396 protein-coding genes, 14 tRNA genes and 4 pseudogenes (1 of these 414 running past the window's edge) are annotated in these 452,213 nt (G+C 38.5%); 192 read left to right on the forward strand and 222 right to left on the reverse strand.

Annotated elements, in window-relative coordinates:
• The 3 genes in view from KTI79_RS02680 to KTI79_RS02690 are tightly spaced (at most 7 nt apart) and all read right to left on the reverse strand, a layout consistent with a single transcriptional unit that may run on beyond the window.
• Positions 1-546, reverse strand: partial view of an intermembrane transport protein PqiB gene (locus KTI79_RS02680; RefSeq protein ID WP_081039089.1) — the beginning only. 1,122 nt of this gene lie to the left of the window's left edge; only the first 546 of its 1,668 coding nucleotides appear in the window; its start codon is at positions 544-546; the stop codon falls past the left edge of the window.
• A 7-nt stretch (positions 547-553) separates the two neighbouring features.
• Entirely contained in the window at positions 554-1,363 is an 810-nt protein-coding gene (locus KTI79_RS02685; RefSeq protein WP_032054202.1) for a paraquat-inducible protein A, read from the reverse strand.
• A complete protein-coding gene (locus KTI79_RS02690) occupies positions 1,360-1,968 on the reverse strand; it encodes a paraquat-inducible protein A (RefSeq protein WP_032054203.1) in 609 nt (202 codons plus the stop codon). The genes KTI79_RS02685 and KTI79_RS02690 overlap by 4 nt, the downstream gene beginning before the upstream one ends.
• Before the next feature lie 868 nt (positions 1,969-2,836).
• Here KTI79_RS02690 and aspT point away from each other — a divergent pair.
• Together aspT and KTI79_RS02700 are read left to right on the forward strand one after the other, a co-directional pair.
• Positions 2,837-4,522, forward strand: a complete 1,686-nt coding sequence (gene aspT, locus KTI79_RS02695; protein ID WP_032054204.1) for an aspartate-alanine antiporter — start codon at positions 2,837-2,839, stop codon at positions 4,520-4,522.
• 56 nt (positions 4,523-4,578) lie between these two features.
• Positions 4,579-6,177: a bifunctional aspartate transaminase/aspartate 4-decarboxylase gene (locus tag KTI79_RS02700; protein WP_086376126.1), complete on the forward strand. Its 1,599-nt coding sequence runs from the start codon at positions 4,579-4,581 to the stop codon at positions 6,175-6,177.
• A 50-nt stretch (positions 6,178-6,227) separates the two neighbouring features.
• Here KTI79_RS02700 and KTI79_RS02705 read toward each other — a convergent pair whose 3' ends face one another.
• The 5 genes from KTI79_RS02705 to KTI79_RS02730 all read right to left on the reverse strand — a co-directional run bounded on the left by KTI79_RS02705 (position 6,228) and on the right by KTI79_RS02730 (position 10,171).
• Positions 6,228-6,782, reverse strand: a complete 555-nt coding sequence (locus KTI79_RS02705) for a TetR/AcrR family transcriptional regulator (RefSeq protein ID WP_032054206.1) — start codon at positions 6,780-6,782, stop codon at positions 6,228-6,230.
• Between the two features lie 854 nt (positions 6,783-7,636).
• On the reverse strand, positions 7,637-8,092 hold the full coding sequence (locus KTI79_RS02715; RefSeq protein WP_032054207.1) for a hypothetical protein: 456 nt from the start codon (positions 8,090-8,092) through the stop codon (positions 7,637-7,639).
• 450 nt (positions 8,093-8,542) lie between these two features.
• Positions 8,543-9,223, reverse strand: coding sequence for a metallophosphoesterase (locus tag KTI79_RS02720; protein WP_228132444.1), 681 nt, complete (start codon positions 9,221-9,223; stop codon positions 8,543-8,545).
• A 12-nt stretch (positions 9,224-9,235) separates the two neighbouring features.
• On the reverse strand, positions 9,236-9,445 hold the full coding sequence (locus tag KTI79_RS02725; RefSeq protein ID WP_050679107.1) for a hypothetical protein: 210 nt from the start codon (positions 9,443-9,445) through the stop codon (positions 9,236-9,238).
• Positions 9,446-9,472: 27 nt separating this feature from the next.
• Complete coding sequence (locus tag KTI79_RS02730) at positions 9,473-10,171, reverse strand: FadR/GntR family transcriptional regulator (protein WP_032054209.1); 699 nt, start codon at positions 10,169-10,171, stop codon at positions 9,473-9,475.
• 96 nt (positions 10,172-10,267) lie between these two features.
• Here KTI79_RS02730 and KTI79_RS02735 point away from each other — a divergent pair, with 96 nt between their 5' ends.
• Positions 10,268-11,170 carry an ATP-binding protein gene (locus KTI79_RS02735; RefSeq protein WP_086376127.1) on the forward strand — a complete coding sequence of 301 codons (903 nt, stop codon included), beginning with the start codon at positions 10,268-10,270 and terminating at the stop codon, positions 11,168-11,170.
• A gap of 66 nt (positions 11,171-11,236) precedes the next feature.
• Here KTI79_RS02735 and KTI79_RS02740 read toward each other — a convergent pair whose 3' ends face one another.
• The 3 genes from KTI79_RS02740 to KTI79_RS02750 all read right to left on the reverse strand — a co-directional run bounded on the left by KTI79_RS02740 (position 11,237) and on the right by KTI79_RS02750 (position 15,676).
• Complete coding sequence (locus KTI79_RS02740; RefSeq protein ID WP_032054211.1) at positions 11,237-13,072, reverse strand: monovalent cation:proton antiporter-2 (CPA2) family protein; 1,836 nt, start codon at positions 13,070-13,072, stop codon at positions 11,237-11,239.
• Between the two features lie 193 nt (positions 13,073-13,265).
• Positions 13,266-14,501, reverse strand: coding sequence for a sodium/glutamate symporter (gene gltS, locus KTI79_RS02745; protein WP_032054212.1), 1,236 nt, complete (start codon positions 14,499-14,501; stop codon positions 13,266-13,268).
• A gap of 155 nt (positions 14,502-14,656) precedes the next feature.
• A complete protein-coding gene (locus KTI79_RS02750; protein WP_032054213.1) occupies positions 14,657-15,676 on the reverse strand; it encodes an AraC family transcriptional regulator in 1,020 nt (339 codons plus the stop codon).
• A gap of 164 nt (positions 15,677-15,840) precedes the next feature.
• Here KTI79_RS02750 and KTI79_RS02755 point away from each other — a divergent pair, with 164 nt between their 5' ends.
• The 4 genes from KTI79_RS02755 to KTI79_RS02770 are packed head-to-tail and all read left to right on the forward strand — an operon-like array spanning position 15,841 to position 20,341.
• Entirely contained in the window at positions 15,841-16,881 is a 1,041-nt protein-coding gene (locus KTI79_RS02755; protein ID WP_086376128.1) for an NAD-dependent epimerase/dehydratase family protein, read from the forward strand.
• A 22-nt stretch (positions 16,882-16,903) separates the two neighbouring features.
• The gene (locus KTI79_RS02760; protein WP_032054215.1) at positions 16,904-17,851 is read left to right on the forward strand and encodes a metal-dependent hydrolase; all 948 of its coding nucleotides are present in this window, start codon (positions 16,904-16,906) and stop codon (positions 17,849-17,851) included.
• A gap of 8 nt (positions 17,852-17,859) precedes the next feature.
• The gene (locus KTI79_RS02765; RefSeq protein ID WP_086376129.1) at positions 17,860-18,780 is read left to right on the forward strand and encodes an alpha/beta fold hydrolase; all 921 of its coding nucleotides are present in this window, start codon (positions 17,860-17,862) and stop codon (positions 18,778-18,780) included.
• Positions 18,781-18,835: 55 nt separating this feature from the next.
• Positions 18,836-20,341, forward strand: coding sequence for a flavin-containing monooxygenase (locus KTI79_RS02770; RefSeq protein WP_032054217.1), 1,506 nt, complete (start codon positions 18,836-18,838; stop codon positions 20,339-20,341).
• 70 nt (positions 20,342-20,411) lie between these two features.
• On the opposite strand, the gene KTI79_RS02775 is transcribed toward KTI79_RS02770, so the two are convergent.
• Positions 20,412-21,335: a trypsin-like serine protease gene (locus tag KTI79_RS02775; protein WP_032054218.1), complete on the reverse strand. Its 924-nt coding sequence runs from the start codon at positions 21,333-21,335 to the stop codon at positions 20,412-20,414.
• Between the two features lie 246 nt (positions 21,336-21,581).
• Positions 21,582-22,502, reverse strand: coding sequence for a LysR substrate-binding domain-containing protein (locus KTI79_RS02780; protein ID WP_001153335.1), 921 nt, complete (start codon positions 22,500-22,502; stop codon positions 21,582-21,584).
• A 182-nt stretch (positions 22,503-22,684) separates the two neighbouring features.
• Between KTI79_RS02780 and KTI79_RS02785 the strand changes: the two genes are divergently transcribed.
• Positions 22,685-23,365, forward strand: a complete 681-nt coding sequence (locus KTI79_RS02785; protein ID WP_000106450.1) for a hydrolase — start codon at positions 22,685-22,687, stop codon at positions 23,363-23,365.
• A 61-nt stretch (positions 23,366-23,426) separates the two neighbouring features.
• Here KTI79_RS02785 and KTI79_RS02790 read toward each other — a convergent pair whose 3' ends face one another.
• The 6 genes from KTI79_RS02790 to KTI79_RS02815 form a co-directional block, all read right to left on the reverse strand.
• A complete protein-coding gene (locus KTI79_RS02790) occupies positions 23,427-24,257 on the reverse strand; it encodes a metal-dependent hydrolase (RefSeq protein WP_000511745.1) in 831 nt (276 codons plus the stop codon).
• A 42-nt stretch (positions 24,258-24,299) separates the two neighbouring features.
• Positions 24,300-25,292, reverse strand: a complete 993-nt coding sequence (locus KTI79_RS02795; protein WP_086376130.1) for a fatty acid desaturase family protein — start codon at positions 25,290-25,292, stop codon at positions 24,300-24,302.
• On the reverse strand, positions 25,292-26,311 hold the full coding sequence (locus KTI79_RS02800; protein ID WP_001097600.1) for a fatty acid desaturase family protein: 1,020 nt from the start codon (positions 26,309-26,311) through the stop codon (positions 25,292-25,294). The genes KTI79_RS02795 and KTI79_RS02800 overlap by 1 nt, the downstream gene beginning before the upstream one ends.
• Before the next feature lie 238 nt (positions 26,312-26,549).
• Positions 26,550-27,434: an SDR family oxidoreductase gene (locus KTI79_RS02805; RefSeq protein WP_024439232.1), complete on the reverse strand. Its 885-nt coding sequence runs from the start codon at positions 27,432-27,434 to the stop codon at positions 26,550-26,552.
• Positions 27,435-27,463: 29 nt separating this feature from the next.
• Positions 27,464-28,330 carry a PaaX family transcriptional regulator C-terminal domain-containing protein gene (locus KTI79_RS02810; protein ID WP_032054221.1) on the reverse strand — a complete coding sequence of 289 codons (867 nt, stop codon included), beginning with the start codon at positions 28,328-28,330 and terminating at the stop codon, positions 27,464-27,466.
• Positions 28,331-28,563: 233 nt separating this feature from the next.
• The gene (locus KTI79_RS02815; RefSeq protein ID WP_086376131.1) at positions 28,564-31,860 is read right to left on the reverse strand and encodes a M10 family metallopeptidase C-terminal domain-containing protein; all 3,297 of its coding nucleotides are present in this window, start codon (positions 31,858-31,860) and stop codon (positions 28,564-28,566) included.
• Between the two features lie 356 nt (positions 31,861-32,216).
• Here KTI79_RS02815 and KTI79_RS02820 point away from each other — a divergent pair, with 356 nt between their 5' ends.
• The 3 genes from KTI79_RS02820 (at position 32,217) to KTI79_RS02830 (ending at position 35,298) form a co-directional block, all read left to right on the forward strand.
• Positions 32,217-33,368 carry an alpha/beta fold hydrolase gene (locus tag KTI79_RS02820; protein WP_032054223.1) on the forward strand — a complete coding sequence of 384 codons (1,152 nt, stop codon included), beginning with the start codon at positions 32,217-32,219 and terminating at the stop codon, positions 33,366-33,368.
• A 155-nt stretch (positions 33,369-33,523) separates the two neighbouring features.
• Positions 33,524-34,351, forward strand: a complete 828-nt coding sequence (locus KTI79_RS02825; RefSeq protein ID WP_032054224.1) for an AraC family transcriptional regulator — start codon at positions 33,524-33,526, stop codon at positions 34,349-34,351.
• A gap of 623 nt (positions 34,352-34,974) precedes the next feature.
• Positions 34,975-35,298, forward strand: coding sequence for a hypothetical protein (locus tag KTI79_RS02830; protein WP_032054225.1), 324 nt, complete (start codon positions 34,975-34,977; stop codon positions 35,296-35,298).
• Here KTI79_RS02830 and KTI79_RS02835 read toward each other — a convergent pair whose 3' ends face one another.
• The 8 genes from KTI79_RS02835 to KTI79_RS02870 all read right to left on the reverse strand — a co-directional run bounded on the left by KTI79_RS02835 (position 35,299) and on the right by KTI79_RS02870 (position 39,564).
• Positions 35,299-35,769, reverse strand: coding sequence for an AnBLUF65 family BLUF photoreceptors (locus tag KTI79_RS02835; RefSeq protein ID WP_032054226.1), 471 nt, complete (start codon positions 35,767-35,769; stop codon positions 35,299-35,301).
• Between the two features lie 269 nt (positions 35,770-36,038).
• On the reverse strand, positions 36,039-36,248 hold the full coding sequence (locus KTI79_RS02840; RefSeq protein WP_003650775.1) for a cold-shock protein: 210 nt from the start codon (positions 36,246-36,248) through the stop codon (positions 36,039-36,041).
• 446 nt (positions 36,249-36,694) lie between these two features.
• A tRNA-Trp gene (locus tag KTI79_RS02845) sits at positions 36,695-36,768 on the reverse strand.
• Between the two features lie 67 nt (positions 36,769-36,835).
• Positions 36,836-36,920 (reverse strand) — tRNA-Leu (locus tag KTI79_RS02850).
• 27 nt (positions 36,921-36,947) lie between these two features.
• Positions 36,948-37,021, reverse strand: a tRNA-Trp gene (locus KTI79_RS02855).
• Positions 37,022-37,076: 55 nt separating this feature from the next.
• Positions 37,077-37,161: transfer RNA gene (locus tag KTI79_RS02860), tRNA-Leu, on the reverse strand.
• Positions 37,162-37,253: 92 nt separating this feature from the next.
• A complete protein-coding gene (locus KTI79_RS02865) occupies positions 37,254-38,069 on the reverse strand; it encodes a protein kinase domain-containing protein (protein ID WP_032053444.1) in 816 nt (271 codons plus the stop codon).
• Positions 38,056-39,564, reverse strand: a complete 1,509-nt coding sequence (locus KTI79_RS02870) for a DUF3336 domain-containing protein (protein WP_032053442.1) — start codon at positions 39,562-39,564, stop codon at positions 38,056-38,058. The genes KTI79_RS02865 and KTI79_RS02870 overlap by 14 nt, the downstream gene beginning before the upstream one ends.
• Positions 39,565-39,742: 178 nt before the next feature.
• On the opposite strand from KTI79_RS02870, the gene KTI79_RS02875 reads away from it, so the two are divergent.
• Together KTI79_RS02875 and KTI79_RS02880 are read left to right on the forward strand one after the other, a co-directional pair.
• Positions 39,743-40,624, forward strand: a complete 882-nt coding sequence (locus KTI79_RS02875) for an ATP-binding protein (RefSeq protein ID WP_032053441.1) — start codon at positions 39,743-39,745, stop codon at positions 40,622-40,624.
• A 103-nt stretch (positions 40,625-40,727) separates the two neighbouring features.
• A complete protein-coding gene (locus tag KTI79_RS02880) occupies positions 40,728-41,831 on the forward strand; it encodes a DUF6670 family protein (RefSeq protein ID WP_032053440.1) in 1,104 nt (367 codons plus the stop codon).
• Between the two features lie 2 nt (positions 41,832-41,833).
• Here KTI79_RS02880 and tsaD read toward each other — a convergent pair whose 3' ends face one another.
• Complete coding sequence (gene tsaD / locus KTI79_RS02885; RefSeq protein WP_032053437.1) at positions 41,834-42,844, reverse strand: tRNA (adenosine(37)-N6)-threonylcarbamoyltransferase complex transferase subunit TsaD; 1,011 nt, start codon at positions 42,842-42,844, stop codon at positions 41,834-41,836.
• A 145-nt stretch (positions 42,845-42,989) separates the two neighbouring features.
• Here tsaD and rpsU point away from each other — a divergent pair, with 145 nt between their 5' ends.
• Together rpsU and KTI79_RS02895 are read left to right on the forward strand one after the other, a co-directional pair.
• Complete coding sequence (gene rpsU, locus KTI79_RS02890; RefSeq protein WP_001136722.1) at positions 42,990-43,205, forward strand: 30S ribosomal protein S21; 216 nt, start codon at positions 42,990-42,992, stop codon at positions 43,203-43,205.
• A 25-nt stretch (positions 43,206-43,230) separates the two neighbouring features.
• Positions 43,231-43,677 (forward strand): GatB/YqeY domain-containing protein, encoded by a 447-nt coding sequence (locus tag KTI79_RS02895; protein ID WP_002115302.1) that lies wholly within the window; start codon positions 43,231-43,233, stop codon positions 43,675-43,677.
• 91 nt (positions 43,678-43,768) lie between these two features.
• Here KTI79_RS02895 and KTI79_RS02900 read toward each other — a convergent pair whose 3' ends face one another.
• The 12 genes from KTI79_RS02900 to KTI79_RS02955 form a co-directional block, all read right to left on the reverse strand.
• Positions 43,769-45,196 carry a M48 family metalloprotease gene (locus KTI79_RS02900; RefSeq protein ID WP_079284113.1) on the reverse strand — a complete coding sequence of 476 codons (1,428 nt, stop codon included), beginning with the start codon at positions 45,194-45,196 and terminating at the stop codon, positions 43,769-43,771.
• Between the two features lie 143 nt (positions 45,197-45,339).
• Entirely contained in the window at positions 45,340-46,305 is a 966-nt protein-coding gene (locus tag KTI79_RS02905) for a 2-hydroxyacid dehydrogenase (RefSeq protein ID WP_032053434.1), read from the reverse strand.
• An 11-nt stretch (positions 46,306-46,316) separates the two neighbouring features.
• The gene (locus tag KTI79_RS02910; protein WP_086376132.1) at positions 46,317-46,964 is read right to left on the reverse strand and encodes a hypothetical protein; all 648 of its coding nucleotides are present in this window, start codon (positions 46,962-46,964) and stop codon (positions 46,317-46,319) included.
• Between the two features lie 100 nt (positions 46,965-47,064).
• The gene (locus KTI79_RS02915; RefSeq protein ID WP_032053432.1) at positions 47,065-48,954 is read right to left on the reverse strand and encodes a M48 family metalloprotease; all 1,890 of its coding nucleotides are present in this window, start codon (positions 48,952-48,954) and stop codon (positions 47,065-47,067) included.
• A 78-nt stretch (positions 48,955-49,032) separates the two neighbouring features.
• The gene (purF, locus tag KTI79_RS02920) at positions 49,033-50,574 is read right to left on the reverse strand and encodes an amidophosphoribosyltransferase (protein WP_016145875.1); all 1,542 of its coding nucleotides are present in this window, start codon (positions 50,572-50,574) and stop codon (positions 49,033-49,035) included.
• 25 nt (positions 50,575-50,599) lie between these two features.
• Complete coding sequence (locus KTI79_RS02925) at positions 50,600-51,187, reverse strand: CvpA family protein (protein ID WP_032053430.1); 588 nt, start codon at positions 51,185-51,187, stop codon at positions 50,600-50,602.
• A 6-nt stretch (positions 51,188-51,193) separates the two neighbouring features.
• Positions 51,194-52,198, reverse strand: a complete 1,005-nt coding sequence (locus KTI79_RS02930) for a quinone-dependent dihydroorotate dehydrogenase (RefSeq protein WP_032053428.1) — start codon at positions 52,196-52,198, stop codon at positions 51,194-51,196.
• 89 nt (positions 52,199-52,287) lie between these two features.
• On the reverse strand, positions 52,288-52,767 hold the full coding sequence (gspM, locus tag KTI79_RS02935) for a type II secretion system protein GspM (protein ID WP_032053427.1): 480 nt from the start codon (positions 52,765-52,767) through the stop codon (positions 52,288-52,290).
• On the reverse strand, positions 52,767-53,906 hold the full coding sequence (gene gspL, locus KTI79_RS02940; RefSeq protein ID WP_086376133.1) for a type II secretion system protein GspL: 1,140 nt from the start codon (positions 53,904-53,906) through the stop codon (positions 52,767-52,769). The genes gspM and gspL overlap by 1 nt, the downstream gene beginning before the upstream one ends.
• Positions 53,907-53,929: 23 nt before the next feature.
• On the reverse strand, positions 53,930-54,385 hold the full coding sequence (locus KTI79_RS02945; RefSeq protein ID WP_032053424.1) for a SixA phosphatase family protein: 456 nt from the start codon (positions 54,383-54,385) through the stop codon (positions 53,930-53,932).
• 56 nt (positions 54,386-54,441) lie between these two features.
• A complete protein-coding gene (locus KTI79_RS02950) occupies positions 54,442-55,515 on the reverse strand; it encodes an NAD(P)H-dependent glycerol-3-phosphate dehydrogenase (RefSeq protein ID WP_019457106.1) in 1,074 nt (357 codons plus the stop codon).
• Positions 55,516-55,549: 34 nt separating this feature from the next.
• Entirely contained in the window at positions 55,550-56,125 is a 576-nt protein-coding gene (locus KTI79_RS02955; RefSeq protein WP_032053421.1) for a nitroreductase, read from the reverse strand.
• Positions 56,126-56,329: 204 nt separating this feature from the next.
• Between KTI79_RS02955 and KTI79_RS02960 the strand changes: the two genes are divergently transcribed.
• Entirely contained in the window at positions 56,330-56,710 is a 381-nt protein-coding gene (locus KTI79_RS02960; protein ID WP_005073503.1) for a hypothetical protein, read from the forward strand.
• A 36-nt stretch (positions 56,711-56,746) separates the two neighbouring features.
• On the opposite strand, the gene rhlB is transcribed toward KTI79_RS02960, so the two are convergent.
• Together rhlB and KTI79_RS02970 are read right to left on the reverse strand one after the other, a co-directional pair.
• Positions 56,747-57,898 (reverse strand): ATP-dependent RNA helicase RhlB, encoded by a 1,152-nt coding sequence (gene rhlB / locus KTI79_RS02965; protein ID WP_032053420.1) that lies wholly within the window; start codon positions 57,896-57,898, stop codon positions 56,747-56,749.
• A 109-nt stretch (positions 57,899-58,007) separates the two neighbouring features.
• On the reverse strand, positions 58,008-58,220 hold the full coding sequence (locus tag KTI79_RS02970) for a cold-shock protein (protein ID WP_000126912.1): 213 nt from the start codon (positions 58,218-58,220) through the stop codon (positions 58,008-58,010).
• Positions 58,221-58,593: 373 nt separating this feature from the next.
• Between KTI79_RS02970 and KTI79_RS02980 the strand changes: the two genes are divergently transcribed.
• The 5 genes from KTI79_RS02980 (at position 58,594) to KTI79_RS03000 (ending at position 61,324) form a co-directional block, all read left to right on the forward strand.
• Positions 58,594-58,839: a sulfurtransferase TusA family protein gene (locus KTI79_RS02980; protein ID WP_016140501.1), complete on the forward strand. Its 246-nt coding sequence runs from the start codon at positions 58,594-58,596 to the stop codon at positions 58,837-58,839.
• 133 nt (positions 58,840-58,972) lie between these two features.
• A complete protein-coding gene (rpoH, locus tag KTI79_RS02985) occupies positions 58,973-59,839 on the forward strand; it encodes an RNA polymerase sigma factor RpoH (RefSeq protein ID WP_002115267.1) in 867 nt (288 codons plus the stop codon).
• 109 nt (positions 59,840-59,948) lie between these two features.
• On the forward strand, positions 59,949-60,314 hold the full coding sequence (locus KTI79_RS02990; protein WP_032053418.1) for a DUF423 domain-containing protein: 366 nt from the start codon (positions 59,949-59,951) through the stop codon (positions 60,312-60,314).
• A gap of 13 nt (positions 60,315-60,327) precedes the next feature.
• Positions 60,328-60,525: a sulfur carrier protein ThiS gene (thiS, locus tag KTI79_RS02995; RefSeq protein ID WP_004700562.1), complete on the forward strand. Its 198-nt coding sequence runs from the start codon at positions 60,328-60,330 to the stop codon at positions 60,523-60,525.
• Positions 60,526-60,538: 13 nt separating this feature from the next.
• Positions 60,539-61,324: a thiazole synthase gene (locus KTI79_RS03000; RefSeq protein WP_086376134.1), complete on the forward strand. Its 786-nt coding sequence runs from the start codon at positions 60,539-60,541 to the stop codon at positions 61,322-61,324.
• A 214-nt stretch (positions 61,325-61,538) separates the two neighbouring features.
• On the opposite strand, the gene yaaA is transcribed toward KTI79_RS03000, so the two are convergent.
• Positions 61,539-62,318 (reverse strand): peroxide stress protein YaaA, encoded by a 780-nt coding sequence (gene yaaA, locus KTI79_RS03005; RefSeq protein ID WP_086376135.1) that lies wholly within the window; start codon positions 62,316-62,318, stop codon positions 61,539-61,541.
• Positions 62,319-62,443: 125 nt separating this feature from the next.
• On the opposite strand from yaaA, the gene KTI79_RS03010 reads away from it, so the two are divergent.
• Positions 62,444-63,076: an alpha/beta hydrolase gene (locus KTI79_RS03010; RefSeq protein WP_032053414.1), complete on the forward strand. Its 633-nt coding sequence runs from the start codon at positions 62,444-62,446 to the stop codon at positions 63,074-63,076.
• Positions 63,077-63,133: 57 nt separating this feature from the next.
• Here the strand turns inward: KTI79_RS03010 and rtcR are convergent, their stop codons facing one another.
• Positions 63,134-64,735 (reverse strand): RNA repair transcriptional activator RtcR, encoded by a 1,602-nt coding sequence (gene rtcR / locus KTI79_RS03015; RefSeq protein ID WP_032053413.1) that lies wholly within the window; start codon positions 64,733-64,735, stop codon positions 63,134-63,136.
• A 67-nt stretch (positions 64,736-64,802) separates the two neighbouring features.
• On the opposite strand from rtcR, the gene KTI79_RS03020 reads away from it, so the two are divergent.
• The 5 genes from KTI79_RS03020 to rtcA all read left to right on the forward strand — a co-directional run bounded on the left by KTI79_RS03020 (position 64,803) and on the right by rtcA (position 69,515).
• Positions 64,803-65,780 carry a ribonuclease Z gene (locus KTI79_RS03020; RefSeq protein WP_032053412.1) on the forward strand — a complete coding sequence of 326 codons (978 nt, stop codon included), beginning with the start codon at positions 64,803-64,805 and terminating at the stop codon, positions 65,778-65,780.
• 251 nt (positions 65,781-66,031) lie between these two features.
• Positions 66,032-67,300, forward strand: a complete 1,269-nt coding sequence (locus KTI79_RS03025) for an RtcB family protein (RefSeq protein ID WP_032053410.1) — start codon at positions 66,032-66,034, stop codon at positions 67,298-67,300.
• Between the two features lie 4 nt (positions 67,301-67,304).
• Positions 67,305-67,748, forward strand: a complete 444-nt coding sequence (locus tag KTI79_RS03030; protein ID WP_032053409.1) for a hypothetical protein — start codon at positions 67,305-67,307, stop codon at positions 67,746-67,748.
• A 2-nt stretch (positions 67,749-67,750) separates the two neighbouring features.
• Complete coding sequence (locus KTI79_RS03035; RefSeq protein ID WP_032053408.1) at positions 67,751-68,209, forward strand: DIP1984 family protein; 459 nt, start codon at positions 67,751-67,753, stop codon at positions 68,207-68,209.
• Positions 68,210-68,468: 259 nt separating this feature from the next.
• Positions 68,469-69,515 carry an RNA 3'-terminal phosphate cyclase gene (gene rtcA / locus KTI79_RS03040; protein WP_032053406.1) on the forward strand — a complete coding sequence of 349 codons (1,047 nt, stop codon included), beginning with the start codon at positions 68,469-68,471 and terminating at the stop codon, positions 69,513-69,515.
• Positions 69,516-69,548: 33 nt separating this feature from the next.
• On the opposite strand, the gene KTI79_RS03045 is transcribed toward rtcA, so the two are convergent.
• The 4 genes from KTI79_RS03045 to pheA form a co-directional block, all read right to left on the reverse strand.
• Positions 69,549-71,009 (reverse strand): aminoacyl-histidine dipeptidase, encoded by a 1,461-nt coding sequence (locus KTI79_RS03045; protein WP_032053405.1) that lies wholly within the window; start codon positions 71,007-71,009, stop codon positions 69,549-69,551.
• 170 nt (positions 71,010-71,179) lie between these two features.
• Entirely contained in the window at positions 71,180-71,563 is a 384-nt protein-coding gene (locus KTI79_RS03050) for a hypothetical protein (RefSeq protein WP_000735997.1), read from the reverse strand.
• A 127-nt stretch (positions 71,564-71,690) separates the two neighbouring features.
• Positions 71,691-73,937 (reverse strand): bifunctional prephenate dehydrogenase/3-phosphoshikimate 1-carboxyvinyltransferase, encoded by a 2,247-nt coding sequence (locus KTI79_RS03055; protein WP_032053404.1) that lies wholly within the window; start codon positions 73,935-73,937, stop codon positions 71,691-71,693.
• Positions 73,938-74,044: 107 nt separating this feature from the next.
• Positions 74,045-75,154, reverse strand: coding sequence for a prephenate dehydratase (gene pheA, locus KTI79_RS03060; RefSeq protein ID WP_002049199.1), 1,110 nt, complete (start codon positions 75,152-75,154; stop codon positions 74,045-74,047).
• 184 nt (positions 75,155-75,338) lie between these two features.
• Between pheA and KTI79_RS03065 the strand changes: the two genes are divergently transcribed.
• The gene (locus tag KTI79_RS03065; protein WP_032053403.1) at positions 75,339-76,283 is read left to right on the forward strand and encodes an alpha/beta hydrolase; all 945 of its coding nucleotides are present in this window, start codon (positions 75,339-75,341) and stop codon (positions 76,281-76,283) included.
• A gap of 41 nt (positions 76,284-76,324) precedes the next feature.
• Here KTI79_RS03065 and KTI79_RS03070 read toward each other — a convergent pair whose 3' ends face one another.
• On the reverse strand, positions 76,325-77,470 hold the full coding sequence (locus KTI79_RS03070; RefSeq protein WP_005073480.1) for an acyl-CoA dehydrogenase family protein: 1,146 nt from the start codon (positions 77,468-77,470) through the stop codon (positions 76,325-76,327).
• Between the two features lie 163 nt (positions 77,471-77,633).
• Complete coding sequence (locus KTI79_RS03075) at positions 77,634-78,992, reverse strand: dicarboxylate/amino acid:cation symporter (protein ID WP_002118145.1); 1,359 nt, start codon at positions 78,990-78,992, stop codon at positions 77,634-77,636.
• A gap of 503 nt (positions 78,993-79,495) precedes the next feature.
• On the opposite strand from KTI79_RS03075, the gene KTI79_RS03080 reads away from it, so the two are divergent.
• Positions 79,496-80,500 (forward strand): glycosyl transferase family protein, encoded by a 1,005-nt coding sequence (locus tag KTI79_RS03080; protein ID WP_086376136.1) that lies wholly within the window; start codon positions 79,496-79,498, stop codon positions 80,498-80,500.
• Between the two features lie 202 nt (positions 80,501-80,702).
• Here KTI79_RS03080 and KTI79_RS03085 read toward each other — a convergent pair whose 3' ends face one another.
• Together KTI79_RS03085 and KTI79_RS03090 are read right to left on the reverse strand one after the other, a co-directional pair.
• The gene (locus KTI79_RS03085) at positions 80,703-80,975 is read right to left on the reverse strand and encodes a YeaC family protein (protein ID WP_002118245.1); all 273 of its coding nucleotides are present in this window, start codon (positions 80,973-80,975) and stop codon (positions 80,703-80,705) included.
• A complete protein-coding gene (locus KTI79_RS03090) occupies positions 80,972-81,880 on the reverse strand; it encodes an NAD(+) kinase (RefSeq protein WP_016145893.1) in 909 nt (302 codons plus the stop codon). The genes KTI79_RS03085 and KTI79_RS03090 overlap by 4 nt, the downstream gene beginning before the upstream one ends.
• Before the next feature lie 185 nt (positions 81,881-82,065).
• Between KTI79_RS03090 and mrcB the strand changes: the two genes are divergently transcribed.
• Positions 82,066-84,462 carry a penicillin-binding protein 1B gene (mrcB, locus tag KTI79_RS03095; RefSeq protein WP_032053399.1) on the forward strand — a complete coding sequence of 799 codons (2,397 nt, stop codon included), beginning with the start codon at positions 82,066-82,068 and terminating at the stop codon, positions 84,460-84,462.
• Between the two features lie 21 nt (positions 84,463-84,483).
• Entirely contained in the window at positions 84,484-85,032 is a 549-nt protein-coding gene (locus KTI79_RS03100; protein ID WP_032053397.1) for a tetratricopeptide repeat protein, read from the forward strand.
• 25 nt (positions 85,033-85,057) lie between these two features.
• On the opposite strand, the gene KTI79_RS03105 is transcribed toward KTI79_RS03100, so the two are convergent.
• Positions 85,058-85,954, reverse strand: a complete 897-nt coding sequence (locus KTI79_RS03105; RefSeq protein WP_032053395.1) for an NUDIX domain-containing protein — start codon at positions 85,952-85,954, stop codon at positions 85,058-85,060.
• Positions 85,955-86,090: 136 nt separating this feature from the next.
• Here KTI79_RS03105 and hemP point away from each other — a divergent pair, with 136 nt between their 5' ends.
• Complete coding sequence (gene hemP, locus KTI79_RS03110) at positions 86,091-86,261, forward strand: hemin uptake protein HemP (RefSeq protein ID WP_002118129.1); 171 nt, start codon at positions 86,091-86,093, stop codon at positions 86,259-86,261.
• 72 nt (positions 86,262-86,333) lie between these two features.
• On the opposite strand, the gene KTI79_RS03115 is transcribed toward hemP, so the two are convergent.
• The 4 genes from KTI79_RS03115 to KTI79_RS03130 all read right to left on the reverse strand — a co-directional run bounded on the left by KTI79_RS03115 (position 86,334) and on the right by KTI79_RS03130 (position 90,638).
• The gene (locus KTI79_RS03115; protein WP_032053392.1) at positions 86,334-87,674 is read right to left on the reverse strand and encodes a sensor histidine kinase; all 1,341 of its coding nucleotides are present in this window, start codon (positions 87,672-87,674) and stop codon (positions 86,334-86,336) included.
• Positions 87,671-88,333 carry a response regulator transcription factor gene (locus KTI79_RS03120; protein ID WP_002118246.1) on the reverse strand — a complete coding sequence of 221 codons (663 nt, stop codon included), beginning with the start codon at positions 88,331-88,333 and terminating at the stop codon, positions 87,671-87,673. Before KTI79_RS03120 ends, KTI79_RS03115 begins: the two co-directional genes overlap by 4 nt.
• A 107-nt stretch (positions 88,334-88,440) precedes the next feature.
• Positions 88,441-88,800, reverse strand: a complete 360-nt coding sequence (locus KTI79_RS03125; RefSeq protein ID WP_032005309.1) for a NirD/YgiW/YdeI family stress tolerance protein — start codon at positions 88,798-88,800, stop codon at positions 88,441-88,443.
• A gap of 80 nt (positions 88,801-88,880) precedes the next feature.
• The gene (locus tag KTI79_RS03130; protein ID WP_032053390.1) at positions 88,881-90,638 is read right to left on the reverse strand and encodes a GspE/PulE family protein; all 1,758 of its coding nucleotides are present in this window, start codon (positions 90,636-90,638) and stop codon (positions 88,881-88,883) included.
• Between the two features lie 256 nt (positions 90,639-90,894).
• On the opposite strand from KTI79_RS03130, the gene KTI79_RS03135 reads away from it, so the two are divergent.
• Positions 90,895-92,166: an MgtC/SapB family protein gene (locus KTI79_RS03135; RefSeq protein WP_032053388.1), complete on the forward strand. Its 1,272-nt coding sequence runs from the start codon at positions 90,895-90,897 to the stop codon at positions 92,164-92,166.
• Positions 92,167-92,174: 8 nt separating this feature from the next.
• Here the strand turns inward: KTI79_RS03135 and tsaA are convergent, their stop codons facing one another.
• Positions 92,175-92,906, reverse strand: coding sequence for a tRNA (N6-threonylcarbamoyladenosine(37)-N6)-methyltransferase TrmO (tsaA, locus tag KTI79_RS03140; RefSeq protein ID WP_079284110.1), 732 nt, complete (start codon positions 92,904-92,906; stop codon positions 92,175-92,177).
• A gap of 101 nt (positions 92,907-93,007) precedes the next feature.
• On the opposite strand from tsaA, the gene KTI79_RS03145 reads away from it, so the two are divergent.
• Positions 93,008-93,787 (forward strand): ferredoxin--NADP reductase, encoded by a 780-nt coding sequence (locus KTI79_RS03145; protein WP_002118187.1) that lies wholly within the window; start codon positions 93,008-93,010, stop codon positions 93,785-93,787.
• 56 nt (positions 93,788-93,843) lie between these two features.
• Here the strand turns inward: KTI79_RS03145 and KTI79_RS03150 are convergent, their stop codons facing one another.
• Positions 93,844-94,713, reverse strand: a complete 870-nt coding sequence (locus KTI79_RS03150) for a PhzF family phenazine biosynthesis protein (RefSeq protein ID WP_086376137.1) — start codon at positions 94,711-94,713, stop codon at positions 93,844-93,846.
• 231 nt (positions 94,714-94,944) lie between these two features.
• Between KTI79_RS03150 and KTI79_RS03155 the strand changes: the two genes are divergently transcribed.
• The 4 genes from KTI79_RS03155 to abeS all read left to right on the forward strand — a co-directional run bounded on the left by KTI79_RS03155 (position 94,945) and on the right by abeS (position 98,670).
• Positions 94,945-96,411, forward strand: coding sequence for a PLP-dependent aminotransferase family protein (locus tag KTI79_RS03155; RefSeq protein ID WP_086376138.1), 1,467 nt, complete (start codon positions 94,945-94,947; stop codon positions 96,409-96,411).
• A 56-nt stretch (positions 96,412-96,467) separates the two neighbouring features.
• The gene (gene yegQ / locus KTI79_RS03160) at positions 96,468-97,838 is read left to right on the forward strand and encodes a tRNA 5-hydroxyuridine modification protein YegQ (protein ID WP_032053382.1); all 1,371 of its coding nucleotides are present in this window, start codon (positions 96,468-96,470) and stop codon (positions 97,836-97,838) included.
• A 2-nt stretch (positions 97,839-97,840) separates the two neighbouring features.
• Positions 97,841-98,104, forward strand: coding sequence for a YfhL family 4Fe-4S dicluster ferredoxin (locus tag KTI79_RS03165; protein WP_032053381.1), 264 nt, complete (start codon positions 97,841-97,843; stop codon positions 98,102-98,104).
• 236 nt (positions 98,105-98,340) lie between these two features.
• A complete protein-coding gene (gene abeS / locus KTI79_RS03170; RefSeq protein WP_032053379.1) occupies positions 98,341-98,670 on the forward strand; it encodes a multidrug efflux SMR transporter AbeS in 330 nt (109 codons plus the stop codon).
• A 74-nt stretch (positions 98,671-98,744) separates the two neighbouring features.
• On the opposite strand, the gene KTI79_RS03175 is transcribed toward abeS, so the two are convergent.
• The 5 genes from KTI79_RS03175 to KTI79_RS03195 all read right to left on the reverse strand — a co-directional run bounded on the left by KTI79_RS03175 (position 98,745) and on the right by KTI79_RS03195 (position 103,012).
• Positions 98,745-99,521 carry an ABC transporter ATP-binding protein gene (locus KTI79_RS03175; RefSeq protein WP_016145905.1) on the reverse strand — a complete coding sequence of 259 codons (777 nt, stop codon included), beginning with the start codon at positions 99,519-99,521 and terminating at the stop codon, positions 98,745-98,747.
• Between the two features lie 9 nt (positions 99,522-99,530).
• Complete coding sequence (locus tag KTI79_RS03180; protein WP_032053378.1) at positions 99,531-100,244, reverse strand: ABC transporter permease; 714 nt, start codon at positions 100,242-100,244, stop codon at positions 99,531-99,533.
• On the reverse strand, positions 100,241-100,930 hold the full coding sequence (locus tag KTI79_RS03185) for an ABC transporter permease (protein WP_032053377.1): 690 nt from the start codon (positions 100,928-100,930) through the stop codon (positions 100,241-100,243). The genes KTI79_RS03180 and KTI79_RS03185 overlap by 4 nt, the downstream gene beginning before the upstream one ends.
• Before the next feature lie 91 nt (positions 100,931-101,021).
• Entirely contained in the window at positions 101,022-101,807 is a 786-nt protein-coding gene (locus tag KTI79_RS03190; RefSeq protein ID WP_032053376.1) for an ABC transporter substrate-binding protein, read from the reverse strand.
• 176 nt (positions 101,808-101,983) lie between these two features.
• Positions 101,984-103,012: a LysR family transcriptional regulator gene (locus tag KTI79_RS03195; protein WP_032053374.1), complete on the reverse strand. Its 1,029-nt coding sequence runs from the start codon at positions 103,010-103,012 to the stop codon at positions 101,984-101,986.
• Between the two features lie 199 nt (positions 103,013-103,211).
• Here KTI79_RS03195 and adeF point away from each other — a divergent pair.
• The 3 genes and pseudogenes from adeF (at position 103,212) to KTI79_RS03210 (ending at position 109,091) form a co-directional block, all read left to right on the forward strand.
• Positions 103,212-104,432 (forward strand): annotated as a pseudogene (gene adeF / locus KTI79_RS03200) (multidrug efflux RND transporter periplasmic adaptor subunit AdeF).
• 6 nt (positions 104,433-104,438) lie between these two features.
• The gene (gene adeG / locus KTI79_RS03205) at positions 104,439-107,618 is read left to right on the forward strand and encodes a multidrug efflux RND transporter permease subunit AdeG (protein WP_086376139.1); all 3,180 of its coding nucleotides are present in this window, start codon (positions 104,439-104,441) and stop codon (positions 107,616-107,618) included.
• A 12-nt stretch (positions 107,619-107,630) separates the two neighbouring features.
• Positions 107,631-109,091, forward strand: coding sequence for an efflux transporter outer membrane subunit (locus KTI79_RS03210; protein ID WP_032053370.1), 1,461 nt, complete (start codon positions 107,631-107,633; stop codon positions 109,089-109,091).
• A 47-nt stretch (positions 109,092-109,138) separates the two neighbouring features.
• Here KTI79_RS03210 and glyA read toward each other — a convergent pair whose 3' ends face one another.
• Positions 109,139-110,392: a serine hydroxymethyltransferase gene (gene glyA / locus KTI79_RS03215; protein ID WP_004791172.1), complete on the reverse strand. Its 1,254-nt coding sequence runs from the start codon at positions 110,390-110,392 to the stop codon at positions 109,139-109,141.
• A gap of 60 nt (positions 110,393-110,452) precedes the next feature.
• On the opposite strand from glyA, the gene KTI79_RS03220 reads away from it, so the two are divergent.
• Positions 110,453-110,614, forward strand: a complete 162-nt coding sequence (locus KTI79_RS03220; protein ID WP_079284108.1) for a hypothetical protein — start codon at positions 110,453-110,455, stop codon at positions 110,612-110,614.
• Positions 110,615-110,637: 23 nt separating this feature from the next.
• Here the strand turns inward: KTI79_RS03220 and KTI79_RS03225 are convergent, their stop codons facing one another.
• Positions 110,638-111,867, reverse strand: coding sequence for an alpha/beta hydrolase (locus KTI79_RS03225; RefSeq protein ID WP_032053368.1), 1,230 nt, complete (start codon positions 111,865-111,867; stop codon positions 110,638-110,640).
• 248 nt (positions 111,868-112,115) lie between these two features.
• On the opposite strand from KTI79_RS03225, the gene KTI79_RS03230 reads away from it, so the two are divergent.
• The 11 genes from KTI79_RS03230 (at position 112,116) to KTI79_RS03280 (ending at position 121,275) form a co-directional block, all read left to right on the forward strand.
• A complete protein-coding gene (locus KTI79_RS03230) occupies positions 112,116-112,802 on the forward strand; it encodes a putative quorum-sensing-regulated virulence factor (protein WP_032053365.1) in 687 nt (228 codons plus the stop codon).
• A 144-nt stretch (positions 112,803-112,946) separates the two neighbouring features.
• Positions 112,947-113,576, forward strand: a complete 630-nt coding sequence (locus tag KTI79_RS03235) for a hypothetical protein (RefSeq protein WP_079284107.1) — start codon at positions 112,947-112,949, stop codon at positions 113,574-113,576.
• 102 nt (positions 113,577-113,678) lie between these two features.
• Positions 113,679-113,755: transfer RNA gene (locus KTI79_RS03240), tRNA-Arg, on the forward strand.
• A gap of 117 nt (positions 113,756-113,872) precedes the next feature.
• Positions 113,873-114,808 (forward strand): ABC transporter ATP-binding protein, encoded by a 936-nt coding sequence (locus KTI79_RS03245; RefSeq protein WP_002118101.1) that lies wholly within the window; start codon positions 113,873-113,875, stop codon positions 114,806-114,808.
• The gene (locus tag KTI79_RS03250; RefSeq protein WP_016145917.1) at positions 114,805-115,578 is read left to right on the forward strand and encodes an ABC transporter permease; all 774 of its coding nucleotides are present in this window, start codon (positions 114,805-114,807) and stop codon (positions 115,576-115,578) included. The genes KTI79_RS03245 and KTI79_RS03250 overlap by 4 nt, the downstream gene beginning before the upstream one ends.
• A complete protein-coding gene (gene queF / locus KTI79_RS03255; RefSeq protein WP_032053361.1) occupies positions 115,575-116,387 on the forward strand; it encodes an NADPH-dependent 7-cyano-7-deazaguanine reductase QueF in 813 nt (270 codons plus the stop codon). The genes KTI79_RS03250 and queF overlap by 4 nt, the downstream gene beginning before the upstream one ends.
• Before the next feature lie 23 nt (positions 116,388-116,410).
• Entirely contained in the window at positions 116,411-117,061 is a 651-nt protein-coding gene (locus KTI79_RS03260) for a hypothetical protein (RefSeq protein WP_032053359.1), read from the forward strand.
• Between the two features lie 126 nt (positions 117,062-117,187).
• A complete protein-coding gene (rodA, locus tag KTI79_RS03265) occupies positions 117,188-118,330 on the forward strand; it encodes a rod shape-determining protein RodA (protein ID WP_032053358.1) in 1,143 nt (380 codons plus the stop codon).
• Positions 118,331-118,349: 19 nt separating this feature from the next.
• A complete protein-coding gene (mltB, locus tag KTI79_RS03270; protein WP_032053356.1) occupies positions 118,350-119,351 on the forward strand; it encodes a lytic murein transglycosylase B in 1,002 nt (333 codons plus the stop codon).
• 289 nt (positions 119,352-119,640) lie between these two features.
• Entirely contained in the window at positions 119,641-120,252 is a 612-nt protein-coding gene (locus KTI79_RS03275) for a septal ring lytic transglycosylase RlpA family protein (protein WP_002118141.1), read from the forward strand.
• A gap of 573 nt (positions 120,253-120,825) precedes the next feature.
• Complete coding sequence (locus KTI79_RS03280) at positions 120,826-121,275, forward strand: DUF962 domain-containing protein (RefSeq protein WP_032053355.1); 450 nt, start codon at positions 120,826-120,828, stop codon at positions 121,273-121,275.
• Positions 121,276-121,318: 43 nt separating this feature from the next.
• Here the strand turns inward: KTI79_RS03280 and KTI79_RS03285 are convergent, their stop codons facing one another.
• The 6 genes from KTI79_RS03285 to rpsB form a co-directional block, all read right to left on the reverse strand.
• The gene (locus KTI79_RS03285; RefSeq protein ID WP_032053354.1) at positions 121,319-121,636 is read right to left on the reverse strand and encodes an AzlD domain-containing protein; all 318 of its coding nucleotides are present in this window, start codon (positions 121,634-121,636) and stop codon (positions 121,319-121,321) included.
• 1 nt (position 121,637) lies between these two features.
• Positions 121,638-122,354, reverse strand: a complete 717-nt coding sequence (locus KTI79_RS03290; RefSeq protein ID WP_032053353.1) for an AzlC family ABC transporter permease — start codon at positions 122,352-122,354, stop codon at positions 121,638-121,640.
• A gap of 88 nt (positions 122,355-122,442) precedes the next feature.
• Positions 122,443-123,267, reverse strand: a complete 825-nt coding sequence (locus KTI79_RS03295) for a helix-turn-helix transcriptional regulator (protein WP_005068210.1) — start codon at positions 123,265-123,267, stop codon at positions 122,443-122,445.
• 105 nt (positions 123,268-123,372) lie between these two features.
• On the reverse strand, positions 123,373-123,858 hold the full coding sequence (locus tag KTI79_RS03300) for a DUF3465 domain-containing protein (RefSeq protein ID WP_032053352.1): 486 nt from the start codon (positions 123,856-123,858) through the stop codon (positions 123,373-123,375).
• 65 nt (positions 123,859-123,923) lie between these two features.
• Positions 123,924-124,799, reverse strand: coding sequence for a translation elongation factor Ts (tsf, locus tag KTI79_RS03305; RefSeq protein WP_002118238.1), 876 nt, complete (start codon positions 124,797-124,799; stop codon positions 123,924-123,926).
• Between the two features lie 137 nt (positions 124,800-124,936).
• On the reverse strand, positions 124,937-125,689 hold the full coding sequence (gene rpsB, locus KTI79_RS03310; RefSeq protein ID WP_002118204.1) for a 30S ribosomal protein S2: 753 nt from the start codon (positions 125,687-125,689) through the stop codon (positions 124,937-124,939).
• A 210-nt stretch (positions 125,690-125,899) separates the two neighbouring features.
• Between rpsB and map the strand changes: the two genes are divergently transcribed.
• The 4 genes from map to KTI79_RS03330 all read left to right on the forward strand — a co-directional run bounded on the left by map (position 125,900) and on the right by KTI79_RS03330 (position 131,159).
• Positions 125,900-126,727 (forward strand): type I methionyl aminopeptidase, encoded by an 828-nt coding sequence (map, locus tag KTI79_RS03315; RefSeq protein ID WP_002118165.1) that lies wholly within the window; start codon positions 125,900-125,902, stop codon positions 126,725-126,727.
• A gap of 203 nt (positions 126,728-126,930) precedes the next feature.
• On the forward strand, positions 126,931-128,025 hold the full coding sequence (locus KTI79_RS03320) for an OmpW/AlkL family protein (protein WP_032053350.1): 1,095 nt from the start codon (positions 126,931-126,933) through the stop codon (positions 128,023-128,025).
• A gap of 404 nt (positions 128,026-128,429) precedes the next feature.
• Positions 128,430-129,776, forward strand: coding sequence for an MFS transporter (locus tag KTI79_RS03325; RefSeq protein ID WP_032053349.1), 1,347 nt, complete (start codon positions 128,430-128,432; stop codon positions 129,774-129,776).
• A gap of 168 nt (positions 129,777-129,944) precedes the next feature.
• A complete protein-coding gene (locus KTI79_RS03330; protein WP_032053348.1) occupies positions 129,945-131,159 on the forward strand; it encodes an MFS transporter in 1,215 nt (404 codons plus the stop codon).
• A gap of 243 nt (positions 131,160-131,402) precedes the next feature.
• Here KTI79_RS03330 and sthA read toward each other — a convergent pair whose 3' ends face one another.
• A complete protein-coding gene (sthA, locus tag KTI79_RS03335; RefSeq protein WP_002118117.1) occupies positions 131,403-132,815 on the reverse strand; it encodes a Si-specific NAD(P)(+) transhydrogenase in 1,413 nt (470 codons plus the stop codon).
• Between the two features lie 196 nt (positions 132,816-133,011).
• Between sthA and lipA the strand changes: the two genes are divergently transcribed.
• The 3 genes from lipA to KTI79_RS03350 all read left to right on the forward strand — a co-directional run bounded on the left by lipA (position 133,012) and on the right by KTI79_RS03350 (position 137,258).
• Positions 133,012-134,025 (forward strand): lipoyl synthase, encoded by a 1,014-nt coding sequence (lipA, locus tag KTI79_RS03340; protein ID WP_002118167.1) that lies wholly within the window; start codon positions 133,012-133,014, stop codon positions 134,023-134,025.
• A gap of 280 nt (positions 134,026-134,305) precedes the next feature.
• Positions 134,306-136,768, forward strand: coding sequence for an acyl-CoA dehydrogenase (locus KTI79_RS03345; protein WP_032053346.1), 2,463 nt, complete (start codon positions 134,306-134,308; stop codon positions 136,766-136,768).
• Positions 136,769-136,874: 106 nt separating this feature from the next.
• Positions 136,875-137,258: a carboxymuconolactone decarboxylase family protein gene (locus KTI79_RS03350; protein WP_000043120.1), complete on the forward strand. Its 384-nt coding sequence runs from the start codon at positions 136,875-136,877 to the stop codon at positions 137,256-137,258.
• Positions 137,259-137,295: 37 nt separating this feature from the next.
• Here the strand turns inward: KTI79_RS03350 and KTI79_RS03355 are convergent, their stop codons facing one another.
• Positions 137,296-137,832, reverse strand: coding sequence for a cysteine peptidase family C39 domain-containing protein (locus KTI79_RS03355; protein ID WP_032053344.1), 537 nt, complete (start codon positions 137,830-137,832; stop codon positions 137,296-137,298).
• A gap of 222 nt (positions 137,833-138,054) precedes the next feature.
• Between KTI79_RS03355 and ahcY the strand changes: the two genes are divergently transcribed.
• The 6 genes from ahcY (at position 138,055) to KTI79_RS03385 (ending at position 147,909) form a co-directional block, all read left to right on the forward strand.
• Positions 138,055-139,437: an adenosylhomocysteinase gene (gene ahcY / locus KTI79_RS03360; RefSeq protein WP_032053343.1), complete on the forward strand. Its 1,383-nt coding sequence runs from the start codon at positions 138,055-138,057 to the stop codon at positions 139,435-139,437.
• A 70-nt stretch (positions 139,438-139,507) separates the two neighbouring features.
• Positions 139,508-140,344, forward strand: coding sequence for a methylenetetrahydrofolate reductase [NAD(P)H] (gene metF, locus KTI79_RS03365; protein WP_086376140.1), 837 nt, complete (start codon positions 139,508-139,510; stop codon positions 140,342-140,344).
• Between the two features lie 18 nt (positions 140,345-140,362).
• Positions 140,363-141,085: a 16S rRNA (uracil(1498)-N(3))-methyltransferase gene (locus KTI79_RS03370; protein WP_032053339.1), complete on the forward strand. Its 723-nt coding sequence runs from the start codon at positions 140,363-140,365 to the stop codon at positions 141,083-141,085.
• A gap of 134 nt (positions 141,086-141,219) precedes the next feature.
• Positions 141,220-144,072, forward strand: a complete 2,853-nt coding sequence (locus KTI79_RS03375) for a GGDEF domain-containing phosphodiesterase (RefSeq protein ID WP_086376141.1) — start codon at positions 141,220-141,222, stop codon at positions 144,070-144,072.
• A 236-nt stretch (positions 144,073-144,308) separates the two neighbouring features.
• Positions 144,309-146,579 (forward strand): NADP-dependent malic enzyme, encoded by a 2,271-nt coding sequence (locus KTI79_RS03380; RefSeq protein ID WP_032053335.1) that lies wholly within the window; start codon positions 144,309-144,311, stop codon positions 146,577-146,579.
• 91 nt (positions 146,580-146,670) lie between these two features.
• On the forward strand, positions 146,671-147,909 hold the full coding sequence (locus KTI79_RS03385; protein ID WP_032053333.1) for a multifunctional CCA addition/repair protein: 1,239 nt from the start codon (positions 146,671-146,673) through the stop codon (positions 147,907-147,909).
• A 43-nt stretch (positions 147,910-147,952) separates the two neighbouring features.
• Here KTI79_RS03385 and KTI79_RS03390 read toward each other — a convergent pair whose 3' ends face one another.
• A complete protein-coding gene (locus KTI79_RS03390) occupies positions 147,953-149,128 on the reverse strand; it encodes a S1C family serine protease (protein ID WP_032053332.1) in 1,176 nt (391 codons plus the stop codon).
• 194 nt (positions 149,129-149,322) lie between these two features.
• Between KTI79_RS03390 and KTI79_RS03395 the strand changes: the two genes are divergently transcribed.
• From KTI79_RS03395 to KTI79_RS03420, 6 genes are all read left to right on the forward strand, one after another.
• Entirely contained in the window at positions 149,323-150,081 is a 759-nt protein-coding gene (locus KTI79_RS03395) for a Nif3-like dinuclear metal center hexameric protein (protein ID WP_032053331.1), read from the forward strand.
• Positions 150,082-150,226: 145 nt separating this feature from the next.
• Entirely contained in the window at positions 150,227-150,853 is a 627-nt protein-coding gene (locus tag KTI79_RS03400; RefSeq protein WP_000208083.1) for a superoxide dismutase, read from the forward strand.
• Positions 150,854-150,998: 145 nt separating this feature from the next.
• Positions 150,999-151,074, forward strand: a tRNA-Asn gene (locus KTI79_RS03405).
• Between the two features lie 8 nt (positions 151,075-151,082).
• Positions 151,083-151,158, forward strand: a tRNA-Asn gene (locus KTI79_RS03410).
• Between the two features lie 178 nt (positions 151,159-151,336).
• A tRNA-Asn gene (locus KTI79_RS03415) sits at positions 151,337-151,412 on the forward strand.
• 56 nt (positions 151,413-151,468) lie between these two features.
• Positions 151,469-151,912 carry a DUF2726 domain-containing protein gene (locus KTI79_RS03420; protein WP_032053330.1) on the forward strand — a complete coding sequence of 148 codons (444 nt, stop codon included), beginning with the start codon at positions 151,469-151,471 and terminating at the stop codon, positions 151,910-151,912.
• Positions 151,913-151,916: 4 nt separating this feature from the next.
• Here KTI79_RS03420 and KTI79_RS03425 read toward each other — a convergent pair whose 3' ends face one another.
• From KTI79_RS03425 to glnA, 5 genes are all read right to left on the reverse strand, one after another.
• On the reverse strand, positions 151,917-152,117 hold the full coding sequence (locus KTI79_RS03425; protein WP_032053328.1) for a hypothetical protein: 201 nt from the start codon (positions 152,115-152,117) through the stop codon (positions 151,917-151,919).
• A 111-nt stretch (positions 152,118-152,228) separates the two neighbouring features.
• Positions 152,229-153,686 (reverse strand): lipase family protein, encoded by a 1,458-nt coding sequence (locus tag KTI79_RS03430; RefSeq protein WP_032053327.1) that lies wholly within the window; start codon positions 153,684-153,686, stop codon positions 152,229-152,231.
• 110 nt (positions 153,687-153,796) lie between these two features.
• Entirely contained in the window at positions 153,797-154,675 is an 879-nt protein-coding gene (gene ubiA, locus KTI79_RS03435) for a 4-hydroxybenzoate octaprenyltransferase (RefSeq protein WP_032053326.1), read from the reverse strand.
• The gene (locus tag KTI79_RS03440; protein ID WP_032053324.1) at positions 154,672-155,181 is read right to left on the reverse strand and encodes a chorismate--pyruvate lyase family protein; all 510 of its coding nucleotides are present in this window, start codon (positions 155,179-155,181) and stop codon (positions 154,672-154,674) included. The genes ubiA and KTI79_RS03440 overlap by 4 nt, the downstream gene beginning before the upstream one ends.
• A gap of 126 nt (positions 155,182-155,307) precedes the next feature.
• A complete protein-coding gene (gene glnA, locus KTI79_RS03445) occupies positions 155,308-156,723 on the reverse strand; it encodes a type I glutamate--ammonia ligase (RefSeq protein WP_002052696.1) in 1,416 nt (471 codons plus the stop codon).
• A gap of 768 nt (positions 156,724-157,491) precedes the next feature.
• Here glnA and KTI79_RS03450 point away from each other — a divergent pair.
• From KTI79_RS03450 to blaADC, 8 genes are all read left to right on the forward strand, one after another.
• Complete coding sequence (locus KTI79_RS03450; RefSeq protein WP_032053323.1) at positions 157,492-159,033, forward strand: peptide MFS transporter; 1,542 nt, start codon at positions 157,492-157,494, stop codon at positions 159,031-159,033.
• Positions 159,030-160,832: an aminopeptidase P family protein gene (locus KTI79_RS03455; protein WP_032053322.1), complete on the forward strand. Its 1,803-nt coding sequence runs from the start codon at positions 159,030-159,032 to the stop codon at positions 160,830-160,832. The genes KTI79_RS03450 and KTI79_RS03455 overlap by 4 nt, the downstream gene beginning before the upstream one ends.
• A 294-nt stretch (positions 160,833-161,126) precedes the next feature.
• Complete coding sequence (locus tag KTI79_RS03460; protein WP_016140432.1) at positions 161,127-161,711, forward strand: anthranilate synthase component II; 585 nt, start codon at positions 161,127-161,129, stop codon at positions 161,709-161,711.
• A gap of 9 nt (positions 161,712-161,720) precedes the next feature.
• A complete protein-coding gene (trpD, locus tag KTI79_RS03465) occupies positions 161,721-162,770 on the forward strand; it encodes an anthranilate phosphoribosyltransferase (protein ID WP_032053318.1) in 1,050 nt (349 codons plus the stop codon).
• 9 nt (positions 162,771-162,779) lie between these two features.
• Positions 162,780-163,586 carry an indole-3-glycerol phosphate synthase TrpC gene (gene trpC, locus KTI79_RS03470; protein WP_032053317.1) on the forward strand — a complete coding sequence of 269 codons (807 nt, stop codon included), beginning with the start codon at positions 162,780-162,782 and terminating at the stop codon, positions 163,584-163,586.
• A gap of 10 nt (positions 163,587-163,596) precedes the next feature.
• On the forward strand, positions 163,597-164,286 hold the full coding sequence (locus KTI79_RS03475; RefSeq protein ID WP_032053316.1) for a Smr/MutS family protein: 690 nt from the start codon (positions 163,597-163,599) through the stop codon (positions 164,284-164,286).
• Between the two features lie 89 nt (positions 164,287-164,375).
• Positions 164,376-164,924, forward strand: a complete 549-nt coding sequence (gene folE / locus KTI79_RS03480) for a GTP cyclohydrolase I FolE (RefSeq protein ID WP_171067934.1) — start codon at positions 164,376-164,378, stop codon at positions 164,922-164,924.
• A gap of 150 nt (positions 164,925-165,074) precedes the next feature.
• A complete protein-coding gene (gene blaADC / locus KTI79_RS03485) occupies positions 165,075-166,226 on the forward strand; it encodes an ADC family extended-spectrum class C beta-lactamase (protein WP_032053313.1) in 1,152 nt (383 codons plus the stop codon).
• Between the two features lie 66 nt (positions 166,227-166,292).
• Here blaADC and KTI79_RS03490 read toward each other — a convergent pair whose 3' ends face one another.
• The 4 genes from KTI79_RS03490 to hemE form a co-directional block, all read right to left on the reverse strand.
• On the reverse strand, positions 166,293-168,185 hold the full coding sequence (locus KTI79_RS03490; RefSeq protein WP_079284106.1) for a DUF4105 domain-containing protein: 1,893 nt from the start codon (positions 168,183-168,185) through the stop codon (positions 166,293-166,295).
• Positions 168,186-168,246: 61 nt separating this feature from the next.
• Positions 168,247-168,717, reverse strand: a complete 471-nt coding sequence (locus KTI79_RS03495; protein WP_003650547.1) for a DUF3015 family protein — start codon at positions 168,715-168,717, stop codon at positions 168,247-168,249.
• Between the two features lie 149 nt (positions 168,718-168,866).
• The gene (locus tag KTI79_RS03500; protein ID WP_032053306.1) at positions 168,867-169,661 is read right to left on the reverse strand and encodes a DUF817 domain-containing protein; all 795 of its coding nucleotides are present in this window, start codon (positions 169,659-169,661) and stop codon (positions 168,867-168,869) included.
• Between the two features lie 6 nt (positions 169,662-169,667).
• Positions 169,668-170,741: a uroporphyrinogen decarboxylase gene (hemE, locus tag KTI79_RS03505; RefSeq protein WP_014207275.1), complete on the reverse strand. Its 1,074-nt coding sequence runs from the start codon at positions 170,739-170,741 to the stop codon at positions 169,668-169,670.
• Between the two features lie 302 nt (positions 170,742-171,043).
• Here hemE and KTI79_RS03510 point away from each other — a divergent pair, with 302 nt between their 5' ends.
• Positions 171,044-172,282 (forward strand): L,D-transpeptidase, encoded by a 1,239-nt coding sequence (locus tag KTI79_RS03510; protein WP_032053302.1) that lies wholly within the window; start codon positions 171,044-171,046, stop codon positions 172,280-172,282.
• 183 nt (positions 172,283-172,465) lie between these two features.
• Complete coding sequence (locus tag KTI79_RS03515; protein WP_005068005.1) at positions 172,466-173,152, forward strand: pirin family protein; 687 nt, start codon at positions 172,466-172,468, stop codon at positions 173,150-173,152.
• Positions 173,153-173,188: 36 nt separating this feature from the next.
• Here KTI79_RS03515 and KTI79_RS03520 read toward each other — a convergent pair whose 3' ends face one another.
• The 7 genes from KTI79_RS03520 to efp all read right to left on the reverse strand — a co-directional run bounded on the left by KTI79_RS03520 (position 173,189) and on the right by efp (position 179,837).
• Positions 173,189-173,434, reverse strand: a complete 246-nt coding sequence (locus tag KTI79_RS03520; RefSeq protein ID WP_079284104.1) for a hypothetical protein — start codon at positions 173,432-173,434, stop codon at positions 173,189-173,191.
• Between the two features lie 104 nt (positions 173,435-173,538).
• Positions 173,539-174,093 carry a TetR/AcrR family transcriptional regulator gene (locus KTI79_RS03525; protein WP_032053299.1) on the reverse strand — a complete coding sequence of 185 codons (555 nt, stop codon included), beginning with the start codon at positions 174,091-174,093 and terminating at the stop codon, positions 173,539-173,541.
• A 698-nt stretch (positions 174,094-174,791) separates the two neighbouring features.
• Positions 174,792-176,198 carry a molybdenum cofactor biosysnthesis protein MoeA gene (locus tag KTI79_RS03535; RefSeq protein ID WP_032053296.1) on the reverse strand — a complete coding sequence of 469 codons (1,407 nt, stop codon included), beginning with the start codon at positions 176,196-176,198 and terminating at the stop codon, positions 174,792-174,794.
• Between the two features lie 259 nt (positions 176,199-176,457).
• A tRNA-Val gene (locus tag KTI79_RS03540) sits at positions 176,458-176,534 on the reverse strand.
• A 167-nt stretch (positions 176,535-176,701) separates the two neighbouring features.
• Positions 176,702-177,007: a YbdD/YjiX family protein gene (locus KTI79_RS03545; protein WP_002118393.1), complete on the reverse strand. Its 306-nt coding sequence runs from the start codon at positions 177,005-177,007 to the stop codon at positions 176,702-176,704.
• Positions 177,007-179,103, reverse strand: coding sequence for a carbon starvation CstA family protein (locus KTI79_RS03550; protein WP_016140378.1), 2,097 nt, complete (start codon positions 179,101-179,103; stop codon positions 177,007-177,009). The genes KTI79_RS03545 and KTI79_RS03550 overlap by 1 nt, the downstream gene beginning before the upstream one ends.
• A gap of 164 nt (positions 179,104-179,267) precedes the next feature.
• Positions 179,268-179,837: an elongation factor P gene (efp, locus tag KTI79_RS03555; RefSeq protein WP_002118666.1), complete on the reverse strand. Its 570-nt coding sequence runs from the start codon at positions 179,835-179,837 to the stop codon at positions 179,268-179,270.
• A gap of 73 nt (positions 179,838-179,910) precedes the next feature.
• On the opposite strand from efp, the gene epmB reads away from it, so the two are divergent.
• Genes epmB through KTI79_RS03570 form a run of 3 tightly spaced genes read left to right on the forward strand, consistent with a single transcriptional unit; the run spans position 179,911 to position 184,796 of the window.
• Complete coding sequence (gene epmB / locus KTI79_RS03560) at positions 179,911-180,927, forward strand: EF-P beta-lysylation protein EpmB (protein WP_005067999.1); 1,017 nt, start codon at positions 179,911-179,913, stop codon at positions 180,925-180,927.
• Positions 180,928-180,942: 15 nt separating this feature from the next.
• Entirely contained in the window at positions 180,943-182,688 is a 1,746-nt protein-coding gene (locus tag KTI79_RS03565) for a hypothetical protein (RefSeq protein WP_032053291.1), read from the forward strand.
• Positions 182,685-184,796 (forward strand): EAL domain-containing protein, encoded by a 2,112-nt coding sequence (locus KTI79_RS03570; RefSeq protein ID WP_086376160.1) that lies wholly within the window; start codon positions 182,685-182,687, stop codon positions 184,794-184,796. The genes KTI79_RS03565 and KTI79_RS03570 overlap by 4 nt, the downstream gene beginning before the upstream one ends.
• Positions 184,797-184,858: 62 nt before the next feature.
• Here KTI79_RS03570 and rpmE read toward each other — a convergent pair whose 3' ends face one another.
• From rpmE to KTI79_RS03590, 4 genes are all read right to left on the reverse strand, one after another.
• On the reverse strand, positions 184,859-185,083 hold the full coding sequence (gene rpmE / locus KTI79_RS03575) for a 50S ribosomal protein L31 (protein WP_001200845.1): 225 nt from the start codon (positions 185,081-185,083) through the stop codon (positions 184,859-184,861).
• A gap of 196 nt (positions 185,084-185,279) precedes the next feature.
• Positions 185,280-186,251, reverse strand: a complete 972-nt coding sequence (locus tag KTI79_RS03580; protein ID WP_079284103.1) for a bile acid:sodium symporter family protein — start codon at positions 186,249-186,251, stop codon at positions 185,280-185,282.
• A gap of 133 nt (positions 186,252-186,384) precedes the next feature.
• Positions 186,385-186,786, reverse strand: a complete 402-nt coding sequence (gene gloA / locus KTI79_RS03585; RefSeq protein WP_005067992.1) for a lactoylglutathione lyase — start codon at positions 186,784-186,786, stop codon at positions 186,385-186,387.
• A gap of 2 nt (positions 186,787-186,788) precedes the next feature.
• On the reverse strand, positions 186,789-188,975 hold the full coding sequence (locus KTI79_RS03590; protein ID WP_079284102.1) for an AmpG family muropeptide MFS transporter: 2,187 nt from the start codon (positions 188,973-188,975) through the stop codon (positions 186,789-186,791).
• Between the two features lie 165 nt (positions 188,976-189,140).
• Between KTI79_RS03590 and KTI79_RS03595 the strand changes: the two genes are divergently transcribed.
• On the forward strand, positions 189,141-191,759 hold the full coding sequence (locus tag KTI79_RS03595) for a Lon protease family protein (RefSeq protein ID WP_032053287.1): 2,619 nt from the start codon (positions 189,141-189,143) through the stop codon (positions 191,757-191,759).
• Between the two features lie 50 nt (positions 191,760-191,809).
• Here KTI79_RS03595 and KTI79_RS03600 read toward each other — a convergent pair whose 3' ends face one another.
• The 3 genes from KTI79_RS03600 to surE all read right to left on the reverse strand — a co-directional run bounded on the left by KTI79_RS03600 (position 191,810) and on the right by surE (position 194,551).
• Entirely contained in the window at positions 191,810-192,739 is a 930-nt protein-coding gene (locus tag KTI79_RS03600; protein ID WP_016140370.1) for a LysR family transcriptional regulator, read from the reverse strand.
• Positions 192,740-192,841: 102 nt separating this feature from the next.
• Positions 192,842-193,669, reverse strand: a complete 828-nt coding sequence (locus KTI79_RS03605; protein WP_016140369.1) for a peptidoglycan DD-metalloendopeptidase family protein — start codon at positions 193,667-193,669, stop codon at positions 192,842-192,844.
• A gap of 111 nt (positions 193,670-193,780) precedes the next feature.
• The gene (surE, locus tag KTI79_RS03610; RefSeq protein ID WP_032053286.1) at positions 193,781-194,551 is read right to left on the reverse strand and encodes a 5'/3'-nucleotidase SurE; all 771 of its coding nucleotides are present in this window, start codon (positions 194,549-194,551) and stop codon (positions 193,781-193,783) included.
• 101 nt (positions 194,552-194,652) lie between these two features.
• Here surE and KTI79_RS03615 point away from each other — a divergent pair, with 101 nt between their 5' ends.
• The 9 genes from KTI79_RS03615 (at position 194,653) to KTI79_RS03655 (ending at position 202,195) form a co-directional block, all read left to right on the forward strand.
• Entirely contained in the window at positions 194,653-195,024 is a 372-nt protein-coding gene (locus KTI79_RS03615; protein ID WP_005073292.1) for an MCR_0457 family protein, read from the forward strand.
• 154 nt (positions 195,025-195,178) lie between these two features.
• Positions 195,179-195,601 (forward strand): MCR_0457 family protein, encoded by a 423-nt coding sequence (locus KTI79_RS03620; protein WP_079284099.1) that lies wholly within the window; start codon positions 195,179-195,181, stop codon positions 195,599-195,601.
• Positions 195,602-195,727: 126 nt separating this feature from the next.
• Entirely contained in the window at positions 195,728-196,876 is a 1,149-nt protein-coding gene (gene dacC, locus KTI79_RS03625) for a D-alanyl-D-alanine carboxypeptidase PBP5/6 (protein ID WP_016140365.1), read from the forward strand.
• A gap of 90 nt (positions 196,877-196,966) precedes the next feature.
• Complete coding sequence (locus KTI79_RS03630) at positions 196,967-197,518, forward strand: gamma carbonic anhydrase family protein (protein WP_032053154.1); 552 nt, start codon at positions 196,967-196,969, stop codon at positions 197,516-197,518.
• Positions 197,519-197,662: 144 nt separating this feature from the next.
• Positions 197,663-198,151, forward strand: a complete 489-nt coding sequence (locus KTI79_RS03635; protein WP_032007356.1) for an NUDIX hydrolase — start codon at positions 197,663-197,665, stop codon at positions 198,149-198,151.
• Between the two features lie 4 nt (positions 198,152-198,155).
• Entirely contained in the window at positions 198,156-199,289 is a 1,134-nt protein-coding gene (gene mnmA / locus KTI79_RS03640) for a tRNA 2-thiouridine(34) synthase MnmA (RefSeq protein ID WP_032053152.1), read from the forward strand.
• Between the two features lie 13 nt (positions 199,290-199,302).
• Positions 199,303-200,034, forward strand: a complete 732-nt coding sequence (gene hflD, locus KTI79_RS03645; RefSeq protein WP_016140362.1) for a high frequency lysogenization protein HflD — start codon at positions 199,303-199,305, stop codon at positions 200,032-200,034.
• Between the two features lie 54 nt (positions 200,035-200,088).
• Positions 200,089-201,477: an adenylosuccinate lyase gene (gene purB / locus KTI79_RS03650; protein ID WP_032053150.1), complete on the forward strand. Its 1,389-nt coding sequence runs from the start codon at positions 200,089-200,091 to the stop codon at positions 201,475-201,477.
• A 79-nt stretch (positions 201,478-201,556) separates the two neighbouring features.
• Positions 201,557-202,195 carry a DUF2238 domain-containing protein gene (locus KTI79_RS03655; protein ID WP_032053148.1) on the forward strand — a complete coding sequence of 213 codons (639 nt, stop codon included), beginning with the start codon at positions 201,557-201,559 and terminating at the stop codon, positions 202,193-202,195.
• 37 nt (positions 202,196-202,232) lie between these two features.
• Here the strand turns inward: KTI79_RS03655 and blp2 are convergent, their stop codons facing one another.
• The 8 genes from blp2 to KTI79_RS03695 all read right to left on the reverse strand — a co-directional run bounded on the left by blp2 (position 202,233) and on the right by KTI79_RS03695 (position 214,321).
• A complete protein-coding gene (gene blp2 / locus KTI79_RS03660; RefSeq protein WP_032053146.1) occupies positions 202,233-204,419 on the reverse strand; it encodes an Ig-like repeat protein Blp2 in 2,187 nt (728 codons plus the stop codon).
• A gap of 253 nt (positions 204,420-204,672) precedes the next feature.
• Positions 204,673-205,635, reverse strand: coding sequence for a protease SohB (gene sohB / locus KTI79_RS03665; RefSeq protein ID WP_002118820.1), 963 nt, complete (start codon positions 205,633-205,635; stop codon positions 204,673-204,675).
• A 148-nt stretch (positions 205,636-205,783) separates the two neighbouring features.
• A complete protein-coding gene (gene pstB / locus KTI79_RS03670; protein WP_031949005.1) occupies positions 205,784-206,686 on the reverse strand; it encodes a phosphate ABC transporter ATP-binding protein PstB in 903 nt (300 codons plus the stop codon).
• 13 nt (positions 206,687-206,699) lie between these two features.
• Positions 206,700-208,097, reverse strand: a complete 1,398-nt coding sequence (pstA, locus tag KTI79_RS03675; protein WP_032053144.1) for a phosphate ABC transporter permease PstA — start codon at positions 208,095-208,097, stop codon at positions 206,700-206,702.
• Entirely contained in the window at positions 208,094-209,473 is a 1,380-nt protein-coding gene (gene pstC / locus KTI79_RS03680; protein ID WP_032053142.1) for a phosphate ABC transporter permease subunit PstC, read from the reverse strand. Before pstC ends, pstA begins: the two co-directional genes overlap by 4 nt.
• 99 nt (positions 209,474-209,572) lie before the next feature.
• Positions 209,573-210,604, reverse strand: a complete 1,032-nt coding sequence (locus tag KTI79_RS03685; protein WP_002118975.1) for a substrate-binding domain-containing protein — start codon at positions 210,602-210,604, stop codon at positions 209,573-209,575.
• A 475-nt stretch (positions 210,605-211,079) separates the two neighbouring features.
• Positions 211,080-212,459, reverse strand: a complete 1,380-nt coding sequence (locus KTI79_RS03690) for an amino acid permease (RefSeq protein ID WP_032053140.1) — start codon at positions 212,457-212,459, stop codon at positions 211,080-211,082.
• 140 nt (positions 212,460-212,599) lie between these two features.
• Positions 212,600-214,321, reverse strand: coding sequence for an alpha-keto acid decarboxylase family protein (locus tag KTI79_RS03695; RefSeq protein WP_032053138.1), 1,722 nt, complete (start codon positions 214,319-214,321; stop codon positions 212,600-212,602).
• Positions 214,322-214,455: 134 nt separating this feature from the next.
• Between KTI79_RS03695 and KTI79_RS03700 the strand changes: the two genes are divergently transcribed.
• Positions 214,456-214,941 carry an Lrp/AsnC family transcriptional regulator gene (locus KTI79_RS03700; protein ID WP_016140351.1) on the forward strand — a complete coding sequence of 162 codons (486 nt, stop codon included), beginning with the start codon at positions 214,456-214,458 and terminating at the stop codon, positions 214,939-214,941.
• A gap of 71 nt (positions 214,942-215,012) precedes the next feature.
• Here the strand turns inward: KTI79_RS03700 and KTI79_RS03705 are convergent, their stop codons facing one another.
• From KTI79_RS03705 to KTI79_RS03715, 3 genes are all read right to left on the reverse strand, one after another.
• Positions 215,013-216,443 (reverse strand): aldehyde dehydrogenase family protein, encoded by a 1,431-nt coding sequence (locus KTI79_RS03705; protein WP_032053136.1) that lies wholly within the window; start codon positions 216,441-216,443, stop codon positions 215,013-215,015.
• Between the two features lie 285 nt (positions 216,444-216,728).
• Positions 216,729-218,261, reverse strand: coding sequence for a pyridoxal phosphate-dependent decarboxylase family protein (locus tag KTI79_RS03710; RefSeq protein WP_002118849.1), 1,533 nt, complete (start codon positions 218,259-218,261; stop codon positions 216,729-216,731).
• Positions 218,262-218,263: 2 nt separating this feature from the next.
• Positions 218,264-219,637 (reverse strand): diaminobutyrate--2-oxoglutarate transaminase, encoded by a 1,374-nt coding sequence (locus tag KTI79_RS03715; protein ID WP_002118718.1) that lies wholly within the window; start codon positions 219,635-219,637, stop codon positions 218,264-218,266.
• A gap of 467 nt (positions 219,638-220,104) precedes the next feature.
• Between KTI79_RS03715 and KTI79_RS03720 the strand changes: the two genes are divergently transcribed.
• Positions 220,105-220,806 carry an SIMPL domain-containing protein gene (locus tag KTI79_RS03720; protein ID WP_032053134.1) on the forward strand — a complete coding sequence of 234 codons (702 nt, stop codon included), beginning with the start codon at positions 220,105-220,107 and terminating at the stop codon, positions 220,804-220,806.
• A gap of 59 nt (positions 220,807-220,865) precedes the next feature.
• On the opposite strand, the gene KTI79_RS03725 is transcribed toward KTI79_RS03720, so the two are convergent.
• On the reverse strand, positions 220,866-221,489 hold the full coding sequence (locus KTI79_RS03725) for a TetR/AcrR family transcriptional regulator (protein ID WP_032053132.1): 624 nt from the start codon (positions 221,487-221,489) through the stop codon (positions 220,866-220,868).
• A gap of 118 nt (positions 221,490-221,607) precedes the next feature.
• On the opposite strand from KTI79_RS03725, the gene KTI79_RS03730 reads away from it, so the two are divergent.
• On the forward strand, positions 221,608-222,072 hold the full coding sequence (locus KTI79_RS03730) for a hotdog fold domain-containing protein (RefSeq protein ID WP_032053130.1): 465 nt from the start codon (positions 221,608-221,610) through the stop codon (positions 222,070-222,072).
• Between the two features lie 37 nt (positions 222,073-222,109).
• On the opposite strand, the gene KTI79_RS03735 is transcribed toward KTI79_RS03730, so the two are convergent.
• Together KTI79_RS03735 and KTI79_RS03740 are read right to left on the reverse strand one after the other, a co-directional pair.
• On the reverse strand, positions 222,110-223,204 hold the full coding sequence (locus KTI79_RS03735) for a fatty acid desaturase family protein (protein ID WP_016140345.1): 1,095 nt from the start codon (positions 223,202-223,204) through the stop codon (positions 222,110-222,112).
• Between the two features lie 12 nt (positions 223,205-223,216).
• Entirely contained in the window at positions 223,217-224,287 is a 1,071-nt protein-coding gene (locus KTI79_RS03740) for a ferredoxin reductase (protein ID WP_032053129.1), read from the reverse strand.
• Positions 224,288-224,426: 139 nt separating this feature from the next.
• Between KTI79_RS03740 and fabR the strand changes: the two genes are divergently transcribed.
• Both fabR and KTI79_RS03750 read left to right on the forward strand, forming a co-directional pair.
• On the forward strand, positions 224,427-225,122 hold the full coding sequence (gene fabR / locus KTI79_RS03745) for an HTH-type transcriptional repressor FabR (protein ID WP_032053128.1): 696 nt from the start codon (positions 224,427-224,429) through the stop codon (positions 225,120-225,122).
• A 166-nt stretch (positions 225,123-225,288) separates the two neighbouring features.
• Positions 225,289-226,305, forward strand: a complete 1,017-nt coding sequence (locus tag KTI79_RS03750) for an AI-2E family transporter (protein WP_032053127.1) — start codon at positions 225,289-225,291, stop codon at positions 226,303-226,305.
• A gap of 57 nt (positions 226,306-226,362) precedes the next feature.
• Here the strand turns inward: KTI79_RS03750 and rapA are convergent, their stop codons facing one another.
• The 6 genes from rapA to KTI79_RS03780 form a co-directional block, all read right to left on the reverse strand.
• A complete protein-coding gene (gene rapA, locus KTI79_RS03755) occupies positions 226,363-229,200 on the reverse strand; it encodes an RNA polymerase-associated protein RapA (protein WP_086376142.1) in 2,838 nt (945 codons plus the stop codon).
• 144 nt (positions 229,201-229,344) lie between these two features.
• A complete protein-coding gene (locus KTI79_RS03760) occupies positions 229,345-229,983 on the reverse strand; it encodes an RluA family pseudouridine synthase (RefSeq protein WP_005307342.1) in 639 nt (212 codons plus the stop codon).
• Positions 229,984-230,115: 132 nt separating this feature from the next.
• Positions 230,116-230,820, reverse strand: a complete 705-nt coding sequence (locus tag KTI79_RS03765) for a phosphopantetheine-binding protein (protein WP_032053123.1) — start codon at positions 230,818-230,820, stop codon at positions 230,116-230,118.
• Positions 230,821-230,882: 62 nt separating this feature from the next.
• Complete coding sequence (gene hemL / locus KTI79_RS03770; protein ID WP_032053121.1) at positions 230,883-232,181, reverse strand: glutamate-1-semialdehyde 2,1-aminomutase; 1,299 nt, start codon at positions 232,179-232,181, stop codon at positions 230,883-230,885.
• 42 nt (positions 232,182-232,223) lie between these two features.
• Positions 232,224-232,835 (reverse strand): thiamine phosphate synthase, encoded by a 612-nt coding sequence (gene thiE, locus KTI79_RS03775; RefSeq protein ID WP_032053120.1) that lies wholly within the window; start codon positions 232,833-232,835, stop codon positions 232,224-232,226.
• A gap of 115 nt (positions 232,836-232,950) precedes the next feature.
• On the reverse strand, positions 232,951-233,334 hold the full coding sequence (locus KTI79_RS03780) for a DUF962 domain-containing protein (RefSeq protein WP_079284098.1): 384 nt from the start codon (positions 233,332-233,334) through the stop codon (positions 232,951-232,953).
• Positions 233,335-233,499: 165 nt separating this feature from the next.
• Between KTI79_RS03780 and KTI79_RS19170 the strand changes: the two genes are divergently transcribed.
• A complete protein-coding gene (locus KTI79_RS19170) occupies positions 233,500-234,963 on the forward strand; it encodes a CYTH and CHAD domain-containing protein (protein ID WP_032053116.1) in 1,464 nt (487 codons plus the stop codon).
• 34 nt (positions 234,964-234,997) lie between these two features.
• Here KTI79_RS19170 and KTI79_RS03800 read toward each other — a convergent pair whose 3' ends face one another.
• Positions 234,998-235,630, reverse strand: a complete 633-nt coding sequence (locus tag KTI79_RS03800; RefSeq protein ID WP_032053114.1) for a hypothetical protein — start codon at positions 235,628-235,630, stop codon at positions 234,998-235,000.
• Between the two features lie 107 nt (positions 235,631-235,737).
• Here KTI79_RS03800 and KTI79_RS03805 point away from each other — a divergent pair, with 107 nt between their 5' ends.
• A complete protein-coding gene (locus KTI79_RS03805) occupies positions 235,738-236,121 on the forward strand; it encodes a DUF3144 domain-containing protein (protein ID WP_002118682.1) in 384 nt (127 codons plus the stop codon).
• Between the two features lie 61 nt (positions 236,122-236,182).
• On the opposite strand, the gene KTI79_RS03810 is transcribed toward KTI79_RS03805, so the two are convergent.
• The 4 genes from KTI79_RS03810 to KTI79_RS03825 form a co-directional block, all read right to left on the reverse strand.
• Complete coding sequence (locus KTI79_RS03810) at positions 236,183-238,945, reverse strand: M16 family metallopeptidase (protein WP_032053112.1); 2,763 nt, start codon at positions 238,943-238,945, stop codon at positions 236,183-236,185.
• Positions 238,946-239,067: 122 nt separating this feature from the next.
• Positions 239,068-239,883: a PhzF family phenazine biosynthesis protein gene (locus KTI79_RS03815; protein ID WP_032053111.1), complete on the reverse strand. Its 816-nt coding sequence runs from the start codon at positions 239,881-239,883 to the stop codon at positions 239,068-239,070.
• A gap of 149 nt (positions 239,884-240,032) precedes the next feature.
• Complete coding sequence (locus KTI79_RS03820) at positions 240,033-241,427, reverse strand: L-cystine transporter (RefSeq protein ID WP_143225029.1); 1,395 nt, start codon at positions 241,425-241,427, stop codon at positions 240,033-240,035.
• 208 nt (positions 241,428-241,635) lie between these two features.
• On the reverse strand, positions 241,636-242,517 hold the full coding sequence (locus tag KTI79_RS03825; protein WP_032053107.1) for a LysR family transcriptional regulator: 882 nt from the start codon (positions 242,515-242,517) through the stop codon (positions 241,636-241,638).
• A gap of 96 nt (positions 242,518-242,613) precedes the next feature.
• Here KTI79_RS03825 and KTI79_RS03830 point away from each other — a divergent pair, with 96 nt between their 5' ends.
• Complete coding sequence (locus tag KTI79_RS03830; RefSeq protein WP_228132438.1) at positions 242,614-243,792, forward strand: YbfB/YjiJ family MFS transporter; 1,179 nt, start codon at positions 242,614-242,616, stop codon at positions 243,790-243,792.
• Complete coding sequence (locus tag KTI79_RS03835) at positions 243,789-243,914, forward strand: hypothetical protein (RefSeq protein WP_079284096.1); 126 nt, start codon at positions 243,789-243,791, stop codon at positions 243,912-243,914. The genes KTI79_RS03830 and KTI79_RS03835 overlap by 4 nt, the downstream gene beginning before the upstream one ends.
• A 35-nt stretch (positions 243,915-243,949) precedes the next feature.
• Here the strand turns inward: KTI79_RS03835 and icd are convergent, their stop codons facing one another.
• Positions 243,950-245,206 carry an NADP-dependent isocitrate dehydrogenase gene (icd, locus tag KTI79_RS03840; protein ID WP_005067916.1) on the reverse strand — a complete coding sequence of 419 codons (1,257 nt, stop codon included), beginning with the start codon at positions 245,204-245,206 and terminating at the stop codon, positions 243,950-243,952.
• 196 nt (positions 245,207-245,402) lie between these two features.
• Here icd and KTI79_RS03845 point away from each other — a divergent pair, with 196 nt between their 5' ends.
• A complete protein-coding gene (locus KTI79_RS03845) occupies positions 245,403-246,194 on the forward strand; it encodes an rRNA large subunit pseudouridine synthase E (protein ID WP_032053105.1) in 792 nt (263 codons plus the stop codon).
• A 117-nt stretch (positions 246,195-246,311) separates the two neighbouring features.
• Here the strand turns inward: KTI79_RS03845 and KTI79_RS03850 are convergent, their stop codons facing one another.
• A complete protein-coding gene (locus KTI79_RS03850) occupies positions 246,312-248,549 on the reverse strand; it encodes an NADP-dependent isocitrate dehydrogenase (RefSeq protein WP_002118624.1) in 2,238 nt (745 codons plus the stop codon).
• Positions 248,550-248,949: 400 nt separating this feature from the next.
• Positions 248,950-250,653: a M61 family metallopeptidase gene (locus KTI79_RS03855; RefSeq protein WP_032053104.1), complete on the reverse strand. Its 1,704-nt coding sequence runs from the start codon at positions 250,651-250,653 to the stop codon at positions 248,950-248,952.
• Positions 250,654-250,823: 170 nt separating this feature from the next.
• Here KTI79_RS03855 and KTI79_RS03860 point away from each other — a divergent pair, with 170 nt between their 5' ends.
• The 9 genes from KTI79_RS03860 (at position 250,824) to KTI79_RS03900 (ending at position 261,499) form a co-directional block, all read left to right on the forward strand.
• Positions 250,824-252,143 (forward strand): D-alanyl-D-alanine carboxypeptidase PBP6B, encoded by a 1,320-nt coding sequence (locus KTI79_RS03860; protein WP_032053103.1) that lies wholly within the window; start codon positions 250,824-250,826, stop codon positions 252,141-252,143.
• Between the two features lie 97 nt (positions 252,144-252,240).
• Entirely contained in the window at positions 252,241-253,527 is a 1,287-nt protein-coding gene (locus tag KTI79_RS03865; RefSeq protein ID WP_086376144.1) for an NAD(P)/FAD-dependent oxidoreductase, read from the forward strand.
• A 135-nt stretch (positions 253,528-253,662) separates the two neighbouring features.
• A complete protein-coding gene (locus tag KTI79_RS03870; RefSeq protein WP_002118581.1) occupies positions 253,663-254,145 on the forward strand; it encodes a peptidylprolyl isomerase in 483 nt (160 codons plus the stop codon).
• A gap of 118 nt (positions 254,146-254,263) precedes the next feature.
• Complete coding sequence (locus KTI79_RS03875; protein ID WP_032053100.1) at positions 254,264-255,706, forward strand: cryptochrome/photolyase family protein; 1,443 nt, start codon at positions 254,264-254,266, stop codon at positions 255,704-255,706.
• A gap of 194 nt (positions 255,707-255,900) precedes the next feature.
• On the forward strand, positions 255,901-256,647 hold the full coding sequence (locus KTI79_RS03880) for a hypothetical protein (RefSeq protein WP_016140323.1): 747 nt from the start codon (positions 255,901-255,903) through the stop codon (positions 256,645-256,647).
• Positions 256,647-257,543: a hypothetical protein gene (locus KTI79_RS03885; protein ID WP_032053098.1), complete on the forward strand. Its 897-nt coding sequence runs from the start codon at positions 256,647-256,649 to the stop codon at positions 257,541-257,543. The genes KTI79_RS03880 and KTI79_RS03885 overlap by 1 nt, the downstream gene beginning before the upstream one ends.
• Complete coding sequence (locus KTI79_RS03890; protein ID WP_032053096.1) at positions 257,530-258,780, forward strand: glycosyltransferase family 2 protein; 1,251 nt, start codon at positions 257,530-257,532, stop codon at positions 258,778-258,780. The genes KTI79_RS03885 and KTI79_RS03890 overlap by 14 nt, the downstream gene beginning before the upstream one ends.
• Positions 258,781-260,625, forward strand: coding sequence for a hypothetical protein (locus tag KTI79_RS03895; RefSeq protein WP_086376145.1), 1,845 nt, complete (start codon positions 258,781-258,783; stop codon positions 260,623-260,625).
• A complete protein-coding gene (locus KTI79_RS03900; RefSeq protein WP_032053093.1) occupies positions 260,603-261,499 on the forward strand; it encodes a hypothetical protein in 897 nt (298 codons plus the stop codon). Before KTI79_RS03895 ends, KTI79_RS03900 begins: the two co-directional genes overlap by 23 nt.
• 7 nt (positions 261,500-261,506) lie before the next feature.
• Here KTI79_RS03900 and wecB read toward each other — a convergent pair whose 3' ends face one another.
• Positions 261,507-262,649: a non-hydrolyzing UDP-N-acetylglucosamine 2-epimerase gene (wecB, locus tag KTI79_RS03905; RefSeq protein WP_032053092.1), complete on the reverse strand. Its 1,143-nt coding sequence runs from the start codon at positions 262,647-262,649 to the stop codon at positions 261,507-261,509.
• A 1-nt stretch (position 262,650) separates the two neighbouring features.
• Positions 262,651-263,868 (reverse strand): tetratricopeptide repeat protein, encoded by a 1,218-nt coding sequence (locus KTI79_RS03910; protein WP_032053091.1) that lies wholly within the window; start codon positions 263,866-263,868, stop codon positions 262,651-262,653.
• A gap of 265 nt (positions 263,869-264,133) precedes the next feature.
• Between KTI79_RS03910 and KTI79_RS03915 the strand changes: the two genes are divergently transcribed.
• Positions 264,134-264,835 (forward strand): VIT family protein, encoded by a 702-nt coding sequence (locus KTI79_RS03915; protein WP_086376146.1) that lies wholly within the window; start codon positions 264,134-264,136, stop codon positions 264,833-264,835.
• A 117-nt stretch (positions 264,836-264,952) separates the two neighbouring features.
• A complete protein-coding gene (locus tag KTI79_RS03920) occupies positions 264,953-265,999 on the forward strand; it encodes an NAD(P)H-dependent flavin oxidoreductase (RefSeq protein WP_032053088.1) in 1,047 nt (348 codons plus the stop codon).
• 37 nt (positions 266,000-266,036) lie between these two features.
• On the opposite strand, the gene dusB is transcribed toward KTI79_RS03920, so the two are convergent.
• A complete protein-coding gene (dusB, locus tag KTI79_RS03925) occupies positions 266,037-267,062 on the reverse strand; it encodes a tRNA dihydrouridine synthase DusB (protein ID WP_086376147.1) in 1,026 nt (341 codons plus the stop codon).
• Positions 267,063-267,145: 83 nt separating this feature from the next.
• On the opposite strand from dusB, the gene KTI79_RS03930 reads away from it, so the two are divergent.
• Both KTI79_RS03930 and KTI79_RS03935 read left to right on the forward strand, forming a co-directional pair.
• Positions 267,146-268,354: a DUF1615 domain-containing protein gene (locus KTI79_RS03930; protein WP_050679101.1), complete on the forward strand. Its 1,209-nt coding sequence runs from the start codon at positions 267,146-267,148 to the stop codon at positions 268,352-268,354.
• The gene (locus KTI79_RS03935; protein WP_032053082.1) at positions 268,321-268,977 is read left to right on the forward strand and encodes an HAD-IB family hydrolase; all 657 of its coding nucleotides are present in this window, start codon (positions 268,321-268,323) and stop codon (positions 268,975-268,977) included. Before KTI79_RS03930 ends, KTI79_RS03935 begins: the two co-directional genes overlap by 34 nt.
• Positions 268,978-269,003: 26 nt before the next feature.
• On the opposite strand, the gene proB is transcribed toward KTI79_RS03935, so the two are convergent.
• The 8 genes from proB to uvrB all read right to left on the reverse strand — a co-directional run bounded on the left by proB (position 269,004) and on the right by uvrB (position 278,547).
• Positions 269,004-270,137: a glutamate 5-kinase gene (gene proB / locus KTI79_RS03940; protein WP_016140311.1), complete on the reverse strand. Its 1,134-nt coding sequence runs from the start codon at positions 270,135-270,137 to the stop codon at positions 269,004-269,006.
• 15 nt (positions 270,138-270,152) lie between these two features.
• Complete coding sequence (cgtA, locus tag KTI79_RS03945; protein ID WP_002118576.1) at positions 270,153-271,373, reverse strand: Obg family GTPase CgtA; 1,221 nt, start codon at positions 271,371-271,373, stop codon at positions 270,153-270,155.
• A 179-nt stretch (positions 271,374-271,552) separates the two neighbouring features.
• Positions 271,553-272,227, reverse strand: coding sequence for a hypothetical protein (locus KTI79_RS03950; protein WP_016140309.1), 675 nt, complete (start codon positions 272,225-272,227; stop codon positions 271,553-271,555).
• 11 nt (positions 272,228-272,238) lie between these two features.
• Positions 272,239-272,964: a hypothetical protein gene (locus KTI79_RS03955; RefSeq protein ID WP_032053079.1), complete on the reverse strand. Its 726-nt coding sequence runs from the start codon at positions 272,962-272,964 to the stop codon at positions 272,239-272,241.
• 149 nt (positions 272,965-273,113) lie between these two features.
• Positions 273,114-274,571 (reverse strand): glyceraldehyde-3-phosphate dehydrogenase, encoded by a 1,458-nt coding sequence (locus tag KTI79_RS03960; protein ID WP_032053077.1) that lies wholly within the window; start codon positions 274,569-274,571, stop codon positions 273,114-273,116.
• A 216-nt stretch (positions 274,572-274,787) separates the two neighbouring features.
• Entirely contained in the window at positions 274,788-275,735 is a 948-nt protein-coding gene (gene rarD / locus KTI79_RS03965) for an EamA family transporter RarD (protein WP_079284095.1), read from the reverse strand.
• 110 nt (positions 275,736-275,845) lie between these two features.
• The gene (locus KTI79_RS03970; RefSeq protein ID WP_032053073.1) at positions 275,846-276,433 is read right to left on the reverse strand and encodes a lipocalin family protein; all 588 of its coding nucleotides are present in this window, start codon (positions 276,431-276,433) and stop codon (positions 275,846-275,848) included.
• Positions 276,434-276,525: 92 nt separating this feature from the next.
• Positions 276,526-278,547, reverse strand: a complete 2,022-nt coding sequence (gene uvrB, locus KTI79_RS03975) for an excinuclease ABC subunit UvrB (protein ID WP_032053071.1) — start codon at positions 278,545-278,547, stop codon at positions 276,526-276,528.
• A 179-nt stretch (positions 278,548-278,726) separates the two neighbouring features.
• Between uvrB and KTI79_RS03980 the strand changes: the two genes are divergently transcribed.
• Together KTI79_RS03980 and KTI79_RS03985 are read left to right on the forward strand one after the other, a co-directional pair.
• The gene (locus KTI79_RS03980; protein WP_032053069.1) at positions 278,727-279,518 is read left to right on the forward strand and encodes a hypothetical protein; all 792 of its coding nucleotides are present in this window, start codon (positions 278,727-278,729) and stop codon (positions 279,516-279,518) included.
• Positions 279,519-279,692: 174 nt separating this feature from the next.
• Complete coding sequence (locus tag KTI79_RS03985; protein WP_057074333.1) at positions 279,693-281,132, forward strand: diguanylate cyclase domain-containing protein; 1,440 nt, start codon at positions 279,693-279,695, stop codon at positions 281,130-281,132.
• Positions 281,133-281,162: 30 nt separating this feature from the next.
• Here the strand turns inward: KTI79_RS03985 and KTI79_RS03990 are convergent, their stop codons facing one another.
• Complete coding sequence (locus tag KTI79_RS03990; protein ID WP_002118942.1) at positions 281,163-281,342, reverse strand: hypothetical protein; 180 nt, start codon at positions 281,340-281,342, stop codon at positions 281,163-281,165.
• A 207-nt stretch (positions 281,343-281,549) separates the two neighbouring features.
• On the opposite strand from KTI79_RS03990, the gene KTI79_RS03995 reads away from it, so the two are divergent.
• Complete coding sequence (locus KTI79_RS03995; protein WP_002118408.1) at positions 281,550-282,785, forward strand: pyridoxal phosphate-dependent aminotransferase; 1,236 nt, start codon at positions 281,550-281,552, stop codon at positions 282,783-282,785.
• 52 nt (positions 282,786-282,837) lie between these two features.
• Here the strand turns inward: KTI79_RS03995 and KTI79_RS04000 are convergent, their stop codons facing one another.
• On the reverse strand, positions 282,838-283,680 hold the full coding sequence (locus tag KTI79_RS04000) for a DMT family transporter (RefSeq protein WP_032053065.1): 843 nt from the start codon (positions 283,678-283,680) through the stop codon (positions 282,838-282,840).
• A gap of 239 nt (positions 283,681-283,919) precedes the next feature.
• On the opposite strand from KTI79_RS04000, the gene KTI79_RS04005 reads away from it, so the two are divergent.
• Entirely contained in the window at positions 283,920-284,357 is a 438-nt protein-coding gene (locus tag KTI79_RS04005; protein ID WP_032053063.1) for a PaaI family thioesterase, read from the forward strand.
• Between the two features lie 15 nt (positions 284,358-284,372).
• On the opposite strand, the gene KTI79_RS04010 is transcribed toward KTI79_RS04005, so the two are convergent.
• Both KTI79_RS04010 and KTI79_RS04015 read right to left on the reverse strand, forming a co-directional pair.
• Complete coding sequence (locus KTI79_RS04010) at positions 284,373-284,804, reverse strand: hypothetical protein (RefSeq protein WP_032053061.1); 432 nt, start codon at positions 284,802-284,804, stop codon at positions 284,373-284,375.
• Positions 284,805-284,845: 41 nt separating this feature from the next.
• A complete protein-coding gene (locus KTI79_RS04015; protein ID WP_079284123.1) occupies positions 284,846-284,992 on the reverse strand; it encodes a hypothetical protein in 147 nt (48 codons plus the stop codon).
• Between the two features lie 46 nt (positions 284,993-285,038).
• Between KTI79_RS04015 and KTI79_RS04020 the strand changes: the two genes are divergently transcribed.
• Positions 285,039-285,114 (forward strand) — tRNA-Asn (locus KTI79_RS04020).
• A gap of 168 nt (positions 285,115-285,282) precedes the next feature.
• On the opposite strand, the gene KTI79_RS04025 is transcribed toward KTI79_RS04020, so the two are convergent.
• From KTI79_RS04025 to KTI79_RS04080, 12 genes are all read right to left on the reverse strand, one after another.
• Positions 285,283-286,041: an SDR family oxidoreductase gene (locus KTI79_RS04025; protein ID WP_032053059.1), complete on the reverse strand. Its 759-nt coding sequence runs from the start codon at positions 286,039-286,041 to the stop codon at positions 285,283-285,285.
• Between the two features lie 272 nt (positions 286,042-286,313).
• On the reverse strand, positions 286,314-286,958 hold the full coding sequence (locus KTI79_RS04030; protein ID WP_032053057.1) for a tRNA-(ms[2]io[6]A)-hydroxylase: 645 nt from the start codon (positions 286,956-286,958) through the stop codon (positions 286,314-286,316).
• Between the two features lie 6 nt (positions 286,959-286,964).
• Complete coding sequence (gene pdxJ, locus KTI79_RS04035; protein WP_002118629.1) at positions 286,965-287,690, reverse strand: pyridoxine 5'-phosphate synthase; 726 nt, start codon at positions 287,688-287,690, stop codon at positions 286,965-286,967.
• A 13-nt stretch (positions 287,691-287,703) separates the two neighbouring features.
• Positions 287,704-288,417 carry a DNA repair protein RecO gene (locus tag KTI79_RS04040; RefSeq protein WP_016140294.1) on the reverse strand — a complete coding sequence of 238 codons (714 nt, stop codon included), beginning with the start codon at positions 288,415-288,417 and terminating at the stop codon, positions 287,704-287,706.
• 9 nt (positions 288,418-288,426) lie between these two features.
• On the reverse strand, positions 288,427-288,630 hold the full coding sequence (locus KTI79_RS04045) for an NF038104 family lipoprotein (RefSeq protein ID WP_005067833.1): 204 nt from the start codon (positions 288,628-288,630) through the stop codon (positions 288,427-288,429).
• Positions 288,631-288,654: 24 nt separating this feature from the next.
• On the reverse strand, positions 288,655-289,677 hold the full coding sequence (gene era / locus KTI79_RS04050) for a GTPase Era (protein WP_014207367.1): 1,023 nt from the start codon (positions 289,675-289,677) through the stop codon (positions 288,655-288,657).
• An 11-nt stretch (positions 289,678-289,688) separates the two neighbouring features.
• Positions 289,689-290,381, reverse strand: coding sequence for a ribonuclease III (gene rnc, locus KTI79_RS04055; protein ID WP_005067830.1), 693 nt, complete (start codon positions 290,379-290,381; stop codon positions 289,689-289,691).
• Entirely contained in the window at positions 290,353-290,727 is a 375-nt protein-coding gene (locus KTI79_RS04060; RefSeq protein WP_032053055.1) for a DUF4845 domain-containing protein, read from the reverse strand. The genes rnc and KTI79_RS04060 overlap by 29 nt, the downstream gene beginning before the upstream one ends.
• Positions 290,728-290,751: 24 nt before the next feature.
• Positions 290,752-291,579 (reverse strand): signal peptidase I, encoded by an 828-nt coding sequence (lepB, locus tag KTI79_RS04065; protein WP_262468267.1) that lies wholly within the window; start codon positions 291,577-291,579, stop codon positions 290,752-290,754.
• 75 nt (positions 291,580-291,654) lie between these two features.
• Entirely contained in the window at positions 291,655-293,472 is a 1,818-nt protein-coding gene (lepA, locus tag KTI79_RS04070; protein WP_016140290.1) for a translation elongation factor 4, read from the reverse strand.
• 175 nt (positions 293,473-293,647) lie between these two features.
• On the reverse strand, positions 293,648-294,100 hold the full coding sequence (locus KTI79_RS04075; protein ID WP_016140289.1) for an acyl-CoA thioesterase: 453 nt from the start codon (positions 294,098-294,100) through the stop codon (positions 293,648-293,650).
• Positions 294,101-294,221: 121 nt separating this feature from the next.
• On the reverse strand, positions 294,222-295,598 hold the full coding sequence (locus tag KTI79_RS04080) for a Do family serine endopeptidase (protein ID WP_017399257.1): 1,377 nt from the start codon (positions 295,596-295,598) through the stop codon (positions 294,222-294,224).
• Between the two features lie 230 nt (positions 295,599-295,828).
• Between KTI79_RS04080 and nadB the strand changes: the two genes are divergently transcribed.
• Positions 295,829-297,472, forward strand: a complete 1,644-nt coding sequence (gene nadB / locus KTI79_RS04085; protein WP_000367525.1) for an L-aspartate oxidase — start codon at positions 295,829-295,831, stop codon at positions 297,470-297,472.
• 56 nt (positions 297,473-297,528) lie between these two features.
• On the opposite strand, the gene KTI79_RS04090 is transcribed toward nadB, so the two are convergent.
• The 4 genes from KTI79_RS04090 to pabC form a co-directional block, all read right to left on the reverse strand.
• Complete coding sequence (locus KTI79_RS04090; protein WP_009393656.1) at positions 297,529-297,945, reverse strand: PaaI family thioesterase; 417 nt, start codon at positions 297,943-297,945, stop codon at positions 297,529-297,531.
• A 137-nt stretch (positions 297,946-298,082) separates the two neighbouring features.
• Positions 298,083-298,682: a dTMP kinase gene (gene tmk, locus KTI79_RS04095; RefSeq protein WP_032053052.1), complete on the reverse strand. Its 600-nt coding sequence runs from the start codon at positions 298,680-298,682 to the stop codon at positions 298,083-298,085.
• A gap of 9 nt (positions 298,683-298,691) precedes the next feature.
• Complete coding sequence (gene mltG, locus KTI79_RS04100; RefSeq protein WP_032053051.1) at positions 298,692-299,762, reverse strand: endolytic transglycosylase MltG; 1,071 nt, start codon at positions 299,760-299,762, stop codon at positions 298,692-298,694.
• 1 nt (position 299,763) lies between these two features.
• Positions 299,764-300,576 carry an aminodeoxychorismate lyase gene (gene pabC / locus KTI79_RS04105; RefSeq protein ID WP_032053048.1) on the reverse strand — a complete coding sequence of 271 codons (813 nt, stop codon included), beginning with the start codon at positions 300,574-300,576 and terminating at the stop codon, positions 299,764-299,766.
• A gap of 263 nt (positions 300,577-300,839) precedes the next feature.
• On the opposite strand from pabC, the gene KTI79_RS04110 reads away from it, so the two are divergent.
• The 6 genes from KTI79_RS04110 to KTI79_RS04135 all read left to right on the forward strand — a co-directional run bounded on the left by KTI79_RS04110 (position 300,840) and on the right by KTI79_RS04135 (position 306,349).
• The gene (locus KTI79_RS04110) at positions 300,840-301,847 is read left to right on the forward strand and encodes a sulfate ABC transporter substrate-binding protein (RefSeq protein ID WP_086376148.1); all 1,008 of its coding nucleotides are present in this window, start codon (positions 300,840-300,842) and stop codon (positions 301,845-301,847) included.
• Between the two features lie 30 nt (positions 301,848-301,877).
• Positions 301,878-302,486: an RBBP9/YdeN family alpha/beta hydrolase gene (locus KTI79_RS04115; RefSeq protein ID WP_032053045.1), complete on the forward strand. Its 609-nt coding sequence runs from the start codon at positions 301,878-301,880 to the stop codon at positions 302,484-302,486.
• Positions 302,487-302,566: 80 nt separating this feature from the next.
• The gene (gene cysT, locus KTI79_RS04120) at positions 302,567-303,400 is read left to right on the forward strand and encodes a sulfate ABC transporter permease subunit CysT (RefSeq protein WP_004790714.1); all 834 of its coding nucleotides are present in this window, start codon (positions 302,567-302,569) and stop codon (positions 303,398-303,400) included.
• On the forward strand, positions 303,397-304,281 hold the full coding sequence (cysW, locus tag KTI79_RS04125) for a sulfate ABC transporter permease subunit CysW (RefSeq protein WP_086376149.1): 885 nt from the start codon (positions 303,397-303,399) through the stop codon (positions 304,279-304,281). Before cysT ends, cysW begins: the two co-directional genes overlap by 4 nt.
• Positions 304,282-304,292: 11 nt before the next feature.
• Positions 304,293-305,354, forward strand: a complete 1,062-nt coding sequence (locus KTI79_RS04130) for a sulfate/molybdate ABC transporter ATP-binding protein (protein WP_032053039.1) — start codon at positions 304,293-304,295, stop codon at positions 305,352-305,354.
• A 71-nt stretch (positions 305,355-305,425) separates the two neighbouring features.
• Complete coding sequence (locus KTI79_RS04135) at positions 305,426-306,349, forward strand: CysB family HTH-type transcriptional regulator (RefSeq protein WP_016140277.1); 924 nt, start codon at positions 305,426-305,428, stop codon at positions 306,347-306,349.
• Positions 306,350-306,442: 93 nt separating this feature from the next.
• Here KTI79_RS04135 and carO read toward each other — a convergent pair whose 3' ends face one another.
• Positions 306,443-307,192: an ornithine uptake porin CarO type 1 gene (gene carO, locus KTI79_RS04140; RefSeq protein WP_032035952.1), complete on the reverse strand. Its 750-nt coding sequence runs from the start codon at positions 307,190-307,192 to the stop codon at positions 306,443-306,445.
• Positions 307,193-307,487: 295 nt separating this feature from the next.
• Between carO and dapD the strand changes: the two genes are divergently transcribed.
• From dapD to KTI79_RS04180, 8 genes are all read left to right on the forward strand, one after another.
• Positions 307,488-308,309: a 2,3,4,5-tetrahydropyridine-2,6-dicarboxylate N-succinyltransferase gene (dapD, locus tag KTI79_RS04145; RefSeq protein WP_016140275.1), complete on the forward strand. Its 822-nt coding sequence runs from the start codon at positions 307,488-307,490 to the stop codon at positions 308,307-308,309.
• Positions 308,310-308,407: 98 nt separating this feature from the next.
• Complete coding sequence (gene queE / locus KTI79_RS04150; protein WP_032053036.1) at positions 308,408-309,118, forward strand: 7-carboxy-7-deazaguanine synthase QueE; 711 nt, start codon at positions 308,408-308,410, stop codon at positions 309,116-309,118.
• A gap of 40 nt (positions 309,119-309,158) precedes the next feature.
• Positions 309,159-309,827: a 7-cyano-7-deazaguanine synthase QueC gene (queC, locus tag KTI79_RS04155; RefSeq protein WP_032053034.1), complete on the forward strand. Its 669-nt coding sequence runs from the start codon at positions 309,159-309,161 to the stop codon at positions 309,825-309,827.
• 16 nt (positions 309,828-309,843) lie between these two features.
• The gene (locus KTI79_RS04160) at positions 309,844-310,260 is read left to right on the forward strand and encodes a hypothetical protein (protein WP_057106513.1); all 417 of its coding nucleotides are present in this window, start codon (positions 309,844-309,846) and stop codon (positions 310,258-310,260) included.
• 96 nt (positions 310,261-310,356) lie between these two features.
• Positions 310,357-311,043 (forward strand): diphthine--ammonia ligase, encoded by a 687-nt coding sequence (locus KTI79_RS04165; RefSeq protein ID WP_086376150.1) that lies wholly within the window; start codon positions 310,357-310,359, stop codon positions 311,041-311,043.
• A 17-nt stretch (positions 311,044-311,060) separates the two neighbouring features.
• Complete coding sequence (locus KTI79_RS04170; protein WP_032053028.1) at positions 311,061-311,522, forward strand: peroxiredoxin; 462 nt, start codon at positions 311,061-311,063, stop codon at positions 311,520-311,522.
• Between the two features lie 116 nt (positions 311,523-311,638).
• Positions 311,639-312,208 (forward strand): CAP domain-containing protein, encoded by a 570-nt coding sequence (locus KTI79_RS04175; RefSeq protein WP_032053026.1) that lies wholly within the window; start codon positions 311,639-311,641, stop codon positions 312,206-312,208.
• An 11-nt stretch (positions 312,209-312,219) separates the two neighbouring features.
• A complete protein-coding gene (locus KTI79_RS04180) occupies positions 312,220-312,582 on the forward strand; it encodes a glyoxalase superfamily protein (protein WP_032053025.1) in 363 nt (120 codons plus the stop codon).
• An 11-nt stretch (positions 312,583-312,593) separates the two neighbouring features.
• On the opposite strand, the gene KTI79_RS04185 is transcribed toward KTI79_RS04180, so the two are convergent.
• Positions 312,594-313,169, reverse strand: coding sequence for a nicotinate-nicotinamide nucleotide adenylyltransferase (locus tag KTI79_RS04185; protein WP_079284091.1), 576 nt, complete (start codon positions 313,167-313,169; stop codon positions 312,594-312,596).
• A 109-nt stretch (positions 313,170-313,278) separates the two neighbouring features.
• On the opposite strand from KTI79_RS04185, the gene KTI79_RS04190 reads away from it, so the two are divergent.
• Positions 313,279-314,079, forward strand: a complete 801-nt coding sequence (locus KTI79_RS04190; protein ID WP_032053023.1) for an enoyl-CoA hydratase — start codon at positions 313,279-313,281, stop codon at positions 314,077-314,079.
• Here the strand turns inward: KTI79_RS04190 and KTI79_RS04195 are convergent.
• The 4 genes from KTI79_RS04195 to purL all read right to left on the reverse strand — a co-directional run bounded on the left by KTI79_RS04195 (position 314,072) and on the right by purL (position 319,908).
• Positions 314,072-314,392 carry an NGG1p interacting factor 3 protein, NIF3 gene (locus tag KTI79_RS04195; RefSeq protein WP_032053022.1) on the reverse strand — a complete coding sequence of 107 codons (321 nt, stop codon included), beginning with the start codon at positions 314,390-314,392 and terminating at the stop codon, positions 314,072-314,074. The genes KTI79_RS04190 and KTI79_RS04195 overlap by 8 nt on opposite strands.
• Positions 314,393-314,460: 68 nt before the next feature.
• Positions 314,461-314,586, reverse strand: coding sequence for a KGW motif small protein (locus KTI79_RS04200; RefSeq protein ID WP_002118600.1), 126 nt, complete (start codon positions 314,584-314,586; stop codon positions 314,461-314,463).
• Positions 314,587-314,786: 200 nt separating this feature from the next.
• Positions 314,787-315,992: a multidrug effflux MFS transporter gene (locus KTI79_RS04205; protein WP_032053021.1), complete on the reverse strand. Its 1,206-nt coding sequence runs from the start codon at positions 315,990-315,992 to the stop codon at positions 314,787-314,789.
• A gap of 82 nt (positions 315,993-316,074) precedes the next feature.
• Positions 316,075-319,908 (reverse strand): phosphoribosylformylglycinamidine synthase, encoded by a 3,834-nt coding sequence (purL, locus tag KTI79_RS04210; RefSeq protein WP_032053019.1) that lies wholly within the window; start codon positions 319,906-319,908, stop codon positions 316,075-316,077.
• A 309-nt stretch (positions 319,909-320,217) separates the two neighbouring features.
• Between purL and KTI79_RS04215 the strand changes: the two genes are divergently transcribed.
• From KTI79_RS04215 to pal, 10 genes are all read left to right on the forward strand, one after another.
• Positions 320,218-321,558 carry a deoxyguanosinetriphosphate triphosphohydrolase gene (locus KTI79_RS04215; RefSeq protein ID WP_086376151.1) on the forward strand — a complete coding sequence of 447 codons (1,341 nt, stop codon included), beginning with the start codon at positions 320,218-320,220 and terminating at the stop codon, positions 321,556-321,558.
• Between the two features lie 93 nt (positions 321,559-321,651).
• A complete protein-coding gene (ruvA, locus tag KTI79_RS04220; RefSeq protein WP_032053016.1) occupies positions 321,652-322,251 on the forward strand; it encodes a Holliday junction branch migration protein RuvA in 600 nt (199 codons plus the stop codon).
• A 7-nt stretch (positions 322,252-322,258) separates the two neighbouring features.
• Positions 322,259-323,263, forward strand: a complete 1,005-nt coding sequence (gene ruvB / locus KTI79_RS04225; RefSeq protein WP_002052424.1) for a Holliday junction branch migration DNA helicase RuvB — start codon at positions 322,259-322,261, stop codon at positions 323,261-323,263.
• Positions 323,264-323,467: 204 nt separating this feature from the next.
• A complete protein-coding gene (locus tag KTI79_RS04230; RefSeq protein WP_032053014.1) occupies positions 323,468-324,802 on the forward strand; it encodes a M20 family metallopeptidase in 1,335 nt (444 codons plus the stop codon).
• Between the two features lie 211 nt (positions 324,803-325,013).
• The gene (gene ybgC / locus KTI79_RS04235) at positions 325,014-325,421 is read left to right on the forward strand and encodes a tol-pal system-associated acyl-CoA thioesterase (RefSeq protein WP_001273591.1); all 408 of its coding nucleotides are present in this window, start codon (positions 325,014-325,016) and stop codon (positions 325,419-325,421) included.
• A 24-nt stretch (positions 325,422-325,445) separates the two neighbouring features.
• Positions 325,446-326,144 (forward strand): protein TolQ, encoded by a 699-nt coding sequence (tolQ, locus tag KTI79_RS04240; RefSeq protein WP_016140259.1) that lies wholly within the window; start codon positions 325,446-325,448, stop codon positions 326,142-326,144.
• Positions 326,144-326,596, forward strand: a complete 453-nt coding sequence (gene tolR / locus KTI79_RS04245) for a protein TolR (RefSeq protein WP_016146149.1) — start codon at positions 326,144-326,146, stop codon at positions 326,594-326,596. The genes tolQ and tolR overlap by 1 nt, the downstream gene beginning before the upstream one ends.
• Before the next feature lie 3 nt (positions 326,597-326,599).
• Positions 326,600-328,000 carry a cell envelope integrity protein TolA gene (gene tolA, locus KTI79_RS04250; RefSeq protein ID WP_032053008.1) on the forward strand — a complete coding sequence of 467 codons (1,401 nt, stop codon included), beginning with the start codon at positions 326,600-326,602 and terminating at the stop codon, positions 327,998-328,000.
• Between the two features lie 93 nt (positions 328,001-328,093).
• Positions 328,094-329,374, forward strand: a complete 1,281-nt coding sequence (gene tolB / locus KTI79_RS04255; protein WP_005067768.1) for a Tol-Pal system beta propeller repeat protein TolB — start codon at positions 328,094-328,096, stop codon at positions 329,372-329,374.
• 27 nt (positions 329,375-329,401) lie between these two features.
• The gene (gene pal, locus KTI79_RS04260) at positions 329,402-329,962 is read left to right on the forward strand and encodes a peptidoglycan-associated lipoprotein Pal (RefSeq protein ID WP_002118513.1); all 561 of its coding nucleotides are present in this window, start codon (positions 329,402-329,404) and stop codon (positions 329,960-329,962) included.
• Between the two features lie 51 nt (positions 329,963-330,013).
• Here the strand turns inward: pal and KTI79_RS04265 are convergent, their stop codons facing one another.
• Positions 330,014-330,199 (reverse strand): NF038105 family protein, encoded by a 186-nt coding sequence (locus KTI79_RS04265; protein ID WP_002118730.1) that lies wholly within the window; start codon positions 330,197-330,199, stop codon positions 330,014-330,016.
• A 185-nt stretch (positions 330,200-330,384) separates the two neighbouring features.
• Between KTI79_RS04265 and KTI79_RS04270 the strand changes: the two genes are divergently transcribed.
• From KTI79_RS04270 to KTI79_RS04290, 5 genes are all read left to right on the forward strand, one after another.
• Positions 330,385-331,356, forward strand: a complete 972-nt coding sequence (locus KTI79_RS04270) for a class 1 fructose-bisphosphatase (protein WP_002118934.1) — start codon at positions 330,385-330,387, stop codon at positions 331,354-331,356.
• Positions 331,357-331,415: 59 nt separating this feature from the next.
• Entirely contained in the window at positions 331,416-332,192 is a 777-nt protein-coding gene (locus KTI79_RS04275) for a TrmH family RNA methyltransferase (protein WP_032053006.1), read from the forward strand.
• A gap of 159 nt (positions 332,193-332,351) precedes the next feature.
• Positions 332,352-332,966 (forward strand): RNA polymerase sigma factor, encoded by a 615-nt coding sequence (locus KTI79_RS04280; protein ID WP_032053004.1) that lies wholly within the window; start codon positions 332,352-332,354, stop codon positions 332,964-332,966.
• Entirely contained in the window at positions 332,956-333,276 is a 321-nt protein-coding gene (locus tag KTI79_RS04285) for a hypothetical protein (protein ID WP_002118556.1), read from the forward strand. Before KTI79_RS04280 ends, KTI79_RS04285 begins: the two co-directional genes overlap by 11 nt.
• Positions 333,266-333,655: a DUF3106 domain-containing protein gene (locus KTI79_RS04290; RefSeq protein ID WP_016140251.1), complete on the forward strand. Its 390-nt coding sequence runs from the start codon at positions 333,266-333,268 to the stop codon at positions 333,653-333,655. The genes KTI79_RS04285 and KTI79_RS04290 overlap by 11 nt, the downstream gene beginning before the upstream one ends.
• 95 nt (positions 333,656-333,750) lie before the next feature.
• On the opposite strand, the gene KTI79_RS04295 is transcribed toward KTI79_RS04290, so the two are convergent.
• The 4 genes from KTI79_RS04295 to cxpE all read right to left on the reverse strand — a co-directional run bounded on the left by KTI79_RS04295 (position 333,751) and on the right by cxpE (position 340,285).
• Positions 333,751-336,168 (reverse strand): CSLREA domain-containing protein, encoded by a 2,418-nt coding sequence (locus tag KTI79_RS04295; protein WP_032053001.1) that lies wholly within the window; start codon positions 336,166-336,168, stop codon positions 333,751-333,753.
• Positions 336,169-336,182: 14 nt separating this feature from the next.
• Positions 336,183-338,033: a rhombotarget A gene (gene rbtA, locus KTI79_RS04300; protein WP_032052999.1), complete on the reverse strand. Its 1,851-nt coding sequence runs from the start codon at positions 338,031-338,033 to the stop codon at positions 336,183-336,185.
• 339 nt (positions 338,034-338,372) lie between these two features.
• Positions 338,373-339,071 carry a DnaA regulatory inactivator Hda gene (hda, locus tag KTI79_RS04305; RefSeq protein WP_032052997.1) on the reverse strand — a complete coding sequence of 233 codons (699 nt, stop codon included), beginning with the start codon at positions 339,069-339,071 and terminating at the stop codon, positions 338,373-338,375.
• A gap of 20 nt (positions 339,072-339,091) precedes the next feature.
• Positions 339,092-340,285 (reverse strand): chloramphenicol efflux transporter CxpE, encoded by a 1,194-nt coding sequence (gene cxpE, locus KTI79_RS04310; protein WP_016140247.1) that lies wholly within the window; start codon positions 340,283-340,285, stop codon positions 339,092-339,094.
• A 135-nt stretch (positions 340,286-340,420) separates the two neighbouring features.
• Between cxpE and purM the strand changes: the two genes are divergently transcribed.
• A complete protein-coding gene (gene purM / locus KTI79_RS04315; protein ID WP_009393601.1) occupies positions 340,421-341,491 on the forward strand; it encodes a phosphoribosylformylglycinamidine cyclo-ligase in 1,071 nt (356 codons plus the stop codon).
• On the forward strand, positions 341,488-342,117 hold the full coding sequence (gene purN, locus KTI79_RS04320; RefSeq protein ID WP_016140245.1) for a phosphoribosylglycinamide formyltransferase: 630 nt from the start codon (positions 341,488-341,490) through the stop codon (positions 342,115-342,117). Before purM ends, purN begins: the two co-directional genes overlap by 4 nt.
• A gap of 76 nt (positions 342,118-342,193) precedes the next feature.
• On the opposite strand, the gene KTI79_RS04325 is transcribed toward purN, so the two are convergent.
• Positions 342,194-342,994 (reverse strand): alpha/beta fold hydrolase, encoded by an 801-nt coding sequence (locus KTI79_RS04325; protein ID WP_017385815.1) that lies wholly within the window; start codon positions 342,992-342,994, stop codon positions 342,194-342,196.
• A gap of 23 nt (positions 342,995-343,017) precedes the next feature.
• Positions 343,018-344,034 carry a signal peptide peptidase SppA gene (gene sppA, locus KTI79_RS04330; protein WP_005067744.1) on the reverse strand — a complete coding sequence of 339 codons (1,017 nt, stop codon included), beginning with the start codon at positions 344,032-344,034 and terminating at the stop codon, positions 343,018-343,020.
• A 133-nt stretch (positions 344,035-344,167) separates the two neighbouring features.
• On the opposite strand from sppA, the gene KTI79_RS04335 reads away from it, so the two are divergent.
• Positions 344,168-345,151, forward strand: coding sequence for a lysophospholipid acyltransferase family protein (locus KTI79_RS04335; protein ID WP_079284090.1), 984 nt, complete (start codon positions 344,168-344,170; stop codon positions 345,149-345,151).
• On the opposite strand, the gene KTI79_RS04340 is transcribed toward KTI79_RS04335, so the two are convergent.
• The 3 genes from KTI79_RS04340 to KTI79_RS04350 form a co-directional block, all read right to left on the reverse strand.
• A complete protein-coding gene (locus KTI79_RS04340; RefSeq protein WP_032052989.1) occupies positions 345,104-347,536 on the reverse strand; it encodes a DNA internalization-related competence protein ComEC/Rec2 in 2,433 nt (810 codons plus the stop codon). The two genes, KTI79_RS04335 and KTI79_RS04340, sit on opposite strands and share 48 nt — an antisense overlap.
• 82 nt (positions 347,537-347,618) lie before the next feature.
• Complete coding sequence (lolD, locus tag KTI79_RS04345; protein WP_002118798.1) at positions 347,619-348,305, reverse strand: lipoprotein-releasing ABC transporter ATP-binding protein LolD; 687 nt, start codon at positions 348,303-348,305, stop codon at positions 347,619-347,621.
• The gene (locus tag KTI79_RS04350; RefSeq protein ID WP_004790618.1) at positions 348,298-349,533 is read right to left on the reverse strand and encodes a lipoprotein-releasing ABC transporter permease subunit; all 1,236 of its coding nucleotides are present in this window, start codon (positions 349,531-349,533) and stop codon (positions 348,298-348,300) included. The genes lolD and KTI79_RS04350 overlap by 8 nt, the downstream gene beginning before the upstream one ends.
• A gap of 128 nt (positions 349,534-349,661) precedes the next feature.
• On the opposite strand from KTI79_RS04350, the pseudogene KTI79_RS04355 reads away from it, so the two are divergent.
• Positions 349,662-349,763 (forward strand): annotated as a pseudogene (locus tag KTI79_RS04355) (PilZ domain-containing protein); the annotation flags it as partial.
• A 29-nt stretch (positions 349,764-349,792) separates the two neighbouring features.
• Here the strand turns inward: KTI79_RS04355 and KTI79_RS04360 are convergent.
• Positions 349,793-350,701, reverse strand: a complete 909-nt coding sequence (locus tag KTI79_RS04360; RefSeq protein WP_057074300.1) for a DMT family transporter — start codon at positions 350,699-350,701, stop codon at positions 349,793-349,795.
• 7 nt (positions 350,702-350,708) lie between these two features.
• The gene (locus tag KTI79_RS04365; RefSeq protein WP_079284089.1) at positions 350,709-351,197 is read right to left on the reverse strand and encodes a YaiI/YqxD family protein; all 489 of its coding nucleotides are present in this window, start codon (positions 351,195-351,197) and stop codon (positions 350,709-350,711) included.
• A 245-nt stretch (positions 351,198-351,442) separates the two neighbouring features.
• Here KTI79_RS04365 and KTI79_RS04370 point away from each other — a divergent pair, with 245 nt between their 5' ends.
• Both KTI79_RS04370 and KTI79_RS04375 read left to right on the forward strand, forming a co-directional pair.
• Complete coding sequence (locus tag KTI79_RS04370; RefSeq protein ID WP_086376152.1) at positions 351,443-352,384, forward strand: hypothetical protein; 942 nt, start codon at positions 351,443-351,445, stop codon at positions 352,382-352,384.
• Between the two features lie 33 nt (positions 352,385-352,417).
• Positions 352,418-352,564: a hypothetical protein gene (locus tag KTI79_RS04375; RefSeq protein ID WP_199937000.1), complete on the forward strand. Its 147-nt coding sequence runs from the start codon at positions 352,418-352,420 to the stop codon at positions 352,562-352,564.
• Between the two features lie 63 nt (positions 352,565-352,627).
• Here the strand turns inward: KTI79_RS04375 and serC are convergent, their stop codons facing one another.
• Positions 352,628-353,707: a 3-phosphoserine/phosphohydroxythreonine transaminase gene (serC, locus tag KTI79_RS04380; protein WP_032052980.1), complete on the reverse strand. Its 1,080-nt coding sequence runs from the start codon at positions 353,705-353,707 to the stop codon at positions 352,628-352,630.
• 384 nt (positions 353,708-354,091) lie between these two features.
• Between serC and KTI79_RS04385 the strand changes: the two genes are divergently transcribed.
• Genes KTI79_RS04385 through KTI79_RS04400 form a run of 4 tightly spaced genes read left to right on the forward strand, consistent with a single transcriptional unit; the run spans position 354,092 to position 358,941 of the window.
• Positions 354,092-355,579, forward strand: a complete 1,488-nt coding sequence (locus tag KTI79_RS04385; RefSeq protein ID WP_086376153.1) for a TolC family protein — start codon at positions 354,092-354,094, stop codon at positions 355,577-355,579.
• Positions 355,580-355,591: 12 nt separating this feature from the next.
• On the forward strand, positions 355,592-356,713 hold the full coding sequence (locus KTI79_RS04390; RefSeq protein WP_032052976.1) for an HlyD family secretion protein: 1,122 nt from the start codon (positions 355,592-355,594) through the stop codon (positions 356,711-356,713).
• 3 nt (positions 356,714-356,716) lie between these two features.
• A complete protein-coding gene (locus KTI79_RS04395) occupies positions 356,717-357,847 on the forward strand; it encodes an ABC transporter permease (RefSeq protein WP_199936998.1) in 1,131 nt (376 codons plus the stop codon).
• Entirely contained in the window at positions 357,844-358,941 is a 1,098-nt protein-coding gene (locus KTI79_RS04400) for an ABC transporter permease (RefSeq protein WP_032052972.1), read from the forward strand. The genes KTI79_RS04395 and KTI79_RS04400 overlap by 4 nt, the downstream gene beginning before the upstream one ends.
• 44 nt (positions 358,942-358,985) lie before the next feature.
• On the opposite strand, the gene gyrA is transcribed toward KTI79_RS04400, so the two are convergent.
• From gyrA to xerA, 4 genes are all read right to left on the reverse strand, one after another.
• Positions 358,986-361,700 carry a DNA gyrase subunit A gene (gene gyrA, locus KTI79_RS04405; RefSeq protein ID WP_032052970.1) on the reverse strand — a complete coding sequence of 905 codons (2,715 nt, stop codon included), beginning with the start codon at positions 361,698-361,700 and terminating at the stop codon, positions 358,986-358,988.
• Between the two features lie 366 nt (positions 361,701-362,066).
• Positions 362,067-362,999 (reverse strand): electron transfer flavoprotein subunit alpha/FixB family protein, encoded by a 933-nt coding sequence (locus KTI79_RS04410; protein WP_002118921.1) that lies wholly within the window; start codon positions 362,997-362,999, stop codon positions 362,067-362,069.
• Between the two features lie 17 nt (positions 363,000-363,016).
• On the reverse strand, positions 363,017-363,766 hold the full coding sequence (locus tag KTI79_RS04415) for an electron transfer flavoprotein subunit beta/FixA family protein (protein WP_002118903.1): 750 nt from the start codon (positions 363,764-363,766) through the stop codon (positions 363,017-363,019).
• Positions 363,767-364,227: 461 nt separating this feature from the next.
• Positions 364,228-365,115 (reverse strand): site-specific tyrosine recombinase/integron integrase, encoded by an 888-nt coding sequence (xerA, locus tag KTI79_RS04420; RefSeq protein ID WP_079284120.1) that lies wholly within the window; start codon positions 365,113-365,115, stop codon positions 364,228-364,230.
• A gap of 170 nt (positions 365,116-365,285) precedes the next feature.
• On the opposite strand from xerA, the gene KTI79_RS04425 reads away from it, so the two are divergent.
• Positions 365,286-365,909: a LysE family translocator gene (locus KTI79_RS04425; RefSeq protein ID WP_032052966.1), complete on the forward strand. Its 624-nt coding sequence runs from the start codon at positions 365,286-365,288 to the stop codon at positions 365,907-365,909.
• A gap of 85 nt (positions 365,910-365,994) precedes the next feature.
• Here KTI79_RS04425 and dapF read toward each other — a convergent pair whose 3' ends face one another.
• The 5 genes from dapF to KTI79_RS04450 all read right to left on the reverse strand — a co-directional run bounded on the left by dapF (position 365,995) and on the right by KTI79_RS04450 (position 371,709).
• Positions 365,995-366,840, reverse strand: a complete 846-nt coding sequence (gene dapF / locus KTI79_RS04430; protein ID WP_032052964.1) for a diaminopimelate epimerase — start codon at positions 366,838-366,840, stop codon at positions 365,995-365,997.
• Positions 366,841-366,845: 5 nt separating this feature from the next.
• A complete protein-coding gene (lysA, locus tag KTI79_RS04435) occupies positions 366,846-368,096 on the reverse strand; it encodes a diaminopimelate decarboxylase (protein WP_032052962.1) in 1,251 nt (416 codons plus the stop codon).
• A gap of 22 nt (positions 368,097-368,118) precedes the next feature.
• A complete protein-coding gene (gene lptM, locus KTI79_RS04440; protein ID WP_032052960.1) occupies positions 368,119-368,340 on the reverse strand; it encodes an LPS translocon maturation chaperone LptM in 222 nt (73 codons plus the stop codon).
• Between the two features lie 140 nt (positions 368,341-368,480).
• Positions 368,481-369,887 carry an amino acid permease gene (locus tag KTI79_RS04445; protein WP_032052958.1) on the reverse strand — a complete coding sequence of 469 codons (1,407 nt, stop codon included), beginning with the start codon at positions 369,885-369,887 and terminating at the stop codon, positions 368,481-368,483.
• Positions 369,888-370,185: 298 nt separating this feature from the next.
• On the reverse strand, positions 370,186-371,709 hold the full coding sequence (locus tag KTI79_RS04450) for an alanine/glycine:cation symporter family protein (RefSeq protein ID WP_086376154.1): 1,524 nt from the start codon (positions 371,707-371,709) through the stop codon (positions 370,186-370,188).
• 344 nt (positions 371,710-372,053) lie between these two features.
• On the opposite strand from KTI79_RS04450, the gene radA reads away from it, so the two are divergent.
• Complete coding sequence (radA, locus tag KTI79_RS04455) at positions 372,054-373,442, forward strand: DNA repair protein RadA (RefSeq protein ID WP_005073053.1); 1,389 nt, start codon at positions 372,054-372,056, stop codon at positions 373,440-373,442.
• Between the two features lie 82 nt (positions 373,443-373,524).
• On the forward strand, positions 373,525-374,514 hold the full coding sequence (locus KTI79_RS04460) for a Tim44 domain-containing protein (protein WP_086376155.1): 990 nt from the start codon (positions 373,525-373,527) through the stop codon (positions 374,512-374,514).
• A gap of 57 nt (positions 374,515-374,571) precedes the next feature.
• Here the strand turns inward: KTI79_RS04460 and epmA are convergent, their stop codons facing one another.
• The 5 genes from epmA to KTI79_RS04485 all read right to left on the reverse strand — a co-directional run bounded on the left by epmA (position 374,572) and on the right by KTI79_RS04485 (position 380,520).
• Positions 374,572-375,546 (reverse strand): EF-P lysine aminoacylase EpmA, encoded by a 975-nt coding sequence (epmA, locus tag KTI79_RS04465; RefSeq protein ID WP_032052950.1) that lies wholly within the window; start codon positions 375,544-375,546, stop codon positions 374,572-374,574.
• A complete protein-coding gene (locus KTI79_RS04470; protein WP_032052948.1) occupies positions 375,543-376,610 on the reverse strand; it encodes a 4-phosphoerythronate dehydrogenase in 1,068 nt (355 codons plus the stop codon). Before KTI79_RS04470 ends, epmA begins: the two co-directional genes overlap by 4 nt.
• Positions 376,611-376,716: 106 nt before the next feature.
• On the reverse strand, positions 376,717-377,109 hold the full coding sequence (locus tag KTI79_RS04475; RefSeq protein WP_032052947.1) for a YkvA family protein: 393 nt from the start codon (positions 377,107-377,109) through the stop codon (positions 376,717-376,719).
• Between the two features lie 139 nt (positions 377,110-377,248).
• Positions 377,249-378,034: a formate dehydrogenase accessory sulfurtransferase FdhD gene (gene fdhD / locus KTI79_RS04480; protein WP_032052945.1), complete on the reverse strand. Its 786-nt coding sequence runs from the start codon at positions 378,032-378,034 to the stop codon at positions 377,249-377,251.
• A 77-nt stretch (positions 378,035-378,111) separates the two neighbouring features.
• On the reverse strand, positions 378,112-380,520 hold the full coding sequence (locus KTI79_RS04485; protein WP_032052943.1) for an FdhF/YdeP family oxidoreductase: 2,409 nt from the start codon (positions 380,518-380,520) through the stop codon (positions 378,112-378,114).
• A 399-nt stretch (positions 380,521-380,919) separates the two neighbouring features.
• On the opposite strand from KTI79_RS04485, the gene KTI79_RS04490 reads away from it, so the two are divergent.
• Together KTI79_RS04490 and KTI79_RS04495 are read left to right on the forward strand one after the other, a co-directional pair.
• The gene (locus tag KTI79_RS04490) at positions 380,920-382,062 is read left to right on the forward strand and encodes a glycerate kinase (RefSeq protein WP_032052941.1); all 1,143 of its coding nucleotides are present in this window, start codon (positions 380,920-380,922) and stop codon (positions 382,060-382,062) included.
• 52 nt (positions 382,063-382,114) lie between these two features.
• A complete protein-coding gene (locus KTI79_RS04495; protein ID WP_032052939.1) occupies positions 382,115-382,720 on the forward strand; it encodes a nitroreductase family protein in 606 nt (201 codons plus the stop codon).
• A 164-nt stretch (positions 382,721-382,884) separates the two neighbouring features.
• Here KTI79_RS04495 and KTI79_RS04500 read toward each other — a convergent pair whose 3' ends face one another.
• The 4 genes from KTI79_RS04500 to KTI79_RS04515 all read right to left on the reverse strand — a co-directional run bounded on the left by KTI79_RS04500 (position 382,885) and on the right by KTI79_RS04515 (position 385,515).
• Complete coding sequence (locus KTI79_RS04500) at positions 382,885-383,574, reverse strand: hypothetical protein (RefSeq protein WP_032052937.1); 690 nt, start codon at positions 383,572-383,574, stop codon at positions 382,885-382,887.
• A 230-nt stretch (positions 383,575-383,804) separates the two neighbouring features.
• Entirely contained in the window at positions 383,805-384,032 is a 228-nt protein-coding gene (locus KTI79_RS04505) for a hypothetical protein (RefSeq protein WP_086376156.1), read from the reverse strand.
• 355 nt (positions 384,033-384,387) lie between these two features.
• Positions 384,388-384,705 (reverse strand): hypothetical protein, encoded by a 318-nt coding sequence (locus tag KTI79_RS04510; RefSeq protein WP_032052933.1) that lies wholly within the window; start codon positions 384,703-384,705, stop codon positions 384,388-384,390.
• A 249-nt stretch (positions 384,706-384,954) separates the two neighbouring features.
• Positions 384,955-385,515 (reverse strand): TetR/AcrR family transcriptional regulator, encoded by a 561-nt coding sequence (locus tag KTI79_RS04515; RefSeq protein ID WP_032052931.1) that lies wholly within the window; start codon positions 385,513-385,515, stop codon positions 384,955-384,957.
• 722 nt (positions 385,516-386,237) lie between these two features.
• Between KTI79_RS04515 and KTI79_RS19135 the strand changes: the two genes are divergently transcribed.
• From KTI79_RS19135 to KTI79_RS04525, 3 genes are all read left to right on the forward strand, one after another.
• Positions 386,238-386,540, forward strand: a complete 303-nt coding sequence (locus KTI79_RS19135) for a hypothetical protein (protein ID WP_032052930.1) — start codon at positions 386,238-386,240, stop codon at positions 386,538-386,540.
• A 233-nt stretch (positions 386,541-386,773) separates the two neighbouring features.
• A complete protein-coding gene (locus KTI79_RS04520) occupies positions 386,774-387,256 on the forward strand; it encodes a hypothetical protein (protein ID WP_086376158.1) in 483 nt (160 codons plus the stop codon).
• A gap of 191 nt (positions 387,257-387,447) precedes the next feature.
• The gene (locus tag KTI79_RS04525) at positions 387,448-387,753 is read left to right on the forward strand and encodes a hypothetical protein (protein ID WP_032052926.1); all 306 of its coding nucleotides are present in this window, start codon (positions 387,448-387,450) and stop codon (positions 387,751-387,753) included.
• 155 nt (positions 387,754-387,908) lie between these two features.
• Here the strand turns inward: KTI79_RS04525 and KTI79_RS04530 are convergent.
• A tRNA-Ser gene (locus KTI79_RS04530) sits at positions 387,909-387,998 on the reverse strand.
• Between the two features lie 89 nt (positions 387,999-388,087).
• Positions 388,088-388,582 (reverse strand): transcription elongation factor GreB, encoded by a 495-nt coding sequence (gene greB / locus KTI79_RS04535; protein ID WP_032052924.1) that lies wholly within the window; start codon positions 388,580-388,582, stop codon positions 388,088-388,090.
• A gap of 372 nt (positions 388,583-388,954) precedes the next feature.
• Between greB and KTI79_RS04540 the strand changes: the two genes are divergently transcribed.
• Positions 388,955-390,067, forward strand: coding sequence for a transglycosylase SLT domain-containing protein (locus tag KTI79_RS04540; RefSeq protein WP_032052922.1), 1,113 nt, complete (start codon positions 388,955-388,957; stop codon positions 390,065-390,067).
• 91 nt (positions 390,068-390,158) lie between these two features.
• On the opposite strand, the gene KTI79_RS04545 is transcribed toward KTI79_RS04540, so the two are convergent.
• The gene (locus tag KTI79_RS04545; protein ID WP_016140203.1) at positions 390,159-390,542 is read right to left on the reverse strand and encodes an SCP2 sterol-binding domain-containing protein; all 384 of its coding nucleotides are present in this window, start codon (positions 390,540-390,542) and stop codon (positions 390,159-390,161) included.
• Between the two features lie 204 nt (positions 390,543-390,746).
• Positions 390,747-391,652 carry a tRNA 2-thiocytidine(32) synthetase TtcA gene (ttcA, locus tag KTI79_RS04550; RefSeq protein ID WP_016146199.1) on the reverse strand — a complete coding sequence of 302 codons (906 nt, stop codon included), beginning with the start codon at positions 391,650-391,652 and terminating at the stop codon, positions 390,747-390,749.
• 505 nt (positions 391,653-392,157) lie between these two features.
• Between ttcA and KTI79_RS04555 the strand changes: the two genes are divergently transcribed.
• Complete coding sequence (locus KTI79_RS04555) at positions 392,158-393,018, forward strand: lytic transglycosylase domain-containing protein (protein ID WP_025470247.1); 861 nt, start codon at positions 392,158-392,160, stop codon at positions 393,016-393,018.
• A gap of 259 nt (positions 393,019-393,277) precedes the next feature.
• Positions 393,278-394,183, forward strand: coding sequence for a protease HtpX (gene htpX / locus KTI79_RS04560; protein WP_002118851.1), 906 nt, complete (start codon positions 393,278-393,280; stop codon positions 394,181-394,183).
• Positions 394,184-394,231: 48 nt separating this feature from the next.
• Here htpX and KTI79_RS04565 read toward each other — a convergent pair whose 3' ends face one another.
• Together KTI79_RS04565 and KTI79_RS04570 are read right to left on the reverse strand one after the other, a co-directional pair.
• Positions 394,232-394,807: a DUF4112 domain-containing protein gene (locus KTI79_RS04565; RefSeq protein ID WP_032052920.1), complete on the reverse strand. Its 576-nt coding sequence runs from the start codon at positions 394,805-394,807 to the stop codon at positions 394,232-394,234.
• Positions 394,808-394,877: 70 nt separating this feature from the next.
• Positions 394,878-397,973 (reverse strand): multidrug efflux RND transporter permease subunit, encoded by a 3,096-nt coding sequence (locus KTI79_RS04570; RefSeq protein WP_032052919.1) that lies wholly within the window; start codon positions 397,971-397,973, stop codon positions 394,878-394,880.
• A 263-nt stretch (positions 397,974-398,236) separates the two neighbouring features.
• Between KTI79_RS04570 and KTI79_RS04575 the strand changes: the two genes are divergently transcribed.
• Complete coding sequence (locus KTI79_RS04575; RefSeq protein ID WP_032052918.1) at positions 398,237-399,379, forward strand: glycerophosphodiester phosphodiesterase; 1,143 nt, start codon at positions 398,237-398,239, stop codon at positions 399,377-399,379.
• 46 nt (positions 399,380-399,425) lie between these two features.
• On the opposite strand, the gene KTI79_RS04580 is transcribed toward KTI79_RS04575, so the two are convergent.
• The gene (locus KTI79_RS04580; RefSeq protein ID WP_032052916.1) at positions 399,426-400,388 is read right to left on the reverse strand and encodes an MBL fold metallo-hydrolase; all 963 of its coding nucleotides are present in this window, start codon (positions 400,386-400,388) and stop codon (positions 399,426-399,428) included.
• A 106-nt stretch (positions 400,389-400,494) separates the two neighbouring features.
• On the opposite strand from KTI79_RS04580, the gene KTI79_RS04585 reads away from it, so the two are divergent.
• Positions 400,495-400,869, forward strand: a complete 375-nt coding sequence (locus KTI79_RS04585; RefSeq protein ID WP_032052915.1) for a diacylglycerol kinase — start codon at positions 400,495-400,497, stop codon at positions 400,867-400,869.
• A 175-nt stretch (positions 400,870-401,044) separates the two neighbouring features.
• On the opposite strand, the gene groL is transcribed toward KTI79_RS04585, so the two are convergent.
• From groL to KTI79_RS04610, 5 genes and pseudogenes are all read right to left on the reverse strand, one after another.
• Positions 401,045-402,679 carry a chaperonin GroEL gene (gene groL / locus KTI79_RS04590; protein ID WP_002120607.1) on the reverse strand — a complete coding sequence of 545 codons (1,635 nt, stop codon included), beginning with the start codon at positions 402,677-402,679 and terminating at the stop codon, positions 401,045-401,047.
• Between the two features lie 58 nt (positions 402,680-402,737).
• Positions 402,738-403,028 (reverse strand): co-chaperone GroES, encoded by a 291-nt coding sequence (gene groES, locus KTI79_RS04595; protein WP_002120604.1) that lies wholly within the window; start codon positions 403,026-403,028, stop codon positions 402,738-402,740.
• A 240-nt stretch (positions 403,029-403,268) separates the two neighbouring features.
• A pseudogene (gene blp1, locus KTI79_RS04600) lies at positions 403,269-413,090 on the reverse strand (biofilm-associated Ig-like repeat protein Blp1).
• Positions 413,091-413,395: 305 nt separating this feature from the next.
• Positions 413,396-414,154 carry a metallophosphoesterase family protein gene (locus KTI79_RS04605; protein WP_032052847.1) on the reverse strand — a complete coding sequence of 253 codons (759 nt, stop codon included), beginning with the start codon at positions 414,152-414,154 and terminating at the stop codon, positions 413,396-413,398.
• A complete protein-coding gene (locus tag KTI79_RS04610) occupies positions 414,135-415,073 on the reverse strand; it encodes a diacylglycerol/lipid kinase family protein (RefSeq protein ID WP_032052846.1) in 939 nt (312 codons plus the stop codon). Before KTI79_RS04610 ends, KTI79_RS04605 begins: the two co-directional genes overlap by 20 nt.
• A gap of 391 nt (positions 415,074-415,464) precedes the next feature.
• Between KTI79_RS04610 and KTI79_RS04615 the strand changes: the two genes are divergently transcribed.
• Entirely contained in the window at positions 415,465-417,297 is a 1,833-nt protein-coding gene (locus KTI79_RS04615; RefSeq protein WP_032052843.1) for a phosphoenolpyruvate carboxykinase (GTP), read from the forward strand.
• 41 nt (positions 417,298-417,338) lie between these two features.
• Here the strand turns inward: KTI79_RS04615 and glpD are convergent, their stop codons facing one another.
• Entirely contained in the window at positions 417,339-418,856 is a 1,518-nt protein-coding gene (gene glpD / locus KTI79_RS04620) for a glycerol-3-phosphate dehydrogenase (protein ID WP_032052841.1), read from the reverse strand.
• A gap of 154 nt (positions 418,857-419,010) precedes the next feature.
• Positions 419,011-420,519, reverse strand: coding sequence for a glycerol kinase GlpK (gene glpK / locus KTI79_RS04625; protein WP_032052838.1), 1,509 nt, complete (start codon positions 420,517-420,519; stop codon positions 419,011-419,013).
• Between the two features lie 370 nt (positions 420,520-420,889).
• Between glpK and KTI79_RS04630 the strand changes: the two genes are divergently transcribed.
• Together KTI79_RS04630 and KTI79_RS04635 are read left to right on the forward strand one after the other, a co-directional pair.
• Positions 420,890-422,221, forward strand: coding sequence for an MFS transporter (locus KTI79_RS04630; protein ID WP_079284087.1), 1,332 nt, complete (start codon positions 420,890-420,892; stop codon positions 422,219-422,221).
• Between the two features lie 117 nt (positions 422,222-422,338).
• A complete protein-coding gene (locus KTI79_RS04635) occupies positions 422,339-422,761 on the forward strand; it encodes a hypothetical protein (protein WP_032052835.1) in 423 nt (140 codons plus the stop codon).
• Positions 422,762-422,783: 22 nt separating this feature from the next.
• Here the strand turns inward: KTI79_RS04635 and KTI79_RS04640 are convergent, their stop codons facing one another.
• The gene (locus KTI79_RS04640; RefSeq protein ID WP_032052833.1) at positions 422,784-423,452 is read right to left on the reverse strand and encodes a class I SAM-dependent methyltransferase; all 669 of its coding nucleotides are present in this window, start codon (positions 423,450-423,452) and stop codon (positions 422,784-422,786) included.
• A 256-nt stretch (positions 423,453-423,708) separates the two neighbouring features.
• Positions 423,709-424,557, reverse strand: coding sequence for a bifunctional methylenetetrahydrofolate dehydrogenase/methenyltetrahydrofolate cyclohydrolase FolD (gene folD, locus KTI79_RS04645; protein ID WP_002115552.1), 849 nt, complete (start codon positions 424,555-424,557; stop codon positions 423,709-423,711).
• 152 nt (positions 424,558-424,709) lie between these two features.
• On the opposite strand from folD, the gene KTI79_RS04650 reads away from it, so the two are divergent.
• A tRNA-Cys gene (locus KTI79_RS04650) sits at positions 424,710-424,783 on the forward strand.
• An 11-nt stretch (positions 424,784-424,794) separates the two neighbouring features.
• Positions 424,795-424,880 (forward strand) — tRNA-Leu (locus tag KTI79_RS04655).
• A 103-nt stretch (positions 424,881-424,983) separates the two neighbouring features.
• Here KTI79_RS04655 and KTI79_RS04660 read toward each other — a convergent pair.
• The gene (locus tag KTI79_RS04660; RefSeq protein ID WP_032052830.1) at positions 424,984-426,747 is read right to left on the reverse strand and encodes an alkaline phosphatase D family protein; all 1,764 of its coding nucleotides are present in this window, start codon (positions 426,745-426,747) and stop codon (positions 424,984-424,986) included.
• Between the two features lie 196 nt (positions 426,748-426,943).
• Between KTI79_RS04660 and KTI79_RS04665 the strand changes: the two genes are divergently transcribed.
• Positions 426,944-427,029, forward strand: a tRNA-Leu gene (locus KTI79_RS04665).
• Between the two features lie 412 nt (positions 427,030-427,441).
• On the opposite strand, the gene KTI79_RS04670 is transcribed toward KTI79_RS04665, so the two are convergent.
• From KTI79_RS04670 to rlmE, 4 genes are all read right to left on the reverse strand, one after another.
• Positions 427,442-427,756: a DUF5713 family protein gene (locus tag KTI79_RS04670; RefSeq protein WP_005067609.1), complete on the reverse strand. Its 315-nt coding sequence runs from the start codon at positions 427,754-427,756 to the stop codon at positions 427,442-427,444.
• 135 nt (positions 427,757-427,891) lie between these two features.
• The gene (gene folP, locus KTI79_RS04675) at positions 427,892-428,743 is read right to left on the reverse strand and encodes a dihydropteroate synthase (protein WP_032052827.1); all 852 of its coding nucleotides are present in this window, start codon (positions 428,741-428,743) and stop codon (positions 427,892-427,894) included.
• A gap of 133 nt (positions 428,744-428,876) precedes the next feature.
• The gene (ftsH, locus tag KTI79_RS04680; RefSeq protein WP_005803954.1) at positions 428,877-430,772 is read right to left on the reverse strand and encodes an ATP-dependent zinc metalloprotease FtsH; all 1,896 of its coding nucleotides are present in this window, start codon (positions 430,770-430,772) and stop codon (positions 428,877-428,879) included.
• 133 nt (positions 430,773-430,905) lie between these two features.
• A complete protein-coding gene (gene rlmE / locus KTI79_RS04685; protein ID WP_000235573.1) occupies positions 430,906-431,556 on the reverse strand; it encodes a 23S rRNA (uridine(2552)-2'-O)-methyltransferase RlmE in 651 nt (216 codons plus the stop codon).
• A 199-nt stretch (positions 431,557-431,755) separates the two neighbouring features.
• On the opposite strand from rlmE, the gene yhbY reads away from it, so the two are divergent.
• Both yhbY and KTI79_RS04695 read left to right on the forward strand, forming a co-directional pair.
• Positions 431,756-432,079 carry a ribosome assembly RNA-binding protein YhbY gene (gene yhbY / locus KTI79_RS04690; RefSeq protein WP_002115576.1) on the forward strand — a complete coding sequence of 108 codons (324 nt, stop codon included), beginning with the start codon at positions 431,756-431,758 and terminating at the stop codon, positions 432,077-432,079.
• Between the two features lie 16 nt (positions 432,080-432,095).
• Positions 432,096-432,632 carry a DOMON-like domain-containing protein gene (locus KTI79_RS04695; protein WP_002115550.1) on the forward strand — a complete coding sequence of 179 codons (537 nt, stop codon included), beginning with the start codon at positions 432,096-432,098 and terminating at the stop codon, positions 432,630-432,632.
• A gap of 60 nt (positions 432,633-432,692) precedes the next feature.
• Here KTI79_RS04695 and KTI79_RS04700 read toward each other — a convergent pair whose 3' ends face one another.
• Both KTI79_RS04700 and KTI79_RS04705 read right to left on the reverse strand, forming a co-directional pair.
• The gene (locus tag KTI79_RS04700) at positions 432,693-433,280 is read right to left on the reverse strand and encodes a hypothetical protein (protein WP_086376159.1); all 588 of its coding nucleotides are present in this window, start codon (positions 433,278-433,280) and stop codon (positions 432,693-432,695) included.
• A gap of 29 nt (positions 433,281-433,309) precedes the next feature.
• Positions 433,310-433,456: pseudogene (locus KTI79_RS04705) on the reverse strand (hypothetical protein); the annotation flags it as partial.
• A 136-nt stretch (positions 433,457-433,592) separates the two neighbouring features.
• Between KTI79_RS04705 and carA the strand changes: the two are divergent.
• The 3 genes from carA (at position 433,593) to greA (ending at position 438,541) form a co-directional block, all read left to right on the forward strand.
• Positions 433,593-434,732 (forward strand): glutamine-hydrolyzing carbamoyl-phosphate synthase small subunit, encoded by a 1,140-nt coding sequence (carA, locus tag KTI79_RS04710; protein WP_016146221.1) that lies wholly within the window; start codon positions 433,593-433,595, stop codon positions 434,730-434,732.
• Between the two features lie 14 nt (positions 434,733-434,746).
• Positions 434,747-437,977, forward strand: coding sequence for a carbamoyl-phosphate synthase large subunit (carB, locus tag KTI79_RS04715; RefSeq protein ID WP_032052821.1), 3,231 nt, complete (start codon positions 434,747-434,749; stop codon positions 437,975-437,977).
• 87 nt (positions 437,978-438,064) lie between these two features.
• Positions 438,065-438,541, forward strand: a complete 477-nt coding sequence (gene greA, locus KTI79_RS04720) for a transcription elongation factor GreA (protein WP_016140177.1) — start codon at positions 438,065-438,067, stop codon at positions 438,539-438,541.
• A gap of 68 nt (positions 438,542-438,609) precedes the next feature.
• On the opposite strand, the gene KTI79_RS04725 is transcribed toward greA, so the two are convergent.
• Complete coding sequence (locus KTI79_RS04725) at positions 438,610-439,209, reverse strand: TetR/AcrR family transcriptional regulator (RefSeq protein WP_032052818.1); 600 nt, start codon at positions 439,207-439,209, stop codon at positions 438,610-438,612.
• A gap of 139 nt (positions 439,210-439,348) precedes the next feature.
• On the opposite strand from KTI79_RS04725, the gene KTI79_RS04730 reads away from it, so the two are divergent.
• From KTI79_RS04730 to KTI79_RS04740, 3 genes are all read left to right on the forward strand, one after another.
• A complete protein-coding gene (locus tag KTI79_RS04730; RefSeq protein WP_079284085.1) occupies positions 439,349-439,741 on the forward strand; it encodes a RidA family protein in 393 nt (130 codons plus the stop codon).
• Positions 439,742-439,852: 111 nt separating this feature from the next.
• Positions 439,853-440,485, forward strand: a complete 633-nt coding sequence (locus tag KTI79_RS04735) for a CatB-related O-acetyltransferase (protein ID WP_032052816.1) — start codon at positions 439,853-439,855, stop codon at positions 440,483-440,485.
• A 122-nt stretch (positions 440,486-440,607) separates the two neighbouring features.
• Positions 440,608-441,045, forward strand: coding sequence for a universal stress protein (locus KTI79_RS04740; protein WP_032052815.1), 438 nt, complete (start codon positions 440,608-440,610; stop codon positions 441,043-441,045).
• Between the two features lie 194 nt (positions 441,046-441,239).
• On the opposite strand, the gene KTI79_RS04745 is transcribed toward KTI79_RS04740, so the two are convergent.
• Positions 441,240-441,569 carry an MGMT family protein gene (locus tag KTI79_RS04745; RefSeq protein WP_079284116.1) on the reverse strand — a complete coding sequence of 110 codons (330 nt, stop codon included), beginning with the start codon at positions 441,567-441,569 and terminating at the stop codon, positions 441,240-441,242.
• 81 nt (positions 441,570-441,650) lie between these two features.
• Between KTI79_RS04745 and KTI79_RS04750 the strand changes: the two genes are divergently transcribed.
• A complete protein-coding gene (locus KTI79_RS04750) occupies positions 441,651-442,367 on the forward strand; it encodes a hypothetical protein (protein WP_002115569.1) in 717 nt (238 codons plus the stop codon).
• Here KTI79_RS04750 and KTI79_RS04755 read toward each other — a convergent pair.
• The 3 genes from KTI79_RS04755 to KTI79_RS04765 all read right to left on the reverse strand — a co-directional run.
• Positions 442,364-444,094, reverse strand: a complete 1,731-nt coding sequence (locus tag KTI79_RS04755; protein WP_032052812.1) for a CapA family protein — start codon at positions 444,092-444,094, stop codon at positions 442,364-442,366. The genes KTI79_RS04750 and KTI79_RS04755 overlap by 4 nt on opposite strands.
• Positions 444,091-445,746, reverse strand: a complete 1,656-nt coding sequence (locus KTI79_RS04760) for a poly alpha-glucosyltransferase (RefSeq protein WP_032052811.1) — start codon at positions 445,744-445,746, stop codon at positions 444,091-444,093. Before KTI79_RS04760 ends, KTI79_RS04755 begins: the two co-directional genes overlap by 4 nt.
• Positions 445,747-445,892: 146 nt before the next feature.
• Positions 445,893-452,213 (reverse strand): BapA/Bap/LapF family large adhesin (locus tag KTI79_RS04765; protein WP_262468268.1); only part of this gene is annotated, 6,321 nt, incomplete at its 5' end.

Below are 452,213 nucleotides of genomic sequence, written 5' to 3' on the forward strand. Positions count from 1 at the left end.
TTTCCCCGGCACATCTGAAGATATAACTGGTGGTATTTCTAACCCAGTAAATTCAAGTTTTTTCTCTTCAGATTTTCCCCCATCCACTTCAATATATGAACCTGACAATAAAGTATCGATGCCCGAAACCCCACTCGTCCCAATACGTGGCCGCACGACCCAAAACCGTGAATCTTTTGCTGCAAAGTTACTTGCGTCTTTACGCAAATCAATTCTGGCAATCACGTGTGAACGGTCTTCTGAAAGATCTATCTGTCGTACTAAACCAATATCCACCTGCTTATAACGGACCGTTGTTTTACCAGCAACCAGTCCCTCAGCCGTCCTAAAAGATACATCAATTGTAGGGCCGTGAGACAAGAGCGCTTTTATCGCTAACGAAAGCGCGATTAAAAGAGCAATCAATGGAATGAGCCAAATTAAAAGAGGCTTCCACCGACTTTTCTTTTCTTGAGGTTCTGGTAAATCATTCATGCTATCCAGTTCAATATCGGTATCACGACGATCTGAGTTACCAGGGGTTATTTCATTTTCAGACATACTCATTGTTCTTTTATTGACTTGGATTAATGGAATCATTATTCAACGGCGGGTGTTCTGCCTGAATAATCGTTGGTTTTTCTGAAGCAAAAGAAGAAGGTTTGTTTGTATTTTGAGATGCGTAGAAGTTATCCCAAATAAGCCGTGGGTCAAAACTTAAAGATGCGAACATGGTTAATACCACAACCGCGCCAAAAGCAATCGAACCCGGCCCTGCTAAAATGGTAGCAAGCGATTGAATCTGAATAAGTGCTGTTAAGAGTGCCACCACAAACACGTCAATCATTGACCAACGTCCGATAAATTCAACAATCCGATATAATTTAACGCATTGCTCGGGTAAAAACTTCCAAGCTGCCGATTGTTGAAGATATACCGCCACCAATAAAAAATACAAAATCAGTAGCTTTAACATTGGAATAAAAATACTGGCCATAAAAATGACCACTGAAACCAGATAGTCCCCACTTTGCCAAAAGTAAATGACACCACTCATGATGGTATCTTGCTGGCTGCCCAAAAGTGAGTCAGTCACCGTCATGGGAAGTACATTGGCGGGAATATAGAGAATGGTTGCAGCCACCACTAAGGCAAAAGTTCGATTTAAACTCGCGGGCTTACGTGAATGCAGCACGCTATTACAGCGAATACAACGTAACTCCTGATGACTTTGGCCTAGACGTTTTTTTTCATTTTTCGCAGAATTTACGACACCACAGCAATGACACACAATTAATGAGAGATCTTTGGCTCTAGGATATTGCTTAATCATCAGCCCTTGCTGCGAGCTTTTTATTTGGGTCACGTTTTTTATCGTTTTCATGGCAGTGACCTATCAATTTCGTTCCATATATCACTCACCTTGATGGAAGTAATATAAACCAACAATACACTCAAGATCGCAAATGCCCATAACGCAATCTCGGGAATGACCAACACCATTCCTATTAACTTTACGAGCGTAACCAAAATCCCAATTAAAAAAACCTCAACCATTCCCCACACTCTCATAAAAAAAAGTGTGCGTAAGGCAATCACCAAAAATGCGGGTCTTCTCTTCAATATACTCACTGTACCTAACACATAGGAAAGTAATAAAAGATAGGAAAGCGGCACAATAAAAGTAGTAATTAAGATGAGTACGCCAACGAAAGCCCGATCATAATGAAACATCACCCAAACCGCACCAAGTAAAGTGGTTTCAGAGATATTTCCCTGTAATTCAATTTTTACGATAGGAAAGCTATTGGCAAGAATAAATACAATTAATGCCGTTAAGATTAAAGCCAATAATGTCGAAAAAGGTTTGGTGTGCCGATAGAGTTCAGCGCCGCAACATACGCAATAAGCTCTTTTTCCATAAGCAAGCGGGGTTCTACGATAGACAGTATCGCACTCCTCACAACCTGCTAATTCTTTAAGCCGCATAGTTATACTCTGAAATTTATAATTTTTACTGTGTCAGAACTGCTTGCTACAACGCTTGCATAAAATTCTACTTCTAAGCAATGTGCCAAACTAATCTCATTTCTTCAAGGAAAAATTAGTGACTGCATGGATGATTTCTTATAGTAGATAAAAACGAGTCTTTTCATTGGGTAAATTACTTTTATTGGTTCTGAAACAATCATAGAGATTATTGAAGTTATATAAACTTCATTTTTTATAGCCCAGAGTAATAAGTATGACAATTCATTACAGCTTATATTCAAAGAAGAAACAAAGTTCTTTGCGAAGAAATTCTGAGTTTTTAAATTACAAGCCCTAAAGATGATTTTAGAAATAATTAACTTTCTTAAAAGTAGAGTAATTAAGAAAGAAGGCATTACAATACTAGGGTTTTAGTATATCTAAATGAACTTTATTAAACTTCAAATACATAATATTTTGAGACCAATTTAACAAAAAGTTAATTTTAAGTAGGTTAGCTTCTAATTTAATTAAAAATAACCAAGCAAATAACAAAAAATTAAAATTTATTATATATCAATAAACTATATAAATTTATTTAAAAATAAGACGAAGTAAAATTATTTTATTTTATGAAATGTTTTTTATATTATTGTAAGTAAAATTTACCTTATATTAAAAAAAATAAAAGCTGATTTAAATACTCAGAATTACTGTTACACAATGGATTACAAGCACTTTAAATACATTAATTTTTATAATTATACTTAAGAAAACCTCTAAACTTTGATGTTTGCTTAAGTAATTTCCATAATGTATTTTAAAAATGAAAAAATAAATAAATTTATATATTAAAGATAGAGCTAATAATAAAAGTGAGATCAAAATGATTGAATGGTTACAAGGTGTTTTAAAGCACAGTCCCGAAATATTATTGTTCTTATCACTCGCAATTGGCTTCTGGATTGGACAATTCCAGTTTGGAAAGTTTCAGTTTGGTGGAGTTGCAGGCTCCTTACTTGTCGCAGTTGTTTTAAGTCTTATTGGCGTACCTGTCGATAATGGCGTTAAAGCAATTTTATTTGCTCTCTTCATTTACGCAGTAGGCTTTGAAAGTGGCCCTCAGTTTTTTAAATCGCTTGGGCCACAGTCTATAAAAGAAATTCTTTTAGCAGTATTCATGGCAGTGTGTGGTTTAGTTACTGTTTTAGTGATGGCTAAAATTTTTCATCTCGATAAAGGCTTGGCTGCGGGTCTCGCTGCGGGCGGAATGACTCAATCAGCCATTATTGGGACTGCGGGAGATGCAATTTCTAGACTCGATCTCCCTCTCGCAGAAATTCAAAGACTTCAAGCAAATGTCGCGATTGGCTATGCGGTCACTTACATTTTCGGTTCATTGGGAGCAATTATTGTCTGTGTGAATATCTTGCCTAAATTTATGGGTAAAGAAATTCACGACGATGCATTAAAAGCTCAGAGTGAACGACTCAAAGGCGCTTTTGAATTAGCCCCGGGTCAAGAGCTTGCCATGCCGGAAATTGTGGGTCGTATTTATAAAGTTAAACAAGCCAATGGGCTTACTATTGCGGAGATTGAAGCAAAAGAGCCGAGTATTACGATTGAACGGTTAAAACGTAAAGATCAGTTTATTGATGTTGCTCCTGAACTAACTTTACAAACTGACGACGTCATTTTACTGGTTGGTCGCCGTGCCAATGTAGTTTCAGTTGCCGAGCAAATCGGTAGCGAATTACAGTCATCGCAAGGTATGGAAATGATTATGGATACCAGCGATGTCATCCTAAGAAATTCCAAATATCTCAACCGTACTTTAGGGGATGTGAAGGCCAACACGCCTGCCTACTTAAAGCACGGTATTTATGTACTTGCGATTAAACGCAATGATGAGTCACAACCTTTAAGTGATGATACCGTTTTACGCCAAGGCGACGTAGTCACCGTATACGGTACAAAAAGCGATCTTGACCGCTTGGTGAAAGAAGCAGGTAAAGCCCTACCTGAAAGCCTAAAAACGGACTGGATTTTTCATGGCGCAGGCCTTGTGGTCGGTTTAGTCATTGGTCTTTTTGTGATTCGTCTGGGTGATGTGCCACTAACGCTTGGTGCTGGTGGTGGTGCTTTACTATCAGGTCTTCTGTTTGGTTGGATTCGAAGCAGAAATCAGGTGCATGGCAATATGCCTTTAGCAGCCTCACAGCTTCTTAAAGATTTGGGACTTGCAGGCTTCGTTGCTGCCGTCGGCTTACAATCAGGTTTACAGGCCATTCAAACTATTAAAGAAAGTGGTCTTTCTCTCTTTATGATTGGGGTTGTGGTCACACTGGTTCCTCTCCTACTTTCTATGCTGTTTGCTCGTTACGTTCTGCGTTATAAAAACGTTGCAGTTATGGCTGGTGCGCTATCTGGTTCACGCAGTGCAAACCCTGCATTTGGTGCAATCTTAGACAAAGCAGGAAACTCTATCCCGACCGTTCCATTTGCAATCACCTATGCCCTAGCAAATGTGTTCTTGACTTTACTCGGACCACTGATCGTAGGCTTGGCCTGATTTTATACATTGAATTAGAAATTTTATTCATCTCACTATAATTAAGGAGACGCCCCATGGGGAAAGTCGATTATTCTAAATACGCAAAACTCAGCCCATTTGAACTTAAAGATAATTTAATCGCATTAGCTCAAAGCAGAACTGATCGAATGATGTTAAATGCTGGGCGTGGTAACCCGAACTTTCTTGCTACTATCCCACGTAGAGCCTTCTTTCAATTGGGTTTGTTTTCTGCGACCGAATCTGAATTTTCATTTTCCTATATGCCAGAAGGCTTAGGTGGTTTCCCGCGCCCCGTTGGACTTCAGGCACGTTTTGATAACTTCATTTTGGAAAACCGTAACAAACCCGGTGTGGTCTTTTTAGGTAAAGCTGTGTCTTATGTACGCGACCAGTTAGGCTTAGACCCAGATCTTTTTTTACTTGAAATGGTTGAAGGGATTTTAGGGTGTAACTATCCGGTGCCAGACCGAATGCTCAGAGTAAGTGAAACGATTATTAAAGAGTACGTCTTGCGGGAAATGGGCGTACAAGGCATGCAAAAAAGAGACTTAGATTTGTTTGCGGTTGAAGGCGGAACCGCAGCAATGGCCTATATTTTTAACTCATTAAAAGAAAATAAAATTATAAAAAATGGCGACCGTATTGCCATTGGTAGTCCTATTTTTACGCCATATCTTGAGATTCCAAAACTCAATGATTATCAACTCGAAGAAGTATTAATTGCGGCAGACCCTAAACTCGATTGGCAATATCCAGAGTCGGAGCTTAGAAAGTTAGAAGATCCATCGATTAAAGCGTTCTTTTTAGTCAACCCAAGTAACCCGCCATCGGTAAAAATGAGTGATGAAGGACTTGCGATATTGGCTGATATCGTCAAAAAACGCCCCGATCTGATCATTTTGACAGATGACGTTTACGGTACATTTGCCGATAATTTCAAATCACTATTTGCGATCTGTCCTGACAATACAATTTTGGTTTACTCGTTCTCTAAATACTTTGGTGCGACTGGTTGGCGACTGGGTGTCATTGCACTTTCAAATAACAATGTGCTCGATAAACAAATTGCCAACTTACCGAAAAAAGAGAAGAAAGAGCTTGAAGAGCGCTATTCATCTTTAACTACAGACCCAGCAAGCATTAAGTTTATTGACCGCTTAGTTGCCGATAGCCGAAATGTTGCTTTGAATCATACCGCTGGTCTGTCTACCCCACAGCAAGTTCAAATGGTTTTATTTGCCTTGTTTAATATGATGGACTCACGCCAAAGCTACAAAAAAGCGGTTAAATCTGTTGTTCGTGAACGTGATGCGGCACTTTATCGCCAACTTGGCGTCGAGGTTCCAACAGATCCAAATGCTGTGGACTATTACACCCTAGTCAACCTTGAAAATACCTCACGTATTCTCTATGGAGATGAGTTTGCCGATTGGGTTATGAAAAATAAAAACCCAACTGAACTGTTATTTAGAGTAGCTGATGAAACAGGTGTAGTTTTACTGCCAGGTTCGGGCTTCGGTGTGCAGCACCCTTCTGCCCGTGCGTCTTTAGCCAACCTGAATGAATACCAATATGCTGCAATTGGTGATTCTCTAAGACGCTTTGCTGATGAAGCTTACGAGGAATATTTAAAAATTAAAAACGGCAAATAAACGTCTATATAAAGTGAGGCGCTAGTAGCCTCACTTTATATAAGCTAGAACTAACACACCATGGTTAAAAAATAATTAAATAATCTCTCTCGATCATCTATCTGATTCTCCCCTGCAAGCTGAACCATTGCTCCATCAATCATAAATAAAAACATATAGGCATCTTGGGCTGAAGCAGTCGATTTTAGCGTTAAAAGCAGCTTATAAATTTCATTAATTAACCAATCGCGATAATCAATTACCACCTTATAGGCAATCGGATAGAGTTTTTCAATTTCAAAAATTGCCTTAAATGGCAAATGGTAAAATCCTTCTAAATGGGCATGAAGAAAATAAACCTCCTTGAGTTTATCGAGCACCATTTGCTCACGATAAGAATTGAAAATTGAACATACTTTTACTTTGAGTGCCTCCGTTTGGAAAGTGAGACACATTTCGATGAGTCGTGCTTTTGAATGAAAGATGTTGTAGAAAGTGGCTTTGGGAATTTTGGCCTCAGCAATAATGCGGTCAATACCAACCTTATTAAATCCATATAAATTAAATAAGTCTTTTGCTGTGTGAAGCACTCTGAGTGCTCTAAACGAAGATTCTAAATTTTTCATGTATACCGCTTAAAATAATTTTTTGTTGTATATAAAAGAGATAGAAATGCTGTCACTCTTAAAATGAGTGCTAAATACAGGCAAGCGGAAGCTGCACAATAATGGTGTGCTCGCCTATCTCTGGTTTATTGTTGCTATGTTTTAGTCGTAACGATTCTTAAAGTGTAGAAACCTAGAGTCGATTCAGCCTTTTTAAAAACTGTTTAAGCGGTATGGATAGAGAGAATTTGGCAAAGGCCAATAAAGAAAAAGAATTAGTACGCATGAGCGGACTCCTTTGTTAATAAAAGAAATCCTACCGATCACTGCTAAATGATGGTGGCAGGACGAAAGAGGGTTAGCAGACTGGCAACAAAGAAACCAGCACACCCGAAGGTGTCCCCCTTCCGCCCTACCATAGAGAAAAAGGGGGCGAACGAGTTCACGATACACAAAACTAGGTTCCGTATATCGTCTTTGTTAAATAGGGTCTGCTAAAACCCGCTGACAATGTAGGTCAGCAGGCAAAGGATAATCGGCAAGGTTTAGAGTGTCAATGTAAGGTTGAATAGAAAATAGTTAAATAATTATTGTTTTTCATTCAATTAGATATTGAATCTTAATAATAACCAAGTTCAACTTTAAAGAAGCTAAACATTTAAACTAAAATTATATTTGCAAACAAAAAAGCCAACTCTTTCGAATTAGCCCTAATTACCTCACGACCACGTCTGTGAAAATTGCTTTTGATTTTATTGTTCGCGACAATCTTCATCATTTTTGTTATGAGTCTAAATTAACCTTTGTTTATGACAATTCAATTAAAAAAAACGCCCGAAGGCGGTTTTCTGAAATTTGTATTTACCCCATCATTTTCACTTTTTCAAAGTTTTTGTGAAAGCTTGAGAATTGAAGTACTCAGTAATTTCCTCACCCTGATTTTTAGGTTTGTCATCGGGTAAAGCAACTGAGTCAAACTCTAGTCTTAAGCTAATAAACTCAGGAATAAAATTCTTGATGGGAGGTGGGGTTTTAGGGCCGCCTTCAGTAATTTTTTCGACAAATCCTGCTAGCCATAAAATATATTCATCTTCATGACTGTAATGCGGAATTAAACTTACATCAATTTTCACCTTACACTCATGGAGAGGTTTACTAAAAGCTTCATTGAAATCAATGTAGTTGTACTTAAGTTTAAATACGGTTCCTGCTATTTCTTTACGAATAAAAGTCATCAGATTATTAAGGTTTTCAATGGTGTCATCTGAAAAGAGCTCATTTTCTTCAACTTTCCTATACACACTTTCTGCAATTATCAGATATTGAGGCATTAAAGTATCTCTATTTATTAAGTGGTATTTGGACTGCTCTTAAGTAAGTATGCTTTAACTTAGGTAACATCTTGTAATATTAAGAAACATTAGGTAACTAATGTATAGTTATTATTAATAGATATTTCTAATTAATTTTCTTTTTTTCTAAATAGTTATTATTCACCAATTATTTTTATAAAAAACAATAGCATAAATATATAATTTATTATCCTTTCTTAAGCATAGCAATGAATATGGTTTAAAAGAAAATATATTTTTTTATAGTTTTTCAATATTAATCCAATTTAATTTATGAGTGTTTTAGGGGTAAAAATAAGTCCAAGTATAAAAAACGTAAAAACGAGAAATTCATCACATTTTTATCAAAACTAATTGCGATTTTATTAGTACCACAACCCAGTTAAAGGCATAGCTTGAGAGCATTTCTAATCTGGCTCATAAAGATCATTAAAAATCTAACTTCACTAAAGTAAGATTGTTTGATTGATATGCACCTGTATCGATAAAAAAGCAGTTATTTAGCTTCAGCATAGTTTCAACGACTGTATGGCCTAAATAAATCTCGTCAATATTTTGAACAATACCGTAATCTTCTTTATTTTTTATACGAGACCTACCCCATAAAACGTCGGCATAAGATAAGAACGTATTAGAAACTTCCGAGTTCTTCATCTCAACATGCGCTTTCAAGGCATCCCAATTATCGAGCCGCATATCTCCATGAAGGATGCCAATCTTTTTTCGGTGTGTATGCAGCTCAAGCATAATCGGTAGTTTTTTTAACTGAGCGACAATCTGGCTTCGAGTGTTGTCCTCTAGTGCATAAAACCATTCACCGCCATATTTTTCATGGATTTTTCGAAAGTAAGAATTATAGTTGCCTTGAATACATAGTTCTTCGTGATTGCCCCGAACCATCGTAAACCACTTTTTATCTATAAGCTCAAGGCACTCATAACTCTGCGGACCTTTATCAACGATATCACCCACACTAATTAATAAATCTTGCTCAAAGTTAAATTTAAGGTCTGCAAGTTCTTTCATTAAAAGTGAATAACAGCCGTGTATATCACCCACTACATATATATTTTGATATTTTAAATCAGCATCTTGAATGACCTTGCACATCTCTCTCATCGTTTAAGCTTTATTTTCACCATGTTGAGCAAAAGCTTTAACTTCACTTCGAATCCAGATATGTCGAGATGGAAAATAAAACTGATAAGCCAATTCGTAAGACTCAAATAAAGCCAACTCAGATTGATGGGTTGCCCAATAGTAGGCAGTCATTCCTTTTTCTTTACGGATATTTAAATAGTAAGGAACATCAAAGTTGTTCGAAACAATCATAAAACTCATAGTGTTTGGTCTAGCTATTCAGTTTTGCTGTGTAGCGTTAGTTTTAATTGAATCTAACGAATGTAAAATCGGAGCCAACATAGATTCAGCAATTTTCATGGCTTCTGTCTCAGATTTTTTAGAAATGGCTTGAACAAGCTCACTATGTATTTGCTGATTTGGATCGGGTAAATTTTTATTGGTCACCAACTCTAAAGTGTATTGGTAGCTTGAGTTTAAAAAATATTCATAGGTTGCTTGTAAGGCTTTATTATGAGTCGCTTTAGCAATTGCTAAATGTAGTTTCTTGTCACTTAACATGAAGTTAGCGACGTCTTCTTCGTTTGTTTTAGCTCTATTTTCCAAGCACTCAATGACATCACGCATATCTTCAGGCGTACTATGTCGAGCAGCTAATTTGGCAATTTCAATTTCTAATAAACATCTCACTTCTACATGTTCGTATAAGTCAGAATGATGAATTGAATTAATCACAATCGAAAAGTCATTTTTGGTTCGTACAAAGGTGCCAAGCCCTTGTTTGACTTCTAAAACACCTAAATATTCTAAAATTTTAATTGCTTCGCGGATGGTGTTTCGCCCCACCCCTAAACCTTGCACAAGCTCGGGTTCAGTTGGAATTTTCTCGTCTACTTTCCAAATGTCATTTTTAATATTCTGGCGTATGACATGAATTACTTCGTCTACGAGAGATCTTTTTTGGATTTGCTCAATCATTAAAATTGGTACTAGCAAGCGAAAACATACGGTGATACTATCATCCTATGTTTGATTATTCAAATTCTCTTTCTTACTTTTTAAAAGGTTAAACTCATGGAATTAAGTCAGACAATTTCAAATCTTATTTTTGAAATTCAAAAACTTACTCAGGCGGTCGAAAAGATTTCTAAAACCCAAGAAGTTTCTGTGGACGTCTTAGATGAAGCGATTGCCTTTAGATGGGAAAGAGAAAATAACAAAGGTTCACTCATTGCTATTCGTAAACCTCAACTCATTTCGTTTAATCATCTGTGCAATATCGACCACCAACTGACCAAAGTGAAGTTAAACACCGAAGCTTTTGCAAAAGGGTTATTGGCAAATAATGTACTCATGACTGGCTCACGTGGCACGGGTAAGTCATCTATTGTAAAAGCCTGTTTAAATGAATATCACCACTTGGGTCTTCGAGTGATTGAGCTTGAGAAAAAGTATCTAGAAGATTTACCTAAAATCATTAACTTGCTGCAAGATCGTGAAGAGCGTTTTATCATCTTTTGTGATGATTTGGCGTTTGAAGCTGGTGACACAAGTTATGCGACTTTAAAAACAGTGTTAGACGGTTCATTAGCCACTAGCTCAGACAACACTCTTATTTATGCGACGTCCAATCGAAAGCATATGGTGGCCGAATACAATAAAGATAATACCGAGTTAAATGTGGGCGAAAACGGCGAGTTACGCCCAGGTGACAGCATTGAACAAAAGATTTCTTTAGCGGACAGATTTGGTCTACAAATTAATTTTTATGGTTTTAGCCAGCAAGAATATTTAAAAACAGTTCAATACTGGCTAAATGAATATGAATGGCAACAGCGCGAAAGCTGGGAAACAATTCAGTTAAAAGCTATTCAATATGCGACTCAGCAAGGTAACCGTTCAGGAAGAATCGCCAATCAATTTGCCAAAATGATTGTGGGCCAAGAAATGCTGAGCGCAGCAGGTTTAGCGGTTTAAGCTTTTCTGGCCAAAAAATATTTTCAGTAAAAGTTCTTTTAAAGAGAGCTTTTACTGAAGTTTTAACTAATCAACACTCTCATTTTCTGAGGTATCTTCCTTATTTAAAATCCGCCCTTCTTGTTTTGGTCGAATCAATGGTGCAGTCGGTCTTGGATGATGAGTGTGTGTATATTGCATACCTACTCCTGCATTTACGTCATCTGCCGCGATTTCAGTTTCAAAACGCTCATTATCCAAATCACGAATTTCCTCGGTAATTCTTTCTACCTCGTCTTCATCCACACCAAGCTCTTGCAAAATCACGCCACCAAACTTAATTGCAGATTCAAATGTTTCACGGATCATAAAGTCCACTTTTTGTTTGACTAAATGTAGTGAATGCTCACGGTCATATGAACGGACTAATAGTTTTGCTAAAGGAAATTCATGGGTCACGAGCTCTACAATTCGATTGGTCGTTTCCTTGCTATCTACACAAACCACAATCGCTTGTGCTGTTGCCGCGCCAGACGCATGCAGAATATCTAGACGGCAGCCATCTCCATAATAAATTTTAAAACCAAATTTTTCGGCGTTTCTAATCATGTCGGTATTATTATCAATAATGGTGACATCGACACCTCTTGCTAACAATAATTGACTGGTGACCTGTCCAAAACGTCCAAATCCAATCATTAAAACGCTACCGCTTAAACCCTCGGCAATATTGATATTTTCTAATGAAACCTTCGTTTTTGCTTGAGTAAAACGTTTAAAAATAATACCGACAATTGGGGTCAACACCATTGAAAGCACAACAATAGCGGTCAGATTAGATTTAACGGTACTATCAATAACTTGTGCACTTAGCGCAGCCGAGAAAAGTACAAAGGCAAACTCTCCACCTTGAGCCATAAGTAAAGCGCGGTCTAATGCTTCAGTATGAGAGCTTTTCGTTACTCGGGCGACTATATAAATCATCAGCGCTTTGACAAACATCAGGGCAACTACGCCACTCACAATAATTTGCCAGTTCTGAGCAACTACCGATAAGTCCAGTGACATACCCACGCCAAGGAAAAACAGGCCCAGCAAGATTCCACGGAACGGTTCAATATCCGCTTCAATTTGATGTCTAAATGTTGATTCAGATAAAAGTACACCCGCTAAAAAAGCCCCCATTGCCATAGACAAACCGCTGACTTGCATCAGTAATGCCGCACCCAACACCACCAATAATGCGGCGGCAGTCATGACCTCTCGGGCTTTAGCAGCAGCCAAGAGTCTAAATAATGGATTAAGTAACCAATACCCTGCAGCAATAAGCCCTGCAATTGCGAGTAAACCAATTCCTATATTTTCTAATCGTACCGATGTGCTTTCGACCACATGATTCGGTGCCATAAAAGCAACAATAGCCAGCAATGGCACAATGAGTAAATCTTCAAATAGTAAGATGGCTACAATCTTTTGCCCACGTGGCTGAGTCAAATCACCCCGATCACCCAATAACTGCATCACAATCGCAGTTGAGGTTAATACAAACCCTGCCGCACCAATAAAAGCAACTTGCCACGTAAAACCAAATAACAGCCCAACGCCAGTCAAAGCCAGCGCGCAAATAATAATCTGTAGCGTACCAAGGCCAAAAATTTCGCGTCTAAGACTCCACAAATGTGAGGGTTGCATTTCCAAACCAATCACAAAGAGGTAGATCACAATTCCTAACTCGGCAATATGCAAAATTGCGGCAGAATCTTGAAAAAAAGCAAAACCGAATGGGCCAATAATCAGACCTGCAATTAAATAACCAAGTACTGAACCTAAACCAATACGTTTAAAAATAGGGACTGCAATGACAGCAGCCGCCAATAAAACCACAGGGGCAACTAAGCTAATTGAATGTGCTTCTGAGCTCATACATTTCTCATTTTATTTATCTGCAATTTATTCTATGTGAAACGAGGTTTAAGGGCGATTATTAGTTTTGAGAAAAAGCGTCCTAAAAATAAAATGACTAAATTATTCGGAAATAAAAATTGGACCTAGAAATACGAATCAAATACTCATAGATAAACAGCCGTAAAAAAAGCCCTAACGGGCTTTTTTTTAATTAAGCAATGAATTTCAACATGAGCTGAATAACCGTTGCATTAATTAAGTCGACAAAGAATGCGCCACAAAGCGGAACAATCAAAAAGGCCTTATGCGATGGACCATACATATTGGTAATGGCTTGCATATTTGCAACGGCGGTTGGAGTTGCGCCCATACCGAAACCACAATGACCTGCTGCTAACACTGCCGCATCGTAATTTTTACCCATGACGCGGAACGTCACAAATGCCGCATATAAAGCCATGGTCAGTGTTTGAGCACCTAAAATCACTACAAGCGGACCAGCCAAATCTGCAAGTTGCCAAAGTTTTAACGAAAGCAATGCCATTGCTAAATAAAGTGACAAAGATGCGTTACCAAACACATCAATCGCACGGTCGAAAATATCAATTTTCAACACGCTTTCTAAAATATTTCTTAAGATGACACCGCCACCAAGTGCCCAAACGAAAGTTGGTAACTCGAACCAAGTTCCCTTACTAAAGCCAGTCATAAATTCAGCAAACGCTAAACATGCTGCAAACATACCCAGCGTAGTAATCGCATTATCTGCTGTAATTAAACGAACTTGATGAGGGTTTTCAAACGGTGCAAGGTCATCTGAGTTTTGTTCAACATGCGTATCACGATTTTGGATTTCAGCATTAGTTTTTGCTTGAGCAAGACCGTAACGGTTGATAAGCAGTTTCGCTAACGGCCCGCCAATCACACCACCAATAATCAAACCAAAAGTCGCGCTCGCCATCCCTAATGCTAAAGCACCTTGAATACCATGCTGGGTTTCTAAAATTTCACCCCATGCGCCAGCTGTACCATGACCACCTGTTAAGGTAATTGAACCAGCAATTAAACCAATGAGTGGATCAAGACCAAGTAAAGTCGCAAGACTCATACCTACAGCATTTTGCACAACAATAAATGAAGCTACACAAACCAAGAAGATGACTAAAGCCATACCACCTTCTTTAAGCTTCATAAAATTGGCACTTAAACCAATTGAAGCGAAGAACACGAGCATAAAGCTAGTTTGTAATTCGCTACTAAAAACAATGCTATACCCCCACAAAGTGTGGATGAGTAGAGAAACTACAGCAGCTACTAAACCACCAGCTACAGGTTCGGGAATATTGTAGCGTTTTAAAAAATCAATTCGATTTACAAGAAAGCGGCCCAACAATAAGACGATAACCGCCGAAATTAGTGTATAAAAACCATTAAAAACAAATTCCATATATACTACTTTCTGATTACGTTCCTAACAGATTGTAAAATAATTATATTTTTATTTTTAATATTTAAAAAAAAGACAAACAAACTTTACAAAATCCCTCTTTATTAAACAATATCTAAATAAATCAATATTTTATTTTGAGTATTTAGTAAAAATCATGATGTATTCTCTCTTAAATTTCGATATTGTTTCGGAGTTTGTTTAGTCCACCGCTTAAATGCTCGAGTAAAATGAGTAACTTCAGAATAACCAAGTTTCTCGGAAATATAAGAAATACTATATTCATGATGATTTAATAATTTTTTTGCATGACGCTCTCGGACCTGATCTAACAAAATTTGAAAAGTAACCCCTTCTTTTGCTAACTGACGTTGCAACGTTCTTTCAGTTAAATGCAATTTTTCGGCAACATCTTTCATTTTAAAGAAGCCTTCTACTTCATCAAAAAGTAACTCACGGACTAAAGCCGTAAGCGGATGTTTTTCACCACGTTTAGCAACTAACTTGTTTAAATCATGTTTACACTGTTCACGAGCTAAACGTGCCGCCAATGGGTCAGCCATAATTAATGGCAATGCCAAAAAAGTTTCAGAAAAAACCAAACGGTTGAATGGCTGATTAAATTGAATCTCACATGGCAGTAAGTCTTTAACTTGCTCTAAAAAAGCAGGTTCAGGGTAATTTAATTCGGCTTTTATTTCTAATTTTTGCCCGGTAATGGCATTCGACATTTGGGCAAAGCCCACCATCAAAAATGTCATCCCTACAATCCCCATTTTAAAGTTTGCCATGGGTTGATCTAAATATAACAAAGCTACATCGTTTTCGATTTCAAGTCGTGGTTTTAGCGCTGGACAACGTAGTCCAATAAACTGTTCCATCACATTTAAAGCTTCACCCAAATTTTGTGAAACCATTGCAGCAAGACCAACCGAACCATGACAAGACACGGTCATTTGCAGACCAAGATAGATACCTAATGCAGGCTCATTGGTCAGTTCGACTGCTCTATTCAGTAGATCATTAAAAATATTGAAATCTAAATACCAAAAGGGTTCCAACAGTTGCTCAACAGAAACTCCACTTCCTTCCAAGAGTTCTTCAGGAGATACATTTAGCTTTTGGACGACATCAGCCATAAGGCTGACATAGGTTCCTGGTAAAGACGGATTCACAATACGCTCTCTTTATTTTTCTCGATAAAATGTCGTGAAATGGTCAAAACTGTCATTTCAAGAACTATGACACATATTTCAGATTCGGCATAGTACCTCTTACTAAGTTGCCGCATTTTTATCCACTTCGTACAGGATAAAAATCTAATAAAGATTGGTGAAATATGAAAGCTCTGGTTACTGGTGGTGCTGGTTTTATTGGTTCCCACATTGTACGTACTTTACTCAATGAGAATTACGAAGTACGTGTACTGCATTTACCTCAAGAAAAATTAACCAATTTAGAAGGGTTAGATGTTGAGTTAATTGCAGGCGACATTACCGACCCAGCAAAAATGGATGAAGCGGTATCTGGTTGTGATTTGGTTTTTCATACTGCCGCAATTTATGCCTTATGGCTTCCGAAGCCTGAGCTTATGCGTAAAGTCAATGTTGAAGGAACACGAACCGTACTCAATGCTGCAAAAAAGGCTGGTGTTAAACGTGTTGTTTATACCAGTACAGGCGCATGTTTTGCAGGTCAACCCAAAGGCATTCAGGCCACCGAAACAAGTCCATTTGCTTTAGGCGCGACTGGAGATGCATACGTTTTAACAAAATTTGAAGCACATCAGGTTGCCTTACAGTTTGCCGCGGGCGGCTTAGATATTGTGATTGTCTGCCCGACAGGTCCAATTGGCCCTCAAGATATTGCCCCAACCCCGACAGGAAAACTTTTACTCACCATCGCTACCATGCCTGCCCTTGCTGTACCGGGTGCAATTAACAACATGGTCGATGTACGTGATGTAGCAAAAGGCCATGTTTTGGCCGCACAAAAAGGTAAAAGTGGCGAGACCTATATTTTAGGTAATCGAGATCTTGATGGCGTAGCAATGGCAAAAACAGTTCATCAGCTCTTAGGCATCTGGCGCCCAGTAATGACCATTCCAAGTGTAGTTGAAGGCGTCTCATCTCAGCTTGCGGGCCATGCAGCTTTGTGGGTAACAGAGCATATTACTCATAAAGCTCCTCTTGTGACCCCTTCGGCAGCCAAAATCGGTCAGCTCGGCACCTCATTTAATTGTACAAAAGCTATTCAAGAGCTTGGACTTCCTCAAACGCCCGTTGAAATTGCAGTACGTGATGCATTGCAGTGGTTTGCAGCCAATGGTTACGTCAAATCTCGTAGCTTGATCAAAAAAATTGAGTCAATTTCGATCTGATTTAAGTAGGCAGGATTCTACTATGAGCACATTTATTGATCATAATATTATTGCACGGAAAGTACAGTTTGATTTTTCTCAAACACCTCGGCATTGGGTTCCAAACGATGTGTTAACGACACATGTGCTGAACAGCATGCATGTTCTTTTACCTGCTGTTGAGCACTGGTTTTGTCGCCTTGCAAATAAAACGTTGCCCTATGTTGAAGATAAAAACCTAAAAGCAGATATCCGTGGTTTTATTGCCCAAGAAGCGGCCCATGCCAATGCACATAAGGGTGCAGAGATTTATTTTCAGACCCATGGTATAGATCCAACACCTTTTAAAGATTTTTTAAACTGGTTCTTTAAAGATGGCTTTATGGGCGACACTCCTTTTGGAATTTATGGCCCTTTTAAGCGCTATCCAAAACAATGGCTCGCCTTTCGTATGGGCATTATTGCTGGGCTTGAACACTATTTCTGTTTCTTTGGCACATGGGCCTTAGATGCAGAAGGCCTAGAAGGTGCAGATCCAGCCATGCTAGATATTGTGCGCTGGCACGGTGCCGAAGAAGTTGAGCATCGCACAGTTGGCTATGATGCTTATCGAGCTTTAGCTGGAGACGGCGTTAAAGGCTATTTAGGCAGACAGCTCAGCATGGGATTTGCTTTTGCTGCAATGGTTGGGTTCTGGCTCGGTTCAACGGTCTATCTTTGTCATCTCGATGGAACCAAAGAAGCCCAAAAAATTGCTAAAAAAAATCCATTGGCTTTAGTTTGGCTATTTCAAAAAACTGCAAAGAAAAAGAAAAGCTTACCTGATCTCGGCATGATTTTGACTGCTTTAAAAGGATGGAGCAAATTGAGCTATCACCCTGAACATGATGGTGATGTCGAAAAAGCTTTAGCTTATTTAGCACAGTCACCAGCAGCTCAATTAGCCGCAGAGGCTTATGCCAAAGCGCTTTCTTCAAAAATGAAAAGCTGAGCAGTACCATGATTCAAGTCGAGCAATTAACGTTAAACCGTGATGGACTCACTTTGCACGGGACTCTATATGGTGAAGCTGATGCCTCTTTGGTGGTACTTATACATGGCTTTCCCGACACGCCTCATAGCTGGGACCACGTATACCCTTTACTCGTAAAAGCAGGCTATCAAGTTTTTGTCCCTTGGTTGCGTGGTTACACCCAAGATTCTGTAAATCGGCAGGCACATTACGGTCTCGCCTCTGCTCTTGCAGATTTAGCAGCTTGGTTAGAACTTTTAAAAGCAAAAGGGCGCTTAAAAAATAAAGCTCACCTCGTAGGACATGACTGGGGAGCGGCAATTGCAATGAGCTTTGCAAGTGGTCAATTCGAAGCTTTGCATAGTATGAGTTTGTTGGCCGTTCCTCCTATTCCAAATCTTAAGGATATTTTTAAAGCCTTACCTAATTTCCCACGTCAGCTCTACATGTCTTCTTATATGTTGCTCATGCAATCAAGATTTGCTGAACAGGTGTTATCTCGTAATAACGCAAGTTTTGTAGAAAAAATCTGGCGTAAATGGTCACCTACTTGGAATTTTACTGAGTCAGATTTTTCACCTACCCGCTCGGCTTTTCAAAATCCAGTTATTGCTTGGGCGGCTACCCGCTATTACCACAACTTATTTGCAGTTTTAAATTCGGACAATCTCAAAGCAAATCGGCATTTATTAAGTCCAGTCACTACCCCCACATTGGCTGTAGCTGGTTTGGACGATGGTTGTATGAATATACGGCTACATCAAGCTTTAGCTCAGCCATCTTATTTCCCACAAGGAATTGAGAGTGTCTACGTTCTCGGCTGCGGTCATTTTTTACAAGCTGAACAACCCAACATTATCGCTCAGTACTTAATTCAACATTTTCAGAAGACTGATCGCTCCACTTAAGGCTGCACGCAACTCTATCAGCCAAGTCATTTATACTTTATTTCAGGATTTTTCTATGAATAAATTAGTCAAACCCTCTACCCCAACTCAACTTGTAGATGTACTTATTATTGGAGCTGGTCCCTCAGGTTTAAGTACTTGCATCAAGTTAAAAGAGCAAGGAATTAAAAACGTTGTCATTTTAGATATGGCTAGCCGTATTGGTGGCACATGGGCTTTAAATGATTATCCGGGCCTATTTTGTGACGTACCGAGTGAAATGTACTCTCTGGGATATGCGCCAAATCCGAACTGGTCACGAACCTATGCGCCTCAAGCCGAAATTCGACAATATTTAGAAGATGTGGCTTATAAGTTTGAGATTGTGAATCAGATTAAACTCAACACTGAAGTGATTAATGCCGAATGGAATAATGGCCTAAATCGCTGGCTCATTAGCACACGTGATGGTAAAAAATTTAGTGCAAAAATCTTTGTACCTGCGACAGGCTTTATTGGCGAAGCAAAAATGCCGAGCTTCCCAGGTCAAGAAAAGTTTAAAGGCACTATGTTTCACTCAGGTAAGTGGAATCATGAGCATGATTTAACAGGTGAAAAAGTAGCTGTGATCGGTAGCGGCGCTTCAGCTATTCAGTTTTTACCAGCCATTCAGCCTAAAGTTGGTCATCTTTATAGTTTCCAACGTACGCCTTCATGGGTTTTACCAAAACCGGACTTTGCCGTTCCAAATATTGTAAAAGTTACATTTAAGAAAGCGCCAATTCTAGAAAAAATTATTCGTGAAAGTGCGCTGTGGAGCCTAGAACCTTCACTTCCAATTTTCATGAATGAAAACATCATGCGAAAACTGCATGCCTTAGGAAAGTTAAACATCTTTTTAGGTGTTAAAGACCCAGAAATGCGTAAGGCATTAACACCTACACATACCTTAGGTTGTAAGCGTCCAATGTTTTCTAATAACTGGTATACCGCTTTAGCCAAACCGAATGTGACTGTCCTCTTTCAGGGCTTATCTCATATCACTGAAAATGGTGTAGTCGGTGAAGACGGCAAAGAAATTAAAGTAGATACCATTATTTTTGGTACTGGCTATGCCGTCGCAGAACCCGCGATTTATAAAATTATTAAAGGTGCAGACGGCCGCAGTTTAAGCGATGTGTGGCAGCGTCAACCGCGTGCATATATGGGGATGTCAATTCATGGTTTCCCTAACATGTTTATGATGCTAGGTCCAAACTCTCAAAACACCGTGGGTTCAGTGATGTGGACCGCTGAGCAGCAATCCGTTTATATCGCAAAAATGGTGAAATTAATACAGCAGCAACGTCTGGACCGTATTGAAGTCAAAGCAGATGTTCAAAAACGTTTTAATGACCGTATAGATAAGCGATTGGCTAAAATGCCGGTAAGACCAGATGTTTGTAAAAGCTATTATCTAGATGATGCGGGTCGTAACCATATTATTTGGCCCGAGTTTGGTTTTGTGATTAAACATAAGCTGCATCACGTCAATTTGAAAGACTACGACGCTACAACCAAAGTAATTAAAGTGGTCGCTTAATAAACTCATTCAATCTAAGTAAAAAAAAGATCAAGATACCGAAGTATCTTGATCTTTTAATAAGTACGAATTAAAAACCGAATAATGAAGCAAGCCAGTTAAAGAAACTAAAAACAACATTATCGGTAGTTTGAGATTCAGTTGTCGGCTGTGAAGTTGTTGGTGGATTTGTTACCGGCGGTTGAGTCGTTGGCTCTACTGACGGCGGTGTAGTGGGTGGTGTTACTGCTCCAGTTTGGTTTCCGGCTGCTGACCATTTCACCAATACATCATTGATTTGATTAGTATACTGACAGATTACAGCACCGTATTTATCAGTACCCGCAATACCGTTATTAATACCGATCAAAGTATTATCATCTGACAGCCAAGGTCCACCAGAATCCCCTGCATTCATAGAAGCAGTTGCTTTGTAGTAAATCCCTCGTGCTAATGGTGAAGAGCCTACATCTCGAATATTGACATATGAAGTGCCATATAAATTTGCAGGTAAGGCCGCGCCTGTACTACTACGACCTAAATAAGCCGTTACATCACCACGACCAATGTTTTGCCTTGCCTCAGTTTGACTACATGCGGCTGGAATTTTGGCTATGGTTGCACCGCTATTATTATCAATAGGATGAGATAGGCGTATTAAAGCGATATCTACATCGGGAATCTCAACCCAGCCCTCATCTTTCTTAAAAGATGATGCTTGAGCTTGAGATAAAAAGCTCGCTCCATATTTCACTGCCCCACCAAGCGTATAGCCTTGATTTGCACTCTCACCCCAAACTGCCGCCGTACAATGTGCCGCTGTTAAAACAACATCATTGCGAACTAATACTCCTCCACAAGTATTACCTGATGTCTGTGAGAAAAAAAGAAAAGGTTTGGTGACGGTAAATTCTAGTTTTACAAAAGAACTTGAGTTATCTGCTGCCATGACTGAAGAACTGTATATAACTAATGCTAGAGCATTAATTAGTCCCCCAATATTCTTTTTATACATGTTTGTCTCCTTCAAATATTTAGAAGTATTTAGGGCGTTATGACTGTTTTTTTGATAAATATTCCACAGGACTGTGATGATTTATCAGCCAGAGATTAACCACTTAACTTCTTGAGGAGAACTTCATTTCACGACATAACTGACCTTTTCACGACAATATGAAATCATTTTAATTTCTATTTATTTTTCATTAAGTTAATCTATAAAAAATAATCAAAATTTAAATTTTTAATGCTTTCAATTTAGTTATCGATAACCTAACAAGTCTTTATCGAGTTGATTAAACTGCTCTTCTAAAAAATCCAGCAACCTTTTAATGGCAGGTAATAATCCTTTTCTAGAAGCATAAGCTGCGTGAACAATACCGCTGGTAGGTTTCCATTCAGGTAACACCACAATCAGTTCCTTACGCAAAATATATTCTTGAGCCATCATAATCGGTAAAGGAGCAATACCTAAGCCATGAATAACAGCCTGTAATACCCCGGTCATGTCATTCACAATTAAATCAGGGTCATGCTGGAAATGAGTTGTTCCATGCTCCTGATGATGAAGTACCCACACACTTTGTTGCTCTGCATTACCAAGCCCAATAGTTCTGAACTGATGCAATTCATCTAAAGTTTGAGGTATCGGCTGCTTAGACAAAACCCGAGGGTGCGCGACTAAACACTGATCACTGGTCACAAATTTTTTCATGACCAAGCCACTATCTTTGAGTGGCGGATAGCGAACACGAAAAGCAATATCAATTCCTTCATTTAAGACATCAACATTTCGGTTGGTCACATCAATATAGATTTTTATTTTTGGGAATTGCAGCATAAATTTAGTGAGAAACTCGCCCATGTGATGATGCAATAAGGCAGGTGGACAAGACACCCGAATCGTTCCACGCGGCTCTGACTGGTTTAAATCAATAAATTCTTGGGCATTTTCAGCATCGATCAAAATCGCGTGACAGTATTGATAATATTGTTGGCCGAGTTCAGTCACACTAAATTGTCTAGTGGAACGATGCAATAAACGTACACCGAGTCTTTCTTCTAAAAGTGCAACTCTTCGGCTGAGTTTAGATTTTGGAATATCGAGCGCTCTAGCGGCAGCAGAATAACCACCATATTCAACAATTTTTGCAAAGTAATATAGATCGTTTAAATCCTGCATTTCCTACCTCTTATTGTTCAAATAATAGAACACTAAAATCAAATTTCGGCAGCTTCTAAGCTCATATTTTCGTTATATCTTAATTAAACAAGAAGTGAATAACTATACAAAAACAGCTATCCCCCTGTTTTATTTAGTCATCCTTCCAGCTTTAAATTTATCGAAATAAAGTGGAGCATAAAATGAGTACACCAGCAAATTTTAACGGTCAAGCACCCGTAATCGACCCAAATAATGTTGCAATGCTACTAATCGACCATCAAAGTGGCTTATTTCAAACTGTAAAAGATCTTACTGTTCCTGAGTTACGTGCAAATGTGGTTACTCTGGCTAAAGTTGCAACGCTATGTAATGTGCCAGTGATTACCACTGCTTCTGTTCCTCAAGGTCCAAATGGCCCCTTAATTCCAGAAATTCACCAGTTTGCTCCTCATGCACAATATGTTGCCCGTAAAGGTCAAATTAATGCTTGGGATAACCCTGACTTTGTTGAGGCAGTCAAAGCAACAGGTAAAAAACAACTGATTATTGCAGGTACAATTACCAGCGTATGTATGGCTTTCCCAAGTATCAGTGCAGTTGCTGAAGGTTTCCAAGTCTTTGCAGTCATTGACGCATCTGGAACATATTCAAAAATGGCTCAAGAAATTACATTAGCTCGAGTTGTACAAGCTGGTGTAGTGCCAATTGATACAGCGGCTGTGTGTTCAGAGCTACAAAAAACATGGCATCGTAGTGATGCAGCAGACTTTGCAGCAGCTTATAGTGCAATTTTCCCACCGTACCAATTGCTCATCGAAAGCTATCAAAAAGCGCAAGATGTTGTTAAAAACAATGAAATGCTAGATTCTGAAAGAACCTAATTCATCAGTTTTTCAGCTTAAATGTCCAATCTCTTACGATTGGACATTTAAAATAAATCTATTAAAACCCAAGCTGTGCTTTAGTGCGCTCTTCCAAAGCTTTTGAGTCGTGTTGTTCTGGATGAAAATCTAATTTGTAATAGTCCAAATAATCTTTCCATAAAGTACTTAAAAAACCATTCTTTCCAAGAATTAATGCATTAAATTCTTTTAGGTGGAGTAACTTCCATGCGGAAAAGTGAGTTATGCCCAAATACACCGTACCCGCTGCCATTATTCCTGCCATATATAAAGTCACAAATGGCATCACAAGAAGCCGAATGAAATTGCCCCCAGAGACATCTTGATATAAATCGAAGGCCACACTTTTATGTTCGCTTTCTTCTACCGCATGCCATAACCAGATATTTTTTAAAGTTTCATTACTCGATAAACGCTCCTGCAAATCGGAACGCCTCATAATCTGCCGTGCAATAATGGCCGTAAAATGTTCAGCAGCCGAAGTAATTGCTAATTGCTGGGTTGGTGTGAAATATTTTTTCAGCCTAGCCATTAACCATTCCACATTGGCTGAAACAGGCTCGGTATCGAGTCCAGATGACTGTATAAGTTGGTTCAGATGTTCATGTTCTTTGGCATGCATCGCCTCTTGTCCAATAAAGGCTGCAATATCTTTTTGAAGTCTTTCTGTTTTAGCCTGATTTTGTAAGTTTCTTACACTATGTACAAAAAATCGCTCACCCGCAGGAAACATAGCAGACAAGGTTGCCAGCCAGTACTCTCCCCAAGGGTTATCCTTAAATAAAGTAGCTTGAGACTGATTAAAATTAAAACTCATATGGCGCACAGGAAAGTGAGCACCTCGATCAAAGACTTTAGCTAGAATTCCCATTTTTTATTCCTTCATTGTTTCATTGAATACAATTCAATGGATTTATTTTTCTATCGGTTTTGAGCTACATAAATGTACGACATCTAAATAGCTAGGCGGTTTAGGCACCTTGCCACGGCTATATAACAACTTATGCAATTGGGGAAGGCGATAATAAGGAGCGGAAGCCATCAAATGATGTTCCATATGAAAATTTACACGTATAGGTGCCACAGTCATACGGGCAATCCAACCAGCAGAAGTAGTACGAGTATTACGAAGCGTATCGGGTACAAGCTCTAAACACGCATGCTCTGCCATTGCACGAATACGTACAAATACAGTAAAAGGGATGGCATAAGCTATTATCCAAATCAGAAATAACCAAGCATGCCCCGCCACAGCAAGGATGAGATATAACCCAAGATTAGTCACAAAAGTTGGCCAGAAGTCCTTGATAAAGTTGGTAACGTAACGATGCCATGGCCAACCACGCGTATCTGCCCGCTCACCTGTTGCATCAGACCACTTCAGTACACCAGCACTCATCAAAATTCGGCCAATAAAGAACTTGATTCCTGTTAGCCCAACCAAATCACGACCAAATTTTCGAATTAAAGATTTTTTAGTCACAGGTAAAGCTTCATATATTGGGCGATCAGGATCAAAACTTGCTGTTGTATTCGCATGATGCACCATATGGTGGGCACGAAATTTATGTACATCATTCCAAATAAATTTGGCCGATGCCCAATTAGCGAATACGTCATTCATCCAGCGGCTTTTAAAGAGTGTATGGTGTGCCGCCTCGTGCATTACAATCGCCAATGCCAAATGGCGCCCCCCTAAAACCACTGTTCCTATGCATACAACAGGAATTGCGAAATACCAAGGTAAGTAGTCAATTGCCAGAGCCATGACTGTAAATGCTAAGCCAATGATTAACCATACAGAGAAAATACACCATAATCCCCATAGATTTGAACGCTGAGAAAATTGGCTAATCTCCTCTCGACTAAGAAAGTCGCTTATACGAGTTTGTTTATCCGTAATCATCACTCGCCCTGCTCTACACTATTTAATGGGTGTTGATTGGTTTGATGACTAGACAACATATGAATAACTTGCGCATAAGTTGGCGGCTCTGGAACATGGCCACGTTCTCGTAACATCTGATGCATTTTTGGCAACTTAAAGAAAGGCACCGCCGCCATTAAATGATGTTCCATGTGATAGTTCACTCGAATAGGAGCAACAAAGGCCCGAGCCAACCATCCTGCTTTTGTAGTACGAGTATTCGTTAAAGCATTATTGCTTATTTGAGTACCAGCATGCTCAGCCATAGACCGAATACGAATAAAAAGTGGAAATGGCGTTAAATAAGCAAGAGGCCAAAGTAAATATAATTCTGGACGACCAAAAGCCCATAAAATGCCAAAGATGGAAGCATTAGCAATAATTGCCTTACTACTATTTTTAAGAAATACCTTTGGATAGTCATACCACTGACGGTTTTCACGCGGTAGCCAAGTTAAGTCATTCGCAACCGTCCATTTCAAAACTTCAGCATCCATCAAAATACGGCCCACAGTAAATTTAAATCCTGTAATACCAACTAAATCACGTAAAAATTTACGAGTTAAAGACGTTTTCGTGGTTGGAAAGCCTGCGACTAATGTTAAGTCAGGATCTTCTGGTGTTGATGTTTTGGCATGATGACGTGTGTGGTGAGCCCGATATTTATGTACGTCATTCCAGATTGGGCGTGCACATAACCAATCGACCAGATAATCATTCATCCATTTTGTTTTAAACAAGCTATTGTGTGATGCGTCATGCATCAATATTGCCAAGGCTAATTGGCGTCCAGCCAATACAGCTAATGCTGCTAAACATATCAGCAATTTACCCCACCAAGGTAAATAACTCCAAGTTAGTCCAACACCTGCAAAAGTTGCTCCAATAACGGCCCATGTAGAACCTACTGCCCACAAACCATGTATATCCGAAGGTTCAGTAAGCTCTTTAATTTCTTCACGACTAAATAACTCAGTCACACTCACACGCGTATTCATCTTTTTTTTCTCCTAAGCGGGATTGAGAAGACTTAATTCATTTCACAAATTAAACTTTATTATAAAATATGAAATATTTCTATTATTTTTATAAAATTTATTTTTTGTAATATTAAAATTAAAGAAAAAGAAATCTTAAGGATATGTTTTTCATATCCTTATTTATTTGTAATTAAATAAAACTAACTTTACTGAAAAGACTTAAGTAACTAATTTATTAGAATATTAAAGAGATTTCTTATAATTTTGATTGGTTCATTTCTTTAATAACATTAGGTATACCGTCTCTATGAAATGCTTCAAATGGTATTGATTTTTCATGATCAATCAATGGAAAGAAAGGTGAAACTAAAGATGCTCCCCCATCAATTCTGACGTTCATCCCTGTTATAAAAGAAGCTGCTGGCGACAGTAAAAAACACATTAAAGCTGAGACCTCTGATTCTGTAGCCATTCGTTTTAAAGGGATTTTTGAAGACACTGTAGGGATCATGGCCTTCATGCCATCTTTATAAGAGTCGAGACCTGAGGCCATTACCCATCCTGGTGCAACAGCATTAACTCTTACCCCAGCTCTAGCCCATTCGAGTGCTGAAGTTTTAGTAAGGTTATCGATACCAGCACGAGCAGCTCCAGAGTGTCCCATACTCGGTAAACCGCTCCACATATCTATTGTCATATTCACAATACTACCACCCGTTTTCACCATACTTTGATTAAAAACTTCTCTCATCATAAGAAAAGTACCCAGCAAGTTATTGCGGATTACACTATCAAAAGCATTAGCAGACATAGTTTCAAGAAATGCAGGGAATTGACCACCTGCGTTATTGACTAATCCATTAATCTGGCCGAACTCTTCAACAATAGAACTAACTGTTTGTTTTACTTTCTCTTCATCACGATTATCACATACTCGATAAGATGCCTTACCTCCATCTTCAATAATTTCTTGTTTTACTTGTTGTAGTTTTTCTTCGGTCCTACCTGTAAGAATGACTTGCGCACCTAAGGAAGCCAGTTCATGAGCAGTACACCGGCCAATACCCGAACCGCCTCCAGTTACTATAATTATCTGATCTTTAAAAATATCCTTTGCTAAAGCTGATTGATATAAAGGCATATCCATACTCCTGTAATCATGCTCTTCTATTAATTAAGAATTTTAGGAGTTACATCCACAACGGCGGGTAATTCTAAATTTAATAAGCTCGTTGCGGCTGTACCAAAAGTTAGTTCATGTAACTGTTTCCATAATCTTTGTCCAACTTCATCTAACTTTTTAACATCTGCAGTAAATTGCTCCCTTGCCTCAACATTTACAAAAGGTTCAGGGAGTAAAGGATCATTCATTAATAAAGAAATTGTCTGGCGGCCCAGTAATAATGATTCTCTTGCAGCATCCTCAAGGCCTAAAGCAGGTACTCGACTGAGCCAATGCTGAATAATATGGCTATATTTTTCATAATTCTTATTTAAGTTTTCGGTTTGCCATAAATCTTTAATCATCCCTGTCGTAATCTGATCAAAGGAATTGATATGGCACATCTTGGCTCCTGACTCCAAGCCTATAGATTTCATATGCTCTAGCATGTCTTCCAAAGAAATAACCAAGTTATCTGGTCGAATATATACACTTGGTTCAAGTTCACGAAATCCGTATTTTTTAAGTGCTCTTTCTCTTCTTTTTAAAGCTGTACGGTCAACACGCCCTAATGTTCCTGTAAGAACACATAAATACTTTTGATTCCAAGCTTTTGTTTCTTTTAAACCTGCTCTTCGGTTTAACATTACATCTGCCCATTCAAGAGATTGCTCACTTAACTGATAAAATCCTCTTTCAGCAGAAACAATGACCCCTTCACTAGCTAAACGAGTGACAGCAACTCTTATTCCGTTTTCACTAATTCCAAACAGCTTTGCAGCAAGGATCATTTCTTTAATTGAAATTATTTTACCTTCTGAAGCCAGTAACAGATCTGTAATTAAAGTACGTGCATTAATTTTCTGTGTAGTCATCTCATTTCCAGATCGAAAAATTTAAAATTTGTGAGCGCTCTAAGCATCAGAATAAAGCTTACCACAATATTACATTTTTTTATTTTTATTTTTATTAATGAAATAAATCACTCATCGAAGCTTTACGAAAAACGTTCTAGGAGAAATCTAATTTTTTAATTATAAAAAAGATGCTTAAGCCATCTCACCTAAACATCTTTTTAAAGTTAGTTAGCCACTTACATACCATTCATTTAGACAAGGATCTGATGGTTGTCCCATAAAGTATTTAAAGTAGTGTTGACATTATTTAAGGTTAAAAATGAGGTACTGTTATAAACGGTCCCTGCACCATCTCGGTCGATACTTAAAATACTGTTATTTCCATTGAGGTCTAATGAGAGATAAGAAAAAATAGAGTTTACAGTGCCGCCATTGGCATAATTAATGAGCAGTTCACTAATATCAATTTTGTCGGCTTCACTGTCGGTTAAGGTATTGCCTACTTTAAAGTCTTTCCAAACATCAGCTCCGTTACCACCCGTTACGTCGTTTGTATTTAATAGTTTATATAACGCAGTGTCAGAGCCTAAACCACCAATCAAGGTATCGTTATCTTTCCCACCATTTAAAATGTCATTACCAGCACCACCATTTAGAACGTCATTATTGGTACCGCCACTTAAAATGTTATTAGCACTGTTCCCAACAATCGTATTGCCATTTCCATTCCCCGTTCCATCAATATTGTCTGTACCTAACAAGGTCAAATTATTTAGCGCATTGCCACTATCTAACGCATAACTTACAGTTGAGTTAACGGTCTCGAACCCTTCGTTAATCTTCTCGATAATGACATCACTTACGTTATCAACATAATAGATGTCATCACCCAAACCTCCAATCAGCGTATCTGCTCCACTTCCGCCATTGAGGCTATCATTGCCGACTCCACCATCTAAAGTGTCGTTTCCTTCGCCACCGTTTAATGCGTCATTTCCAGCATACCCATTTAAAATGTTGTTGCCTGCATTACCAGTGATTAAGTTATTAAGCGTATTCCCGTTGCCATTTAAATTATCCGCACCATTTAAAGTGAGATTTTCTAGGTTATCTCCTAAGGTATAATTTATATCCGAGATTACTTTATCGTTACCTTCAGCAGTATTCTCTACAATGCTATCGCCTACATTATCTACATAATAAGTATCGTCACCCGTTCCACCAATCAGGCTATCTGCACCTTTTCCTCCATCAAGTGTGTCATTTCCAGCACCGCCCAATAGAACATCGTCTCCCCAATTTCCTTTTAAAGTGTCGTTGCCAGCACCGCCTTCAAGTCGGTTAGATAAATTGTTCCCAACTAAAATATCATCGTAAGCACCACCAATTGCATTTTCGATTTGAGTGCCAAGATTAATGCTTAGTTGGTTTGCACTCGATATATGAGAAGATTTTTCACCAATATAGCTCCAGCCACCCTGATTAAGATCAATGGTAGCGGCTTGTGCAGCATTGCTCGCATTGATTGTATCAACGCCTGCACCATCCCATACCAATACGCCTTTAGTGCTATCAAACATATAGGTATCATTGCCTGCGCGTGCTGAACTATTCACTCCATATATCGCTTGCAAAGCAGCAACATCAAACGGCGCAAAAGAGCCATCATATGACATACCCGTACGGTCATAAGACATGACTGACCATTCCCGTGTGTCTTCTTCTTTTGAGAAACTGTTAATGGTGGAACCTTCAAAGGTATGCCGTAAGCCTAAAGCATGTCCCAACTCATGTGGGTAGCTTGCCGTTACCCAAGTTCCTGCTGGATCAAACCAAAAATCAGGCCCAAAAGCCACATCTGAACCAACAAAAGCTCCGCTTGGATACTGTGCATAAGCCGTGGCCGCAGTGCTATTACGGTACGCAGCAACCGTATTAAGCTGTGATGCATTGTCCGTTAACGTAAAAGTTAACGCCGAAAACTCAGAAGCTTTATGGTAAACCTGAGTCATAAAGTCCTGCTGAGCTTGGCTAAAAGGACTCCACCATGCAGGTGCCTGGCCATTCGCATCGAGTAGGTAATCAGGTGCCGTTGAAGGGAAAATATATTTAAAATCTGGATTGCTATTTGTTGTAGCAACAAGTGCACGTACCCAATAATTCACTCCAACCGTTGTGTCTAGTTGAGCGCGATCAATCGTAACGCCATCTGCAAATTGAATACTAAAGTTTTTATTATTGTTGGCGAGATATCCAGTTAGCTTAACAACATCACTATCGCTGTATTGAATATTTAAAGTGGTTTTATCAAAACTGTATTGAAAATCGGTAGATTTAACATCTGTAAACACAATCGTGTTGTTACCCGAATAGTCTCCATTAATTGTGTCTATTCCATCGCCTAAAGAAAAACGATAAGTATCGTCACCTTCTCGACCATTTAACGTGTCATTACCTTTGCCTCCAGTAATCACATCATTGGGAAGAGTACCCGAAAAGTTATCGGCGTTATCAGTCCCATTCCATGTCGCAGTTTTTCCTGTTAGAAACTGTTGATAGGTTTGAACCACGCCATCTGAAAGAATGTAGTTATTAATGTAAGCTTTTAAAGTGATGCTATCCGTTGCTGAATAATTAATGACTAACTCATTATTATTGTTGGTGGTAAATGTGATGTCTTTTGAGGAAACATCCATAATTTGAATGGTGTTTGTGCCCGAATAATCGTTAATGGTATCGTTACCATCTCCTTTGCTAAATTGATAAGTATCGTCGCCACTTCCTGAAGCTAACCAATCGTTTCCAATTCCACCTACAGTTAAGTCATTACCAGTTCCACCATATAACTTATCATCGCCAGCACCACCATTTAACGTATCATTCCCCGCGTTTCCGTTTAAAGTGTCATTACCTTCAAGCCCATTAATAATGTCATTGGATGCAAAGCCATTAATCGTTTCATTGCCTTTGGTACCAGTGAGTGTAATTGTTTTATTTGTAAGTAATTGATCGAGTGTGGCGGTTGTACCATCTAAAAATTTAAAGTTACTTACATTCCCTTCAATTAATACTGCATCAGTATCAGAGTATTTGACTTCTAAATTACTTCCATTGCCTTGTATAGATAGGTCTGCCAAATTACTCGCCATAAACTGAATCGTGTTATTTCCACTATAGTCAGTGACTTTATCTATTCCGTCCCCTTTGCTGAATTGATAAATATCGTCTCCGGCTCCACCAAATAGACGATCATTTCCCGCACCACTACTTATTTGATCGACTAAATTTGTGCCTACAATCCACTCACTGTTTGCAGTAGAAATATTTAGACCATTACCCCCACTTGTAAATAAAACCTGTTTTTCGACCCCATCACTGAAAATCATGCGAGCTTTAGCAAGAGAATTAAAATTAAGTGAATAGTAAGTTCCTGAGTAATTAGTGACATATAAGACATTATTTATATATTCAATTTGCCTAATATCATTTGAAGTAAAATTATCAAACTTTAGCCATAAACCATTTTGATCATTGCCATAAGTTACCATTGAGGTTTCCTTTTTTTTGTTATTGGAAAAGGAAATATTATTTAATTATTCTTAATAGAAGAACCTCTTTGGGCGACAAAAATTACCATTTGGCGACATATTTTTTATTTTTTTAAATTTGGCTAAAGATTAAATTTGAATAGAGTTTTAAAAATTTTTTATTTTTAATTATATATAACAGTTTTATAAATTTAAGATAATTACCTCTCAAACTTATTTAAAAATAATTCTTTTTGATACATTTAAAGCAAAATCCTGTCTTTTGGGTCACTGAACTCATCTTTTATTCCATTTAATATCCGTAAAAGACCAGCTCGTCACTGCTCTGGGCAACATCTTTATAGGTTTTATATTCAATGAGTTTATTGCTTAAAGTTCGTCAGAACGTTCCACAGCTACAGTCTATTAAAAAATCTCTTCAGACACGTGCTGGTCAAAAAATACCTCACATGCTGATCAATGCATCAGATCTCTTTTTCAGAGGCCCTCAAATTGCCTTGTCAGGAAAAACACCTTTTGATGTGATTTATAAGCATGAAATTATTAGTTTACGCCATTATAGAAATGAGACCGACACATTTATATCTAAGCACCGCGTACCGTTAGTGATCGTTCCGCCGCTAGCAGTGAACATGCTCATTTATGATTTGTTTCCTACGCGTAGCTTTGTACGCTATTTTTTAGCGCAAGGTTTTGATGTCTATTTAATTGACTGGGGCATCCCAACTCGGCACCAAGCAAAATACAATTTCGGCACTTACATTAAAGTTTTTATGCCTGAAATGCTAAAGCAAGTTCGCGCCTACAGTGGTCAACAACAGCTTTCTTTACATGGTTGGAGTTTAGGTGGTGCACTTTCACTCTGCTATACCGCATTGTTTAAAGATAAAGATATTAAAAACCTGATTATTCTCGCGTCCCCTATCGATACACATAAAGCGGGTTATATGGGGAAACTTTACGGTAGTCTTACCAAACCTGCCGAATGGGTTCGTAAACATACGCCGTTTCGTATTCGTCATCATGTACCAAGTGAAGCATTTCATATTCACGGCTGGCAAAATACCCTTGGTTTTAAATTAACCGACCCGATTGGAAATTTGAAAACATATTGGGAACTTTTTAAGAATCTTGATAACCGAGAATTTATTGTCGACCATGCAACCTCAAGTTCATTTATCGATAATATGCTGGCTTATCCAGGTGGAGTCATGCGCGATATTATTCTCCGCTTCTGGATTGATAATGAGCTGTCTAAAGGCGTGGTTAAATTTGGTGAACTTACCGCCTATCTAAAAGACATTAAATGTTCAGTATTAGCTGTCGGTGGTAACACAGATATTATCGTGACGGCTGAGGCTGTTAAGCCGCTTATGGATTTGATTAGTAGCGAAGACAAAACCTTTAAAGTCGTACCAGGTGGCCATATGGGTGTGGTTTCTGGTAGCCAAGCACCGACTACAGTCTGGCCAGAAGTGAGTCAATGGTTAGTTGAGCGCTCGGATTAATCCATTAAAATATTAGCGAAAACCAGCCCAATTAACCTTAGACTGGTTTTAATTCCCACTAAATTTTTAAAGTTTTGCACAAATCTTCTAGAACTATGTCGATCTCTTTTGTAACGTTCTAAAGGCAAAAGCTAAAAATTTATGGGTCAAAGATTATGAGTAACTGGGTGGATATTTCAAAAGATACCAATACTGGTATCGAAACAATCCGTGCCCATTTTACGGGTCATGCTTATGATCCCCATTGGCATTCAAGTTATTTAATTGGCGTAACTGAATCTGGTATTCAACAATTCCATTGTCGTAAAAAACAAATTAATAGTCATGCTGGGCAAGTCTTTATGCTTGAACCAGAAGAAATTCATGATGGACATGCACCTGCATCTGATGGCTTTACCTATCAAATGCTTTATCTACACCCCGAATGGTTGAAGCAACGTATTCAGGGATTATTTCATAACAGCCCTGATCATTACGAGTTAGTAATTGATGCACCATTAAAGTCCGATGAGCAACTTGCAATTATTACGTCACAAGCATTTCAGCATTTGCATTATAAAGAAATGAATATTGTGAAAGACAATAGTCTTGACTTGCTCATTCAATATATTGCTCAAGGGAAATGGCTAAGAAGAGCTCAACAAACATCGTCTATGCATGGTCCTCGAGTCGCTCATCAAATTCGAGATATTCTGCATGACCATTTATTTGATGATATTGGATTAGAAGAGATTTCAAATATGATCGGCCTAGACCGATATCATATTCACCGTATTTTTAAAGCTGCCTTTCACTTAGCTCCTCACCAATATCTGATTCAACTCAGACTTACACGAGCAAGAGAGCTACTTTCCAGAAGCATCTCACCTGCACAAGTTGCTTCAGATTTATGTTTTGCCGATCAAAGCCATTTGAGCCGCTGGTTTAAGCGTTGCTATGGTTTAACTCCCGCCGCCTATAGAAAAATCTGCACAAATCTTTAAGATTAATAGTTTAAATTAATTTATCTTATAGTTGCTCTTTAATGAAGCCGATAAAATAAGAAATCTCGCTATATTTCATTATTTACGATTATTAATTTAATTATTCAAACAAAAATAACTTCATAATTCTAAATCCAAGTAGTCATCATAAAATATATATTTCTCCTAATGAGTTTTTAATAACAATATTTTTTGGTTCATTATTTTTTATTTAAAATAAACTTAATAGACTGATGTTACTTTTTGTTATTTATGTAAAGTTTAGCTTACTCCTTAAATCAATATAACTTTATGAAAAGTATATATTTAATACAAAATCAACTTTGTAAATTTTGTATATTTTATATACAATTGTAGGTAATTTCTCACAATCATGTAAGCTAAAACCTACAACATAACCGTTTGTTTTTCCTATAATTAATTTCAGTACATATAAGCAATCTTTACTATTAAATAGAAAGCTTAATATTAATAAAGAGATCTGGAGAAAATGATAAAGTCATCTTTATTAATAGAAAAACTCTTAATAATAGAAAAAGAATCTCAAAAAATTAATATGTACTATCTTTCCTCTGGAAACAGAGGAAAGATAATTTTTTTAATCATCAGATAGGGTATAGAAAATGTTTATTGCAAAAAATATATTTGTATATTTACTATCAATGTTAGCTTTATGCTTACTGATTATTCTTTTTAACTATATAGGAATGAACGAGACGATTAATCTTCTTCTCTCTTCAGCGCTTTTTGGGATATTTATTACTTGGTATTTCAAAGGTAGTGGACTGTGCCTTGCTTTATTTGGCTTTTTTTATTGGGCAATGTTTATCATTAGCCAAAGCCTAGAAGTGATATGGATGCTCGCAACTACAGTTATTGTATATTTAGTGATGACTAGAATACTACCTAAACTCAAGACCATCCATATCGGTGTAATAGCCAAATAGCTAGAACGGGTTCACTCCCCGATTTACCATACCCACTTTTTTAACTGTCTTAATTTTGGTTTGCTCAGCAGTAACTAATTCTTTAATAAAATCTTTTAAATTTTGCTCATCGAGACGAATTGGATTAAAAGTAGTTTCTCCCATTTTTAGAAAGAAAGATTCAATATTTGTATTGCGTTGCACATATTTCATTGACCATCTATGAAAAGAGTTTTGTTCAATGGAATATGTACATAACCATTTAACATTGTGGTGTCTTTCATCATTTGTAATTTTTTCAAATAACGTTTCAACCACCTCTTGTTCACCTTCTAAACATTGAAAGAAAGCATTATCAGCATAATAAAGTACACCACAGATCTTATTTAAATCATTGAAATCTCTAGCTTCTGTCAAAATATCACGTAGATCTTGCAATAAATCTTCATTTTTTTCGTTTCGTTGGCTGGCATAACACAGGCGAACGTTCATTAGCAATTCCGTGAAATATAAAATTTCTTTATTTAAAGATTTTCTAATCTAACATACATCTGTTACAAATAATTTATATTTCACATATATTTTAAAGTTTATATTAAAATTAAATGAGTAATTACATATACTTATAATTAAAGATGAATTGTGATATAAAAATAAAAAGCCCGTTTACTCAGGGCCTTAAAGCTTTAAAAAAAACCATCAATATCTTTAAAGCCAAAATAAAAAAAGCACTAAAAAGTGCTTTTTTTATTTGCTGTATATTATTGTGGAATAATATTTACAGCATTTGGGCCTTTTTGCCCTTGAGTAACAGTAAACGTTACACGTTGACCTTCGTGCAAAGTTTTGAAACCTGAACCAGAAATTTCTTTGAAGTGAGCAAACACATCTGGACCATTATCTTGTTGAATGAAACCGAAACCTTTAGTTTCGTTAAACCACTTAACTGTACCACTTACTGTATTAGACATGATATATCCTACTGATTTCTAATATTTTAGAATCATTAAACAAATAATGACGCTATCATAACTTTGAAAAAAGAATAACAAATTGAGCTTAATATCTTAAAAAACGAAGGATTATGACTAAAACTACGATACTTAAAAGAAGATTTACTAACAAGACTTTTTTCTAGTTAACTAAATCATACAGGAAATAAATTAGTATTCAAGGCTTTTATTTAAATAATTTTCAAAAGGTAACTTAAATAAATAGAAAACAATAGCTTAAAAAAATATTAAGAAATTCAGCATATTGTCTGAGTAAAGAATAATCTATTATTTACTATATAACTATGAAACAGCAGAAATCGAAATATCTATTTATAAAATTACTTGAACCTAAATAAAAGTCATTTTAAAAAATTATAGATAATAAAAAAAACTCCTAAATAGGAGCTTCATCTTTTATTTAATGGCAGAGGATCAAGGACTCGAACCTTGACGAACGGTTTTGGAGACCGTCATGCTACCATTACATCAATCCTCTATATTTATGATTAAACACACTAGATTTAATCATAAAAAAAGCAAGATCATTGTCTTGCTTCTTTCAATGGTGGGGGCGAAGAGACTCGAACTCTTACACCTTGCGGCGCTGGAACCTAAATCCAGTGCGTCTACCAATTTCGCCACGCCCCCATCTGGGACATTTATTTAAAATAAATGTGGCAGAGGATCAAGGACTCGAACCTTGACGAACGGTTTTGGAGACCGTCATGCTACCATTACACCAATCCTCTTCCAAGATCTAGATGACTTAACATCTACATCAAACTTTAAGTTTCTAACTTAAAGTGGTGGGGGCGAAGAGACTCGAACTCTTACACCTTGCGGCGCTGGAACCTAAATCCAGTGCGTCTACCAATTTCGCCACGCCCCCGATGGCTGTGTATATTAGCGATAAGATCTAACAGTGACAAGTGTTTTTTTTCTAAAAAAAACTAACCGTGTAAATTGTATACAGATACTAGATCAATGATTTTTATCAATTTGAATCTGCTTTAAGCAATTTATTGCTTCACTGGCATTTGAAAACCGATTTTGCTGTTGTTTTTGTAATAATCCTGTGAGCAATGGATAAAAATTGAGAAATTGCGAAGGCAATCCAATCGTTAAATTTTGACAATGTAGTATTGCCCAATCACGATAACTAATTGCTTCTAAGCGAGTTTGGGTTAACCATTCATATAAAACGATACCCAATGCATATAAATCACTTTGTATGCTCTTATACCCTCCTCGAAATAGTTCAGGAGCCATATAACGAGGTGTTGCATCCATGATTGATTCTTGACTTGAGACCGGCCTCGTTTTCTCAAAATCAATCAAATAAGGCTTTTGCTGAAACTCTCTAAAATGTTCCGTCTTGACATCTCCATGAATCCAGCCAAATTCATGCAGTTCAGCAAGTTTATTTATTGCGCACCAAATCTTTCGATATATGTCACTAAAATCAGTTTCCTCATTCAATGAATCAAACCACACATCACTATCAGGTAAAATTAAAACCTGACCTAAGGAATGTTCTAGCTGAGGGATTAAACTGACCTCAATCAGTTTGTAAGGTAAAAGCCATGTTGGGTTCTTAAGATTAATTTCTTTGTAAAATAATTGCTCATGCAAGAAATCTTGTTCACTTTGAGCATGGGTTTCAGGCAAATGATATTTTATCCAGTAATTCTTAGTGTCTATGGTACATGTCCATAAACACCGCCCTAACGCTGCACTTGCTGGCTTTGTCACACATATTAAGTTTTCTATTGGGCAAGCAAAATCATGCTTCAGCATAGTAAGACTCAGGCTGTTGTTTCTTTTCTTCAAAACGCAAGACCTCTAAACAATGCTGAATTGTTTTACCAATACGAGCATGGGTCTCAATTGAAGAAATCTTTGGCCAAGTTGCACGCTCCCCTTCTCTTTGCAGACGCTTAAACAGATGCGGACGCGGGTTTTGCAAAGTATAGGTATAGTGACTTAGGCTATATTTAGCAATGATGTTCACATCACCATAATAACGCTGTCCCATTACGCCATAGCCATGATCTAACAATCTTCTAACTGGAGATATAGAACCAAGTCGTTGACGTGTAAAATCCATAACGCCCATTGAAAGCACTTTACCTTGGCGTCTTAAAATTCTTTCAGGCCAACTTAAAACGTCTTTACGGAAGCGATCCGCATCATTTTGCATAAATGGAACAATATGGGGGTTAACCTGACTCGCAATCGTGTAGTTTAAATTGTAAAGCCGTGCCATTCTTTCTTGAGGGAAATCACTTCTTACACTTCCATCCACCCACTTTGTATTTGCCATATAAGGGGTATGCTCACCATCATAACGTTTACTGGTTAAACGTACCGGTGGGAATAAAATTGGCACAGCACATGAAGCCAATACCGCACTCCACACCAAAACATTCGGCGTCATAATGGCGTTCATAATTCTTGGGTTTTCTGTTGCATCATACGGCGCTACTGCCACATTAATGTTTAAACCTGATTTTTTGAAAGCCTCTTCAAACGTAAGATCGCCTAAATTTTCAATAAGGAATTTTTTCAAATAGTGAACATCGGCAATACCACCATTGCCTTTAATAAGTTCACGGAATTTTCTGAAATGAAAAGCATCACTAAAGAATTGTTCACCATTTAATAAGTTTTGAACATCTTCACTGGCAGAGGTTCCCAGCATACCTGTCATAATTGCTCCAGCACTTGAGCCAGAGAGCACTTTTGGCATTAAGTCTTGTTCAATTAAAGCTTTACACACCCCTGTATGAAACAGACCTAAAGTCGCCCCACCCGAGAACATAAGGGCGGGCTGCCCGTATGCCTTTTCACAATTTTCAAAAAACTCAATTTTTTCTTTTCTTTGAAAGGTGATGCATTCACTTGAAGCAATGTAAGCCAAACTTTGGCTTACCTCATCAATATAGTCTTCAATTAACTTTTTTGTTCCCACATGCGTTGCAGCAAAAAGCATGGGGTGACCAATATTTGCAATATCGTAAGTTAGACCTTCTTTGAGTAAATAGATGAGGTCTAGTGTTCGATGTTGCTGACGATATCTTTTAAGTAAGGTATACCGATAAGAAATGAGCTCGGCATCGAAGTAAGGTGAACTATTATCAAATTTCCACTCTTGTACCCCTGTTTCTTCATCTAACTTTAGGGCAAAAGACTTCCATTCTTCATAAGATTCAGCCATGTCTAATTGACGTTGTAATTTTTTGATACGGTAAGCCTGATGTGGATTCATATCACTTCGTAATTTTTCAAACATATTTCGTCCTCATCTTCTCAGATGATTTTACTGAATAGACATGACAACACTATGCTCGGTCTGAACATTTCAATCAATTGCAAAACCGATAAAGTGTATAGGCAATAAGTTTTTTGTCAGCCTGTTAATTTCGGTGTTAGTATCCTAGTAAATTACTGTTTAACATGATTGATAAACCATGGCTACCATTGATTTACCAGAGAATTTAGTTCAAACATTATCACTTGTATTAAATCAGCTACAGCAGGTCTTACCTGAGCCTAGACAAGAAACAGATTTTACTGCACCTGCTTTTAGATGGGAAAATCAGCAACTTAAAGCCATCTACAAACCGAAAAATATTTATCTTGATGACTTAAAAGGCATTGAGCGTCAGAAAGAAAAAATCATTCAAAATACTTTGCAATTTTTAAATGGCTTACCAGCCAATGATGTGCTTTTAACTGGCTCGCGTGGTACAGGAAAATCTTCTATCGTTCGCGCTTTATTAACTGAGTATGCCCCTCAAGGATTACGTTTAATTGAAATTGAACGTGATGATTTAGCAGACTTACCTAAAATTCAGAAACTCATTCAAAATCGCCCTGAAAAATACATCGTCTATTGTGATGACTTGGCTTTTAATGCCGAAGATGAAAATTACCGTAGTTTAAAAAGTGTATTGGATGGTTCATTACAATCAGGTTCAAGTAATTTCATTATTTATGCAACCAGTAACCGTCGTCATCTATTACCAGAATTCATGCATGAAAATACACCTGTAACTAAGGTGGACGTTCCCCAATATACTGAATTACATCCACAAGAAGCGATTGAAGAAAAGATCTCTTTATCAGATCGTTTTGGTCTATGGTTATCTTTTTATCCAATGGATCAAAACCTATATTTGGAAATCGTTGAGCATTATCTTAATAAAGCAAACATGCCTTTCAATGATGAGGTTCGTGCTGAAAGTTTACGTTGGTGTCAGATGCGGGGTCAGCGCTCTGGTCGAGCTGCTTATCAGTTTTCTAAGCATTGGATTGGTTTAAACGCCTTAAAAGATTTGTCTAACAATTAAATAAAATGTCCCGCAAAGCCTTAGCTTTGGCCTATAAACCGCTTAGCTTTGGCAGTTGTTTTTCATAACCTAAAACAAAGATAGCCCTTCTTTAGGTTTATATATGAAAAAGCAATTGCCAAAAATTTCTACAACAAGTAAAGCGGTTGGTAAAAGTTTATTACTTGCACAAGGCGTTTTAGACCAAGCAAAAAAATATTCAACTCTTCCTTTTACTCAAGCTCATATCATCCGTCCACGAGTTGACGAAAAATATTATAGCTGGACACATTACGGTATCTTTTTCCCGCTTTTACCAGAGCCGCATCGTTACTTAAATATTATGATTTTAATCGGTACGCCCGGTGCACTTGCTTTTGACCATGATGATATCATCACTGGAAACCCGAGAAAAACAGCTACTTTCTTTTCAAGTACAGCTGCTCTGGAACAAGCTTTACTGAAAGCCTATATCATTCCCGAAGATACAAAAATTAATAAAGATGGGACCTTAATAGAACTAGGTCAGGAAATTTCAATTCAAGGAAAATTCCCTCAAATTCATATTAATGGACATTATGATGGGTTTGATTTCAACTTTGATATCGGTATCACTTCACATGTTTCATGGTTTATAAAAACACCAATCTATGATCACTTTAGTTTATTGGCAAAGTTTAAAGGTTTTTTAAACTATCAAGCAGAACGCATTGAAAGCCAAGGACTCTGCACTTACGAATATGCTCGAGCAGTTGGTCCTCATTCCCTCACAAATAAACTTATTCCTGATGTATATAAACTGCCACTTGATTTTTTCACTTATCAAATCATCAATTTAAATGAAACCACTCAGCTTCTTCTTACCAAAGCCGATATTGCAGGACAAACAGCTGCATACACCCTGCATATTCGACATCTGGACCAGCCAGCTGAAATCTACATAGACGTAAGCTTTGATATTATTTCGCATCAAGTTGATGACTTCGTTTCACCTAGTGGGCAAAAAATGCGACTTCCAAAATATTTTTCTTGGATCGCTAGAAATGATGCAAAGCAAATTATCTTAAACATTCAGGCAGAAATTGACTGCCCATTCCGTTATGGTCATGGGCGAGGTTATGCGAGCAGCTATATATTTACAGGTCATTATTTTAGTAATGAAGTACAAGGCCGTGGTTATATCGAATACATTGATATCGAAAACCAAAAAGCCTTTGACGATGAATAATTTTACTCAGGAATAGTGAGTTCAGTCATCGGCCAGCGCGGTGTGGTCGTTACCGCTAAGCCATCATGCTGACCTGCTTTTAAACGCTGATAACCAGCAAAAGCAATCATTGCTCCATTATCAGTACATAAAGCAGGCTCGGCATAATAAACTTGCGCTTTAATTTTCGCCAAAGAAGTTTCTAATTGCTCGCGTAGTCTTAAATTTGCGCTAACACCACCTGCAATCACCAAACGTTTAAGTCCAGTTTGCTTTAAAGCTTTTACTGATTTTTTTACCAAGGTATCTACAATTGCTTCTTGGAATGAAGCAGCAATGTCAGCGTCACGATTTTCACCATTCAATTTTTTCAATTGAACAGAAACGGCTGTTTTTAAACCACTAAAAGAAAAATCTAAGCCTTGATGAAGCATAGGTCTTGGAAACTCAAAAGCTAATGGATCACCAGATAATGCAAGTTTTGCAATATTTGGCCCACCTGGATATGGCAAGCTCATCATTTTTGCAACTTTATCAAAAGCTTCGCCCGCAGCATCATCAATAGACTCACCCAATAGTTCATATTGACCAATAGCGTGGGCTGCCATCAATTGTGTATGTCCACCTGAAACTAACAATGCTACAAACGGAAATTCAGGTGGTTGACTTGAAAGTAATGGGGCCAGCATGTGACCTTCCATATGGTGAACACCAATTGCAGGCTTATTTAAAGAAAAAGCTAAAGTTCTGCCAAACAGTGCACCTGTCATTAATGCTCCCACTAAGCCGGGACCACGCGTGTAAGCAACCGCATCAATCTCTTGTTTTGTTACACCACTTTGTTCAAGCAATTGATTCATTAAAGGAATTAATTTACGAACATGGTCACGAGAAGCAAGTTCAGGTACTACTCCACCATATTCAGCATGAAGTTTAATCTGGCTATAAAGAACCTGTCCCCGTAAGCCGAGTTCGCTATCATAAAGTGCCAACCCTGTTTCATCACAAGAAGTTTCCAAGCCTAAAACAATCATCAAAACTGCCTTTTATATGAGTCAAAATATTGCAATCGCTATTATAGACTTGTGATATGAGTTGTAAATGAGTAAAATACTGACCTTCACTTGTGATCCGGCACAATAGTGTGCTTGATCTTATCCATAATCTAGAGGATTTTACATGCCACAAGTTAAGTTGAAAGAAGGCGAACCAGTTGACGTAGCTATCCGTCGTTTCAAACGTTCATGCGAAAAAGCTGGTGTTTTAGCTGACGTTCGTAAACGCGAATTCTACGAAAAACCAACTCAAGAACGTAAGCGCAAAAAAGCTGCAGCAGTTAAACGCTACCAAAAGAAATTGGCTCGCGAATCTGTACGTACTACTCGCCTTTACTAATTAATTTGTGATTGACTGCTGAATTATGACTACTTTAAAAAATCAAATTACTGATGCATTAAAAACTTCTATGCGTGCCAAAGATATGGCAACAGTGACGGTTTTGCGTAGTCTACAAGCGGCAATTAAGCAAATCGAAGTCGATGAGCGCAAAGAGCTTGACGACGCTCAGGTTCTTGCGGTCATTGAAAAGCAAATTAAACAACGTAAAGAATCGATCAAAGCCTTTGAAGGTGCTGGTCGTAATGATTTAGCTAGTAAAGAACAAGCCGAAGCTGAGATTATCTCTCAGTTTCTACCAGAAGCTATGACTGAGGAAGAGCTTGATTCTATCATTGAGCAAACGATTGCTGCTCAAGAAGCAACTAGCATGAAAGATATGGGTAAGGTGATGAATTCTCTACGTCCGATCATAGCCGGGCGTGCCGATCCTGCTCAAGTTTCAGCAAAAATTAAAGCTAAGTTAGCTTAATTCCCCCCTTTTTAAATTTTACATTTCTTCCAATCAAGCTTCTTTAGTTTGTATATATTTGCACATCTGCAAATTAAGTAAGATATAACTGTTAAATCTTCATTCTTCGCTCATCTTGCATTTGTTTCAAACGACTGTCTATTCTTGCCGACATTGCTTGATTGTCTTTTGCTAATCGCTGAGCATGCAACATTGATTTAATTGCATTTTCCTCACTACCTGACCAATATTCTGCTTCAGCTCGATAGCGTAAAACATTAACAGCTCTTAAAGGTCCATTCTTATCCAAATTCGCAGCTTGCTGTAAAAATTGCCAGCCTTGTATATCTCTTGGATTCTTATTAATAAATCTTTGAACTAAGGTTTGAACTTGCGCAAACTTACCTTGTCGTAGCAGCACCTCAGCCAACTTATAACTAAAAGCTTTATTTTCAGGCATCGTCATCTGCATAGAAGCAATTGTTGTATAAGCTTGATCTAATTTATTTTGGCCAAGATAAATATCTGTCTGCAATAATGCCACTAGAGGCTTTCCACTAGATTTCGCTTGATCTAAAGTAGACTGGGCTTGAGTATAATCACCTTGTCTTGTGTAAAATGCTGCTAAAGCAATCAGACCAGCAATATTCTTTTGAGAGGCCAAACTTTGTAGTTGGTTTTCAGTTGCCTGATTTGCAACCACCATGGTGTACCATTTTAGAATCTCAAAATCAGCATCATATATACGGTTTTTAACTCTCGGCATCTGGTTTGCACGCAGCCGCGCTTCGCTCATACGTTCAGTCGTCAATGGATGAGTCAACCAGAAATCTGGTAAAAAACTCACTCGACTTGTAGCCCTATGCATTGTTTCAAAGTAATCTGCCATACTTTGTGGGTTATAACCCGCCGCATACATATATTGCATGCCGATACGGTCTGCTTCACGCTCTTGGTTTCGACTATATGTTAATTGCTTATCCATGAGTGCAGCCTGAGTTCCAAGCATCACTGCTGCACCCGCATCGCCACCGCCCTGTGCAGCTATAGCCACTCCCGCTAAAAGCCCTGCTAGACTTAGCAATGTTTGACCTTTAAAGGCTTCTTCAGAGCGGCTAAAATGTCTTTGCGATACATGCGCAATTTCGTGAGCCATGACCCCAGCAATTTCATCAATATTTCGTGCTGAGGCAATAAGCCCTGTATTGAGCGCAAATAAGCCACCCGGAACAGCAAAAGCATTAATTTGTGGGTCTTTAATCACGACTAGGCCAATCGGCTGCCCAAGCTGAGTTTCACTTAAAATACTCGAAAATACCTGAAAAAATTGATCTTCTAGCCAGACATTTTGAATAACGGGCATTTGTTTGTGGACTTCACGAAAAACTTTTTCGCCAATAAATTTTTCTTTTTGTTGATCAAGCAAACCAATCCCACTTCCAATATTTGGAATTTCTACCTGATTTGCAGAAGGCTGAGGATCGAAAGGCTGTGCGTACGAAGCATTTGTTATAAAAGCCGTACTTAAAATAATTGGCAAAAATCTCAAAAGTTTTTCTCTAGTAAAATTAAACCATCAAAAAAAGTCTACCGATATAAAACATAAAAAATTATGTTCAATCAATAGACTTTTAATATATCACTCGAGATCGCTTAGTTTTGCAATGAAGTGTTATTAATCATTTATGCAAAGTTTGGGTTTACCAAATATCTAGGAGTTTTATCCTCTAAAGCTTCAACTAAATTTTTATAAGCAAGATTTGCCATTTTTTTACGAGTCTCTGCAGTCGCAGATCCTACATGAGGCAAAGTAACTACATTTAGCAGTTTAAAAAGCTCCGAATCTTGTAAAGGTTCTTTTTCGTATACATCCAAACCAGCTCCAAAGATTTCCCCGCTTTGTAAGGCCTCAATTAAAGCTTGTTCGTCAACCACTGAACCACGCGCAATATTAATAAAAATAGCGTGCTTTTGCATAAGCTCAAATTGAGCTTTCCCCATCAAAGCTTTCGATTCATTATTTAAGTCAACTGCGGTTACTACAAAATCAGACTGTTGCAATAACTCATCTAAACCAAGATATTGTGCTTTTAAAGGTTCTGCCAATTCAGGCTTTTCACGGCGATTATGGTAAACAATATTCATGTTAAATCCATAAAAACCACGGCGTGCAATTGCGGCACCAATATTACCAAGCCCAATAATTCCTAGTGTCTTTCCAAAAACATCTAAACCAAACTGCTGAGGCCCAACAGTTCTTTTCCATTCACCTTGTTTAGTCCAATGATCAAGAAAAGGAACTTTTCTAGCAGCGCTAAGTAATAATGTAAAAGCAAGATCAGCCGTTGTTTCAGTTAAAACATGAGGTGTATTTGATAACCAGATTTTTCTTTGGTTTAGATAAGCCACATCATAATTGTCATAGCCAACTGTTACAGATGAAATAATTTTGAGTTTTTGAGCAGGAGCAAGATTACCTTCATTAAGAAGTCGACCAGCACCAATCATCCCATCAGCATCTACAACTTGTTGGCGTATTTGCTCATTAATATCACCCAGTTTTGGATTAAGAACCACAACATGATAATCCTGTTGTAATCGAGACAAAATTTCTTCGTCAATTTGGCTAAAAACTACAACTTTTTTCATGTAAATCCCTACTATTCGTTGTTATCTTGCATCAATTGCCATAATCTTTTTTTAAGGAGAGGTTTCTCCAACATCTCTTTTAAACTTGCTAAGTGAATAATATTGGCATGTTGAATATAAGAACATTCACCCAAACACAAAATTTTCTTATCTGCTGCAACAGCGTCTAAAAATCCTTGAATATATGAACCTGCACCGCGTTGGTCTTGATAGCTAGCCAAAGGGAACGGCCATTTCAATTCAGCATATTGCCCTATTTTTGCTTTTTGAATGTTACTCCAAAGCTGCTTTTCTTCATCAGCTAAATTGGTAACATCTAAAAAAATGACACACTTTTCAAGTGCAAATGCTTGCAACTCAAATGAAGCAATCGTAACCGTTGGAACGTATACCTCATTACGAGGTGGCACAACAGGCGGAACTTCTGCTGGAAGCGGTACCGCAATTTCAGGTTCAGCTTTTGGAACTTCGTTGACTTGTGGTTTTGTCGGCTGCTCAAGAACTAGACTGTTCTTAGAAGGTAATATAATTGGCTCACCTTCCGGAGCAGCTTGATCTCGCCAGAGGCTTTGAGCATTATTTTTTTGGCACACCTGTGTCTTAGGAATCCATACATCAATTCCTAAAGTTGCCAATATATTTCTTTGCTGCCCAATCATCTGTAAATCAATACCTCTACTCTATCTACATTCTAACGGGCTTGAGTTTTTTTTTCAGTGTTTTATTTCATTCAGATGTTTTTATAATCGTATATGTCTTTTAAATAATCATCACACTATTTCTCTTTTGCATTTGATCGACAATTTCTTCGGTCTCAAAGCCAAAACGCCAATAAAGCAATTCAAGCACATCCAGTTCATCTTGCGTAATAATACGGTCGCTCCACAAGCACATTTCCGCAATAGCTAGAATACTTAGACGGTCACGTAATAATAAACCAGCAATATCATTTAAAATTTCAGCAAGATCTAATGGCTCATCTGAAATTTCATCATAGATATACATTTCATCTGGGTTAAGTAGTGAACGCAAAATACGCTCACGTACTTCTAACTGATTTGGGCTATTAATTTGCTGAACATGAAGTAAAGCATCAATCAAACGAACAATTTGAGGTTTTACTTCTTCAAATGCAGTGGGCAAATGTAACGGCATCAAATTCAATTCATATTTAACCCGCTCTAGTAAAAGTGCATCTAACAGGCCAATTTCACCATCTTCTTGAATAATAAGTGCCAGTTTTGTCAAAAATTGACGCGCAATGCTTGCAGGTATATGTCCAATATTTTTACATGCATCATGAAATATCTGAATATGAATACGCCCATCCAGATTCAATAATGCATCGATAATTGCATGACTTACAGGCGCGTCTTTTGGAATGAATTCTCGATATTGGCGAATCATCAGAATAGCGACCATCAGCTCGCGTGAACCTGTAGCTGTTTGTAGTGCTCTCTGAATTAATTCAGGACGCTTCTTATTTCGACGTACGTCGCTACTCAGAGGTTTAATAGCATCATTTAATGCAAAACTAATCGGTGACAGTCTCAACAAAGGTAGAGGCTGTGGAGATGACCACGGAATATAAATTTCTTTCTCAGATTCTTCCAAGAAATGAAATAAGCTAAACAACGGACGATTACGAAGTTTCTTTAAATTTTCTAATTGTAAATCTTGTAGCAAAGTAGGATTTAACTCATAAATACGTTCACGAATACTCGGGTGAATATTCATCCAGCTTTGTGGACTCAGTGAGTTAGCAAAACACATATGTGCGATTGATTCGGAATAAGCACTATGAATTTGCGAACCAGAGTGGTGAACATAAATACGCAACAAGGTTTGGGTATTCGCATTATTTTTTAATAATCGTACTGTTTTTTGGTCATTACGAAATGTGCGCCCACTCAAAGTCAAATATTTAATAAAACGAGTAATCAGTACACCTAGGCTTCCAGCCAACCAAATGACTCCACCCACCGCAACAAAAACTGTTTCAAACTTATGTTTATAACCTGGGCTATAGCGCTTAAAACCTTGTTTGGCTAATTTACTGCCCCACTGACTAAAAGTTGTTAAACCACTATATAAAATCTTTAATTTCGTATTTTCAACGGCCTCTCCCGATAAAATCTGATTAAACTCATGGCCCAATAAACCATATAACTCAAGCTTATCCAGATTCTGTAAAGCGCCCCATGTGAGAATAATAACGATATCTTTGGGATGAAAACCTGCGGTAAGTGCATTTACACCTACTTCATCAGGTAAAACATACACGGTTGGTACTTTTAGGGAAAAAGTTTGCGCCAAGTGTTCTGTAATTTTCAAGGCAGCGAGTTCTTCGGGGGTACTTTCCTCTTTCACCAAACGACGTGCTTTAAGTTGTTTTGCTAAAGAGTGTCCACCTTTACGCAGAATATAAAGTTCGGTAACTACCGACCAAACCATAATAAAAAGTAATAGTGCAACGAAATAAGGACTTAAGGTATGCCACCAAATGGGCTGGCTATAATCAAAAAAATGGACGAGTAAACCCAAAATTAAATTTAAAATAAAAATAGTAAGCAACACGGCAACCAAACACATAGTGATGGACCATGCCATATTTTTATTTTCGATTAGATAGTGGCTTACTTCTTTCAATGTAAATATTCCCAATTACATTGTTAGGTTTCATCATAAAAGAAAAAAGCGGGAAATACCCGCTTTTTCCGGCTAATTCTATTCTTCTTTGATGCCTGTTAAATCTACAGAAGCAGCATCGACATTCACATCAATATAACCATCTTTTTTCTTCTTAGCAGAGTCATTACGCTTCTGCTCCAAATTATTTAGATAGTTACCATCAATATCACCTGTTACGTAGATTCCATCAAATACTGAGCAATCGAACTCAGTTAAGTCAGGCACTTTGCTCGTACGTACAGCATTTTTCAAGTCTTCCAATTCTTGGAAAACTAAGCGATCAGCACCAATAATTTCTTGGATCTCTTCAACACTGCGCTCTGAAGCAATAAGTTCAGCTTTCGCAGGCATATCAATACCATAAACGTTTGGATACATCACTTTTGGTGCTGCTGAAGCAAAGTATACTTTTTTTGCACCAGAATCACGTGCCATTTGAATAATCTCATTACACGTTGTACCACGCACAATAGAGTCATCAACCAACAGAACGTTTTTCCCTTTAAACTCTAACTCAACAGGGTTTAATTTCTGACGTACAGATTTTTTACGTTGCTGTTGACCCGGCATAATAAAGGTACGGCCGATATAACGGTTTTTCATAAAACCTTCACGGAACTTCACACCTAGAATATTTGCAAGTTCTAAAGCTGAAGTACGGCTCGTATCTGGAATTGGGATAACCACATCAATATCATGGTCCTCACCCCAATCACGTAAGATTTTATGAGCAAGCTTTTCACCCATTTTTAAACGTGCTTTATAAACCGAAATTCCGTCAATAATGGCATCAGGACGAGCAAAATAAACATATTCAAAAATACATGGGCGATATTTTGGATTAGCCGCACATTGTTTAGAGAATAATTGACCATTTGCATCAATAAAAATTGCTTCACCCGGTTCAATATCACGCTCAATTTTAAAACCAAGAGCAGTAATAGCAACCGATTCAGAAGCAATGATGTACTCCATCTCACCTTGTTCAGTTACACGTGAACCATAAATAAGTGGACGGATACCGTTTGGATCACGGAAGCCTACTAAACCATGACCAGTGATCATCGCCACGACACCATACGCGCCCTGACAACGCTCATGCACACGAGAAACCGTATGAAAAATATCGTCAGCTGTAGGATTTAAAGTACCTTTCTTTTGTAATTCATGTGCGAATACGTTTAAAAGAACTTCTGAGTCAGAATCAGTATTCATATGACGTAAATCTGTTTTAAACAGGTCATCATGAATTTCTTCTGCATTGGTCAAATTACCATTATGTGCAAGTGTAATACCGTAAGGTGAGTTCACATAAAATGGCTGTGCTTCAGCACTGCTCGCAGAACCAGCAGTTGGGTAACGTACATGGCCAATACCATAGTTACCAAGTAATGCTCTCATATGACGGGTATGAAAAACATCACGTACCATACCGTTATCCTTACGCAGGAAAAGACGGCCTTCATGGCAGGTTACTATTCCAGCTGCATCTTGCCCACGATGTTGCAACATCGTTAAAGCATCAAACAACATTTGGTTCACTGGCGATTTACCGGCTATACCAACAACTCCACACATAGCAACCTCGCAGACAAGCTAGGAATTAATAAAAAGGATTCTTTGTCGAATGGTCAGATCGGTTTTCTAAATCTTCCGATTTGTCCATTGGTTTTGAAGGAGCGCCTGATGCACTACCTCCAGATGTTATTTGATGAAATGCCTCACTTGCTGCATCTTTAGACAACTCTGTAGCTAAAGGGGCATATGGCAATAAATACTGTATAAGCTTGGATTGCTTCCAGTGTGGTGAACTCTCAACCCAAGGCCCTATACCCTGCATTGTAATCAGCACAACCAACAAACCTTTTAAAGAACCAAAAGCGCCACCTGCTAAACGATTTAATGGCCCCAATTTCAGACTTTTCAAGAGGCCATTTAAAAATGCAGTAACGATCCAAGTTAAAACGATGATCAAAAGTGCTATAAATGCAAAAGCTGCAATTTTTTGAACCACTGGATCATGACTTAAACCTGACATGGACGGCGCAAGAAGGACAGCATATTTTGCACCCATAATTAATGCAATGATCCATCCTACCAAGTTCGCAAAGGCTTTGATAAATCCTTGTCGCAAACCGTTTAGCCCCCCAATGAGCAAAAGTATCAGAATAATGATATCAATTGTGTTCATATTCACTTATGACATAGATGCAACACATTGTTTCACTAAAATAGGACCGGTATAAATCAGCCCACTATAGATCTGTACTAATGTTGCTCCAGCTTGCTGTTTGACTGCTGCTTGTTCACCCGACAAAATTCCACCCACGCCAATTAACGGGATTTGTCCTTTTAATGTTTGGGCAAACAAACGTAAGCATTCTGTACTTTTTTCAAAAACAGGTGCGCCTGATAAACCACCCGACTCGTTACCATTAGGAAGATTTTCTACACCTTCTCTTGATAAAGTCGTATTGGTAACAATTAAACCATCAATTTTAAAATGCAATAATTGTGCTGCAATAAATTCAACATCTTCAGCTGTTAAATCAGGTGCAACTTTTAGAACCAAAGGAACATAATGGTTATATTGTTCGGCTAGCTCAAGTTGTCTTTCTTTTAAGGTTTGCAATAATTCAGTTAATGCATCTCCACTTTGTAAACTTCTTAAGTTCTTAGTATTTGGAGATGAAATATTAACGGTAATATAAGAAGCGTAGTTATACACTTTCTCAAGGCAAATTAGGTAATCATCGACAGCCTTTTCTACAGGCGTATCGGCATTCTTACCAATATTAATGCCTAAAATCCCTTTAAATTTTGAAGCTTTGACATTTTCAATCAGCTTATCAACGCCATGATTATTAAACCCCATACGGTTAATAATGGCTTTAGCTTCAGGAATACGGAATAAGCGGGGCTGCGGATTACCCGACTGAGGACGCGGCGTAATGGTTCCAATTTCAATAAAACCGAATCCTAGACCTGCCAGTGCATCAATGTGTGCACCATTTTTATCAAGTCCAGCTGCTAAACCTACCGGATTTGGAAATTCAATTCCCATACAAGTCGTTGGCTTCGCTTCTACGCTCTGACGTAGCAGGCCGAACTTATGTGCTTTATCAAGCATAGATAATGTTAATTCATGGGCACGCTCTGGTGCTAAACTAAACAACATCGGGCGAGCAAGTGAATATAACATACCAATCACAATCTACTGATTTTAGGTAGGCATATTATAGGCACAGGGAGCACAAAACACCATGCTTAAGACCAGCATATTTTAATATGTTATTGAACCGTCGCTGTTAATTTAATCTGACCTTCACTTGAAACCATTTCCATTTTTTCAATACTTAAGCCCATTTGCGCCAGTTGGGTTAAAAAGTTCGCTAAAATTGCGTAATTCTGATGAGTAACAATAATTTGTAACTGCTCACCATTTTGTTGAGAAGTGACAGTTAACCCTTGTTGTTGAGCTACACGTTGTATTTTTTCTGCTTGACCCAACTCAAGCTCACTCGCAGGTTTCATCGTGACTGCATTACTTTGCATCCACACCATTAAATCTTTTAAATCATTTAGGCGCTGTTGCTGCTGTTCAGCCAAGGAATGCATTTTCCAAAGTGAAGCTCCAATAATAGCTACTACAACAAAAATTGTAGTAAAGATCACCATAATACGTTCACGGACAGTTAAACGATCTAAATATTGATTGATTTGTTCAATCCACTGATCAAACCGGTTTTGCAATTGAGCTAACATTTTCATTATTGTATTTTCACCACCCCAATTGCCCCACCACCATCGGCTTGAACATTACCTAACTCTGCCTTGAAGCCTTGCTGATTAAGCTGCTGTGTTAAAGTTTGCAAATCATCTCCCGATTTTGCTTTTAAGGCCATGGTTAGTGTAGAAGCATCATAATTTAACTGCTGAGCTAAAATTTGTCTTTGCATTAAAATAGGTCCAACACGGCTCAACAGAGAGAGTGCTTGTGTGTCACCCTGTTTACTCATTCTTAAATGACTTTCAAATTGGCTTTTTATATTTTGTTCATTTACACGACTAGAAGGACCAAACCAATATTTATATTGCTCAATTGTCTGCTCAGCTGTTTGATTCGCTACATTTCTTAATTTTACCCAACGTAACAAATCATAGCTAAACTGAACCACAATTATTGCTAAAACAATAACCGCACATGCTTTCCAGTACCCAGAAACCGTCTGCTCTTGCCCTTTGGCTTTTGGTAAAACATTAAAAGGATGCTGTTTAGGTTTATCTAAGCCTTGAAACTGATAAAAAAATTCTGAACGTTGCTCAACACTAGAAGCTGCTTCTAGGCTTTCTAATTGTTCTACAGTCAGCCCACTATATTGATATTGTGTTTCAGCTGGCTGAAACTCTAAAAACAATCCCAGATCATCTAGTGAATTACCTACCCACTTACTTTCGCGCACAAGTAATTTTTGGTCAATATTACACAGGATGACTTGTTGTTCTTGTGGTTCTGGCAAAATCAAAAAGTCCGGCAACAAAGCAACGAGCTTAATTGGCAACAAATTCATCGCATGTTGCCATGTTTCCACAGTTGTTTTTGCGACACCCAATATTGTTAATTGATCAGCATGAAAATGATGAACTACTTTCATATGATCAATCGGCAAAGTCACAAACTCTTCAAGCAAATATTTAACACCATCTGCCCCGAGTTGCTTGTAATGAGACTTTGCTATGTGTTGCTGGAATACCTGAGCATGACGACTAGGAAAAAAGACGACAGCCTCTTTTCCTTGATGCAATTGTAGGTCTTGTATTAATTGATCCAGACTTGCAGCCTGCAACCAGTTTTCTCCGTTAGACCAATGCCATATTCCATTGGTTTCAGGCATCCATAAATACAGCATAATGGGCGAAATAACCTTTTTAATTATATTGTGGGTATAAAACTATTTTTTTGTGTTGATAAACCAGTTGCAATCACAGCCTGATCATAAATTCGAGCTTCAGCCAGTGCAAATGGATTAAAGTTTTCATGAGTCAGCAGTTCAGCAATATGTCCTACCACATTCATATGGCACACCACTACAATTGACTCATAAGGAACCTGAGATAACCACTCAATTGCTTCTTTCGCATTATCATCTGGTTTAATTTTATCGCATAACAGCACAGGCACATCTTTAAAATACGCTTGAATATGTGCCAATGTTTCTTGAGCACGTAGTAAAGGACTAACTACAAAAATGTCAGGCTTAACAATATCTTTTAAAAATGTTGCCGTCTGTTCAGCTTGAGCGTGTCCACGAGCAGTAAGAGGGCGTTTAGTGTCGTTACCATTCACAGGTGGAGCGGCTTCCCCATGGCGAATCAATGTCAGTTGCATAAATTTTCCTTGTTAATAATTCTTGCATTATAACCACAATTTATGACATTTCTTCTTCAGACTTCGTGATGAGGTAAAACAAATTCTACGTCACTACGATGTCCGTTTTTCATAAGAGATAATGCAATATTTAAAGGAGGCGCCCCTTCGAAAATAACTTCATATAAAGCGTTAGTGATAGGCATATAAACATCTAATTCTTCTGCTTTACCACGCACCTGAACAATTGTATTGATGCCTTCTGCTGTCTGCCCTAACTCTTTACTGGCTTGATCAAGTGTTTTACCCGAACCTAAAGCATAACCAATCTGATAATTACGGCTTAAAGGGCTATTACAAGTCGCAAATAAATCACCAACACCTGACAACCCCAAGAATGTAAGTGGATTTGCACCTTGTTTCACTGCAAAACGACTCATCTCGGCCAAAGCACGGGTTAAAATCATACTCTTGGTGTTTTCACCAATTTTGTAAGCTGCGCCAATTCCCATTGCAACCGCATAAATATTTTTAAGCGCACCACCTAACTCTACACCGTGCACATCATCGCTACCAAAAACACGGAATAAAGCACTATGCAGAGCATGTTGCACAGCATAACGAACTAACTCAGAATCACTGGCAATAACAGTACCAGATGGCATACCTGCCATAATTTCTTTTGCAAGGTTTGGACCTGATAGCACACCATAGGGAACTTCAGGTAATTCTTCACGAATAATATCGCTCATGAAGCTGAAAGTTTTAGCTTCAACGCCTTTAGTTAAAGACACAACCGCTTGTGCAGTAATATAAGGAGCGATTTGTTTTAAAACATCACGAAATGAGTGACTTGGAATTGCGACTAAAATAATATCTCGATCACACACGGCTTGCTCAAGATCAGACACAGCGCGTAATGATGACTCTAAAGTAAAGTCCGGTAAATAACGTTTATTAATGTGGGTTTTATTAATTTCCTCAGCTGTTTCGGCGTCACGAATCCAGATCATGGTATCGCAACCATTACGTGCAGCTAAATTTGCCATAGCCGTTCCAAAGCTTCCTCCCCCTAGAACGGTAATACGTAAAGCGGTTTTTTTATCAACTGCAACAGGTTCCACCAAATCTGTAAACTTAAATTCAGCCATCTTTTATTATCCTATTTCTTACTTCTACAGACGTTTAAGCCTGCCAAACTTTTACGAATTCTTTACTTTCAATATCTGCACGCGGTGCAATTACTTTAGCTGCTGTGCCGACGTAAATAATACCTGAAATTAAATCACGAGATTGCAGACCTAAATGCTGTTTTAACCAATTTGATTCGACAACTGCACCACTACGCCACATGGTCGAAAAACCTTGAGCCTGTAGAGATAATAAAAGATTTTGTACTGCAGCACCCGTACTTAAGATTTGTTCGAAATGCGGTACTTTCGGATGATCTTGTAGGTGTGTAAGCGCTAAAATGAGTAATGGTGCGCGAAAAGGATGTTGTTTAACACGTTCGAGTTGAGCGGGATCAGTTTCACCTAAATCTGCTAGAGCCTTTGCTAAAACTTCACCAAAAGCACCACGTTGTTCGCCTGAAACAACCACAAAACGGGTTGGCTTAAGTCTATGATGATCTGGAGCAGTCAAAGCTGCTTGGAAAGCTAACTCTAATTGCTCTGTACTTGGAGCTGGCTCAACTAATTGGCCAATAGACTGACGCTGATGAATATTTTGGTGAATTATTTGTATTGCTGATTCCGTCATTAATATTGATCTAACTCAAAAATTCAAAATAGATTAGCATAATCTACCGTTAATCCACCATTGAATCTAGCTTATAAAATTAGCGAACTCTCACTTTGACATTTTTTAATACAAAACATCAAAACTCATACAACGTCTTCAAAATCAACTAGAAAACTTATGTTCAAATAGCTATGTCTTTTAGCGATTAACTTTAGGTGCATTATGAAAAAAATAATTTTAGCGAGCGCAATGAGCGGTGTTGTTTTATTACTTGGTGCTTGCGCAACTACTCCTAAAAATACTTTAGCAGTTCAAAAAGAAAACAATCAGTTTGAAGTTACAGGTATTGGCAAAACCAATTTAATTGCGAAAAATAATGCAATTACTGCAGCTCAAAAAACTTGTTCAAAAAACACTACACCAGTCGTTGTAGATGAAAAAACAACATATAACGGTGTATTAAAAGATGTTGTAAGTGAAAAAACTGGTCAAATGGTTGAAGCAGCAGCAGGTGTTATTGGTACATTAACTGGTAAAAATGCATCTTTAGCAAAAGATGATGACTACCAAACAACGCTTACTTTCTATTGTAAAATTAATTAATCAAAAAAATCCCAATCAAATGATTGGGATTTTTTATTAGCAGTAACCATCTAATCTGGTCAGTGGTAATTTTTTACCAATTGCTTTTTCAATTTCGGGTAAATAAAAGGCATCATCTTCAGATAAGAAACTAATACTTACCCCTTGTGAGCCAGCACGCCCTGTACGACCAATACGGTGTACATAATCATCAGACTGCTCAGGCAACGTAAAGTTGATGACATGCGACACGCCATCCACATGAATACCACGACCAGCAACATCCGTCGCGATCATAATATTATGTTTACCTTGCTTAAATTGCTCTAACATTTTTAAACGTTTATCTTGAGCAATCTCACCTGAAAGCATACCGACTCTGTATCCATCTTTCTTTAAATGGTCATAAAGACGGCGCACCTGATCACGTCGATTAGCAAAAATCATGACTTTATCGATCGGCTCTTCACGCAAGATATCTTGTAATAAACGATATTTATCTTGTTTAGCCACGACATACACACGTTGCTCTACATCGTTATTCGTTTTTTGCTCCGGCTCAATTTCTACAGTGATTGGTTCAAACAACCATTGTCTTGCCAAATTAAGAACATCATAACTAAACGTCGCAGAGAACATCAGTGTTTGACGTTGTTCCTTACGCGGAGAGTAACGGACAATACGTTTTACAGAAGGAATAAAACCCATGTCCAGTAAACGGTCGGCTTCATCAATCACTAAAAATTCAATTTGATCGAGCCAAACTTCTTTTTGTTCTACAAAATCAATTAGACGCCCAGGTGTAGCGACCATGATATCAACAAAATTAGCATCTAGCTGTTTCTTTTGCTTATCAAAATCTACACCACCTAATAATGTTACAAGGTGCAAATCTGAGAATTTTGTAAGTAGCTTTGCATCACTTTCAATTTGCAATGCCAACTCACGAGTAGGTGCCAAGATTAAAGCACGAGGCTCGCCACGGAAGCGTTGCTCTTGAATCGGATTATTGAGTAAATCATTAATTACACTAATCAGAAAGGCAGCTGTCTTACCTGTTCCTGTTTGTGCTCGCCCAATTGCATCATGCCCGGCTAATGTATATTTTAAAACCTTTTGCTGAATTGGGGTCATTTGAGTAAACCCTAAAGCATCAATCGCCTTTTTAAGTTGCGGATGTAAATTCAAGGTTTCAAAACCAGATGTCATAAATACGCGCTCTAACAAACAATCTCTCGAATGAGAAGATCATTATAAACAAAAACGCCCCAATTCAAAAATTGGAGCGTCCATCATTCATCAAAAAGATGAATTAGTCTTAGTCTAAAGGCTGAACGTTTTCAGCTTGAAAACCTTTTTGACCTTGTACAACGCTAAACTCTACGCGTTGACCATCACGTAGAGAACGGTGACCGTCACCTACGATTGCACGGAAGTGAACGAATACATCGTCGCCGCCGTTACGTTGAATAAAACCAAAGCCTTTAGTGTCATTAAACCACTTTACTACGCCTTGTTCACGAGCTGTCATAAGTCAATCCTCAGATGTTGAAAAAAGGACCTTCCGGTGTTGCAAACAGCAGAGCAAACAAGGTTTTAAAATATTTATAATCTTAAAGCTTGTAATCATTCTGTAAAACTATCAACAATTTCCGGTTACATCCATTTGTTATAGGGTTATTAAATCAATTTGATTGTGTGGTAAATCCTAAAACGGTTCGAGCTTAACACGGGTTTATGACAATTAATAGAATTTTTTTCAAATATTTCCCCTATTTTTAGTTGTTTTTTTAAACAGCTTATTACAATATTTTTTATAGAAATTACCCCTATCTTGTTCCATAAAATATGCTGTATTTACTAAAAATTTGTTAGAATAATTTTTTTAGTTGTTTTGATGATGAATGAGCAATACTTCTTCTAATACAGCACCCATTGAAATTAATGCCCTTGGGCAGCCCTGCCCAATGCCATTGTTAATGTTAAAGCGTGAACTTAAAAAAGCGTCAGGCAAACAACAATTTTTATTAAAATCGTCAGATCCTCATAGTGAAATTGATGTAACTCGTTACTGTGGTTTACATCATTTTATGTGTCAAACTACACACGTATCAGAGAGAGAATTTCACTATTTAATTGAAACTCAATAATTCTTTGCTAAACTAAAAGATTAGAAATTGCATAAAATTTTACATTTCTCTACCCAATTTTCCTTAATTATGAAGCTGATTCAAATTAAGATGAATTTATTGGTTATCCCATTCGATCCTATAAGGAGAACTCATGAGTGACAGCAGCAATCAATTGATGCCCCTGTCATTGTCTGCGCCCGGTGTAAACCTTGGTGCATATATCAGTACTGTCAATCAGATTCCTATTTTAACGGCCGAGCAAGAAAAAGAACTTGCTGAGCGTTATTATTATGACCAAGATCTTGATGCCGCAAAAATGCTGGTAATGTCGCATTTACGCTTTGTCGTTCATATTGCGCGCAGCTATGCAGGTTATGGCCTACCACAAGGCGACCTTATTCAAGAAGGTAATTTAGGCTTAATGAAAGCCGTGAAACGTTTCGACCCAAATATGGGTGTACGTTTAGTATCTTTTGCCGTCCACTGGATTAAGGCAGAAATTCATGAATACGTTATTCGCAACTGGCGTATTGTCAAAATTGCAACGACAAAAGCTCAGCGTAAATTATTTTTCAATTTACGTAGTCTAAAAAAATCGAGTAAAAAACTGACGCTCGAAGAAGCTCAATCGATTGCTAATGACTTAAATGTAACCCCAGAGCAAGTACTGGAAATGGAAGGTCGTTTAACTGCCTATGATGCTGCTTTTGAGGCACAAGGTGATGACGATGATGATACCCCTCATACTGCTCCTGCGTTGTATCTTGAAGATAACCGCTACGACCCTGCTCGTTTAGTCGAAAATGAAGACTGGGAAGAGCAAAGTACTTCAGCCTTGCATGATGCAATGGACCAGTTGGATGACCGTTCACGTAACATTTTACAACGCCGCTGGTTAGATGATGACAAATCTACTCTTCATGAGTTAGCGGCTGAATATAATGTTTCTGCAGAGCGTATCCGTCAGCTTGAAAAGAATGCGATGGAAAAGATTAAAACTGCCATGTCAGCAAGCTAAAAAAATGAAAGAATAAAAGGGCGATTCGCCCTTTTGTTTTATCTGGCTATGTTTAGCCAACCCAATCTATGTTAACGTTGCTTTTCATTATTCAGTTGTGTTTTTTGTTATGTGGATTGCCATTTCAGCCCTTAATCTTGCCTTTGCAGTCATGTTGGGTGCTTTTGGAGCACATGGTCTTAAAGCTCACGCGGGTCCTGAGCAACTTGCTTGGTGGCAGACTGCAACCGACTACTTTTTTTATCATGCGCTTGGTCTATTAGCCCTTGGTATTTTAAGTAAGGTTCTTCCTTATTTCCCAATCAAGTTATCTTTCTTGCTTATCCAAATTGGTATTCTATTCTTTTGTGGTTCGCTTTATATCATGGCGCTGGGTTTACCACGAATATTAGGCGCAATTACGCCAATCGGTGGAGCTTTAATGATTGCGGGATGGCTAGTCTTGGCTTGGAATGCTTTCAAATACGCAAAATAATCGGAATGTGATCATGCAAATTTATTTAAATGGCGAATTAACGGACACGCCTAGCCAAAACCTGTTGCAACTCATTCAGGAGTTGGCACTTGAAGGAAAACGTTTTGCTGTCGAGCACAATCAGCAAATCGTTTCTAAAAGCAAATTAGAGCAAATTACGATTGCTCAACATGACCGTATCGAAATTATTCACGCTGTTGGCGGCGGCTAAGTCGGAGTTATCCATGCAAGACACCCCTCTCATTATTGGTTCACGTTCTTTTCAATCTCGTTTATTGGTCGGAACTGGCAAATATAAAGACTTAAATGAAACGGATTTAGCTATTCAAGCCAGTGGCGCAGAAATCGTAACTGTCGCAATCCGCCGTGTGAATATTGGACAGAATCCAGACCAACCGAATTTACTCTCAGTTATTCCACCAGAAAAATATACAATCTTGCCAAATACCGCAGGTTGTTTTGACGCTGACAGCGCAGTACGCACGTGTATGCTAGCGCGCGAGCTTCTTGATGGTCATAACCTAGTAAAACTTGAAGTGTTGGGTGATGAAAAAACCTTATATCCAAATGTAACCGAAACTTTAAAAGCGGCTCGTACTTTAATTGACGACGGTTTTGAGATTATGGTCTACACCTCGGATGATCCAATCATTGCGCAAGAACTTGAAAGTATGGGTTGTGTTGCGATTATGCCTTTAGGTAGTCTCATTGGTTCAGGTCTAGGTATCTTAAACCCGCACACTATTTCAATTATTAAAGAAAATGCAAAAGTACCAGTTTTGGTAGATGCAGGCGTTGGTACAGCAAGTGATGCTGCTATTGCGATGGAACTTGGTTGTGACGGCGTGCTGATGAATACAGCAATTGCAGCTGCAAAAAATCCTATTTTGATGGCTTCTGCAATGAAAAAAGCTGTTGAAGCTGGACGTGAAGCATTTTTAGCTGGTCGTATGCCACGTAAACGTATGGCAAATGCAAGCTCACCAGAAACAGGTTATTTCTTTAAGTAATCATTAATTTTGCCTAAATTTTAAAGCACGATAACAAAAACTATCGTGACGAGTGGCATGGATGCCACTGTTGAACAGGGCCACATGGATGTGCCCTCTGTTCAACAAAGGTTTTTGTTACTTTTGACCTTTCAAAAGTAAGGCATAGCCAATAGAGTTTAATAAATTAAACATGAGACCAAAGGCCGCATGGCACATGAAATTATTAATTTAATTAAGCCACTTGCTCATCCCGCTTAAACACCAACTCTTTTGCTGACGAATTCTCAGCATCAAAGTAGTAACCTTCGGTATTAAACGCTTTGATGTCTTCAGCTTTATTTAATTGGTTTTCAATAATAAAACGAGCCATTAAACCGCGTGCTTTTTTCGCATAGAAACTAATGACTTTATATTTGCCATTTTTCTGGTCAAGGAAAACAGGCTTTACAATTTCAGCTTTAATTTTCTTTTCATTCACAGACTTGTAATATTCATCTGAAGCTAGATTTACCAACAACTCAGATTTAATTGCTGCTAAGTCTTCATTAATCTGGTTAGTGATGATATCACCCCAGAATTCATACAAATTGTGACCGCGAGTATTTTTTAATTTAGTACCCATCTCTAAACGATAAGGCATCATTAAATCTAAAGGACGCAATAAACCATATAGACCAGAGAGCATACGCAAATGCTGCTGTGCAAAATTAATATCTTTGTCTTTTAAATGATAAGCATCTAAACCGGTGTAAACATCACCTTTAAATGCATAGATTGCTTGGCGAGCATTTGAGAAATTAAATTCGGGATTCCAATCTTTAAATCGATCTGCATTTAGTGTGGCAATTTTTTCACTGACACTCATTAAACTCGCAATTTCCGAAGCAGAAAGTTTGCGACAAACATCAATTAATTGTGCTGAGTTTTCTAACAAGCGAGGCTGAGTAAACTCATCTGTAGGTAACGCTGTTTCATAATCTAAAGTTTTTGCAGGAGAAATTAAAGCAAGCATACATAACCTGGAAAAATTATTCTTAATACCAACTATAACAGTAGATATTTTTTAATGCTAACTCGTGTTTTCAATGACGACTATCGGTAAAATAGCACTACGTATTGTTATTTAGCGGTTCTTATATGTCTGAGCAAACTTTCATCCAGGGTCCAGTAGGTAAAATTGAACTTTTCGTTGACCGCCCTGAAGGTGAAATCAAAGGCTTTGCGGTTGTTTGCCATCCGCACCCATTGCAAGGTGGAACTCCTCAACATAAAGTCCCTGCTCTTTTAACCCAAATCTTTAATGAATATGGTTGTATTGTTTACCGTCCTAGTTTCCGTGGTTTAGGTGGCAGTGAAGGTGTTCATGATGAAGGCCATGGCGAAACCGAAGATATTTTAGCTGTGATTGAACACGTTCGTAAGCTTCATGAAGGCCTACCATTTTATGCAGGCGGTTTTAGCTTTGGCTCACATGTTTTAGCAAAATGCTTTGCACAACTTGAACCTGAATTACGACCTGTACAGTTAATTTTATGTGGTTTACCAACAGCTACTGTAGTAGGTTTACGCCACTATAAAACTCCCGAAATTCAAGGTGATATTCTACTCATTCATGGTGAGCAAGATGACATTACCTTACTTTCAGATGCAATTGAGTGGGCAAAACCACAAAAGCATCCAATTACGATTTTGCCGGGCGCTAACCACTTCTTTACAGGCTATTTAAAGCAGCTTCGCCAAATCATTACACGTTTTATTATCATGAAATAAACGGTAACTTGATGGGCATAACTTGAGAGTATGCCCATCATTTTATAAGCCGTGTCATTATTGAAAATTATTCCAACTTAACCCAAAACGTGCCAAATATTTTTTCACTCGGTCACTATCGTTCGTTGTATTACGCTGTTGACGAGATACTGAAAAGAGTTGTCTTCCCGCCTCTGCCATGGATTTTGAATTTTCGCAGATTTTGAGCACACCTCGTAATTGAATCTGATCAAATTCATCTATTTGTTCTAGCTGCTCAGGACTTAAATAGTTCAACAAAATATCTGTATTTTTATCATTGTAAGATTCATCCTGAATAAGCCAAAGCTGCTTTAGACGTTGAATTTCTTTTTCTACAGCTTCACGGCGAATTAACTCACCTTGCGATAAAGTTGCCAAACGAGTTACGCTCGCTGCTAAATCTCTAAAATTTCCTTGCCATGATGCATCTACTGATTTAGCAAACTTTAAATATGTTTCTAAAGCATCACGTTGAAAACGTAATTGTCTTTGATGAATTGCAGCAAAACGCTGTAGCTCAAAATCAATATTGGGTGCAATATCTTCTACACGGTCTTTTAAATTTGGTAAGAAGAACGTCCACGTATTCAAACGAGCCCATAAATCTTCACGAAAACGACCAGCTTGAACCTCATTGCGTAAATCACGGTTAGTACCTGCGATTAGCTGAAAATCGGCCTGAATTTCCTTATCACTTCCAACAGGAAAAAAACTTTTGTCTTCTAGCGCTTTTAGCAGCATAGCTTGTTCATCAAGTCCTAATTCACCAATTTCATCTAAAAATAAAATGCCTTGGTCAGCACTTTTTAATAAACCAGCACGGGAAGCTGCTGCTCCTGTAAATGCACCTTTTATATGACCAAATAAAGTTGACATGGCACTATCACCACGCAAGGTTGCACAGTTAACATCAATAAAACGACCGCTTAATTGAAATTTATCTTTCTTTAACTGAAAAATTTGTTTTGCTAAATGAGACTTACCAACCCCTGTTGCCCCCATAATCAAAATAGGTGCACTAGAGCGGGTTGCAACTAATTCAACTTCCTCAATAAGCTGATTAAACGCTTTATTATGAGTAGAAATATTTGCTTTAAGTTGTTGCCAATTTTGTTTTTGTTCATCATCGAAGCGCTGTTTTAAAACATCGTATCGAGACAAATCCAGATCAATAATTCTATATTCACCTTCTGAGGTCTTTTGCTGATTAGGTGAACTTTGGATAAGTTGAGCTGGTAAATAATGTGCATCTACCAATAAATACCAACAAATTTGAGCAACATGCGTTCCGGTTGTGATATGCAGTAAATAGTTATTTTTTTCAACATCAAACGGATAGGTTTTTACAAAATCATAAAGTGCACCATAAACTTCAGCAAAATCCCAAGGGTCTCTAATACTCACCTTATGTCCAGAAACCTCAGTTTGGGGAGAGATCTCTTTAGCATCTGCTGCTATAGATTTAACTAAATTATGATGTTGTCGATCATGTAAAAGTACCAATTCATCTACAAGCAAATCTTCATGCATTAACAGGCTAATTGTAGGACGCCAACGCTGCCAGCGATCTGGCTTTCTCCCCTGATCAAGTGTAGAACCGACAAAGCCAATAACGACTGTTTTCTTTGCATCCGTCATAATTTCTATAAAATTTTATAAGTGTCTATAATATACAATACGCATTTGACCAAAAAATTCCAAGAATATGCTTCATTTTACTTTTTTAGGCACATCTTCAGGTGTACCCACCCTGACACGTAATGTTTCAGGATTAGCAGTTCGCAACAGCAAAAATAAGGACTGGATTTTAATTGATGTCGGCGAAGGGACACAGCACCGTATTCAACAAGCTAAACTTTCACTACAAAACCTAGTTGCCATTTGTATTACACATGTTCACGGCGACCATTGTTATGGTCTAGTTGGTTTATTAGCAAGTGCAGGCATGAATGCCCGTAGCAAACCCTTAATCGTGATTGCACCGAAAGAAATTCAGGAATGGTTTGAAATCACTGCCCAGCTTACAGACTTACATTTGCCCTATTCCCTTCAATTTATTGATGTAAATGAAGCAATGCAGCCACAACAGATCACCGATGAATTCATTGCTCAAGCACATACCTTAAGTCATCGTGTTCCAAGTTTCGCCTTTAGCATTTATATCAAATCGATTCAAAAGAAGTTAGATATCCAAGCTCTAACTCAGCTTGGCGTACCTCAAGGCGATATGTGGGGCCATTTGAAACGAGGCTACAATATTGAATTTGAGGGGCAAACTTTAAAAGCTCAAGACTTTATTAAAATTCAAAATCAACAAGTTCATGCAATTATAGGTGGTGATAATGACCAACCAGAACTATTAGCTGACGCTTGCAAAGATGCCCAACTCCTTATTCATGAGTCCACATACTTACAAACGGTTTTAGATAAAGTCGGCAAAGGTCCAATGCATAGCTCAGCAAAAATGGTGGCTGAATTTGCAGAACAGCAATCTTTAAGCAATTTAATTCTGACGCATTTTAGCCCCCGACATCAGGATAAAGCTGGGCAGCAAGCTATTACTGAAGAAGTTCGCCAGTTTTATAAAGGACATTTTTATTTAGCCAATGATTTTGACGAATTTACTTTAAATGAAGCTGGACAGCTTTTAAAAGTCGATAAAATCGTAAAATCTATTAATTAAATATATCCAAAAAGATATTTAAATATATTTTTAGATATATTTTTAATATTAAAAACCGCCAATAAAATTCACACTATATAAAATAAAATTATTTTTATTTATTATTTTCAATAATTTACAATTAAATTAAATGCTTTTTAAAAAAGTTGGCATACTCAGTGCAGTAGTACAAAGCACACAACATCATTGGGATCTTGTGAATAACACCTGCCTGCAAACGCTTGGCAGGCAGGCTTTGAAAGGAAAAGAAAATGTCTGTCATTGAAGAAATTAACCAACAAGCTCAGTTTGAACAAAAGCAGCAACAACGTTCTTATGAAGTTCTGCAAAATGAAAAAAGTATGCCAGTCAAAATGTGGACTAAAGGCGTGCTTGTTGATGACAACTCAAAACAACAATTATTGCAAACTGCTCAAATGCCTTTTATTTATAAATGGATGGCTGTAATGCCAGATGTACACTTCGGTTTAGGAGCAACTATTGGTAGCGTGATTCCAACTAAAGGGGCAATTATTCCTGCTGCTGTGGGTGTAGATATTGGTTGTGGAATGATGGCAACCCGTACAAACTTAACTGCTTCAGATTTACCAGATAACTTACATGCTCTACGTACTGAACTTGAACGTTTAATCCCACATGGAATGACTAAGCGCGGACGTGATCGTGGGTCATGGGAAACTCCACCAGAAATGGTAGATCAAGCTTGGACCGATCTGGTTGCAGATTTTGAATATATTTGCGCAAAACACCCACGTTTAAAAAACACCAACAACCGCAAACATTTGGGAACTTTAGGTACTGGAAACCACTTTGTAGAAATCTGTTTAGATGAGCATGATCATGTTTGGATTATGTTGCACTCAGGTTCTCGTGGTGTAGGAAATGCTATCGGAAATCATTTTATTGAACTTGCCCGTAAAGATATGCAGAAGCACTTCATTAATTTGCCAAATAAAGATTTAGCATACTTAGTTGAAGGCACTGAACACTTTGATGATTACTGGTTTGCGGTAGGTTGGGCTCAACGCTTTGCGATGAAGAACAGAGAAATCATGATGCAATCTGCGATTAAAGCCTTGGCTACGATTGTACCAAAGCCTTTTCAGGCACGTTTGGAAGCGGTGAACTGTCACCATAACTATGTGGAAAAGGAAGAACACTACGGTGAAGAAGTAATGGTCACCCGTAAAGGTGCAGTCCGTGCGCGTCTAGGAGAATATGGAATTATTCCAGGTTCAATGGGTGCGAAGTCGTTTATTGTCCGTGGGCTTGGAAATCAGGAATCTTTCTGTTCATGTTCGCATGGTGCGGGTCGTGTTATGAGTCGTACTGAAGCAAAACGACGTTTTACTGTTGAAGATCAAATTGCCCAAACTGCAGGTGTGGAATGCCGTAAAGATGCAGCAGTTATTGATGAAATTCCATCGGCATATAAACCAATTGAAGATGTAATGAAAGCCCAAAGCGATTTGGTTGAAGTGGTTTATACATTAAGACAAGTGGTGTGTGTTAAAGGGTGATCTAATGAACCAAATTGAAACTGGAGTTGTGCAATTTGAATGGGCAATAAAACTCTATTTATATGAAAATGCATTTGTACCAGCTATTACTTTAGCTGGTGCTGCGGAAGGTATTTTTGGTGAAATTAAAAGTGGTTATGTATTTCATCAAGTCAGTAAAAATATTGCTATTAAAAATAATCTACAAGTGAAACAGGTTTCTCAAGAAATTAATAAAGTCAGAAATTGGTTAAAGCATGGAAGTTGCCATCAATCATTTGCTGAGCTAAGTGAGCAAGAACTTAAAGAAGCTGCAATCAGCCGAATCATCATTGCTGCAACAGCTTTAATTCATTTGAAACCTGACTACATGAGTAATTTATTTATTAGTTTTATGCAACATATTCAAACTCATCATTCAGATTTTTTACCTGATGATAATTTTGACTGGAATGAAATAGAGATATAAACATGAAACTCGCAGAAGCACTTTTACTTCGAAGCGATCAACAAAAAAAGCTCGCTTCGTTAAAACAACGAATCAATGCGAATGTATTGGTACAAGACGGTGATGAACCTAGTGAAGATCCAAATGAACTCATCAAACAAGTATTTGCTTTAACTCAGGAAAGCAATCAATTGATTTATCGTATTCATTTGACCAATGCACAAGCAAAACTGGAAGATGGCAAAGTATTATTGTCTCTATTAAGCTTGCGCGATAGTTATGCTGAACAGCATAAGATTTTAATCAATGCGATTGCCAATACACATCGAGAACCTGATCGTTATAGCTCACGTGAAATTAAGTGGAAGAAAGTCATTCCTGTTTCTAGCTTACAAAAGCAGGCGGATGATATCAGTGCGAAACTCCGTGACTTAAACGTTAAAATTCAGGCTGCTAATTGGCAAATTGATCTAATCGATTAAACAATAGATTTTGTGAAATCATTTTCACAATCAAAGTTTGGACATACTGGGCGAGTACAAGATCCTGCGTTACTCCGATCTGAGGGATTGAAAATAATTCAGGCGGCTATGGCAGCATGTGAGCCGTGCATCGATATTCACTTATCAGGCTCAGCACTATACACCTAGTAAACCTTTGTCAAAAGCAAAGTCACACGTTACTTCGCATTACCATGTACTGACAGTATGTTCATTAAATTAGAAAATAAGGAAAATATAAGTGAAGACAGTTTTGGCAAATATGCCAAAAGCCATTCAAATTGATGGCTCACAAGGTGAAGGTGGTGGACAGATTTTAAGAACTGCCCTTGCCCTCTCAATGATTACAGGCCAGCCGTTTGAATTAATTAATATACGTGCTGGGCGTAAAAAACCAGGTTTAATGCGTCAACATTTGGTTTGTGTACAAGCATCTCAACAAATTAGCCAAGCTTATGTAGAGGGTGCTGAATTACATAGCCAACGTTTATATTTCGCACCTCAGCATGTTCAAAGTGGTAAATATCAATTTCAAATCGGTTCAGCGGGTAGTACAACACTGGTTTTACAAACGCTTCTACCTGTTTTGTTATTACAAAATGAAGCTACCGAACTCACCATTTCAGGGGGTACACATAACCCACTTGCACCAACAGCAGATTTTATTGAACACTGCTTTTTACCTGCTCTAACAAAGATTGGAATTAACGTCGAGTTTAGATTAAATAAAGCTGGCTTTTTTCCAATTGGTGCGGGTGAAATTCAAGTTACCATTCAGCCATGGCAACATCGAAACAGCTTAAAGTTATTAGATCGTGGTGCTTTGCAATGCAATGAAGCTTTTGCAGCAGTATTAAATCTTTCAGAAGAAGCACAGATAGCACAACGTGAATTAACCACATTAAGTAAAAAACTAAACTTAAGCTCTCAGCAGCAATTTCATTTAAATGGAATTAGCCAAGGCAATACAATGTATGTGAAAGTTACTCATCAATATCACACTCAACTGTTTACAGCTTTAGGTGAGATGCGCAAAAGTGCAGAGCAAATAGCTGAACATTTAGCAAAAGATGTAAATCTATATTTATCTTCGCAGGCTGTTGTAGATGAGTATTTGGCAGATCAATTGCTTCTGCCTTTAGCTTTAGGTCAAGGTGGTGAATTCACCGCACAATGTATTAGCGAACATACTCGTACTCAAGCAGCCATGATTGAAAAATTTATTGATTGTGAAATCGAATTTATCGAGTTAAATCCAAATCATTTTCATGTAAAAGTTAAAGTTTAAGAAGCTCACAATTGAGCTTCTTATTTGTAAAAACTACTCTACAGATGCTAAAGCTGTTACCAACAGCTTCCAGCATTTCTCTACAGTATCAACTTTGACTCGTTCACCCGGTGCATGCGCACCCTGAATATCTGGACCAAACGAAACCATCTGTAAATCTGGATAATGCTCGGCAATAATCCCACACTCCAAGCCTGCATGAATCACTTTAAGATTTGGCTCAATGTTAAATGCCTTTTGATAGGCCTGCTGTAGGCACTTTAGAGCAGCCGAATCTGGATTTGGTGTCCAACCCGACACTAACGGCGTAAGTGTAGAGCCGATATTAAACTGGCTAAAATGTGCCTGAATTTTTTCGGCAAAATCTTGAGCTTCTTGGTTCACCATTGAACGGACCATTAAGACAGCTTTTCCGCCTTCTCTATTTAGTCTCACCACTCCAATATTATTTGAAGTCTCAACTACATCTGATAGAACCTGACTCATACTTGCAACGCCATAAGGACTTGTTGCTAAAGCTTGCAACCATTCATTTTGCTGTTGTTGAGTAATCACTTCGGTCACTTCAGCACCAGTGGATTGAATACTTAATTGCAAGTTGTCATCAATACCCTGTAGCTGTTCTTTCCATGCCGTTTGATATTCAGCAAGTAACTTTTCTAGGTTTGATAACTGATTAGGCGAAATTGCAATGGTTGCCACTGCTTCTCGCGGTAAAGCATTACGGGCCGTACCACCTGTAAACTCAACAAGATGCCCACCCAGTGAGGCTAAATGTTGATTTAAAAAGCGAGCCAAAATAACGTTGGCATTGCCACGTCCTAAATGAATATCTACGCCAGAGTGACCACCTTTAAGACCAGCTACCTGAATATTTACAACCGTCAAATTTTCAGGAATTGGTTCATAATTAAGCGGCTGCTCTACCTCAACATCAATACTACCAGCACACCCTAAATACAACTCACCCCACTCTTCCGTATCAATATTAAATAGCCATTTTCCTTTTAGCACACCTGTCTCTAAAAGTCGCGCACCACTCATCCCTGCCTCTTCATCAACGGTTAAAAGAACCTCTATTGGGCCATGAGCAATATCATTTGAATCTAAAACAGCTAATGCCAAAGCCACCCCAATGCCATTATCAGCACCTAAAGTAGTGTCTTTGGCAATTAGCCAGCCATCCTCAAGAACTGGACGAATCGGGTCTTTAAAGAAGTCATGTACCGTACCAGTATTGGCTTGTGTAACCATATCTAAATGGCCCTGAAGAATAACTCCAGACACATGTTCTTTACCCGGAGTCGCATTTTTACGGATAATCAAATTTCCTACTTCATCTACATAAGTTTCTAAATTCCGACTTTCGGCCCAGTTTTGTAAAAACTCACGAAGCTGCTGTTCATGCTTTGACGGACGAGGAATAGTACAAAGTGTTTGAAAATGCTGCCAAACCACTTGAGGAGATAACGCTGCAATATCAACTTGTGTCATGAAAACCACACTCTAATTATGTAAATATCTTAATAATTTCAATATACACAATGCATTAAAGATAGGTTGGGATTTCGGGAAAGATTTTGTATTTTTATATTTAATCTAAAGAAATTGTACGACTTTTCTAAAAAGCCGTACTTCACAAATAAGTCTTAACAATAATATGTTTAGCTTTTCCACTCAAATGCTGAAAAGCTATGATCGGCTTTCAAGCTATTTTCAACAGCCTGTGCAAGCTGACGAATAATACTTTGTGTTTCGATTTTCTCAAACCAGTCTTGTTCTTCATCAGGATTGGCAGAGATTTCACACATTAAATGCCCATCATGGTCGGTTTGCTGGCAAGTAATAGACAATGGTAAAAGGTGATTATCAATACTTACTTCCACTTTTTCATGTTCATGCACAATATGCTGTGCATCAAAACCATAATTCCCCAGTTGTTTAAACAGTAAAGCCGCTACATATTCTTGAGTGATATGGCATTCATTTGGTGGATGATCAAGCACCCCATGTTGTGGGCAACTGGCAATAAATTGTAATTTTTTCATCCTTTGTCCTAACACTTTTATCATTATCTGCACTTAGCATAAGCAATAAACAAACAGCAGCCAAGCCTTTAGCTCGCTGCTGCCGTTGCTATTGTGTTAGCAATTATAAAATGTGTTAGGTAAAAAGTTATTGGCTAACTTCAATTGTTAAGCCTGCACGATTCGCCAATTCAGTAAAAGTCGGGAAACTTGTGGCAACAGTTTCAGTACCGTGAATTGTAATCGGACCAGAAGTACGAAGACCTGCCATACTAAAACTCATAGCAATACGGTGGTCATGGTGTGATTCAATTTCACCACCAGCAAAGATTGGTGACCAATCACCAGATTTGCCTTTACCTTCGATAATGATGCCATCTTCAGTAGGTGTGCAATCAATGCCCATGATTTTTAAACCATCTGCCATAACTTGAATGCGATCAGACTCTTTCACACGAAGTTCTGCCGCACCAGTTAATACTGTTTGGCCTTCGGCACAAGCTGCTGCGATAAATAAAGCTGGGAATTCATCAATTGCTAAAGGCACTTGGTCTTCTGGCATGTGAATGCCTTTAAGCGTGCGTGAACCTTTAATATGAATATCAGCAATAGGCTCTCCACCGGCAATACGTTCATTTTCAACAGTCAGGTCAGCACCCATCTGTTTTAAAATTTCAATTACGCCAGTACGTGTTGGATTAATACCTACAGCTTCCAGAACAACATCGGAACCTTCAGTAATTGCAGCACCCACCATAAAGAAAGCAGCAGATGAAATATCAGACGGTACTTGAATATTAGTACCCACTAACTTACCGCCGCCCACAAGGGAAATTTTATTGCCTTCGGTTTTAACATCATAGCCAAATGCACGAAGCATGCGCTCTGTGTGGTCACGAGTTGGTTCTGGCTCAGTGACTGAAGTTTCACCTTCAGCCCACAAACCAGCAAGTAAAATACCCGACTTCACTTGAGCAGATGCCATAGGTAAATCGTATTGAATACCTTTTAATTGCTGGCTACCCGTAATACTTACAGGTGGTGTACCTTTCTCACCTGTTGTCTGGATTTGCGCACCCATTAAACGCAATGGCTTAGCAATACGCTCCATTGGACGTTTAGAAAGTGACGCATCACCCGTCATCACTGAATCAAACTTTTGTGCTGATAACATGCCTGAAAGCAAACGCATGCTTGTACCAGAGTTACCCATATATAAGGCACTCGCTGGTGCTTTTAAGCCGCGCATGCCTACACCATGGATGGTTACTTCGCCATTTTTAGGGCCTTCAATGCTTACACCCATATCACGGAAAGCTTGTAAAGTTGCTAAAGCATCTTCACCTTCAAGGAAGCCTGTTACATGCGTAGTGCCTTCTGCAATAGCACCAAACATAATGGAGCGATGTGACACAGATTTGTCACCCGGTACGGTAAATTTACCTTTAAAAGCCTTATTTCCCGGTAAGATACTGAATTGCTGTGTCACCTTATTTTTCTCCATTAAAGGTTTTTTGGCTAACATATGATTGAAATGCTGACGTGCTGCCTGAGCATGGCCGAGTAAACCCATTAATGCATGAGAATCTTCGTTTTCAATCAATTTTCTAAGTACGGTAAGTTGTTTCTCGAAGCCATCTACAGCATTTAATATGGCTGTTTTATTGGCAAAGAAAATGTCATGCCACATTTGAGGATCACTAGCAGCAATACGCGAAAAGTCACGAAAGCCACCTGCTGCATAGCGGAAAATATCAAGATTATCTTCACGGTTTGCAAGTTGCTCGACCAAATTAAATGCCATTAAGTGCGGTAAATGACTCGTATGTGCCAATACCTCATCGTGCTTGGCAACATCCATACAAATAACTTCAGCTTTAGCAGCCGACCATAGTTGAATCAGTTTATCAACAGCCCATTCTGCACTTGTTGGCAATGGCGTTAAAATCACTTTATGATTTGCAAATAGATCAACCTTACCTGCATGAACACCTGTGTGCTCACTACCCGCGATAGGATGTCCCGGCACAAAACCTGCTGGTAAGTCTTCACCAAATACAGCTTTTGCTGCATCGACGACATTACCTTTTGTACTTCCTACATCAGTTACAATCGTAGTTTCTGTCAAATAAGGTTTAATTAGTTCAAGCACTTTTTGTGTCGCACGTACTGGCAAGGCTAAAACAACTAAATCTGCCCCTTTCACAGCCTCTACAGGATTAGAAAATCCTTCTTGTATTAAGCCAAGTGATTTTGCATCTTCTAAAGTTTTTTGTGAGCGTGTAGATGCCACAATAGTTGTCGCCAACTTTTCGGCAACAATAACCCGTGCCAAACTCGACCCGATGAGTCCTAAACCAATAAATGCAACTTTTTTAAATAGGGGTTGTGACATAACTTCAACTTTGCTTTTGCTCAAAGTGATTTAAACCTTTGAGCAATTTGTTTTTAAGCATAATGACATGACCATCTTGATGCATGTCATTATTCCAACATGAGTAATTAGAGAACGGCAGCAGGATAAGAACCTAAAATACGAAGCTCTTTTACCATTGGGCGAATATCATTGATTGCCGCAGCAACATTCTCTTGATCGATATGACCTTCTAAATCGATAAAGAATACATAGGCCCATTTTTCAGGTAATGCTGGACGAGTCTCAATACTCGTTAAGCTAATATTATGTTTTGCAAACGGCGCTAAAATTTCTAATAAAGCACCAGCACGATCATGCGCTGAAATTAATAATGAAGTTTTGTCATTACCACTTTGTGGAATCTTTTCACGGCCAATGACTAAGAAACGAGTGGTATTTTCCGGATTATCTTCAATATTACTATGCAAGATTTCAAGGTTATACATGCCTGCTGCGATATCAGATGCGATCGCTGCTGAATGCCATTCGTTGCGAATACGACGTGCAGCTTCTGCATTTGAGTTTAAAGCAACACGTTCAACACCCGGATAATGCGCGTCTAACCACTGGCGGCATTGAGCCAAAGTTTGTTGGTGTGCATAAATCTGTTTAATACTGTCTTTACGTGTATTTTCAGAGACGAGGAATTGATGATGAATACGTAATTCAACTTCACCAATCACATTTAAATTCGATGTTTTAAAACAATCTAAAGTATGGTTCACAATACCTTCAGATGAGTTTTCAACTGGCACTACGCCGTAATGTGCACTACCTGCTTCTACTTCACGGAACACTTCATCAATTGTTGGTAATGGACGAACAACTGCATCTTTACCAAAGTGTTTAAGTACAGCAGATTGAGTAAAAGTCCCTTCTGGCCCTAGAAATGCAATGCTTTGCGGAGCCTCTAAAGCGAGACAAGCAGACATAATTTCACGGAACAAACGCGCCATGGTTACATCAGACAAAGGACCTTGATTGCGTTCCATAACTTTACGTAAGACTTGTGCTTCACGTTCAGGACGATAAAACAAAGGATTCTCTTCGGAAGCAAATTTAGCTTTTGCAACAGCTTCAGCAAGGCTTGCGCGGCGATTTAATAATTCTTGAATCTGTTGATCTACACTATCAATATCTTCGCGAATTTGTTCCAAACTAAGAGAAGTCGTTTTGTTTTGATCATCGTTGATCATTAGAATGCAGCCTCAGTAAAATCATCTTTTGAACGAGAGTATAACAATAGTCTGCTTTGATTTGTTAGGCAATATAGCTGTAAAAGCTTTTTTCATTAACCTTTTTGCGCACATTTCTTTGATCACTTTATTTGATAATGATTTTCATTTATCATTTGCATAATAAATTTTATTATTCCCCATTATGCATAAATCATTTTTCTTTTTATCTTCAAGTTTTTTATTAAGTACTTTAATAAGCTGTTCTGCCCTCGCCCAAACGCCTATACAAAATCAACCAAAAATCGTTTTTCAAAATAATCAGGCACAATTTCAAATTAAATCTAAACATACAGGCCATGATTATCTTATTCAAATTTATAAACCACCTGTCGCCCCGCCCCAACATGGCTATCCTGTACTTTATATATTAGACGGAAATGCTACGTTTCCGAGTGCTGTTAATATTGCTCAGTCGATTGGCGCTGGTTCTACCAAATTAGGACTAGACCCGCTCATGATTGTAGCGGTTGGTTACCCTCAGCAAAAAACCTTTGATGTACAAAAGCGTGCTTATGATTACACTCCAAAACCTTCTGCCCAATTTCAAGCACAAGGTAAATATAAATATGGGGGTGCTGATCAGTTTATTGCTTTTTTAAATAGCGAACTCAAGCCTACAATTGCAAAACAATTTCCGATTAATAGCCAACAGCAAAGTCTTTATGGACATTCTTTTGGAGGTTTGTTTGTGCTTTATCATTTTTTTCAAAAGCCAGATGCATTTCAGCGTTACTTTGCTGCAAGCCCTTCTCTCTGGTTTGACCAAGGCATATTATTTCAGAAGTTAAATCATTGGCAAAGTCAAAAACCAAATCATTCCCCTTTACTCATGACCACAGTCGGTACACATGAGCAAGGCGGCCCTCGCACTCAACTTAATCATAAATTTAATGAAACGAATTTCTTTAAAGCTTTAGAAAAAAAGCGTTCAGATCAATTTAGTTATTGGCATTTTTATAACCCAGCTGAACAACACATTACAAATTTATATGCGAGTTTACCTAAAGCCCTTATGTTTGCTTCCTGTCAAAATTTAGAAAGCTGTAAATCTTTATTTGATGACCCTTCTCCAAAAATAGCTAAATAATAAAAAAGCCTACTCAAAGGTAGGCTTTTTTGAAGCTATTATTAAGCTTTGCCAATTAATCCACGTGCTACGATTTCTTTCATAATTTCATTTGTACCACCGTAAATACGTTGAATACGTGCATCTACAAAGAAACGTGAAATTGGATATTCAGTCATATAACCATAGCCACCAAAAAGTTGCAGCAAGTTGTCTGCGACTTTCATTTGCATGTCAGTGCTGAAACTTTTAAGCGCTGCTGCTGTTTCAACATCAAGTTTACCTTCTTGATATAGAGCAACGTTTCTCTCGTAAAAAGCAGCTGTAGCAAGCTCATCAATTTTTGCTTGTGCTAGAACAAAACGAGTATTTTGGAACTGTGAAATAGGCTGACCAAATGCATGACGTTCTTTTACATAAGCAGTTGCCAAATCAATTGCACCACGAATAGCGCCAATTGCGGTAGATGCAATAGCGGTACGTTCACGTGGTAACTCTTGCATTAAGTAAGCAAAACCCTGCCCAGCTTGACCGAGTAACTGGTTTTTAGGAACCTTAACATTGTCAAAAAATAGCTCAGATGTGTCTTGAGAATGCAGACCGATTTTGTCGAGGTTGGTACCTTTTTTAAAACCTTCTAGATGAGTATCTGCCAATAATAATGACACACCTTTTGCACGCGCTTGAGGATCAGTTTTTACTGCAAGCACCACAAGATCAGCATGTTGTCCATTTGAAATAAATGTTTTTGAACCATTTAGCAAATAATGGTCATCTTGCAAAATGGCACTGGTACGCATTGATTGTAAATCCGAACCCGCTCCAGGTTCAGTCATACCAATTGCACCAACCACTTCACCTGTTACCATTTTCGGCAACCAATATTGTTTTTGCTCTTCTGTCCCGATGTGCAAAATATACGGTGCAGCAATTTCAGAGTGGCAAGAAATCGCTGTTGATAATGCACAGAATCCAGCACGTGCCGATTCTTCAACCAACATTAATGAATAATAGGTTGGCACGCCATAACCACCGTATTCTTCTGGAACATCCACACATAAAAAGCCATTTTCGCCCAGTTGATTCCAGACAGCACGTGGCATGATTCCTTCGCGTTCCCATTGATCGTATTGCGGTGCAATATGCTCATTCATAAAACGTTTAAAATTATCACGGAATAATTCTAAATCTGCATCGTATGCCAACATAATATTTTCCTTCGGCTTTATTGTTTTATCTAATCTGATTGTTGTGCATGCTAATCATTTTTTAAGCTACTGTCATGACATAGCTGCTCATTAAAACTGTACTTTTCAGTCAGCCAATAAAAAAGGAAGCCAAAGCTTCCTCTTTTATATAGGTTTATTTGAATTAATCTAAACCTTCAGCGACTTGAGGAGTTTTTTGCTCCATCATTTTTCTGTCGACTTCATCTGGATTATTTAAGGCATCATTTAGCTTATCTTTATCTAAAGCACCGACCCATTTTGCAACAACAATCGTTGCTAATGAGTTACCAACAAGGTTAGTTAATGCGCGGGCTTCTGACATGAAACGGTCAATACCTAAAATCAATGCCAGACCTGCCACTGGAATATGTCCTACAGCAGATAAAGTTGCAGCCATAACAATAAAGCCAGAGCCTGTTACACCCGCAGCACCCTTAGATGAAATTAAGAGTACCAACAACAAAGTAATCTGATGTTGAATATCAAGCTGTGTATTTGTTGCCTGAGCAATAAAGATTGCAGCCATAGTCAAATAAATTGACGTACCATCAAGGTTAAATGAATAACCTGTTGGGATAACCAAACCAACTACAGATTTTTCACAACCTGCAATTTCAAGTTTACGTAACATGCGAGGCAAAACAGATTCAGAAGAAGATGTACCAAGTACAATTAATAACTCTTCACGAATCAGGCGAATCATCTTAAGAATACTGAATCCACTAATACGGCTGATTGTACCCAAAATTAAGAAGATAAAGAGTAGACATGTAATATAGAAGCAGATAATGAGCTGCCCTAACTGTACAAGTGAACCAACGCCATATTTACCGATAGTGAATGCCATCGCACCGAATGCACCAATCGGAGCCAATTTCATGACCATATTCACAATGTTAAAGAACACATGTGCAACTTGATCAATAAACTTTAAAACTGGACGTCCTGCATCACCTAACTTATGTAAAGCAAAACCAAAGAGAATTGCAAAAAGAAGGACTTGTAAGATTTCACCATTTGCAAATGCACCAACCACCGTATCAGGGATGATGTGCATTAAGAAATCAATGGTAGATTGTGACTCACCAGAACTGACGTATTTTTGAATGCCCGAAGTATCGAGAGTGGTAGGGTCAACATTCATCCCTACACCCGGTTTAGCAATGTTAATTACAACAAGGCCAATTAGAAGTGCAATTGTTGAAACGATTTCAAAGTATAACAATGCAACGCCGCCAGTTTTTCCGACTGACTTCATGCTTTCCATGCCAGCAATACCGCTTACCACGGTACAGAAAATAACTGGAGCGATGATCATCTTGATCAAACGAATAAAGGCATCACCTAATGGCTTGAGTTTCTCACCTAAACCTGGGATATGTTGTTCGACACCATTGACAATTTGCGTTGAGCTTGGGGAAAAATGCCCTACCAAGATACCCGCAATAATCGCAATAATCACCTGAAAATAAAGTGATTTATAAATCGGTTTTTTAGCCATAACTTTACTTCAATCTATATTTCCAAGTCCGTTGGAAATACCAAAATGAAACGTCTATTCTTTACGAATACACAGCCCTAACCTTTCACATTAACACCGCAAAAGGGAAATGGTTTTTTGTGAACAAAAAACCTTCCTACTACCTCAATGAAAACAAAATCAATGTTTTCTAAAACAGGAGAATACCTGAAGTTTCTAACCACTTTGAGTAGCTAGAAATAACCTCTTACTTTTTCAATAAAAAGCTGAAGATATAGGAGAATCACATAAAATTATGATATGAGTGCTCAAAAAAGCACGGGAAAGTGTACTCGAATTAAATAACGATTCGGTTAAATTTTTAGCTGATACGCATAAAAAACACTCAGGCAATCCTAAGACTTTAGTATAAGAAACACTTTTGATATTTTTTCAGCAGTTTTTTATGTCATATTGATTAAATACTTGTGGACATTTCATTTTGAGCTGCCTACATCCCATCATTTTTATTGTTTTGAACTACGATGAATACTAAACGTAATATCTATAAAGATGCTGAACATCCCTTTGCTCAATATGTCCGTATTTTAGGTAAGGGGAAAACCGGATCTCGCTCTTTAAGCTATGAAGAAGCTTATCAAGCATTTACCATGATTTTAAAAGGTGAAGTGTTAGATGTGCAGCTAGGTGCATTTTTAATGCTGCTTCGGGTTAAAGAAGAATCGATTGAAGAGCTCGCAGGTTTCGTTCAAGCAACCAAAGACCAGCTTCATTTTGAGCCTTTAGAAGTCGATTTAGATTGGTCATCTTATGCAGGTAAGCGAAAACACTATCCATGGTTTTTGTTAGCCGCTCTTACGCTTGCCCAGCATGGCCATAAAATTGTTATGCATGGTGCGTCAGGCCATACGCTTAACCGTGTTTATACAGAGCAAGTTTTAGAATATCTTGGTTATCAAATTTGCCATTCTGAACAAGAAGTTCGTACACAATTAGCAGAGCAAAATTTTGCTTACTTACCGTTAGACGTGATTTCACCAGTTTTAAGCGAATTGATATCTCTAAGAAATGTCATGGGATTGCGTTCACCTATTCATACTTTGGCTCGTTTAATTAATCCTTTTAATGCCAAGGCTACCTTACAAGCAATATTCCACCCTGCTTACAGAACTTCCCACCAACATAGCGCATTACGCTTAGGCTATCAAAATAGTGCCGTTATTAAAGGCGAAGGTGGTGAATTTGAACGAAACCCAGATGCCAAAACACTCATTTGTGGTATTAAAAATGGTGAGCTCTATGAACATGAGTTGCCAAAGCTCACACCTGAGCGAAGCCCAATTGAAGAAGAATTAGATTTAGCAACATTTAAAGCAGTATGGCTTGGTCAACAGCACCATGAATATGGAGAAATAGCAGTAACAGAAACCATCGGAATTGCGCTATATACCATGGGCGTTGTTGCTAGTTTTGAAGAAGCGATGCAAAAAGCAAAAGTGTTGTGGAAAACACGTAATTTTAGTCAATAAAACTAATATAAGATCATACAGCCTTGTATAGCATGTTTTTCTTATGTTGCTGCATATAGGCAATACTTACTTTTCAAAGATGAAAAGTAACAAAAATCTTTCGTTGAGCAAACAGTACGTTCTTGTACTGTTGCTCAACAGGCGACATCCATGTCGCCCACGCGATAGCAAATGCTGACTAAGATTTATTCTAAAATTAGTTTTAAACAAACCGAATCGGTTTAAACTCTGGCTCATGCTTGTGATGATCATCATCACACTCTTCACCTTCTTCTTTGGTACCACGGTCAATATACCCACTACGCTGATCTTCTGGTAAGTTCTTTAACTCCCAAGCGATTACAGCTTGCATACAAGTTTCACGCTGCTCTTTAGTTAAAACAACGCCATTTGGCCATTTACCAATTTCTACTGCTGTTTTTAAACGCTCTACAATTTCAGGGTTTAAAACAGATAGCATTTGTTCAATATTCATGATTCATCTCTTTGGAAAGATTCAAAATCTTGGTTCCAACCAAGTTTGGTACGGCAGGCCATATAGAAATCATAACCTGGTGGATGCAATAAACTTAGTTTAAATGGGTGTTTACGGATGTGTAAACTGTCTCCAACATTGAGCGAGACACTATGTTGTCCATCTGCACTCACCATTGGTAATACACGATTTTCGCGAATAACGATTTTAATTTCGCTTTGACCACCCACTACGATGGGACGTGATGACAATGTATGGGGATGCATTGGAACTAATGCAATAGCATCCATACTTGGATGTAAAATTGGACCACCACCTGACAACGCATAAGCCGTTGATCCGGTTGGAGTCGAAACAATTAAACCATCACTATGTTGGCGATAAACATATTGACCATCAATATTAAGCTCGAAGTCAATCATGTGTACCGATTTGCCTGAATGCAAAACGACATCGTTTAAGGCAATCGCGTCATAAATGACTTCACCATTTGTTCGTACTTCCATTTCAAGCAAGAAGCGACGATCAAGCTGAAAATGTCCTTGAAGTACTTGGTCAAGTTTGAAAATGGCTTCTGAAGGTTTGATATCAGTTAAAAAACCTAAACGCCCGCGGTTGATACCAATAACAGGCGTATTGTAGCGTACTAAAGCTCTAGCAGCATGGAGTAAAGAACCATCACCTCCAACGACTATGACTAAATCAGCAACTTCACCCAATAAATGACGACTCACTACCTGTGCATGGTCATAAGGCACTAATTCAGCAGTTTCCTGATCAAAAATGGGGTTTAAGCCTAGGTTCAACAAATGATCATGAATTAAACATAGTGTTTCTACTACTGATGATTTATCTGGTCGACCGATTAACCCGACGTTTCTGAAGGACTTATGTGAAATTTGCACGAATGAGTAAGCTCCGCTGCGATACTTGGCTATAATAACATTAACCTGATTAATTTAAAAAAACATAACAAGAAGATGCTGTAAAATTCAATCTAAGTTTTCCAATTATTCACAGTTTTATCATTGCAAATTGATGACAAGCTATCGCATCATTACAGGCATTGTTAGGGTTTTATCTCATTTTTATGAAGTTTGAACGTGGTATCGGTTTCTTTGCACTAATCTTTTCCATTTTGGTCATTGGTGCTTTTATTGCTCTTAGTATCTATCTGATTCGTTTAGATAATATTATCCGTGAAAAATTTGAAGGACAACGGTGGGATATTCCCGCCAAAGTGTTCGCACGACCTTTGGAAATTTATAACAACGCACCTATTACCCAAGCAAATTTCACTCAAGAATTAAAACTCTTGGGTTACAAAACTTCAAGTAATTATGACAAGTCTGGAACCTATGTTGCTCAGGGTAGCAATATGTATATCCACACGCGTGGTTTTGATTACGGCGACAGTGTTGAACCCGAACAAGTCCTAGAGTTAAGTTTTGCAAATGACCAAGTTGCTGAAGTTAGAAGTACAAAACCTTCTTCAACGGGTGTTGCGCGACTAGAGCCACTTCTGATTGGAGGGATTTACCCTCAACATAATGAAGACCGTGTTCTCATTAAACTGAATAATGTCCCTAAACCTCTTATTGAAGCTTTAATTTCAACAGAAGACCGTAATTTCTATCATCATCACGGGGTTTCAATTCGTGGTACTGCTCGTGCATTGGTGAGTAATATTACAGGCGGAAAGCGTCAAGGTGGTTCAACCCTAACTCAACAATTAGTTAAAAACTTCTACCTTACACCTGAACGCACCTTAAAACGTAAAGTTAATGAAGCATTAATGGCTTTACTCATTGAGCTGCATTACAGCAAAGATGAAATTTTAGAAGCTTACTTAAATGAAGTAAATCTAGGCCAAAATGGTAGCTACTCAATTAATGGCTATGGTTTGGCTTCACAATTTTATTTTGGTTTACCGTTACGTGAACTCAATGTTTCACAACAAGCTTATTTAGTCGGTTTAGTGCAAGGCCCTTCTTTGTATAACCCTTGGAAAAATCCTGAAGGTGCGAAAAAACGCCGCGATACCGTGTTAAATAATATGCGTGTAATGGGCTATTTAACTCAAGCAGAATATGAAGATGAAATTGCACGTCCTTTAAATGTGTTAAGTAAGCCAAGTTTGGGCCCTGCAAAATTCCCTGACTTTTTAGATATTGTGCGTCGTCAATTACGCACAGAATATCAAGAGAGTGACTTAACTAATCAGGGCTTACGTATTTTTACGACTTTAGACCCAATTACTCAAACCCAAGTTCAAAATGCGTTTAAAGCTTCAGTAGACCGCTTAGCAAATAGCAACCCAGCCCGTTTGAAAAACTTACAGGGTGCGGTACTCATTGCACATCCAGAAAACGGCGAGCTCGTTGCTGCTGTTGGTTCTACACAAGACTTTACTGGTTTTAACCGTGCTTTAGATGCAAAACGCCAAGTCGGTTCTTTATTAAAACCTGTAATTTATTTAAGTGCTATTGAATCTGGGCGTTACAACTGGGCAACCCAAATTGAAGATGCACCGATTAGTGTCCCTGTAGATGGTGGCAAAAGTTGGACACCTAAAAACTACAGTGGTGGCGGACATGGTGTAGTCAGCTTGAGCGAAGCTTTAGCAAATTCATATAACCTATCTGCTGTGCGCTTGGGTCAAGAGTTTGGTTTATCAACATTTACCAACAACTTAAGAAAGTTTGGTGTTGAGTCAACCATTCCTGCCTACCCTTCTATTTTCCTTGGGGCAGTCAATATGTCACCAATGGAGGTTCTGGGAATTTATGAGAACTTTGCTACAGGTGGCTTTAAATATCCAACTCGTGCCATTCGATCTGTCGTAGATGCAAATGGTCGCCTGCTTGACCGTTATGGCCTGAATGTTCAACAAACTATTGATCCATCTGTTGGCTATATTATGAATTATGGTCTACAACAGGTTATGTCTTCGGGTACTGGTCGCGCAGCTTATAATAGCTTGTCTCCTGCTTTAAAATTGGCAGGTAAATCAGGTACGACTAACGATACACGTGACTCATGGTTTGCGGGCTACTCAGGCAACCACGTTGCTGTAGTTTGGTTAGGTTTAGATGACAACAAAGTGACTGGATTAACAGGTTCATCTGGTGCATTGCCAGTATGGATTAATGTGATGAAACAATTACGTCAAACGCCTGTAAATCTACGTCAACCAGACACTGTACAGTGGCAGTGGATTGACCGTGCAACGGGTGATTTATCTGCTCAGGCATGTGATGGTGCTATGTATATTCCGATGCTAACGCATACGGTTCCGCACCGTGCTACGCCATGTGGAGCACCTTATTATCAAGTTGATCCAACATATACGCCACAAAGTGATAACACAATTCCTGATTCTCAGGATGATAATACCGACAGTTATATTCGTGAAAGTGAAAACCAGATGGAACAAGATCTATCAAACAACTCACGGGTAATTTCAAGTGGTAGTTATAACAACTAAGCGTTAACAGGAAATTAGGATATGTTGAAGAAAGGTGTTTTTTATATTGGTGCTGTTCTTATGGTCGGCTGTACAACTCTGCCTGATCATTCTGACTCCAAAGAGAAAACACCTACTCCTCCAGTCAAAAAGACGGAAACTCCATCAGGTGTAAAAATTACACCTTATGATCACCCAGAAATTCAACGTAAAAATTTACAGGTGATTGTTCCTCAACAGAAAAAAACACAACATTTTAGTGATGATGGTAGCCAGTTACCTGCATTTAAAGTGTTAATGCAAAAAACACAGCAGGCTTATAAAAATCAGCAATGGTCAGAGGCTGAACGCTATGCGCTTCAAGCACAGCGTTTAGCGCCACAAGCGGCTGAGACTTATTTATTTCTTGCGCTTACGGCAAATCATAAACAGCAATATTCTAATGCTGAGTCTTTAGCAAGACGTGGTTTAAGTTTTGCTCAAAGTCAGGCAATGAAAAAGCAGCTGTGGTTGGTCATCTTAAAAGCTGGGCAACAACGCAATAATCAAAAAACTGTTCAAGAAGCACAACAAGCATTAAAAGCCCTCTAGCTTTTAATGCTTTTTTATTTTCTTATTAGAAATTACGAATACCTGCTAAGCCATATGCACCATGCTGCTGTGCAGTGGCTAAATCATCAGGATGCACTCCTCCTAATGCAAAAACCGGAATCTGGCTATTTTGAGCGAGATCACTAAAAAGTTCCCAACCTAATGCCATAGCTTCTGGATGAGTCTTTGTTGGTTTTACAGGACTAATAAAAACAGCATCGCAACCAATCTGCTGAGCTTGCTTTAAAGAAACGGCATCATGACAAGCAGCAATATAACGTACGCCCACTGTTAAATCGCCTTTATGCAAATTCATGAGTTGAGATTGTTTTAAATGAACGGTCTTAATCTGTTTTTGTAATTCTGGGCTTAATTGCTGCCAAATATCGATATTAATAATTAAATTTGATCGTTGCCCTTCATCTAAAGCAGTTAATTGCTCTATATACTGCGGCTCAATTTCTTCGATACGCCAATACAATAAAGCATCATTACTTTCTACCGTTGAAAGCGTATTGCTAATTTTGATGAGATGAGGCCAATAGAGTCGTTTTATGATGTTTTTATTGGCTTTAGGGAAGTTTAAATGAAGTAGCTGATCACGTGTGTACCATGCCCATGGCTGGTGAATAAGATTTAATAACTCATCAGGTACATAACTATGGAATAAATGTAAATTGACAATAATGTCATCATATTCATGGTGAATATAATCAAACTGATGCCAATCTTTTAAACCAATACCCACCTCCTCATAGATTTCACGGCGGCAGGCTTCTTCTGGAGTTTCATCCTGCTCAACCTTTCCTCCAGGGAACTCATGCTTTCCACCTTGATGTTGCTGCTCTTCGCGCCATCCAACTAATATTTTTCCACGATGGATCAAGATTGCTATAGCGACATCGACTATTGGTTTGGGCATCTTTTTACTCTCTAAAACTTTTCTCAAGTGTAAGCAAATTTTATCATTTTATAAAATCTTAAAAATCTCATTGACAGATCTATTCGATAATGATTATCATTTAAATCGTTCAAGAACATACCACGGAGCACAACAAATGAACGCACCTTTTAGCTTATTTACCCGTAACAATGACACAGCTCACGCCTTACCAATGTTACATTCTAATAACCTCTTTGCATTAGGCCGTGAAATTCGCATTATGCATGCTGGCGAGGAATATCGTTTACGCCTCACTCGCAACAATCGCCTAATTTTAACTAAATAAAAAATATACTCGCGTTTCAATAATATTCGTGGGAAAACAAAAAATGGATAGCATGGGTAACCATGCTATTTTTTATGAAGGAAGAATAATCTCTGCCCTCAGACCACCTTGTTCAGCATGCATAAAACGTAACTTGCCATTATGCAATTCAATAATTTTTCGAGTAATTGAAATTCCTAACCCAGAACCTTGCTGCTGAGTACCAAGCACCCGAAAAAAACGCTGCCCTAACCGTAATAGCACTTCATCATCTACACCATTTCCCGTGTCTTCAATAGACACCTTAATTTGCTGTTCATGCTGACTAATCTCAACATGAATAGAGCCTAAATTCGGGCTATAACGAATGGCGTTATCAAATAAATTTCTAAAAGCAATAAACAGTAATTCTTCATTCGCATATGTTTTAGTTTCTGTCGATAAAGTATTTGTCTCTATTAACATCTGTTTAGCTTTCGCATCTAAATCTACAGTTTCAATCACTCTTGCCAACAAATAATTTAAATCGATACCTGTCTTAGGCAGTTCGGGCTGTTCAGCTTCATTGGGTTCTAAGCGGGCCAGAAGAAGTAAATTCTCAAGTATTTTTGTACTTCTAGAAACGTCTTCTTGTATGCGTTCAAAATCTTGATGAAGTTCTGGAAGATGTTGATATTTACGCTGTAAAACTTGAAGACGCATTTGTATGGCAGATAACGGAGAACGTAGCTCATGCGAAGCATCTGCGGTAAAACGCTGTTCAGCAACGAGAGCCCTTTGTAATCTTGCAAGCAATTGATTTAATGCATCTATAACAGGTTGAATTTCTGTAATGACATCCGGCTCTTGAATTGGCTCTAAATTTGATGCAGTTTTTTGAGCAATTCGTCTAGAAAGTAAATTGAGTGCAGCCAATTGATGCTCGGTACGCCAACTTACAATGACCCACTGCAATAGCCAGAACAACACCATAAGGCCACTATATCCAGCAAGTGCTTTAAGTACCTCTTCAACACGTGTACTCATTGGTTGAAAAACTTCAACTTGTAGTTGAGAGTCTTCTTGTTGTGCAGCTAGACTACGCCATAATTGACCATCAAACCAAAAATACGAAAAACCTTCTGATAAGTTACCTTGCTCAAAAAGTTCATGCTGATAGCTATGAGAATGGGTCAGTACTTGGCCTGTGTTTAATAACTCATACTGAATATCAAATTCATCACTCAGTTCATCAAACTGTTTCATGGAGTGTCCAGAAAGATCAGAAACCAGCAAAGTATCTGAAATTTCATCCATGATTTCGTCTTGCACTGACATGTTGTGATAGATAGAAAATATGGTGAGTAAGCTTAATGCCAATAACCCCACCACCACACTGCTCCACATCGTGGTTTTAACCAGTTGCGACTGCAAGGATGAGCGATTCGATTTCATTTTAAATCTCCCATACGGTAGCCTAGCCCCCGTATGGTTTTAATACTGCTGCTTCCGATTTTTTTTCGAAGTTGATAAATAAATACTTCGATCGCGTTACTTTCAATTTCTTCGCCCCATGCATAGAGTGCTTCTTCTAATTGATCACGGGTAATAATATGCTCGGGATGCACCATAAGCTTACGCAATATTTGGAATTCTTTTGCTGTTAAATCGATAGACTTGCCAGCGCTTAATACGACTTTCGCTTGTGTATCAAGTTGTAGGTCGCCCCATGTTAAAACCGATTGTTGACTCAAAGTTTGTTTGCGTAATTGAGCACGGATGCGAGCCGATAATTCTTCTAAACTAAAAGGCTTAACCAAATAATCATTTGCGCCTAAATCTAGCCCCTCTACCCGATCATGAATGCTGTCACGTGCAGTAATAAAAATAACAGGAACATTTTTTTGTTTATGGCGGATGGTAGTGAGAACCTTTTCACCGGCCAGTTGAGGTAGCCCCCGATCAAGTAAAATACAGTCATAATCATGCTGTTCGATTGCCGTCAGTGCATAATCACCTCTTTCGACCCAATCTACCTGATAACCATCTAACTCTAACCATGATTGAATGCTTTCAGCTTGAGAGCGATCATCTTCTGCAAGCAAAATTCTCATCTATTCTTCCTGTCATATCCTGATTTGATCTTGCCAAGCCTTTGTAAAAAAAGCAAAGCCGCATGATTTAAATGCGGCTAAAATAGTAGATCTACAGACCTTATTCATTAGAACTGAACTTGATCCACATCAATTTCTACGCGTTTTAAAGGTTTATAGTCAATGTCTACTTCACCAATTAAAGTCACATTTGTATTGGCTGAAATAGGGCGACCTTGCCAAAGTTCATCATCTACATCAATTGTAATGTTACCTGTCTTGTCACGGAATTGATATTTTTCATCACCTAAAGATTTTACAACCTGACCATGTAATTTGATCGGTGTATTATCTTTTGAGGTTAATGCCTGTTTTACTGTGGTGACAGTTGTCGGAGCAATTGCAGCTTGATTCACTGGTGTATTCGCGACAACTACCCCTGCAGCAGTCATACCAGCAGTCATCAACATTACTTTAAGCATATTCATATTATTACCCTCTGTTTATGGTTCCCTCTTGGGATAAAGCAATTAAATCAACCATAAATGAGGTGAATCTTAAGAAAAACTTAATTTAATGGCACAACCCTCAAGACCTCTTCTAATGTCGTAAGTCCTTCAATCACTTTACGGGCTCCCGCAATTCTTAAAGGTTCTATACCTTCTTTTTTAGTTTGAGTTCTTAAATCATTTAATGTCACATGACTACTAATAAGGTGTTTAAGCTCAAGACTGACTGGCATAAACTCGTAAATACCAACTCGGCCTTTATAGCCTGTATGTCGACATTCTTCACAGCCTACCGCTTGATAAACCGTTTCAGGCATTTCCATAATGTAGTCAAAGGTTAGGTGTACCCACTCATCCTCATTAATATGAGTTTTTTGCTTACAGTGTGGACAAAGTTGGCGGACTAAGCGCTGCGCGAGAACACCCAAAATTGTTGCAGCTGTTAGAAATGGTTGTACACCTAGATCATGCAAACGAGTCAAACTAGACGGTGCATCATTGGTATGTAAAGTTGATAAAACCAAATGACCTGTTAATGCTGCCTGAATGGCCATATTCGCTGTATCTTGATCACGAATTTCCCCAATCATAATAATGTCAGGGTCTTGTCGCATCAGTGCACGCACACCGTCTGCAAAGCCTAACTCAATTGCATTATTGACCTGCATTTGGTTAAAACTAGGCTCTAGCATTTCAATCGGATCTTCAATGGTACATACATTGACCTGCTCGGTTGCAAGCTGCTTTAAAGATGAATATAGCGTGGTCGTTTTACCGGAGCCTGTGGGACCTGTGACTAAAATAATACCGTGGCTATTTTTTGTTAATTGTTGCCACTGTTGTAATAACCGCTCTTCAAAACCCAGTTGCTGAAAAGAACGCACCAGCACATCAGGATCGAAAATACGCATAACCAGTTTTTCACCAAATGCGGTTGGTAAGGTTGATAAACGTAATTCGGTTTCTTGCCCTTTAGGTGTACGTGTTTTTAACCGGCCATCTTGTGGTTTACGTTTTTCCGCTACATTCAAACGTCCTAAAATTTTAATCCGAGAAATCACGGCGGTCAGTGTATTTGAAGGCATGTTATAAATGGTGTGCAAAACGCCATCAATCCTAAACCTGACTTTACCGTTATCTTTGCGCGGTTCCATGTGAATGTCACTGGCACTCTGCTCAAATGCAAACTGTAAAATCCAGTCGACCAATTTCACAATATGCTGATCATTAGCATTAGGGTTTTGACTATCGCCAAGCTGCAAAAGCGCTTCAACATTTTTACTGTCACGGTCATGAGCTGCATCTTTTTGAGCCGAGTTTACCGCTCGACTCACTTGATAATATTCTCGCAAATAGCGTTGTAACTGTTCGGGATTAAGCAGTACCCGTTCAATTTTTTTAGGCGCTAGACTACGTTCAAGGTTATTAAGCCAATCGGTTTGAAATGGTTGATCTGTTCCAATCACGATTCGGTCAGCATGAATTTCAACAGCTAAAATATGGTTGCGAATGGCAAACTCTTGTGACATGACCTGCGTTAAAGCGCTGACATCTGCCTTTAAAGGATCTATCACAAATAGAGGTAGCTGAACCCGATCTGCAAACCATAAACATAAGCGGTTTAAACTCAAATGGGCATGTGTGTGTTGCTGATCTTTTAAATTAAAATGTGCGATCCACTGTAATGGATGCCACTTTAACTGGTCTTTTTGGCGGTGACTTGTCTGTACCAGTAATTTATCTCGTTCTGTTATACGGCCTTCTTGTAATAGTTGTTCTAGACACCAATACGTATCTATTTCTACATGTGCATTCATGCGTTATCCCCAATATATTTTTATAATATAGCAGAGATGTTTTATATTTAAATATCCTTTAACATCAGTTAATTAAACCACTGCTCATCTTAATATTTTTTTGTGTCACAAGTCATATTTATAGAAATATTTTTCTACATGGTTTTGTCTAAAAAAGACACTATGCTCACTATAATAAAAAGCATAAACTGAACATGAATACATGCTTTTTAAATGATTCAAATCTACATATAACAATAAGCAAAGAGGAAGTAATATGGGACTTCCAATGACAATGTCATTACAAACAACATCATTTGAAGAATTTATTACGGTGATTGCTGCTGCGCTCGGTTGTGGCTTATTAATTGGTTTAGAACGAGAACGAAGTAAGCTTAAACATGAATACAAAACTTTTGCGGGATTTCGATCTTTTGCCATTAGTGCATTATTAGGAGCGGTCTGTTTTTTATTTGGTATTGAAATTGGAATTGTAGGTGCCTTACTTATTGGTGCTATTAGTATTGTTTCCCTAAAAAATCAACCTAATGATCCAGGCGTAACCACCGAACTCGCCTTTATTATGACTTATTTCATTGGGGCACTTTGTATTTGGAATATTTCGCTCGCTGCTGGCCTAGCCGTGATTATGACTATTATTTTATTTGCAAAGCAGTCTATGCATGGCATAGCCAGTCAATGGATTACCGAATCAGAATTACGTGATGGTATTTTTCTACTTGCCTTACTATTAATTGCTCTGCCTTTAGTACCTAATAAGCCTTTTTGGGGGCCGGTTTTAAATCCACATGTGATTTTAAAATTACTGACTTTAATCTTATTTGTACAAGCTCTAGCCCATATAGCAAAGCGACTTTTGTCATCTAAAAATGCTTTATTGCTTTCTTCTTTAGCTTCTGGATTTGTTTCTAGTACAGCAACTATTGCCAGTTTAGGTTTAGAAGTACGCTCTGGCAAAGCCAACGCAACAACAAATGCAGGTGCTGCATTGATGTCTTGCGTTTCAACACTGATTCAAACCTTAATTATTGTGATCGGTATTAGCTTTGTTTGGTTTAAGCTGATTATATTTCCTACACTTATTGCATTAGTAGTTTTAGCAGTATGGGCCTTTATTTTATTACGTAAAGCCGAGCCTAGTACGGCTTCGCCCGAGCTTGACTCAAGAATGTTCAGCTTAAAAGAAGCCATTATTATTGCGGGTACACTTACCCTTATTCAGGCAGGTGTTTATGGTTTAAGTCTATCTTTAGGCGATGCGGGATTAATCGCGGGGACCTTACTTGCTTCTTTATTTGAAATACATGCAGCTATAGCGGCGGTCATTGTGCAAGGTGAACCTGATAGCGCACATATGACACCTTTATTAATTGCCTTTTTAGGAGGTTTTGCAGTTCACGCTCTTGCTAAAAGTGTGAACTCTGCAATTTCGGGCGGTCTACGCTATGCCCTTGCTTTCGTTCCCGCCCAGCTCATTCATATGGCTATTTTTATTACCTTACTTTGGCTCAACATCCACTGGTTTTAAAATATCTATTATGTAAGTGAAGAAGTCTTCACCACATCAATGACCGTAACTACAAATTGATCGACTTTAAAATGAATATCAAAGTCTGAAAATTTCATTTTATAGATTCTTTCCGCATCTTCTTGATAGGCAGGCCGAGGATCTAAAGCTAACACTTGCTCAAGCTCATCAATGTATTGCGAATCTATTTCTTTATTTTGCTGAAAATATTTTTGCGCTGTTAATGCAGCTTCAGTCCAAATGACTGCCTTTCGTTCTGGTTCTGCATGTGCATAACCACTTTCTGCATCAATAATTGCATCAGAATATTGAATATAGGGTTTGATATCTAAAATTGGGGTGCCATTTAATAAATCACTTCCCGTGACATAGACACGGACAGACTTGCCCACCTTTTCCACTTTATTAAGTTTTACGACTGAAAGCCCAATTGGAGAAGGTCTATACATACTTCGTGTAGCAAATACTCCAATTTTTTCATTACCACCTAAACGTGGCGGACGAACCTGTGGGCGGAACTTATCTGCACTGCCTTGATTTTTATTGTCATGAAACTGCCAAACTAACCAGAGATGACTAAATTGCTCAATTCCCTCAAATGCTAACAAGTCATTATATGGTTCTACCATATCAATATAAGACCCAATATTGACCAAATTGGGCTGGCGTGGAATACCAAATTTTTCACGATAGGGAGAACACATGTGGCCAATGATGGGGAAGGTGACAGAATTGATCATCACTTTTTCTTATAAACACAATTAAATATATTCAGTTTATCGGGAATGAAATTAGATTAGAATAGCAATCTGTTTTCTTTTAATCGTGATCGAGACCTTTAATGGCTGCTTTTAACGTTGAACGCATTACTCATGTTCACCACTGGAATGACACTCTTTTCAGTTTTAAAACTACACGCGATACCAGCTTACGTTTTAAAAATGGTCAGTTCGTAATGATCGGACTTGAAGTGAATGGCAAACCGTTAATGCGTGCGTATTCGATTGCAAGTGCAAACTACGAAGAAGAGTTAGAATTCTTCTCAATTAAAGTACAAGACGGTCCTTTAACTTCGATTTTGCAAAAAGTACAAGTTGGTGATGAAATCTTAGTTTCTAAAAAACCAACAGGTACTTTGGTTCATGATGACCTTTTACCAGGTAAAAACTTATACCTTTTATCTTCTGGTACTGGTCTTGCACCATTCTTATCAATTATTCGTGATCCAGAAACTTACGAACGCTTTGAAAAAGTCATCGTTGTTCACGGTACACGCTATATTTCTGAATTAGCTTATCAAGACCTTATCTTGAACGAATTACCAAACCATGAATTCTTTGAAGAATTAGGTATTAAAGACAAACTTGTTTACTACCCTACTGTTACTCGTGAACCTTTCCACACTCAAGGCCGTGTAACAACTGCAATTGAAACTGGCGCTTTATTTGAAAAAATCGGTTTACCACGCTTCAACCGTGAAACTGACCGTGCAATGCTTTGCGGTAGCCCTGCATTCTTAAAAGATGTGGCTGCATTACTTGACCAACACGGTTTAGTTGAATCACCTCGTATGGGTGAAATGGGCGACTACGTCATTGAACGTGCGTTCGTAGAAAAATAATTTTTTCTAGACATAAAAAAACCGAGGCAAAGTCCTCGGTTTTTTTATGTCTGTTTTTATAACTTAATTGTGCCATCGATACAGGTGACAGCGGTTCCACCCACTAAAATTTTATCCTGATACAATTCAAGTTGAAGCTGTCCATCTCGGCCTACTGCCCCACCTTGTGAAGAAAGTACGACATCATTTTGTGCAGGAAGAATCCCATAATAACGCATAAATGAAGCTACGCTACCATTACCACTACCACAAACCGGATCTTCATTTATTCCACATGAAGGAGCAAATGAACGAACTTCTATGTGTTTTCGTTCATCATTATTTTCATGAAAACCAAAAACTGTCGCACCCGTAACTTTCCTTTCTAAATCATGTTCTTTTAAAGCGGCAAAGTCTGGTTGGCTATCTAGAACAGCCTCAGCATTAACAGCTTGCAGTACAATCCAGCGCGCCCCTACATCCACCAATGCAGCATTCCATTGAGTATTAACTGCACATTTTAAAATTTCTGCTAATTTTTCAGTGTGCATTGCATCTAGTGGAGTAATTTTAGGCTTAGGTAGTTCAAATGAAATATGGCTTGATTCACTCACGGTCAGAGTCACCAAACCAGCACCGCACTGCTGTACCAGCTTACCTTCTTTCGCTTTAATTAGACCCGCCTCAAGCAAAGCATAGGCAGTACCAATTGTAGGATGGCCTGCAAATGGCAATTCATTTTGCGGAGTAAAGATTCGAACCTGATAGTCAGCTTGTGAATCGGTAGCAGGAAGTACAAATGTGGTTTCAGAAAGATTGGTCCAGTTCGCAATGGCTTGCATCTGCTCAGACGTTAAAGTACTGGCATCCATAATGACCGCAACAGGATTTCCTTTAAATGCTTGTGAAGTAAAAACATCAACTTGTTTAAATGCAACAACAGACATAGACCACTCCTACTGATTTTATAATTAAAAAAATATGGCTTTAAATCCTCACCATTTTTTGATCTTACTGTTTTATTTTTAATGGTCACAGTATCAGTTAATATGAAAAATAATAGACACAGTTCTTAAAGCTAAATCCTCCATTAAAAGTATTAAACTAAATTAATCACAATATTTGAGATAAATATGAGATCACTATAAAGTGTATCCATTGCTTTTGCTTTTTAATAAATTGATATGTACAAATATAAAAAAGTGAGTGATGAACTTACTCTTCAAATTCAGAATGGCAGGCAGCCTATTGGTTCTCGGTTGCCATCAATTCGAGATTGTGCCCAACATTATCAGGTCAGTATTAACACCGTAAAAGAAGCTTATCGCCAGCTTGAAGATCAAGGTTTAATTTCAGTTCGTCCACAATCTGGCTACTATGTTTGTCATGCGCCTTCAAACTTATTAGAACTCGATGAACGTTATGTCAGTGAAGAAAAAGTATCTCTTTCAGGAATTAGCTGTTTTCTCGCACAAATTGTTAAAAAGCAAATGGACCCCGACTATGTCAATTTGGCCTTAGCTTGCCCTTCTGGGGAAAATTTCTATCCAATTGAACGCTTAAAACGCTTAACTGCTCAGGTGCTGCGCTCTCAATCAGATATTTTTAAAAGCTATACCTTGCCGCCCGGCTCTATACGTTTACGTACTCAAATTGCTAGACGTGGTTTACAGCTTGGCATGTTTCTATCCGCAGATGACATTGTGCTGACTCATGGCACTATGGAGGCTTTAAGTCTCGCGATTATGGCAACCACCCAAGCAGGTGACAGCATAGCGCTTGAGATCCCTACTTTTCATAACTTATATCCTCTTCTTCAGAATTTAGGACGAAAAATTGTAGAAGTGCCTACTTCGCCGCATACAGGGATGTGTCTAGACGCACTTGAAGAACTCTTAAAATCTCAAAGTGTACAAGCCATTTTAACCATTCCAACAGGACACAATCCTCTTGGTTTTAGCATGCCTGAAAACAACCGACGTCGTTTAGCAGAGCTCGCTAATCAATTCCAAATTCCTGTTATTGAAGATGCGATGTATGCCGAATTACAACTCACCGAACCTCTACTACCCAACATTAAGGCATTTGACCAAAATGGATGGGTTTTGGTCTGTGGCAGCTACACAAAAACTGTGGCACCCGACTATCGAATTGGTTGGCTAGAAGCTGGGCGCTTTCGTAATATTGTGCAGCAGCTTAAATTTACAACCACTGTTGCAGAGCCAGCTTTACTCACAGAAACTTTAGGACTTTTCTTAGAGAATGGTGGTTATGACCTGCATTTACGTCAGCTCAAAAAACGCTATCAACAACAAATTGACACCATCAAATCTTATATTTGTCGTTATTTTCCAGTCGGTACTCGAGTCAGTCGTCCACAAGCGGGATTTATTTTATGGTTAGAGCTCCCCGAATCAATTGATACTCTAGAACTGTTTCATCAGGCCATGGATGAAAAAATCTTATGTATGCCGGGAATTTTGTGCTCGGCTGATAAACGTTTTAGTCATTGTTTACGTATTGCAGCTTGTTTTGAGTTAAATCCCAAAATGTTAAATGCTTTGATGCGTTTAGGAGAGCTAGCAAAAAATATGCTCCCCGTACAAAAAGATAGTGGTCAAATCCCTACTAATTCAGTAGGTTGAATCAAAAATGTAGAGTCAATAAAATAAAACCATATATTTTTTATGCCTTTTATTTTATGAAAACTGAGCTTCTCTCTCCCGCAGGTTCACTTAAAAACATGCGCTATGCTTTTGCCTATGGTGCAGATGCCGTATATGCAGGCCAACCACGTTACAGTTTACGTGTGCGTAATAATGCTTTTGATCATGACAATTTAAAAATCGGAATTGATGAAGCCCATGCTTTGGGTAAAAAGTTTTATGTTGTAGTGAATATTCAGCCACATAACAGCAAATTAAAAAACTTTATTCGTGATCTTGAGCCAATTGTAGCGATGCAACCCGATGCTCTGATTATGTCTGATCCGGGCTTAATCATGATGGTGAAAGAGCATTTTCCTGATGTGCAAATTCATCTATCTGTTCAAGCCAACGCTATTAATTGGGCCACTGTTAAGTTTTGGAAAGATTACGGTTTAAGCCGTGTGATTTTATCTCGTGAGTTGTCTTTAGAAGAGATAGAAGAAATCCAGCAACACGTCCCAGATATTGAACTCGAAGTTTTTGTACATGGTGCTCTATGCATGGCCTACTCAGGCCGCTGTTTACTTTCTGGATATATGAACAAACGTGATGCCAATCAAGGTGCTTGTACCAATGTTTGCCGTTGGGACTATAAGTTGCATCAAGCCCAAGAAGATGCAAACGGCGATGTGATTCCAGTCACTCAGCTAAATACACCAGAAAAGTCTTGCTGCTCATCAGCACAATTAGAAACAACCTCGGCTCAAACGCTGCTGGTACAACGCAATGATGAAGAAATGTTTGCGGCTGAAGAAGATGAACACGGCACCTATTTTATGAACTCTAAAGATTTACGTGCGGTACAACATGTAGATCATTTAACCAAAATGGGGATTGCCTCACTGAAAATTGAAGGCCGTACTAAATCCTATTTTTACTGTGCCCGTACAGCACAAATTTATCGAAAAGCTATTGATGATGCTTTAGCAAGTAAACCATTTGACCCAAGCTTAATGACCCAACTCGAAGGTTTGGCAAATCGCGGTTATACCGAAGGCTTTTTAAGACGGCATGTACATAGCGAATATCAAAACTATGCTGATGGGTCATCACATTTTGACTACCAACAATTTTGTGGAGAGGTTGTAGAACGTCACGGTAATTATATTCGGATTGAAGTTAAAAACCGTTTTGTGGTGGGTGACTCACTTGAGCTGATGACGCCTCAAGGCAATATCACCTTTAACTTAACCGAAATGCGCGATTTAAAAGGCAACCCAATTACAGATGCTAAAGGTTCGGGACATTTTGTTGAAATTCCGCTCTCACAAGATGTTGATATCAGTTATGCCTTACTCATACGCAATTTGCCGCATGCCAAGGAAAACATTACTGCTTCTACATTAGCTTATTCAGCGAGTTAAATATGGCGCTTTTGATTACAAGTGACTGCATCAATTGTGATATGTGCTTACCTGAATGCCCCAACATTGCTATTTTTGAAGGGAGCAAAGTTTATGAAATTGATCCACACCGTTGTACCGAATGTGTAGGCTTTTATGATGCACCCACATGTAAGGCGGTTTGCCCTATTGATTGCATAAAACCAGATCCTGCACATATTGAAAATAAAGAACAATTGCTAGAGAAATTTAAAGGGTTAAATTTACTCGACGAATCTATCTCTTAAAAAGTCTATCGAGGATCAAGCTCAGATTGCTGATCCTCTTAAATGACTATACAGATCAATGATTAAATTAAACGAATAAATAGCTGAGAACACTTTGCTAGTGATAAAATCAATTTATCAGTTCAGTTTGATTTACTGGTAATTTTGTACCAAAAAAATTAAACAATCGTTAAAACTGTCAAACCATTTCAACATTTCATGTAGATTGATTAAAACTCATTCTGGCGCAGCTCCCCATGTCTTATCTTTATTTAGCAATTGCGATTGCTTGTGAAGTCATTGCAACTTCAGCTTTAAAAGCATCTCAAGGTTTTACTGTTCCTATTCCATCCATCATTACGGTGGTGGGCTATGCAATTGCTTTTTATTTATTGTCCCTGACTTTAAAAACAATTCCGATGGGGATTGCATATGCCATTTGGTCAGGTGCAGGTATTATTTTAATTTCTGCAATTGGCTGGATATTTTACAAACAGCATTTAGACTTAGCAGCGTGCATTGGTCTTACTTTAATGATTGCAGGTATTGTGATTATTAATGTGTTTTCTAAAAATACCCATTTATAAAATATAAATAAAAAGAAACCGAGTACGATGAAAATCTTTTTATAAAAAATTTCACCTTACTCGGTATGAACAGCTTATTTCAAACTGCCTGTTAAAAATTGCTTTAAACGCTCACTTTTCGGATTGTTGAGTACTTCATCAGGATGGCCCTGTTCCTCAATTTTCCCTTGATGCAAAAAAATCACTTGATTAGATACATGACGCGCGAAACCCATTTCATGTGTCACCACAATCATGGTACGTCCTTCTTCAGCCAAGCCCTGCATTACTTTTAGTACTTCACCTACCAACTCTGGGTCAAGCGCACTGGTTGGTTCGTCAAACAACATCACTTCAGGTTCCATAGCCAAAGCACGAGCAATTGCTACACGTTGTTGCTGACCACCAGATAAAAATGCCGGATATTTACTTTCAACGCTTTCAGGTAATCCCACTTTACGTAGATATTTGCGCGCACGTTCTTCCGCTTCAGCACGTTTAACTCCAAGTACATGGATTGGCCCCTCAATGACATTTTCCAGTACTGTCATGTGAGACCATAAATTAAAGTGCTGAAATACCATCATCAGCTGGGTACGCATTTTTTGTAGTTGCTTTGGTTCAACCACTTTTAAATTGCCTTTTTTATCAAAGACCGTGCGTAATTTTTCACCATTGAGCTTAATCGTGCCATTGCTCGGTTGTTCCAAAAAGTTAATGCAACGCAGTAAGGTACTTTTACCTGAACCCGATGAACCAATAATACTAATCACATCACCGGCATTTGCATCAAGTGATATTCCTTTAAGCACTTCATGATCGCCGAATGTCTTATGTAAATCGCGAATCACTAGTTTTGCAACGTGTTCCATTTATGTCTCCTAATGATTCGATGGCTTTAAAAATGCCAACCAACGTTTTTCCAACTTACGAAATATCCAAATCAAAATAAATGCCAGCATCGCATATAACACCGCGGCAATTCCAAAAGCATTGAAGGTGTCATAGGTTGCCGCATTTACATCACGCGCAATTTTTAAAATATCTGGAACAGTTGCTGTAAATGCAATGGTTGTCGCGTGCAACATCAAAATGACTTCGTTACCGTAAAATGGCAAAGCACGGCGTAACATCGAAGGAATAATAATACGTGTGTAGAGTTTCCATTTTGACATTCCAAAAGCTTGAGCAGCTTCAATCTCACCATGTGGAATAGAACGAATCGCTCCTGCAAAGATTTCAGTCGTATATGCACTAGTATTGAGCGCGAATGCCAAAATGGTGCAATTTATGCCTTCTCTAAAAAATGCATCAAGCGTCTGATGTTCATGGATGTAATCAAAGCTGTAAATACCTGAATAAATAATCAGCAATTGGATGTACAGCGGAGTCCCACGAAAAACATAAGTAAACAACCAAACTGGGCTACGCAACCAAAGATTTTCTGATACTCGTGCAAGTGATAAAGGCACAGCAAGGACAAACCCAATACCAATCGATAGCACCAATAACCAAGCAGTCATCGCGACACCGGTCATTTGTAGACCATCGGTCCAAAGGTATGCCTGCCAATATTGTTGAAGGATTTCAATCATAATTGTCCCTTCCTCACACCAGCAGAATAACGACGTTCAAGCCACATTAAGATCAGGTTCGACACGGTGGTAATTGCCAAATAAATCGCAGCAGCCACGACACTAAAAAAGAACAATTGCATGGTATTTCTACCCGCATCTTGCGTAATTTTTACAATATCAGTTAGGCCAATAATTGAAACTAGTGCGGTTGCCTTAATTAAAACTTGCCAGTTGTTACCAATACCCGGTAACGCAAAACGCATCATTTGAGGGAATAATACACGGTGAAAAACCTGCCAAGGGGTCATACCATAGGCCATTGCTGCTTCAATTTGTCCTCTTGGAACCGATTGGAATGCGCCACGAAAGGTCTCGGTAAAATATGCACCATAAATGAACGCTAAAGTAATCACACCAGCCACAAATGGGTTGATATCAATTTGGTCCATTTGCAATGCTTCAGTAATTTGGTTGAGACCCAACTGCAAGCTATAAAATAACAGCAGCATAATTACCAAATCAGGCACACTACGGATGAGTGTGGTATAGGCTGTCGCGATATAACGTAAAATTTTAATACTAGAGAGTTTTGAGCTCGCACCAATTAAGCCAATAATCACAGAAAGTAAAAGTGACAACAACGCAAGCTGTATGGTCATCCATGTACCGCTGAGAAGGAGTGGCCCATAGCCAGAAAAAAACATGACTCCTCTTCTCCTAAAAAACAATATCTAATATTGATAAGATGAGAATAGATCTAAAAATGTCGGCTTAAAGCCGACATTTTTCACATCCTTAGTAAATGCTAAAGGAGAAATATTTTTTCTCGAGTTTCTTGTATGTGCCATCTGCAATGATTGCAGCTATTGCTTTATTAATGTTAGCTTTCAAGTCTGCATCTTCTTTGCGTAAGCCAATCGCCGCGCCCACCCCAAGTGTTTTTGCATCAACCACATTCCCACCAACAAAACCGAAGTTTTTGCCTTTTGGTTGTTTTAAGAAAGCACCATCAACCATAATTGCATCTTGTAAGGTTGCATCCAAACGTCCTGACATCATGTCTTGGTAAATCAAATCTTGGACTGGATAAGGTACAACAGTTACGCCTTTTGGTGCCCAATAGGTTTTAGCATAAGTTTCTTGAATTGTGCCCTGTTGTACGCCCACACGTTTACCCTTCAATGATGCAGCAGTCGGTAATAACGGTGAACCTTTTTTTGCAACCATACGTGTTGGCGTGTTGTAGATTTTGCTAGTAAATGCAATTTGTTTTGCACGTTCATCAGTGACTGTCATTGATGAAAGAATACCATCAAACTTTTTCGCTTTAAGTGCCGGAATCATCCCGTCAAAAGAGTTCTCAACCCAAACACATTTGGCTTTAAGTTTTGCACAAATAGCATTCCCTAAATCAACATCAAAACCAGTTAACTTGCCATCTGGTGTTTTATATTCAAATGGTGCATAAGACGACTCAGTACCAAAACGAATCACCTTCCAATCCTTTGCTTGAACATTCGTTGCAACAGCAGCCAAAACTAAGGTTGTTGAAACGAACATTTTTTTCATAAAGCTTGCCATCTTGAAGCTTCTCCTTAAAATCCTAATAAGGTGATAAAAACTTGAGCAATTGCTAAATTACTCTTCTGCCGAAATAATTGCAATTTCTATACCAGTAAATTAAGGATTTATGAAGATGACTAAACAGTGGATTGTATTAACTGATTAAATGTTGAAAAATCACTCAAAATATGAAGCTAATTTTTGAGTGCATAGGCTTCTGCCATATTTTCATTTTCGACCAAGGTTCGAATGGTATATTCATGGTTATGTTCTTTGGCAGTGGCAAATTCACATTTCTGATCCCATAACATTGAGCAACCACTCAGCAATGGACAACCTGCAAATAATTCGGCTACCCAATCAACAAACACTCGAACTTTAGGCGATAAATGACGGTTTTGTAGATACACAACTGATATTGGCATAGGAGCAGGCAACCATTCCGTCAGTACCTCCTTGAGCGTACCTTCTTCTAAATGTTTGGCCACCATGTAATATGGGCATTGAATTAAGCCAAAACCTTGTACTGCCAAATCAACATATGAATCACCATCGTTGACAGAAACACGCCCTTTCACACCAACGCTATGAATCTCACCATCGACCATAAAATCCCAGTCGATATTGCGTCCGGTACGACTATTAAAGTAATGCACGACTTGATGTTTTTGTAGATCTTCAATGGTTTTGGGTTCGCCATGCTCTGCCAAATAACGGGGTGCAGCAACCGTCACACACTGAATTGTTCCAATACGACGTGCAACTAAACTTGAATCTTTCAGTTGACCAATACGGATGACACAGTCCACCGCATCTTGTACCAAATCGACTGGACGATCACTCATTCCAATTACCAAATCAATATCGGGATAACGTTTATGAAAATCACACAGCATGGGAATTAAGATCATTCTTCCAATCGAAGCTTTAACATCAATACGCAGTCGGCCCCTTGGTCCACGTTCCGAATCATGAAAAGTTGACTCTACGTCTTCGACATCAGCTAAAATTCGTGAAGTACGTTCATAATAAACCGCGCCATCTGGTGTCAAACTAAGTTTACGAGTCGTTCGGTTAAGTAACCTAACTTGTAAATGTTTCTCCAAACCCTGAATGGTTGTCGTCACAGAAGCACGCGGTAAACCCAAACTATCAGCTGCTAAACTGAAACTATTTGTTTCGACAACTTTATTGAATACTCTCATGGCATGAAATAGATCCACACGCACACTCCTCTTAATGCGTTTTATTTAACTCAAACACATCAATTATTATAAAAATACGAATAGTGTTATCAAATTTAATATATTTATTCGTGATTGACAAACTTTTATGCTCCGTTCATCCCATAAACCCTGTTTCTCCCATACGGACCAAAACTAAAAGTCTGAAAACAGGTATCCAAATAACTAGGAGCACCTCATGTCATTTTCCCGCAAACAGTTCACACTGTCTGCCATCTTTGTTGCCATTTTAGCAACAGGAGGCAGTTTTATGTTTTTACATGAAAATGCCGATGCAAAAGCTGCACCGACCGCTGCCCAACAAGCTGCTACTGTTGATGTCGCCCCTGTAGTGAGTAAAACCATTACCGATTGGCAATAATATTCCGGTCGTTTAGAAGCAATTGATCAAGTCGATATTCGGCCTCAAGTTTCCGGAAAACTCATTGCCGTACATTTCAAAGATGGCAGTCTGGTTAGAAAAGGTGACTTACTTTTTACAATTGACCCGCGTCCTTTCGAAGCAGAACTCAATCGTGCCCAAGCTCAACTCGCTTCGGCTGAAGCACAAGTCACTTATACGGGTTCTAATCTTTCCCGTATTCAACGTTTAATTCAAAGTAATGCCGTCTCACGTCAAGAGCTAGATTTAGCTCAAAATGATGCACGCTCAGCCAGTGCCAACCTACAAGCCGCTAGAGCTGCCGTTCAATCTGCACGTTTAAATCTTGAGTACACCCGTATTACTGCGCCAGTCAGCGGTCGAATTTCACGAGCCGAAGTCACCGTCGGCAATGTAGTTTCTGCAAGTAACGGAGCACAGGTTTTAACAAGTTTAGTATCTGTATCTCGTCTTTATGCATCTTTCGATGTTGATGAACAAACCTACCTGAAATACATCAGTAACCAGCGTAATTCTGCACAAGTTCCTGTTTATATGGGACTTGCCAATGAAGCAGGCTTTACTCGTGAAGGTACGATCAATTCAATCGACAATAACCTAGATGCAACCTCAGGAACAATCCGTGTTCGCGCGACCTTTGACAATCCAAACGGAGTTTTATTACCAGGCTTATATGCACGAATCCGTTTAGGCGGAGGTCAACCTCGTTCAGCAATTTTAATTAGCCCAACTGCGATCGGAGTCGATCAAGATAAACGCTTTGTCGTAGTAGTTGATGCTAAAAATCAGACAGCCTACCGTGAAGTAAAACTCGGTGCACAACAAGATGGTTTGCAAATCGTGAATAGCGGATTACAAGCGGGTGACCGTATTGTAGTGAACGGTTTACAGCGGATTCGTCCGGGTGACCCTGTGACCCCACACCTCGTTCCGATGCCAAATGCACAAATCACTGCTAACGCTACTCCTCCTCAACCTCAGCCAACAGATAAAACATCAACTCCGGCAAAAGGTTAATCAAATATGAATATTTCTAAATTTTTTATTGATCGGCCGATCTTTGCCGGTGTTTTATCAGTATTGATTTTACTCGCCGGTCTGCTTTCGGTGTTTAAACTACCGATTTCTGAATATCCGGAAGTTGTTCCCCCATCTGTGGTGGTTCGCGCTCAATATCCGGGTGCAAACCCGAAAGTAATTGCTGAAACTGTTGCTTCTCCGCTTGAAGAATCAATCAACGGCGTTGAAGACATGCTGTACATGCAATCTCAAGCAAACAGCGACGGTAACCTAACCATTACGGTGAACTTTAAGCTCGGTATTGATCCAGACAAAGCGCAACAACTGGTTCAAAACCGTGTGTCTCAGGCTATGCCTCGTTTACCTGAAGACGTACAGCGTTTAGGTGTCACGACTTTAAAAAGCTCACCGACTTTAACCATGGTGGTGCATCTGACCTCACCAGATAGTCGCTATGACATGACCTACTTACGTAACTATGCGGTACTCAACGTAAAAGACCGTTTAGCGCGTTTACAAGGGGTTGGCGAAGTCGGTTTATTTGGTTCTGGTGACTACGCGATGCGCGTATGGCTCGACCCGCAAAAAGTAGCGCAGCGTAACCTCACCGCGACCGAAATTGTGAATGCAATCCGTGAACAAAATATTCAAGTTGCAGCAGGTACAATCGGTGCCTCACCAAGTAATTCCCCTTTACAACTTTCAGTCAATGCTCAAGGTCGTTTAACTACTGAGCAAGAATTCGCAGATATCATTTTAAAAACTGCACCAGATGGCGCGGTTACCCGATTGGGTGATGTTGCTCGTGTTGAACTTGCAGCTTCACAATATGGCTTGCGTTCGTTACTCGATAATAAACAAGCGGTTGCCATTCCAATTTTCCAAGCACCGGGTGCCAACGCTTTACAAGTTTCCGATCAAGTGCGCGACACGATGAAGGAGCTTTCAAAAGATTTCCCATCTTCAATTAAATACGACATTGTGTACGACCCGACTCAGTTCGTACGTGCCAGTATTAAAGCGGTCGTTCATACCTTACTTGAAGCAATTGCACTGGTTGTTATTGTTGTAATTTTATTCTTGCAGACATGGCGTGCCTCAATCATTCCATTGCTTGCCGTACCAGTTTCAATTATTGGTACATTCGCGCTCATGCTCGCTTTTGGTTACTCAATCAATGCACTTTCACTGTTTGGGATGGTACTTGCCATCGGGATTGTGGTCGATGACGCTATTGTCGTCGTCGAAAATGTCGAGAGGAATATTGAAGCAGGCTTAAGCCCAAGAGATGCAACTTATCGCGCGATGAGAGAAGTGAGCGGACCGATTATTGCGATTGCTTTAACGCTGGTTGCCGTATTCGTTCCACTTGCCTTTATGACAGGCTTAACAGGGCAGTTTTATAAACAATTTGCCATGACCATCGCCATTTCAACGGTTATTTCGGCATTTAACTCGCTTACTCTATCTCCTGCTTTGGCTGCCATGTTACTAAAAGGACATGATGCTAAACCTGATGCATTAACACGCCTTATGAACCGTGTATTTGGGCGTTTCTTTGCATTGTTTAACCGCGTATTTACACGTGCGTCAGACAACTATGGTAAAGGCGTAAGTCGTGTTATCTCCCATAAAGCATCAGCAATGGGTGTCTATGCAGCACTGTTAGGCTTAACCGTTGGGATTTCTTATATTGTTCCGGGTGGCTTTGTTCCAGCTCAAGACAAACAATATTTGATTAGCTTTGCTCAACTACCAAATGGTGCGTCATTAGATCGTACCGAAGCAGTCATCCGTAAAATGAGTGACACCGCACTTAAACAGCCTGGTGTAGAAAGTGCTGTTGCTTTTCCTGGTCTCTCAATTAACGGTTTTACCAACAGCTCAAGCGCTGGTATTGTCTTTGTGACCTTAAAGCCATTCGATGAACGTAAAGCTAAAGACTTATCTGCAAATGCAATTGCTGGTGCTCTCAACCAGAAATATTCAGCTATTCAAGATGCCTATATTGCGGTTTTCCCACCACCACCCGTGATGGGCTTAGGAACCATGGGCGGCTTTAAACTCCAACTCGAAGACCGAGGTGCCTTAGGCTATTCAGCCTTGAACGATGCTGCACAAAACTTTATGAAAGCAGCACAATCAGCCCCTGAACTTGGTCCAATGTTCTCAAGTTATCAAATTAACGTACCTCAACTAAATGTAGATCTGGACCGTGTAAAAGCCAAACAACAAGGTGTTGCTGTGACTGATGTTTTCAACACCATGCAGATTTATTTAGGTTCTCAGTACGTTAATGACTTTAACCGCTTTGGACGTGTTTATCAGGTTCGAGCACAGGCAGATGCCCCTTTCCGTGCTAATCCTGAAGATATTTTGCAGCTTAAAACCCGTAATAGTACCGGACAAATGGTACCGTTATCTTCATTGGTAAATGTAACTCAAACCTATGGTCCTGAAATGGTCGTTCGTTATAACGGCTATACCTCAGCGGATATTAACGGTGGTCCTGCACCGGGTTATTCATCTAGCCAAGCAGAAGCTGCGGTTGAACGTATTGCTGCTCAAACTCTGCCGCGTGGTATCAAGTTTGAATGGACAGATTTAACTTACCAAAAAATCTTGGCTGGTAATGCAGGACTCTGGGTATTCCCAATTAGCGTCTTACTGGTGTTCTTAGTTTTAGCCGCTCAATATGAAAGTCTAACTTTGCCTTTAGCTGTAATTTTAATTGTGCCAATGGGAATCTTGGCAGCTCTGACAGGTGTCTGGCTGACAGGTGGAGATAACAACATTTTTACCCAAATCGGTTTGATGGTACTGGTCGGGCTGGCTTGTAAAAATGCCATCTTAATTGTCGAGTTTGCACGAGAACTCGAAATGCAAGGCGCAACTGCCTTTAAAGCAGCTGTTGAAGCAAGCCGTCTACGTTTACGCCCAATTTTAATGACTTCTATTGCCTTCATTATGGGTGTAGTTCCACTGGTTACCTCAACTGGTGCAGGTTCTGAAATGCGTCATGCCATGGGTATTGCGGTGTTCTTCGGCATGATTGGTGTAACGCTGTTTGGTTTGTTCCTGACCCCTGCCTTTTATGTCCTAATTCGTACACTGAACAGCAAACATAAATTGCATTCGGCAGCAGTTCATGAAGCACCTTTATCTACCCCACATGATCATTAAGGAGGATATTTGATGGCTACAGCAAAACAAAGCTTATTATTGTCCTCACTCATGGGAAGCCTGCTGCTTGCAAGCTGCTCTTTGGCTCCGGAATATCAACCTGCAAAAGTCATAGTTCCCGTCAAATTTAAAGAGTCTGACCCTAAACTTGAAGACAATAACTGGAAAATTGCCCAACCTGCCGATCAGCAGGTTCGAGGTGAATGGTGGCGTGTTTTTAATGATGCTCAATTGAATGAGTTAGAACAACAGGCTATTTCTGGAAACCAGAGCCTTAAAGCGGCAACGGCTAATATTCAGGCTTCACGTGCGTTACGTTCCGCAGCACAAGCTGAACGCTTGCCAAGTATTAGTGCTGGCTTTGGCCCAACTCGTCAAAAACCTTCTCCCGCTTCATTGGGTCTAGATGACAATGCTCATACGTCTGCACAGACCTTATGGCGTGCTCAAGCCAATGTTTCATATGAGCTCGATTTATTTGGTCGTATTGCCAGTAGTGTCAATGCAGCAACAGCTGATTTACAACAGCAAGAAGCTCTATATCAATCAGCACTTTTAGCTTTGCAAGCAGATGTTGCCCAAGGCTACTTTCTCATTCGTCAACTTGATGCTGAACAAGCAATTTATAATCGCACTATTAAACTGCTTGGCGAGACACGCGACTTAGTTCAAACACGTTTTAGAAATGGTTTAGTCAGTGAATTAGATGTTTCTCGCGCACAGACTGAACTGGCTACCGCCCAAACCAATGCACTGAACATTGCTCGTAACCGAGCCAATGCAGAGCATGCACTTGCAGTATTGTTAGGCAAAACACCTGCTGAGTTTAGCTTGGCAATTCAACCATTAACTGAAAACAGCATTCGCCTTCCAGCAGGTTTACCTTCTGCTTTACTTGAAAGACGACCTGACATTGCTGCTGCCGAGCGTGCTATGGCAGCAGATAATGCGCGTATTGGAATTGCACGCGCTGCTTTCTTCCCGAAACTAGACCTGACAGGTGCACTCGGTTATGAATCATCAACTTTAGGTGATTTAGGTAAATGGTCGAGCCGTACGTTCTTACTTGGTCCAGTCGCAGGCACTATTTTATCTTTGCCATTATTTGACGGCGGACAACGTAAAGCAGGAGTTGCTCAAGCGCGAGCTGCCTATGAAGAAAGCGTCGCAAACTATCGCCAAACTGTATTGAATGCATTTCGCGAAGTTGAAAATGGTTTATCTGATCAAAGAATTCTCGACCAACAAATTCAGGCACAAAACCAAGCACTTTCTTCTTCTCGTCATGCAAATCAATTGTCTCATTTACGCTATCGAGAAGGTGCGATTAGTTATCTTGATGTGATTGATTCGGATCGGACTATTTTGCAACAAGAACAACTTTCTGCACAGCTTAACGGCAGTAGAATGATGGCGAGTGTAAATTTAATCCGCGCATTAGGAGGCGGATGGCAGACTGCTTCACCTAATTAACTTGATATAAAAAAAGCGCCATATGGCGCTTTTTTTATATTTACAACTTATTGTGCGTATACAGGGAATTTTGCACAAACAGTTTCAACTTTCGCTTTTACGTCAGCAATAACTTTTTCGTCACCTTTACTGTCAATCACGTCAGCGATCCAACCAGCAAGTTCACGAACTTCAGCTTCACCGAAACCACGAGTTGTTACTGCTGGAGTACCGATACGGATACCAGAAGTCACAAATGGAGAACGTGGGTCATTTGGAACTGAATTTTTGTTCACAGTAATGTGAGCAGCACCTAACCAAGCGTCAGCATCTTTACCAGTTACATCTTGCTTGATTAAAGATAACAAGAATAAGTGGTTGTCTGTACCACCAGAAACAACATCATAACCACGTGCAATTAATACTTCAGCCATAGCTTGAGCATTTTTCACAACTTGTTGTTGGTAAGCTTTGAAGTCATCAGACATAGCTTCTTTGAAGCAGATTGCTTTAGCAGCAATCGCATGCATTAATGGACCACCTTGGTTACCAGGGAATACAGCTGATTGAAGTTTTTTCTCAATTTCTTCATTCGCTTTCGCAAGGATTAAACCAGAACGTGGACCACGAAGTGTTTTGTGAGTCGTCGTTGTCGTTACGTCAGCAATTTGAACTGGGTTTGGATATACACCAGCAGCAACAAGACCTGCAACGTGAGCCATATCAACAAAAAGGTAAGCGCCAACTTTGTCCGCGATATCACGGAAACGTTGCCAATCTACAACACGGCTGTAAGCAGAGAAGCCAGCAACGATCATACGTGGCTTGTGCTCCAATGCTAAACGTTCAACTTCTTCGTAATCGATCTCGCCAGTTTCAGCGTTTAGACCGTATTGAACCGCATTATAAGTTTTACCAGAGAAGCTTACTTTTGCACCGTGAGTCAAGTGACCACCGTGAGCCAAGCTCATACCTAAAACTGTATCGCCCGGGTTAAGAAGCGCTAGATAAACAGCAGAGTTAGCTTGTGAGCCAGCATGTGGTTGAACGTTTGCGTAATCTGCACCAAAAAGTTCTTTAGCACGATCAATCGCCATTTGCTCGATGATATCCACATACTCGCAACCGCCATAATAGCGTTTGCCTGGATAACCTTCTGCATATTTGTTCGTAAGTTTTGATCCTTGCGCTTCCATCACAGCAGGAGAGCAATAGTTTTCAGATGCAATTAACTCGATATGTGCTTCTTGACGCTCACCTTCAGAAGCAATTGCTTGAGCTAATTCTGGATCAAATTCAGAAATGGAAATATTGGCAAACATTAGCGGGGGTCCTATAAATTAGGGCTTTTAAGCCGTGCTAAGATTGCGGCATATTGTAGCATGAACTTTATAATTAAACAGAATGAAGTTAGCTCAGTTTTAAATAAAAATGGCTCAAGTTTTATAAAAAATGAGCCATTGTCTATAAATCAAATAAAAAGCTGCTTTAAAGCTTATATTTTAAATTTTTCTATTGCTTATTCTAGCTTAGAAAAACATTAAAAATCCTTTAAATATCAACAACTCTATTGAGTCATCAGTAAAGTCTGAACATTTCCAACGATGTTATCAACATTACTACTCATTGCCGTGCCATGGTCCCAGTTACCCGTCACATAACTATTAATTTTGGTACCTAAGGTAGTGGCATTAAATATCAATAGATCAGTTGCTAATTTAGGTACTGTAGGATCAGCTATCCCTTGATAAATGATGATTGGTGTCGTGACTTTTACTTGTAACGGCTGTGAATCTTTTTCCAAAAATGTCTTAACTAGCGACACTGCCATAAAATTAGGTTGTGTACGTGTAAAGCCATCTAGTGTGTCATTATGGTCTTTAGCATAATTACTCATACCCTCATAAAAGGCTCCATACAATGGTCCTGAACAAAGGTTTTCTGCTTGTGCGGCAATACTTGAAATTTGTGAAGTAAATACTTGTGAATAATTAAAGGCAGGTTGTGTATTGCGAATGCCAGCTGTAACCAAAGCTGTATATGTATCAAGCTGTGCATAGGTTGCAATTTTAATATCTATCGGTGCATTCGCAACTTGTGCCTCTCCATCTACTAAGATACCCCCTAGATTAGAAGCAGGTGCTACCGCTACTGTACCTTTATAGTCTAGTTGTGCACGGCTCGCATATTGTGCAGCACCTAATGCAGCATGCCCACCCTGAGAATGTCCTACTGTTAACCATTTTTTTGAAGTTAATAAGTTACGCTGTAATAAATAATTGCGTGTCGCAACCACCGCATCTGTAATTGAAAAAGCCTCACTTTTAATATTTAAAAAAGGATGTATGCCTGGTGTACCTAAACCCTCATAGTCAGGTGCGACCACAACATAACCAGCTGCTAATAATTTACTAATTAAATCTTTTGTACTATCTGCTAAAGCTGCTTTACTTGGTGCGCAAGCATCTGCCACACCCGTAGTACCATGCGCCCAGACTACAATTGGCCAACCGCCTACTGGTGGTGGAGTGTTTGGTGTAAATACCAAACTGGTTGCCTGCACTTCTTGACCACTTTGACCCAACATTTTATAAGTCAAAATACTACTTTCTGCGGCAACTGATCCTAAGTTGGTGCTTGTGTAAGCCTCGACCTTAACGACTGGATTTTGAATATTATTGGTTGGAGTCCCAGATGGATTAGTAGGAGCTGAGCCATCATCACTACTCCCTCCTCCACAAGCGACTAAAAATAAACTCGTGCTAAGAACGCTCGTCATTAATAGGTTCATTTTCATTGGTATATCTTCCCTTAAATTCCATTTTTGTTTTGCTTTAGTTTTTTAATCAACATTTCCTAATGTCTTAAAATATTTACGCCTAATCTTTATTTTCCGCAAGTTCTATTGGATGAAATTAATCTCTAAAAACTTTATTTTTAATATAAATTAACGTTCTCGCCGCTCTCAGGCCTCACTTCATGTTTTAAAGTAGGTAGCCAACTGTTAACATTCTTGATTACTCGTGATTGATTAAAGGGCCAGTTATGCAAACCATTATTTTAGATACAGAAACACATACACTAAATGGTTTGCCTATTGAAATTGCGTATGCCCCAATTGAAATTAATGAAGGCAAATTGACTTTAGATAAGAGCAAATTGTTTGATCAACTTTATCAGGTTGGTGCACCTATCTCATACGCGGCTATGGCAGTACACCATATATTAGAGTCAGATTTAGAAAACCAGCCCCACTATAAAACTTTTAAATTGCCAGAGACTACAACTTATATTATTGGTCACAATATTGATTACGATATTGCCGCGATTGCTCGTTGTGGCGTGGATGTCTCTCATATCAAACCGATTTGTACTCTAGCTTTAGCGCGTAAAACTTGGCCTGATGCAGAAGCGCATAATATTTCTGCACTCATCTATATGATTTCTCAAGGCAGCAGTAAAGCTCGAGAATTGCTCAAAGGCGCACACCGTGCCGATGCAGATATTATTTTAACTGCCAATATCTTGATGCATATTGTCTATCATTTAAATATTCAAGACATTGAAGAGCTTTACCGAGTTTCTGAAGAAGCACGTATCCCTACGACTATTAATTTTGGTAAGCATAAAGGCACAGCAATTGCTGAACTTCCTAAAGACTATATTCAATGGTTATTACGCCAAGATGAACTGGATGTCTATTTACGTAAAGCATTAGAAGGCGCATTTTAAAGTCTTAAATAGATGATATTCATCAATTCTTCATCATATTGTCATTTTTGAGTTTTATGGTTAACCCCATTTATATTTTATTAAAAACAGTACTGTTCAACCGAGAAAATTGGACAGTCTGATTTATTTTTTATTTGGGGAAAAATGATGGCTGGTTTTTATCGAACCAATTTGGGAAGAGTCGCGCTTCAACAACGCAACATTACTTTAAATGCAAAACAAAGACGTTTACTACTATTAATAGATCACGAAGATTTTCAAAATTTAAATAGCGAATTTAAAAAACGTATTGCATCTCCAGAACTTATTCAACAGCTTATCGACTTAAAACTCATTGCTCCTTCTGGCGAAAATTATTCAGAATTAAATGAACAAATATCTTTCCCAGAATCATCCGTAACTCCAATAGAAGCTCATCAAAAAAATACTATAGATGATAATAAAAGTGACGATACAGTTAGTGAAATTCAGGTTACACAATCATCATCTTTTCAACTTTCACATACTGAAATTACCCAGCCACCAATTCGAGTTCAACAACTCTCTTTTGAAGAAATACAACAGTTGATGAAGCAAAGCTTGAGTCAATATTGTGGGCTTATGGCGAAACCACTTATTCAGAAAATAGAGCAAATAAAAATGCTTCAAGAGCTTAAAATGTGCCAAATGCAATGGATTACTAGCTTACAGGAGTCACGTATTCCGCCTCATGAGCTAGCACATACGCTTCATTCTATTAATTATTCAATTCAACTTATTCAACAACGCATCTAAAAAAACAACAAGCTGCTGTTTAATTAAGCATTAAACTCACTTGTTACCTATTTCGTGCTTTACCTATTGGTGTTTTTTTCCTATGATGTGGCCCACACATGTGCGCTCGTAGCTCAGTTGGATAGAGTACAGGTTTCCGAAGCCTGGGGTCGTGGGTTCGATCCCCGCCGAGCGCACCAGTTTATATATAATAACTTCATAAATTTATCTCAATTTCATAAAATTCCGACTATTTTACTTGGTTTATTAATCATTATCGCTCAAAATATACCCCTCTTTCATAATGTGAGAATTTCATGACTGATGCTTTGGTTTTAAGAGATTTGTCCAAAACATATCGTAATGGTTTTCAGGCGTTAAAAGGTATTAACCTCACTGTGCCTGAAGGTGAATTTTATGCGTTGTTAGGCCCAAATGGCGCCGGCAAATCAACAACCATTGGTATTATCAGTTCCCTCACGAAAAAAACCGAAGGAACAGTTGAGATTTTTGGACATAATCTCGACACTCATCCATCTTTGGCAAAACAACAGCTGGGCGTTGTCCCTCAAGAATTTAACTTTGGACAGTTTGAAAAAGCGTTCGATATTTTAGTCACCCAAGCTGGCTATTACGGCATTCATAAAAAGATTGCAGAAAAACGTGCCGAACATTATTTAGAAAAACTAGGTTTATGGGAAAAGCGCAATATACAAGCACGCATGCTATCGGGTGGTATGAAGCGCCGCCTCATGATTGCCCGTGCCATGATGCATGAGCCTAAACTTCTTATTTTAGATGAGCCTACCGCAGGTGTAGATATTGAGTTACGCCGTTCTATGTGGGATTTTCTGACCGAAATGAACGAAAGCGGTACTTCTATTATTTTGACTACACATTATCTCGAAGAAGCAGAAATGTTATGTCGTCAAATTGCTATCATTGACCGCGGTGTCATTAAAGAAGACACCAGCATGAAAAGTTTCTTAAACCAGCTCAGTGAAGAATCTTTTATTTTCGATTTGGCAGAACCTATTGCCCCACTCCAGTTAAATATTATTGGTGTGAAGTTCAACTTAATTGATAGCAGCACTTTAGAAGTGACGATGGATAAAGCACATACATTAAATGACTTATTCCAACTTTTAGAATCACAAGGTATTCGTGTTCGTAGTATGCGAAACAAATCGAACCGTCTAGAAGAGCTATTCGTCAAAATGGTTGAGAAAAATCTTGAAGGAGAGGCAAAATGAATTTTAGCCAACTGCAAATTGCCCTCTGGACTCTAGTTCGTAAAGAAGTACGCCGATTTCTACGTATTTGGCCACAAACCTTATTACCACCTGCGATCACGATGAGTTTGTACTTTGTCATTTTTGGTAATTTGGTTGGTTCGCGCATTGGACAAATGGGCGGCGTGAGCTACATGCAGTTTATCGTACCCGGCCTCATCATGATGGCGGTTATTACCAACAGTTATGCTAACGTATCTTCAAGTTTCTTTAGTGTGAAATTCCAAAAGAGCATTGAAGAACTGATTATGAGTCCCGTTCCACTCCATATCATTTTATGGGGCTATGTCATTGGTGGTATTTGCCGTGGTGTATTGGTCGGGGCAATTGTGACGACAATGAGTATGTTCTTTACAGACCTTTTTATACATAACTGGTTCGTGACTATATATACAGTCTTAATTACCTCAGTTCTTTTCTCATTAGGTGGTTTTATTAATGCAGTTTATGCAAAATCATTTGATGATATTTCTATTATTCCAACATTTGTCCTTACACCTTTAACCTATTTAGGTGGTGTGTTCTATGCCATTAGTGCACTTGGCCCTTTTTGGCAAAAACTTTCTTTAATTAATCCTATTGTGTATATGGTTAACGCTTTCCGTTTCGGCATTTTAGGTCATAGTGACGTGAATGTTACGTTCTCTTTAATCATTGTGACATTATGCTGTGTTGTACTTTACGGAATTGCTTACTATTTACTAGCTCGTGGTTCAGGAATGCGTGAATGAGTGTCGAACAGTCTTTATTGGGTAAAGAAACTCAATATCCAACTAACTATCAACCTGATGTTTTATTTCCAATTGCTCGTGCTCAATCTCGTGAAGCCTACTCACATATTGAAGGTATTACGCAAGGTAAAGATTGGTGGCATGTTTTTGAAATTTCATGGTTAAACGCTCATGCTATCCCGCAAGTTGCTATTGGCAGAATTACACTGCCAGCTTCTTCACCAAATTTGATTGAATCAAAGTCATTAAAACTTTACTTCAATAGCCTTAACTTCACTCAGTTTGACTCTAAACAGTCGTTTATTGAAACGGTTGAAAAAGATCTATCTGCTGCGGCAGGTGCAAAAGTTGAGTTAACCCTATTTCAGGTAGATGATTTAGAGATTTCTAAGCCTCAAGGCATTTGTATTGATGACTTAGATCCAGAGCGTTTAGAGCAACATCCAGATGCGACTCTTTTAAAACAAGATGAGTCTGATGAAGAAGTAGAAATTGAACTGTATTCTCACCTTTTGAGAAGTAACTGCCCAGTCACGGGACAACCGGATTGGGGTACAGTTTTTATCCGTTTTAAGGGCAAAAAACCTTGTTATCGTAGTGTTTTAGCTTATATTATCTCGTACCGTCAGCATAACGGTTTTCACGAACAGTGTGTCGAGCAGATTTTTGCTGATATTTGGCAAAATTTGCAGCCTGAAAAGCTGATGGTTTATGCAACTTATACTCGTCGCGGCGGACTTGATATTAACCCTTGCCGAGTATCGGATCTTTCATGGATGCCAAAACCGATTCGATTGGCACGACAATAAAACGAATAATTTGAGGATATACCATGCCGTTTTTTGGTTTTACCCCTTCTGAAGGCTTATTGAACGATATACAAACTGGAATTGCGAATAAAAATTCTAGTGAACCTTTATATCCACTTCGCGATAAGATTGCTTTACAACTCAATGAAGAGATTATTGATAATGTCTTAATTCAGTTAGTTCAGCACTTCCCTGCAAGTGAAAAACGCGATACTGCCGAAAAGCTAGCAGGCTATGTCAAATCAACAGTTGCTGTTCTTTTAAAACAATTGTTAAGCAAAGCACCAAACGATGTTGTGAAACAGTCCGTAGAGTTCTCTGAAAAAAGCTTATTTAAAGACCCACAAGGTCAATATAAAGTAGGTGTAACTTTAGATTCTAGTTTAGTCACTAACCTTAAGCATAACTTCACTGAGCTTGAAGCTGGCAACGATATTAATAAAGCTGCATTAGCTGAACTATATAAACAATTCGGCGATGCTATGATCAAGCATTTTATGTCTGATTTTAATAAGACATTAGACCTCGGCATGATCAAGCGTAAAGCTGCTGATATTGGCGCTGCGGCTGTAACAAAAGCAGTTCATATTGCAATCGATAAGCTCATCCCTAGCTTAAATCGTACTGAACTAAAAGCGATGGCTGAATATCATGATGGCCTATTCTTTAACTAATAAAAAATAGCCTATCGGAAACCTAGCGAGAGCTAGGTTTTTTTATTGCAAAATATTGATATACATTGCCATTAATCAGGTTTATGTTAGCATGCGCCAAGCACTGATTGACCTAGTTAACGCCGCATGTCTCCTAGTCCACAATATAAATTTTTACGCCAAGCTCCTCGAGATGGTCTTAGCACCGCTATGCAACCATCAAAGTGGCAACAACTCCATATTGATCCGTGGTTATGCCTATTTTTGCTTTTAAATGCTCTGTTAGGTTTAACTGTACTATATAGTGCTTCAGCACAAGATGTAGGGTTAGTCAGTAAACAAGCCATGAGTTTTGGTATTGGTTTTCTAGTGATGATTGGCCTAGCCCAAATTCCGCCTAAGGTCTATCAAGCGTTTTCCCCCTACTTTTATTTATTTGGTCTATTTTCACTTGTGGCAGTCATGGTGTTCGGTGAAGTCCGAATGGGTGCTCAGCGTTGGATTGATATTCCTGGTTTCGGAAGTGTCCAACCCAGTGAATTCATGAAAATCGGTATGCCGATGATGATTGCATGGTTCTTAGCAAGAAAACCTCTTCCCCCTAGCTTTTCACAAGTTGTTTTATCATTAATGTTAATTGGTATTCCTTTTTTACTGATTGCAGAACAACCAGATTTAGGGACATCACTTTTAGTCTTGGCAAGCGGCATATTTGTCTTATTTTTAAGTGGATTATCATGGCGGATGATTGGTGCAGCTGCCGCTTGTGCAGCAGTCATTATTCCTATTGCATGGGAATTTCTTTTACACGACTATCAGCGTCAAAGGGTTTTAACTTTACTTAATCCAGAAGCAGATGCACTCGGTACAGGTTGGAATATTATTCAATCTAAAACTGCAATTGGCTCTGGCGGTTTTTCAGGTAAAGGTTTCCTTGAAGGTACCCAATCACATTTACACTTTTTACCCGAAGGACATACTGACTTTATTATTGCTGCATATTCCGAAGAGTTTGGTCTCATCGGTGTACTGATTTTAGTAACTCTTTATTTTGCTATTATTTTTAGAACATTCCAGATCGGTTTACAAAGCTTCCATAACTATGGACGTTTAGTTGCTGGCGCCTTTGGTTTGTCTTTTTTTGTTTATGTATTTGTAAATGCGGGAATGGTCAGTGGTATTTTACCTGTAGTAGGTGTTCCTTTACCTTTTATGAGTTATGGCGGAACAGCTATTATTACTTTAATGGCCACCTTTGGTTTAGTCATGTCCATTCATACACATCGATAATCTGGAATTTTAAAACGATATGTTGTCTCAACACTTAAATAAAACTTTAAAAATGCTTGCTTTGTGTACTGGCTTAATCAGTACCAGTCATTTTGCTCAGGCTAACGATTTTGCCACACATCCTGATTATTTAAACTTTAAACAAAAAACGATGAATGCTTATGGCTTAAGTAGCGATCAAGTCGATGCAGCCATGAGCGGCGCAAAAAATTTACCAAACATTCTAAATATTATGACTCGTCCAGGGGAAAGTAAGCCTTGGTATGACTACCGTTCCATGTTCTTGGTGGAAGGCACAATTCAGCGCGGTGTGCGTTTTAAAAACCAATATGCAGATGCCTTAAATCGCGCTGAACAGCAATATGGCGTATCTCAAGCTGTGATTTTAGGTATTTTGGGCGTTGAAACAGGTTATGGCGCAAATAAAGGTTCATTTATTACACGTGATGCTTTAGCTACTCTTGCTTTTGGCTATCCTCGCCGTGCTGAATATTTTGGTGATGAGCTAGCCGCTCTGATCGCATGGACTTATAAAGAAGGTTATCCAACTAGAAATATTGTTGGCTCATATGCAGGTGCGATTGGTTATCCGCAATTTATGCCAAGTAATATTAGTAAATATGGTGTGGATTATGACGGTAATGGACATATCGACTTAAGAAACTCAGCAGAAGATGCTATTGGATCAATCGCAAACTACTTAGCAAAACAAGGATGGCAACGCGATCAGCCTATCGGGTTTATGGCACGTTACACTGGGTCAAATCCGGAAAGTATTATTGCGAAAGATTTAACTCAGCCTTTCCCCTATGGCGCACTAAAGACACTAGGTATCACACCATTAAATCCTTTAGTTAAAATTGATGATCTGGACATGGTGAATGTAATTCAATTACAAGACTATAACGGTCCAATTTACTATTTAACTTACCCGAATTTTCAAGTGATTACGACTTATAATAAGAGCCGCATGTACGCTACCGCTGTGTGGTTATTAGGCACTGAAGTGGCTAGCCGATAGGCTAGCTTTTTTATAGCCACACCAAAAGTCAATAAATATTTTTGTTAAATAGCTCACAATACATACATTTTAAATAAATTGTTACACTATTGGTTGTTTTTTAATCTAAAACTGTAAGTTTTTGCCCTTTTTGTAACGATTTCTCGTTAAAGACTAGACACTCTCCGTAAGCGATGAATATTATCCACCCCAATATAGCAATTGCAAAAGTGAATAATAAGGCATGTTCACTTTAAATTTCAGTCAATGGCTGAAAGAAAAAAGTACATGTTCTCAGGAGTTTATACAAATGCAGTTATCGCTGAAATACGTTCTTGCACTGACGGCTAGTTTAAGCATGGCCCCACTGCACGCTGAAATGGTGCAGTCATCATCATTAAACAGTGATGTAGATGGTCCTAATCTAGCAGCACGTGTATTGAGTAAAGATACTCAAAACTTTAATTCTCGTTTTTCTAACATTAACAGTCTTTCAATCACTGAACGTTCTGGCGATCAAATCCGTCGTCAAGCGATCGCAGCAAAAATTGAAATCCCTGAAGATGAGCCTTCAGTGATTGAAAAACTTAACACAGTAGCTTCAAACACTGTTCGTAAGTTTAGCCAAACTGGTATGGCGTCTTGGTATGGCCGCCAATTCCATGGTCGTAAAACTGCAAGTGGTGAAACATTCGACATGAATGCTTTAACTGCTGCTCACCGTAGCCTACCGTTGAACTGTTACATTCGAGTAACGAATAAAGACAATGGTAAAAGTGTAGTTGTAAAAGTAAATGACCGTGGTCCTTTCCATGGCAACCGTGTACTTGACCTATCATACGGTGCAGCTAAACGTCTTGGTATTACCAATGCTGGAACAGCTAAAGTAAATATTGAGCGTGTTGATGGCCCAACTTCATAAGTTATAGCCTCTCGAGTTCATGTAAAAAGCCGCAATTTTTCTGCGGCTTTTTTATATTTTAAGTTATCAAAATAAATCCTAACTTAAAGTTAAAAAATCCTCTTTTTTTGACCCTTATCTAGCTCTGGATTTGAATATTTTTTAAACAAAAAACCATGTTTATTTAATACTAGTTAATTTTACGTCTAATTTGCGTTTAGAGCGACTTTTTCAAATTTGCGCTACCCTAGTACCATTTTTCCAAAATAAAGGCTATTTATGGCGTTTTTAGAGTAGATGAGTAGAGCTTTTTCACACAATTTTCCCACCCATCTCAAAATTACACTTTTTTTGCTGTTTTCATCATCTAGCAATAGAGAAAAAATATTATGAAAAATTACCCCATTCTTGAGGTTGTATTGCCCCCTATTTCAATCACAGTCACATTATTTTTTCGTTTGCCCTTTCTTAGGTCTTTTTAATACAACGCTCCCTATAGTTGAATAGTGTTAGTTTCTTGTCGAGATCCCCAAGAACAGACTAAAATATACTCACAAAAAATAAATCAAAGTTAAAACAAGGAGTGTGCTACTCATGAAATCCATTACTGAATGGTTTGATGAATATAGCGAAAGTCATCAAAATCCAACCAATAAACAAATTCACTGGCTTTGCGTTCCCGCCATTTTATTTTCTATTATTGGAATCATTGCGCATTTCAGCACATTGCTTACTACTTTATTACTTGTGTTGACCTTAGTATTTTATGCACGTTTAGATCTTGTACTTGCTGTTGCAATGGCTGCTTTACTTGTTGTTATGGCATGGCTCATTTACACCCTACCTGTAGGAGTCGGATTTTATATCGCTATTTTTGTGATTGCTTGGGTTGGACAATTTTACGGACACAAAGTCGAAGGCAAAAAACCATCTTTCTTTAAAGATTTACAATTCCTACTAATTGGACCAGTTTGGTGTATGGATGCTTATCTCTCAAAAATCCTACCTAAATGGAAAAGCAGACAAAAACAAGCTCTTGCTTAAAGATGGATTTAAAGCTGAATCCTTTCGATTCAGCTTTTGCATGTTAGTAATTTATTAGAAAATTTATAAAATAAAAAAATCCTAAACTTGCTATCACACTTAAAAGAACTTTTTTTAGATAAATAACGATTACAATACAAAAGATTGCTGCATAAATATAAGGATTATTTATCACGCCTCTTAAATCATCACCATCGAAAAAAATAACTGGAATACAAATTGCAGTTAACAAACAAGGTGCAGAATAGTTAAGCATCTTATTCAGAATAAGCGGCAGTTTAATTTTTACTTGAGGTTCTAAAAAATAATAGCGATTAAAAAAGACGATTGCTGCCAAGCCTAAAATCACAAACCAAGACATGCTATCTCTCCTTACCCATTTTTTCAGTTAAAACAGCAATTAACATTCCCATTAATCCTGAAAGTAAAATCGCACCCTCAATTTGATAAAATTTAAATAAAAACCCACTTAAACAAGTTATTAGCACACCAGCTATGACCGGAAATCCTTTACATAACGGCACAATCATGGCAATAAAAATAGCAACGATCGAAAAATCCAAATGGTAATTTAAAAGATCAGGTATCACTGTCGCCAGCAGTATTCCCACCAAACTAAAAGCAACCCAAAATAAATAAAAACACAAACCAGCTCCCAACAGATATTCCGAACTTCTTTTTTCAAATGGAGCACTCACCGCAAACAATTCATCTGTTAATAAAAAGCCTAAACTCAACCGTTTAGGTAGGGACAAAATAGAAATGTCATTTCTTAAAGTTAATGCATAAATAAAATGCTGAGCCGTTAAAAAGAAAATAGTCAAATAAATTGTAAAAACAGATGCACCTTCCATAGCCATGCTTAAGCTAACCAACTGAGCAGCTCCAGCAAAGACGAGCCCAGACATTGCTAGTGCTTTATAGAAAGATAATCCTGCATGAATTGCCATAGATCCCGCTAAGATTGCCCACGGAATAACAGAAATTGACAAGGGCAAAATATCCATTGCACCACGTAAAAATAAATAGGATGGCTTATTTTTTGAAAACCCAACTGGCTGATTAAGCTGAATATTCATATATAAAATCCAATATAAGAAACATCTCTATACCATGCTTGATGAGTGCCGACTTATATTGGATAAAATTGCTTTAAAACTAATTTATTTATATGTTCAAACTTGCTACATATTGAGTGGGTGTGACGCCCATTGCTTTTTTAAAGTGACGGTTAAAATGGCTTTGGTCAGAAAAACCACATTGTTGTGCCACCATGGCAATTTGGTCCCCCTGTTTTAATAACTGTCTTGCTTTTTGTAAACGTGCTTGTACAAGCCAAGCGTGAGGTGGCAGACCTACATATTTTTTAAATTGCCTTAAGAAATGCCAAGCGCTCAAGCCGACCATGTCAGCCAAATCTTGTAAAGAAAAGTTTGTTTCAGGCATTTCTACGAGTAATTCTTTAACTCTTAATATTTTTGAATATGCTTCTGGTAACTCACAAAAAGTATGATTTGATTTACCATGTCTCTTCATAAGACACGCTAACGTTGTTAAATACATCGTTTCTTTGAGTAGAAAATTATCTTTTTGTTCTAATAAATCAAAAAGTAAGCAAAGCTGTTGAGCCAAACCTAGGTCGCGAATCACAGCTTGAGGAAACCATGGTGCTCCATGTGGATTTTCAAAAAAATCTTGACTAACTTCTGCTAACATTTCAGGTGTTGGATAGATCGCTCGATAACGCCACCCTGACTCAACAGCCGATGAACCAGTATGGATCTCGTCAGCATTGACTAAAATAATATCGCCTTTAGGAGCTACATGTAGCTGTCCCGTCCTAAAAAAAGACTGTGCTCCCTCTTCAATCACACCAATACAGTACCCTTCATGAGTATGCTTTGAAAATTGTGTTTGGTGATAATGTGCTTTTAATAACTCTAAACCGCCCAACTCTCGCACATGCAGATAATCGGCTTGCTCCCGCTGCATAAATACGTCTCATCTATTCAATAAAAAAACCATAGCATGTTTTAATAAACTGAATAGAACAAAATTGCTCTATGAAAATAATCTGATTAAACGCTCACGTGAGCTTTATTGATAAATCTGTCCGTCATGTTTAAGCCATCCACTTTCATGACGACCTTGTGGATCGTGATGAGTCCAATGTAGTACACCACCTTTTGGGTTGTACTCATATTCGCCATAAAACTCAACGATGTCACCTTTATTTAGATTAGAAATTTTAGGTGCCAAATCGATATTATGCGCAACCAAAATTGAAAGGCCATTTTTTAATACTAGAATAAATTTCTGGTGTCTTGATCCATCATTATCGTCTCTTAAAATTGCTTTGACTCGACCACTTCCCTGCACTTGAACATTACTTTGTCTCTGCTCGTAAGCAGCTTTTACAGTGTCCACCCCATTATTTGAAAGTGTAGTTTCATTACGCTGAGCTGTGGGTATAGTTGATGATGGTGATAGACTTTGCTTATGTCCAGATAAATCGAGACCAAAATAAGCAGCAATCAATAAAATAATGACACCACTAATACTGAGATTTTTTTTATTTATCATTGCATACCCTTATTTTAACTGAGATAAAAAAAGCCCCAATGGGGCTTTTTTTATTGTGATACGAATTACTTCGCAGCAGCTTGAGCAGCAGCAACTTCTTCAGCGAAGCTAAGTTCTGCTTTCTTCTCAATACCTTCACCAACTTCGAAACGTACGAATTCAGCAACAGTAGTACCAGTTGCTTTTAATACATCAGCAACTTTCTTGTCGTTGTCGATTACATACATTTGACGATCAAGAGCAACTTCGTTCAAGTATTTATCAACTGAACCAGTTACCATTTTCTCAACGATGTTAGCTGGCTTACCAGATTCTAACGCTTTCGCTTCAGCAATTTCTTTTTCTTTAGCGATAAGGTCAGCAGGAACAGCTTCAGCATTTACAGCTACTGGGTTGAATGCAGCAACGTGCATTGCAATACCTTTACCAGTATCAGCATCACCAGTATAAGAAACTACAACACCGATTTTTAAACCGTGTTTGTAGATAGCCAAGTTTTCGCCTTCAACGATTTTCGCGCGACGAACTTGGATGTTTTCACCGATTTTTTGAACAAGTGCAATACGAGCTTCTTCAACTGATTGACCGTCTGCTAATTTTAATTCAGCGATTTTAGCAGCATCAGTTTCACCAGCAGCTAAAGCAGCAGTAGCAACAGCTTTTGAGAAGTTAGAGAAGTTTTCGTCTTTAGCAACGAAGTCAGTTTGACAGTTAACTTCAACTAAAATTGCTTTGTTGCCTTCTTGAACGATTGTGATTGCACCGTCAGCAGCAATGTTACCAGCTTTTTTAGCAGCTTTAGCTTGACCAGATTTACGAAGGTTATCAATAGCAAGCTCGATGTCACCGTTCGCTTCTGTTAATGCTTTTTTGCATTCCATCATTGCAAGACCAGTACGGTCACGTAATTCTTTTACCATGCTTGCAGTAATTGCAGTCATGTTGATCTCCTAAAATCGGTAGAAAATAAATCTTTTCAACAAAAACGGCCCAAAGAAACTCTGGGCCGTTTGCACTCTCGACGCTTAATTTGCCACCATTACATGTCGCAAAAATGACAAGCCTGCGTCAAAACGCATTAAGCCTCAGAAGCGTCTTTCGCAGCGTCATCGCCTTTTGCTTGAGCGTTCGCTTGAGATTGAGCGTATTCTTTACCAGCAAGAATTGCGTCAGCCATAGCTGAAGCATATAGAGTTACTGCACGGATCGCATCGTCGTTACCAGGAATAACGTAATCAACGTTGTCTGGGTTAGAGTTTGTATCAACGATACCGATAACAGGAATACCTAAGTTCTTCGCTTCTTTGATTGCAATCGCTTCGTGATCAACGTCGATTACAAATAATGCGTCAGGTAAACCACCCATGTTTTTAACGCCGCCTAAAGAGCGCTCAAGTTTTTCCATCTCACGAGCACGTTCTAAAGCTTCACGTTTAGTAAGCTTAGCAAAAGTACCATCTTGAGATTGAGTTTGAAGATCTTTTAAACGGTTGATAGATTGGCGAAGTGTTTTCCAGTTCGTCAACATACCACCTAACCAACGGTGATCTACATATGGTTGACCAGCGCGTTGAGCTTGTTCACGGATGATGTTAGAAGCAGCACGTTTTGTACCAACGAACAAAACTTTGTTCTTTTTGCTTGCTAATTGGTTAGCGAAGTTCAAAGCATCATTTAACGCAGGAACAGTGTGCTCAAGGTTGATGATGTGAATTTTGTTGCGCGCGCCAAAAATGTATTGACGCATTTTTGGGTTCCAGAAACGAGTTTGGTGACCAAAGTGCGCACCTGCTTGAAGAAGGTCGCGCATGCTTACGTTGTAATCTGCCATTTTCTTTACCTTAAAAGTTGGGTTAGGCCTCCATATATCCGCATTCTCCACCCTTTTACAGGCACCCAGAGTAATGTGACGATATATGTGCGGATTTTTTACTCCATCTATCAAAATTGTTCGTAAAAGATATTCACGAAAAGCATTTGATAAAATGGGCGGCTATTTATACCATAGACACTTGTAAATTACCAAAAGTTTTTAGAGATCATGAACAGTACTTATACAGCTCCACGTCGATTAATCAAAACTCCAGATGAAATTGAAAAAATGCGCATTGCAGGACGACTGGCGGCTGAAGTTCTAGAGATGATCAAGCCCCATATTAAGGCAGGTGTAAGTACACTTGAACTTGATACCATTTGTCGTAATCACATTGAGAATGTGCAGCATGCTATTCCTGCATGTGTAGGCTATGGTGGAGCTCCTGGGCGCCCTGCTTTTCAACACTCTATTTGTACTTCGGTTAACCATGTTGTCTGTCATGGTATTCCCTCTGAAAATAAAATTTTAAAAAATGGCGACATTCTTAATATTGATGTCACTGTCATTAAAGATGGTTATCACGGCGATACCAACATGATGTATGTCGTTGGTGGCGAAACTTCTATTTTAGCCAACCGTCTATGCAAAGTTGCTCAAGAAGCGATGTATCGTGGAATGGCAACTGTCAGAGATGGTTCATATTTAGGTGATATCGGCCATGCAATCCAAAAGTATGTCGAATCAGAACGTTTTAGTGTAGTACGCGAATATTGTGGTCACGGTATTGGAACTGTTTTCCATGATGAACCTCAAGTACTCCATTATGGTCAAGCTGGTACAGGTATGCGTCTGGAAGCAGGTATGACTTTTACGATTGAACCTATGGTAAATGCTGGCGTATGGCAAACTAAATTGTTAGGTGACAAATGGACTGTCGTAACGAAAGACCATAAACTTTCAGCTCAATATGAACATACCATTTTAGTTACCCAAACAGGCATTGAAGTCTTAACTGCTCGTCCTGAAGAAGACCTATCTCGCTTCAACCAATAATTTAAAAAACTTAAATAAAAGGCTACTTTGTGTAGCCTTTTATTATTTATTATGTACTTTTTATTAATAAATCTTTCTAAATATAAACAAATATTTCAAAAAAATTACAATTATTAATTTTTAATACACAATCTATTCAATAAAACAAGGTATGGTGGGCTCAATAAAAATCAGTAAACAAATGTCGGACATGGAGTCCTTTTATGATGAAAAAGTCATTATTTTGTATGACAGCTGCCTTTTTTGCTCTGCCAACAGTCACCTCCGCCGCTTCCCCATATTTTAGTTTAAAAGATGGTGATGGTTTCAAACGTTTTTCAGTCTCTGCTGGTCCTTTATATGTCAAACCAACAGGAAAAGCACAACCTGTTTTTGTGAATACTGCTGTGAAAAAAGGTGAACAAGCTCAGGTTGGCGATGTCTCTATTAAGACAGTTAAAGAAAATATGTCTAAAGATATGGATCCCAACTTATCTACATTCTTTATAAATTTCTTGGATAAACTAGGACAAGAAAAACTACCAGCAGAATTGAGTGGTAATGCAAATATTTATGGATTAGATCAATGGGATAATCCAGGGACAGGTTTAGAAGCAGATGATGTTACAACTTTGGGCATTATGACAAACTACTTCTTTACCGATAATGTCTCATTAGAAATAAAGGCAGGTATCCCCCCAAAAGTCGATTTACAAGGTAAAGGTAAAATTTATGCTCCTCTTAAAGCCCAAGCTCATCCATCAATTGAGCTACCTTTAATTGGGGGAATTGATTTACCATCTATTGATTTAGAAAAACAAATTTTTATCACTGACCTAGAAGGACATGGAAGTGCAGCCTCAGCTCGTGCTTGGACACCTGCATTTGAATTTCAATATCATTTTGGCAAGACTGGTGTAAATAAGTTCAGACCTTATATTGGACTAGGCGTAATGTATGCTTATTTCAGTGAATTAGAAATAAATCCTGAAATCGAAAAAGATTTAGTAAATGCTGGCCATATGATTGTCAATATTAAAGATGGTAAAGCGGGAGCTGCTCTTGATCGTTTAAAAAGTTCTGGCGATCCAAAAGTAAATCTTGAGGCTTCGGATGCCATTGCACCTGTTGCGACTGCCGGTTTCACCTATGACTTTAATGATAAGTGGTATGCGGTTGGCTCTGTTTCTTATGCTCACTTAAAAACAGATACAACGATTACAGTCAATGATGCTAAGTATGGTGAATTAATTAATGCAAAAGCAGATATCGAAATTAACCCAATTTTAGGTTATGCAGGTATCGGTTACCGTTTCTAACTTTTGTGACACGTAAAGCTATAAAAACTTAGTCGCGTTTTTATAGCTTTCTTCCTCTCTACACACTGCCTCTTTTTAAAACAAAGTGCTAAAAAAATGAGCACTTTCCAAAAATAAGTCCATCAAATCCCTCTTTATTCACTTTTATCATCTTCTTTCTTTAAAATTCCCTACACTAATAATTTTTATGTTTAATAACTAAATTAATAAAATTAAAAACTAAGCTTTTCCTTTTAGTAAAAATAATTTTTTGGCACAAGCTTTGCTTTATTCATAGCAAGATGAATCAACGATGATTCAGTGAATAAACCAAGACGGCCAATGATGTCCGCTCTGATCGGTATGCAGGTAGGCAATAAATTGCCATGCAAATTAACATTTCGTTCAGTTCAGGGGGACGGCGTATGTCTTCAAATATCAATCTAGATGCAAAAAAAGCAACTGAGATTAAATTATTCAGTTTTTCTACTCCAGCGATGCGTGCCTTCCATATGACTTGGCTCGCTTTCTTTGTATGCTTCTTCGCATGGTTTGCATGTGCTCCATTAATGCCAGTGATTAAAGGCGAGTTCGGTTTAACCAAAGATCAAATTGCCAATATTAATATTGCTGCCGTTGCGATTACGATTTTAGTAAGACTCGCTGTCGGTCCACTATGTGATAAATATGGACCCCGCATCACTTACACCACCCTATTACTATTAGGAAGTATTCCAGTATTTGGAGTAGCTGCGGCCAACAGTTATGAATCCTTTTTATTCTTCCGCTTACTGATTGGTGCAATTGGTGCAAGCTTTGTCATTACGCAATATCATACAAGTGTCATGTTTGCCCCTAACGTAGTAGGGACAGCAAATGCGGCAGCAGCTGGTTGGGGAAATGCTGGTGGGGGTGCAACCCAAGCGCTTATGCCTTTATTGCTCGGTGCAATTATCATGTTTGGCGTCGAGCAAACTATGGGCTGGCGTGTTGCGTTAGTCGTACCAGGCGTAATGATGGTCATTGTTGGTATTCTTTACTGGAAACTCACTCAAGATTGTCCGCAAGGAAATTTTAAAGAAGTTCGTGCACAAGGTATTGAAGTTGGCAGTGGTAAAAAAGGTGGGATGGCGATTTTAATGCAAGCTGCTCGCAACTACCGCGTTTGGATTTTATTTGTGGCTTACGGGGCGTGCTTTGGAATCGAAATTTTCATCCATAACGTTGCAGCAATGTACTATGTTGATCAATTCAAAATGGATTTAAAAACTGCGGGTTTAACTGCCGGAATATTTGGTCTTTTAGCATTATTCGCTCGTGCGCTTGGCGGTATTATTTCCGATAAAGTCGCTCTGAAAAAAGGTTTAGATGGCCGCACTAAAGTACTGGTGCTCATGATTTTGGGCGAAGGTTTATTCTTAATTCTTTTCTCTCAAATGAATGTGGTTGCTCTTGCGATTATTTCTATGACGATTTTTGCCCTATTTACTCACATGGCTTGTGGTGCAACATATGCTCTCGTACCATTCATTGACCGTAATGCCTTAGGTGGTGTTGCTGGCATTATTGGGGCTGGTGGCAATGTAGGTGCTGTAGCTGCTGGCTTCCTACTTAAAGGCTTGCTTGATGTTCAAACTTGCCTATTTATTTTAGGTGGTCTGGTTATAGTCGCAGGCTGTAGCGTAATCTTGATTCGCTTTACCACTGAACATAAAGAAAAAGAACAAGTCCTTTTTGAACAAGCATTACTTGAACGTAATTCCGCCGCTTAATTTTTATAAGAAGCAGAAATCAAAATGATGTCTGCTTCTTTAATTGTCTTCTCATAAAATACGATCCTTAAAAACTTTTTAATTCTTCTTAAATATTCCCCAACCATATCGATATTGTTCGATATATCTTCTACAATAAATCATCATTATTATAATTTTCCATTAATCATGACTAAAACTGGCAACCAATTTTCTCAGTCCCTCATCTATATGTTAATTGGCAGTGCAATTATTCTGGCACTTTCATTAGGTGTTCGTCATGGTTTCGGTCTCTACCTCGTACCGATGAGCCATGAGTTTGGCTGGGGCCAACATGTTTTTAGTCTTGCAATCGCCATGCAGAACCTGATCTGGGGTGCAGTTCAACCTTTTACTGGCGCAATCGCAGATAAATATGGCAGTAAAATTGTGGTTGCTGTTGGCGGATTACTTTACACCCTCGGCTTACTATTAATGGCTTTTAGTTCAAGTGTACTCATTTTGAATTTAAGCCTAGGTCTTATTATTGGTTTAGCTTTATCAGCAACCTCCTTTACAGTTTTACTTAGTGCAGTAGGTCGAGCCGCCCCTCCAGAAAAAAGAAGTATGGCAATGGGGATTGCAAGCGCAGCAGGTTCTTTCGGTCAGTTTATTATGTTGCCATCTACCCTTCTCTTACTCAAGAATGTTGGATGGTCAGCAGCCCTAATGGTTAGTGCGCTGTTAATTGCTCTTATTATTCCCCTTGCATGGATGTTAAAAGGTCCAAGTAATCAAACACCAAAAGCAATTGCTGAGCCTCAGCTTACATTTAAACAAGTACTGAATATTGCCAGAAAACATAAACCCTTTTGGTGGTTAGCTTTAGGCTTTTTAGTCTGTGGGTTTCAGGTGGTCTTTTTAGGCGTTCATCTGCCGGGCTATTTAATCGATCACGGCTTTGATGCAGCTACAGGCACTGTGTTTCTGGCACTAGTTGGACTATTTAATATTGTGGGAACTTATGGGGCGGGTTGGCTGGGAGATCGATTCTCAAAACCTAAATTATTAATGGCGCTTTACGGTAGCCGTGGCATCGCAATCATCGCTTTTTTACTCTTACCTCTAAGCACTTATACGGTATATGCTTTTGGCGTCATTATGGGACTTTTATGGCTCTCTACAGTTCCACTTACCAACGGCATTGTCGCAAATATGTTCGGTGTTAAATACCTTTCAATGTTAAGTGGTATTGTGTTTTTCACCCATCAAGTCGGTTCTTTCTTTGGCGGTTGGCTTGGCGGTGTTAACCATGACTTAACAGGTAATTACAATGCGATTTGGCTATGTTCAATAGCTTTGAGTATATTAGGGGTAATCGTACATTTCTTTGTAAATGAGGAGGCTGTTATTCATGATGCATAATGCCTTACTTTTGAAAACAATTATGACATTACTCGTAATTACTCTGCTGGCCTGTTCAATCATTTTATGGAAACAAACTCCTGATTTATTTGTATATTTCAATCAAGCATTTTGTGCCCACTAGAGATATCGATAATCGGATTAAAGCTTTGCATTGTCATAAAAATATAAGAAACCTATGGTCTAATGAAAATAAAAAAGCCCGCAAATTTGCGGGCTTTTTTATTAAACACTTATTTAAAATCAAAATAAACGATTCATACCATTAAGTGCAGCTACACGGTATGCTTCAGCCATGGTTGGATAGTTAAATGTCGTTTCAACAAAATATTTCAAGGTATTATTTGGGCTGTGCATAACTGCTTGCCCAATGTGGATAATTTCGGCAGCATTATTACCAAAACAGTGAATACCTAAAATTTCCATAGTGTCACGGTGGAAAAGAATTTTTAACTCACCTACTGTATCACCAGTAATTTGTGCACGAGCCAAATGACGGAAAGAAGCTTGACCTACTTCATATGGAATTTTCTCTTCCGTCAATTCCTGTTCATTTTTACCAATTGATGAGATTTCCGGAATGGTATAGATACCCGTTGGGATATCACGTACTGGCTTCGCATCTTCACCACTCATGTTTGCGCCAGCACAGCGCCCTTGGTCATAAGCAGCAGAAGCAAGTGATGGCCAACCAATCACGTCACCAGCAGCATATATATTTTCAACCTCAGTTTGATATTGATCATTTACTGAAAGTTGACCACGGTTATTTGGTACTAAGCCAACATTTTCAAGACCTAAACCTTCAGTGTTTCCTGAACGACCGTTACACCAAAGAATTGCATCGGCTTTAATCTTTTTACCACTTTGTAAATGTAGTACAACATGATCATCAAACGTTTCCAGATGATCCATTTGCTCATTGTGACGAATCAATACACCTTGTTCACGTAAGTGATAAGACAAAGCATCAGCAATTTCATCATCTAGATAACTTAATAGTTTTTGCTGAGTATTAATCAAGTCAACTTTATGATCTAGACCAATAAAGATTGAGGCATATTCACAGCCAATAACGCCCGCGCCGTAAATAATAATTTTTTGAATTGAATAATCAAGATCAAGGATTTTGTCCGAATCAAATACGCGAGGATGATCAAAATCTAAACCTTGTGGATGATAAGGACGACTACCTGTCGCAATCACGATTTGCTTACAAATAATTGTTTCTTTAATGCCTTCATGGCTAAAAACTAAAACTGTATTTTTATCTTGAATATATGCACGGCCGTGAAATACGCCGATTTTGTTTCGGTCGTAAAAACGTGTATGCGTATCAACCTGTTGTTGAATTACTTTGTGCGCATTACGCAATACCTGTTTCATGGTGAACTGTTTCCATTCACCTACTTTTTGAAACATTGGATCACGCTGATAGCGAATAATACTAGAAACTGTTTGACGTAATGCTTTACTTGGAATAGTACCTACATGCGCACAGTTACCGCCCAGTTGATCACGCACATCTACAATTGCAACACGCTTACCCGCTTTTGCAAGCTTCATTGCCGCGCCTTCACCTGCAGGTCCAGAACCGAGAACTACCGCATCGTATTTAACGAAATTCCCACTAACGACCTCTTTTTTACGTGGCATTGAAAGCTCCTTCCTCACTTGAATGACCATATTTTATAATAAATTATGGGTAATATGCGGTGAATTTATGTATTTCTCAACCCTATATTTCTGAATAACCACATTTATTATATGAATAGTTATTTTCCGCTATTAACTGCAGAAGTTCGCTATAATACAATGTCAATGTCTCTATAAACGAGTGGAAAAGTTAAATATGTCAGAACACCGTAAACCTGAACAGGGTGTAAAACTTCGTGGCGCAGAAAAAGTCGCAAGAATTCCTGTAAAAGTTGTACCTACGGTTGAAGTGCCGCGTAAACCTGACTGGATTCGTGTCAAGATGACGGCACCAGAAGAAGTTCAGCGTATTAAAACCACTTTACGTGCTCAAAAACTCCATACCGTTTGTGAAGAAGCTGCTTGTCCAAACCTACCAGAATGTTTTGGTGGTGGTACAGCAACATTCATGATCATGGGTGATATTTGTACACGTCGTTGCCCTTTCTGTGATGTAGCACATGGTCGTCCAAATGCACTCGATGCAGATGAACCTCGTCACATGGCAGAGACAATTGCTAATCTTAAACTCAAGTATGCAGTAATTACTTCGGTTGACCGTGATGACTTGCTTGACGGCGGTGCACAACACTTTGTGGATTGTATCAAAGAAGCTCGCGCACTTAGTCCAAATACATTACTTGAGATTTTAGTACCAGATTTCCGCGGACGTATGGACATCGCCTTACGCATTATGACTGAATGTCCGCCAGACGTATTTAACCACAACATTGAAACTGTGCCACGTCTATATAAAGCGATGCGCCCAGGTTCAGATTATCAACACTCTTTAAACTTATTAAAAATGTTTAAAGAATATTGCCCTGATATCCCAACAAAATGTGGTTTGATGGTCGGTATTGGTGAAACTGAAGAAGAAGTTATTGCATTGCTTGATGACTTACGTGCTCACGATGTTGACTATGTGACTATTGGTCAATATTTACAGCCATCTAAACAACACGCGCCAATTGATCGCTTTGTAACGCCAGAAGAGTTTGAACGTTATGCAGAGCATGGTCGCAAACTTGGCTTTAGAAATATTTGGTCTGCACCAATGGTTCGTTCAAGTTACTTTGCTGATCGTCAATACCACGGTGAGCCAGTACCAGAAGTTCGTCGCAAAGTAGATCCAGCTAAAAAAATCGCTGTTCAAGTTGTCGAAGCTTAAAAATTAATTATTTATAAAAGCCCTCTAGTTCAGAGGGCTTTTTATTTGTATAAGAAAATCAATAACATTTCTTGACAAATCGATAAAACAAGCCATTACACTTTCACTTAAAAATATCTTATACCTAAAAGTACGATATATCCCTGCTCTAGCATATACATCAATTGCGACATAAAAAATTAAATTTAAACAGCATTAAAATTAGCTAGTTAAGCCTTAAATCTCTCCTCGCTTTTTTTTGTAACTTCTAACCTGAGGGCTTATCTAGCAAGGAGCAAGTATGATTTTCCTACTCTTTGTTTTAAGCATTGTCATTCAGCTTTTTGCAATATGGGCAATTTTCTTTTTTAATCTAAACAGAACCATTGGTAGTGTAATTGTGATTGCTGTAGCCATACTTACTGCACTCATATTAACGCCATGGGCTCTCATTTTAGGTATCCCCCTCATTGTCCTTAGTATCATTATTTTATTTGCACCATTACGCATTAAACTGATTACTCAACCTGCATATAAAACATTAGCAAACTCAATGCCGAGTATCAGTACGACTGAACAAGAGGCCTTAGAGGCAGGTACCAGTTGGTGGGAAAAAGAATTATTTATGGGGGCACCCGATTGGTCTCAATTTGAAAAGTACCCCTACCCAACGTTGTCAGCAGAAGAACAAAGTTTTATTGATAATGAAGTTGAGCTACTTTGCAGCATGCTAGATGAGTGGGAAATTCATCATCACTTAAAAGATCTGCCACCAGAGGTTTGGCAATTTATTAAAGACAAAGGATTTTTAGGACTCATTATTCCAAAGTCATTTGGGGGTAAAGAATTTAGCTCATTTGCTCAAAGCCGTATTATGAGCAAAATTGCTTCCCGCTCACTCACCACAGCTGTGAGTTGTATGGTTCCAAACTCGTTAGGACCGGGTGAGCTACTCATGCACTACGGTACAGATGCACAAAAACAACAATATTTACCGGGCCTTGCAAAAGGTGAGGAAATCCCATGCTTTGGTTTAACCAGCCCAGAAGCAGGTTCAGATGCAGGCGCCATTCCAGATTCGGGCGTTGTTTGTTACGGCGAATATGAAGGTGCTCAAGTCCTTGGACTTCGCATGAATTTCTCTAAACGCTGGATTACGCTTGCGCCAATTGCCACCGTTGTTGGTCTAGCATTTAAACTTTATGACCCAGAAGGCCTACTCGGAGATAAAAACAAAACAGAATACGGTATTACTTGTGCCTTAATTCCTGCAAGTCATGCAGGTGTAAAAATAGGAGCACGACATTATCCTGGTTCTCCATTTATGAATGGAACAGTAGAAGGAGAAGATGTTTTTATTCCTATTGAATGGATTATTGGTGGTCAAGAAAATGCCGGAAAAGGCTGGCGAATGCTCATGGAATGTTTAGGTGTAGGCCGTGGTATTTCCCTTCCAGCTCTAGCAACAGCCGCAGGTGAAATGAGCTATTTAACCGTTGGTGCTTTTGCGAAAATTCGCCAGCAATTTAATATTTCTGTCGGTAAATTTGAAGGCGTACAAGAAGCGACGAGTGAAATTGCCAGCGATGCCTATATGCTTGAAGCATTCCGTTATTTAGTGACATGTGGCCTAAACCAAGGTGGAACACCTGCCGTGATGACTGCTATGGCAAAATATTATGCAACTGAAACGATGCGTAAAGTTGTCAATCACGGAATGGATATTGCTGGCGGACGTGCAATCCAACTTGGGCCACGTAATTTCCTTGCCCTTACCTATCAAGCGATTCCGATTGCTATTACGGTAGAAGGCGCAAATATTTTGACCCGTTCATTGATGATTTTTGGCCAAGGCTCAATGCGTTGTCATCCTTATCTATTTGAAGAGTTACAACTCCTTCAATCTGAAGATAAAAATAACTCAGTCAAAAAGTTCGATGATTTGTTATTTAAACATTTAGCCTATACGTTTAACCGTGGTGCAAGATCATTTGCTTACGGTTGGACAGGTGGCTCAAGTGATGCGCCTCAGTCAGTAGATCAATTCACTGCAAGTTACTATAAAACGATTAATCGTTTTAGTGCCAACTTCGCACTTGTTTCAGATATGTCACTTGGCCTACTTGCAGGCGACTTAAAACGCAAAGAAATGTTATCAGGCCGCTTGGCAGATATTCACGCGCACCTCTTTATTTCTACTGCGATATTAAAATTTTATGAAGCTGGACAAAAAACTGAAGCTGAACAACTTCACGCTAAATTAGCGCTACAAAAAGCTTTCTTAAATATTCAGGAAGCATTTTGGGGATTATTTGAAAACTTCCCAGCTAAACTTCCCGCAGCATTTGTGAAATGGATCTGTTTCCCTTTAGGCCGTGTCATTTCAAAACCAGATGATGAGTTAAAACAACAAGTCGCTGAACTTATGATGCAAGAGCACCCTTTCAGAGAACAGCTTAAACATCACGTATTTTATTCTACCAAAGCCGATGATGTAACTGGTCGTTTAGAGCATACTTTCCAAATTCTGCGAACGCTTGAACCACTTTGGGATAAGTTTAAAAAAGCTGAATCTAAAGGTAAATTTACAGGACTTACTTTCGAAGAGAATATTGCACAAGCGATAAAAGAAGGCTTTATTTCTGAAAGCGAAGCTCAACAATTATTGCAATACAACGCAATTCGATTCGATAGCATGCTTACAGATGTGTTTGATGAAGATTTAAATAAAGATCTTCCTTTGTCGAACCCTCATCAAATTTAGTGACTGATGCCTCCACTAATTCACTATTGCAAACACACTTGATTCGCATTAATTAATAAACAGCCATAAAAGCGTCAATCGACGCTTTTATTTTTAGGAGAAATTAATGTCTAAGCAAGATTACGAAAATGGATTAAAAGTTCGCACAGAAGTGATGGGAGAAGCTTTTGTAAAACGTGCCCAAGAAAACACCGTGCCCTTTACCCAGCCTTTACAAGACTGGATTAATGAACATGCATGGGGATCGACTTGGCAACGTGAAGGTGTGCTACCACGTAAATATCGTTCATTAATTACTTTGGCAATGCTCACGGCACTCAAATCACCTACTGAACTCAAAGGCCATGTTCGTGGTGCGCTCAACAATGGCTGTACAGTTGAGGAGATTCAAGAAACTTTATTGCACAGCCTGCCATATTGCGGCGCGCCTGCTACACAAGAAGCTTTTCGTGCTGCTTTAGAAGTGATTCAGGAATATCAACAAAAATAACTTCAATATGAGCCAGCACTCTACTGGCTCTTTTTATCTAATTCAATTTGGTCGAATATACCTGAAAATTACGGTCATCAATCACGATAGCCTGACGACAAATTCCTTCTACTTGACGCTGCATTTCAAAAACTGCTGCTGACATCGGCTCAAAACTATCAAAAAAGCAGATTTCATTTGAGTCAATAGAATAAATGAGTGACTGATTTCCGACACCAGCTAAAGTATCGTAATAGACAATCACCATTTTTCCATTTTGAATTTCAGCTTGAATACCCTGATAGCTCAATGCTGGCCCCATTGGTATTTTCAATACCTTTGCTTCTTTATAGCTCATGCGTTCGCTTGAGCTAATATTGGGGTCTTTATCTGAATGAAATGACACATCAAACCCAAATTTCTTTAAAGCGACCACCAAGGCAATAGTATAGGTGCCGTCTTCATCATACCGACAAACTTGAATTAGCTCGTCAATATTAATTTGCACACCATGATGCCTAAGCACCATCCAAACTGCAAAAACACCACAGTTTGCTTCAAGGTTTGCTAGAGCTTGGGGAATATTTACTGCCATAATTTGAATCTATAAAGATAATTAGGCAGATAATAAACAAAACTGGATTGGCACTAAAAGCTTTTCCAAGTACAATGTTGCGCTAGTCGAGGGATGCTGCGACAAATGATCGGCACTAAAGATCAATTTGCCAGGCTCGACAATCGGTTAGACACTCGTTTTAACCAACAACGGCATCCGCGAACAGAACGATCCATACTATTTTTTCCCTAGGAGATCCTGATGAACGCGGTTAATGCTTCATTTACAGATTACAAAGTTGCTGACATCTCACTTGCTGACTACGGTCGTAAAGAAATCAAACTTGCTGAAGCAGAAATGCCAGCTTTGATCGGCTTACGTAAACGCTATGCAGCTTCTAAACCACTTGCTGGCGCAAAAATTCTTGGTTGTATTCACATGACCATTCAAACAGCAGTTCTTATTGAAACGCTTGTTGAGTTAGGTGCTGAAGTACGCTGGACATCATGTAACATTTTCTCGACTCAAGACCACGCTGCTGCTGCAATTGCTGCTCGCGGTATTCCAGTTTTTGCTTGGAAAGGTGAAACTGAAGAAGAATATGTATGGTGCCTTGAACAACAGATCAATGTAAATGGTCAACCTTGGGATGCCAACATGATCTTGGACGATGGCGGTGATTTAACTGCTCTTGTTCATGAAAAATACCCTGCTCTTCTAGAACGTATTCACGGTATTACCGAAGAAACTACAACAGGTGTTCAACGTCTTATCGAGATGTGGAAAGACGGTTCTTTGAAAGTTCCTGCAATTAACGTAAATGACTCAGTTACTAAGTCTAAAAACGACAACAAATATGGTTGCCGTCACTCATTAAATGACGCAATCAAACGTGCAACTGACATGCTTTTGTCTGGCCGTCGTGCACTTGTAGTCGGTTATGGCGATGTGGGTAAAGGTTCTGCTCAATCTTTACGTCAAGAAGGCATGATCGTTCGTGTAACTGAAGTTGACCCAATTTGTGCAATGCAAGCATGTATGGATGGCTATGAAGTTGTATCTCCATACAAAAACGGCGTACAAACAGGTAAAAAAGAAGATATTAACCACGATCTTCTTGACAATACTGACCTTGTTGTGACAACAACTGGTAACTACCACGTGTGTGATGCAGCGATGTTAGATAGCTTAAAAGCTGGCGCAGTTGTATGTAACATCGGTCACTTTGACACAGAAATCGACACGGCCTATTTACGTGGTTACAAGTGGGTTGAAGTTAAGCCACAAGTTCACCAAGTTTATCGTTCAGAAGACGAAAACAACTACCTTATCCTTCTTTCTGAAGGTCGCCTTGTAAACCTAGGTAATGCAACTGGTCACCCATCACGCGTGATGGATGGTTCTTTTGCTAACCAAGTTTTAGGTCAAATTCACTTATTCCAAGAGAAATTTGCTGACCTTCCTGCAAGTGAAAAAGCTGCAAAAATTCGTGTAGAAGTTCTTCCTAAGAAACTTGACGAAGAAGTTGCTGCTGCAATGGTTGCAGGTTTCGGTGGTGTACTCACTCAGTTAACTCAAGAGCAAGCCGATTATTTAGGCGTTGCTGTTGAGGGGCCATTCAAGTCTGACGCTTACAAATACTAAGAACTTAAGGGCAGACGGTGAACCGACTGCCCTTTTTTCTAAAATGTTTCGCTGTTTACAAGGATTTGACATGACTAAACGTACACCTATTTCTTTTGAGTTTTTTCCACCAAAAACTGATGCTGGTGCTGAAAAACTTCGTATTGTTCACCAAGAATTACAACTATTAAACCCTGAGTTTTTCTCAATTACTTATGGGGCTGGTGGTTCTACTCGCGAACGTACTCTTGCTGCTATTGAAGATTTCAACGGTAAAGGTACGCCAGTTGCACCCCACCTTTCTTGTATTGGTGATGATAAAGCTCGTATCGCTGAGTTATTGGATTTATATAAAGCTCAAGGCATTAACCGTATTGTTGCTTTACGCGGTGACTTGCCTTCTGGGCAGGTTGGACTTGGGGAACTTCCTTACGCACAGGATTTAGTACGTTTTATTCGTGAGCACTCAGGTGATCATTTTCATATTGAAGTTGCAGCTTATCCAGAAATGCATCCTCAAGCTGAAAGCCTTGACTCAGATATCCAACGTTTTATTGAAAAGGTACAAGCTGGTGCCAATGCGGGAATTACTCAATTCTTCTTTAATCCAGACTCATACTTTTATTTTATAGAGCGTTTGGAAAAAGCTGGAATTAACATTCCGGTCGCTCCTGGTATCATGCCTATTACCAATGCAAGCAATTTAATCCGCTTTGCAGATGGTACTGGTGCTGAAATTCCTCGCTGGATCCGTAAGCAATTACAAGCCTATGGCGATGACAGCGAAAGTATTAAAGCTTTTGGTCATGAAGTTGTTGTTAAGCTATGCGAACGCCTCATTGCAGGTGGCGCACCAAGTTTACACTTCTACTCAATGAACCAAGTCGAACCAACTCGTCAGCTTGTTGTTGACCTTGGTTTAAATTAATTTTGTAAGGCGTACCCAATGAACCGTTTTTTTATCGAAACTGAACTTACAGTTGGCTCAACAATTCAACTGACAGAATCAGTATTCCATCATTGGGTACGTGTTTTACGTGCACAACTACAAGAACAAGCGACTCTATTTAATGGACAAGGTGGTGAATATCTCGCGACTTTGACCGAAATTAATAAAAAAAATGCGTTTGTCACAATTGAGAATTTTAACCCTGCAAACCGTAATGCTCCTTTTAAAGCTGTTTTAGGTCAAGTCATGAGTAAAGGCGATCGAATGGATTATGCCATTCAAAAAGCCACTGAATTAGGTGTAAGCCAAATTCAATTATTGACAAGTGAGCGTTGTGAAATGCGCTTAAAATACGATCGAGATCAAAAAAAATTAGATCACTGGCAAGCCGTTGCAATTGCAGCATGTGAACAATGTGGCTTGAACTTAGTCCCAAAAGTATTAGCACCTATTTCCCTTCATGATTGGTTAAGTTCGTCTGAACTTCCTCACTCTAAATTTGTTTTAGCGCCCGAAAAAGAACAAAAAGATGTATTAGCAGGCATACAACCTGAACTTGCCTTATTGATTGGTCCAGAAGGTGGACTAAGTGAAAATGAAATTATGCAAGCCAATCAAGCTGGTTTTATGAACTGGTGTATTGGTGACCGTGTTTTACGTACAGAAACTGCCCCAGTTGTTGCCTTATCTATTTTAAATTATCGATTTTTATCCACCTAAGTTCTCTGAACATTGATTAAATCGTGATTTAAAGTTAATTTACTTTTATTGTATGAATAAAATTTCAAATTCTTTTTCACTGATAAATCAGATTCTTTCTGTATATATGTAAAAAAATAGGATAGAAAAATCTTATGTCTGGGCTTCAGGAAGAATATCTACAGCATCAAACAAAAATTGAACAGCTGAAACTTTCAACTCAATATATACGTTGGTATTTGATTAGCCTGATATTACTATGCCTTATTTCATATGGTATTTTTTCTTATTATTTTTCCTCTGTAATAACAATATTTAGCTGGTCTATTGGACTGACTATCATTTCTTTTATCTGCTTATTATTTATTCCAAATATTTTAACTCACTACCGCACTATCGACTTCACAAAAAAAGCTGATCGTGTCTTACAAAGTATTTGTTTATTATCTGGCATTTTAATGGGAATAAATGTCACGATTATTCATTTTTATCTTCCTCCTGAGCTAGTTGCACTACCAGATGCTCATATTTTAATTGCTTTATTTATTACCTCAGCTCATATCATTGGTCTTACGTTTTTAACGCCACAACCTCGATACTTTTATCTCCTATTTATTCCTAGTACTTTGCCATTATTATTCGCGCAATTCACACACAACCCTATTACTGAATTGCCATTTTATTTTGCTTATAACCTTACTTTTGTAGCAACTGTACTTTGTGCATACGCAACTCAACGTAATTACCAAAAGATTTCTCAACTATTACTCAAAAACAAACAGCTTGTTCAAATTGCAGACCAACATACTCAGTGGGCTGAAGAATTATGTGTACAGCTCCAACAAGAAGTAAATAAGTCTAAAGATATTGAAGCCCAGCTTCAGTTCAATAATCATTTACTTGAGCAAAAAGTACGTGAACGTACTTATGATCTCACCAAAATGAATGAGCAACTCGAAAGCCATCACTACAATTTAGCCTTTGCGCATGAAACTGCAGGTATTCGGCCTTGGGATTGGGATATTGAAAATCAAAAGTTAGAAATTACGTTTTTTGATCAGCAAAAGCAAAGTCAAACTGCTGTTATTCATCTTCATACAATATTAGATCGGATCCATCCAAGTGATAAAAAGCTTTTTGAAGAACGTTTAAAACAACATTTGGAAGGTATTACAGATCATTTTAATATCAATTTTCGCATTTTACGGCGAGATGGTTCTTGGCGATGGATTCATGATGTAGGTCGAGTCATCACGAGAGATCCTAAAACACAAAAAGCGCTTCGTATGGTTGGAATGACCCGAGATATACATCAAGAGAAAAAAGATCAAGAACATCTCAGGCTATCTGCTATTGTGCTTGAGCAAGCAGCAGAAGGAATATTCATTTTAGATGAACACCTAAATTATATTAATATTAATCCTTACTACGAAAAATTAACCGGATTTACTAAAGCAGAACTTCTGAATAAAGAGTTATTTAGCATTACAAGTAATCAAAAAGAATTACAACAACAATTTCATACATCAATAAAACAGCAACTCCTCGAGACAGGAGAATACATGGGCCAGTTTGATGAAAAATTTAATTCTGGCAAAAGCGTCTATTTATGGTTGCATATTAATGTCGTCAAAGATGAGTTCAACCAAATCACTAATTATATTGGATTTGCTCGCGATCTCACTGAGCAGAAGCGTCAAGAGCAGCACCTATCTTATTTAAAAAATTATGATAGCCTCACTCACCTCCCTAATCGTCTTTACTATTACAATCAATTACATCAATATCTTGTAAACCCCTCATATAACATTAAAAATTTAGCTTTAATACGAGTCAATATTGACCGATTCCGGGCTTTTAATGAATTTTTAAATAATGATAGTGGTGATGAACTACTTAAACAGTTCGCACAAAGATTACGCTTAATCAACATCAATGCAATTTTAGTCGCCTACTTAAATAGCGATGATTTCGCAATTATTTATGAAATTTCGCCAATTCATCCAAATATTGAGCAATATTGCCAAAATATTTTGCAAGCGCTAAACGCACCATTTTATATTGATAATCACGAATATTTTATTACTGCCTCTATTGGTGTGGCATGTTTCCCTGAACATGGCAGACAAATTGACCATCTCAACCATCATGCAGAGCAAGCACTTTCAGAGGCAAAACGTTTAGGAGGCAATACCATTTCTTACTACTGCAATAAAACAGATCACCCATATAAAACTGCCGATTTAGAACAAGAATTACGTAAAGCTATTCAAAATAATGAATTTGTAGTTTATTACCAACCCAAAATTAGTCTACAAGATCAATCCATTATCGGTTTTGAGGCACTCATTCGTTGGCAACATCCTGAAAAAGGATTAGTCATGCCGAATATGTTCATCCCTTTTGCTGAGCGTAGCAGCCTAATTTCAGACATTGGTAAAGTTGTTTTAGATAAAGTTGGAAAACAACTACAAGAGTGGAAAAATGCAGGCTATATCAACATTCAAGTCTCTGTAAATATTGTAGCGCAACAGATACATCGAGGCTTATTACTCAGTGATTTAGATGAGGTTTTGCAAAAATATAATATAGAAGGTTCCGATCTCGAACTTGAAATTACTGAGTCGGCCCTTTTAGACAATACTGACAACGTAAAAAAACTATTACACGCGATAAAACAAAGAGATATCTCAATTGCCCTAGATGACTTTGGTACGGGTTATTCTTCTTTGGCGTACCTGACAGAGTACCCAATTGATGTATTAAAAATTGATCGTGCTTTTATTTCTAAAATTGGTGACCATAAACAAGAAGCAATTGTGAATGCAATGATCGCAATGGGTAAAAGTATGGGGCTTAAACTGGTTGCTGAAGGCGTAGAAACAAAAGAACAGGTGACCTACCTACAAAAACAACAATGTGATTTTTTACAAGGCTATTTCTTTAGTCGTCCAATCCCTGCCGAGCAGATCATTCCTTATCTACAAACAAATCCACATATTTCTTAACTGTTTTGGTCATCTATTTTACCTATGCTGCTTTTTCCAAAAATGAGCGTTTTTGACTGTGAGAAATAAAGAAGTAGTGTTATATTCTTTAGCATTTAGCTCACCACGGGGCTATTGGCAATTCGTCTACTATTCTCTTAATTGGTAAAAATTAAAGCATAGTCAAAGAGCCGCGTTGCCTCTCCCTAAATGAGCAATTTGACTAGTTTGCTTTTTTGTATCAAATAGAGACTCAGATGGACGATCAATCTTTAAAACAGGCCGCTTTAAATTACCATGAATATCCAAACCCAGGGAAAATCAGCGTCACCCCAAGTAAGCAACTTGTCAACCAACGAGATTTGGCTTTAGCCTACTCACCAGGAGTTGCTGCGCCATGTTTAGAGATTGAACGTGATCCATCAACTGCTGCAAAATATACAGCTCGCGGAAATCTGGTTGCCGTAGTCAGTAACGGTACAGCTGTTCTTGGTTTAGGTAATATTGGACCATTAGCTTCTAAACCTGTAATGGAAGGTAAAGGGGTTCTCTTTAAGAAGTTTGCTGGTGTTGACGTATTTGACATCGAAATTGCAGAAAACGATCCAGATAAAATTGTAGATATTGTTGCCTCTCTTGAGCCAACTTTCGGTGGTATCAACCTTGAAGATATTAAAGCGCCAGAATGTTTCTATATCGAAAAGAAACTTCGCGAACGCATGAAAATTCCTGTATTCCATGACGATCAACACGGTACAAGTATCATTGTAGGTTCAGCTTTGCTTAATGCATTGCAACTTGTAAATAAGAAAATTGATGAAATCAAAATTGTAGCTTCAGGTGCAGGCGCTGCTGCCCTTTCTTGTTTAGATTTACTTTGTGCTTTAGGCGTAAATAAAGAAAATATCATTGTTGCCGATTCTCGCGGTCTACTCACTACTTCACGTGAAGGCTTGGATGAATCGAAAAAACGTTATGTTCAAGACATTCAAGCGACTCAGTTACATGAAGTAATGGCTGGTGCTGATATGTTCTTGGGTCTTTCTGCTGCTGGTATTCTCACCAAAGAAATGGTGAAACAGATGGCTGAGAACCCTATTATTTTTGCTTTGGCAAACCCAGATCCAGAAATTTTACCTGAACATGCACATGAAGTACGTCCAGACGTGATTATGGCAACTGGTCGTTCTGACTATCCAAACCAAGTAAACAACGCATTATGTTTCCCTTACATTTTCCGTGGTGCGCTTGACGTTGGTGCAACAACAATTAATGAAGACATGAAAATTGCATGTGTACATGCAATTGCACGTATGGCACACGTAGAAGCAGATGCAGCAACTTATGGCGAAAAATCTGCTTCATTTGGCCGTGACTATTTAATTCCACGCCCACTTGACCAACGTTTAATTTTAGAAATTGCCCCTGCTGTTGCTAAAGCTGCAATGGATTCAGGTGTTGCAACTCGTCCGATCGAAGATTTCTCTGCATACCGTCAAAAATTATCTGAGTTTGTTTATAACTCTGCATTCTTGATGAAACCGATTTTTGCTCAAGCAAAAACTGATCCTAAACGCATTGCTTATGCTGAAGGTGAAGATGAGCGCGTATTACGTGCAGTGCAAATCGCAGTTGATGAAGACTTGGCTAAACCAATTTTAGTAGGTCGTACTGCTGTTATTGAAGCTAATATCAAAAAATTAGGCTTGCGTTTACAACACGGCGTAAATATTGAAATCGTAGATCAAGAACAAAACCCGATGTATGAAGAGTTTTGGAAAGACTACTATCAAACAATGCAACGCAAAGGCATTACTGTTGAATATGCTCAACGTGAAGCTCGTCGCCGTTCAACTTTAATTGCATCTTTACTGGTTAAATTCGGTAAAGCAGACGGTATGTTATGTGGTACTTACAGTAGCTATAACATTCACCTTGACTTTGTACGCAATGTGATTGGCCTTAAAGAAGGCATGAATAACTTCTTCACCTTAAATGCATTAATGCTTGAAGATCGTAACTTGTTTATTGCTGATACATACGTAAATACAAACCCGACTGCTGAACAACTTGCTGAAATGACTATTTTAGCAGCTGAAGAAGTACGTCGTTTTGGTATTACTCCACGTGTAGCCCTGCTTTCTCATTCAAGTTTTGGTAGTGACCAGACTGACTCAAGTGCTCAAAAAATGCGTGAAGTTTATCGTATTTTATCTGAGCAAGCTCCTGAGCTTGAAGTTGAAGGTGAAATGCATGGTGATGCAGCATTAGACGAAAACATTCGTCAATTTGCATTCCCTGGCTCACGTTTCAAAGGTTCTGCAAACTTGCTTATTATGCCAAACCTAGATGCAGCAAATATTTCATTTAACTTGTTGAAAGCGACTTCTGGTAACAACGTTACTATTGGTCCAATTTTACTTGGTGCAGCAAAACCTGTTCATATTTTGACACCGACAGCAACAACTCGTCGTCTTATCAATATGACTGCTTTAACTGTTGCTGAAATCCAACAACAAGAAAAGTAATTTAGAAACTGCTTTTTACGAAAAGCATCTCTAATGACTTGAGAAAACCTCTATTCTGTAGCATGATTGCTTGAAGAATAGAGGTTTTTTCATGCAAGTGTATTTAGTAGGCGGTGCCGTCCGTGATTTTTTACTTGGGCATCCCTATCAAGAAAAAGACTATGTTGTTGTCGGTGCAACGCCGGAACACATGCTCGCCCAAGGTTTTCAACCTGTAGGCAAAGATTTTCCTGTGTTTCTTCATCCTGAAACGAAAGAAGAATATGCACTTGCACGTACTGAAAGAAAATCTGGTAAAGGCTACCACGGCTTTCAATTTTTTACTGATACCACAGTAAGTTTAGAAGAAGATTTAATTCGCCGTGATTTAACCATCAATGCCATAGCAATGGATCAAGATGGCAAACTATATGATCCATATGGCGGTCAAACAGATTTAGAAAATAAAACTTTGCGTCATGTTTCAGAAGCTTTTGCTGAAGACCCTTTACGTGTTTTACGTGTTGCACGCTTTGCGGCTCGCTATTCTTCATATGGTTTTCAGATTGCGCCAGAGACAATGCAGCTTATGCAAACCATGGCTGAATCAGGTGAGCTTGATGCATTAACACCAGAGCGTGTATGGAAAGAGACTTCACGTGCACTTTTAGAAGATCACGCTGATATTTATTTTCAAACATTACGTGATTGTGGGGCGTTAAAACATCTATTCCCTGAAATTGATGCATTGTTTGGTGTTCCACAGCGTCCTGAATATCATCCTGAAGTAGATTGTGGCATACATACCTTAATGTCCTTACAGCAAGCTTGTAAGGCTAATTATTCGCTCGATGTTCGATTTGCTGTGTTAGTACATGATTTAGGTAAGGCATTAACTCCAGTTAATGAACTCCCTCGCCACATCATGCATGAAGAACGTGGAGTAAAACCAGTTACCGAGTTATGTGAACGTTTAAAAGTTCCAACTCAAACTCGACAGTTAGCACTCTCGGTGTGTAAAGAACATCTAAAATGTCATCAGATTATGTCGTTAAAACCAGGAACTGTATGGCGTTTATTACAGCGTCTAGATGTCTTACGTCGTCCTGAGAGAGTAGAAGCTTTTGTACAAGCATGTGAATGTGATGCTAAAGGAAGATTAGGTTTAGAAGACCGTCCTTATCCTCAAGCTCAGTACATGTTAGATGCGATGCAAATCGTTCGCTCTATTAAAGTTCAGGATTTACCTGAAAACATTAAAGGTGCGGAGATTGGTGAAATGCTAATTCAGTATCGCATTGATGCTTTAACTGAGTTTAAACATCAACATCAAGTACCCTCTCATTCTTAATTCAAGCCAATAAAAAAGCCTCATTAAGAGGCTTTTTTTACTTTTACTGTTTAGGCAGTGGTATAAATTGTGATTGAGTATTTTGGTTTTTCCGTTCCCCTACTGTCACCACAAAGTTTTGTTGCTTCCCATCTCGCTCAACCATTACATTAATTTCGCTATTAGGCGCTTGTAATGCGACGTAATTAATCAAATGAGATGCTGAGGTGATTGGCTCATTATTAACTTGAATAATTTTATCACCAATTTTAATACCTGCTGACGCAGCTGGACCACTTTTCAAGACATCGGCAACCACTACCCCAATTTGCTGTTTCGGCACTAATACATCTTCTTGTGTAGGCGGTACTAAACTAATACCTAACCATCCGCGAACTACACGGCCATCTTTCAAAATTGAGTTTAGGACTTGTTGGCAAACTTTTGCAGGAATTGCAAAACCAATTCCTAAAGACCCACCTGACTGAGAGAAAATAGCAGTATTTACTCCGATTAAATTCCCAGCCACATCAATTAATGCTCCACCAGAGTTACCTGGGTTAATTGCTGCATCCGTTTGAATAAAGTCTTCATAGGTATTGATACCTAAATCAGAGCGTTCAGTCGCAGAAATAATGCCCTGAGTTACCGTTTGGCCTACACCAAATGGATTACCAATAGCCAAGACAACATCACCTACTTCATTACCACTTAGCTTAAATGGCAATACAGGTAATTTATCTAAATCGATTTTAATTACGGCTAAATCCGTATCAGGATCTGTACCAACAATTGTTGCTTCTGCACGACGCCCGTCATGCAATGCCACTACAATTTGATCAGCTTGAGCAATAACATGATTATTCGTAAGAATATAACCGTCAGCTCGTACAATAACCCCAGAGCCTAAGCTATTTTCATTTTGCTGTTGTTGTTCAGGAATTTGGTTTCCAAAAAACTCACGGAAGACCGGATCACTTAATAATGGATGATTTTGTTTAACTTTCTGGGTCGTAAAAATATTAACAACGGCTGGCGCTGCAACTTTTACCGCAGCGCTATAAGATACCACCCCGCCCGTTCGTGAAGTATCAACCAATGGTTCAACTTTCTCAGCAGGCATTTGCACCCCATCAACTGCAACAGTTGGTTTCGGCTGATGGTATTTTTGCCATGCAATAAAACTGGCAATTACAATAATAAGTAACACCCAAGGTAACCATGTAAAGGTGCGGCGCACGTTCATATCCTCTACGCAAAGAAGTTTTTAATTAAATTAATATATTGAACAAAAAGAGTTTTCAGTTAAGCATTTTAAATTAAATATGTCGATATACATAAAAAAGTCAAAAAAGATTTGTCTAGCTTTAGTTACACAACAAAATATGTTTCTATAGCTTTAGCAATTATTTACTACTCAATTCAGGAAATATCATGGCGAATTTGCATGAAATTATTCAGTGGTGCGACCAAACCTTAAAAGCGGCAGAATTTAAAGATTACGCACCGAATGGCCTGCAAATTGAAGGTTCAACTGAAGTTAAGCGTATCCTTTGTGCGGTTACTGCTTCCGAAGATGCAATTGATGCAGCAATTGCTCAAAATGCAGATTTATTACTCGTACATCATGGTTATTTTTGGAAAGGCGAACCGTATCCAATTACAGGAATGCGCGGTAACCGCATTAAGAAACTCATCCAAAATAATATTTCATTAGTTGCTTATCATTTACCTTTAGATGCTCACCCAACTTTGGGCAACAATGTAGCCATTGCAGAAAAACTAAACTTGAAGAATTTAGAACCACTCGATTTAACCGAAAAACATCCGATTGGTAATATTGGTTATTTAGAGCAAGCAGTTTCTGTGGATGAATTTAAAGCACAGCTTCAAAACAGTTTTGATTTTAAGGTGATTCATTTACCAGCAGAAAAACAAAGCATTCAAAAAGTGGGCTTCTGCACAGGTGGGGCTCAAGATTTTATTGCTAAAGCGGCTTTGCAAAATTGTGATGCTTATATCTCAGGTGAAGTCAGTGAGCGAACTTTTTATGAAGCAAAAGAGTTAGGTGTTCATTATTTTGCTTGTGGTCACCATGCTACTGAGCGTTATGGAGTTCAGCGTTTGGCACAAGCGATCTCAAAACAGTTTTCAATTGAGGCTGAATATTTTGAATTGAATAATCCGATTTAATTAAGTCTTTTTTTCAATCTGTGTTATGCGTATTAATTAGATCTTTATTGTGTATAGTTCTTTAAAACGATGCCCTATTGTGACCAGAATCATTTACAATAGAGCCACTTAATTGTATAACCCAGCAAATGCAAGGAATAGGAACATGACAACCATTACTTTACCTGCACTTCCATATGGCTATGATGATTTAGCGCCACATATTAGTAAAGAAACTTTAGAATACCATCACGACAAACACCACAATACCTATGTTGTTAACTTAAACAACTTAATCAAAGGAACTGACCTTGAAGGTAAAACTTTAGAAGAAATCATCAAAGCAACTGCTGGTGATGCATCTAAAGCTGGTATTTTCAACAATGCTGCTCAAGTTTGGAATCATACATTCTACTGGAATTCTATGAAGCCAAATGGTGGTGGTAAGCCTACTGGCGCAATCGCTGCTAAAATTGACGAAGCTTTTGGTAGCTACGAAAAGTTTGCAGAAGAATTTACTGCTGCTGCAACAACTCAATTCGGTTCAGGTTGGGCTTGGTTAGTTGCTGATGAAGTAAACGGTAAATTATCTATTACTAAAACTTCTAATGCAGACACTCCACTTGCACATGGCCAAATTGCTGTATTAACAATTGACGTATGGGAACACGCTTACTACATCGATTTCCGTAACTTACGTCCTAAATACATCGCAACTTTCTTAGAAAGTCTTGTGAACTGGGACTATGCAAATGCAAAACTTGCAGGTCAACCAGCAGGTGTAGAGAAATAATTTTATTTCTTTATAAAAATCACCCTATTTTGGGTGGTTTTTTTATTTTTAATACAACAAAAGCATATTAATCAAGCAAACGATTCATTTTCTTTAATATTCTTATTGACGCTTTTAGATTTCATCCATAAAATGCGCATCAGATTCTCCAATAGCTCAGTCGGTAGAGCGACGGACTGTTAATCCGCAGGTCCCTGGTTCGAGCCCAGGTTGGAGAGCCATCTACTAATCTCCCATAGCTCAGTCGGTAGAGCGACGGACTGTTAATCCGCAGGTCCCTGGTTCGAGCCCAGGTGGGAGAGCCAAGATTCTAAAAGCCCGCATTTATTGTGGGCTTTTTCTTTTGCATCATTTAATACTTTTATTATTTTTAATAAAATCAACGTTTCGAGTATTTTTAAACCAAACGATTAGATATTCTCTCTAATTCTGCTATTAAGGCTTGACCCAGCCCCCTTTCCTGCCTAAAATCCTTTTCCAGATTCTCCCATAGCTCAGTCGGTAGAGCGACGGACTGTTAATCCGCAGGTCCCTGGTTCGAGCCCAGGTGGGAGAGCCAAGATTCTTAAAAACCCACTCATAATGAGTGGGTTTTTATTTGTATGATGCTTTCCCATGTTCGAATCGAGTCACTTATTTTTTATTGTTTTAGGTTGCGTAAGCACCTGTATTTTTCTTCTCGTTTGTTTACGCCCTTATTTATTTCCAAAACAAAAATTCTTTGCTCGTCCTGTCATTACAAACTTTGAAACTCAGATGTTTATTCGTTTAAAACAAAGTTTTCCAAATTATCATGTATTAGCACAAGTGGCTTTTAGTGCTTTAATTACCAGTAATGACTATAAAATTCGTAGTCAGTTCAATCGTAAAGTTACTGACTTTGTCGTGCTAAATGACAAGATGGAAGTGATTGCTATTATTGAGTTAGATGACCCTACCCATCTTGAAAAAGTAGAAGAAGACCGTATTCGTGATCAAATGCTCACTGAAGCAGGCTACCTTGTAAAACGCTACACCAATATTCCTACCGTACGCCAGTTACAAAAGGATCTTCATTAACAAGCTATTTCGTTTCAGAATTTGCAGCTTCTTTCTCAGCTATTCTTTTTGCCATCTCTAAACGCTGCTGTTCATATTGTTTTTTATTCTTAGCATCACTTTTTGCAGCCAAGAAAAGCATTCCAATAATCAGAAAAGGAATAAGTAAACCTAATCCCATTAATAGCCAAGGAACAGATTTTTTTTCAACTGGTTGCTGACTCATAAGTTCTTCAAACTCAAATAGTATCAAATCAAACTGTGTAACAATATAACAAAAAGAGCCGCTATAAAGTGGCTCTTTTTTAAAGCTAATTTCCAATTAAACAAATAAATCTTAGAATTTACCTGTGCAGTGTGGACTTTGGCTGGCATCTTTTTGAGCATCAGTCAGCACAATACCCGTACCCGCTGACATATTAGTTTGAATGAAATCTACAGCATTGGCATTTTGACATACGATTGCTTGTGTATGAGTTGCATTCGGTACAATAGTTAGCTTATAGCCCTTATCATAGCCTGCTTGTGGGAACAAATCCGCAGCTTTCGCTTTCATATTATTAAATAAGCCTTGTGTAACTACTGGCAATACAGCTTGATCTTTTTCACCTTGAATAATAAATACCGGTGTTTTAATGACTTTCTCGACTGTAGCATTGGTAGCAGGTTGAGTCGCCATCAAGAAGCGTTGAACGACTTGATCTGCTTTAAATTTATTTAGATCAATACCGTACTGAGTAATTTGATGTGTAGGGTCAGCCAAGAAAGCTAATATTCCCGCTTTAAATTTCTCTTGCAGGCCGTTTGCATTATCAGGCGCAGGATAACTTAGACATGCACCATCATCTCCTGTACGACCATAAGCCAATTCTGCAATGTCAGCCGCTCCTGACGTAAAAATTGCCTTCAAATCATAGTCTGGTTGCTGTGCTTTAATACCCGCACTAGCAAAAGCTGCATATGCTAATAATTCTGCATATCCTTCTGCAGTTTTATCAATTGTAGGTACAGCAAGCGCCAGTGGATCATTTGGAGACATTTGCCCTGCAGCAATCGCTGCATCAATCTGTCTACGCGCTCTAATTGCCTGATCTAGCTTACTAACTGCAAAATTACTATCTTGATTCATTTCAGGATCAATATAAATTTGAATGATTGTTCCCAAACTTGATGCAGGTGCTCCGGCTACAGCACCTTTATAACTCGCATCCGTATTAGCAAACTCAGCAGTACCCAATGATGCATGGCCACCTTGTGACTGACCAATCGACATCCAGTCACCTTTTAACTGAGCTCCATAATGTTCTTTTACCGCTTTAACTGCAGCTAATGCTGATTTTGCTTCACTTGATAAGTTTAAGTACGGATGCACCCCTTGTGTACCTAATCCCTCATAATCTGGTGCCACAATCACATAACCTGCTGCTAATAAAGACTCAGCAAGGATTTTAAATCGCGGATTAATTGTATTTTTACTTGGTGCGCAACCATCCCCCACCCCAACAGTTCCGTGTTCCCATACCACTACGCGATAACCATCTTTCGGTTGTGTAGCTTTTGGAAACAATACCATTGCTGTAGCAGTTGCTGTTTTTCCTTGAACATTTGCCATGTTATAAGTCATTACTTTGATCGTTGAAGCATTATCAACTTTATCAATCGCGTAATTACTTTCTGAGACATAAGCTTTATTTGTGTCTATCCCTGTGTAATTATCATCATCGTCATTACACGCTGTAAGAAATAATGCTGAAATTGATAATGTTATAGCTAAAGCAATGTTTGACCGTTTCATAGAATATCCTTTTTATGTGTTATTTATTCCGCATATTTTTTATGCACAAATATTAAGACATAAAAAAAGTGCTCTGCATAGAACACTTTTCAACCTCATGGTCATTTTTACTATATGAAATTTAAAAATATTCCTAAAAAAATGATTAATCCAACCCAACGATTGTGACGAAATGCCCAAAAGCAGACTTGAGGGTTGCGGTCTTTGGTCTTAATTGTTTGATATATAAAATCGAATGCTACAATCACTAAAGCGATGATCGCCCATGGGAATAAAATATTTTCTAAATATAGTGCAGTACCAATCAAAACAAGACTCGTTGCCTGTAAAAGCGCAATAATCTGGATATCATACCGACCAAAAAGAATAGCTGTAGATTTCACGCCAATCTTTAAATCATATTCACGGTCAGTAATGGCATATTGAGTGTCATAAGCCACTGTCCAAGCCAAATTACCAAAATAGAGCAACCAGCAAGTCAAATCTGGAGTTTTACCTACCGCGGTAAAAGCCATAGGAATTGACCATGAAAATGCTGCGCCTAAAAATACTTGAGGTAAGTTAGTATAGCGCTTCATAAATGGATAAATGAATGCTAAAAATAATGCCCCAAATGACCAATAAAAGGTTTCAATCGGTAAAAAGAACAACAGACATGCACTTGCTAACACTAGCCCCAAGAACACATACACCGCTTCTCTTGCACGAATAATTCCGGTTGCTAGCGGACGCGTTTTAGTACGCTCAACATGAGCATCTACTTTACGGTCTGCAAAATCATTAATAGCGCATCCAGCGGCACGCATAAAAATGACACCTAAAATCATGACAAATAAAATACCTAAATCAGGTATTCCTTTTGATGCAACCCAAAGCGCCCACATGGTTGGCCAGAAAACCAGTTCAGTACCAATTGGCTTATCGAATCGGCAGAGATAATAGTAAGCTTCTAAACGCTGACGCCATGTTGTGCCTGTTGCAGTCGTCATAGTGATTCCTTGTCGTGCTGCTGATTTAAAAAAGCTTCAAAAGCCGGTAAGAATGTTTCTTGGACGATAAATTTACATCCATGCCAAGTATAGCAACTTTGTCGTGTCCAGCCTTCTGGCAAACGAATGACACGACGGTCACAAAGCGGAGTTGTTCTTTGAAATAGGAAAAAGCCAATCGGTTTAGATCCAATATGCTGAAATATACGGGCCTTTTTTTGTAAACTTTGAATTGGAAAAATACTTTTTGCCTTCACCCACGGCTCTGCCTCACAGCCATATAAATAAGTTTCCCTTACCCACGAGGTGTGAGCATGAGACATATTCATCCATTGGCTATCTGCAAAAGTTAAACGCTGAAAGTGTTCTTTAAAGGGCTTTACACTGAACTGGCCACCACCAAGCTCAGTTAATTGTTGAGTCAGAGAACCAGACGCATACAACCATGTTTTCAACTCAGGATTTAAAGTCTTTTCCTGTTTATGTACTGGTTGCCGTTTACGCATAATCTGCTCACATGATAACTCGCAGCTAGTTTACCCCAATTTTTTGATAAAAAACGTAGAGAATTCAATCAACATTTTGAACAATAAAAAAGCCTGCATAAGCAGGCTTTTTTACGAAAATATGTATTACAAGCTGTAGTACATATCGAATTCAACTGGGTGAGTAGTCGTGTTAAGACGACGTACATCTTCAGTTTTAAGTTCGATGTATGCATCAAGCATTTCTTTAGTGAACACGCCACCCTTCAACAAGAATTCGTGATCTGCTTGAAGTGCTTCAAGAGCCATATCTAAGCTATGAGCAACTGTTGGGATTTTTGCTTCTTCTTCTGGAGGAAGATCATACAAGTTCTTATCAGCAGCTTCGCCCGGATGGATCTTGTTTTGGATACCGTCGATACCAGCCATTAACAATGCAGCGAAACCTAAGTACGGGTTCATCATTGGGTCTGGGAAACGAGCTTCGATACGCTTACCTTTAGGGCTAGAAACGTATGGAATACGGATAGAAGCAGAACGGTTACGTGCTGAGTAAGCAAGCATAATTGGTGCTTCGAAGTGAGGAACCAAACGCTTGTATGAGTTTGTAGACGGGTTTGTGATCGCATTCAATGCACGAGCGTGCTTGATGATACCACCGATGAAATACAATGCCATTTCTGAAAGGCCTGCATATTCATCACCAGCAAACAAGTTCTTGCCATCTTTAGAGATAGACATATGAACGTGCATACCAGAACCGTTATCACCTACCATTGGTTTAGGCATAAAGGTTGCAGTTTTTGCATATTGGTGAGCAACGTTCCAAACAGCATATTTGAACTGTTGAACTTCGTCAGCTTTACGTACAAGTGTATTGAAGCTCACACCAATTTCTAACTGGCAAGAAGCAACTTCGTGGTGATGTACTTCTACTCGGCCTGGGCCCATGATGTCTTCGATTTTTGCACACATTTCTGCACGCATATCTTGTGAAGAATCAACTGGAGGAACTGGGAAGTAACCGCCTTTAACACGTGGACGGTGACCCGAGTTACCAGACTCGTAGTCTTTACCTGTAGACCAAGCAGCTTCTTCAGCGATTAATGTATGACGAGCGCCAGACATATCGATGTCCCATTTCACTTCGTCAAATACAAAGAATTCTGGTTCTGGACCAAAGAATGCAGTATCACCGATACCTGTAGATTTTAAATATTCTTCTGCACGGCGAGCAATCGAACGTGGGTCACGCTCATAACCTTGACCTGTTGAAGGTTCAATAACGTCACAAGTCACAACTACAGTTGGTTCAGCAAAGAACGGGTCGATGAAACCAGTTTCTGCATCTGGACGTAAAATCATGTCAGATGCTTCAATGCCTTTCCAACCAGCGATTGAAGAACCATCAAACATTTTACCGTCTTCAAAAGTATCTTCATCAATAGAATCAGCTGGGTAAGTTACGTGCTGTTCTTTACCCTTAGTATCAGTAAAGCGAAAATCGACCCATTTTGCGCCACTTTCTTGTATGAGTTGAAGGACCTTGTTCGCCATGCTCATTTTGCTCCAATGAAATTTTGTTGCACTTGTTAAGTGCGTGTTAGTTGCTGGTATTTATATAGCAATTCTCATACCAACTTTATAAGACTTACCTAAAACATTGAATTGCTTATAACTATCCATGATTTAGGCCCCTTGTCTCGAACCCATTATACTGTTTGCATAGTTAAATGCACCATATTCAGACATTTTCAAATTATGGCATACAAGAATAGCTCGCAATCGCCCTAATTTAGTGCAAAATTGTTGCGCCAATATGAATCATCGCATCAATATCTAGCAGTCATTCATGATCATAATACTTTCTTATATAGAAAGCCGACCTTCTTACTGCAATGCATGAAAATAATAATCTATTTTATATGAAATTTTTAAGTTAGAGTTGAGACGATAGTATATACATCCCGATTTGCTAATAAAGGCTTTAAAAAGACTTCTCCTGAATAGATATTTTTAAAATGGAGTACTTTATGAGTTCATACTCATCCATTGAAATTCTAAAGCCTTAAAATATTAATCTAACTTTGGTTTTATAGTTCTTTGTACTAAAGCAAGAGTTGATCAGCTTTGGTGCGCCAAGAGGAATCTTTTCAACTGATAATTTCAACTTTCTAATTTTTTTACCGTTTGTTATATACCTTTTTTATACATGACAAACTTGCTTTTCAAGTTAAAAAAATCTAAAAAATGAAACATAACTTTTTTTTATAATTAAACAAACAAAAAGTTTGGTTTCTATAAACTACCAATCAGTTCAAAGGATTTGAAATGAAGCATGAACTCGAACAATATGACAGAGCTTTTTTCGGCCATCCAAAACCCCTAAAAACTTTATTTTTTACAGAGCTTTGGGAAAGATTTTCTTATTATGGTATTCGGCCTTTACTCGTTCTTTATATGATTGCAATGATCAACGAAGGGGGTTTAGGCCTTGACCGTCCAACCGCTGCAGCAATTGTTGGGTTATTTGCAGGCTCTATGTATTTAATGACTGTTTTTGGTGGTTGGATTGCCGACAACTGGTTAGGTCAGGCACGATCGGTCTGGTATGGTTCTATTATTATTGCACTAGGTCATTTATCAATTGCCCTCACTACCATTTTTGATCAATTCTTTTTTTATTTCGGTTTAGTTCTTATTGTGCTTGGATCAGGTTTATTTAAAACCTGTATTTCAGTGATTGTCGGAACATTATATAAAGCTCAGGATAGTAGACGAGATGCCGGTTTCTCCATTTTTTACATGGGGATTAATATGGGATCATTTATTGCTCCCCTTCTTACGGGTCTATTAGCACGTGATCATAACTGGCACTTAGGTTTTGGAATCGGTGGCCTAGGAATGTTAATTGCATTATTTATTTTTCGTATCTTCGCTATTCCACAGCTACAAACTTTTAATCAGTTGCGTCAAAAAAATGATAATTGCAATAAACCCATTGTTGAAAATAAAAATGCGCCCAAAATTGCTTTCTCCTTTTTACTATCTGTCGCAGTTATTAGTGCTCTTACCTTCTTTGGCGTCATACATATCAATCCAGTCGCAGTAGCAACTTATTTAACAGTTTCAATTGGGATTGGGATTATTGCTTATTTTGCGTATTTACTACTTTTCCTAAATTTAGAACAGCATGATAAATTCAAAATTATTGTTTGTTTCGTTTTATTAGCAACCTCAGCATTATTCTGGTCTGCTTTTGAGCAGAAACCAACATCTTTTAATTTATTTGCGCAAGATTATACAGACCGTATTGTTTTCGGATTTGAAATACCAACGGTATGGTTCCAATCCATCAATGCCCTATTTATTATTGTTTTTGCTCCAGTTGCAGCTTGGCTATGGACGAAGCTAGGTAAGTCAAATAAAGACCCAAGCTATATCAGCAAATTTATCATTGCACTATTACTCGCAGCAGGCGGCTTTTTGCTCATGTCTTTTGCGAGTCGTTTCGCAATTGCTGGTGGCTTAGTCTCACCATTTTGGTTAGTCGGTACTATATTTTTGCTTACCATAGGTGAACTTTGTTTAAGCCCAATTGGCTTATCAACCATGACCAAACTTGCACCTGATGTTATACGCGGTCAAATTATGGGTCTGTGGTTTACTGGCTCAGCTTTAGGTAATCTCATTGCGGGTCTTATTGGCGGACATGTATCAGCAGATAATATTGATCATTTACCCACCCTGTTTATGCGATGTGTTTTGGCATTAGTGATTGGCGCAATCGTGTTATTTTTATTAAAGAAACCTATTAATAGATTAATGAACAAAAGTACCAGTAAAGTTCAACCTAACTTGGAAACTATATGAGCGTTTTAACTGTTCCAGAAAAACTTGAAAAACTTCGCGGACTCATGCGTATTCAGCAAATTGATGCATTTGTTGTAATGAGTGCTGATCCCCATATGTCAGAATATTTACCAGACTATTGGAAGACGAGACAATGGCTCAGTGGTTTTAGTGGTTCGGTTGGTACGCTTGTGGTGACCCAAAACTTTGCAGGCCTATGGGCAGATGGTCGCTATTGGGTACAAGCCGAGCAACAACTTGCTGGAACTGGCTTTCAATTACAAAAACTGACCAGTGATGAAACTTCTACACATCTCGCATGGATTGAGAAAAATCTACCAACTAGTTCGGTCATTTCAGTAAATGGCCAAACATTATCCATTCAACAATTTAAAGCGCTCGAACATACTGCACGAGTTCATAGCTATAAACTCGAGACTCAAAAAGATTTAGTTGGAGAGATTTGGTTAGACCGCCCAGAGCTACCCTCTGAAAAAATCCATTTAATGCCTGAAGGGCTAAATGCACTATCCCGTAAAGAAAAAATTCAGGCTATTCGTGAGACTTTACATAGCAAGAATATTGCGGGTCATTTTATTTCATCTTTAGATGATATTGCATGGGTCTTAAATGCACGTGGACAAGACGTAGAATACAACCCTGTTTTTCTTTCTCATTTTTATATTAATGCAGAGCAAGCTGTTCTGTTTATTGATAGCAGTAAACTGGATTCAACCATTCAACAAGCTTTCGCAGCCGATGGCATTCAAATTCGTAATTATGAAGATACGTCTAAGTTTTTAGCTAATATTTCTGATCCATCTGTGCTTTTAGATCCAGCAAAAGTATCGATTTTTCATGAACAAGCCATCGCAAAAGATATTCTGGTTGTATACGACATTAACCCGAGTACACTTTTTAAATCACGCAAGCATGAAAGCGAAATTGCTCATATCCGCCATGCAATGCTTAAAGATGGAGTCGCGCTTTGTCACTTTTTCCATTGGCTCGAAAAAGCACTTCATCAGGGTGAACGTATTTCAGAATTGACTATCGATGAGAAAATTACTGCCTACCGCGCTCAGCAAGACGGATTTATAGGACCAAGTTTTTCAACGATTGCAGGCTTTAACGCCAATGGTGCTCTACCCCACTACCGTGCAACTCCAGAGCAATACTCTTTTATTGAAGGCGATGGATTATTACTCATTGATTCTGGTGGACAATATGTAGATGGAACAACAGATATTACCCGTGTTGTTCCTGTGGGGACACCAACAGAGCAACAAAAACGTGACTATACGCTAGTTTTAAAATGTCATATTGCTTTGGCAAAAGCTATTTATCCAGAAGGTTTAGCTGCACCGCTACTCGATTCAATCTGTCGACATACTTTATGGCAACATGGTTTAGATTATCGCCACGGAACAGGTCATGGCGTAGGTTTTGCGCTTAACGTGCATGAAGGACCACAAGTGCTTTCTTATTACGCGCCTATTCATGCCTATAGTAAGTTGCGTGAAGGTATGATTCTCTCTAATGAACCGGGTCTATACCATGAAGGAAAATACGGTATTCGTATTGAAAATTTGGTTGCAAACAAACTTCACTCAGGGTTTGAGAAAACCTACGGCGATTTCTTAGAGTTTGAAACGCTCACACTTTGCCCGATTCATTTAGATTGTATTGTCGTTGACATGCTAACGGATGAAGAGAAAGACTGGTTAAATGGTTACCATCAAACCGTCCAAGAAAGACTCGCTGAACATTTGTCGGGAGAGGTCTTAGACTGGCTGATTTATAACACACGTAAGATTTAATCTTCTCTTTTTATGGGGGCAGAATAATTTTTTATTTCTAATGAAAAGCTTATTCTGTCTTTATCTTTATTTTTATATAAACTTTATATCCATAAAAGCTCAATTTTGTTTGCAAATGTCTAACGAATGAAATAGTTAAACTGGTCACTTCATTTTTTGTTATATTAGCCGCTTAAATAGCGGCTTTATTTTTATCCAATATTTTGAGAACTTATTTCAAAATGGTTAATCAAACGGGCATCCTAAAGGCTACTATTTAAAAAATACATTAAATATCAAGAGGTTTAAATCAAAATGCTTCTAATGATCGACAATTACGACTCTTTTACCTACAACATCGTCCAATATTTTGGCGAGTTGAATCAGGAAGTAAAAGTAGTTCGCAATGATCAAGTCACATTAGAGGATATTGAACGATGGCAACCTAAATATCTAGTTATTGGTCCTGGTCCTTGCTCTCCAAGTGAAGCGGGTATTTCCATTCCTGCAATTAATCACTTTGCCGGAAAAATTCCTTTGCTTGGCGTGTGTTTAGGGCATCAAAGTATTGGGCAAGCTTTTGGCGGAAACATTGTAAGAGCCAAAACGGTTATGCATGGACGTTTATCTGATATGTACCACAGCAATAAAGGTATTTTCAGTAATCTCCCTAGCCCATTCTCGGCAACTCGTTACCACTCTTTGGTGATCGATCAGCAAACACTACCTGATTGCCTTGAAGTCACGTGTTGGACCAACGAAGCAGATGGCTCAATGGAAGAAATTATGGGTGTTAAACATAAGACATTGCCTATCGAAGGTGTGCAGTTCCATCCAGAATCTATTTTGAGTCAACATGGCCATCAAATCTTTAAAAACTTTTTAGATATTTATGCATAAGTGATCACTATGAATATTCAACAAGCACTTAACCATATAACAAAAAATATTCACCTGACTCAGCCGCAAATGGAAGACATTATGCGCAGCATCATGCAAGGTGAGGCAACCGAGGCACAAATTGGTGCTTTGATGATGGGCCTTCGCATGAAAGGTGAAAGTATTGACGAAATTACTGCTGCCGCACGTGTTATGCGTGAATTCGCCATCAAAATTGATGTAAGCGATATCAAATATTTAGTTGATATTGTGGGTACTGGCGGCGACGGACAAAACTTGTTTAATGTCTCTACTGCTTCAAGCTTTGTCATTGCAGCTGCAGGCGCAACCATTGCAAAGCATGGTAACCGAGGCGTTTCGAGTAAATCTGGTTCATCGGACTTACTTGAGCAAGCAGGAATTAATCTTGATTTAGACATGCAACAAACTGAACGCTGCATTCGTGAGATGGGTGTAGGGTTTTTATTTGCTCCAAATCATCACAAAGCAATGAAATATGCTGTCGGCCCACGTCGTGAGCTTGGTGTTCGTAGTATTTTCAATTTACTTGGCCCGCTTACGAATCCGGCCGGCGTAAAACGCTTTGTGATTGGGGTATTTTCAGATGAGCTTTGTCGTCCGATTGCAGAGGTTATGAAGCAACTCGGTGCTGAACATGTCATGGTGGTTCATTCAAGAGATGGACTCGATGAAATCAGCCTTGCTGCTCCTACTGCTGTTGCAGAACTCAAAGACGGCGAAATTACTGAATGGACGCTTAACCCAGAAGATGTCGGAATTGAATCACAAACTTTAAATGGTTTAGTTGTTGCGGATGCCGCTGCCAGCTTAAAGCTAATTAAAGATGCGTTAGGTAAAAATAAAACTGCTATTGGTGAAAAAGCAGCAAATATGATTGCACTTAATGCGGGTGCTGGTATTTATGTGGCTGGTATTACCAAAACCTATGCTCAAGCTGTTTCATTCGCTCAAGATATTATCTACGGCGGACAAGCTTTAGAAAAAATGAGTGTTTTGGCTGAATTTACCAAAACATTAAAACAATGTCAGGCAGATTAAGGATTTCTCATGATTAATATTCAAAATACCATTTTAGGTAAAATTGTTGACCGTAAACATGAGGAACTTGCTGCGCGTTTAAAACAACGTAATTTACAGGATGTTGAAGAACTTGCGAAAGCTGCAACTCCGGTAAGAGGATTTGCAAAAGCGTTACAACACAAACGGCCTGCCGTGATTGCTGAAATTAAAAAAGCGTCTCCATCAAAAGGTATTATTCGTGCAGATTTTAATCCTGCTGAAATTGCCGAACAATATGAACAAGCTGGAGCAGCATGTTTATCTGTTTTAACTGATGTTGATTTTTTTCAGGGTGCAGATGAAAATATCGCAATCGCAAGAAGCCACTGTGCTTTACCCGCTTTACGTAAAGACTTTCTGATTGATCCATATAATGTAGTTGAAGCACGTGCTTTACATGCTGACTGTATTTTATTGATTGTTGCCTCTTTGTCAGACCAGCAGCTCGAAGAAATGTCTAAAACTGCTTTTGAACATCAACTCGATGTATTGGTTGAGGTTCATGACGAAGAAGAACTTGAACGTGCTTTAAAGTTGTCTGAGCAATGTATATTAGGTGTGAATAACCGCAATTTAAAAACCTTTGATGTTGATTTAAACACATCAATTCGTTTGAAAAATTTACTTCCTGCCTCTCGTTTACTTGTGACTGAAAGCGGTATTGCTACTCCAGATGATGTTCGCATGATGCAAGAACATGATATTCACACCTTCTTGGTTGGTGAAAGTTTTATGAAACAACCAAGACCAGATCAAGCCTTTAGTGCCCTTTTTGGACAACCCCAAACGGTTTAATAGAAGATATATGAGTAATAAAGATTCATCGCTTTCTAAAGAGCAACAAAAGTTATTGAAGCAATTTAAAAAGCAAATCTCCAATCCTCATTCAAGCAAAATCGCAAGTCAGCCTGAGGTCAAACAACCTCAGGCTGAGTCTGAAGAATTGGAAAATGCAAATCTGTTTCAAAGTGCTGTAGCAGGTGTTAAACCCATCAATAATAGTAATATTGCTGATGTGAGAACCCCTCGCGTAAAAAAAGTTGATGCTCAAACATTAGCGAAACGTGCAGCTGCCGAAGGTGGGCGTGACACTGAACATGCCGAGTTATCTGATACTCAAGCGGCTTTAAACCCTGTCGCAAGCCAAGCAACCTTAAGCTATCGTATTGCTACCCTTCAGCATAAAGTTTTTGAAGACTTAAAAGCTGGCAAGATGCGTTGGTTTGAAGCTGTCGATTTACACGGCTGTACCATTGAACAAGCACGTGATGCGGTTCTACAAATTATCCAGATCGCAAAAGATGAAAATCAAAATGTGATCAAGATCGTACATGGTAAGGGCCCAGAAGCTGTCTTAAAAACCTATGTCAACGGATGGTTACGCCAACATCGCGATGTTTTAGCCTTTGTAAGTGCTCCAGAAAATCAAGGTGGCACAGGCGCCGTTCTCGTACTGCTTAAACGTGCAGAAAAAAATCCCAAGTACCAACAATAATCGGCATTTTCTACAGAATTCAGACTTTTTATAGTTTTCTGATAGAATGCCGTTTTGTTCAACCAGTGTAAGTGAACATTCTTATGTCTATGCAGCAATCGTACGCAAATATTCTGACTGCCGTCGGTGAAGATCTTGATCGTCCCGGCCTTAAAGATACGCCTGTGCGTGCGGCTAAAGCTTTTTCATATTTAACTTCTGGCTATAGTAAAACTTTAGAAGAAGTCACCAATAATGCTGTTTTCCCATCAGATAACCATGAAATGGTATTGGTGAAGAATATTGAATTTTATTCGCTTTGCGAACATCATCTCCTTCCATTCTATGGCCGTGTCCATGTTGCCTATCTACCAGAAGGCAAAGTTCTTGGCTTGTCGAAATTTGCACGTATTACTGAAATGTTTGCACGTCGTTTGCAAATTCAGGAAAACTTGACTCAGCAAATCGCAGAAGCTGTGGCTGAAGTGACTGGTGCTCGTGGTGTAGCCGTAGTTATCGATTCAGCACATATGTGTATGATGATGCGTGGTGTAGGTAAGCAAGAATCAACGACCCGTACTGTTTCATTTATTGGTGATTTTAAAACTGATAAAGAAGCACGTCGTGAGTTCTTGAGTGCTGTACCTGAAAGTTACTAATTTTTATTTAGTAAACTAATTAAAGCCCGACTCAGTTGGGCTTTTTTACATCTAAATACTTCCCGAACTCCATAAAACATAACAATTAAATTAGGTGATTTTTGTTATAAAAGTACCCATCTTTATTTTTAAATAATTTATGAGTTAATCATGCAATTTAAAAAAATTTCTTGCTTACTTTTACCTCCTCTTTTTATTTTTAGTACCTCAATTTATGCGGGTAATACACCCAAAGAGCAAGAGATCAAAAAACTGGTTGATCAAAACTTTAAACCTTTATTAGAAAAATATGATGTACCCGGTATGGCGGTAGGCGTTATTCAAAATAATAAAAAATATGAAATGTATTATGGTCTACAATCCGTTCAAGATAAAAAAGCCGTTAATAGCAGCACCATTTTTGAGCTAGGCTCGGTCAGTAAATTATTTACCGCTACAGCAGGCGGATATGCCAAAACAAAAGGAACAATCTCTTTTGATGACACACCCGGAAAATATTGGAAAGAACTAAGAAATACACCGATTGATCAAGTGAATTTACTTCAACTTGCGACATATACCAGTGGCAACCTTGCCTTGCAATTTCCAGATGAAGTAAAAACAGATCAGCAAGTTTTAACGTTTTTCAAAGAATGGAAACCTAAAAACCCAATCGGTGAATATCGACAATATTCAAATCCAAGCATTGGTTTATTTGGAAAAGTTGTTGCTTTGTCTATGAATAAGCCTTTTGACCAAGTCTTAGAAAACACAATTTTTCCAGAGCTTGGCTTAAAACATAGTTACGTGAATGTGCCTAAAACTCAGATGCAAAACTATGCATTTGGCTATAACCAAGAAAATCAGCCGATTCGAGTTAATCCTGGTCCACTCGATGCACCAGCATACGGCGTTAAATCTACCTTACCCGATATGCTTAAGTTTATTAATACCAACCTAAATCCACAAAAATATCCAGCAGATATTCAACGTGCAATTAATGAAACACATCAAGGTTTCTATCAAGTCGGCACCATGTCTCAGGCACTTGGTTGGGAAGAGTTCTCTTATCCAGCACCTTTACAAACTTTATTAGGCAGTAATTCAGAACAAATTGTGATGAAGCCTAATAAAGTGACTGCTATTTCAAAAGAACCTTCCGTTAAGATGTTCCACAAAACTGGTTCGACTAACGGTTTTGGAACATATGTCGTGTTCATTCCTAAAGAAAATATTGGTTTAGTCATGTTAACTAATAAACGTATTCCGAATGAAGAACGCATTAAAGCAGCTTATGCTGTGTTAAATGCAATAAAGAAATAATCGTCTTTTCTAAAAACAAAAAGAGAAATGAATAATCTCATTTCTCTTTTTTTATGGGTTTATTCTTTAAAAGAACCAAACATATCCTAGACTTGATTTCATCCAGTCTTGATGATTTTGTTGTTCATAATCCCAGTTTAAACGAACAGCATTATTGCGATTAATTACATATTGCCACTGAGTATTGACTCTCAAATTCCATTGGTTTTGATCTTCCCAATAGGGCAACTCAATTTGCACCACAGAGTTGAAGCGCTCAAACCATTGGTTCATACATCCTAAAGTTGGGCCCATCCCTACACGCCACCCTTTATCTAGATTTGAACCTGTTTGTACATAGGTTTGTACTTGTCCATAGCAAATATGTTTGCGCTCATAATCTGCAAGACTGTAACCGACCTGTGCATTAAAGCTTGCTACACCGTGTTGTTTGTCTTCACTAAAGCTTCCATCATGAATGGCTTCCTGACGCCAACCTAAATTAAATCCCCAACTCAGCGGTGTTTTAAAAGGTTGAATCGGGTTATAAGAGTTCACTTCTAACAAATCAAGACGTTCTAATTTTAAATGGTCATCTCGCCACTGCGCATTACCATTTAAAAAGAGTAATTGAGTACCTGCACGATATCCGCCTTGAGGATCTATTAAGTCATGGTAGGCTTGCCGATGACCAAGTTCGATAAACTTATCACCTTGCACCTCTCCAACTTTCACGGAAAAGTTACGAGCGTTATGACCTTGAGTTGGTTCCTTTGCTGGTCTTTTAGGTTCTTGACGCTGCTTATCTAAATCAATCTGACTTCTGAGTGCTAAAAGCTGGCGTAACTGCGGCTGAGCAACGCTTTCTTCTATTTTTCGGCTAATAAATTGGAGATATAAATCGTCGTAAGCCATCTCGAGGATTTTAGCCTGATCTTGCTCACTAAATGATTTTAAAATCTGAGAAGACTGCTGTGTCGACATCATCGTAATTTGATGAGCCATCTTCGCCAGTGAAGCACCATGCTGATGAGCTTGTGCCAATAACTGAGTTTCTAATGCAGGTCGATATACAGGAGCTTTGGTAAGTCCCTGCTGCTGCATTGATTTAATAGTTTCCATTGGAATGGAGGCATAAGTAAATTTTTCTTGTAAGTTAGATTCAGGTTTTACTAAATCAATTAATCCTAACAATCGATAGGCACAGTTATCACTCACAAAGTAATAAGGGAAGCTCACATGTTGCATTTCCCAAATATGACTCACTAAAAACCGAGTTTCTTCAGGTGATAGATTTAACTCATATTCCCATAAATCACGGCTTTCAAAATCGCCATATTCTTTTACTTTACGGTAATAAGGCATCAGTGAATATTCACCCGGATACTGCCCTGTTAAACCTTTCCATGCATATGACCAGTTGTCGTTCCCTGCCACAGTTGCTGCATAATTTACAGCATAGGAAACTAAATTTAATTGTTGCTGATCTTTTGGATCTAAACGCAATAACGTATGGCCAAACATGGAGCTAGGATTGCCCATAAAATCGGTCGCATAAATTAATGTCGCTTTATAGGGCTTAATCTGCCCAATCCAGTTTTCAAACTCTGAACATTTTACTTGAGGCAATTCATTTTCTTGAATACCTACTTTTTGTATGAGCCATTGGGTACGTGCGGGGAACTTACAACGAATCGACTGATTATCTTGAGCGGGCATAAATAATGCCGAGATGTCAGCTTTCAGTTCTTCTTTTAAATTATTTTTTCCATTTTTTGATAGGAAATAGCCACCGTAAGTGACCTCACTTTTCTGGTTTTTATTGGCATACATGAGTCTTTGCCATGTAATGTTTTGATCTAGATTTTGTTGTTCTGCGATTGACCAATATTTTTGAATAGAGGGATTTATATCTGCTGAATACGCAATATTCACTGCCAAAGAGGCAAAAACTAAAACAACTGACTTCATTAAGCTCATCAATTTTTATCATTAAATATAAGAAAAACCCTGCCATACGACAGGGTTTTCAGTTTCAAACTTATACGTAAGCTTTTAAAACGTCATCTTTAGCCATTACAGTTTGTAATGATGCTAATACTTGAAGCGTATTTTGGTTGTTTGCAGAATAAATTTCACCAAAGTTTGCTTTTGAAACTTTGAAGAAACGATCTTTATCTTGAGGTTTAATTTGCATTAACTCAGCAAGTACGTTCAGGCTTTCACCTTGGCCTACTGCCATATCACGCGCTAAAGCTTCAGCATTTTCATTTGTGAATGTAACCACTTGAGCAGTTACTGTTCCGCCTTGACGGCAGCCTAAAGTACCGAAAGTGATCCCTAATAATTGGTTAGTAAAAATACCGTTTGTTGTCGCAGCAAGAATTTTAGGCGCTACTCCTTTTTTGCCAGCCCAGACTTGTGTACCCACACCACAACCTACATCGTTGTCAGCCATTGCAACACTTGAACCAGCTGCTAATAACGCAGCTAAAGCTAATTTTTTTAACATAGATGTATAACTCCAAAATCATTATTGATTGTTTCTTATGTGTTGTATTGTTATGTGTAATTTTTATTACACGCTATTAAAGATAACGAGAAGGCTGTGAATTAGCAATTAAAAAATAAACAATATGATAAAAAGTGCAAAAGAAAAATTTATCTTAAATTCCAGTTACCTTGATTATCTCGATGACCCAATATTTTAAGTACCAGTACTAAACTTAAGAGTAATAATAAATACCATGAACCAAGTTTACCCCAACCCACCATATGCCAAGCATCTATCTGACTTGGATAGAGCCAGATTTTATAAAAAGTACTAATATTTTCAGCAATCCAGATGAGAAAAGCGAGTGTAAACAATACAGGCAACATCGGGATTTTAAATTTATGTTCATTTAACTGAAAATAAAGCTTAGTCTTCCAAAAAATAAAAATGCTGATCGCAAATAAAATATAGCGAATATCAGGTACAAAAAATTTACTCATAAAGTTTATATATGAGAAAAATGCGAGTAAAAGCATCGTTCCAAAACTAGGAAGCTTTTCAAAAGAAACTTGAAACAGTCGGATTGACCGTGCAAAAAAACTACCCACAGCCGAATACATAAAGCCTGCAAATAAAGGCACAGTTAAGATTTTAAATACGGCGGGCTGAGGATATTGCCATGATGCAATCGCGGGATGCGTTAAAAATATTTCCATGACCATCGCCATGACATGAAATAAAGCAATAACTTTGGCTTCTGCCCATGATTCAAGCTTTAAATAAAGTAAGCAGATCTGGATTAACAATGCATAGATAAGTAAATAATCATAGCGATAAAAACCCATATATTCATGGCTTCCCATCGGCGCTGTTAAAGCAAAAGCAATTAAAAGCAGAATACCAAACAAGGCTGCCGAAACAGCCTTGCCGATAAAATGAATGGGTAAAATCAGATGGCGCACAAAAAACTATCCTAGATATTTAGCACTATACTCATGTACTGTATCTACAAAGATTTTTGGCTGTGCAGGGTCTACCCATTGGGTAATACCGTGGCCTAAGTTAGCAACGTAACCTGTTTTTTCACCATTTGCGTAGGCATCGTCTAACATCGCTTTCACTGCTTTTTCAATTGAAGCAGCCGAGCCATATAAAACAGCAGGATCAAGATTGCCTTGTAACGCTACGCGTCCAGAGACAACATTTCGAGCTGTATTGAGCGGAGTAGTCCAGTCCAAACCTAATGCATCTGCACCAGTGGTAATCATTGGTTCTAACCATTGACCGCCACCTTTGGTGAACACAATAACAGGAATACGTCGGCCGTCTTTCTCACGCTGTAAACCTGCAATGATTTTATTCATATAGTTTAAAGAGAATTCGACATATTCACGGTGTGCCAATGCCCCGCCCCAGCTATCAAAGATCTGGATGGCTTGAGCACCTGCATCAATTTGAGCATTTAAATAATCAATGACTGAATCTGCTAAATGGTCGAGTAAGGCATGCAAAACTTCTGGCTGCGCATACATCATTTGCTTGGTGAAACGGAACTCTTTACTTGAACCACCTTCAACCATATACGTTGCAAGTGTCCAAGGACTACCAGAAAAACCAATCAGTGGAACTTGACCACCTAAAGCAGAACGAATTGTACTTACTGCATTCATCACATAATCAAGATCTGATTTTGCATTTAACTTGGGTAAATTCGCGACATCTTGTTCAGTACGAACAGTCTTTTGAAACTTAGGACCTTCTCCAGTTTCAAAATAAAGCCCTAAACCTAATGCATCAGGAATTGTTAAAATATCTGAAAATAAAATCGCTGCATCTAAGTCGTAGCGGCGTAAAGGCTGCAAAGTCACTTCGCAAGCAAATTCTGTATTTTTACATAGAGATAGAAAGTCGCCTGCTTTTGAACGTGTTTCACGATATTCAGGCAAATAACGTCCTGCTTGACGCATCATCCATACCGGTGTGGTATCTACAGGTTCGCGTAACAAAGCTCGTAGGAAACGATCATTTTTCAAAGTCGTCATTACCAATCTCTATATTCTTTATGTGGCAGCATCATATCAAAAACATAGAGAATTTTATAATTTCAATTTCACACAAAAAACGCGTCAATCTACTAAAAAATGCATATTTACACAAAAGTCTACTGCAAGTAGTGGGCTTTTCTGCAATACTTGCAACATGTTACATTGGGTTTATTGATATTCTTTTAATCACTAAATTGCCAATCTTGGGCTCATAGAGATGAGTTATTGGTAGTTTTATGCACTTTGAGATCAAATCAATCTTCCTATTGCTTATATGAAAATTCTTAAGGTTGAATTACATGTTTGTTCGCTCATTACTCGCTATGAGTTTAAGTTGTATTATTGCTAATGTTGCTTTTGCTGCTTCAACAACTGAGCAACCCCTGAACCCTAAAAAGGTATCAGCTCCTGTAGAAGATCCGATTGATCCTTTAGCAGTAGAAGCCGCTTCAACTGTACAAGCTCAAGCTCCGACACAAATTACCGCTCAAGAACAAAATGACCTAAATCGAGCGTCAACAACATTACAAAATTTACAGAAAACTGAAGACCCAAATGCTGAATCAGGCATCGCGGCGTCGACTCCAGCTGTTGCTAAAACCACTGCTGCGTCTACCGCTACTGCGACAACCCCTGCATCATGGACTTTAGATAGCTTAAACTCGGCGGAATGGTCTGAAAATATTGGTAAAGGCCAGCTTCCAGTTTATGCACGTGCTCACGTTATGCTAAATAATGCACATGCATCACCAGGTGCAATTGACGGCATGAGCGGTAAAAACACTTTAAAAGCAATTTCTTCATTCCAACAAATGAATGGTTTGTCACCTACTGGTGAACTGACTAAAGAAACTTGGGATGCGTTAGTTGCTAAACAAACCAAGCCAGCATTTATTGAATACACAATTTCTGATGCTGACTTAAAAGGTCCATATGCTGAGTCGATTCCTTCTGACTACGCATTACAGGCCAAAATGAAAGGTTTGTACTACACACGTGTTAGCGAAATGTTGGGTGAGAAGTTTCACATTGATGAAGCTTTCTTAAAGAAAATTAACCCAACTGCGACATTCAAAAAAGCGGGTGAAAAAATCATTGTTCCAAACGTACGCAATGATTTACCAGAAGACATTCATTTGATTATTGCGCATAAAGGTGCAAAACAACTGTACCTATTTAACAGCCGTAACCAAATGATTGCGTCATTTCCTGCAACAATTGGCAGTACTGATACGCCTTCTCCGACCGGTACTTACAAGGTAGTTGGTGTAGCTCGTAACCCATGGTATAGCTACTCACCTTCTAACTTCGTACAAGGTAAAAACTTAAAACCGCTTTCTTTACCACCAGGTCCAAATGCTCCTGTAGGTAATATCTGGATTGGTTTAAGTAAAAAATCTTTTGGTATTCACGGAACACCAAACCCGTCTTTAATTTCTAAAACAGCTTCACACGGTTGTATCCGTTTAACGAACTGGGATGCAAACGATTTAGGAAATAAAGTACGTTCTGGCGTAACTGTTAAATTCCTTGAGTAATTAATAATTCTATTAAAAACCTGCCTTCATGGCAGGTTTTTAATAGAAAATTCATTGATCCATAAAAAACTTTACAACCATATCAATTATGCAACGACATGTTGCAGTTAGCCTATTTTTCTAGCCTCTATAGAACATTAAGATATTTCTCAAGAGATAAATAAAAATTTGGGAGATTAGATCATGAATGCTTATCTACATCGTAGTGAAGATCGAGGTCATGTAAAAGCAGGCTGGTTAGAGTCCTATCATAGCTTTTCATTTGGTAGCTGGTATGACCCTAAATATATGGGTGTAAGCGCTTTACGCGTAATTAATGACGACCAGATTGATGCGCATAATGGTTTTGGTACGCACTCCCATGACAACATGGAAATCTTAACCTGTGTGCTAGATGGTGCAATTTCACATCGCGACACGATGGGAAATGAAGGCCAAATTAAAGCGGGTGAATGGCAACTCATGAGTGCCGGCACAGGTGTTGCCCACAGTGAAATCAACAACACTGATACGCCTGTACATTTACTACAAATCTGGATTATTCCTGATGAAAGAGACGCAGAGCCAAATTACCAGCAAATTAATCTTGACCCGCGTAAAGATCCAAACAAATGGCATTTAATTGCAGGGCCTGATGCAAATGCACCAATGCATATTCGCCAAAATGCAGAAGTAAAATCTGCCGTGTTGGAAAAAGGACATGAGTTAACTGTTGATACGGTTAAAAAAGTGAACTATGTGCATGTGATTTCGGGTGTAGTTCGCATTGGCGATCAAGAAGTTAAAGCAGGCGATGCTTTAGTTTTTGAAGATAAAGCGACAATTCACGCAACTGAAGACAGTCAATTTATCTGGTTCGATTTACCTTAAATCATAAAAAAAGCCCTTTGCATAAAAGGGCTTTTTTTAATCTCCCCCGCCACCGCCACCATCACATCCGCCTGAATCTGAAGATGATGATGAACAGTCATTTGAATAACTAGAGCTATGATGATGACTGGGACTATTATCGTGAAAATGATGTGTTGAAGCAGATGAATGATCATGCTCACCAGATGGTAAATAATTTTTTAAATTTCTGAGTAGTGCGATTAAACAAATGAGTCCAATACTAGAAAAAATGACTATGAATATAATAATAAATAACTTCAAATAACGACCTCCTAGATCAAGCTATAGAGATGCTGGCTGTGTTCCCATTTATTATATGAGTCTTGTTTAATAAACAAGTTGTTTTTTGATTAATAAAATTTGTATTAAACCAACCCTGCCAAAAAACAATCCAGCACCCTTTCCCGTTCGATTGCCTCATCCGAGCTTAAAAGCTGAATAATTGCACCTTCAATCATATATAAAAATAATTTGGCATCCTGAAAAGTCGTATCGTTTTTAAGTGTTCTAAGCTGGCTATAAATTTCATTGATGAGCCACGTTCTATATCTCACTGCGGTGATATAGGCTTTTGGGTAGATGAGTTTCGTTTCAAAAATTGCTTTAAATAATAAATAGTACGGCCTTTCTACGTCGCTATGTAAGAAATAAAGTTTCTTAAGTTTATCCTTAACGTTTGTACTTTGATCGTACTCAACAATTGCATCCACTTTTTCTTTTAAGCGCTCTTTTTGCACGATCAAACAGATTTCAATAAATCGCTCTTTAGAATGAAAGTAGTTATAAAAAGTTGCTTTTGGAGTGTGGGACTCTTTCACGATTCGGTCGATGCCCACGGTATGAAATCCGTGATGGTGAAACAAATGAATCGATGTATTAATGATTTGGATCGCACGTGTTGAGAGAACTAAATTTGGCATATTTTTACCGTTATAAATTCTTGTTGTTTCTAAACGAGATACTTTTTTGGGAGGAAAAAAGGCATAGCAAAGCCGTAAAGACTGTGTTTTGCACATCTCAAATTTTATTGTTGATGCAAGTTTTTTGAGCCGTAATGACTTAAAGCCTGAAAACCCTAAAGGTCATCAAGCTGCTTTAAATTTTTAAGTTGTGTCGTTATAGCTTTTGGCAAAGGCTGCCAAGAAATTAAGAATGTGCAAAGCCAACTCCTTTTTATTGGGAGTTCTGCCAGACATTTATAGAATTATGGTGGCAGAACGGAAGAAGGTTGACAGACTAGTATTATCTCAAACTAGCACACCCGAAGGTGTCCCTCTCCCGTCCTACCGCTACGGGAAAGGGACGAGTAGCTACCACACAAGACTATTCCTCAGAAGAAATAACTCTGATGCGGGAGATAATATTCAGCCTGTCAAAGCCGGCTGGCAATGTGGCCAGCAGGCAAAGGATAGTGCTCTGCCCTATTGCAGTCAAGCACACAAAATGACATTTGTTTTAAATTAGATCATTAAAAAGTAAGGATAAATAATGAGATAGTTATTGTTAAATGAGGGTTTATAAAGGTGGGGGGTTTTGGCAGCTATAACTTTATAGGTTGTAACCTTTTAACAAGTTTAAAGGTTACACCGCTCAATTAAATTATAAATAGAAATTAGACTTAACCTATTTTCATAAAATATAAATCAGTGCCTTTTGCAATTGTCTGCTCTTGAAAAGGTACTATCACAATACAATTCGCTTTAACAAATGGCTCTATCTGATATGACTGTTGTTGCTCAATAATTTCTAATACATATTCCCCATTTTCTTGAGCCTTATAACACCCCCATAACAACTTTCTATTTGTCACATCAGGAACAATTTCTATGTCAGTTTTACCTTTAAAGTAAGCATGATCAAAAAAGTCTGAGATGTGTTTATTCAAAATATATTTCACAAAAGCATGCATTAGAATCGCAATATCTTGGATGTCACCCGGTAAATTAATAATAGTCGCTTTGTCTTCTGTAACAACTACACGCATACCTTTATGATTACCGCTTTCATCATATATCTGCACAGTCTCACGACTAGGTGGAGTCCTATCTTGTCCTTTAAGAATTTTAATTTCATTAGCTGGCATACAACGTGTATTCAAGGCCGATGACATGCTGCTTTGATCAAAGATTGGAAGTTTTTCAAGCTGGAATAAAGAAGAACGATTATTTTGATATGTGCAGCAAAGAATGACATCAAAGTTTGAAGTTTGTTCTTCAAAGAATTTTATATAATCGTCCCTGCTTGTCGTTAATGAGTCATCTAAAGCTGGGTCATTATCTTTTTTAAGATTATTAAATGCAGCATTAAAACGTTCAGGTTTGAGTGATTTGATTTCTACCTGTTCGTAGCCCCATGTTTTCAAGACATCTTTAACATATAGACTTTCCTCACTCATTTCTTCTTTATCAAAAGAATGCATACTTATAATGAGAATTTTGGGGTTTTTATATATAGATAATTCTTTGATTCCCGCTCGTCTTAAAACAATTAATTTTTCAGTAGTCAGTTTCTCATCTTTTTTTAGAATCACATCACCTTGTTTAAATATACTGCCCTTTGGAATAACACCATGCATGGCAGGAATAGAGCCATTAATCTTTTTAGCCTCGGTATCAGAAAGATCTAATCTTTCATCTTGTTCAGCAATCACTGAATCTAAAGACTCTGGTAATTTTGTATAGGCAGGAATTTCTAATAAACTTGGAGTTTTTAGATCTAATTTATACGGATTAATAGATCTATAAAGCTGTTGTCCCCAATAATACCAATGAGTAATTAATAAAGGGCTATCTTTGCTTGCAGATTGAGTTGTTTCTGAGTTAAGAGCCCAACCCGCATATTCAGATAAATTATGCAGAGGATAATCCTGTAAAGCATATACATCACTTGCGTTAACTTGATTTATTACTTTATCTAATTTTACAGTTTCTTTTAAATCACCTTTAGGCAAATTTATATTGATATGATAAAAAATGTCCGTTAAATGATTTGGTAAGTTATCTGGTATTGGAAGTTTTTTTTGCATAAATATAGATCCTAGAATTACCTCAAATAGAAGGTACTTCGCTAGTTTTAATTATTAATAAAGTATTTATCGTTATCTAAAACATTCGGTATTAAATAAGCTCCAAACTGCTTCAGCTTTTTAGGAAATGAAATTGCTCTTTTAGGCGAATATAGAAACTGAAATTAATTTATAAAACCAATAAAAAAGCCCTAAACCATTATAATTTAGGGCTTTTTCAGTCATATAAAGCTATTCGAATTTATATGACTTTAAATCTTGGTAGGTATATCCAGACTCGAACTGGAGACCTCTACGATGTCAACGTAGCGCTCTAACCAACTGAGCTATACACCTAGAATGGAAAGCATCATATTCATTTTTCAAAAGCAAAACAAGTGATTTTCAATTGAAAAAAATACAAATGAGCAGACTTTAAGCAAACTTTTTTCATTTTCAAAAAAAGAAAAACGGTACATGGTTTAACCACATACCGTTTTGTTTAGCTGAATATCAAGCTCAACTTAACAAGGGCATTTCTTTAAGTTACCGCCTGCCGATGGATATCTCGAATCAACACAATGACGATAGAAAGTCTTTGCATCCATTGGTGTTAAATCAGGATGATGAGCTTTCATATGTTCCAGATAAGTTTGATAGTCTGGAACCCCAACCATCAGTCGAAAGCTTTGCTGCAAACGCTGCCACAAGGTTGCAATACGCGACCAGTTCTTTGGCGAAAGCAGTAGCTCTTTTTGCGAGAGCACCGTCATTTTGATGATTTTCGCAATAATGACAGTTCCATTTTTTGCAAATTTAAAATTCATCATTACTCTCCTCGTGGGGTGACCACTTCCGGATCAGCATATACAGCTGGCGCTTCATTTACTGTTGGTTTAGGGCTTGCTAAAGCACGGCGCACAATACCAATTGAAGCAATAATCATGACAATCGAAACAATCATAAAGAAGCCACAAAGCGCAGCATTAATCTGATTTGACATCACAATGTTTTGCATCTCAGCAATAGTTTTGGCTGGTTTAAGAATTTCACCACGCGCAATCGCATCTGAAAATTTATTCGCTTGAGCCAAGAAACCAATCTTTGGATTTTCATGGAAAATCTTTTGCCATCCCGCAGTCATACAGGTCACGAATAAGAAAATTGTTGGGATGATGGTCACCCATACATACTTTTCTTTCTTCATTTTAAACAGAATGACTGTACCCAAAATGAGTGCCATCGAAGCCAACATTTGGTTACCTACACCAAATAAAGGCCATAAGGAATTAACACCACCCAGTGGATCAATCACCCCTTGATAGACGAAGAAGCCCCATCCACCTACCGCAACAGCCGTACCGACTAAATTACCGAAGAATGAACCTGATGCTTTAACCGCAGGAATAACAATACCAACCGTGTCTTGCACCATGAAACGACAAGCACGAGTACCCGCATCTACAGCAGTTAAAATGAATAATGCTTCAAATAAAATCGCAAAGTGGTACCAGAACGCCATCATTTCACGGCTATTAAAAATTTCCGAAATGATATGTGCCATACCAATCGCAAATGTAGGTGCACCACCCGTACGTGAAAGAATTGAGCTTTCACCCACTTCTTGAGCCAATAAAGTCAGCATTTCAGGCGTAACGACAAAGCCTAAATTGCGCACAGCTTCTGCCGCAGATTCTACAGTTGTACCAAGCACAGCCGCAGGAGCATTAATCGCAAAGTACACACCCGGGTCTAAGACAGTTGCACAGATCATCGCCATAATACCGACGAAAGATTCCATGAGCATACCGCCATAACCAATCACACGAATATCCGCTTCATTATTCACGAGTTTAGGTGTTGTACCACTTGATACAAGTGCGTGGAAGCCAGAAATAGCACCACAGGCAATGGTAATAAATAGGAATGGAAATAAACTACCTGAGAAAACAGGACCAGTACCGTCAATAAAATGAGTCACTGCCGGCATTTTCAATTCAGGTAATGCAATGACAATACCAATTGCTAAACCTAAAATGACACCAATTTTAAGGAACGTTGATAGATAATCACGTGGTGCTAACAACAACCAGACAGGTAAAACTGATGCGATAAATCCATAAATGATTAAGCACCATGTGAGTTGTGTACCTGTTAAAGTGAAAAATTCACCCCAATAAGGATCTGCTGCAACATGTCCACCATAAACAATGGCAAGCATCATTAAAACGAAGCCGATAATAGAAACTTCAGCAATACGTCCCGGGCGAATAAAACGCATGTAAACGCCCATAAATAATGCAATTGGAATCGTCGCTGCAATACTAAAAACACCCCATGGACTATGGGCAAGTGCTTTCACCACAACTAAAGCCAGTACCGCAAGGATAATAATCATTACCCCAAGCGCACCGAGCATGACGACAATACCGGCAAAAGAACCGAGTTCTTGTTTTGCCATTTCACCAAGCGATCGACCGTCTCGACGCGTTGAAATAAATAAAACTAAAAAGTCTTGTACCGCACCCGCCAAAACCACACCGACCAATAACCAGATCGTTCCTGGTAAAAAGCCCATTTGTGCAGCCAAAATTGGTCCGACTAATGGCCCCGCTCCTGCAATTGCAGCAAAGTGGTGACCGAAAAGCACATATTTATTGGTGGGAACATAATCCAGACCATCGGCCAAGCGATGTGCTGGGGTTAAACGTCTTGGGTTTAATTCAAATACTTTAGTTGCAATAAATAGACTATAAAATCGATATGCGATGCTATATACACATGCTGCAGCGAGTACAAGCCAAACCGCATTGACATGTTCACCACGGCTGAGTGCCAGCATCCCAAAAGAAATTGCACCTATAATTGCCACTAGGCTCCAGACCAGCTTGGAGGGAAGCGTAGATTTCGCTTGCATTGTGTCCATTCTTAACCTCTCAATAAATAACTACAGCATTTTTATATTGTTATGTACTGTTTCTCTTAATCCCTGTGACTCTACTCCTCCTTTTTCTTTTTTCCTCTTATACTTTCGCATAAAAAAAGGGATGATTTACATCATCCCTTCGATAATAGTGTATTTTTTAACTATTATGCACGCTCTAAATAATCGCCAGTACGAGTATCTACACGAACGCTTTCTTCTTGCTGAACAAATAACGGAACACGAACAACCGCACCTGTTTCAAGCTTAGCTGGTTTACCGCCGCCGCCAGAAGTATCACCACGTACGCCCGGATCAGTTTCAACGATTTTCAATACAACGAAGTTCGGTGGGCTTACTGTTAAAGGTACGCCGTTGAACAACATAATTGTACATTTTTCATTTGAATCGTCTTTTAACCATTTAGCAGCATCGCCCATTGCAATTTTGTCTGCAGCGATTTGCTCAAAAGATACAGGATCCATGAAGTTCCACATTTCACCATCGTTGTATAGGTATTCCATTTCAACTTCAACGATGTCAGCTGCTTCTAAAGAGTCACCTGATTTGAAAGTTTTTTCTAATACTTTACCGGTTTTAAGGTTACGTAATTTTACACGGTTGAACGCTTGACCTTTACCTGGTTTTACATATTCGTTTTCCATGATTGAACATGGGTTACCATCAAGCATAACCTTAAGGCCTGCTTTGAAATCATTTGTAGAATAATAGGCCATGAAAGGCACACTCCAAACTTAACAAGTCAACTATGCGATATAATGCGTTGTTGCATTATCTTAATCGTGTCAAATGATAAACTATTTATACCAAGAGCAAAACTGGCAATCTCAACTGAGTGACCTTATTACTGATCCTTCGGAATTGCTAAGCCTACTCGAGTTATCCTCAGAACAGCTATTATCGGGTGCGATTCTGGCTTCTGAAAAGTTTAAATTGCGTGTTCCTCGCGCGTTCGTCGGAAAAATGAACGCTAAAAACCCGCTTGACCCGCTTTTGCTACAAGTATTACCTCATCATTTAGAACTCGAAGAACATCCTGAGTTTGTTACTGACCCATTAGGCGAAGAAGCAGCAAATCAATTACCGGGTGTATTACATAAATATAAGTCACGTTTTTTACTGACTTTGACGGGTGCTTGCGCCGTACATTGCCGTTATTGCTTCCGTCGTCATTTCCCCTATCAAGAAAATTTGCCAAAAAATGAAGATTGGCTAAATATTAAAAACTATATTGAAGCAAACCCGAACATTAACGAGATCATTTTAAGTGGTGGTGACCCGCTTACTCTTTCTAACCGTAAATTAGCACTTTGGTTAGAACGCCTATCATCTCTCAAACAAATCCAGATTCTGAGAATTCACTCACGAGTCCCAATTGTTATCCCTAATCGAATCGACGAACAGCTGATTTCTTTATTAAAAAACAGTAGGCTGCGTATAGTTCTGGTGGTACACTCAAACCATGCTTCTGAACTCGATGACTTTACTTGTTCAAAATTGTTGCAGTTATCTGACCATCACATTACTGTACTAAATCAGGCAGTATTGCTTAAGGGTGTCAATGACTCTGCACAGACGTTAATTGATTTAAGTTATCGTTTATTTGAAGCTCGCGTTATGCCTTATTACTTACATGTTTTAGATAAAGTAAAAGGTGCACAACATTTTGATTTAGAATCATCCAAGATAGATGATATCTATCGTGACGTGTTAGCGAACCTACCGGGGTATTTGGTTCCTAAACTCGTCAGGGAAATTGCGGGCGAAAAGAATAAAACACCGCTTTTTGGGGCTACAACTTTTTGAGTTATATAATAAGTGATGATGAATAATGCGCTGTCGGACATTTTTCACAATCAAACCGAACTCACTCGTGAACGGTTAAGCTTTTGTGAAGCCAATATTAAAGATCTTAATGAATGGGTGACTACCCTTTCTATTATGCAACTCGGCGATACGTCAAAAGCATTATTCACAGCCATTTTAGAGCTCAATGAATTAAAATGTAGTGAAACCTTACGTTTCGATCTCATACAAACGCTTCATCCGACCATTAATAATGTACTCGCCAGTCTAGAAAAAAACTTCTTTAACCAAGGCGTGATTAGTACAGATCGTAATGAGCACATTATTGAATTAGCGATGTTGCTCCGCTGTTATTTCGCCAGTATTTATTTAAATATTGCGCAAAATAGTCATGAGCAGCTACAGCATCAAAAGTTTTCAATCTTTGCCTATAAGCAAAAAAAGAATTTGCAAACGGCGCGTACTCTATCGACTTTTCATGCTTTAAAGCAGTTAACGAGTCTTCTATATCAGCAGCATATGCTCTATAGCGAGCCTCTTAAAGGACAATGGTTAATTGCACATCAGCTCTATGAAACCGCTGTTCAACACAAATACCATCTGACAAATATCAATCATATTCAGGGTATCCACCATCCGTTAGCAAATATCACTCAGGCCTATGCTCAACTGATTTTGCTCGATATTTTAAATACCAACCAGATTCGTCAGTCAGAAATTCAGGCATTATTTCAATGTAGTTTTGACTGGGCAAGAATGATTCATATTTTGCCAAAAGATACCGCATTGACGAAATATGTGGTCGACCCAAATAAAGATCATCCGCCTGTTTATAATACAAAGCGTAGCTCTAACTTTAACCCAAGCATCTTTATAGGTACGCAAGCTTTACTTGAGCATGTCACTGCAACCATGCATAAAAATGCTCAATATATTTCTAAGAATGAAAAGTTTTATTTAAGCCCAGCTTTAAAGTTTCATGTTCAAACGATTTTAGGAACCACAGCTCAACGTCGTCATGAACGTTATGAATACAATGCAGAGCTTCAAATTTGTTTTGGTTTAAGCACTGCTCATTTCTATCTATCGAAAGCAAAAAACTTTGAAGAAACGCTACAGCTTAACCATAACTATAACTTACAAAGCGAATCTAAAGTTTTATCCAACTTAGAGAAGAAAGAACAACAAACCAGCTCTTATCAACGCTTAAGTCGTGAAAGCAAAACCATTTATCAAACCACCGTTCTCGATATTAGTGTCAATGGATATCGTATTAAATGGTCTGGCGAAGCACCAAAGAACTTAAGAACCGGTGAATACATCTTAGTTAAAGAAACTTTGCATGGACAATGGCGTGGCGGTGTAATTCGTTGGATTAAACAATCGACAGAAAAATCTCTAGAGTTAGGTTTAGAGATTTTGTCGCAAGCCATGTTTCCTTGTTCAGTGCATATTCAAGCTGAGCGTCATACTCGCAATTATCATCCCGCACTATTACTACAAACACAAAATCTAGAAGAAATACAAAATACGCTTATTTTACCGGGCTCTCAAATTTTTAGAGAGCAACAAACAATTCATTTACGATTGGGGACAGAAGAAATCAAAGTGTATCTACTCAAAGCACAACTCATTACGCAAAGTTTTATTCAATTTCATTTCGAGCTTTTGAATGAGCAGCAACAAGGTCTGCTTGATCAGTTCATGATGAAAAAGGGTAATAACTCTAGCACTCAAGATTTATGGGAAGCACTAAAGTGAGAAACTCTTTATTATCTAAAAAGTTAAAACGTACTGAAACACGTTTACTCATTATTGATGACAACCAGCTACGTTATAACCAGATTTTAAATTTATTATTGGGGAATGATTATCAAGTTCAGGCATTATTACTTGATGATTTAAAAAGTTTTGAAAAACAGTTAAATACGCCATGGGATGTTATTATTTTTGGTCGTGCTTATGACCTAAAAATTGAACAAACTCTCTCCCTCATTCAAGCATCTGAGCAGCCAAATTTACCTGTTTTATTATTACAACCTGAAGATTATCAACCTCAGCAATATCAAGCTTATATTCAAAAAGGCATTTATGATGTAGTTCCCTTAGAACCATTAGATTATTTTTATATCACCCTTCTTCGGACCTTGTCATATAGCCACTTATTACAAACCGAACAACGCCTGACCAATGAGTTAGAAACAATTCACTCTCATACACAAACATTGGTCAATAACAGCCATAAAGCAGTTGCCCTTTTTCAAGAAGGGATGCATGTTAAGGCAAACACAGAATACCTCAACCTTTTTGGTTTTAAGCAAGAAGACGAGATTATTGGTCTGCCTATCTTAGATGTTTTACAACCTAATGATTTAAATGTTTTTAAACAAAGATTTAAGAAAATTTCATTAGGCCAATTTGATCAGGCCCGTTTTGAAATTCAGAGTCAACATGCGGCAATTTCAGGTAATAATGCGCTAAAACTAGAGTTTATTCCTAGTCAGGAAGAAGATGCCGTACAGTTAACCATTGACTATCAACTGGATTTAACAACACCAGCAAATACAGTTTTTGCCGAAAAGAGTTATGGGGTGCAAACAGCTTGGCAACAAATTAATCGACATCTATCGACCTACCCTGCTCAAGCCAACGCATTAATTTTATTTAAATTAAATCAGTGCCCCGAACGAGTATTTCAACAAGATTGGCAAACTCCTGCACAATATTTTAATCAGCTGCAAAGTTTCTTAAAAGAACACGCGCAAATGCCGATTTTTAATATTGAACTTGGTGCATATGTTGGAGTTTTACAAGCTGAAAACAGCAACGTTCTTAACTCTCAACTAGTTAGTCTGCAAAGTTTGCAAAAAGAGCATTTATTAAAGATTAATGAGCTTAACTACTCGATCCAGTTTAAGCTGAGTTATGCCCCAATAACCGAACCTTTAAATGAAGATAGCTTTACAAAGCTACTTGATCGAACAAGTCTGCAAGAGCTGCCTAAAGCGAAGTCAGAAATTGAGTTAGCTCCAACCATCGAGACTATCGCTCCTGAGCCTGCCAACTCGCCTATATCGCTTGATCTAAGCCTTCAACATGTTGATGATCCTCTGCAATCATCCGTATTACAGCAATTAAAGCAACAACTAGCTCGAAGTGAAATTCATTTAAAATATCAGCAGATCTACGATAAACACGATCAAGAAACCCATAACTATGAGGTGACTAGCGGTTTTATTAGTAATGAACAATGGTATGACATAAATGACTTGGCTGAATTAAGAGAAGACAGTGAGCTTTCTATTCAATTAGATCGCTGGATTTTGGTTGAGGCATGTAAGCAACTACATAACTTTATTACTCAATACCCGAAAGCTAAACTGATTATTAACCTGAATATTGATATCTTGCTCAAAGATAAATCTTTCCCTGAACTCATTTCGAAATTACTCACCATTATTGGTAGTAAGCTTGAAAGCCCACTGGTTTTACAATTTTCAGAACAAGCAATTCAGCCTCATCTTGCAATTGCTCAGCAACACATAGCTCGCCTGCGTCAACACGGCGCAGAAATTTCGATTCGGGATTTCAGCTCTTCTATCTATAGCGAATCAATATTGCAACAACTAGACGTTCAATATTTAAAACTGCAATCGAAGAAAACTGAGCTATTAAACTCAGATGATGGTCTAGCTCGCTTACAAGAAAAGGTTTTGAACTATTTGACTGTAAAACCAGTCGGGATTTTACTGAGTGAACTTAATGACATGAACTCATTTGCAAATGCTTGGAATGTAGAAGCTCGTTTCTTGCAAGGCCAATATTTTCAGAAAAAACTTGATCGTTTAACGGACGTACAAGACCAATAATGGTCTTGTACTGAAAAACAAAAAACGGGCATAAAGCCCGTTTTTTGTTTCGTGTTGCAGTATTAACGCTTGATAGAGCGAGACATACCAGCAAAACGTTGTTTGAATTTGTCGATACGACCACCAGTATCTACATTCTTTTGCTTACCAGTGTAGAATGGGTGGCAAGCTGAACATACGTCAAGGTAGATAGTTTCTTTACCTAAAGCAGAACGAGTTTCGATTACGTTACCGCAAGAACAAGTTGCAACTAATTTTTCATATTTTGGGTGAATATCGGCGCGCATCGTCGATTACTCCTAATTGGAAGAAAGGCTTAAGCTGTCATCGCAATTGATCACTCTCAACTAAGTTGAGGACAGGCTCAAAATGAGCAGATCAACACCACAACAGACCATTCTTTTGGCCCACCGAAACCTCTAGGGTTAGAGCTAAGCACAACAAGTGGGCAACATTATACGTCAAATAATTTTCTTTTGCGAATTAATCTTTCGATTTAGCCCAGTAATTTGCAATCACCCCACACACCATTAATTGGATTTGGTGAAAGATCATAATAGGTAAAACGATCATGCCTAAAGGCTGGCCAATAAATAGAATTTGCGCCATCGGAACACCACTTGCCAAGGTCTTTTTAGAGCTACAAAAGAAAACCGTAACTTGATCTGCTCGGTTAAACCCTAAAGCACGCGGTAGGTAAAGTGCTAATAGCATAATGACCGTTAAAAGCACTGAACATGCAATTGTGAGAATGAGTAAAGTTTTCCAACTCACTTGATGCCAAAGCCCTGCGACTACTGCTCCACTAAATGCTCCATACACCACCATCAAAATCGAGCCTTGATCGAATGCTTTAACAATACTTGGAACTTTTGCCATATAAGGGAAAATATACGGACGTAATAATTGACCTAAAATAAATGGTACTAACAGTAATAATGTAATTTGTATAATTGAAGCCGTTGGATCGAACCCATGTTGGCTTTGGCCTAAAATAAAAAAGCTCACCAATACTGGTGTAATAAACATACCAATCAAGTTCGAAAAAGATGCACTACACACTGCTCCAGCCACATTCCCTTTTGCCACTGATGTAAATGCAATAGAAGATTGAACTGTAGAGGGTAAAAAGCACATAAACAAAAAACCCCAGTACAGCTGCTGACCTAATAGAGGTAACAGAATTGGCTTAGCCAATAAACCAATTACTGGAAAAATAAAGAAAGTAAATGCAAAGACAAGTACATGCATTTTCCAATGCAAAATGCCCTCAATCACCGCCTCTCTTGATAGTTTCGCACCATGTAAAAAGAATAAAATTGCAATTGCGACTGTGGTCAGTGTATTGAAATATTGCGCTGCTTGACCACTGACTGGGAAGAATGTTGCAAGTAATACCATTCCAACCAATAAAATTGTAAATCGATCAAGCGCCAATAACTTCAGCATAGCCATATCCTATGATTATTTTAGATAAATAAAAAACCCAGTTGATAAATTGACCATTTGGTCAAGCCTTCATCATACTGGGCTAAAAAAATAAAGCTAGACTTTTAAGAACTAAATCTTAAAGCATCACAGTCAATTTTTAGTTATTTGTCGCATTAGCATCTTGTTGAATCAATTCGACTTTATAGCCGTCTGGATCTTCAACAAATGCGATAACGGTAACACCACCTTTCATTGGTCCCGCTTCACGCACAACTTTGCCACCACGTGCTTTAATTTCTTCACACGCTTTGTAGGCATCGTCAACACCAATAGCAATGTGACCATAGGCATTGCCTAAATCATAACTTGATGTATCCCAGTTGTGGGTAAGCTCAAGCACGGTATTGGTTTCTTCATCGCCATAGCCAACAAATGCCAGTGTAAAGCGCCCTTCTTCATAATCACGCTTACGAAGTAACTTCATCCCTAATACTTCGGTATAGAACTTTAAAGATTGTTCTAGATTGCCTACTCGCAACATTGTATGAAGCATTCGCATGTCTATTCACCTGCCTTTTCTGATTCATGTGCTTGATGATCTTTTAGCAGTTTTCCAACCCAAACCACTAAGATCAAGATTGGAATACCAATAAGAGTTGTCATCAAAAAGAATTTTGGGTAACCAATATTACTCACTATGGTACCTGAATATCCACCCAAAAGTTTTGGAGTAAGGGTCATGAGTGAACTAAAGATTGCATATTGAACAGCTGTGAACGAAACGCTTGTTAAACTTGAAAGGAATGCAATAAATGCCGCGCCAGCCAGACCAGAAGCCAAATTATCGATAATAATGGCAAAATAAAGCCATAAAGAACTATATGGTTTAATGACCTTACCGCTGATTTCAACTGTTTGACCAGAAAGCGGATCAATATACGATACTGGATCAATATTCACATCAAGTTCACTTGGTGCTTTTAGATTTGAGTTAACAGCATATGGATGAGATGCAGAAAGTATTTTTTGGTCACCCTCTATTACAGCTACATTAAGCTCTTTACTGGTCGATGTGACTAATTTTTTCGCATCAATGGCTGCACTAAAAACACCTTTTTGATCAGTCATTTTTGCATCAAAATTTTGCCCATCAAGGCTAATAATAATTTTTTGGGTAGGAGTTAATGTTTGTCCAAAGTATTGCCCTCGAACCACAACACTTCCCTCACCATCTTTAAGTGAAACCTGATCATTACCCATTACAGGTAAAATTTGTAGAGGTAATTTAGCTGACTCAGCCGTAAGTAATGGCTGAGTACGTGTAACAGGCGCTACATCATTTTGTGCAGCATAAGCAGCTTTTACTTCAATTTGTTTTGTTCCACTAAAAGCAGAACTTGGCACTTCTAATTTCCATAACCCGACTTCGTCTGGCTTGACTTGATAGCTGTGTTCACCAACTTTTACATCTACCATATCTAATGGCTGACCAGATTTTACTAGTCCAATAAAAATTAAATTGGTAGAGCTAGCCAAAACTGCACCGACAAACATCAGTTTCATAATGTTGATGCGCTGTGCTAAAAGACCACCTAAGAAACCGCCGACTAAACTAAATAGTACCCCATAGATTTTAACTGCTTCTGCAATTTGCTCTTTACTGAAGTTAAGATCTTGGTAGAACACATTAGAAATAACACCAGCAATAATGTCTGAAATACGAAAGAAACCAATAAGTAGCAACAACACTAATGCAAGTTTGACACCATAGCGTTTAAAGAAATCTAGAATTGGTGCAATCCATGTCTCTTTAGCCATTTGCTGGTTAACCACACCAATTTTAACAAGTAGGTAACCTACAAAAATCGCAGCAGCAGTTGCAGTTAAAAATCTTAAAGCCTCTAAACCAAATAACGCAGCACTGTCTTTAATATTGCCAGCTTGTGAAATGGCCTCGGTAACCTGCCCAGAATAAATATAAGTGACTACGAATGAAATAACGGCAATAAAAAATACGAGAACCAAACGGTAGTAATCACTACTCTTATAATTTTTATAAACACGATTTACAACAGGCTCACGTACAAGTAGGGTCGTGACAATACCCACTAACATAACGCCTGCCATGGTTAAATAAGTCGTTTTCCAAGCTTCGTAAATATAATTACCCTTAGCAGTTCCCAAGTGGGCAGCTAGAAATAATGCACCCGCTCCAGCCACAATCATGCCAATTCGGTAACCAGCATTATAGGTAGAGGCCAATACCGTTTGCATTTCTGTTTCTGCTAATTCAATACGGTAAGCATCAATCACAATATCTTGGGTTGCTGCCGAGAAGCCAAGTAATACAGCACCTACCGCCATTTGAATAAGATAACTTTGACCTAAGGCAGGATCAGAAAAAGCCATAATACAGATAGCAAGAACGATCAAACACTGTGCAATTAACAACCAAGCTCGTCTTCGGCCTAGGGTTTTAGTTAAGACAGGCACAGGTAACTCATCGATAAGAGGAGCCCAAACGAACTTAAAAGAGTAACCTAGGGCAGCCCAACTAAAAAAAGTGACTGCACTTTTATCAATACCCGCCTCTCCAAGCCATAAAGAAAGACTAGAGAAAATTAATAAAATCGGAATTCCGGCAGAAAAACCTAGAAACAGCATAATTAATGCACGGCGATCTAAAAATGCTTTAAAAGCCGAGACCCAACCCGAAGCTTGTGTGGTCATTCGTTTTTTATTTTCCATAAATTATAAATGTGCCTATTCAAACCCTTCTTACAATTGCTTTCAAGATTCTTTATGCAATCAATTTTGTTTTGGCGATAAAAACGGCAAGTTTGCTTGATATTTTATGCTAAACCTGTATACCTTTAAGCTTCAACCTTCGTTTTCTTTTGCTGGATATCAACAGTGACACAAAAACTTGATCAAGTGACCATCTCAACTTTATCACTCGCTAAAACAAACACCACAAACGTCACAATAAATGCATTTCCTTCAGCTTTTGAGCAACCTGATATAAAAATGACTTTGGATAAAACAGCCTTAAAACCCGAACAACTTACACATATTCCAGATTTTGAAAAAATTCCAGCTTCTACAAAACGTATAAAACCGCTTAATAATTTTTTAGGGCAAGACCGTGCCAAAGCATCGGTAGAAGCAGGTATTTCTTTACCCTACTCTGGCTATAACATTTTTGCAGTAGGAACAGCAGGCTTGGGCAAACGCACCATGATTAAGCGTTTACTCCAACAACATGCGAAAACAATGCCTACTCCAGATGACTGGGTATATGTCTATAATTTTAAGCAAGCACGCCAACCACTTGCTCTACGCTTCCCTGCTGGGCAAGGAACCAAGTTTCAACATACCCTTCATCAAACTTGGCAAATTATTTTAAAACAGCTTGAACGCCGTTTTAGTGCGGAGACCTATCATAACCGTATTGAGCGTATCCGTGAGGAAACTGGAGATGAACAGCAACAAGCGCTTGTCGAGTTAACCAAAGAAGGCGAAGAGCTCGACTTAAAACTCATCTCTCGAAATGAAAAGCATGGTTTTGTACCTGTACAAGTAAAAGATGATCAGGTGCAAGAACTGACTCAAACAGAAATTGATGCTTTAAATACTAAGCAACGTGCTGAAATTGCGGCGAATGTTCGCTACATGGATAAAAAGCTTGAGCGTCTTGGTTTGCATTTAGGTGATTTAGAGGATGACGCACGTGACAAAGTCTCTGTGTTAAATCGAGACATCGCGACTCAAGTGGTTAGGCCACGCATGGATTTGATTTTAAATAAATATGGTCAAGTCAAAGGCCTTGAAGATTATTTAAAACAATATGCTCAAGATGTAATTGATAATGTTGAACTCATTTTAGAGCAAGAAGAAGATGACTTTGCTCCGGCAATGTTCAATCGTGTGCCTGCACGTTATCAAGCTAATGTAATTGTCTCAAACAAACCAAACAGTGGTGCACCGGTTATTTTTGAAGATTTCCCAACGCACTACAACTTGCTTGGTCATGTTGAACAACTTACTCACAACGGCACAATTACCACAGATTTCACTCTCATTCGTCCAGGTGCTCTACATCAAGCGAATGGTGGCTTTTTAATGCTTGAGGCCGAGCAATTACTCGAACAGCCTTATGCATGGCAAGGTTTAAAGCGTGCCTTGAAATCAGGTCAACTAAAGCTTTCTTCTCTTGAACATATGCTGACGTTAACAGGCTCTATCTCGATTGAACCTGCTGCTGTTCCGCTTGATATTAAAGTGGTTCTTATGGCAGAGCCTGAGATTTATTATGAAATTTTAGAAGTAGAACCAGAGCTTGGCAGTGTTTTTAAAATTCGTGCAGATTTTACCGATACTCTGCAACGTAATGACGAAAATGAGCAAGCCTACATGCAGCTAATTGCTGATTATGTACAAGCAGATAAATTACTTCCGTTTGATCGCAGTGCTTTAGCAGCTTTACTTACCGACTCAAGCCGTCAGGCAGAAGACCAAAGCTCACTGTCGTTACATGCTTCAACTTTGGGCGACCTCATTCGCGAAGCACATCACCATGCATTTAAAGCCAATGAAAAGCTTGTAACTGACCAGCACATTAACTTGGCACTACAACACAGACAGTATCGCTTAGGCTATTTAAGAGAGCTTTACTGGCAAGATCTGTCACGTGGAACTCAGTTAATCGAAACTTCTGGTCATCGTTTAGGTCAAATCAATGCCCTCTCTGTCATTCACTATGCAGATGTAGAGTTTGGTTTACCTTCACGTTTGACTGCATCAGTCTATCAAGGTGGCGGTGATATTCTTGATATTGAGCGTAGTGTAGAGCTTGGCGGTTCACTACATGCCAAAGGCGTGTTGCTCATGTCTAGCTTCTTGAAAGCTCACTTTGGTCGTGAACAGATTTTACATTTCTCTGCTGCGCTTGCATTTGAACAAAGTTATGGGCAAGTAGATGGCGACAGTGCAACAGTTGCCGAGCTTTCTGCATTAATTTCAGCAATTAGCCAAATACCAATTGATCAATCATGGGCAATTACGGGTTCTATGAACCAGTTAGGCCAAGTTCAACCAATTGGTGGTGTAAATGCAAAAATTGAGGGCTTCTATGATGCATGTAAATTACAAGGTTTAACTGGCAAACAAGGTGTCATTATTCCACGTCAAAACATGCAGCATTTGATGTTACGCCAAGATGTGATTGATGCGGTACAAAGTGGTCAATTCCATATTCATGCGATTGATACGATTGATCAAGCGCTTGAGATTTTAATGGCCCGCCCTGTCGGTACACTCGACAAAAAAGGTAAGTACAGTAAACACTCTATTTATGCTGCTGTAATGGAGCAACTCGAATATTGGCAAGCCATTGAAGATGGCGCAGAAATTGAAGAGGAGCCAAAGAAGAAAAAGAAAAATAAGAAAAAAATTAAGAAGCATGAAGAACTTACTGCGGAAGATCTACCACAAGAAAATGTAGAAGAAGTTGCAACCTTAAAACAGAAATAATAAAAAGGGCCTGTCAAATACAGGCCCTTTTTACTTTTAGAGTGGAAAAATTAGCGAACGATTTGGATCGCTCGTCCTCCTGCTAACTGACTAAAGTATTGTTTAAGTGCTTCAACACAGCGCTGAATTTTCATTGGTTGTTGATCATGCTTGGCAACTTCTGCATACAAAGTAAAAGTTGGCAATTTCCAATCAGGCATGAGTTCAATTAAAGAACCATTTTTTAACTCTTTTTGAGCATCTAAATATAAAATTCTGGCAATTCCATGGCCTTGCTGACATAACGCTTTTGCAACTTGTAAATTATTGCTCTGCAAACGGCTCTGCATTTCAACATTAAGTGTTTCACCCGTTTTTACATGTTGAAAATGGAAATTGTGTGATTCATTCATTACATTAATCGACAATAACTCATGATCTCTTAAATCATGAGGATGCACAATTGGACTAGATTGATTTAGATAACTTGGAGAAGCTACTAAAATTTGATCGACAAAAGCCATTGGAATAACAGAGCTACTTTCTTCTACTGGAGTAGAACTCATGCGCACTGCAATATCAATTCGCTCTTCAATTAAGTCGATATAACGATGTCCAACCTCAAAATGCACAGATAAACCGCGATGAGCTGACATCCAGTGAGATAATGCAGGAATGAGGTGTTGAACTGCTAAATCAGGAGTTGTTGCGATACGCAAATCCCCGATTAAGTCATCCCTCAATTCATTAATTCTGATTTTTCCCCTTTCAGCAGCTGCCAACATTTCTTGACAGCTTGAAAAAAAAGCCTGTCCGGCTTCTGTCAAACTAAGTTTACGAGTGGAGCGGTGTAATAGAATTACATCCATTTCATGCTCAAGGGAGCGAATCTGCTGGCTCACCGCACTTGTTGTAATTCCTAATTCACGTGCCGCACCACTGAATGAACTTTTTTCAACCACACAAGCAAAAACACCCATCGCACGAAGCTGATCTAACATAGGTTTCCTCAAATCTAATTCTAAATTTATAAAAAAATGCTTATTGTTGTAATGAAAGCAACCAATTATATTATACGAGGAAACCTAAGTTTTATGCATTAGCTATTTTGGTAAAAGATTTATAGGATTAATTGGTTTTCCGTCCAAACGAATCTGGAACTCAAGCATGACCTGAGATGCCCCAGTAGAACCCATTTCGGCAATTTTTTGTCCAGCAGTTACATTGTCACCGCTTTTCACCAACATCTTGCTATTGTGGGCATAGGCACTGATATAACCATCAATATGCTTAATTAAAACCAAATTGCCATATTCTTTTAAGCCATCAGCTGCGTAGACAACTTGACCATCTGCTGCGGCATAAATAGGATCGCCCTGATTTCCACCATAACGGATTCCTTTGACATTATTTGCCAAATTAAAGCCTTGAATCACTGGCCCATTGGTCGGTTTTATCCAGCGTAAGCTAGAATTTGGTGCAACCGAAGTCACTGTCGTATTCGTTGACGGTGCGGTCGTTGTAGGCGGAGTTACTGGGGTAACAGGTTGTGTGGTTGGTAGAGCAATCGTTTGACGCTTAATTTGCTCAGGCTGTGCCATAACTTGCGTAGATACCGTTCTTGGTGAAGAACCTTTCTTCAAACGCAAAGACTGATTAACATAAATACGATATGGTGGAGCAATATCATTCATTTCGGCGATACTGATATAGTCCAGACCATAACGCATTGCGATACCACTTAAAGTATCACCTGAACGAACTGTGTAATAGTTAGGGGCCATTGCATAGCGAGAACTATTATTAATTTGTGGTTTAGAAGCACATCCAGCCATAACCGCAGTAAAGCCTACTGCTACAGACAACATCATAATTTTCATTATTTTGTCTTTTTGGATATGCACTCTGCTTTGTTGCCCAATTAAATGCATTGATCTCCCTCACTAAATGCTACAAATCATTTCGGCTAAGAGTACCAAAAAAGTAAGAGGAAACACGTTCCTCTTTTTCTTTATTCACAAAGTTATAACATTCGAGGCAAATTATTGACTCAAACTGAGCTGCAAATCTTCCAAAACGGCATAATTTGTTGCATCCATTTGAATCGGTGTAACGCTTACATAGCCATTTGCAACCGCAAAGAAATCAGATTGAATCTGGCTTGAAACACGCTGCGGATCTGTAACCGCCTCACCTGCTAATCCAATCCAGTAAACCTGACGGCCTCGTGGATCGACATGACTGGTAATAGGCTTAGATTGAGCACGGCGACCTTGATATGTAATCTGCGCCCCTTTTAACTGCGGCACGTCAGGAATATTGATATTAAAGATATGTCGCGGAGGTAAAGCTGGTAATCCGCTTGCAATAAAATCATGTACCCATTGAGCAGCCTGAGCATAATCTTCTTTATTGTTATAAGCACGTACATCAGGACCCGCTAAAGACACAGCGATTGCAGGTTGTTTCATTAAACGACCTTCAAATGCAGCACCGACTGTTCCTGAATATAAAACATCATCACCTAAGTTTGCACCACTATTGATTCCGCTCACGACCAAGTCGAACTCAAAATCAAACAAACCATTCATGGATAAATAAACACAATCTGCTGGTGTACCATTCACCGCCCAGATATCTTCGGCAATTTGAATGGGGCGTAATGGTCGATCCAATGTTAATGCACTTGAGAAACCACTTCTTTCACTTTCTGGTGCAACCACAACCACGCGTCCAAGTGGTCTTAATGCTTCAGCTAAAGCCTGTATACCTGGCGCAAAAACACCGTCATCATTTGCAATTAAAATATTCACTAAAATCTTTCTCTACAAATAAACCTAAAGGTTTTCACAATTGAATTATTTGTTGAATTATATATATTTATGCCTCCATAGCATTATAAAATTGTGAAAAAATGAAAACTTTCGCTCCTTTTTTTCAGGTATTGGGGATCAGTATCACATTGTGTACGCAAGCGGTTTTTGCAGATGAGGATATCTCAACACAAGAGGCTGATAGCTTAATTAAAGATGACATTGCCGCAACGCAAGTTTTGCAGGAAATCTGCCCAGCTTTTGTTGGAACAAATAAAAAACTTGAGTCAAACGCTCAAAAAATTATTGCAATGTATCTAAGCGGTTATTCAAATAAATCAATGACCTTAGCGACTCTACAAAACGATGCTGAATTTAAAACTTTATTAAATGAAGCACGTCTTGCGGCAAAACAAATGGACCATCATGAGCAACATGAGCTCTGTGAAGAGATCGTTAATTATAAAGAATAGATCTTACTCTTTTGTGATATAAAAACTTATTCATTTTGGGTTTTCTGTTTGCCATTAAGCAGAAAACCAACATAACAATACATTTTTTCCATTTTTTTAAATTCTAAATTGGTTAAGCTAACGGCATATTTAGAAATTTTATTTTGGGTTATCGATGTTTATGAAGAAAAGCTTAGTTCAATCGCTCTCTTTGGTTTTACTTATGAGCATGGCAACAGTTGGTTTCGCTGCTGATAAGAAGAAAACGACTGAGAAGAAAACCGAAAATGAAAATGTTGTTGAAGTAACTCCACAACAAGGCACGACTCCTGAAGAATTAGCTGCAATTCAAGTGCTTTCTGAAATTTGTCCAAGTTTGATTGGTAAAAAAGACACCGATTTTGCTCAAGGCTATGAACGCTTAGTGAAAGACTACCTACCAAATGAAACTGATGCTGTTTCTGCATTAGAAAAACGTAGTAAAGACAAAGCTTTCAAAAAATACTTAAAAGAAGCGCGTAAAGATGCAAAAGCTGCTGGTGATGAGCAAAACACATTAGTTTGCCAAGACGTGAAAGCATATCAATCGCAAAACTAAATTAGTAAAAAACTCTTGAGTTACAATACTGTTTGAAAAAGCCGACTTCTCCCGTAGAAGTCGGCTTTGCTTTATCCTAAAATGCTAGGCTCTTCTGCTTCATACAAGATATTGGAATTACCTAGAATGACTCGAAAAAGCGCTATTGCTGCACTACTCCTCTTACCAAGTTTTTCTTATGCAGCAACTGTCTTATCAGCTCCGCCAGAATTAAATAATAAGTCTTATGTATTAATGGATTATGAGACAGGACAAATTCTCGCTTCTAAAAATGAAAACGAAAAGCTTGCACCTGCTTCAATGACAAAAATGATGACCAGTTACATCATTGAACAAAAATTATTAAAAGGTGAACTGACTGAAAATGAGCAGGTTCGTATGAACGAGTCTGCATGGTGTAAAGGAAGTAGCTCTGAATCATGTATGTATGTTCCTTTAAACGGTACAGCGACTGTTCTAGAAATGCTCCGCGGTATTATTATCCAGTCAGGTAATGATGCATCAAAAGCAATGGCTGAACATATTGCCGGAAATGAAGGCACGTTTGCTCATATGATGAATCAGGAAGCAAAACGTATCGGCATGGTAAACACTCAGTTTATTAACTCAACCGGTATGCCTGCTGAAGGTCACTATTCAACTGCAAAAGATATGGCTGTGTTAGCACAACATATTATTAAAGACAGTTCAAAATACTATCCAATTTACTCTGAAAAAGAATTTACTTTTAATGGTATTAAACAAGGTAACCGTAATGCCTTGCTTTACACAGACCCAAGTGTAGATGGTTTAAAAACAGGCCATACAGATGAAGCCGGTTACTGCTTAACTACTTCAAGTAAACGCGGTCCAATGCGTTTAATTTCAGTGATTTTTGGTACGCCAAGCATGTCTGAACGTGCCGATCAAACGCGTACCTTACTAGCTTGGGGCTTTGCTAATTTTGAAACTGCAAATGTTCAACCAGCGAATCAAGTTCTTGCAAAAGCAAAAGTTTGGTTTGGTAAAGAAGATGAAGTTCAAGTTGGTTTGGCTGAAAACTTTAGTGTAACGATGCCTAAAGGTAAAGCTGATGGCATTAAAACTCAGTTAGTGGTTCAACCTAACTTAAACGCACCACTTCAAAAAGGTCAGGTTGTGGGCAAACTTGTTGCTAGCCTAGATGGCAAAGTAATTGCTGAGAAACCTTTAGTTGCATTAAAGCCAGTTGAAGAAGCAAGCTTCTTTGCTCGTTTAATCGACCATATCAAACAATTCTTCAGCAATTTATTCTAATTTTTGAATAGGTGAATTAAGCACTCATGCTATTTAGCCTGAGTGCTTTTTTATTTTATAATTCGACTAAATTTTATTTTGATACTCATCATGGCAAAGAACATTCGTCCTTATATTGAACACCACCCTCAAGTAGATACAACCTGTTATATCGATGACATGGCTGTTGTGGTTGGTGACGTTAGCTTAGCTGAAAATGTTTCTGTCTGGCCTTTTGCAGTCATCCGTGGTGACGTAAATAGTATTCAAATTGGCAAAAACAGTAACGTACAAGACCATTGTATGTTGCATGTAAGCCATAAAAATGATGCCAAACCTAATGGTTCGCCTCTGGTTATTGGTGAAGATGTAACGGTTGGACACCATGTGACTTTGCATGGCTGTACCATCGGTAACCGTGTTTTAGTCGGAATCAACACCGTTATTCTAGATGACGTAATTATTGAAGATGATGTGATGATTGGTGCAGGAAGTTTAGTTCCACCTCGCAAAGTCTTAAAAAGCGGTTATCTCTATGTAGGAAGCCCTGTACAACAAGTGCGACCATTGACTGAAAAAGAACTGGCGTTTCTTCCTTATTCAGCAAGACATTATGTAAAAGTGCAAAATAATCATAAAGCTGCACAAGCAAATCAAGATTAATTATCTATCTTGATCGTAAGTAATAAAAATTCTGATTTTTAAACGATATAGTTTTGTCGTATTGCTCATATCGTTTAGCAGATCACCGTAGCCAAAAACCCCTAAATTTCGTATTATACGTCTTTTAAATCATGGTGCTTTTTTATGGCCGCATGGACTCCTCATGTCACTGTTGCTACAGTCGTAGAAAAAGACGGACGCTATCTGTTTGTAGAAGAGCATAGCGAAGGTTTTGTGCACACAGTATTTAACCAACCTGCCGGTCATGTGGAATGTGGTGAGTCATTAACAGAAGCTGCCATTCGAGAAACACTTGAAGAAACAGGCCATCATGTTGAAATTGATGCCTTGCTTGGTATTTATACTTATACCCCGCCAATGTTTCCCGATCGCACTTATTACCGCTTCTGTTTTTTAGCACATGTAACTCAGGTTGAAAGTGATCCTCAACTTGATACAGATATTGTCGCTGCTGTGTGGATGACACCAGATGAACTCAAAGAATCTGCCCGTGCCCGCAGTCCTCTTGTGCTAAAAGCAGTTGAAGATGCTATGAAAGGCCACCATTATCCTTTATCGCTTATTTATGAGCACCCCTTCTCTCCCTCATTAACTTCTCATTTGGATGCCTAGTCCTATGCAACAACGTGTCATCGTCGGTATGTCTGGTGGTGTAGACTCTTCTGTTTCTGCAGCACTTTTACTTCAACAGGGTTATCAAGTTGAAGGTCTTTTCATGAAGAACTGGGAGGAAGACGACGGCACGGAATACTGTACGGCAATGGAAGACTTAGCCGATGCCCAAGCAGTAGCTGATAAAATCGGTATTAAGCTGCATACAGCAAACTTTGCTATGGAATATTGGGATCGAGTGTTTGAACTTTTCCTAGCTGAATATGCGGCTGGTCGCACACCAAACCCAGATATTTTATGTAATAAAGAAATTAAGTTCCGTGCATTTTTAGATCATGCTATGACTTTAGGTGCAGACTTTATCGCGACTGGTCATTATGCACGTCGTGGTGAAACCGCATATAACTCTAAAGGCGAAGCATATGCACCATTATTACGTGGTGTAGATAACAATAAAGACCAAACCTATTTCTTGCACGCTGTTCATGGTAGAGAAATTAATAAAACATTATTTCCAGTAGGCGAAATCGAAAAACCTGAAGTTCGACGAATTGCTGAAGAACTTGATCTTGCTACAGCTAAGAAAAAGGACTCAACAGGAATCTGTTTTATTGGGGAACGTCGTTTTAATGACTTCCTTAAACAATATTTACCCGCTCAGCCTGGGAAAATTGTACTTGATACAGGTAAAGAAGTTGGTGAACATCACGGTCTGATGTACTATACGCTCGGTCAGCGTGGTGGAATTGGTCTAGGTGGTTTGAAAGGTGCAGCTGAGGGTGCATGGTTCGTACTACATAAAGATCTTGATAATAATCGCCTCGTTGTTGGTCAGGGACATGAACATCCACTCATGCAAAGCACTCAGCTTTGGAGTGAGTCAATTGACTGGGTAGCAGGTGAACAGAATATTCCTGTTGAAGGATTACGCTGCACAGCGAAAACACGCTATCGTCAACCTGATCAGACATGTACAATTTTTATTGATGAAAACACTGAACACGGTGTTCGCGTTGAGTTTGTTGAACCTCAGCGTGCTGTTACACCGGGTCAAAGCGTTGTATTTTATTCAGATGAAGTTTGCTTAGGCGGGGGTGTCATTCACCATACAAATGCCCCTACACCAAATTTTATTTAAGGGAATGAATGGCATGGTGGAGTTACCATTTCAACAATCACAAGCCTTGAATGTTCGACAAAACCGTGCCCTTGCCTTGGCTGGGGTATTTCAGGCCACCCAGCTTACCCATATGACAGCGATGACGGGTCAGCAAAGTATTGGTGAAAGTGGTAACTTCTATTTTGAGCTGTTAATTAAAGCAAGTTTAAATATTCGTCCTACAGCCAACAATGGTGTTCAAACCTTAGATTTTTTTAATCAGTTGGCTGATATTTCTTTAGGGCTTAAAACGCTCGAAAATTGTATTACTCAACCTTTTTCAAACATGCCTAAATCTCGACTTCCCAAAATGGGCACAGCCAAACTTCCAATGTCCTACGCGATGTCGCTTTTACAGCTAGAGAAAAAGGTTTATAGCAACCCTGAATATGTCGCAATCATTGAGAAAGCTCAGCAAAAAATTTTAAAACAGCTTTCTTTTTTTGATAATAACTACTTACACCCAAGCATTTTAGCCAATTTGGCACAAACTTATGTTGATACTGCTGGGCAGATTAACCCACGCATTTTAGTTCGTGGTAATGCAGAAGCATTTAAAGATACCAACCATACTAACCGCATCCGTGCTTGTTTATTTACTGGCTTGCAAATGGCCCATTTGTGGCGACAACTCGGCGGTAGTTCATGGAACATGATTTTTAGCAAACGTAAATTGCTACAGGATATTCAAGCACTTGCTCGTTTACAGTATCAAGTCATTTAAGACTGTAAACGAGATTTTTTAGTTTTATGTTTATTCCAACATTAAGGAATCGTTATGAACGCTTTAACCGCTCTATCACCATTAGATGGACGTTATGCCAGCAAATGTGATGCGCTACGCCCTTTTCTTTCTGAGTTTGGTTTAATCCATGCTCGTGTCACTGTAGAAGTGCGTTGGTTACAAGCACTCTCTAACCGTCCGGAAATTGTTGAAGTTGCTCCTTTCTCAAACGAAACAAATGCAGCTTTAGATGCAATTGTTAGCAACTTCTCTGAAGAAGATGCAAACCGCATTAAAGAGATTGAACGTACAACTAACCATGACGTTAAAGCAGTTGAGTATTTCTTAAAAGAGAAGATTGCGGGTATCACTGAATTACAAAATGCGGGCGAGTTCATTCACTTCGCATGTACATCAGAAGACATCAACAACTTGTCTCACGCGCTTATGCTTAAAAAAGGCCGTGAAGTTTTAGTATCAAGCATGAAGCAAATCCTTAATGCGATCTCTGCTTTGGCAACAACTCATGCAGAACAACCAATGTTGTCTCGTACACACGGTCAAACTGCTAGCCCAACCACTTTGGGTAAAGAAATGGCGAACGTGGCATACCGTTTAGCTCGTCAAATCAAACAATTTGAAAACGTTGAGTTACTTGGCAAAATCAATGGTGCTGTAGGTAACTACAATGCTCACCTTTCTGCTTATCCAGATGTTGATTGGGCTGCTCACGCACAAGCTTTTGTTGAATCTTTAGGTTTAACATTCAACCCTTATACAACTCAAATCGAACCACATGACTACATGGCAGAGTTGTTTGATGCGTTACGTCGTTTCAATACGATTTTAATCGACTTTAACCGTGACGTATGGGGCTACATCTCTCTAGGTTACTTCAAACAAAAATTGAAAGAAGGCGAAGTTGGTTCATCAACCATGCCACACAAAGTTAACCCAATTGACTTTGAAAACTCTGAAGGTAACTTAGGTATTGCAAATGCAGTATTGGCTCACTTAGGCGAAAAATTACCAATTTCTCGCTGGCAGCGTGACTTAACTGACTCTACTGTATTACGTAATATGGGTGTTGGTTTTGCGCAAAGCTTAATTGCTTTCGATGCATGCTTAAAAGGTGTTGGTAAACTTGAGTTAAATGCAAACCGTTTAAATGAAGATTTAGACCAAGCTCAAGAAGTTTTAGCTGAACCGATTCAAACTGTAATGCGTCGCTACAACATTGAAAAACCATACGAAAAATTAAAAGCATTAACTCGTGGTCAAGCAATGACACGTGACATGATGGTTAATTTCGTAAATGGTGATGAACTTTCTCAAGTACCAAGCGAAGAACGTGCGCGTTTAGCTGAACTTACGCCTGCAACTTACACAGGTAATGCAGCTGAACAAGCAAAACAAATTAACGATTTAATTAGCAAAATCTAATTAAAAAGTTTACAAAAAGCGGAGCTTAGGCTTCGCTTTTTTATTACACTGATATAAATCACAATAAAGACTTCATAAAATGATCGAAAAACAATTCAAACTTAAACACTATATTGCTCTTGGTTTGCTTTTGATTGCAATTGTCATCTCAGGTATTCAGCCTCTTGAATTTGAAGCTTATTTACTTCATCAAGCTGGCACTGTTTTCATGTTGATTTTGCTCTTTGTTATTTTTAAAAAAATTGGGCTCGACTTTTTAAGTTTTACTTTTTATTTGCTGTTTTTGCTCATCCATATTATCGGTGCGCACTATTTGTATTCATACGTTCCGTACAATGATTGGATACTACAGTTATTCCATTTCAACCTAGATCAATATATGGGTTGGTCCCGTAATATGTATGATCGTTTGGTTCATCTTGCCTATGGTATTTTTCTCTACCCTCTTACCTATCGCGTGTTTCAAGTGTGGTTACCATCAGTAAAGCCATTCAGTCTTTTTTTATTAGTAGTTCAATTTGTAATGGCATCAAGTGTTTTATATGAACTGATCGAATGGGCAATTGCAATCGGATTATCACCCGAAGAAGCTGAAAATTATAATGGGCAACAAGGTGACATGTGGGATGCACATAAAGATATGCTATTAGCAACGATTGGTGCAATTATCAATGGGCTTGTGGCACTGATGCTTCCATCTAAAACAAATAACTCATAAAAAAAAGCGCTAAATGAGCGCTTTTTTTAAGATCACTTTAGATAACAGGATAGGTTTGTTCTAAAAGGCTTTGTAAAACTGAAGAAGTTGTATCAGGTAAAACATGCTCAAGATTGGCAGTGGTATTAATAGCGTTCGTAGTTACATCACTTTGATCATTTACTTGCGTAGGCTTTACTGCCGCTAAAGACAAAAGAGTTTCAATTGGGTCTGGTTCACTAGATGTAGAGCTTTTTAACAAATCATCTAATGGCACAGTTTTCTGCTGTTGGCTATCCGTTTCATTTGTTGTGCTTTGTACTAACTTTAATGTATTTAACCCAACACTATCAGCAACAGATACAGTTTCTGTCTGAGCAGTATCAACAGCTACCTCACTTAAACTGGCAGCCTTTGGAGCGACTACATCAAACGTAAAAGGTAAACTCACTTCACTTGTAAACCCTGCCGCATCGGTTTGCATTAAGGTAATAGTATGTTTACCAATGGCTAAAGTTTTATCAAGTGTAAATGACCACTCACCACTAGCATTTACCTGACCTATTTTAATAATCGAAATTGCTACTCCGTTATCATAAATGGTCAAGGTCGCATTGGATTCAGCTTTGACAGTAAATTTTGGGGTCGCATCATCTGTTTCAGAGTTAGCAAGGATTTGTTTTATAGCGGTCCCATTATCATCATATACCTTAAAACTCGGTTTATCAGGAGGTGTATCCTTTGTACCATTGATTTCCAGAGCTACAGAACTATTGCCAGAGGCATCTATAGCAGATACAGAGGCCTTATCTTTAACAGTTAAAGCGGGTGAAATCGTAATTGTAAATTTCCCATCCGCATCAGCTACTCCACTACCAATAACCTTAGTACCTATTGTTATTTGTATTTTTGCATTAGCTTCGGCAGTTCCTGTTACGCTTGTGCCATCAGCATTAATTTGGGCTGTAGGTTTATCCGGTGCAATAGTGTCATAGCCAGCTTTAATTTCTAAAGGCTTAGAGGTATTACCTGCTGCATCTTCAACAACAACTGTTGCCTTTTGGGACTCTTTTAATGCAGGCGAAAGCGTGATTTGAAACTCACCTTGTGCGTTTGCAGTACCAGTTCCAATCACTTTACCATCAGCATCTTTTATCTGAACTTTTGCATTAGGCTCAGTTTGTCCTTCAACCGTGGTACCTTCTTTATTGACTTCAACTAAAGGTACGTCCGGAGCGAAAGTATCCTTTCCGGCAATAATTTTAGTTGGTTCAGATTTATTGCCTACAGCATCTTCAGCTATAACTTTTCCACCCGCGTCACTCGTCAATGGAGGAGTAAGCTTTAAAGAAAAAATACCATCTTTATTTGCAGTTACAGTGCCTAGTACATTACCACTAGCATCATAAACAGTGATTTTTGCATCTGGTTCAGTTCTACCATCTAAGATTGAACCATCTTCACTTAACTGGGCGCGTGGGGCATCTGGAGCAATTGTGTCTTTGGGACCTGTAATAGAATAAGCACTAGACTCTTTACCACCTTCACTTTGAGCTGAAACATTTAATTTATTTCCATCTGTCAAAGGTTTATCGAGCTTAATCGTAAAATTACCACTTGCATCTGCGTTACCTGAAGCAATCACATTTCCACTTAAATCTTTAATATAAATTTTTGCATTAGCTTCTGCCTTACCAGTCACCGTAACAGCATCATCTGCAAGTTTTACTTCTGTTGGTTTCGCAGTGGTTGGAACATTAACAGGCGAGTCATCTTTGTCATCGTTATCAAAAGCCCAAAGATATAAACCTTCAGCAGCTAAAACAGCCAAACCTGCTTTTAGCACGTTACCCATCGAAAAAGTTGGGGAATCATCAACTGCCATTGTTGAGGCTGGTTGGCTCGTGCTGGTATAAGCTAAATCTGTGACATGGTTTAAACCTGTATAGTCGATTACCTTACCCTGAGCATCAAATTGTGCTTCAACAAATTTTCCATGTTCAGTCGGAAGAACAAGTGAATGTTCTGTTATATTCGTTGCTTCATTAAAGAAATTTTCTAAAACAATAGTCTCTCCATTTTTTAAATGGACGACTAGGCTTCCACCTTGTTTTTCCACCGATGCTATATCTTTTTGACTTACACCAATTTGAATAATAGAAGGTTTACTTAACACTACCTTATTGAGCTGACCATCTTGCAGAACGTCCAAACCCTCTTTGGATGCTACAATTATTCTTGTCATTATTTCCTGTCCTAAATTTCAGTTATATTTTTAAATGTCTAACTTTTTAAATATTTCATTTAAAAGCTATTTTATTGCTGTTTAAAATATCAAAACCATTTGGTTATCACAATTCAAAAATTATATTTATCAATATTTATTTTTTACTTTCTATTAAAAATCTAAGCACATTTAATAAGACAATTTTGAATATTAACTTTATAAAAAAACCAGCATTTAAGCTGGTCTTTTATAACATTTGAATTAGATAAACTTATAGTTTTGGATCACGTACCTGCACAAGCGTCGTGTTCGCCTTTGCTAGGCTTTCCATGACTTTACTCATTACAGTAGGAATCAAACTATCTGCCATTTGCGCTGCTTGTAAACCTAACTTTTCACCTAAGGTCGCTTTCTTACGTGTATTAATAACATACACATCATGTTGCGGTAATAAAGCTAATAAATACTCATCAGATGTTTGTAATTTATCAACAAGGTTCAGATCTAGGGCATCTTCACCATACCAATGCTCACCTGTCGCCACCTTATCAACATTAAGTTGTGGACGGTACTTTTCTACAAAGTGTTTAAATAACACATGAGTTTGTTGAAGCTCTTCTTCGAACTTCGCTTTACCTTCAGGCGTATTTTCACCAAACATCGTGACAGTACGCTTATATTGCCCTGCTGTGTAAAGCTCAAAATCCACATTGTGCTCTTTTAAAAGACGATTAAAGTTTGGAACTTGAGCAACCACACCAATTGATCCAACAATAGCAAACGGTGCTGCGATAATTTCATTTGCAATACATGCCATCATATAGCCACCACTTGCAGCGACTTTATCAACACAAATTGTTAAATGAAAACCTGCATCGCGTAAACGCACCAACTGAGCTGCTGCCAGACCATAACCATGCACCATACCACCTGGGCTTTCAAGACGAACTACAATCCGGTCACGCCCTGCTTTAGCAGTTGCTAAAATCAGGGTAATTTCTTCACGTAAGTTTTCAACTGCCGAAGCTTGAATATCACCTTTGAAATCTAAAACAAAAATCTTCTGATTATTTTTACGGCGAATTTTAGCTTCTTTAGCAAGTTGTTGAGCTAATTGTAAAAGTTCTAAACGGCTTGCCGTAGTTTGTGCAATTTTTTTTCTCTGTTCATTTACACGTGCATTTAAATGACTAACACGTATTTCCGCAGGGAGTTTAGGCAAATGGAATAACATAAAATTCTAAGCTCATAAGTTTATCTTTATAGCCTTAAGATGTGGTCGTTTTGATTAAAATTCAATAGCGATTTTGCAAAATAGAGTCATTTTCATTTATAAAATAAAAAAAAGAGCACTTGGCTCTTTTTCTTTTATTGTTTATTAATCAACCGAAGCGACCAGTAATATACGCTTCCGTTAACTGATGGTCAGGTTGAGTAAAGACTTTTTCAGTCGAATTGACTTCAATTAAATCACCTAAATGGAAATAAGCAGTACGATCAGAAACACGTGCCGCTTGTTGCATTGAGTGAGTCACAATTACAATCGTGTATTGATTCGACAATTCAGAAATCAGTTCTTCTACTTTTGCTGTCGCAATTGGATCGAGTGCAGAACACGGTTCATCCATTAAAATCACTTCAGGACTAACGGCAATGGTACGTGCAATACATAAACGCTGTTGCTGACCACCTGATAAACCTGTACCTGGTTGGTTCAAACGGTCTTTAACCTCTTCCCACAAACCAGCTTTACGTAAACTATTTTCAACGATTTCTTCTAGATCGTACTTATCACGTGCTAAACCATGAAGTTTAGGACCATAAGCCACGTTGTCAAAAATAGATTTAGGGAATGGGTTTGGCTTTTGGAACACCATACCAACCTGAGCACGCAATAATACAACGTCTAGATTTGGATCATAAATATTGTGATTATCGAGAGTAATTTTACCTGTTACGCGGCAACCATCAATCGTATCGTTCATACGGTTTAAAGTACGAAGAAACGTTGACTTACCACAACCTGACGGACCAATAAATGCGATCACTTCATTTTGGTAAATATCTAGATCAATACCTTTAATGGCTTCAAAATCACCATAATAAACATGGGCATCTTGTGCACTAATCTTGATTTCGGTTGAGTTCTGCTTTTTTGAAGCATGTGGTTCAAAATGCGAAACATACGAAGTGCCATGATTCAGCGGTTTATCTGTAAATTGCGATTGTTCAGTATTCACTAACTTATCCTTTTCTAAGGAATTCGTAATATCAATAGTATTCATGATTTATCCTCTATTACCAACGCACTTCGAATTTTTTACGTAACCAAATTGCAAGACTGTTTAAACCAATCATTAATGCAAGTAGTACGATAATCGCAGCGGCAGTACGGCCTTCGAAGAAGTTACGCAACTCATTACCTTGCCATAAGTAAACTTGGACAGGTAAAGCAGTTGCTTGATCAAATGGTGTTGTTGGAATACTTGCAACGAATGCACTCATCCCGATTAAAAGTAAAGGTGCGGTTTCACCAAGTGCATGGGCAACCCCAATAATTGCACCTGTCATAATGCCCGGTAATGCCAACGGTAAAACATGATGGAAAATCGTTTGGAACTTAGAAGCTCCCAAACCAAGTGCTGCTTGTCGAATAGAAGGTGGCACTGCTTTTAATGAAGCACGCGTGGTAATAATCACTGTTGGTAGTGTCATTAAGCTTAAAACCAAACCACCCACCAGCGGAGCTGATAAAGGCAAATGCATCCAGCCAATGAAGATTGCAGCACCAAGTAAACCAAATACGATAGAAGGAACAGCAGCAAGGTTATTAATATTTACTTCAATAATGTCGGTAAGAACATTTTTTGGAGCAAACTCTTCGAGATAAATTGCGCTGGCAACACCGATTGGAATCGCAATGATGATCACGATTAGCATCATGAACAATGAACCCATGAATGCACCTGCAAGACCACTAATTGCTGGTGAACTACGAGAGTCTGGATTCTTAAATAAGTTCAAGTTAAATGTACTTTCAAGAACACCTTTCGCCTTTAATTCATCTGCAAGCTTACGCACTTCTGGATCGAGTTGTTGCTGATCATCTGGTAATGAACGGTCAATATTACCTTTTAACCAAACATCGACGTTCGCATCACCTAAGAAGGTAATATTTTCTTTTTTACCAATGAGTGATGGATCTGCAAAAACCATATCACGTAGGCGATAAGCTTCCGAGCTTGCATATAAACTACTCAAGTAGTCACGTTGTGATGCAAGTGCAGGATCTTTAGCAATCATTCCATTTACAATGATGCCATCCCAATCGACCATACCCATTTTAGTTTGCCAATCGACATAACGTTCTTGGTAATGCGCAGGTGTTTCACCTTGAGTACGTACAGGTACTGGGCCTGCATCAATCACTTTAGGGTCAAAGTAAATTGGAACATTCATACTGGTTTGCCAAAAAGCAGGTAAACCTTTTGCCAAAATACTACCGAACAAGAGAGCAACGAATGCAAGACCAATAATGACTGCCGAGAAACCCGCAAAACGGAAAGCTTTTTCTTTGCGATGGCGTTTAGCCAAAGATTTTTCAATAACCTGTTTACGTCGTTCACGTGTTTCGGCAGCAGTTTTCGGATCAAATACGTTCTGATCCATAGGAGACGATGTATTTGATGTACTCATTCGTATTGCTCACGGTATTTACGCACAATGTACAGTGCTACAATATTTAATCCCAAGGTAATAACAAATAGTGTTAAACCTAGCGCGAATGCAACCAATGCTTGTGGACTTGAGAAGTCTGTATCTCCAGTCAACTGTTTTACAATAGTTACTGTCACTGTCGAAACAGCTTCAAATGGATTTGCGTGTAAAAGTGGACTGTTCCCTGCTGCTAAAACCACAATCATGGTTTCCCCAACAGCGCGAGAGACTGCCAATAAGAAAGCACCTGTAATACCAGGTAAAGCTGCCGGTAATACAACTTGACGGATTGTTTCAGACTTAGTCGCACCAAGTCCTAAAGAGCCATCACGCAGTGCACGCGGGACTTGAGTAATAATGTCATCAGACAAAGATGAAACAAACGGGATAATCATAATCCCCATGACAAAGCCGGCAGTTAAAGCACTCGTCGCATTAATCTCTAAACCAACATATGCACCCGCTGCTTTAAAGAATGGTCCAATAATCATCATGGCAAATACACCATAAACAATTGTTGGAATACCAGCTAAGACTTCAATTGTTGGTTTCGCCCATGAACGGAACCATGGTGAAGCATATTCAGCTAAATAAATTGCGATCATTAATCCAACTGGTACAGCAACAAGTAGAGCGATACCACTGACCATGAGCGTACCCCATAGCAATGGTAATAAACCATAACTGCCTTCAGCATTACCAGAAGTACTAAAGCCCGGGTTCCACTCTGTACCAAAGAAAAAGTCTACTGGACTAACAAAACGGAAGAAGTGCATTGCTTCGCCAAACATCGACATTACGATACCGATGGTTGTCAAAATCGCAACACCAGAACATAAAATCAAACCAATATTAATGGCACGTTCAACTTGGTTACGAGCACGATATTGTTGGCTGATTTTTTTCTTTGCCCAAACCAACCCCAATAAAGCAGCACAAATTACAACAGCAAATTTGGCAAAAGAGCCAATGGTTTGAAATTTTGCAAACTGTTGAGCAGCAGCTAATTCATAAGCAGCTGGTTTATCACTTACACCAAAACCTGAAGCAATTGATTGAACACGATCAATCAGTACACTTCTGCCCGCTTCATCAAGAGATGCACTTACAGAGGTCGGAATATTATTAAAAATAATATGATTTAAAATACTTGGTTCAACCAAGTTCCAAATGATCAAAATTAAAAAAGCAGGGATACCGCACCAAAGACCAACCAGTGCGCCATAATAACCAGGACGAGAATGTAATGTCGCCGAGTTGCTTCCCTTACCTGCTATGTTACGGCTCTTTCTCAGCCCAAGTTGATATGCGATGGCCACAAGGGCTAACAACACACCGATAAGTAGCAGATTCATGTACTCTCCACTGTTTTCTCAATTGTCATAATTTGGAAAAACAAGTTAGACAAAAAGGCTGATGAACCCTTAAGATCACCAGCCTTCATTCAAACTAACTTATTTAACAGTTTTACCTGCTTTAAAGTCAGCCAAAACTTTTGCACGTTCAGCATCAGACATCGCGATTAAACCATCACGCTCAGCTTTAGAACCTTTACCAGTCGCTTTTTTGCTTACGAAATATTCTACATATTGCGGTAAGCCTTTAACTGATTTTAAGTGTTCACCTTTCACGTAGAAGTACAATGGACGAGATACAGGGTATGTACCATTCAATACTGTCTTCTCAGATGGAACAACGTTGTTTACTGTTGCCACACGTAACTTGTCACGGTTCATGTCATAGAAACTTAAACCAAACACGCCTACTGCGCTTGGAGAAGTCTTTAAGCGAGCCAATGTTTCTGTATAGTCGCCAGCGATTTCGATTACACGGCCATCTTTACGGAAAGTAGAACATGCTTTCTTCTGAGCATCTTTGTCTAAGCTCTTGAAGTATTCATATGCTTCACAACCAGCTTCAACCATTTTCTCTTGGAAAACTTCACGAGTACCGTGGTTAGATGCAGGAATTACAAGAGTAATCGGCTCATTTGGAAGTGTTTTATCAATTTGGTTCCAGTTTGTATATGGGTTTGGAACCAATTTACCTTTTGAAGGTAACTGTGCAGCTAAAGCAGCAAACACGTGGTAAGGTTTTAATTTATAAGCTGCTTTGTGTGAGTTAGACGCAAATACAATACCGTCGTAACCGATTTTGATTTCTTGAATTTGTTTTACACCAGCTTTGTTACAAGCTTCAATTTCAGTGCTCTTAATTTTACGAGAAGCGTTTGCAACGTCGATTGTGTTATCGCCAACACCTTGACAGAATTGTTTCAAACCAGCAGAAGAACCGCCAGAACCCACTACAGGAGTTTTAAATTGAGGGAAAGTATTACCGAACTCTTCAGCTACAACGCTGGCAAACGGTAATACAGTTGAAGAACCAGCAATTTGAATCGTATCACGAGCTGCATTTGCAGTCGTTGTTACAGCTGCCCCAGTTACTGCTAACGCAATTGCGATTTGACGTGGATTTAAGCGCATTCTGTTCTCTCTCATTAATGCAATAGGTTGTACGTCACTTTTTGTTGAGTGCTTGTACGCTCTTCGATAGCTGCATTGTGAATAGAAAATATGACAATTAAGTTACAGTATGATGACGCTTTAATGATTTTTATAATGTTAACTGTCACATTATTATTTTTATTTATTATCAGTTATTTAATTCAAACTTCTCGCCTATTTTACAGAAGGTCATCGTATTTATTATGACAATTATTAAAAATATAAAATATAGTTATTTATAAATTATAAAAATCAAAGTTATTATAAATATATTAAAATCCGCTAATTTACGATGTTCTTAATTTTATGATTTAAATATTTTCTATTTTTAAAAATATGATTAAAAATTTCTAAAAATAATTATTTTCTTTGTAACATTAAAATAATATGACAAAAGATAAAGGGTTACCCATCTTAAGGTTGGTAACCGCAATATCATTGTCAATTTAGACGATCAATTCGATTGTACTTCTGGCATCACTACCATTTTTTTGCGATATTTTAAGAAATACATCACCGCTAAAACAGCAAGCCAGATTGGCCCTAAAATAACAGCCAACCTCATATCTGGTGTAAACGCCATAATAATAAGAATAAAGCATACAAAGCTAATGGTTAAATAGTTACTCCATGGGCTAAGAATACTTTGAAATTTAGTCTGACGTTTTTGCAATTTCATCGCTTTAGTAAATTTCAAATGTGTGACCGAAATCATAAGCCAGTTAATGACAAGCGCTGCGACAACCAACATCATAAAGAGCTGAAAAGCTTGACCAGGAATCAGATAATTTACGACCACACATATTGCTGTAATAGATGCAGAAACAACTGCTGCTGGAACTGGAATACCGCGGCTGTTTACTTTTTTCAAAATTGCCGGAGCATTACCCTGCTCTGCCAAACCATGCAACATACGACTATTACAATAGATACAACTGTTATAAACCGAAATAGCAGCAATCAAGACCACAAAGTTTAGAACGTTCGCAACACCATTACTATTGAGTGATTGGAAAATCATGACAAATGGACTACCGCCTTCTGCCACCATATTCCATGGATAAAGACATAAAAGAATACCGATCGCACCGATATAAAAAATCAAGATGCGGTAAACAATCTGATTTACTGCTTTTGGAATAGTGGTTTCAGGTTTTTTTGTTTCAGCCGCAGCAATACCAATTAATTCCAAACCACCAAATGCAAACATAATGACAGCCAAAGCCATGACAAAACCGTGAATCCCATGCGGGAAGAAACCACCGTGTTGCCATAAATTTGCAATACCTGCTTGCGGACCTGCTGAACCTGAAAATAATAGATAAGCACCAAAGCCAATCATGCTTAATATCGCAACAATTTTAATGCAGGAAAATAAGAACTCGGATTCCCCAAAAAAGCGAACATTTACCAAGTTAATGCCGTTAATTAAAATAAAGAAAAATAAAGCAGTCAGCCATGTCGGAATTTCAGGCCACCAAAACTGAATAAAAGTACCAATCGCACTCAGTTCGGCCATACTCACCAGTACATATAATACCCAGTAGTTCCAGCCAGACATAAAACCCGCCATTTTGCCCCAGTATTTGTTCGCAAAATAACTAAAAGAACCACTGACCGGTTCTTCAACAACCATTTCACCTAAATGACGCATAATCAAAAAGGCAATCACGCCTGCAATTGCATATCCCAATAAAATTGAAGGACCTGCCAGTTTAATTGTTTGTGATAGACCTAAGAATAACCCTGTTCCGATCGCCCCTCCGAGTGCGATGAGTTGAATATGCCGATTGGATAAGCCTTGTTTTAACTCGTGCTTATTGTTTGCATCCATAACATTATCTCCAATGTTGGTGTCACTTCCTGTACACCTTTATTCAGCACCATAGCCGAAGATCAGAAACCGACCTTCGGACATAAATAGCTTTAATATGAGTCCATTTAATTTTTGAGAAGACGTGTCCTATCTTCTATTTAAAAAGAGATTGCATCCTTACATTTAATCGGTTGGGAACGCTCCTTTAAAATTTCGTAGCCACGATCGCCGTAATCAAAACGCGCAATCACAGAAGCAAATTTTTTCAAACTTACTGGTGCATCCATTGCTGGTAGTTTTAATTCAATAAAAGTTAACTGATCATTTTGCTGAACGTTGTCTAAAACGCTCTTCAGCTGTCCAGCAGTCTCAACCACATAAGTGGTATGGCCTTTTTTACCGTTAAATACCGCTGGGATTTCAGTGTATTTCCAGTTTTGCACGTCGTTATAGGCAGCGTTTTCACCCATAATTAAACGTTCAATGGTGTAGCCGCCATTGTTCAGCAAGAAAATGATTGGTTTTAAACCGTGACGGATAATCGTAGAGAGTTCTTGTACCGTAAGCTGGAACGAACCATCACCAATAAATAAAATTTGACGACGTTCAGGTGCTGCTAACAAACTACCAAGTAAAGCCGGTAAGGTGTAACCAATAGAACCCCAAAGCGGCTGAGCAATATATTTAGCTGTAGCAGGAAGTTTGATACCTGACAAAGCAGAGTTTGATGTTCCCACTTCACCAATAATTACATCATCTTCTTTTAAGAACCCTGAAATGTAGTTCCAAAGCACATCTTGGCTTAACTTTTGTTGAGCTGGGGCTTCCATTACTTTCGGCGGTTGTTTTTCGAGAAGAGGTGTTGTCGATTTACGTGGCGCAACTTTTTTATTTAGCTCAACGAGTAACTGACCAATTTCAATACCCGGAAAATCCTGACCAAAAATGTTCAGACCATAAGATTTAATTTCGATGTAGTTTTTGGTCTCAATTTGATGAGTAAATACAGCTGAGCCTACATCGGTAAAGCGTGCGCCAATACCAATTAAGCAGTCGGATTGTTCAATGATATTTTTCACATGCGGTTGGCTTGCCCCACCCACATAAGTGCCAATGTAGCGAGGTGAACCTTCATCCATAATATTTTTTGCAGTATTCATACCTGCAAATGGAATTGAGCATTTTTGAGACAAATCATTTAAAAGTGAAGTTACCCCAAAAACCGAAGCTTCATTATCAATAAGAAGTGCTGGGCTTTGAGCATTCTCAATAATGTCACAGAGTTTGCTCACCACAGTTTGTAATAATTCAGGTTCAACAGCTGGGTAGCTTAAGTCGAGCGGACGCTCAGACACTTCAATCTTAACGTGAGTAATATCACCAGGTAGTTGGATATGTACAGGACGGCGTTCAAGGAAACACTGACGTAATACACGGTCAATTTCAGAAGCTGCATTTGCAGGAGTTAAACGAGTTTGGGCAACTGTGAACTCTTTCATACAGTTCATAATATTGTCGTAGTTACCATCAACTAACGTATGGTGTATGAGAGTGCCCTTTTGAACTGCATGTAAAGGTGGAATACCTGAGATATGAATAAGAGGTACATTTTCTGCATAGGCACCTGCAATACCATTAATCGCACTTAAGTCACCTACACCATAAGTGGTTGCCAAGGCAGAAAAACCGTTAATTCGTGCATAACCGTCTGCTGCATAGGCAGCATTTAATTCATTACAATTTCCAATAAATTCGAGTTGTGGGTCTGCTTCAACTTGTTCTAGATATGAGAGGTTAAAATCACCAGGTACACCAAAAAGATGTTGGATACCCATTTGTTTTAAACGAAGATTTAAAAAGTCACCGATTTCTATGAACATTGCTCTATATCCTTTGAGACCAATTTTTATTCCATAGAAAAATAATATTTCATCTATCTTTTAGATTTCGTGCATAATGAAAACGCATTTTAATAAAAATACATGATTTGTGTATCATAAAAGGATTTTATGCAATGGATAAGTTCGACTGGCAAATCATTCAGGCACTACAAAAGAATGGACGGCTCACTAATCAGGAAATTGGAGATTTAATTGGTTTATCAGCTTCCCAATGCTCAAGACGAAGACAGTTACTTGAGCAAAAAGGCATAATTTTAGGTTACTCCGCACGTATCCAACAACAAGCACTAGGGCTGGAAGTTACAGCGATGATTCATATTAATTTAAGGACACACGAAGCAAAATCACAGCAGGCTTTTCAGGAACTGATTGAAGCTGAAGATAACATTCAAGATGCATTTTCAATTAGTGGTGATGCAGATTTTATTTTAAAAGTCGTTGCTGAAAACTTAGAACAGCTCTCTCAATTTGTGACTGAAAGATTACTTTCTTATAATTTTATTGGTCATATAAAGTCTTACATTGTTCTTAAAAAAATTAAAGAACAGAATCATTTTTTAATCAAACCAAAAAGCATGAGCTATCATCACTCCCAATAAGTAAACTAAGCATTTCACGCTTAAAAGTTAAAATAAAAAGGCGGATATTAAATCCGCCTTAAAATTAATATTTAGACTTTACTAATATGAACTGTTTGCCCAATTGTATTTTCAAGCAAGCCTTCCAGACCAAACTCAGCACCTAGACCAGACATTTTCCAGCCACCAAAAGGTGCATGTGGCAGTACTTCTGCATGGGTATTAATCCAAACAGTACCACATTGAAGCTGACTAGCGTAAGTCTGTGCTGCTTTAATATCTGACGACCAGATTGAACCACCCAAACCAAACTCACTGTCATTGGCACGGGCAATTGCATCGTTAATATCTGTATATTTTAAAATAGGCAACACAGGGCCAAACTGTTCTTCTTGCACCACACGGCAAGACTCAGAAACTTCAGTCAAAATAGTTGGTGCAATAAAGTAGCCCTGCTCTGGTAATTGTTGCTGCCCTGAAAGTGCTTTTGCACCTTGTTCAATCGCTTCAGCAATAAGAGCTTTCACTTTGTTATATTGCATCTGGTTTTGTACTGGACCAAATGTTGTAGAAGACGCCATTCCGTCACCCACCACTTGGGCGTTGGCAATGTCAGCTAACTTTTGAGATAAAGCTTTATATTGGCTTTCATGCACATATAGACGTTTTAACGCCGCGCATGTTTGGCCTGCATTTAAGAAAGCCATATTAAAAATCTTAGCTGCAATTTCATCGATATTTGCATCTGGCAATACGATACCCGCATCATTACCACCCAACTCTAAAGTTAAGTGTTTTAGCTGCTGAGCTGCACCAGCCATAATGTGTTGACCAGTTCGAGTTGATCCCGTAAACACGACTTTTTGCACATCTGGATGAGAAGATAATGCTTCACCAATTTCACCAGCACCAACCACAATTGAAATTACGCCAGCAGGAACTTCTTGCTGAATGATTTCACATAAACGCAAAGTTGAGAGTGGTGTGTATTCAGAAGGTTTGCTAATGACCACGTTGCCCGCACGTAATGCAGGCATGATATGCCAAACCGCAATCATCAGTGGCCAGTTCCAAGGAGTAATTGAAGCTACTACTCCTAATGGTTGGCGATGGCGTTCAATGCGCTTGGTTTCACTGTCTTCAATTACTTCTACAGGCAAATCCATAGCAGCCGCGTAACGCGTCCAGCCAATTGCGCCCTGCACTTCCATTTGTGCAAGCGCGAGTGGCTTACCTTGTTCAAGCACGACCAACTCTGCGAGCATTTCAGCGTGCTTTTCAATGCCGTCTGCAATCTTGTTTAAGATCGACTTACGTTCATCATGAGAAACTTGCTGCCAAGCTTTAGATGCTTGTTTAGCTGCACTCACTGCCTGATTTACCTGCGCAACCGAAGCTTTTGCACAACGTGCAGCAGTTAAACCTGTAGCGGGGTTAAGAATTTCTAGCTCGCCTTGCTCACCTGAACAAAGTTGACCGCCAATAATGAGTTTAAATTCATTGAGCATATTCGCTTGTTGCATTTGTTCTTCCTTGTCTTAATTGTAATTACAGCCACTTACTTTTTTTCAGCTAAAACGGGATTATTAAAGTAAGTACGATATTGATATATCAATGTGACCAAAAATATTGTGGACATACCAATACAATAAGAAATTTGCTCCCCATAAATCATGCATAATTATTTTTGTTTTGTGAAAATATGCATGATTTGTGCATGTATTCTTTTCTTCATACACAATCCAAATAAAAACAATCTGCAATAAAAAAGCCCGGTAATAAACCGAGCTTTTTTGTTATCAACTCAATTAGTCGATTGGTGGTACATAGTTACCAGAAGCAATTGCATCTTTAATGCGGTCAGCTTCAGCCAATACTTGACCTAAAAGGTTTTTAACGTTTTCAAATGTCACAACAGGGCTTAATGTTGTCATTTTCAATGACTGTACATTACCAACTTTTGTTACACCGATATTTGCTTCACCACGTGCAAACAATTCGTCCGCTACGTTTTGGTTCAAGCTATCGATAAACTCAACTGGATAGCCTTGTGGAACAACGCGGAATAATACCGAAGCAAACTGTGGTTCAACTAAAAGTTCTAAACCATCAGTTGCCTTGATGTAATCTGCAACTTCACGAGTAAGTTTTACACCATGGTCAATCATTGAACCATAAAGGTCTTCACCTAGTGATTCGATTGTCATCCACAATTTCAATGCATCAAAACGACGAGTCGTTTGTAATGATTTAGACACAAGGTTTGGTACACCGTGCTCTTCGTCATAAGCAGAGTTCAAGTATTCAGCTTCGTAGTGCATGAAACGATAGTTCGCTTCATCTTTTAACAAGAACGCGCCACAGCTAATGCTTTGGAAATAATGCTTATGGAAGTCGAGAGTAATTGAGTCAGACAACTCAATACCATCAAGCATTGCACGATAGTCATTTGACAGAATTAATGCACCGCCCCATGCCGCATCGATATGCATCCATGAACCATATTTATTGGTAATTTCACGGATTTTCTTCAATGGGTCAATTGCACCAGCATCAGTAGTACCTGCTGTCGCAACGACACAAGCAACAACTTTACCTTCAGACTGAAGATGCGCCATCGTTTTTTCGAGAGCATCTACATCCATCTGTGCATTTTCATTCACAGGAACAGTCACAACTGACTGGAAGCCCATGCCCATCATTGCCATGTTCTTTTGCACAGAGAAATGTGCATTTTCAGAACAGATGACTTTGACGTTTTTCATTGCATCGGCAGGAATACCATCACGCTGTACAGACCATGGATTACCATTTTCGTCTTTCCAGTTTTTCGAGATACACCAGTCACGAGCAAGCAACACACCCATCAAGTTAGATTGAGTACCGCCAGAAGTGAAAACACCAGCCTGACCAGAACCATAACCTACTTTTTGACGCAACCAATCAATGAGCTGAACTTCCATTAATGAACCTGCAGGGCTTTGATCCCATGAGTCCATAGACTGGTTAGTTGCATTGATTAACACTTCCGCGATCTGGCTCATCACCATGGTTGGGCAGTGTAAATGTGCTAATGAATGTGGATGGTGTACTTTCAAGCTTTTATTTAAGAAAAGCTCAATCATACGTTGAAGAGATTCTTGTACACCCATACCTTCTTTTGAAGGTTGGAAAGAAATTGCTGAACGCAATTCTTTAATACTACCACCAGTGTACATCTTTTCATTTTGCAACCATGCTGAAACGGCTTTTACCGCTTCGCCCATTGCTGACTCATAGTCAGCAATGGATTGTGCATCATTGCAGAGTAACGCTTTACGATGTTCTGCAAAATCCACCATACTTATGCGCCTCGTACTGCAACCAATGCTTCTGCAATTGCTTTCTTAAAGCGAGCAACTACTTCAACACACTCGTCTTGAGTGATGATAAGCGGGCAAAGTAAACGAATTACTGTACCGTTACGACCACCTTTTTCAAGCAATAATTTATTGTTGAAACAAGCAGTTTGAATTGCAGCAGCTAATTGTGAATCAGCAGGATGTGAACCAATACGATCAGCTGGTTTACGCTCGTCAACAATCTCAACACCGATCATTAAACCGCGACCACGTACGTTACCGATACATGGGAATTCTTGAGCTAATTTTTTAAATTCAGCTTGTAAGAAGTCACCACGCTCTTGCGCATTTTGAGCAAGATTTTGTTCGCTAATCGTTTTTAATACGACAAGACCAGTACCCATAGCAAGTTGGTTACCACGGAAAGTACCCGTGTGACCAGCAGGTTGCCAAGCATCAAATTTACGTTTAATACCTAATACTGCAAGTGGTAAGCCACCACCTACTGCTTTAGACATCACAACAACATCAGGTTCAATACCTGCATGTTCAAATGCAAACATTTTGCCTGAACGTGCAAAGCCAGCTTGAACTTCGTCTAAAATTAAAACGATGTTGTGCTTTTCAGTCACTTCACGGATTTTTTGCAACCATTTTACTGGAGCTGTAACGACACCGCCTTCACCTTGAATCGCTTCAAGAATAACAGCAGCCGGTTTTGTTACACCGCTTTCTACATCTTCAATAAAGTTTTCAAAGTAGTAAGTTAAAGCGTCAACACCAGCTTCACCACCTAAACCAAGTGGGCAGCGGTATTCATGCGGATATGGCATGAATTGTACGCCTGGCATTAAACCGTTAACTGCATTTTTTGCACTTAAGTTACCAGTCATAGCAAGCGCACCATGGGTCATACCATGATAACCGCCAGAGAAACTGATCACTGAACTACGGCCAGTGTAAGTCTTAGCAAGTTTAATTGCTGCTTCAGTTGCGTCTGCACCAGCAGGACCACAGAACTGCAAGCAATATTCTTCTTTACCACCAGGTAAATATGCTAACAATGCTTCAGTGAATGCATCTTTTAAAGGTGTGGTTAAGTCTAAAGTATGCAATGGCAAACCACTTGCCAATGTATCTTGAATACTTTGAATCACCGCAGGATGATTATGACCTAAAGCCAATGTACCTGCCCCAGCTAAACAATCAAGGTACTGTGTACCTTCAACATCAGTAACCCAGCATCCTTGTGCTTTCGCTATCGCTAACGGTAATTTACGTGGATAGCTACGAACATTTGATTCCATTTGACTTTGGCGAGTCAAATAATATTCGTTAGTAGCATTAGTGGCAGGGTTAACGGAAGTAACGCTCATATCGGATTACCATCTCTGATAGGGGTAGAAAGAAATAAGTCTGGTGACGATTGGTCCTTTGACTCGGTGCTTTATAGAACTAGCAAAGACACTTATTTTATATCTTGTAACTAGGAGCGCGATGATACCTAATTTTACAAGAAAAAAAACGTCTTTTATGTACTTTACTCATCTAATCTTATTGAAAAAATGTATCATCCCAATAGTTATGATGAATTATCATCATACTATGTGACAACCTAAAGAAAATATTCTTTTTTTATATTACTTTGATTTTTTAAGTTACATTGAAACACTTTAATTTTAAGTTTTTAATTTTTAAGGACTTTATATTTACCAACATTTAAAAAAACCTGATTTTAATATTACAAATACGCCACAAAATCTGCAAAAGTTATGCATAAGTTATGTTTAACATTTCTTAATGAAAAAAATTAAATTTATATTAATTTTTAAAGGAAAAATTTATGCGTACTTTAGCCGTCTCTACCCTTCTTTTAGGTTCCCTCCTTAGCCCTTTAGTTTTTGCTCAGGATGATAATGCTTTGAACTACAATATTGTGAATGTACAAGCTGAAGCTTCTCGCCAAGTTTCAAACGATGAAATGCATGCAACTTTATATATTGAAAAAAGTAACAAACAACCAGCCGAACTTTCAAATCAAATTAATCAATTGATGAATCAAGCGCTTAATATTTCTCGTAAATATCCTCAAGTAAAAGTGGAAACTGGGGCTCAGAGCACTTATCCAATTTACGATAACGATAGCAATAAGTTAAAAGAATGGCGTGGCCGCGCTGAAATCCGTCTTGAAAGTAAAGACTTTAAAGCTGCTAGCCAGTTAGTAAACGAATTACAGCAAAACTTCCAAACTCAATCGATTAATTTTACAGTTTCTGACGAACAACGTAAAAAAGTTGAAAATGAGTTGATGGTAGAAGCATCTAAAAACTTTCAACAACGCGCTCAAATGTTGACTCAAGCATGGAATAAAAACCAATATACATTGGTTAATCTGAACTTAAATACCAACAACTATTTCCCACAACCTGTAATGCGTACCAGCATGGCTAAATTCGCTGCTGCTGAAGCGGCTCCAGCTCAAGACATGGCAGCTGGTGAGTCTAAAATTACTGTAAATGCAAACGGTTCAATTCAATTTAAATAATTTTTTCATCAAAAAAGCCGCATGAAAGATGCGGCTTTTTTATGGGTAGAACAAAATATTTAACTCAAATTTTGCAAAGAATCCCACGCGGCTTTCGCCAAAATATATTTATAAACTTTAGGATTTGAGGTAACTCGTTGTGATAACCATGCACGGCAATAATTTTCTGTTGATCCAATGACTAATGAGAGTAATAACTCATGAGGTATAGCTTTTAAAAATCCGGCCTCAGCATACTTTGAAATTTCACTAAAGATTTTCTGATTTCTTAATTTATTTTTTTGAACAAGACGCTCTTGATCCTCACCCTGCATCACACTAAAACGAGCAGATATTAAAAATTTAGCAAACTCAGGTTGTTCACTTACCCAATCAATATAACTATGAATAAAAGCATATAAAACGTCTTGAAGGGATTTTGCGCCTTCCAGATAGTCATCTCTTAACGCCGCTTGGTCATCTAAAGCAGCAAAGAATAAAGTCGCAACGATTCCTTCTTTATTTTTAAAGTGGTGATAAATAGCCCCTACACTACTGTCAGATTTTAAACGAATCATCTCAATACTTGTGGTTTCAATTCCATTTTCCAAGAAACAAGACAAGGCATCTAACAAAATCTGTCTCTTTAAAGCAGCTCTTCTGCCTGGATATAACCGTTCTAATAACTCTTGTGCAGATTGCATTCTTTGTTCCCCAACCAGTTATCGGAGATATTCTGAATGACTTGACTCGCTTTTGTAAACAGAATTATATTCTTTAACAGAACATAATTCTGTTTTTTACTATATGGAGTCTTAAATCATGGCAACCACTTTAGAACTTTGGAACAAAGTGTCTACTTTTCCGAAAGGAAAATGGACTTTCTCACGCATGCTATGTTTAAAAGCACCGTATTTCGGCAGTATTTCCCCGCTCTTTTTCGAGTTAAAACCCAACTATTGTGAAATCACCATTAAGAAAAAACGTTCAGTTCTCAATCATATTGGAACAGTTCATGCGATTGCGATGTGTAATATGGCTGAGCTCGCAGGTGGCACAATGACAGAAGTTACTGTGCCTTCTACACATCGCTGGATTCCTAAAGGTATGACGGTCGAATATTTAAAAAAGGCAGAAACAGACCTCATTGCAGTTGCAACGCCTGTAGAAAAAAATTATGACTGGGAAAAAGCCGGAGAATATTTAGTGAATGTAGAAGTCTATGATGCTCAAAAAGATAAAGTTTTTCAGGCTACGATTACCATGTGGGTTTCTAAAAAGAAATAATAAAAAAGCCCTGAACTCATCAGGGCTTTTTTTTGACTTATTTTTTAAAAGGTAAAGCATATTTAAAGATACGGCCTACCACCTGTCCAAACTGTTTAGCCAGACTTGCGTTGTTATAATTTAGACCATATTTTTTACATACAGCTTCCACTTTTGGAGCCATTTGGCGATAACGACGCGCTGGAATATCTGGGAATAAATGGTGCTCAATCTGATGGCTCAAATGTCCACTTAAAATATGTAATGCTTCTGAACCTTTCAAGTTTGAAGAACCACGAATCTGGCGCATATACCAGTGACCACGGCTCTCTTCTTGTAAAACCGACTTTGGAAATACTTCTGCATCTTTTGTAAAATGACCACAGAAAATAATTGTAAATGTCCAGATATTACGAAGACCATTAGCAACTAAGTTACCAGTAAATACAGGTAACGCTGCTGGACCTGCAATTAAAGGAAAGAAAACGTAATCTTTGAAAAGCTGGGTACCAATCTTTTTATTAACTGGTTTTAACTCTTCCAAGAATTTTGCCATGCTTTTACGTTTATAAAGGACACGTCCAATTTCAAGATTCTGAATAGCTACGCCCCATTGGAACAATAAACAAAATGGGATGCTATAAACAGGTTGAAGTAAGAAACCTGGCTTCCAGCGTTGCTCTGGGAATAAACGAAGTAAACCGTAACCAATATCATCATCAATACCTTTAATGTTGGTATAGGTGTGATGTTTATAGTTATGAGTTTGGCGCCAGTTATCAGAAGTACCGACAGTATCCCACTCGTAAGTTTGACCATTAAATTTAGGATCGTTCATCCAGTCATATTGACCGTGCATCACGTTATGACCGAGTTCCATGTTCTCCATAATTTTAGAGAAGCCTAATAGACCAGTTCCTAAAATCCACGCTGGTGGGAACCAACCTGCAAACAAACATGCACGACCTAAAAAGCTACTATAACGAATCGCAGCATAAACACGGCGGATATATTTAGCGTCTTTCTCACCCAAATCATCCAATACTTCTTGTTTGATCTGATCAAGCTCTTTTGCAAATGCATCAAGTTCTGCTGGAGTCAAATCACGATTTTTAGGATTTTTAAAATATTCGACTTTCACTGGCATATTCATAAGAGGTCTCTCTTAAAGATCAATAACTAGATCGGATTGTGCTGAGTTCACACAAATTTTGAGTAATTGGCTTGGTTCAGTATTTTCACTACCGTTGAGTAAATTACGTGTTGAACCTTGTGTTTTACTACAAACACATTTATTACAAATTCCCATACGGCAACCATGATTTGGTTTAAGACCTTCATGTTCAAGGCTGACCAAAATTGATTGGCCTTTAGGAATTGCAATCACCTTATTAGACTGGGTTAATGTGACATTCACATAACCAATATCATCAGCAGAGCTTTCATTTGTTAAGCTAAATGCTTCTGTTAAAACGGCTGGAGCGTTTTCAAATAACTGCTCAACAGTCGCCACAAAACCAGAAGGACCACACGCATAAATTGTGCTGTTTTCTACATCATCAACTAATGCTAAATGCTCTGCATTTAAACGTTCATCATTTGGGGTTTCTTGTGTATAGAAAACCTGATAATTAAAGTTCGGATATTGCTGCGCAACTTTTTCAAAGTATTCAACAAAAGCTGCATCTGAACGTTGTTTCACCCAATATAAAAGTTGTACCTGAACTTTATCTAACTGCTGGCTTTGTTTAATCGCAGTAATTAGGCTCAACATTGGGGTAATACCACTACCCGCAGCCAACATAATTAAATTCGGTGTTTTGATGTTTTGTTGCATGTCACCATAAGGTTGACCAAGCTCAAAAACATCACCGATTTTGCTTTCAGAAATAAACCAGTTACTAACAATACCGTCTGCAACTTTTTTTACGGTTAAACGTAAGTGCTGCGCATCAATTTGCGTCAAACTATAAGTACGTTCATAGCGACGACCGGCAATTTCTACAATTACAGGATGATGCTGGCCTGCAACGCCCATTTTCACTAAGCGGTTACATTTTAGCGTCAAGCTCACCATGTCGTGAGCGACAAATTCTTTTTTTACAATTTGAACAAGGCCATGTTTTACAGACCATAAAGGATTAACTTTTTGTAGCCAGAAATTAGCCATTTCTTTATCAAAGATGGCTTGTGTCAATGAATTGAATAGAGAATTTCTCTTTTCGATTGCTTGCATAACTGAGGCTCTGTCGCTCTTTTTTAATTATTATACACATGTATATATATTTGTATATACACACGTACTTTTAATTACAATTTCACAAGTTCAGCTTCTAAGGCTATAATCCTAAGAGTTTACAAATATATTGAACAGCATGACCCAATCTTCACTTTCTCAGAACCTGAATGACACACCTCAACAACAAGATGTCATTGAAATTAAAACAGCTACGCGTTCTGTGGGAAGAAAAGCGACAATTACTAAAGAAGAACTTTTTCAGGCCGCTTTAAACCTGATTGGCCCACAAAAAAGTATTGCTTCATTGAGTTTACGTGAAGTAGCTCGAGAAGCAGGAATTGCGCCAAATAGCTTCTATCGTCATTTTAAAGATATTGATGAATTAGCTATTTCTTTAATTGACCGTGCAGGTATCGTTTTACGTAAAATTATCCGTCAGGCTCGCCTACGCGCTTCCTTGCAAGAAAGTATTATTCGTAGTTCGGTCGATATTTTTCTTCAACAGCTTGATGCCGACGAAGGCAATTTAAGTTTACTGCTCCGTGAAAGTTTTACAGGTTCAGCTTCTTATAAAGCTGCCGTAGACCGTCAACTCAATTTTTTTCAGCAAGAGTTGCAAGAAGATTTAATCCGTCTTGAGCGCTTAAATAACAATCACCTCTACCATCCAGACCTTGTTGCAAAAGCAATTACTCAACTTGTGTTTCACATGGGTGCAAAAGTCATTGATTTACCAATGAATCAACGTGCAGAAGTGGCTGAACAAACCATGATTATGATTCGGATGATTTTAGAAGGCGCACGTCATTTAGATGAAGCAAAAATTCGCTAAAATTATCTTATAGATGGCTTGTTAATTAACAGGCCATTTTTAAATCTAACTCCTCTATTTTCCAATAAAAATATAATTCACCAATTGAAGCGAATAGCTTGCCAGAGTATAAATAATCTTTCCGTTTGCGCTTTCTCCTATATTCCCAACGATCTCAGGGATCCACATGCAAAATTTGAATAATCGTCAAAGTCTGATTGCAAGCTACATTCTTATGGGCATCTTTTTGCTTTCGGTTATCCCCTTACATCTATTAGCAAGTTTTTTTGCAGGCTTTCTCATTTATGAAATTATTATTAGCTTAAGTTCAGTTGTAGAACGTTATATTGATGGCCAAAGAGCCCGTATTTTTATTAGTATTTTACTTAGTATTGTTACCATTTCGCTTATTGGTTTTTTCATTACGAGCCTGATTAGTTTTGTTGTACACGATCTAAAAGGTGTAGGTTTACATAGTATTAATGGCAAAGTTGACCAAACCCTACTTCATTTGCAGGCAGAGATCGGAAAATATCTTCCAGGCTATATTCCCGATAGCGTGACAGATCTAAAAGACGAAATCTTTGCTTTTATGAAAGATAACGTGACCACATTAAAAAATACCAGTTCCGATATTTTGCATAACTTCGTGACTATGGTCATGGGATTAATTATTGGTATTTTAGTGGCGATACATGGTTTTCATCGCCGTACGCCTCAGCCTGTTTTTAAGTCACTGCTTATCCAACGTATTCAAAAACTATCAATTTCATTTAAAAATGTTGTTTTCGCACAAATAAAAATTTCAGCAATTAACACACTGCTCTTTATCTTATTCGCCTTTATTTTATTGCCGCTTTGGGGAGTTCACCTTCCTTTTGCCAAAACTTTAACTATTTTGACTTTTATGTTTGGACTCATTCCAATTTTAGGGAATCTACTTTCAAACACTTTAACATTTATTGCAGCTCTTACAATTTCTCTAGGACTAGCAGGAGCAGCATTACTTTATCTCGTTTTGGTTCATAAACTTGAATATTTTATTAATGCTAAAATTATTGGGCATAAAATCAATGCAAATGCATGGGAGATTTTATTAGCAATGCTAGTATTTGAGTCAATTTTTGGCTTAGGTGGTTTAATCGCAGCTCCAATTTTTTATGCTTATTTAAAGCTAGAATTAAAAGACGCTGGTCTTATCTAACTCAAAATCGATGTATAAAAAAAGCGCCCTCTCGGCGCTTTTTTTATTTTGGGTAAGTTACGGCTTAACCACAACTAACACTTGAATTGCTTCTGGTGTAACAGTTAAACCATCAAGTAAGCTCAAGCCTTCTTTTTGCAGTTTCTGTAAACGTTCAATTTCGTCTTGACGAATACTTGGGTTGAACTGTTTGAGATAAGTTAAACGGTCAATTTCATATTGCCATTTATTGCCATAATGTTCTTTTGCTTGTTGCTGAAGCTGCGGTAAATCAACTTTCGCAATCTCTAACGCTTGTTTATAGCGCTGCTCAATGATATCACGGCGAGCTTTAACTACTTGACGGCAGCTATTGCCATCTAAATGGTGCAAATAAGGTTTTAAAATTGTTGGATCAATCTTTTCAGATAAGTCCTGACCATTTTCACTTAATAATACACGGATAAGCTGCTTCGGTAAGCTTGATGGCAAGTTCAGTGACTTCGGTGCAACAACATCTACTTTAAACCAGACTTCAATTAATACCGAACCCTGCTTTAAAGCATTAGATTTAAGTACAGCAACATTGGTACTACCAAATGATTGTGTACGGATCATTTCCATAACACTTTCAATGAACGGATGCTCTAAAGTTAAATATTGAGCATCTTCACGAAGCTGAGCTTGATCGCGATAGAACGTTGCGGTCATACCTTCTTCGTCTAAAGCCAAACCTTGCACTTGCATTTGGTCGGTTGGTTTAATAATCACCGTACCATTACTTTGCTCATCAAAGTCGATATTGGTTGATGACATGAAACGCTTCACAAACATTGGTAGCGTAGTATTGTCATCATAGTCTTCAAGGGCCTGAACAATTTCTTGTGCCACGATAGGGCGACATGAATTATATTCAAGTAAACGGTCTCGGCCAGCTTGAAGTTCAGCTTCTAAGGCTTGACGTTGAACATTCACCTCTTCAAGCAAATCTTCAAATGTTTGACCTTGGTCTGCAAGTAAGCAGTCTTTTAATTCAACAATAAAATTCTCTTGCAGCGTTTGCGCTGTTGGAGAAATATTGCTGAAAATATTCAGTGCTTCGTTATACCAACGGAACATACGCTCTTGAGCTGTTCCCACAAGGTATGGCACATGAATTTGGATACGGTTTTCTTGACCAATACGGTCTAGACGGCCAATACGTTGTTCTAAAACATCTGGGTTAGCTGGTAGATCAAATAAAATTAGATCACTGGCAAATTGGAAATTACGGCCTTCCGAACCAATTTCTGAACACAGTAAAATCTGCGCGCCATAGCTTTCTTCAGCAAAATAAGCAGCAGCTTGGTCACGTTCAAGTAAACTCATGCCTTCATGGAACATTGCAGTACGAATACCTGCATGCAAACGCAATACATTTTCTAAAGACTCAACCACTGGTCCGCTACGCGCGATTAAAAGCACTTTTTTATGCTTAAGATCTTTGCGTAAAATTTCCATTAACCATGGCACACGCGGATCATTTTGCATCCATGAACCATCAATCTGTGCTTCTTCAGGCCACATTTGTTCACGCAGTTTGCCATCTTTTGACCAATCTTCTGGTGCTGGTAATGGTGCTGGCTGACAATCACGCCCCGGGAAGCCCTGAATCGCTTCACGTGTATTACGGAATAAAATACGTCCAGTACCATGACGGTCTAATAATTCATGAATTGCTCTAAAGCGTTGGTCAGGCTGGTCTTCAATAGTGTGACCTAACAAACCTTCTAAAGCAGATAAATGCTCTGGGGTTAAAGCTTGATCCGACATCAGTACTTCAGCAATTTTTGCAGTCTGCTGGTACTGAGTTTCTTCATCTAAGAAACGCTCTAAACTACTAAAACGCTGTGGATCAAGTAAGCGTAAGCGAGCGAAATGACTTTCTACACCTAATTGTTCAGGTGTTGCAGTGAGTAATAGTACCCCTGCTGTATTTTCAGCGAGCTCTTCAATTAAATCGTAGCGATCATTACCGCCTTCTTCTTCGCTCCACATCAAATGATGTGCTTCATCGACTACGAGCAAATCAAAACCAGCTTCTATGGCTTGCTCACGCAAATCATCATGGTCAACCATTAAGTCAACGCTGGCAATAATGCATTGCTCAGTCAAGAACGGGTTAAGCTCTGGATCATGTTCTTTAATAGATGCAGTACGCGTTAAATCAAACAGAGAGAATTGCAAGTTAAAACGGCGACGCATTTCGATCATCCACTGATACTGAAGAGAATCAGGGACTAAAATCAGAATTCGTTCTGAACGACCAGTTTTAAGCTGTTGGTGGATAATTAAACCAGCTTCAATTGTTTTACCTAAACCAACTTCATCGGCAAGTAAAACACGAGGAGCAAAACGTTTACCAACTTCATGTGCGATATAAAGCTGATGAGGGATCAGGCCAACACGTGCACCGATCATCCCACGTAGAGGACTGGTCTGCATTTGTGCTTGCATCAACATCGCTTCAATACGCAGGTCATACCACTCTTTATAGTCAACTTGACTTGCAAGCAAACGATCTAAAGGTTTAGATAATTGAATTTGCGCACCAATACGAGTTTCATTGAGTGCTTTACGCTCTTGCTCGCCATTTTCTAAAGTACGAACAACGTTGTAACGCAAAACGCCATGACGATCTTCAACAGACTCAACGATCCACTTCTGGCCTTCTTGATCTTGAACTTCATCATTCGTATTGAAGATGATACGAGATAGTGGAGCATTATTACGTGCATATACACGTGTCTCATCACTTTTGGGGAATAAAATGCTGACAGATCTTTCATCTACATCAATAAGAACACCTAAACCGAGCTCAGTTTCTGTGTCTGATAGCCAACGTTGACCAATAGCATACTGCTGCAATTTTTCCACCTTTCTCTCAAGTTCGCACTACATATTGTACGATGCAAATTAGCTTATTTTTGCATCTTTTTATGTAGTCTTTAAAGCAAAATTTTGAAGCAAAAACCAATTAAATCGCTTTGCTACAAAAAATCACGCATTAAAATTTTTACATTAAAACGGTACAGGACAGTCAAAAGTTAATGTTTCTGCTGTGACAGGATGATTAAAACTTAACTGTTTGGCATGCAAACATAAACGCGGAACAAGTTGTTGCTCCGGTGTTGCATACAGCGTGTCACCTACAATTGGATGCCCAAGATATTGCATGTGTACACGGAGTTGATGAGATCGACCCGTAATTGGTGTTAATTTGACACGAGTTACAGGCTGTCCCTGAATCTGAAAATGTTCTATGGCCTGCCAATGTGTTAAAGCAGGCTTGTTGTGAGAAGCGTCGACAATATGTAAAGGTGGTCGGCTTGGGTCATAGATGACAGGAATATCTACAGTCCCTTCACCCTCTAAATGACCTGCGACAAGCGCTTCATATATTTTTGAAGTCTGACGATCTTGAAATTGACGTGCAATCGCACTTTGACCACGTTTGGATAAACCAAATACTAAAATACCTGAAGTATCTCGGTCTAGACGATGAATGAGCAAAGTTTTAGGTTCAATCGCAACCAACCTTGTCAAAACGCTATCATGTAAATCACCCTTACCAGGAACACTCAAGATGTCCGAAGGTTTATGAATCACCATAAAATCATCATCACGATAGATCAGATGTTCACTTAGAAAATCACTCAAAGTTGTATTCCCAAGGTAAGATGAAAAACAAGCGGGCAATAATAAAAAGCTTACGTCCGAATTACAATGCCGTTCGGGTAAATTAACAGCAGAATTTGCAAATATTATGGATCACTTGAGATCTATAGTCAGTCAAGGCTTCAATAACTGCATAATATGTTGCAATGTCGGTGTTTGCATTATCTCTTCAGCGCTTAAGCTCGCACCATTTGCACGCCATAGATCGACTAAATAATTCACAGCAGACTGATCTAGTCCGTAGTTTCTTAAATCAATTTCAGGATGGATCTCCATAGGATGTCGCCCTAACTGTTCAGCAATGGCCAATAAAATTCCTTTATCCGACAAGATATAGGAGGACGGCGCACTTAAAGACCATAAGCGTATTAGGCTCTGCGTATTTAAATGTTTTATATGGTCAAAACTGATCTTTTCAACCCATTGAATATGCTGCTCTAGATTAGCCGCCAAGATCGCATCATTTACAACACTGACCTGATCTGTAATCGATAAAACAAGCTGCATGACTTGTTTAAACAGAGGCGACAAATCACCTGCCATCATAACTTGGGCTTTAGTATTTGATGACAAACGCTGACCAAGCTCCAACATGGTTTGTTGAAGCAGAGATGTCTCAATAAAAATAATTGGAATTTCGAGTGATTGAGCGCGCTTACTTAACAATTCCAAATGGTTCGCCAATGGTTGCTCAGACCAATATGGTCGTAGTTTAAGCTCATTAAGCCCAACCAATAACAATATACTTTGCGCTGACTCAATTGACCAATTTGAAGTACTTGCGGCTAACTGGATTTTTCGAGGTAAGGGATAAAACATTGTTCTCTACAAACATAAAAATAGCTCAAATTAAAAAGCCCGTTTAACACGGGCTTTTTTGCTTACTTCATTTCAGCGAATGTTTCTTTTGCAGCCTGAATTGTATATTCGATATCTTCATCAGAATGTGCAGATGAAATAAAGCCTGCTTCAAATGCTGAAGGTGCCAAGTTTACCCCACGCTTTAACATGCCATGGAAGAACTTTTTGAAAGCTTCAATATCACATGCCAACATTGAGTCAAAGCTTGTAATATCTTCTTGGTCAGTAAAGTAAAGACCGAACATTGCGCCAGCTTGCTGAGTCTTAAATGGAATACCCGCTTCATCAGCTGCTGCTTGTAAGCCTGCCAGTAACTTTTCAAGTTGAGCAGATAATTTGCTGTAAAAGTCAGGTTGGCGTAAATGTTTAAACATCTCAATACCAGCACGCATAGCAAGTGGGTTACCAGATAATGTACCTGCTTGGTATACACCACCTAAAGGTGCGATGCATTCCATGATTTCACGCTTACCACCAAACGCACCAACTGGTAGGCCTGCACCAATAATTTTACCTAAAGTCGTTAAATCAGGTTTAACGTTATAAACCGATTGTGCGCCACCTAAAGCAACACGAAAGCCTGTCATCACTTCATCAATAATGAATACAGATTTATATTCATCACAAATATCGCGAATGGCTTGTAAGAAACCGTCAATTGGTTTCACCATATTCATGTTACCCGCGACAGGCTCAATAATAACACCCGCAATTTCATGACCAAATTTTACAAAGCATTCTTTTAATGCTGCAATATCGTTGTAAGGTAACGTTAAAGTATGTTTAGCAAAATCAACAGGCACACCTTTCGAAGTCGGTTCACCTTCACCTAAAGTCAGTAAACCTGAACCTGCTTTTACTAAAAGTGAGTCAGAGTGGCCGTGGTAACAACCTTCAAACTTCACAATTTTGTCACGGCCAGTATAACCACGCGCTAAACGAATAGCGGTCATGGTCGCTTCTGTACCCGAGTTAGTCATACGCACCAATTCAATTGATGGCATGATTTCACAGATAATATCTGCCAGCGTTGTTTCGTGTACGGTTGGTGCACCAAAACTTAAGCCGTCTTCTGCTGCTGTTTGTACAGCCTTAATAATCTCTGGATGAGCATGACCTAAAATCATTGGTCCCCAAGAACCAACATAGTCAACATAACGCTTACCATCCACATCCCATAAATAAGCACCTTTTGCTTTCTCGATGAAAACTGGTGTTCCTCCAACGCCATTAAAGGCACGTACCGGAGAGTTCACACCACCTGGAATGTGTTTGCTGGCTTGTTTAAATAACTGTTCTTGCTTTGGAGATAAACTCATGGAAATGCTCGTCTTAAATATCTAAAAAATAATTTTGAAAGCTTAAGAAAATAATTGTGCCCACGCCTGTACACGGGCAGGAATTTCAGCAGTTGATCGACCTAATATATCACTAATGACTGCACACAGGTCAGCCCCTGCCTCAATCACAGGTTTTGAGTTTTCAACAGTTAAACCACCAATCGCACAAATTGGTACATCATATTGAGCTGCTGCCTGCTTAATTACTTCGATCCCCACATTACCTGCTTCAGGTTTTGTAGAAGTCGCGTAAACCGCACCAAAGGCAACATAAGTTGCACCATCGGCAATAGCTTTTTGGGCAAGTTCTAATGAATTTAAGCAAGTACGGCCAATGATGACACCTTCTGGTAACTGCGATTTTGCATCGGTGATTTCACCATCGCTTTGACCTAAATGCACACCTAAACCAAACTGAGCAGCCAGTTTTAGGTCATCATTAATCACAAAAGGAACTTGATATTTTTCACACAATAATTTGATTTGTTCGACTTCTGCGGGTTGGTCTGCTTTGTCTATTTTCTTACGGCGGTACTGTAAAATTGCGACCTGACGAGTTGCGAGCGCGGCATCTAATTTTTCTAATAATAGTTGGATTGGGTCATCGTTGGTAATGAGGTATAAACCGCGCATACTCTACTCTCGCTTTAAAAAACTTCGCTAGTATAACGGATTTATAGGACATCATAAGTACCGATTGATATAGGCTTACCAGTACCAATCGGTATATTTAGAATAGATATAAAAATTAGCTCGGAATTTTATCAAACTTACGGTCAACCAAACTCAAACGGCCACGTGCAACATCAGACAACATTCGCCAATCAGAAATAAAGCTATAGAAAGGTTGTTTAAAACTGGCAGGCTTATTTTTTTCAAACACAAAATGTCCAACCCATGCATTTGCGTAACCCGCTACCAAACCATAGAGCACATATTTGGCTTGCTTCTTACGGACTGCTTTTGAAAAAAAGTATAGACCAATGCTACTGCCCACCACATGCAAACGTCTGCTCATGATGTTACGGTGTTCAGTTAAATAAAAACGATAAAATTCCTGATAGTTTTTAATCGGCAATTCAAACTCTGGCTGAGCTTCATGGCTAAAGTTTACTGGTGCATTCACGATCATCTTCCTGATTTTTATTTGATCAAAACGTCATCTGATTGTACACCTAAATAAAAGTGTAGCGTCATATGTTTGATTGTAACTTTCTCTATCAAAATCATTATTTTTAACGCTAAGCTATTATACTTATTCAAGATAGTCTAAATACCTGATTCAGGGAGATATATTATGGTCGAAGTCGAACTAAAGTTTCAGTTACCTGAATCGAAGAAAAAAACTGTCCAGCAATATTTAAAAAAACATAAAGCAAAGAACATTCACTTACAGGCAAAGTATTACGATACTCCTGATCGATTATTAGCAAAAAATGGTATGGCCTTACGTCTGCGTAAAGAAGATGATCAATGGGTACAAACATTTAAAGCCGCAGGTCAAAGCCATCTCCACCGTGTTGAAGAAGAAATTCATTTAGGTAAGTATGAGCAAGAACCTGACTTAAACCTTGAGTTGTATCAAGATAATAAAGTCATAATTGATTTAATTAATACAGCTCTAGGTAAAGAAGCTGAAAAGTTAAGTTTGCAATTTGAGACGGATGTACAGCGTACTTATCATGTATTTGAAGCAGACAATACAGCTATTGAAGTCTGTCTCGATGACGGTGTCGTAAAAACAGCAGATGCACAAAGTGTAATTTGTGAAGTTGAGTTCGAACTTAAACAAGGTGCAGTTAAAACACTTATTCAATTTGCACAGCAATGGATTAATCGTTACTCACTTTGGCTCGATGTAAGAAGTAAAGCTGAGCGTGGTAATTTATTGGCATTAGGGCAAGCTGCCTCACCTGCTGCTCATGCTAAAGCTCTGTCATTAAATAAAGATATTACTGCTGAGCAGGCTTTAAAAAAGATTGTTGAAAACTGTTTAGGACAATTTTTACCAAATATGGCTGTCATTGCCGATGGAGTTGCCGAAGCTGAGCATATCCATCAGGCACGTGTGAGTTTGCGCCGTTTACGTAGTGCACTGAAGCATTTTTCTGGCTGGTCAAGCGAGCTAAATCCTCTTTGGGAAGAAAAAATTGCCGAACTTTTCCGTAAGCTTGGCGACACTCGTGATGAAGATGCTATTCGCACCGAGGTGTTACCTGTCATTCAAAAACATGGTTCACCTGAGCTTTTACTACCCGTTTCAGTTCAGCCCTTAAAAGAACTCTCAACACTCTTTACCTCTGCGGACACGATTAAGCTATTACTCGATTTATTAGCATTTGCTTATTCAGAAGAAGATTCAGACAGCAAAACAGGTGGATTAAAAAAACACATTAAAAAGAGTTTAGATAAGTTACATCATAAAGTGATTAATAATGCTGAATACTTCTCTGAGCTTGAAGTGACTGAACAACACAAAATAAGAAAGCAAGCTAAACAGTTACGTTATTGTGTTGAGTTTATTTCGAGTCTTTATCCGAATAAAAAAGTACAGCAATATTTAAAACAGCTACAACCTGTGCAAAATACCCTAGGTCACTATAACGACTTATTTATTGCGGAAGGTATTTTTAACAATGTGGTTGAACAAGATCCGTCTTTTTGGTTTGCTCTAGGCTGGGTCAAAGCCAAACAGCCTCACCTACAAAAGCGCTCAGCAAAAGCTTTACAGACTTTTAGTCAGGCTGAAACTTTCTGGTAATTTATAAAAAGTCGCTGTAAACAAGCAGCGACTTTTATCGATATTTACCAAATACTTTCCATACACCGTTATCTGCTAACGGATCACTATAGCTATCACTGCGCTGCTTTCTTGGTTTATCACGAGCATCGACCAATTTAAAATGCGGCTCAACCCCTAGCACAATACCATTGGTATAAAACCGTGAACGGGTATATTCACTTTGCCCATGTTGAAACACATAAGTTCTTAAATCAATGAATTCACGGTGAGCAACCAAAGCCGCGGTATCATCGCTTTGCAACCATTCTTGCATCGTAAATATCTGGTCTGTTTCAAACTGTCCGCATTTTTCAATAAGACTCGCTACACCGCGGAAAGTTTTAGATTCTTTTGCGCGTGTTTTATTAATCCTTATTCGGTCTACATAAAAAAAGAACAGCGGTAAATTTAAGTGACTTGGTAAATGAATAGCATCTGGTAATTCATCTTCCATAAATGGCTGAAAAAGTTCTTGTGCTCTTTCAATTAGCCCCTGCCATTGTTGGTAATAATTTTCGACTTCTTTTTGCAAGCCATAATAAATCGGCAGTCCTTCGACATGCTCTAAATATTGAGGTGGGAAAACATGCTGGCGTAATAAAGCAATATCTGTCTTTAAACTTTGAATAGCAATTGCATCTTGCATATTAGTCTCTCCTACCAATACTTAGGCTATTTACAGACTAAGTCAAAGGTTTTGTTTCCGCAAGCGTTTGCCTATAATAAGCAGCTCTATTTTTGCGGGAATAAGTCATGTCTCAAAAGATTAATGCAACAGATATTACTGAAGAAGAAGCGTTAAATGCTGTTTTCTTTGAGCGTGCGGATGAATTTATTAAACAGGCTAATGATTTTTGTCGCCCGCCAAAAGATAAAAAAGTTGATCCGGCTGAGCTACGTGGTCAAGTGAGTGCTGCAATGTTATTTGCTACTGCCCGTTTCAATACATGGGTAGCAGCAAATAACTTTAAAGATGGTAATGAAATGCGTGATGCGAAAGATCAGGTCATGTCTTACCTTCTTCAGCAATTTCAGATGATGCTTGAAGATAACTTCGATGAGTATTGTGAACAATTCGAAAATTATTTACGTTTCCGTAAAAATGAAGATTTTCACGCGCATAAACATGATCATTAATATGATTTAAAGATCTAAATAAAAAGCCACAGTTGAGTGGCTTTTTATTTGCGAGAAGACTTTATTTTTTTGCGGCCTGACCATATTGATCAGCCATCACTTCGACCAGATGTTCAGGTTTAATATACTTCTTAATTACTCTATTAACGTCAGCAACAGTCAATTTAGTTAACTCTTGATCATGACGAATTCGGTCTTGCAATGTTTTGTTTGTTTCAAGCTGTAGATTTAACATTCCATGAATATTACGCTCATCTTCTAATGCCGTAACTCGTTTCTTCATGATATCTGCTTTAGCAGCTTCAAGTTCTTGCTCAGTCACCCCATTTTTAATCAAGTCATTTAACACTTTATGTATTGAAGCAGACACTTGTGCTGAGCGACCCGAAGTATAATTTGCACTAATGCTTAAGGCCCCTACATTCGTGTCACGATCAAGTTGTAGCCCACTTCCAAAACCATACACTAGGGCATTTTTCTCACGAAGCTCTTGAGCCAAACGTGATGAAATTTGAGATTCCCCTAAAATATAATTCATTAAAATGAGAGCAGATGCATCTGGATGGTTTTTCCCAACTGGAATTGAAAGCACACTCTGGTAGCTACCAAATTCACGTTGCTCAGATAAAACATGAACTTGCTGTGCTGGAAAATCAACGTGATCAATCAAGATTTTTTGATATGGCTGTTTACCGTTCCAACGACCAAATTCCTGATTCAGTAATTTCTGCATTTTTTTCGCATCAAATTCGCCTGTAATGGCAATTTGAGCATGATTCATTGCAAAGAAACGCTCATATAACTCTTTCACTTGCTCTTGAGTTGCGTTTTTCAACTGCTGTTTTGCCAGTTCAGGTTCGAAGTGATAACGCAAATCACCTGGTTGGTATTCTTCAAGTAAACGTGAAAGTGTTAAGCCCGCTACCACATCTGGCTCGGTATAAGGACGATCTAGGCTCGATAAGCTTTGCGATTTAATTAAATCAAATTGAGATTGTTCAAATTTCGGATTTTTCATCACATCAAGAACAAACTTGAAAAACTCATCAAATTTTTCTGATTTAGACTGAATATTAATGGTCATGCCATTGCCGTCAGCACTTGCATAAGCCGCGCCGCCTGCATCAATTGATTTATCGGCAATATCTTGCAAACTGTATTTATCAGAACCACGGAGCAATAAATATGAGGTTAGATCAACTACTGTACCTTTATTAAATAAAGATTTTTCTGTTCCGAAGTCCATCGTAATCGTTGCATAAGTACGATCATCGCGTGTTTCAACTGGGAATAAAGCATACTTCATTCCATTTTTTAGTTTTCCACGAATAATCTTTTTCTCATTACTTTCAACATATTGCTTAGAGGTTTTTAAAAACTCAGCGACTTCTTGTTGATATACCTTCGGATCTTTTAAAGGCTCGACCTTTGCTTCGACCTGATCTAGAGTTTTAGGTGACTCTTTTGAATTTTGCTGTTGCGCTTTTTTCTGGTCTTCAGGTGTTGGCAAAATATCACCGTCAATGCGATGATCAGCCACAAGGAACTGTTTTAAAGTTTGATTCACATCATCTAGCTTAACTTTTTCTACAGAATCTAAATCTTTAAAATATTGATCCCATTGCCCGCCAGCGACGGTGTAATCACTTAAACGTGACCCAAGTGCTACCGCATCTTTAGTGATTAAGTCACCTTGAGTTTTCATTAAACTTTTAACACGATTTAATTCAACTTCAGTAAACGGTTTCCCTTTTTCAATGCCTGCTAACAAAGAACTTTCAACTTTTTTAGAGTCATTACTTGGTGAGTAAATCGCACCTAAAAACACCACATTAAAATCTTGGTCTAACCAAGTACTAGCTTCAACATTTGTGGTAATACCTGTTTCCACCATGTTTTGGTATAGGTGACCACTTGGTTGCATGGTATATAACAAAGGAGCTAAAGCGAGTGTCGGCTGAATTTTAGTATTTTTACCATTCATATAGATATGGAATTTAGCCAGATCACTGCCCTTTTTCACCATAAACTGACGATTTTTTATTTTTGTAGAGTCAAGCACAGGAATCTGTACAGTCTTCGGGACTTCTCTTGCCGCAATTGGACTAAAATATTGATCAATTGTTTTTAAGACATCTGTCTTATCAAATTTACCTGAAATAACCATGACTGCATTATTAGGCGCATACCAGCTACGATAGAACTGGTTTAATTCAGGCATCTTAATAGATTTAAGTTCAGGCAAATCACCAATCGGTAAACGACCTAAATATTGATTACCATAAGCTGACTTCCACATTTGATCCATCAGCACAGCAAATGGCTGATCCATGCGAACTTCGCGTTCACGCTTTACGATTTCAATTTCGGAAGGAACAAACTTTTCTTGAAGAACTAATTTATCCATACGCTCAGATTCAAGATACAGTACCTGATCAAGCGCAGTTTTCTCGGGACGAACGATATTGGTATATTTTGTTGAATAATAATCAGTGCTGGCGTTTGTCATCAATGTATATTGATCTAAACGACGCTGGAATTCTTCCCCTTTAACGTTTTTAGTCCCTTTAAAAGCCAAGTGCTCAAGCAAATGAGCTAAGCCACTTTTGCCTTGTGGGTCATTTAATGAACCAGTTAAATAAATGGTGTTAATAAAGATTTTATTTTCTTTGGCATTCGGTGCTAGAACAATCCGAAAACCATTATCTAATTTATATTCCTCAATATTTTGCTTACTTTTTACTAGTGTAGTTTGTGCCCAAGACGCAGCACTTAAACCAAGAATACATAGGGAGAGTGTCAGTTGTTTAAACTGCATAAACATATAAATACCAATTAATTTGAATAATAAAAAATCAATAGTTGTGGGACTATAGTAGGAAATTTGAACTAACTTTCATAGTAAAGTTTTGAAAAAAAAGCCGTTTATTTAAACGGCCTTATATTTTAAGGAAAAATTTCAGCTTGCATATAAAGCTTCCCATACCCTGAAACTTCAATACGTTCCTGATTCAGGACATTGCAATATAAAACGCCTCCACGGCTAGAAGCCTGATAAGCAATAATATTATTTTTAGCAAGTTTCTCTGCCCATAATGGCGCTATTGCCGTATGAATTGAACCCGTAACAGGGTCTTCTTCAATGCCCGCGACAGGGGCAAAATAACGCGATACACAATCATATTGTTGATCGGCTTTTGAGGTGATGGCAACATCCATCCCTGCAGTGGTAATCGCAGTTCTTTTACCAAGAGCTTTGAGCAAACTCATGTCAGGTTGCTCATCTAACACGTCCTGCACTGATTCATACTCAACAATGTAAGCTTGAACATTTTGATAAACCGCTTTAAAGGGTTTTGTTAAAGCTTGACGTAAAATAGCTGGATAATCTTCAACTTGATGAGCTTTGCGAATCGGGAAATCCATTCTGATTTTACCGTCTTCATCTTGGTGAACCACAAAAAGACCTAAGTTTCGAACATGGAAATTAATGGTCTTTTTTTCAGTAAAATCTTTAAATAATGCGAAAGCACTGGCAAGAGTCGCATGCCCACAAAAATCAACTTCAACCGTTGGAGTAAACCAACGGATTTCATAATTTTCAGCATCTATAATTTTTACAAAGGCAGTTTCCGACAAGTTGTTTTCAAGTGCTATCTTCTGCATTAAATCTGTATCTAGCCATTCTTTTTCAACAATCACAGCAGCCGGATTTCCACGAAATAGCTCTTTTGTAAAAGCGTCGACTTGATACATTTTCATGATAGTACTCTCTTTTGTAATAGACCAATTTTCGAAAATTATTTAAAAGAAAAACAGATACAGTTTTTTAAAAATTAACATCACAGTGGCAATTTACGTATATAAAAAAACGGCTCATCCAAAGTAGATGAGCCGTTTAGTATCAGTTGTTAATGATGTTGAGTTAACTCAATTTCATCTTCACTGTTTAATATTTCTTTATCAGTCTGACCCATCAATTGACTGGTCACAACACCAGCAGTCATTGAACCATTTACGTTTAATGCAGTACGTCCCATATCAATGAGGGGTTCAATTGAAATAAGCAGTGCAACCAAAGTTACAGGTAAACCCATGGCAGGAAGCACAATCAGTGCAGCGAAAGTCGCACCACCACCTACTCCTGCAACCCCAATTGAACTTAAGGTCACAATACCGACTAACGATGCAATCCACATTGGGTCTAAGGTGTTAATACCCATTGTAGGTGCAACCATTACCGCGAGCATTGCAGGATACAAACCCGCACAGCCATTTTGACCAATGGTGGCACCAAAAGAAGCAGAGAAACTCGCAATAGATTCAGGAATACCTAAACGACGAGTTTGGGTTTCAATGCTCAGTGGAATACTTGCAGCGCTTGAACGACTGGTAAATGCAAACGTCAAAACAGGAGCAACTTTTTTGAAGAATTTAAGTGGAGAAACACCTGTCAGGGTCAAGATAATCGCATGCACGACAAACATGATAGCTAGACCTAAATAAGATGCCACTAAGAAACCACCCAGGTTTAAAATATCTGCGACGTTTGAACTTGCCACGACTTTCGTCATAAGCGCAAACACGCCATATGGTGTAAGTGTCATTACTAAACGAACAAGCTTCATTACCCAAGACTGCAACGTCTGAATTGCAGTCAAAATACGTTGACCTTTTTCTGCGTCATCTTTCATTAGGTTGAGTGCTGCTATCCCTAAAAAGACAGCAAAAATAACCACACTAATAATTGAAGTTGGGTTTGCGCCAGTTAATTCAGCAAATGGATTACTTGGAATAAAGGAAAGAATAAATTGCGGTACACTTAAATCGGTAACTTTACCTACATAATCTGTATTAATGGCAGTTAAGCGTGCAGTTTCAGCAGCACCTTGCACTAAACCTTTAGCAGTTAAGCCAAACAGGTTAGTAACAAATACCCCTACCAGTGCAGCAATCAGTGTTGTAAATAGTAATGTACCGATCGTATAAAAACTGATTTTGCCTAAAGATGAGGCTTGGTGTAATTTTGCAACCGCTCCCAAAATAGACACAAACACCAAAGGCATAACGACCATTTGTAAAAGTTTTACATAGCCGTTCCCAACGATATTAAACCAGCTAATAGATTCAGCAAGAATCGGATGGCCACCGCCATAAATCAAATGTAGTCCTAAACCAAACACCACACCTAGAACTAAGCCAGCCAGAACTTTTTTTGATAAGCTCCAGTCTGTTTTACGTGTTTGGGCGAGTAAAAATATTAACCCGACAAAAACCACAATATTGATGATTAAGGGTATATTCATTCCCAAACTCCAAATTATTGCTTGTGTCATCTTTCAAGGGGGCATATTTGACCATAGCCGGCCTATATAAACTACCCTTTTCCACAATTTTATAGCATCAAGATGATTACAAACCTGCGTGAGAATATAAAATGACTTTTAAATACATATATATCACTTTTAATTTATAAATTACGTAAGATATTTATGTATAAAAATCAGCCTCTACTTAAGCAACCTTTAACTCAAATTGTTGCTCAATAAAATGAATAAACTGCTTTAAATTAGTTCCCCATGTTTCTGGTAACTGGGCAACCAAGTAGGTAGTAAAATGAGCAGATTCCGTATTTAGACCAAAACAATTCACCGAAACTTTATCTACAACTTTTGCGAGATATGACTTCGGTAATAAGGCGAAACCAACACCCAACTCCACACAACTCACGATTCCGTCAAGACTTCCCATTTCCATGATTTGTGAAGGCGGAACACTAAAATCATTCAAGAAAAGCTCTATGGCATGTCGATATGAGCAACCCTGCCGAAATGCAATAAATCTGGTCTTTGCAAGGGTTGCCTTGTCTGGAAAGCTCACTTGTTGCTTTGGGCAAACCAAAACCAGCTCTTCATGCCACACAGGAAAACTATATAACTCTGGAATCACATATTTAGAAGCAACGAAAGCACAATCGACCTCTCCTTGCTGCACAGCGCTTAGTAAATAGCGTGTCGGGTGGGTTTGCAGCTCGATTGGCAAATTTGGATATTGCTGCATACATTGATTGAGTAATTGAGGAAGACGTATTGCTGCTGTCGTTTCCATACTCCCTAAACGAATGGTTTCCTTCGGATCAATATCACCTTCTTGAAAGATTTTTTTCGCTTTATTATGTAGAGCAATCATTTGAACAGCATAACTATGCAGCTGTTGTCCGGCATTCGTTAAGGTCACTGGGTTATTACGATTGAATAAAATAACCCCCAACTCTTCTTCAAGTTTTTTTATATGGCTCGTGATATTCGATTGAACCGTATACATTTTTTGTGCAGCTAACGAAAAACTTCCACTCTCTGCAACCGCTAAAAAAAACTCTAAAGACTTAAGTAACATACCACTATCTCAAAACAAGATAATCATCATCATATTAAATCATTTTTAATGATTGATAAACTCGTTTTTAATAATAAAAAAATTGAGCGTCTTCTCATGTCTACGTTTTATCGAATGAGCTCAGTTGTCTTTTTGGCAACTTGTTTGGGAATTGGTGTTTTTAGATTTTCCTATACTGCGCTTATGCCCCTCATGATCGAGCAGTATCACTGGACTCACGATTTTGCCAGTTACTTAGGCAGCGCAAATTTATTGGGATATCTCATGGGTGCCTTATTGGCGCTGCTGAGTATTAAAGAAAAGTATCTCCCATTCATGATCGTAATTTCAGCTATAGCGGGTAGCCTTAGCCTACTATGCTGTTCATTCATGGATATGCCTCTGGTGTGGTTCATTGTCTGGCGTACGATTTCAGGTATTGCTGGCGGCTTACTTATGATTTTAGCGCCTAGCTTTGCAATGAAATACATTCCCACCACGCAAAGATTAAAAGTTAACTTTTTAGGATTTAGCGGAATTGGTGTAGGGGTTTTATCCGCCACTATTATTATTCCTCTACTTAAAAATATGCCTGTTCATTATGTTTGGGATATTTTTGCAGGTCTTTCGCTATTAGGAAGCTTAACTCTTTATCAATTATTAAATCGTAATACTGCCCAAATTATTAAGCCACAATCTAACGCTCTTCAAGCCTCACAAAAATCGCGTTTGGGTCTGGTTATTATTATTGCCTATATGTGTAGTGCCTTTGCCTATATTCCACATTCTTTGTTTTGGATGGATTATTTATCTGGAACTCTGCATTTTCCCCTACAGCAAAGAAATCTATTTTGGGTTCTCTATGGATTGGGAAGCTGCATTGGTGCACTTGTTGCTTATAGCTTAAGCCGACTAATCGGTTATTTACAGGCCATTAAATGGTTATATGGCATTTACTGCCTAGCCGTTGTTTTACCTTTCCTTTCACATACCACATCTTTACTGGCTTTATCTTCGCTTTTGACAGGCTTACTCACTCCCGCAACCGTATTTATTAGTTCTTATAGTTTGCTACAGATTTATGAGCAACGTTATCAAAAGCTTTGGAGCCTTGCCACCCTTGGGTTTGCTAGCACTCAGCTTTTAGGAGGTGTTGTCATTAGTACTTTGCATCATTTGCATTGGTCTTATGCACATCTTTTTCTTTTGGGTGGAACCGTTCTTCTCTTTGCGGTTTGCCTTTTAATTCCCCTACGCCCTTCTTTCACCTCAACTCTCGGAGAAACCAAATCATGAAAACTCTGCTCTTTCCTTTATTTCTAGTTGCTTTCGTTCTTATTATTCAAGCCCTAGACCAGAGTTATCAAAAGAAAACTGGTTTTATTAAATCTCCGAAACATCCCGAATTTATACAATAAAAAAAGCCCTCAACCGAGGGCTTTTTAATAGAAGATTACTCTCCCATATGTTTGATAATGGCATCACCAAATTCAGAACAACGTAACAAGGTTGCACCCGGCATTAGCCGCTCAAAATCATAAGTTACAGTTTTGGCAGCAATCGCCCCAGAAATTCCTTTAATGATCAGATCAGCAGCCTCTGTCCAACCCATATCACGCAGCATCATTTCTGCAGAAAGAATAATAGAACCAGGATTTACTTTATCCTGACCTGCATATTTAGGGGCAGTACCATGAGTTGCTTCATAAACTGCAATTGCACCACCAATATTTGCACCCGGTGCAATACCAATACCTCCGACTTCTGCTGCCAAAGCATCAGAAATATAATCACCGTTTAAATTTAGCGTCGCAATCACAGAGTAATCGGCTGGACGCATCAGGATCTGTTGTAAAAACGCATCTGCAATCACATCTTTGATAATGATATCTTTACCAGTCCTAGGGTTTTTAATTTTAACCCATGGGCCACCATCAATTAGCTCTCCACCGAAACGATCTAGAGCCAATTCATAGCCCCACTCTTTAAATGCCCCTTCGGTGTATTTCATGATATTGCCCTTGTGAACAAGAGTCACTGAAGGCTTGTCATTTTCGATTGCGAACTGAATGGCTTTACGGACTAAACGCTGTGTTCCTTCTTTTGAAACAGGTTTAATTCCAATGCCACATCCTTCAGGGAAACGGATTTTTGTGACACCCATTTCTTCTTGTAGGAACTTAATGACTTTTTTGGCTTCTTCAGAATCAGCTTTCCATTCAATCCCTGCATAGATATCTTCCGAGTTCTCACGGAAAATCACCATATCAGTTAATTCGGGGTGTTGAACCGGTGAAGGAACGCCTTCAAACCAACGTACTGGTCGTACGCAAACATATAGATCTAATTCTTGGCGCAAAGCAACGTTGAGTGAACGAATGCCTCCACCTACTGGTGTGGTTAAAGGACCTTTGATTGATACAACGAACTCGCGAAGTGCTTCAAAAGTTTCTTCAGGCATATAGTTGCCATAAATTTTATTGGCTTTTTCGCCGCAATACACTTCCATCCATTCGATCGAGCGTTTGCCACCGTATGCTTTTAAAATAGCAGCGTCTACGACTGCTTTCATCGTTGGTGTAATATCCACACCAATACCATCACCCTCAATGAAAGGAATAATTGGATGATTTGGTACGTTCAGTGATAGGTCTGCATTTACTTTGATTTTGTCGCCGTCGGCAGGAACCACGATCTTCTGATAACCCATTGTGTAGATTCTCCCTTTTATAATACTTAATTAACTAAAAATAATTATCGATAAACAATACTTTCAACTTTTATTAACGCATAATAGCTTAATCGAATTTAATTCTTTTTGAGATTTATGTGGGAAATAAGCAAATTTCGCACTTAAATATAGCTCAATGTTTTCTCTAGTTATTTGAAAGAAGAAGCCATTTTTTATGAAAATTGTGATTCTCAACAAGCCATATGACGTTCTCTCCCAGTTTCGTAAAGACGAAGCACATATGACCGTCTCTGACTTTGTTGATGACCCGACTTTGCGCTTAGCAGGCCGTCTTGATATGGACTCTGAGGGTTTAGTTTTTTTAACCGATCATGGTGGTCTGAATCAGTTCATTACCAACCCTGCAAATAAAAAATACAAAACGTATTTAGTTCAAGTTGATGGCGATGTAACCGAAGAAGCGCTTGAGCAACTTCGTAAAGGTGTAGAACTGAATGATGGTATGACGCTTCCTGCCAAAGCCATTAAAGTCAGTGAACCTGAATGGTTATGGGAACGCAATCCACCCGTACGTTTTCGTGCAAATATTCCAACATCTTGGATCGAGATTTCAATTTGCGAAGGCCGTAACCGTCAAGTTCGTCGTATGACTTCTGCGGTAGGTTTTCCAACTTTACGTTTAATTCGCACTAAAATTGGCTCAATCGACTTAGTTCAACTTGGCTTAAGACCGGGTGATGTAAAAGAAATTGAACCATTACTCTACCCTGACTTTAAAGATGTGCCAGCTGAACAGCCTTATCGCTCACGTTCATATGTGAAAAAACCAGGCGGTACTGGTGGCAAACCAATGGTTCGCAAAAACAAAGATGGTTCTGCGAAAAAGTCTGGTACGAAACGTATTTGGCAAATGGATGAAAGCGAGAAACCACGTCGTAAGACCAATGGTACAACTCGTCCAAATACCAAAGCACCACGTGGTCGCGGACGTAACAATGGTCGATAAACACATTTAAGCTTTAAAGCTCACATCAGTGGGCTTTTTTAATATCTTTTATTTTTAGGCAATAAAAAACCGGTGCATATGCACCGGCTCTTAAGCTATTTACTAACGAGTTAGTAATTAAGCCTCAACTGTTGCAAGAGCTGCATTAAATGTAGCACTTGGACGCATTACAGCATTTACTTTAGTTGGATCAATTGCGTAGTAACCGCCAATGTCCGCTGGTTTACCTTGTACTTGAGCAAGTTCAGCAACAATCTTCTCTTCATTTTCAGCTAAAGCTTTAGCAAGAGGAGCAAATTTAGCTTTCAACTCAGCATCTTCGTTCTGAGCAGCAAGCGCTTCAGCCCAGTAAAGTGACAAGTAGAAGTGGCTGCCACGGTTGTCGATTTCACCAGTACGACGTGATGGAGACTTGTCATTGTCAAGCAATTTACCAGTCGCTTCATCAAGTGTCTTCGCAAGTAACTTAGCACGAGCATTATTTTCTTTAATACCCATTTCTTCTAAAGATACTGCAAGCGCAAGGAACTCACCAAGAGAATCCCAACGTAAGTGGTTTTCTTCAACAAGTTGTTGTACGTGTTTAGGAGCTGAACCACCAGCACCAGTTTCGTACATACCACCGCCCGCCATAAGCGGAACGATAGACAACATTTTTGCAGAAGTACCAAGTTCCATAATTGGGAACAAGTCAGTTAAGTAGTCACGTAAGATGTTACCAGTCACAGAAATCGTGTCTAGGCCACGTACGACGCGCTCAAGTGTGTAACGCATTGCACGTACTTGAGACATAATTTGGATATCAAGACCAGTCGTGTCATGATCTTTTAAGTACTTTTGTACTTTCTTGATCAATTCATTTTCGTGTGGACGGTACGGGTCAAGCCAGAAGATTGCAGGCATGCCTGAGTTACGCGCACGAGTTACTGCAAGTTTAACCCAGTCACGAATCGGAGCATCTTTAACCTGACACATACGCCAGATATCGCCTTCTTCAACATTTTGAGTCAATAACACTTCACCAGTGTCAAGATCGGTAATGTTCGCAATACCAGCTTCTGAAATCTCAAAAGTCTTGTCATGAGAACCGTATTCTTCAGCTTTTTGAGCCATCAAACCAACGTTTGGTACTGTACCCATAGTCTTCGGATCGAAGTTACCATGCCACTTACAGAAGTTGATCATTTCTTGGTAAATACGGGCAAATGTTGATTCTGGCATTACTGCTTTAGCATCGTATTGCTTACCATCAGCACCCCACATTTTACCACCGGCACGGATCATTGCTGGCATAGAAGCATCTACGATGATGTCGTTTGGAGAGTGGAAGTTTGTGATGCCTTTTGCTGAGTCAACCATTGCAAGTGCAGGACGGTGTTCTTGACAAGCATGCAAGTCTTCAATGATTTCTTCACGTAATGAAGTAGGAAGAGTTTCGATTTTCTCGTATAACCCAGCCATACCGTTATTTACGTTAATACCTAACTCGTCAAATAACTTACCGTGTTTTTCGAAAGCTTCTTTGTAATAGATTTTCACACAGTGACCGAAAACGATCGGGTGTGAAACTTTCATCATTGTCGCTTTTACGTGTAAAGAGAATAAAATTCCCGCTTCTTTACAATCGTCAAGTTCTTTTTCATAGAAATCACAAAGTGCTTTCTTGCTCATGAACATTGAATCAATGATTTCACCTTCTTGAAGCGCAACTTTTGGCTTAAGAACAATGCTCTTACCACTATTCGTGATAAGTTCCATTTTCACATTACGTGCGCGATCAAGTGTCATTGATTTTTCACCATGGTAGAAGTCACCTTCTTCCATATGTGAAACGTGAGTTTGTGACCACTGTTTCCACTCGCTCATTGAATGAGGGTGTTTTTTCGCATAGTTTTTAACTGCTGCAGGAGCACGACGGTCAGAGTTACCTTCACGAAGGACAGGGTTTACTGCTGAACCAAGGCACTTACCATAACGAGCTTTGATTGATTTTTCTTCTTCAGTCGTTGGATTTTCCGGATAATCAGGAATTGCGTAACCTTTTGATTGAAGCTCTTTGATACATGCAGTTAATTGCGCAACAGACGCACTAATGTTCGGGAGTTTGATAATGTTTGTATCTGGATCTTGTGTAAGACGACCTAGCTCTGCAAGGTTGTCAGATACCTTTTGCTCTTCACTTAGGTAATCAGCGAATTCTGCGAGCACACGTGCAGCTACAGAGATGTCACTTTTAATAATCTCGATGCCAGCTGGCTTGGTAAAGGTCTCAATGATCGGCAGTAGCGAATAGGTCGCCAATAATGGCGCCTCATCAGTCAGTGTGTAAATAATAGTTGACTTTTCACCAGCCATATATAGCCCCTTCCGTTTGATTGAGTGTTGAGGACCGAGCTTGTGGCCCAGTGCCTACGAACCGATATGCTTAAATAAAACCCTGAGAGTATCGGCTCTCATTGCCTTCCAGTCAACGAAATATCCAGTGATAACGACATTTCGTAGTGAAATAATACATAATTCAAATCTATCAATAATATTCTTATACCTAACTTAAGGTAATACATATAGCTTTATCCACCTTCTAGGTATAGAACAGTCTTAAATTACATGAGATATCTTTCAGAGTTCTGACAATTATTATACTTTTCATTCAAAACAAACTCAAAGATAAAACGGATTTCATCTTTTAGTAGCATTTAAAAATAAAAAACCGATGTACAAAACATCGGTTTTTTATAAACGATTTAACTATTATTTAAGCTTTTAACCATTTTTCAGTTTTAGCCTGATCTTCAATAACAAGTTCAACCTCAGTTAAATCAGATGTAGAACATTCAACTTCAAAAGATAGTAACTCATCACGGCGGAAAGCAAAGACAGTATAAGTACCACCCTGCTTTGCATACTTCTCAACAAGTTTAGTGGTCGCTTTTAAACCATCAATTGCAATAATTACATCATTGGCAGAAATACCCGCTTTAGCTGCTGCGCTATCACGGCGAGCACTTTGCACGAGTACACCTTCTGGCTTATCAACAAGTTTCAAGCCTAATGGCAAAGATTTGTCAGTTTTAACTCTATAACTTAAGCCAAACTCAGGGAACAGTTGATCAAGTGGCAACTCATCAGTGGTATTAATCAAATGATTAATTTGTTCAATCCAGCTATCACCCGTCAGTTCTTTACATAAATCAAAAATGGTTCTTTCATTTACTTGCATACCATTTTGAGTGTTTTCATATAACCGACGCATTAAAGCATCAAGACTAGAACCACGTAGACGTAAACCCAAATCTAGACATAACGCAACTAACGAACCTTTATTGTAGTAACTGGTGCCCGCGTTATTCGAGTTTTCATCTTGGCGATAAAATTTAATCCACGCGTCAAAACTTGACTCTGCAACTGTTTGAACAAAACGACCTGGGTTTTGCAAGTAACGGTCAATTTGTGCTTTAAGTAGATCCAAATAAGATTTCTGAGAAATTACACCGCTACGTAATAAAATCAAGTCATCGTAATATGAAGTAAAACCCTCAAATATCCACAATAAAGACGTGTAGCCTTCTTGATGCAAATTATAGTTTGCAAAGTTTTCTGGGCGGATAAACTTGACTAACCATGAATGAAAATATTCATGACTACATAAGCCTAAAAAACGTTGATAGTCTTTAGAAGGTTCAGTTGGTTCATTCGACTTTGGCAAATCGTCACGCGGTGTAATCAAACTTGTACTATTACAATGTTCTAACCCACCATAACTATTCCCTGTTGCCATCGTCATAAAGGTATAGTCTTTAAATGGTGCTGAACCGAACATATTTATTTCAGCTGCACAAATCTTTTCAATATCTGCCTTTAGACGATCAATATTCGTATTATGCGAACCAGAAATTACGAACTCATGTTCAATGCCATGGGTTTCAAAGCTAAAGCGTGTTTGGTCAGCTAATTCAAATGGGCTATCAATCAGTTGATCATAATTATCTGCTTTTAAAGTAAATCGACCTTTAACTAAACTTTTTGAAGCTAAGCCTGTTGCTAACTGAAAATGCTTTAATTCATCCGGCAAGAAAACTTCAACTTCACATGCAGATTGCTCTTGCCCTTCTAAAGCCAAACATACACATGCTGGATTAATATATAGACGAGTCTGGTCGACATACGCACCACGTACCGACAAATCATATGTATATACATCATATTCAATCGTCATTAATTCGTGGTCTGTATTAAATAAACGCCAGCGATTCTTGCTCGTTTTTTTAATGTCCAACAGACGACCAGCTTCATCATAAGCTTTAACGGATTCAATATGTTTTGAGAACTCTCGAATTAGATAACTACCCGGAATCCACGTTGGTAACCAAATTTCCTGATTCGGGTTGGCTAAAAAACGAATTGTCACGTGAACAAGGTGCTGTTTGTAATCATCGAACTCAATTTGATAATGCAACATAAATTCTTCAATTTAAAATAAGAACGGCTTCACATTAGATTATCACTTTTTTGTATCGTCTTGCGTAGATGTATTTTTTGGCAACAATTCCTACTAGCCTTCCATGAAAAAAAGGCATAGCATGCTGTGCATCTGTGTCCCGTATTTGCCAGTGAAAGTTAAGGTCATCCGTGAAATTTTTTCTATCTCTTTTTACCCTCTTTAGTATTTTTTGTACTACCCTAACCAATGCTGCATTACTCAATATTGCACCTGAAAGTGTTGAAGCTGCTGCATGGACTATTGTAGATACTCAATCGGGTCAAATCATTGCTGAGCATAATAGCCATGTGCAACGTGCACCAGCATCTTTAACTAAAATGATGGTTGCCTATATTGCCTTAAAAGAGATTAAAGCTGGCAAGTTGAAAAAAGAAGAAATTATTACTGCTACTCCTGTTGTAAGTGTTGTTCAGTGGGATGAATCACAAATGTATCTTAAAGCTGGTGAACAAATTTCAGTTGATCAGTTATTGGCAGGTCTAATCGTGATGTCTGCTAATGATGCAGCCGTGACTTTAGCTGAAAAAATCTCTGGTGATGTTCCGCGCTTTGTACAACGTATGAATCAGGAAGCTCAGGCGTTAGGTATGAAAGATACTCATTTTAGTAATCCTGCCGGAATTACGATGCCTGATCATTTCACAACAGCACACGACCTTAGCTTATTAAGTCAGGCTGTAATTAAGCAGACCCCTGAATATTTACATTATTCAAAAATGCCAAGCTTTAGCTATAACCAACGCTTCCATCATGCGACAAACCTTGCGCTCAAATATGATCCATCTGTAGATGGCTTAAAAACCGGATATACCAAGGCAGCAGGTTATAACTTGGCTTTAACAGCTTCACGTCCTTCATTCTCATCTAACCTAAATCAAAGACGTTTATTGGTAATTGTTTTAGGTACGCCGAGTGCAGTAAAACGCGCTGAGATTGCAGATAAATTAATGAATCTTGCGTATGCCTATACACGTGATGAAGTCATTATTCCTGAGCAGAAATTAATTGCAGAGCTACCTGTTGTAAAATCGACTTTAAAAATGTTTAAGGTAGAAACAAAACAACCGACCATTGTAACGACGTCTTTATATGCAGACCCAGCACCTATTGACTTAAATACTTTTGACAATGTGACTCAACGTGTCCAAGTCCTCGACAGCAACATGCAACCAAAAATCATTGCTCCGCTCGAAACGACTCAAACCCGTGTAAACATCGAGCTCAATGAAAAACAATTAACTGCGCCATTAATGAAAGTCGTAAGTTTGGCAACAGTATCGATTTATCAAAATAATCAACTAATCCGTAGTCTTCAAATCGAAGATAACGTACATATTGAAGAAGCCAATATTTTCCAAAAAATCGCAATGTGGTTTTCTAGCCTCTTCTCTATTTTTTCATCGAGTGAACATAGTGCGGCAAAACTCTACCCTGTAGATTCGCACTAAAAACATCAAATTGTGCACAGACGCACAATAAATTTTATAAATAAAAGATGGCATAATTTAGCCATCTTTTTTTATAGAAAAATAATTAGGTGAAAAAATGACCCAAAATTTACATCATATTGTAATTGTTGGTGGTGGTGCTGGCGGCTTAGAACTGGCAACACAACTCGGTGAAACTTTTGGGAAAAACCGTAAAGCAAAGATTACATTGGTTGACCAAAACCTTACGCATATTTGGAAACCATTGCTTCACGAAATTGCTGCTGGCTCTTTAAATCCCCACGAAGAACAAACCAACTATTTTGCACACTCAGAAAAACATCATTACGAGTTTGTGCTCGGAACATTAGTTGGTGTAAACAAAGACAAAAAATTAATTGAACTAATGCCCCCTCAGGTGTCTAAAGACCAACAAAATCATCCGCAAGAGCTAAGTTATGACACACTTATTTTAGCGCTTGGCTCAGTATCAAATGACTTTAATACAACCGGTGTGCGTGAAAATTGCCATTTCCTTGATAGTAGAAAACAAGCCGATATTTTTCAGCAAGATTTATTACATCTTTATATTGAAGCTCAAAATCAACCCAATCAACGGACTCTAAATATTGGAATTGTTGGTGCGGGAGCAACAGGTGTAGAGCTGGCAGCTGAATTAATTGAAACAACTAAAAATTTTTATAAATATGGTCTAAAGAAAATTCATCCCAACCAAGTCAAAATCACACTGATTGAAGCTTCTGAACGTATTTTACCTGCTCTAAGTGATAAAACTGCTGAACATAGTGCTGGGCAACTCAAAAAAATGGGGGTTGAAATTTTAACTCAACACCGCGTTGAAAAAATTGATAAGCATTGTATCTACTTTAGCAATGGCAACCAACTCAAAAGTGATATTACCGTTTGGGCCGCTGGCGTAAAAGCACCAAAGGTATTAGAAAGTTTTACCGATTTTAAACGCGATAATATTAACCGTCTGATGGTCTATGCAACGTTGCAAACCTATTCTGATCCAAATGTATTTGCGTTTGGTGACTGTGCTCATTGCCAACTTGATGCAAGACAACCTCCACTTGGCCCCCGGGCACAAGTTGCAAGCCAACAGGCCAGCTTCTTAGTCGACGCTATGGCTGCTCGACTAAATGGCCGATCACAGCCAATGTTTACATTTAACGACAAAGGTTCTCTCGTGTCTTTAAGTCGTCATAAAGCCGTTGGAGAATTACTTGGTGATGTCAGTGTGCAAGGCTATATTGCAAAAACAATGTATGTCTCTTTATATCGTTTACATCAAGCAACGATTCACGGATATACTCAGGCTGGACTACTCACAATGAAAGATTTACTTACAAGACGTGTACGTCCAAAAATTAAGCTGTATTAAGTTGAATTTTTTAAGTTCGTCCCTATTTATATAAAAACGCATCAGAAAAAGTGCCAAAGATTAAGATTTTGTAGTCTACAAAATTTATTTTTCACTTTATGATGTACGCTTCAATTGATTGAATGGATCAAAAACATGACTGCTATTGCAAATAACCACGTGGTTTCATTCCACTACAAATTAACAAACGCTGAGGGTGAAACACTTGATCAATCTCAAGGTGAACCACTTGCCTATTTGCACGGTGCAGGCAATATCATTCCTGGTTTAGAAAATGCATTAACAGGTAAAACTGTTGGTGAAAAATTCACTGTTAACGTTCCAGCTGCTGAAGGTTATGGCGAATACAACCCAGACCTAGTACAAGAAGTTCCAGCTCAAATGTTCCAAGGTGTTGAGAACATCCAACCTGGTATGCAATTCCAAGCTCAAACAGATGACGGCGTTCAGATCGTTACTGTTAAAGCGGTTGAAGGCGACAACGTTGTTGTTGATGCTAACTTCCCACTTGCTGGTCAAGATTTAACTTTTGAAGTTGAAATCGTAGAAATCCGTGATGCTTCTCAAGAAGAATTAGATCACGGTCACGTACACGGTGCTGGTGGTCATCACCACTAATCCATCTTTAAAGATGATAAGAGCAAAGCTTCGGCTTTGCTTTTTTTATGTATTTATTTTTATATAATATTTTGATAATAATCCTTTAACTCACTTCACTCTATAAGGGCCAATTTTGATGTCAAACGTAAATCAGCTAATTTGGTTTCGTCAAGATTTGAGAGTTCGAGACCATGCTGCTTTATGGCATGCTTCTCAACAAGGGCCTTGTATTGGGTTAATTATTTTATCGCCTGCACAATGGAAAATGCATCACGATGCACCTATAAAAATTAATTTCTATCTACGTCAACTTCAACAACTCAAAAAAGAACTAGAACAACTTAATATTCCCCTTATTATCCAAGTCATTCCTTATTGGAAAGATATCGCTGATTATATTGGTGAACTTAGCACTCAACTTAATATTGAAAACGTCTATTCAAATATAGAGACTGGCGTTAATGAATTAAAAAGAGATAAAACTGTACAAGATTTTTTAAATCAACAAGGCAAAGAACTTTTTTTATTTCATGACCGTACGATTTTTCCTTTACGCTCTATTCGCAACCAGTCACAGCAGCCCTATCAGGTTTTCGGTGCATTCAAAAAAGCATGTTATTCAAAATTGGATATCAGTGGGTTACCTCAATGTTATCCGATTCCTGAAAAGCAAAGTGGCTATCCAACGTCTTTTTCACAAATAAACAGCTTAACTCTTAAAGATATTGAAGCTTTTTTTGACCCTTCTGTTTCTAAAGAGCAACAAGATTTATGGCCAGCTGGAGAAAATTTTGCTCTAGAGCAGCTCGACATATTTATTAAAGATCATTTATCTGATTATAAATTAGAACGTGACTTTCCCAATGTAAGAGGAACTAGCCAACTTTCTCCCTATTTAAACATTGGAATTTTGTCTATCCGCCAGTGCCTGCAAGCTCTTTTTAGAGCTGAACATGGCAACTTTCATTTGACAAATGAAGGCCAGCAGACTTGGTTAGATGAACTGCTTTGGCGAGAATTTTATCAGCATATTTTATTTGATTTCCCCCATGTTTCTAAACATATTCCATTTAAAAAAAACACTCAGAAAATTAAGTGGAGTCACAATCCAGAGCACCTAACCGCATGGCAAACGGGCCAGACAGGTATACCAATTATTGATGCTGGAATGCGTCAACTTTTAAAAACTGGCTGGATGCATAATCGTGTACGCATGATTACAGCCATGTTTTTATGTAAAAACTTGCTCATCGATTGGCGAGTAGGTGAACAATGGTTTATGGAGCATTTAATCGATGGTGATTTAGCAGCAAATAATGGGGGTTGGCAATGGTGTGCTTCTACTGGAACTGATGCTGTACCTTACTTTAGAATTTTTAATCCTATTGCTCAATCAAAGAAATTTGATCCAAATGGAGATTATATTCGTCAATGGGTTCAAGAATTAGCTCATCTAGACAATAAAGCCATTCATGAGCCCTACTCGACTAAAACGAATATTCAGTTAAATTATCCAAAACCAATAGTTGATTTAAAGGAAACCCGCCTTAAAGCAATTGAAACTTTCAAGAGTATTTAGATAAGAGTTACGTCTTATCTGTTTATTTTTAATTAAAAAATAAGAACAGTATTTGACTATATTGAGACTTTGTTCTACAAATAAACATAATAGATACTCAAAAAGGCCATAAACAACAATAACTTCGCAATGTCTCACGTTTAGTAATAAAAGTATAAAAAAATTAACATTACAAAAAGGTAGCCATAGCTCGCATGCAACAGCAACAAAAGAACCCTGGAAGAACACTCGTCTTATGGATTATCGCAGCTCATCTATTTATGGGCATAGTGGCGTATGAGTGGTTGCCTGTAAGTTTTAGAGGAAGCTGGATCTTCATTCTTATTCTTTTAATTTCTGGAGCTTTTTTACAAGTTGGTGCATCTTTAATTGTGGGTCTAATCGCTTTCGTAGGAGTTGCTGTATATTTCTTGCTTGATTTAAGTGCACAAACACATATTGAAAGGCAGCTTCTTTTACTTTTTATTATCCCTCTCATTCCTCTTTTTCTTAGCGCTATACGCCATAATATTGAAATTAATGTCCAAAAGTACCGTGACATTCAAAGTTATGACCGTAATTACCGTCGTGATATTTTCCCGCTGAGTGCACTCAAGTACTTTCAACGTAGTTTCTTTAAACTTCTTGATCATCATCAAATACAAGATTATGAAGTCTTTGAAATCAAAATTCTCAACCGAAGCTTAATTAAAGAAATGTTAGGCGATGATGTATGGAAAACCACACAAAATGAGATGATTAAAATTTTGAGCCAGCATCAGCCGCAAGAAATTATTTTCCAATTTGCGGATGACGATCTTGAAAAAATATACAGTATTGTAATTCGCAACCAAAAAACGGATGAAGAACCTGATTTCATTAAAAAATTAAGAGAAATTATGACACTACGCCTTGAGGTGGAATATAAAGTTATTCCTATTCCACCTGAGGAGATGAACTAATGTCCAATCTTCTTAATATTTGTGGAATTATTATTGCTTCTAGCCAATATCCAGACGCGACTTTACAACAGTTCTACCGTCAATATTATCATTGTGAAATTAAAGCAGAACAAAATAAAAAAGAAGTTCAGCGTACAGATGATCTTTCTATGTTTTTTCCATATCAGGATACATGGTGGCCTGTTTTTACAATTGACCAAATCAGTTCAGATAGTTTTCAACAGCTGATTCATAAAGGGATCAAACCTGGCATTATATTACCGGATGAAGTATTCGGATTCCCTCATTATTTCTTGCTTAAAGAAGCAGTAAGCCAAGGTGCGATTCCGATTGCACTTTATAAATCAGAACAACCTCAATATTTTGCGGCCAAAGCCACATTTTCCACTGCCATTGGTTTACGGCCCATGGCTGCTTTTGTTTCAACAGGTTGGGATGAAAATTTAATTTCACAACCTACTGGTAGCTATATTATTCAATTTAATCCTTCACAGCTTCCTTTACCTTCACGAGAAATCTTACAAGGTCAACATTTATTCTATTCAGCTAAAAGTTTTAATGGTCATATTTCGGGTTATGAAATTATTGTTAATCCTCCTGCTGATTTACCAACAACAAATATTCGATACCCTCAACTCGGCATTTCTTGGAAGTTTAATCATATCAACTACGTAAGTACGCCTAAAAAAGTGGAGACGAGTCTTATTGGCTATATTTTCATTGGGTTAAGCACGGTTGTAGTTCCACTTGATCTAATTCTCACAAGTAATTATCCAAATCTTCTCGGTACATTTGGTAGCTATGTTTCTTGGTTTTCATTGGTAGTCGGACTAATTTTATTGTTGTTACTCATCTCGTCTATTATCAGGAGGGTAAGAACAAATGGCTCCAATTGATATTCTTTTCTTATTCGGCTTTTTAGGGATTTGGATTCCACAAGCATTTTGGGCGTGGTTAAGTTATCAAGCTTGGAAATATTCAAAAACAGCTGAAAAAGAGCTACAAAACCTTCCTATACCAGAGAGATGGCCCGTTCTGAGTGTCTTGATCCCTGCTTACAATGAAGGCGTTGTGATTGAAGATACTTTGCATGCAATTGCTCAACAGGACTATCCAGCCGAAGCATATGAAGTTCTACTGATTAATGATGGGTCAAAGGATAACACCTTAGAAATTGCCGAAAATTTGGCACAAATTTATCCTTGCATAAAGATTGTCAATGTTCCTAAAGGAATGGGTGGTAAAGGTAAATCTAGAACGCTTAATAATGGCCTCCCCCATGCCAGAGGCGAATTGATTGTTGTCTATGATGCGGACAGTACGCCAGAACCCGATTGTGTCCGCTTGCTAGCTCAAACCCTGCTTGCCGATAAAAAATTAGTGGCCGTTAATGGAAAAGTAAGAACACGCAACTGGCAAGACAGTATTTTGACCCGATTTATCGCCATCGAATTCATCTTTTTCCAATGGATTTTCCAAGGCGGACGTTGGCAACGTTTTGAATTATCAACATTAATGGGCACAAACTATGTCATTTGGCGTGATGCTTTAGAAACCTTAGGTGGTTTTGATGAAAAATCATTAGTCGATGACACTGAAATGAGTTTTAGGATTTTTATCGGCCAAAAACGAATTAAATGGGTGCCTTATGCAATTGGTTGGCAGCAAGACCCACCCTCTTTAAATGTATTTGTTAAACAGCGTTCACGTTGGACTCAAGGTAATTTTTATGTAACTCGTAAATATTTACCCGTAGCGTTAAGAACGCCTTTTCCTATCGGCATTGAAATTCTAAATAATATTATGTGCTACATACTTTTTGTGCCTGCTTTATTCTGGAGTCATATCACCTTAACCCTAGGGTTGCTTGATATTGCAGGTATTTCAGTTCCAGGGCCATTTACTACTTTGTGGGGGCTTTCATTTTGCCTATATGTCGCACAAATGTGGTTTACCCTTTCACTCGAAAAAGTTAAACCAGAACTCTACTTTTACTCTGTTATATCTTATGTAAGTTACTCACAAATCTTTCTTTTTATTGTATTTAAAGCCGCATATGACATGCTTAAAAATAAAATTCAGGGTAATTCCCTTCAATGGTATAAAACGGAACGTAGCAAGGAGAAAAAATAAATGAAAAAGACTTTTGATCTTTATAAAACAGCTCAAGTGCTCCTTGCCAGCACCAGTCTTATGCTCGCCATGTCTGCTCACGCATACACATGGAAACTCGACGATATTAGTACCTCAACTAAATATACGGTCGAGCCACATTTTTTCTATATTGGAAAAGGTGCCCAGTGGCAAAACATTCAATTTTCAAGTGATTACTCCACAGAAAGTGATACAACTTTACTCGTAAAATATGATGATAAACTGATTTATAACACTACGTTGAGCGGTGATGGTCAATTCAAATTTGATATCCCCGCAAGTCAGAGTGGCTTTCATCGTTTGGATTTTATTATTCAACAATATGCGAAACCGTCTACGCTTAATCAAACCAGAGAAACATTCTGTACAGAAGATATTGATCACCTAACTTATTTAAGCAATTCCCAACTCGACTTTACGCCTATTCGTAATGAATACCGTTTAAAAGACTTACCAGATGCTTTATTTAACCCACAAGCGAGACGTCCAACTCCCTTTGTTGGGATTTTAAAATATAATCGTAAAGAGATTACAGAAGCCTCCATGCTCGCTAGATTGGCAAGCTCATGGACCTCAATAACCCCTATTGAATGGGTCGATTCAGGACAGACAAATTTAAATCCAGAAACAAACTTTATTATTGAAGTTATTCGCTCACCAGCACCACTAAAAGGCGGAGCATTAGTACAAATCACGAAACCTGTAGATGGTGTGCCTACACTATCCATTACTTACCACACGCAACAAGACTTAACGAGTGCAATAAATGGATTAATTAATCCTTCTTATGTACAACAATTAAGTATAGGAAGTGCAATTTTCCCAAATACGATATCCCATCCAACTTGGGCTCAATTTAAAAAAATCGATACACTCGCTGATTTAGGCATTGAAGATTTCAGATTAAATCATGCGGAAAAAAACTTGTTTCTTGACTTCCCTGCGGTATGGCAACCAACCGATATTTTGCAAGGACAAATTGCTCTTCGGATTCAAAGTGGTTTATTACAAGGTTCCAATATTACGGCTTGGATTGATGGTGGACTTGCAGGAAGTATGAAAACGGCGGATCTGGCTTCCGACCCAGTAAACCGTCAATTCAATATTTTTGCAAAAGCCATTTCTAATACAACAAATTTTAGTCTAAAACTAGAAAACTCGGTCATTGCTAATTCTCAATGTTTACCTAATGCGCACGGTTCACTCTGGATTGATACTGCCAAATCCACTGTAAAACTTCCTCATAAGCTCAAAAATGGTGTAGCGGCAATTTCAATGACTTTAGCAACGACTCCGACTATTGCAATTGATGATCAATCGGGTGCGTTAAATATCGCGATTGTGTTAGGTCAAACCGCAAAAAAAATGCTTTTAACACAGGCACCAATGCCTCTCAATCTAGTCCGTTATTCACCGAATGCACCACAATCCATAAATGTCCGTGTGAATAAAGATATTTATCAACAACAGGTATTAATGCATCAGGATATTATTTATGCACCTGCTGCGCAGAATGGCTTCATTGTTAGTTATAACAATAATCGCTTTGATGTGATTACCGATTCCGAAGGTGGTGCACAAACATTTATGCACCTTTGGGAAAAGATCCAACATAAAATTCCAAATAACGTGACCAAAATGTTAGTTTCGGAAAATGGAAATATCTATGTTTTACAAAAACTCATCGTCGGTAATCAAAAGGCTCCTTTAGTCCAACAGTCTTCTTTCTTCTTATTAGTTGTGATTATCTCTGCAATTATGATAATAATTATCTTCTTGTGGTACTGGTTAAGACGAAATAATGAGAAAACAGATACCAATTAAAATAGCTGCATTTATTATTTTAATTATATGTAGTGTCATCGCATATGCGGGGCTTTTCAAACATCAAGGTCAAGCCCCTCATATTGAAGGCATTTTTTGGCAGCCCGACAATGATACAACTCCACCAGAGGGAAATTGGCACTATTTAGGGGTCGATACCTTTGTTCCCCAATGGTCTGTGGTTGAATCTAAATCATGGTGGAAAGAATCAAATTTTCCACAATGGGAAAAAGCTATTAATTTAGAAAAAATTAAACAAGAACCTTGGGCAAAAAACGTCATATTGGGCTTAGCAGGTGAATATAATGAACCTAAAGCTCGAGCTAATGTCATTGAATTAGGTGAAAAATCTACCCAAATTATAAAAGAACAAAAAATAGCACCTAAAGGTTATTATTTTCCAGTTGAAGCGGATCCAACGTGGTTAAGAGTAAGTGCTTTAGGCCATGTATTATCTAAACTTCCCTCACCAGTCTGGGTAAGTATTTATAGTGGCGAAAGCGAACCTGAACATTATGATTTGTGGGTTAAAAGCTGGCTACCTGACCATACTGGAGTTTTTTTTCAAGATGGTGTTGGTGTAGGCGTTCGATCGCCTAAACAGGCCAAACATATTTTAGATCAGCTTGAACATAAACTTGGAAAAGACAAAGTAATTATAGTATTAGAAGCTTTTAGGGTAAAAAAGAATGGGCAATTTAGAGCCGCGTATCCTTGGGAAATTATTTCTCAGCTAAAAGCGTATGAAGGCAAAACTGTTTATATTTTTGATGGTCCTCATTACATGAGCCGCTGGTGCGTTAATATTGTGAGCTTATGGTATCGCCTCACTTATGGTGGTGTTAATAAATCCATAAGTGAGAAGAACTCTTAACTCATCATTATGCCAATTCATAAGATTTAGCAATTTGATCGAGAATACGTTGAGCAGCTTGCCCATCGCCGAATGGGTTTTCTACATGCGCCATTTTTTCATAGTGCTGTTGGTCAGTAAGTAGCTTTTCAGCTTCTTCAATAATTTTTTGTTGGTTTGTACCCACTAAAACACCTGCCCCAACTTCAACAACTTCAGGTCGCTCTGTAGTATCCCGTAAGATTAAAACCGGCTTATTAAATGATGGACTCTCTTCTTGTAAGCCACCTGAGTCCGTTAAAATAAAAGTAGATCGGTCTATGACTGCCAATAGACTTGGGTAGTCTAATGGTTTAACAAGATGGATTTGGGAATGGTCTTTAAACTTATCATGGACTACATCATGTACTGCTGGATTTAAATGGACTGGCCAAATAAAATGTAAATCAGGATGTGCTTGGGCTAAATGCTCAACCGCATTGCAAATATTTTGAATTCCACCGCCAAAATTTTCACGACGATGAGCAGTAATAAGTACAACTTTGTCATCCTGCTTTAATTGAATTCCATAAGGTTCGAGCTGATTCTTCAAATCAGATTTTTCGGAAATTAACTTACGTCCTAAATACACCGCATCAACGACTGTATTGCCTGTAACAGTAATAAGTTCTGGCGGAATTTGTTCATTAAGTAGATTTCTTTTTGATTGTTCAGTCGGAGCAAAATGCCATTTGGTAATACGTGAAACTAACTGACGATTTCCCTCTTCAGGAAAGGGATGATCCAAATCATAAGAACGTAAACCAGCTTCAACATGCGCAACAGGAACTTTCATTGAAAACGCGACTAAGCCAGCGGCTAAAACAGTTGTTGTATCCCCCTGAATGACAATTGCATCTCTTTTTTGTCCATCGGTGTATACTTTCTCGATTTGACTCAAACCATGAATTAATAACTGATTTAAACTTTGTCCTGCATTCATAATTTTAAGACGGTGGTCAATTTCAACCCCAAAGAAATCTATCGCATCTCTGACCAATTCATCATGTTGTCCAGTAAAAATTACCTCAACTTGAAAGCGAGGATCTTGTTTTGCCAATAAAATAACAGGAGCAAGTTTGATTAATTCAGGACGGGTTCCAAATACAATCGATATAAAAACTTTCTTCATTTTAGAAATCCTTATAAAAAACGAGTTCTACTCGAGTATTGTTGTAATGATCTTTCGTATTTACTGGCACATCTTTAAAGTAATTGCCATATAGTCGTTCAACACGTAATTTTATAGGTTGATAGTTAAAAGGCTGCCATGAAATGCCAGGGCCATATTCAAATAAATTATTGTAATATTCATCTTTACTGTCAGCTAAGCCGTGCAATTTCATATAAGCCTGTACAGTTCCGTTATCGCCTTTATAGACATTCAGACCCGTGCGTAATCTCAAATCACCAATAACGTTATAATCTTCTCTAGAATAAGTCGCTGCGTTGCCATATAAATCAGTGAAGTAATCATTAAAGCAAAGTGACTGATTACAACTATTTTGAGAATACCACTCTTGATAACCTGCTACCCCACCCACAACACTTTCACGAAACTTATCTCTATTTCGATCAATTAGATCATAGCTTCCACCTACTTCTAAATACATGCGTACAGGTATAGAAGTCCAAGGTTGATAATTAGCGCCTACACCTAGAGTTACTGCATTTTCATCAATAATTTCAGGACGTACTCCGCCCTGAGATTGAGTATCGCGGTTTAGGTTTAAAAAGCCATACACCTGCGCTCGACCATTATCGAGGTTCTTACCATAGCGAGCTTTAAGTGGGAAAATTACATCGTCATAACGTGATTCATATGAAGGCGCAAAATACACATCACGGAAATAAGTTTTGACCTCTCCTCCGCTCAGATTTTTTACAGCCTGCGTCGCTTTAGTTGCAATATCAGCATCTTTAGACTGGGTAAGTTCCTTAAAAACCATCAAAGCCTCTTTATTATTTTTTTGAGAATTCAATAGGTAGGCTTCTTGGAGTTTTAAATTATCATCTGCTGGATCTAAGGCCTCTGCTTTTCTTAGACTTTGTAAAGCAGCATCTTGTTTCCCTAACCTAATCTGTAAATAAGTTAAACTTTTCCATACTTTAATATCTTGTGGCGTCATCTCTCCAAGTTCTAATAATAACTTCTCGGCATTTTCAGGTTGAGTCTTTTCAATTTTATAAAATTGATCCCATTTATCATAAATTGGATTACCTGGTTTATATTCTTGATTAACAATCTCTTGCGCAAAACTAGTCCCAACACTTAAGAGGCCTAAAGCTGGACAGATCGAACCAACAACGATAAAGGAACGGGTTATAGATTTTATTGTTTTGCTATTCATTGGGACCTCTAGAGTAAAATAGATAGAATGCTTGCGTAGAAATAAAATTAAAATTTAATCAATAGGTATTATAATTAAACTCATAAATGACACTGTTTATATAAGTAGATGAGTTCTTTAAATTGTTCATTTTATCTCCTTTAATATTATATTTTAAAAACTTCTTATCTGTTTGTTTTTCCTATAATGACACATTTTTTAATCGTATTATTGTAAATAATCTTATAGGATAAGATAAAAATTTATAACTAAAAAAGGTAAAGTCATGTCCTTTTCCCAACACTCAGAACATCACTTTATTCACCGCTCAGGTTGGTTAAGGGCTGCCGTTTTAGGGGCTAATGATGGAATTATTTCTGTTACGAGTCTAATTATAGGAATGGCTGCAAGTGGAGCCACTGCTCATACGCTTCTTATTACCTGTATTGCGGGTTTAATTTCTGGTGCAACCTCTATGGCTGCCGGAGAATATATTTCTGTAAAATCCCAAGAAGATATTGAAAAAGCGGATTTAAAGTTCGAAGCACAAGAACTTAAAAAGCATCCACAACGTGAACTGGATGAACTCACTCAAATTTATGTAGCCAGAGGTTTAGAGCCTGATTTAGCTCGACAAGTTGCTACACAACTTACAAATCATGATGCCTTAGGTGCTCACGCACGCGATGAAATTGGCATTCATGAAAATACCGCAGCAAATCCTATCCAAGCCGCATTAGCTTCAGCTGGCTCATTTTCATTTGGGGCATTGTTTCCCATGCTGGCTATTTTGCTCAGCCCAGAAGTTTGGATTGAAAAAACAGTTTTAATATTTGGCATTATTTCATTAGCTTTTTTAGGGGCGCTATCAAGTCATTTCGCAGGTACGTCTAAGCTTAAAGGAAGTTTACGGATTACCTTGTGGGGAATTTTAGCGATGGCTTTTTCAAGCTGGATCGGATCTTTATTTCATGTTACTCCACTTTAAAAAATCAGAACTTTTAAATAATTAAGAAATAAATATTTAAAAACTAAATACCCAATATTATTTGCGCTTGGTTCGGTTTTCACGCTATGGTGAAGATAAAGAAATGAGGTGAATAAAATGGACCTATTACAACAACTTGAAATTAAACATCCAATTTTTCTTGCCCCTATGGCAGGTGTATCTACACCTGAACTTGCAGCAGAAGTTTCTAATCAGGGTGGTCTGGGGTCCTTAGGTCTAGGTGCAAATACAGCGCAAAGTGCTCGAGAACAGATTTTAAAAACCCAGACACTTACTGAAAAATCATTTCAAGTTAATTTTTTCTGCCATCAGCCTGAACAACTTAATCCTCAAACTTCAGCACAGTGGATTGAATATTTACGTCCACAATTTGAAAAGTTCGGAAAACAGCCTCCTCAAAACTTAAACTGTATTTATCCAAGTTTTCTTGATAACGATGATTTTTTAAATGTCGTATTAGAAACTAAACCTAAAGCTGTGAGTTTTCATTTTGGTATTCCCCATCCCCATCAAATTCAGGCGTTAAAAAATGCTGGAATTATCACTATGATATCTGCTACCAATTTAGTTGAAGCACAAGCCATTGAAGCGGCTGGTATAGATATTATTATTGCTCAAGGGATTGAAGCAGGCGGACACCGTGGAATCTTTAATAAAACCTTTGATGCAGCAATTAAAACGAGTGATTTAGTACATCTGATTGTCCAACATTGCAAACGACCTGTGGTAGCTGCTGGCGGTATTATGAATGGAGCACAAGCACGACATATGTTGAGCCTAGGAGCTACTGCTGTTCAACTCGGAACTGCCTTCGTTCAATGCCCATCTTCAAATGCATCTGTAGAATACCGTAAAGCTTTATTTAATGAGTCTGTGACACAAATCAGTGCCAGTCTTTCTGGACGTCCGGCCCGCGGCCTGCTCAACCATTGGCACACACAAATTGATTTACCTAGTCGCCCTTCTCAACCCGAATATCCATATACCTATGATTTGGCTAAGCAACTCAATGCAATTGCAAGCAAAAATAAAGACTATGGTTTTGGCGCTTTTTGGGCGGGTAGTAATGTCTCGCAAATACGAGAGCTAGATGCTGCTGATCTGGTTAATCAGTTAGTTGTAGAAATGCTAGAAGATGAGTAAATCTTAAAAAGCCAGTAATCATATACTGGCTTTTTATTTAATGAGTTTCTAGTAAGTTAACCTGCTCAACTTGCACATCACTCATCAAATTACCTTCAGCCAATAACTGATTAAAATAGTTTTCGACCACTAATGCTTGTTCAGCAGTGCTTTCAACTTTATACATATTTTGGCGAAATTCGTTACTTGAGCGTAAACCTTTTGTGTACCAAGCAATGTGTTTGCGGGCAATACGGCATCCAGAGTATTCGCCATAAAATTGATATAACTCAGTCAAATGACCTAAAAGTACATCTTTGACTTCTTCAATATTAGGTGCAGCTAAGTGCTCTCCAGTTTTTAAATAATGAGCAATTTCACGGAAAATCCAGGGGCGACCTTGAGCAGCACGACCAATCATGATTGCATCGGCTCCTGTATAGTCGAGCACATATTTTGCCTTTTCAGGACTATCAATATCACCGTTCGCAATAAGTGGAATATTAATTAATTCTTTAACATGTTTGATCAAATCATAACGTGCTGTATTTAAATACATGTCTTCGCGAGTACGCCCATGTAAAGCTAGCGCGGCAATCCCCGCTTCTTCTGCCCTTTTTGCGACTCTTAAAATATTTTCCTGGCCATTTAAAAAGCCCAAACGGGTTTTCAAAGTCACGGGAACATCAACAGCAGCGACCACTGCATCAAGTATTCGCACCACTAAGTCCTCATCTTGCAATAACGCTGAACCTGCGAGTTTATTACATACTTTCTTGGCAGGACATCCCATATTGATATCAACAATTTGTGCGCCATTTGCAACTTGATAGCGTGCAGCCTCTGCTAATTGCTCAGGATCAGAACCTGCAATTTGAGCAGAGATTGGAGCGAGCTCGCCATCAAAGTTCGCACGGTAAAGGCTCTTTTTGCTCATCCGCAAAGTTTTATCAGCAGTCATCATTTCACTGACTGCATGGCCTGCGCCAAAATACTTGCAGAGTGTTCTAAATGGACGGTCAGTAACTCCCGCCATAGGAGCAACAATTAAATTATTTGACAGTTGATAGGGACCAATATACATATATATTCATACAATTGATGATCAACATAGTATACTTCATCCGCTTAATCGGCTCATCTTTTTATGCAGGTGCTTTCCTCGCCATGAACAAACCGTTGTCTTCCCGTTTTTTATTAAAATCATTCGGTATGGTCGCCGTATGCATGAGTTTAGCTGCTTGTGGTGATAAAGCTTGGTGGTCAAACAATGATGAGCCTGAACTAGAAAGCCAACAGATTAAACGTCTAATTCCATCGCGTGTGCATGACCGTGAGTCATGGGCTAAAGATATTGACGATATTATGAAAGACTTGGATATTCCTAAAACCAAGAAAAATGTCTGTAGTATTGTGGCTGTAGTTGATCAAGAATCTAACTTTGTTGCCAACCCTCAAGTGCCGGGATTAGGTCAAAAGGCGGTTGAAGAAGTTAGTACACGTTTAAATGAAAAATTTGAAGATAAGCTTGGCAAAACCGTTGGTGGAACAATTGCCGGTTATTTTGAAGAAGTACTAAGAACTCAACCTTCTCCTGATAACAACTATATGAGTCAAATGCGTAAGGTTAAAACCGAGAAAGAACTCGACTTACTTTACCGAGAAATTTTCGATTTCATGGCTAAACATTATCATGTAAGTGCCTTAACTGGTGCAGCCAAATTGGTTGGTCAAGATATTGGCGAGAAAATGAACCCTATTACGACTTTGGGTTCAATGCAAGTTCATATCAACTATGCGAAAGCTAATAAGCGTTCAAGTATGAGTACTGCTGCGCTTCGCGATGATCTATATACCGAATATGGTGGTCTATATTACGGCATACATCGTTTAATGGTTTATCAAGCAGACTATGATAAAGCCATTTATCGATTTGCAGACTATAACTCCGGTATGTACTCTAGCCGTAATGCAGCTTTTCAAAAAATGCTACGAGAACTTACCGATAAAGATATAAGTCTTGATGGTGACCTACTTCTTTACACAAAAGATGGCGATCCGCGTGCAGCTCAAAGCCAGTCTGAAAAAGAACTGATTACAGTATTTGCAAAAAATAATATCTTAGTTACACCAAGACAGATACGTGATGATCTTAAATTAGAAAAAGAGAAAAAGTTTGAGAGTACTCAAACTTATATTGCACTGACTAAACTTTATAAATCAAAAACTGGTAAAGAGCCACTCTATGCAATAATGCCTCAAGTGGTGATTTCTGGGCCTAAATTAAGTCGTGATTATAATACCAATTGGTATGCAACCCGCGTAAACGGACGATATGAAACATGTATGCAACGAGCGAAACGAATAAGACTATAAAAAGTCTCGCCCTGTTCGATTTTGATGGAACCTTGTGTAGTAAAGATAGTTTTACAGGGTTCATCTTTTATGCTTTATCTAAGCGTCACATTGTTAAGCAAGGCTTGAAAATTCTGCCATGGATTCAAGCCTACTATCTTAACTTTTATCCGGCCCATGCTATGCGTGCCAAGTTATTCCGTAGCATGTTTAAAGATACCCCTGCAATTGAATTGCAAAGATTAGGTGAAGAATACGCACAAGAGTTAGTCTCTGCGCTTTCGCCAGAAATTTTTACTCAGTTACAACACCATCAATTGCGTGGTGATCAAGTTGTATTAGTTTCAGCTTCAATTGATGTCTATCTTGCTCCACTTTGTAAGTTATTAGATATCGAGTTGATTTGTACCGAAACTCAAATTAAAAACGGTAGGATGACGGGTTACTATTCCACTCCGGATTGTAGTAGTGAACAAAAGAAGTTAAGAATACATCAGCAATATATGCTACAGCATTACCATCAGATCTATGCGTATGGTAATAGCTCAGAAGACTTAGACATGCTGAGCCTTGCCACACATCCCTATATGGTTGGTGAAGATCGTGTTTTACCTCGTTTAACCCCAGAAAAAAAGCTCGCATAAAGCGAGCTTTTTTATTTAAGCCTAACTTAATAAATTGCCATATGATCACGGTGAATCATTTCAAGTGAACGAGCTTCACCAAGCACTTGATAAACCTTATCTGAGGCTAAGCCTTTAATAATTTCGGCTGATCGTGAGCTAAAGTTCACCCGACCTACCGCAATACGTTTACCTTGCTTATCCACACATTCAACCACATCACCACGATCAAAATGTCCTTCAACATTTTTAACTCCAACAGGGAGTAAACTGCGATGCTTCAATTTAATCGCCTCAACAGCACCATCATCAATCACAAGACGACCTGCGGTTTGTAAATGAGCAGCAAGCCACTGTTGATGAGCAGTCATGCGGTCTTTATCTGTAGTAAATAAAGTACCTAGCATCTCACCAGCCATCGCACGTGACAGGACATTATCACTTTCACCACTCGCGATGAGGGTTGGGCAACCCGATTTAGCAGCTAAACGTGCAGCACGAACTTTAGTGACCATTCCACCTCGCCCGAGCACACCACCACCACCGGCCATGTCGAATAAATCATCATCCATAGCACGAACGGTAGAGAGTAATTTAGCCTCAGGATTATGACGCGGATCTGAGTCAAACATACCTTGCTGATCCGTTAAAATGATCAGCAATTCTGCGTGAACCTGACCTGCCACCATTGCAGCTAAGGTATCGTTATCGCCAAAACGGATCTCATCGGTAGACACCGTGTCATTTTCATTAATGACCGGAATCACACGCCAATCAATCAAATTTTGCAAAGCATCACATGAGTTCAGATAACGACGGCGATCTGCCAAATCATCATGAGTCAATAAAACCTGAGCAGTACGAATACCATGGTTTTCAAGCACACTAGACCAAGTATGAATTAAACCCATCTGCCCAATTGCAGCACAGGCTTGTAGACTGGGTAGGTCGGTGGGTCGACTCGCAAGCTTCATACGAACCATACCTTCTGCTACAGCTCCTGAAGACACTAAAATAATCTCGTGTCCGGCATTGTGCAGATCTGCAATCTGTTTCGCCCAATGCGAAATAGCGTCCAGATCTAAACCTTGCCCATTAGCTGTAAGTAAAGATGATCCGATTTTAACAACGATTCGTTTACACTCACTGAGCTGACGTTGCCCATCGACCACTTCTATCATGTTTCCCTCGGTTTTCTAGTCACGAACGTAGATGACTTCTACATCATTGTCGTCTTCATCATCGTCAAAATCATCATCATCGTCCATCATGCTTTCGAGACGTTGCGCTCGACGCATTGCACGATATGCTTCTTTTGCCGCAATGGTTTGTTCACGTGTTTCAACTTCTAGTTGTTCACGGAAAGCTCTTACTTCTGCTGCGTATTCAGGATCTTCAACTTCGCGTTCACGTTGTTGTTCAATTTGATCCATCAGGTAATACACAACTTCTTTTGTACCTTCGCTTAATAAGCCCGATGTCTTAAAGACAGGTCCAGTCCACTCTAGTTCATCTAGAATGTGCTGACACCACTCTTCGCGGCTTTCTTCAGCAATCTGATCAAGTTTATTGAGTACTAAAACAACTGGTAATTTAGCCAAAGTTGGTGAGAACTTAGCCAACTCATTCATAATCGCTTTTGCATTATGCGCTGGATCTGAACCATCAATTGGTTGTACATCAATAATGTGTAAAAGAATACGAGTACGTGCCAAATGTTTAAGGAAGCGAATTCCTAAACCAGCACCTTCTGCTGCACCCTCGATTAACCCAGGAATATCGGCCATTACAAATGAACGATGACGGTCAGCATCGACTACACCCAAGTTTGGAACCATGGTTGTAAATGGATAATCTGCCACTTTTGGTTTTGCAGCGCTTACAGCACGAATGAAAGTAGATTTACCGGCATTTGGCATACCTAGCAAACCAACATCTGCCAATACTTTTAATTCAAGACGAATTTCGCGGAACTCACCTTTTGTACCAGTGGTACATTTACGCGGTGCTCGGTTAGTTGATGATTTAAAGTGAGTGTTACCTAAACCACCTTCACCACCACCAGCAACCAGAATTCTTTGGCCGTCTTCAACCAAATCGCCAATAATATCGCCTGAATCTGTATCAACAATTGTTGTACCAACGGGTACTTTTAAAACCACATCTTCACCACCACGTCCAGTACAGTTAGCACCTGCACCGTTTTTTCCACGCTCAGCACGGAATTTACGTGTGTAACGGTAATCGACTAGCGTACTTGTATCGTCATCAGCTTGAATATAAATACTTCCACCACGTCCGCCATCACCACCATCTGGGCCACCAAATGGTACAAATTTTTCACGGCGAAAACTGGCTACGCCATTGCCACCGTCGCCAGCCTCTACGGTAATGACTGCTTCATCAACAAAGCGCATCTGCCAATCCTCTAAAAACTCTAAAACCGCCTATTCTGCCATATTTTCATAAAATTCTCGAATAGAAAATGGAACAATTCCATTTATAACGATCTGTTTTATCTTTAATCCAGCAGATGCTTTTAGTTTTGCAAATAGGATCCTTATAAAAATTAAAATTTAGCCAATTTATTTAATTATCAAGGATGAACATTGCGCAGAGGTAAGGTCATTTGCATATCAAGATTTGCTTTTGTTTTTGGCACAGAATTATACATGATGGCATTAAATGAAGAGACATTCCCCATTTCCATAGGATCATTTACGTTTAGGCTTGGTTTAAACTGATGTTTCACCGATAAATTTACAGGTTCATCGAATTCAAAATAAACTGGACCATCAAAAACAATTTTAACGGGAACGGTATAACTACGTTTTAAATTAAAAGGCACATCTAATTTAATAGGGATATCTAATTTAAGGGGAAATTTTGGTAAAAATTTACTTTGATAAACCAAATCTGTGGTGGTTTCTAAAGGCATAACCTGATCAATTTTTAGAGTCGTTGAATAATCGACACTTACCGTAATAGGTGTTTCTACGGCAAAATTTAAATCTGCCAAATATTTCCCTTTTAGGGGTAAAGTTAATTGGCGATCTATATCTAATGTTGTATCAAGTTTACCAATAGACTGAACCTGCAAAGTATTACCAACTTGAATCTTTGTTTCTAAAGAGTCAGGTAAACTAATATCGGCATTATGAGCCGAAACAACTAAATTTGCTTGAATATTGAGATATACCCAAAACATAATAGCGGCAAGTATCATCATTAAAAAGAAACTGATTACCATACTCTTGAGTGAACGAAACATTGGCATCCACCCTATTGATCAGCTGTTTTCTGTGATGTTTCTGAACCTATTACTCGATTTAATCGCATAGTGGACAGAGGAATTTTTAACTCACCATTTGCAATCTTAACAGGTAAAGTATTTTTCACATCAACTGAAGCATTTAATGCTGTTTTGACAGGTACATTTAAATTCCCTTCAATTGGGATATTCGTGTCTAATCTAGCTTTTAGAGGAATATGTAGATTTTCTTTTAATACCGTGCGTACCGGCGCATCAAATTTTAAATGAACCTTTTGCTCAAGCGGAACCTTAATATCAATTGGCACATCAAGTTTTAATGGAATCGTTCCTTTCAATGGTAATGTAATATCACGTCCTAAAACTCGCACCTGAACCTTAGTATCAATGGGTAGATTTTGCTCAACTTTTAATGTTTCTTTGACTGGAATGGTTGTGCTAATGGGCACCATATTATCGAAGTAAACACGCGGAGTTAATGTTTGTGTTAAAGGAATATTCAGTTTCTCATCAATCGGAATACTGGCATTTACGCGCCCCTTTACATCCACATTTAAAGCATCTTGTACTTTAACCTTAACCTGTAGAGGTTCTTGCAAATCAATAGCAACCGCCTGATTTTTCAGTGGAATATAAATATTAAAGTGCTTAAATACCCATATTGCAATGAGTACACCACATAAATTGGCAATAATGATAAATATAAAAACGACCAACAAACGTTTAAACTGCGACAATTCCTATCCCTTACTATTTTCTTTTTTTCCTTAATTTGTATTCTCATTTATTTACAAAAAATAGTCAGCATATATTTTGTACGGTTGTAAAAAAACCCAGTCTAAACTGGGTCTTTTTGTGAAAATATTTTATAGATCGTTAAATGATCTTAAGCATTCAATTCTGCTGGGATTTTTTTGTAGCTTACGCCGCACATTTGTTCAGCAATACGTAATACCTGACAGCTATAACCAACTTCGTTATCGTACCAAACGTAAGCAGTTAAACGGTTACCAGAAGTAATCGTTGCTTGAGCATCGTATACACCTGCTGTACGAGAACCGATAAAGTCACTCGATACAACTTCAGTCGAGTTGGTATAACCAATTTGACCTTGAAGGCTAGAGTTAATCGAGATTTGACGAATGTATTCATTCACTTCTTCGCGATCAACTTCTTTATCAAGTGTTAAATTCAAGATTGCAAGAGATACGTTTGGTGTAGGAACACGTACAGAGTTACCAGTTAACTTACCTTTCAATGCAGGTAATGCTTTAGCAACGGCTTTAGCTGCACCAGTTTCTGTAATTACCATGTTCAAAGTAGCGGCACGGCCACGACGATCTGCTTTATGGTAGTTATCGATTAAGTTCTGGTCATTTGTAAATGAGTGAACAGTTTCAACATGACCGTTAAGAACTTTATATTTGTCATCCAACACTTTAAGAATTGGAGTGATTGCATTGGTTGTACAGCTTGCAGCAGAGATGATTTTATCTTCATCTAAGATATCTGTGTTGTTTACACCAAATACAACGTTTTTCATTTCGCCTTTACTTGGTGCAGTCAATACAACACGTGCAACGCCTGGGCATTTCAAGTGTTGGCTTAGACCTTCAGCATCACGCCATTTACCAGTGTTGTCGATTAAAAGTGCGTTTTCAATACCGTATGCAGTATAGTCAACTTCACTTGGGCTAGACGCATAAATCACTTTAATGAAGTTACCGTTAGCAATGATTGCTTCGTTTTCTTCATCAACAGAAATTGTACCAGCGAAAGTACCGTGAATAGAGTCACGACGAAGTAAAGAAGCACGTTTTGCCAAGTCACTATCAGAAGACTTACGTACAACGATTGCTTTAAGGCTTAAACCACGACCTAAACCTGATTGGCTAATGATTAAACGAGCCAAGATACGGCCAATACGACCAAAACCGTAAAGAACTACATCTTTAGGTTGTTCAGAAGTTGCGCTTCCTTGAATTGACTCAACAGCTTGAGCAACAAAAGCATCAACATCACCGCCTTTTTCTTTATATTCAACAGCAAGTTTACCGATATCAACTTCTGCAGAACCAATGTTTTCAACTTTTGCTAAAGCTTCTAAAATTGGGAAAGTATTTACAACAGAAAGCTCAACGTCTACAACACGTGTACGGCGGTGAGTTTTCAAAATTTGAATAACAGAACGGTTAATTAAAGAGCGACCGTAAACAGATACGACAATATTTTTTTCACGGTATAATTGACCGATTAATGCAATCATACGTTCCGCGATTTCTTCACGGTTTTTCCAACGGCCTTGGTGTTCAGCGTGCAGGGCGATGATAGTGTCTTTGCTCACAGATACGTCCTCTAATTAATTATATCTAGGCGTGATTTTTAAAACCCCGTAATTGTAATGGAATTATTGACAAGAATGAATCAAAAGCTGACGTTAGTGACTAGATTTTCCTAAAATTCATCATAAATTCATAAAATACCTATAATTATTTTTTATTATCTTATTGTTTAAAACAGCTAAATTTTTGCTTTTTCTTACTTTTTAGATTCTAACGACCTAATTGAACTCATCATTTTTTAATCTTTTTTGATATTTCTCGATGTTGAGCTGCAAATTTTTGGACTTTTGTTGTTGTTGATAAAGATGAATTGCCCCTTCTAAAACGAGTACAAATACAGCACACCAAATCGGAATATAAGTGAACCATTCTTCTTGACCAATGCTCTCCCCTAAAACTAAAGAAGCTAAAGCAAGTAATACTGGTTCTAAATATCCTAACAGGCCAAACACAACTAAAGGTAAAAAACGGCTTGCTAAAATATAACTTCCTAAGCCAATAGCACTTAAAATTCCAAGTCCTATAATCACCAAACTTAGCGTAGGCTGATCAAAAAACTTACTATATGGCAGTAAACCTGTATGTGTTAAATAAACCGCAACCGGCATGATAATGACTAAATCCCACCAGAAGCCACCTAAGTTGTCTGTTTTAATTTTCTTGCGTAATAAAAAGTAGGCAGAATATCCAACTGCAACCAATGCTGTTTCCCAAGCAATACTTCCTAAACGCCATATTTCATGGCTAACCCCAATGACTGCAAGAACAATCGCCACCCATTGAAATTTTGATATTTTTTCGCCATACAGCACACTTCCAGCTAAGACCAGAACCAGCGGTAATAGGAAATAACCTAAAGATACTTGTAGCCCACGTCCATGCATTGGCCCCCATAAAAAAAGCCAAAGCTGTACTGAGGTTAAAATAGAGGTCGTGATTAGCAGCAGTAATAAAGAAGGTTTAGCCAGAATACGTTGATAGATATTTTTGATATAGGCTAAATCACCACTCCACCACATAAACAAAGTTAAGAATGGTAGTGTTGCAATAATTCGCCATCCAAAAGTTTGTTCGCTATCGAGCTGACTTAATAATTGAGTATAAAAATAAAGTACACCAAAAGTGAATGATGCCATGACAGACAAGATCACGCCCTTAAACATCATCACCCTCTTAGACTTTAATAAAAATAACTCACTACAATACTTGATTTATCCACTATAAAAAAGAAAAAACCATGCAAAAACATGGTTTTTTCTTAAGCAGACATACATCACTATTCTTTATGTTCTGTACGGATAATATCTCGAATATCAAAACCTAATGTTTTTGCATAATTTAGATATTCATCTACCACTTCTTGCTCAGGCTGAGGAGTTCTTGATAGAACCCAAAGGTATTTACGTGAAGGTTCTCCGACTAAAACCGTCTGATAGTCTTCATCAATTTTTAAAATCCAGTAATCCCCACGAATGACTGGAATCCATCTTACCGCTTCAGGTAAAAAACTTACCTTCAATTTAGTGTTATAGGGCGGGTTAACCACAAAGGCTTCCCCGACAGATTGCTGTAATTGTTTTCTATTATCGTAGCAGCGATTATCTACGACTATATTTCCATTTTCATTTAAGGTGTAAGTTGCAGACACATTGTAAGCACATTTTTTCTGGAAAAATGCAGGCTTACGGGCGACTTCATACCAAACACCTAAATATCGGTCTAGTTCAACTTTATAGACAGTTTGCAAGGGTTTTGGCTGAGCATAGACATAGGTTCCAACAGCTAAACCAGCCAAAACGACACCGCCCAACGCAATTTTAGCCAAACGCCAACTGGCTTGCGGAACATTATTTCGAAATGCCATTGTTGCCCTCAACGATTAGTTGTGAATACAAAGAACTCAATTATCTACACTAGCTTGTTTTTTAAACACATTATGTAGCGTTATGTATTCGTTTATTGCAACATTTGCGCTTTTAATCGAATGATTTGATCACGTATCCGCGCTGCCTGTTCAAACTGTAAATCTTTCGAGGCTTTTAACATCTCTTTTTCCAGTTTAGTAATATGCTTACTAAACAATTTTGGATCTGAGAGAATATGTCTTTCATCCGCACTTAAAGCTTGTGCCTGTTCAAGAACCTTCTCATCAATTTCGTCGTCTGAAAGTACTTCACCTGAATCAATTTCTTTGATGACCTGACGAACAGCACTACGTGGCGTAATACCATGTAACTCGTTAAACTCGATTTGTTTAGCTCTACGGCGTTCAGTCTCATCTATTGCTTTTTGCATGGAATCAGTGATTCGGTCAGCATATAAAATTGCTTTACCTTTCACGTTACGCGCAGCACGACCAATCGTTTGAATGAGTGAACGCTCTGAACGTAAAAAGCCTTCTTTATCTGCATCTAAAATAGCAACTAAAGAAACTTCTGGCATGTCGAGACCTTCACGCAGTAAGTTAATACCGACCAACACATCGAACACACCTGTACGTAACTCATGAATAATTTTGACACGTTCAACCGTATCAATATCTGAGTGTAAGTAAGCGACCTTAACCCCATATTCTTTTAAATAAGAAGTCAGATCTTCTGCCATACGTTTTGTTAAAGTAGTCACCAATACACGTTCATTTAGGTTCTTACGAATATTAATCTCAGAAAGAACATCATCAACTTGAGTTAATACAGGACGAACTTCAATTTCAGGGTCGATTAGTCCTGTTGGACGTACCACTTGCTCAACAACTTGGTCAGACTTTTCTAGCTCATATCTAGCTGGTGTCGCACTTACAAAAATGGTCGTCGGGACAATGCGCTCCCACTCTTCAAATTTCATTGGTCGATTATCAAGTGCACTTGGTAAACGGAAACCATAATTCACTAAATTTTCTTTACGAGATCGGTCACCTTTATACATTGCTCCAATTTGCGGAACAGTAACGTGTGACTCATCAATAATCAGCAATGCATCTTCAGGTACATAATCAAATAAAGTTGGAGGCGCTTCACCAGCTGGACGGCCCGATAAATGACGTGAATAGTTTTCGATACCATTGGTATAGCCCAACTGTTGCATCATCTCTAAATCATAACGGGTACGCTGCTCAATACGCTGGGCTTCCAGCAATTTGTCATGTTCACGGAAGAATTTAAGTTGATCTTGTAATTCATCTTTAATCGTATCAATGGCACGAGTCAGATGGTCTTTCGGCGTTACATAGTGGCTTTTTGGATAAATCGTAACACGTGGAACTTTACGGACCATTTTACCCGTTAACGGGTCAAACCAACGGATCGAATCGACCTCGTCATCAAATAGTTCAATACGAATCGCATGTTGATCAGATTCGGCAGGGAAAATATCAATAATTTCGCCGCGAATTCGATATGTACCACGTAAGAACTCAAGTTCATTACGCGTATATTGCATTTCAACCAAACGGCGGATAATTTCATCACGACTTACGCGGTCGCCCTCAACCACATGCAGTAACATTTGCATATAAGCATTCGGGTCACCCAAACCATAAATTGCAGAAACCGATGCCACAATAATTGCATCACGACGCTCTAATAAAGCGCGTGTTGCCGATAGCCGCATCTGGTCAATGTGATCGTTAATGGCAGCATCTTTTTCAATAAAAGTATCTGAGGATGGAACGTAAGCCTCGGGCTGGTAGTAATCGTAGTAACTTACGAAATACTCAACCGCATTATTAGGGAAGAACGCTTTAAACTCTCCATAAAGCTGGGCAGCCAAAGTTTTGTTATGAGCCATCACAATTGTAGGTCGCTGTGTTTGAGCGATCACATTCGCCATGGTATAGGTTTTACCCGAGCCAGTTACACCCAGCAATAACTGATTACGAAAACCATGCTCGATACCATTTACTAGCTTTTCAATGGCCTGTGGCTGATCACCTGCTGGCTGATAATGAGTGACCAAATCAAAAGGTTGATTTTCGTTCAAAGTTATCTCTCTTTATGAAAAATTGAATTTAACGTCTCCCCTTTTAATGGGGATTTTTATCATAATTTAAAGTCCAAATTGAGCTGGAAATTCAATGTAAAAGATTAAGCATCTTAATACTTGACCAATACCCTAATCGGTTGCAACATGAAGCTATCCATTAAACAAAAAGTATAACCATGACCTATCAATATCATGATGAAAGTATTGTAACCGAACTTCCTGAAGATACAGTTTTTGTATTTGGAAGTAATCTTGCTGGACAACACGGTAGCGGTGCAGCACGTGTAGCAAGTCAGCACTTCGGAGCAGTTGAAGGTGTAGGTCGTGGCTGGGCTGGACAAAGCTTTGCGATTCCAACTTTAAATGAACACATTCAACAAATGCCACTTTCCCAAATTGAGCACTATGTTGAAGACTTCAAAATTTATGCAAAAAATCATCCTAAAATGAAATATTTTGTTACTGCTTTAGGTTGTGGTATTGCGGGTTACAAAGTTTCGGAAATTGCTCCTCTTTTTAAAGGTATTTATCACAACGTTATTTTTCCGGAATCTTTTAAACCTTATGTTGAAGATAATGCGGTATCTCAGTTTCCGACTTTAACTCAAAAGATGGTACAAAGTTTCATTAATGATGAAGTTATTTTTTACTTTAACCATGGTAGTGAATCTTTTGAAGAAGCCTTAGACAAAACAGATTTATCTGATGCCGAAAAAGCCATAGCACTGATTGTTTTAAATGAAGAGTTGTATCCACGAGATCGTTATGGACGAGGCCGTGATCATGAGCTTAGTGATATTTTAGGTAAGCTCAATGGTAAAATTTTTAATCTTCACGGAAATTCTGAGGGTGCCATGATTTTTGTCAGTGCTGTTGTTGCACTGATGGAACTTTACGATTTTGACGAACAAGATTTTATCAAACTATGGCGTGGCGAAAAAAATATTGATCATCCGATCAATCGTTAAGTTTTCTTATAAATTATGAGTTAAGCAGGCCAAATCTGCTTTCTCATTATTTTATTTTTACTTACGTTTAATCTTTTTATTTTTAATTATTCTAATAGATTTAAACTCTTTACCCTCCCAAATATTAATTTTTCTCATTATACTTTAAGGCAAACTGAATACTTAAAGAAACATATGGAAACTTTAGATTCTTCGATTTTTGACCTTAGCCCAATTCCAATGTGGATTGAGGATTTCAGTGAAGTTAAAAAACAATTTGATTTATGGAGAAATCAAGGCATTGAAAACCTGCATGAATTTTTAAATCAAAATCAAAATTTAATTACTGAATGTGCCCATAAAATTAAAATAATTCGCGTTAATCAAAAAACATTAGAACTTTTTGAAGCAGAAACACAAGAAGAATTATGCTCCAGTTTAAATTTGATTTTCAAAAAGGAAATGTTTGAATCACATATTTATGAGCTAGAAGAACTTTGGAATGGTAAAACTCATTTTTCAAGTACTACGGTGAATTACACTTTATCAGGAAAACGCATTGATGTTCAGCTCAGAGGTTCCATTTTACCTGGTTCTGAATCTACTTTTGAGCGGGTATTAATTACTACCGAAGATATTACCCCTTATCAAAATGCACTCCGTCAGGAAGAAAAAAATCGTCGACTGGCTGAATCTATGTTTATCTACTCGCCTACTTCGCTGTGGGTCGAGGATTTCAGCCGTATAAAAAATAGAATTGATCAGCTTAGGCTATTGGGAATTGAAGATTTTAGAACTTTTCTAGATGTTCATCCTGAATTTGTCCGCCAGTGTGTAGAAGATATTCTGATTTTAGATGTTAATCAGGCCACTATAGATTTATTTAAGGCGCCAGATAAGTCTACCCTTCTTAGAAATACACATAAGATTTTTGCTGAAGAAATGGTTGAAACCTTTCGAGAACAACTCATCGAATTGTGGCAAGGTAATATCCACCATAAACGTGAAGCCGTTAACTACGCTTTAGATGGCCAAATCAGAAATGTCTTGCTGCAATTTACCGTTTTTCCGGGATATGAAGAGACTTGGGGACTGGTACAAGTTGCACTGACAGATATTACTGCACGGAAAAAAGCGGAAAACTATCTTGAATATTTAGGGCAACATGATGTCCTTACCAAACTATATAACCGTGCTTTTTTTACAGAGGAACTTAACCGTTTAAACCGAAGTATTATTCGCCCTGTTTCTTCAATTTTCTTAGATATGAATGGATTAAAAGAAACCAATGATCAGTTTGGGCATGATATTGGGGATGGCTTATTACGCCGTGTTGGAAATATTTTAAGTCAGGCTATTTCAAATACAGCATATACGGCTTCTAGAATAGGTGGCGATGAGTTCGTGATTTTAATGCCGGGGGCAGATGAGGCGAATGTTCTCATTATGCTTCAAACCATTCAGGAACTTTTTAATATCGACAATCAATATTATTCAAGCCATCCAATTAGCATCGCAATTGGACATGCAACGACTCAAGTCAATGAACAAATTGAGGACATGTTAAAACGAGCAGACCATCACATGTACCAAAAGAAAAAAAGTTATTATCAAGAAATTTTATTCAATCAATAAAAAAACAGGCATATTGCCTGTTTTTCAAAATTAGCGTTTTCCCATAGAACGACGCGTACCACGTGGAGGCATCCATGTTCTATCCGCGTATTGCTCTGGTTTTGGACGCACTTGGTTGTGTACCGCATCATCTGCTTGATTGCTTTCATTCGGCATTGGAAATGGCAATTTCACCAAAGCCTTTTTCTGTTTTGGCTGTTGCTCAGTCATGATTCATTCTCGAAATTTCGATTGCGACCTATTATAAATGATTTTTATCATTTCTTTTCAAAAAAGCTTTAATTGTATAAATCTTGCTTAAGTTTATTACCAAACTAAACTTTTTTACATCTGAGAGGAATCACTTCCGCAAATTGCTTAATTTTTGCGATAAGATAGGATGCTTTTTATTTTTAATCCCATAAGAGGAATATTGCCGTGGACGTACGTCTTTCTGATCGTGTCAATGCTATCAAACCGTCCCCTACACTTGCTGTAACGAATAAAGCTGCTGAGCTTAAAGCTGCTGGCAAGAACGTGATTGGTTTAGGTGCTGGCGAGCCAGATTTTGATACCCCTCAACACATCAAAGATGCTGCAATTGAAGCGATTAATAATGGTTTCACCAAATATACGGCTGTAGATGGTACTCCTGGGTTAAAAAAAGCAATTATTGCTAAGTTTAAGCGTGATAATAATCTTGATTATCAAGCGAACCAGATTTTGGTTTCTTGTGGTGGTAAGCAAAGCTTCTTTAACTTGGCACTTGCTCTATTAAACAAAGGCGATGAAGTGATCATTCCAGCACCTTTCTGGGTAAGCTATCCAGATATGGTCATTATTGCTGAAGGTACTCCAGTCATTGTGAAATGTGGCGAAGATCAACGCTTCAAAATCACTCCTGAACAATTAGAAGCTGCGATTACACCTAACACTCGTTTAGTTGTATTAAACAGTCCATCTAACCCAACAGGCATGATTTATAGCAAAGCTGAATTAGAAGCTTTAGCTGAAGTTTTACGTCGTCATCCACAAGTATTTGTTGCATCTGACGATATGTATGAACCAATTCGTTGGGAAGATGAGTTCTACAACATCGCAACTGTTGCTCCAGATTTATATGACCGCACGATTGTTTTAAACGGTGTTTCTAAAGCATACGCAATGACAGGTTGGCGTATTGGCTATGCAGCCGGTCCAGCAAAAATCATTGGTGCAATGAAAAAGATCCAATCACAGTCAACTTCTAACCCAACTTCTATTTCGCAAGTTGCTGCTGAAGCTGCATTGAATGGTCCACAAGACGTTTTACAACCTATGATTGAAGCGTTTAAACGCCGTCATGACTTAGTTGTAAATGGCTTAAATGATATTAAAGGTATCTCTTGCTTACCTGCTGATGGCGCTTTCTATGCCTATGCAAACATTCGCCCTCTTATTCGTGCAAAAGGCTTAAAATCTTGCACAGAGTTCTCTGAATGGTTACTAGAAGAAACTGGCGTAGCAGTTGTTCCTGGTGATGCATTTGGTTTAGGCGGTTTTATGCGTATTTCATATGCAACAGCTGACGAAGTACTCGTTGATGCGTTAGCACGTATCAAAAAAGCTGCTGACTCAATTGAAGGTGTAGACGCTGCTATTGCTTCAATTGAAGCTGAAAAAGCTGCAAAATAATCTGCATTTTGCATAAAAAGGGTTCTCTTGAGAGAACCCTTTTTTAATTCACTTATGCATTTTTGGCTTTTTGCGGTCTTACATAAATAACTAATAAGATTCCAAATAAAACCATAACACTCGATAAAATCACCCGCCCCGTCACAGCCTCATTTACGAATAGGCTTCCCCCTATAATCGCTAAACATGGCACACTTAACTGTACTGTGCTGGCAGTCACCCGATCAATATGCTTCAGAATCGCATACCAGAGTACATAAGCCCCACTTGAAGTAACACCACCCGACAAAACCGCTAAAATCCATCCTTGCAAGTCAATGTAGCGCTCTTGAGCAAGTAATATATTTGCCAACAAAACCATTGGCACAGCTAACATAAAATTTGCCAACGTACTACCAATAGGCTGCATCATATTACGACCCGCGATGCTGTATCCCGCCCATGCCAAACCAGATATCGCCATAATTAGAGTATATCCCCAATTAGGTGTATGAGCACCCGGTAATAGCAAAACAATGATTCCAGCCAAAGCAATACATAAGCCTATACCACGGTATATGCCAATCTGCTCACCCTGCCAATAGCCGTAAAGCACCATAGTCAGCTGTACAACCCCAAACAATAACAAAGCACCAATACCAGCGTCGATTTGAAGATAAGCATACGAAAATGCCAAAATATAAACCGCTAGAAAAAGTGCATTTTTTAGGTTCCACTGGACTTTGGCTTGAGACGATGTTGAATATAAAAAAAGTCCCAATAAAACAACTGCACCACTTGCTACTCGTAGGAGGCTAAAAGTCATTGGGTCAATATGTTGGCCTGCCAAAGCCAAACGGCATAATACAGAATTCGCTGCAAAACCCATCATTGCTAGTGCAATTTTAAAAAGCATTGTCCTTATGCTCCTGTTATTTTTTATAGTGTATAAGAAGACCCGCTTATCTATCTAATTCATTATACAACTCATTTAATTCAATTTTTATAATAAAGGAACTTTATATTAATTGGACAAGTTTTTAAGATTCAACTTATCAGTTCAATCTTTAACTATAGAATTGACTTATCGATAACTTAATAATAGGCTAATATCAAGTTCCATTTTAGAACTTTAAGAATTAAAGGACCCCAAAAATGAAAAATCCGATGGAAATGACTGGCCTTGAATTTTTACAAGCAATGGTAGAAGGCCATATTCCACCTGCCAGCATTAGTAAAACAATACCTATGCAACCTACTGAAATTTCAGAAGGATCTGTTACCTTTAGAGCCCAAGCAGATCATAACCATTTAAATCCACTCGGTGGCGTACATGGCGGTTTTGCTGCTACAGTTCTAGATTCAGTGACTGGCTGCGCAGTACATACAATGTTACCTGCGGGTGTAGGTTACGGCACAATCGACCTTAACGTAAAAATGTGCCGTCCTATTCCCAAAAATCAGGCTTTAATTGCAACAGGCAAGGTTATTAATTTAAGTAAAAATTTAGGTATTTCTGAAGGAAAGATTATTGATGAGGAAGGTAAACTGTATGCCTATGCAACAGCAACCTGCATGATTATCCGTCCATAATTATTAAAGGCAGCCTTAAACCGCTGCCTTTTTTATTGAGTCATCTGAATTATCTGGACGTTCACAAGTTTGTGCAATCACATATGGCGCCCAAATATTTTTAAGTTGGAGTTCTATAATTTCTTGATGCTCTACAGACCAAGCTAAAACTTTATTTTTACCCAGCAATAACTCCCCTTCTAATTGAAAAATATATAAAGATTCAGAGGATTTTAGTAGTTTCGAGCTTTTTAAAATCTTAAGTGAATTATGCACATTCCATTTAGCGCTAAACCAAAGCTGCAATAAATCGCCTAAATATAAATCCTGCTTTTTGAAAGGATAAGCATTAATCCATGCACCTTCTACAAGTGTGTAATAGGATTCTGATTGATTTAAGATATTGAGATAATTGTGTTGATAGAAATCAAAATTAGAAAAAATAGAAGCGATCGTAAGCGTTTTCATACTTATCTCCGATTTAGCCATTTTAGTGCTGGCAAGTTGGTTTAAATCCACACTGTTTGGATTTCTCCAAACGCTTGTTCTTTTTTGAATCTAGCAATTGATTTTTTAAAGTGCAAGTAATTTCTTAACCCACCACTCAACTGATCAAATAAAAAGCATACGACACAAAAATGAAGTAAACATGACAATTTAGACTTGACCCTTCTCAAAATCTCCTTATAATCGCATGCAGATTCTCCCATAGCTCAGTCGGTAGAGCGACGGACTGTTAATCCGCAGGTCCCTGGTTCGAGCCCAGGTGGGAGAGCCAAATACTAAAAAGCCCGCAGCATTAAAGCGGGCTTTTTTTTGCCATAAATTTATCAATAACTATAAAAAAATCCTCTATCAACAGATAGAGGATTTAATTTTTCTTAGAGTCTTTATTAGATTTAACGCTCTAACCTAACTCTAAAGAATCTATTTTCTTCTCAAATTATTATTCCACCTCAACCACTTTTAAAGGATTAAAAGATTGAGTGGTCGGCATCATTTCAATACGATTAATATTAATGTGTGGAGGTTGTGAAGCAATCCAAGCTACTGTATTTGCAATATCTTCAGGCAAAAGTGGATTCTTTTTATCATATAGACTGTTTACTTTATCCTCATCACCTTTAAAACGCACAAGAGAAAATTCAGTACCTCCACACAACCCTGGTTCAATGTTAGTTACGCGCACACCAGTACCAGCCAAATCAGCACGAAGATTTAGACTAAATTGCTCCACAAATGCTTTGGTTGCCCCATACACGTTACCACCCGGATATGGATATGTACCTGCAATTGAGCCCATATTAATAATCAAACCTGATTTTTTCTTTACCATACTTGGTAAAATTAATCGGGTAATCGTAACAAGCCCCTTAACATTGGTATCAATCATCGTATACCAATCATCTAATTCTGCTTTATCTGCGGGTTCCAATCCTAATGCCAATCCAGCATTATTCACCAATAAATCAATTTGACCGATTTGGAATTCGACTGGTAAATCAACCAATACTTTATTTATATTTTCTGCGGTATCCGTCATGTCAAATACTAATGGGTAGAATTTCTCACCAAGCTCTTGTTTTAGTTCTTCTAGTTTTTCTGCTCGTCTTCCGCAACCAATAACGTTATATCCCAACTCAATCAGCTTTTTTGAAATGCTATAACCAAAACCCGCTGAGGCACCTGTAACTAATGCTAACATTCTTATATCCTTAGAAATGATCAACTATTTCAGTTGAACTCATGATGAACATATCAGCCTTTATATTTACACAATATTTATTATTAGCCTAAAAAAATAAAAGTTTTTTAAACATTTTAAGAGAAATTAAAATCTAGAAAAAATATATTTATTAAATAATTATATGCATTAAAAAACTAAAAGCAGAACATGCTTACCGCCAAAGAGATAATACTCACCTAATAAAAAAGTTTACCGTGAAAGGTAAACTTTTTTATTTGAGACATCCAAGACTAAGCAGGAATACCACTATGAAAACGGAAAGTATCATCTGGTGTTAAAATCAGATTCTTCTCAACTTCACGGATATGATTTATTCGCTGTTGAATATCCTCTTTAGGATCTTTCATTTTTGCAGTTTTTGCCACATCAAGCGCAAGTGCAAGATAGTCTTCAAAATGACGAGATTCTGACTTAAGCAAGTATCGATAATAACGTCCTAACTCATCATCTACACGCGGTGCAAGTGCATAAAAACGCTCACATGAGCGAGCCTCTACGAATGCACCAATCACCAGCACATCAATTAAAGCTTCAGGCTCATACGTACGGATTTCTTTACGCAACCCACCTGCATAACGTCCAGCACTTAAACCAGTCCACTCTTGACCGCGCTTAGCCATAAGCTCAAGTACTTGTTCATAGTGAAGCATTTCTTCTCGTACAAGTTGAGCAAGTTTTACTTGTAAGTCAGGAAAGAAGCTATAGCGGAACATTAAGTTCATTGCTGTACTAGCAGCTTTCTTTTCACAATTAGCATGATCTTGCATCAAGATATCTAAATTATTGATTGCCTCATCCAACCATGCATTTGGTGTTTGACATCCTAAAAAGGCCACCACAGGTTGCATTAATTCATCGTAATTGATATTCGACATAACCAACTATCCTGCTGCCTGAATCGCTGTTTTCATATCTTTAACAGCTTGAACCAGACCTACAAAAACACTTTCAGCAATAATTGAATGACCAATGTTTAATTCATGAATTTGTGGAATAGCTGCAATTGGCGCAATATTTTTAAGGTTAAGGCCATGACCTGCATTTACAACCAAACCTTTTGAAGCTGCATACTCAACACCTTTGATAATACGCTCTAACTCGGCTTGTTGATCTTGCTCCGTTTCCGCATCTGCATATGCACCCGTGTGCAACTCAATCGTAGGTGCGCCACACGCAACTGCTGCATCAATTTGGGCTAAATCAGCATCAATAAATAATGATACGTCACAACCAATGGCCGCTAAAGTTTGAGTTGCTGCTTTAACTTTTTCAAAGTTACCCACTACATCCAAACCACCTTCAGTTGTTACTTCTTGGCGTCTTTCTGGCACAAAACACACGTGCTGCGGCTGAATTTCTTTCGCAAACTCGACCATTTCATCAGTAACAGCCAACTCTAGGTTCATACGCGTTTTTAATAATGGACGCATGCGGCGTACGTCATCATCTTGAATATGGCGACGGTCTTCACGCAAATGCAAAGTAATCCCCTCTGCACCTGCTTCTTCACAAATAAGAGCAGCTTCTACAGGGTCTGGATAAGTAGTACCGCGCGCCTGTCTCAAAGTAGCAACATGGTCTATGTTTACACCAAGCAATGCAGCCATAAATAAATCCTAATTACGATTGAGTTTGAGTATTTTGAATCCACAATTGTCGACTTTTTAGGGGACGATCTCCTAAAAGCGATGTAATCATTTGACGGTATAGTTTACCTAATAATTGCAATTGTTCGTGAGAAAAATCCTGGCCTTGCTCATAATCCAACATAGATAAAATTGCTTTACCTGACAATGAAGAACGGCTTGCCTGAACAACGGGCGCAAAACCTTCAGTTACCTGAAATTGATAAAACTGGTGAGCCTGTATTGGCTGTTGTTGAGTATCAATTGAGAAATCAATCGCGTAACCCAGCTCAGGAAGCAAAACATGTTCGAACTGGCGCAAAATCTGTCTCAGAAAAAGATCAGGATTTTCGTGGGAAGATAATTGCTGTAATTGAAGCAAAGTTAATTGATATTGCTCAAAAGTTTGTGGCATTGCCTCTTCTAATGGGCAAAGTCTAAGAACAATTTCATTTAAATAAAAACCAGCAAAAAAAGCATCACCAAAAAAGAAAACTGGCTGATTTAATATTTCCAGCTTAGTAAAATTTTTGAGTTCACTTTTACCTGTGGCTTGCAGTCGAATAGGCTGATATTGAGGAGGCGGAGTCTGCCTTAAGATGCCATCGACTCGTCCATATTCCTGAGTAAAAAGATGCACAATATGACTTTTTTCACGGTACTTACGGTGATGAATCATATATCCATGGAGGACTTCATTGCGCATCATAAAAAGAATCTATTCCTCAGATTCTTTTTCTTTTTTGTCATCCTCATCATCACCGTCAGGAATCACAGCACCCACGACAGCTGCTGTACCTTTAACTACACCTTTGGTAGTTTTATAGGCGATACCTACTGGTACGGTTACAAGCTTATATACACAACCTTGTAACATCAATGTACATCCAACTATAGCGATTAATGATGTAATTGTTTTCATACCAGTATCCTTAATCCTTATCCTTTAGATATCACTATATCCTAAGCTTTTTAGAGCACGCTCATCATCAGACCAGCCACCCTTCACTTTTACCCAAAGTGTGAGCATAATTTTTTGCTCAAACATTTTTTCCATATCTTTTCGAGCATCCATACCAATCGTTTTAAGCTTGGTTCCTTTCTCACCAATTACAATGGCTTTTTGACCCGCGCGGTCTACAAAAATCGTTGCATCGATATAGGTACAAGCTGGTTTTAAACGACCAGTTTTTTCATTAACAGTTGCCTCTTCCGTTTTGAAAGATTCAATTTGTACTGTTAAATCATAAGGAAGCTCTTCACCCAACTGACGCATGATTTTTTCACGAATGATTTCGCTCGCCAAGAAACGCTCAGAGCGGTCAGTAATCTGATCAAATGAATACAAAGGTGGTTGATAAGGAAGATACTTCTCAATCGTTTCACTTAAGTGTTCTAAGTTTGCTCCACGTAATGCAGAAACAGGAACAATCTCAGCAAAATTCATAAGTTTGGCACGTTCTTGAATGAGAGGAAGAATCTCTCTTTTATCTTCAAACGTATCAGCCTTATTAATAACTAAAATAACCGGCATTTCAGCGTTCTTGAGTTTTTCAAGCACTAAATCGTCGTTTTGAGTCCACTTATAAGCATCGATAACGAATAAAACTAAATTAACGTCACGTAATGCAGAGTGCGCAGCGCGGTTCATCATTTTATTAATAGCACGCACTTCTTTTTTATGCATACCCGGGGTATCTACATATACCGCCTGCATTTTTTCACGTGAATCAATACCAATAATTTTATGACGTGTTGTTTGAGGTTTACGCGAAGTAATAGAGAGCTTTTGACCCAATAAATGGTTCATGAGGGTAGATTTACCCACATTTGGACGTCCCACAATCGCCACAAATCCGCTCTTAAAATCCGAAGGGATTGTTACGCCTTTGGAACTAAAAAATTGATCAATCAGATTATTAGGATCTTGGTTTTCATTTGAATCTGGATTGATTTGATCAGAATGCATCGACATGCAGGTTATTGCTCCAATAACTTTAAAATTTCCGCCGCTGCTGCCTGCTCGGCAAAACGACGACTTGAACCCTCACCATAAATCTTCGGTAAACCATCTACCACGCATTCCACTTTAAAGTGCTGATGAGGTGCATCACCCTGAATATCTACAACCTCGTAAACAGGGAGAGGTTTTTTACGTGCTTGTAGATACTCTTGTAAACGTGATTTCGGATCTTTGAGTTGATCCGTAGGTTCTATATGGTCTAAATAGGGTATGTACCATTTTAGCACAATATCTTTAAGTAAGTTGAGATCACCACTATCAAGATAGATTGCACCAATAATCGCTTCTACCGTATCTGCTAATATTGACTCGCGATGATGACCGCCAGACTTCAACTCGCCTGTACTTAATATTAAACACCGACTAAGTTGCAAATCTGTTGCAATCTTACCTAAAGCTTCCTGACGAACTAAAGTCGCTCGCATACGCGTGAGACGACCTTCATTTTCATTTGGATAGGCATGATATAGATAATTAGCGATTATCATGCCTAATAATGAATCGCCGAGAAACTCTAAGCGCTCGTAATTGTATTTGTGACTCACCGAACGATGAGTCAATGCTAACTGTAACAATTCAAGCTGCTTAAATTGATATCCGATTCGACTCAGTAAGCGAGGATCACTTAGTTTGAACTGATGTTTTATCAAAACTCTTCTCAAATGTTAAAACTAAATCAATATTGAATAAGAAAGGTTTTCTTACTTCATATTTCTTTTTGACCGTTAGACCTGACTGATTAAACACTTGAGCGATCTCTTTAAATTGGAGATCACGAATATTGTTCATTTCGAGTCGCTGATCCATTTGTGTTACAAACTTTTGTGGTGTGATCTCAGAAGAGCTTTCTTGTAAAAGCTCCTCTATCTGATTATTAATCAGCCGATCATCCCAATATGCTGGCCAAACTGCAAGTACAGCTTTTACTGCAATCGCAAATATAACCACCCCAAATAAAATTGCTAAATACGAAGTACCCTGTTGTGCCTTACGCATTTCTTTTTTTCCTAATGGTTGTTTTTAATCTATTTTTCCATTTCGGCTAAAGTTAGGAAGGTGTAAACCCGGTTCTTTATGCATCCACACGTAGAATGCTCGTCCTGTTAAGTTTTCTTCAGGAACGAACCCCCAGAAACGACTGTCTGCACTTTGATCGCGGTTATCCCCCATTGCAAAGTAATGTCCTTTTGGAACAGTCACTTCCCAATATAAACCGTCTTGGTTCGCATATTTACCATTTTCAACATAGTTGATAAACGGTGCTTGACGCGCCACATTTACGCCTTCAAGCTCACGCATCGTAAAGGTATGCTCACCAATCGTCTCTTTATGATAAATAGACGTTGGTGTATCCATCACATCTTTTTCACGACTGAATTGTGTTAATACTTTCGGTACTTTCTGCCCATTAATAATCAATTGCCCATGGTCATAAACAATATGATCACTAGGTAAACCGATTACACGTTTAATATAGCTAATAGTCGGTTGAGGTGGATAACGGAATACAATTACATCACCACGCTTCGGTTCACCTACATCAATAATTTTTTTATTAACAATAGGTAAACGCACACCATAATCAAATTTATTCACCAGAATAAAATCACCAGTTTCTAGAGTTGGCACCATAGAATCCGACGGAATATTAAACGGTTCATAAAGAAATGAACGAAGTACAAGTACTACAGCTAAAACTGGCCAAAAGTCATAGGCCCATGTAATGACAAAATTTTCGTTCCCGCGTCCTTTATTTGCACGCTGTTTTAATACAAGTTTATCTAACAACCACACTGCAAATAGAATCAGCGTAACTGGAACAAGAATTAAATTAAAATCAAAATCCACATGACCTCACTCGCAGCCTCGCTGCTTGTATTACAGTGGGGAAAGGAAATTATTCACTTTCCCCACCCTCATTTCTTATCTTTCTACTTTCAATACAGCCAAGAACGCTTCTTGTGGAATTTCAACACTTCCCACTTGTTTCATACGTTTCTTACCTTCTTTTTGTTTAGAAAGTAGTTTTTTCTTACGCGAAACGTCACCACCATAACATTTTGCCAATACGTTTTTACGCATCGCTTTTACGGTAGAACGGGCAATAATTTGCGCACCGATTGCTGCCTGAATAGCAACATCGAACATTTGGCGAGGAATTAAGTCTTTCATTTTCTCAACCAATGCAATACCACGATGGCGTGCATCATTACGGTGACAAATCATAGCCAAGGCATCAACCTTTTCGCTATTAATTAACACATCAACCTTAACTAAAGCTGAACTTTCAAAACGTACAAAGTTATAGTCTAGCGATGCAAAGCCACGAGAGCATGACTTTAATCTGTCAAAGAAATCCATAACGACTTCAGCCATCGGGATTTCAAAAGTAATAGAAACTTGGTTACCCAAGAATTTCATATCTTTTTGTACACCACGGCGTTCGATACAGAGCGTCATTACGTTCCCTAAGTATTCTTGAGGAACAAGGATATGACATTCAGCAATTGGTTCACGCAAATCTTCTACAGTCGATCCATCCGGCATTTTTGATGGACTATCGATGTAAATCGTTTCGCCTTTCTTGGTTAATGCTTCATAAATTACAGTAGGTGCAGAACTGATGAGATCAAGATCATACTCACGTTCTAAACGCTCTTGTACAATTTCCATATGTAGCATACCTAAGAAGCCACAACGGAAACCGAAGCCTAAAGCATCTGAACTTTCTGGTTCAAAGAATAAAGCCGAGTCATTGATCTGTAATTTTTGTAGTGCTTCACGGAATGGTTCGAAGTCACTCGCATCAATCGGGAAAAGACCAGCATATACCTGCGGTTTAACCTTTTTGAAACCAGGTAAAGTTGTAACTTCCGGTGTAGACGCAAGTGTAATAGTGTCACCTACTGGCGCGCCAAAAATATCTTTAATACCCGCGATAACAAAACCTACTTCACCAGCTTCAAGAATATCTGTTTCGGTATGCTTAGGATTAAATACACCCACAGAAGTGACCGGATGAGTTTGCCCTGTCGATTTAACCAACATTTTGTCGCCCTTGCGGATACGACCTTGTTTAATACGAACAAGAGAAACTACGCCTAAGTAGTTATCAAACCATGAGTCGATAATTAATGCTTGTAATGGCGCTTCACGATCACCTTCTGGTGCTGGAATAACATCAACCAAACGCTCGAGTACACCTTCAACACCTAAACCAGTCTTTGCTGAACAAGTCGGTGCATCTGTCGCCTCAATCCCGATAATTTCTTCAATTTCATGAATTACACGCTCAGGTTCAGCCTGTGGTAAATCAATTTTATTTAGAATAGGAAGAACTTCGAGACCTTGTTCAATTGCTGTATAGCAGTTTGCAACTGATTGCGCTTCAACACCTTGTGCAGCATCTACAACCAATAGCGCACCTTCACATGCAGCTAATGAACGAGAAACTTCATAAGAAAAGTCAACGTGCCCAGGTGTATCAATAAAGTTTAGTTGATATTCCTGACCATTTGGATGAGTGTAATACAGCGTGACGGAAGCGGCTTTAATGGTAATCCCACGTTCACGCTCAAGCTCCATTGAGTCCAAGACCTGAGCTTGCATTTCACGATCTTGTAGACCACCACACATCTGAATAAAACGGTCAGCCAATGTAGACTTACCATGGTCAATGTGGGCAATAATCGAGAAATTTCGTATATTTTTGATATCGACGGATTTTTTAGCTTGCGCCATGGGTTACCTTGAGAAAATATAGAGTGCTATGTAGCTTGTTTTAATACACAGCCAAAGCGGTTAAATAAATTGCGTGAGATTATAACAGATGCATATTTTAAAGTATCCAAAATAATCATGAGCTTTGTACTTATGTTTTAAAAAAGGACAGTCAAAGTAAGCGTATTACGTCCAACTATTGAGCATAGGAAACGGTAAAATCATAAGGATTTATGCTTGAATCAAGCGGCGTATATGCATGAGTAAAAGTTGGCGACATTCGTTTAGGACGACCTGAAGCAATTTCAATACATGCCCATTTGGTATTTCCAACAAATAATACTGCCTGATCTGATGGGCGAAAAAACACATACTGGCGGAACGAATAAAGCGCGTTAATGTCATCTAACCATGTGCGTAATACAATTTTTTCGCCTTCAAATGCAGCTTTACGATATTGCACATGATGCTCAACCGCGACCATGGCATGTTTTAACTCAAGATATTTAGTTACCCCTACTCCCAAAGTTTCAACATGGGCAGCAGCTACATCTTGCATCCATTGAACATACATTACGTTATTTACGTGTCCTAACGCATCAATGTGATGTGGCTGCACCTCAATATGTAAATCAAAAATACTACTCACAAATGAACACTCTTATTTATTAACCTTAAAACTCAAATAAGTGTAGGTAGATATCGCTAAACGCTCAAGTTAAATAACAAAAACCACCCATTTTAGGGTGGCTTAGTAATCTGGTTGAAGATTATTGAATACGTAAACCAAGCATTGCGCGCTGTCCCTGACGAATAATAGCAACACGTGCTACTGTATTTTTCGGCAAGTTAGAAACAACTTTTGCAAAATCCTGACTATTTAAAATCTGGTTATTATTGACTTGAGTAATCACATCACCCGGAATGATATTTGACAGTGACGCTAAACCACCACGGCGAACATCTTGTACATAAATACCGCCTTTCACGCTCAACGCATTTTTTTCCGGTTCAGCTAAATCACGAATACTCATGCCTAGAACTGGCCCTTTAGATGCAGCACCTTTTGTACCAGTGGCAGGCGTTTCATCTGGTGCAGTTGTTAAGGTCGCTGAAATATTGCGTGTTTTATCATCACGTAATACTTCAAACTGAACGGTTTGATTTGGCTGTACTTTGTTTAATGCGTACAGTAAATCACTCGTACGAAGTACAGGTGCACCATTTAGTTTTAAAATTACATCACCAGCTCTTAGCCCTGCTTTTTGTGCAGGTGAGTTCGGAGAAATTTGAGTAATTAAAGCGCCTTCAGGTTTTGGTAATTTGTAGGCATCAGCAAGGTTTCGGTCAATATCTTGCATCATCACACCAAGGTAAGAGCGTGTTACTTTACCTTTTGTTTTAAGCTGGTCTGCAACATCCATAGCTACATCAATCGGAATAGAGAAAGACAAGCCCATATAGCCGCCAGTACCACTAAATATTCGAGAGTTTACCCCGACCACTTCACCATTTTGATTAAATAATGGACCACCTGAGTTACCTGGGTTTAAAGCCACATCTGTTTGAATAAATGGCACCGAAGTTTCACCGCTCATGTTTCGTGATTTTGCACTGACAATACCTGCCGAAGCGGAGTAGTCAAAACCAAACGGCGAACCAATTGCTAAAACTGGCTCTCCGACACGTAAACGGTCAACATTTCCTACTCGTAAAGCTGGATAGTTAGTTCCATTGACCTTTAACAATGCAACATCTGTGCGCTCATCACTACCCACCACGGTTGCATCAATTTCACGTCGGTCATTTAGAGTGATGCTGATACGAGAGGCATTTTCAATCACATGGTGGTTAGTAAGTAGGTAACCATCTTTACTAATAAAGAATGCACTTCCGTAAGCTGTCTTTTCTTGTGGACCTTGTTGCTGTGGAATGATGACCTGATTGCCAAAGAAACGTTTTAAAATTTCAGGAACTTGCTGCTGCAATAGTTCATCCTGAGTCATTTTTTTTACGACATTTACACTCACGACTGCTGGACTAACTTGTTCAACAAGATTTGAAAAATCAACAGCAGCATTTGCTTGAACAGCAGCAACTGTAAATACCGCTGCATACATTCCTTGTTGTAAATAGCGAGATTTCATTCGGTGCTCACCCACAATTGGTCTACGAGAATAAGAATAAAACTGTTGTATCACAACGCTTTGAGGTTGTGCGTAACAATATGTTTATTTGTAATACGTCATCACAAGGATTATTTTACGCATTGCAACTTTTTAAGCCAATTGCAATTTTTCTCTGAGTTAGAGCGCTTAAGCTCTTGCCTTTTTAGGTAAAAAGGGGTGTCATTAGCGGACGTTTTAAATTGATGCGAATGGACATGCCTAATTTACAGACAATTCACCACTTTGACGTGATTATTGTGGGCAGCGGCGGCGCTGGTTTAAGTCTGGCTTTATCGTTACCAAATCATTTTAATATTGCAGTTTTAGCAAAAGCTGCTCTAACCGAAGCAAGTACCTTTTATGCTCAAGGTGGTGTTGCTGCTGTTCTCGATGAGACTGACTCTATTCAACAGCATATTAATGACACTATGATTGCAGGCGCTCATTTATGTGAAATGGACGCGGTACAACATACCGTAGAAGGCGGCCGCCCTTCTGTTGATTTTCTTTTAAAGCAAGGCGTGCAATTTACTCTCGATGAAGATGAACAGCTTCATTTGACTCGTGAGGGTGGTCACTCACAGCGTCGCATTATCCATTCTGCTGATGCAACAGGTAAAGCCATTTCAACCACTTTGGTTGAGCGTGCCAAAGAACGTAAAAATATTACTATTTTTGAAAATTATATTGCGATTGATTTAATCACCTCGCATAAATTAGGCCATACCGACCAAGCGAATCGTGCTATTGGTTTATATGCATTAGATGAAAATACTGAAAAGGTTCATACCTTCCTTGCCCCATTCACCGCGCTGGCTTGCGGTGGTGCGATGAAGGCTTATCTGTATACATCTAATCCAGATATTGCCACAGGTGACGGTATTGCAATGGCTTATCGTGCAGGTTGCCGTGTAGCGAATATGGAATTTAATCAGTTCCATCCAACTTGCCTGTACCATCCACAAGCCCGCTCTTTCTTAATTACTGAAGCTATGCGTGGTGAAGGCGCTTACTTACGTTTGCCGGATGGCGAACGTTTTATGCTACGTTTTGATGATCGTGCAGAATTAGCTCCTCGCGATATTGTGGCACGTACCATTGACCATGAAATCAAGCGTCTCGGTATTCGTCACGTGTGGTTAGACATTACCCACAAATCACCTGAGTTTATTAAAGAGCACTTCCCTACACTTTATGCAAGATTGCTTGAGTTAGGTATCGACATTACGAAAGACATGATTCCAGTGGTACCAGCAGCTCACTATACATGTGGTGGTGTTGTGGTTGACTCAAATAGCCAGACGGATATTGAAGGTCTCTATGCGATTGGTGAAACGTCATATACGGGCTTACATGGTGCAAACCGTATGGCAAGTAACTCATTGCTTGAGTGCTTCGTTTATGGCATGAGTGCAGCAAAAGATATCGAAAATAAATTTGATGAAAACTTCAAATTACCTGAAGTACCAACTTGGGATGACTCACAAGTAACTAATCCAGATGAAGATGTGGTGATTTTACAAAACTGGGATGAGTTACGTTCGACCATGTGGAACTACGTTGGCATTGTAAGAACCACAAAACGTTTAGAACGTGCTTTACACCGTATTGAAATGTTAAAGCGTGAAATCACTGAGTATTATCAAGACTACCGTGTTAGCAAAAACCTAATTGAGCTGCGTAACCTTGTTTTAGTATCGGAAATGATTGTTCGCTGTGCTATGCAACGTAAAGAATCACGTGGTTTACATTACACACTCGATTATCCGGAAACTTCCAGTGAGATTCGTAAAACTGTTTTAACTCCTCCAAATTTTGCAGTAGAACAGCCATTGGTTAATACTGATATTTAAACTGTTCTTCTACAAAAAAGCACAGCTCTGACTGTGCTTTTTATTCGGTTTGATATTTATGGTCTAGGTGGGATTGAATAAGTCGCGGTCACATGTGCAACAGGTTCATCCAAACCGACCGAATAAATCCAAACCTCACCCACCACTAAACTCTTTCCGACTTTCATGAGTTTACATTCACTACGTAAGTCTTGATCACCCGCAGGTTTTCTTAAAAAATTAATATTAAAGTTGGTGGTTACGGCTAAACCAACAATACCGATCTCACCTAATATCGCAATATATAAGGCAAAATCAGCTAATGTCATCATGGTTGGACCAGATATGGTACCACCTGGCCGTTGATGCCTTTGATCGACATGATAATAAACGACAGCAGCTTTAGGCGTGACTGATTCAATCGTGCAATGTTCAAGACTTGGTGGGAATTCCTTTTCAAGAAATGCCACGATTTCTTCTTTTGAGCTTTTCATCCTTGTTATTCTTCAATCTATAAATCATATGTAAGATAGCATAAGAAAATAGCAGATATTTTCTATGACGTTTTAAATCAGAATTAACGTCATTTTTCACCACTCCCATATTTTATAAGAGTGGCTCACCTAATTGCTTATCCTAAATATTGCAATGCCTGTTCGAACACCTGATCAGGACTTTGTGTAGCATCTATTCGCTTAATACGTTCCGGTTCAGCCTTCCATAAGGTTTCATAGCCTTCGCGAACCTTAGTAAAGAAGCTTAACTTTTCTTGTTCAAAACGGTCTAAAGCTCCACGTTCACGTGCACGGTTCATACCGAGTTCAATCGGTGCGTCTAACCAGAACGTTACTTCTGGCATGCGTGAAACAAAGTTCTGATTTAAAAGCTGTAATTTATCTTGGCTTAAACCACGACCAGAACATTGATAAGCAAAGCTTGCATCGGTAAAACGATCACTTAAAACAATTTTATTAGACTCTAGAGCCGGCAAAATAACTTGTTGTAAGTGTTGAGCACGTGCCGCATAAATGAGTAATAACTCAGTATCATGACTCATATTTTCGTCATGATTCACCGCCAAAAGCATCGAACGAATTTGCTCAGCTAACGGTGTGCCCCCCGGCTCTCGAGTTAAAATAACTTGTTTGCCTTGCTCTTCAAAATGCTGATGAATTTTTCGAATGAGTGTAGTTTTACCTACCCCTTCCGTGCCTTCAAAGCTGATAAACATCTCTTTTCCTTATTTCTTCGATCTCAACACGGATAAATAATCCTGCACAGCTTGATTATGTGCTTGCAAGTCTGCCGTAAATTTATGTCCACCATTACCAGTCGCTACGAAATAGATGTTATTTGAATCATCTGGATGTAACGCCGCTTCAATTGCTTTTTGGCTTGGCAAAGCAATTGGAGTCGGCGGTAAACCATTAATGGTATAAGTATTATATGGTGTTGGAGTACGCAGGTCTTCTCGGGTAATGTTGCCTTTATAGTTATTACCCATTCCGTAAATAACAGTTGGATCTGTTTGTAAACGCATACCGAGTTTTAAACGGCGAACAAAAACGCCAGAAACTTGTGTAAGTTCACTGTCTAAACTCGTTTCTTTCTCAACAATAGAAGCCATAATTAATGCTTCATATTTATCTTTATAAGGTAAATTTGGCGCGCGATTTGCCCAAGCTGTATCTAAAGCTTTTATTTGGCGATGATATAAATCGGTAAGAATTTTCTTGTCAGTCTCGCCTTTGGCAAAGAAATAAGTATTCGGTGCGAACAAGCCTTCTGGATGATCGTAAGGAATCCCAAGCGCTTTCATAAGCTGATCATTAGGTAAATCTAATATTGTATTTTTTACGTTTTTATCATTTTTGAGTGCAGTAATAAGCTGCTTAAAAGTTGTACCTTCAATCACCAAAACACGGTTCATCTGAGCATTATCCGCATCAGATAACATCTCTAATACTTGTCTTACACTCATCCCTTGTTCAATTTCATACACACCAGCTTTCATGCTGTCATGAATCATAAACTTTTGATAAAGCTTCAATACGATAGGAAAGCTAATTTTGCCTTCTTTGGCCAAACGATCAATAAAACCAGAATAAGTTTCTCCAGATGTAATCGATAACATCTGTTTTTTTCCTTCAACAGGATAAGCCTTAAACAAGCTTGACCATAAAATGGCAAACGTAAAGATTAAAACAATAAAAAGGCCAATTAGAACCAATCGCTTAGAAAATTTTGGAGCTTGTTTTTTATTATTTTTCTTGGCGTTTTTTGCTTTCGCATTCACAGGTGGCTTCGGCATATTAATGAATCTGATTTAAGTTAAGGATATGAAATAAATCTATGCATGCCTGTGTATCTAGCGTTTTCTCGCCTAAATGAGTAACCACTCGCATAGGGTTTAAAGCATTACAGAAGAATAGACTTTGTATTTCAGATACTTCATCTAATTCAATCACACGTACTTCACAGGCAATACCATGGTGCTGCATACGCGCCAGAATTTCTGCTCGCATTACACCGTGGACGCCATTATAGCGAAGTTCAGGAGTAATCCATCTATCATTTAAACGAATAAAACAATTACTACTGACCCCTTCAACAATATAACCTTGTACATCAGTAACTAATGCTTCAGCCCACCCGAGTTGATCTGCTTCTTTTTTTAGCAATACTTGTTCAAGGCGGTTTAAAGATTTAAGCCCCACTAAGCTCGGCATGGTTAAACCTAGAGCCTGATTTAAAACACCGCACTGGATAGAGTCAGGCACAAACGGCTCTATAGCTTTTGGATAAAACCAGATATAAATATCGGCCTCATGTTTCGGCAAACTATAACCTCGGTCACCTTCACCACGACTAATTACAATTTTTAAAGTGCCGTTGAGCACAAGGTTCTGCTTTTGTAGTTGCTGTAAACTCAGTTCGATTAATTCAAAATTTACAGTTAAAGACAGTTTTTGACATGCAAGTTTTAGACGTTGCAAGTGCCTTTCTTTAAGCTCAATCTGATTTTGAAAAACACGAATTGTGGTAAAGCATCCATCTCCATAATGAAAGGCTCTATCTAATAAAGGAATAGTCTCAACGGGTTGCCCATTTTTAAAACACCACATGTTTGCTCCATCCTTTGCTAAAAGCCGCACACCAATACAACACCTTTCATTTAAATAATAAATGATTGATTTTAAAAAATTATACCGATTTCGTATCTGCTTTTGAAACTTGTTATATATCAAGATTTAAGAATAGTTTATCTCTTTTTATTATTTCTATTTTTTTCATATTAAATTCGTTTTTTATTATTTTTTTAGAATAAAGACTAGCGCTATTCTGCGTTCATGTTTTGAACATTTCATATTTTTTGAGGACTTATCTCATGCGTTTTTCTCAATTAAAAGTCGGGGTTATCGCTGCACTTCTTTCTGTTTCGTCATTTGCAGCCCAAGAATTTTTAAACGTTTCTTACGATCCTACTCGTGAGCTATATACAGATTTCAACAAACAGTTCGGTACTTACTGGAAACAACGTACTGGTCAAGATATTGAGTTTAAACAATCACACGGCGGCTCTGGTAAACAGGCTCGTGCGGTTATCGATGGTTTAAATGCAGATGTAGTGACATTAGCACTTGCCGCAGATATCGATGAAATTGCTGAAAAAGCAAAACTACTTCCAATAGACTGGCAGAAAAAACTGCCACAAAACTCAACGCCATATACATCAACGATTGTGTTTTTAGTGCGTAAAGGCAATCCAAAGCAAATCAAAGACTGGGCTGATTTAATCAAACCAGGCGTAGAAATCATTACACCAAACCCAAAAACCTCTGGTGGTGCTCGTTGGAACTATCTTGCAGCTTGGGCTTGGGCAAAACATCAACCAGGTGGCAATGACGCGAAAGCACAAGAATACGTTCGCCAAATTTATAAACACACTAAAGTTCTAGACTCTGGTGCTCGCGGTGCGACGACTACTTTCGCTGAGCGTGGCATTGGTGATGTATTACTGGCTTGGGAAAATGAAGCTCATTTAGCTATTCGTGAACAGCCGGGCAAATTTGAAATTATTACTCCGTCTCTTTCGATCTTAGCTGAGCCTCCAGTTGCAATTGTGGAGAAGAATGCAGCTAAAAAAGGCAACTTAACGATTGCTAAAGGTTATCTCAACTATTTGTACTCACCTGCTGGTCAAGAAATTGCAGCACGTAATTTCTACCGTCCGCGTAACGCAGCTGTTCTTAAAAAATACAGCAATGTATTTAAGCCATTGAAGCTTGTAACAATCGACAAAGAGTTTGGTGGTTGGACAAAAGTACAAAAACAACACTTTGATAATGGTGGTGTTTTCGATCAAATCGTGAAAATCAATAGTGCAGAGAAGTAATTCTTTGCACTAAAGGTAAGGAGAACAGACATGATTCACACTGTAATTGTTCCGGGTGTAGGTGGCAGTGAACATCAGCATTGGCAATCTTGGTTGCAGCGTCAACTCGTGTCTAGTTCTCGTGTTGAGCAAAAAAACTGGGATAGACCTGTATTAAGCGAATGGGTTGAGCAATTCGTTAAAACAGTTCAAGCAGCTCAAGCTCCTGTTCAAATTGTTGCACATAGTTTTGGATGCTTAACGAGTGTAGCTGCTTTGGCTGAGCATCCAGAATTAAGAAGCCAAGTTAAGAAACTAATTTTAGTCGCTCCAGCGAATCCGACACGCTTTGGAGAAGCCGGGTTTGCTCGCCATAGCTTGACCGACTATAAAGATTATTTTCATCAGTTAAAAATTGATGTGCCTGCAACGCTACTCATTAGTGAAAATGATCCATGGCTCGGCTTTTTTGATGCTTTACAACTTGCAAAATCATGGAAGTTAAATCCCGTCAATCTTGGTGAAGTGGGCCATATTAATGTTGCCTCAGGTTTTGGGCCATTTCCGGATTTGCTGAACTATTTGATTCCAGAAGATTCGATGTGTAGTCACTCATCTATCGACCCGGTAAAAACACATTTCTCTTTGAAATTTGCTTAATACCAATCTTTATACCGCACTGTTTATCTTTATTTATTCGCTTACTGGTTTCAGCAGGCTTTTCTCTTTGAGGAAATATCATGTCGCAGCGATCCCGAGTGCTGCCTGGGTTTGGTCTATCTTTGGGCTTCACCCTCGCCTATGTATCTTTTATTGTGCTTATTCCATTAGCCGCAGTCTTTATCAAATCATTTGGAATCGGATGGGACGGATTATGGGAAATTCTAACGTCTGAACGTATTTTGAAATCACTTCAACTTAGCTTTAGCTCAGCATTAATCGCAGCATTTATTAATGTTGTGTTTGGTTTGCTTTTAGCTTGGTGCCTTGTTCGCTATAACTTTCCTGGAAAACGTTTGGTTGATGCCTTGGTCGATTTACCTTTTGCACTTCCAACAGCGGTTGCAGGTATTGCTCTCACTTCACTCTATGCACCTACTGGCTGGATAGGCCAATATCTGGAACCACTTGGTATTCAGGTTGCTTATACACCTATCGGGATTACGCTGGCATTGGTGTTTATCGGTATCCCCTTTATTGTAAGAACAGTTCAACCCGTACTCAGTGATATCGAAACTGAACTTGAGGAAGCAGCTTCAGCACTTGGTGCAAATCGTTGGCAGACCATTACTAAAATTATTTTACCAATCTTACTACCTGCCCTATTTACAGGCTTTGCTTTGGCATTTGCACGCGGCGTGGGTGAATATGGTTCAGTTATTTTCATTGCTGGCAATCAACCTTTTAAAACAGAGATTGCACCACTCATGATTATTTCTCGTCTTGAGGAATATGACTATGCAGGTGCAACCACTATTGCTGCTGTGATGTTAGTTCTCTCTTTTATTATTTTATTTGCCATTAATTTACTTCAAGTCTGGGCAAACCGTCGTACTGGGAGAAATATCACATGAATTTACATACCGACAGCAATGCGCTTGCCTTGAAGTTGCAATCTCGTGACGCGACACGTGAGCCGACTTGGGTGCGTTATACCTTAATTACCATTGCACTGATTTTCTTTCTCAGCTGCCTGATATTGCCACTTATTTTAGTTTTTGTAGAAGCATTTAAACAAGGCCTTGAAGTCTATGTTCAGGCTTTGATTGATCCAGATACATTATCAGCAGTGAAATTAACATTATTAACTGCAGCGATTGCTGTGCCGATTAACGTGATATTTGGTGTGGCTGCAGCTTGGGCGGTTTCTAAGTTCCAGTTTAAAGGGAAGGCTATTTTAACCACTATCATTGATATGCCTTTTTCGGTTTCACCCGTTATTGCTGGTTTAATGATTGTTCTTATTTTTGGTGCCCAAGGCTGGTTCGGCGGCTGGTTAATGGACCATGACATTAAGATCTTGTATGCAGTACCTGGAATTATTTTAGCAACTATTTTTATTACGGTTCCATTTGTGGCGCGTGAGTTAATTCCACTCATGGAAGCTCAGGGAACAGAGGAAGAAGAAGCAGCAATTGTACTCGGTGCATCAGGTTGGCAAACCTTTTGGAAGGTCACACTCCCTAACATTAAATGGGGTCTGATTTACGGCGTGGTTTTGTGTAATGCCCGTGCAATGGGTGAGTTTGGTGCAGTATCGGTGGTTTCTGGTCATATCCGTGGTGAAACCAATACCCTGCCACTTCATGTCGAAATTTTATATAACGAGTACACCTTTAGCGCAGCCTTTGCCGTGTCCTCACTGCTTGCCTTCTTAGCTCTTTTAACACTGATTTTAAAAACCTGGTTAGAGCTACATCAAGATAAACCAGAACCGCATTCAACTGATTCGTAAGGAATGAAATCATGAGTATTCAAGTTAAAAATATTGAAAAACACTTTGGTGCATTCCATGCGCTTAAGAATATTTCCCTAGACTTTCCGGAAGGTGAACTGGTTGCGTTACTTGGCCCATCTGGATGCGGTAAAACAACGCTACTCCGTATTATTGCAGGTCTAGAATCAGCCGATGGCGGTCAAGTGTTACTTGAAGGTGAAGATGCGACTAATGTACATGTACGTGAGCGTCAGGTTGGCTTTGTATTTCAGCACTATGCTTTATTCCGTCACATGACCGTATTTGACAATATTGCCTTTGGTTTACGTGTTCGCCCTCGTGCAACACGCCCTTCGGAAGCTGAAATTAAAAAGCGTGTTACTCGTTTACTTGATCTAGTTCAACTGGGCTTTTTAGCAGACCGCTACCCTGCCCAGCTTTCTGGCGGACAACGTCAGCGTATTGCTTTGGCCCGTGCTTTGGCAGTAGAACCTCGCGTATTATTGCTTGATGAACCATTTGGTGCTCTGGATGCCAAAGTTCGTAAAGAGTTACGTCGCTGGTTACGCAACTTACATGATGAATTGCATATTACTTCAATTTTCGTAACTCACGATCAGGAAGAAGCGCTTGAGGTGGCAGACCAGATTATTGTCATGAATAAAGGCAATGTCGAACAGATCGGCTCACCTCGTGAAGTCTACGAAAAACCTGCAACGCCGTTTGTATTTGATTTCTTGGGTCAGGCAAATCGATTTGAAGGTGAACATACGGAAGGTATTATCCGTATCGGTAATGACCGTATTCAATTACCAACACCAATTGAGGCGCCTCAAGGAAAAGTGATTGCTTTTGCCCGTCCAGATGAGTTACATATTCACTCGCAACCGCAAGCGAATACCATTGAAGCGACTTTTGTACGTGAAATCTGGATTGCTGGAAAAGTAGTGGCCGAATTACAAGACCGTAATGGACGTTTAATTGAAATTGCTCTGAGCAGTGAAGCTGCAAAACTACATGCATTTAAACCTAATCAAACTGTTTGGGTGAGCGCATCTCAATTGCACTTATTTGCAGACCAAGTTGCTTAAGAAATATATTTGGTGAGGAAATATCTTGCGGATCTTTAGACGCTCCTCACCTCTTTTGAGGAAAAGTGTAAATGAACTTTCAACAATTAAGAATTATCCGAGAAACAGTACGCCAAAACTTTAACTTGACGGAAGCATCGGCTGCACTCTACACATCTCAATCGGGTGTAAGTAAACACATCAAAGATTTAGAAGATGAATTAGGTGTTCAACTTTTCGTTCGTAAAGGTAAACGCCTTTTAGGTTTAACTGAACCAGGACAGTCACTTCTTAGCATTGTTGAACGCATGTTAGTGGATGCTGAAAATATTAAAAGACTTGCTGAAGATTTTAATAAGGTTGATGAAGGAACATTAACGATCGCAACTACGCATACTCAAGCGCGTTATGTATTGCCTCCAATCGTTAATCAATTTAAGAAATTATTTCCAAAAGTTCATTTGATTTTACAACAAGCTAGCCCTGTCGAAATTTCAGAAATGCTTTTACAAGGCGAAGCGGATATTGGAATTGCAACTGAGTCTTTAACGACTGAAGAAAATCTGGCTAGCATTCCTTACTATCAATGGCAGCACAGTATTATTACCCCGCAAAATCATCCTCTAGTACAGGCGGATAAGATCACTCTAGAACTTTTAGCAGAATATCCACTCATTACTTATCATGGTGGTTTTACAGGTCGATCTAAAATTGATAAAGCGTTTGAAGAAGCTCAACTCGATGCCGATATCGTAATGTCAGCTCTTGATGCCGATGTTATCAAAACCTATGTAGAACTCGGCATGGGTGTCGGTATTGTCAATGACGTGGCTTATGACACAGAACGTGATTATCGTTTAAAGCAAACCAAGACTGATATTTTTGGAGTTAATACAACGTGGATTGCGGTTCGCAAAGGCCACTTATTACGTGGTTATGGTTACGAATTTATTTCTTTATGCTCACCCGATGCGGATATTAAAGCACTTAAGAAAATTGCTTACCCAGACGAATAAAACTTAAAAATAAATAAAAGAGCTTTTTAGCTCTTTTATTTATTTTACTAAGTACAAAAAAACGAGCCGTAGCTCGTTTTTTCTTTTGTGATCTTACCAGTAAAAGTTCACACCAACTTTACCAACTGGCATCCATTGGTATTTATCGTCATTACGAATTTCATTTGCTTCTTTATCAACAGCATCTTGGGCAGATGTTGGGTTACCTGTTACAGGAGCAAGGTTATATTGAGTTAACTGAACTTGTGGGTTACCAGTATAGTAAGCACCTACCTCACCAAATACACCCCAGTTTTTATTGATTTTAGGTGCAAAACCAAAACCTAAGTATGGAGCAATATCATTCTTGTAAGACATTTTACCTCTTACACCGCCCTCTTGGCCTGCAACTGCTTGTTGATAGTTCTTACCATCAATTGATAAAGTTTCACCATTACCAATACGTTTAGCTAAGTCATAATCATTATCTAAATAAGCAGCACCCGCAGCTATATATAAGCCTTGAGCCCAACGGTTAGCACTTGCACCCCATGGACGAATCTCAGCATTTAAATAGATATTATTGTTATCCATATCTAGGTCATATTTAGTACCATTTACAGAAACATCATCTGTCCATGAAATGTCACCACCATTATAACCAAGAGCCAAACCTACATATGGGTTTGCTTGCCATAACAAAGCACCACCGTAACCAGTTGTACCTACCTCAGCACGTGCCCCCACAGGAATTAATTGGTTTTTATCAAATGCGTAGCTGTCATGAACAACGGCTTCATCTGCCATAGCAGCGCCAGCAGCGAATAAAGCTGTTGTAGTGACTAATACACGTAATGCTTTCATAGTTTTCTCCTCAAAAAGGCTCTGTTTTTAATTTATTCATCTTGTGACTGAAATCATAATAATGACAGCTTAGATTCTTTTTTATACAAAAAATGCTAGATTTCTGTTATTTTTTGATACAAATTGAGTTAAATTTTTATTTTCAAATCATTTTTGTGTAAAAAACACTTGATTATCTAATAAGCTTATTTCGATTTACCTCATTTATATCATCAATTAAACGTAACACGTTTTTTGAAAGATTCTTGTCACAAATTAGTGTAAAATCTTTAAAATTTTTTATGGAAGGAAGATCATGTCTCAGCTTTCTACAATCATTGAGCAAGCATTTGAAGACCGCGCAAATTTTACTGCAGCAGATTGTTCAAGCGAAATTCGCCAAGCTGTTGAAGAAGCAATTGCTGGTTTAGATAACGGTACACTTCGAGTTGCTGAAAAAATCAATGGTGAATGGGTTGTTCATCAATGGTTAAAAAAAGCTGTTTTATTATCATTTAAACTTAATGATAATAAACCAATCGAGTCATGTGATCTTCGTTTCTATGACAAAGTTGAAACTAAATTCTCTGGTTGGACTGAAGAGCAATTTAAAGCTGCAGGTGTTCGTGTTGTTCCTCCTGCTGTAGCACGTCGTGGTAGCTTCCAAGCTAAGAACGTGGTGTTAATGCCATCTTATGTCAACATTGGCGCTTATGTAGATGAAGGCACAATGGTTGATACATGGGCAACTGTAGGTTCATGTGCTCAAATCGGTAAAAATGTTCACTTGTCTGGTGGTGTAGGTATTGGTGGTGTTTTAGAACCATTACAAGCTAACCCAACTATTATTGAAGACAACTGCTTTATCGGTGCGCGTTCAGAAATCGTTGAAGGCGTTATCGTTGAAGAAGGCTCAGTAATTTCAATGGGCGTTTTCATTGGTCAATCAACTAAAATTTATGACCGCGAAACTGGTGAAATCCATTATGGTCGTGTACCAGCAGGTTCAGTTGTAGTTTCAGGCAGCTTGCCATCTAAATGTGGTACTTACAGCCTATATGCTGCGATCATCGTGAAAAAAGTTGATGCGCAAACGCGTGCCAAAACAAGCTTAAACGATTTGTTACGTGCTGACTAATTTGTTATAACTCTCTTGCGGAGCTTTAATCGCTCCCCATCTCTACGATCCCACTGATCGTAGAGATTTTATTTTTTATATAGTGTGGTATTTCTAGAATGGCTTCCTTACGTTCCTCTGCAATTCCTGTCTCAGACCCTGCGTCCGGTTTACGCATTACCGAGATTTTTTACTCGTTGCAGGGTGAAGCAAACGCCTCTGGCCTACCGACTGTATTCATTCGTCTAACGGGCTGTCCATTACGTTGTAGCTATTGCGATACCACTTATTCTTTTGAAGGTGGCGAACGTTTTTCACTTGAACATATCATTGAAACAGCCAAGCAGTATCAAACACCTTATATTTGTGTGACAGGTGGTGAACCTCTTGCTCAGCCAAACTGTTTGATTTTATTACAACGTTTATGTGAAGCAGGCTTTGACGTCTCTTTAGAAACCAGTGGCGCACTTGATGTGTCAAAAGTAGACTCTCGTGTTTCTAAAGTTCTTGATTTAAAAACTCCAACTTCTGGTGAGGAACATCGTAATCTCATCAGTAATCTTGACCATTTAACGCCACGTGACCAAATCAAATTTGTGATTTGCAATCGTGAAGATTATGAATGGTCAAAGCAACAAGTTGAAAAATATCAACTGCAGACAAAAGTCAGTACCGTTTGGTTCTCCCCTGCCTTTGCAGTTGAAAAAAGTGCTGTAGGCCTGCCACGTATAGCACGTGATCTGGCACAGTGGATACTTGATGATAAATTACCTGTTCGTTTCCAACTTCAGTTACATAAGCTGCTTTGGAACGATGAATCAGGTCGTTAATCACTCAATAAAATAAATCATTCCGAATATGGAGAAAAATATGCGCTCTCGTGCCATTGTTTTACTTTCAGGCGGCTTAGACTCAACCACTTGCCTAGCTTGGGCACAAGCGCGCTATGAATGTATTGCTATTAGTTTTATGTATGGTCAACGCTCAACCACTGAACTTGATGCTGCAAAAGCATTAGCTCAGCGTTCAGGTGTTGAACATCGTGTAATTAATATTGATCTAGCAAATTTAGGTGGATCAGCACTTACAGATCACAACATTGCAGTACCAGAACAGTTACAAGAAGGTATTCCTGTAACTTATGTACCAGCGCGTAACACTATTTTCCTCTCATATGCTCTAGCAGCAGCCGAAGTATTTAATGCTGAAGCTATCGTAATTGGTATTAATGCCGTTGATTATTCAGGATATCCTGACTGTCGTCCTGAATTTATTGATGCTTTTGCGAATATGGCCCGTTTAGCAACTAAAGCTGGCGTCGAAGGAAAACCACTTAAATTTGAAACACCCCTGTTACATTTATCCAAAGCGAATATCATACGTTTAGGGCTTGAACATGGCGTAGACTATAGTCAAACGGTATCTTGCTACCAAGCAGATGCTCAAGGACGTGCGTGTGGTAAATGTGACAGTTGCCGTTTGCGTAAAGAAGGCTTTATCGATGCCGGTGTTACCGATCCAACACGCTATATACCGTAATAAGTAGGTAAAATTTATGAAGTTGTTAAAATCAAATCTTATTCTTTCATCTTTATTCTCAGCAGCTGCACTTATGGCTGGTTCAGCTCAAGCAGCTGAAAACCCAGTTCAAGCGGCATATAAAAGCACTAACGTTAAAGGTGCATTAGTTAATGTTTGTAAAGAACAAACTGCTAAAGGCGGCAAGTTAAGCTCATCTGAAGTTAGCAAATTCTGTAGCTGTCAAGTTGAAGCACAAGGTAAAGTGACTGAAGCACAAAAATGGGAAATCCAAAGTGCAATCAATGCGAAGAAGAGCCCAAGTTCTCTAGGATTTGTACAACAACAAAACCGTGATCTTAAAGCATGTTTCGGTCCTCAGTTAACAACTAAGCTTGAAAAATTAACTGAAGAAGCTATGAAAGCAGCTCAACAACAAGCTCCTAAAAAATAAGATTTTAATGTTCCAAATTAAGCCTGCATTTATGCAGGCTTTTTTGTAGCTCTGTTAAAATAACAGCACTTTTAACCAATTCATTTAATGTAAGCCATGCAAGAACAATGGAAAACTAATGCTAACCATAAAAGGTCTATTGTCTCATTTAGTGGAGGCAAAGATAGTTCTCTAGCACTCTACCATGCAATGCAGACAGGCGAAGTGATTGGATTGATCGTAATGCTAGAAGAACAGGGCCAACGTTCTCGCTCACATGCCATGCCTCTTGATATTATTCAAACACAAGCAAAAGCAATCGGCTTGCCCGTATTTATGGCTTCATCAAGTTGGCATGACTATGAAGTAAAGTTTATTGAATTACTCAAACAAACAAAACAACAAGGAGCCGAGGTACTGGTTACAGGTGACCTTGATATGCCTGAACACGGCTGTTGGCATGATCGAGTAACGCAACAAGTAGGTCTTCAATTAGGAATGCCTCTTTGGCTACGTCCGCATCGTGAAGTTGTTGAAGAATTTATTCAACTTGGATTCCAGAGCATAGTGGTGACCGTAAACCTTAAACTCGGAATGAAGGAGGAGGATTTAGGTAAAACCTTAACCTTAGAATATATTCAAGAGCTTGAAAACCGTGGTATTGATCCATGTGGTGAGGGCGGTGAATTTCATACGACTGTGATTGATGGGCCAATTTTTAACAAAGCAATTCCTGTAAGAAAACTCAATATTGTTTATCATGAGGAATACGCTTTTTTACCACTTGAATTAGATCGAATTTAACTTTTAAAGGATAAGAAATGTCTGAGAATATTCAACTGCCAAATCAGGTGTTCCCTACTACACACGGCGAAGTGAACTTGACTGAAGTCGAAAATGAATGGCTAATCATTTACTTCTATCCTAAAGACTCAACACCAGGATGTACAACACAAGCAGTTGGTTTTTCTTGTTTGAAAGATCAATTTGAAGCTTTAGGTGCCCGCATTATCGGTGTTTCACGTGATTCAGTGAAAGCCCATCAAAATTTTACAGAGAAGCAGGCACTTACTATTGATCTGATTAGTGATAAAGAAGAAGTTCTTTGTCATCATTTTGATGTGATTAAAGAAAAGAATATGTATGGAAAAAAAGTAATGGGTATTGAACGTTCTACTTTTATTTTCCATAACAAAGAATTAGTGAAAAGCTACCGTAAAGTTAAGGCTGCTGGACATGCAGAACAAGTTCTAGAAGACCTAAAATCTCTGCAAACAGCTTAATAAATTCAACCAACAAAAAGCGAGTTTATACTCGCTTTTTTAGTGCAAAGCATTACCCAATAATTTGAGTTTAACGTATCATAAAAATATTAGAATAATTAGTTTAAGGCATTGATATGAGTTCACTCAAAACTTGCTCTTTACTGCCAGCCATTCTCTTTATTGGTGCATGTAGTGCAAATACATTAGCCATACCAACCGACACCGGCACATCACTTGCTCAAATTCAGATAACTTCAAAAGAAATAAGCTGCCAAGATTTGCAGAACCCAGCCTATCAACAAGCTGTACTTAAAAAAATTAACCAAATCCGTCAGCAATCACGCCAATGTGGTCGACAATATTTTTCTGCAACTAGACCAGTGATTTGGAGCAATAATTTATATAAAGGTGCATTTTCCCATAGTGAAGATATGGCAGCACATAATTTTCTCGGACATGTTGGCTCCACTGGCCTAGACTTAAAATCACGCTTAAAACTTTACAACACACTCGGTAAAGCCAATGGTGAAAATGTCGCTAGTGGACAGAAAACATTAGATGAAGTGATGTCTAGATGGCTATCGAGCCCCTTACATTGTAGTAACCTCATGAATCCCAAATTTACAACTTATGCAATTGCTTGTGCTTCTAATCAGTCAGCAAAACAAAAGAGCTATTGGACTCAACAATTTGGTACAAGTTAAAAGGAAAAAAGATGCAATCAGGTTCGATCACACCTATTTTAAGAATTTTTGATGTCGAGTTAGCTCAATCATTCTATCTTGAGTTCTTAGGCTTTCAGCTTGATTGGCAACACCAATTTGAAGAAAATTTCCCACTATATTTACAGATTTCTAAAGACGATTGCATTATCCATCTATCTGAGCATTTTGGAGATGCGAGTCCCCATAGTGCAATCCGTATTTATTGGGAACATATCTATGAGTTATACAGTGAACTAAGCCAAAAAGACTATAAATTCTCTAAGCCTCAAGTTGAAAAAACAGATTGGGAGACCCTTGAACTCTGTATCACAGATCCTTTTTCAAACCGAATTATTTTTTGGGCAGATGCTTAATCTATATTCACTTACTCAGAATCATCTAAATTAGAACGATCATCTTCTTTAAATCGTTGTTGTAGTTGTTGATAAATACGTGTTTTTTTAAACTCATCCAAAAATTGAATAGTTCCTATAGGGAAAAATTCTGTTTGGATTTCACCACGATAATAAGCTTCACGCATTGGAGTCGCTGAAATCGAGTCTTTTAGGCTATCGAGTTCGACCATGGTCCATTCTGGAAATAATCTTAAATAATAAGATGACTCATCCTTAAAGTGCCCTATTAGACCAATTTTTGAGTTTGGTTCAATCACACTATTTACTAAAGATTTGACCTGTTTTACCCACTTTTCATCATTATAAACATCTACTACATGTACAAAACGAATGCGTTTTTGTTCTTCTAATGAGAAATTTGACAAGATCATTTGCTCGCGCTCTACTGCTAAGAACGGATTTTTAATATTACGTTCCATTTGAGCAGAACCTAATGCCAAAATCACATAACGACTTTGTTGTAAGGCAATTTCAATTGTCTGCATATGAGCCAAATGAAATGGTTGAAAACGCCCTATAAAAACGAGATAGTCAAATTTATACATAATTAGATTTTCACTTTTTATGAACTCATCAGTTACCCGCATTACAGAAAATATGCGCCATAATGAGAACCTAAAAATTAACAACTTGGTTTAAAGCAAGGATAGTACGATGACACTTAGCTGTATTCAACAACCTCATCAACATTTACACGCAAATTTAGAAGGTGGCGTACTCACCTTAGCCATAAATCGTCCAGAAGCAAAAAATGCATTATACGGCGAACTTTATTTATGGATTGCTCAAGCTCTAGATGAAGCAGATCTCAATAAAGACGTCCGAGTGGTTGTTCTACGTGGTGTAGAGCAAGATTTTACCGCTGGTAATGATATGAAAGATTTTATGGGTTTTGTACAAAAGCCTAATGCAGGCCCAGCGGGTCAAGTTCCTCCATTCGTACTCCTTAAATCTGCTGCCAGATTATCAAAGCCGCTTATTGTTGCAGTAAAAGGTGTGGCAATTGGTATCGGTGTTACGATTTTATTACATGCAGATTTAGTATTTGCTGACAACACTGCCCTTTTCCAAATTCCATTTGTTAGCCTTGGCCTTTCTCCAGAAGGTGGTGCTAGCCAATTACTTATTCAACAAGCTGGCTATCATAAAGCAGCTGAGCTTCTATTTACTGCGAAAAAATTTAATGCAGAAACTGCAGTACAAGCAGGTTTAGTGAATGAAGTCGTTGAAGATGTTTATGCGACCGCTCAGGCAACTGCTCAACATTTAGCGACTTTACCGCTTGCATCGTTAAAGCAAACAAAAGCATTGATGAAGCATAATCTCGACCAAATTATCGAATGTATTGATCATGAAGCTGAAATCTTTATGCAGCGAGTTCAGTCCCCAGAAATGCTAGAGGCTGTACAAGCATTTATGCAGAAACGTAAACCAGATTTTTCACAGTTTAATTAAAATCAATTTCTATGATTTGAATAAACTCAAAGGCAGGCTCTTCGTAAGGATGGCTTGCCTTTAATGCTTTCGCTACAGCCTTTGCATTTTCTTCAATTACAATTGTTTCAACCCGCCACTCCTCCACTTGTTCAAGCTCACCCACCTCTCCAATATAAGGATCTGCACCTTTGACTGGTTTAAATTGCCCGATTCCTTTTACTTGCCATGCGCAGTGTTCGTAATTACCGATACCCCCCGCACCAGCAGAAAAAATAGCTTGTTTAGTCGACTCAAGATGTGAATCAGGCACGTAATAAATCAGCTTTAACATAAGTAGAATGACTCAAAACTAGTAAACTTGCTTTAAATCATACCGTTAAAAAAGCTTCTAAATCAAAGTCAGCTCATCATTACCAAATAATTTGCTCCAATAAAGAGGATTTGAATGGCAAGCGCCAAGCCAAACAAGCGCCAGCCCTTATCTTTGGTATACATTGTTCTTATGTGATACTTATTTTTCATCATTTTGATCTCCGATTTTTATCGTTGTTACAGAGAAAGCAAAAATTGATCCAATCTTGAACAAACTATAAAGTGTTAAATAGCTGAATGTCTATAGGCTTATAATTTTTCTAAAAAGTTAAAAAGAGCGGCCCTCATTTATAGGTAGCTCTTATTTTTAGCAAAATTATAAAATTCAGTGTACTAGCGGTATCTTTATAATTTTAAGCATTGATTTTCTTTAAATATCTGTTCTCATATATTGTCATACCAAAAGCCAAACCACATAAAATGACGAAGCCAGCAGTCATTGGAATTAATGTACCGTTATATAATTGTCCAATAATAGATGCAAGAATAAGTGACAAAACAGAAGATGCTGCACCAATAATGGCCGATGCCATACCAGCAACATGCCCCATTGGTTCCATCGCAATCGCGTTTAAATTACCAAATAACGTTCCAAATAATAAGAACAGAATGCAGGCATAAAGCATAAACATCCAGAATGAAACAGCCACGCCTAAAAGCTGAATTCCCAAGAAAATTAAAGAAATTAAGCACAAACCTAAAAAGCCATAAATACAGATTGGGCGCATACCAAACTTCATAACAATTTTAGAGTTTGTAAATGAGGCGATTCCCATCACACCAGCAAGCACGGCAAAATAAGCACTAAATTCTTGTCCTGTTTTACCAAACTGTTGCATAAAAATTTGTTGAGAAGTTCCCAAATAACCAATGAATCCACCAAAGCAAAAGCCTGCACATAGCAAATAACTCATAGTGGTTTTATTACTTACCACTTCTTTAAATCCCTCTTGAAAAGCTTGCAAGCGCATAGGTAAACGATTTTCAGGAAGTAGCGTCTCTTCCAAACGTAAAGCAACCCATGCCCCGACAACTGTGGCATAGACCATATATAAAACAAAGATCTCACGCCAGCCAAAGAAATGAATAATGAGCTGCCCCAAACTTGGTGCAATTGCTGGAGCAACCATAAACACCATCATAATTAAGGACATAATACGTGCCATTTGTGCACCACTGTATTTATCGCGCACAATTGAAATAGAAGCTACGTAAGGACCAGATACTCCAATCCCTTGAATGAAGCGGCCAACTAAAAACCACTCAAAACTTTGAGTGGTAAAGCACAATAAACTTCCCAAAAAATAAATAATAATTCCTGCAAATAAAATACGTTTACGACCAATCGCATCGGATAGAGGCCCTGCAATGAGTTGTCCTATCGTCATGCCAGAAAAAATACCAATGATGACCCATTGCGTCTGATTATTATTCTTTAAGTCAAAAACTCGTCCAATCTCACCTAAAGCTGGTAAAACCGCATCTATTGAAAAAGAAACAATAGACATGAGTAATGCCATCAGCAGTGCAAACTCACGGAAATGGATTTTTGATTTCATTTTTCTTCTCTACTATTTATTCTATTTAAATTGTACTACATACAAATAAGCCACCTAACGGTGGCTTATTTCAGTGTTTATATTAACCGATAAACTTACGTGCGTTACGGAACATACGTAACCATGCACCATCTTCAGTCCACTCTTCTGGTTTCCACGAGTGCTGAATTGCACGGAAAGTACGCTCTGGGTGCGGCATCATAATCGTTGCACGACCATCTTTAGACGTTACACCAGTAATCGCTTCCGGCGAACCGTTCGGGTTCAATGGATAATGTTGAGTCGGGTTACCGTGACTATCAACATAACGCAATGCAACTTGATTCGCTGCATTTAAGCTGGCAATATCAGCTTCACTTGCAACCGCACGACCTTCACCGTGTGCTACAGCAATCGGTAAAATCGAACCTTCCATTCCATTAAGCAATACAGAAACAGATTTTTCAACACGAACGTTTACACTACGAGCTTCAAAAACTTCTGACATATTGCGATGGAAACGTGGCCAGTGTTCAGCACCTGGAATAAGTGGCGCTAATTGTGACAACATTTGGCAACCATTACAGATACCTAAGCTGAATGTATCTTCACGGTGGAAGAACTGTTCAAACTGATCACGTAATTTCGCATTGAACAATACTGATTTTGCCCAGCCACCGCCAGCACCCATGACGTCACCGTAAGAGAAACCACCACAAGTCACTAGACCTTCAAAATCACTTAGGCTAACGCGACCAGCAAGTAAATCACTCATGTGCACGTCAACAGTATTGAAACCAACCTTATCAAAGGCTGCTGCCATTTCAATATGACCATTTACACCTTGCTCACGCAAGATCGCCATATTAGGACGGCGTGTGTTAATGAACGGCGCTTCGATAGGTTCATTCAAATCAAATGTTGGTTTAGCAATTAAACCTTGATGTGATTTATCCGCGATTAAAGCAAACTCTTGGTCAGCAGTTTCTACGTTATCACGTAGACGTTGGATCTGATGAGATACCTCAGACCAAGCTTGTTGTAATTCAGCACGGTCTAAAGTCAAACCGTTTACAGATAATTGATCGGTGTTGTTTACACGACCCACTACAGCAATTGCATCTTTTAAGCTAGAAGCAGCTACTTCTGCTTGTAAAGCTTCCCAATCAGCTGCTTTGATTTGAACTACTGCACCAATTTCTTCTGCAAATAAACCAGCAGTAGTCTGATCTTCTAATGCTACACCTAAACGCGAAGCGAACATCATTTCAGCTACAGTTGCGAGTAAACCACCATCACCGATGTCATGGTAAGCCTGAATCAAGCCACGGTTATTCCAGTCTTGAATTAAAGCAAAGAACGCTTTGAAATCATCAAAACTATCAACATCTGGAGTGACTGAACCAATTGCTTTATATACTTGCGCAAGAATCGAACCACCTAAACGGAATTTTCCTTTAGATAAATCAATACGGACAAGTACTGAGTCTTCTAAATTCTTAAGCTCAGGTGTTAAAGTCTTACGAACATCAGCTACTGGAGCAAATGCAGTAATTACACCAGTCATTGGAGATGTTACAGCTTTATCTTCACCGTTATCATTCCAAGTCGTACGCATTGAAAGTGAGTCTTTACCTACAGGAATCGCAATTCCTAAAGCTGGACACATTTCCATACCAATCGCTTTTACACCTTCGAACAACGCTTGGTCTTCACCTTTTTGACCAGCAGCAGCCATCCAGTTTGCAGAAAGTTTGATATCGCTAATTTGTTCAATGTTTGCACATGCAATATTGGTAATTGCTTCAGCAACTGCCAAACGAGCAGACGCTGCTGGATTTAACAATGCAACTGGTGGACGTTCACCCATCGCCATTGCTTCACCAGTGAAGCCTTGTAAGCTTGTCGTCGTTACTGCTGCATCCGCAACAGGAATCTGCCAACGACCAACCATTTGATCACGTGCAACCATACCTGTAATTGAGCGGTCACCAATGGTGATCAAGAATGATTTAGAAGCAACTGTAGGATTTTTCAATACACGGAAAATCGCATCTTTCAAATCAACTTTTGAAGCGTCAAACTCGTTACCTTTACGCTCAATTGTTTCATAAGAACGTTGCATACGCGGTGTACCACCAAGCATTACTTGCATTGGGATATCAACTGCATTGTTCTGGAACAATGGATCTTCAACAGTTAAATGACGAGCTTCAGTTGCTTCACCTAACACGGCAAATGGACAACGTTCACGAGCACAGATTGATTCGAACTGTTCTAAAGACTCTGGACGAATTGCAAGAACATAACGCTCTTGTGCTTCGTTTGACCAGATTTCCATTGGGCTCATGCCCGGTTCTAATGAAGGAATCTTACGAAGGTTAAGAACTGCACCTAACTCATGGTCATTCACAAGTTCAGGCATAGCATTTGATAGACCACCCGCACCAACGTCGTGTACAGAAACGATTGGGTTGAAGTCTTCTAAGCGCCAGCATGTATCGATCACTTCTTGACAACGACGCTCCATTTCTGGGTTTTCACGTTGTACAGAAGCGAAATCAAGGCTTTCACCCATTGTACCGCTATCTACAGAAGATGCTGCACCACCGCCAAGACCGATTAACATTGCAGGGCCACCCAATACAATGAGTAAATCACCTGGTTGAATCGCATCTTTTTCTACATGGTCAGGACGAATGTTACCGTAACCACCAGCGATCATGATTGGCTTATGGAAGCCCTTCACTTCACCATTTACATTTTGTTCGAAAGTACGGAAATAACCATTTAATGCAGGACGACCGAATTCGTTGTTAAATGCCGCGCCACCTAATGGACCTTCAATCATGATTTGTAATGGCGATGCCATACGTGAAGGTTTACCGTAGTTTTCTTCCCAAGGTTGTTCAAAACCAGGAATATTTAAGTTAGAAACTGTAAAGCCTGTTAAACCAGCTTTTGGTTTACCACCACGACCAGTTGCACCTTCATCACGGATTTCACCGCCTGAACCAGTTGCAGCACCAGCAAATGGAGAAATTGCTGTTGGATGGTTGTGAGTTTCCACCTTCATTAAAATATGAGCAGCTTGGCTCTTATATTTATAAACAAAGTGACCGTTTTCATCAGCTTTTGGATAAAAACGCATCGTGTCATAACCAACGATTACAGACGCGTTATCTTTATATGCCGATAAAACGTCAGTTGGAGATTCTTTATAAGTATTTTTAATCATTTGGAACAATGATAATGGTTGTTTTTCACCATCAATTGTCCATTCAGAACCAAAGATTTTATGACGACAATGCTCAGAGTTTGCTTGTGCAAACATCATCAATTCGATGTCATTTGGATTACGACCAAGCTTACCGAATGCTTCAGTTAAGTAATCAATTTCTTGTTCAGACAACGCAAAACCGAACTCATTGTTTGCTTTAACCAAAGCTTCTTTGCCTTGACCTAAGATATCAATTGAATTTAATGGTTTTGGTGCTGTTTCTGAAAATAATGCTTTTGCATCATCAATTTGAGCAAAAACTGTTTCTGTCATACGGTCATGAAGTATTTGTTTAACTTCATTAGTAATCTCAGAAACACCTTTTAACGTAAACAAAAGACCGCGTTCTAAGCGGTGAACTGGTGTATTACAGTTTTTGAAAATATCAGTTGCTTTAGAAGACCAAGGTGAAATAGTACCCACACGTGGTGTTACTAAAATCTGAATCTCATCACTTGCAGGTTGACGAAGTTCAAAAGACTCACCGTCATTTAATAATTGCAAAGCAGATTGATGTTGCTGCTCGTTGAGCGCTTGATCAAACAAATAGACCCATTGGCTGTCAAAAGATTGAACAGAACTAATTGACGATAAACGTGTTAATAGTTGAGCTTTCTTAAAAGAAGAATGTGCTGCTGCACCGGCCACGATAAACATGTTGATTTTGGCTCCACGGGCAGGTCTTGTGAACCTTACCGCAATGTGACTTTAGAGAGAGCGCATATTCTACTGCGTCTTGCTAAAATCAGCTAGATGTAGAATCAGTATTCTGTAACCTAATTCTGCAAGAAATGATTTCTTTTTTGTTCAAAATCATTTTTTTAGTCATTCTCGTTAAAAATAAATTGTTTCATGTTTATTCAATAACATAATAAAACCTGAACTAAGACAAACTATGTCGCACCAAGCTAGTGCTTTTAGCTTTTTTTTGGCATGATCAAGCTTTATAGTTTTGAATAATGATAAATGGAACAAATGCGTTGGTTAGAGCTGCTTTCTGCAGTTCGTTTAGGTAGCAAAAAAAGTAGTACAGAACTGGCTCGTAGCCCATTCCATAAAGATTATGACCGCATTATATTTTCACAAAGTTTTCGTCAGTTAAACCGTAAGACCCAAGTTCATCCTTTGGCACAGCATGATGGCATTCATACCCGCTTAACACACTCCCTTGAAGTTTCCTGCATTGGCCGCTCAATGGGTATGCTTGCCGCAGAAAAAATTAAAAACGAATTACCTGTCTGGATTTCCCCTGCCGATGTCGGTGCAATTATTCAAGCAGCCTGCCTAGCCCACGACATAGGTAACCCGCCTTTCGGCCATGCAGGCGAATATGCGATTCGTGAATGGTTCGATGATGCCTCACATGATGATTTTTTAAAAAAACTAAGCCCAGAAGAAGAAGCCGATGTTCGCCAATTTGAAGGCAACGCTCAAGGCTTACGTTTATTAAGCCGCATTGATTATCACCCAGATGATGGAGGTATGCGTTTAACATATGCGACCTTAGGCGCTTATTTAAAGTATCCATGGCTTTCAAAAACAATTGCTTCACAAGGTGACCGCCCTTCACATCAAAGAGCAAAGTTTGGTTGTTATCAATCTGAAAAAGAAATTTTAAAACAGATCGCTGAACAGCTTGGGCTGATTCAACTCGGTGAATATCACTACTGCCGTCATCCACTCACCTATTTGTTAGAAGCCGCTGATGACATTTGTTATGCCCTCATTGATTTAGAAGATGGCATTGTCTTAAATATGCTGAGTTACCAAGAAGTTGAACCCATTTTCTTAAATCTTATTGCTGACTATGGCCAACCTGAAGAGTTATCTCATCCAAACAGTACATGGCAACAAAAGATCTCAGCATTACGTGGACGAGTCATGAAACGTCTTGTTGATGAAGTAACCACAGCATTTGCCAGAAATCATTATGAAATCATTACAGGTCAGCTTAAAGGCAACCTTTTGCAATATTGTTCACCCGATATTGCAAAAGGTATCGAAACTGCCAAGAATCTGGCACGTGACAAAATTTTTGAGCACCCACAAAAATCTGGTTTAGAAATTATTGCACATCAGAGTTTACAAACGATTTTGGATGCATTTGTACCACTCACAACGCCGCATAAATCTTTAAGCTTTAAAGAACAACGTTTAATGTCTATCCTTAACCTGTATGGTGCTAACTTTAGCAATAATCACTACAGCAATATCATGCAAGTACTCGATATTATTAGTAAGTTCTCAGATCATCAGGCTTATAGCTTGGCGCAAGAGTTGCAAGGTAATAAAATTGGCTTGTTTTAAGCTGGCTTGATATAGAAAGAAATAAAACCAGTGTCGTTTTCAATTCATTTTAGAACGACCAGATTTACAGTTATGAATAAGTGAAATTACGCTATGATCGGATGTTTAATTGGCGAAGTGTTTGCCCTAGAAGCCCCTACTGTCTTACTGAATGTAAATGGTGTGGGTTATGAAATTGATACGCCACTTTCAACATTTTGCCAATTACAAAAAGGCCAGAAAGTTACGCTATGGACGCATTTAGTTGTCCGTGAAGATGCACAACAGCTCTATGGTTTTAGTGATGCCCAAGAGAAAACAATTTTCCGCACCTTATTAAAAGTAAATGGTGTCGGTCCAAAAATGGCATTAGGCATTTTATCTACGCTAAGCGTTGAACTATTGGTTCACACTATTGAACATGATGATGTGAATACTTTGGTCAAAGTTCCAGGTGTAGGCAAAAAAACGGCTGAACGTTTAATGATCGAACTTCGTGACCGTTTCAAAACATTAGCTCAAGGCACTTCAACTGCGGCGACCATGCCTCAAATTCAATTTGCTGCAAACTCTCCTGTCGCAGAAGCAGAAGCTGCATTGCAATCTTTAGGTTATAAGCCACTTGAAGCACAAAAAGCTGTTGCAGCGGTTAAAGCCGATTACACAGAATCAGCCGATATTATTCGTGCTGCTCTTAAATCCATGATGAAGTAAAACACTTATGCAAGACCGTCTAATCAGTGGAACAGAAAAACCTGAAGATCATTTTGATCGGGCTATTCGACCAACTTCTCTTGCCGACTATATTGGGCAACCAGTCGTACGCGAGCAAATGGAAATTTTCATTGGCGCTGCTCGTGGTCGTGGTGAAGCTCTCGACCACACACTGATTTTTGGTCCGCCCGGCTTAGGTAAAACCACACTAGCTAATATTATTGCACGTGAAATGGGTGGCAACCTCAAATCGACTTCAGGGCCTGTCTTGGAACGTGCAGGCGATTTAGCGGCAATGCTGACTAATCTTGAAGAAGGCGATGTTTTATTTATTGATGAGATTCATCGTCTTTCACCCGTGATTGAAGAAATTCTGTATCCAGCGATGGAAGATTACCAACTCGATATCATGATTGGTGAAGGCCCTGCTGCTCGTTCAATTAAACTCGATTTACCCCCTTTTACACTCGTCGCTGCCACCACACGTGCGGGCTTACTGACCTCACCACTACGTGACCGCTTCGGTATTGTGCAACGTCTTGAGTTTTACTCTGTAGAAGACTTAACTCACATTGTGTCACGCTCTGCAAACCTAATGGATGTACCCATTACAGTTGAAGGTGCAGAAGAAGTAGCACGCCGATCACGCGGAACACCTCGTATCGCCAACCGTTTATTAAGACGCGTTCGTGACTATGCACAAGTGAAAGGCACAGGTGAAGTGACCCATGAAATGGCACAACGCGCGCTTGATATGCTCAATGTTGATAAAGCTGGCCTAGATACCCTAGACCGACGTTACTTGAGCATGCTACTCGAGCGTTTTGATGGCGGTCCTGCTGGAGTTGAAGCGCTTGCAGCAGCGATGGCTGAAGACAGCGGTACACTTGAAGACGTGATTGAACCTTATTTAATTCAACAAGGTTATGTCATGCGTACTGCACGAGGTCGGATTGCAACCAACCAATCTTATTTACAGTTTGGAATGACACCGCCTGAGCCTAAAAACTAATCAAAGGAAGAGAATTTTCTCTTCCTTTTTTAATTTAATCTCTCTATCCAATTAAAATAATAATTGTCTTATCAATAAATTAGCCACTCTATACCTTTTAAGTCTTTCTTTATACCTTATTGATTTTTTAATATTTCTAAAAACTACATTATAAGAAATCTAGATAGCAAATCTTATGAACAATAATATTTTTAGGATAAGGACATGTACAAAAAAGCCGCTTTAATTTTTCCACTTACCTTAATAAGTCAATTGAGCCTAGCTGATTGGGTAAAAGATGCTACACAACAAAATGAAAATCAGGTTATTCAATTAAGACAACATATTCATGAACACCCTGAACTAGGCAATATGGAATTTAAAACATCTGCATTGGTTCAAAAAGAATTAAAGTCTTATGGCATTCAAGTCAGAACAGGTTATGCAAAAACAGGGGTAATCGGCATTTTAAAAGGGAGTAACCCTGGCCCTATTATTGCGCTTAGAGCCGATATGGATGCACTACCTATGGAAGAAAAAAGTGGTGTGCCATTTGCTAGTAAACAAAAAGCAATTTATCAAGGTAAAGAAACTTATGTGATGCATGCTTGTGGACATGATGCACACACCGCAATGCTATTAGGGGCAGCAAAAATTCTAGCAGCCAATAAGGATAAAATATCGGGCACAGTTGTCTTTGTTTTTCAACCTGCTGAAGAAGGTGGAGCAGATATAGATAACTTCACACAGGGAGATCAAATCGGCTCACGGAAAATGATCGCAGATGGTGCCTTTAAAGATTATAAACCCGAGGCTATTTTTGGAATGCATGTCATAGCTGGCATGAAAAGTGGACATCTTTATTACAAGGATGGCGCTATTTTAAATAGTGCAGACCACTTACGGATTCAGGTCAACGGCAAGCAGGTGCATGGTTCAACACCGTGGCTAGGCAGAGATCCGATTTATGCATCGGCACAAATGATTAATAATTTACAGAGCCTTATTAGCCGAAGAACCGATCTAACCAAAGGTATGGGTGTAGTCAGTATTGGCAATATTCAAGGCGGCACGGCAGGTAATGTGATTCCTGAACAGGTCAATATGATCGGGACTATTCGTTCTAATAACGAACAAATACGGGCGAATATCTTAAAAAGTTTACCCGCCATGATAGAGCATAATGCTCAAGCCAATGACGTGACCGCTAAAGTTGAAATTGCGCCTTATGCACCAGTAACTATGAATGACAAGGCGCTTACTCAATTTATTCAGCCAACATTAGCCAAAGTTGTTGAAGCTTCAAAACTACATGTTTTGGACCACAATGAGAGCGCAAGTGAAGATTTTGCTTATTATGGAAAATTAATGCCCTCATTCTTTGTTTTCTTAGGTGCAACACCAGAAAATCAAGACTTAAGCCAAGCTGCACCTAATCATAGTCCTTACTTTATTGTAGATAATAAAGCCTTAAAAATAGGAACTGAACTACATGTAAGGTTCGTATTAGATTACCCGAATATATCAAAACAAGTTCAAACTGCATGGAAACCTTCTTAACTTAAAAGTAAGCTGGTCATAGAGTTCACCGTTTTTAGACTAGAAGTACAGCAATCGCAATTGAAAGGTTGTGCCATAGGACTTAGTATGCAATCTGCTAAACTGCCCCGTATTTAAAGCATATGCGTGGCTTCAAATAAAATGAATATTTTATTGAGTAGCCATAATTGAAATGCAAAGCTCTATAGTGAACTAAAAACGGAATACTCTCATGGCGAATCATTTTGAATTCAACATTCGTGTTTATATTGAAGATACGGACGCAGGTGGTATTGTTTACCATGCCAACCATATTCGCTATATGGAACGTACCCGTACTGAATGGCTCCGCGCTGCTGGCGTTGATCATTACTGGCACCAAAAAGACTACAACTTTGTCGTATATAAAATTGACGTAAAATATATGCGTCCTATTTTAATGGATGATTTAATTACTGTTACAGCACGTGTAGTTTCATGTAAAGCTGCGTCATTTGTGTTGCAACAAAATATTTATCGTGGTGAAATCTTGCTTGCTTCTGGTGAGGTTGAGTTGGCATGTTTAAGTAAAGACTTAATGCCTCGTCGTCTTCCAGAAGAAATACGTGATCTTATTCGTAAAGAATTGGAACAAGACTAAAAAAACAACCGGCATATGTAACCTATGGCAACAAACATTGAATCAACCCTGCATATTTCTGACCTTATTTTACAAGCAAGTCCAGTCGTTCAGTTGGTCATGCTAATTTTATTGTTAGCATCGATCTTTAGTTGGTATCTGATTGCCAAGTTACATATGAGTTATAAAAAAGCACATCAAGACGATGAACATTTTCAAAAAATGTTCTGGTCTGGTGCTGAACTCAATACGCTTTATAACAATGCTCAGCTCAACTCAAAACGCTCAGGTCTTGAAGATATTTTTTATCAAGGGTTGAGCGAATTTTTTAAACTCAAAAAACGTCAGGCTCCTGTTTCTCAAACGATTGAAGGCACTGAACGTATTTTGCGTGTAGGTTTAAGTCGTGATCAGAGCCATTTAGAATATGGTTTAGGGACTTTAGCAAGTATCGGTTCTGTAGCGCCTTACATCGGTCTATTCGGTACCGTATGGGGTATTATGAATGCCTTTATCGGTTTGGCTGCCGTTGATCAAGTAACTCTGGCAACTGTTGCACCAGGTATTGCCGAAGCACTTATTGCAACTGCAATTGGTTTATTTGCAGCTATCCCTGCTGTATTAGCTTTTAACCACTTCACTGCTAAAAGTGAAAGCGTTTACTCTGATCGTGCTTTATTTGCTGAAGAGATGATTGCTTTATTGCAACGTCAATCTGTGGGTTCATCACAGGAAGATGCATAATGGCAATACAGCGTTCAGGGCGCTTTGAGCGCATAAAAAAACCATTAAAAAGTGATATGAACGTCGTACCTTATATTGACGTTATGCTCGTGCTTTTGGTTATTTTTATGGTAACTGCTCCTATGATTACCAGTGGTATCAAGGTAGATTTACCTCAAGCAAACAACCACCCAATCGAATCAAAAGATATGCCTGCCATGGTAACAATTGGCAAAGATGGCAATATTTATCTTCAATATGAAGATTACAAAGATAATGAACCATTATCTCGTGAAAAGCTCGAAGCAGTTTTAAGCGATGCTCAAAAACAAGCTGAACAAGAAAACAAACAACTTACAGTTTTAGTCAATGGTGATAAGTCTCGTCCTTATGGAGAAGTCGTATCATTGATGGCGAGTTTACAAGAAGCAGGTTTAACTCAAGTTGGCCTTCTGACAGAGCCTTTAAAATAAGCTATGAACAAAGATCAAAAGCCGCCCTTTAAACAAAATGCGATTGCATTGAGCTTTACACTCGGAGTTCATGCAATTGCCATTGTTGGCCTGCTTTTTTTAGGCTTGAGTAAACCACCTGAACAGCCAAAAAAGCTAACGACTATTTTAGTTAAGCCAGAAGATTTACCCCCTCCTTTAGCCAAAGAAATTGAACAAGAGACTACAGCTACGAATGAAGCAAAAGAGGTATTAGCCCCTATTGTGGATGAAACACTACCTCAAAATCTTCCAGTTGTACCTCCGCCTCCAACAGCTCAACAACTTGCTGCTCAAAAGCAAAAGGCCGAACAGGCTCAGCAAGCCAAGTTAGCTGAGCAAAAGCGTAAAGCTGAAGAAGCTGCGAAAGCGAAACAAGCAGCAGAACAGCAACGCATAGAGGAAACTCAAAAACAGCAGGCTGAAGCTAAACGCCAAGCTGAGGCTAAAGCAAAATCAGAAGCTGAACAAAAACGTAAGGCTGAACAAAGTGCAAAAGCTGATGCTGAAGCTAAAGCCAGCCAAAAAGCTGCTGAAGACGCTAAACGTAAAAAAGCTGAAGCAGATGCAAAATTAAAACGTGAAGCTCAAAAGGCTGAAAACGCTAAACTTCAAGCACAACAAGAAGCTAAGCGAAAAGCCGAAGCTGATGCTAAGGCTAAGCAACAAAAAGCTGCTGAAGACGCTAAACGTAAAGCTGAGGCTGATGCTAGAGCTAAGCAGCAAAAGTCTGCTGATGATGCTAAACGTAAAGCGGAAGCCGATGCGAAAGCTAAACAGCAAAAAGCTGATGATGCTAAACGTAAAGCTGAGGCCGATGCGAAAGCTAAGCAACAAAAAGCTGATGATGCTAAACGCAAAGCTGAAGCAGATGCAAAAGCTAAACAACAAAAAGCTACTGACGATGCTAAACGTAAAGCTGAGGCCGATGCGAAAGCCAAACAGCAAAAGGCTGCTGACGATGCTAAACGTAAAGCTGAAGCTGATGCTAAAGCCAAGCAAAAAGCTGCTGACGATGCTAAGCGTAAAGCTGAAGCAGAGGCCGAAGCCAAAGCTGCATCTGCTCAAAAAGCACAAGAAGAAGCAGCTCAAAAGAAAGCTGAAGCTAAAAAAGTTGCTTCTTCAGCTAGACGCGATTTTGAACAAAAAATTCGACGCTCTTGGGATGTTCCAACTGGCAGTAGCGGTAAAACTGTTGGTGTTCGTTTTACCCTCTCCGATTCGGGAAGCGTTAACTCTATTGTGATCACGCGTTCAAGTGGTGATGATGCCTTAGACGCAAGTATTAAAGCTGCAATTCAAGCCGCAGCGCCATATCCTATGCCATCAGATCCAGATGCAAGGCGTGAAGCAAGAAGTGTTAGCTCTACATTTAGAGCGCAATAATTTTGAAAGAGTTACATGCTTTAAATAGTTTAAGGCATGTAACTATGCTACAAAATCAACAGTCACAAAAATACCTGCTATGACTTTAAACTTATGAATACGAGCCGCAAACACCTGCTATCTTTAGCACTGATCACAGCCTTAAGCCCTATTGCTTCTACAACTGCTTTTGCCCAGTTATATCTGGAAATTGCTAAAGCTCCAGATCAGGCACCCAAAATTGCTATTGTCCCGTTTACCAATGACAATGGGCTCTATCCTATTGTTGAAACAGACTTAAACCGTTCTGGGCGCTTTACAAGCTCATCTAAAAACTTGCCTGCCAATGCTGCTATCAATCAGATTCAAGCTTCTGACTGGCAAACTGCTGGTATTCCATATGTAGTTACTGGACAAATTAAACAAACAGCGACAGGTTTTGAAGTTCACTACCAACTTTATGATGTACAAAAGCAACAATACATTTTAAATGAACTTTTAAATGTACCAGCTGCTCGCATACGTCAGGCTGGTCATATGGTAAGTGATGCTATTTATCAAGCACTTACTGGTATTCCAGGTGACTTTAGCGGCCGTATTGCATATGTGTTAAGAAATCCTGCAACACCAGCCGAGCGTTATACACTACAAATTGCAGATACGGATGGTGAACAACCAAAGACTGTTTTATCGTCTCGTGATCCAATTCTTTCTCCAGCATGGACACCAGATGCTAAAAAAATTGCTTATGTTTCTTTTGAAACTAAACGTCCAGCAATTTATTTACAGGATTTATCAACTGGAACACGTGAAGTTCTTACTAGTTTCAGAGGCTTAAACGGCGCACCAAGTTTCTCACCCGATGGCCAATCAATGCTGTTTACAGCATCTATGAATGGCAACCCTGAAATCTATCAAATGGATTTATCAACTCGCCAAGTCAAACGCATGACAAATGATTCGGCAATTGATACCGAAGCACGCTATACACCAGATGGCAAATCCTTTATTTTCACTTCTGACCGTGGTGGCTCTGCCCAAATTTATCGTTATACCTTTGCTGATGGTTCAGTAAAACGTCTAACGTTTAAAGGTTCATTTAATGCACGCGGAACTTTAAGTGCAGATGGCAAAAAGATTGCACTTGTTCATCGCCCAAGTGGCAGCAGTTATAAAGTTGCAATTCAAGACATTAATACTGGCATCACCAATATTCTTACCCCAACTAGTTTAGATGAATCACCAAGTTTCTCACCAAATGGGCAAATGGTGGTCTACGCAACTCGTGAAGGCAACCGTGGCTTGTTGTCTATTATGTCTACTGATGGACGTTTCCGTATGAATTTACCAAGCGAACAAGGTGAAGTACGTGAACCAGCCTGGGCACCAAAATAACTTTTAATTCCATTGACGGAGATGATCATGAAATCAATCAAATATTTAGCTCTACCCTTTCTTAGCGTAGCACTTGTGATGACAGGCTGTGCTAGCCGTAAACCGGCAGCGACGACCACGACAGGTACAAATCCAAGTACGGTAAACACTTCTGGTTTGAGTGAAGATGCCGCATTAAATGCTCAAAATTTGGCAGGTGCTTCATCTAAAGGTGTAACTGAAGCAAATAAAGCGGCTTTGGCTAAACGCGTTGTTCACTTTGATTATGACAGCAGCGATTTATCTACTGAAGACTACCAAACACTTCAAGCTCATGCTCAGTTCCTTATCGCAAATGCAAATTCAAAAGTTGCATTAACTGGTCATACAGATGAACGTGGTACACGTGAATACAACATGGCTTTAGGTGAGCGTCGTGCTAAAGCTGTACAAAGCTATTTAATTACCAATGGTGTAAACCCGCAGCAACTTGAAGCTGTAAGTTATGGTAAAGAAGCTCCTGTTAATGCAGGACATGATGAATCAGCGTGGAAAGAAAACCGCCGTGTTGAAATTAATTATGAAGCAGTCCCTCCTTTATTAAAATAAGAGATCTGCATAAAAAACGCTCATAAAAATATGAGCGTTTTTTGTTATTACTTAAGAAGACTTCTTTTCTTCTTCAGGGTGTTGCATGGACTCAATCAAATCATGCTTATTAAAATCTTTATATTCAGGTTTTGCCTCGTAGTCTTTCCAAGCTTCCTGAACATTTTCTTTCGAAATTTCATCTAGATTGATTGGTTCACCTGCCGTGGGGGTCGCATCAAACTTCTTTGTTGTCATTTCGATTCTCCTAAAAATATACAGTCCTTTGTGATGCAATCAACATACCATTTTAATTGGGGCTTGTAAGCATAAATCCAACACAAATAAAGTAAGATAATTTTTATTTTGTGACATTCTCATCTAGAATATGCCACGTATTTATCTGACTCATTTTGATGCTTGAAGCACAGGAGCGTTTTTTTATGTCCAACCTCACTTTGTCCCAATTTTTACAACAACAAAAAGGGAATCTAACACCTGAGTTGGCTCAAGTCATCGATACTATTGCCACGACCTGTAAAACAATCGACCAAGCATTACAAAAAGGTGCTCTGGCTGGTATTTTAGGTAGTGCTGGCAATGAAAATGTTCAGGGTGAAACACAGAAAAAACTTGATGTGATTTCAAATGACTACTTAATTGATGCTTTAAAAGTACACCCGCACGTAGGCGGTCTCGCTTCTGAAGAGCTTGATGAGTTCACACCTGCACAAGAAAATGGTAAATACCTCGTTTTATTTGATCCATTAGATGGCTCAAGCAATATCGATATCAATATGTGTGTAGGTACGATTTTCTCTATTTTGCCTGCAAAAAATGCAGTAACACAAGCAAACGATTTCATGCAAGCTGGCACACAGCAAGTTGCTGCTGGTTATGTACTTTATGGCCCATCAACTATGATGGCTTTAACTGTAGGAAATGGCGTAGCATTCTTTACTTTAGATCCAGAAACTCAAACCTTCTTGCTTACTAATGAGAATGTACAAGTTCCAGCAGACACTCAAGAATTCGCTATTAATGCATCTAACCAGCGTCATTGGGAACAACCAGTAAAACAATATATTGATGAATTACTCGCAGGCAAGACATCTGTTCGTGAAAAAGATTTCAATATGCGCTGGGTAGCATGTATGGTGGGTGATATTCACCGTATTTTATGTCGTAGTGGTATTTTCCTTTACCCATACGACTTAAAAGATCCTAAAAAAGCAGGTCGTTTACGTTTAATGTATGAAGCGAACCCAATGAGTATGCTCATTGAACAAGCAGGTGGTGCATCAACTACTGGCCGTGTACGCATTCTAGAGATTGAACCTACAGAACTTCACCAACGTGTACCTGTAATCATTGGTTCTAAAAATGAAGTTGAACGCGTAACAAGCTACCACTAATAATTTTAATTACTTAGGGCATCATAGTATGATGGTGCCCTTTTGTTGGATATTTTCTTATGGCGGTTATTTTTTTAGAATCAAAAGACAATGCAAAAATTAAACATTTGCGTGGATTAATCGAACTCAGTAATGCCCGAAAAAAGCACCAACAAACCGTTCTTGAAGGCACACATCTTTGTTTGGCGTGGTTACAACAGCAAAAAAAGATTTTTACTTTATTTACGACAGAACAAGCATTAGAACACGAAGATTTAAAGAAAATAACAGAGCTACATCAAGGCCATATCTTTGTTATTAGTGAAGTTTTATATAGAGATTTGAGCACATTAGGTACAAGCTTACCTTGTTTAGCGATTATTGATTTACCTAAAACTGCATCAACCGTCGACTACAATGTAGACACCTTAATTCTAGAAAATATTCAAGATCCGGGTAACGTAGGTACACTTCTACGTTCAGCAGCAGCAGCAAATATTAAACAAATCATTTGCACACAAGGCTCTGCATCACTTTGGTCACCACGAGTTTTAAGAGCAGGTATGGGCGCTCATTTTAGCTTACATTGTTTTGAAAACTTCCAGCTGACAGATATCCTTCCGAAATTTCAAATTCCTGTTTTTGTTACTAGCTCTCATCGCTCAACCAGTCTTTACTCAAAAGACCTTTCTAAACCATGTGTATGGATTTTAGGAAATGAAGGTCAAGGTGCAAGCGATTACGCGTTAGATCACGCACAATCAGTGACTATTCCTCAACCGGGTGGACAAGAGTCATTAAACGTGGCAATTGCAGGATCAATTTGTTTTTTTGAGATGGTCCGCCAACGCCAATAAAACGTTAATTTATTTTACATCGCACATATTTGTGAAAAAAATCAATTACACTAGTAAAAAATAACCGATTGTTGTCAACCTCCCACCTCTTTTCAACGTTATATAAGAGATATATTGAAAATAAGGTGGGTATGTCCAATGACAGGATTTTCCATCTCCATGGATTTAGCACCGAAAAAGTCTCGATCGGAAACATCTAGTGTTCATGTCAGCACGGCTGAGCAACGCCTGAAAGTTTTCATGCAAGATGTCACTGGTCGTGCTTTGGTGATGATGGAGAGTGCTACCCAAGGTCAACAAGGTATTGCGATGGATTTGGTACAAGAAGCATTTATTGCTTTACACAAATCTTACGCCGATAAAAGTACTGAAGAATGGTATCCCCTGTTTTACACTATTTTGAATAACAAACTTCAGGATTGGCGCCGCAAAGAAGCTCGTAGGTCAAACCCATTTTCATTCTTCAAAAAAGTTAGTCTGGATAATGACGACGACGAAATTATCGATGTAGTTGATGAAAAAGCCATTAATCCTGCAGATTTTCTAGATCAAGCGGTAACGATAGAGGAAATTCGGGAAGCGATTGAAAAACTACCTGTTCGTCAACAGCAGGCATTTATGTTACGTGCGTGGGAAGGGTTTGACACCCATACAACGGCTCAGATCATGAACTGTACCGAAGGTAGTGTGAAAACCCATTATCACCGAGCAATTCAGGGACTTAGAGAATACTTGGCACATTTAAATCCCTTGGGAGGTTCTGATGAATCATGATGATTTCACTAAAAAGGTGACATCCAAACTTGATAGTTTGGCAGATCACCATAAAAACAAAACAGTGGTCATGAATCATGTGCTTGACCATATTCAACAAAAACCAGCCTCTTATTATAGTGTCTGGAAAATGACTGGTTTTGCCCTTGCTGCAGCAATTACAGGTTTTGTAATCCTGCCAAACTCAGTCGAAATTGTAGATAAGCCACAAAATCAAGTCATCGTAAATCCTAAATTATCTCCACAAATGGTAGAAGATTTAGAGATGTTAATGGTGTTGGGTGAGGATAAAGTACAACATGGCAGCTAAAAAATTAGCACTTATCCTGTGTTCATTAAGTTTCTTGCAGACAAGTTTTGCAGGTTTTGAACGCTTTTGGATTTTTTCTAAAGATGCCAATGCACAAGTCGATGACACATGGGATGCTCTTTCTGAAGAAGAGCAACGTGCAGTCATTAAACGTTACCAGAGTTTAAAAGAGTTACCAGCAAATCAGAGCAATAACTTACAGCAACGCATGGACTGGTTTACTCAACTTCCTGAAGCTGAAAAACAAAAAATGCGAGAAGCGTGGCAAAAGATGAGTACGCAAGAACGTAAAGACTTACGTGAGCGTATGCTTAAAGCGAATGGTGAAGAAAGAACAGCTATTCGTGAAGAGTATATGAACAAGTATTTAGAACATTAAATATACTCTATAAAATTCCTACACAGTGAATTTAATGTCTTAAATAATTTTCTATAAAAAAGCCTCCAATTGGAGGCTTTTTTATTTTATATCGTTTATTTACGGTAGCGTCTATAGACCACTAAACCAAGTAAAGATGCTAAAGACAAAATTCCTAAACTACCACCACCGCCCCTACTACTATTTCCACCAGCAGCAGTATTACTGCTAACTAAACTCAGAGTACCAGCATTTGAAATTTTATTATCAGCGTCATATACGTAATAAGTTAACGTATCATTGAAGTTATTAAAACTGTTCTTAGCCTGAATATAAATATTACCACCATAACAAGTATTATCCTTATCTTCACCTGGACAAGGGCCTTCTCTATCTGCCTTCACGACCGTAAAAATTCCATCTTTTGAGCTTTTACTTGGTAAATAGATAGGTAAATCTGCAAACTGAGGTTTATTTGGCTTTGTAATAAGTGTATTAGCTGGACCATCCCCATCATCATTTGCATATTTAAGTAAGTTTAATGGAATGATTTCATTTGCTAAATATTGAAATACCACCTTACTATCACTTGCTACTGGTGCAACATTATCAAATCGGGCTTCTAGCAGTCCTGATGATTGAATAGACCCATCTTTAGTACTAACCGTATATTTACAATAATTGTAATCGCCAGCTTGGGTAGTAATATCATCCGATCGATAAAATATAATTTGCTGCAAAGCACTATTCCACTCACAAAAAAGTTTATCATCTTTTTTCGTGCTTGAAACTTTGTCGTCTATCAATCCTGTTCCAACAGATTCAAGATTAATATTATAGTCCGTACTATTAAAAAATTTGAGAAGATGGCTACTATCTTCATTTGGCAAAGGCAAACCATTTGCCTTCAAATCAATATAGATTGCTCGATATTTTGCATTGGCCTTAGTTTGATCAAGAAGATTTTTATAATTTGCCAAATCTTTTTTTAGAGCATCCCACAAATATGAATAAAGTGGATTAGTCAGATTTTTTTCTACTGTATCATATTGTTTTTGATATCTCTCAAGTAAAGTAGTAAGTGATTCATTACCCAAACCTCTTAAATCACCAGCAGTTAATTTCATTAATTCTATAGAGCCTATATCACAGCTATTACGAGCAATGTTATCGGGCTGATAATATGGCTTATTAGTTGGGAGTCGAGCTAAACCACGTTGATCTATATTAGCGCATATAGCTTTACCCTCAGGGTCTACATCTATTAAATCTTCTTTTCCAGCAGCTAACAATGGAAAATAAAGTGGTAAAAAACCAGTTACTGCTGCAGCTTTTTCATGGCGCTCAAGTAAAGAGTTAAATGGAACACCTGAAATATCAATTGTCTTATTAGCTGACGAAAGTACCTCTGTTGGTAAATCACATTTATCAGTATTATTACTTAAATTTAGTGCATTGAAAGATAATCTAAGACCTGAGTTCTTCAAATCAGCTGCTGAGCCTGCCAGATATCGACAAGCATAACCAACTGGATTGTATCCAATTATATTAAAATTTAATTCTTTCCCACCTAAACTATCATATAGGAAAGTTGTATTTGCGTTATTTTCAACAATAGTATTATTTTGTAGTTTTAAACTACTTCCACCACTTAAAATAGTTGATGGATTTGTTGTATTACCAGGAATCGCATCTCCTGTAAATTTTAAAATAACCCCATTTACAGTGCTGGCAATATTTTGAGCAATTGTATTAATTGTAAAAGTAGCTTTCGGCTCGCCACAAAATTCAAATGTACTAGCAGAATTGCTTGAACCATTCTTGACAATACTTGAGGATGTAAGAGTAACCTCTCGTTTGGCATACTCAGTACCATTTTTACAACTCATAGCTAACACACTACCAGTTGTTGCCTGATTGCCTTGTACCAAGGAATGACTTATCGATAGGTCTACCTCATTGCCACCAAGAAAAATCGCTCCACCTTTCGGTGCTTGTGAATTCAAAATTTGAGTATTTAATAAGGTAACATCACCACCCGCATAAATAGCCCCACCTTGATTTGAAGCCATACCATTTTCTAAAATAATATTTTGCAGGAATAGAGCTTTTTGATTTTCCGCTGTATTAAATATACGCGACTTGCCCGCAGCATTAATACGTGTTTTAAGTTCTGGTAGAGCAGGATAGTCATTTGTTAAAACATTCTTTTCTGACCAAATTTTATCTTCTTCACGTTCACCATAGCCATAAATAGAAATATTAGCATTGGGCACCAATTCTTTATTTAAAGTATAAGTTCCAGCTTTTAACTGAATTACCTGATCAGTATCGAGGCTAAATACAGTACATCCATAAGCGGATTTACGAGTTTCTGCAACTTTAATAGCTTCTCTTAATGAACATGCGTTCGTATTTTCACCATCTTCATCAGCAAAAGTTGTGACCTCAATTCTTTTATTTGTGGTATCAGCAAAAAGTGGCATATTTGCAAGCACAGCTAATGCTAATAATGCCTTCTTATAATTTTTCATAGTCTCATCCCTGATTATGACTTGAAACGGCGTAAAGCAATTAAACCTAATAAACTTAAAATAAAGACCCCACCAACACTACCTCCACCTCCGGTACTGGCAGATTTGTCTTCAATTCCAGATAAAGGATCCTGAACAATTCTTGTCGGAATAGTGATATATTGAAACTCTACGCCTTCATTAAATCGAGACACACTCGTAACAACCTGTATACTAAAAATATCCGCGCCATGCCAGTTCCCATTTGGTGTATAAATTACATTTCCATTTTGATCTAAAGTTATAGTGCCTTTAGAAACTGGGGTGTCTGTACTTTGTTTAATTCTAAGGCATCCTGGTTGCCATTCTTTTCCATCAGCTCGCTCGCCAAACAATCGCTTACACGTAGCTGGAGTCACTAAATCTGCTTCACTTAGAGAACCTAGTATATTAAATTTTGCAACCTGCCCATATCTAATATCTTGGCCTACTGAGGATATCTCAGTATCTAAAATATATTCGATCGCTCCAAGATCACATAACTCATCATAACCACTACGTTTTTTCCCACGCTGATCAACACTTTCACAGCTTGCTAATCCGACTGAAGTGCCGTCACTATATAAACGACCTTTATTAATAATTAAGGAGTCAGCTAAAGTATTATAACTTTCTAAAAGTCGAGGTTTAAAAAAACCTAAAAAGCTATCTTTAGGAGTGTTAAAAGGGCAAAATAAACCTTCTTTTGCTGTTACATCACATACTCCCTCATCTGTACTACCTGCTATTAATTTTTCATTAGCGGGATAAAGAATATTAGGGAGCTTAGATGTCGCATTCCTATTACATTCGGTTGTCACTAAATTACTTTGTATAATTGCTTTATCGGTACCAGTAGCCTGACAGTTGATCGTATTTCCAACTAAAACACTATTTGAGATAGAAGCCTTGCCTTGTGGGGCATCAAGAAATAACCCTTTATCATTTTTGATCATCGTGATGTTATTAACAAACATTCCATCTTGAACATTTGCAATAAAACCTACTTTATTGTGGAAAAAAGTACTGTTACTCAGTCCGGTAGCACGCTGAGTTAAGTATCCACCTGTACTTGCATCATCAAATTTACTTGCACTGAAGAAAAGTGATCCAGCTGCAGAACTAACTTCATTGTCTCGAATTACAGACTGCGTGACCAAATACAAAGGCTGTTCGCTATAAATTACTCCACCTTGTGTTGCTTTATTATTTTGTATAAGAGTATTGGTAATAGTGACGAAACCATAAGTCTGGCCACTTTTCGTGACCAATCCTCTATTATAAATTGCTCCCCCTTGAGCTGCGTATCCATCAATTAAACGGGAGTTTTGGATCTTTAATATTTCATGATTATCGATCAACCCACCAGTGACAGCTTTAGATTTTAAACCAGCGCCTTGTAAGTTAAGATCAGTTAGTGAAACAGAAATTGATGCTTTTTCAATACTTTCATCATCAATTATAAATAACTGATCGGTACCCACCATTTTTATTGTAGCGTTATGCGAACCTGGTTGATCAGTATCAACTAGCGTAGAATCATTTTTAGCAGTACTAATTGTTAGAGGGGCTGTAATCTTTATTTTTTCATTAAGTGTGTACTCTTTATCTCTTTGCAAAATAATATTGCTTGAGTCACCACTAGCACAGCCACGATAACCATCTTTTACAGATGCAACAACCTTAGAATCACTTGAATTAAGTCTATTTAAAAGTTCAACAGCTTCTCGTAATGAACAGACCGTGTTATCGACGTCTTCATCAGTTGTAGTTGTGACTTGAATATCGGCAGAATAAGCGTGTCCAGCAGCAGCCAATAAAGCAAAAGCAATGCTCCGTTTGAGCATACCCATCTCCTTACATCTTTTTTTCATTTTTCTTTGTCAAAATTGCAAAATTTCCACTTTTGCAACCGCATCCTTTGTGCGTACTTTGTCACAGGAAGTAGAAATTCTCAAGACATTTTGGTCGGTCTTTAGAGTCATTTTTGAGCTAGATTACAAAAAGCTTCGTAGTTCTAAAAATTTTTTTTAAATACAAAAAAGTGGCGTATTAAAAAATTAAAAGAAAATTTAGAAATTATAAATATAACTATTCTGAAATGAAAAAACTTATGTAGGGAAAGCTATTTTTTTAAATTATATGAGTTTAATTTAAGCAAAACAGCAAATTTAAGATCAAGAAACTTATTGTTGATATTCATCAATCAAAGCGTAAATTTGTCTTAAAGTCGCATTAGATAGTTTTGTTTTTTCACCTTTGAGCAGCTTTTCTAACTGCGCAACCGTCTGTAGTAAAAGAGAGGCCTGATGAGGACCATGTAATAATAAGTAGTCAACAATTTGCTGATCGAAGTGGATACCACGTCTAGCCATTACAGATGTAACCAAGGCATAGCGGTCTGCATATAAACTTCCACTCGGCACTTTTACACTAACGGCCTGTGTAAGTCGTGACTGTAAGTCTGGCAATTCAAGCTTTAATTCGATCGGTGCTACACGCGAAGAAAATACAAGTTGTCCTTCGTGATTATTCATTAAATGAAAAACAGCTTTTTGCCAGTGAGGTACGCCACTAATTGATTCAATATCATCCAAAGCAACAAGATCATAATGTTCTAGAGACGTAATTGCCTCAATAGGTGCATCAAGCAGTTCCAGTAAAGAGACTTTAATCGCAGATTTGCCTAGTTCTAAATAAGAATCACAAATTGCAGAAAGTAAATGACTCTTCCCCGTCCCAGCTCCACCATAGATGTAAAACCTACTCACCAGACCAGCATGTAATTGACGCACAGCATCGACTACATGCCCCCAACCCGGTCCCGAAAAATCACTGATTCGGGCATCAAGTTGAGGTTCTATATCCAGTTGGAGTTGACGCATATATTGAATTAACCTTGAAATTATTTCTGGTTAGGGGATTTCAGTTCATCTGTATCTTGCTGTGTTTTAACTTCAAGATCAAGCTTAGTGCTCTCAGTTTGTACATGAATTTGCTCAATATCGCCATGTTGGATCACTAATGTAGAAGGTGGAGCATAAAGTGAGCTTCTTTCATAATTCTCTCTTAAATGCTTCAACAACACTACAATAACCGCAGCAACAGGCAATGCAATTAACATTCCCAAGAAGCCTGCAAGCTGTGCACCTGCCAATACTGCAAAGACAACTGCTACAGGAGATAGGCCAATTTTATCGCCCAGTAGGAATGGCTGTAGAATATAGCCTTCTACCGCTTGGCCAATCATAAAAACTACACCAACCAGTAATAGATGCATCCAATCCAATCCGAACTGGAACAAGCTGGCAATAACAGCTGCAATAATACCTACGGCAAATCCTAAATAAGGAATAATACTAGCAAGCCCAGCCACCATACCAATAATAAGACCAACTTCCAAACCAATGAGTTGCAAACCAACTGCATAAACTACGCCAAGCAATAGCATGACCAGAAACTGACCTTTAACAAATGCACCTAAAACGCTATGGCATTCGCCAACGATCTGTAAAGTAGTTGCTTCATATGGACGCGGAATGAGACGACGTAAGTTTTGTAACATACGTTCCCAATCAAGCAAGAAATAGAAGGCAATAATAGGAATTAAAACAACTGTCCCACCAATTTGAATAAAATTCAAACCCGATTGAGCCAATTTTAATAATACTGCCTGAATGCTGTCTGCACTATAATTAGTTTGGACATATTCCATCACAGCTTTAGACAACTGCTCGGTGTCAATTTCCATTTGCTGGACATTAAATGTCGAAGATACCCAAGGTAAAAAAGTAGCATTAATCCAGTGAATGCCTGCTGGAATACTATCTCGGGCATAAACTAATTGTTTCCAAATCAGTGGAACTAAATACCAGAGTGCAATAGTTAAGGTTACGCCTATTCCAACAAATACCATGCTAATTGCCAACCAGCGAGGCAATTTCATTTTTACCAGCACATCAACAAGTGGACTGAATAAATAAGCGAGGAAAAAAGCACCGATAAAAGGAATGACTACAGGCTTGAGTAAGTACAACACCCATACCAGCAATACAATACCTGCGAGTAAAAAAATACGGCGCAGTATACGATCTTGCATAAAATCTAGCCTTTTTTGATTTAATCGTTATAAATGAAAAAATATTTTTATTAAAGATAGCATTTTCGAGCATAAATAACATAAGAGTTTCGTATATTCAGGTTATAATCTGCCGCCAATGCGGAGACTTCATTTATGAGCAACTCAACTTCTACCCCAAATACCGGTTTAAGCTACAAAGATGCGGGTGTCGACATTGAAGCGGGCGACGCACTGGTCGATCGTATCAAGTCAGTCGCTAAACGTACAAGTCGTCCTGAAGTAATGGGCGGTCTTGGTGGCTTTGGTGCACTATGCAAAATTCCTAAAGGTTATGAAGAGCCTGTTTTAGTTTCTGGAACCGACGGTGTAGGAACTAAATTACGTTTGGCACTTAATCTTAATCGTCATGACACAATCGGCCAAGACCTTGTGGCTATGTGTGTAAATGACCTTTTAGTTTGTGGTGCAGAACCATTATTCTTCCTTGATTATTACGCGACTGGTCACTTAAATGTTGACGTTGCTGCAAATGTTGTTACTGGTATTGGTAAAGGTTGTGAGCTTGCAGGTTGCGCACTTGTAGGTGGTGAAACCGCAGAAATGCCAGGCATGTATGAAGGCGAAGATTACGACCTTGCTGGTTTTGCTGTTGGTGTTGTTGAGCAAAGCAAAATTATTGATGGCTCTAAAGTAAAGTCTGGTGACGTACTTATCGGCGTTGCATCAAGTGGTGCTCACTCGAATGGTTACTCATTACTACGTAAAATTTTAGACGTTAAAAACGTTGATTTAACTCAAACGATTGATGGTCGTCCTCTTGCTGATGTAGCAATGGAACCAACTCGTATTTATGTAAAACCAGTTCTTGAACTCTGCAAACAAGTTGATGTTCATGCTATGGCACACATTACTGGTGGTGGTTTACCAGGTAACTTACCTCGCGTATTACCAAATGGTGCACAAGCAGTAATTGATGAGTCTTCTTGGGAATGGTCTGAATTATTCCAACTTCTACAACGCGAAGGCAATGTAGAACGCTTTGAAATGTACCGTACTTTTAACTGTGGCGTAGGTATGGTTATTGCTGTTGATGCAAATGATGCTGAAAAAGCAATTGAAGTGCTTAATGCTCAAGGCGAAAAAGCTTGGAAGATTGGACATATCCAAGAAAATGCTGAATCAGTAGAAGGTGCAGACGAAAAAATTCGTGTGATCTTTGCATGATAAAAATTGCTGTTCTAGTCTCTGGGAACGGCAGTAATTTACAGGCCTTGATAGATGCAAATCTATCAGGGCAAATTGTAGGTGTACTGTCTAATAAAGCAGATGCTTATGCCCTAGAGCGTGCTCAAAAAGCCAATATTGCTACCGCTGTTATCTCCCATAAAGACTTTCCAACGCGCGAAGTTTTTGATGAGGCAATGCATCAGCAACTCTTAGCTTGGGAAGTAGATGTAGTTATTTTAGCTGGCTTCATGCGTATCTTAACACCAACCTTTGTCAACAAATGGCAAGGGAAAATGCTGAATATACATCCCTCGCTTCTTCCAGCTTACAAAGGTGTGAATACTCATCAACGTGTTTTAAACACAGGTGATCGTTTGCATGGTTGTACCGTACACTTTGTAACTGCTGAACTGGATTCTGGTCAATCTATTGCCCAATCAGCTATATCAGTTAAAGAACATGATACTGCCGCTTCATTAGCAGATCGAGTGCACACACTTGAGCACTTTATCTACCCACAAGTTGCAGAGTGGCTGTGTAACGGTCAACTTACATGGAAAGATGGGCAAGCCTATTTCCGTAATCAAGTTCTAAAAGACCCTATTCGTTTTGCAAGTTGGTAAAGTATTTTACTAACAAACAAAAATAAAAAAGGACATGCTGGCATGTCCTTTTTTTATAAGCTTTAAATTAATTTAATTAATGATGAATCAATTTCTTTATAGAATTTACTGTATCAATAGGATGCTCTAGAGGGAACATATGGCCCCCTTCAACCACAGTAAATGGGATTCCCATTTTTCGCTTTGCCATTTGAGGAAAGCCTCTTTTTAAGAAATCACTTCCTTTACCCACAACTAAATGCACAGGCATCTTAGGTTTTGGCATAGGCAGCCACCACCAAGAAGGATTTTTACGGAAAATTGCAACTTCATCTTCACGAGAAATCGTTAAAGTTACTCCACCGCGAATCGAATCTTCTTTCAAAGCATAATCAATATAAGCCTGAAAACAATCTTCATCAAAATCTTTATAAAATCCTTTAGGACGAAGTAACTCAGCAGCCTGCTCTCTCGACTCCCAATGTTCACGACGACGTGCAGATAAGCCCGCTGGTGTCATCGCATCAACCAATTTAGGACGAAATAATTTTGCCATATGAAAAGCAAATGAATATCGCCCTAAAATAAGAGGCGGATCTAACATAATGACTTGAGAAAACAGTTCAGGACGTCGAAAAGATGCCATTAATGTTAAAACCGAACCAAGAGAATGGCCTAATCCGATGACTTTACGTCCTTTCGCCTGACGCACAATACTATCAATAACTTGATCAACCAAAGCAGGCCAATGGTTAGTCACAGGATAACGTTTGTCAGGACCAATGAGTGGAACATAAATTACATCATACTCATCTTTTAATTGATCAAACAATTTTTGATACACCATAGATGGCACACCATTAGCATGCGCAAAGTGTATAACCGGTTTTACTGACATACCGTTATCCTAAAAATACAGATTTATTGTAATTTTGCGCTTTGACTAGTCTGCACCTCTTGAGCAATAGATTCACTTACTCCTTGCCCGATTTGTGCTCCCATACGACCCAAAATGGATTGTAGTGGGTTACGCTCAATTGTGTAGTCAACTTTATTATCAAGGTTTAGTTCACGCATCAAGCTCGTAATATTACCTGAACGGTCAGCAACACCTAATTGAATTGCTTGTTCACCCGTCCAGAATAAACCAGAAAAAATAGCTGGATCATTTGATTTCAAGCGCTTGCCACGGCCTTCTTTCACTGCGGTAATAAAGTGAGTATGAACATTATCAAGAACAGATTGAATATGTTGCTTTTGAGCAGGATCAATCGGTTTTGTCATACTTAAAATGTCTTTATTCGTTCCGGCAGTTAAAGTGCGATCTTCAATACCCAGCTTCTGAGCTAAACCAGTAATTCCATAGTTCGGCATGATCACGCCAATTGAGCCCACTAAACTTGATGGATTGACAATAATTTCATCGGCAGCAGACGCAATATAGTACGCACCCGATGCACCCATATCACCAATAACAGCATAAACTTTTTTATCAGGATGTTGTTTTTTCAAATAACGAATTTCCTGCCAAATTTCATCAGACTGAACTGGAGAACCGCCAGGTGAGTTAATATTAAGTGCAACAGCTTTACTATTTGAGGCTTCAAAAGCACGTTTAAGCGCTTTATTGGTATCTTCACTATTTACCGCTTGATTGCTTGAAGCATCAATCGTTCCAATAATATCTACCACCGCTAAATGAGCACTACTGCTACTTACAGCAGAGCCTTCTTTGCTGGTTGAACAGCCTTTACCCATAAGTACAATAATAAATAGTAGATAAATAAAAGTTAATGTTTTGAAGAAGATACCCCAACGACGACTACGGCGTTGCTCTTCTACTGAAGCAAGTACAGCCTTCTCAAGAATTTGCCATTCTGGTCCATTTTGTTTAGGGATTATAGGTTCATTTTGTGGTTTTGGTGGCCAATCGGACATAAAATTCCAATCCAAATCAATCTAAAATGATGTCATTATATACGTTGATTTGATAAAAACTGTCTAAATTATATGATTTCATTTATAATATTTTTATCTTTTTTTACTTGTTGCCTCCTTTTTACCGCGATAGATGACCAAACTAGATGTAAAAAGCATGAACTATTACTTACTCAAAACTTTTAGCCGTCAACCCATTCAATTTGGACGTTTTATTGCCCGTATGTTGGCAGGGTTAGTCAATACTTTAAAAATTACTAGAACATCAAAAAGTATAGAACTTAACTTACAAATTGCACTTCCCCACTTAACACCACAGCAACGAATAGATATTACACAACAAGCTATTCGTAACGAGTTAACCTCATACTTCGAGTTTTTAAGTATTTGGGGCTCATCAAATAGTAAGAATATTTCAAGAATTCACCATATTGAGGGTGAACATTACTTTCATGAAGCACTGGCAGAAAAAAAAGGTGTGGTTTTGATTGTTCCACATTTTGGTACCTGGGAAATCATGAATGCTTGGTGTGCCCAGTTCACTTCCATGACTATTTTATACAAGCCTGTAAAAAATGAAGATGCAGACCGTTTTGTTCGCGAAGCACGTAGTCGTGAACAAGCCAACTTGGTACCTACCGATGAGACGGGTGTTCGACAAATTTTTAAAGCACTAAAACAAGGCGAAACCACGGTAATTTTACCCGACCATACACCTAATGTTGGTGGGGATATGATCAATTATTTTGGTGTACCACTTGCTTCAAGTAATTTAAGTGCCAAGCTCATCCAAAAAACAAAAGCCAAAGCATTATTTCTTTATGCGATTCGTAATGAACACGACGGTTTTACGATGCATATTGAGCCTATGGATGAGAAGATTTACGAAGGTAGTGCCGATGATGGAACCTTTGTTATTCATCAAGCCATTGAACAACTGATCCAGCATTATCCTGAACACTATCACTGGAGTTATAAACGTTTTAAAGCAAACCCTGCTTTAGATAATATTTATAATCTTGATCCAGATGAAGCGCTACAAATCATTGCCAAGCTTAAAGCCGAGGCTTCACAAATTCCGGTGAAGCCAAGTACGCTCGAAACGTCGAGTGTATAAAACCATCTGATGATTGCGAGATACAAAGCTTAATGTTCCTTGTTCAACTGTGCTTTTAAATGGAATATGAAGTGCTTGTACTCTCGCTAAAACCTCTTTGCTTGGATGACCATAACGATTATTAAAGCCAGCAGAAGCAACAACAAGCTTTGGTTTTAGAGTCGCTAAAAAGTCATAAGCCGAACTATGTTTACTTCCATGATGACCTAATACCAAAACATCTACCTTTAAATCAGGATATTCTTTCATGAGTTGATATTCTGCTTCCCACCCTGCATCACCCATAACTAAATAATTTTGATAACCATTTATCTGTTTTAAGCGAATATAAACCACACAAGAATATTGGTTTTGATTTGAAGAAACTAAGTTTAAATCTTTTTCTTTAGGCCAAAGAATTTCAATATCTAATTGTGGATATTGCCATTTTTGCCCTTGATGACAATAAGTAAATGGTTCTTTAATTTGCTCTTTCCATAATTCATTTGATATGACTTGTTTAATAGAAAAAGTCTGAGCAATCGAAGGAAATGCTCCGCTATGATCTTGATCGAGATGAGATAGTACGACGTGATCCAGTTGCTTAATTCCCTTTTGACGTAAATATGGAATCACCACATTTTGACCAATACTAAAAGCTTTCTCATTATAAGACCCACCTGTATCGATGAGCCATGTCTGCTGCGGGTGCTGTAAGAATATAGATTGCCCCTGTCCTACATCTATAATATTTAATTGAATTTGCTGGGACGACTTATCTGGAATGATCAAGGGTAAACAGCATATTAGCCCCCAAGATTTAGGTAAAACCCCACGCGGTAAAAATAAGATAATAATAACGAAGCTAAGGCAAACCAAAGCAAGTGGTGTGAGGCTAAAACCTTGTAATGGTAGAGATAGCTTCTCTAAAAAGCCAAAACATGTCAGTACTATATTAATCAGAACATCATTAATTTGAAAAAGTAAATTTCCGAAGGAGTTAAAAATAAGCCATACACAAGCTGCAAAAATATTTAAAGGAACAATTACTCCTCCAAGTAAAGGAACAGCAATAATATTTGTAAAAGGAGCAACCCATGAAATCTGTTGAAAGAAAATTAGCATTAAAGGACATAGGGCTATAAATATTTTGCCTTGAGATTCAATTAAGATTTTGCCGAAAAGAATGATTTTAGATAACAGACTAGTTGAAACAAGATTTGGAGCCTGCTCTATAGTTTGATAAATCCGTAATAAAATAAAGCAAGAACCATAAGAGAGCCAAAATCCTGCGGATAAAACACTAAAAGGATCGCAAAGTAGAAGTAAACTTGCACTATAAACCAAGAGCGAAAATGGCTTAACAGGCAGTTTGGTCAATAATAAAGAAGCAAATAAAAATACTGAAAGTAAAGTTCTTAAGGCGGGAATTTCAAAACCAACAAATGCCGTATAAATCAAAACACCAAAACATAACGGAATCATGGTCCAAATTTGTTTAGGTTGACGCAAATAAAGCTGCGGATAATAACGTCGTATTAATTGATGTAATCCCCAAGTCAACATCATGGCAAAAATGAGTACATGAGGCCCTGAAATCGCCAATAGATGAGAGATTCCTAATTCCTTAAATTGATTTCTAATCTCATCATTTAAGAGACTTTCGTCCCCTGTTAATAAAGCTAATAATAGTCCTTTATTTTGCAAAGGAGATTTTTGTAGCATCAATCTAAATTTTAGACGCAATTTTTCTATATTTAATTTTTGGCTGTTAAAAAACTTTTGTTGCTCTTTTAAATGATGTTGATAACCCAACTGATAAATTTCATTAGAGTTTAAAGGCTCAATATGCTGAACACTAAAACTAGACATTATGTCTCGCTGAATAAACCATTGTTCTTGGTCAAAAACACCAGCTACTGCATAACTATGAGCAGGTTTGGTTTTACCAGAAATTCGATAGTAATGGCCTAATTTTAATTTTGGCTCATCTACGGCTGAGATTACTTTTTGATTTTTTAAATATAATAGCCAATTAACGGGATGTAAGGACTGCCCTAGTACCTGAACGGGTTGCTGTGTCTTATCTTCTTTTTCTTCACTTATACGGTCGACATACACAACAATATCTAGAGTTTTAGGCTGCATTTGTCGCAGTTCTAATCTTTGATTTAAGGCATGCTGAGCATATTGATATCCTATAGTAAAGAGACTAATAGCATAGACTAGACAGTAAATGGTTTTAAATATGGGGCGATTTAAGAAAATATTTCTCTTAAAAATATAAAAAATAAAGCCTATAACAAGCGAGACTTTACCTAACCACCCATATTGCATTATTAAAGGGAGGTCTATCCCCATAAATGCAATACCCCCAATCCACCCCATTAAAATAAGTTTTAACATTTAAAGTCATATCATTATCTTTTTAGGGGCAAAATTAAAGCCCAACTCAGTGGGCTTTAACAATGTGATTTAATGACAATTTTTAAGAACCACTCACCCAGAGTCCATCTTGCATATGCAAAATAGAATCAGCAGCCTGAGCTAAATGCTCATCATGGGTCACAATTAACATTGCCATGTTGAGTTCTTTCTTAAGATCGGTCAGTAATTCAAAAATACCTAGAGCTGTTTTACGGTCTAAATTACCTGTAGGTTCATCAGCCAGAACAACTGCAGGTTTAGTGACTAAAGCACGCGCTAAAGCCACACGTTGGCGCTCACCACCCGAAAGCTCCCCTGGCTTATGATCCATACGATGAGACAATCCAACTCGATCAAGTAAATATTCAGCTTGCGCTTTTACCGATTTAAATTGGCTATCTGCACGAAGCATTAAAGGCATTGCTACATTTTCAAGCGCAGAAAACTCGGGTAATAAATGGTGAAATTGATAAACAAAACCGAGGTATTGGTTGCGCTGAAAACCACGTTCAGCTTCACCTAAATTATCAAAGCGCTGACCATTTAAAAATACTTGCCCTTGAGTTGGCTGCTCCAAACCACCTAGCACATGAAGCAGAGTACTTTTACCTGAACCACTCGCACCGACAATCGAAACAAACTGCCCTGCTTCAACTTGTAAAGAAAGACCTTTAATGACTTCAACTTTAGATTTACCGTCATCAAAATGTTTATATATTTCTTTCGCTTCTAAAACAATTTTACTCATAGCGCAGAGCCTCGGCAGGTTGAACTTTGGCAGCACGAAGCGCCGGATAAATAGTCGCCAAGAAGCTTAAAAGTAAAGAAACAATCACGATAATCGTCACATCTTGCCATCTTAAGTAAGAAGGTAAGTAATGTACAAAGTAAGCATCAAATAGATTTAAGCCCAACACATTGTTAAACCATGAAATGATATCGCTAATGGTTAAAGCTAAAATAACACCTAAAACCGTACCTGCAACGGTACCAATCACACCAATTACGGTGCCTTGAACCATAAATATTTTAGTAATCATGGATGGCGAAGCGCCTAATGTACGCAAAATTGCGATATCAGATTTTTTATCAGTCACCACCATGACCAATGACGAAACAATATTAAATGCTGCAACCACAATAATAAGGACAAGCAATAAACCGACTAGAGTTTTTTCCATTTGAATGGCATTAAATAAATTACCATGCGTATAGGTCCAGTTCGTCGCGTAGAAATTGCTTGGTAAACTTTTTACTAAGTCATCAGCAACTTGCGGTGCTGCAAAAATATCATCTAGTTTTAAACGGACACCTTGAGCACCATCTGGTAAGCGTAATAAGGTTGAAGCATCATATAGGGCAATATAACCCACCATAGAGTCCACTTCAGCGCCTACACTAAAAATACCAACCACTTTAAAACGCTTGAAACGAGGTACAACACCTGCTGGAGACGGTGTTGCTTCTGGTAAAACCAATGTCACACTATCATTTAGACGTAAGCCCAATGAATCAGCCATATCTTTACCAAGTACAATACCAAATTCACCTTTTTTAAGTGAATCTAAACTCCCGGCAACAATATGATTTTGAATAATAGAGACATTCTTTTCATATTTTGGGTCAATACCCGTCACCATAATACCAGCGACTTGCCCTTGCGCAGTTAACATACCTTGCAATTGCGTAAAAGGTGCAACCCCTGTTACATGTGGATGATGTTCAACTCGCTTCACGAGTTCAGGCCAATCCGTGAGGATTTGTGTAGATGAAACTGTTGCTTGCGGCACCATTCCTAACACACGGTTTTTCAATTCGCGATCGAAACCGTTCATGACAGAAAGTACTGTAATCAGCACAGCGACACCTAGTGTCAAACCGACCATCGAAACCAATGCAATAAAAGAAATAAAATGATTACTGCGTCTTGCGCGAGTATATCTCAACCCTATATACAGTGAGATTGGTTTAAACATACCTTCTAAATCCAAGGTCATTGATGGAAAATATAAGATGTTGATGGCAAATTGCACCCCCATCTACTATTTGACCATACCGTTAGATGCTGTATTAAGGTTTAAAAATCAGTAAGTTCTGACTTATCCTTAACAATCCTAATATTATATTGCTGCGCTATTTTCTACTAGTTAAGTTGGGAGATCAATTTGATCGTGCATTTCGCTACGAATTAGAACAATTTAATGAATAAGCTCAACAAATTACCCAAATCTTCTACTATTTAGACTTCATATGTTGAGCAAAGTTCCGGTTTGCCTGAATGTCTTTATAGAAATATAAAAAGAGTCCAGACAAGATAATGAAAGCGCCTACAAAAACCATAATTGAAAGTTGTTCATGGTTTAAAGCAGCCCCAATTATCATAGCGATCATTGGCGTGATCACTGTAGTTAAAGACAAGGTGGTTGCCTGAATATTTTGTATAAGTTTGAAATAACAGAACATAGCAACCAGTGAAGCCATGAGTACCGTATAAATTAGGGCAAATAATGATTTGGCTTCCGGCAAATGTGTCGGTGCATATTGCCAAATAAATGGGATGAAACAACTAGCAAAAATAGAAGACACTAAAATAGAGCCTGTTGCCTGAGCCATCGGCTGGATCTGTGCATTAACTTTCTTGACCCAGAAAATTGAAAATGAATAAACAAACACACTGATCAGCATAAGAACAATACCAAACGGGTGTACATGCTGATTCGCACCGCTCAGACAAATAATAGCTAGCCCACAGACCGCAATTGCCATACCCAACCATTGCAGCTTATAAAGTTGTTGGCCAAAAGCAAACCGCCCAATAAGCCCCGCCATAATCGGTGCTAAGCCAAACATAAGTGCAATCATGCCTGAACTTAAATATTGGGTCGCGGCATAAGTAAAAATTTGAGAACCAATTAAGCTAAAAGATCCAGCAATGTAGCTATGAACTGCTTGTCGATGAGTCGGAAAAGGTGTTCTCAAAATTAGCAATATGATGACAGCCAAAGGCAGTGCAATAAAAAAGCGTAATAACAATGCCCACATCAGATGTAGATCTGACACACTCCAGACAATTGCCAACGGAGTTGTTGCCCAGATAAACACTAACAAGGCATAGGTTAGAGCCAAATTGGTTTGCGATGGCATGCGATGCTCACTTAGCTATTTTACGTTTTTGCTTTAAAATCGTTTGATCTAATGAACTTGAAAATTCACGTTTATCTCGCTCGGAAATAGGAGGCGGTCCACCAGTTTGCACACCTGCACCACGAAGCGTATCCATGAAATCACGTAGATGTAAACGCGCTTTAACATTCGCCGTTGTATAGACTTCACCACGGGGATGAATAGCAACTCCACCTTTCTCAATCACCTGAGCTGCCAGTGGAATATCCTGCGTAATGACAATGTCATTTTCAGTCATACGATCAACTATTTCTTTATCTGCTTGGTCGGCACCACTTAACACTTGTATTGATTTAATTCGTATTGAAGGCGTAATCCCAACATTCTGATTAGCAACAAAAATGACTTCTAATTGATAACGATCTGAGGCACGTAAAATCACTTCACGTAAAATTTTCGGTAAGGCGTCTGCGTCTACCCATAGCTTAAATGGCAGCACGTTATTCTCTATTTCCACTAAAAATATTAGTCTAACAGATGCTTTTCTAAGGTGAGTAAAAATAACGATTAAAGTGATTTTTAATTTCAACGTTTATATTTTTATAAGTTAAGCGTACTTTTATCTTATAAATAGAAACGGCGCTTCTTTTTAAATAACTAAATACGCGCTTTTACAAGAGAATTTACATATGGTGACTTGAAAAATAGTAAACACCCTCGATTTAATATAACAAGTAATGTGAACCCAACAGCATCGTGCTTATGAAAAATCAAAACAGTCCAGAAGTTATTAAAGTAAATGACCAAAATTTTGGTAGTCATGGAGAACATTGGAATCTATTGACGTCCCATCCCGAAACAGATGTACCAAAATGGTTAGGACTGGCACTTGATGCACCTGTAATGCCAATGGGTTTGTGTGAATATGAAGAAGACATGGACCAATCTTTTTGGCTCATTCAAGGTCCACAAGACCAAAAAGTTACCATCAATCAAATTATTGCTGTTGAAAATCAAAAACCTCGTGCGCTTAAAACAGCTTTCCCAAGTTTTGAAAGTCCGTATCAATATAATGCGAAAATTGAACGCATCATTACTTGCGACTCTGCTACACAAGCCGTGTTAAGTTTAAGACTAAATAAAAATACAACTGTTTATGCATTTGATAATTTATTTAGTGTTAACTACTGTCAATATGACAAAAATCAAAACTATCAAGTCCAATTTAATGCATGGGCTTATGAATTAGAACCTGTTCCAGCAGGTGAAAAAATCATTGTTGATGACCCCGCTTCTATCAAACATCACCGTGCATTAAATGCAATTTTAACTGAACATAATGGTGTTGCTCCTGAAAACTTACAGGAACTCATTAATGAATGGCAACCAAAAACTCCAGAAGATCAAGAACCTGTAACCGTTGATTTTTCTAAAATGGTCGCTTATTTATATGGCGAAAATCTTGGTCAAGAAGATGAAGCATGGTTCCAAGGTAATATTGTTGGTAAAACTTCTATGACATTTATGGGGGCAGAATATACCCTTTATGATGTCACTTTGGTTTTAGAAGATGATCTTCCTGCCATATTAGTGCGCATTGCGACCAAAAACGATTTGTATAAAAACTTTAATATTGGCGAATATATTCGCGGTAATATCTGGATTCAGGCGACTATTTGTGCTAAAAAGGGTGAAACTAATTGAATTTCACTAATATTTTAATAATTAGGTTATTGAATGAAGATTATACCCGAACAAACTACCAGCCTCATTCAATCTAGTAGCCTGCGCGTAAAGGTCGATACTGGTGCGTTTTGCTTTTTTGTATTGGGTATGTTTTTAGCTGCCATATTCGTGCACCAACTTGGTTTAGTGCCTTTTTAGTTTATAAAATTTATTCAAAAATAAAGCCCTCATTTGAGGGCTTTATTTATTTATTTGATTTGCTTAACCATTACGTTTTGCAAAATCATCCATAAAGCTAATTAAAGCCTGTACGCCTTCTAACGGTACAGCATTATAAATACTTGCACGCATACCACCCACAGAACGGTGTCCAGCTAAATTCAACAAATGATTTACTTCCGCTTCTTTTAAGAATTGCTTGTCTAAAGCCTCATCTGCCAAGGTAAACGGTACATTCATAATTGAACGGTTCGGAATTGCAATCGGGTTATTGTAGAAATCGCTTGAATCGATATAACCATATAACAACTGAGCTTTTTCAAGGTTAACTTTATGGATAGCATCTACCCCACCCTGCTCTAGTAACCATTCAAATACTAAACCAGACAAGTACCAAGCGTAAGTCGATGGTGTATTTACCATAGAACCATTTTTCGCTTGATCACCATATTTTAAAATGCTTGGAATTTCTGGTTTAGCTTGATCAAGTAAGTCATCACGAATAATGACAATTGTTAAACCAGCAGGACCAATATTTTTTTGTGCGCCAGCATAGATTAAACCAAACTTGGTCACATCTAATGGAGCAGATAAAATACTTGATGAATAGTCACAAACAAGTGGAGCTTTTACATCAGGAATTCCTGCGAACTGTAAGCCACCAATCGTTTCATTATCCGCATAATGTACATAGGCTGCATCGTCAGATAAATTCCATTCGCTTTGTTCAGAAATTGCGAACTTGCCATCTACTTTAATACCAGCATTTACAACATTAATGTCGCCATAACGTTTTGCTTCTTTTAACGCTTTTTCAGACCAGATGCCGGTGTGAATATAATCGGCTTTACTGTTCTTACCTAAAAGGTTTAAAGGAATAGCAGAAAATTGTAATGACGCACCGCCTTGTAAAAACAGTACTTTATAGTTTTCTGGAATATTCATTAACTTGCGTAAATCTGCTTCAGCTTTTTCAGCCACAGCAACATAGTCAGCACTACGGTGACTCATTTCCATGATGGATAGACCTTTACCTTGCCAATCCAACAATTCTTGTTGAGCTTTTTCTAAAACGGCAGTAGGTAATGCAGCAGGACCAGCACAGAAATTGTACGCGCGCATGATTTTTCCCTTGTATAAAGTCAAACACAGTAAAAATGGCATTTAACCACAGATTGCTTAAGCTTGCAGCAGCTTCTCAAGTAAATATTTCAATGCTGGACTGTATTTAGGTTTATTTTTTCAATTATTGTTGTCGTCATTTCTTTAGTTTTAATAATCAGCTTCCTCAGTTAAAAAAATTTTAAGCAAAAAGATCAACTTGACTTGTGATTATCATTTCACATACCTTGATAGCTATTACAAAAATATTGGCTTAGTAAATTCAATAAATAAAGGAGCTAAAAAACACCATGTTTTTATACAATTGTATAATAAACAAGATGATAATTGAATTTAATAACAAGAAATTTAAACTATAAGGGATGCCAAAAATTGTTATTTAAAATGCCAACACACCGATATAGACATTCTATTTTTCCCTTTTCATTTAAACCAAAACATCTTGCTTTGGCTTTAGGCTTTTTTTTCACTAATCATTTATATGCCGGAAGCTTAAGTTATGCTGAAGCAGAACAACAAGCTTTGAAAAGCTCATATAGTACTCAAGCCAACCAAGCATTACAGCAAGCATCTCAATTAGAAGCTGAAGCAGTAAAGGGCCTCGGTTTACCTAGAGTTGATTTAAATGTCAGAGCATATGCTTTTCACAGTGAAACAGATGTACCTCTTAGCTCTTTTAAACAAAAACTTGAGAATGATTTGAGCCAAGGACTAAATGACAAACTTTCACAGTGGAACAATGTCATTCCATCAGATGTGCTGGGACAAGTTCAAGAAGGCGCAAACCAAACCATACATGATGGTATAAATCGCTTTCCAGATTATGCGAATCTGACCATTGAAGATCAGGTTGTGCGCCCTTCTATTTCGGTCGTTATGCCACTCTATACAGGAGGCTTAACTAGTAGTGCAAAAAAACTAGCAAATATTCAAGCACAACGTTCAGAACTTTCAAGCCAACAACAACAAGACATACAGCGATTCGAGGTTGTACAAAGTTACTTCAATGTTCAATTACAACAGCAATTGGTAGCAAGTAGCCTATTTAACTTTAATGCTATGCAAAAACATTACAGCAATGCCCTAAAGCTCGAGCAACAAGGGTTTATTAGCAAAGGGCAACGCATGCAGTTTGAAGTAGCTCGTAATAATGCAGAACGTACTTTACAAAATGCTCAAGCTAACTTAAATGCCAGCCGCTTTAGCCTTAATAATCTTTTACATCAACAAAATAATGTCGATTTAAGTACACCGTTATTTGTAAACAACACTCCAAGCCAGTCTCTAGAATCGCTTTTAACCAGTTATTCACAAAAATCTAGCCTTGTACAAAAAATGCAGATGGATACTCAACTGGCTAATGTAAATATTCAAGCTCAACAAGCCGCAAAAAAACCAAGTCTATTTGCATTTGGTGAATATGCACTTGATGAAAATGAAAACTGGATTGTCGGTGTAATGGCAAAATACAATCTATTTTCTGGTGTAGACAAAAATAAGAATATTCATGCCGCCGAATTAAAGCGTTACGCTTCTGAACTCATGACTGAACGAACCAAACAAGAGATTGAAGCTCTTTTGAATAAATCATATAACGAGCTTAACTCTGCTCAGCAAAGTCATCAGCTTTTACAAAGAAACGTAAATGCTGCTCAAGAAAACCTACGTATTCAAGAACTTTCTTTCCGCGAAGGAATGGGTACAGCAACCCAAGTGATTGATGCGCAAAATGCATTAAGTGCGTTAAAAACTGAAATGGCTTTAAATGCTTATAAATATGTCATATCACTTGCAACTTTACTGCAAAGTCATGGCTCAATTGACCAATTTAAAGCTTACGTTAATCAACCACATACCGACTATATTCGTTAAGGGGAGTATAAAATGAATCAAGACTCAGCTCATTCAGAACAAGATTCTCCTGTTGCGGATACGACAGAAACCAATCAAGCTTCAAAAGATGATCAAGCTAGCAATCGTCAAGAATCAAACACAAATAAAAATGACGCCAATCCACCTAAAAATTCCAAAATTAAACTGATTATTGGCCTGATCATCATTGCCTTATTAGGTTTAATTATTTTTGGTTTGTGGAAAAGCTATCAGCCTAAACCTATTGAACTACAAGGCCGTGTTGAAGCTGAAACTATTCACGTAAGTACAAAAGTCCCGAGTCGTATTGAAGAAATTTATGTACAAGAAGGCCAGAAAATTTCCAAAGGTCAGCCACTTGTTCGTTTGGTTAGCCCTGAAATAGAAGCTAAAAAGCAACAAGCTTTGGCTACTTTACAGTCTGCTTTAGCATTTCAATCTACGGTCGATCGCGGTTCTCAACAAGAAAATATTGATACTCTTTATGCCAACTGGCAAAGCACGAAAGCACAAGCAAACCTTGCAAAAACTACTTACCAACGTGGGGAAAATTTATATAGACAAGGGGTAATTTCGCGTCAAAGACGAGATGAAATGCTCGCGGCGCAAACTTCTGCTCAAGAATTAAGTGAAGCCTCTTATCAACAATATGCTCGTGCAAAACGTGGAAGCACTAGCCAGCAAAAATCTACAGCAGATGCACAGGTTGAAATTGCAAAAGCTGCGGTAGCTGAAGCAAAAGCTTTAGAGGAAGAGACACGCTTACTCTCTCCAATTTCAGGCACCGTTTCAAAAACTTATGGTAAACCTTCTGAGTTAGTCGCTATGGGGGTACCTGTTGTCAGCATTTTAGAAGATGATGATTTATGGGTGAGTTTAAACGTCGGTGAAAATCAATATGCCTCTGTTTATAAAAATAAAACCCTTGAAGGATTTATTCCTGCTCTTAATCAGAAGGTGAATTTTAAAATTAAGAATATTGATGCTGAAGGTGAGTTTGCCACCATTAAAACGACTCGCCAAACTGGAGGCTATGATATTCGTAGCTTCAAATTACATCTGGTGCCTGAAAGTCCTGTAAAAGATTTAAAGGTTGGTATGAGTGTTCTATTTAAAATTAAAGAAGAAAAATAAAGCATGTTTGCCAGTATATTACGTGAACTAAACTATCTAAGAAGCAATAAATGGGATTTGTTTATGGTGACACTTATCCCTGCTTTTATCATTTTTATGTTTAGCAGCATGTTTTACGCAGGTAAAGCTGAACACTTACCGATTGCGATTATTGATCAGGACCAAAGTGAACTCAGCCGTAATATTGAAAAATATCTTTCGTTGAATCATACAGTAGACATTAAAACAATTACGGTAAGCTCTGCGGAGGCTGAACAACTACTCAATGAAACCAAAATATGGGGTTACGTTTTTATTCCAGACGGTGCTGAAAAACGCTTTGTGAAAGCACAAGATGCTCAAATCAGCATTGCATTTAACCAGTCTTTTTTTAGTGTCGGAAATACGATTTCTTCAGCAATGCTGGTCAGTACCCTCAATGCTTTAGCAGACTATGCTGGTCAAAGTTATCTTGCAAATAGTATTCCCTATTTAGATGTTCCTACAGCTCATGTAAAAATCTCAACGCTTTATAATCCAAGTATGAGCTATGAGTTTTATTTAGAACCTTTCATGGTTCCAGCCGTATTGCATCTATTGCTATGCTGCTGTGTTGCCTTTGCCATTGGACAAGAACTGAAACGTGGCACATTAACCCAGTGGGTTAACCGAGAAAGTGTTATTCAAGGCTTATTGGCTAAAAATTTGCTCTATAGCCTTATTTTTTGTTTCTGGACATGGGTATGGATGTTTTGGCTGGTTGAAATTCGTGGCTGGTTTGTAGCGGGTTCTCTTAGTTTATTGCTATGCGCACAGTTCCTACTTTATTTTGCCTATGCTTTGATTAGCAGCACAGTTATTTTAGCAACCAAAAATTTAAGCAAAACTTTTGGCTTTATCGCTGTCTATGGTGGGTCATCTTTAAGTTTCGCAGGCGTTACCCTGCCTTTAAATAATGCACCGATTTTCACTAAGTTTTGGTCACTCATTATTCCTTATACCCCTTATGCCAAGCTGCAAACCGAACAATGGGTGATTGGAAGTCCAGTTTTCATTTCAATGATTCCTTTTTTAATACTCATTGGCTACTGCCTTATTTATTTCTTTTTAAGTTCTCTACTGCTTAAAAAATTAATTCGGGGAGCAGTGCAATGAAAGAATTTTTAAAGGCATATTTGCAAACTTTTAAAGATATTGTAGGAAACAGTTCAGTTTTCACAACTCTGATTTTATCGGTCATTCTTTATAGTTTTTTTTACCCTACCGCCTATAAAGCTGAGCGTGCAGAATCTATTCCAATTGTGATTGTCGATGAAGAACAAAGCCTCTTAACTTCTCAATTAATCGGCCAAAGTGCAAATAGCCCCCATGTTCATATCGTTACAGTTACCAGCAATTTTTTACAAGCTGAACAAATGGTCCGTGAGCAAAAAGCCGATGGTATTTTACTTTTACCAAATAACTTAACCCAAAGCTTACGCAGAGGAGAAACAGGTGGAATCGGCTTATACTTAAGCACAACCAACTTTTTAAAAACTAAAGAAATTGGTTTAGGTCTAGCAACCTCGATAGAAGCTACATTAAAAGAATATATTGAAAAATTTGGACAGCACACACATTTCCAGCCAGCGCTTTCTATTCATCAAGTGCCGTTATTTAATCCCCTTTCAGGATATGGAAGTTATATTTTCCCAGCTGTTGCATCTTTAATTATTCACCAAACGATTGTGCTAGGTTTGGCAATGCTAATTGCAAGTTACCGTGAACAAAATGAAAAAATTACAGCTGTTCGGTTCGCTGGAATTTTCGCAAGTATATTTACCATTGGTTGTTTAAGTAGTTTTTATCTTTTTGGTTTTACTCTGTGGTTCAATGACTATCCACACGGTGGAAACTTCACTGGTTTACTAGTAGCTGTTCCAATTTTTATTAGTTGTGTGATTGGACTAGGCATGTTGATCGGTTCACTTTTAGATATGCCAGAGCGTGCCGGACATATTATTGTGTTTAGCTCAGTACCTTTATTCTTACTCACTGGAGCTGCTTGGCCTCATCAAGCAATGCCTGAATGGTTACAATGGTTGGCGTGGTGTTTACCTTCCACACATGCGGTACAAATGTTTGTGCAACTTAACCAGATGGGTGTTCCACTAGCCACGGTTGTACCAAAGCTGATTTTTCTTGGGACCCTTGGATTAATATTGGTGAGTTTATCTTATTATCGGCTTGTTAAAAAATCTTCTTCATAAAATAAAAAAGGAAGCTTATGCTTCCTTTTTTATTAAAGTTTTACTTACTCTTCAGAAGCATCTTCATTATTTGATACAGCTTCTTCGCTATCAGTTTCAGTAGTATCTACTTCGCCTTCGAGAAATTCTTCTTCATCTTCGACAGCTTCAATAGACACAACGCCCACTAGAGTTTCTTCTTCGCTTAAGCGAATTAGACGTACACCTTGTGCATTACGACCAGTCATTGCAACTTCTGCTGCACGGGTACGAACTAATGTACCGCCATCAGAAATAAGTAACAATTCTTTGGTTCCATCAATAGACACTGCACCAACAAGCTCACCATTACGTTCACTTGTCTTAATCGCAATTACACCCTTACCGCCACGTTTCTTAGTCGGGAAGTCATTTACTGGAGTACGCTTACCATAACCGTTGGCACTTGCACACAGTACTTCACCTGTCTCAGGTACAACCACAAGCGATACGATACGGCTTACTAGATTTAGATCTGCTGAATCTTCACTATCATCAGAATCATCATTTTCAACTTCCGCATCTTCTTCGCTTAAGATACTGCTTGCAAAGCTTACACGCATACCACGAACACCTTTCGCGGTACGACCCATTGCACGTACATCAGTTTCAGCAAAACGGATTGCCTTACCTTCGTTCGAGAACAACATGATTTGCTGATTACCATCAGTAATCGCAACACCAATCAAGGTATCTTCTTCATTGAGCTCAATTGCGCGTAAACCATTTGAACGAATGTTAGCAAATTGCTCTAAATCAACACGTTTAACCGTACCTGATGCTGTTGCCATAAATACGTAATGGTTTTCTGGGAACTCAGTTAACGGCAAGATAGCTGTTACTGTTTCATTCGCATCTAAAGGTAACAAGTTCACGATCGGACGGCCTTTGGCACCACGTGATGCTTGAGGCACTTCGAACACACGAAGACGATATACTTTACCTACGTTGGTAAAGCACAGCACAGTCGCATGGTTTGAAGCTACAATGAGATGTTGAATAAAGTCATCATCTTTCATTGAAGTTGCAGACTTACCACGTCCACCACGGCGCTGAGCCTGATAGTCTGAAAGTGGTTGAGTTTTTGCGTAACCTGTTTGTGAAACCGTTAATACAACTTGCTCTTCAGGAATTAAATCTTCACGGCTAAAATCAATACGTGATTCAATAATTTCAGTGCGACGTCCATCACCATACTGTTGTAGTACCAGTGCTAACTCTTCGCGAATTACAGCCATCAATAAATTGAAATCATTCAAAATTGCAGTAAGTTCAGCGATTTGACCTAAAATTTCAGTATATTCTGCATGTAATTTGTCTTGTTCAAGACCTGTTAAACGGTGTAAACGTAATTCTAAAATTGCGCCTACTTGTGTTGGTGATAAACGGTAAATCGATTCAGTTAAACCAAACGGACGATTTGGGTCTTCACCTTCGATTTCATCTGGACGAACAGAGATTGCGCCAGCTTTTTCAAGCAATGAAACGACACCACCACCTGCCCACTCACCTGCAAGTAAACGCTCACGCGCTTCAGCAGGGTTAGCAGAAGTTTTAATAGTCTCAATAATTTCATCAATATTGGCTAAAGCAACTGTTAAGCCTTCTAAGATATGACCACGTTCACGTGCTTTACGCAGCTCGAACATGGTACGGCGTGTCACAACTTCTTGGCGGTGACGGATAAATGCCGCAATAATATCTTTCAGATTCATCAATTTTGGTTGTCCGTTATCAAGACAAACCATGTTGATGCTGAATGAGTTCTCAAGTTGGGTATTTAAGAATAAGTTATTTACAACGACTTCAGCGTTTTCACCGCGTTTTAAGTCAATTGCAATACGCATACCTTCTTTGTCAGACTCATCACGAAGTTCTGAAATACCTTCAAGTTTTTTCTCTTTAACCAACTCGGCAATACGTTCAATAACTCTTGCTTTGTTTACTTGATATGGAATTTCAGTAAAGACGATGGTTGTACGACCTGTCTTTTCATCTTCTTCGAAATGATACTTACCACGAATGTGTAAGCGGCCTTTACCTGTACGGTAGGCATCAACAATACCTGATTTACCGTAAATAATACCGCCTGTAGGGAAGTCAGGACCCGTAATGTATTCCATCAATCCTTCAATCGAGATATTCGGATTGTCAGCATAGGCTAAGCACGCATTCACAACTTCTGTCATGTTATGCGGTGCCATGTTGGTTGCCATACCTACGGCAATACCAGCAGCACCATTAATTAACAAGTTAGGAACACGTGTCGGAAGTACTTCAGGAATACGCTCAGATCCGTCGTAGTTATCTTCCCAATCAACTGTGTCTTTTTCTAGATCTGCAAGAAGCTCGTGTGCAAGCTTGGTCATACGGACTTCGGTATAACGCATTGCAGCTGCGCTATCACCATCAATCGAACCGAAGTTACCCTGACCATCTACCAATAAATAACGTAAGCTAAAGTCCTGAGCCATACGTACAATGGTTTCATAAACAGCTGAGTCACCATGAGGGTGATATTTACCGATTACGTCCCCAACAACACGCGCAGATTTCTTGTAGGCTTTGTTATAGTCATTGCCCAATTCGTGCATGGCATAAAGCACACGACGGTGAACAGGTTTAAGACCGTCTCTCACATCCGGCAATGCACGAGATACGATTACACTCATCGCGTAATCTAAATATGAATGCTTGAGTTCGTCCTCAATGGCAATCGGTCGGATTTCCGATACGCTCATGCATACTCCTTCTTACAGATAGAAATTTCCATCTGCTTATATGTCTTGATCTTGCAAAAAATTTAGTTCCGGAAACTGAACTAAAATCGAAAAAAATATAGCTGTATACTATAGCATAAAAGCACTGTGTAATGTGCGGAATCTACACCGCCAATCTGGTGATATTTGTATAATTTAATTGCATATTATTCTTATCATATCGCCATAACAGGCATCGTCTCATCTTCGTAAAACTATGTGATTTTTATTCTATAAAAATCAAACCTCAAATGAGATAAGAGTCTCAGTTATACATTTCAGGACACTATCCATAATAAAAAAACCCCTAGTAAAAACTAAGGGTTTTTTAGCTTTAATCGGTAAAGATTAAAGTTTAGATACCAATTCAGGTACTACAGTGTTCAAATCACCAACTAACCAGTAGTCAGCAACGCTGTTGATTGGTGCTTCTTCGTCTTTGTTGATTGCAACAATAACTTTAGAATCTTTCATACCAGCTAAATGCTGGATCGCACCAGAAATACCAACAGCAACATAAAGCTCAGGCGCAACGATTTTACCAGTTTGGCCAACTTGGAAATCGTTAGGTACAAAGCCCGCATCAACTGCTGCACGTGAAGCACCTTGTGCTGCACCAAGCTTGTCAGCTAATGGATCAAGTACTTTATGGTAGTTCTCACCAGAACCTACACCACGACCACCAGAAACTACAATACGAGCCGCAGTTAATTCTGGACGATCAAGCTTAACGATTTCTTCAGAGACGAAGTGAGAAATACCCGCATCTTTTACTTCGCCAACTGTTTCAACAGCAGCTGAACCACCTTCCGCAGCAACTGGATCAAATGCTGTACCACGAACGGTACCCACAATGATTGCTTCGTCAGATTGAACAGTTGCAATCGCGTTACCAGCGTAGATAGGACGCTTGAATGTGTTCGCAGATTCAACAGAAATGATATCTGTGATCATGCTTACATCAAGAAGAGCAGCAACACGTGGAAGAATGTTCTTACCAGTTGTTGTAGAAGCAGCTAAAACGTATTTGTAACCTTTAGCTAAGTCAGCAACTAAGCCAGCTACGTTTTCAGCTAATTGGTTTGCATAAGCAGCGTTGTCAGCAAGTAAAACTTTGCTTACACCAGCAACTTTAGCAGCAGCATCAGCAACTGCTTGAGCACCAGAACCAGCAACTAATACAGTAATATCACCACCGATTTTTTGTGCTGCAGCAACAACGTTCAAAGTAGCACCGTTAAGTACTTGGTTGTTGTGGTCAGCGATAACTAAAATACTCATGATTTTATCCTTCCGTATTAGATCACTTTCGCTTCATTTTTCAATTTTTCAACAAGCTCATCTACAGATTTCACTTGTACGCCAGCTTTACGTTCTGCTGGAGCTTCAACTTTAACAGTTTTAAGCTTAGTACCAGCTGTAACGCCATAATCAGCAGGAGATTTTGTATCAAGTGGCTTCTTACGAGCTTTCATGATGTTAGGCAATGCTGCATAACGTGGCTCGTTCAAACGCAAGTCAGTCGTGATGATTGCAGGAAGTGTAAGTTCAACAGTTTGTAAACCACCGTCAACTTCACGAGTCACTTGTACTTTACCGCCATCAACTTTCACTTCAGAAGCGAATGTACCTTGACCAGCACCTAATAATGCACCAAGCATTTGACCTACTTGGTTAGAGTCATCATCAATTGCTTGTTTACCAAGAAGGATAAGTTCTGGTTTTTCAGCTTCAACAACACCTTTTAAAATTTTAGCAACTTCTAAAGCGCCAATTTCATCAGTAGTTTCAACTAAAATACCGCGGTCTGCGCCTAGAGCCATTGCAGAACGGATTTGTTCTTGAGCTTCTTTAGGACCAACAGAAACAACAACGATTTCTGATACTGTTCCTTTTTCTTTTAAGCGAACCGCTTCTTCCACTGCGATTTCACAAAATGGGTTAATTGACATTTTTACGTTGGTAAGGTCAACCCCACTATTGTCCGGCTTAACACGAACTTTAACGTTGGCATCAACCACGCGTTTTACAGCAACAAGAGCCTTCATGTAATCCTCGGCTGTTCTAGCAAAAGTAAATGTTGAGAAAAGTATATTAACTCTTCAATTAAAATTTTTTAGGTACCCTATCTTGCAATGTGTTTGGCATTTCGGTCAAGTCACAATTTTCTGGAACAGCACAAAAAAAATGAAATCATCAGTTCATAAAAAAATTTTAGACTGCTATAAGACCCTATTTTATTCTTTTTAAACTCTATTTTATACATTGATTTTTATTATCTTTTTATCTTATTTAGCATATTAGTTAGAAACATAAGATTATGTTTAAAAACCTTAAATTCGAGGTTTTTTAGACCCAGTAGTCGATAAAATATGCAAAGATCAAAATGGTCAATTAGGCTGTTTTAGCTATTTCTCTTAAACAAATTTGTAAAAAAAGACAAATGAACTCTACATTCTCCTAAAACTTCTCAATTTAATTATCTTTTTATTCGGTCTTTTTTTAACTTTTAATTTTTATGTGCCCTTGGATGAGCTTGATCATATACTTGTGCCAAATGATCGAAATCAATATGGGTATAAATTTGTGTCGTAGATAAATTACTATGACCTAGCATTTCTTGTACCGAACGTAAATCACCGCTGCTTGATAGCATATGGCTAGCAAAACAATGTCTGAGTAAATGCGGATGCAAATCAACATTTACACCTGCTCTTTGTGCCTGAAGTTTCACTCGTTTTTCAATTTGCCTTGGAGTGAGCGCTCCGCCTCGCAAGGAAATAAAGACAAAATCGTTTTGATCGAAATGTCCCTTCCAAATTTTGTAAACTTTCAACCAGTTCAATAGACTTTCTTTTGCTTTTTTCCCAAATGGTACTATACGGGTTTTATTTCCTTTACCTGTAATACGAACAAGTTGGCGATTAAAATCTACATCTTTAACTGTTAAACCTTGTAATTCAGCTAAACGTAAACCACTTGAGTAAAGTAACTCGAGCATGGCTTTATCTCTTAACCACAATTGCTGATCAATCGGTTTTTCCGGCATAGGTTGATCTAAAATTTGATTAACCGTTTCTATATCGATCATGCCTGGTAAAGGTCTAGGTTGGCGTTTTAGCTTAAAATCATCAGTAGGATTAATTTCTAGATATTTTCCTTGTTCAGCCCATTTCATAAATTGGCGAATTGAAGTGAGATGGCGCTGCATACTACTTGAACTTAACTGGTCCTGCTCGACACGCTGCGCTAAGTACTCTCTTAAATCTGAAGCTTCAATATTTCTCAAATCTAGTTGTTTGTGCTCGCAGAATTCAAGAAAGCTTTTCACATCTCTTTCATAAGCCGTAATCGTGTGCTCAGACTGGTTCTGAATTTTTCTTTCTTTTAACCACATTGAGAGCAGCTGTAATGCAAAATCCAAATTGCTCTCCATTTTATTTGCTCATATTATTTTTTCAGTGTATCAAAAAGTAGTTGTTCAGGAAAATTGAGATCGTACTGCATAACAACTCCTTACCTTATATATTACACTTCACCTTAAGTATTTGTCGGAACCCTGCTGTCATGACCACCATACTCATTCCTTACTTAATTGCGATTACATTACTTACGCTCACACCTGGTCTAGATACGACTTTAATTATTCGCACCGCTACACTTGAAGGTAAATCGAAAGCATTTCAAGCAGCAGTAGGTATTAGCCTTGGCTGTATTGCATGGGGAATTGTAGTTGCTTGTGGTCTGGGTGCTTTACTCATGGCATCTGATTTAGCTTTTAATATTCTAAAATGGATGGGAGCAGCATATCTCGCGTGGCTAGGTTTGAATATGATTTTAAAACCCCGAAGCCAACTTGCAGACACACAAGAAAGTCATTCAAATCGCTCTACTTCAGAGAATTGGTTCATCAAAGGTTTTTTGGGTAATTTACTTAACCCGAAAGTTGGGATTTTTTATATTTCATTTCTTCCACAATTTATTCCGCCGCAAGCGTCGGCTGTGACTTGGGTGATGGGACTTGTAATGATTCATGTGGTGATTGGAACCTTATGGTCAATCTTATTAATTTTGGCTATGCAACCACTGTCACGTTATCTTAAACAACCCAAATTTGTAAAATATATGGACCGGGTTACTGGCAGTATTTTTGTGTTGTTTGCTTTGAAATTGGCTTTGAGTAAAAGGTAATCAAATCAAAAATTATTGTACATATAAAAGAAAGCCTCTTTTATCATTTTAACTAATAAAAGAGGCTTCTATTTAAGTAATGCGATTAACCTTGGAAATAACGTAAATCCAAACGTCCATCATATACATGAGTTGTTGGACCAGTCATCCAAACCACATCACCTTCTTGCCATTCAATTTGTAACTTACCACCAGCAAGCTCAACTTCAACTGAGTTCGCAAGTAAGCCACGGCGCATACCACTTACCGCAGCAGCACAAGCACCTGTACCACATGCAAGTGTTTCACCGACGCCACGCTCAAATACACGTAAGCGAACATGCTTTTCATCAATAATTTGCATGAAACCAGCATTCACACGTTCAGGGAAACGTTTATGTGACTCAACTTGTGGACCAATACCAGCAACATCTGCAGTTAATACATCTGGAACAATAGTGACAGCATGAGGATTACCCATATTGACCACATCAATACTAATGTTTTGGTCATTGGCTAACTCAAGTTTATATAATGCTTCTGGTTGTTCTGCAACGAATGGAATTTCATTCGGCAAGAACTTCGGGTAACCCATATTGACGCGAACCCAACCATTTTGTCCCAATTCCGGTTTTACAATCCCTGCTTTGGTTTGAACAGTAATACTTGTTTTGGTCGTTAAATGGCGCTCATGTACAAAACGAGCAAAACAGCGTACACCGTTACCACATTGTTCAACTTCAGAACCGTCTGCATTAAAAATACGATATTTAAAATCTGCTTCCGGTAAATCTGGTGGTTCAACAATTAAAAGCTGATCAAAACCAATGCCAAAATGGCGATCGGCTAAGCGTTGAATTGTTTCTGTATCCAAATAGGCACGTTGGCTGATCAGATCAACCACCATAAAGTCATTGCCTAGCCCATGCATTTTAGTAAATTCTAACAACATTTCATTTACTCCTCAGGCAACAATCTTTCTTTTTCCCAAAGCGACTCAACCGTTTCACGCTCACGAATTAAATGAGCTTTATCGCCTGACACCATCACTTCTGCGGCACGTCCACGTGTATTGTAATTTGAACTCATTACAAAACCATAAGCTCCAGCACCGAGAACAGCTAACAAGTCATTTTCTTTTAAAGCCAATGAACGATCTTTACCAATGAAGTCACCTGTTTCACAGATTGCACCAACAAGATCCCAAGTTTTTTCTTCAGTATCTGAACTTGGCACTACAGGTTGGATATCCATCCATGCTTCATATAAAGCAGGGCGAATTAAATCATTCATTGCAGCATCAATAATGGCAAAGTTACGGTGGCTCGTTGGCTTGAGCAAATCCACTTTGGTTAAAAGCACACCTGCATTTGCACTAATGCTACGGCCCGGCTCCATATAAACCTTGAGACCTAGCTTTTCTAAAGCAGGTTTCATTGAGTTAGCATATTCTTCAACACTTGGCGGTGTTTCATCTTTATAACAAACACCCAAACCGCCACCGATATCAATATGTTTAAGATTGATACCAAGTTTTTTTAGTTCTTCGATCATCACCATGACACGTTCTAAAGCATCAACAAACGGTTTAGTCTCGGTCAATTGCGAACCAATGTGGCAGTCAATTCCAATAATCTCAAGGTTTGGCAAAGATGCAGCATATTGATAAGTTTCATAAACGGTATCACTTGGAATACCAAATTTATTTTCTTTTAAACCTGTTGAAATATAAGGATGAGTTTTTGCATCTACGTCTGGATTTACACGTAAGGAAATCGGCGCTTTTTTGCCTAGACGAGCTGCGACTTTTTGCAGACGATCTAATTCGGCATAAGACTCTACATTAAAGCAAGCAATGCCTACATTTAACGATGTTTCAATATCAGCTTCAGTTTTACCTAAACCAGAAAAAACAACTTTAGATGCATCTCCACCCGCTTTTAAAACACGTGCAAGCTCACCACCTGATACGATATCAAAACCAGCACCAAGTTTTGCCAATACATTCAAAACAGCTAAATTTGAGTTAGATTTCACCGCAAAACAGATTTGATGATCAATAAAATCAAAAGCACGATCCATATCTAAGTAATGCTTTTCAAAAGCTGCTTTTGAATAAACATACAAAGGTGTGCCAAATTGCTGCGCAAGCTGCTCCATAGAACATTGCTCTGCATGCAATACTCCATTAATGCGAGTGAAACTCATGAATGTGTCCTTATTTCAAAGCTTAAGGTGAAGTTGTTTGGGTTGGGGCTGATGCTTCAACTGACTGTTCAGGTTGTTCATCCTGTTGCACAACTTGTTTCTGTTCTTTATTACGATAGAGCAAGTATTTCGCACGTTTGTCATAATTCGGATCAGAAGGTAGCTGTAATGCTCCTGACTGACCACAAGCGCTAAGCAAAATACTGCTGCTCAATAAACTGATGAGGCAAATGACACGACGCATCTGAGCACCTGATTTAAACAATTCGATGCAGTATACCGTGATCATGCAAGCGGCTAAAGAGTAAACTTAAAGAGAAAAACAATATGCATAAAAAACGCCAGCTTTTCAGCCAGCGTTTGATCATAAACAAATAAATTTAATTACTTTTTATGACGTGGTTTATAGAAGAAGAAATAACCAATGAACAAGATAAGAAACCAAATTGGGCTGACTTTAAGCGCTTTGAACGTATCTGGTTCTAAAGACAGCACATAAATCATGCCAATAAAGAAAATAATCGTGATCCAACATGTAAATAGACCGCCTGGTAATTTAAATGTTGATTTTGCATGTAGCTCAGGACGCGTAGTGTAGTAACGGATATAACTCCAGATAATGAGTAACCACACGCAAATGAACAGAATCGTTGAAAGTGTTGTTGCAAGCGTAAATGCCTCAACTGTATTTGGTACAAAATACTGTAATGCGGCACCTAACAATAAACACGCAGCAGAGAAATACAATGCATTTGCAGGTACTGCACGTCTGTTCAATTTACCAAAAGCTTTTGGTCCCTGATCTTCACGAGATAAACCGAATAACATACGGCTTGTTGAGAAGACACCACTGTTCATTGATGACATCACTGATGACAATACCACCAAGTTCATCAAGATCGCTGCTGCTGCCACACCAGCTTGGCTGAACAAGTTTACAAATGGACTGATCGCTGGATCAATTTTATTCCAAGGTGTTACAGACATCACAATCAACAATGCCAATACATAGAAAATAATGATACGGATTGGAATTGAGTTAATTGCTTTTGGTAAGTTACGTGCTGGGTCTTTCGTTTCCGCAGCTGTTGTTCCCACAAGTTCTACACCAACAAAAGCAAAGATTGCAATCTGGAAGCCTGCCAAGAAACCATGTACACCTGTTGGGAAGAAGCCACCGTTAGCCCAGAGATGAGTAAATGATGCAACTTCACCTGTACTTGAGGTAAAGCCTGTAAAGATCATCCATAGACCCACAGCAATTAAAATAATAATCGCAAGAATCTTAATGAGTGCAAACCAGAACTCTAACTCACCAAACAAGCGAACTGTTAACAGGTTTAAACCCATAATAAATACAATCGCGGCAACACTAATCATTGCCCCTTCGACAGGCGAGAAAGGTAGACCATTATTGAAGAATTGTAAGTAGTAGATAATTGCAGAGAGGTCAGCGATACCAATCGTGATCCAACATAACCAGTATGTCCACCCTACAAAATAACCTGCCCATGGACCGATTAAATCTGTTGTGAAGTCAATAAATGATTTATAGGCAAGATTTGAAAGAAGTAATTCGCCAAGCGCACGCATGACAAAAAACACCATCACACCAATAATCAAATAAATGAATAAGATTGATGGACCAGCAAGGCTAATTGTTTTGCCTGATCCCATAAATAATCCGGTACCAATTGCACCACCAATCGCGATCAGCTGTAAATGCCGATTGGAGAGGCTTCGATGGAGCTCACCTTGTTCATGAGGCTCGCTCAGATTTTGATTCGACATTTTATAAATACACTCCAGTAATTTTTTTAGTCCGTTAGCTAAATTCAAATCAAAAAGACGATATCGCACCATTTGCAGGTATCTTTTAAATGTATATTTTTTGACAACTTTTCAGCTAACCAATTTGTCTGTATTGCTGATGATTCCAAGCTACATACAATTAAATCCGATAATACGCACAAGCCCATAGCAATACAACGCACTTTTTTGGAACATCCAGTTTCTCATTTAATGATCAATCTCATATGAAAAAAGGTGGTCAATATGACCACCTTTTTAGCTATTTGGTTGTTAAAATCTAGCTTCCTGTTTTCTTAACTTGCGCATTCAATTCTTGGTTTTTCTTCAAGCGCTCTTCCCAGAATGTCGCATTTTTAATTCCTAATTTAATAGGGTCAAATGTGTACTCTTTTACTCCCGCTTTTTGTTGTTCTTCGTAATCTTTTAACGCCTTAATCGTTGGTTTATAAATAAAGTACGTTACAACAATACCAATAATATTAATCCATGCCATTAAGCCGACACCAATATCACCAATACCCCAGATATAGCCTGTGGCACTTAGTAAACCATAACCTACAGCAAGAATGATTGAACATTTCACAATGAACAATAATGACGGTGATTTTGTAATGTAGCTCAAATAAGCAAGGTTTGTTTCTGCAATATAGTAATAAGCTACGATAGTGGTGAAAGCAAAGAAGAATACGGCTAAAGCAACAAAGATCTGACCAAAATTACCAAAAATAGTGCTCACCGCCATTTGGGTAAATGCAGGAGAACCAATTTCAGTCGAGGCAGGAACATTTTGAACAATGAATTGACCTGCTTCTAAAGCCCCCTGAACATTATATTGGCTTGTCATTAAAATCATAAATGCAGTAGCAGAACAAACAATTATACTATCAAAGTGAATTGAAAAAGATTGGACTAAACCTTGTTGAGCTGGATGTTGAACTTCTGCTGCCGCTGCTGCGTGTGGGCCTGTTCCTTGCCCTGCCTCATTGGCATAAACACCACGTTTCACCCCCCAACCAATTGCAGCGCCAAGACCCGCCATTGGGGTAAATGCATCTGTAAAAATTAGGCTTAATACTTTTGGAAGATCTGAGACGTTAACTACAACAATGATAACAGCCATGAGGAAATAACCAATTGCCATGAAAGGTACAACCAGTTCAGCAAAATGAGCAATTCGTTTAATCCCACCAAAAATGAGGATAGCAAGCAAACCAATCACGACGACCAAAGCAACTAGTTTATAGACACCAACATCACCAAAAACAATTGCACCTTCACCCGTAATCTGTGTAAATGCCTTACCTACTGCATTTGCTTGAATACCCGGTAAAAACAAACCACAAGCGACAATTGCTGCAATAGCAAATACAATTCCTAACCAACGCTGACCCAAACCTCTATCAAAATAAAATGCTGGGCCACCACGATATTGTCCTTGATACTCAACTTTATAAAGCTGACCAAGTGTCGATTCTACATAAGCTGTACCAGCACCAAAGAATGCAACCATCCACATCCAAAAAACTGCACCGGGTCCACCAAAGCCAATTGCTGCTGCAACACCCGCTATGTTACCTACACCAATACGACCTGCTAAAGATACTGATAATGCCTGAAAAGATGAAACGCCCTGCTCTGAAGAAGTACCTTTTATTAAAAGTCTAGCCATTTCTTTAATTTGGCGGACCTGAACAAATCTTGTCAAAATAGAAAAGAATAAACCAACGCCTAAACATAAATAGATAAGCGCTTTACTCCATATAATACTATTTACCCAATCAACAATTTCTGCTGCACTCATAAATATCAACCTTTTGTATTTCTAAAAATACAATACTCATATTATTTTGTTCGTTTTCACTTCAGCAATATCCATGCCATATCTATAATAAACAGCTAGATACATACTCCAGTAAAAACACCTTCCTTGGGGAATAGATTAGATTTTTTATATCCATTGAAAACAAACTTTATCTGACTTGTAAAAATCCAATATCGTGTTATTTTTGATGTCTTTCCCTTATTAGTTCCTTAGAAGATCCCTTCAAATTTCCTCATTATCTTTTATGAAAATTTTAGGAAACAAGAATGAAGAACTTCCTAAGAACTATATTTATATAATATCGAGCAAAATTTCAATTTTTTATGAGCAAAGTCAAAACTGTTTACCGTTGCGAGCAATGTGGTGCCGATCATCTTAAATGGGCTGGTCAATGCTCAGAGTGTGGTGAATGGAATTCTCTGACTGAAGTCAAACTTGAACCAACCACTGCCCACCGCGCACGTCCAAAAATTGGGGGCTATGCAGGTCAAGTTGCTAACATTACCACCCTAAATAAAGTTTCCGTTTCTCATGAAACACGCTTACCTACAGGTATTAGCGAGTTTGACCGAGTGCTTGGCGGCGGTTTGGTGACAGGTTCTGTAGTACTGATTGGTGGTGACCCAGGTATTGGTAAATCGACCATTCTTTTGCAAACTGCGACCCATATGGCAAGCGCAAAAAGCTCTGCACTTTATATTACCGGTGAAGAATCTTTATCTCAGGTGGCGCTTCGTGCGCAACGCCTTGACTTACCTACTGACCAATTAAAAGTCATGGCTGAAACCTGTGTAGAACGAATTTGCGAAGTTTTAGAACAAGAAAAACCTGTAGTCGCTATTCTAGATTCGATTCAAACACTTTATACAGAAACCCTCCAATCTGCTCCGGGTGGTGTTTCACAAATTCGTGAATCTGCTGCGTTATTAACCCGTTATGCAAAAAATAGTGGCACGGCGCTCTTCATTGTTGGTCACGTGACCAAAGAAGGTGCACTGGCAGGTCCGCGTGTTTTAGAACATATGGTGGACTGTGTTCTTTACTTTGAAGGTCAATCAGACTCTCGCTACCGCATGATTCGTGCAGTTAAAAACCGTTTTGGTGCAGTGAACGAACTTGGCGTATTTGGCATGACTGATAAAGGCCTACGTGAAGTGGCCAATCCTTCTGCCATTTTCCTAAGTCGTTATGATGAAGCGATTCCCGGTTCAATTGTTATGATTAGCCGTGAAGGAACTCGCCCTCTTTTGGTCGAAGTACAAGCTTTAGTTGATGATGCTCAAGGACAACCACGACGTGTCGCGTTAGGTCTAGAACAAAACCGTTTAAATATGCTGCTTGCTGTCATGCATCGTCATGGTGGCGTGCAAACCACTGGACAAGATGTATACGTCAACATTGTAGGTGGCTTAAAAATTACCGAAACAGGTTCCGACTTGGCTGTCTTATTAGCATGCGCTTCAAGTTTACGCACTAAAGCCTTGCCTCAACAGCTTGCAGTTTTTGGTGAAGTTGGCCTTTCTGGTGAAATTCGCCCAGTTCCTAACGGACAAGAGCGTTTAAAAGAAGCTGCAAAACATGGCTTTAAATATGTCATTTTACCGAGAGGTAATGCTCCGCAAAAAGCGATTCCAGGCGTTCAAGTCATTGCCGTTGCCCGCTTGCATGAAGCATTGACAGAAGCTATGCAACTTAGTGATGAATTGACATAAAAAAACATACTTTTAAGGTTGAAATTTAGAGTAAATACCTGCATAAATACTATTACAAATTAACTTTAAACAGGAATTTCCTATGGAAGTACACCAGCGTGGCTTGATTACCGGTATTTTAATGGCTGCTTTAGCAATTTCTCCTCTTGCTGAAGCTAAACGTGCAGGTGGTGGTAAAAGCCACGGTATGGCACGTTCTACTACTTCAAGCCAGTCTTATCAACAACCTCGTCAAGTGACTCCTGCTCAACAACCTGCTACGGCACCTCAAAGATCAGGTCCAGGCGTAGGTTCAATGGTTGCGGCTGGTGTGGCTGGTGCTGCCGTAGGTGCTGTTGCAGCAAATGCTTTAGCTGATGACAAATCAACATCAACTGAACAGCAAGCAACACAACCTGGAAATGAACAAGCTGCTCAAGCCCAAGAAGAGAAAAAAGGTGGAATCCCTGGCTGGATTTGGGTATTACTTGCCGCAGCTCTCGCTTTCTTTGTATTCCGTAAATTGGGATCAAAAAAAAAATTAGCGGGTAACAACCCTTACGCACCAAATAATGACGGTCAAAACCCATTTGGCCGTTCTGCTGCGCCACAAGCCGCTCCACGTAATACTGGAGATAATACAAATATCTTCGGTCAATCTGTGGGTGGCGGTGCAGCAACCCAAGCTCCTTTTGGTGGTGCAACAACGAGCAATGGCAATCAACTTCCTGATGGTACTGAACCTGCTGCGTTCTTGCGTATTGCACGTCAACGTTTTAATCACATCCAGTCGATGAATACTGCAAGTAACATTGAAGAAATTCGCCGTTACTTAACACCAGAACTTTATAGTTCTATGTATAACGACATTATGGAAAACCAAGATCAAGACGTTGCTGAATTTAGTAACTTGAATGCGATGGTTGTAGACAGTGCGACTGAAAATGGTCAATACGTAGTAAGCGTACGCTTCACTGGTACAGTGAGTGAAGATTTAAACAGCTTGCCACAACCGTTTACTGAAATCTGGCACTTTGTTAAGCCAGTTGGTTCTCAGCAAGACTGGGTCGTTGCTGGTATTCAACAAGCTTAAGCTAAATAAATCCTAAATAAAAAAGCCACAATATTGTGGCTTTTTTATTTGTCAGTTTTAAGCAATTTCTGCTGGAAAAGTCACTACTTTTTCAATTTTGACCTGATCCATTGCAACCATGAGTAAACGGTCTACACCTAAAGCGATACCTGAGCATTCCGGCATATGAGGCAATGCTGCTAACAGATGCTCATCTAAAGGCATAACATGAAGCCCTTGCTTAGCTCGCTCTGCATTGTCTGCTTCAAAGCGCGAACGTAACACGTCTGCATCTAGCAATTCATCGTATGCATTTGCCAGCTCTAAACCTTCAATATAAACCTCAAACCGTGCTGCGACCTCTTCCCCATCCTCATCTACTTTCACTTTCGCCAAAGACGCCATTTCTGGTGGAAAGTCAGTTAAAAAGACCGGCGCATCAAATCCTAAACTTGGTTCAACAAAATGAGAAAATAACAAATCCATATAAGCTAAACGGTCATCACCCAAGTCGAGGTTTAATCCCACACGATTTGCGGTATCTTTGAGTTGCTTCAACGTTGCTTGTAATGGATTAATATCAAGTCGATCTTGAAAGGCATGCTTATAACTTAGAATAAACGGACGAACTTCACCAAAACGATGTTGCAAACAGCTTTGCAATAAATCGGCGGTTTCATGCATTAAAGCTTTTAAGTCTAGACCCGGACGATACCATTCAAGCATGGTAAATTCACTATTGTGTTTACGCCCGTGTTCATCGTCTCGGAAAACCTTACAGATTTGATAAATCGGCCCGCTGCCACTTGCCAGCAAACGCTTCATGGCAAACTCTGGTGAGGTTTGTAAATATTGAGTTCGCAATTTGCCATTAATATGACGTAAAACCTGAACAGAAGCTAAATGTACATCGGTGACACCTGCTTGTGAAACAATGGGTGTTTCGACTTCCATCACATCACGTTCAGCAAAAAACTGACGAATTTGAGTGTAAAGCTTAGCGCGAGCCTTTAAAGCATCAATTGAACAAGTAGGTTGATAACTTAAACTCATGCCTGTGGTCCCCCATGTGCTGCCCATTCACGGCGCAGCGGATAATTCTTACGTAATAAATCAAATGCTTTTTGCTCAACTTTGCCATCTTTAATACAGGCACGAATGTTGGCGTCATCTTGAGCAATATCATAAATCTGAGCTAATTTTTGCTTTAACACTGCTTTTAAATCATGTCCTGAAAAATAGTCTTCGCATGCAGGTAACTGAGTCTCGAAACGCTTATTGATGTCGTATCCAAACTTTTGGCAGAATGCTTCATAAATCATTTGCGTACCGCGGGCCTTCCCTTCGAGGCTATAACCTGCAATATGCGGTGTCGCCAAAGCCAGCATATCGATAAGCTGTTCCAAGATGACTGGTTCATGTTCAAATACATCGAGCACCACTTTACGCTGGGTACGCTGAATATCTTCGATTAAAGCAGATTCTTTAACGACTGGACCACGCGCACTATTAATTAAAATTGTATTGGGTTGAAGTGCTGCAAACGCTTTTTCATCAAACAGATGATATGTGGCATGTTCACCATTTTTGGTTAAAGGCACATGAATTGAAACTGCATTGGCTTGTTGCAACAGAGTTTCTAAGCTTACATTTTCAATTGAATCTAACTGCACATAGGGATCAAAACCAATCACATTCCAACCAAGCAACTGGGCCATATAGGCCAAACGCTTACCGACGTTGCCAAGGCCCACAATACCTAGGGTAAATTTTTCTTGTTGTTCTAAAAGGCTCTCATCTAAATGAAGTAAAGCAGTAATGACATATTCAGCCACAGCCTGTGCATTACACCCTGCGGCATTTGCCCAGGTAATACCTTGTTTTTCTAAAGCCACAATGTCTAAATGATCAGTGCCGATTGTTGCGCTGCCCACATATTTTAATGCTGTATTTTCAATTAAACTTGCGTTAACCGCAGTAACAGAGCGGACTAACAATGCTTGAGCATCTTTTACATCTGCATGGGTTAAAGTACGCCCTGCTTTGTGTTGAATATCGCCAAACTCAGAAAAAAAGTAATCGGTAAACGCCAAATTTTCATCTGCGACGATTTTCATTGTCTGCAACCCATAGCTTATAAAAACGTTATTATCCTTTGAGTTGTAGCAAAGCACAATGTTAATGCCTTTAAATTCACGATTCTAAATTTTGATGATTTATAAATTACAACCCACCACCAAAATAGAAATAAGCCATCATTGCCAAAGTTATCCAAATTAAAATAATGAGTACGGCAACCAAATAATTTTGAGGTCGACGCTCTTGCTGTTCTAGCCATTCTTCAGCTTGTTGTTCTGCATCTAAAATGACTTGTTTAGGCGTAAATCGAACCGCTAACCAAATCAGTATGGGCAGAATTAAAGCGTCATCAATAAACCCTAAAATGGGAATAAAATCTGGAATTAAATCGATCGGGCTAAAAGCGTAAGCCACAGCTACTACAGCAATAATTTTGGGCAACCACGGCATGTGAGGATGCTTTGATGCAAACCAAAGCATAATAATTTGTTTTTTTAGACGTTTTGCCCAATCTTTTAAAGACTGCAACCAAGCCATTGGGACACACTCTGACCTACATACATCTGATCATAAAGTATAAAGCTCGTGCTTAACTTAAAATTAGGCAAAATAGAAATGTATATTGCCATTATTTTTTGATTTGAGCTTATTTCATCAATATCTTAAAGCGCTATGCTCATGTATATAAAACAAAATCATCTCCACGACAAAAGCTTGCCAAAGTTAAGCCAGAAGTTTTTGCGAGCCGAATGGCCATACTGGTTGGAGCAGAAATTGAAGCCAATAAACCAATATTAAGCTGGGCACATTTTCGAATCAGTTCATAGCTTGCTCGACTGGTCATGACCACAAAACCCGAACTGGTGTCATAGTTTTCTTGAGCTAAATAACCCAACAATTTGTCTAAGGCATTGTGGCGACCAACATCTTCAAATAAAGCCATAATTTTGCCTTCAACCACCCAAGCTGCGGCATGTGCTCCACCTGTTAAGGCAGTAATTTTTTGTTGATCTTTTAATTGAGAAATTGCAACTGGAATTTGCTCAAGCCACTCTTTGGAAGGTTCAATCGTAATTTTAGAAATATCGAGCTGAAGCTGCTCTAAACTTTCAATACCACACAAACCACAACCTGTGCGCCCCACCAACATACGTCGTCTTTCTTTTAAAGCAGCAAAAGCTCTGGATGAAATGGTCATTTCAACCGTAATGCCCAATTCACTTTGATGAACTTCAATGGCATATAGTTCTTTCAAGCTGGTTAAAATACCTTCAGACAGACTAAAACCTTTGGCAAATAAATCAACATCGGTCGGTGTTGCCATCATCACCGCATGGGAAATACCGTTATATACCAAAGCAATCGGATGCTCTTGAACAATATGATCTAAAACACTTTTGAACTCGGTTTTCTTAAACCGCTTTACTTGTAATGTTTCAACCCCATAAGAATCTGGTGTCAAAATAATTTCCTTTATCTTGAAGTGGCGCCTTGAATAGCGCCACTTGTTGAGATGATATTGTTAATATCGCCTTTGATTTAAAGGCTGCTTACTTTTCTATCTGCATCTTTCGGGTCAACTGCTGTTGCCAAGTTGAAGTGCTCTGGCGCATTGCCGGGATGCAAAATCACCGGAACACTTTTGGAAGCCGGAATCTTGGCATATTTGTCATGACTGCTTAAGGCTACTAAAGGATTAGTTTCAGGATAGTAAGCCGCTAAGCTGCCTCGCGGAATGTTGTACGGCACAATGCGGAAACTGTGCACAATACGCTTCACACCGTCGGAGAAAACACTTTCAATATCAACCCATTGGTTTGCTTCAAAACCTGCTTCATCAATATCGGCTTGATTCATAAACAACACACGGCGCTGACCAAACACTCCGCGGTAACGGTCATCGAGACCATATAGTGTCGTGTTGTATTGGTCGTGAGAACGAGTGGTCATTAAGGTATAAACTTTACTCTCGGTATATGCTGCAGCATATTGATTTTCTTTATCAGCATAGACTTCACTCAGCGGTGTAATCATAAACTGTGCTTTACCACTTTTTGTATTCCAGATGTGCTGATTGGCCGGATGCTCTAAGTGGAAACCACCCGGTTTATAGACACGTAAATTAAAGTCATGGAACTCATCAAATACATCGGCAATTGAGTCACGAATACGATCATAACTTTCAATGTACCATTTCCATTTGATCTTACTGTCTGGCAGCACGGCTTCAGCCATTCTTGCCACAATATCTGGTTCAGACAAAATATTTTTAGAAATTGGAGAATTACGCCCTGCTGATAGGTGAATATTACTCATCGAATCTTCGACTGAAATTGCCTGCGGGCCATGAAGCTGCTCATCAATTTCGGTACGACCTAAACATGGCAAAATAAGCGCCTCTTTACCACATACCAAATGGCTACGGTTTAACTTAGTTGCAACATGAACAGTTAAATTACACTTTCTAAGCGCTTCTTGCGTATAGGTGGTATCGGGTGTTGCAACAGCAAAATTTCCGCCTAAACCAATAAAGACTTTAACCTCACCTTCAGCCATGGCTTTAATGGTTTCGACCACACCAAAACCATTTTTTCTCGGTGATTTAATTCCAAACACGCGATCAATGTTGTCGAGTAATTTAGGACTAGGTAGCTCATTAATACCCATAGTACGGTCGCCTTGCACATTACTGTGCCCACGAACTGGACAAAGCCCTGCACCCGGTCTACCAATTTGACCACGCGCCAACAATAAATTGGCTAACATATGTACATTGGCTGTTCCGTGGCGGTGTTGAGTAATGCCCATTCCCCAACAGAAAATTGAGCGCTCGGACTCTAAAAACAGTTGGGCGAGTTTTTCTAAATGCTCTGGTGATAGCCCCGAGTGTTTATAAATATCTGTCCACTTAGTTCTCTCGATCTCAGCAATCATCTCATCAAAACCGACTGTATTAACCGCAATAAAGTTTCGGTCAAAAACACTTGGTTTACCTGAAGCGAGTGCTTTTTTATCCCACTCATTTAAATGCTTTAACATACCCAACATCAGCGCATAGTCACCACCAATTTTAGGTTGGAAATAATAGCGACTAATTGGTGTACTGCCATTGGTCATCATTTCAAGCGGTGCTTGCGGATCTTGGAAACGCTCTAGGCCTCGCTCTTTAATCGGATTAATCGCAACAATATTACCGCCACGTTTAGACACTTCTCGTAAAGTACCTAACATACGCGGGTGATTGGTTCCGGGGTTGTGTCCAAAACTAAAAATAGCGTCAGCCAAATCAAAGTCTTCTAGGGTAACGGTGCCCTTTCCTAAACCAATCGAGTCAAGTAGGCCAACACTTGTGGTTTCATGACACATGTTCGAACAGTCTGGAAAGTTATTTGTACCAAAGCTTCGCACAAACAATTGATATAAAAATGCCGCTTCGTTACTGGCACGACCAGAGGTATAAAACGCAGCTTGATCTGGGTGGTCTAGTGCATGGAGGTGTTTAGCAATAATCTGAAATGCTTCGTCCCATGAAATTGCTATATATTTATCGGTTGCAGCATCATAGCGGACTGGGTCAGTTAAGCGGCCTAAGTCTTCTAAAAAGAAATCACTTTGTTCTGATAACCAACTAACGGTGTGACCTGCAAAATATTCAGGAGTCACGGTTTTACTGGTCGCTTCAAAAGCAACTGCCTTTGCGCCATTCTCACAGAAGTTAAAAGCATGAGCATCTTTCTTTTCTGGCCAAGCACAACCGGGACAGTCAAAACCTGTAGGCTGGTTAATGTTGAGTAAGGTAATTGAGCCTTTTTTTAAAATATCTTGTCGCTTTAAGTTTCGAGCAACACTGAGAAGTGCGCCCCACCCGCCAGCAGGATGAGTATATGGCTCAATTCGCGCAAAACCGTTATTTTCCTGTATGTGCTTTTGTTCTTCTGAATTATCCACTTTTTCATCCTCTTATTTCTTCTTACACACTCAACAGATTCAATAAAATCACAATTTAATTATGGTTATATCAAAGCGATCTGCTGTCTAGCTGGTCAGGAGAGTCCGCTTTTTATCTTGTTCACAGTATTTTAAAAGCTAGCTCAACCCTGCTTATAATATGTGCCATATTCTTTACAATTACAATAATTCAAGCCAACCACGTTATTTATTTAAAAATATACGAAACAATGAGTTAAACAGATAATAATTCTATCTTTTACAGATAAAAACATTATTGGTTTTCATTTTTAACAGATTAGGCTTATTTTTCAAATTGACACTGATTTGGTTTTATCTATGTTTTTTTCGTATTAAGCAGTATAAATCAATTAAAAATCCAGCAGAATTAGAGAGCTTATGAAAGTCATTATTGCCCCTGACTCTTTTAAAGACAGCTTATCTGCTTTAAACGTAGCTCAAGCAATCGCCAAAGGATGGCAAGCGGTTTTTCCCCATGCCGAAACGATTTTGTGCCCAATGGCAGATGGCGGTGAAGGAACTATTGAAGCTGTTTTAGAAGTCTGCGGCGGTCAATGGCGTGAAAAAACCGTGGTCGGGCCATTAGGTCAGCCTGTTCAAGCCAAATGGGGATGGTTAGAGCATCAGAAAATCGCCATCATTGAAATGGCTCAGGCGAGCGGTATACAGTTAGTTCCACCGTCTGAGCGTGATGCCTGCCACAGCACAACCTTTGGCACAGGCCAACTCATTTTGGATGCTTTAGATGCTGGTGCAAAAGACATTATTTTAACCGTGGGCGGTAGTGCTACTAATGATGGTGGCACAGGTTTACTCAGTGCTTTAGGCGCAGTTTTGCTCGATGCCAACCAGAACTTTTTACCCGCAGGTGGCCTCGCTCTAAGCAACCTATCACACATTGATTTAACGCACTTTGACTCACGCATTGAATATACACGGTTTTTACTGGCTGCCGATGTCACCAATCCACTTTGCGGCCCAAATGGCGCATCACATATTTTTGGTCCACAAAAAGGGGCTTCCCCTGCTCAAGTACAGTTACTCGATGCAGCCCTTGCCCATTTTGCCGATGTCACGGCACAACTTTTAGATTTCGACAAACGAGATGAAGCAGGCTCAGGTGCTGCTGGTGGTTTAGGTTTTGCAGCCAAAAGTTATTTAAATGCAGACTTTAAAGCTGGTGTTAAAGTCGTGGCTGAACTTAACCAAATTGAGCATAAAATTGCTCATGCAGATTGGGTGATTACAGGCGAAGGTAAATTTGACCAACAAACCTTAAGTGGCAAAACAGTTTTTGGGGTGAGTCAAATTGCAAAAGCTCACGGCGTTCCTGTTATTGTGATTGCAGGAACATTAGGTGAAGACTACCAAGCACTTTATGAGTACGGAGTTACGGCTGCTTTTTCACTCGCCAATGGTCCCATCACCCTAGAACACGCCTGCGAACATGCAGCAGAACTTATTTATGAAAGAACAACCGATATTGCAAGATTAATTCAGTTTAATATGAACCAATCCTAAACATTTCTTTGTTATTTTAAAAAACGGTCAGACCAACAAGTAGGAAAATCTTATGAATGTTATTGATGCTCTCCGCAAACGCCGTGCAGTTAAACGCTTCGACCCTGCTTTTCAACTCTCTGAAGATGACAAGAAGCAGTTATTACAAGAAGTTTTAGCAAATGCGCCAAGCGCTTTTAACTTGCAGCACTGGCGTCCAGTCATCATTGAAGATACTGAGTTAAGACAAAAAATTCGCACCATTGCTTGGGATCAACCACAAGTTACAGAATCATCATTACTGATTGTGTTGTGTGCAAAAGTAAATACATGGGAAGTTGATGCTAAACGTGTATGGGACGGTGCTTCTCCAGAAGTCCAAAATATTATGGTGGGTGCGATTGACCAATATTACCGTGACCGTCCACAAACCCAACGTGATGAAGTGATGCGTAGTGCGGGTATCTTTGCTCAAACCTTAATGTTGCTTGCTCAAGAACATGGTTTAGACAGCTGCCCTATGGATGGTTTTGACTTTGACGCGATGGCAAAGCTCATTAACTTACCTGAAGATCATGTGGTGTGTTTAATGATTGCAGTTGGTAAGTCGGCGTCTCAGCCTTACCCACGTGTGGGCAAACTTCCTTACGATGATGTCATTATTCAAAATACATTTTAAGTTTTGAGTCAGATTTTAGGCTTTCAACTATTTTTAACTTTTCATATAAGCATTTAAAGTAATTAACTTTTTATTTAAAAATGATGAGTCTAGAGACCTACTAGACTCATCAAAATGAAACGATCTCACCATGAGAATACTTGGCACAACTTAGCTTTACTTTTTTATTTATTAGAGAGTTTTATTGCGCCAAATTGAATAGGTAAAGTAATAATATCCAAACCTAATGCGAGTGGAGACAAAAGTTTCTTCTTTAAAACATTGCTTTTATTTTCCTGCATGATTAAACGCGGTTCTCTAAGAATAATCGGGATTGAACCTCTCAAAGAAAGCTGATCGGTATGCTTAGTGCCTTCATAAATTTTTCCTTTTATTGCAATATTTTTAGTTAAAAATACTTGTTTCGCTTCACTATTGACTGATAAAGATTCTTCCATAAAACCTAGTGTAAGAAGTTCTTGTTTCTTGATAGGAGTCAGTTGATTTACAGACACTGGATGATAAAAATGGATGTGTCCATAAAAGATATTGTCATTATAAACGTCTAGTTCAAGCGGTAACTTATTAAGGATGAGTCGATCTTGCTCAGGTAACTTTTGCATAATATTTAATAAGTTCGAACCACCTTCAGTAAGCACATAATTGTATTTGTCACCAACAAATAAAATTTGTGAACTTTGTCCATTTTCAGTTTTTGTTTGGCCTAATCCATTAATTCTGTCCTCTTGAAGCACTTTATAATCAGTTTTATGCTCATAAGTAGGATATTTGGACTCTAATGATAAAGAAGCACAAGCGGTAAGATGAATTGTAGTAATGAGAAAAATTAGTTTTAAGCAGTTTGAAATAGACACGCTCTATCACTTAAGTAAAAAAGAAAAGGCCGAAAATTCTATCTTAAATTATTTAATAGAACAAAAAAAAAGCCCATTTCCTATTTAGAAATGAACTTTGTGAAAGTCACAAAACCTGAAATTGTAAGCATTTGCGTGCCTAGCAATATCAACCTACAGTAAACCCTATTGAAACACAATTCATGAAACTGAAGAGTTTTCTATCATTAATTGTAAGTTAAAAACTATTTTTAATATTCTCCTATCAAATAGTAATCTCTTTTGGCAATGATGACTTTCATTACTGAAGTATAACAATCACGCTCAAATAATTGCTTATCGAGCGGGTTATAAACAAAATTACCGTACTCATCACTAAAATAGTATTTAGTCTCTTGCCCTCTTTCATTAATCCGATACTGGATTAATTTAATTTTTTGACCACTATTAGGGTCATATGCAATAAATTTCATTTTCATCAAAAGCTCTCAACATAAGTGTATAGAGTTATTTTTTAATTTCTAATAAAGCACTTAATCGAGAATTAGTGATTTTTAGCTTTAGAGTTAATACATGCTTCTTGTAATGCATAAAGTGCAGCAGGTTCTAACAGGTCTGTCATTAAGCTTTTAAAACGCAAACACTCACTTGTCTCATGATTTTTCTGTGAATTCAATGTGGTACAACCCATTGAAAAAATGCAAAATATAAAAATTAAAGGAAGAAGTTTCATAAATACCCCGAATTAAAATTAAAACGTAAAAAGCCCGTCAATAGCGATTATTGGACGGGCCTGATTAATGCAATAAGTACAACTCTTTCACAAAATTTAATTTATTTTGCGCTATTGAAACCGACTAAGAACTGGCTACAGTTAGAAGCGTCTGATGCTTTATTTAAAGCTTCTTGTGAAAAGGTAAATTTAGCCGCAACAGCAGGATAATTTTTCTTTAAAGCTGTTCCTGTTAACTCACCGTATTGTTTAATTTGTTCTGGAGCCAACAGCTTATTTTCTACAGCTTGGTTGACCATTACACACGCAGTAGAGATCGCATCATATTTTGCAGCAGTTTTTGCATAACCAAATGCCCCTACTAAACCACCCAACAATAAACCAATGATTGCAGACAAAATAATATGCTTTTTATTCATAAATAAATTCCCAAAGAAAAGAAAAAATCAATATATAAATTTAAGTTTTTTAATATATAACTTTTAAGAATGATTAAAAATTTTAGTTTTGTTCCCCTTTTTTATGAATCTTTGTCACTTTAAGTAATCATCTATTGTCCCTAAGTAGTTGTTGCCGTTATAAGCAGCCAATCAACCATTGTGGTCATTTTTAAAACAAAAAAGCCCATCTGTTGATGAGCTTTTAAAAATCCTACTCAAATATATGCCTTACATCGACATAGATTGCTTTAAAAAATAATCTAACAACCGTTCCCGATCATCCACTTTATTTTCACCTAAAAGCTGAACCATTGCCCCATCAATCACAAACAAAAACATGTGAGCATCTTCAACCGTAGCCGTATGTTTTACTGTCAAAAGCAACTTATAAATTTCATTAATAAACCAATTTCGATAGTCAATTACGACTTTATAGGCTTCGGGATAAAGCTTTTCAATTTCAAAAATTGCCTTAAATGGCAAATGATAAAGACCGTCTAAATCGGCATGAAGAAAGTAAATTTTTTTGAGTTTATCAAATACCATAAGTTCACGATATGAGTAAATAATGGAATGCACTTCATGTTTAAGTCCATCTTTTTGAAAGGTTAAACTCATCTCAATGAGTCGTGCTTTTGAGTGAAAATAATTATAAAAAGTCGCTTTAGGCACTTTTGCTGATTCAATAATTCGGTCAACCCCGACTTTATGAAAGCCATATTTATTAAAAAGATAGCGGGAAGTATGAAGTACACTTAAAGCACGAAATGGGAGTTCTACATGTGGCATAGTTTTACCGTTATAAAAATTCTTGTTGTTTGTAAATGAGATACTTTTTTGGGAGAAAAAAAGGCATAGCAAAGCCGTAAAGGCTGTGCTTGGCACATCTCAAGTTTTATTGTTGATTAATTTTTTGGTCGTAATGATTTAAAGTCTGAAAGCGCTAATAGCCATCAAACTGCTTTAAAGTTTTAAGTAGTGTCGATATAGACTTTGGCAAAGGCTGCCAAGAAATAATGGATGTGCAAAGCCAACTCCTTTTTATTGGGAGTTCTGCCAGACATTTATAGAATTATGGTGGCAGAACGAAAGGGGGTTAGCAGACTGGCTCAAGACCCAGCACACCCGAAGGTGTCCCCCTTCCGTCCTACCGCAACAAAAAGGGAGACGAACGGGTCTACATTAAAAAAACGAATTTTTTCAATGCACTTGAGTACGGTCTGCTAAAACCGACTGGCAATGTAGGCCAGCAGGCAAAGAATAGTGCTCTGCCCTTTAGCAGTCAAGCACACAAAATGACATTTGTTTTAAATTAGATCATTAAAAAGTAAGGATAAATAATGAGTGAGTTATTGTTAAATGGAGGTTTATAAAAGGGGGTAAAACAGCCTTAAGAAGCTGTTCAATTCTTTAGGATAGAAATAGAGTCTTAAAAAAAGAGTATATTCTGATATTTAATGATTCATTCAGGAAACACAAAATGATTTCACTATTTAAAAGCAGGAATTTAAATGTTAAATATAATTTTACTTAGTATTATATTAGGAGTACTTACTTCACTAGTCTCAATTTTTCTTACAGAAAAAATAACAAATATATTTTTTAATAAAAAAGAATTTTCTGAAAATTACATAATGTTTTCAAAAGTCTTCTATATTTTTTTGTTTATGAGTTTTTCAATTTTTTTCTCTATTCTTATAAGAAAAGGTTACCCTCTTTATTTTGAAGAAAGCTTAAGACATGTTTTTATAAAAGGATACTTCTCGACCTATTTTATAACTTTTTTCATGTTTGCTTTTCGGAAAGGTATTTAATATGTATAAATTTTTCAGATAAATAGAATATACATTAGGGGCTGTAGAGAGTTATTTGGTAAATTTTTTCTAAAACTAATATAAATTTAAGCCCGATAGCTTGATCTATTAAAAAATAAATAAAGCAACCAGCCAAGACAAACTATTTCAATGTGGCGCTATATAAATATTTGATATAAGCTGTGTTGTGTATTTTAGGATAACTTTAAATCATAAAAATAAGGTGACAAGAGGTGAAAATAATCTTATTAGTGTTGGGTAGTGTACTCATAGTACTTACTTCTATTTATTTTTTTAATAAAAAAGAATCTGAGATATCTCCAAAAGAATTTGTTCTGAATTGGGGAGAAAGAATGAAAAACTCACCGAATGGTGGACCAGGCAGAAATTGCTTCCCTACCGTGTACTCCGCAGTCCGTTACCCTGAATTAAAAGAAGAATTATTAGAAGCTAGAAAACTTAATATATTTCATCCTGATCAATCAGGAAATGGACTTTTACAGATTCCTTTAAAAAACTGTTTTAGTGAAGCAAAGCTTGTTGAACTAAAATTTGATAAATCTAGAAATATGGCTTGGGCGGTATATCGCTGTGAGCAAGATGGAATGGGGCTAGAAGTAAAATTATCTAGCTTTGAGGAATGGTGCAGCTATACCACATATCTAAAAAAATGGAACTTTCCTATAGGAAAATATACTCCTATTTCTATGCCTTAGATTTTTCCTTTTATTTAAATAAGAAACAATTAGTATGATCACATAACAAACTTATTTTTTAGCAGCTATACAAATTAGAAGAAGCCATCCATTTTTTATATATTCCTCCTTTGATATAAGATAAATTATGCTGATATGTTGGGATAGGCTCTCCTCTACACACTATAATTAATAAGATTTAAAGAGAAATTATGGATAACTGGAAACATATCATCACTGCCTTTGTTGTGACTATTGTTGCAATAATATTGATCCCTTTATTGTCAAGGTTTAACCCCTTCAAACTTTCTTTAGCTTGTTTCTTGCTTTCTACTTTAGGTTTTGGTGTAGCAGCTACCTATGGTCGTAAATCTAATAATCGAGGAGTAGATGGTGATTGGGGAGCACATGGCTTATGGAAAGAGATATTTAATTTAGAACTAGTAACAATCAGCGTAGGTGTTGGAGTTTTAATTACTCTTATACTTATGTTAGGAGTTTATTTTTCTAAAGAGTAATATTCTTAAATAGAAGATTTAAAGAGACATAAAGAAATCAATCTAAAATCATCTGAATCATTCTTATTGTAACTACCTCTATTGGGGGGGTCTATGTGGGAAAAATTATAAATAAAAAAAAGCCCTTGTCATTAACAAGGGCTTTTTAAGAATTTTGGCGGAAGCGGTGAGATTCGAACTCACGGAGGACTCACACCCTCGTCGGTTTTCAAGACCGGTGCATTAAACCGCTCTGCCACGCTTCCAACGAGCGCTATAATATAAACAAAAACACAAGTTGGCAAATCTTTTATTTAATTTTTAATTCAACCGCTCAAAATAAACACAAATCTACTTAAATTTCTGAGTTTTCTGTCTTTTCATAGCGAATTGTATTGATATACCACAGCTTTTTTCCAGATGGCGTGTGTACTTCAATCTCATCATCGACTTCTTTACCGAGTAAAGCACGAGCCATTGGAGATTCAATTGAAATATGTTGAGGATGATGATCATAAATTTCATCGATTCCTACAATACGTAAAGTTTTTTGCTCACCTTCTTCATTTTCAATGTCGACCCAAGCGCCAAAGTAAACCTTGCCGTCTTGCTCTGGTGAGTAATCAACAATTTTTAATTCTTCTAAGCGTTTTCCTAAATAGCGTACACGTCGATCAATTTTTCGAAGCAGCTGTTTATTGTATTGATAATCCGCATTTTCACTGCGGTCACCCAAGCTTGCAGCCCAGTTTACTTTTTTAGTGATTTCAGGTCGCTCTTCATGCCAAAGTTGTTTTAATTCAGCAACTAATTTGTCATGCCCTGACCGAGTGATTAAGTTAGATTTCATGATTAAAAACCACTGTTCAACAACATATCGCTTACAAGATGTAGCATTTTATACCCTATTTTTTCACATCAGAAGTGTATAAATTTTCTTCCTTAAGAAATTCATGTGTTTATGATGTTATATCGAAGATTTAATTGTACAAAATTTGACATTACTTTTTTTCAATATTATGATGCGCGCAGATTAAATGTTGAGCATTTTTTAACCCACTCGAAGACTATGTAGAATTTCTACACAGTTTGTTTTTTTCATTTCATGTCATTTTGAATGACGTCATGACTGCCCACCCCTTATTGAATTTATCAACTTTTAGAAGTTATGGCAGCTTTTTGTCTGACTTTTAGGGCATAAATTATCTGTAGCGGAGACAACATGCACAGTAATTCAAGTTCTGGGTCGAGGCTTTGCCTTAACTCTTTATTTTCTTCTCTCCCGTTAAAAGCTCTTGCACTCAGTACTATGCTTCTCCCATTTCATAGTCTTAATGCAGGTAAAACCCTACAGTACAATACTGTAGTTAACACAAACACTTTAACTGTTGTTGCGGTAGAAAGCCCGACAACCGTTTTCAAAGAAGATCAGTTTTTACATGGTTTTGGTTATGATCTAGCACGTAACTATGCACAGAACCTAAATGTAAAGCTGGACTTTAAAATCGTGGCAGACAATGCCACTGCACTTAGATGGGTTCAGCAAGGTAAAGCAAACTTTGCAATGACTACAGCAGGTTTAAGCACAATCGAAAACAAAGGTTTAATGTCGTTTTCAGCAAGTTGTGGTGACACAGCAAATTTGCAAAAAAATGGCTTAAATCCTGAGTTAAGTTGGGTATTTAAACAGGCTGATGACCCACTCACACAGACCGCCAGCGGCTTTGTATGCCAGAGTAAGCAAAATGGTGTGACTCAGCAGCTTGCTTCTTTTTATAACCGCAATGTGGTTAAACCAGAAGCATGGTCAACCATTCAACGTGACTTAAGCACACGTTTACCGATTTACAAAGCGAGCTTTAAGCAAAGTGCAGCGAAGTATGATCTAGATTGGCATTTACTTGCTGCAATTGGTTATCAAGAATCATATTTAAAGCCTGAATCTGTTTCTCCCACAGGTGTGCGTGGCTTAATGATGCTAACCAATAGCACTGCTCGAGCAATGGGTGTAAGTAATCGTAGCGATCCTGCTCAAAGTATTCAGGGCGGCGCGAAGTACTACGATCTGATGCTAACCGAATTTGATGATATTCCGTTCCCTGATCGGAACTGGTATGCGCTTGTGGCCTATAACATGGGACCGGGCGCGGTAAGTCAGATTCAAAAGCGCTTGCAATCTCAAGGGAAAGATCCAAACAAATGGGTCAATCTGTATGACTATTTGCAAAGTAATAAAACGCGGAATGGTCGATATAAGCAAGCGGTTCAATATGTCACTCGTATCCGTGCTTATCTTGAACATATTAAAACGGCGCAAACACGAATTAATATCTAATTTTTATTATTTAAAAGTTGATAAATTCATTGTTTGTATAAATAAAAAGCTTACCTCTTTGGGTAAGCTTTTTATATGAATTCTTTTAAGTTTAAGCAGTATGCTCTAAAACTTTCTTAAACAAATCTTTTTGTTCTTGGCTTGGCTTAGCTGTTTGTAGAGCCATCAATTGAGACATATCGCCTTGAACTTTAATTTTACCAGTCATGAATGCCTGCATAGCAGCAGCCATATCAAACTCTAAGAATACTTTACGTAAAGTTTCAGCATCCATATTTAAAGTTGTTTTGGCATTTGAAGACAAACCTTTTTGGATTTTACCCCCATCTAAAGCTAATTCGGTATTTCCAGCAGCATCTGTAACTACTAAATTAATTGCCAAATTCGCAAGAGCGGGTGGCAAATTAAGATCACCTGCTTCAGCAGTTAATTTTTCGACAGTCGCAAACCAATCTTCAGTTAAAAATGCAGGCATGATTCTTCCTCAAATTTATTTGTTCAATTTCTCTAGTTGCCTATCCAGACAACATCATGTGAAGCAATTCTGCTTGTGGGTTGTTATAGCATGTAATTTAAATTTTGGGCTATGACTTTTTGTACGGAACATTCATTTTTTAGTATTTTGATACATTAAAGGCACTTGATTATAAAGTGCCCTTAACATTTTCTATGCTAGCGTTTATTCAGCAGCAAAGCTTAAGTTCACTACATCTAAACGTTTCTTAAGCTCTTCTGGATCTTTAATATCCAACTCACGCTGAGAGTCTAGAGCTTCAAAATCGAACAGTTCACGGTCCGCTAACTGAGATGGAGATACGTTCTGCAACGCACCGAAAATGCTGTGTAAGCGCTTCGGATATTGTTTATCCCATTCACGTAGCATTTCATTAAGCATGGCACGCTGTAGGTTTTCCTGCGAGCCACAAAGATTACATGGAATGATTGGGAACTGACGCAACTCGGCATATTTAATAATGTCTTTTTCTTCAACATATGCCAAAGGACGAATCAAAATGTTCTTTTTATCTGACGATAAAAGCTTTGGCGGCATCGCCTTTAAGCTACCCCCATGGAACAAATTCAAGAAGAACGTTGCAATGATGTCATCACGGTGGTGACCTAAAGCAACTTTAGTTGCACCAATCTCTTGTGCAAAGCCATATAAAGAACCACGGCGTAAACGTGAACATACTGCACAGTAAGTTTTACCTTCCGGCGTTAAACGTTTAGTAATGGTATAGGTGTCTTTTTCTAAAATGTAATATGGAATGTTGTTCTCTTCCATATAACGAGGCAAAACATCTTCCGGAAAGCCTGGTTGTTTTTGGTCAAGGTTAACCGCAACCACATCAAAATTAATCGGTGCGATACGCTTAAACTGCAACAAAATATCGAGCAAGGTATAACTGTCTTTACCACCAGACACACACACCATGACCTTATCGCCATCTTCAATCATATTGAAGTCACGAATAGCATGCCCAACTTGACGGCGAAGCTTCTTGAGCAAACGGTAATAGGCCGAGCTTGTTGGAAGTTCAGGCTTAAAATTAAATCCCTGATTGGACTCAACTGGCGCGTACATAGACGAGGTATACCCATAAATAAAAATACCGCGCAATTTTATATGATTCAGAAGAGAATCGCATCAAAAGAATAGTTTCAATTCTTGAAGTCGTCACATTGCTCGTGCATGATGCAAAACACATGCTTTAATTTTGACTCAAGCGTTCAAAATTTGTGCAAAATGCTTACTTTTTGGACTTTTCCACAGTTTTCCACAAAACCTGTGGATAAAATTGTGGATTTCTTCGTACTTGACAAACTGTTTTGGCCTTCTGTTAAGGGTTTTCTTTAAATTGATCATTTTTTAACCAATGTTTTTTGCTTTTAATAATCAACATGTTATGCAAGTCAATAGAATCATTTTAAAAAAAAATTTTAATTTTTTTTGATGAGCATTCGAACAAATCAGCTTGATTTTTTGAAAGAGTCGAAATAAAAAAAATTACACAAATCTTCTTTAAGTAGTATTTTTTGATAAACTCTTTTGCAAGTTTTGAGTACCTTAAAATTGTGAATAACATAAAATGAAAAAATCGGTTCAATTTCTTATTTCTTGTTCGTTGGGGATGACCACTTTTATGGTCGGCATAACTTCGAGTTCAGCAGGTCAAATGTATATTTACCAAGATAAAAACGGTAGCACATTGCTCACCAACCGAAAAAGCTATGACCACTCTCTTAAAAAAGTAAAAGTAACCTATTATCCAGATAGTAATATTCACAGTTATACAAACTGGGGAACATCAGAAGCTTCTGTTTTGCCAAGTTACAACAAGAATAAAAATGCTTTCGACCATATTATTAGACAAGCTGCACAGCAACATGGTGTATCCGAAGGTTTAATTAAAGCCGTTATGCACACCGAGTCTGGATTTAATGTAAAAGCTCGTTCGCCAGTAGGTGCTCAAGGCTTAATGCAGCTTATGCCTGCGACGGCCCGTCGTTTTAATGTATCTAACGCGTATGACCCGCAACAAAATATTTTTGCCGGTGCAAAATATTTAAGCTGGTTACTCAAGCGTTTTAATGGCAATACGCAAATGGCGCTTGCGGCTTACAATGCTGGTGAAGGTAATGTCGACAAATACGGCGGTATTCCCCCTTTTCGTGAAACACAAGATTATGTGCGCCGTGTGACAAGCCGATATCAAAACTTATATGCATCTGGTTCAGGTTTTTCATCTTTTACGAATACTTCAGCGCAAACTGTTTCTCATTCTTCTAATTTGGTAGAAAACACAACAGCTCAAATCACGACTCAATCACCGAAATATTCCTCTTCTCGTCAAATCGTGACATTATCTGACGGTAGTTATACAGATGCACCGACAGGCACTTATGTCACCAATAATGCCACCGCAATTGCCCATATACGAATTGAATAAACAATGAAGAAGAACTGTGGCTCACGGTTCTATTTTAAGTAAGTTGAGATGTTTTAAATTGTAATGATCTATTACCTGATCTTTACCATTTTGACGAACTTAGCCAATTATTCTTTAAATTTAGGCACATTCTGCTAAATGAAAGAATGTATCAATTCCTTATTTTTTTCTTGAATTTTTCCCCTAAGCCCCGCATATTAGCTGCATGATTTAGAATTTGTAAATCAGATAACATTTTATTTATAAGAGGATTTTCTCAATGATGCGGATTGGTTTGTTTTTGCTTACCAACCTCGCGGTACTGGTTGTAGCTGGCATTATTTTGTCACTCTTCGGTGTCGGTAGTTACCATGGCGCGGGTGGCTTGAATCTAGGCAACCTTCTAGTGATCTGTTTTGTGTTTGGTATGGTGGGATCTTTAATCTCGCTATTCATGTCAAAATGGATGGCTAAGAAAACGACCGGTACAGAACTGATCGACCCGAATGCTCCTCGTAACCAAGCTGAAAGCTGGTTATTGCAAACAGTCGCTGAACTTTCTCAACGTGCTGGCATTAACATGCCAGAGGTTGGTATTTTTCCATCATATCAATCCAATGCCTTTGCAACAGGCTGGAACAAAAATGATGCCTTAGTTGCCGTTTCATCTGGTCTACTTGAGCGTATGAACAAAGATGAGCTACGTGCTGTGCTTGCGCACGAGATTGGTCACGTTGCGAATGGTGACATGGTTACTCTAGCGCTCATCCAAGGTGTTGTGAACGCCTTTGTTATGTTCTTTGCGCGTGTCGTTGGTGACTTTATCGACCGTAATGTCTTTGGTCGTCAAGACGATGAAGCCCCTGGTATGGGTTACTTCATTATTACCATGGTATTGGATATTGTCTTTGGTATTCTCGCTTCTGCCATTGTGATGTGGTTCTCTCGTTATCGTGAATACCGTGCTGATGAAGCAGGTGCACGTTTAGCAGGTAAACAAGCAATGATTTCTGCATTATTACGTCTACAAGCTGAGACTGAAATGCCAGATCAAATGCCAAAAGAAATGAAAGCCTTCGCAATTGCGGAAGGTAAAGAACAAGGTTTCAGCTTAGCTGCTTTGTTCCAAACCCACCCAACAATTGAACAACGTGTGGCAGCTTTACATCAATTAGATTGCCCATAAAACGTTTAATGTAAAAATAAAGCCTCCAAATGGAGGCTTTATTTTTTATTACATTGTTTGATAGAGACTCCAAAGATAGCTTACCCCCCACCAAACAGCCAAGCCAAGTAAAAGCAGTACAAGCACACCTACTAAATCGGGTATATGTAACCATAACCAACTCACCACAGGATTACGCCAGAAAGCTGAATGCTGCTGCTTCTTTTCGAGTTTTTCATGTAAATATGGATGAACGACATGAATATCACTTTGGATCTTATATTCTTCGCGTATATGCGTATGAACCACATCTAATGCTTTTCGACTCGGTCGTATAAAAATATCGAAAATAGTTCCAGCCACAGGAACAAATCCGACTACAGCATCAACAACAGCGAGTTTGATGACTGGAGTCAACTTATGCTGAGGTACACCAATTTGTTTAGCTTTATAGATGGCATAACAGGTCAATGCGAAACCAGCAACATCACCTGCAACCGGGATAGTACTCAGTGCAGCATCGGCACCGATACCCTGCTTTGTAAAAGGAATGCGAACCGCGCTGTCCATCATGGTCGCGAACTTGGCCAGATCTCGTTCTAGTGCGATGACCTGTTGCTCTGTTAATTTTTTTTCTTGAGGCATCTAAATCAAATATATGAAGATAAGTTAATCTTAATATACTTGATTTAATACCTCTTTTTAAATTATTTACTTAACGAGCAGCTTTCGATCTAAACAATGAACGCAATAACACGTACATGACTGGAATAAAGAACAGAACCAGTACTGTACCAAACATAACGCCACCTAAAATACTAATACCGATTTCTTGACGGCTTACAGCCCCTGCGCCTTGTGCAAAGACCAAAGGAATTACACCTGCACCAAAGGCCAAAGAAGTCATTAAAATCGGTCTTAAACGTAAGCTTGCGCCTTCTAGAGCTGCTTGAATTGCAGTCTTACCTTTTTCTTGAGCCAATGCTGCAAACTCAACAATTAAAATTGCGTTTTTACATGACAAACCAATCGTGGTTAGCAGCGCAATTTGGAAATACACATCATTGGGCAGTCCAAAAATATAAGAGAAAATGACACTTCCTCCCACACCTAGCGGAATAGAGGTCATCACGGCGGCAGGAATGCTTAAGCTTTCATAGAGTGCGGCTAAACATAAGAAGATAAAGCCTGCCGAGATTAAATATAACCAGACGGCCTGATTTGTCGACTTCTGCTCTTCAAAAGATAAGCCTGTCCACGCCAAACCAACATCCTTTTGCTGATTTACAAGTTGTTCAACATCTTTCATGGCCTGCCCCGAGCTGCTACCACTCGCAACATCGGCTTGTAACTGCAAGGCACTATAACCCATATAACGTTTTACAATTTCAGGAGCACCGCCCCAACTAAAGTTAGCAAATGAACTAAAAGGCACCATCTCATTTTGGTTATTACGTACAGACCAATTATATAAATCTTCCGGTTTTGATCTGAACTGGGCATCACCTTGAATCATAACGCGCTTGATACGACCACGGTCAATAAAGTCATTTACATACGTTCCACCCCATGCACTCGACAAGGTGTTGTTAATCGCGGGTAGTTCTAATCCATTTGCTAATGCTTGTTTCTGATCAATTTTGATATTGAGGTTTGCTTTACTGTTAGTAGATTGCTTATCAAAGTTTTCAAAACTTGAATAGCTTTTACTCTGCGTTTGCAACTGGCGGAAGGTATTATCTAGAAAATCTTGCCCTTGGCCATTTAAATCTTGAATCCATAAATCTAGACCATCTGTTTGACCCAAACCATTGACTGAAGCAGGTAATGTCACATTAATTTGTGCATTATTGAATTGACTAAAATATTTCATCGCACGCTTTTGTATAGCGTCAGCTGAATTTTCTTTTCCAGTACGCACATCCCAAGGTTTTAAGGCAATAAATCCTTGAGCCAAGTTCTGGCCTGTACCAGAATAATTTCGACCATAGCGGATTAAAACCAAATCCACATTCTTATCTTCTTGAGTTAAGAAATATTGGCGGACTTGTTCTCCAATTTTCTGACTTTGCGATATTGGAGCACTATCAACAAGCTTAATTTGAACACTTAAAATGCCTTGGTCTTCTTTAGGAATAAATCCACTTTTTAAACCACTATAGAACAGTGCAAAAACTGCAATCAAAGCCACAAAAATGACCACAACCGATTTACTGTAGCGAATGCTTGTTTGGACAATCTTGATATATTGATTTTTAAGTTGATCAATTTTTCTGTTAAACCAAACCGCCCAGCGCATAGGCTCTGGATTGGGTTTTAAAATTAAAGCACATAAAGCGGGTGTTAATACTAATGCTACCACGAGTGATAACGCCATAGCGGCAACTAAAGTAATGGAAAACTGACGGTAAATCACGCCAATTGAGCCACCTAAAAACGACATTGGAATAAAAACAGCAGTTAAAACCAATGTAATTCCGACTAAGGCACCACTAATTTCTCCCATCGACTCAATGGCTGCTTCTTTCGGTGTTAAATGCTGTTCATGCATGAGCCGTTCAACATTCTCAACGACCACAATCGCGTCATCTACTAGCAAACCAATCGCGAGCACCAATGCAAACAGCGTTAAGGTGTTAATACTAAAACCGAGTACATATAAAACAGCAAAAGTTCCTAAAATAACAACAGGAACGGTAATACTCGGAATGAGGGTCGCGCGCCAGCTTTGCAAGAACAGGAACATCACCAAAATAACTAAAATAATGGCTTCAATAAGCGTCTTTACAACTTCCTTAATTGACTCTTGAACAAAGGGCGTATTATCTCGTGGATAAACAATTTTATAGCCAGCAGGTAGCTTAGTTGTAAGCTGATCTAGAGTTTGATGGATGAGTTTCGAGGTCTGAATCGCATTTGCGCCCGAAGATAAAGAAATACCTAAACCAGCGGCTGGATAACCATTAATGGTGTTAAAAGACTGATAATTTTCTGCACCCAACTCGACTCTAGCAATATCCTTTAAATAGACATAACTCGCTGTTTGATTTGCTTTCACTACAATATTTTTAAAATCTTCGACTGTTTTTAGTCGAGACCCTGCGGTGACTTTCGTATTTAAATATTGTCCATCAATGACAGGTAAATCACCAATTGCACCTGCGGCAACTTGTGTATTTTGAGCAGTGATTGCATTCGCTACATCACTTGGCATTAAATTATATTGTTTTAATTTCTCTGGATTTAGCCAGATTCGCATCGCATATTGCGAACCGAAAACATCAGACTCACCCACCCCTTCAATACGGTTTAGGTTATCTACCACATGCGTCGTTAAATAGTCCGATAGCTCAATATTGCCCGATTTACCGGTTGAGTCATATAAGCCTACCACCATAAAAGTATCACCGAGTGACTTACTCACCGTCACCCCTTGGCGTTGTACTTCATCGGGTAAACGTCTTATGACGCCACTAATACTATTTTGTACTTGGACCTGTGCTGTATCTGGATTTGTTCCATTATCAAAACTAATGGTAATTCGGCTACGTCCTGATGAATCACTGGTAGAGCTGAAATAAAGTAAATTATCAATACCTTGTATTTGTTGTTCTAAAATCTGAGTAACACTTTGCTCAACCGTTTGTGCATCCGCACCACTATAACTTGCCGAGACTGTAATTTTAGGAGGGGCAATATCAGGATAGCGCTCTACGGGTAAATTCAGCACCGAGAAAATACCAAATGCCATAACAATAATTGCGAGTACACTGGCAAAAATGGGACGCTGAATAAAAAATTTAGATAGCATGGCTGCTCAGAATTAGGTCGTCAATTAACAGATGGCAATACCAAATTTGCCCTCTTGATCATCAACGAGCGATATAAAAAAGACAAGTAGAATTAACACAATAAATGCAATTAGAACAAAAACAAAGCAAGAACTGGCATTTCCTACAAACCCATAAACAAGGTTTTAACAAGTGTCACTGAAAATTCATGAATTCTTCATGATCACGTCAAGTTCAATCATCAGACTAAATACGTTTCGACTAAAACAATATGAGTAGAATTATGTTTAAAAGAGCACTTTTATGCTTAAGTTTAATTAGCTTGGTTGGTTGTAATGATGACGATAAAACTGAAAACTCACCAACCACACCAGGATATCAACTTCCTAAAATTTTAGTGGTAGGACATCGCGGCGCGAGCGCTTTGCGTCCTGAACACACATTAGCTTCATATCAAAAAGCGATTGATGATGGTGCAGATTTTATTGAACCTGATTTAGTCTCTACAAAAGATGGCGTATTGGTTACTCGTCATGAAAATGAGATTGGTGGAACAACTAATGTAAGCACTTTAACTCAGTTTGCAGACCGTAAAACAACAAAAAATATTGATGGTAAAGACTTAACAGGCTGGTTTACAGAAGACTTCACTTTAAGTGAATTACAGCAGCTTAAAGCGCGTGAACGTATTCCAGAGTTCCGACCAGCAAACACAGCCTATAATGACCTCTACCCTGTCCCGACTCTAGAGCAAGTGATTGAACTGGCTGAAGCAAATTATAAGAAAACGGGAAAAATTATTGGTTTATATATTGAAACCAAACATCCGACTTACTTTAAAAATCAGAAACTGGCAATGGAAGATACCCTTCTTAAAACCTTAGCTAAATACGAATATACACGCGATATTGCACCAGTCTATTTACAGTCTTTTGAAGTGAGTAATTTAAAATATTTAAAAGATCAGCTCGACCTTCATAAAACGATTAAACATGCACAAATCATTCAATTATATGATGCTAAAACCTCTCAACCAGCCGACTTCGTTGAATCTGGCGAAACTAAAACTTATGCCGATTTAGCCACAGCACAAGGCTTAAAAGACGTAGCTAAATATGCAAATGGTGTAGGGCCAAGCAAAGGCTATATTCTTAACTTTAATGACAATGGCTCAGTTCAAACGACTTCGTTTATTACTGATGCACATACAACTGGCTTGAAAGTACACCCCTATACTTTCCGCCCAGAAAATAATTATTTACCAACGCCTTTAAAGTGCAGTCAAGATAAACCAGCAGAGCGCTGTCCATCTGGTGCTTTAAAAGAGTTTGAAGCCTATTTTAAAGCTGGTGTTGATGGAGTCTTTACAGATGACCCGGCACTTGGCCGTGAAGCCGTTATTAATTATGAAAAAACTGCAAAATAAATAAAGTTTTTAATAAAAAAACAGGGCAATAAATGCCCTGTTTTTTTTATTTCTCTACAACATTATCAAAATAAAGTGGGATCCACTGATATTGCTCAGCATTTACTTTATAAACATGACCAATACCCGGGAATGGTAAATGTGGTGCGGCAACCCATTGTTGCTTATTTGAAATTTCTGCAAACATTTTGAGACGGGTATTAATTGCCTGCTCAGAATTCACATCAAAATCTACCCCAGTTTTTGGAGCATCAAACTGCAAAGAATGCGAGTGTACGATGTCTCCAACAAAAATGATTTGCTGATCATTACTTTTTAAGCGGAAGCTATGATGACCTGGTGTATGACCACGAGTATCGATTACTTCAAAACCTTGAATAACATCGCCATCTTTAAATGTCTTAAATGCTTTTTTTGCTTGATATGGAGCAAGAGCAGTTTTTACGTTTTTAACAGTACTCAAGTAACTTTCTTTTTTGTCTGCTGATACTGTTTTTTCAGAAGCTGGATTTAACCAGTAATCAGCTTCACGCTCATGTGCGTATACAGTTGCATTAGGAAATACAGCTTTTCCATTTTGAGCAATACCGCACACATGGTCTGGGTGTAAATGAGTAAGTAAAACAGTTTTTACATCAGCAAGTTTATAACCTGCCAATTCAATATTTTTTGCAATCGAACCAAGTTGCGGGCCAAAACAACTTGCTGCCCCACTGTCTACAAGTGTTAAGCTTTTGCCGTCATCAACTAAAAATGCATTTACCGAGGTCTGAATTCCTTTCTCATTAACAGCAGCATATTTAGTTAAAATTTTAGTTTTTTGCGCCTGATTTAAATTTTTAAATAAATCAGTGTTTAAGTAAATCGTACCATCAAGCAAAGAAGTTACACGGTAATTACCAAATTGATGGTGATAATATCCTGGTACTTGTGTGGTTGTACTTGGCTCAGCATAACTTGCATGTATGCTTCCAATTGCAAGGCCCAAAGCGACACATAATTTTTTCATCTCTTCTTCTCTATCAAGTTATAAAGTCGAAATCTTTAAAAAAGATTTAATAATTTTTTAAGACCCAAATTATATAATGCATGAAAAGTGTCAGAAATATAAGTAAATGAATAGCTATTCTCCTTATAAGGGTAAAAGTGGTCTGAAACGCATACTCAATGCTGCGGGCTACTCCATTTCGGGATTTAAAGCAGCCTATAAAAATGAGGCCGCTTTTCGCCAAATTGTTTTGATTAATATTATTTTGATTCCAGTTAGTTTTTTTCTTGATGTGAGCCGTAGCGAACATATATTACTGATTATTGTATGTCTTTTTGCAATGATCGTGGAACTATTCAACTCGGCTATTGAGGCAGTGGTTGATCGTGTTTCTCTTGAGAAACATCAACTTTCTAAAAATGCAAAAGATATGGGAAGTGCGGCTCAGTTTGTTGCACTCTCTATCATCGCTATTACTTGGTTAATTATTTTATTAGGCTAAAAAAAACCATGCCTACAAGTAAATAAGCATGGTTGTAACAAAAGAGGAACTTCTAGCTGCTGTTCCTGTTTTTTAATATAAGCAAGTGAACTTAATTATTTCTTAAAATTATGTGAAAAATAAAAAAAATCCCTGCATAAGCAGGGATTTTTTTGGTTAAAGCGTTGATGCGATATTACATCATGCCGCCCATACCACCCATACCGCCCATATCTGGAACAGCTGGTTTATCTTCAGGAATGTCAGTAATCATACATTCTGTAGTTAACATTAAGCCAGCAACAGAAGCAGCATGCTCTAGTGCAGAACGAGTTACTTTAGCTGGGTCAAGAATACCCATTTCTAACATATCGCCATATTCACCAGTTGCAGCGTTGTAACCAAAGTTACCTTCACCACCTTTAACTGCATTGATCACTACAGATGGCTCATCACCAGCGTTTGCAACGATTTGACGAAGTGGAGCTTCGATCGCACGACGTAAAATGTTGATACCTGCTGTTTGGTCTTCATTAGCGCCTTTTAAGCCATCTAATGCATTTACCGCACGTACTAGAGCAACACCACCACCAGCAACAACACCTTCTTCAACTGCTGCACGAGTTGCATGAAGCGCATCGTCTACACGGTCTTTCTTCTCTTTCATTTCAACTTCAGTTGCTGCACCGATTTTAATTACAGCAACACCGCCTGCTAATTTAGCAACGCGTTCTTGTAATTTTTCACGGTCATATTCTGAAGTAGATTCTTCAATTTGAGCACGGATTTGTTGAACACGCTCAGCAATACCAGCAGCATCACCAGCACCATCAACAATAACAGTGTTTTCTTTAGACACAGTGATCTTGTGCGCAGTACCTAAATCTTGAAGAGTTGCTTGCTCTAAAGACATACCAACTTCTTCAGAAATAACAGTTGCACCAGTCAAGATTGCAATATCTTGAAGCATTGCTTTACGGCGGTCACCGAAACCAGGAGCTTTAACAGCACACACTTTAATAATACCGCGCATGTTGTTTACAACAAGCGTAGCAAGCGCTTCACCTTCAACATCTTCAGCGATGATAAGAAGTGGTTTACCAGTTTTTGCAACTGCTTCTAAAACAGAAATCAATTCACGGATGTTGCTGATTTTCTTGTCAACAAGAAGGATGAATGGGTTTTCAAGTTCAGCAGTTAAAGTATCTTGCTTGTTTGCGAAGTATGGAGAGATATAACCACGGTCAAACTGCATACCTTCTACAACGTCTAACGCGTCTTCAAAGCCAGAACCTTCTTCTACAGTAATTACGCCTTCTTTACCTACTTTTTCCATCGCTTGAGCGATAAGTTTACCAACAGTAGTATCAGAGTTAGCAGAGATAGAACCTACTTGCTCGATCGCTTTGAAATCGTCAGCTGGTTTTGCATTTGAACGGATATTTTCAACTACAGTTTTTACTGCGATATCGATACCACGTTTTAAATCCATTGGGTTCATACCTGCAGTTACAGATTTGATCCCTTCATTTAAAATTGCTTGAGCAAGTACAGTTGCAGTTGTCGTACCGTCACCAGCGATGTCGTTAGTTTTGCTTGAAACTTCACGAACAAGTTGAGCACCCATGTTCTCAAACTTGTCTTTTAATGAAATTTCTTTAGCAACAGTTACACCGTCTTTAGTGATGTGCGGAGCACCGAAAGAACGATCAATAACAACGTTACGACCTTTAGGGCCTAAAGTCACTTTAACCGCATCTGCAAGTACGTTTACGCCTGCAATCATTTTTGAGCGAGCTGAATCACCAAATTTTACGTCTTTAGCTGACATATTAAACTCCGAATCTTTTTAAATACTGAATCTGATAATGAATTGAGTTATGGATTGATTAGCCTTCCAACACAGCTAAAATGTCTGACTCTTTCATGATTAAGAGTTCTTCACCACTTACTTTCACTGTTGTACCTGCATAAGTACCAAACAATACTTTGTCACCAACTTTAACATCCAAAGCACGTACGCCATTCTCAGTGATTTGACCATTACCTACTGCAATTACTTCACCTTGAGATGGTTTTTCAGCAGCAGAACCTGGAAGTAAAATACCACCAGCAGTTTTGGTTTCTTCTTCTACGCGACGAATTACAACGCGATCATGTAATGGACGAATGTTGCTCATAATTAACTCCATCAGACTAAGTCTTTTTGATTAATCGTTATTGCTTTAATCCAGAGCAATAACAAAATATTTAGATGTCACTTTTGTGGGGATGAAAAAAAAGGCTTCAAGGGGAAAATGAAAAAAAACTTATCTTTTTTGGTCATTTTTTAACAAGTTGTGAAGAGTTTTTATTAAATTTAAAGCACAAAATAAAAGAGGCTATTTTCATAGCCTCTTTTATAAAGATAAATATTAATGTTAAACAAAGAGTTGTTGGTTATTTAACAATTCATCTAATGTTGTATTTACCTGATTTAAAGTTATCAATGAAACACTACTAAACATTGTACCTTCACCATCTCGGTCAAGACTAATAGTCGTGTTTCCAGCATCTTGCTCTACAGTAATAAATTTCGCTAATGTGCTCACGTCTTTAGTATAGTCAATTAATAGTTCACTTAAATCGATTTTGTCTGCTTGAGTATCAGTTCTTACATCACCTAAAGTAAAATCTAACACCGTATCATGTCCATTCCCACCAGTCGCATCTTGGCTATTTAGCAATTGGAACAGTATGGAATCAATACCTTCATTAGTCATATAGGTATCGTTACCTTCACGCCCATTCAAAACGTTATTACCAGAGTTACCTGTTAAAAGATTATCTAAAGCATTGCCTGTTGCATTTAGATGAGCAGAACCAACCAACTCCAAGTCTTCAACATAACGACCACTTTCTAGATCTGTCGACCAATCAGAATATCCAACCAGACTATAACTCACAGAGCTAATTATTTTATCGTGTCCACCAAAATCAACATCTCGATAGCCTGATTCAACAAGTTGGTTCTCCCAATAACCGCTTTCTACCAAAACATCTTGATAGTGGCTAGTATCTACCCAAACATCTTCATAATGACTTGTATCAACATAAACGTCTTCATAATGACTAGTATCAACCCAGCCTTCTTCTGAACGTATATAGGTCAATTCATAACCTTCTTGCCATTGTCCATTCGCAAAATCATAATATTGTTGTTCATATCGACTATAATCGCTATCTGCCATGCCATTATCAATATAAGTTATACCATTCTGATTTTGATAAACATTTTGTACAGTTGAATAACCACTTGTGACCAATTGGGAATCATAATAACCATCAACAAACCATATCTGTTCGTAATGACCTTCAGTAACCCATTCTGGATATGTATAGCTATCATCAATCCAGACGTCTTTATATATTGCATACGGCTCAACGATATATTCTTGAACAAAATCAATTATATGATCAACTATATAAGTATTATCAGCAGAATCACCTTTAAACTGATCAACAGTGATTGTAGTTAAATCACTAATTGCTTTATTGATAGTTTCACTACGATTTCCAGCACGATCAATAACAGTAAGATCAAATGATGTTGCATTCTCATACATATAAACAGAGAAAGTTCCATCAACCATAACCGTCGTACTTATTACGGAAGTTACAGAAGATTCTTGATCAGCAAAATGATATATAACTTCAAGGATAGCTCTACTTTCTGCATGTCCCGTGAGCTCTCCCAATCCATTTATGGCAAGTTGTGTGGCTACATTCGGTACTGTTGTATCATTCGTAGCAACAATCGTTGAGCCCACACTTATATTTTGATTGGCATCAACTACTTTTACTGTCAATGTTTCACCATGCCAATATTGTGACCATAATTGCACCCAGAAAGTACCACTACTTCCCACAGTAGTCTGACCAACTAAATTATTATTAGCATCGAAAATATTAACAGTTGAATATGCTTCAGCCTCCCCAGAAAGTATATTTCCTTCTTCCAATACAAGTTTTGTTGCTGCATTTGGCGCAACGATGTCTATCGGTGCCTTAATTTCTGTATAAACGCTTTGATACCCATTATGTTCCACAACAACACGTAAAGTTTGTCCATTCACCTGAGGTGAGTATAACTGGATATTAAAATGCCCTGTTTCATCTACAGAACCACCACCAATATAATTACTATACACATCAAAAATATGCATCTCACTATTTGGTGTAGCAGTTCCCTCAATGAAGAAACCATTTTCAGATAAAACAACATGATCTGCTGATGGAGGTGCATTAGTATCTGCATTAAAAGTAAAATTAAATGGCGTACTTATATTTTTAGCTAAATCCGTTGCCGTGATAAATAATTGCTCTCCACGTAATACAGGTGGATACATACCAACATTGAAATATCCAGCTTCCTCCATTTGAAATTCTGCTCGTAAATCTCCATCCGCATCTATTACTTTAATAATTACTTTTGAATCAGCATGTCCAGTTATCTCATGACCGTCGTTACTAATCGCTACCTCATTAATCACTGGAGCAATATTGTCTAATGGCGCAATAATTTCAGAGATTAGGCTATATTGATTCGTATTCTGGTCATAAACTCGAACTTGTAATGTCTGTCCTTGTACATAATAGTCATTTAACTGAATAGCAAAACTACCATCTTCATTCACAGCATTATTCCGCCCTCCGTTAATTGTCTGACCATCAGTAGATGTAACAACAACCGACATTCCTACTGTTGCCTTTCCTGTCAGAATATGACCATCTACATCCAGTTTTAGCTCTGTTGCAGTAATTGGTGAATTCGAAAATACAGGTACTAACTGATGAGCAACTTCGCTTCGGTTACCAGCAATATCTTTAACAACAATACTCAAATTTTGTGTCTGGTATTGACTCAGATTAATCCATTGATTAAATGTGCCATCGTACCAAACATAAGTTGTTGTAATAACTGCACCATATTGATCAATAATTTCAATCGTTGCATTTGGCTCAGCCTCACCAAAAAGCAATCCGTCGGAGGTTAATGTAATATTTGAAGCAGCTGGTGGTGCAACATCATCAATTAAAGCATTTTGTTTAACCTCAACACTTCGGTTACTTGCTTGATCAATTACAACAAAAGTAAGCTCTTCTCCATGTAAATAGACTTGATTAAAATAACCTGACACATTACCAGCACCATCTACATAACCAAAACCTACAACCTCACCCGCAGCATTTTTGACTTCAATCCGAGTATTTGCTTCTGCTTGCGCTGTAAAGTTTTGACCGTTTGAGTCGAGCACAATATTTTCAATCGGATTTGGTGCGATATCATCAATCAAAGCATTCTGTTTGAGCTCTGTACTGCGGTTACCCGCTCGATCAACTACAACAAAAGTGAGATCTTCGCCATGTAAATAGACCTGATATAAGTAACCAGAAACATTACCCATGCTATCGGTTGAACCAGATCCTACAACCTCACCAACAGCATTTTTAACTTCGATTCGACTATCTGCTTCCGCTTGCGCTGTAAAGTTTTGACCATTTTCATTTAAGACGATGTTTTCAATCGGATTTGGTGCAATATCATCAGTTAAAGCATTTTGCTTAAATTCAATACTTTGATTACCTGCTTTATCTATAACAGTAAAAGTGAGTTCCTCACCTTTTAAATAAACCTGATTGAAAGAGCCTGTCACATTACCAGTGCTATCGACATAACCATAACCAACAAACTCACCCGCAGCATTTTTGACACTAATAAAACTATTTGCTTCTGCTTGTGCCGTAAAATTTTGCCCATTTTCATTAAAGATAATATTTTCAATCGGATTTGGTGCAATGGTATCCATCAAAGCATTTAACTTAAGTTCAACACTGCGGTTACCTACTCGATCTATGACAACGAAAGTTAATTCTTCTCCATGTAAATAGACTTGATAGAAGTAACCTGTCACATTACCTTCGTTATCTGCAGAACCAAGCCCTATTAACACACCCTCATCATTTCTGACTTCTATATTACTATGTGCTTCTGCCTGCGCTATAAAGTTTTGACCGTTCGGATCAAGTACAATATTTTTAATCGGATTTGGCGCAATATCATCAAGTAGAGCCTTTACCGAAACAGCTTCACTCACATTTCCAGCTCGGTCTTTAACAATGACTGTAAATTCTTCACCATGTAAATTGTAGTTACCTAGAGAAATGTTGAATGTACCATCAGCGTTTACACTCTGATTCCAGGTATTCACTTGCTGACCATTTTGATCAAAAATCTGAATGGAAGTATTTGGCTCAGCTACACCAGAAAGGGATGAACCATCTTCACTGAACGTGAGATTACTCGCAGCCGCGGGAGCAGTATCATCAAGTGGCGCTTTTACAGTAACCGCGCTACTCAAATTACCAGCCCGATCTACTACAACCACCTTAAATTCTTCGCCATGCAAGTAATTAGTATCTAATGAGACGCTAAATGTTCCATCCCAATTAACATTATTATTCCAAAGATTTAATAATTGACCATTCTGATCAAATATTTGAATCGTAGCATTTGGCTCAGCCATACCAGTTAGATATGAACCATCTTCGCTAAATACTAAATTAGTCGCATTTTCTGGTGCCGTATTATCGAGAAAGGCTGTTTGTTTTACTTCAACGCTGCGATTACCGGCTTGATCAATCACAACAAAAGTGAGTTCCTCACCTTTTAAATAAACTTGATTCAAGTAACCCGAGACGTTACCAGCACTATCTACATAACCAGTACCTACAACCTCACCCACAGCATTTTTAACTTCAACTTTGCTATTTGCTTCTGCTTGCGCTGTAAAGTTTTGACCATTTTCATTAAAGATAATGTTTTCAATCGCGTTCGGAGCAATATCATCAATCAAGGCATTCTGCTTGACCTCTGTACTGCGGTTCCCCGCTTTGTCAACTACAACAAAAGTGAGTTCTTCTCCATGTAAATAGACTTGATATAAGTAACCTGAAACATTCCCCATGCTATCGGTTGAACCAGATCCTATGACTTCACCAGCAGCATTTTTGACTTCAATTTGAGTGTTTGCTTCTGCCTGAGCTGTAAAGTTCTGTCCGTTCGCATCAAGTACAATATTTTCAATTGGATTTGGTGCAATATCATCAGTTAAAGCGTTTTGCTTGATCTCTGCACTACGGTTACCCGCTCGGTCAACGACGACAAAAGTGAGTTCTTCTCCATGTAAATAGACTTGATATAAATAACCTGACACATTACCAGCGCCATCTACATAACCTGAACCTACGACCTCACCCGCAGCATTTTTGACTTCAATTTGAGTGTTTGCTTCTGCTTGCGCCGTAAAGTTCTGTCCGTTTGAGTCGAATACAATATTTTCAATCGGATTTGGCGCAATATCATCAATCAAGGCATTCTGCTTAACTTCTATACTACGGTTACCCGCTCGGTCAACGACAACAAAAGTAAGCTCTTCGCCATGTAAATATACTTGATAAAAAGATCCTGAAACATTGCCCATGCTATCGGTTGAACCATACCCGATGACGTCACCATTGGTATTTTTAATTTCAATTTGGCTATTTTCTTCTGCCTGAGCGGTAAAGTTCTGACCATTGATATCTAATACAATATTTTCAATCGGATTTGGCGCGGCATCGTCATTCAAAGCACTCTGCTTGACCTCTGCACTGCGGTTACCCGCTCGATCTATCACGACAAAAGTAAGTTCCTCACCGTGTAAGTAAACTTGCGGGAAATAACCAAATACATTACCTAAGCTATCTGTATAACTAGTAGTAATCTTATTTCCATCCTGATCTAATACATCAATAGAGCTTCCCGCTTCTGCCTGGGCTGTAAAGCTTTGGCCATCTTCATTGAAGATGATATTTTCAATCGGATTTGGTGCAATGGTATCAATTAAAGCATTTTGCTTAAATTCGATACTGCGATTACCAACTCGATCTATAACAACAAAAGTAAGCTCTTCACCATGTAAATAGATTTGATTGAAAAAGCCTGAGACATTACCAGCACTATCTGTAGAGCCCCACCCCGTCTGATTACCTAATGAATCAAAAACTTCGATCTGACTATTTGCTTCTGCTTGTGCTGTAAAGTTTTGACCGTTTGTATCAAGTAAAATATTTTTAATTGGATCCGGTGCAATATCATCAAGTGGAGCATTTATTGAAACAGCTTCACTCACATTTCCGGCTTGGTCTTTAACGGTGACCGTGAATGCCTCTCCATGTAAATTGTTGCTACCTAAGAAAATAGTAAATGTACCGTCCGAGTTTATGGTGTTATTCCATATATTCACGAGTTGACCATTATGATCAAAAACCTGAATCGTAGTATTCAGTTCTGCTACACCCGTAAGATATGAACCATCTTCTGAGAAAACTAAATTACTGGCTGGTGTAGGAGCAACCGTATCAGCGGTAATTACAGTATCGGTGCTTACTTGCCCACGAGCATCCTTAATTGATAAGAAAAACTACTCACCCTCAACAAGAGGACGGTCAAGCTGGAGCTTAAAGTAACTTGATCCATTCCAACCGTTATCTTCACCGACTTTAATTTCAGCTACGACTTCACCTTTGGCATCTTTAACAATGAGAGTACTATTATTTTCAGCTTGCCCACTTATCACTCCGTCAGAAGTAAAGCTATCTACATGGGGGGCAAAAGCATAGTTAGGTGCCTGTATCTGAGCTGCTAAACTTACATTTCCATTTACATCGGTAGCCGTGACATAAACTGTTTCAGCATTGGTTAAAAACATACCTAATTCTATCGAGAAACTTCCACTCTCGTCGGTCCAGTTATTCCAGAACCATTTATTAAGAATGTTTCCTTGCCCATCTTTAACTAAAATTTCAGAGAAAGGTTCTGCATGACCATAAACTAAATCGCCAGCATCATTGAAATTTAAATCTGTTGGTACAGGTGGAGGAGTTAGATCTACAATGATATTCTGCTCAGGACTCATCAACCCTTTATTATCAATAATTTGAACGGAAATTTGCTCTCCATCAATTAAAGGTCGGTTTACACTCAAACTAAAATGACTAAATTCATTCCAACTATTGTCATCACCTACTGTAACTTTTCCTAATTCATTTCCCTCGGCATCACACACGATTACTGTGCTATTATCTTCAGCAACTCCAGAAATTAAGCCTTCTTGTGTAATACGTTCAACATGTGGAATATAAGCAAAGTTTGGAACCTCGATTAGGGTTTCACTCGTATTTTGATTTTTATCTACTACTTGTACAGTAACCGTTTCGCCTTCTTTTAAAAATTGGAACACTTGTAAACTTGCAAAGCCTTGCTCATCGGTAAAACCTGTAGCAATTAAATTACCTTCTCCAGAAAATGCACGAATAAAGCTGTTAGGTTCATTAACATGTACTGATAAAGTTTCACCACTAATATCAAATTGTGGAGTTTCTAAAAATACTGCTGGAGTATAGTCCGCGGTAATATATTGTGGATGGCCTGAAATATTATCTTTATCTGTAGAAATAATAATTTGAGTGCCTTCCTCCAAAGGTTGGTCGAGAGACAAAGTAAATGGTCTGACTTCACCTAATGCCATTACACTAAAAGGCGTAATACCTGAACCCTCAAATGCAATGGAGTTAAACTCTTGCAGAATATTTCCATTCTGATCTTTTACAATAAAATGACTACCTTCAGTCGCATAACCAGTGATCACACCTTCTGGACTAATTCTTGTAATATGAATAGCAGGAACTTCAGTAACTAGACCAATTGACGAATATTCACTGCTGTAGCCATTATAAGTAGCGACAGCATAAACTTCTTGATTAGTACTAATAGAAAGGTCTTGTAAAGTAAATTTACCTTCGTCATTAGTTATGGTACTTGCAAGCCAATCACCATTTTTATTGTAGATATCAACTTTACTTCCTTTATATGCACTACCTGAAATGATAGCTCCATCTATATTGTTGAAAGTTAGCGAATCTAGAGTTGGCGAATTCGGTATATGATCTACATTATAATTTTGGGTCTGTTTAATAATGGCTGTATTGCCAGCTTGATCAGTAAGACTAATATCAATTGATATATTGGTTTGCGATTCTTCTGACCACAAAAACTCTGCTGGAATTTCACTAATCCATTCTTGGGTGACTTCATCAAAATGAAAGTTATAAACAACATCGTTTAAAGTCGTATTTACTGATGTCAGTGAGCTATTTAAATCTGTTGGTAGATTATCTACGTCCAGTCTTATAGAAATAACTTGATCTTTTTCAGCTAGGCTTATTGTATTGTCTTCAGTAATCGACTTTACAGTTACTGTATTTGATTCAATATTTAAAGAATTATCTACAATTACCTTTTCCACACCAGTTTCTGATGTGTTGCCTGCGAGGTCTGTCACTACAGCTTTATAGAGGTAAATTCCATCAGCTAAATCTTTTTGATCAGCTGTTGTCTCCTGCCAAGTTTTTCCTTCATCGGTAGAGACTTCATAGTGGTCTAATAAAGCAGCTTGCTCTCCGATTACAATCGGTTGAGCTAGCTTCAAAGTAAAATTATTATCTTGCGTAATTTGATCGGTTGCTGAAAAACCCGTATCGCTCAAATCAGATAAAGTTAATTCACCTGCTTGCGGCGCTGTTGTATCGACAACGACTTTTTGTATAGCGGTTTCTGATGTATTGCCTGCAACGTCTGTAACTATAGCTTTATATTGGTAAACACCATCGGTTAAATCTTTTTGAGCTACTGTGGTTTCCTGCCATGTCTTTCCTTCATTTTTCGATATCCAGTAAGTAATTTGGCTATTTACTTCTTGTCCACTAACCTTTAAATCAAAAGCTTTATCTTGCGTAATTTGATCGGTTGCTGAAACACCTGTATCAGTCAAATCGGATAAAATTAGTTCACCTGCTTGCGGCGCTGTTGTATCCACGACGACTTTTTGTATAGCAGTTTCTGAGGTATTCCCTGCAACGTCTGTTAGTACAGCTTTAAATTGGTAAACACCATCAGCCAAATCTTTTTGAGCTACTGTTGTTTCCTGCCAAGTCTTACCATCATCTTTCGATATCCAGTAAATGATTTGGCTATTTATTTCTTGTCCGCTAATCTTTAAATCAAAAGTTTTATCTTGCGTAATTTGATCAGTTGCTGAAATGCCCGTATCAGCCAAAGCAGCTAAAGTCAGTTCACCTGCTTGCGGCGCTGTTGTATCCACAACGACTTTTTGTATAGCGGTTTCTGATGTATTGCCTGCAACGTCGGTTACTACAGCTTTAAATTGATAAATACCATCAACCAAATCTTTTTGAGTAACAGTTGTTTCCTGCCAAGTTTTACCATCATTGATAGAAACTAAATACGTTACTTGGCTGCCACTTTCCTGTCCTTCAAGCTTTAAATTGAAGTTTTTATCTTGTGTAATTTGATCAGTTGCCGAAACACCTGTATCACTTAAATCAGATAAAGTCAGTTCACCTACTTGTTGCGGCGCTGTTGTATCCACAACGACTTTTTGTATAGCAGTTTCCGATGCATTTCCCGCACGGTCCGTTACTACGGCTTTATAGAAATATACGCCATCAGTTAAATCTTTTTGAGCGGCCGTTGTTTCCTGCCAAGTCTTACCATCATTGATAGAAACTAAATACGTTACTCGGCTTCCACTTTCTTGTCCTACAAGCTTTAAATTAAAGTTTTTATCTTGAGTAATCTGGTCTGCAGTTGATCCCCCAGAATCTAAAAAATTATTGAGATTCAAAGTACCTGGCTCAGGAGGTGTCGTATCTTTAGAATCTTTCCGAGACAATAAAGCAATTGTTCCTGCTCCTGCTAAAGCGCTGACTACCCACGACCAGAGGGGTACAGAAGATGAACTATCAATAAGCTTTGGCGTATCTTTTAATTCTAAATAATTAATAGTGGTCTGTCCGCTAGCATCTTCTCCCAGATTAGCAGCCCAATAACTCTGCCCTTCATTTAAAAGAATTTGCGGGTTTTCGCTAATAAAATAGTTTTCTAAAACAATTTCAGTTCCATCTTTTAGATGAACAATTGCACTGTTTCCTTCTCTCGTTATTGAAGAAATTTTTTCTGGATTTATATCGATTTTTGCGACTTCTTTAGGATTTACTACAATATTTTTTGTCTGGCCTACATTAATATCAACTGTATTATTTTTTGAAGCATTATTTGCCATTAATGATACTTGTACCATTCTTCCACCATGAAATTTCAAATAGTTATTAAGTTTTTCTAAAATATTAAGTCAAATAGATACTCATTTTAATCAAATATTATTAACTATCATAAAATACTAAACCCTTATTGTAGCTACTTAAAATCGTGGCTTTTTATATAGTTAAAAAATTTTTATGTATCCATTAATATTATTTTTAAAATGATAAAACATTTAGAATGTTTTCCTATTCCCCATATATAGAATTTAAAGCTTAGGCATTGTAATGGATAAAATTTTATCAATCTACTCTTAAGTTAAATGTCTTATATAATTTTTATAAATTAAATTAATTGAAAAATCTTTAAGTCGTAATTAAACCAATAATGATTAATTTTTCCTTCATTTGAAATGACATTAAAACTATTTGGAACATGATAATGCAAACGGCTAGAAGTCGCTGTTCCTGCATGAATATCATAAATAGGATGATCTATCTTTAACTGATAAATTTGCGTTAAATCATATACAGCAGTTTTATGTAAATGCCCATGTAACATTCCAAATAGTCCCGTTGTACTCCATTTTTCAAGTGCCATTTTTCCTAATACAGGACAATCTTTAATACCATGCGCATCATCAGGTGGAGTATAAAAAGGCTGATGAAAAACAACTAATTTGATTTTATTCGGTGGCCCTTGCTGTAATCTCTCATAAGTCATCTGAATTTGCTCAATCGAAATATGCCCACGAGTATGATAACGACGGCGAATACTATTCACCCCAACAATATAAAAATGTTCAGTTTCTAAAGTTGGTTCAAGCTGGCCAAAAAAATATTGGTAGCGAGTAAATGGAGAAAAAAAACGGTTCCAGACATGGTACAACGGAATATCGTGATTACCAGGAACAACAAGGTAAGGAATATTAAGGCTATCTAAAAACTGACGGCATTTATAAAACTGTTGATATCGGGCACGTTGAGTAATATCACCACTCACCACAATGACTTCAGGTTTATATTGAGTGCAAAAAAGTCGGATTGCATCTAAACATGCCTCAATTTCTGTTCCAAAATGCAGATCAGACAGATGTAATAACATTTGGCACCATAATATTTAAAGCATTTTTTTCTACAGTGAAATTTAAAGGGGGTTTCATCTCTATTATTTCACCATCTAAAGCAACTGTGAGTTTAGATTTTTTTGCACATTCAACCACAACGTGATCTGCACAAAAACTATAAACATCTTGCGCCTCTTCTACTTTGCCTTGAATCCATTGCCACAACATGTTTAATAAACTAAGCCTATCACTTTTTGTAATGATCACTCCAGCGACCCGACCTTGTGCCGCACACTCGGCAATTCTTAATTTCATATCACACAACTGCAACTGATTATTACCAAAGAAAATTAGAGGTGTTTTGACTGGATATTTCTTCCCATCAACTGTGACGGAAAGTTTCATGGATTTATTTTCTCTTAATAAAACATCCAGAGCTGAGGTATAGGCATGTAAAGGTAAGCGTCCTAAATATTTATTATAAAGCTCACGTTTCTTTATAAATAATGGATAAAGTCCTAGACTCGCATTATTTAAATAAACATGGTCATTAATTGTCGCAATATGTACAGAGCGTGGTGTACCTGTAGCGATGACTTCAGCAGCTTCTAACAAATCTAAAGGTATATCTAAAACTTTAGCGACATAATTAAAAGTTCCCAAAGGTAAAATTCCCATAGGAATATTAGTATGTCTAAGCTTTGACGCTACTGCATTTAAGGTTCCATCCCCACCCGCTGCAACGACAACACCTGAATTTGTATTTTGACTATGCCGATGAATCACTTGACTCATTAAATCATCAAAAGAAACATCTTCCGCTAATTCAAAAACTTGTATTTCAAAACCAAATTCGGTGAATACAGTCATTAACTGTTCATACATATCTTCATGTTTTGATGCATGAAAACCCGACTTTTGGTTATAAATGATAGAGAGAGGTTTTAAAGTCCGCATTTTTATTATCTTAGAGGGATTCGTCCTGAATATTGTATATAAAAACGCCTAACAAAAGTCTCTTTATGTAAATTTTGAATGAAGATCATTTGTTTAATCAATAATAATTCTCAAGAAAAAAATAAGGATCAAGATATTGATTTTTAAAGAAATAAATAATATAAATAACACACATACAACATAAAAATATTGAGAATAAGATATTGTAAAAAACTACAAGCTAATGATTTAAATAAGAAAAATACAAAAAAGTAAAATATCTATTTCTTAGTCTTTAGTCTTATTTTTTTTATCATTTTGTGCTTTAATACAGCCACTTTTTTATTTGATCTTTCATTGTACCTCTCAATGAATGACTTGTACGTTGTACATATTTTGAATAGGCCTCACCATGACCACAGTGAACGCACCAGAATTCGTTCGTCATCCTAAGCTTATCGCATGGGTTGAAGAAATTGCAAACTTAACCAAACCAGCAAAAATCGAATGGTGTGACGGAAGCGAAGAAGAGTATCAACGTCTAATCGACTTGATGATCGCTAACGGCACCATGCAGAAATTAAACCAAGAAAAACATCCTGGTTCTTATCTTGCAAATTCTGACCCATCTGACGTTGCACGTGTTGAAGACCGTACTTACATCTGCTCTCAAAATAAAGAAGATGCTGGTGCGACAAACAACTGGGAAAACCCAGCTGTTATGCGTGAAAAATTAAATGGTTTATTTGAAGGCTCAATGGAAGGCCGTACCATGTACGTTGTTCCTTTCTCAATGGGTCCTTTAGGTAGCCATATTGCTCATATCGGTATTGAGTTAACTGACTCTCCTTACGTTGCTGTTAGCATGCGTAAAATGGCACGTATGGGTAAAGCAGTTTATGACGTATTAGGTACAGACGGCGAGTTTGTTCCTTGTGTACATACAGTAGGTGCTCCACTTGCTGAAGGTCAAAAAGACGTTGCTTGGCCATGTAACCCTGAAAAATATATCGTTCATTACCCAGAAACTCGTGAAATCTGGTCTTTCGGTTCTGGTTACGGCGGTAACGCATTACTTGGCAAAAAATGTTTAGCTCTTCGTATCGCTTCTGTCATGGGACGCGAACAAGGTTGGTTAGCTGAACACATGCTTATTCTTGGTGTAACTAACCCTCAAGGTGAAAAACACTACATCGCTGCAGCATTCCCGTCTGCATGTGGTAAAACAAACTTTGCAATGTTAATTCCACCAGCAGGTTATGAAGGTTGGAAAATCGAAACTGTAGGTGACGATATTGCTTGGATCAAACCAGGTGAAGATGGTCGTTTATATGCGATTAACCCTGAAGCTGGTTTCTTCGGTGTAGCTCCTGGTACAAACACCAAGACTAACCCGAACTGTATGGCAACTCTTCATAAAGATGTTATCTATACAAACGTAGCGGTAACTGAAGATGGTCAAGTATGGTGGGAAGGTCTTTCTAAAGAAGTTCCAACAAACTTAACTAACTGGAAAGGTCAGCCTCACGTAAATGGTGAAAAAGCAGCGCATCCAAATGCTCGCTTCACTGTTGCAGCTGGTCAATGCCCTTCTATCGATGCTGACTGGGAAAATCCAGCAGGCGTTCCAATTTCTGCATTTATCTTCGGCGGTCGCCGTGCAGATACGGTTCCTTTAGTTTCTGAAGCTTTCGATTGGGTTGACGGTGTATATAAAGCGGCAACTATGGGTTCTGAAACTACTGCTGCTGCTGTTGGTCAACAAGGTGTCGTTCGTCGTGACCCATTCGCGATGCTTCCATTTGCTGGCTATAACATGGCTGACTACTTTGATCACTGGTTAAGCCTTGGTCAACAAGTAAGTACAAAAGCTGAAGCAGCTGGTAATAAATTACCAAAAATCTTCAATGTAAACTGGTTCCGTCGTGATGCTGAAGGCAACTTCGTATGGCCTGGTTTCGGTCAAAACATGCGTGTTCTTGAGTGGATCATTGATCGTTGTGAAGGACGTGCAAATGCTGTTGAAACACCAATTGGTCTTGTTCCAACATATGACGACTTAAACTGGGAAGGTACAGAATTCTCTAAAGAAGAATTTGACCTAATCACAGCTCAAGATAAAGATCAGTGGATTACTGAAATTGAAAGCCACACTGATTTATTTAATAAATTAGGTGATCGCTTACCTAAAGCATTAAAAGAACGTCAAGCAGCTTTACTTGAAGCTGTAAAAACTGGCTTCTAATTGCTATATATAAAAAAGGTCGCTATGTGCGACCTTTTTTATTATGCGGCATCATCTTTTTGACGACGCTCAGATAAATAAGCTTCTAATACTTTTACTTGTTTTTCATTAAATGCTAGACCGAGTTTGGTTCTACGCCATAATATATCCTCAGCAGTAGTCACCCATTCATATTCACATAAATAGTTGACTTCGCATTCAAATAAATCATGTCCAAAATTTTGGCCCAATTGCTCTATTGCATTTTTCTCTCGGAGCATATTCCAGACTCTTGTGCCGTATGCATGCGCCCAACGGTTAGCAAGTGATTCAGACACTCCACTTACCCGTGACTGAATCTGATACGTTAAATCATCTAGTGTTGTCCAGCTTTCAGCGCCAGGTAATGGGTCATCTGCAGTCCACTCCTCTGCCATATTACTAAAAAACGGGGATAGATCTTCTAAAGCAGCTTCGGCTAATTTTCGATAAGTTGTGATCTTGCCACCAAACACAGATAACAATGGCGGCTTTCTCTCTTCTGCTTGTAGCGCCAAAGTATAGTCACGTGTGATCGCTGAAGGATTATCAGACTCATCATCACATAAAGCACGTACACCCGAGTACTGGCTTACAATATCAGCTCGAGTTAACTGCTTTTTAAAATGTGAATTGGTTACTGTTAAGAGGTAATCAATTTCTACCTCTGTGATCTCTACCTTTTGTGGATCACCTGTATATTCCTGATCGGTCGTACCAATCAGTGTATATTTTTCTAAATACGGAATTGCAAACACGATACGCCGATCTTCGTTTTGCATAATGAAGGCTTTATGACAGTCATATAATTTTGGCACAACAATATGACTTCCTTGGATCAGCCGAATTCGATAGGGCGATTTTAGCTTCAGATTTTCACTAATAATTTCTTCAACCCAAGGGCCTGATGCATTCACTAAAGCTCTTGCACGTACCTGATAAAACTCTGCTCCACTTTGTAACTCTAGATGCCACAGCTCTTGTTCCCGATAAGCCTTAACACATCGTGTTCGTGTCACGACTTTGGCACCTTTCTCTTTGGCTTGTAATGCATTTAACACTACAAGACGTGCATCATCTACAGTACAGTCAGAATATTCAAAGCCACGTGTGATAGCTGGTTTTAAAGGGCTATCTTCTTTGAAGTAAATAAGATTTGAACCTAATAATTTTTCTCGTTTTCCCAAGTGATCATAAAAAAACAGCCCAGCACGAATCAACCATGCAGGGCGTAAATGTGGTCGATGAGGCATAATAAAACGCATGGGTTTAATAATATGTGGAGCTTTAGCCAACAAGACTTCACGCTCTGCTAAAGCTTCTCTAACCAACCGAAATTCTTTATGTTCTAAATAGCGCAAACCGCCGTGAATTAATTTACTGCTCGCAGATGAGGTATGACTAGCCAAATCATCTTTTTCACATAAAAATACCGATAAGCCCCGACCTGCCGCATCATTAGCAATACCGACGCCATTAATACCGCCACCAATCACGGCAATGTCATATATTTTTGAATAATCATTAGGCTTTACTGTCATTTCTCATTTTCTTTTTATTGTTGATCTTATAAAAATTAAAACACCAAATGGAAGAAACAACAATCAAAAAAGTAGAATAATCAATTTTAAATAACCAAGTATTTAATCGTTAATTGATTACTCTACTATTGAATTCAACCAGCTAAAGAACAGATCAATCCTCAGCCCAACTTTGACTACGCTTCACTGCCTTGAGCCATCCTTTATAAATCAGCTCGGATTGCTCAGAAGACATTTTCGGTTCGAATACCTTTTCTATGGCAGATTTATTTCTTAACTCATGTAGATCTTGCCAGAAACCCGTCGCAAGTCCAGCAAGGAAAGCCGCCCCCAAAGCTGTAGTTTCTTTCATTATGGGACGTTCTACTGGTGTCGCTAAAATATCGGCCTGAAATTGCATCAAGAAATTATTTTCGGTTACTCCACCATCAACTCGAAGTGTGCGAAGCTCTTCTTCTGCATCTTGCTGCATAGCATCTAAAACATCCCGAGTTTGAAAAGCAATCGACTCGAGAGTTGCACGAATAATATGTTCAATACTGGCACCACGTGTCAGACCAAAAATTGCTCCACGCGCAGTTGGGTCCCAATACGGTGCACCTAATCCCGTAAACGCAGGAACGACATATACACCATTGCTGTCTTTTACACGTGTTGCATAAAGCTCAGAGTCTTTAGCGTTCTTAATGACCTTTAATTCATCGCGTAACCACTGTACGCAAGAACCACCATTGAATACGGCGCCCTCTAAAGCATAGTTCACCTCACCACTGGCACCACATGCAATAGTAGTCAGTAATCCATGCTCTGAACGGACAATCTTCTTACCCGTGTTCATTAATAAAAAACAGCCTGTACCGTAGGTATTTTTTGCTTGGCCCGACTCAACACACATTTGACCAAACAGTGCGGCCTGTTGATCACCTGCAATTCCTGCGATTGGAATACCTACTTCTTGCCCACTAATAGTATGTGTATATCCATAAACCTCAGATGAGCTACGAACTTCGGGTAGCATTGCTCTAGGAATATCTAAAGCTTGTAAAATTTTTTCATCCCATTCAAGCTTTTCAATATCAAAAAGCATGGTTCGTGAAGCATTAGTAAAGTCAGTAACATGGACCGCACCATTGGTGAGTTTCCAAATTAACCAAGTGTCCACTGTACCGAACAACAACTCTCCTCGCTCAGCGCGTTCACGACTTCCTTCAACATGGTCTAAAATCCATTTAATTTTTGTGGCTGAAAAATATGGATCAATTACCAATCCCGTTGTTTTACGGATGTATTCTTGCCATCCTGCTTTATGCAATTGATTGCATATTTCAGTCGTCTGTCGGCTTTGCCAAACAATCGCATTGTAAATAGGCTTGCCTGTTTTTTTATTCCAGACAATTGTGGTTTCCCTTTGATTTGTAATACCAATTGCTGCAACTTGTTCACTCTTGATCCCTGCTTGAGCTAGAGCTTCTACCCAAACAGCACTTTGTGTTGCCCAAATTTCCATAGGATCATGCTCGACCCAGCCTGGCTGCGGATAAATCTGAGTAAATTCTCTTTGAGCAATACTTACAACGTTAGCATCATGATCTAAAACAATTGCTCTTGAGCTTGTGGTTCCCTGGTCGAAAGCCACAATATATTTTTTCGGGCAACTTGACATCTGAATGTCCCTTTCATTATTCACACACATCTAGTCCACAATGCCAAGACATCATGTCTAACTATATTTACTTAAAATTTTCTTTGGAATATATCATTATTTTTAAGGGGTATAGGTTTTCTTCGCCCAAACTCTACTCATTCTTTATCAATTTTTACTACTTGGAAAAAATAATATGCCAAAGATCCCAACAATATTATAAACGTGAGCTGACCGGCTAATTTGAAATCACATAAATATTCAACTTATTCCTTTGCTTAAATAATAAACATTGTTTTACAGACATAAAAAAAATAAAGTGAAATACTCCTCTAGAAAATATGTAAAAACGGAATAAATCTTCTCTTTTAGCATTCAACCCAAGCGAAACATGGAGCGACTCATGGTTGATCAACCTTCTACCGCAACAACTCCACATTCTAATTTAGATACAAAAACCCGCCTAAAATCAATTTTGGGTGGTTCTGCGGGTAACCTTGTCGAATGGTACGACTGGTATGTATATGCAGCATTCACGCTCTATTTTGCTCATGCATTTTTCCCAAAAGGAAGCCAGACGGCTCAACTCCTTCAAGCGGCCGCAATTTTTGCTGTAGGCTTTTTAATGCGCCCGATCGGTGCATGGATTATGGGAATCTATTCAGACCGTAAAGGACGCAAAGCGGGTCTTACGCTTTCCGTCACTTTAATGTGTATAGGTTCGCTTCTTATCGCCGTGACACCAAGTTATGAAAGTATTGGTGTATTTGCCCCTCTTCTTTTAGTTGTCGCCCGTTTAATTCAAGGCTTAAGTGTAGGCGGCGAATATGGTGCTAGTGCTACCTATTTAAGTGAAATGGCGGAAAGAAATCGACGTGGTTTTTTCTCTAGCTTCCAATATGTAACATTGATTGCTGGCCAGCTCACAGCTCTATGTGTTCTATTAATATTACAAATGGTATTAACCGAAGAACAACTACATGATTGGGGATGGCGCATTCCATTCTTTATTGGAGCTTTACTTGCTATTGTAGTTTTCCGTATTCGACGTGGCCTACTAGAAACCCAATCTTTTAAAAATGCTCAAACTGAAACAGACCAGCCTAAATCAGGCATGTTTGCTTTATTTAAACATTATCCGAAAGAAGCGTTCACAGTATTGTTTTTAACAGCTGGCGGGACTTTAGCTTTCTATACTTACACGACTTATCTGCAAAAATATTTAGTGAATACTTCTGGATTTACTAAACCTGAAGCTACACAAATTACAACTTTAGCGCTATTTATTTTTATGTGTCTACAGCCGGTAGCGGGTGCTTTATCAGATCGCATTGGTCGAAAACCCCTTATGATTTTCTTCGGAATAACAGGTGTTTTATTCACATACGTTTTATTTGATGCACTCGCAAATACACATAACTACTGGACAGCTTTCTGGTTATGTTTTGGCGGTCTTGTAATGGTGACTGGTTATACTTCAATTAATGCCGTAGTTAAAGCTGAGCTTTTCCCTGCACACATTCGCGCTTTAGGTGTTGCATTACCTTACGCAATTGCCAATACATTATTTGGCGGAACAGCAGAGTTCTTTGCTTTAAGTTTTAAAGAAGCTGGGCATGAATCTTGGTATTTTATTTATGTAAGTATCATGATCTTTATTTCTCTCATTATTTATATTTTTATGAAAGACACTAAGCATCACTCAAAAATTAAAGAACACTAATATTTTACCTATAAGGGCTAATATCGTTCGCCGATGTTAGCTCAAATCATGCGATTAAGCCCCAACAACCTTTGTATTTTATGAGATACTAGCTATAAGAAAATAAGGACGATACTGATGAATAGAAGTATTTTATGCTTGGCATTAAGTAGTATGTTTGTTTTAACTGCTTGTCAGACTACCCCTCGACAATATAATGGTTCAACTGGATACCAGATTGAAAACAAAACAGAAGCTTCAGCGACTTTAGCTTATACTTTAGCTAGTCGTAATAACCAGCAAATCGATGAACGTAAATTACAACGCGCTTGTCAAAATGTGCTAGGCGTTCAGAAAGTTTATAAATTATCAGTTTTGAGTATTAACGAAATTCCTAATCCAGCAAAAGATGAGCATTATGGAATTCAACTTGGTGAAACTCGTGCTTCTTTTGGCTTATCCAATACACCTAGTTTAAATAATGGTGAAGACTATGCGACTCGCCAAGCGCTTGAAGCACGTCCAAGCACACTAAAAGTTGTTCGTTATACTTGTTCATAAAATAAAAAAGACGCTGTTCTTTTTACAGCGTCTTATAAAAACTCACATTTCTAAATTCTTTAGCTTCATCCAGATCAGGCCATGTAGAAGCACTTCTTTCATCAATCTTTTGATATTTAGGATGACTAAAGTTTTTAACACGGCTATCAGCTACCCAGACTTCTGACGAAAACTTTAAAAATTCATCTAAGAAAAAGCGGTTACATTGATCATATAAAACATCAGCTGCCAATAAAACATCAACCTGCTCAGCCTTATATAAATCATCTAAATATTCTAGCTCAACGTTATTAAGTAAAGCGTTTTCACGGCAAGCATTCAAACTAACTTGATCAATATCACAGCAGATGACTCGTTTCGCTCCTGCCATTTTTGCAGCAATTGCGACGACACCAGAACCCGCTCCAAAATCCAAAATGACTTTATCTTTAACATGGTCCGGCTCTGCAAGTAACCACTGTGCCATTGCTAAACCAGATGCCCAACAGAAAATCCAATACGGCGTATCATTCCAAATACGACGAATAACTTCGTCATCTAAGCGATCAGTTGGAAAAACAGGTGGAATCAACCATAAAGAAATAGGTGTTTCTGGTAACTGTTGTACCATCAATTCACAATGAGGGATCACTTCATTGAGTGCTTGAAGTAAATGTTCAGGGGCTTTGGACAATTGAAAGGTGCAGCTCATCAGGTTTCTTTTAATTCATTTTTATAACAAGCATAACAGAGTCATTCCATTATGATTTGAATTTTTAAAATAACCTTCGGTTGGACCTACTTTTCTTTCGGGAAAAGTAGGCAAAACCATTGTCATCCGCAAAACTCGGCAGATACTCTCTAGAATCGAAAGCATCGCAGAAACATTAAATTTTTAACGTATTTCTGCCTCAAACAATTGCGGATGACGGTTACGTGTATCAAATAACAGCCTAGCGTTAATTAAATTAACCTAAAGCTTTTTCAGCAGCTTCTACAGTTTGACGAATCAAAGTTGTAATGGTCATTGGACCAACACCACCTGGTACTGGTGTATAAGCAGAAGCAATTTCTTCAATACCTTGTAGTTGGATATCACCAACACCACCGCCATCACGAGGATGGAAACCAGCATCTACAACTACTGCACCTTGTTTAATCCAATCTTTTTGGATAAGTTCAGCTTTACCAACTGCACCCACAATAATGTCAGCTTGTTTCACTAGCTCAGGTAAATTTTGTGTGCGTGAATGGCAAATCGTTACTGTTGCATTGGCTTGCAAAAGCATCATTGCCATTGGTTTACCTAAAATTGCAGAACGACCCACCACAACCGCATGTTTACCAGCAATTTCGATATTGTTTTCTTTTAAAATGGTCATAATGCCCGCAGGAGTTGCTGAACCATATGCAGCTTCACCCATAGCCATACGGCCAAAGCCAAGACATGTTACGCCATCAACATCTTTAGCTAATGAGATTGCATCGAAACATGCACGCTCATCAATTTGCTCTGGAACTGGATGTTGTAAAAGAATACCGTGTACATCCGGATTAGCATTAAGTTTTTCAATTTCTGCTAATAATTGTTCTGTTGTCGTTTCTTGTGGCAATTCAATTTTTAAAGAATCCATGCCTACTCGACGGCAAGCATTTCCTTTCATGCGTACATAAGTTGCAGATGCGCCATCATCCCCAACCAAAATAGTCGCCAAAATTGGGGTACGACCTGTTTTAGCTTTTAAAGCTTCAACACGTACTGACAAATTTTCTTCAATTTGCTTTGCTAATGCACGACCGTCTAAAACCAATGCCACAGCACATCTCCAAGGTAGACATGAATTTAATGTGCCAATAATACATGATTATTTGGGCAAATTTATTCTAGATGTTGCTTTTATGTTCATCTTATCTCAAAACAGTATTGTTTTTTTTCTAAAGGTTGCTAATATGTGGATCACCAAATGTAGGCGGGGTGGCAGAGTGGTCATGCAGCGGACTGCAACTCCGTGGACGCCGGTTCGATTCCGACCTCCGCCTCCAAATTTGGTAAAGCCCGGGTGGTGAAATAGGTAGACACAGGGGATTTAAAATCCCCCGCCCACAAAGCGTGCCGGTTCGAGTCCGGCCCCGGGCACCATTTTCTAGTACAGAAATTGGTGTCATAAAGAATCCAGCGAAAGCTGGTTTTTTTATGTCTATAAAAAGGATACTTATTAGCATCCCTTTCTTGCCTCATATATTTAAGCAGTTTTTTGCTTATCTTTTTCAGGTGTTAAATTCGCATCCAACGCCAATTGATAACCTCGACTAGAATCTACTTTATATTCTGCATTTTTAATTGAATCTACAAAAATCCAATCTGATTGCACCTGCTTATCATCCAGTGTAACCATCAGATAACCCCGCTGATTTAAATTACAATAGGCCAACTCATCGATAAGTGTCGTAAAGGCAAATTCAAACTGTTGCAACTGAGCTAAAGGAATACTTAAATATTTTTCAAGACCTGGTGAAGAAACCGAGCTTGTCGCCAGTTCAACACCAACATATTCCCCTTTTTGGCTATATAAATAAGATGTCCACGCATTATGAGTATCCCCCGCCAAAACAATAATTTTCTTATTAAACTCTGCCAATTTATCATACACAAACTCTCGCTCAGCATAGTAACCATCCCAAGCATCAAGGTTATATGGCACTAATGTTGTGACTCGCGCTTTTTCTTGAACGGTCAAAGTTGGATCACCCTGCTCTAATCGTAATTTTAATGTGACTAATTCTGTAATTTGCGCATTCATTTTAGCTAAAGTATCAGGTGAAGTTCCGCCTGAAGTAATTTGCCCTAAAGACAACAATAACTCGGCAGGAATCCACATCTTACTCATTAAGACTTGCTGCCCCACAACATTCCATGTTGCCGTAGATTGCTTTAATTTACCAACCAACCAATCCCTTTGTGTATAGCCCATTAAAGTCCGCTTTGGATCTGTTAAATCAGCCTGAAATTTCTCAGCATCCAAACCAGCAGCTGTCATATAATCAGCATATTCAAGCTGTTTATCTCGCGCAATAATACGTGTATCCAACATCGTCAGCTCAACTAGTGAGCCAAAATTAAATTGACGATAAATATTCAAATGATCGGTACTAGAAACTGGGCGAATTGGCATCCATTCGAAATAAGCTTGTAGAGCAGCTAATTTACGCTCCAAGAAAGGACCCTCATTACTTTGATGATTCTCTGCACCTTCGCGCCAAGTATCATTCGCTAACTCATGATCATCCCAAATTACAATAAAAGGATGACGCTGATGAACCGCCTGTAAGTCTTTATCCTGGCGATATAACGCATAACGTTTGCGATAATCATCTAATTTAAGAATTTCTTTATTATTATCGGGCGGTAAAGTACGGCCCAGCTTTGCAGCATCTTCTGTCGCATAGCCATCAGCCCCATATTCATAAATATAATCACCCAAATGAATGACTACATCCACATTCTGTTTTGCTATTTCACGATAAACGTAAAAATAACCCGCAGGATAATTAGAACAAGAACATACTGCGAAGCTGACCTTATTGGTAGTTACAGGTAATGTTTTTGTTTGCCCTACTGGCGAGACTTTGCTACCAAATCGAAAGCGATAATAATAAGTCGTACCCGCTTGTAGACCTGTTGCATCAACTTTCACAGTAAAATCGTCAGTTTTATTCGTTTGAACCGTACCAGTCTTTAAATTCTGCTTGAACTGATCATCGGTAGCAATTTCCCAAGTCACCTTAAGAGGTGCACTAAGGTCTACTGGTGTTAACCGCGTCCATAAAATTACTTTATCTTGCAATGGGTCGCCGCTCGCGACTCCATGAAAAAAATCTGCTTGTGCTTCTGGACTTTCCTCATCGGAACCATCATTACACCCCGTAAAAGCTACAGGCAAAGATAGCGCCCCAAAACCGAATAGACTTTTTTGAATTAATTCTCGGCGTGAAATTTTCTCTGACATAAAATTACCTAAGTTTTAAGCAATGAGTGTCTTAAATTTAGGTAAATAAGATGAACAACTGATCTCAGTTTAATGAACAAATCATGACATAAATTGGTTAATTTATATAAATACCGATAAGAACTGATTGAAAATAAAGCAAACTCTCTGATTTTCTCTTGCCAATCGCGCACTTGTCCTCTATTATTGCGCACATGCCCGGGTGGTGAAATAGGTAGACACAGGGGATTTAAAATCCCCCGCCCACAAAGCGTGCCGGTTCGAGTCCGGCCCCGGGCACCATTTTCAAATATTGAATTTGGTGCTACAAAGAATCCAGCTTATGCTGGTTTTTTTATGCCTAATCAAAATGAATTTTATGATAAGAATATTATTACTCTTTTTTACTACTCTTTTATAACAAAGGTTTAGAGATCTTTTCTCTGGCACCCTTTCTTTCAAAGACAACCATTGGTATTTTTCTCGTTGCTCCATTACCAAAGATGATTATTTAGTTAAAGCACCCGAACAGATAATAGATAAATTTAAAACGCTGGAACAAAAACGAGAAACTTATTGGATCAGTTTGTTAGCGGACGCAGATTATCAAGAGAAAGGTGTTTTAATTTTAAAAGTTAAAGAAATAGACGAAATACATTTAAATGCATCTTGCCACTTGTTAGATGCATTTGAAGATATTAAAAATCGAGAGTAATCACCACTCTCGATTCATAACCAGCTCTTCCATTTCCAGATCTAAATATCCAGCTTCCTGTGCCACCATCATCATTGCTTCAGCAATATAGTCAGCAGCACTATCATCTAACGAAGAATCTAGATCTTCAAACTGAGGTTTCATTTCATTGATTTCAATTACAGTTTGATGAGCATATCGATAGATATCCTGCTCAGCTAAGGCAGGCTTCTGAACTTTTTTAGCAAATTGTTCAATCAGCTGCTTGAGTTCAGCGACCAAAATATCTGGATAATATTCATCATCAAACATCGGGAGAAGTAAGTCTTCGAACATACAAAAGTTTACACAACAGCAAAAACTTGCCGCTTATAACATATTTTCAAAAGAATAACGATATTTTTCCCTAACTCGATCATCTAGCTCATTAGATTAATGAGCTACTACCTGATTTTTATAAAGCCTACTTTATTAAGCTTGTATCATCGCCTTCCAAACTAGAATTGCATCAGTCATTGCTTTAACATCATGCGCTCTAACAATGCATGCTCCTTGCTGAATACTAAGCAAATGCCCCGTAACGCTTCCTACCGCACGCTGATCTGCAGTTGCACCCTTTAATGCTTCACCAATAAAACGTTTACGAGAAAGGCCAGATAAAATCGGATAACCCATTTCACCAAGCTTCCAAAATTCTTTGAGTAGTCTTAAATTTTGCTGCGCATTTTTTGCAAAACCAAACCCAGGATCAATAATAATATTATGTTTTTTCACACCCGCATTTAAAGCTTCATCCACGCGCTGCTGGAGCTCCGCTATAACATCTAAGGTTACGTCCGTATATTGATCTAACTGATTCATTGTAGTAGGCTCACCACGCATATGCATGATCACTACGGGTATATCCAGAACTGCTGCCGTTTTTAAAGCATTGGGACGAGTAAGCGCACGTACATCATTCCAAATATGTGCTCCTGCTTCTTTTGCTGCACGAATAACATCAGGCTGACTCGTATCAATTGATAGAACAATATTATGTTTAGCTAAACCTTCAACTACGGGCACAACTCTTCGTATTTCTTCTTCTATGCTTACTTCAGATGCTCCTGGACGGGTAGACTCCCCACCAATATCAATAATGGTGGCACCTTGCTCTATCATGGCTAGTGCATGAACAATCGCTTGATCTACTTGATTATGCTTTCCACCATCACTAAAAGAATCTGGTGTGACATTTAATATGCCCATAACGTGAGGCTGTGATAGATCTAACTGAAGCTGACCACACTGTAAAATTTGTTGAGGCAAAGGCATTAGTTGCATAAAAAGCTCCAGTTTAAAATCTGGCAGTATTTTAGCAATTATCAGCTATCTATAGTGTTGATTTGTTTTCAGCTTTTAACAAACTCAATCCCATAAAAAAAGCCACATGACTGTGGCTTTTTTAATTAACTAATTAGTTCATTGCTGGCAATGGTGGCGGTGTAGATGGACCATCTTTTGGTGGTTCAAATGCAGCCACTGGGTTTTCAGCAACATATACTTTAGGTGGTTGTGGCTCACGACCTTCCATAATGTCACGGATTTGATCACGATCAATGGTTTCCCATTCCATCAAAGCTTTTACCATCGCATGTGCAATATCTTTATTACCTTCCAAGATATTACGTGCAACTTTGTATTGCTCATCAAGAATACGACGTACTTCTTCATCAACTAACTGTTGAGTTGCTTCAGAAATCGTACGGCTTCCTACATTACCAAAGAAACCATTTTGGTTTTCATCTTCGTAAACCATTACACCCATTTTGTCAGACATACCGTACTTCGTAACCATTGCACGCGCCATTTTAGTAGCTCGCTCAAAGTCATTTGAAGCACCAGTAGATTGCTGTTGGATAAATACTTCTTCAGCAATACGACCACCAAACAAAATTGCAATTTCGTTTAGCATCTTGTCTTTATAGTGGCTAATTTGGTCTTGTTCAGGTAACTGCCAAGTTACACCTAAAGCCCAACCACGCGGCATAATCGTTACTTTATGAACAGGATCTGTGCCCGGTAAAATCTCGGCAACAATCGCATGACCAGCTTCATGATAAGCAGTTGCACGACGTTCTTCTTCACGTAAAACCATCGATTTACGCTCTGGTCCCATGTAGATTTTGTCTTTTGCATCTTCAAAGTCATGCATGTCGACAGTGTTCTTATTACGACGTGCAGCAAATAATGCAGCCTCGTTAACAAGGTTTGCCAACTGTGCACCAGAGAAACCTGGAGTACCACGAGATAGAACTTTAACATCCACACCCGTAACTGAAGGTAATTTTTTCAAATGTACATTCAGAATCTGCTCACGACCACGAATGTCAGGTAAACCTACCATTACTTGACGGTCAAAACGACCTGGACGTAATAATGCTTTATCCAAGACATCAACACGGTTCGTCGCAGCAATTACGATTACACCTTCGTTACCTTCAAAACCATCCATCTCTACAAGCATTTGGTTCAAGGTTTGTTCACGTTCATCATGACCACCACCTGTACCTGAACCACGGTGACGACCTACTGCATCAATCTCATCAATAAAGATAATACAAGGCGCATGACGCTTCGCTTGCTCGAACATATCACGGACACGGGACGCACCCACCCCCACGAACATTTCGACAAAGTCAGAACCTGAAATGCTGAAGAAAGGAACTTTAGCTTCACCAGCAATTGCTTTGGCTAATAACGTTTTACCAGTACCCGGAGGACCAACCATAAGTACGCCACGAGGAATAGTAGCGCCCAAACGTTTGAATTTTGCTGGGTCTTTTAAGAAATCTACAATTTCAACAACTTCTTGTTTTGCTTCATCACAGCCGGCGACGTCAGAAAAATTGACTTTGATTTGGTCTTCAGAAAGCATTTTTGCTTTCGACTTACCAAAACTCATCGGTCCATTTTTTCCGCCTGCACCACCACCCATGTTACGCATAAAGAACATGAATAACAGAATGATTAACAGTACAGGGAAACTAGCAATGAGAAGTTGCATCAAAATGCCTTGACGTTGAGGAGCCGTTCCCTCTACAACAACATTTTGCTTATTTAAGCTCGGCATAAGCTCAGTGTCTTCAACTTGCGGACGAACAGTTTCAAACTGTGATCCGTTAGTTTTTTCACCATTAATATTTAAACCGTCAATTGTGACTTGCTTAATTTGGCCAGCATTCACCGCTGCAACGAAATCTGAATATTTCATCGCAGTAGGCTTATTGCGGTCACTGATATTACTGAAAATTAAAATCAGAACACCAAGTATTATTAGCCACAATACGGCATTCTTGAAGTAATCGCTCAAAGCTTTATTCCCATATCGATCTAATTTGATCATGCCCAATCTTGGCCGATCGTCATAAAAACAGCAACTGTATTGCTTGCGGATAACCTAAAAGTACAAAATGCACAATTTTTAGGAGCTTGGCAAGTAAACTTTATTGCAATGCTTTCTTACGCCCTTGTCCAACCAAAAAAACTTCTTTAGAGCGCGCCCGAGAAGCTGCTGGTTTTGCTGTCTTTAACACATCAAAACTATCAACCACTTGTTTACGAAACTCATCAAATCCTGCGCCTTGGAACACTTTAACCACAAACTGTCCATTAGGACCAAGAACCTTTTGAGCAAAATCTAAAGCCAGTTCACATAAGTAAATCTGTCTAGGTTGATCAACAGCCCTATTACCTGATGTATTGGGGGCCATATCAGAAATTACAATGTCTACTTGTCGCCCATTTAAAATATTTAACAATTTTTCAAATACAGCTTCTTCTCTAAAGTCGCCTTGTAAGAAAGTGACATCAGGCAAAGCATCCATAGGCAAAATATCGGAAGCAATCACTAATCCCTTGCTACCCACAAGTTTTCCAGCAATTTGAGACCAACTACCAGGAGCTGCACCCAAATCTACCACTGTCATGCCTGGCTTGATCAACTTATATTTTTCTTGGATTTCAAGAAGTTTATATGCTGCTCGCGCACGATATCCTTCCTTTTGTGCTTTTTTTACAAAAGGATCGTCTAGATGTTCCCTCATCCACGCACGACTACTTTTCGACAATTTCTGGTTTGTAATGCGTGTTGCCATAACTCACTAAATATCAAAAAAACTTCTGATCGTTCATTGTACGTGAAAATTACTCTCATTACAGTACGGATGTAGCGTAATCTCACCAAGTTTTACAGTTTTTTTCCAATAATGTTGATCGATTATTTATACAGTTTTTCGTACATCTGAATTTAAGTTTTTTGCTATACTAAGTCGTTTTTAAAATCAGGTATTTTTAATGGCCGCTTTATCTATCCATGAACGTAAACGTTTACGTCAAATTGGTCATGTGCTTAATCCGGTTGTCATGATTGGTGGACAAGGCTTAACAGATGCTGTTATCGAAGAAACTCTTCGTGCTTTAAACGACCACGAACTTATCAAAGTTAAAGTTGCTGGTGAAGACCGTGAAGCACGTACTGCTGTAATTGATGCAATTGTAGAAGCGACTGGCGCAGAAGCTGTGCAAAAGATTGGTAAAATTGTTCTACTTTACAAAAAAGCAGCTAAGCAAAACCAGCATTTGTCTAATCTTGTTCGCCACGCTCATCTAGCAAACTAATTTGATTTGACAAACTATGGCAAGTTACGAACTTTCAGCTTTTGATCGTTTTCATGCTGTTTCTGTTGTTGGCGCAATTGAACAGCAAGCACCGCACACCTTAAATGTCGGTTTTTGGATTCGTGATCCAAATCAACTCATTGTCTGGCCCCAAGAAGTCGCGGCTCATCCTCGTCAGGATTTTTTGTGGGAAGAAACTTGTTTCGAAATTTTTGTTGGCGTGCATGATGAAGATTATTATCGGGAAATTAACCTTTCCCCTTCTCAAGCATGGCAGTCTTATCAGTTTGAAGAATATCGCTATCCAGAAAGTATGCCTCCCCTTGCTGCTTACGATATCGAACTGAACCATCTCAAGCGTACTCATTATGGCTTAAATGTTAGTCTTGATTTGGGACAATTTATGCAACAGCATCGCTTGAAATGGGCAAACCTTTATTTAGGTTTAACTGCAGTTTTAAAAACCAAAGAAGGTATGCAGTACTATGCAATGCAGCATAGTGGAAAAAGTGCAGATTTCCATAATAAGCGTGACTGGTTACATCAGTTTTAAAAGTAAAAAAGCGAGAAATTAATTCTCGCTTTTTTTATAGCTGGCTAAAGGCTAAGATCATTAGTTATCTCGTGCTTTATTCCAAGCTTCAACTGCATTATTTTTAGTACGCTTAATACTTTCACTTAATGAATCTTTGTGCTTCAAAGAAATCTGGCTAATATCACCTTTAAGTTCTTTACTGACTTTAGTCAAATCTTCGATAAGTGCGTTAATTTCTGCTTTCAAAGCATTTTTAAGTTCAGATAGTCCTTCTTGTGAGGTGCTAAACTGAGCTTTAATCACATCTAGTCGTTGCAAAATATCTTGTTTAATTTGAACAAATTGATTTTGAATATTCTTGTTTAACTCATGAGTTTCAGCTTCAATTTTTTCTTGAGTTTCACTTAAAACTTCTTTGAGCTGCTCTTGAGTTTCAGTGATAGCTTCTTTCACCTGAGTTTTCGCTTCTGTAGCAACTTCTTTAATCTGCTCATTTTTCTCTGCAACACTTTCTTTTACTTGCGCAGTTTTAGCAGTTGCTGTTCTTTTTGCTTTAGTTGTAGTAGCTGCTACGGTTTTTTTCACTTCATTCACCTCAGCTTTTACCGAATCAACTACTGCTTGAACTTTCTCGCTCACATCTTTTGAAACTTGATCATTACTCATGCTATTTCCTCGTATTGGTTATTTTTTAACTAACAATACAATAAATCCAGTTCTAAAAATCGACCTTGCAAATTGTTAGACAATTTATCAAAAGTACTTGATTCGGATGAGTAGATAATTTTTTTGTAAAAAGCAAGCAATGAATTATATTTTTTAGCAGAAAATAAATAGACTTTTTAAGGTTCCATGCGTATAATGCGCTGTTAAGTTACAAGCGAGCAGACCGATAGGGAGGGGCATGTTTTATCACAACATCGCCTATCTTTTTTGGGTCTACTCGCTTTTTTACAGCCGAAATTCAGGAGCTTTGGTTTGAGCACCCCCGCCATTTTAGCCCTCGCAGATGGAACGATCTTTAAAGGAACGTCAATCGGCGCAACGGGAAGTACGACTGGAGAAGTCGTTTTTAACACAGCCATGACAGGCTATCAAGAAATTTTGACTGACCCAAGTTATGCACAACAAATTGTGACATTAACTTACCCTCATATTGGTAACACTGGTTGCAACGCGGAAGACGTTGAATCTGGTCGTATCCATAAAGTATGGGCGAATGGTTTAATTATTCGTGATCTTCCACTACTACACAGCAACTTCCGTGCTGAACAGTCTTTAAGTGAATATTTGCAAGCGCACAATGTTGTTGCGATTGCGGATATTGATACACGTAAATTAACGCGTATTTTACGTGACAAAGGTGCACAAAATGGTTGCATCCTTGCTGGCGAAAATATTACTGAAGAAGAAGCAATTGCCAAAGCTCGTGCTTTTGGCGGTTTAAATGGTTTAGATCTTGCAAAAGAATGCTGTGATCCAACAGGCTTTGAGTGGTCTGAAGGTTCATGGACTCTAGGCCAAGGCTTCTCTCAACCCGAATTAAAATATCACGTGGTTGCATACGATTACGGTGTCAAAACCAACATCTTGCGTATGCTTGCAGACCGCGGTTGTAAACTCACTGTTGTACCTGCTGAAACTCCGGCTGAGAAAGTTTTGGCACTTAATCCAGATGGCGTATTCCTTTCAAACGGCCCAGGCGATCCGGCTGCTTGTGATTACGCAATCGAAGCTGTAAAAACTATTGTTGAAACCACAACATTACCTGTATTTGGTATTTGCTTAGGCCACCAAATCTTGGCACTCGCTTCTGGTGCAAAAACTGTAAAAATGAACCATGGTCATCACGGTGCTAACCACCCTGTACAAAATCTTGAAGATGGTACAGTGATGATTACTTCACAAAACCATGGTTTCGCTGTAGATGCAGAAACATTACCGGCTAACTTAAAAGCAACGCATAAATCATTGTTCGATGGCACCTTACAAGGGATTCACCGTACAGACAAACCAGCTTTCAGCTTCCAAGGTCACCCTGAAGCAAGCCCAGGTCCACATGATTGTGCCCCATTGTTCGATCATTTCATTGAACTTATCGAAGCATCTAAACAGTAATTAAGGAGCGAACAATGCCTAAACGTACGGATATTAAAAGCATCTTAATTATTGGTGCTGGCCCGATTGTGATTGGTCAGGCATGTGAGTTTGACTACTCAGGTGCTCAAGCTTGTAAAGCGCTTCGTGAAGAAGGCTACCGTGTTATTTTGGTTAACTCTAACCCAGCAACCATTATGACAGACCCTTCAATGGCTGATGCGACTTATATTGAGCCAATTACTTGGCAAACAGTTGCACAGATTATTGAAAAAGAACGTCCAGATGCAGTATTGCCAACTATGGGTGGCCAAACTGCGTTGAACTGTGCTCTTGCACTTGATGAGCACGGCGTTCTTGAAAAATATAATGTTGAATTAATTGGTGCAACTAAAGACGCAATTGAGAAAGCCGAAGATCGTAAACTCTTCGATATCGCTATGCGTAAAATTGGCTTGGAATGTCCAAAAGCTGCCATTGCCGAAACAATGGAAGAAGCTTTAGAAATCCAGTCACGCTTTGGTTTCCCGGTAATTATCCGTCCATCATTCACAATGGGTGGTTCGGGTGGCGGTATCGCATATAACCGCGAAGAATTCCTTGAGATTTGTGAACGTGGTTTTGACCTCTCTCCTACTCACCAGTTATTGATTGATGAATCTTTAATTGGTTGGAAAGAATACGAAATGGAAGTTGTTCGTGACAAAAACGACAACTGTATTATCGTATGTGCGATCGAAAACTTCGACCCAATGGGCGTACACACTGGTGACTCAATCACTGTAGCACCAGCTCAAACATTAACTGACAAAGAATATCAATTGATGCGTAATGCTTCAGTTGCAGTTCTTCGTGAAATTGGTGTTGAAACAGGTGGTTCTAACGTCCAGTTCGGTATTAACCCGAAAGACGGACGTATGGTTGTGATCGAGATGAACCCACGTGTATCTCGTTCATCTGCGCTTGCTTCTAAAGCAACAGGTTTCCCGATTGCTAAAATCGCAGCAAAACTTGCGGTTGGTTATACCCTTGATGAATTGAAAAATGACATCACTGGTGGCATAACTCCTGCAAGCTTCGAACCATCAATTGACTACGTTGTAACGAAGATTCCTCGTTTTAACTTCGAGAAATTCCCACAAGCAGAACCAGTTCTTACCACACAGATGAAATCTGTTGGTGAAGTTATGGCAATTGGCCGTAACTTCCAAGAATCTGTGCAAAAGGCATTACGTGGTCTTGAAGTTGGTGTAAGCGGTTTTGATGAAAAAATCGAAGCTGGTGCAGCAAATGCAAAAGAAACTATTTTAAAAGAGCTTAAAGTTCCGGGTCCTGAGCGTATCTGGTACGTAGCGGATGCATTCCGTCATGGTTTCTCTTTAGATGAAGTTTTCGAAGCAACTAAAATTGACCGTTGGTTCCTTATTCAGATTCAAGACATCGTTAAAACTGAAGCTCAAGTGAAAACTTTAGGTTTTGGTGACTTAAACGCTGACAACATCCGTTCGTTCAAGCGTAAAGGTTTATCTGACCTTCGTATTGCTCACCTCATGGGCATTTCACAAAAGCAATTCCGTAAACAACGTTGGAACTTGGGTGTTTATCCAGTTTACAAACGTGTTGATACATGTGCAGCAGAGTTTGAATCTGGTACTGCATACATGTATTCAACTTACGATGAAGAATGTGAAGCAAATCCATCAAACCGTGACAAGATCATGGTGATTGGTGGCGGTCCAAACCGTATTGGTCAAGGTATCGAATTTGACTACTGCTGTGTACACGCTGCCTTAGCTATGCGTGAAGACGGTTATGAAACAATCATGGTGAACTGTAACCCTGAAACTGTTTCTACCGACTATGACACATCTGACCGCCTATACTTCGAGCCTGTAACACTTGAAGATGTACTTGAAATCGTACGTACAGAGAAACCTAAAGGTGTAATCGTACAGTACGGTGGTCAAACTCCGCTTAAATTGGCACGTGCTTTAGAAGAAGCAGGTACTCCAATTATCGGTACATCACCAGATGCGATTGACCGTGCTGAAGACCGTGAACGTTTCCAACAAATGATTCAACGTTTACAGCTTCGTCAACCAAACAACAGTATTGTAAAATCTGCTGAAGAAGGTATCTCTGAAGCTGCAAAAGTAGGTTATCCGCTTGTTGTTCGCCCATCTTATGTATTAGGTGGTCGTGCAATGGAAATCGTATATAACGAAGAAGAACTTAAACGTTACCTTCGTGAAGCAGTTCAAGCATCTAATGAAGCCCCTGTTCTTCTTGACCGTTTCCTAGATGACGCAACTGAAGTTGATGTTGACTGTGTATCTGACGGTAAAGACGTTGTGATCGGCGGTATCATGCAGCATATTGAACAAGCAGGTATTCACTCAGGTGACTCTGCATGTTCGATTCCTCCTTATTCTTTATCTAAAGAAATTCAGGATGAAATGCGTCGTCAAACGATTGCAATGGCAAAAGAACTTGGTGTTGTAGGCTTGATGAACGTTCAGTTCGCTGTAAAAGGTGACGATATTTACGTTCTAGAAGTTAACCCACGTGCTTCACGTACAGTTCCATTCGTATCGAAGTGTATTGGTGATTCTTTAGCGAAAGTTGCTGCGCGTTGTATGGCAGGTCAATCTCTTGAATCTCAAGGATTTACTAAAGAAATCATTCCAACTCACTTTGCTGTGAAGGAAGCAGTTTTCCCATTCGCTAAATTCCAAGGCGTAGATCCTATGCTTGGACCTGAGATGAAGTCTACAGGTGAAGTGATGGGTGTAGGTAAAACATTTGGTGAAGCATTCTATAAAGCTGTTTTAGGCTCAAATGAACGCTTACCAGGCTTACCAACTGAAGGCGAAGTAAAACATGCTTTCTTATCAGTACGTGAATCTGACAAGAAATACATTGCTGATATCGCTAAGAAATTAGTTGCGTATGGCTTCAAGCTTGTTGCAACAGGTGGTACTTACCAAGTGCTTAAAGAAGCAGGTTTAGAGTGTGAATCTGTAAATAAAGTTACTGAAGGTCGTCCACATATTGTTGACCGCTTGAAAAATGGTGAAATACACCTTATTGTCAATACCACTGAAGGTAAACAGGCTCAATATGACTCTGCAATGATCCGTCGTGCTGCCCTACAAGGCAAAGTGTATTACACAACGACAATCAATGGTGCAGAAGCTGTTTGCCAAGCCTTTGCTGTGAAATTGCCAATGGATGTATACCGCTTGCAAGATTTAACTGTAGGTTAATTTTTTACCGATAAGTCCCGTCACCTTATCGGTGGCGGGATTTTTTCATTTTTTTAACTGTGTTTTCTCAACTTAAGAGGGACCGAAATGCAACGTTATCCAATGACCCCTGAAGGTAAAATCGCCTTAGAGAAAGAATTACAACATCTGAAATCTGTTGAACGTCCACGTATTACTCAAGCGATTGCCGAGGCACGTGAACATGGGGACTTAAAAGAAAATGCAGAATACCATGCTGCTCGTGAACAGCAAGGTTTCTGTGAAGGACGCATCCAAGATATCGAAGGTAAATTAGGTGCTTCACAAGTCATCGATGTTAAAGACTTAGAACAAAACGGTCGTGTTGTATTCGGTGTTACGGTAACGATTGAAAACCTTGATACTGAAGAACGCAAGACTTATAAAATTGTTGGTGATGATGAAGCTGATTTTAAAATCAATAAAATCTCAGTGAACTCACCAATCGCACGTGGCCTTTTGAGCAAGAGTGAAGGTGATGAAGTAAAAATCGTTACTCCTCAAGGCGAAGTGGAATATGAAATCGTAAGTGTAGAATATATTTAATTTTTATATAGATATACTTAAGTTATAAGACCCCTCAATTGAGGGGTTTTTTATATTTCAAACAATTATTAAAAAAGTTCACTATGCATTTTTAAAAAGCCTGATGCAAAGATTTTAAAAGCATTTAAGGCTTCAGGAAGTACCTGTTCAGGATATTCACTAGAAGCTACCCATAATGCTGCGTTCATGGCAGCCCCATTTAAAAGCACTGCTGCCGCTTCTGGCTCTACAATTTTAATTTGTTCTGCTGTCAATAGCTGTTCAACGCACTTACGGGTAGACTGCAGACATCTGTTTTGACTTGGCCAATGCGCTGGATCGCCCAGCACTGCAGGTCCATCACGTAACACAATACGCTGAAACTCAGGATTTAAAGCATTTTGAATATAGGTCTGCCCTTCAAGTAGCAATCCTTCCCAAAGATCATCAGGCTGCTCTAAATGCTGCTGGGCATATTCTGCCATCTGTGAATCAATTTGATCGACCACTGCAGCAAATAAACCACGCTTGTCACCAAAATGATGGTACAGCGCCCCACGGGTCAACCCTGCTTCTGCCGTGAGTTTATCCATTGAAGTATCTGCATAGCCATATTCAGCAAATGCACGACGTGCTACTTCAATCAGTTTCTTGCGGGTTTCCGCCATCTTTTGTTCACGAACAGACATGTATTTCACCAGATAGTCATCACAAAAAATTTTAATTGACATACACCTCGTATGTCAATTATGTTTACATACGAGTCGTATGTCAAACCTGAGCAACATTTACTGATTGGTATTTAAATACTGAAGGAGAACAAACCTGATGAGAACTGCAATATTTCCTAAAGACCGCCATGCCTTATATGAACAGCATGGTTATTCAGCCGCAATTCAATCGAAAGATTTACTCTTTGTTTCAGGACAAGTTGGTAGCCTTGAAGATGGCTCACCTGTACCTGATTTTGAAAAACAGGTGATCCAAGCTTTTAAGAATTTAGCAGAGACACTGAAAGCAGCTGGTTGTAATTTCGATGATATTATTGATGTCACCACCTTTCATACTGATCCTGAACGGCAGTTTGAAAGCATTATGAAAGTTAAAAATCAGATCTTTACACAAAAGCCTTATCCTAATTGGACCGCTGTGGGCGTAACTTGGTTAGCAGGCTTTGATTTTGAGATTAAAGTTATTGCACGTATTCCTCATAATAATTAGTTCAAATTAGCACGCGCTTTAACATTCGATTCAATGGCTGGGCTGAGATTATGGGTTCAGCTTGAATCGCAATTCGGTATAATGGCGTATTCTCTTTTTTATATTTCCCTTATGGCTGAAAAGTTAATTGGCTCCCCTGTTCGTCATTGGTGCGAATTTGAGTTTATTTCCAAAACTGTGAGAAATCCAAATATCCATATTAAAGGAAATTATTCTTACTATTCGGCCTATTGGGATCAAGGCTTTGAACGTTGTGTAGTACGTTATTTACATGACAAAGCTTCAACGCCAGAGAAACCGATTGACCAACTTTATATTGGCAATTTTGTTTGTTTTGGCGCTGAGTGCGTGATCATGATGGGTGGCAATCAGCTTCATAGACCCGATTGGATTTCAACTTTTCCTTTTGATACTCGTAGTTTTTTGGCGGCTGGTGATACTATTATTGCTGATGGCTGCTGGATTGGTAGCCGTGCAATGATTATGCAAGGTGTCAAACTGGGTGAAGGTGCGGTGGTCGCCACTGGAGCCGTGGTAACTAAAGATGTTCCTCCTTATGCAATTGTCGGTGGGGTGCCCGCGAAAATTATTAAATATCGCTTTCCTCAAGAACAAATCGACAAACTACTTGCTTTAAAACTTTATGATTTAGATGAGAAGCAAATTTTGAAAATACGTGAATATCTTCAAACTGATGATATTGATGCTTTATCTACACATATAGAAAATTTGCGCAATTTATAAAAATTTATCTAAAAAAATTTGTTGTTATAAAATCACAAATGATTACGTGCTTGAATTTAAATCGTCAAAAAATAAGTATAAAGTATTAATAAATAAGCATCATTACAATAAGGAAAATACTCATGTTATATCAACATATTCTGGTTCCAATTGACGGTTCTGAAACTTCTATGGTCGCCATGAAAGAGGCCATTAAGCTGGGAAAAGCGTTAAATAGTAAAATTACAGTTGTACAGGTGATGGCACTTGATCCATTTATTGCTGATGCCTATGTAAAAACTGGTGAAACCAACGAGCTGATTGAACGCACACGAACTTATTTACTCGATATTTTAGAACAAGCAAAACAACAATTTTCTAATGAAGGCATCACTGTTGAAACTAAACTGCTGGAAGGTTTCATCGTACATGAGGAAATTATTCAGGCTGCCCAAGATTTAAATGCTGATCTAATTGTTATGGGCTCTCATGGCCGTACTGGGGTCCGAAAACTTGTGTTAGGAAGCGTGGCACAAAAAGTCTTAGGTGAAAGCCATATTCCTGTTTTAATTGTGCGCTAAAGAGTGACTGCCTGTCTGGCTAAATTGAGCAAGATAGGCTTTTATTTCTTAAAAGGTTGAGTATTTCTTAAAAGGTTGAGCTGATGTCCTCCTTTTCAGCATAACTCATCTGTGCCATCAAACTTAAAAATAATATTGCTCTACTAAACCGTTTATTCTTCTTTTTCATATGTAATTAGGCTCTAATCTGAACATTAAGGCTGCCAAGCAAACTGTTTTAAGTTAACTTTACCATTTAACAAATAGACGCCTTCAGCTTCCAACTTTAATTGCTGAATATTTTCACCCTTTTTATTAAACTTACTTAGGCTAATTTTGCCTTGAGAATTAATTACACGATACCAAGGAACTTGATGATCAGCTTCAAGATGTTTCAAAACATAGCCGACTAATCTTGCATGTTTTGGTAATCCTGCCATACGAGCCACTTGTCCATAGGTTGCAACTTTTCCGTAAGGAATCAAAGCAATGACTTCTAAAATTTGCCGATGTAGTTCATACTGAGTTGTCAAAGTGGACTCCATAAAAATTGACATCATTCATATCATATAAAAAATTTTGAACAAAACTAAATGCAATCCAAGGTGGGCTTGAGGGAAATCTGCATGAAAAAAACATTACTGGTGATTACTGGCACTTTACTATGCGTTTCTTGTACTACACGCCCTCCTCTTCCTTTAGGAGAAACACCTAAAGTCTCTACAGATGGTCGCCCTATTATTCCGGTTACTTTTGTATTTACCACCAACTCTCCAGAAGCTACAAAGTTTGATAATTATCAACAGATGCGTAAGGAAATTAAAATATTAAATAAATACTATGTAGATGATAAAAATAATAAAATTTTTAAATTTAAGTTACATCGTTATATTCCTTATGAAGAGTTTTCAAAATTACATTGTGATTTAAAACAACAGATTAATCAGCCCTACCCAATTACGATTGAAACCATTCCTGCCAGTGTAAATACGTGTTTTCCGAAACGAACTGCAAGTAAAGAAGTGATTGTTTTTATTTATGATGCCTACTCAACGAAATGGAAATTTGAAGATGTAACAAGTAGAGCTTTTCGTAATAATGGCAAACCCTTTATTTTATTAGACTGGAACCGCCTCAATTATAATATTCAGGCTGGTAGCGTGCATGAAATGGGACATGTGTTTGGACTAAAACATGTTTGTGCGCCAAAAGCTACAAAGCGTACTCCAACCAACATCATGGCAAGCGCCGAATGTAAATTAGGCAGTGGTGGCTTAAGAAATTTAGGATTTACGCCAGTACAACTTCAAACTATTTTATCGACATACAAACAATATCCCTAAAATTTAATTTCAATATATGCCCCTAAATTATCTTGGGTAGCGATGTAATTTTCAGGAGTCAGTAAAGATGTCATGTAGATACTCGCCTTTAAGAAATCTTCAGCATTGACTGGATACGGCTGCCAAAATGTTTTCAAATTATTGGTGTAAATTGGATAAAGACGAAGTAAGTCTTTTGACAAATCTAACCTTACTATACAACCAAATGGTAAAGCATTGTGTTTTTCATATTCGCCATTGCTATTAAACACAGCATTGCCAATACCAAACACGACTGGCTTTTGGTTGATGTTCTGGACAGGTTGAATAGTATGAGCCCCATGACCAACGATAAGATCTGCACCCGCTTGGGTTAGAATTGCAGCAAGCTTATTCTGCTCTTTTGTAATGGGTTTAAAATCGACACCCCAATGGCAAATAACAATAATTTTATGTTCAGGATGAGTCAGCCTATAGCGACCTATTTGTTCAAGCAAAACACCATTTAAACACGCGACCCCACTCTTATGACCTAAAGCATAAAAATCATAATCTAAATAGGCCGTGTCTCTGTGCCAATAGCCGTTAAAAATAGCGTAATACTTGTTATTAAAAGTGATTTCAAAGTAGCTATGAGCATCTTTTTGGTTTACACCAGCACCAATATAAGAAATGTTAGCCTGATCCAACTGTTGTAATGTATAGGTCAGCCCACGATCCCCATAGTCTTTTAGATGGTTGTTTGCCAACACCACATGATTAAGGTGAATATTTTTGAATGCTACTAATGTTTGTTCAGCATCAGCTTTAAGAATAAAAGGCTTTTTATGGTCTAAAGGTGATTGAGTTTCTAACGCAAAGACCGCTTCAAAGTTAGCAATATTTAAGTCATGTTCACCTAAAAAGGCTTTTATTTTATCGAATGAATAATCATATCCATATTGCTGCAGAGCATCCGTTTGTCCTCTCGCCTTACGCTTTTCAGTGTAGATTTCCCCAAAGTAGGTATCCCCCAAAATGTTAATAATGCCACTTGGAGCAGAGCAAATTTTAGATGTTACCTTCTGTGTTTGAAAACAATGATAGTAAGGAATCAAGTGCTCAGCACGATGAATATCATCTAAGAATAAAAAGAAACCTATAGTTTGGTTTTCTTCAAAGAAAGTCAGATAAATTTTTCTAAAAGAATTCGTAAGATATAAGACCTCTACTACGTTCTGTGCCATTAATAAGGTCTGAGGAAGATAGGACTTTCCTTTGAAAATAAGCTCTTTAATAAAAAAAAGTTTTTTTATTTCAACTGGGTAACTAAAAATTTTTCTAAGCAATAAAAACAAATGTTTTAACTGATTTTGGGCACTTGCATTTTTTAGGGTTAAGTTATAGGTAGCGGCTCTTTTAGAAAAAATTAAAGATGCTTGCTCATTTGTACCGCAGAGCATCTTACTTAAAGCATCTTTTACATCTGCTGCTTGAGTAAAAATTAAGAACTGCAATAACTCGGTAAATGTATAACTTTCAGACGTTTTTAAACCTAGATTTTGCTGTCCAATTTGCTTACTCATATTTTGTGACACAACATAGACATCTTGAGCTTGTACTTTTTTTTGCTGAAATTGTTCTAATGCGTAGTCGATTAGAAGTAGTGTTGAAATATCATCATCAAACTCGAATTGCCATATAGCTTCATCAAAATTTGTAGTATCGATATGAGCTAATAATTTGATTTCAACGGGTTGATACTTCATGACTCATCACCTTTGTAATCTTTTACATAAGCGATGTAGCCTGATAAGTTATGCTCTTGGTCATCAATCCGTACTCGAAAACGATCATGGCGAATATAAAAAGCATGTAAAATTTTATCGGGCCGCGCCATATACATCGCCATTTCCGGATAAAAAAAGCCTGTCGTTTGAAAATCCGCTCTGAATTCAATTAATTTTTGAAGCTCAGGCATATACGCCTGCTCAAAAAGTGCTATGCGCCCCTGCTCTTTTAAACGGTTCACCATTTTATAAGCAGCCATTAACATTTCTAATAAAGTTGCATAAGTCGTTTTTCGATTTCGAATAAAAATAAAATGTTTTAAATAATTATTTAATCCAAAAATAAAATATTTATCTTCAGGGCATATTTTAGTGAGTTCATTAGTACAATAACTTAACCAATGGTCATGATATTTTTCATATCTATTTTTAATAAAATATTCAAACATTAATTTAACAGTTTCTAATAATCTAGAATCTTGGTTAATTTGATATAACCTTAATAAAGCTAAAGCAGCTTCACCATCATAATAAATAATTCTGAATTTTTCTTTTAAATCATAATCTGGATAATTTAATACATGAGTTGTTGAGCCATTTGAATCGACTAATTTTAAAATACCATTTGCTAGTTTTTCTGCATATTTTTGATAATCATTTTTTTGGGTAATTTCTTGATATTTAGTTAACATTAAAATAGCAGCCGCATTGGCACCTAATTTAATTTCAAATTCCCCTTCTTTACCATCAATCATAAAGCTGATTTCAGAGTCTTTTTCTTTATAAAAGTTGGTCAGCGCATATTGGATGGCAGCATATACCTTGGGCCAATACTCTGGCTTGCTCTGCACTTCAAATGTTTCTAGCAACGCATACACCGAAGTACAGTGGCGTACCGTATTATAGTTACGGATGTCCCGATCATAAGCAGAAAAATAGCCATAGATAAGTTTGCCATTTTCTTGAATCTGATCATGCAAAAATGCCGAATTTTTTTCAATTAACGACTGAAAATGCTGTTTCTTATTGCTCGAAATCGCCCTAATACCATTCGCATCATAACCGCTCGCTAAATTAATGAATTGCCCATTTTCATAAAATGCTGCGTAGGTATCAAAAGTCCAAATGTCTTGTAGCTCTTGTAGTTTAATCTGTGGTTTAGTCGCGTTATATTTTTGCTTAACCGCGTAATTTAGGTTTGTTTCATCAAAAAAATTGGGTTTGTCATAGCTCAAACCTCGAATGATTGCTTTTCCATAAATCTCTTGCTCAAGAAATGCAACCGAACATTGTTCATCAAATCCAATACCTCGACGATAGTGGTTGTTATGAAATTGGTGATGGACCTGCTGCTCTACTACTTTCCAAGCTTGTCTTGCTAAATTATATGCAATATCAATTTTTATATAATCAACAAGTGGCTCATGTGCAAACTGGTCATTAATGAAAGCTAATAATTGTATTTTTGCTTGTGAAAAGCTTGTTTTTTCACTATGCCATACGTTACATCTTTGGTCTTTAGGCCCATAAGATATAAATAAAATTGTTTCATCCTGAAAAGCGGAAGCATGTGGAGCGATATGTTCTAACCAAAGGTTCAGTTGTCTTTGGAAGTTTAAAAATGCTGTCACTCGAAATCAGTCCCTATCCGTTATTTGTTGTTCTATAAAGTTTTCAATCCATCATAGCATGAACATATAAAAAGCTAAGTTAACGTATTGTTTAAAAATAAAAAAAAGAGCCCGAAGGCTCTTTTTTTTATAAGTCACTTATCAGATTAGAAAATGATTTGACCATTGTTGATCAAGTCATTCAATGTGACTGGACCAGTGAGGTTAGTCAATTGAAGCAATGGTGTTTCAGTGTAAGTACCTTCTACAAGTAATCCACCATCACGGTCTACGCTGATTGTCGCAGTTTGAGTACCAGCATCATAACTTACTGTCACATATTGACCGATTGTTAAGTTAGTTTGTGAACCAATTAACAAGTTACTTAAGTCAATCTTATCAGCCTGATCATCCGTTGCAGTATTACCTACATGGAAGTCAGTCCATACATCTACACCACCAGCTGTTGTATTACCACCAGTTGCATTAGTTACGCTTGCAGCTGTTAATGTGTTGTAGATCAAGGTATCAGAGCCATTACCAAGAGCAAATGTATCATTTGCCGCAGTACTCACTGCAAGGCTATTCAACTCTTGACTCAAGTTAATCGTCAATGAAGAAGTGTATTCACTACCATCAATCACCGAAACTAACTTGTAATCAATCACATCAACTGTCGCATTTGCAGCGCTGTCTAATGGTTTGTAGAAGTAAGAACCATCATTGTATAGATACAATGTGCCTTCACCTGTATCAACTCCTTGTCCAGCAGCTAGTTCATAAGTACCAGTTGTTGAGTTCATTACATAGAGCTGAGTACCTTCTACCACATCATTAGTAAGAACGTTACCAGTAATCCAGTCGGTTTGACCATCTGGTGTGTATTGATCTAGATGAGTCGCTGTAGTTGTCACTACAGAATCTAGAGTTACAGCACCTAGAGAAATCAGACTTGATAAGCTGAATACAACACGGTAAGTCCCTTCTGACAAATGAGGTACATCTGCTGAATATGCTGGGGCACCCAACACACCTGCTAATGCTGTCGCAGAACCAGAGTACGCTGTATTTACCCATGTTCCGCCAACCAATTGCTGAATTGTATATCCAGTCGTTGGAAGAGCCGACAAGCTTAACGATGCAGTGTAGTTCAACTGTACATGTACATCACTTACTGTATTTGCAGCTATTGTAAACTCGCTAGAGGTTACTGTACTGCTTAATACAGGTAGTGGTGGGAAGCCAGCTAGGTTACCAATAGTCACGTTACCACTCGCAACATCTACAACTGGGTCTACCACTGGTGCCATGCTGATTGTTGCATCATCTATATCAGCTGTTACTGATGGCGTTGGAAGTGTAGCATCTGCCGAAGGATCTGCTGTATTCCAAGTTACATCAACATCTGGCGAACCAACTTGAACATGTAATGTAGCGGTATCAGTTCTACCAGTAACTGGATCTGTCACTGTGTAAGTGAAGCTATCAACTTTACCTACATTTGCCATATCCGCAGTTGCCTGATAGCTATAAGTACCATCTGAATTAATAGTCAGAGTTCCGTATGCACCAATAATCGTTTCTGGAGTACCCGCTACAATTGTAGCCGTATTACCATTTTCAGCTGTCACCGTGGTTACTACAGAAGTTGTCGTAATGTAGTCCGGCACATAGTTTGTACCGTAAACAGCAGAGTTATCATCAGCGAGTACATTACCAGTTACAGGATCAACAACCAGTACAGGCGGTTGAGTAATATCACCATGATTCAATGTGATATCCGCAGTCACACTACCTAAAGCTGTAAGTAATGTGTTGCTTTCCATGAACAACTCATAAGTACCAGCACTTAAGTTATCAATCTTGAATTGAACTTCAGAACCAAAGATACCTAACAAATCGATCACGCCAGTATCAGAGCTATCTGCAACTACAGTACGAGTGCCATCTGGATTTAATCGTGTTAATACCACATGTAAACCGTCGACAACCGTAGCAACCGAACCAAAGTTCACTGCAATAATCGCATCAGTCAGATTACCTGGATCAACTGTAAATGTCGCTGTACCTTCTTTAGAACCGATAACGATACCACCGACACCGAGTAACCAGTTGTAGCTAATCGCGTTATCAAGTACCTCAGTCGTTACTGGATAAACCATGTCTATTTCAGCTGAAGCAACGTTATCCATCGCATCTACTGGAAGCGGACTAGTAATTACAGCTGGTTGAGATGGATCTGCATCGTTCCAAGTCATATCTACACTGTCACTATCGAGACGAACGTAAAGTGTTGCCTCAGAAGTGTTACCCGTTACAGGATCAAGCAAGGTGTAGGTAAATTGATCTACCTGACCTAGGTTTGCTCCGTCTACAGTTGGGGTATAAGTGTAGTTACCATCTTGGTCAATCACCAATGTACCGTATGTACCAGTAATTGTTGCACCAGCAACTGGGTCAACCGCAACACCATTCACTTGAGAGATCACAGCACTGCTGCTTGCTGCATCAACTTCACCAGTGAGGCTCGCATCTTTGATGACATTACCAGAGATCGGTTCAACAGAGTAACCAGCCACGATGTATGGATTATAGACATCCATCGTACCAGTTAATGTTCCGCCCAAACCTACACCAAGTAAACCTTCATATCCGATGAATGCGCGGTACTGTCCGGCATCCAATCCTTCAAGAACTGCTGTTGGTGTTCCACCGATAAGTGATAAATCGATGAGTGAAGCTTCTGGGTTAGTACCACCAATCGATACCCATTGACCTGTTGCTTCATCAAATTTCTGAACAACAATCGCATAATCACTGAGTAAATCTGCTGTGATTATCGCATCGAATGTGAACGTTGCTGTACCTTCGCGGTTTGGATCAACAGTAAACTCAATTGCGTCGTTACCAAGCAATTGTAAGTCGATACCTGCTAACGATACTGCTGCAAGGTAAGTTGAACTGCCTAGAGCAACATCGTCTGCCACAAGCAATGGCTCAGGATTAATTTCTGCCATCACTACATTGTCTACCGCTTTCACAGAGCTCAATTGAATATTGAGATTTGCTTGAGCCGTATCACCAGTTACAGGATCAATTAAGGTATAGGTAAACTGATCTGTTTGTCCTACACCTGCTGCACTAGCAGTAGGCGTATAAGTGTATGAACCATCCAGGTTGATCACTAATGTACCGTAAGTACCAGTGATACTCGTGCCATCTGCTACAACAGGCTGACCATTAACCTCACTTATAACTGTTGTTGGAGTTACAACATCTACCTCACCTGCATCATTTATTTCTGTAATGACGTTACCTTCAGCAACTTCAGTGTAGTAGCCACCTACTTGTGTTGTGTCATAAACATCCATTGTGCCAGTTAAGGTACCCAGTAAACCGATACCTAGAAGACCGTTGTAAGTCATGAATGCGCGGTATTGTCCTTCTTCTAGACCATCAAGAACCACACCAGGAGTTGAACCTAGTAAAGTAAGATCAAGAATATCAGCCTCACCACCACCATAGACCGAAGTCCATTGGCCTGTTACTGGGTCAAGTTTCTGAACTACTAGAGAGTAATCAGATAATGCATCTACTCCAATTAAAGCGCTGTAAGTGAAGGTCGCATTGCCTTCTTGACCAGCACCCACTGTAAAGCCAATTGACTCTGATCCTAACTGCAAATCAAGTCCAGCAAGTGATACAAGTGCTAGATAAGTGTTGCTTCCTAGTGCTGCATCGTCTTGTACAAGCAATGGTTGAGGTGCAAGTACTGCTGTATCAGTGTTATCGAAAGCAATGATAGAGCTTGCAAGAGTATAAGTTTGTGTATCTTGAAGTGTACTAGCGTTTCCTGCGAGGTCTGTGAATGTCGCAGTAGCATCAACAGTTAAGTCTGAATCTGCTGCAAGACCACTACCTAACACATCAACTGTCCAAGTACCTGCTACGGCATCAACTGTGGCTGTATAGTCAATACCATTTACAGTAACCACAACACCTGTTGTTACTGCATCTGTAGGGATGTTGGTCAATGTACCTGTTAAAGTCACTGATCCACCCGCTTCTGTCGCATCTAGAATGTTATTAGCAGTAACTGGGTCAATTGCTAACACAGTTGTAGTGATATCAGGTGGAGTAACATCTAGAGTTACCGTTACATCTGCATCAGCAACATCGACGTTACCTTGTGCGTCTACAGCCTCAGCATGAATCACAATCTGACCAGTCACAGGATCTGCTGCTGTTGCGGCAAGAGTCGCTGTGATGAAGCCGTTTGCAAGGTCAGTTGCTGTCACGGTGTAGTTAGTACCGTTAACATTCACTACTGTGCCATCGATTGCATCAGGTCCTAACGCCACTTGTGCATTGAAGCTGCCGTCTGTACCAAGTTCTGCAGCATTTAAGATACCGTCGCCATTTAAGTCTTCAGGAACCGTGATCGCTGTAATCAGATCTTGTGGAGTTGTATCAATTGTTACTGTTACATCTGCATCAGCAACATCTACGTTACCTTGTGCATCTACAGCCTCAGCATGAATCACAATCTGACCAGTCACAGGATCTGCTGCTGTTGCATCCAGAGCTGCTGTGATGTAGCCGTTTGCAAGGTCAGCTGCTGTCACGGTGTAGTTAGTACCGTTCACATTCACCACTGTGCCGTCGATTGCATCAGGTCCCAACGCCACTTGTGCATTGAAGCTGCCGTCTGTGCCGAGTTCGTCTGCATTTAAGATACCGTCGCCATTTAAGTCTTCAGGAATCGTGATCGCTGTAATCAGATCTTGTGGAGTTGTATCAATTGTTACTGTTACATCTGCATCAGCAACATCTACGTTACCTTGTGCATCTACAGCCTCAGCATGAATCACAATCTGACCAGTCACAGGATCTGCTGCTGTTGCATCCAGAGCTGCTGTGATGTAGCCGTTTGCAAGGTCAGCTGCTGTCACGGTGTAGTTAGTACCGTTCACATTCACCACTGTGCCGTCGATTGCATCAGGTCCCAACGCCACTTGTGCATTGAAGCTGCCGTCTGTGCCTAGCTCGTCTGCATTCAAGATACCGTCGCCATTTAAGTCTTCAGGAATCGTGATCGCACCGATCAAGTCTGCAGGAACTGTGTCAACCGTTACTGTCACGTCTGCATCTGCAACATCCACGTTACCTTGTGCATCCACTGCTTCTGCATGGATCGCTACTGGGCCTTCGCCTGTCACAGGAATCGCTGCGGTGATGAAGCCGTTGGTAATATCAGCTGCTGTCACGGTGTAGTTAGTACCGTTCACATTCACTACTGTGCCATCGATTGCATCAGGTCCCAACGCCACTTGTGCATTGAAGCTGCCGTCTGTGCCTAGCTCGTCTGCATTCAAGATACCGTCGCCATTTAAGTCTTCAGGAATCGTGATCGCACCGATCAGGTCTGCAGGAACTGTGTCAACCGTTACTGTCACGTCTGCATCTGCAACATCCACGTTACCTTGTGGATCGACTGCTTCTGCATGGATGGTCACAGGGCCTTCGCCTGTCACAGGAATCGCTGCAGTGATGAAGCCGTTGGTAATATCAGCTGCAGTCACGGTGTAGTTAGTACCGTTCACATTCACTACTGTGCCATCGATTGCATCAGGTCCCAACGCCACTTGTGCATTGAAGCTGCCGTCTGTGCCTAGCTCGTCTGCATTTAAGATACCGTCGCCATTTAAGTCTTCAGGAATCGTGATCGCACCGATCAGGTCTGCAGGAACTGTGTCAACCGTTACTGTCACGTCTGCATCTGCAACATCCACGTTACCTTGTGCATCCACTGCTTCTGCATGGATGGTCACAGGGCCTTCGCCTGTCACAGGAATCGCTGCAGTGATGAAGCCGTTGGTAATATCAGCTGCAGTCACGGTGTAGTTAGTACCGTTCACATTCACTACTGTGCCATCGATTGCATCAGGTCCCAACGCCACTTGTGCATTGAAGCTGCCGTCTGTACCAAGCTCGTCTGCATTCAAGATACCGTCGCCATTTAAGTCTTCAGGAATCGTGATCGCACCGATCAGGTCTGCAGGGACGGTATCAATAGTAAGCGTAGCTGTATCTGTAGCCGTATTACCAGCTGGATCAGTTGCAGTTACAGTTACAGTATGAGGACCATCTATTAATACAGGTAAAGTATTGTCTGCAAGCGTCCAAGTACCATCGCCATTGTTTGTCGCTGGATAGTCAACACCATCCACAGTCACCACCACGGTTGCTGTTGGGTCATTAATCGCCCCTGTTAAAGCAGGAGTCGTGTCATTAGTAACCACATCATCTAAAGATACTACTGGAACGCTAGTATCAATCGTCACCACTGCTGTATCGGTACCTGCATTGCCTGCTGCATCTGTTGCAGTCACGGTAATGGTGTGTGGACCATCAGTTAACGCAGGCAGTGTATTGTCTGCAAGCGTCCAGGTGCCGTCACCATTGTTCACTGCCGGATAGTCAGTGCC

Source organism: Acinetobacter sp. WU_MDCI_Abxd143 (assembly GCF_025514195.1).
GTDB classification, from domain to species: Bacteria; Pseudomonadota; Gammaproteobacteria; order Pseudomonadales; family Moraxellaceae; genus Acinetobacter; species Acinetobacter pittii_H.

Coding starts and splice junctions, on each gene's coding strand:
- KTI79_RS03430 (WP_032053327.1), bottom strand. CDS start 153,686: ATGAAACGGTCAAACATTGCTTTAGCTATAACATTATCAATTTCAGCA.
- KTI79_RS04615 (WP_032052843.1), top strand. CDS start 415,465: ATGACCACAGTGAACGCACCAGAATTCGTTCGTCATCCTAAGCTTATC.
- KTI79_RS02925 (WP_032053430.1), bottom strand. CDS start 51,187: ATGAACACAATTGATATCATTATTCTGATACTTTTGCTCATTGGGGGG.
- KTI79_RS03565 (WP_032053291.1), top strand. CDS start 180,943: ATGATGAATAATGCGCTGTCGGACATTTTTCACAATCAAACCGAACTC.
- pheA (WP_002049199.1), bottom strand. CDS start 75,154: ATGATCAACGATGATCAAAACAAAACGACTTCTCTTAGTTTGGAACAA.
- abeS (WP_032053379.1), top strand. CDS start 98,341: ATGTCTTATCTTTATTTAGCAATTGCGATTGCTTGTGAAGTCATTGCA.
- hemP (WP_002118129.1), top strand. CDS start 86,091: ATGAACGCACCTTTTAGCTTATTTACCCGTAACAATGACACAGCTCAC.
- KTI79_RS04745 (WP_079284116.1), bottom strand. CDS start 441,569: ATGGAGTCCACTTTGACAACTCAGTATGAACTACATCGGCAAATTTTA.
- KTI79_RS04700 (WP_086376159.1), bottom strand. CDS start 433,280: ATGAGTAATGATCAAGTTTCAAAAGATGTGAGCGAGAAAGTTCAAGCA.
- KTI79_RS03150 (WP_086376137.1), bottom strand. CDS start 94,713: ATGTCTGTTGTTGCATTTAAACAAGTTGATGTTTTTACTTCACAAGCA.
- KTI79_RS03615 (WP_005073292.1), top strand. CDS start 194,653: ATGAAAACTTTCGCTCCTTTTTTTCAGGTATTGGGGATCAGTATCACA.
- rpsB (WP_002118204.1), bottom strand. CDS start 125,689: ATGGCAGATTACAACGTAAGCATGCGCGACCTTCTTCAAGCAGGTGCG.
- era (WP_014207367.1), bottom strand. CDS start 289,677: ATGCATTCTGATCAAATCAATCCAGATTCAAATGAAAACCAAGATCCT.
- trpC (WP_032053317.1), top strand. CDS start 162,780: ATGATTAATATTCAAAATACCATTTTAGGTAAAATTGTTGACCGTAAA.
- KTI79_RS04190 (WP_032053023.1), top strand. CDS start 313,279: ATGACACTTAGCTGTATTCAACAACCTCATCAACATTTACACGCAAAT.
- KTI79_RS03275 (WP_002118141.1), top strand. CDS start 119,641: ATGCAGTTATCGCTGAAATACGTTCTTGCACTGACGGCTAGTTTAAGC.
- KTI79_RS04230 (WP_032053014.1), top strand. CDS start 323,468: ATGTACAAAAAAGCCGCTTTAATTTTTCCACTTACCTTAATAAGTCAA.
- KTI79_RS04660 (WP_032052830.1), bottom strand. CDS start 426,747: ATGTCAGAGAAAATTTCACGCCGAGAATTAATTCAAAAAAGTCTATTC.
- KTI79_RS02770 (WP_032054217.1), top strand. CDS start 18,836: ATGAATAAATTAGTCAAACCCTCTACCCCAACTCAACTTGTAGATGTA.
- epmB (WP_005067999.1), top strand. CDS start 179,911: ATGATAAACTATTTATACCAAGAGCAAAACTGGCAATCTCAACTGAGT.
- KTI79_RS04195 (WP_032053022.1), bottom strand. CDS start 314,392: ATGTTAAAGCTGATTTATTACGTGCCTGATTCACATCTTGAGTCGACT.
- KTI79_RS03075 (WP_002118145.1), bottom strand. CDS start 78,992: ATGGCTAAAAAACCGATTTATAAATCACTTTATTTTCAGGTGATTATT.
- htpX (WP_002118851.1), top strand. CDS start 393,278: ATGATGCGGATTGGTTTGTTTTTGCTTACCAACCTCGCGGTACTGGTT.
- serC (WP_032052980.1), bottom strand. CDS start 353,707: ATGCGCGCGTACAATTTCTGTGCTGGTCCTGCTGCATTACCTACTGCC.
- cysW (WP_086376149.1), top strand. CDS start 303,397: ATGAATTTACATACCGACAGCAATGCGCTTGCCTTGAAGTTGCAATCT.
- KTI79_RS03820 (WP_143225029.1), bottom strand. CDS start 241,427: ATGAATATACCCTTAATCATCAATATTGTGGTTTTTGTCGGGTTAATA.
- gspL (WP_086376133.1), bottom strand. CDS start 53,906: ATGCTGTATTTATGGATGCCTGAAACCAATGGAATATGGCATTGGTCT.
- KTI79_RS03990 (WP_002118942.1), bottom strand. CDS start 281,342: ATGACTGAGCAACAGCCAAAACAGAAAAAGGCTTTGGTGAAATTGCCA.
- KTI79_RS03085 (WP_002118245.1), bottom strand. CDS start 80,975: ATGAATATTGAACAAATGCTATCTGTTTTAAACCCTGAAATTGTAGAG.
- dusB (WP_086376147.1), bottom strand. CDS start 267,062: ATGTATATTGGTCCCTATCAACTGTCAAATAATTTAATTGTTGCTCCT.
- KTI79_RS03115 (WP_032053392.1), bottom strand. CDS start 87,674: ATGAAATCGAATCGCTCATCCTTGCAGTCGCAACTGGTTAAAACCACG.
- KTI79_RS02955 (WP_032053421.1), bottom strand. CDS start 56,125: ATGACGGAATCAGCAATACAAATAATTCACCAAAATATTCATCAGCGT.
- KTI79_RS03765 (WP_032053123.1), bottom strand. CDS start 230,820: ATGTTTTATCCCTTACCTCGAAAAATCCAGTTAGCCGCAAGTACTTCA.
- ruvB (WP_002052424.1), top strand. CDS start 322,259: ATGCAAGACCGTCTAATCAGTGGAACAGAAAAACCTGAAGATCATTTT.
- sppA (WP_005067744.1), bottom strand. CDS start 344,034: ATGTCCGATTGGCCACCAAAACCACAAAATGAACCTATAATCCCTAAA.
- trpD (WP_032053318.1), top strand. CDS start 161,721: ATGAATATTCAACAAGCACTTAACCATATAACAAAAAATATTCACCTG.
- KTI79_RS04545 (WP_016140203.1), bottom strand. CDS start 390,542: ATGCCTGCATTTTTAACTGAAGATTGGTTTGCGACTGTCGAAAAATTA.
- KTI79_RS03350 (WP_000043120.1), top strand. CDS start 136,875: ATGTCTAAGCAAGATTACGAAAATGGATTAAAAGTTCGCACAGAAGTG.
- KTI79_RS02780 (WP_001153335.1), bottom strand. CDS start 22,502: ATGCAGGATTTAAACGATCTATATTACTTTGCAAAAATTGTTGAATAT.
- KTI79_RS04325 (WP_017385815.1), bottom strand. CDS start 342,994: ATGTCAGTAAAACCGGTTATACACTTTGCGCATGCTAATGGTGTGCCA.
- KTI79_RS03900 (WP_032053093.1), top strand. CDS start 260,603: ATGAGAAAACAGATACCAATTAAAATAGCTGCATTTATTATTTTAATT.
- KTI79_RS03045 (WP_032053405.1), bottom strand. CDS start 71,009: ATGACACAAGTTGATATTGCAGCGTTATCTCCTCAAGTGGTTTGGCAG.
- KTI79_RS03970 (WP_032053073.1), bottom strand. CDS start 276,433: ATGGCATTTCGAAATAATGTTCCGCAAGCCAGTTGGCGTTTGGCTAAA.
- KTI79_RS03700 (WP_016140351.1), top strand. CDS start 214,456: ATGGATAAGTTCGACTGGCAAATCATTCAGGCACTACAAAAGAATGGA.
- gloA (WP_005067992.1), bottom strand. CDS start 186,786: ATGCGAATGCTTCATACAATGTTGCGAGTAGGCAATCTAGAACAATCT.
- purN (WP_016140245.1), top strand. CDS start 341,488: ATGATAAAAATTGCTGTTCTAGTCTCTGGGAACGGCAGTAATTTACAG.
- KTI79_RS04030 (WP_032053057.1), bottom strand. CDS start 286,958: ATGTCGAATATCAATTACGATGAATTAATGCAACCTGTGGTGGCCTTT.
- KTI79_RS03715 (WP_002118718.1), bottom strand. CDS start 219,637: ATGAGCGTTACTTCCGTTAACCCTGCCACTAATGCTACTAACGAATAT.
- KTI79_RS03300 (WP_032053352.1), bottom strand. CDS start 123,858: ATGATAAATAAAAAAAATCTCAGTATTAGTGGTGTCATTATTTTATTG.
- KTI79_RS03855 (WP_032053104.1), bottom strand. CDS start 250,653: ATGTTGCATTATCAAATTGAGTTCGATGATTACAAACAGCACCTTGTT.
- KTI79_RS03850 (WP_002118624.1), bottom strand. CDS start 248,549: ATGGCTGGTGAAAAGTCAACTATTATTTACACACTGACTGATGAGGCG.
- yegQ (WP_032053382.1), top strand. CDS start 96,468: ATGAAAACTGAGCTTCTCTCTCCCGCAGGTTCACTTAAAAACATGCGC.
- KTI79_RS02945 (WP_032053424.1), bottom strand. CDS start 54,385: ATGCAACTGACATTGATTCGCCATGGGGAAGCCGCTCCACCTGTGAAT.
- rpsU (WP_001136722.1), top strand. CDS start 42,990: ATGCCACAAGTTAAGTTGAAAGAAGGCGAACCAGTTGACGTAGCTATC.
- KTI79_RS04510 (WP_032052933.1), bottom strand. CDS start 384,705: ATGAATAAAAAGCATATTATTTTGTCTGCAATCATTGGTTTATTGTTG.
- KTI79_RS04275 (WP_032053006.1), top strand. CDS start 331,416: ATGGCGGTTATTTTTTTAGAATCAAAAGACAATGCAAAAATTAAACAT.
- KTI79_RS03935 (WP_032053082.1), top strand. CDS start 268,321: ATGTATGCAACGAGCGAAACGAATAAGACTATAAAAAGTCTCGCCCTG.
- KTI79_RS04425 (WP_032052966.1), top strand. CDS start 365,286: ATGACCACCATACTCATTCCTTACTTAATTGCGATTACATTACTTACG.
- sthA (WP_002118117.1), bottom strand. CDS start 132,815: ATGCCACGTAAAAAAGAGGTCGTTAGTGGGAATTTCGTTAAATACGAT.
- KTI79_RS03830 (WP_228132438.1), top strand. CDS start 242,614: ATGTCTACGTTTTATCGAATGAGCTCAGTTGTCTTTTTGGCAACTTGT.
- pstB (WP_031949005.1), bottom strand. CDS start 206,686: ATGAATACTATTGATATTACGAATTCCTTAGAAAAGGATAAGTTAGTG.
- KTI79_RS03080 (WP_086376136.1), top strand. CDS start 79,496: ATGAATACTAAACGTAATATCTATAAAGATGCTGAACATCCCTTTGCT.
- KTI79_RS03320 (WP_032053350.1), top strand. CDS start 126,931: ATGATGAAAAAGTCATTATTTTGTATGACAGCTGCCTTTTTTGCTCTG.
- glnA (WP_002052696.1), bottom strand. CDS start 156,723: ATGAGCATGGCGAACAAGGTCCTTCAACTCATACAAGAAAGTGGCGCA.
- KTI79_RS03630 (WP_032053154.1), top strand. CDS start 196,967: ATGGCAAAGAACATTCGTCCTTATATTGAACACCACCCTCAAGTAGAT.
- radA (WP_005073053.1), top strand. CDS start 372,054: ATGAGCAAAGTCAAAACTGTTTACCGTTGCGAGCAATGTGGTGCCGAT.
- KTI79_RS03225 (WP_032053368.1), bottom strand. CDS start 111,867: ATGAAAATGAACCTATTAATGACGAGCGTTCTTAGCACGAGTTTATTT.
- KTI79_RS04200 (WP_002118600.1), bottom strand. CDS start 314,586: ATGATGAAAAATAAGTATCACATAAGAACAATGTATACCAAAGATAAG.
- KTI79_RS03190 (WP_032053376.1), bottom strand. CDS start 101,807: ATGGCAAGCTTTATGAAAAAAATGTTCGTTTCAACAACCTTAGTTTTG.
- KTI79_RS04755 (WP_032052812.1), bottom strand. CDS start 444,094: ATGAAGTATCAACCCGTTGAAATCAAATTATTAGCTCATATCGATACT.
- KTI79_RS02685 (WP_032054202.1), bottom strand. CDS start 1,363: ATGAAAACGATAAAAAACGTGACCCAAATAAAAAGCTCGCAGCAAGGG.
- KTI79_RS03100 (WP_032053397.1), top strand. CDS start 84,484: ATGTTGAAGAAAGGTGTTTTTTATATTGGTGCTGTTCTTATGGTCGGC.
- KTI79_RS03260 (WP_032053359.1), top strand. CDS start 116,411: ATGCCGTTTTTTGGTTTTACCCCTTCTGAAGGCTTATTGAACGATATA.
- KTI79_RS04555 (WP_025470247.1), top strand. CDS start 392,158: ATGAAAAAATCGGTTCAATTTCTTATTTCTTGTTCGTTGGGGATGACC.
- thiS (WP_004700562.1), top strand. CDS start 60,328: ATGCAAATTTATTTAAATGGCGAATTAACGGACACGCCTAGCCAAAAC.
- KTI79_RS02795 (WP_086376130.1), bottom strand. CDS start 25,292: ATGATTACGGATAAACAAACTCGTATAAGCGACTTTCTTAGTCGAGAG.
- tsf (WP_002118238.1), bottom strand. CDS start 124,799: ATGACTGCAATTACTGCAAGCATGGTAAAAGAATTACGTGACCGTACT.
- KTI79_RS02810 (WP_032054221.1), bottom strand. CDS start 28,330: ATGACTACACAGAAAATTAATGCACGTACTTTAATTACAGATCTGTTA.
- KTI79_RS03185 (WP_032053377.1), bottom strand. CDS start 100,930: ATGTTTTTTTCTGGCTATGGGCCACTCCTTCTCAGCGGTACATGGATG.
- pstA (WP_032053144.1), bottom strand. CDS start 208,097: ATGAGTACATCAAATACATCGTCTCCTATGGATCAGAACGTATTTGAT.
- KTI79_RS04605 (WP_032052847.1), bottom strand. CDS start 414,154: ATGTTATTACATCTGTCTGATCTGCATTTTGGAACAGAAATTGAGGCA.
- KTI79_RS03380 (WP_032053335.1), top strand. CDS start 144,309: ATGGACGATCAATCTTTAAAACAGGCCGCTTTAAATTACCATGAATAT.
- KTI79_RS02870 (WP_032053442.1), bottom strand. CDS start 39,564: ATGTTTGAAAAATTACGAAGTGATATGAATCCACATCAGGCTTACCGT.
- KTI79_RS04350 (WP_004790618.1), bottom strand. CDS start 349,533: ATGTTTAAACCAATCTCACTGTATATAGGGTTGAGATATACTCGCGCA.
- KTI79_RS03815 (WP_032053111.1), bottom strand. CDS start 239,883: ATGAAAATGTATCAAGTCGACGCTTTTACAAAAGAGCTATTTCGTGGA.
- nadB (WP_000367525.1), top strand. CDS start 295,829: ATGGACATGCCTAATTTACAGACAATTCACCACTTTGACGTGATTATT.
- dapD (WP_016140275.1), top strand. CDS start 307,488: ATGTCTCAGCTTTCTACAATCATTGAGCAAGCATTTGAAGACCGCGCA.
- KTI79_RS04360 (WP_057074300.1), bottom strand. CDS start 350,701: ATGCCATCGCAAACCAATTTGGCTCTAACCTATGCCTTGTTAGTGTTT.
- map (WP_002118165.1), top strand. CDS start 125,900: ATGAACAGTACTTATACAGCTCCACGTCGATTAATCAAAACTCCAGAT.
- KTI79_RS03250 (WP_016145917.1), top strand. CDS start 114,805: ATGAATTTTAGCCAACTGCAAATTGCCCTCTGGACTCTAGTTCGTAAA.
- KTI79_RS04390 (WP_032052976.1), top strand. CDS start 355,592: ATGAATCAAGACTCAGCTCATTCAGAACAAGATTCTCCTGTTGCGGAT.
- KTI79_RS02990 (WP_032053418.1), top strand. CDS start 59,949: ATGTGGATTGCCATTTCAGCCCTTAATCTTGCCTTTGCAGTCATGTTG.
- KTI79_RS04045 (WP_005067833.1), bottom strand. CDS start 288,630: ATGAAAACAATTACATCATTAATCGCTATAGTTGGATGTACATTGATG.
- ttcA (WP_016146199.1), bottom strand. CDS start 391,652: ATGTACGCGCCAGTTGAGTCCAATCAGGGATTTAATTTTAAGCCTGAA.
- lysA (WP_032052962.1), bottom strand. CDS start 368,096: ATGAGTTTCACTCGCATTAATGGAGTATTGCATGCAGAGCAATGTTCT.
- KTI79_RS03120 (WP_002118246.1), bottom strand. CDS start 88,333: ATGAGAATTTTGCTTGCAGAAGATGATCGCTCTCAAGCTGAAAGCATT.
- KTI79_RS04565 (WP_032052920.1), bottom strand. CDS start 394,807: ATGCCTCAAGAAAAAAAATTAACAGAGCAACAGGTCATCGCACTAGAA.
- thiE (WP_032053120.1), bottom strand. CDS start 232,835: ATGCGCGGTTTATACCTCATTACCAACGATGACCCAATCCAACTATTA.
- KTI79_RS02705 (WP_032054206.1), bottom strand. CDS start 6,782: ATGAAAAATTTAGAATCTTCGTTTAGAGCACTCAGAGTGCTTCACACA.
- wecB (WP_032053092.1), bottom strand. CDS start 262,649: ATGAAGAAAGTTTTTATATCGATTGTATTTGGAACCCGTCCTGAATTA.
- KTI79_RS04205 (WP_032053021.1), bottom strand. CDS start 315,992: ATGAAATCAAAAATCCATTTCCGTGAGTTTGCACTGCTGATGGCATTA.
- KTI79_RS04695 (WP_002115550.1), top strand. CDS start 432,096: ATGGCAAGTTACGAACTTTCAGCTTTTGATCGTTTTCATGCTGTTTCT.
- KTI79_RS03600 (WP_016140370.1), bottom strand. CDS start 192,739: ATGTTAGATCAGCTTCGTGCGATGGGTGTTTTTGCTTGTGTGGTTGAA.
- KTI79_RS03810 (WP_032053112.1), bottom strand. CDS start 238,945: ATGTTTATGCAGTTTAAACAACTGACACTCTCCCTATGTATTCTTGGT.
- KTI79_RS03710 (WP_002118849.1), bottom strand. CDS start 218,261: ATGGTGGATTTTGCAGAACATCGTAAAGCGTTACTCTGCAATGATGCA.
- KTI79_RS03330 (WP_032053348.1), top strand. CDS start 129,945: ATGACTAAAACTGGCAACCAATTTTCTCAGTCCCTCATCTATATGTTA.
- KTI79_RS03805 (WP_002118682.1), top strand. CDS start 235,738: ATGTCTCAAAAGATTAATGCAACAGATATTACTGAAGAAGAAGCGTTA.
- tolA (WP_032053008.1), top strand. CDS start 326,600: ATGAACAAAGATCAAAAGCCGCCCTTTAAACAAAATGCGATTGCATTG.
- KTI79_RS03290 (WP_032053353.1), bottom strand. CDS start 122,354: ATGAATATTCAGCTTAATCAGCCAGTTGGGTTTTCAAAAAATAAGCCA.
- dapF (WP_032052964.1), bottom strand. CDS start 366,840: ATGTTGTTAGAATTTACTAAAATGCATGGGCTAGGCAATGACTTTATG.
- cgtA (WP_002118576.1), bottom strand. CDS start 271,373: ATGCGCTTTGTTGATGAAGCAGTCATTACCGTAGAGGCTGGCGACGGT.
- KTI79_RS03035 (WP_032053408.1), top strand. CDS start 67,751: ATGAAACTCGCAGAAGCACTTTTACTTCGAAGCGATCAACAAAAAAAG.
- purB (WP_032053150.1), top strand. CDS start 200,089: ATGAACGCTTTAACCGCTCTATCACCATTAGATGGACGTTATGCCAGC.
- KTI79_RS04575 (WP_032052918.1), top strand. CDS start 398,237: ATGTTTAAAAGAGCACTTTTATGCTTAAGTTTAATTAGCTTGGTTGGT.
- ahcY (WP_032053343.1), top strand. CDS start 138,055: ATGAACGCGGTTAATGCTTCATTTACAGATTACAAAGTTGCTGACATC.
- KTI79_RS04285 (WP_002118556.1), top strand. CDS start 332,956: ATGAATCATGATGATTTCACTAAAAAGGTGACATCCAAACTTGATAGT.
- KTI79_RS03515 (WP_005068005.1), top strand. CDS start 172,466: ATGAATGCTTATCTACATCGTAGTGAAGATCGAGGTCATGTAAAAGCA.
- KTI79_RS03750 (WP_032053127.1), top strand. CDS start 225,289: ATGCAAAATTTGAATAATCGTCAAAGTCTGATTGCAAGCTACATTCTT.
- KTI79_RS03455 (WP_032053322.1), top strand. CDS start 159,030: ATGAGCGTTTTAACTGTTCCAGAAAAACTTGAAAAACTTCGCGGACTC.
- KTI79_RS02765 (WP_086376129.1), top strand. CDS start 17,860: ATGATTCAAGTCGAGCAATTAACGTTAAACCGTGATGGACTCACTTTG.
- KTI79_RS02825 (WP_032054224.1), top strand. CDS start 33,524: ATGAGTAACTGGGTGGATATTTCAAAAGATACCAATACTGGTATCGAA.
- KTI79_RS03525 (WP_032053299.1), bottom strand. CDS start 174,093: ATGCCAAATTTAGTTCTCTCAACACGTGCGATCCAAATCATTAATACA.
- yaaA (WP_086376135.1), bottom strand. CDS start 62,318: ATGCTTGCTTTAATTTCTCCTGCAAAAACTTTAGATTATGAAACAGCG.
- KTI79_RS02910 (WP_086376132.1), bottom strand. CDS start 46,964: ATGATTGGGCAGCAAAGAAATATATTGGCAACTTTAGGAATTGATGTA.
- gltS (WP_032054212.1), bottom strand. CDS start 14,501: ATGGAATTTGTTTTTAATGGTTTTTATACACTAATTTCGGCGGTTATC.
- KTI79_RS03055 (WP_032053404.1), bottom strand. CDS start 73,937: ATGTCACAACCCCTATTTAAAAAAGTTGCATTTATTGGTTTAGGACTC.
- KTI79_RS02735 (WP_086376127.1), top strand. CDS start 10,268: ATGGAATTAAGTCAGACAATTTCAAATCTTATTTTTGAAATTCAAAAA.
- KTI79_RS04725 (WP_032052818.1), bottom strand. CDS start 439,209: ATGTCTGTTCGTGAACAAAAGATGGCGGAAACCCGCAAGAAACTGATT.
- KTI79_RS03280 (WP_032053355.1), top strand. CDS start 120,826: ATGAAATCCATTACTGAATGGTTTGATGAATATAGCGAAAGTCATCAA.
- KTI79_RS04185 (WP_079284091.1), bottom strand. CDS start 313,169: ATGTATAAATTTGACTATCTCGTTTTTATAGGGCGTTTTCAACCATTT.
- KTI79_RS02960 (WP_005073503.1), top strand. CDS start 56,330: ATGAAAAAAATAATTTTAGCGAGCGCAATGAGCGGTGTTGTTTTATTA.
- KTI79_RS04265 (WP_002118730.1), bottom strand. CDS start 330,199: ATGACAACAAAGAAGTTTGATGCGACCCCCACGGCAGGTGAACCAATC.
- KTI79_RS03065 (WP_032053403.1), top strand. CDS start 75,339: ATGCATAAATCATTTTTCTTTTTATCTTCAAGTTTTTTATTAAGTACT.
- KTI79_RS03395 (WP_032053331.1), top strand. CDS start 149,323: ATGGCGAATTTGCATGAAATTATTCAGTGGTGCGACCAAACCTTAAAA.
- rhlB (WP_032053420.1), bottom strand. CDS start 57,898: ATGACATCTGGTTTTGAAACCTTGAATTTACATCCGCAACTTAAAAAG.
- KTI79_RS03425 (WP_032053328.1), bottom strand. CDS start 152,117: ATGAGTCAGCAACCAGTTGAAAAAAAATCTGTTCCTTGGCTATTAATG.
- lptM (WP_032052960.1), bottom strand. CDS start 368,340: ATGCGTCGTGTCATTTGCCTCATCAGTTTATTGAGCAGCAGTATTTTG.
- KTI79_RS04280 (WP_032053004.1), top strand. CDS start 332,352: ATGGATTTAGCACCGAAAAAGTCTCGATCGGAAACATCTAGTGTTCAT.
- KTI79_RS03695 (WP_032053138.1), bottom strand. CDS start 214,321: ATGTTCATAGAAATCGGTGACTTTTTAAATCTTCGTTTAAAACAAATG.
- KTI79_RS02865 (WP_032053444.1), bottom strand. CDS start 38,069: ATGCTGAAGCATGATTTTGCTTGCCCAATAGAAAACTTAATATGTGTG.
- KTI79_RS03735 (WP_016140345.1), bottom strand. CDS start 223,204: ATGAATATGCCAGTGAAAGTCGAATATTTTAAAAATCCTAAAAATCGT.
- KTI79_RS03950 (WP_016140309.1), bottom strand. CDS start 272,227: ATGTTTCGTTCACTCAAGAGTATGGTAATCAGTTTCTTTTTAATGATG.
- KTI79_RS02930 (WP_032053428.1), bottom strand. CDS start 52,198: ATGTTATATTCACTTGCTCGCCCGATGTTGTTTAGTTTAGCACCAGAG.
- KTI79_RS03705 (WP_032053136.1), bottom strand. CDS start 216,443: ATGCAACAAGCGAATATGCTCAATGAATTTAAACTCATTATTGGCGGT.
- KTI79_RS03495 (WP_003650547.1), bottom strand. CDS start 168,717: ATGTTAAAAAAATTAGCTTTAGCTGCGTTATTAGCAGCTGGTTCAAGT.
- xerA (WP_079284120.1), bottom strand. CDS start 365,115: ATGTGGTTAAAAGAAAGAAAAATTCAGAACCAGTCTGAGCACACGATT.
- purM (WP_009393601.1), top strand. CDS start 340,421: ATGAGCAACTCAACTTCTACCCCAAATACCGGTTTAAGCTACAAAGAT.
- rpoH (WP_002115267.1), top strand. CDS start 58,973: ATGAGTGACAGCAGCAATCAATTGATGCCCCTGTCATTGTCTGCGCCC.
- mnmA (WP_032053152.1), top strand. CDS start 198,156: ATGCAACAACGTGTCATCGTCGGTATGTCTGGTGGTGTAGACTCTTCT.
- KTI79_RS04670 (WP_005067609.1), bottom strand. CDS start 427,756: ATGTTCGAAGACTTACTTCTCCCGATGTTTGATGATGAATATTATCCA.
- metF (WP_086376140.1), top strand. CDS start 139,508: ATGACTAAACGTACACCTATTTCTTTTGAGTTTTTTCCACCAAAAACT.
- KTI79_RS02785 (WP_000106450.1), top strand. CDS start 22,685: ATGAGTACACCAGCAAATTTTAACGGTCAAGCACCCGTAATCGACCCA.
- KTI79_RS03550 (WP_016140378.1), bottom strand. CDS start 179,103: ATGGACACAATGCAAGCGAAATCTACGCTTCCCTCCAAGCTGGTCTGG.
- KTI79_RS02820 (WP_032054223.1), top strand. CDS start 32,217: ATGAGTTTATTGCTTAAAGTTCGTCAGAACGTTCCACAGCTACAGTCT.
- KTI79_RS04740 (WP_032052815.1), top strand. CDS start 440,608: ATGTTATATCAACATATTCTGGTTCCAATTGACGGTTCTGAAACTTCT.
- KTI79_RS03635 (WP_032007356.1), top strand. CDS start 197,663: ATGGCCGCATGGACTCCTCATGTCACTGTTGCTACAGTCGTAGAAAAA.
- KTI79_RS04400 (WP_032052972.1), top strand. CDS start 357,844: ATGAAAGAATTTTTAAAGGCATATTTGCAAACTTTTAAAGATATTGTA.
- greB (WP_032052924.1), bottom strand. CDS start 388,582: ATGAAATCTAACTTAATCACTCGGTCAGGGCATGACAAATTAGTTGCT.
- KTI79_RS04175 (WP_032053026.1), top strand. CDS start 311,639: ATGAGTTCACTCAAAACTTGCTCTTTACTGCCAGCCATTCTCTTTATT.
- tsaD (WP_032053437.1), bottom strand. CDS start 42,844: ATGATTGTTTTAGGCTTGGAAACTTCTTGTGATGAAACAGGGTTGGCA.
- KTI79_RS04080 (WP_017399257.1), bottom strand. CDS start 295,598: ATGAAATCTCGCTATTTACAACAAGGAATGTATGCAGCGGTATTTACA.
- KTI79_RS03605 (WP_016140369.1), bottom strand. CDS start 193,669: ATGCATTTAATTGGGCAACAAAGCAGAGTGCATATCCAAAAAGACAAA.
- KTI79_RS04470 (WP_032052948.1), bottom strand. CDS start 376,610: ATGAAAATCGTCGCAGATGAAAATTTGGCGTTTACCGATTACTTTTTT.
- KTI79_RS04005 (WP_032053063.1), top strand. CDS start 283,920: ATGAAAAATCCGATGGAAATGACTGGCCTTGAATTTTTACAAGCAATG.
- KTI79_RS04735 (WP_032052816.1), top strand. CDS start 439,853: ATGGCTGAAAAGTTAATTGGCTCCCCTGTTCGTCATTGGTGCGAATTT.
- KTI79_RS02840 (WP_003650775.1), bottom strand. CDS start 36,248: ATGTCTAATACAGTAAGTGGTACAGTTAAGTGGTTTAACGAAACTAAA.
- KTI79_RS19135 (WP_032052930.1), top strand. CDS start 386,238: ATGTTAAATATAATTTTACTTAGTATTATATTAGGAGTACTTACTTCA.
- hda (WP_032052997.1), bottom strand. CDS start 339,071: ATGCGTCAACTCCAACTGGATATAGAACCTCAACTTGATGCCCGAATC.
- KTI79_RS04585 (WP_032052915.1), top strand. CDS start 400,495: ATGAATAGCTATTCTCCTTATAAGGGTAAAAGTGGTCTGAAACGCATA.
- KTI79_RS02895 (WP_002115302.1), top strand. CDS start 43,231: ATGACTACTTTAAAAAATCAAATTACTGATGCATTAAAAACTTCTATG.
- KTI79_RS02755 (WP_086376128.1), top strand. CDS start 15,841: ATGAAAGCTCTGGTTACTGGTGGTGCTGGTTTTATTGGTTCCCACATT.
- mltG (WP_032053051.1), bottom strand. CDS start 299,762: ATGCCGAAGCCACCTGTGAATGCGAAAGCAAAAAACGCCAAGAAAAAT.
- KTI79_RS02790 (WP_000511745.1), bottom strand. CDS start 24,257: ATGGGAATTCTAGCTAAAGTCTTTGATCGAGGTGCTCACTTTCCTGTG.
- KTI79_RS02880 (WP_032053440.1), top strand. CDS start 40,728: ATGAAAAAGCAATTGCCAAAAATTTCTACAACAAGTAAAGCGGTTGGT.
- KTI79_RS03210 (WP_032053370.1), top strand. CDS start 107,631: ATGGCTACAGCAAAACAAAGCTTATTATTGTCCTCACTCATGGGAAGC.
- KTI79_RS04415 (WP_002118903.1), bottom strand. CDS start 363,766: ATGAAGGCTCTTGTTGCTGTAAAACGCGTGGTTGATGCCAACGTTAAA.
- rbtA (WP_032052999.1), bottom strand. CDS start 338,033: ATGCTCAAACGGAGCATTGCTTTTGCTTTATTGGCTGCTGCTGGACAC.
- KTI79_RS03740 (WP_032053129.1), bottom strand. CDS start 224,287: ATGCAAGCAATCGAAAAGAGAAATTCTCTATTCAATTCATTGACACAA.
- KTI79_RS04025 (WP_032053059.1), bottom strand. CDS start 286,041: ATGTTAGCATTAGTTACAGGTGCCTCAGCGGGTTTTGGTTATAGCATT.
- KTI79_RS02805 (WP_024439232.1), bottom strand. CDS start 27,434: ATGCCTTTATATCAATCAGCTTTAGCAAAGGATATTTTTAAAGATCAG.
- folP (WP_032052827.1), bottom strand. CDS start 428,743: ATGCAACTAATGCCTTTGCCTCAACAAATTTTACAGTGTGGTCAGCTT.
- KTI79_RS04060 (WP_032053055.1), bottom strand. CDS start 290,727: ATGCGTAAGGCACAACAGGGTACTTCGTATTTAGCAATTTTATTTGGG.
- queC (WP_032053034.1), top strand. CDS start 309,159: ATGCGCTCTCGTGCCATTGTTTTACTTTCAGGCGGCTTAGACTCAACC.
- KTI79_RS04130 (WP_032053039.1), top strand. CDS start 304,293: ATGAGTATTCAAGTTAAAAATATTGAAAAACACTTTGGTGCATTCCAT.
- KTI79_RS04635 (WP_032052835.1), top strand. CDS start 422,339: ATGAATAGAAGTATTTTATGCTTGGCATTAAGTAGTATGTTTGTTTTA.
- fabR (WP_032053128.1), top strand. CDS start 224,427: ATGACCCAATCTTCACTTTCTCAGAACCTGAATGACACACCTCAACAA.
- dacC (WP_016140365.1), top strand. CDS start 195,728: ATGACTCGAAAAAGCGCTATTGCTGCACTACTCCTCTTACCAAGTTTT.
- yhbY (WP_002115576.1), top strand. CDS start 431,756: ATGGCCGCTTTATCTATCCATGAACGTAAACGTTTACGTCAAATTGGT.
- mltB (WP_032053356.1), top strand. CDS start 118,350: ATGTTGTCTCAACACTTAAATAAAACTTTAAAAATGCTTGCTTTGTGT.
- KTI79_RS03730 (WP_032053130.1), top strand. CDS start 221,608: ATGGCAACCACTTTAGAACTTTGGAACAAAGTGTCTACTTTTCCGAAA.
- KTI79_RS03980 (WP_032053069.1), top strand. CDS start 278,727: ATGACCTATCAATATCATGATGAAAGTATTGTAACCGAACTTCCTGAA.
- KTI79_RS04505 (WP_086376156.1), bottom strand. CDS start 384,032: ATGAAAATGAAATTTATTGCATATGACCCTAATAGTGGTCAAAAAATT.
- KTI79_RS03105 (WP_032053395.1), bottom strand. CDS start 85,954: ATGCCCAAACCAATAGTCGATGTCGCTATAGCAATCTTGATCCATCGT.
- KTI79_RS19170 (WP_032053116.1), top strand. CDS start 233,500: ATGGTCGAAGTCGAACTAAAGTTTCAGTTACCTGAATCGAAGAAAAAA.
- tsaA (WP_079284110.1), bottom strand. CDS start 92,906: ATGATCAATTCTGTCACCTTCCCCATCATTGGCCACATGTGTTCTCCC.
- KTI79_RS03355 (WP_032053344.1), bottom strand. CDS start 137,832: ATGGCAGTAAATATTCCCCAAGCTCTAGCAAACCTTGAAGCAAACTGT.
- KTI79_RS03985 (WP_057074333.1), top strand. CDS start 279,693: ATGGAAACTTTAGATTCTTCGATTTTTGACCTTAGCCCAATTCCAATG.
- KTI79_RS03490 (WP_079284106.1), bottom strand. CDS start 168,185: ATGAGCTTAATGAAGTCAGTTGTTTTAGTTTTTGCCTCTTTGGCAGTG.
- KTI79_RS04730 (WP_079284085.1), top strand. CDS start 439,349: ATGAGAACTGCAATATTTCCTAAAGACCGCCATGCCTTATATGAACAG.
- KTI79_RS02715 (WP_032054207.1), bottom strand. CDS start 8,092: ATGCCTCAATATCTGATAATTGCAGAAAGTGTGTATAGGAAAGTTGAA.
- KTI79_RS02775 (WP_032054218.1), bottom strand. CDS start 21,335: ATGTATAAAAAGAATATTGGGGGACTAATTAATGCTCTAGCATTAGTT.
- KTI79_RS03285 (WP_032053354.1), bottom strand. CDS start 121,636: ATGTCTTGGTTTGTGATTTTAGGCTTGGCAGCAATCGTCTTTTTTAAT.
- pstC (WP_032053142.1), bottom strand. CDS start 209,473: ATGAATCTGCTACTTATCGGTGTGTTGTTAGCCCTTGTGGCCATCGCA.
- KTI79_RS03130 (WP_032053390.1), bottom strand. CDS start 90,638: ATGAATGCACATGTAGAAATAGATACGTATTGGTGTCTAGAACAACTA.
- KTI79_RS02905 (WP_032053434.1), bottom strand. CDS start 46,305: ATGAAAAAAGTTGTAGTTTTTAGCCAAATTGACGAAGAAATTTTGTCT.
- hemE (WP_014207275.1), bottom strand. CDS start 170,741: ATGACGACTTTGAAAAATGATCGTTTCCTACGAGCTTTGTTACGCGAA.
- lolD (WP_002118798.1), bottom strand. CDS start 348,305: ATGAGTAAAATTGTTTTAGAAGCGAAAGAAATATATAAACATTTTGAT.
- KTI79_RS03870 (WP_002118581.1), top strand. CDS start 253,663: ATGACTGCTATTGCAAATAACCACGTGGTTTCATTCCACTACAAATTA.
- lepA (WP_016140290.1), bottom strand. CDS start 293,472: ATGGCGCAAGCTAAAAAATCCGTCGATATCAAAAATATACGAAATTTC.
- KTI79_RS04410 (WP_002118921.1), bottom strand. CDS start 362,999: ATGAGTATTTTAGTTATCGCTGACCACAACAACCAAGTACTTAACGGT.
- tolR (WP_016146149.1), top strand. CDS start 326,144: ATGGCAATACAGCGTTCAGGGCGCTTTGAGCGCATAAAAAAACCATTA.
- KTI79_RS02800 (WP_001097600.1), bottom strand. CDS start 26,311: ATGAATACGCGTGTGAGTGTGACTGAGTTATTTAGTCGTGAAGAAATT.
- epmA (WP_032052950.1), bottom strand. CDS start 375,546: ATGAGTTTAAGTTATCAACCTACTTGTTCAATTGATGCTTTAAAGGCT.
- KTI79_RS02815 (WP_086376131.1), bottom strand. CDS start 31,860: ATGGTAACTTATGGCAATGATCAAAATGGTTTATGGCTAAAGTTTGAT.
- KTI79_RS04375 (WP_199937000.1), top strand. CDS start 352,418: ATGAAGATTATACCCGAACAAACTACCAGCCTCATTCAATCTAGTAGC.
- KTI79_RS04165 (WP_086376150.1), top strand. CDS start 310,357: ATGCAAGAACAATGGAAAACTAATGCTAACCATAAAAGGTCTATTGTC.
- glpK (WP_032052838.1), bottom strand. CDS start 420,519: ATGTCAAGTTGCCCGAAAAAATATATTGTGGCTTTCGACCAGGGAACC.
- KTI79_RS04475 (WP_032052947.1), bottom strand. CDS start 377,109: ATGGCTTGGTTGCAGTCTTTAAAAGATTGGGCAAAACGTCTAAAAAAA.
- KTI79_RS03020 (WP_032053412.1), top strand. CDS start 64,803: ATGCTTCATTTTACTTTTTTAGGCACATCTTCAGGTGTACCCACCCTG.
- KTI79_RS02740 (WP_032054211.1), bottom strand. CDS start 13,072: ATGAGCTCAGAAGCACATTCAATTAGCTTAGTTGCCCCTGTGGTTTTA.
- KTI79_RS03245 (WP_002118101.1), top strand. CDS start 113,873: ATGACTGATGCTTTGGTTTTAAGAGATTTGTCCAAAACATATCGTAAT.
- KTI79_RS03345 (WP_032053346.1), top strand. CDS start 134,306: ATGATTTTCCTACTCTTTGTTTTAAGCATTGTCATTCAGCTTTTTGCA.
- KTI79_RS02950 (WP_019457106.1), bottom strand. CDS start 55,515: ATGGCTGAATTTAAGTTTACAGATTTGGTGGAACCTGTTGCAGTTGAT.
- KTI79_RS04040 (WP_016140294.1), bottom strand. CDS start 288,417: ATGATGCGCAATGAAGTCCTCCATGGATATATGATTCATCACCGTAAG.
- KTI79_RS03460 (WP_016140432.1), top strand. CDS start 161,127: ATGCTTCTAATGATCGACAATTACGACTCTTTTACCTACAACATCGTC.
- KTI79_RS04385 (WP_086376153.1), top strand. CDS start 354,092: ATGCCAACACACCGATATAGACATTCTATTTTTCCCTTTTCATTTAAA.
- gspM (WP_032053427.1), bottom strand. CDS start 52,767: ATGAAAATGTTAGCTCAATTGCAAAACCGGTTTGATCAGTGGATTGAA.
- pdxJ (WP_002118629.1), bottom strand. CDS start 287,690: ATGGCTGCATTGCTTGGTGTAAACATAGACCATGTTGCTACTTTGAGA.
- KTI79_RS04450 (WP_086376154.1), bottom strand. CDS start 371,709: ATGAGTGCAGCAGAAATTGTTGATTGGGTAAATAGTATTATATGGAGT.
- ybgC (WP_001273591.1), top strand. CDS start 325,014: ATGGCGAATCATTTTGAATTCAACATTCGTGTTTATATTGAAGATACG.
- KTI79_RS04295 (WP_032053001.1), bottom strand. CDS start 336,168: ATGAAAAATTATAAGAAGGCATTATTAGCATTAGCTGTGCTTGCAAAT.
- carB (WP_032052821.1), top strand. CDS start 434,747: ATGCCTAAACGTACGGATATTAAAAGCATCTTAATTATTGGTGCTGGC.
- blp2 (WP_032053146.1), bottom strand. CDS start 204,419: ATGACAAGAATAATTGTAGCATCCAAAGAGGGTTTGGACGTTCTGCAA.
- greA (WP_016140177.1), top strand. CDS start 438,065: ATGCAACGTTATCCAATGACCCCTGAAGGTAAAATCGCCTTAGAGAAA.
- KTI79_RS03535 (WP_032053296.1), bottom strand. CDS start 176,198: ATGCAAAAAAAACTTCCAATACCAGATAACTTACCAAATCATTTAACG.
- KTI79_RS04340 (WP_032052989.1), bottom strand. CDS start 347,536: ATGTTAAAACTTATTTTAATGGGGTGGATTGGGGGTATTGCATTTATG.
- KTI79_RS03370 (WP_032053339.1), top strand. CDS start 140,363: ATGAACCGTTTTTTTATCGAAACTGAACTTACAGTTGGCTCAACAATT.
- KTI79_RS03145 (WP_002118187.1), top strand. CDS start 93,008: ATGGCTGCTTTTAACGTTGAACGCATTACTCATGTTCACCACTGGAAT.
- KTI79_RS03440 (WP_032053324.1), bottom strand. CDS start 155,181: ATGCGTAAACGGCAACCAGTACATAAACAGGAAAAGACTTTAAATCCT.
- KTI79_RS04110 (WP_086376148.1), top strand. CDS start 300,840: ATGCGTTTTTCTCAATTAAAAGTCGGGGTTATCGCTGCACTTCTTTCT.
- KTI79_RS03865 (WP_086376144.1), top strand. CDS start 252,241: ATGACCCAAAATTTACATCATATTGTAATTGTTGGTGGTGGTGCTGGC.
- queF (WP_032053361.1), top strand. CDS start 115,575: ATGAGTGTCGAACAGTCTTTATTGGGTAAAGAAACTCAATATCCAACT.
- purL (WP_032053019.1), bottom strand. CDS start 319,908: ATGTTTATCGTGGCCGGTGCAGCAGCACATTCTTCTTTTAAGAAAGCT.
- efp (WP_002118666.1), bottom strand. CDS start 179,837: ATGGCCTATTATTCTACAAATGATTTCAAAGCAGGCCTTAAGGTTATG.
- folE (WP_171067934.1), top strand. CDS start 164,376: ATGCAGCAATCGTACGCAAATATTCTGACTGCCGTCGGTGAAGATCTT.
- adeG (WP_086376139.1), top strand. CDS start 104,439: ATGAATATTTCTAAATTTTTTATTGATCGGCCGATCTTTGCCGGTGTT.
- KTI79_RS04610 (WP_032052846.1), bottom strand. CDS start 415,073: ATGCGGACTTTAAAACCTCTCTCTATCATTTATAACCAAAAGTCGGGT.
- KTI79_RS02700 (WP_086376126.1), top strand. CDS start 4,579: ATGGGGAAAGTCGATTATTCTAAATACGCAAAACTCAGCCCATTTGAA.
- KTI79_RS03475 (WP_032053316.1), top strand. CDS start 163,597: ATGAGTAATAAAGATTCATCGCTTTCTAAAGAGCAACAAAAGTTATTG.
- KTI79_RS03180 (WP_032053378.1), bottom strand. CDS start 100,244: ATGATTGAAATCCTTCAACAATATTGGCAGGCATACCTTTGGACCGAT.
- ruvA (WP_032053016.1), top strand. CDS start 321,652: ATGATCGGATGTTTAATTGGCGAAGTGTTTGCCCTAGAAGCCCCTACT.
- KTI79_RS04010 (WP_032053061.1), bottom strand. CDS start 284,804: ATGAAAACGCTTACGATCGCTTCTATTTTTTCTAATTTTGATTTCTAT.
- aspT (WP_032054204.1), top strand. CDS start 2,837: ATGATTGAATGGTTACAAGGTGTTTTAAAGCACAGTCCCGAAATATTA.
- KTI79_RS03025 (WP_032053410.1), top strand. CDS start 66,032: ATGTCTGTCATTGAAGAAATTAACCAACAAGCTCAGTTTGAACAAAAG.
- KTI79_RS03220 (WP_079284108.1), top strand. CDS start 110,453: ATGAACTTTATAATTAAACAGAATGAAGTTAGCTCAGTTTTAAATAAA.
- KTI79_RS03295 (WP_005068210.1), bottom strand. CDS start 123,267: ATGCAGCGGGAGCAAGCCGATTATCTGCATGTGCGAGAGTTGGGCGGT.
- KTI79_RS02690 (WP_032054203.1), bottom strand. CDS start 1,968: ATGCGGCTTAAAGAATTAGCAGGTTGTGAGGAGTGCGATACTGTCTAT.
- cxpE (WP_016140247.1), bottom strand. CDS start 340,285: ATGCAAGATCGTATACTGCGCCGTATTTTTTTACTCGCAGGTATTGTA.
- KTI79_RS04270 (WP_002118934.1), top strand. CDS start 330,385: ATGTCCAACCTCACTTTGTCCCAATTTTTACAACAACAAAAAGGGAAT.
- rlmE (WP_000235573.1), bottom strand. CDS start 431,556: ATGGCAACACGCATTACAAACCAGAAATTGTCGAAAAGTAGTCGTGCG.
- tolQ (WP_016140259.1), top strand. CDS start 325,446: ATGGCAACAAACATTGAATCAACCCTGCATATTTCTGACCTTATTTTA.
- KTI79_RS03010 (WP_032053414.1), top strand. CDS start 62,444: ATGTCTGAGCAAACTTTCATCCAGGGTCCAGTAGGTAAAATTGAACTT.
- KTI79_RS03580 (WP_079284103.1), bottom strand. CDS start 186,251: ATGGCTATGCTGAAGTTATTGGCGCTTGATCGATTTACAATTTTATTG.
- KTI79_RS03720 (WP_032053134.1), top strand. CDS start 220,105: ATGCGTACTTTAGCCGTCTCTACCCTTCTTTTAGGTTCCCTCCTTAGC.
- KTI79_RS02875 (WP_032053441.1), top strand. CDS start 39,743: ATGGCTACCATTGATTTACCAGAGAATTTAGTTCAAACATTATCACTT.
- KTI79_RS02830 (WP_032054225.1), top strand. CDS start 34,975: ATGTTTATTGCAAAAAATATATTTGTATATTTACTATCAATGTTAGCT.
- mrcB (WP_032053399.1), top strand. CDS start 82,066: ATGAAGTTTGAACGTGGTATCGGTTTCTTTGCACTAATCTTTTCCATT.
- KTI79_RS04370 (WP_086376152.1), top strand. CDS start 351,443: ATGAAAAATCAAAACAGTCCAGAAGTTATTAAAGTAAATGACCAAAAT.
- KTI79_RS04335 (WP_079284090.1), top strand. CDS start 344,168: ATGACCAAACTAGATGTAAAAAGCATGAACTATTACTTACTCAAAACT.
- hflD (WP_016140362.1), top strand. CDS start 199,303: ATGGTGGAGTTACCATTTCAACAATCACAAGCCTTGAATGTTCGACAA.
- KTI79_RS03890 (WP_032053096.1), top strand. CDS start 257,530: ATGGCTCCAATTGATATTCTTTTCTTATTCGGCTTTTTAGGGATTTGG.
- KTI79_RS03620 (WP_079284099.1), top strand. CDS start 195,179: ATGTTTATGAAGAAAAGCTTAGTTCAATCGCTCTCTTTGGTTTTACTT.
- KTI79_RS04115 (WP_032053045.1), top strand. CDS start 301,878: ATGATTCACACTGTAATTGTTCCGGGTGTAGGTGGCAGTGAACATCAG.
- KTI79_RS03070 (WP_005073480.1), bottom strand. CDS start 77,470: ATGTTGGCATACGATGCAGATTTAGAATTATTCCGTGATAATTTTAAA.
- KTI79_RS03825 (WP_032053107.1), bottom strand. CDS start 242,517: ATGTTACTTAAGTCTTTAGAGTTTTTTTTAGCGGTTGCAGAGAGTGGA.
- KTI79_RS04750 (WP_002115569.1), top strand. CDS start 441,651: ATGAAAAAAACATTACTGGTGATTACTGGCACTTTACTATGCGTTTCT.
- KTI79_RS03655 (WP_032053148.1), top strand. CDS start 201,557: ATGATCGAAAAACAATTCAAACTTAAACACTATATTGCTCTTGGTTTG.
- rtcR (WP_032053413.1), bottom strand. CDS start 64,735: ATGACGGATGCAAAGAAAACAGTCGTTATTGGCTTTGTCGGTTCTACA.
- KTI79_RS04215 (WP_086376151.1), top strand. CDS start 320,218: ATGGAACAAATGCGTTGGTTAGAGCTGCTTTCTGCAGTTCGTTTAGGT.
- KTI79_RS03375 (WP_086376141.1), top strand. CDS start 141,220: ATGTCTGGGCTTCAGGAAGAATATCTACAGCATCAAACAAAAATTGAA.
- KTI79_RS02970 (WP_000126912.1), bottom strand. CDS start 58,220: ATGACAGCTCGTGAACAAGGCGTAGTAAAGTGGTTTAATGACACTAAA.
- KTI79_RS04395 (WP_199936998.1), top strand. CDS start 356,717: ATGTTTGCCAGTATATTACGTGAACTAAACTATCTAAGAAGCAATAAA.
- purF (WP_016145875.1), bottom strand. CDS start 50,574: ATGTGTGGAGTTGTTGGTATAGCCGGTAAATCGCCAGTGAACCAAATG.
- tolB (WP_005067768.1), top strand. CDS start 328,094: ATGAATACGAGCCGCAAACACCTGCTATCTTTAGCACTGATCACAGCC.
- KTI79_RS03050 (WP_000735997.1), bottom strand. CDS start 71,563: ATGAAAAAATTACAATTTATTGCCAGTTGCCCACAACATGGGGTGCTT.
- KTI79_RS03910 (WP_032053091.1), bottom strand. CDS start 263,868: ATGAATAGCAAAACAATAAAATCTATAACCCGTTCCTTTATCGTTGTT.
- KTI79_RS03845 (WP_032053105.1), top strand. CDS start 245,403: ATGAAAATTGTGATTCTCAACAAGCCATATGACGTTCTCTCCCAGTTT.
- KTI79_RS04290 (WP_016140251.1), top strand. CDS start 333,266: ATGGCAGCTAAAAAATTAGCACTTATCCTGTGTTCATTAAGTTTCTTG.
- KTI79_RS03800 (WP_032053114.1), bottom strand. CDS start 235,630: ATGCAAGATGCAATTGCTATTCAAAGTTTAAAGACAGATATTGCTTTA.
- KTI79_RS04445 (WP_032052958.1), bottom strand. CDS start 369,887: ATGTCGAATCAAAATCTGAGCGAGCCTCATGAACAAGGTGAGCTCCAT.
- KTI79_RS04525 (WP_032052926.1), top strand. CDS start 387,448: ATGGATAACTGGAAACATATCATCACTGCCTTTGTTGTGACTATTGTT.
- KTI79_RS04460 (WP_086376155.1), top strand. CDS start 373,525: ATGGAAGTACACCAGCGTGGCTTGATTACCGGTATTTTAATGGCTGCT.
- KTI79_RS03835 (WP_079284096.1), top strand. CDS start 243,789: ATGAAAACTCTGCTCTTTCCTTTATTTCTAGTTGCTTTCGTTCTTATT.
- KTI79_RS03385 (WP_032053333.1), top strand. CDS start 146,671: ATGCAAGTGTATTTAGTAGGCGGTGCCGTCCGTGATTTTTTACTTGGG.
- lipA (WP_002118167.1), top strand. CDS start 133,012: ATGTCAGAACACCGTAAACCTGAACAGGGTGTAAAACTTCGTGGCGCA.
- KTI79_RS03420 (WP_032053330.1), top strand. CDS start 151,469: ATGTTCGAATCGAGTCACTTATTTTTTATTGTTTTAGGTTGCGTAAGC.
- KTI79_RS02725 (WP_050679107.1), bottom strand. CDS start 9,445: ATGATTGTTTCGAACAACTTTGATGTTCCTTACTATTTAAATATCCGT.
- groL (WP_002120607.1), bottom strand. CDS start 402,679: ATGTCAGCTAAAGACGTAAAATTTGGTGATTCAGCTCGCTCAAAAATG.
- gyrA (WP_032052970.1), bottom strand. CDS start 361,700: ATGAGCGTATCGGAAATCCGACCGATTGCCATTGAGGACGAACTCAAG.
- glyA (WP_004791172.1), bottom strand. CDS start 110,392: ATGTTTGCCAATATTTCCATTTCTGAATTTGATCCAGAATTAGCTCAA.
- KTI79_RS04640 (WP_032052833.1), bottom strand. CDS start 423,452: ATGAGCTGCACCTTTCAATTGTCCAAAGCCCCTGAACATTTACTTCAA.
- sohB (WP_002118820.1), bottom strand. CDS start 205,635: ATGTTATTCCATTTGCCTAAACTCCCTGCGGAAATACGTGTTAGTCAT.
- KTI79_RS02760 (WP_032054215.1), top strand. CDS start 16,904: ATGAGCACATTTATTGATCATAATATTATTGCACGGAAAGTACAGTTT.
- icd (WP_005067916.1), bottom strand. CDS start 245,206: ATGGGTTATCAGAAGATCGTGGTTCCTGCCGACGGCGACAAAATCAAA.
- rarD (WP_079284095.1), bottom strand. CDS start 275,735: ATGATGTTTAAGGGCGTGATCTTGTCTGTCATGGCATCATTCACTTTT.
- KTI79_RS04160 (WP_057106513.1), top strand. CDS start 309,844: ATGAAGTTGTTAAAATCAAATCTTATTCTTTCATCTTTATTCTCAGCA.
- KTI79_RS03510 (WP_032053302.1), top strand. CDS start 171,044: ATGTTTGTTCGCTCATTACTCGCTATGAGTTTAAGTTGTATTATTGCT.
- blaADC (WP_032053313.1), top strand. CDS start 165,075: ATGCAATTTAAAAAAATTTCTTGCTTACTTTTACCTCCTCTTTTTATT.
- KTI79_RS03135 (WP_032053388.1), top strand. CDS start 90,895: ATGGGACTTCCAATGACAATGTCATTACAAACAACATCATTTGAAGAA.
- KTI79_RS03690 (WP_032053140.1), bottom strand. CDS start 212,459: ATGGATGCAAACAATAAGCACGAGTTAAAACAAGGCTTATCCAATCGG.
- groES (WP_002120604.1), bottom strand. CDS start 403,028: ATGAGCAACATTCGTCCATTACATGATCGCGTTGTAATTCGTCGCGTA.
- hemL (WP_032053121.1), bottom strand. CDS start 232,181: ATGAGTTTATCTCCAAAGCAAGAACAGTTATTTAAACAAGCCAGCAAA.
- KTI79_RS03780 (WP_079284098.1), bottom strand. CDS start 233,334: ATGATCGTGAATGCACCAGTAAACTTTAGCCATGAAGCTCAGCCAGAG.
- KTI79_RS03125 (WP_032005309.1), bottom strand. CDS start 88,800: ATGAATATGCTTAAAGTAATGTTGATGACTGCTGGTATGACTGCTGCA.
- KTI79_RS02720 (WP_228132444.1), bottom strand. CDS start 9,223: ATGTGCAAGGTCATTCAAGATGCTGATTTAAAATATCAAAATATATAT.
- KTI79_RS03325 (WP_032053349.1), top strand. CDS start 128,430: ATGTCTTCAAATATCAATCTAGATGCAAAAAAAGCAACTGAGATTAAA.
- KTI79_RS03000 (WP_086376134.1), top strand. CDS start 60,539: ATGCAAGACACCCCTCTCATTATTGGTTCACGTTCTTTTCAATCTCGT.
- carO (WP_032035952.1), bottom strand. CDS start 307,192: ATGAAAGCATTACGTGTATTAGTCACTACAACAGCTTTATTCGCTGCT.
- queE (WP_032053036.1), top strand. CDS start 308,408: ATGGCTTCCTTACGTTCCTCTGCAATTCCTGTCTCAGACCCTGCGTCC.
- KTI79_RS04515 (WP_032052931.1), bottom strand. CDS start 385,515: ATGCCACATGTAGAACTCCCATTTCGTGCTTTAAGTGTACTTCATACT.
- KTI79_RS04170 (WP_032053028.1), top strand. CDS start 311,061: ATGTCTGAGAATATTCAACTGCCAAATCAGGTGTTCCCTACTACACAC.
- KTI79_RS04540 (WP_032052922.1), top strand. CDS start 388,955: ATGCACAGTAATTCAAGTTCTGGGTCGAGGCTTTGCCTTAACTCTTTA.
- pal (WP_002118513.1), top strand. CDS start 329,402: ATGAAATCAATCAAATATTTAGCTCTACCCTTTCTTAGCGTAGCACTT.
- KTI79_RS02980 (WP_016140501.1), top strand. CDS start 58,594: ATGAGCAATACTTCTTCTAATACAGCACCCATTGAAATTAATGCCCTT.
- cysT (WP_004790714.1), top strand. CDS start 302,567: ATGTCGCAGCGATCCCGAGTGCTGCCTGGGTTTGGTCTATCTTTGGGC.
- KTI79_RS03230 (WP_032053365.1), top strand. CDS start 112,116: ATGCAAACCATTATTTTAGATACAGAAACACATACACTAAATGGTTTG.
- KTI79_RS03930 (WP_050679101.1), top strand. CDS start 267,146: ATGAACAAACCGTTGTCTTCCCGTTTTTTATTAAAATCATTCGGTATG.
- KTI79_RS04630 (WP_079284087.1), top strand. CDS start 420,890: ATGGAGCGACTCATGGTTGATCAACCTTCTACCGCAACAACTCCACAT.
- KTI79_RS02730 (WP_032054209.1), bottom strand. CDS start 10,171: ATGATTGAGCAAATCCAAAAAAGATCTCTCGTAGACGAAGTAATTCAT.
- KTI79_RS04580 (WP_032052916.1), bottom strand. CDS start 400,388: ATGAAAAAATTATGTGTCGCTTTGGGCCTTGCAATTGGAAGCATACAT.
- rodA (WP_032053358.1), top strand. CDS start 117,188: ATGTCTCCTAGTCCACAATATAAATTTTTACGCCAAGCTCCTCGAGAT.
- KTI79_RS03685 (WP_002118975.1), bottom strand. CDS start 210,604: ATGCGCTTAAATCCACGTCAAATCGCAATTGCGTTAGCAGTAACTGGG.
- ubiA (WP_032053326.1), bottom strand. CDS start 154,675: ATGACGACTGCAACAGGCACAACATGGCGTCAGCGTTTAGAAGCTTAC.
- KTI79_RS03875 (WP_032053100.1), top strand. CDS start 254,264: ATGTCAAACGTAAATCAGCTAATTTGGTTTCGTCAAGATTTGAGAGTT.
- KTI79_RS03915 (WP_086376146.1), top strand. CDS start 264,134: ATGTCCTTTTCCCAACACTCAGAACATCACTTTATTCACCGCTCAGGT.
- KTI79_RS03450 (WP_032053323.1), top strand. CDS start 157,492: ATGAAGCATGAACTCGAACAATATGACAGAGCTTTTTTCGGCCATCCA.
- KTI79_RS03400 (WP_000208083.1), top strand. CDS start 150,227: ATGACAACCATTACTTTACCTGCACTTCCATATGGCTATGATGATTTA.
- pabC (WP_032053048.1), bottom strand. CDS start 300,576: ATGTGGTGTTTTAAAAATGGGCAACCCGTTGAGACTATTCCTTTATTA.
- KTI79_RS03885 (WP_032053098.1), top strand. CDS start 256,647: ATGTCCAATCTTCTTAATATTTGTGGAATTATTATTGCTTCTAGCCAA.
- KTI79_RS04000 (WP_032053065.1), bottom strand. CDS start 283,680: ATGCTTTTTAAAATTGCACTAGCAATGATGGGTTTTGCAGCGAATTCT.
- KTI79_RS04180 (WP_032053025.1), top strand. CDS start 312,220: ATGCAATCAGGTTCGATCACACCTATTTTAAGAATTTTTGATGTCGAG.
- proB (WP_016140311.1), bottom strand. CDS start 270,137: ATGATAGAAGTGGTCGATGGGCAACGTCAGCTCAGTGAGTGTAAACGA.
- KTI79_RS04090 (WP_009393656.1), bottom strand. CDS start 297,945: ATGAAAAGCTCAAAAGAAGAAATCGTGGCATTTCTTGAAAAGGAATTC.
- KTI79_RS03725 (WP_032053132.1), bottom strand. CDS start 221,489: ATGCAATCTGCACAAGAGTTATTAGAACGGTTATATCCAGGCAGAAGA.
- KTI79_RS04490 (WP_032052941.1), top strand. CDS start 380,920: ATGAAAGTCATTATTGCCCCTGACTCTTTTAAAGACAGCTTATCTGCT.
- KTI79_RS03590 (WP_079284102.1), bottom strand. CDS start 188,975: ATGGAAAATAAAAAACGAATGACCACACAAGCTTCGGGTTGGGTCTCG.
- KTI79_RS03880 (WP_016140323.1), top strand. CDS start 255,901: ATGCAACAGCAACAAAAGAACCCTGGAAGAACACTCGTCTTATGGATT.
- KTI79_RS03920 (WP_032053088.1), top strand. CDS start 264,953: ATGGACCTATTACAACAACTTGAAATTAAACATCCAATTTTTCTTGCC.
- KTI79_RS02835 (WP_032054226.1), bottom strand. CDS start 35,769: ATGAACGTTCGCCTGTGTTATGCCAGCCAACGAAACGAAAAAAATGAA.
- KTI79_RS03545 (WP_002118393.1), bottom strand. CDS start 177,007: ATGATGAATTTTAAATTTGCAAAAAATGGAACTGTCATTATTGCGAAA.
- KTI79_RS04495 (WP_032052939.1), top strand. CDS start 382,115: ATGAATGTTATTGATGCTCTCCGCAAACGCCGTGCAGTTAAACGCTTC.
- KTI79_RS03175 (WP_016145905.1), bottom strand. CDS start 99,521: ATGGAACACGTTGCAAAACTAGTGATTCGCGATTTACATAAGACATTC.
- tmk (WP_032053052.1), bottom strand. CDS start 298,682: ATGTTTATCAGCTTTGAAGGCACGGAAGGGGTAGGTAAAACTACACTC.
- KTI79_RS03030 (WP_032053409.1), top strand. CDS start 67,305: ATGAACCAAATTGAAACTGGAGTTGTGCAATTTGAATGGGCAATAAAA.
- KTI79_RS03235 (WP_079284107.1), top strand. CDS start 112,947: ATGATGGCTGGTTTTTATCGAACCAATTTGGGAAGAGTCGCGCTTCAA.
- glpD (WP_032052841.1), bottom strand. CDS start 418,856: ATGACAGTAAAGCCTAATGATTATTCAAAAATATATGACATTGCCGTG.
- KTI79_RS03895 (WP_086376145.1), top strand. CDS start 258,781: ATGAAAAAGACTTTTGATCTTTATAAAACAGCTCAAGTGCTCCTTGCC.
- KTI79_RS04570 (WP_032052919.1), bottom strand. CDS start 397,973: ATGCTATCTAAATTTTTTATTCAGCGTCCCATTTTTGCCAGTGTACTC.
- KTI79_RS04135 (WP_016140277.1), top strand. CDS start 305,426: ATGAACTTTCAACAATTAAGAATTATCCGAGAAACAGTACGCCAAAAC.
- rpmE (WP_001200845.1), bottom strand. CDS start 185,083: ATGCGCGCCGATATTCACCCAAAATATGAAAAATTAGTTGCAACTTGT.
- KTI79_RS03165 (WP_032053381.1), top strand. CDS start 97,841: ATGGCGCTTTTGATTACAAGTGACTGCATCAATTGTGATATGTGCTTA.